The sequence below is a fragment of the Mixta tenebrionis genome (assembly GCF_006517625.1).
Lineage (GTDB): Bacteria > Pseudomonadota > Gammaproteobacteria > Enterobacterales > Enterobacteriaceae > Mixta > Mixta tenebrionis.
The window spans coordinates 1-433,285 of the sequence record NZ_VHQI01000003.1; the positions used below are offsets into that span (position 1 = coordinate 1).

General features: G+C 56.4%; 385 protein-coding genes, 5 tRNA genes, 1 other RNA gene, 14 pseudogenes, 1 riboswitch and 1 other annotated feature. Of the genes and pseudogenes, 233 read left to right on the top strand and 172 right to left on the bottom strand.

Annotated features, from left to right (window positions below; all coding sequences use genetic code 11):
* The first annotated feature begins 299 nt into the window (after window positions 1–299).
* Complete coding sequence (locus tag FKM52_RS05555) at window positions 300–3,659, top strand: glycosyltransferase (protein WP_181407894.1); 3,360 nt, start codon at window positions 300–302, stop codon at window positions 3,657–3,659.
* 41 nt (window positions 3,660–3,700) lie between these two features.
* Here the strand turns inward: FKM52_RS05555 and rfbD are convergent, their stop codons facing one another.
* From rfbD to rfbA, 3 genes are read right to left on the bottom strand one after another with little or no spacing between them, the layout of a single operon-like run.
* Window positions 3,701–4,582 (bottom strand): dTDP-4-dehydrorhamnose reductase, encoded by an 882-nt coding sequence (gene rfbD / locus FKM52_RS05560; RefSeq protein WP_141175218.1) that lies wholly within the window; start codon window positions 4,580–4,582, stop codon window positions 3,701–3,703.
* Entirely contained in the window at window positions 4,567–5,115 is a 549-nt protein-coding gene (gene rfbC, locus FKM52_RS05565) for a dTDP-4-dehydrorhamnose 3,5-epimerase (RefSeq protein ID WP_141175219.1), read from the bottom strand. Before rfbC ends, rfbD begins: the two co-directional genes overlap by 16 nt.
* The gene (gene rfbA / locus FKM52_RS05570; protein WP_141175220.1) at window positions 5,112–5,981 is read right to left on the bottom strand and encodes a glucose-1-phosphate thymidylyltransferase RfbA; all 870 of its coding nucleotides are present in this window, start codon (window positions 5,979–5,981) and stop codon (window positions 5,112–5,114) included. The genes rfbC and rfbA overlap by 4 nt, the downstream gene beginning before the upstream one ends.
* 454 nt (window positions 5,982–6,435) lie before the next feature.
* On the opposite strand from rfbA, the gene FKM52_RS05575 reads away from it, so the two are divergent.
* The 13 genes from FKM52_RS05575 to FKM52_RS05635 all read left to right on the top strand — a co-directional run bounded on the left by FKM52_RS05575 (window position 6,436) and on the right by FKM52_RS05635 (window position 19,120).
* Entirely contained in the window at window positions 6,436–7,158 is a 723-nt protein-coding gene (locus tag FKM52_RS05575) for an RNA polymerase sigma factor FliA (RefSeq protein WP_141175221.1), read from the top strand.
* A 47-nt stretch (window positions 7,159–7,205) separates the two neighbouring features.
* A complete protein-coding gene (fliZ, locus tag FKM52_RS05580; RefSeq protein WP_141175222.1) occupies window positions 7,206–7,709 on the top strand; it encodes a flagella biosynthesis regulatory protein FliZ in 504 nt (167 codons plus the stop codon).
* 148 nt (window positions 7,710–7,857) lie between these two features.
* The gene (locus tag FKM52_RS05585) at window positions 7,858–8,844 is read left to right on the top strand and encodes a D-cysteine desulfhydrase (RefSeq protein WP_141175223.1); all 987 of its coding nucleotides are present in this window, start codon (window positions 7,858–7,860) and stop codon (window positions 8,842–8,844) included.
* A 157-nt stretch (window positions 8,845–9,001) separates the two neighbouring features.
* Window positions 9,002–9,802, top strand: a complete 801-nt coding sequence (gene tcyJ, locus FKM52_RS05590) for a cystine ABC transporter substrate-binding protein (protein WP_141175224.1) — start codon at window positions 9,002–9,004, stop codon at window positions 9,800–9,802.
* A complete protein-coding gene (gene tcyL, locus FKM52_RS05595; protein ID WP_141175225.1) occupies window positions 9,802–10,470 on the top strand; it encodes a cystine ABC transporter permease in 669 nt (222 codons plus the stop codon). The genes tcyJ and tcyL overlap by 1 nt, the downstream gene beginning before the upstream one ends.
* Window positions 10,467–11,219 carry an L-cystine ABC transporter ATP-binding protein TcyN gene (tcyN, locus tag FKM52_RS05600; RefSeq protein ID WP_141175226.1) on the top strand — a complete coding sequence of 251 codons (753 nt, stop codon included), beginning with the start codon at window positions 10,467–10,469 and terminating at the stop codon, window positions 11,217–11,219. The genes tcyL and tcyN overlap by 4 nt, the downstream gene beginning before the upstream one ends.
* 227 nt (window positions 11,220–11,446) lie before the next feature.
* A complete protein-coding gene (locus tag FKM52_RS05605) occupies window positions 11,447–12,520 on the top strand; it encodes an acyltransferase family protein (RefSeq protein WP_141175227.1) in 1,074 nt (357 codons plus the stop codon).
* A 909-nt stretch (window positions 12,521–13,429) separates the two neighbouring features.
* On the top strand, window positions 13,430–13,690 hold the full coding sequence (locus tag FKM52_RS05610) for an acyl carrier protein (protein ID WP_181407895.1): 261 nt from the start codon (window positions 13,430–13,432) through the stop codon (window positions 13,688–13,690).
* Window positions 13,687–14,937: a beta-ketoacyl-[acyl-carrier-protein] synthase family protein gene (locus tag FKM52_RS05615; protein WP_141175229.1), complete on the top strand. Its 1,251-nt coding sequence runs from the start codon at window positions 13,687–13,689 to the stop codon at window positions 14,935–14,937. The genes FKM52_RS05610 and FKM52_RS05615 overlap by 4 nt, the downstream gene beginning before the upstream one ends.
* Complete coding sequence (locus FKM52_RS05620) at window positions 14,927–15,712, top strand: MaoC/PaaZ C-terminal domain-containing protein (protein ID WP_141175230.1); 786 nt, start codon at window positions 14,927–14,929, stop codon at window positions 15,710–15,712. Before FKM52_RS05615 ends, FKM52_RS05620 begins: the two co-directional genes overlap by 11 nt.
* Window positions 15,713–15,716: 4 nt before the next feature.
* On the top strand, window positions 15,717–16,457 hold the full coding sequence (locus FKM52_RS05625) for an SDR family oxidoreductase (RefSeq protein ID WP_141175231.1): 741 nt from the start codon (window positions 15,717–15,719) through the stop codon (window positions 16,455–16,457).
* A 13-nt stretch (window positions 16,458–16,470) separates the two neighbouring features.
* Window positions 16,471–17,397, top strand: a complete 927-nt coding sequence (locus FKM52_RS05630; RefSeq protein ID WP_160250096.1) for a metal-dependent hydrolase — start codon at window positions 16,471–16,473, stop codon at window positions 17,395–17,397.
* 130 nt (window positions 17,398–17,527) lie between these two features.
* Window positions 17,528–19,120, top strand: a complete 1,593-nt coding sequence (locus tag FKM52_RS05635; protein WP_141175233.1) for a class I SAM-dependent methyltransferase family protein — start codon at window positions 17,528–17,530, stop codon at window positions 19,118–19,120.
* A gap of 106 nt (window positions 19,121–19,226) precedes the next feature.
* Here the strand turns inward: FKM52_RS05635 and putA are convergent, their stop codons facing one another.
* Window positions 19,227–23,177 carry a trifunctional transcriptional regulator/proline dehydrogenase/L-glutamate gamma-semialdehyde dehydrogenase gene (gene putA / locus FKM52_RS05640; RefSeq protein ID WP_141175234.1) on the bottom strand — a complete coding sequence of 1,317 codons (3,951 nt, stop codon included), beginning with the start codon at window positions 23,175–23,177 and terminating at the stop codon, window positions 19,227–19,229.
* 434 nt (window positions 23,178–23,611) lie between these two features.
* Between putA and putP the strand changes: the two genes are divergently transcribed.
* Window positions 23,612–25,096, top strand: a complete 1,485-nt coding sequence (gene putP, locus FKM52_RS05645) for a sodium/proline symporter PutP (RefSeq protein ID WP_141175235.1) — start codon at window positions 23,612–23,614, stop codon at window positions 25,094–25,096.
* A gap of 137 nt (window positions 25,097–25,233) precedes the next feature.
* Here putP and FKM52_RS05650 read toward each other — a convergent pair whose 3' ends face one another.
* The gene (locus tag FKM52_RS05650; protein WP_141175236.1) at window positions 25,234–26,013 is read right to left on the bottom strand and encodes an AraC family transcriptional regulator; all 780 of its coding nucleotides are present in this window, start codon (window positions 26,011–26,013) and stop codon (window positions 25,234–25,236) included.
* A 139-nt stretch (window positions 26,014–26,152) separates the two neighbouring features.
* Here FKM52_RS05650 and FKM52_RS05655 point away from each other — a divergent pair, with 139 nt between their 5' ends.
* The gene (locus FKM52_RS05655; protein ID WP_141175237.1) at window positions 26,153–26,941 is read left to right on the top strand and encodes a sulfite exporter TauE/SafE family protein; all 789 of its coding nucleotides are present in this window, start codon (window positions 26,153–26,155) and stop codon (window positions 26,939–26,941) included.
* 38 nt (window positions 26,942–26,979) lie between these two features.
* On the opposite strand, the gene FKM52_RS05660 is transcribed toward FKM52_RS05655, so the two are convergent.
* From FKM52_RS05660 to FKM52_RS05675, 4 genes are read right to left on the bottom strand one after another with little or no spacing between them, the layout of a single operon-like run.
* Window positions 26,980–27,648, bottom strand: coding sequence for a methionine ABC transporter permease (locus FKM52_RS05660; RefSeq protein WP_141175238.1), 669 nt, complete (start codon window positions 27,646–27,648; stop codon window positions 26,980–26,982).
* Entirely contained in the window at window positions 27,636–28,424 is a 789-nt protein-coding gene (locus tag FKM52_RS05665; protein ID WP_141175239.1) for a methionine ABC transporter ATP-binding protein, read from the bottom strand. The genes FKM52_RS05660 and FKM52_RS05665 overlap by 13 nt, the downstream gene beginning before the upstream one ends.
* A complete protein-coding gene (locus FKM52_RS05670; RefSeq protein WP_141175572.1) occupies window positions 28,417–29,220 on the bottom strand; it encodes a MetQ/NlpA family ABC transporter substrate-binding protein in 804 nt (267 codons plus the stop codon). The genes FKM52_RS05665 and FKM52_RS05670 overlap by 8 nt, the downstream gene beginning before the upstream one ends.
* Window positions 29,221–29,244: 24 nt before the next feature.
* Complete coding sequence (locus FKM52_RS05675; protein ID WP_141175240.1) at window positions 29,245–30,267, bottom strand: isopenicillin N synthase family dioxygenase; 1,023 nt, start codon at window positions 30,265–30,267, stop codon at window positions 29,245–29,247.
* A gap of 782 nt (window positions 30,268–31,049) precedes the next feature.
* Between FKM52_RS05675 and FKM52_RS05680 the strand changes: the two are divergent.
* The 8 genes and pseudogenes from FKM52_RS05680 to FKM52_RS05710 all read left to right on the top strand — a co-directional run.
* A pseudogene (locus tag FKM52_RS05680) lies at window positions 31,050–31,568 on the top strand (CDP-alcohol phosphatidyltransferase family protein); the annotation flags it as partial.
* Window positions 31,569–31,579: 11 nt separating this feature from the next.
* Window positions 31,580–31,801, top strand: a pseudogene (locus FKM52_RS05685) (phosphatidate cytidylyltransferase); the annotation flags it as partial.
* Between the two features lie 8 nt (window positions 31,802–31,809).
* Window positions 31,810–32,462, top strand: a pseudogene (locus FKM52_RS05690) (lysophospholipid acyltransferase family protein).
* Window positions 32,440–34,200: a bifunctional alpha/beta hydrolase/class I SAM-dependent methyltransferase gene (locus FKM52_RS05695; RefSeq protein ID WP_141175242.1), complete on the top strand. Its 1,761-nt coding sequence runs from the start codon at window positions 32,440–32,442 to the stop codon at window positions 34,198–34,200. Before FKM52_RS05690 ends, FKM52_RS05695 begins: the two are co-directional and overlap by 23 nt.
* Window positions 34,197–34,421: pseudogene (locus tag FKM52_RS05700) on the top strand (hypothetical protein); the annotation flags it as partial. The gene FKM52_RS05695 and the pseudogene FKM52_RS05700, both read left to right, overlap by 4 nt.
* Complete coding sequence (locus tag FKM52_RS22180; RefSeq protein ID WP_377090574.1) at window positions 34,408–34,707, top strand: hypothetical protein; 300 nt, start codon at window positions 34,408–34,410, stop codon at window positions 34,705–34,707. The pseudogene FKM52_RS05700 and the gene FKM52_RS22180, both read left to right, overlap by 14 nt.
* A gap of 152 nt (window positions 34,708–34,859) precedes the next feature.
* On the top strand, window positions 34,860–35,105 hold the full coding sequence (gene ycgZ, locus FKM52_RS05705) for a regulatory protein YcgZ (RefSeq protein WP_141175243.1): 246 nt from the start codon (window positions 34,860–34,862) through the stop codon (window positions 35,103–35,105).
* A 188-nt stretch (window positions 35,106–35,293) separates the two neighbouring features.
* Window positions 35,294–35,587: a hypothetical protein gene (locus tag FKM52_RS05710; protein WP_141175244.1), complete on the top strand. Its 294-nt coding sequence runs from the start codon at window positions 35,294–35,296 to the stop codon at window positions 35,585–35,587.
* Between the two features lie 19 nt (window positions 35,588–35,606).
* Here FKM52_RS05710 and FKM52_RS05715 read toward each other — a convergent pair whose 3' ends face one another.
* Window positions 35,607–35,810 carry a hypothetical protein gene (locus tag FKM52_RS05715; protein WP_181407896.1) on the bottom strand — a complete coding sequence of 68 codons (204 nt, stop codon included), beginning with the start codon at window positions 35,808–35,810 and terminating at the stop codon, window positions 35,607–35,609.
* Between the two features lie 228 nt (window positions 35,811–36,038).
* Here FKM52_RS05715 and efeU point away from each other — a divergent pair, with 228 nt between their 5' ends.
* The 4 genes from efeU (at window position 36,039) to phoH (ending at window position 40,577) form a co-directional block, all read left to right on the top strand.
* On the top strand, window positions 36,039–36,863 hold the full coding sequence (gene efeU, locus FKM52_RS05720) for an iron uptake transporter permease EfeU (protein ID WP_141175246.1): 825 nt from the start codon (window positions 36,039–36,041) through the stop codon (window positions 36,861–36,863).
* A gap of 25 nt (window positions 36,864–36,888) precedes the next feature.
* Complete coding sequence (efeO, locus tag FKM52_RS05725; RefSeq protein WP_141175247.1) at window positions 36,889–38,004, top strand: iron uptake system protein EfeO; 1,116 nt, start codon at window positions 36,889–36,891, stop codon at window positions 38,002–38,004.
* A gap of 5 nt (window positions 38,005–38,009) precedes the next feature.
* Window positions 38,010–39,233 carry an iron uptake transporter deferrochelatase/peroxidase subunit gene (efeB, locus tag FKM52_RS05730; RefSeq protein ID WP_141175248.1) on the top strand — a complete coding sequence of 408 codons (1,224 nt, stop codon included), beginning with the start codon at window positions 38,010–38,012 and terminating at the stop codon, window positions 39,231–39,233.
* A 555-nt stretch (window positions 39,234–39,788) separates the two neighbouring features.
* Window positions 39,789–40,577, top strand: a complete 789-nt coding sequence (gene phoH, locus FKM52_RS05735; RefSeq protein WP_141175249.1) for a phosphate starvation-inducible protein PhoH — start codon at window positions 39,789–39,791, stop codon at window positions 40,575–40,577.
* Window positions 40,578–41,006: 429 nt separating this feature from the next.
* Here phoH and FKM52_RS05740 read toward each other — a convergent pair whose 3' ends face one another.
* Window positions 41,007–41,600 carry a DUF4142 domain-containing protein gene (locus FKM52_RS05740; protein WP_141175250.1) on the bottom strand — a complete coding sequence of 198 codons (594 nt, stop codon included), beginning with the start codon at window positions 41,598–41,600 and terminating at the stop codon, window positions 41,007–41,009.
* Window positions 41,601–41,801: 201 nt separating this feature from the next.
* Here FKM52_RS05740 and FKM52_RS22185 point away from each other — a divergent pair.
* The 3 genes and pseudogenes from FKM52_RS22185 to FKM52_RS05750 form a co-directional block, all read left to right on the top strand.
* Window positions 41,802–41,999: pseudogene (locus FKM52_RS22185) on the top strand (integrase); the annotation flags it as partial.
* 221 nt (window positions 42,000–42,220) lie between these two features.
* Window positions 42,221–43,117: a DMT family transporter gene (locus FKM52_RS05745; protein ID WP_246085501.1), complete on the top strand. Its 897-nt coding sequence runs from the start codon at window positions 42,221–42,223 to the stop codon at window positions 43,115–43,117.
* Between the two features lie 29 nt (window positions 43,118–43,146).
* Complete coding sequence (locus FKM52_RS05750) at window positions 43,147–44,226, top strand: GlxA family transcriptional regulator (RefSeq protein WP_141175251.1); 1,080 nt, start codon at window positions 43,147–43,149, stop codon at window positions 44,224–44,226.
* 79 nt (window positions 44,227–44,305) lie between these two features.
* Here FKM52_RS05750 and FKM52_RS05755 read toward each other — a convergent pair whose 3' ends face one another.
* A complete protein-coding gene (locus FKM52_RS05755; protein ID WP_141175252.1) occupies window positions 44,306–45,196 on the bottom strand; it encodes a LysR family transcriptional regulator in 891 nt (296 codons plus the stop codon).
* A gap of 171 nt (window positions 45,197–45,367) precedes the next feature.
* Here FKM52_RS05755 and FKM52_RS05760 point away from each other — a divergent pair, with 171 nt between their 5' ends.
* Entirely contained in the window at window positions 45,368–46,504 is a 1,137-nt protein-coding gene (locus tag FKM52_RS05760; protein WP_141175253.1) for an alpha/beta hydrolase, read from the top strand.
* Window positions 46,505–46,689: 185 nt separating this feature from the next.
* The gene (locus FKM52_RS05765; protein ID WP_141175254.1) at window positions 46,690–47,883 is read left to right on the top strand and encodes an MFS transporter; all 1,194 of its coding nucleotides are present in this window, start codon (window positions 46,690–46,692) and stop codon (window positions 47,881–47,883) included.
* 190 nt (window positions 47,884–48,073) lie between these two features.
* On the opposite strand, the gene FKM52_RS05770 is transcribed toward FKM52_RS05765, so the two are convergent.
* Both FKM52_RS05770 and FKM52_RS05775 read right to left on the bottom strand, forming a co-directional pair.
* Window positions 48,074–48,484 carry an ASCH domain-containing protein gene (locus FKM52_RS05770; RefSeq protein ID WP_141175255.1) on the bottom strand — a complete coding sequence of 137 codons (411 nt, stop codon included), beginning with the start codon at window positions 48,482–48,484 and terminating at the stop codon, window positions 48,074–48,076.
* A 254-nt stretch (window positions 48,485–48,738) separates the two neighbouring features.
* Window positions 48,739–49,764, bottom strand: a complete 1,026-nt coding sequence (locus tag FKM52_RS05775) for a zinc-dependent alcohol dehydrogenase family protein (RefSeq protein ID WP_141175256.1) — start codon at window positions 49,762–49,764, stop codon at window positions 48,739–48,741.
* Window positions 49,765–49,869: 105 nt separating this feature from the next.
* Here FKM52_RS05775 and FKM52_RS05780 point away from each other — a divergent pair, with 105 nt between their 5' ends.
* The 4 genes from FKM52_RS05780 to FKM52_RS05795 all read left to right on the top strand — a co-directional run bounded on the left by FKM52_RS05780 (window position 49,870) and on the right by FKM52_RS05795 (window position 53,637).
* Window positions 49,870–50,790, top strand: a complete 921-nt coding sequence (locus tag FKM52_RS05780) for a LysR family transcriptional regulator (RefSeq protein ID WP_141175257.1) — start codon at window positions 49,870–49,872, stop codon at window positions 50,788–50,790.
* Between the two features lie 185 nt (window positions 50,791–50,975).
* Complete coding sequence (locus tag FKM52_RS05785) at window positions 50,976–51,773, top strand: tetratricopeptide repeat protein (RefSeq protein ID WP_141175258.1); 798 nt, start codon at window positions 50,976–50,978, stop codon at window positions 51,771–51,773.
* A gap of 361 nt (window positions 51,774–52,134) precedes the next feature.
* Entirely contained in the window at window positions 52,135–53,223 is a 1,089-nt protein-coding gene (locus FKM52_RS05790) for a transcriptional regulator (RefSeq protein WP_141175259.1), read from the top strand.
* 69 nt (window positions 53,224–53,292) lie between these two features.
* Complete coding sequence (locus tag FKM52_RS05795; protein WP_141175260.1) at window positions 53,293–53,637, top strand: colicin E1 family microcin immunity protein; 345 nt, start codon at window positions 53,293–53,295, stop codon at window positions 53,635–53,637.
* A 17-nt stretch (window positions 53,638–53,654) separates the two neighbouring features.
* Here FKM52_RS05795 and FKM52_RS21905 read toward each other — a convergent pair whose 3' ends face one another.
* Both FKM52_RS21905 and FKM52_RS05805 read right to left on the bottom strand, forming a co-directional pair.
* The gene (locus tag FKM52_RS21905) at window positions 53,655–54,926 is read right to left on the bottom strand and encodes a colicin-like pore-forming protein (RefSeq protein WP_141175261.1); all 1,272 of its coding nucleotides are present in this window, start codon (window positions 54,924–54,926) and stop codon (window positions 53,655–53,657) included.
* Between the two features lie 643 nt (window positions 54,927–55,569).
* Window positions 55,570–56,427 carry a hypothetical protein gene (locus FKM52_RS05805; RefSeq protein ID WP_141175262.1) on the bottom strand — a complete coding sequence of 286 codons (858 nt, stop codon included), beginning with the start codon at window positions 56,425–56,427 and terminating at the stop codon, window positions 55,570–55,572.
* A gap of 361 nt (window positions 56,428–56,788) precedes the next feature.
* Between FKM52_RS05805 and FKM52_RS05810 the strand changes: the two genes are divergently transcribed.
* The 7 genes from FKM52_RS05810 to dmsD all read left to right on the top strand — a co-directional run bounded on the left by FKM52_RS05810 (window position 56,789) and on the right by dmsD (window position 63,220).
* The gene (locus tag FKM52_RS05810; RefSeq protein WP_141175263.1) at window positions 56,789–57,400 is read left to right on the top strand and encodes a DNA-binding protein; all 612 of its coding nucleotides are present in this window, start codon (window positions 56,789–56,791) and stop codon (window positions 57,398–57,400) included.
* Window positions 57,397–57,627 (top strand): hypothetical protein, encoded by a 231-nt coding sequence (locus tag FKM52_RS05815; RefSeq protein ID WP_141175264.1) that lies wholly within the window; start codon window positions 57,397–57,399, stop codon window positions 57,625–57,627. The genes FKM52_RS05810 and FKM52_RS05815 overlap by 4 nt, the downstream gene beginning before the upstream one ends.
* A gap of 12 nt (window positions 57,628–57,639) precedes the next feature.
* Window positions 57,640–58,407 carry a hypothetical protein gene (locus tag FKM52_RS05820; RefSeq protein ID WP_141175265.1) on the top strand — a complete coding sequence of 256 codons (768 nt, stop codon included), beginning with the start codon at window positions 57,640–57,642 and terminating at the stop codon, window positions 58,405–58,407.
* A 233-nt stretch (window positions 58,408–58,640) separates the two neighbouring features.
* Window positions 58,641–61,079 (top strand): dimethylsulfoxide reductase subunit A, encoded by a 2,439-nt coding sequence (gene dmsA / locus FKM52_RS05825; protein ID WP_141175266.1) that lies wholly within the window; start codon window positions 58,641–58,643, stop codon window positions 61,077–61,079.
* A gap of 10 nt (window positions 61,080–61,089) precedes the next feature.
* Window positions 61,090–61,707, top strand: a complete 618-nt coding sequence (locus tag FKM52_RS05830) for a DMSO/selenate family reductase complex B subunit (protein WP_141175267.1) — start codon at window positions 61,090–61,092, stop codon at window positions 61,705–61,707.
* 1 nt (window position 61,708) lies between these two features.
* Entirely contained in the window at window positions 61,709–62,563 is an 855-nt protein-coding gene (locus FKM52_RS05835) for a dimethyl sulfoxide reductase anchor subunit family protein (RefSeq protein WP_141175268.1), read from the top strand.
* A gap of 42 nt (window positions 62,564–62,605) precedes the next feature.
* Window positions 62,606–63,220: a Tat proofreading chaperone DmsD gene (gene dmsD / locus FKM52_RS05840; RefSeq protein WP_141175269.1), complete on the top strand. Its 615-nt coding sequence runs from the start codon at window positions 62,606–62,608 to the stop codon at window positions 63,218–63,220.
* A gap of 418 nt (window positions 63,221–63,638) precedes the next feature.
* On the opposite strand, the gene FKM52_RS05845 is transcribed toward dmsD, so the two are convergent.
* Window positions 63,639–63,726, bottom strand: a tRNA-Ser gene (locus FKM52_RS05845).
* 228 nt (window positions 63,727–63,954) lie between these two features.
* Between FKM52_RS05845 and phoA the strand changes: the two genes are divergently transcribed.
* Window positions 63,955–65,364, top strand: coding sequence for an alkaline phosphatase (phoA, locus tag FKM52_RS05850; RefSeq protein WP_141175270.1), 1,410 nt, complete (start codon window positions 63,955–63,957; stop codon window positions 65,362–65,364).
* 218 nt (window positions 65,365–65,582) lie between these two features.
* Here the strand turns inward: phoA and msrA are convergent, their stop codons facing one another.
* Complete coding sequence (gene msrA, locus FKM52_RS05855; protein ID WP_141175271.1) at window positions 65,583–66,122, bottom strand: peptide-methionine (S)-S-oxide reductase MsrA; 540 nt, start codon at window positions 66,120–66,122, stop codon at window positions 65,583–65,585.
* A 245-nt stretch (window positions 66,123–66,367) separates the two neighbouring features.
* Window positions 66,368–67,564, bottom strand: coding sequence for an MFS transporter (locus tag FKM52_RS05860; protein ID WP_141175272.1), 1,197 nt, complete (start codon window positions 67,562–67,564; stop codon window positions 66,368–66,370).
* Window positions 67,565–67,659: 95 nt separating this feature from the next.
* On the opposite strand from FKM52_RS05860, the gene FKM52_RS05865 reads away from it, so the two are divergent.
* The 11 genes and pseudogenes from FKM52_RS05865 to FKM52_RS22080 all read left to right on the top strand — a co-directional run bounded on the left by FKM52_RS05865 (window position 67,660) and on the right by FKM52_RS22080 (window position 80,829).
* Window positions 67,660–68,616 carry a LysR family transcriptional regulator gene (locus FKM52_RS05865; protein WP_141175273.1) on the top strand — a complete coding sequence of 319 codons (957 nt, stop codon included), beginning with the start codon at window positions 67,660–67,662 and terminating at the stop codon, window positions 68,614–68,616.
* 96 nt (window positions 68,617–68,712) lie between these two features.
* The gene (locus FKM52_RS05870) at window positions 68,713–69,396 is read left to right on the top strand and encodes an SOS response-associated peptidase family protein (RefSeq protein ID WP_141175274.1); all 684 of its coding nucleotides are present in this window, start codon (window positions 68,713–68,715) and stop codon (window positions 69,394–69,396) included.
* Window positions 69,397–69,725: 329 nt separating this feature from the next.
* A pseudogene (gene otsB, locus FKM52_RS05875) lies at window positions 69,726–70,519 on the top strand (trehalose-phosphatase).
* A complete protein-coding gene (otsA, locus tag FKM52_RS05880) occupies window positions 70,516–71,952 on the top strand; it encodes an alpha,alpha-trehalose-phosphate synthase (RefSeq protein WP_141175276.1) in 1,437 nt (478 codons plus the stop codon). Before otsB ends, otsA begins: the two are co-directional and overlap by 4 nt.
* A 1,108-nt stretch (window positions 71,953–73,060) precedes the next feature.
* Entirely contained in the window at window positions 73,061–73,408 is a 348-nt protein-coding gene (flhD, locus tag FKM52_RS05885; protein WP_141175277.1) for a flagellar transcriptional regulator FlhD, read from the top strand.
* Window positions 73,408–73,986: a flagellar transcriptional regulator FlhC gene (flhC, locus tag FKM52_RS05890; RefSeq protein ID WP_141175278.1), complete on the top strand. Its 579-nt coding sequence runs from the start codon at window positions 73,408–73,410 to the stop codon at window positions 73,984–73,986. The genes flhD and flhC overlap by 1 nt, the downstream gene beginning before the upstream one ends.
* A 135-nt stretch (window positions 73,987–74,121) precedes the next feature.
* Window positions 74,122–75,009: a flagellar motor stator protein MotA gene (motA, locus tag FKM52_RS05895; protein ID WP_141175279.1), complete on the top strand. Its 888-nt coding sequence runs from the start codon at window positions 74,122–74,124 to the stop codon at window positions 75,007–75,009.
* Window positions 75,006–76,037 (top strand): flagellar motor protein MotB, encoded by a 1,032-nt coding sequence (motB, locus tag FKM52_RS05900; RefSeq protein WP_141175280.1) that lies wholly within the window; start codon window positions 75,006–75,008, stop codon window positions 76,035–76,037. Before motA ends, motB begins: the two co-directional genes overlap by 4 nt.
* A 5-nt stretch (window positions 76,038–76,042) precedes the next feature.
* Entirely contained in the window at window positions 76,043–78,037 is a 1,995-nt protein-coding gene (cheA, locus tag FKM52_RS05905; RefSeq protein ID WP_141175281.1) for a chemotaxis protein CheA, read from the top strand.
* 24 nt (window positions 78,038–78,061) lie between these two features.
* Entirely contained in the window at window positions 78,062–78,559 is a 498-nt protein-coding gene (gene cheW / locus FKM52_RS05910; RefSeq protein WP_141175282.1) for a chemotaxis protein CheW, read from the top strand.
* A gap of 596 nt (window positions 78,560–79,155) precedes the next feature.
* On the top strand, window positions 79,156–80,829 hold the full coding sequence (locus tag FKM52_RS22080; RefSeq protein WP_141175283.1) for a methyl-accepting chemotaxis protein: 1,674 nt from the start codon (window positions 79,156–79,158) through the stop codon (window positions 80,827–80,829).
* 50 nt (window positions 80,830–80,879) lie between these two features.
* Here FKM52_RS22080 and FKM52_RS22085 read toward each other — a convergent pair whose 3' ends face one another.
* On the bottom strand, window positions 80,880–81,005 hold the full coding sequence (locus FKM52_RS22085) for a hypothetical protein (protein ID WP_281284968.1): 126 nt from the start codon (window positions 81,003–81,005) through the stop codon (window positions 80,880–80,882).
* Here FKM52_RS22085 and FKM52_RS05920 point away from each other — a divergent pair.
* From FKM52_RS05920 to flhE, 8 genes are all read left to right on the top strand, one after another.
* Complete coding sequence (locus FKM52_RS05920; RefSeq protein WP_141175284.1) at window positions 80,989–82,662, top strand: methyl-accepting chemotaxis protein; 1,674 nt, start codon at window positions 80,989–80,991, stop codon at window positions 82,660–82,662. The two genes, FKM52_RS22085 and FKM52_RS05920, sit on opposite strands and share 17 nt — an antisense overlap.
* 207 nt (window positions 82,663–82,869) lie before the next feature.
* Entirely contained in the window at window positions 82,870–83,745 is an 876-nt protein-coding gene (gene cheR / locus FKM52_RS05925; RefSeq protein WP_141175285.1) for a protein-glutamate O-methyltransferase CheR, read from the top strand.
* Window positions 83,742–84,791, top strand: coding sequence for a protein-glutamate methylesterase/protein-glutamine glutaminase (locus FKM52_RS05930; RefSeq protein ID WP_141175286.1), 1,050 nt, complete (start codon window positions 83,742–83,744; stop codon window positions 84,789–84,791). The genes cheR and FKM52_RS05930 overlap by 4 nt, the downstream gene beginning before the upstream one ends.
* A gap of 40 nt (window positions 84,792–84,831) precedes the next feature.
* The gene (gene cheY, locus FKM52_RS05935; RefSeq protein ID WP_141175287.1) at window positions 84,832–85,221 is read left to right on the top strand and encodes a chemotaxis response regulator CheY; all 390 of its coding nucleotides are present in this window, start codon (window positions 84,832–84,834) and stop codon (window positions 85,219–85,221) included.
* Window positions 85,222–85,230: 9 nt separating this feature from the next.
* Window positions 85,231–85,875: a protein phosphatase CheZ gene (gene cheZ, locus FKM52_RS05940; RefSeq protein WP_141175288.1), complete on the top strand. Its 645-nt coding sequence runs from the start codon at window positions 85,231–85,233 to the stop codon at window positions 85,873–85,875.
* 185 nt (window positions 85,876–86,060) lie between these two features.
* Window positions 86,061–87,212 (top strand): flagellar biosynthesis protein FlhB, encoded by a 1,152-nt coding sequence (flhB, locus tag FKM52_RS05945; protein WP_141175289.1) that lies wholly within the window; start codon window positions 86,061–86,063, stop codon window positions 87,210–87,212.
* The gene (flhA, locus tag FKM52_RS05950) at window positions 87,205–89,289 is read left to right on the top strand and encodes a flagellar biosynthesis protein FlhA (protein WP_141175290.1); all 2,085 of its coding nucleotides are present in this window, start codon (window positions 87,205–87,207) and stop codon (window positions 89,287–89,289) included. The genes flhB and flhA overlap by 8 nt, the downstream gene beginning before the upstream one ends.
* Complete coding sequence (flhE, locus tag FKM52_RS05955; RefSeq protein ID WP_377091335.1) at window positions 89,286–89,684, top strand: flagellar protein FlhE; 399 nt, start codon at window positions 89,286–89,288, stop codon at window positions 89,682–89,684. Before flhA ends, flhE begins: the two co-directional genes overlap by 4 nt.
* Window positions 89,685–90,449: 765 nt before the next feature.
* On the opposite strand, the gene argS is transcribed toward flhE, so the two are convergent.
* A complete protein-coding gene (argS, locus tag FKM52_RS05960; protein ID WP_141175574.1) occupies window positions 90,450–92,183 on the bottom strand; it encodes an arginine--tRNA ligase in 1,734 nt (577 codons plus the stop codon).
* A 203-nt stretch (window positions 92,184–92,386) separates the two neighbouring features.
* Window positions 92,387–92,509, bottom strand: a complete 123-nt coding sequence (locus FKM52_RS22090) for a hypothetical protein (RefSeq protein WP_280115545.1) — start codon at window positions 92,507–92,509, stop codon at window positions 92,387–92,389.
* 295 nt (window positions 92,510–92,804) lie between these two features.
* On the opposite strand from FKM52_RS22090, the gene FKM52_RS05965 reads away from it, so the two are divergent.
* From FKM52_RS05965 to FKM52_RS05980, 4 genes are all read left to right on the top strand, one after another.
* On the top strand, window positions 92,805–93,383 hold the full coding sequence (locus FKM52_RS05965) for a VOC family protein (protein ID WP_246085502.1): 579 nt from the start codon (window positions 92,805–92,807) through the stop codon (window positions 93,381–93,383).
* Window positions 93,384–93,583: 200 nt separating this feature from the next.
* Entirely contained in the window at window positions 93,584–94,336 is a 753-nt protein-coding gene (gene cutC / locus FKM52_RS05970; protein ID WP_141175292.1) for a copper homeostasis protein CutC, read from the top strand.
* Between the two features lie 948 nt (window positions 94,337–95,284).
* The gene (gene tehA, locus FKM52_RS05975) at window positions 95,285–96,283 is read left to right on the top strand and encodes a dicarboxylate transporter/tellurite-resistance protein TehA (protein ID WP_141175293.1); all 999 of its coding nucleotides are present in this window, start codon (window positions 95,285–95,287) and stop codon (window positions 96,281–96,283) included.
* A 374-nt stretch (window positions 96,284–96,657) separates the two neighbouring features.
* Window positions 96,658–97,110, top strand: a complete 453-nt coding sequence (locus FKM52_RS05980) for a hypothetical protein (RefSeq protein WP_141175294.1) — start codon at window positions 96,658–96,660, stop codon at window positions 97,108–97,110.
* A 1,272-nt stretch (window positions 97,111–98,382) separates the two neighbouring features.
* On the opposite strand, the gene FKM52_RS05985 is transcribed toward FKM52_RS05980, so the two are convergent.
* Entirely contained in the window at window positions 98,383–99,021 is a 639-nt protein-coding gene (locus tag FKM52_RS05985; RefSeq protein ID WP_244316929.1) for a LexA family transcriptional regulator, read from the bottom strand.
* A gap of 136 nt (window positions 99,022–99,157) precedes the next feature.
* Between FKM52_RS05985 and FKM52_RS05990 the strand changes: the two genes are divergently transcribed.
* From FKM52_RS05990 to FKM52_RS06005, 4 genes are all read left to right on the top strand, one after another.
* Entirely contained in the window at window positions 99,158–99,628 is a 471-nt protein-coding gene (locus FKM52_RS05990; protein WP_141175295.1) for a glycoside hydrolase family protein, read from the top strand.
* On the top strand, window positions 99,625–99,909 hold the full coding sequence (locus FKM52_RS05995; RefSeq protein ID WP_244316930.1) for a DUF7940 domain-containing protein: 285 nt from the start codon (window positions 99,625–99,627) through the stop codon (window positions 99,907–99,909). Before FKM52_RS05990 ends, FKM52_RS05995 begins: the two co-directional genes overlap by 4 nt.
* A 127-nt stretch (window positions 99,910–100,036) precedes the next feature.
* Window positions 100,037–101,722: a hypothetical protein gene (locus FKM52_RS06000; RefSeq protein ID WP_141175296.1), complete on the top strand. Its 1,686-nt coding sequence runs from the start codon at window positions 100,037–100,039 to the stop codon at window positions 101,720–101,722.
* A gap of 524 nt (window positions 101,723–102,246) precedes the next feature.
* Window positions 102,247–103,104, top strand: coding sequence for a hypothetical protein (locus tag FKM52_RS06005; protein WP_141175297.1), 858 nt, complete (start codon window positions 102,247–102,249; stop codon window positions 103,102–103,104).
* 4 nt (window positions 103,105–103,108) lie between these two features.
* Here the strand turns inward: FKM52_RS06005 and FKM52_RS06010 are convergent, their stop codons facing one another.
* The gene (locus tag FKM52_RS06010) at window positions 103,109–103,558 is read right to left on the bottom strand and encodes a DUF4385 domain-containing protein (RefSeq protein WP_141175298.1); all 450 of its coding nucleotides are present in this window, start codon (window positions 103,556–103,558) and stop codon (window positions 103,109–103,111) included.
* Between the two features lie 74 nt (window positions 103,559–103,632).
* Here FKM52_RS06010 and FKM52_RS06015 point away from each other — a divergent pair, with 74 nt between their 5' ends.
* Window positions 103,633–104,253, top strand: coding sequence for a LysE family translocator (locus FKM52_RS06015; protein ID WP_181407898.1), 621 nt, complete (start codon window positions 103,633–103,635; stop codon window positions 104,251–104,253).
* Between the two features lie 68 nt (window positions 104,254–104,321).
* On the opposite strand, the gene cmoB is transcribed toward FKM52_RS06015, so the two are convergent.
* The 4 genes from cmoB to FKM52_RS06035 form a co-directional block, all read right to left on the bottom strand.
* Window positions 104,322–105,290, bottom strand: a complete 969-nt coding sequence (gene cmoB / locus FKM52_RS06020) for a tRNA 5-methoxyuridine(34)/uridine 5-oxyacetic acid(34) synthase CmoB (protein WP_141175299.1) — start codon at window positions 105,288–105,290, stop codon at window positions 104,322–104,324.
* A 3-nt stretch (window positions 105,291–105,293) separates the two neighbouring features.
* Window positions 105,294–106,028 (bottom strand): carboxy-S-adenosyl-L-methionine synthase CmoA, encoded by a 735-nt coding sequence (gene cmoA / locus FKM52_RS06025; protein ID WP_141175300.1) that lies wholly within the window; start codon window positions 106,026–106,028, stop codon window positions 105,294–105,296.
* 301 nt (window positions 106,029–106,329) lie between these two features.
* Window positions 106,330–107,154, bottom strand: a complete 825-nt coding sequence (locus FKM52_RS06030) for a DUF72 domain-containing protein (protein ID WP_141175301.1) — start codon at window positions 107,152–107,154, stop codon at window positions 106,330–106,332.
* Between the two features lie 40 nt (window positions 107,155–107,194).
* On the bottom strand, window positions 107,195–107,758 hold the full coding sequence (locus tag FKM52_RS06035; RefSeq protein ID WP_377091344.1) for a hydrolase: 564 nt from the start codon (window positions 107,756–107,758) through the stop codon (window positions 107,195–107,197).
* Window positions 107,759–108,070: 312 nt separating this feature from the next.
* Here FKM52_RS06035 and aspS point away from each other — a divergent pair, with 312 nt between their 5' ends.
* The 6 genes from aspS to ruvB all read left to right on the top strand — a co-directional run bounded on the left by aspS (window position 108,071) and on the right by ruvB (window position 113,489).
* A complete protein-coding gene (aspS, locus tag FKM52_RS06040) occupies window positions 108,071–109,849 on the top strand; it encodes an aspartate--tRNA ligase (RefSeq protein ID WP_141175302.1) in 1,779 nt (592 codons plus the stop codon).
* 1 nt (window position 109,850) lies between these two features.
* Window positions 109,851–110,285: a dihydroneopterin triphosphate diphosphatase gene (gene nudB, locus FKM52_RS06045; protein WP_141175303.1), complete on the top strand. Its 435-nt coding sequence runs from the start codon at window positions 109,851–109,853 to the stop codon at window positions 110,283–110,285.
* A 185-nt stretch (window positions 110,286–110,470) separates the two neighbouring features.
* Entirely contained in the window at window positions 110,471–111,214 is a 744-nt protein-coding gene (locus FKM52_RS06050; RefSeq protein WP_141175304.1) for a YebC/PmpR family DNA-binding transcriptional regulator, read from the top strand.
* A gap of 37 nt (window positions 111,215–111,251) precedes the next feature.
* Entirely contained in the window at window positions 111,252–111,776 is a 525-nt protein-coding gene (ruvC, locus tag FKM52_RS06055; protein ID WP_141175305.1) for a crossover junction endodeoxyribonuclease RuvC, read from the top strand.
* Between the two features lie 85 nt (window positions 111,777–111,861).
* The gene (gene ruvA / locus FKM52_RS06060) at window positions 111,862–112,476 is read left to right on the top strand and encodes a Holliday junction branch migration protein RuvA (RefSeq protein ID WP_141175306.1); all 615 of its coding nucleotides are present in this window, start codon (window positions 111,862–111,864) and stop codon (window positions 112,474–112,476) included.
* Between the two features lie 8 nt (window positions 112,477–112,484).
* Window positions 112,485–113,489: a Holliday junction branch migration DNA helicase RuvB gene (gene ruvB, locus FKM52_RS06065; protein ID WP_141175307.1), complete on the top strand. Its 1,005-nt coding sequence runs from the start codon at window positions 112,485–112,487 to the stop codon at window positions 113,487–113,489.
* Between the two features lie 48 nt (window positions 113,490–113,537).
* Here ruvB and znuB read toward each other — a convergent pair whose 3' ends face one another.
* Both znuB and znuC read right to left on the bottom strand, forming a co-directional pair.
* The gene (gene znuB / locus FKM52_RS06070) at window positions 113,538–114,323 is read right to left on the bottom strand and encodes a zinc ABC transporter permease subunit ZnuB (RefSeq protein ID WP_141175308.1); all 786 of its coding nucleotides are present in this window, start codon (window positions 114,321–114,323) and stop codon (window positions 113,538–113,540) included.
* Window positions 114,323–115,075 (bottom strand): zinc ABC transporter ATP-binding protein ZnuC, encoded by a 753-nt coding sequence (gene znuC / locus FKM52_RS06075; RefSeq protein WP_141175580.1) that lies wholly within the window; start codon window positions 115,073–115,075, stop codon window positions 114,323–114,325. Before znuC ends, znuB begins: the two co-directional genes overlap by 1 nt.
* A gap of 77 nt (window positions 115,076–115,152) precedes the next feature.
* Here znuC and znuA point away from each other — a divergent pair, with 77 nt between their 5' ends.
* From znuA to lpxM, 3 genes are all read left to right on the top strand, one after another.
* Window positions 115,153–116,100: a zinc ABC transporter substrate-binding protein ZnuA gene (gene znuA / locus FKM52_RS06080; protein WP_141175309.1), complete on the top strand. Its 948-nt coding sequence runs from the start codon at window positions 115,153–115,155 to the stop codon at window positions 116,098–116,100.
* A gap of 13 nt (window positions 116,101–116,113) precedes the next feature.
* Complete coding sequence (mepM, locus tag FKM52_RS06085; RefSeq protein ID WP_141175310.1) at window positions 116,114–117,439, top strand: murein DD-endopeptidase MepM; 1,326 nt, start codon at window positions 116,114–116,116, stop codon at window positions 117,437–117,439.
* Between the two features lie 176 nt (window positions 117,440–117,615).
* The gene (gene lpxM / locus FKM52_RS06090; protein WP_141175311.1) at window positions 117,616–118,590 is read left to right on the top strand and encodes a lauroyl-Kdo(2)-lipid IV(A) myristoyltransferase; all 975 of its coding nucleotides are present in this window, start codon (window positions 117,616–117,618) and stop codon (window positions 118,588–118,590) included.
* Between the two features lie 77 nt (window positions 118,591–118,667).
* Here the strand turns inward: lpxM and FKM52_RS06095 are convergent, their stop codons facing one another.
* The 6 genes from FKM52_RS06095 to FKM52_RS06120 form a co-directional block, all read right to left on the bottom strand.
* Window positions 118,668–119,921 carry an MFS transporter gene (locus FKM52_RS06095; protein WP_141175312.1) on the bottom strand — a complete coding sequence of 418 codons (1,254 nt, stop codon included), beginning with the start codon at window positions 119,919–119,921 and terminating at the stop codon, window positions 118,668–118,670.
* Between the two features lie 85 nt (window positions 119,922–120,006).
* Entirely contained in the window at window positions 120,007–122,361 is a 2,355-nt protein-coding gene (locus FKM52_RS06100) for a GNAT family N-acetyltransferase (protein ID WP_141175313.1), read from the bottom strand.
* Between the two features lies 1 nt (window position 122,362).
* Window positions 122,363–123,655, bottom strand: a complete 1,293-nt coding sequence (locus tag FKM52_RS06105) for a lysine N(6)-hydroxylase/L-ornithine N(5)-oxygenase family protein (protein ID WP_141175314.1) — start codon at window positions 123,653–123,655, stop codon at window positions 122,363–122,365.
* 10 nt (window positions 123,656–123,665) lie between these two features.
* Window positions 123,666–125,216 (bottom strand): pyridoxal phosphate-dependent decarboxylase family protein, encoded by a 1,551-nt coding sequence (locus FKM52_RS06110; protein WP_141175315.1) that lies wholly within the window; start codon window positions 125,214–125,216, stop codon window positions 123,666–123,668.
* A gap of 615 nt (window positions 125,217–125,831) precedes the next feature.
* Window positions 125,832–127,274 carry a pyruvate kinase gene (gene pyk, locus FKM52_RS06115; protein ID WP_141175316.1) on the bottom strand — a complete coding sequence of 481 codons (1,443 nt, stop codon included), beginning with the start codon at window positions 127,272–127,274 and terminating at the stop codon, window positions 125,832–125,834.
* A gap of 272 nt (window positions 127,275–127,546) precedes the next feature.
* Window positions 127,547–128,419, bottom strand: coding sequence for a MurR/RpiR family transcriptional regulator (locus FKM52_RS06120; protein WP_141175317.1), 873 nt, complete (start codon window positions 128,417–128,419; stop codon window positions 127,547–127,549).
* A 358-nt stretch (window positions 128,420–128,777) separates the two neighbouring features.
* Between FKM52_RS06120 and zwf the strand changes: the two genes are divergently transcribed.
* Both zwf and FKM52_RS06130 read left to right on the top strand, forming a co-directional pair.
* A complete protein-coding gene (gene zwf, locus FKM52_RS06125; protein ID WP_141175318.1) occupies window positions 128,778–130,253 on the top strand; it encodes a glucose-6-phosphate dehydrogenase in 1,476 nt (491 codons plus the stop codon).
* Window positions 130,254–130,462: 209 nt separating this feature from the next.
* On the top strand, window positions 130,463–131,101 hold the full coding sequence (locus FKM52_RS06130) for a bifunctional 4-hydroxy-2-oxoglutarate aldolase/2-dehydro-3-deoxy-phosphogluconate aldolase (protein WP_141175319.1): 639 nt from the start codon (window positions 130,463–130,465) through the stop codon (window positions 131,099–131,101).
* A 39-nt stretch (window positions 131,102–131,140) separates the two neighbouring features.
* Here the strand turns inward: FKM52_RS06130 and purT are convergent, their stop codons facing one another.
* On the bottom strand, window positions 131,141–132,319 hold the full coding sequence (gene purT / locus FKM52_RS06135) for a formate-dependent phosphoribosylglycinamide formyltransferase (RefSeq protein WP_141175320.1): 1,179 nt from the start codon (window positions 132,317–132,319) through the stop codon (window positions 131,141–131,143).
* A 139-nt stretch (window positions 132,320–132,458) separates the two neighbouring features.
* Between purT and FKM52_RS06140 the strand changes: the two genes are divergently transcribed.
* The 3 genes from FKM52_RS06140 (at window position 132,459) to FKM52_RS06150 (ending at window position 135,938) form a co-directional block, all read left to right on the top strand.
* Window positions 132,459–132,779 (top strand): YebG family protein, encoded by a 321-nt coding sequence (locus FKM52_RS06140; protein ID WP_141175321.1) that lies wholly within the window; start codon window positions 132,459–132,461, stop codon window positions 132,777–132,779.
* Window positions 132,780–133,075: 296 nt separating this feature from the next.
* The gene (locus FKM52_RS06145; RefSeq protein WP_141175322.1) at window positions 133,076–133,747 is read left to right on the top strand and encodes a tellurite resistance TerB family protein; all 672 of its coding nucleotides are present in this window, start codon (window positions 133,076–133,078) and stop codon (window positions 133,745–133,747) included.
* Window positions 133,748–133,874: 127 nt separating this feature from the next.
* Complete coding sequence (locus FKM52_RS06150; RefSeq protein ID WP_141175323.1) at window positions 133,875–135,938, top strand: prolyl oligopeptidase family serine peptidase; 2,064 nt, start codon at window positions 133,875–133,877, stop codon at window positions 135,936–135,938.
* On the opposite strand, the gene exoX is transcribed toward FKM52_RS06150, so the two are convergent.
* Window positions 135,932–136,615 (bottom strand): exodeoxyribonuclease X, encoded by a 684-nt coding sequence (gene exoX, locus FKM52_RS06155; RefSeq protein ID WP_141175324.1) that lies wholly within the window; start codon window positions 136,613–136,615, stop codon window positions 135,932–135,934. The genes FKM52_RS06150 and exoX overlap by 7 nt on opposite strands.
* Before the next feature lie 26 nt (window positions 136,616–136,641).
* Window positions 136,642–136,872 (bottom strand): DNA polymerase III subunit theta, encoded by a 231-nt coding sequence (locus FKM52_RS06160; protein ID WP_141175325.1) that lies wholly within the window; start codon window positions 136,870–136,872, stop codon window positions 136,642–136,644.
* 127 nt (window positions 136,873–136,999) lie between these two features.
* Here FKM52_RS06160 and yobA point away from each other — a divergent pair, with 127 nt between their 5' ends.
* From yobA to FKM52_RS21640, 4 genes are all read left to right on the top strand, one after another.
* On the top strand, window positions 137,000–137,377 hold the full coding sequence (yobA, locus tag FKM52_RS06165) for a CopC domain-containing protein YobA (RefSeq protein WP_141175326.1): 378 nt from the start codon (window positions 137,000–137,002) through the stop codon (window positions 137,375–137,377).
* 2 nt (window positions 137,378–137,379) lie between these two features.
* On the top strand, window positions 137,380–138,258 hold the full coding sequence (gene copD, locus FKM52_RS06170; protein ID WP_141175327.1) for a copper homeostasis membrane protein CopD: 879 nt from the start codon (window positions 137,380–137,382) through the stop codon (window positions 138,256–138,258).
* Window positions 138,259–138,305: 47 nt separating this feature from the next.
* On the top strand, window positions 138,306–138,647 hold the full coding sequence (locus tag FKM52_RS06175) for a YebY family protein (RefSeq protein ID WP_141175328.1): 342 nt from the start codon (window positions 138,306–138,308) through the stop codon (window positions 138,645–138,647).
* A gap of 368 nt (window positions 138,648–139,015) precedes the next feature.
* Window positions 139,016–139,654: a hypothetical protein gene (locus FKM52_RS21640; protein ID WP_181407899.1), complete on the top strand. Its 639-nt coding sequence runs from the start codon at window positions 139,016–139,018 to the stop codon at window positions 139,652–139,654.
* Window positions 139,655–139,828: 174 nt separating this feature from the next.
* Here the strand turns inward: FKM52_RS21640 and FKM52_RS21645 are convergent, their stop codons facing one another.
* From FKM52_RS21645 to FKM52_RS06200, 4 genes are all read right to left on the bottom strand, one after another.
* On the bottom strand, window positions 139,829–140,158 hold the full coding sequence (locus FKM52_RS21645; protein WP_181407900.1) for a hypothetical protein: 330 nt from the start codon (window positions 140,156–140,158) through the stop codon (window positions 139,829–139,831).
* A 365-nt stretch (window positions 140,159–140,523) separates the two neighbouring features.
* The gene (locus tag FKM52_RS06190; RefSeq protein WP_141175330.1) at window positions 140,524–140,772 is read right to left on the bottom strand and encodes a glycine zipper domain-containing protein; all 249 of its coding nucleotides are present in this window, start codon (window positions 140,770–140,772) and stop codon (window positions 140,524–140,526) included.
* Window positions 140,773–141,143: 371 nt separating this feature from the next.
* Window positions 141,144–141,911, bottom strand: a complete 768-nt coding sequence (locus FKM52_RS06195; protein WP_141175331.1) for a glycosyltransferase family 25 protein — start codon at window positions 141,909–141,911, stop codon at window positions 141,144–141,146.
* Between the two features lie 288 nt (window positions 141,912–142,199).
* The gene (locus tag FKM52_RS06200) at window positions 142,200–142,889 is read right to left on the bottom strand and encodes a B3/B4 domain-containing protein (RefSeq protein ID WP_141175332.1); all 690 of its coding nucleotides are present in this window, start codon (window positions 142,887–142,889) and stop codon (window positions 142,200–142,202) included.
* 43 nt (window positions 142,890–142,932) lie between these two features.
* On the opposite strand from FKM52_RS06200, the gene FKM52_RS06205 reads away from it, so the two are divergent.
* Both FKM52_RS06205 and FKM52_RS06210 read left to right on the top strand, forming a co-directional pair.
* Entirely contained in the window at window positions 142,933–143,535 is a 603-nt protein-coding gene (locus tag FKM52_RS06205; protein ID WP_141175333.1) for a helix-turn-helix domain-containing protein, read from the top strand.
* Window positions 143,536–143,691: 156 nt separating this feature from the next.
* A tRNA-Gly gene (locus FKM52_RS06210) sits at window positions 143,692–143,765 on the top strand.
* Between the two features lie 152 nt (window positions 143,766–143,917).
* Here the strand turns inward: FKM52_RS06210 and aroD are convergent.
* The gene (gene aroD / locus FKM52_RS06215) at window positions 143,918–144,643 is read right to left on the bottom strand and encodes a type I 3-dehydroquinate dehydratase (RefSeq protein ID WP_246085503.1); all 726 of its coding nucleotides are present in this window, start codon (window positions 144,641–144,643) and stop codon (window positions 143,918–143,920) included.
* Between aroD and FKM52_RS21920 the strand changes: the two genes are divergently transcribed.
* Both FKM52_RS21920 and FKM52_RS06220 read left to right on the top strand, forming a co-directional pair.
* A complete protein-coding gene (locus FKM52_RS21920) occupies window positions 144,630–144,899 on the top strand; it encodes a hypothetical protein (RefSeq protein WP_246085504.1) in 270 nt (89 codons plus the stop codon). The genes aroD and FKM52_RS21920 overlap by 14 nt on opposite strands.
* Window positions 144,900–144,947: 48 nt before the next feature.
* Window positions 144,948–145,823 (top strand): alpha/beta fold hydrolase, encoded by an 876-nt coding sequence (locus tag FKM52_RS06220; protein WP_141175335.1) that lies wholly within the window; start codon window positions 144,948–144,950, stop codon window positions 145,821–145,823.
* Between the two features lie 286 nt (window positions 145,824–146,109).
* Here the strand turns inward: FKM52_RS06220 and rsmF are convergent, their stop codons facing one another.
* The 3 genes from rsmF to yebS all read right to left on the bottom strand — a co-directional run bounded on the left by rsmF (window position 146,110) and on the right by yebS (window position 151,495).
* On the bottom strand, window positions 146,110–147,549 hold the full coding sequence (gene rsmF / locus FKM52_RS06225; RefSeq protein WP_141175336.1) for a 16S rRNA (cytosine(1407)-C(5))-methyltransferase RsmF: 1,440 nt from the start codon (window positions 147,547–147,549) through the stop codon (window positions 146,110–146,112).
* A 102-nt stretch (window positions 147,550–147,651) separates the two neighbouring features.
* Window positions 147,652–150,288, bottom strand: coding sequence for a PqiB family protein (locus FKM52_RS06230; RefSeq protein ID WP_141175337.1), 2,637 nt, complete (start codon window positions 150,286–150,288; stop codon window positions 147,652–147,654).
* Entirely contained in the window at window positions 150,254–151,495 is a 1,242-nt protein-coding gene (yebS, locus tag FKM52_RS06235; protein WP_141175338.1) for a membrane integrity lipid transport subunit YebS, read from the bottom strand. Before yebS ends, FKM52_RS06230 begins: the two co-directional genes overlap by 35 nt.
* 219 nt (window positions 151,496–151,714) lie before the next feature.
* On the opposite strand from yebS, the gene FKM52_RS06240 reads away from it, so the two are divergent.
* The 4 genes from FKM52_RS06240 to htpX all read left to right on the top strand — a co-directional run bounded on the left by FKM52_RS06240 (window position 151,715) and on the right by htpX (window position 156,190).
* Window positions 151,715–152,215: a GAF domain-containing protein gene (locus FKM52_RS06240; RefSeq protein ID WP_141175339.1), complete on the top strand. Its 501-nt coding sequence runs from the start codon at window positions 151,715–151,717 to the stop codon at window positions 152,213–152,215.
* Between the two features lie 96 nt (window positions 152,216–152,311).
* Window positions 152,312–153,007 (top strand): RNA chaperone ProQ, encoded by a 696-nt coding sequence (gene proQ, locus FKM52_RS06245; RefSeq protein ID WP_141175340.1) that lies wholly within the window; start codon window positions 152,312–152,314, stop codon window positions 153,005–153,007.
* 19 nt (window positions 153,008–153,026) lie between these two features.
* Window positions 153,027–155,072 carry a carboxy terminal-processing peptidase gene (gene prc / locus FKM52_RS06255; protein WP_141175341.1) on the top strand — a complete coding sequence of 682 codons (2,046 nt, stop codon included), beginning with the start codon at window positions 153,027–153,029 and terminating at the stop codon, window positions 155,070–155,072.
* A gap of 236 nt (window positions 155,073–155,308) precedes the next feature.
* The gene (gene htpX / locus FKM52_RS06260; protein ID WP_141175342.1) at window positions 155,309–156,190 is read left to right on the top strand and encodes a protease HtpX; all 882 of its coding nucleotides are present in this window, start codon (window positions 155,309–155,311) and stop codon (window positions 156,188–156,190) included.
* A gap of 29 nt (window positions 156,191–156,219) precedes the next feature.
* Here the strand turns inward: htpX and FKM52_RS06265 are convergent, their stop codons facing one another.
* The gene (locus FKM52_RS06265; RefSeq protein ID WP_141175343.1) at window positions 156,220–157,599 is read right to left on the bottom strand and encodes an MFS transporter; all 1,380 of its coding nucleotides are present in this window, start codon (window positions 157,597–157,599) and stop codon (window positions 156,220–156,222) included.
* 190 nt (window positions 157,600–157,789) lie between these two features.
* Between FKM52_RS06265 and kdgR the strand changes: the two genes are divergently transcribed.
* On the top strand, window positions 157,790–158,581 hold the full coding sequence (kdgR, locus tag FKM52_RS06270; protein WP_141175344.1) for a DNA-binding transcriptional regulator KdgR: 792 nt from the start codon (window positions 157,790–157,792) through the stop codon (window positions 158,579–158,581).
* 40 nt (window positions 158,582–158,621) lie between these two features.
* Here the strand turns inward: kdgR and FKM52_RS06275 are convergent, their stop codons facing one another.
* Entirely contained in the window at window positions 158,622–158,864 is a 243-nt protein-coding gene (locus tag FKM52_RS06275; protein WP_141175345.1) for a YobH family protein, read from the bottom strand.
* A 184-nt stretch (window positions 158,865–159,048) separates the two neighbouring features.
* On the opposite strand from FKM52_RS06275, the gene FKM52_RS06280 reads away from it, so the two are divergent.
* Together FKM52_RS06280 and FKM52_RS06285 are read left to right on the top strand one after the other, a co-directional pair.
* Window positions 159,049–159,315 (top strand): YebO family protein, encoded by a 267-nt coding sequence (locus tag FKM52_RS06280; RefSeq protein ID WP_141175346.1) that lies wholly within the window; start codon window positions 159,049–159,051, stop codon window positions 159,313–159,315.
* 30 nt (window positions 159,316–159,345) lie between these two features.
* Window positions 159,346–160,362, top strand: coding sequence for an MBL fold metallo-hydrolase (locus FKM52_RS06285; protein WP_141175347.1), 1,017 nt, complete (start codon window positions 159,346–159,348; stop codon window positions 160,360–160,362).
* An 11-nt stretch (window positions 160,363–160,373) separates the two neighbouring features.
* On the opposite strand, the gene FKM52_RS06290 is transcribed toward FKM52_RS06285, so the two are convergent.
* Window positions 160,374–160,751 (bottom strand): hypothetical protein, encoded by a 378-nt coding sequence (locus tag FKM52_RS06290; RefSeq protein WP_141175348.1) that lies wholly within the window; start codon window positions 160,749–160,751, stop codon window positions 160,374–160,376.
* A gap of 135 nt (window positions 160,752–160,886) precedes the next feature.
* Here FKM52_RS06290 and FKM52_RS21925 point away from each other — a divergent pair.
* The 3 genes and pseudogenes from FKM52_RS21925 to rlmA all read left to right on the top strand — a co-directional run.
* Window positions 160,887–160,997: pseudogene (locus FKM52_RS21925) on the top strand (DUF2627 domain-containing protein); the annotation flags it as partial.
* 44 nt (window positions 160,998–161,041) lie between these two features.
* Entirely contained in the window at window positions 161,042–161,251 is a 210-nt protein-coding gene (gene cspE / locus FKM52_RS06300; protein WP_004386688.1) for a transcription antiterminator/RNA stability regulator CspE, read from the top strand.
* A gap of 137 nt (window positions 161,252–161,388) precedes the next feature.
* The gene (gene rlmA, locus FKM52_RS06305; protein WP_141175350.1) at window positions 161,389–162,195 is read left to right on the top strand and encodes a 23S rRNA (guanine(745)-N(1))-methyltransferase; all 807 of its coding nucleotides are present in this window, start codon (window positions 161,389–161,391) and stop codon (window positions 162,193–162,195) included.
* Window positions 162,196–162,224: 29 nt separating this feature from the next.
* Here rlmA and mntP read toward each other — a convergent pair whose 3' ends face one another.
* From mntP to manX, 5 genes are all read right to left on the bottom strand, one after another.
* The gene (gene mntP / locus FKM52_RS06310) at window positions 162,225–162,785 is read right to left on the bottom strand and encodes a manganese efflux pump MntP (protein WP_141175351.1); all 561 of its coding nucleotides are present in this window, start codon (window positions 162,783–162,785) and stop codon (window positions 162,225–162,227) included.
* Window positions 162,786–162,794: 9 nt separating this feature from the next.
* A riboswitch (yybP-ykoY riboswitch) is annotated at window positions 162,795–162,968 on the bottom strand.
* A gap of 194 nt (window positions 162,969–163,162) precedes the next feature.
* Entirely contained in the window at window positions 163,163–163,621 is a 459-nt protein-coding gene (locus tag FKM52_RS06315; protein WP_141175582.1) for a DUF986 family protein, read from the bottom strand.
* An 86-nt stretch (window positions 163,622–163,707) separates the two neighbouring features.
* Window positions 163,708–164,556 carry a PTS mannose transporter subunit IID gene (locus FKM52_RS06320; protein WP_141175352.1) on the bottom strand — a complete coding sequence of 283 codons (849 nt, stop codon included), beginning with the start codon at window positions 164,554–164,556 and terminating at the stop codon, window positions 163,708–163,710.
* A 12-nt stretch (window positions 164,557–164,568) separates the two neighbouring features.
* Window positions 164,569–165,375: a PTS mannose/fructose/sorbose transporter subunit IIC gene (locus tag FKM52_RS06325; protein WP_141175353.1), complete on the bottom strand. Its 807-nt coding sequence runs from the start codon at window positions 165,373–165,375 to the stop codon at window positions 164,569–164,571.
* 70 nt (window positions 165,376–165,445) lie between these two features.
* On the bottom strand, window positions 165,446–166,411 hold the full coding sequence (manX, locus tag FKM52_RS06330; RefSeq protein ID WP_141175354.1) for a PTS mannose transporter subunit IIAB: 966 nt from the start codon (window positions 166,409–166,411) through the stop codon (window positions 165,446–165,448).
* A 522-nt stretch (window positions 166,412–166,933) separates the two neighbouring features.
* On the opposite strand from manX, the gene FKM52_RS06335 reads away from it, so the two are divergent.
* Window positions 166,934–168,502, top strand: coding sequence for a TerC family protein (locus FKM52_RS06335; protein WP_141175355.1), 1,569 nt, complete (start codon window positions 166,934–166,936; stop codon window positions 168,500–168,502).
* 16 nt (window positions 168,503–168,518) lie between these two features.
* On the opposite strand, the gene FKM52_RS06340 is transcribed toward FKM52_RS06335, so the two are convergent.
* From FKM52_RS06340 to pabB, 4 genes are all read right to left on the bottom strand, one after another.
* On the bottom strand, window positions 168,519–170,096 hold the full coding sequence (locus FKM52_RS06340; protein WP_141175356.1) for an EAL domain-containing protein: 1,578 nt from the start codon (window positions 170,094–170,096) through the stop codon (window positions 168,519–168,521).
* A 211-nt stretch (window positions 170,097–170,307) separates the two neighbouring features.
* A complete protein-coding gene (gene sdaA / locus FKM52_RS06345) occupies window positions 170,308–171,672 on the bottom strand; it encodes an L-serine ammonia-lyase (RefSeq protein WP_141175357.1) in 1,365 nt (454 codons plus the stop codon).
* 331 nt (window positions 171,673–172,003) lie between these two features.
* Window positions 172,004–172,588 carry a CoA pyrophosphatase gene (locus FKM52_RS06350; protein ID WP_141175358.1) on the bottom strand — a complete coding sequence of 195 codons (585 nt, stop codon included), beginning with the start codon at window positions 172,586–172,588 and terminating at the stop codon, window positions 172,004–172,006.
* Window positions 172,585–173,949, bottom strand: a complete 1,365-nt coding sequence (gene pabB / locus FKM52_RS06355) for an aminodeoxychorismate synthase component 1 (protein WP_141175359.1) — start codon at window positions 173,947–173,949, stop codon at window positions 172,585–172,587. The genes FKM52_RS06350 and pabB overlap by 4 nt, the downstream gene beginning before the upstream one ends.
* 98 nt (window positions 173,950–174,047) lie before the next feature.
* On the opposite strand from pabB, the gene FKM52_RS06360 reads away from it, so the two are divergent.
* On the top strand, window positions 174,048–174,230 hold the full coding sequence (locus tag FKM52_RS06360; RefSeq protein WP_141175360.1) for a YoaH family protein: 183 nt from the start codon (window positions 174,048–174,050) through the stop codon (window positions 174,228–174,230).
* Between the two features lies 1 nt (window position 174,231).
* Here FKM52_RS06360 and FKM52_RS06365 read toward each other — a convergent pair whose 3' ends face one another.
* Window positions 174,232–174,585 carry a RidA family protein gene (locus FKM52_RS06365; RefSeq protein ID WP_141175361.1) on the bottom strand — a complete coding sequence of 118 codons (354 nt, stop codon included), beginning with the start codon at window positions 174,583–174,585 and terminating at the stop codon, window positions 174,232–174,234.
* A 129-nt stretch (window positions 174,586–174,714) separates the two neighbouring features.
* On the opposite strand from FKM52_RS06365, the gene yoaA reads away from it, so the two are divergent.
* From yoaA to rnd, 5 genes are all read left to right on the top strand, one after another.
* Window positions 174,715–176,625 carry a DNA repair helicase YoaA gene (gene yoaA / locus FKM52_RS06370; protein WP_141175362.1) on the top strand — a complete coding sequence of 637 codons (1,911 nt, stop codon included), beginning with the start codon at window positions 174,715–174,717 and terminating at the stop codon, window positions 176,623–176,625.
* 57 nt (window positions 176,626–176,682) lie between these two features.
* Complete coding sequence (tsaB, locus tag FKM52_RS06375) at window positions 176,683–177,384, top strand: tRNA (adenosine(37)-N6)-threonylcarbamoyltransferase complex dimerization subunit type 1 TsaB (RefSeq protein WP_141175363.1); 702 nt, start codon at window positions 176,683–176,685, stop codon at window positions 177,382–177,384.
* A 59-nt stretch (window positions 177,385–177,443) separates the two neighbouring features.
* Window positions 177,444–178,034, top strand: a complete 591-nt coding sequence (locus tag FKM52_RS06380; protein ID WP_141175364.1) for a Slp family lipoprotein — start codon at window positions 177,444–177,446, stop codon at window positions 178,032–178,034.
* A gap of 213 nt (window positions 178,035–178,247) precedes the next feature.
* Window positions 178,248–179,927 (top strand): long-chain-fatty-acid--CoA ligase FadD, encoded by a 1,680-nt coding sequence (gene fadD / locus FKM52_RS06385; RefSeq protein WP_141175365.1) that lies wholly within the window; start codon window positions 178,248–178,250, stop codon window positions 179,925–179,927.
* A gap of 111 nt (window positions 179,928–180,038) precedes the next feature.
* On the top strand, window positions 180,039–181,166 hold the full coding sequence (gene rnd, locus FKM52_RS06390; protein ID WP_141175366.1) for a ribonuclease D: 1,128 nt from the start codon (window positions 180,039–180,041) through the stop codon (window positions 181,164–181,166).
* 54 nt (window positions 181,167–181,220) lie between these two features.
* Here the strand turns inward: rnd and minE are convergent, their stop codons facing one another.
* Genes minE through minC form a run of 3 tightly spaced genes read right to left on the bottom strand, consistent with a single transcriptional unit; the run spans window position 181,221 to window position 183,027 of the window.
* Window positions 181,221–181,490: a cell division topological specificity factor MinE gene (minE, locus tag FKM52_RS06395; RefSeq protein WP_038625795.1), complete on the bottom strand. Its 270-nt coding sequence runs from the start codon at window positions 181,488–181,490 to the stop codon at window positions 181,221–181,223.
* Window positions 181,491–181,493: 3 nt separating this feature from the next.
* Window positions 181,494–182,306 (bottom strand): septum site-determining protein MinD, encoded by an 813-nt coding sequence (gene minD, locus FKM52_RS06400; protein WP_141175367.1) that lies wholly within the window; start codon window positions 182,304–182,306, stop codon window positions 181,494–181,496.
* 31 nt (window positions 182,307–182,337) lie between these two features.
* Window positions 182,338–183,027 (bottom strand): septum site-determining protein MinC, encoded by a 690-nt coding sequence (gene minC, locus FKM52_RS06405; RefSeq protein ID WP_141175368.1) that lies wholly within the window; start codon window positions 183,025–183,027, stop codon window positions 182,338–182,340.
* A 160-nt stretch (window positions 183,028–183,187) separates the two neighbouring features.
* Here minC and FKM52_RS06410 point away from each other — a divergent pair, with 160 nt between their 5' ends.
* The 4 genes from FKM52_RS06410 (at window position 183,188) to FKM52_RS06425 (ending at window position 185,856) form a co-directional block, all read left to right on the top strand.
* Window positions 183,188–183,463, top strand: a complete 276-nt coding sequence (locus FKM52_RS06410; protein ID WP_141175369.1) for a YcgL domain-containing protein — start codon at window positions 183,188–183,190, stop codon at window positions 183,461–183,463.
* Window positions 183,464–183,549: 86 nt separating this feature from the next.
* On the top strand, window positions 183,550–184,641 hold the full coding sequence (locus FKM52_RS06415; protein ID WP_141175370.1) for a lytic murein transglycosylase: 1,092 nt from the start codon (window positions 183,550–183,552) through the stop codon (window positions 184,639–184,641).
* A gap of 48 nt (window positions 184,642–184,689) precedes the next feature.
* Window positions 184,690–185,349: a fumarylacetoacetate hydrolase family protein gene (locus FKM52_RS06420; protein ID WP_141175371.1), complete on the top strand. Its 660-nt coding sequence runs from the start codon at window positions 184,690–184,692 to the stop codon at window positions 185,347–185,349.
* A 60-nt stretch (window positions 185,350–185,409) separates the two neighbouring features.
* Window positions 185,410–185,856, top strand: coding sequence for a YcgN family cysteine cluster protein (locus FKM52_RS06425; protein ID WP_141175372.1), 447 nt, complete (start codon window positions 185,410–185,412; stop codon window positions 185,854–185,856).
* A gap of 15 nt (window positions 185,857–185,871) precedes the next feature.
* Here the strand turns inward: FKM52_RS06425 and dsbB are convergent, their stop codons facing one another.
* Together dsbB and nhaB are read right to left on the bottom strand one after the other, a co-directional pair.
* Window positions 185,872–186,408: a disulfide bond formation protein DsbB gene (dsbB, locus tag FKM52_RS06430; RefSeq protein WP_141175373.1), complete on the bottom strand. Its 537-nt coding sequence runs from the start codon at window positions 186,406–186,408 to the stop codon at window positions 185,872–185,874.
* A gap of 131 nt (window positions 186,409–186,539) precedes the next feature.
* Window positions 186,540–188,075: a Na(+)/H(+) antiporter NhaB gene (gene nhaB / locus FKM52_RS06435; protein ID WP_141175374.1), complete on the bottom strand. Its 1,536-nt coding sequence runs from the start codon at window positions 188,073–188,075 to the stop codon at window positions 186,540–186,542.
* Window positions 188,076–188,295: 220 nt separating this feature from the next.
* On the opposite strand from nhaB, the gene fadR reads away from it, so the two are divergent.
* Entirely contained in the window at window positions 188,296–189,009 is a 714-nt protein-coding gene (gene fadR / locus FKM52_RS06440) for a fatty acid metabolism transcriptional regulator FadR (RefSeq protein WP_141175583.1), read from the top strand.
* Window positions 189,010–189,097: 88 nt separating this feature from the next.
* On the opposite strand, the gene FKM52_RS06445 is transcribed toward fadR, so the two are convergent.
* Entirely contained in the window at window positions 189,098–190,633 is a 1,536-nt protein-coding gene (locus FKM52_RS06445; RefSeq protein ID WP_141175375.1) for a SpoVR family protein, read from the bottom strand.
* Between the two features lie 507 nt (window positions 190,634–191,140).
* Here FKM52_RS06445 and FKM52_RS06450 point away from each other — a divergent pair.
* Both FKM52_RS06450 and dadX read left to right on the top strand, forming a co-directional pair.
* On the top strand, window positions 191,141–192,445 hold the full coding sequence (locus FKM52_RS06450) for a D-amino acid dehydrogenase (protein WP_141175376.1): 1,305 nt from the start codon (window positions 191,141–191,143) through the stop codon (window positions 192,443–192,445).
* A gap of 19 nt (window positions 192,446–192,464) precedes the next feature.
* A complete protein-coding gene (dadX, locus tag FKM52_RS06455; protein ID WP_141175377.1) occupies window positions 192,465–193,535 on the top strand; it encodes a catabolic alanine racemase DadX in 1,071 nt (356 codons plus the stop codon).
* On the opposite strand, the gene FKM52_RS06460 is transcribed toward dadX, so the two are convergent.
* Window positions 193,532–194,728: a multidrug effflux MFS transporter gene (locus tag FKM52_RS06460; protein ID WP_141175378.1), complete on the bottom strand. Its 1,197-nt coding sequence runs from the start codon at window positions 194,726–194,728 to the stop codon at window positions 193,532–193,534. The genes dadX and FKM52_RS06460 overlap by 4 nt on opposite strands.
* A 119-nt stretch (window positions 194,729–194,847) precedes the next feature.
* Entirely contained in the window at window positions 194,848–195,081 is a 234-nt protein-coding gene (locus FKM52_RS06465; protein ID WP_141175379.1) for a DUF1480 family protein, read from the bottom strand.
* A gap of 42 nt (window positions 195,082–195,123) precedes the next feature.
* On the opposite strand from FKM52_RS06465, the pseudogene FKM52_RS22190 reads away from it, so the two are divergent.
* Window positions 195,124–195,225 (top strand): annotated as a pseudogene (locus FKM52_RS22190) (hypothetical protein); the annotation flags it as partial.
* On the opposite strand, the pseudogene FKM52_RS06470 reads toward FKM52_RS22190, so the two are convergent.
* A pseudogene (locus FKM52_RS06470) lies at window positions 195,181–196,890 on the bottom strand (potassium/proton antiporter); the annotation flags it as partial. The pseudogenes FKM52_RS22190 and FKM52_RS06470 overlap by 45 nt on opposite strands.
* A gap of 246 nt (window positions 196,891–197,136) precedes the next feature.
* On the opposite strand from FKM52_RS06470, the gene FKM52_RS06475 reads away from it, so the two are divergent.
* Entirely contained in the window at window positions 197,137–197,847 is a 711-nt protein-coding gene (locus FKM52_RS06475) for a phage antirepressor KilAC domain-containing protein (RefSeq protein WP_141175381.1), read from the top strand.
* Window positions 197,848–198,010: 163 nt separating this feature from the next.
* Here the strand turns inward: FKM52_RS06475 and FKM52_RS06480 are convergent, their stop codons facing one another.
* Together FKM52_RS06480 and yeaG are read right to left on the bottom strand one after the other, a co-directional pair.
* On the bottom strand, window positions 198,011–199,288 hold the full coding sequence (locus FKM52_RS06480; RefSeq protein ID WP_141175382.1) for a YeaH/YhbH family protein: 1,278 nt from the start codon (window positions 199,286–199,288) through the stop codon (window positions 198,011–198,013).
* Window positions 199,289–199,380: 92 nt separating this feature from the next.
* Window positions 199,381–201,315 carry a protein kinase YeaG gene (gene yeaG, locus FKM52_RS06485; protein WP_141175383.1) on the bottom strand — a complete coding sequence of 645 codons (1,935 nt, stop codon included), beginning with the start codon at window positions 201,313–201,315 and terminating at the stop codon, window positions 199,381–199,383.
* 425 nt (window positions 201,316–201,740) lie between these two features.
* Here yeaG and FKM52_RS06490 point away from each other — a divergent pair, with 425 nt between their 5' ends.
* Both FKM52_RS06490 and FKM52_RS06495 read left to right on the top strand, forming a co-directional pair.
* A complete protein-coding gene (locus FKM52_RS06490) occupies window positions 201,741–202,490 on the top strand; it encodes a MipA/OmpV family protein (RefSeq protein ID WP_141175384.1) in 750 nt (249 codons plus the stop codon).
* A gap of 76 nt (window positions 202,491–202,566) precedes the next feature.
* The gene (locus tag FKM52_RS06495) at window positions 202,567–203,418 is read left to right on the top strand and encodes an aldo/keto reductase (protein ID WP_141175385.1); all 852 of its coding nucleotides are present in this window, start codon (window positions 202,567–202,569) and stop codon (window positions 203,416–203,418) included.
* Window positions 203,419–203,452: 34 nt separating this feature from the next.
* Here the strand turns inward: FKM52_RS06495 and FKM52_RS06500 are convergent, their stop codons facing one another.
* Both FKM52_RS06500 and gapA read right to left on the bottom strand, forming a co-directional pair.
* The gene (locus tag FKM52_RS06500; RefSeq protein WP_141175386.1) at window positions 203,453–204,331 is read right to left on the bottom strand and encodes a D-hexose-6-phosphate mutarotase; all 879 of its coding nucleotides are present in this window, start codon (window positions 204,329–204,331) and stop codon (window positions 203,453–203,455) included.
* A gap of 80 nt (window positions 204,332–204,411) precedes the next feature.
* Window positions 204,412–205,410 (bottom strand): glyceraldehyde-3-phosphate dehydrogenase, encoded by a 999-nt coding sequence (gene gapA, locus FKM52_RS06505; protein WP_141175387.1) that lies wholly within the window; start codon window positions 205,408–205,410, stop codon window positions 204,412–204,414.
* A 342-nt stretch (window positions 205,411–205,752) separates the two neighbouring features.
* On the opposite strand from gapA, the gene msrB reads away from it, so the two are divergent.
* Both msrB and FKM52_RS06515 read left to right on the top strand, forming a co-directional pair.
* Window positions 205,753–206,163 carry a peptide-methionine (R)-S-oxide reductase MsrB gene (gene msrB, locus FKM52_RS06510; RefSeq protein ID WP_141175388.1) on the top strand — a complete coding sequence of 137 codons (411 nt, stop codon included), beginning with the start codon at window positions 205,753–205,755 and terminating at the stop codon, window positions 206,161–206,163.
* A gap of 3 nt (window positions 206,164–206,166) precedes the next feature.
* Window positions 206,167–206,448, top strand: coding sequence for a YeaC family protein (locus FKM52_RS06515; RefSeq protein WP_141175389.1), 282 nt, complete (start codon window positions 206,167–206,169; stop codon window positions 206,446–206,448).
* Between the two features lie 183 nt (window positions 206,449–206,631).
* On the opposite strand, the gene pncA is transcribed toward FKM52_RS06515, so the two are convergent.
* The 3 genes from pncA to sppA all read right to left on the bottom strand — a co-directional run bounded on the left by pncA (window position 206,632) and on the right by sppA (window position 210,231).
* Window positions 206,632–207,243: a bifunctional nicotinamidase/pyrazinamidase gene (pncA, locus tag FKM52_RS06520; protein WP_141175390.1), complete on the bottom strand. Its 612-nt coding sequence runs from the start codon at window positions 207,241–207,243 to the stop codon at window positions 206,632–206,634.
* Window positions 207,244–207,258: 15 nt separating this feature from the next.
* Window positions 207,259–208,275 carry an asparaginase gene (gene ansA, locus FKM52_RS06525; protein WP_141175391.1) on the bottom strand — a complete coding sequence of 339 codons (1,017 nt, stop codon included), beginning with the start codon at window positions 208,273–208,275 and terminating at the stop codon, window positions 207,259–207,261.
* A 99-nt stretch (window positions 208,276–208,374) separates the two neighbouring features.
* Window positions 208,375–210,231, bottom strand: a complete 1,857-nt coding sequence (gene sppA / locus FKM52_RS06530; RefSeq protein ID WP_141175392.1) for a signal peptide peptidase SppA — start codon at window positions 210,229–210,231, stop codon at window positions 208,375–208,377.
* Between the two features lie 172 nt (window positions 210,232–210,403).
* Between sppA and FKM52_RS06535 the strand changes: the two genes are divergently transcribed.
* The 4 genes from FKM52_RS06535 (at window position 210,404) to FKM52_RS06550 (ending at window position 214,394) form a co-directional block, all read left to right on the top strand.
* Complete coding sequence (locus FKM52_RS06535) at window positions 210,404–210,955, top strand: NAD(P)H nitroreductase (protein WP_141175393.1); 552 nt, start codon at window positions 210,404–210,406, stop codon at window positions 210,953–210,955.
* Between the two features lie 134 nt (window positions 210,956–211,089).
* Window positions 211,090–212,133, top strand: a complete 1,044-nt coding sequence (gene selD, locus FKM52_RS06540) for a selenide, water dikinase SelD (RefSeq protein WP_141175394.1) — start codon at window positions 211,090–211,092, stop codon at window positions 212,131–212,133.
* Window positions 212,134–212,151: 18 nt separating this feature from the next.
* Complete coding sequence (locus tag FKM52_RS06545; protein ID WP_141175395.1) at window positions 212,152–214,068, top strand: DNA topoisomerase III; 1,917 nt, start codon at window positions 212,152–212,154, stop codon at window positions 214,066–214,068.
* Complete coding sequence (locus tag FKM52_RS06550) at window positions 214,068–214,394, top strand: DUF1496 domain-containing protein (RefSeq protein ID WP_377091389.1); 327 nt, start codon at window positions 214,068–214,070, stop codon at window positions 214,392–214,394. Before FKM52_RS06545 ends, FKM52_RS06550 begins: the two co-directional genes overlap by 1 nt.
* Before the next feature lie 34 nt (window positions 214,395–214,428).
* Here the strand turns inward: FKM52_RS06550 and xthA are convergent, their stop codons facing one another.
* From xthA to FKM52_RS06580, 6 genes are all read right to left on the bottom strand, one after another.
* Window positions 214,429–215,235: an exodeoxyribonuclease III gene (xthA, locus tag FKM52_RS06555; RefSeq protein WP_141175396.1), complete on the bottom strand. Its 807-nt coding sequence runs from the start codon at window positions 215,233–215,235 to the stop codon at window positions 214,429–214,431.
* A gap of 305 nt (window positions 215,236–215,540) precedes the next feature.
* Window positions 215,541–215,665, bottom strand: a non-coding RNA gene (locus tag FKM52_RS06560) — RtT sRNA.
* A 44-nt stretch (window positions 215,666–215,709) separates the two neighbouring features.
* Window positions 215,710–215,794 (bottom strand) — tRNA-Tyr (locus tag FKM52_RS06565).
* Window positions 215,795–215,951: 157 nt separating this feature from the next.
* Window positions 215,952–216,036, bottom strand: a tRNA-Tyr gene (locus FKM52_RS06570).
* A 142-nt stretch (window positions 216,037–216,178) separates the two neighbouring features.
* Complete coding sequence (purU, locus tag FKM52_RS06575) at window positions 216,179–217,027, bottom strand: formyltetrahydrofolate deformylase (RefSeq protein ID WP_141175397.1); 849 nt, start codon at window positions 217,025–217,027, stop codon at window positions 216,179–216,181.
* A 52-nt stretch (window positions 217,028–217,079) separates the two neighbouring features.
* A complete protein-coding gene (locus FKM52_RS06580) occupies window positions 217,080–217,538 on the bottom strand; it encodes a YchJ family protein (RefSeq protein ID WP_141175398.1) in 459 nt (152 codons plus the stop codon).
* A gap of 109 nt (window positions 217,539–217,647) precedes the next feature.
* Here FKM52_RS06580 and rssA point away from each other — a divergent pair, with 109 nt between their 5' ends.
* The 5 genes from rssA (at window position 217,648) to FKM52_RS06605 (ending at window position 223,153) form a co-directional block, all read left to right on the top strand.
* A complete protein-coding gene (gene rssA, locus FKM52_RS06585) occupies window positions 217,648–218,550 on the top strand; it encodes a patatin-like phospholipase RssA (protein WP_141175399.1) in 903 nt (300 codons plus the stop codon).
* A 100-nt stretch (window positions 218,551–218,650) separates the two neighbouring features.
* A complete protein-coding gene (gene rssB, locus FKM52_RS06590) occupies window positions 218,651–219,664 on the top strand; it encodes a two-component system response regulator RssB (protein WP_141175400.1) in 1,014 nt (337 codons plus the stop codon).
* Window positions 219,665–219,860: 196 nt separating this feature from the next.
* Window positions 219,861–220,769, top strand: a complete 909-nt coding sequence (galU, locus tag FKM52_RS06595; RefSeq protein WP_141175401.1) for a UTP--glucose-1-phosphate uridylyltransferase GalU — start codon at window positions 219,861–219,863, stop codon at window positions 220,767–220,769.
* 24 nt (window positions 220,770–220,793) lie between these two features.
* Entirely contained in the window at window positions 220,794–222,134 is a 1,341-nt protein-coding gene (locus FKM52_RS06600) for a UDP-glucose dehydrogenase family protein (protein ID WP_141175402.1), read from the top strand.
* Window positions 222,135–222,148: 14 nt separating this feature from the next.
* The gene (locus FKM52_RS06605) at window positions 222,149–223,153 is read left to right on the top strand and encodes an NAD-dependent epimerase (RefSeq protein ID WP_141175403.1); all 1,005 of its coding nucleotides are present in this window, start codon (window positions 222,149–222,151) and stop codon (window positions 223,151–223,153) included.
* A 141-nt stretch (window positions 223,154–223,294) separates the two neighbouring features.
* On the opposite strand, the gene hns is transcribed toward FKM52_RS06605, so the two are convergent.
* On the bottom strand, window positions 223,295–223,702 hold the full coding sequence (gene hns / locus FKM52_RS06610; protein ID WP_141175585.1) for a histone-like nucleoid-structuring protein H-NS: 408 nt from the start codon (window positions 223,700–223,702) through the stop codon (window positions 223,295–223,297).
* A 501-nt stretch (window positions 223,703–224,203) separates the two neighbouring features.
* On the opposite strand from hns, the gene tdk reads away from it, so the two are divergent.
* Window positions 224,204–224,809: a thymidine kinase gene (gene tdk / locus FKM52_RS06615; protein WP_141175404.1), complete on the top strand. Its 606-nt coding sequence runs from the start codon at window positions 224,204–224,206 to the stop codon at window positions 224,807–224,809.
* Window positions 224,810–225,182: 373 nt separating this feature from the next.
* Here tdk and adhE read toward each other — a convergent pair whose 3' ends face one another.
* A complete protein-coding gene (gene adhE, locus FKM52_RS06620) occupies window positions 225,183–227,870 on the bottom strand; it encodes a bifunctional acetaldehyde-CoA/alcohol dehydrogenase (RefSeq protein ID WP_141175405.1) in 2,688 nt (895 codons plus the stop codon).
* Between the two features lie 468 nt (window positions 227,871–228,338).
* Between adhE and FKM52_RS06625 the strand changes: the two genes are divergently transcribed.
* Complete coding sequence (locus FKM52_RS06625; protein ID WP_141175406.1) at window positions 228,339–228,986, top strand: YchE family NAAT transporter; 648 nt, start codon at window positions 228,339–228,341, stop codon at window positions 228,984–228,986.
* 159 nt (window positions 228,987–229,145) lie between these two features.
* On the opposite strand, the gene FKM52_RS06630 is transcribed toward FKM52_RS06625, so the two are convergent.
* Entirely contained in the window at window positions 229,146–229,502 is a 357-nt protein-coding gene (locus FKM52_RS06630; protein ID WP_141175407.1) for a hypothetical protein, read from the bottom strand.
* A gap of 97 nt (window positions 229,503–229,599) precedes the next feature.
* Between FKM52_RS06630 and FKM52_RS06635 the strand changes: the two are divergent.
* The 6 genes and pseudogenes from FKM52_RS06635 (at window position 229,600) to oppF (ending at window position 236,975) form a co-directional block, all read left to right on the top strand.
* A pseudogene (locus FKM52_RS06635) lies at window positions 229,600–231,214 on the top strand (ABC transporter substrate-binding protein).
* Between the two features lie 163 nt (window positions 231,215–231,377).
* Window positions 231,378–233,018, top strand: coding sequence for an oligopeptide ABC transporter substrate-binding protein OppA (gene oppA, locus FKM52_RS06640; protein ID WP_141175408.1), 1,641 nt, complete (start codon window positions 231,378–231,380; stop codon window positions 233,016–233,018).
* A 90-nt stretch (window positions 233,019–233,108) separates the two neighbouring features.
* Window positions 233,109–234,029: an oligopeptide ABC transporter permease OppB gene (oppB, locus tag FKM52_RS06645; protein WP_141175409.1), complete on the top strand. Its 921-nt coding sequence runs from the start codon at window positions 233,109–233,111 to the stop codon at window positions 234,027–234,029.
* A gap of 14 nt (window positions 234,030–234,043) precedes the next feature.
* Complete coding sequence (gene oppC, locus FKM52_RS06650) at window positions 234,044–234,952, top strand: oligopeptide ABC transporter permease OppC (protein ID WP_141175410.1); 909 nt, start codon at window positions 234,044–234,046, stop codon at window positions 234,950–234,952.
* A gap of 11 nt (window positions 234,953–234,963) precedes the next feature.
* Entirely contained in the window at window positions 234,964–235,977 is a 1,014-nt protein-coding gene (gene oppD, locus FKM52_RS06655) for an ABC transporter ATP-binding protein (protein WP_141175411.1), read from the top strand.
* Window positions 235,974–236,975, top strand: coding sequence for a murein tripeptide/oligopeptide ABC transporter ATP binding protein OppF (gene oppF / locus FKM52_RS06660; protein WP_141175412.1), 1,002 nt, complete (start codon window positions 235,974–235,976; stop codon window positions 236,973–236,975). Before oppD ends, oppF begins: the two co-directional genes overlap by 4 nt.
* Before the next feature lie 111 nt (window positions 236,976–237,086).
* Here the strand turns inward: oppF and FKM52_RS06665 are convergent, their stop codons facing one another.
* Window positions 237,087–237,410 (bottom strand): HI1450 family dsDNA-mimic protein, encoded by a 324-nt coding sequence (locus tag FKM52_RS06665; RefSeq protein WP_141175413.1) that lies wholly within the window; start codon window positions 237,408–237,410, stop codon window positions 237,087–237,089.
* A gap of 46 nt (window positions 237,411–237,456) precedes the next feature.
* Window positions 237,457–238,917, bottom strand: coding sequence for a cardiolipin synthase (cls, locus tag FKM52_RS06670; protein ID WP_141175414.1), 1,461 nt, complete (start codon window positions 238,915–238,917; stop codon window positions 237,457–237,459).
* Window positions 238,918–239,072: 155 nt separating this feature from the next.
* Between cls and FKM52_RS06675 the strand changes: the two genes are divergently transcribed.
* Window positions 239,073–239,246 carry a YciY family protein gene (locus tag FKM52_RS06675; protein WP_141175415.1) on the top strand — a complete coding sequence of 58 codons (174 nt, stop codon included), beginning with the start codon at window positions 239,073–239,075 and terminating at the stop codon, window positions 239,244–239,246.
* Between the two features lie 77 nt (window positions 239,247–239,323).
* Here the strand turns inward: FKM52_RS06675 and FKM52_RS06680 are convergent, their stop codons facing one another.
* Window positions 239,324–239,578, bottom strand: a complete 255-nt coding sequence (locus tag FKM52_RS06680; protein ID WP_246085505.1) for a biofilm development regulator YmgB/AriR family protein — start codon at window positions 239,576–239,578, stop codon at window positions 239,324–239,326.
* A 386-nt stretch (window positions 239,579–239,964) separates the two neighbouring features.
* Window positions 239,965–240,261 carry a YciI family protein gene (locus tag FKM52_RS06685; protein ID WP_141175416.1) on the bottom strand — a complete coding sequence of 99 codons (297 nt, stop codon included), beginning with the start codon at window positions 240,259–240,261 and terminating at the stop codon, window positions 239,965–239,967.
* Between the two features lie 209 nt (window positions 240,262–240,470).
* Here FKM52_RS06685 and tonB point away from each other — a divergent pair, with 209 nt between their 5' ends.
* A complete protein-coding gene (gene tonB / locus FKM52_RS06690) occupies window positions 240,471–241,202 on the top strand; it encodes a TonB system transport protein TonB (RefSeq protein WP_141175417.1) in 732 nt (243 codons plus the stop codon).
* A gap of 47 nt (window positions 241,203–241,249) precedes the next feature.
* Here tonB and yciA read toward each other — a convergent pair whose 3' ends face one another.
* From yciA to FKM52_RS06710, 4 genes are all read right to left on the bottom strand, one after another.
* Entirely contained in the window at window positions 241,250–241,669 is a 420-nt protein-coding gene (yciA, locus tag FKM52_RS06695; protein WP_141175418.1) for an acyl-CoA thioester hydrolase YciA, read from the bottom strand.
* 54 nt (window positions 241,670–241,723) lie between these two features.
* Window positions 241,724–242,260, bottom strand: a complete 537-nt coding sequence (locus FKM52_RS06700; RefSeq protein ID WP_141175419.1) for a septation protein A — start codon at window positions 242,258–242,260, stop codon at window positions 241,724–241,726.
* Window positions 242,261–242,323: 63 nt separating this feature from the next.
* On the bottom strand, window positions 242,324–243,061 hold the full coding sequence (locus FKM52_RS06705) for a YciC family protein (protein WP_141175420.1): 738 nt from the start codon (window positions 243,059–243,061) through the stop codon (window positions 242,324–242,326).
* 25 nt (window positions 243,062–243,086) lie between these two features.
* Window positions 243,087–243,506, bottom strand: coding sequence for a YkgJ family cysteine cluster protein (locus tag FKM52_RS06710; RefSeq protein ID WP_141175421.1), 420 nt, complete (start codon window positions 243,504–243,506; stop codon window positions 243,087–243,089).
* A 406-nt stretch (window positions 243,507–243,912) separates the two neighbouring features.
* Here FKM52_RS06710 and FKM52_RS21650 point away from each other — a divergent pair, with 406 nt between their 5' ends.
* Window positions 243,913–244,089, top strand: a complete 177-nt coding sequence (locus FKM52_RS21650) for a hypothetical protein (protein WP_160250183.1) — start codon at window positions 243,913–243,915, stop codon at window positions 244,087–244,089.
* A gap of 214 nt (window positions 244,090–244,303) precedes the next feature.
* On the opposite strand, the gene FKM52_RS06715 is transcribed toward FKM52_RS21650, so the two are convergent.
* The 6 genes and pseudogenes from FKM52_RS06715 to FKM52_RS06745 form a co-directional block, all read right to left on the bottom strand.
* The gene (locus FKM52_RS06715) at window positions 244,304–244,618 is read right to left on the bottom strand and encodes a BON domain-containing protein (RefSeq protein WP_141175422.1); all 315 of its coding nucleotides are present in this window, start codon (window positions 244,616–244,618) and stop codon (window positions 244,304–244,306) included.
* A gap of 145 nt (window positions 244,619–244,763) precedes the next feature.
* Complete coding sequence (gene trpA / locus FKM52_RS06720) at window positions 244,764–245,567, bottom strand: tryptophan synthase subunit alpha (RefSeq protein WP_141175423.1); 804 nt, start codon at window positions 245,565–245,567, stop codon at window positions 244,764–244,766.
* On the bottom strand, window positions 245,567–246,757 hold the full coding sequence (gene trpB / locus FKM52_RS06725) for a tryptophan synthase subunit beta (RefSeq protein WP_141175424.1): 1,191 nt from the start codon (window positions 246,755–246,757) through the stop codon (window positions 245,567–245,569). The genes trpA and trpB overlap by 1 nt, the downstream gene beginning before the upstream one ends.
* Before the next feature lie 45 nt (window positions 246,758–246,802).
* Window positions 246,803–248,164 (bottom strand): bifunctional indole-3-glycerol-phosphate synthase TrpC/phosphoribosylanthranilate isomerase TrpF, encoded by a 1,362-nt coding sequence (gene trpCF / locus FKM52_RS06730; protein WP_141175425.1) that lies wholly within the window; start codon window positions 248,162–248,164, stop codon window positions 246,803–246,805.
* A 2-nt stretch (window positions 248,165–248,166) separates the two neighbouring features.
* Window positions 248,167–249,759: pseudogene (trpD, locus tag FKM52_RS21930) on the bottom strand (bifunctional anthranilate synthase glutamate amidotransferase component TrpG/anthranilate phosphoribosyltransferase TrpD).
* Window positions 249,759–251,321, bottom strand: coding sequence for an anthranilate synthase component 1 (locus FKM52_RS06745; RefSeq protein WP_141175428.1), 1,563 nt, complete (start codon window positions 251,319–251,321; stop codon window positions 249,759–249,761). Before FKM52_RS06745 ends, trpD begins: the two are co-directional and overlap by 1 nt.
* Before the next feature lie 24 nt (window positions 251,322–251,345).
* Window positions 251,346–251,442 (bottom strand) — a sequence feature (Trp leader region).
* 152 nt (window positions 251,443–251,594) lie between these two features.
* Here FKM52_RS06745 and rnm point away from each other — a divergent pair.
* The gene (gene rnm, locus FKM52_RS06750) at window positions 251,595–252,479 is read left to right on the top strand and encodes an RNase RNM (protein ID WP_141175429.1); all 885 of its coding nucleotides are present in this window, start codon (window positions 251,595–251,597) and stop codon (window positions 252,477–252,479) included.
* A gap of 13 nt (window positions 252,480–252,492) precedes the next feature.
* A complete protein-coding gene (locus FKM52_RS06755) occupies window positions 252,493–253,113 on the top strand; it encodes an L-threonylcarbamoyladenylate synthase (protein ID WP_141175430.1) in 621 nt (206 codons plus the stop codon).
* A gap of 27 nt (window positions 253,114–253,140) precedes the next feature.
* Here FKM52_RS06755 and FKM52_RS06760 read toward each other — a convergent pair whose 3' ends face one another.
* Window positions 253,141–253,770, bottom strand: a complete 630-nt coding sequence (locus tag FKM52_RS06760; RefSeq protein WP_141175431.1) for a trypsin-like peptidase domain-containing protein — start codon at window positions 253,768–253,770, stop codon at window positions 253,141–253,143.
* A 629-nt stretch (window positions 253,771–254,399) separates the two neighbouring features.
* Window positions 254,400–254,723, bottom strand: coding sequence for a DUF5862 family protein (locus FKM52_RS06765; protein WP_141175432.1), 324 nt, complete (start codon window positions 254,721–254,723; stop codon window positions 254,400–254,402).
* A 591-nt stretch (window positions 254,724–255,314) separates the two neighbouring features.
* Between FKM52_RS06765 and rluB the strand changes: the two genes are divergently transcribed.
* From rluB to FKM52_RS06785, 4 genes are all read left to right on the top strand, one after another.
* The gene (gene rluB, locus FKM52_RS06770) at window positions 255,315–256,214 is read left to right on the top strand and encodes a 23S rRNA pseudouridine(2605) synthase RluB (protein WP_141175433.1); all 900 of its coding nucleotides are present in this window, start codon (window positions 255,315–255,317) and stop codon (window positions 256,212–256,214) included.
* A 179-nt stretch (window positions 256,215–256,393) separates the two neighbouring features.
* Complete coding sequence (locus FKM52_RS06775; RefSeq protein WP_141175434.1) at window positions 256,394–257,755, top strand: MFS transporter; 1,362 nt, start codon at window positions 256,394–256,396, stop codon at window positions 257,753–257,755.
* 17 nt (window positions 257,756–257,772) lie between these two features.
* Window positions 257,773–260,118 (top strand): beta-glucosidase family protein, encoded by a 2,346-nt coding sequence (locus FKM52_RS06780; protein WP_141175435.1) that lies wholly within the window; start codon window positions 257,773–257,775, stop codon window positions 260,116–260,118.
* Between the two features lie 28 nt (window positions 260,119–260,146).
* Window positions 260,147–261,121, top strand: a complete 975-nt coding sequence (locus FKM52_RS06785) for an AraC family transcriptional regulator (protein WP_141175436.1) — start codon at window positions 260,147–260,149, stop codon at window positions 261,119–261,121.
* On the opposite strand, the gene cobO is transcribed toward FKM52_RS06785, so the two are convergent.
* Both cobO and FKM52_RS06795 read right to left on the bottom strand, forming a co-directional pair.
* Window positions 261,093–261,686, bottom strand: coding sequence for a cob(I)yrinic acid a,c-diamide adenosyltransferase (gene cobO, locus FKM52_RS06790; RefSeq protein WP_141175437.1), 594 nt, complete (start codon window positions 261,684–261,686; stop codon window positions 261,093–261,095). The genes FKM52_RS06785 and cobO overlap by 29 nt on opposite strands.
* Window positions 261,686–262,447, bottom strand: a complete 762-nt coding sequence (locus FKM52_RS06795) for a YciK family oxidoreductase (protein WP_141175438.1) — start codon at window positions 262,445–262,447, stop codon at window positions 261,686–261,688. Before FKM52_RS06795 ends, cobO begins: the two co-directional genes overlap by 1 nt.
* Window positions 262,448–262,644: 197 nt before the next feature.
* Here FKM52_RS06795 and sohB point away from each other — a divergent pair, with 197 nt between their 5' ends.
* Complete coding sequence (gene sohB, locus FKM52_RS06800; protein ID WP_141175439.1) at window positions 262,645–263,694, top strand: protease SohB; 1,050 nt, start codon at window positions 262,645–262,647, stop codon at window positions 263,692–263,694.
* A gap of 36 nt (window positions 263,695–263,730) precedes the next feature.
* Here the strand turns inward: sohB and FKM52_RS06805 are convergent, their stop codons facing one another.
* On the bottom strand, window positions 263,731–263,982 hold the full coding sequence (locus FKM52_RS06805; protein WP_141175440.1) for a DUF2498 family protein: 252 nt from the start codon (window positions 263,980–263,982) through the stop codon (window positions 263,731–263,733).
* A gap of 404 nt (window positions 263,983–264,386) precedes the next feature.
* Between FKM52_RS06805 and topA the strand changes: the two genes are divergently transcribed.
* The 5 genes from topA (at window position 264,387) to acnA (ending at window position 272,195) form a co-directional block, all read left to right on the top strand.
* A complete protein-coding gene (topA, locus tag FKM52_RS06810) occupies window positions 264,387–266,975 on the top strand; it encodes a type I DNA topoisomerase (RefSeq protein ID WP_141175441.1) in 2,589 nt (862 codons plus the stop codon).
* A 251-nt stretch (window positions 266,976–267,226) separates the two neighbouring features.
* Window positions 267,227–268,201 carry an HTH-type transcriptional regulator CysB gene (gene cysB / locus FKM52_RS06815; protein WP_141175442.1) on the top strand — a complete coding sequence of 325 codons (975 nt, stop codon included), beginning with the start codon at window positions 267,227–267,229 and terminating at the stop codon, window positions 268,199–268,201.
* A gap of 502 nt (window positions 268,202–268,703) precedes the next feature.
* On the top strand, window positions 268,704–268,859 hold the full coding sequence (locus FKM52_RS06820; RefSeq protein ID WP_377091407.1) for a YmiA family putative membrane protein: 156 nt from the start codon (window positions 268,704–268,706) through the stop codon (window positions 268,857–268,859).
* Window positions 268,860–268,861: 2 nt separating this feature from the next.
* On the top strand, window positions 268,862–269,026 hold the full coding sequence (locus FKM52_RS21655; RefSeq protein WP_160250192.1) for a hypothetical protein: 165 nt from the start codon (window positions 268,862–268,864) through the stop codon (window positions 269,024–269,026).
* Between the two features lie 493 nt (window positions 269,027–269,519).
* Window positions 269,520–272,195, top strand: coding sequence for an aconitate hydratase AcnA (gene acnA / locus FKM52_RS06825; RefSeq protein ID WP_141175444.1), 2,676 nt, complete (start codon window positions 269,520–269,522; stop codon window positions 272,193–272,195).
* A 38-nt stretch (window positions 272,196–272,233) separates the two neighbouring features.
* On the opposite strand, the gene ribA is transcribed toward acnA, so the two are convergent.
* The gene (gene ribA, locus FKM52_RS06830) at window positions 272,234–272,827 is read right to left on the bottom strand and encodes a GTP cyclohydrolase II (RefSeq protein ID WP_141175445.1); all 594 of its coding nucleotides are present in this window, start codon (window positions 272,825–272,827) and stop codon (window positions 272,234–272,236) included.
* A 230-nt stretch (window positions 272,828–273,057) separates the two neighbouring features.
* On the opposite strand from ribA, the gene pgpB reads away from it, so the two are divergent.
* The 5 genes from pgpB to yciH all read left to right on the top strand — a co-directional run bounded on the left by pgpB (window position 273,058) and on the right by yciH (window position 276,725).
* On the top strand, window positions 273,058–273,828 hold the full coding sequence (pgpB, locus tag FKM52_RS06835) for a phosphatidylglycerophosphatase B (RefSeq protein WP_141175446.1): 771 nt from the start codon (window positions 273,058–273,060) through the stop codon (window positions 273,826–273,828).
* 144 nt (window positions 273,829–273,972) lie between these two features.
* On the top strand, window positions 273,973–274,278 hold the full coding sequence (locus tag FKM52_RS06840) for a LapA family protein (RefSeq protein WP_141175447.1): 306 nt from the start codon (window positions 273,973–273,975) through the stop codon (window positions 274,276–274,278).
* 6 nt (window positions 274,279–274,284) lie between these two features.
* On the top strand, window positions 274,285–275,454 hold the full coding sequence (gene lapB / locus FKM52_RS06845) for a lipopolysaccharide assembly protein LapB (RefSeq protein ID WP_141175448.1): 1,170 nt from the start codon (window positions 274,285–274,287) through the stop codon (window positions 275,452–275,454).
* Window positions 275,455–275,682: 228 nt separating this feature from the next.
* On the top strand, window positions 275,683–276,405 hold the full coding sequence (gene pyrF / locus FKM52_RS06850; protein WP_141175449.1) for an orotidine-5'-phosphate decarboxylase: 723 nt from the start codon (window positions 275,683–275,685) through the stop codon (window positions 276,403–276,405).
* Window positions 276,402–276,725, top strand: coding sequence for a stress response translation initiation inhibitor YciH (gene yciH, locus FKM52_RS06855; protein WP_141175450.1), 324 nt, complete (start codon window positions 276,402–276,404; stop codon window positions 276,723–276,725). Before pyrF ends, yciH begins: the two co-directional genes overlap by 4 nt.
* Before the next feature lie 76 nt (window positions 276,726–276,801).
* Here the strand turns inward: yciH and osmB are convergent, their stop codons facing one another.
* Window positions 276,802–277,017 (bottom strand): osmotically-inducible lipoprotein OsmB, encoded by a 216-nt coding sequence (gene osmB / locus FKM52_RS06860; RefSeq protein WP_141175451.1) that lies wholly within the window; start codon window positions 277,015–277,017, stop codon window positions 276,802–276,804.
* A gap of 392 nt (window positions 277,018–277,409) precedes the next feature.
* Here osmB and araD point away from each other — a divergent pair, with 392 nt between their 5' ends.
* From araD to FKM52_RS06875, 3 genes are all read left to right on the top strand, one after another.
* Complete coding sequence (gene araD / locus FKM52_RS06865) at window positions 277,410–278,111, top strand: L-ribulose-5-phosphate 4-epimerase (RefSeq protein ID WP_141175452.1); 702 nt, start codon at window positions 277,410–277,412, stop codon at window positions 278,109–278,111.
* Between the two features lie 168 nt (window positions 278,112–278,279).
* The gene (kdgT, locus tag FKM52_RS06870; RefSeq protein WP_141175453.1) at window positions 278,280–279,263 is read left to right on the top strand and encodes a 2-keto-3-deoxygluconate transporter; all 984 of its coding nucleotides are present in this window, start codon (window positions 278,280–278,282) and stop codon (window positions 279,261–279,263) included.
* Window positions 279,264–279,404: 141 nt separating this feature from the next.
* Complete coding sequence (locus FKM52_RS06875) at window positions 279,405–280,271, top strand: crotonase/enoyl-CoA hydratase family protein (protein WP_141175454.1); 867 nt, start codon at window positions 279,405–279,407, stop codon at window positions 280,269–280,271.
* Window positions 280,272–280,310: 39 nt separating this feature from the next.
* Here FKM52_RS06875 and pdeR read toward each other — a convergent pair whose 3' ends face one another.
* From pdeR to FKM52_RS06900, 5 genes are all read right to left on the bottom strand, one after another.
* The gene (pdeR, locus tag FKM52_RS06880; RefSeq protein WP_141175455.1) at window positions 280,311–282,296 is read right to left on the bottom strand and encodes a cyclic di-GMP phosphodiesterase; all 1,986 of its coding nucleotides are present in this window, start codon (window positions 282,294–282,296) and stop codon (window positions 280,311–280,313) included.
* A 222-nt stretch (window positions 282,297–282,518) separates the two neighbouring features.
* On the bottom strand, window positions 282,519–282,809 hold the full coding sequence (locus FKM52_RS21935; protein ID WP_141175456.1) for a YbdD/YjiX family protein: 291 nt from the start codon (window positions 282,807–282,809) through the stop codon (window positions 282,519–282,521).
* Window positions 282,802–284,868, bottom strand: a complete 2,067-nt coding sequence (locus FKM52_RS06890) for a carbon starvation CstA family protein (protein WP_141175457.1) — start codon at window positions 284,866–284,868, stop codon at window positions 282,802–282,804. The genes FKM52_RS21935 and FKM52_RS06890 overlap by 8 nt, the downstream gene beginning before the upstream one ends.
* Window positions 284,869–285,052: 184 nt before the next feature.
* Entirely contained in the window at window positions 285,053–286,984 is a 1,932-nt protein-coding gene (locus tag FKM52_RS06895; protein ID WP_141175458.1) for an exoribonuclease II, read from the bottom strand.
* Between the two features lie 124 nt (window positions 286,985–287,108).
* Complete coding sequence (locus FKM52_RS06900; protein ID WP_141175459.1) at window positions 287,109–289,415, bottom strand: FdhF/YdeP family oxidoreductase; 2,307 nt, start codon at window positions 289,413–289,415, stop codon at window positions 287,109–287,111.
* 244 nt (window positions 289,416–289,659) lie between these two features.
* On the opposite strand from FKM52_RS06900, the gene FKM52_RS06905 reads away from it, so the two are divergent.
* From FKM52_RS06905 to FKM52_RS06915, 3 genes are all read left to right on the top strand, one after another.
* Window positions 289,660–291,252 carry a PTS transporter subunit EIIC gene (locus FKM52_RS06905; RefSeq protein WP_141175460.1) on the top strand — a complete coding sequence of 531 codons (1,593 nt, stop codon included), beginning with the start codon at window positions 289,660–289,662 and terminating at the stop codon, window positions 291,250–291,252.
* A 422-nt stretch (window positions 291,253–291,674) separates the two neighbouring features.
* On the top strand, window positions 291,675–291,884 hold the full coding sequence (locus tag FKM52_RS06910; protein ID WP_141175461.1) for a hypothetical protein: 210 nt from the start codon (window positions 291,675–291,677) through the stop codon (window positions 291,882–291,884).
* Window positions 291,885–292,193: 309 nt separating this feature from the next.
* Window positions 292,194–293,168, top strand: coding sequence for a chemotaxis protein (locus FKM52_RS06915; protein ID WP_141175587.1), 975 nt, complete (start codon window positions 292,194–292,196; stop codon window positions 293,166–293,168).
* Window positions 293,169–293,236: 68 nt separating this feature from the next.
* On the opposite strand, the gene FKM52_RS06920 is transcribed toward FKM52_RS06915, so the two are convergent.
* Window positions 293,237–294,451 (bottom strand): diguanylate phosphodiesterase, encoded by a 1,215-nt coding sequence (locus FKM52_RS06920; RefSeq protein WP_141175462.1) that lies wholly within the window; start codon window positions 294,449–294,451, stop codon window positions 293,237–293,239.
* A 119-nt stretch (window positions 294,452–294,570) separates the two neighbouring features.
* On the opposite strand from FKM52_RS06920, the gene FKM52_RS06925 reads away from it, so the two are divergent.
* Window positions 294,571–294,831, top strand: coding sequence for a DUF2534 family protein (locus FKM52_RS06925; protein ID WP_141175588.1), 261 nt, complete (start codon window positions 294,571–294,573; stop codon window positions 294,829–294,831).
* A gap of 305 nt (window positions 294,832–295,136) precedes the next feature.
* On the opposite strand, the gene FKM52_RS06930 is transcribed toward FKM52_RS06925, so the two are convergent.
* Together FKM52_RS06930 and FKM52_RS06935 are read right to left on the bottom strand one after the other, a co-directional pair.
* On the bottom strand, window positions 295,137–295,571 hold the full coding sequence (locus FKM52_RS06930; protein WP_141175463.1) for a cupin domain-containing protein: 435 nt from the start codon (window positions 295,569–295,571) through the stop codon (window positions 295,137–295,139).
* Window positions 295,572–295,669: 98 nt separating this feature from the next.
* Window positions 295,670–296,170, bottom strand: a complete 501-nt coding sequence (locus tag FKM52_RS06935) for a carboxymuconolactone decarboxylase family protein (protein ID WP_141175464.1) — start codon at window positions 296,168–296,170, stop codon at window positions 295,670–295,672.
* Window positions 296,171–296,383: 213 nt separating this feature from the next.
* Between FKM52_RS06935 and pdxR (FKM52_RS06940) the strand changes: the two genes are divergently transcribed.
* A complete protein-coding gene (gene pdxR / locus FKM52_RS06940) occupies window positions 296,384–297,787 on the top strand; it encodes a MocR-like pyridoxine biosynthesis transcription factor PdxR (RefSeq protein ID WP_220446290.1) in 1,404 nt (467 codons plus the stop codon).
* Between the two features lie 293 nt (window positions 297,788–298,080).
* Here the strand turns inward: pdxR (FKM52_RS06940) and FKM52_RS06945 are convergent.
* Together FKM52_RS06945 and FKM52_RS06950 are read right to left on the bottom strand one after the other, a co-directional pair.
* Window positions 298,081–298,156 (bottom strand) — tRNA-Lys (locus FKM52_RS06945).
* Window positions 298,157–298,213: 57 nt separating this feature from the next.
* Window positions 298,214–298,414, bottom strand: coding sequence for a hypothetical protein (locus FKM52_RS06950; RefSeq protein WP_141175465.1), 201 nt, complete (start codon window positions 298,412–298,414; stop codon window positions 298,214–298,216).
* A 40-nt stretch (window positions 298,415–298,454) separates the two neighbouring features.
* Here FKM52_RS06950 and FKM52_RS06955 point away from each other — a divergent pair, with 40 nt between their 5' ends.
* Together FKM52_RS06955 and FKM52_RS06960 are read left to right on the top strand one after the other, a co-directional pair.
* A complete protein-coding gene (locus FKM52_RS06955) occupies window positions 298,455–298,901 on the top strand; it encodes a hypothetical protein (protein WP_141175466.1) in 447 nt (148 codons plus the stop codon).
* 644 nt (window positions 298,902–299,545) lie between these two features.
* Window positions 299,546–300,445 (top strand): LysR family transcriptional regulator, encoded by a 900-nt coding sequence (locus tag FKM52_RS06960; protein ID WP_141175467.1) that lies wholly within the window; start codon window positions 299,546–299,548, stop codon window positions 300,443–300,445.
* On the opposite strand, the gene FKM52_RS06965 is transcribed toward FKM52_RS06960, so the two are convergent.
* From FKM52_RS06965 to sapA, 7 genes are all read right to left on the bottom strand, one after another.
* A complete protein-coding gene (locus tag FKM52_RS06965) occupies window positions 300,442–301,578 on the bottom strand; it encodes a CMD domain-containing protein (protein ID WP_141175468.1) in 1,137 nt (378 codons plus the stop codon). The two genes, FKM52_RS06960 and FKM52_RS06965, sit on opposite strands and share 4 nt — an antisense overlap.
* Before the next feature lie 213 nt (window positions 301,579–301,791).
* Window positions 301,792–302,580, bottom strand: a complete 789-nt coding sequence (gene fabI, locus FKM52_RS06970; RefSeq protein ID WP_141175469.1) for an enoyl-ACP reductase FabI — start codon at window positions 302,578–302,580, stop codon at window positions 301,792–301,794.
* A 148-nt stretch (window positions 302,581–302,728) separates the two neighbouring features.
* Entirely contained in the window at window positions 302,729–303,541 is an 813-nt protein-coding gene (sapF, locus tag FKM52_RS06975; RefSeq protein ID WP_141175470.1) for a putrescine export ABC transporter ATP-binding protein SapF, read from the bottom strand.
* A complete protein-coding gene (gene sapD, locus FKM52_RS06980; protein WP_141175471.1) occupies window positions 303,541–304,533 on the bottom strand; it encodes a putrescine export ABC transporter ATP-binding protein SapD in 993 nt (330 codons plus the stop codon). The genes sapF and sapD overlap by 1 nt, the downstream gene beginning before the upstream one ends.
* Window positions 304,533–305,423, bottom strand: coding sequence for a putrescine export ABC transporter permease SapC (gene sapC / locus FKM52_RS06985; RefSeq protein ID WP_141175472.1), 891 nt, complete (start codon window positions 305,421–305,423; stop codon window positions 304,533–304,535). The genes sapD and sapC overlap by 1 nt, the downstream gene beginning before the upstream one ends.
* The gene (gene sapB, locus FKM52_RS06990) at window positions 305,410–306,375 is read right to left on the bottom strand and encodes a putrescine export ABC transporter permease SapB (RefSeq protein WP_141175473.1); all 966 of its coding nucleotides are present in this window, start codon (window positions 306,373–306,375) and stop codon (window positions 305,410–305,412) included. Before sapB ends, sapC begins: the two co-directional genes overlap by 14 nt.
* On the bottom strand, window positions 306,372–308,000 hold the full coding sequence (gene sapA, locus FKM52_RS06995) for an ABC transporter substrate-binding protein SapA (RefSeq protein WP_141175474.1): 1,629 nt from the start codon (window positions 307,998–308,000) through the stop codon (window positions 306,372–306,374). The genes sapB and sapA overlap by 4 nt, the downstream gene beginning before the upstream one ends.
* A gap of 180 nt (window positions 308,001–308,180) precedes the next feature.
* Between sapA and FKM52_RS21660 the strand changes: the two genes are divergently transcribed.
* Window positions 308,181–308,330 carry a hypothetical protein gene (locus tag FKM52_RS21660; RefSeq protein WP_160250204.1) on the top strand — a complete coding sequence of 50 codons (150 nt, stop codon included), beginning with the start codon at window positions 308,181–308,183 and terminating at the stop codon, window positions 308,328–308,330.
* 55 nt (window positions 308,331–308,385) lie between these two features.
* Window positions 308,386–308,796: a hydroxyisourate hydrolase gene (gene uraH, locus FKM52_RS07000; protein WP_141175475.1), complete on the top strand. Its 411-nt coding sequence runs from the start codon at window positions 308,386–308,388 to the stop codon at window positions 308,794–308,796.
* A gap of 4 nt (window positions 308,797–308,800) precedes the next feature.
* Here the strand turns inward: uraH and pspF are convergent, their stop codons facing one another.
* Window positions 308,801–309,823, bottom strand: coding sequence for a phage shock protein operon transcriptional activator (gene pspF, locus FKM52_RS07005; protein ID WP_141175476.1), 1,023 nt, complete (start codon window positions 309,821–309,823; stop codon window positions 308,801–308,803).
* A gap of 162 nt (window positions 309,824–309,985) precedes the next feature.
* Between pspF and pspA the strand changes: the two genes are divergently transcribed.
* The 7 genes from pspA (at window position 309,986) to tyrR (ending at window position 316,092) form a co-directional block, all read left to right on the top strand.
* Window positions 309,986–310,651, top strand: coding sequence for a phage shock protein PspA (gene pspA / locus FKM52_RS07010; RefSeq protein ID WP_141175477.1), 666 nt, complete (start codon window positions 309,986–309,988; stop codon window positions 310,649–310,651).
* Window positions 310,652–310,748: 97 nt separating this feature from the next.
* On the top strand, window positions 310,749–310,976 hold the full coding sequence (pspB, locus tag FKM52_RS07015) for an envelope stress response membrane protein PspB (RefSeq protein WP_141175478.1): 228 nt from the start codon (window positions 310,749–310,751) through the stop codon (window positions 310,974–310,976).
* A complete protein-coding gene (gene pspC, locus FKM52_RS07020; RefSeq protein WP_141175479.1) occupies window positions 310,973–311,335 on the top strand; it encodes an envelope stress response membrane protein PspC in 363 nt (120 codons plus the stop codon). Before pspB ends, pspC begins: the two co-directional genes overlap by 4 nt.
* 101 nt (window positions 311,336–311,436) lie before the next feature.
* Entirely contained in the window at window positions 311,437–311,664 is a 228-nt protein-coding gene (gene pspD / locus FKM52_RS07025) for a phage shock protein PspD (protein WP_141175480.1), read from the top strand.
* Between the two features lie 134 nt (window positions 311,665–311,798).
* On the top strand, window positions 311,799–313,205 hold the full coding sequence (locus tag FKM52_RS07030; RefSeq protein WP_141175481.1) for a YcjX family GTP-binding protein: 1,407 nt from the start codon (window positions 311,799–311,801) through the stop codon (window positions 313,203–313,205).
* A complete protein-coding gene (locus FKM52_RS07035; RefSeq protein WP_141175482.1) occupies window positions 313,202–314,263 on the top strand; it encodes a TIGR01620 family protein in 1,062 nt (353 codons plus the stop codon). The genes FKM52_RS07030 and FKM52_RS07035 overlap by 4 nt, the downstream gene beginning before the upstream one ends.
* Before the next feature lie 263 nt (window positions 314,264–314,526).
* Window positions 314,527–316,092: a transcriptional regulator TyrR gene (gene tyrR / locus FKM52_RS07040; protein WP_141175483.1), complete on the top strand. Its 1,566-nt coding sequence runs from the start codon at window positions 314,527–314,529 to the stop codon at window positions 316,090–316,092.
* Between the two features lie 59 nt (window positions 316,093–316,151).
* Here tyrR and FKM52_RS07045 read toward each other — a convergent pair whose 3' ends face one another.
* The 3 genes and pseudogenes from FKM52_RS07045 to tpx all read right to left on the bottom strand — a co-directional run bounded on the left by FKM52_RS07045 (window position 316,152) and on the right by tpx (window position 317,648).
* Window positions 316,152–316,610, bottom strand: a complete 459-nt coding sequence (locus FKM52_RS07045) for a DUF943 family protein (protein ID WP_141175484.1) — start codon at window positions 316,608–316,610, stop codon at window positions 316,152–316,154.
* Window positions 316,597–316,749, bottom strand: a pseudogene (locus tag FKM52_RS22195) (DUF3289 family protein); the annotation flags it as partial. The gene FKM52_RS07045 and the pseudogene FKM52_RS22195, both read right to left, overlap by 14 nt.
* A gap of 395 nt (window positions 316,750–317,144) precedes the next feature.
* Entirely contained in the window at window positions 317,145–317,648 is a 504-nt protein-coding gene (tpx, locus tag FKM52_RS07055) for a thiol peroxidase (protein ID WP_141175485.1), read from the bottom strand.
* 170 nt (window positions 317,649–317,818) lie between these two features.
* Between tpx and ycjG the strand changes: the two genes are divergently transcribed.
* From ycjG to ynaL, 4 genes are all read left to right on the top strand, one after another.
* Window positions 317,819–318,796, top strand: coding sequence for an L-Ala-D/L-Glu epimerase (gene ycjG, locus FKM52_RS07060; RefSeq protein WP_141175486.1), 978 nt, complete (start codon window positions 317,819–317,821; stop codon window positions 318,794–318,796).
* A gap of 182 nt (window positions 318,797–318,978) precedes the next feature.
* Complete coding sequence (locus FKM52_RS07065) at window positions 318,979–320,595, top strand: peptide ABC transporter substrate-binding protein (RefSeq protein WP_141175487.1); 1,617 nt, start codon at window positions 318,979–318,981, stop codon at window positions 320,593–320,595.
* Window positions 320,596–320,849: 254 nt separating this feature from the next.
* Window positions 320,850–321,833 carry a zinc transporter ZntB gene (gene zntB / locus FKM52_RS07070; RefSeq protein WP_141175488.1) on the top strand — a complete coding sequence of 328 codons (984 nt, stop codon included), beginning with the start codon at window positions 320,850–320,852 and terminating at the stop codon, window positions 321,831–321,833.
* A 268-nt stretch (window positions 321,834–322,101) separates the two neighbouring features.
* A complete protein-coding gene (gene ynaL / locus FKM52_RS21665) occupies window positions 322,102–322,266 on the top strand; it encodes a proline-rich small protein YnaL (protein WP_181407905.1) in 165 nt (54 codons plus the stop codon).
* A 43-nt stretch (window positions 322,267–322,309) separates the two neighbouring features.
* On the opposite strand, the gene ttcA is transcribed toward ynaL, so the two are convergent.
* The gene (gene ttcA / locus FKM52_RS07075) at window positions 322,310–323,242 is read right to left on the bottom strand and encodes a tRNA 2-thiocytidine(32) synthetase TtcA (protein ID WP_141175489.1); all 933 of its coding nucleotides are present in this window, start codon (window positions 323,240–323,242) and stop codon (window positions 322,310–322,312) included.
* A 77-nt stretch (window positions 323,243–323,319) separates the two neighbouring features.
* A pseudogene (locus FKM52_RS21940) lies at window positions 323,320–323,412 on the bottom strand (site-specific integrase); the annotation flags it as partial.
* Between the two features lie 395 nt (window positions 323,413–323,807).
* Between FKM52_RS21940 and FKM52_RS07085 the strand changes: the two are divergent.
* Window positions 323,808–325,496, top strand: a complete 1,689-nt coding sequence (locus FKM52_RS07085; RefSeq protein ID WP_141175490.1) for a hypothetical protein — start codon at window positions 323,808–323,810, stop codon at window positions 325,494–325,496.
* Between the two features lie 260 nt (window positions 325,497–325,756).
* A complete protein-coding gene (locus tag FKM52_RS07090) occupies window positions 325,757–326,032 on the top strand; it encodes a putative hemolysin (RefSeq protein ID WP_141175491.1) in 276 nt (91 codons plus the stop codon).
* 32 nt (window positions 326,033–326,064) lie between these two features.
* Here the strand turns inward: FKM52_RS07090 and FKM52_RS07095 are convergent, their stop codons facing one another.
* Window positions 326,065–327,054 (bottom strand): 2-hydroxyacid dehydrogenase, encoded by a 990-nt coding sequence (locus tag FKM52_RS07095; RefSeq protein WP_141175492.1) that lies wholly within the window; start codon window positions 327,052–327,054, stop codon window positions 326,065–326,067.
* A 190-nt stretch (window positions 327,055–327,244) separates the two neighbouring features.
* Here FKM52_RS07095 and FKM52_RS07100 point away from each other — a divergent pair, with 190 nt between their 5' ends.
* From FKM52_RS07100 to FKM52_RS07110, 3 genes are read left to right on the top strand one after another with little or no spacing between them, the layout of a single operon-like run.
* On the top strand, window positions 327,245–329,881 hold the full coding sequence (locus tag FKM52_RS07100) for a YdbH family protein (protein ID WP_141175493.1): 2,637 nt from the start codon (window positions 327,245–327,247) through the stop codon (window positions 329,879–329,881).
* The gene (locus tag FKM52_RS07105; RefSeq protein ID WP_141175494.1) at window positions 329,871–330,056 is read left to right on the top strand and encodes a YnbE family lipoprotein; all 186 of its coding nucleotides are present in this window, start codon (window positions 329,871–329,873) and stop codon (window positions 330,054–330,056) included. Before FKM52_RS07100 ends, FKM52_RS07105 begins: the two co-directional genes overlap by 11 nt.
* 11 nt (window positions 330,057–330,067) lie before the next feature.
* On the top strand, window positions 330,068–330,388 hold the full coding sequence (locus FKM52_RS07110) for a YdbL family probable chaperone protein (RefSeq protein ID WP_141175591.1): 321 nt from the start codon (window positions 330,068–330,070) through the stop codon (window positions 330,386–330,388).
* Between the two features lie 33 nt (window positions 330,389–330,421).
* On the opposite strand, the gene FKM52_RS07115 is transcribed toward FKM52_RS07110, so the two are convergent.
* On the bottom strand, window positions 330,422–331,021 hold the full coding sequence (locus FKM52_RS07115; protein WP_141175495.1) for an FMN-dependent NADH-azoreductase: 600 nt from the start codon (window positions 331,019–331,021) through the stop codon (window positions 330,422–330,424).
* Between the two features lie 253 nt (window positions 331,022–331,274).
* Between FKM52_RS07115 and hrpA the strand changes: the two genes are divergently transcribed.
* Window positions 331,275–335,177: an ATP-dependent RNA helicase HrpA gene (hrpA, locus tag FKM52_RS07120; protein ID WP_141175496.1), complete on the top strand. Its 3,903-nt coding sequence runs from the start codon at window positions 331,275–331,277 to the stop codon at window positions 335,175–335,177.
* Between the two features lie 18 nt (window positions 335,178–335,195).
* Here the strand turns inward: hrpA and FKM52_RS07125 are convergent, their stop codons facing one another.
* The 6 genes from FKM52_RS07125 to rstA all read right to left on the bottom strand — a co-directional run bounded on the left by FKM52_RS07125 (window position 335,196) and on the right by rstA (window position 340,486).
* Window positions 335,196–336,014 (bottom strand): trypsin-like serine peptidase, encoded by an 819-nt coding sequence (locus FKM52_RS07125; RefSeq protein WP_141175497.1) that lies wholly within the window; start codon window positions 336,012–336,014, stop codon window positions 335,196–335,198.
* 120 nt (window positions 336,015–336,134) lie between these two features.
* The gene (ydgU, locus tag FKM52_RS22275) at window positions 336,135–336,215 is read right to left on the bottom strand and encodes a small membrane protein YdgU (RefSeq protein WP_465264266.1); all 81 of its coding nucleotides are present in this window, start codon (window positions 336,213–336,215) and stop codon (window positions 336,135–336,137) included.
* Window positions 336,216–336,289: 74 nt separating this feature from the next.
* Window positions 336,290–336,790, bottom strand: coding sequence for an acid resistance repetitive basic protein Asr (gene asr, locus FKM52_RS07130; protein ID WP_141175498.1), 501 nt, complete (start codon window positions 336,788–336,790; stop codon window positions 336,290–336,292).
* A gap of 166 nt (window positions 336,791–336,956) precedes the next feature.
* Window positions 336,957–338,438 (bottom strand): carboxypeptidase M32, encoded by a 1,482-nt coding sequence (locus tag FKM52_RS07135; protein ID WP_141175499.1) that lies wholly within the window; start codon window positions 338,436–338,438, stop codon window positions 336,957–336,959.
* 18 nt (window positions 338,439–338,456) lie between these two features.
* On the bottom strand, window positions 338,457–339,764 hold the full coding sequence (gene rstB / locus FKM52_RS07140) for a two-component system sensor histidine kinase RstB (protein WP_141175500.1): 1,308 nt from the start codon (window positions 339,762–339,764) through the stop codon (window positions 338,457–338,459).
* Entirely contained in the window at window positions 339,761–340,486 is a 726-nt protein-coding gene (gene rstA, locus FKM52_RS07145; RefSeq protein WP_141175501.1) for a two-component system response regulator RstA, read from the bottom strand. Before rstA ends, rstB begins: the two co-directional genes overlap by 4 nt.
* A gap of 179 nt (window positions 340,487–340,665) precedes the next feature.
* Here rstA and FKM52_RS07150 point away from each other — a divergent pair, with 179 nt between their 5' ends.
* The gene (locus tag FKM52_RS07150; RefSeq protein WP_141175502.1) at window positions 340,666–341,079 is read left to right on the top strand and encodes a hypothetical protein; all 414 of its coding nucleotides are present in this window, start codon (window positions 340,666–340,668) and stop codon (window positions 341,077–341,079) included.
* Between the two features lies 1 nt (window position 341,080).
* On the opposite strand, the gene FKM52_RS07155 is transcribed toward FKM52_RS07150, so the two are convergent.
* Window positions 341,081–342,472 (bottom strand): amino acid permease, encoded by a 1,392-nt coding sequence (locus tag FKM52_RS07155; protein WP_141175503.1) that lies wholly within the window; start codon window positions 342,470–342,472, stop codon window positions 341,081–341,083.
* Between the two features lie 210 nt (window positions 342,473–342,682).
* Window positions 342,683–343,636: a DUF1471 family protein YdgH gene (gene ydgH / locus FKM52_RS07160; RefSeq protein ID WP_141175504.1), complete on the bottom strand. Its 954-nt coding sequence runs from the start codon at window positions 343,634–343,636 to the stop codon at window positions 342,683–342,685.
* Between the two features lie 510 nt (window positions 343,637–344,146).
* On the opposite strand from ydgH, the gene pntA reads away from it, so the two are divergent.
* Together pntA and pntB are read left to right on the top strand one after the other, a co-directional pair.
* The gene (gene pntA, locus FKM52_RS07165) at window positions 344,147–345,676 is read left to right on the top strand and encodes a Re/Si-specific NAD(P)(+) transhydrogenase subunit alpha (RefSeq protein ID WP_141175505.1); all 1,530 of its coding nucleotides are present in this window, start codon (window positions 344,147–344,149) and stop codon (window positions 345,674–345,676) included.
* Between the two features lie 11 nt (window positions 345,677–345,687).
* Window positions 345,688–347,076, top strand: coding sequence for a Re/Si-specific NAD(P)(+) transhydrogenase subunit beta (gene pntB / locus FKM52_RS07170; protein WP_141175506.1), 1,389 nt, complete (start codon window positions 345,688–345,690; stop codon window positions 347,074–347,076).
* Window positions 347,077–347,152: 76 nt separating this feature from the next.
* Here the strand turns inward: pntB and uspE are convergent, their stop codons facing one another.
* Both uspE and FKM52_RS07180 read right to left on the bottom strand, forming a co-directional pair.
* The gene (uspE, locus tag FKM52_RS07175; RefSeq protein ID WP_141175507.1) at window positions 347,153–348,103 is read right to left on the bottom strand and encodes a universal stress protein UspE; all 951 of its coding nucleotides are present in this window, start codon (window positions 348,101–348,103) and stop codon (window positions 347,153–347,155) included.
* Window positions 348,104–348,220: 117 nt separating this feature from the next.
* Window positions 348,221–348,973, bottom strand: coding sequence for a fumarate/nitrate reduction transcriptional regulator Fnr (locus FKM52_RS07180; protein WP_141175508.1), 753 nt, complete (start codon window positions 348,971–348,973; stop codon window positions 348,221–348,223).
* A 396-nt stretch (window positions 348,974–349,369) separates the two neighbouring features.
* On the opposite strand from FKM52_RS07180, the gene smrA reads away from it, so the two are divergent.
* Entirely contained in the window at window positions 349,370–349,933 is a 564-nt protein-coding gene (gene smrA, locus FKM52_RS07185) for a DNA endonuclease SmrA (RefSeq protein WP_141175509.1), read from the top strand.
* A 36-nt stretch (window positions 349,934–349,969) separates the two neighbouring features.
* Here the strand turns inward: smrA and FKM52_RS07190 are convergent, their stop codons facing one another.
* On the bottom strand, window positions 349,970–350,893 hold the full coding sequence (locus tag FKM52_RS07190) for a LysR substrate-binding domain-containing protein (protein ID WP_141175510.1): 924 nt from the start codon (window positions 350,891–350,893) through the stop codon (window positions 349,970–349,972).
* A 334-nt stretch (window positions 350,894–351,227) separates the two neighbouring features.
* Between FKM52_RS07190 and FKM52_RS07195 the strand changes: the two genes are divergently transcribed.
* The 4 genes from FKM52_RS07195 (at window position 351,228) to FKM52_RS07210 (ending at window position 357,707) form a co-directional block, all read left to right on the top strand.
* On the top strand, window positions 351,228–352,538 hold the full coding sequence (locus tag FKM52_RS07195) for an MFS transporter (RefSeq protein WP_141175511.1): 1,311 nt from the start codon (window positions 351,228–351,230) through the stop codon (window positions 352,536–352,538).
* A 147-nt stretch (window positions 352,539–352,685) separates the two neighbouring features.
* Window positions 352,686–354,029 carry a 2-oxoadipate dioxygenase/decarboxylase HglS gene (gene hglS, locus FKM52_RS07200; RefSeq protein WP_141175512.1) on the top strand — a complete coding sequence of 448 codons (1,344 nt, stop codon included), beginning with the start codon at window positions 352,686–352,688 and terminating at the stop codon, window positions 354,027–354,029.
* Between the two features lie 267 nt (window positions 354,030–354,296).
* Window positions 354,297–355,811 carry a carboxylesterase/lipase family protein gene (locus FKM52_RS07205; RefSeq protein WP_141175513.1) on the top strand — a complete coding sequence of 505 codons (1,515 nt, stop codon included), beginning with the start codon at window positions 354,297–354,299 and terminating at the stop codon, window positions 355,809–355,811.
* A gap of 234 nt (window positions 355,812–356,045) precedes the next feature.
* Window positions 356,046–357,707: a methyl-accepting chemotaxis protein gene (locus FKM52_RS07210; protein WP_141175514.1), complete on the top strand. Its 1,662-nt coding sequence runs from the start codon at window positions 356,046–356,048 to the stop codon at window positions 357,705–357,707.
* Between the two features lie 158 nt (window positions 357,708–357,865).
* Here the strand turns inward: FKM52_RS07210 and aldA are convergent, their stop codons facing one another.
* Window positions 357,866–359,308 carry an aldehyde dehydrogenase gene (gene aldA, locus FKM52_RS07215; protein ID WP_141175515.1) on the bottom strand — a complete coding sequence of 481 codons (1,443 nt, stop codon included), beginning with the start codon at window positions 359,306–359,308 and terminating at the stop codon, window positions 357,866–357,868.
* 394 nt (window positions 359,309–359,702) lie between these two features.
* Between aldA and rhaT the strand changes: the two genes are divergently transcribed.
* Window positions 359,703–360,737: an L-rhamnose/proton symporter RhaT gene (gene rhaT, locus FKM52_RS07220; RefSeq protein ID WP_141175516.1), complete on the top strand. Its 1,035-nt coding sequence runs from the start codon at window positions 359,703–359,705 to the stop codon at window positions 360,735–360,737.
* 44 nt (window positions 360,738–360,781) lie between these two features.
* Here rhaT and rhaR read toward each other — a convergent pair whose 3' ends face one another.
* On the bottom strand, window positions 360,782–361,648 hold the full coding sequence (rhaR, locus tag FKM52_RS07225; RefSeq protein WP_141175517.1) for an HTH-type transcriptional activator RhaR: 867 nt from the start codon (window positions 361,646–361,648) through the stop codon (window positions 360,782–360,784).
* 12 nt (window positions 361,649–361,660) lie between these two features.
* Window positions 361,661–362,485, bottom strand: coding sequence for an HTH-type transcriptional activator RhaS (gene rhaS, locus FKM52_RS07230; RefSeq protein WP_141175518.1), 825 nt, complete (start codon window positions 362,483–362,485; stop codon window positions 361,661–361,663).
* Window positions 362,486–362,784: 299 nt separating this feature from the next.
* Between rhaS and rhaB the strand changes: the two genes are divergently transcribed.
* The 4 genes from rhaB to rhaM are packed head-to-tail and all read left to right on the top strand — an operon-like array spanning window position 362,785 to window position 366,667.
* On the top strand, window positions 362,785–364,257 hold the full coding sequence (rhaB, locus tag FKM52_RS07235) for a rhamnulokinase (protein ID WP_141175519.1): 1,473 nt from the start codon (window positions 362,785–362,787) through the stop codon (window positions 364,255–364,257).
* Window positions 364,254–365,510, top strand: coding sequence for an L-rhamnose isomerase (locus FKM52_RS07240; RefSeq protein ID WP_141175520.1), 1,257 nt, complete (start codon window positions 364,254–364,256; stop codon window positions 365,508–365,510). Before rhaB ends, FKM52_RS07240 begins: the two co-directional genes overlap by 4 nt.
* A gap of 10 nt (window positions 365,511–365,520) precedes the next feature.
* Window positions 365,521–366,363, top strand: a complete 843-nt coding sequence (gene rhaD, locus FKM52_RS07245; RefSeq protein ID WP_141175521.1) for a rhamnulose-1-phosphate aldolase — start codon at window positions 365,521–365,523, stop codon at window positions 366,361–366,363.
* Window positions 366,353–366,667, top strand: coding sequence for an L-rhamnose mutarotase (gene rhaM / locus FKM52_RS07250; RefSeq protein WP_141175592.1), 315 nt, complete (start codon window positions 366,353–366,355; stop codon window positions 366,665–366,667). The genes rhaD and rhaM overlap by 11 nt, the downstream gene beginning before the upstream one ends.
* A gap of 202 nt (window positions 366,668–366,869) precedes the next feature.
* Here the strand turns inward: rhaM and FKM52_RS07255 are convergent, their stop codons facing one another.
* Window positions 366,870–367,421, bottom strand: a complete 552-nt coding sequence (locus tag FKM52_RS07255; protein ID WP_141175522.1) for an RrF2 family transcriptional regulator — start codon at window positions 367,419–367,421, stop codon at window positions 366,870–366,872.
* Between the two features lie 131 nt (window positions 367,422–367,552).
* On the opposite strand from FKM52_RS07255, the gene FKM52_RS07260 reads away from it, so the two are divergent.
* Both FKM52_RS07260 and FKM52_RS22200 read left to right on the top strand, forming a co-directional pair.
* Window positions 367,553–368,755, top strand: a complete 1,203-nt coding sequence (locus FKM52_RS07260) for an NAD(P)/FAD-dependent oxidoreductase (protein WP_141175523.1) — start codon at window positions 367,553–367,555, stop codon at window positions 368,753–368,755.
* A 179-nt stretch (window positions 368,756–368,934) separates the two neighbouring features.
* Window positions 368,935–369,057, top strand: a pseudogene (locus tag FKM52_RS22200) (Tn3 family transposase); the annotation flags it as partial.
* A 38-nt stretch (window positions 369,058–369,095) separates the two neighbouring features.
* On the opposite strand, the gene FKM52_RS07270 reads toward FKM52_RS22200, so the two are convergent.
* A complete protein-coding gene (locus tag FKM52_RS07270; RefSeq protein WP_141175525.1) occupies window positions 369,096–370,277 on the bottom strand; it encodes a sugar transporter in 1,182 nt (393 codons plus the stop codon).
* Window positions 370,278–370,634: 357 nt separating this feature from the next.
* Between FKM52_RS07270 and oqxR the strand changes: the two genes are divergently transcribed.
* Complete coding sequence (gene oqxR / locus FKM52_RS07275; protein ID WP_141175526.1) at window positions 370,635–371,120, top strand: efflux pump transcriptional repressor OqxR; 486 nt, start codon at window positions 370,635–370,637, stop codon at window positions 371,118–371,120.
* A 550-nt stretch (window positions 371,121–371,670) separates the two neighbouring features.
* Here the strand turns inward: oqxR and FKM52_RS07280 are convergent.
* A complete protein-coding gene (locus FKM52_RS07280) occupies window positions 371,671–371,913 on the bottom strand; it encodes a hypothetical protein (RefSeq protein ID WP_141175527.1) in 243 nt (80 codons plus the stop codon).
* 247 nt (window positions 371,914–372,160) lie between these two features.
* On the opposite strand from FKM52_RS07280, the gene FKM52_RS07285 reads away from it, so the two are divergent.
* The 3 genes from FKM52_RS07285 to FKM52_RS07295 all read left to right on the top strand — a co-directional run bounded on the left by FKM52_RS07285 (window position 372,161) and on the right by FKM52_RS07295 (window position 373,539).
* Window positions 372,161–372,514, top strand: a complete 354-nt coding sequence (locus tag FKM52_RS07285; RefSeq protein ID WP_141175528.1) for a helix-turn-helix domain-containing protein — start codon at window positions 372,161–372,163, stop codon at window positions 372,512–372,514.
* 305 nt (window positions 372,515–372,819) lie between these two features.
* Window positions 372,820–373,266, top strand: a complete 447-nt coding sequence (locus FKM52_RS07290; RefSeq protein ID WP_141175529.1) for a ribonuclease domain-containing protein — start codon at window positions 372,820–372,822, stop codon at window positions 373,264–373,266.
* Between the two features lie 3 nt (window positions 373,267–373,269).
* Window positions 373,270–373,539 carry a barstar family protein gene (locus FKM52_RS07295; RefSeq protein WP_141175530.1) on the top strand — a complete coding sequence of 90 codons (270 nt, stop codon included), beginning with the start codon at window positions 373,270–373,272 and terminating at the stop codon, window positions 373,537–373,539.
* Between the two features lie 84 nt (window positions 373,540–373,623).
* On the opposite strand, the gene FKM52_RS07300 is transcribed toward FKM52_RS07295, so the two are convergent.
* Genes FKM52_RS07300 through FKM52_RS07310 form a run of 3 tightly spaced genes read right to left on the bottom strand, consistent with a single transcriptional unit; the run spans window position 373,624 to window position 380,398 of the window.
* Window positions 373,624–376,038, bottom strand: a complete 2,415-nt coding sequence (locus tag FKM52_RS07300; RefSeq protein ID WP_141175531.1) for a virulence factor SrfC family protein — start codon at window positions 376,036–376,038, stop codon at window positions 373,624–373,626.
* Window positions 376,035–378,998, bottom strand: coding sequence for a virulence factor SrfB (locus tag FKM52_RS07305; RefSeq protein WP_141175532.1), 2,964 nt, complete (start codon window positions 378,996–378,998; stop codon window positions 376,035–376,037). The genes FKM52_RS07300 and FKM52_RS07305 overlap by 4 nt, the downstream gene beginning before the upstream one ends.
* Before the next feature lie 2 nt (window positions 378,999–379,000).
* Complete coding sequence (locus FKM52_RS07310; RefSeq protein WP_141175533.1) at window positions 379,001–380,398, bottom strand: SrfA family protein; 1,398 nt, start codon at window positions 380,396–380,398, stop codon at window positions 379,001–379,003.
* A 112-nt stretch (window positions 380,399–380,510) separates the two neighbouring features.
* On the opposite strand from FKM52_RS07310, the gene FKM52_RS07315 reads away from it, so the two are divergent.
* Both FKM52_RS07315 and FKM52_RS07320 read left to right on the top strand, forming a co-directional pair.
* Window positions 380,511–380,813 (top strand): hypothetical protein, encoded by a 303-nt coding sequence (locus FKM52_RS07315; RefSeq protein WP_141175534.1) that lies wholly within the window; start codon window positions 380,511–380,513, stop codon window positions 380,811–380,813.
* A 307-nt stretch (window positions 380,814–381,120) separates the two neighbouring features.
* A complete protein-coding gene (locus FKM52_RS07320; protein ID WP_038626107.1) occupies window positions 381,121–381,303 on the top strand; it encodes a con-10 family general stress protein in 183 nt (60 codons plus the stop codon).
* A gap of 467 nt (window positions 381,304–381,770) precedes the next feature.
* Here the strand turns inward: FKM52_RS07320 and FKM52_RS07325 are convergent, their stop codons facing one another.
* Window positions 381,771–382,949 carry a benzoate/H(+) symporter BenE family transporter gene (locus tag FKM52_RS07325; RefSeq protein WP_141175535.1) on the bottom strand — a complete coding sequence of 393 codons (1,179 nt, stop codon included), beginning with the start codon at window positions 382,947–382,949 and terminating at the stop codon, window positions 381,771–381,773.
* Between the two features lie 85 nt (window positions 382,950–383,034).
* Between FKM52_RS07325 and FKM52_RS07330 the strand changes: the two genes are divergently transcribed.
* Both FKM52_RS07330 and FKM52_RS07335 read left to right on the top strand, forming a co-directional pair.
* A complete protein-coding gene (locus tag FKM52_RS07330; protein WP_141175536.1) occupies window positions 383,035–383,601 on the top strand; it encodes a helix-turn-helix domain-containing protein in 567 nt (188 codons plus the stop codon).
* Window positions 383,570–384,115 carry a GNAT family N-acetyltransferase gene (locus FKM52_RS07335; protein ID WP_244316933.1) on the top strand — a complete coding sequence of 182 codons (546 nt, stop codon included), beginning with the start codon at window positions 383,570–383,572 and terminating at the stop codon, window positions 384,113–384,115. Before FKM52_RS07330 ends, FKM52_RS07335 begins: the two co-directional genes overlap by 32 nt.
* A 3-nt stretch (window positions 384,116–384,118) precedes the next feature.
* Here FKM52_RS07335 and pqqU read toward each other — a convergent pair whose 3' ends face one another.
* The gene (pqqU, locus tag FKM52_RS07340) at window positions 384,119–386,290 is read right to left on the bottom strand and encodes a TonB-dependent receptor PqqU (protein ID WP_141175537.1); all 2,172 of its coding nucleotides are present in this window, start codon (window positions 386,288–386,290) and stop codon (window positions 384,119–384,121) included.
* A 225-nt stretch (window positions 386,291–386,515) separates the two neighbouring features.
* On the opposite strand from pqqU, the gene FKM52_RS07345 reads away from it, so the two are divergent.
* Together FKM52_RS07345 and FKM52_RS07350 are read left to right on the top strand one after the other, a co-directional pair.
* On the top strand, window positions 386,516–386,701 hold the full coding sequence (locus FKM52_RS07345; RefSeq protein ID WP_141175538.1) for a hypothetical protein: 186 nt from the start codon (window positions 386,516–386,518) through the stop codon (window positions 386,699–386,701).
* Window positions 386,702–386,882: 181 nt separating this feature from the next.
* Window positions 386,883–387,752, top strand: coding sequence for an NAD(P)-dependent oxidoreductase (locus FKM52_RS07350; RefSeq protein WP_141175539.1), 870 nt, complete (start codon window positions 386,883–386,885; stop codon window positions 387,750–387,752).
* 42 nt (window positions 387,753–387,794) lie between these two features.
* Here the strand turns inward: FKM52_RS07350 and FKM52_RS07355 are convergent, their stop codons facing one another.
* The 7 genes from FKM52_RS07355 to FKM52_RS07385 form a co-directional block, all read right to left on the bottom strand.
* Window positions 387,795–388,142, bottom strand: a complete 348-nt coding sequence (locus tag FKM52_RS07355) for a hypothetical protein (RefSeq protein ID WP_141175540.1) — start codon at window positions 388,140–388,142, stop codon at window positions 387,795–387,797.
* A gap of 63 nt (window positions 388,143–388,205) precedes the next feature.
* Window positions 388,206–390,422, bottom strand: coding sequence for a glycoside hydrolase family 2 protein (locus FKM52_RS07360; RefSeq protein WP_141175541.1), 2,217 nt, complete (start codon window positions 390,420–390,422; stop codon window positions 388,206–388,208).
* On the bottom strand, window positions 390,419–393,121 hold the full coding sequence (locus FKM52_RS07365) for a response regulator (protein WP_141175542.1): 2,703 nt from the start codon (window positions 393,119–393,121) through the stop codon (window positions 390,419–390,421). The genes FKM52_RS07360 and FKM52_RS07365 overlap by 4 nt, the downstream gene beginning before the upstream one ends.
* A gap of 33 nt (window positions 393,122–393,154) precedes the next feature.
* Window positions 393,155–394,570: a DUF3131 domain-containing protein gene (locus tag FKM52_RS07370; RefSeq protein WP_141175543.1), complete on the bottom strand. Its 1,416-nt coding sequence runs from the start codon at window positions 394,568–394,570 to the stop codon at window positions 393,155–393,157.
* On the bottom strand, window positions 394,555–396,117 hold the full coding sequence (locus tag FKM52_RS07375; RefSeq protein ID WP_141175544.1) for a DUF3131 domain-containing protein: 1,563 nt from the start codon (window positions 396,115–396,117) through the stop codon (window positions 394,555–394,557). Before FKM52_RS07375 ends, FKM52_RS07370 begins: the two co-directional genes overlap by 16 nt.
* Window positions 396,114–397,484, bottom strand: coding sequence for a DUF3131 domain-containing protein (locus FKM52_RS07380; protein ID WP_141175545.1), 1,371 nt, complete (start codon window positions 397,482–397,484; stop codon window positions 396,114–396,116). Before FKM52_RS07380 ends, FKM52_RS07375 begins: the two co-directional genes overlap by 4 nt.
* A complete protein-coding gene (locus tag FKM52_RS07385) occupies window positions 397,481–399,295 on the bottom strand; it encodes a glycosyltransferase family 2 protein (RefSeq protein ID WP_141175546.1) in 1,815 nt (604 codons plus the stop codon). The genes FKM52_RS07380 and FKM52_RS07385 overlap by 4 nt, the downstream gene beginning before the upstream one ends.
* A 318-nt stretch (window positions 399,296–399,613) precedes the next feature.
* On the opposite strand from FKM52_RS07385, the gene opgC reads away from it, so the two are divergent.
* The 6 genes from opgC (at window position 399,614) to metC (ending at window position 405,112) form a co-directional block, all read left to right on the top strand.
* The gene (gene opgC / locus FKM52_RS07390; protein WP_377091483.1) at window positions 399,614–400,834 is read left to right on the top strand and encodes an OpgC domain-containing protein; all 1,221 of its coding nucleotides are present in this window, start codon (window positions 399,614–399,616) and stop codon (window positions 400,832–400,834) included.
* 14 nt (window positions 400,835–400,848) lie between these two features.
* Window positions 400,849–401,769, top strand: coding sequence for a hypothetical protein (locus FKM52_RS07395; protein ID WP_246085506.1), 921 nt, complete (start codon window positions 400,849–400,851; stop codon window positions 401,767–401,769).
* A 10-nt stretch (window positions 401,770–401,779) separates the two neighbouring features.
* A complete protein-coding gene (locus tag FKM52_RS07400; protein ID WP_141175547.1) occupies window positions 401,780–403,000 on the top strand; it encodes a PP2C family protein-serine/threonine phosphatase in 1,221 nt (406 codons plus the stop codon).
* Window positions 402,997–403,341, top strand: coding sequence for an STAS domain-containing protein (locus FKM52_RS07405; protein ID WP_141175548.1), 345 nt, complete (start codon window positions 402,997–402,999; stop codon window positions 403,339–403,341). Before FKM52_RS07400 ends, FKM52_RS07405 begins: the two co-directional genes overlap by 4 nt.
* 2 nt (window positions 403,342–403,343) lie before the next feature.
* Window positions 403,344–403,793 carry an ATP-binding protein gene (locus tag FKM52_RS07410; RefSeq protein ID WP_141175549.1) on the top strand — a complete coding sequence of 150 codons (450 nt, stop codon included), beginning with the start codon at window positions 403,344–403,346 and terminating at the stop codon, window positions 403,791–403,793.
* 143 nt (window positions 403,794–403,936) lie between these two features.
* Window positions 403,937–405,112, top strand: coding sequence for a cystathionine beta-lyase (metC, locus tag FKM52_RS07415; RefSeq protein WP_141175550.1), 1,176 nt, complete (start codon window positions 403,937–403,939; stop codon window positions 405,110–405,112).
* Between the two features lie 30 nt (window positions 405,113–405,142).
* On the opposite strand, the gene FKM52_RS07420 is transcribed toward metC, so the two are convergent.
* Complete coding sequence (locus FKM52_RS07420; RefSeq protein WP_280115547.1) at window positions 405,143–406,306, bottom strand: esterase; 1,164 nt, start codon at window positions 406,304–406,306, stop codon at window positions 405,143–405,145.
* 191 nt (window positions 406,307–406,497) lie between these two features.
* Here FKM52_RS07420 and FKM52_RS07425 point away from each other — a divergent pair, with 191 nt between their 5' ends.
* The 3 genes from FKM52_RS07425 to FKM52_RS07435 all read left to right on the top strand — a co-directional run bounded on the left by FKM52_RS07425 (window position 406,498) and on the right by FKM52_RS07435 (window position 408,080).
* A complete protein-coding gene (locus tag FKM52_RS07425; RefSeq protein WP_141175551.1) occupies window positions 406,498–406,716 on the top strand; it encodes a hypothetical protein in 219 nt (72 codons plus the stop codon).
* A gap of 87 nt (window positions 406,717–406,803) precedes the next feature.
* Window positions 406,804–407,649: an arylamine N-acetyltransferase family protein gene (locus FKM52_RS07430; RefSeq protein ID WP_141175552.1), complete on the top strand. Its 846-nt coding sequence runs from the start codon at window positions 406,804–406,806 to the stop codon at window positions 407,647–407,649.
* Window positions 407,650–407,690: 41 nt separating this feature from the next.
* Window positions 407,691–408,080: a hypothetical protein gene (locus tag FKM52_RS07435; RefSeq protein WP_141175553.1), complete on the top strand. Its 390-nt coding sequence runs from the start codon at window positions 407,691–407,693 to the stop codon at window positions 408,078–408,080.
* On the opposite strand, the gene FKM52_RS07440 is transcribed toward FKM52_RS07435, so the two are convergent.
* A complete protein-coding gene (locus FKM52_RS07440; RefSeq protein WP_141175554.1) occupies window positions 408,077–409,000 on the bottom strand; it encodes a LysR family transcriptional regulator in 924 nt (307 codons plus the stop codon). The two genes, FKM52_RS07435 and FKM52_RS07440, sit on opposite strands and share 4 nt — an antisense overlap.
* A gap of 25 nt (window positions 409,001–409,025) precedes the next feature.
* On the bottom strand, window positions 409,026–409,919 hold the full coding sequence (locus tag FKM52_RS07445; protein WP_141175555.1) for a LysR family transcriptional regulator: 894 nt from the start codon (window positions 409,917–409,919) through the stop codon (window positions 409,026–409,028).
* Window positions 409,920–410,225: 306 nt separating this feature from the next.
* On the opposite strand from FKM52_RS07445, the gene FKM52_RS07450 reads away from it, so the two are divergent.
* A complete protein-coding gene (locus tag FKM52_RS07450; protein ID WP_141175556.1) occupies window positions 410,226–410,996 on the top strand; it encodes a glucose 1-dehydrogenase in 771 nt (256 codons plus the stop codon).
* A gap of 78 nt (window positions 410,997–411,074) precedes the next feature.
* Here FKM52_RS07450 and ahpF read toward each other — a convergent pair whose 3' ends face one another.
* Together ahpF and ahpC are read right to left on the bottom strand one after the other, a co-directional pair.
* The gene (ahpF, locus tag FKM52_RS07455) at window positions 411,075–412,643 is read right to left on the bottom strand and encodes an alkyl hydroperoxide reductase subunit F (protein ID WP_141175557.1); all 1,569 of its coding nucleotides are present in this window, start codon (window positions 412,641–412,643) and stop codon (window positions 411,075–411,077) included.
* 71 nt (window positions 412,644–412,714) lie between these two features.
* A complete protein-coding gene (gene ahpC / locus FKM52_RS07460; protein WP_141175558.1) occupies window positions 412,715–413,278 on the bottom strand; it encodes an alkyl hydroperoxide reductase subunit C in 564 nt (187 codons plus the stop codon).
* Between the two features lie 1,075 nt (window positions 413,279–414,353).
* On the opposite strand from ahpC, the gene FKM52_RS07465 reads away from it, so the two are divergent.
* Entirely contained in the window at window positions 414,354–414,599 is a 246-nt protein-coding gene (locus FKM52_RS07465; protein WP_141175559.1) for a hypothetical protein, read from the top strand.
* 315 nt (window positions 414,600–414,914) lie between these two features.
* On the opposite strand, the gene FKM52_RS07470 is transcribed toward FKM52_RS07465, so the two are convergent.
* The 4 genes from FKM52_RS07470 to pdxR (FKM52_RS07485) form a co-directional block, all read right to left on the bottom strand.
* Window positions 414,915–415,946 (bottom strand): tyrosine-type recombinase/integrase, encoded by a 1,032-nt coding sequence (locus tag FKM52_RS07470; protein ID WP_141175560.1) that lies wholly within the window; start codon window positions 415,944–415,946, stop codon window positions 414,915–414,917.
* Between the two features lie 505 nt (window positions 415,947–416,451).
* Window positions 416,452–417,888 (bottom strand): NAD(P)/FAD-dependent oxidoreductase, encoded by a 1,437-nt coding sequence (locus tag FKM52_RS07475; protein WP_141175561.1) that lies wholly within the window; start codon window positions 417,886–417,888, stop codon window positions 416,452–416,454.
* Window positions 417,889–417,949: 61 nt separating this feature from the next.
* Window positions 417,950–419,275: an APC family permease gene (locus FKM52_RS07480; RefSeq protein ID WP_141175562.1), complete on the bottom strand. Its 1,326-nt coding sequence runs from the start codon at window positions 419,273–419,275 to the stop codon at window positions 417,950–417,952.
* Between the two features lie 750 nt (window positions 419,276–420,025).
* Window positions 420,026–421,543, bottom strand: a complete 1,518-nt coding sequence (pdxR, locus tag FKM52_RS07485; RefSeq protein WP_141175563.1) for a MocR-like pyridoxine biosynthesis transcription factor PdxR — start codon at window positions 421,541–421,543, stop codon at window positions 420,026–420,028.
* A gap of 103 nt (window positions 421,544–421,646) precedes the next feature.
* Between pdxR (FKM52_RS07485) and puuE the strand changes: the two genes are divergently transcribed.
* The 3 genes from puuE to FKM52_RS07500 all read left to right on the top strand — a co-directional run bounded on the left by puuE (window position 421,647) and on the right by FKM52_RS07500 (window position 426,101).
* A complete protein-coding gene (gene puuE, locus FKM52_RS07490) occupies window positions 421,647–422,912 on the top strand; it encodes a 4-aminobutyrate transaminase (RefSeq protein ID WP_141175564.1) in 1,266 nt (421 codons plus the stop codon).
* An 11-nt stretch (window positions 422,913–422,923) separates the two neighbouring features.
* Window positions 422,924–424,372 carry an NAD-dependent succinate-semialdehyde dehydrogenase gene (locus FKM52_RS07495; RefSeq protein WP_141175565.1) on the top strand — a complete coding sequence of 483 codons (1,449 nt, stop codon included), beginning with the start codon at window positions 422,924–422,926 and terminating at the stop codon, window positions 424,370–424,372.
* 247 nt (window positions 424,373–424,619) lie between these two features.
* Window positions 424,620–426,101 carry an APC family permease gene (locus FKM52_RS07500; RefSeq protein WP_141175566.1) on the top strand — a complete coding sequence of 494 codons (1,482 nt, stop codon included), beginning with the start codon at window positions 424,620–424,622 and terminating at the stop codon, window positions 426,099–426,101.
* A gap of 67 nt (window positions 426,102–426,168) precedes the next feature.
* Here the strand turns inward: FKM52_RS07500 and FKM52_RS07505 are convergent, their stop codons facing one another.
* Together FKM52_RS07505 and FKM52_RS07510 are read right to left on the bottom strand one after the other, a co-directional pair.
* Window positions 426,169–426,861, bottom strand: a complete 693-nt coding sequence (locus tag FKM52_RS07505; protein WP_141175567.1) for a cache domain-containing protein — start codon at window positions 426,859–426,861, stop codon at window positions 426,169–426,171.
* Window positions 426,862–426,885: 24 nt separating this feature from the next.
* On the bottom strand, window positions 426,886–427,611 hold the full coding sequence (locus FKM52_RS07510) for a FadR/GntR family transcriptional regulator (protein ID WP_141175568.1): 726 nt from the start codon (window positions 427,609–427,611) through the stop codon (window positions 426,886–426,888).
* A 318-nt stretch (window positions 427,612–427,929) separates the two neighbouring features.
* Between FKM52_RS07510 and FKM52_RS07515 the strand changes: the two genes are divergently transcribed.
* From FKM52_RS07515 to FKM52_RS07525, 3 genes are all read left to right on the top strand, one after another.
* A complete protein-coding gene (locus FKM52_RS07515) occupies window positions 427,930–429,357 on the top strand; it encodes a gamma-aminobutyraldehyde dehydrogenase (RefSeq protein WP_141175569.1) in 1,428 nt (475 codons plus the stop codon).
* A 12-nt stretch (window positions 429,358–429,369) separates the two neighbouring features.
* On the top strand, window positions 429,370–429,849 hold the full coding sequence (locus tag FKM52_RS07520) for an ester cyclase (protein WP_141175570.1): 480 nt from the start codon (window positions 429,370–429,372) through the stop codon (window positions 429,847–429,849).
* A 512-nt stretch (window positions 429,850–430,361) separates the two neighbouring features.
* Complete coding sequence (locus FKM52_RS07525) at window positions 430,362–432,710, top strand: membrane-bound PQQ-dependent dehydrogenase, glucose/quinate/shikimate family (protein ID WP_141175571.1); 2,349 nt, start codon at window positions 430,362–430,364, stop codon at window positions 432,708–432,710.
* 275 nt (window positions 432,711–432,985) lie between these two features.
* Here FKM52_RS07525 and FKM52_RS21805 read toward each other — a convergent pair.
* Window positions 432,986–433,285, bottom strand: a 300-nt coding sequence (locus FKM52_RS21805) for a hypothetical protein (protein ID WP_220446291.1), incomplete at its 5' end; no start/stop codon positions are given.

Sequence of the window (433,285 nt, forward strand, 5' to 3'; positions counted from 1 at the left end):
GCCCTTGCGGAAGCGAAGGCCGGCGCGCAAAGACGCCATAAAGGCTTCCCTGCCGGCTCGTCCCGCGCCGTCCGTGGCGCGGGACGCTTTGCTTACCGGCGCGTCGCTTCCGCTTTTTCAGTAACGTGCCTTTGCTCCCGCGTTTAGTCTGAGGCCCTCCCCATGAGGGCTTTTTTTATGGCAAAAAAAACGTCGTAACCACCGCGCTGTTTCACGCTTTGTTTAGCTGTGCTCATCGGAAAATAGGGAGAGGTATATTCAGCCGCTGCGTATCCGTGCGGCGTCATATGGCGGAAAAGATGAAAAAGATTTTAATCAGTGCCGATGCACTGGATAGCTTTAATGAACAGTCCAGCTATATCGTAACGGCGATTGGGGCGCTTATTGCGGCCGGTTATCAGACTGAACTGGCGACCTGGCGCTGTAGCCACGGCGTGCAGCAGGCGCTGGCCCGTTACCGTCAGGCAGGCCAGCTTCAGCTGACGCTGGGTGAAAGGGAGCAGCCGGAGGAAGAGTACCATGCGGTGCTGGTATTTAAAGGCTATCTCAGCGCCGCGTTAATTACGCAGCTGGAACAAAACACGCTGCAAACGCGCTTTATCTTCCACCATTTCGGTTACAGCAGGCTGTGTGAAACCGAGCTGGATAGCGCGCTGGAAAACCAGCTGGCCAGCCAGGTGTTCGCCTGGACGCCCTGGGTTGCTGAGTGCCTGCTCGCGGAAGGGATCGATCCTGCGCGGCTGCAAACGCTCTGTTTTTCGCTTCCCGATGCGCCGCCGCAGCAGGCCGTTTCGTCGCGTGACACGGTAACGTCGGCTCTGGACGACGGGCCGCGCCAGGCTGATGAAGCGCAGGCGACGCTGGACGCACGGGCAAACGAGGCGCTGCCCCGGCTGCTGGCGGCGCTGGCGGAACCGCCGCGTCAAATTGCGCCATTAAGCGAGGATGCGCTGCGTCAGCTTGCGCTACACAGCAAAATCTGTATCGGTAACCTTGAAGATGATTACAACATTGAAAAGTGGCTCCAGCAGCGCAGCCCCAGCGTCACGCGTGAAAATATTCTGAAGAGTTTCCTTGCCGCCGCCGACAACGGCCGTATCGGCGTGTTGATTCTGGACGGCGATAATGACCGCGTGGCGCTGGAACGTAGTCTGGATTCGCTGGCGCAGCAGCGGCTGCCGGCGCAGGTAATTTGCGTTGCCGATCCTGACGGACGCTGGCGGCACGCCGCGCTGGCGCCGCAGATCAATCTGCTGCCGCATGATAACCGCACCAGCCTCAATTTGCTGGCGCAGAGCGGAGCGCTGGAGTGGCTGCTGGTAATGCCCGCAGGCTGGCGGCTGCTGCCGCATGCGCTGCTTACCTTTGCTGAATATCATCTGCGTGCGCCGCAGACCCGCGCCTTCTACTGCGATGAAATTTACTATCAGAGCAGGGAGCAACAGCAGATCGTGCTGCGTCCCGGCTGTAACCTCGATCTGCTGCGCAGCTTTCCCTATGCGGGTGCGGTGCTGTCGCTGGATATGCGCGCGGCGCAGGCGGCAGGCGGCAGCGAGAGCGATTGGGCGCCGCTGGCGCACTACGATCTGGCGTGGAAGTTTATCGAGAGCGAAGGGATGCAGGCGCTTGCCGCTATTCCTGAAGTATTGGTGGAAGCGCCGCTGGCGTTTAACCACTGGAAGCGTCAGCCCGCGCTGCTGGCGGCGGCGCAGCATAATCTGACGCGCCACTATCAACGTTTTGGCCTGGCGGCGACGGTAGTCAGCGATGAGGCTCAGGGGATCTGCCGCACCCGCTATCCGCTGGATGAGAGCGCGGCGGTGACGGTGATTATCCCCAGCAAAGATAATGCCGCGCTGCTGAAAAACGCCATCGAAAGTCTGGCAGAGCATACCCGCTGGCGGCAGCTGGAAATTATCGTGGTGGATAACGGATCGACTGAGGAAGAGGCGGTCAGCTATCTGGCGCAGCTGCGGACGCTGGAGCCTGGCACGCTGCGCGTGATCGATTATCCCGCCGCCTTTAACTATGCGGCGATGATTAACCTGGCGGCAACGCAGGCGCGCGGCAGCTATCTGCTGCTGCTTGATAATGACTGCGAGGTGCAGGATCCCGCCTGGCTGGCGACGCTGATGAGCATCGCTCAGCGGCCGGAGGTGGGCGCGGTGGGGCCGAAGCTCTGCTTTCGTGACGGACGGGTACAGCATGGCGGCTATCTGACCGGCATTCAGCGCGGCGTGGTTAATCCTTTTGAGTTCAGCGCCGCCGACGAGGCAGGCTATCTGCACTATCTCAGCGTCACCCATAATGTCTCGGCGGTTTCCGGCTCCTGCCTGCTAACCCGCACCGCCTTATTCCATGAGGCGGGCGGGCTGGATGAAGAGGCCTTCGCGCTGTTTTACGCCGATGTCGATTACTGCCTGAAGCTGCAGGCGAACGGCTATGTGGTCAGCTGGACGCCGGAGTGCAGCGTACTGCATATGGGCGGCGCGACGCTGCTGCTGACGCAGGAGAAAGCCGCGGCCGCGCTGGCGCAGGAGGAGGCGCAGCAGCGGCTGTTAGCGAAATGGCGTCACGCGTTGACTCAGGACAGACGCTATCATCCGCTGATGGCGAAATATGGCGAACCGTTCACCGTTTCCGAACAGATGGCGCGCATTTTTCCGTCGCTGCCGGGGCGTCCGCTGCCGCGCTTTATGGCGGCGCATTCCGGCTGGTACGGCTGCGGCAACCACCGCGTGATTCAGCCCTGGAAAGCGCTGGAGGAGAATGTCTTTACTGAAGGCGGGCTGTACTGCGGCGCGCCGAAGGCGCTGGAAGTGGCGGAGATGCAGCCGGACGCCATTCTGTTGCAGCTGCCCTCCGGCGTCGGCTTTCCCGATTTGATGCGGCAGTACCGCCAGCAGTGCGCTGCGCGTATTATCGTTGAATATGATGACTTTTTGCCTAATCTGCCGGTAAAAAGCGCCTTAAAGCACAAGTTTCCACAGCATATCGTCAAAGCGCTGCGCCGCGTAATGGAGCAGGCGGATCGGGTGGTGGTTTCGACCTGGCCGCTGGCGGAAGCGTATGCCGATTTCCATCACGATATTCGCGTGGCGCAGAACCGGCTGGCGATCGATCAGTGGGGCGCGCTAATGAGCCAGCGCCGTACCGGTAAAAAAATTCGCGTCGGCTGGGCGGGCGGCGGCAGCCATACCGGCGATCTGGAGATTATTCGTCCGCTGATCCAGGCGCTGCAGGATGAGGTGGAGTGGGTGTTTATGGGCATGAAGCCGGAAGGCGTGCGCTGCGAATTCCATACCGGCGTGCCTTTCGATCTCTACCCGGAAAAGCTCGCCAGCCTGAACCTCGATCTGGCGCTGGTGCCGCTGGAGATTAACCACTTCAACGTCTGCAAAAGCAACCTGCGGCTGCTGGAGATTGGCGCCTGCGGCGTGCCGATTATCGCCACGCGCATTGAGCCTTACCAGTGCGGCTTGCCGGTTACCCTGGTGGATAACCGCTTTAAAGCGTGGATGTCCGCGATCCGTATGCACCTTGCCGATATGGAGATGACGGCAAAAATGGGCGACGCGCTGCGGGCGGCGGTGCACCAGCACTGGATGCTGCGTGCCGAGGGGCTGGAGGAATGGCGTCACGCCTGGCTGGCGGAGTAAGGCTTCAGCGCCGCTCCTGAGGAACGGCGCCGTGGCTGCCTTTAAATGACGTTGGGATAGCGCGCGTTTTCCTGAATCAGCAGCTCCGCCAGCCTGCTCAGGGCGCGCTGCCAGTCGCCGGGGGCGGCATCGGCCTGGCGCAGGCTGCCCAGCACCGCGCTGGCGGGACGCGGCGCCGCCTGCGGATAGTGGCGGCTGCTGACAGGCTGCAGGCGGGAAAGCGCCGGATTGCCGGTCAGCGCCTGGAAATGGCCGAATATCGTCTGGGCAAATTCATACCAGCTTACCGCCTTATCGCCGCTGTAGTGGTAAATGCCTGCCGCCGTGGCATCGGACGCCAGGCGAATCATCATCGCCGCCAGATCGCCGGCATAGGTTGGGCAGCCTCGCTGATCGTCGACCACGCGGATCGTCTCCTGGCTCTGTGCCAGGCGCAGCATGGTTTTCACAAAATTGCCGCCATATTCGCTGAACACCCAGGAGCTGCGGATCACAATCGCCTGCGGCAGCATCGCCTGTACGCGCTTTTCACCCTCCCACTTGCTCAGGCCGTAAAAGTTAATCGGGCAGGGGAGATCGCTCTCGCTGTAGGGCGCGCTGCGGCCGCCGTCGAAAACGTAATCGGTAGAGATATGGATCAGCTGCGCGCCTGCTTCACGCGCCGCCCGCGCCAGATTTTCCGGCCCCAGCGCGTTGACCTTCATCGCCCGGATGCGATCGATCTCCGCCTTATCGACGGCGGTATAGGCGGCGGCGTTCATAATTACCTGCGGACGAAAGCGCCGTACGATGCGATCCACCGCCGGGCGATCGGTAATATCCAGTTCCGCCGAACCGCAGGCGAGCATCACCCAGCCGGCGGGAAAACGATCCAGCAGGCAGCGGCCCAGCTGACCATAGGCGCCGGTTAACAGTATGCGCATGGCATCAACTCCGTCAGAAGTAATCCCTGTTGATCTTTTTCCGACAGCAGCGGCGCGGCAACCGGCCAGTCGATATGGATGGTCGGGTCGTTCCAGCGCAGGCAAACCTCATCCTGCGGCTGATAGTAGTCGGTACATTTATATTCAAAATCCGCCACGGCCGAGAGCACCACAAAGCCGTGCGCCAGGCCGGGCGGGATCCAGAACTGGCGCTTATTCTCTTCCGACAGAATGACGCCCTGCCACTGGCCGAAGGTTGGCGATGCGGGGCGAATATCCACGGCGACGTCAAACACTTCGCCGCGCACTACGCGCACCAGCTTGCCCTGCGGGCGGGTTTTTTGATAGTGCAGCCCGCGCAGCACGTGGCGGGCGGAGCGGGAGTAGTTATCCTGAACGAACTCCGCCTCGATATTCAGCAGCTGCTGATAGCGGCGTTTTTCAAAGGTTTCCAGGAAGAAGCCGCGCGCGTCGCCGTAGACCGCAGGCTCGATAATTTTGACATCCTCAATGCGCGTAGCGATAACTTTCATGGGTCCACCAGAAGCTGATGCAGATAGGCGCCATATTGCGTTTTGCCGAGATCGCGCGCTCGTTCGCGTAGCGCCGCAGCGCTCAGCCAGCCCTTGCGCCAGGCGATCTCTTCCAGGCAGGCCACCTTAAAACCCTGGCGCTTCTCAATGGTATGAATAAAGTGCGAGGCTTCCAGCAGGCTGTCGTGCGTGCCGGTATCCAGCCAGGCGAAGCCGCGGCCCAGCAGCTCTACCGACAGCAGGCCATCCTCCAGATACATTTGATTCAGGGTGGTGATCTCCAGTTCGCCGCGCGCCGAGGGCTTGATCTCTCTGGCCATCGCGCACGCGTGGCGGTCGTAGAAATAGAGGCCGGTAACCGCGTAGTTTGATTTGGGCTGTGCGGGTTTCTCCTCCAGCGAAATGGCCTGCATCCGGTGGTTAAACTCCACCACCCCGAAGCGCTCCGGGTCCATAACCTGATAGCCGAACACCGTGGCGCCGTGGTTGCGGACGCTGACCTCTTCCAGTTTTTTCGCAAAGCTCTGGCCAAAGAAGATGTTGTCGCCCAGCACCAGCGCGCAGCGGTCGCCCGCCAGAAAATCCTCGCCGATGATAAACGCCTGCGCCAGCCCTTCAGGCCTGGGCTGCACGGCGAACTGCAGCCGAATGCCGAACTGCCCGCCATCGCCCAGCAGCCGCCGGAAAGCCGGAAGATCTTCCGGCGTGGTGATAACCAGAATCTCGTTAATGCCCGCCAGCATCAGCACGGAGAGCGGATAGTAGATCATCGGTTTGTCATACACCGGCAGCAGCTGTTTGGATACGCCGCAGGTGACCGGATGCAGCCGGGAGCCCGTGCCTCCGGCGAGTACGATACCTTTCATACAGAGTCTCGATGTAGCAATAAACAGGGGCCTTTCAGGGCATGGGCTAAAGATTACGCCTCGCCTGATTCGGCAATGGCGCAAATAAAGAGGCAAAGCAGAGGCTTTATTGCGGATAACGGCGCACGGCTAAGGAAAAGCGGCGGGCGGCCGATAATCAGGCAAAACCGGGGGCTGACGCGCCAGGCGCAGCCCTGGGCGCTGTTGCAATTTTCGGCGTACCGCTTAAGCAAAGCGTGCGTTTTCGCGCGGCAGGCGCCTGCGACAGCCGGCGCGCGGCTAAAATCTTTTCCGGCGTCGCCCGCGCGGAAGATGTGATCTTAACGGCGTTGCGCCGATAGTGGTCACACACATTTTCGAAATAACCCGTCTTTTTTATCCCTATTCCGCCAATCGATCACCCTACAGAACCGGATAATCATGCCGATAACGTAACTAACGCAGGGTAGTCAAAGTGAACGATCTCTATACCGCCGACGGCGTGATGGATAAGCATTCGCTGTGGCAGCGATATGTACCGCTGGTACGCCATGAGGCGTTGCGCCTGCAGGTGCGGCTGCCCGCAAGTGTTGAGCTGGACGATTTACTGCAGGCCGGAGGCATTGGGCTGCTGAATGCCGTGGAGCGTTACGATGCGCTCCAGGGCACTGCCTTTACCACCTACGCCGTACAGCGCATTCGCGGCGCCATGCTGGATGAGCTGCGCAGCCGCGACTGGGCGCCGCGCAGCGTGCGTCGTAACGCACGCGAGGTGGCGAGCGCCATGCACCAGTGCGAACAGATGCTGGGGCGGGCCGCATCGGAGCAGGAGGTCGCTAAGCAGCTCAATGTTTCGCTGGAGGAGTACCGTCAGATTTTGCTGGATACCAATAACAGCCAGCTTTTCTCCTACGACGAATATCGCGAAGAGCATGGCGACAGTGCGGAACTGGTGACGGAAGGGCATGAAGACGCTAACCCGCTGCACCAGCTGATGGAAGGGAATCTGCGTGAACGCGTCATTGAAGCGATCGAGGCGCTGCCCGAACGCGAAAAAATGGTGCTGACACTGTATTACCAGGAAGAGCTGAACCTGAAAGAGATTGGCGCCGTGTTAGAGGTGGGCGAGTCCCGCGTCAGCCAGCTGCACAGTCAGGCGATCAAACGCCTGCGCGCCCGGTTAACGGGAGCGCGCTGACAGCGTTAGCTCTCGCTTTCGAGGACATATAACCGGGGGTCTCCTCAATGGGAACCAAACTAAAAACGAGGCCATTAAGCCGTTATCTTAAAGATTATAAACACAGCCAAAGTAATTGCTCGCACTGCGGTAAAGTTCTCGACAGAATGGCGTTGGTCTTTCGCGGACAGATTATCAATAAAGAAGCTATTTCCCGGATGGACCAGCCGATTGACGATCAGGTCTGGCTTAAATTACAAAATGAACTGACCGCGCTGTGTCGGTTTTGCAGCGATATTTATTGTAATACCCATCCCAACTATTTTGACATTATGGCGTTTAAACAGTACCTGTTTGAACAGACCGAAATGAGCCACAGCACCATCCGCGAATATGTGGTTCGCCTGCGTCGTCTGGACGATATGCTGTCGGCGAAAAACTATCCGGCGGAAAAATTACGCGGCGGCAGCTGGCACGAATGTCTGGAGCATGATTTACCGGACGCCGGCAATAATAATTATCGTATCGCCCTGCGCAAATACGATCAGTTTTTAGGCTGGCAGCGTAACTAGGCGTCAGGCACGGGTGGGATTTCATCCGTGCCGCGCTGATTTTTCTGCAAGCGCGCTAAATCAACGCGCTGTCGCACCAACTGCCCATAGATCGCCGCCGCAACTTCTGCAACACTGTAGCCATCAACCTGTGCGCGTGGAGGCTGCCTTGTCCCTGTCTAACCTTAACCAATTTCCCCGTCTTGAGCTGATCGGCGCGCCGACGCCGCTGGAACATTTGCCGCGTCTTTCTGACTACCTGGGACGCGATATCTTTATCAAGCGTGACGATGTCACGCCGCTGGCGCTCGGCGGCAACAAGCTGCGCAAACTGGAATTTCTGGCGGCGGACGCGCTGCGCGAAGGGGCGGACGTGCTGATTACCGCCGGGGCGATTCAGTCCAACCACGTAAGGCAAACCGCGGCGGTAGCGGCGAAGCTGGGGCTGAAGTGCCTGGCGCTGCTGGAAAACCCGATCGCTACCCAGGCGGAAAACTATCTCAGCAACGGCAACCGTCTGCTGCTCGATCTGTTCGATTGTGAAGTGGAAATGGTAGAAGCGCTGCATGCTCCGGCGCAGCAGCTGGAAGAGGCGCGTATCCGGCTGGAGGCGCAGGGATTCCGGCCTTATGTCGTGCCGGTGGGCGGATCGAACGCGCTGGGGGCGCTGGGCTACGCCGCCTGCGCGCAGGAGATCGCCCATCAAAGCGAAGGCGTGGTGGATTTCGCCGCCGTGGTGGTAGCCTCCGGCAGCGCCGGCACCCACGCCGGGCTGGCGGTGGGTCTGGAGGCGCTGCTGCCCGATAGCGAACTGGTTGGCGTGACGGTGTCACGTAAGGCGGCCGATCAGCTGCCGCTGGTGCAGACGCTGCGACAAAATCTGGACGGGCTGCTGCACAGCGACAGCCGCGCCGACATTACTCTCTGGGATGACTATTTCGCGCCGCGTTACGGCATGCCGAATGAAGAAGGTATGGAAGCGGTAAAACTGCTGGCGCGGCTGGAGGGCATCCTGCTCGATCCGGTCTATACCGGCAAAGCGATGGCGGGACTGATCGACGGCATCAGCCGGCAGCGTTTCCGCCGCGAAGGGCCGCTGCTGTTTGTGCATACCGGCGGCGCGCCGGCGTTATTTGCTTATTATCCTTCCGTCTAATCGAAAAGGCGAAAAGAGTTTATAATCAGTCTGTTTTATCGTCTTTTGCCGCCGACGCGCTCTGCGGCGAAAGCAGTTAGCCTGATCGCCTGGCTTTGCCTGTCGGCGTCGCGCCGGCAGGCAGTTTGCACACAATCCAACAATAAACGGGGTTAATATGATCTTCTCTCAGGTACGTCGTCAGCTGGTGCTGGGCGTCATGGCGGTGGCGCTGGTGGCTGGCGTCAATATGAAAACCTTTGCGGCGGAAAATCTGCTGAGCAAGGTTAAAGAGCGCGGCAGCCTGCTGGTGGGGCTGGAGGGCACCTATCCGCCGTTCAGCTTCCAGGATGAGCGCGGCAAACTGACCGGCTTTGAGGTAGAGTTCGCCGAGGCGCTGGCGCAGCACCTTGGCGTAAAGGCCAGCCTGAAGCCGACCAAGTGGGACGGGATGCTGGCCTCGCTGGATTCGAAGCGCATCGACGTAGTGATCAATCAGGTGACCATCTCTGACCAGCGCAAGAAAAAATATGACTTCTCCACGCCCTATACCGTTTCCGGCATCCAGGCGCTGACCCGCAAAGATAAAGAGGGCAGCATCAGCAAAGCGCAGGATCTGGCGGGTAAAAAAGTGGGCGTCGGCCTCGGCACTAACTATGAAGAGTGGCTGCGCGCTAACGTGCAGGGCGTAGATATCCGTACCTACGATGACGATCCGACCAAATATCAGGATCTGCGTTCCGGCCGTCTTGACGCCATCCTGGTCGATCGCCTGGCGGCGCTGGATCTGGTGAAAAAAACCGGCAACACTATGGCGGCAGCCGGTCCGGCGTTCTCGCGTCAGGAAGCGGGCGTAGCGCTGCGTAAGGGCAACGAGGATCTGCTGAGCGCCATTAATCAGGCGATTGCGGAGATGCAGAAAGATGGCTCGCTGAACAAAATTTCTGACAAATGGTTTGGCGCGGACGTCACTAAATAATGCAAGAGAGTATCCAACTGGTGCTGGATTCAGCACCTTTTTTATTGAAGGGCGCGGTTTTCACCTTACAGCTCAGCATCGGCGGCATGTTCTTCGGGCTGGTGCTGGGCTTTGTGCTGGCGCTGATGCGGCTCTCCGCCTTCTGGCCTGTCGCCTGGCTGGCGCGTATCTATGTCTCGATCTTTCGCGGCACGCCGCTGATCGCTCAGCTGTTTATGATCTACTACGGCCTGCCGCAGTTCGGTATTGAACTCGATCCTATCCCCTCGGCGATGATCGGCCTGTCGCTGAACACCGCGGCCTATGCCTCTGAATCGCTGCGCGGCGCTATCGCCGCTATTGAGCGCGGGCAGTGGGAGGCGGCGGCGAGCATCGGCATGACGCGCTGGCAGACGCTGCGTCGCGTGGTGCTGCCGCAGGCGGCGCGAACCGCACTGCCGCCGTTGGGCAACAGCTTTATCAGCCTGGTGAAAGATACCTCGCTGGCCGCCACCATTCAGGTGCCGGAGCTGTTTCGCCAGGCGCAGCTGATCACCTCGCGCACGCTGGAAGTGTTCACCATGTATCTGGCGGCGTCGCTGATCTACTGGATCATGGCGACGGTGCTGTCGGCGCTGCAAAACCGGCTGGAAGCGTGGGTTAACCGACAGGATCGGGAGGAAAAATGAGCGCCATTGAAGTGAAAAAACTGGTGAAGCAGTTTAACGGTCAGACGGTGCTGCACGGCATCGATCTGGAGGTGGCCTCCGGCGAAGTGGTGGCGATTATCGGTCCCAGCGGTTCGGGCAAAACCACGCTGCTGCGCAGCATCAACCTGCTGGAAGAGCCGAACAGCGGCACCATTAAGGTAGGCGCTATTGAAATCGACGCGGCGCAGTCGCTCAGCAGGCAGAAAGAGCGCGTGCGCCAGCTGCGGCAGCAGGTAGGCTTCGTTTTCCAGAGTTTTAACCTGTTTCCGCACCGCTCGGTGCTGGAAAATATCATCGAAGGCCCGGTGATCGTTAAGGGAGAGCCGAAAGCGGAGGCGATTGCCCGCGCGCGCGCGCTGCTGGAAAAGGTAGGGTTGCAGGGTAAAGAGAACAGCTATCCGCGCCGGCTTTCCGGCGGCCAGCAGCAGCGCGTGGCGATCGCGCGCGCGCTGGCGATGCGCCCGCAGGTAATTCTGTTTGATGAGCCGACTTCGGCGCTGGATCCGGAGCTGGTAGGCGAGGTGTTAAACACCATTCGTTCGCTGGCGCAGGAGAAGCGTACCATGGTAATCGTCACTCACGAGATGAGCTTTGCCCGTGACGTCGCCGATCGCGCCATCTTTATGGATCAGGGGCGGATTGTTGAGCAGGGGCCGGCGAAAGAGCTGTTTGCGCAGCCGCAGCAGGCGCGCACCCGCCAGTTTCTGGAGAAGTTTCTCAGCCAATAGCTGGCCTGGCGTACGCCGGGTTAGTCTTAAATATTATGACGCTATGGGCGTTCGGTAATGCCGAACGCCCGTTTTTATTCGCACCGCTCGCACCTTTTCTTTTTGCCGTCAGGGCCGGTTATTTTTTTTAAGATAAAAGCTACAGCCTTTTGTTTCCTGCAGCGTTAATAATCCTGATCTGGCTGACCAGCCATTTTTTTCCTACCACACAGCAGGAAACAACAGCAATGAACAATAAAAAAAGTGAAGAAATAAGGTGGGTGAACACGCTGAAAGGCGGATGTATCCTGCTGGTTGTATTATACCATGTGGTGCTGCCGGGGTTTGAAGGCACGCTAAAATACCTGACGGCAGGGAGTTTTCCCGCTCATATCTGGATGGCGTTTAATACCGTGCTGTCGCCGCTGCGTATGCCCGCTTTCTTTTTCGTTTCCGGGATGCTGGCGGCGCGCGCAATTAATGATAAACCGTGGCAGGCGGTATTTACCAGCCGGGTAACCAACCTGTTTTATCTCTATATTCTCTGGGGCGTTATTCAGTGGTTTTCAATTTATGGCATCTCCTCGGAAATAACGCATCATCGCATCTCCAGCAATATTAACTCTTCCTATGCCGAATCGCCGCAGGAGTTTGTTTCACTGATGCTGATGGCGATGAGCAGCTCGTGGTATCTCTATGCGCTGGGGCTGTTTTTCCTGTTCGCCAAGCTGTTTCGTCGGCAGCGGCTACCGCTGATTATCACGGCGGTGCTGTTGAACTACGCTGCGGTGGAAAAAATTATTCCCGGCTGGGGGCCGGAAAGCCTGTCGCAATATTTCATCTATTTTATTATGGGCGCTTTCTGGAGCGCGCAGGTAATCGCGCTGAGCGAATGGCGTAAAAGCAACTTCCTGCCCTGGCTGGGGCTGGGCGTGCTGGCGGGGGCGCACCTGCTGCTGGGACTGGAAAAGAACCTGTTTCTCTGCACCTTAACCATTCTCGCCTGTATCGCGCTGTGCCGGACGCTGAATGCCCGCTTTAGCATGACGTGGATGAACTGGATCGGTAAAAATACGCTGCAAATTTACGTGCTGCACCGCATCTTTATTGAATATTTCGGCATGACGGCTATTCTGTTCGCGCTCGATCACCAGCTGTTTAATTCCGCGCTGTTCTCGCTGCTGTGGGCGACGGCCTTCCCGATTGGCATGGTGGCGCTCTGTTCGCTTTGCTCTATCGCAGTATGGAAGCTATTGAACAAGGGGCTGGGGAAATCGCTGTTTATCTATCCGCGCCTGCTGCGTATGAAGTTTGACGTCTGATATGACTGATTAATATTGTCGCGCTAACGGCGCGGCAATATTATGACCATGCGCGACAGTAAATAAATGGGAAATAATAATTAAAAAAGTAAATGTTTTTAACATAGTAAAACGGTTATCCAATTCGCGATAGTTAATATCCAAAAAATTAATAATTCATATTCCTTCCGTACATCTTCCATATTTCCCGTTTTTGAACGGTTGTTTTTTCGAATATTGCGCTTAATTTAGTTATTCGCCTATCAATATCGCATTATTAAACAGAAAAAACGATTAGACATGCGCGGTCTTATTTATCATTATCCAGTCTCTTTGTTAACCAATATTAATATAATGCTGCTTCTTTGATACATCACTGCTTATCTACCTGTAAAGGGTGATATGAAGTTTTTTCTTTCCAGTTACTTATTGGTTTCTCAGTTAACCGCCAGGCGATCAAAATTAAATATATTTTGATATATATGGATAGCGAACTAAATAAGGATGTTTGATCAGTAATAGAATAACCACATGGAAATAAAAACCAGCGGCATGGACGCCGTACAATGCGCGTAACCTTTCCCTGTAAGGGATAAAAGAAAGGACGTTAAAATAAAAGACATTATTCCCGTCTGTGTACCTTCATGCCATCGGTATTTCATTTCCTTAAAACCGGAATTATTTTTCAGGCAATAATTCTGCGCCAGCGTTAATCACGGCAAATGTGGTTCCTGTTCCAGCGATCTGTCCATTCATCGTGCTATCCGTGCGCCGTCAACGACGCGAAAAGAAGATCTCGCTCTGATCTCCAGGCATTTCAGGGCGTTATCGCTATCTTCCGCCAGCCGAAAACAGGCGTTACCGCACCGGGCAGAAGATAGCTTTTATTATGGGTTATACCCCATCTAACTGGCAATGAAAGGAAAGATAATGAGCTTCGAACGTATTATTAAAGAACAGATCGATGAGTTAACCGACTTTGATATTAATAAACTGGTCAGCGATACGCTGATTGAGGATATCGGGCTTGCCAGCCTCGATTTTCTTTCTATTCAGGTCGCCATTAAAAGAGAGCTAAATATCGACGTCGATCTGAATGCGCTGACGGAAGTGCAGCCGCGTACCTACGGCGATCTGTTACAGTTCTTCAAAGAAAAATATGGCGACTGTGCAGTGAGTGGGCGCCCATGAATAGAGTGGTTGTAACAGGTTATGGCGCTATATGTGCGCTGGGAAGTAATGCGCAGGCTATCTGGCAGGGTATTTTAGATAAACGGTTAGGTTATGCGAAACTGGAAGACCCGCCAAAAAATGTCAATGCCCGTTTTTTTGGCAAAATAAATCAGCCGCTGGATACCGGGCGCTTTTCAAAAAGGATCCTGAAAAACACGCCGCGTTTTGCCCAGCTGGCGCTGATCGCCGCTCAGGAGGCGGTAGAGATGGCCTTCAGCGAAGGCGGATCGCCGCAGGATTATTATGCGGATACCGAATGCGGAGCCATCGTTGGCACCGGCTGGGGCGGTTTTGATAACACCGCGGCCAATTACTTCGCCTGGCACGAAGGCACGCCATCTATCCAGAGCTGTTTCCATACCATGCCAGGCATCGCTACCGCAGCGATCGCCATTAACTGGAATCTTAAAGGATATCAGAGCACGCCGGTTGCCGCCTGCGCCACGGGCAGTATTGCCGTTGGCGAGGCGTACGAAATAATTAAAAGCGGCAGGATGAAGATGATGTTGGCCGGGGGGGCGGAAAGCACGCTTACTCCTTTCCCAATGTGGTCAATTGATGTGCTGGGCGCGCTGAGCAAAGAGCAGGAAGATGCGCATAAAGCATGTTGTCCTTTCAGCAAGGAGCGCAGCGGGTTTATCCTAGCGGAGGGCGGCGCGATAATCTGTCTGGAGTCGCGCGAGCACGCTCTTCAAAGAAATGCGCTTATTCTCGGTGAGATTGTGGGCTATGCCAACCATAGCGACGCCTATGTCAATCTTACCGCGCCCGCGCCCGATCTTACCGGCAGGGTTACCACCATTACGCAGGCGCTTAAGCAGGCCGGGTTACCACCCGATCGGATCGATTATATCAACGCCCACGGCACTTCAACGCCGATGAATGATGCCAACGAAACCGAGGTGCTGAAGCAGGTATTCGGTGAGGCGATCTGGCAGATTCCGGTGAGCAGCACCAAATCTTATACCGGTCATCTTATTGCCGCTGCGGGTGCGATAGAAACGCTGTTCTGTATAAAAAGCATTCAGGACAAGATAGTGCCCGCCACGATTAACTATCACACGCCCGATCCACAGTGCGACCTTAATTATGTTCCTAACCATCACCTTTATAACCAGCGGTTAGAGCATGTAATCAACGTAAATTATGGGTTTGGCGGGGCAAACAGCTGCCTGGTCATAAAGGGGCATTCCGATGACGACTAGTTTTTCTCAGGATCAAATAAGCGAATGGGCTTACTTTTCAGGCGATCATAATAAAGTCCACTTTGATGAAGAGATCGCCAAAAAAAATGGTTTAAACGGGGTAATTGTGCAGGGCATGCTGGTGTTACAGGATGCCAAGAAAGCGTTAACCCAGTATATCGGCGGTCCCAGCAGGATAAAGTTTTACCTGAAGGAGCCAGTTTATCGGGATAAAGAAATTATCTACTTAATCTCCAGGAAAAATGATGAGCATCACCTGAAGGTTCACGATATTAATGGCTGCTGCTGTATTACCGGGCGCGCCAGCCCCGAAAAAGGCGAAACCGATATCGTACAGGCTAAACATAATATCGCGATAGATCGTCCTTTCCTGGAAAAGCAGATCCAGCTCTATCAGGCGCTCTACCCGGAGGCGGGTTATAGCTGGATGATTATGGATGCCTTGCTTTTCAGCGTCTGTTTTAAATATCAAAACGGCGATCCTTTTTATGCTAAGGCGCAAAAAATTACCCTTGAACCGGACAAAAGCAAAGTCGTCACCTTTCAGGTCGATCAGGATATTTTCATTACCGAAGATATCCTGACCTACGACTGTGCGGATCTGAACGATCTGACCTTTTATTATGAGGATCAGGACGTTGTGAAAGAGGACTATTCGGTCTATAGCCTGCTTAACTACCAGATTTATCGTCGGGATAAGCTACTGTACCAGGCATCAATGGGCAGTATTACCAGGGCTTTCGAGGCACAAAATCGGGCAATCAACAAACGGTAAAGCAATGACGAACAAAAAATGGATTTTTGTGACGGCGGGCAGCCGTGGCATCGGCGCTGAGATAGTCAGACGGCTGGCTGAAGAAGGCTACAGCGTTATCTTCACCTGGCATACTAATCAGGAGAAGGCCGAGAAGCTGGTGCAATCGCTTGATAACAAGGGGCTTTCCTGTCGCTGCTATTGCTGCGATGTCAGAGATCACGCGGCGGTAAAAGACCTTTGCGAGCGATTATTGCAGGCATTTGGCGCGCCTTTTGGCATCGTGAATAACGCCGGTATCAGCAAAGACAAGCTGCTGATTAATACCGAGGTTAGCGAGTGGCAGGAGGTAATGGATATCAATATTAACTCGGTGTTTTACACCATCCGTAGTCTGCTACCCGCCATGATACAGGCCGGTCAGGGCGCGATTATTAATATCGGCTCGGTGGCCGGGCTGCGAGGCAATGCCGGGCAAAGCGTCTATTCAGCGACCAAAGCCGCCCAGGCGGGGCTGACAAGAAGCTTAGCCAGAGAAGTAGGGCTGTTTCAGATCCGCGTGAACTGCATCGCGCCAGGCCCGATTGAAACCGATATGTTGACCGCGCTGCCGGATAAAAAGCGTAAGGCGCTGACCGGCCAGACGGCGTTAAAGAAATTTGGTCAGCCGGCTGACGTAGCCAACATGGTCTCTTTCTTATTTGGCCCCGGCGGTGAACATATTACCGGGCAAACGCTGGTAATTGATGGCGGTCTCTCTGTTTAAACAGGATGAAATAATGAAACTCAGAATAGTACCGAAAGAAGTCTTTGAGGTAATGGATCTCAACGGACAGTTTAACTATCACTGGTCTCCTGATGCTGTTTTTTCGCTGGTTGGCCTGGGCACCTCCTATTTGCTGGAATTTTTTGAGTTTTATGGCGATGCGATAAGCAAGTATTACGATCGCTTCGTTAAAAATAGCGCTTTTGAGGATGACCGCTTCCATACTTTTATCTCCCAGGAGCGGAGACACGCGGCGGCACATAAGATGCTTAATTTGTTTATGACCAAAAAATATCTTCCTCCCGCCAGGGAGAAATACCATCCCCGCGTTTATGACTTTATGTATCCCACTTATAAAGAGTTTGTGGAGCCGATTATTGCGGGCATTGAAGGGGATGCCGCGAAAGGCATGACGCTCGACAGCCCGCATTTTCGTGAGGCGTTAAAAAGCATCGCCATCTTTGAAACGGAAGTCTGTATGGCGGCGTTTTCATTCTTCGAAAACCTGTTTGATAAGGGCAAAATCACTCACATTATCAATCAATCGCAGAACCTCGGCGTGCTTTATCTGTTTGGCTATCACTACGCTGAAGAGATGGAACACTGTCATGTTTCCATTGAAACCTATGAGACGATTTATGGTGAAAAACTGTGGACGCAGAAAGAGGTGGATGATTATCTCAATAACGCCGACATACTGACGCGGCGGATTATTAACGCCACGCTGTTTGTCGCCAGAGAGTTAGGTGCAGACGTTTCCGTGCGGCAAATAGCGTTCCGGCTGCCCGCGAAAAACCGTATGGTTGCCGTCGGCTTTAATGCCAACGATCCGCAAATAAACAGCAAAATTCATTATTTCGTTGAGAAATGGGATAGCGAATGGGAGCCGTTGCTCCGCGCTAAAATCCTTGAGGAAATTAAACGGCGCCGGGCAGCGTAACGCGACGCCCGCTAAAAACTTTCTGCTGTATAACCCGATGCGCCACCGGCGCAGCGAGAACTGAGGGCGGCCTGCTATTATTCGCCGACAGCGTCTGGTAAATGGCTGCCCGCTAAGGATATGTCGAATCATGGACGGTAACATGGAACTTTATCATCTCAGGCTGGATAGCGGTGAGACCATCGCAATAAACCACTACGCGCCAGCGAACTCATTCAACGAGGAAACAATAGTTTTTGTTCATGAAGGCAATAACAAAGACTTTGTTGATGAAATTACGTTGAATTTAATTAATCAGGGCATGCAGGTTTACAGCCTAAACCTGTCGCAGCACCAACCTTCATCGCAGGACATTGAAAACAGCACCGCAACGATTATTAACGCCTGTTATGAAGAGCTGGTCGCCCGGTCGCCCGATAACCTTAACACTATGACCTTTATTTCCTGTGACACGATGGCGCTGCGGCTTGCTGCCTGGGTACACGACTACGCGCCGCAAATTAAAAGCCTAATCCTGTACTGCCCGACGCCAGTCCTGCCAGAGGCGGAAAAGCTTTACCACACCAGCCCTGGCAAAGAGATTGATGACTACACGCTAAAAAAATTTCACACGGATTCCGTCGCTATCTATACGCCGACCCTGCTGGTGGCATCCAGGCAACCGAACGCCGCCGATAGCGCGTTTTATGAGCGACTGGGGAGTTTAAAAAAGAAGCAGGTGATTATCAATAAAAACGCCTCCGGGGCTAGCCGCCTGTTTACTCAGGAGATTATTAATTTTCTTGGCAGCGCCAGAGCCGAGGATCGGGACTATTCATTTTTATTACAGGCGGATAGCACGGGTTATACCTGGCAGGAAAATTACAGGCTGATGCAGCCGGAAAGTCACCTGCTGCGGCGTTGCTACTGGCAGCTCAATAAAGCGGCGTTGCTTATTGCCGGCCAGTTCTCCGTCGGGATTAAAATCGGTCTGCGTCAGGGGTTCGATTCCGGGGCGATGCTTGATTATATTTACCAGAATCAGCCGAGCGGCGGTAGCTGGCTGGCGCAGCGCATCGATCGCGCCTACCTGAACAGCGTGCCCTGGCAGGGGGCCAGGGCCAGGAAAAAATGGGTGCATGAGCATATTACTACGGCGATAGGGCTTCTGACCGACGCGGGCAAAAAAGTTAATTTGCTGGACGTGGCCGCCGGACACGGACGCTATATTTTTGAACTGAGCGACAGCTTAATGGCGCGTATCGATCACGTTTTAATGCGTGATTACGACAGCCGTAACGTCGAGTTTGTGAATCAGCTGATCGCAGAAAAATCGTTAGGCCACAAAATAACCTATGAAAAAGGCGATGCCTTTGCGCCTGACGCGTTAGCCACGCTGCCGCGCGATCGAACGCTGGCGGTCGCCTCAGGATTTTATGAGCTGTTTGATGATAACGCGATGGTGCTTAATTCAATGAAAGGGGTTTATGATGCGCTGGAGCCGGGCGGGATACTGGTGTATACAGGCATACCCTGGCATCCCAGACATGAATATATGGCGCGCGTCATGACCCGCAACCGGGATGGGAAACTGTGGGTGCTGAGACGCCGCACCCAGCAGGAGCTGGATCGCCTGATTCGTCAGGCCGGTTTTATCAAAATAAAACAGCGCATGGATCCCTGGGGCATCTATTCCATTTCTATGGCGCGTAAAGGGGAAGGGGAAGCAGCCGCGTCGGAATAAGGGCGGTTTATCGCCTTGTTCGCTATAGCTCTGGAAAGTAAAAAGCCACCTTCAACGCTGAAGGTGGCCCGATCATCAATAACGTGATGGCTTTCTGCCGGGGACGTCAGCCGATAGTCATCAGGCTGGCGTTGCCGCCCGCCGCCGCGGTGTTCACGCTCAGCGCACGCTCCAGCAGCAGACGCTCCAGCAGCAGATTGGTTTCGCCGCGGGCGAAGCCCTGCACTGAAACAATCGCGCCATCGCGTGCCGCCACCTGCTGACACAGCAGCCGCAACCGATCGGCATCGCCGTGATAGATTACCGCGTCGAATGTCTGTTCCGGCGCCAGCGGATCGCGCGCGAAGTCGATACGCGCCCGCACCGCTTCCGGCAGCGACTGCGCCAGCTTGCGGTGCAGCTCGTCATCCTGCCACAGCGCGCGACTGCCGACGCTGGTCACCGCCGCCAGCTGAATCAGCGCATCCTCTTCATTATCGGCCAGACAGAGCACGCGCTCGCGCGGCAGCAGCGTATAGCTGTTGCGCTCGCCGGTAGGGCCAGGCAGCAGGCGCACCGTGCCGCCCTGCGCCAGCTGCTCATAGCGCTGGCACAGATCCGCCAGCTGCGGTTTCGCTTTGGCCCAGACGCTTAACGCCCGATGCGCCTCAAGCAGCGCCGGGCGCAGCGTGACGTCCAGCGCCTGCGCGGCGTCGTGGCGATCCAGCGTCGCCTGCAGCGCGTTTTCCGGACGCCAGCTGAGCAGACGATAAAGGTAGAGCGGGCCGCCCGCTTTCGGGCCGGTGCCCGACAGCCCTTCGCCGCCGAACGGCTGCACGCCGACTACCGCGCCGACCATATTGCGGTTGACGTAGAGGTTGCCGACTTTGGCGCGCTGCGTTACCTGATTAATGGTTTCATCGATGCGGGTATGTACGCCGAGCGTCAGGCCGTAACCGGCGGCGTTAATCTGCTCTACCAGCTGCGGCAGCTCGCTGCGCGTAAAGCGCACCACGTGCAGTACCGGGCCGAAAATCTCTTTATCCAGCTCGTCGATGCTGTTCAGCTCAATCAGCGTCGGCATGATAAAGGTGCCCTGAGACCACTCCTTGCGATCCTGGGTGTTCTCCTGCGCGGCCTGGAACACCGTCAGCCCTTTGGCGCGCATCGCCTGAATATGGCGTTCGATATTCTCTTTCGCTTCGGCGTCGATTACCGGGCCGATATCGGTTGAGAGACGCTCCGGGTTGCCCATGCGGCACTCCATCATCGCGCCGCGCAGCATTTTCAGCGTATGGTCAGCCACGTCCTCCTGAATGCAGAGCAGACGCAGCGCCGAACAGCGCTGTCCGGCGCTGTCCCAGGCGGAGGAGACGATATCCAGCACCACCTGTTCGGTCAGCGCCGAAGAATCGACGATCATCGCGTTCAGGCCGCCGGTTTCCGCGATCAGCGGCGTCGGGCGCCCCTGCGGATCGAGACGGCCGGCAATATTGCGCTGCAGCAGCGTGGCTACCGCGGTGGAGCCGGTAAACATCACGCCGCGCACCCGCTCGTCGCCGGTTAGCTGAGCGCCCACGGTTTCGCCCTGGCCCGGCAGCAGCTGGATCACGCCGGCCGGTACGCCTGCTTCGCGCAGAATACGCATCCCCTGCGCGGCGATCAGCGGCGTTTGCTCGGCGGGTTTCGCCAGCACGCTGTTGCCCGCCGCCAGCGCCGCGGCGATCTGGCCGGTAAAAATCGCCAGCGGGAAGTTCCACGGGCTGATACAGACTACCGGCCCCAGCGGACGATGGGTTTCATTGTCAAAATCGCGTGCTACCAGCGCGGCGTAGTAATAGAGAAAGTCGACCGCCTCGCGCACTTCGGCGATGGCGTTATTAAAGGTTTTGCCCGCCTCGCGCACCAGAATGCCGATCAGCGTTTGCATTTCGCCTTCCATCAGCTGCGCGGCGCGCTCCAGAATCGCGGCGCGCTCCTGCGGCGGCGTGGCGAACCAGATCGGTCCGGCGTTCACCGCGGCGGTCAGCGCCTGCGCCACTTCCTGCTCGTTCGCCTCGCGTACTTCGCCGACGATATCGGTCGGATCGGCCGGGTTGATCACCGGACGCGTTTCGCCGTTACCCGGCTCGCCGTCGATCATCGGTTCGGCGCGCCACGGCTGGGCGGCGCTGCTCAGCAGAGCGCTGGAGAGCGAGGCAAGGCGATGTTCATTCGCCAGATCCAGTCCGGCGGAGTTAGGGCGCGCATCGCCGTAGAGATCGCGCGGCAGCGGAATCTTCGGGTGGGGCAGGCCGATTGCGCCTTCGCTGGCGGCGAGACGCTCTACCTGCTGCACCGGATCGGCGACCAGCTCATCCAGCGGCAGCGTGTTATCGGCAATGCGGTTGACGAAGGAGGTATTGGCGCCGTTTTCCAGCAGGCGGCGCACCAGATAGGCGAGCAGCGTTTCGTGAGTGCCGACCGGCGCGTAGATGCGGCAGGGGCGGTTCAGCTTGCCGTCGGCGCTTTTGCCTACCACCTGTTCATACAGCGGCTCGCCCATGCCGTGCAGGCACTGAAACTCATACTGGCCCGGATAGTAGTTATTGCCGGCCATATGATAAATCGCCGCCAGACTGTGGGCGTTGTGGGTGGCGAACTGCGGATAGATTAGATTCGGCACCGCCAGCAGCTTGCGCGCGCAGGCGAGATAAGAGATATCGGTGTAAACCTTGCGGGTATAGACCGGATAGCCCTCCAGCCCCTCCATCTGGGCGCGCTTGATTTCGCTGTCCCAGTAGGCGCCTTTTACCAGACGAATCATCAGGCGGCGGCGGCTGCGCTGCGCCAGATCGATCAACGCATCGATCACTAACGGGCAGCGTTTCTGATAGGCCTGAATCACGAAGCCGATGCCATTCCAGCCTTCCAGCTCCGGCTCAAAGCAGAGCTTTTCCAGCAGATCGAGCGACAGCTCCAGACGGTCCGCCTCCTCGGCATCGATATTAATGCCGATATCGTAAGAGCGCGCCAGCAGCGTCAGCGATTTCAATACCGGATAGAGCTCATCCATTACGCGCTGGTACTGGGCGCGGCTGTAGCGCGGATGCAGCGCGGAAAGTTTGATGGAGATGCCGGGGCCTTCATAGATGCCGCGCCCGTTGGAGGCTTTGCCGATAGCGTGGATCGCCTGCTGGTAGGAAAGCAGGTAGGCTTTAGCGTCGCTGGCGGTCAGCGCCGCTTCGCCCAGCATATCGTAGGAGTAGCGGAAGCCTTTCTCTTCCAGCTTGCGCGCGTTGGCCAGCGCTTCGGCAATGGTTTCGCCGGTAACAAACTGTTCGCCCATCAGGCGCATCGCCATATCCACGCCTTTGCGGATCAGCGGTTCGCCGCTCTTGCCGATAATGCGGTTCAGCGAGCGTGACAGGTTGGCTTCGTTGTGGGTAGAGACCAGGCGTCCGGTAAACAGCAGACTCCAGGTAGCGGCGTTAACGAACAGCGACGGGCTGCGCCCCAGGTGCGACTGCCAGTTGCCGTTGCTGATTTTATCGCGGATCAACGCGTCGCGCGTCGGCTTATCGGGAATGCGCAGCAGCGCCTCGGCCAGGCACATCAGCGCCACGCCCTCCTGCGAGGAGAGAGAAAACTCCTGCAACAGGCTTTGCACCATGCCGGCGCGTCCGCCTGCGCCTTTCTGGTGCCGCAGCCGGTCGGCCAGCTTCCAGGCGAGCTGGTGAGTTTTCTCCGCCAGCGGCGCGGGCAGGCGCGCCTGCTCCAGCAGCATCGGCACCGCTTCGGTTTCCGGACGGCGCCAGGCGGAAGTAATCGCCGCACGCGCGACCGTTTGCGGTAGAATGTGCTCCGCAAAGTCAAGGAAAGGCTGATGCGGCTCATCCGTCAGCGGTTCATCACCTTCGTTGGCGGCGTTTTGCAGAGGAAACTCCGCTGGCTCGGCGCCCTGTTCAAGCTGCTGTAAGTAGTTGAAAATGGCCTGCTTAATGAGCCAGTGCGGCGTGCGATCGATCTGCCTGGCGGCCAGTTTAATCCTGTCGCGGGTGGACTCGTCCAGTTTGACACCCATAGTGGTTGTTCCCATGCCTTAAACGCTCCTTAACGCCAAATAAACCTTTGTAGCGCGCAATATCACCTATGTTGCAACTTTGTGCAACCGTGTTAAATGTGAGCTTGTTAACACTCTGTACAAACGCCGATTTGTTAAATCCGGCAAAGCGGCATGGAACTTGCTGCAAAAAGCTCGCCAGTTATGCATTCGCCTGAAATTCAGGACCCTTTCGCGGTTGCGCTGCGGGTGTAACCGGTTGAAATGTGACCTGGTGCAACCTTCTGCACTTAAGGTGAAAATGAATGGTGAATTCAATGTATCTGGCGTGTTAAATGCTTTGTGCATAGCGCACCTTTCCGACAGGATAGCGCGCCACAGAGACAACGATGAGATAACACCGCTGCGTTCCGGCGGGTAGAAGGGGCAACTACCCCTCTGCTTAATACCGATAATAAATGGAGAACCTGATGGCAGTAAGTACACCTATGTTGGTGACATTCATCATCTATATTCTGGGCATGGTGTTGATCGGCTTTATCGCGTGGCGATCAACCAAAAACTTCGATGATTATATTCTTGGCGGGCGCAGCCTCGGCAGCGTAGTAACCGCGCTTTCCGCCGGCGCCTCGGATATGAGCGGCTGGTTGCTGATGGGGCTGCCGGGCGCGATTTTCCTCTCCGGCATTTCCGAAAGCTGGATCGCTATCGGGCTGACGCTGGGCGCCTGGCTGAACTGGAAAATCGTTGCCGGACGTCTGCGCGTGCAGACCGAGCATCACAATAACGCGCTGACGCTGCCCGATTTTTTCACCAGCCGCTTTGAGGATCGTAGCCGGCTGCTGCGCGTGATCTCCGCTATTGTGATTCTGGTGTTCTTTACCATCTATTGCGCCTCAGGGATTGTCGCCGGCGCTCGCCTGTTTGAAAGCACCTTCGGCATGAGCTATGAAACCGCGCTCTGGGCGGGGGCGCTGGCCACCATTCTCTATACTTTCGTCGGCGGCTTCCTGGCCGTTAGCTGGACCGATACCGTACAGGCCAGCCTGATGATCTTCGCGCTGCTGCTGACGCCGGTTATGGTGATTATCGCCGTCGGCGGCCTGGATGATTCGCTGCGCGTGATCGAAGCGAAAAGCCTGGAAAACCTCGATATGCTGAAGGGCCTTAACTTTGTCGCGGTGATCTCGCTATTGGGTTGGGGGCTGGGTTATTTTGGTCAGCCGCATATTCTGGCGCGCTTTATGGCGGCGGATTCGCACCGTTCTATCCGCAGCGCGCGTCGCATCGGCATGGCATGGATGATCCTCTGTCTCGGCGGCGCGGTCGCGGTCGGCTTTTTCGGCATCGCCTGGTTCCAGAATCATCCTGAACATGCGGCGGGCGTGACGGAAAACGGCGAGCGCATCTTTATCGAGCTGGCGCGTATTCTGTTTAACCCGTGGATTGCCGGGATTTTGCTGTCGGCGATTCTGGCGGCGGTAATGTCCACGCTGAGCTGCCAGCTGCTGGTCTGCTCCAGCGCGCTGACGGAAGATCTCTATAAAGGTTTTCTGCGTAAAAACGCCAGCCAGAAAGAGTTGGTATGGGTGGGCCGCGCGATGGTGCTGGTGGTGGCGTTGATCGCTATTCTGCTGGCCTCTAACCCGGAAAACCGCGTGCTGGGCCTGGTCAGCTACGCCTGGGCCGGTTTCGGCGCCGCCTTTGGCCCGGTAGTGCTGTTTGCCGTCTGCTGGAAGCGCACCACGCGCAACGGCGCGCTGGCGGGCATGATTATCGGCGCGCTGACGGTAGTGGTCTGGAAACATTACGGCTGGCTTAATCTGTATGAAATTATTCCCGGCTTCCTGTTCGCCAGCATCGCTATCGTTGCGTTCAGCCTGCTGGGCCGCGGGCCGTCCGCCGAGGCGCAGGCGCGCTTTGAGGCGGCGGACGCGGAGTTTAACACCCACTAATCTCACTTCAGGCCGGTAGCGATACCGGCCTCAGCCTGTGGCGCCGTGGCCGCTATGCCCGCGCGCCGGCAGGCCGCACCCAACCCGCTGTGGCGCTGGCCGCCCGGCTTTCGCGGCGTCTTATCCGCCAGGGATTCTCAGTCGCGCAGCGCGGCAGGGCGATAGCTGGAGGGCGACTGTCCGGTCACGCGGCGAAACATGGTCGAAAACGAAGAGCCGCTGTCATAACCCAGCGACAGTGCTACCTCATTCACCGATTTTCCTGCCACCAGTTGGCTAAGCGCGCTCACTACGCAGGCGCGCTGACGCCAGGTGGAAAACGACATTCCCGTTTGCTGAAGAAAGCGACGGCGAAAAGTGCTGGCGCTCATAAACAGGGCATCGGCCCATGCGGCGGCGCTGTCGTGAATCGAGGGCGCCGCTAAAAAGCGCTGACAGCGGGCCAGCAGCGCGGCATGCTGCGGCAGCGGAAGTTCAAAATCCCTGGCCGGCATAGCGGCCAGCTCCTGCAGCAGCAGCGCCACCAACAGCCGATCGCGCCTGCTGTTATAACGCGGCGTCAGCGCTACCGCCTCGATTAGCAGCTGTCGCAGCAGCGGCGATACGGTGATAATTTTACAGCGATCGCCCATCTGCAGCCTTCCGGCGCTGGCCGGTTCGATATAGAGGCTGCGCGTGGTTACGCCAATAAAGGTTACGCTGTGCGCCGTCTGCGGCGGTATCCAGACCGCGTGCTGCGGCGGCACCGTCCAGCTGCCCGATCGGGTATAAACATGCATCAACCCGGTAGCGCCATACAGCAGCTGCGCCCGCCGGTGACGATGCTCTGGCAAGCGATAGCCGCCGGGATAATCGTTGCCTGTCGCCACCACTTCACGATCGATTCCGTCATAGTCATCAATGTGAACATTTCGCATCGCTATTTGTCCGCGCCGTTTTGACCGATTCGCAAGGGTAAATGAGCGCTGCTGAAATGGGAAGCGCGCCGCCGGGGCGCTAAGCTTTTCGCCTCTGTGGTTACGGGGTGATTTGCGCCCCTGTTGTAAGGAAAGTAACGTGAACGAGATAGTGCTGATTACGGCTGTCGGCTTCGCAACCGGCATTACCACCGTACTGTTTGGTTTCGGCGGCGGCTTTGTGGTGGTGCCGTTTGTTTATCAGATTATCAGCCGGCAGCCTGCGCTTGTCCCGGATGCGATGCATATCGCCGTCGCCACCTCAACGGCGGTAATGATATGCAACGCAGGCTGGGCCAGCTTTCAGAACTGGCGCGCGGGGCGCCTGCCCATGAACACGCTGTTTCCGCTGGTTTGGTTTATCGCCGTCGGCGCCGTTGCCGGTACGCTGCTGGCGAGGTGGCTGGCGGGTGGCGTCGTCAGATGTTTGTTTGTCGCCTATCTGCTGCTTACCCTGGCGGACTGCCTGATGCGTCAGGGATTTCTTCGCCGTCCCGCCGCCCGCAGACTGTCGGGTTTAACCATCGGCGCTGGCGGTACGGCGATCGGCATAATTGCGGCGCTGCTGGGCGTGGGCGGCAGCGTGATGACGGTGCCGCTGCTCAGAAGACACGGCTATGCGATGCGCGACTGCGTCAGCGCGGCGAATCCGCTTTCGCTGCCGGTAGCGATATGCGGCGCGGCAACCTGGTGCGTCAGCGGCCTGCATTTGGTCTCACACAGCGGCTATCTTGGTTTTATTAACCTGCAGATTGCGGCGCTGCTCAGCGCGACGGGCTGCCTCGGTATCCTGTTTGCCCGCTACGCCATCCCGCCAGTAGCCGATCGGCTGCATGCGCGCATTTATCTGCTGCTGCTGCTGACGGTGCTGCTGGCGATGGCGCTGTAGTGAAGCTGGCTGCTGTGGCTCGAATCATTTACCGGCGATTAGCGGCGCCAGGCCAGCGCCCGGACCAGGCGGTCACCCGCTTTTTGCACCAGCAGCACCAGCGCCAGCAGCACCACGATAGTCGCCGCCATAATCTGGTTATCGAAACGCTGATAGCCGTAGCGGATCGCCAGATCGCCAAGGCCGCCGCCGCCCACCACGCCCGCCATTGCCGAGAAGCCGATCAGCATCACAGTGGTCAGCGTGATCCCTGCTATCAGCGAGGGCAGCGCTTCCGGCAGCAGTACGCGGCTGACGATATGCCACAGGTTGCCGCCCATGGAAACTACCGCCTCCACGCGCCCGCCATCCACCTCATCCAGCGCGTTCTCAACGATACGGGCAAAAAAGGGAAAGGCGCCGAGGGTAATCGGCACTACCGCCGCGGTGCTGCCGAGAGTGGTGCCGATCAGCAGGCGGGTAAAAGGAATCAGCGCGATCAACAACACTACAAAAGGCAGAGCGCGTCCGGTATTGACCAGCGTGTTTAACAGCAGGGCGAGCGGGCGATGCGGCAGCAGCCCCTCCCGGCGCGTCAGAAACAGCAGCACGCCGACCGGCAGTCCCAGCGCTACGGTAAACAGCGCGGCAAGCGCCACCATATAGAGCGTTTCGCCGGTGGCGTTCAGCAACAGCGCCTGAAAGCGCTCCCAGTTCATGCTACGCATCGTGACGGCTCCTGCGGTTGATAGCGGGCGATAAAGGCGCGATCCGCTTCGCCATCCTTCAGCAGCATCTGCCGCAGCCTGCCATCCTGACGATGCATAATCTGCGTCAGGCTGCCGCTTTCCACCAGTTGCCCATGCTCAAGCAGCGCGGCGCCGTCGCAGATGCGCTTGACTACCGCCATCTCATGAGTGATCAGCACGATGGTAATCTTCAGCTGTTGCTGGATATCGGCCAGCAGATCGAGAATTGAGGCGGTGGTTTCGGGATCGAGCGCGCTGGTGGCCTCGTCACACAGCAGATAGCGCGGTTCAACCGCCAGCGCGCGTGCGATGCCGACGCGCTGCTTCTGTCCGCCGGAAAGCTGCGACGGCCAGGCGTTGCCGTACTGCTCCAGCCCCACGCGCTGCAGCAGCGCGCTAACCCGCCGGCGCCGTTCGGCGGCGGCCACCCCGGCAATCTCCAGCGGCAGATCGATATTGTCGTATACGTTGCGCGCATGCAGCAGATTAAAGTGCTGAAAAATCATCCCCATCTGCTGACGCTGGCGCCGCAGCTGCGCCAGGTTAAGCCGGGCGATATCGCGTCCGTCAATCTCGATGCGGCCCGACGAGGGCGGCTCCAGCAGGTTAAGGCAGCGCAGCAGGGTGCTTTTGCCCGCGCCGCTGCGTCCGAGGATGCCGAAAATGGCGCCTTCCCCGATGGAAAGAGAAACGTTGTCCAGCGCCGGTAACGCGGCGCCGGGATAGTGTTTGCTGATATTGTCGAGTTTAATCATGCTGTTCATCCGCAACCGGTATCACCGAGCCGTTATAGTGCTGGCGCATAAAGGCCGCCACCTGCGGCGAGGTAAGGTCTTTCGCCAGCCGGACGATGCGCGCGTCTTTCGCCAGCTGCGGCGTGGTGACCAGCAGATTGCCGTAAGGGTTATGGGCGGCGGATTCCAGCCCCAGCGCATCTTTCGCCGGCGTCAGGCCCGCCTCCAGCGCGTAGTTGCCGTTAATTATCGCGGCGTCCACGTCATCCAGCGCGCGCGGCAGCTGCGGCGATTCGATCTCAATAATCTTGATCCCTTTCGGGTTATCGACGATGTCCTGCGGCGTCACCAGCGTTGCGCCGCTATTATTCTGCGCCTGCAGGCGAATCAGCCCCTTATCCTCCAGCAGCCGCAGCGCGCGGCTCAGGTTGGTGCTGTTATTCGGCAGCGCGATGCTGGCGCCCTGCGGCAGATCCGCCAGGCTTTTTACCCGGTGCGAATAGATGCCGAGCGGTTCAATATGGACATCGGCCACCACGCTGAAGGTTTTGCCCAGCGCCTTCTCCTGATCTTTCAGGTAGGGCAGATGCTGGAAATAGTTGGCATCCACATCGCCCGACGCCAGCAGTTCATTGGCGTTAACGCCGCCGCTCAGTTCGATGATGTCGAGATCCAGCTGCGGATCGATCTGCTTCACATACTCCAGAATTTCCGCGTGCGGCACCGGATCGGCGGCGATACGCAGCGGGGCGGCTTTCAGGCTCTGGGCAACCAGTAATGACAGCCCGGCAAGGGCGAAAAGGGTCTGCTTAATCATCATTTTTCTCTTATGGTTATTAAATTATTGCGGCAGGCGCTGTTCGGGATAGAAACGCTGCGCCACTTCAGGGTGCGAACGCAGTCGGCCTTTAAGGTAGTTCCAGCCCACCTCGCGCAGCAGAGGATTAAGCGGATCGCTGGCGGGCCCCTGCGCCTGACGCGCCAGGGTCTCCGGCAGCTGATAAACCGGCACCACCGCGTCCAGCTGCGCGCCAAGGAAAAAGGCGGCCGACAGGCGCTGGCGATCGGGGCGGGGCGATACCACCCGATGGACGGTAGCGCGCAGATAACCGTTGGTCGCCAGCTCCAGCAGCTCGCCGATATTCACTACGAAAGAGCCAGGCAGCGGCGAGGCGGCGACCCAGTTATCGGGCGACAGCTCTACCTCCAGGCCGGGCTGGTCATCCTGCAGCAGCAGCGTCAGAAAGCCGGAATCTTTATGGGCGCCCACGCCCTGGCGGGATTCGGCTTCGCTGCGGCCCGGATAGCGAATCAGCTTGATATGTTCGTTGGGATAAGCGCCATAGAGGTTATCGAAAGCGTGACGCGGCAGCTGTAACGATTCGGCCAACGCGCGCAGCAGCTCCAGCGCTACCTGCGTCATCTCCTGCTGCCAGCGGGTAATCACCTGTTGTAGTTCTGGCAGCGCCTCTGGCCACTGGTTTGGCCCCTGCATTCGCTGCCAGGCGGGCGCATCGGGCGTATCCGGCAGGGCTTCGCGTTCGGCGCCGGCATCAAACTGCTCGCGAAAATCGGGTTGGCTGCGGGTGATCTCCACGCCGGCGAGGTTATAGCCGCGAAAATGGGGCGAGTTAGCCATGGCTACCTTCAGCTTTTCCTGCTGCGGCAGGGCGAAAAAGGCGCGGGCGACGCGCTGCACCTCGTCCAGCAGCGGCTGTCCGACGCTGTGGTTAACCAGATAGAAGAATCCGACATCGTGGGCGGTCTGCCCCAGCTGGCTAATGGCCTGCTGGCGCTGCGGCGCCTGGCCTGACAGCTGCGAGAAATCAATTATCGGGAGCGTTAACGAAGCGGTGTGGCTCATAGCGATATTCCTGTTGGCGACGATTGCCTGCACAGTGCCATTTCGCCTGGCGCTGCACTACCAAGTAATTGTGCTATCGATATGCAGAGGATGAATAGCGCAGAGGGCGCAGATGCCGCCCGGCGTAGCTGGATAATTTTTAGCGCCAGAGCGGCAGGCTGTCGGTCAGTGTGGTGGTTTTCTTTTTCGGCCCGATCGCCACAGCGAAGCGCAGGCTGCCCGGCATTAAAGAGCTACAAACATGTTTGTCCTGAAGGAAATTAACTCGCCGGCGGCCTGGCCGATAAAAAAGGCGTGAGCGGCGACGGAATGGCGCCTTTGCGCTGCCTGAGGAACAATTTTACCGGCGTGTACGTCAGCCGCTTTGCCAGGCCGAGCGTATAATTACTTTTTCCGTGCTGTTTTCTGAAAGAGAGTTATTAACCGATATGTAAATAAAAAATTGCTCGCGCTATTAATAAAATAGCGGCGCCCACTGTAATATATCGACACAAGCCGTTGCTTAACGTTTAATTCCAGCGCCTGAGCAACGTTGTTTATTCGTGGCTGCAATTGGCTTTACGCCGCGCACCGCTGCAGGACCGGGAAAAATATTAAGCGCTTTCTGTCAATTCCCTGAATAAGCTGCTATTTGATATTGGTGGATGGAATGTTCTATTATCTGGCTGCTTCTGATTTTCGTAACGCGCTGCTATATGGACTCTGCGGCGGTAAGGGCTGTTCAGCAAAGCAGATAACGTAACTCTTTTCTGTTACAGCAGAAATAATATCAGGGAAGAAATATGACCTTATATTCTTTTAAGCCAGCATTTCAGGCATTATTGCGCCCGCTTATGTTTTTTTTAAACCGGCGCGGCGTAACGCCTAATCATATTACGCTTGCGGCTCTTATCATGTCGCTATTTGCCGGGGCGCTGATGATGATTATTCCTGGCTGCCAGATCTTCTTTTTATTGCCGGCGGTACTGTTTATACGCATGGCGTTGAATGCGCTGGACGGCATGCTTGCCAGAGAGTGCCGCCAGACAAGTCGCCTGGGCGCGATACTGAATGAAACCGGCGATGTGATTGCCGATGTCGCGCTCTACCTGCCGTTGGCCTTTATTGCCGGCAGCCAGCTCTGGCTGGTGCTGGCGCTGTTGTTTTGCGCCGTCCTCACCGAATTTTGCGGCCTGCTGGCGCAGACGCAGACCCACGTGCGTAGCTACGCCGGGCCGCCTGGCAAAAGCGATCGCGCGCTGCTTTTCGGCGGCTGGGGACTGTGCTGGCCGTCGCTGGCGCCATGGAGCAATCTGGTATGGGGGGCGCGCTGCTGATAACGCCGCTGGGCTGGGAAATGGCGCTGCTGACCGGCATCGTCATCGGCATTATCGGTTTTTGCGGCGATATCGTCATGTCCGCCATTAAGCGCGATATTGGGGTAAAAGACAGCGGTTCGCTGCTGCCGGGACATGGCGGCATACTCGATCGGCTGGATTCGCTGATTTTTACCGCGCCGGTCTTTTTCCACTTTATCCGTTACCTCTGTTACTGAATATGATGATCAAGCGCGCGCTCAGGTCTTTATTCGCACTCTGTATTGTCTGGCCGGTTATCTGGCTGTGGCTGGGGCTGAGAGTCAAACACAGCGAGCGGCTGCCGCGCCAGGGGCCCGCGATTATCGCTGCGAACCATAACAGCCATATGGACGTGTTTGTTTTACTTTCGCTATTCTCACTGCGCACGCAGCAGCGGGTGCATCCGGTGGCCGCCGCCGACTATTTTCTGCGTAACAGATATCTGGCGTGGTTCATGCTGCATATTCTGAATATCATCCCGATACGGCGCCACGGCGGGGAAAACAATCCGCTGGCGCAGTGCCGGCAGGCGCTCAGGAAGGGCGATATTCCGATCCTGTTTCCTGAGGCACGCGCGGCGATCCTGGCGAGCTGGCGCCGCTGAAGTCGGGCATCTGGCATTTAAGCCAGAGCGCGCCGCAGGCGCCGATCGTTCCGGTCTGGCTGAGCGGGACGGAACAGATGATGGCGAAAGGCAATCATATTCCGCTGCCGCTGTTTGTGGACGCCGCCATCGGCGAAGCGCTCTGTTTTCAGCAGGACAAGCAGCTTTTTATGGATGAGCTGCTGCAACGGTTTCTGTTTTTACAGCAACAAAATAAAGGGAATTTAAACCATGCAACAGATCCGCACGTTTGATGAGGGCACTTTTCAGACCAGCGACGGTGAAGCGCTGTTTTACCGCCGCTGGCCTGCCAGCCAGCCCGGAGAAACTCGTAAGGTTATCGTGCTGTTTCACCGCGGGCATGAGCATTCCGGGCGGTTACAGCATATCGTCGATGAGCTGGATATGCCGGATACCGCGTTTTACGCCTGGGACGCGCGCGGACATGGACGTTCGCCGGGCGCGCGCGGCTACAGCCCGTCGATGATGCGCTCCGTGCGTGACGTGGATGAGTTTGTACGTTTTGCGGCGGCGGACAACAACACTGCGCTGGCGGATGTGGTGGTGGTGGGGCAAAGCGTCGGCGCGGTGCTGGTGAGCGCCTGGGCGCATGACTACGCGCCGGGCATCCGCGGGCTGGTGCTGGCCTCTCCGGCGTTTAAAGTTAAGCTCTATGTGCCGTTCGCCCGGCCAGGGCTGGCGCTGCTGCAACGGCTGCGCGGCGCGTTTTCAGTGAACTCTTACGTCAAGGGCAAATATCTCAGCCACGACGCGCAGCGGGTCGCCAGCTTTGAAAGCGATCCGTTGATTACGCGGGCGATCGCGGTAAACGTTCTGCTCGATCTCTATAAAACCGCGGAGCGCGTGGTGGAGGATGCGGCGGCGATAACGTTGCCGACCCAGCTGCTGGTCTCCGGCGCGGACTATGTCGTGCACCGCCAGCCGCAGCTGGATTTTTATCAGCGGCTGCGCAACCCGATGAAAGAGCTACATATCCTGGCGGGCTTCTATCACGATACGCTGGGAGAAAAGGATCGCCATCTCGCCTTTGAGAAAATGCGCCAGTTTATCGCCGCGCTGTATGCCGCGCCGGCGCCGACCTTTGACTATCGCCATGAGGATCGCTGGAGTCCGGGCGCTGACGCCTGGCGCAGCCTGTATGGCGGGCCGGAGCCGCTGTCGCTTAACGCGCTGGCCTTGCAGGGGCTGCGTTACGGTATGAAAACCATCGGTATGCGCTCTGACGGCATACAGCTTGGTTTCGGCACCGGCTTTGATTCCGGCAGCACGCTGGATTACGTCTACCGTAACCAGCCGGCGGGTAAGGGCGTGCTGGGGCGCTGGATCGACCGTTTTTATCTTAACAGCATCGGCTGGAAGGGTATCCGGCAGCGTAAGGTGCATCTGGATAATCTGATTCGTCAGGCGGTGGAGCGGCTTACTCAGCAGGGAATGGCGGTGAGGGTGGTGGATGTGGCGGCCGGTCATGGCCGCTATGTGCTGGATGCGCTGCAGGCGCAGACCAACGTCAGTTCGATTTTGCTGCGTGATTACAGCGAGCTAAACGTGGAGAAAGGGCAGGCGCTGATCGCCGAGCGCGGCATGACGGAAATCGCGCGCTTTGAATGCGGCGACGCCTTTAACCGTGCGGAGCTGGCGGCGCTCGAACCGCGTCCTACCCTCGGCATCGTTTCCGGCCTGTATGAGCTGTTTCCGGAAAATCAGCCGGTGCGTAATTCGCTGGCGGGCCTGGCTGACGCCATTGAACCGGGCGGCATCCTGATCTATACCGGGCAGCAGTGGCATCCGCAGCTGAAAACCATCGCATGGGCGTTGACCAGATATCAGGATGGGCAGCCGTGGGTTATGCGCCTGCGCAGCCAGGGCGAGCTGGATGCGCTGGTAAGTGAGGCGGGATTTGATAAATGCGCCCAGCTGATCGACCGCTGGGGTATTTGCACCGTATCGCTGGCGGTGCGCCGTTCGTCATGAGATCGCCATCCCTGCTGCGCCGCCGCATCGCGGCGCAGGCGATGGGCTGGCTGCTGCTGCTGGGACCTTTTTTCTTTTTGACCTACGGGCAGCTTAATCAGTTTACCGCCACGCGTAGCGATGTCGGCAGCGTGGCGGCAAGCTGGGAGCGCGCTATTCCCTGTATTCCGCTAACTATTGTGCCTTACTGGAGCCTGGTTCTGCTGTATGGGCTGTCGCTTTAATCAGGCGTCGTCGCTGCATATTATTCTCTGCTGGCTGCTTTGGCGCCACTATCGTCGCTATCTTTCGGCGAGCGGACGCGCCGGCTATCTTGCGCTGCTGAATGCGGAAAATAACCAGCAGGCAGGCGCAGCGCTGGCGTTTATCTGGGGACGCCGGCGTCTGCAGGCGCTCTCTTTACAACAGCGGCATCAGGGCGCGCTGCGTCAGCTGCGCCGGATGCTGTTCCTGACCGCTGCGCTATGGCTGTTCTGGCTGACGCAGCTGGCGTACGGTTATGAATGATTGCGACATAATTGTTTGTTTTAACGAGATTATTACCTTTTTGTACAAAAATTTATCCTGTTACGCTGAAAATACCTGTACAGCTAAGTCAAATTTGTATAGCTTTGTCCCCTGTCGGAAGATCACTTTTTAACCTCAGCGAAGGACATACTATGCGTCAGGACGGATACCAGGCTTCATCCGCAAGCGACCTTGCCCGTTACTTCAGCAGTGCCGCTCTGCCTACCCAGCAGGAAACGCTGGGCAGGATTGTGGTTGAGATTCTGCATGCGGGTAAAAATCTTAATCGCAAGGCAATTTGCACCAGGCTGCTTCGCCGTCTGGAAATTGCCGGCAGCGCAGAAGAAGAGCGCCATTACCAGGAGCTTATTCGTTTGCTGTTTGTTAGCGATGCCTGATCTACCCGGACGGCGTATTGCGTTTCGCCGTCCGGTTATCACTCTCTTTTTCACCATTAAAGGCTGGTTTTCAGGCAATAACAGGCTAATCTGAGCATTCAGGCCTGGCGCGTGACAAAATAAAACGGGTCTGCGTTTAGCGCTGATACGCTATTGTCCGTATCGGCGAATGACCCAGGAAAGCGGATATGAACAGAAGTGACGATGAAAAGCTGAAAGATATTATGATGGGCGAAGCGGTGCTGGCGCTGCTGCACGGCGGTGGGGCGGTTTCAGTGGCGACACTGATCGCCCAGCTACAGGCGCTCGGCGTCAGCGAGCAGGATGACGCACGCCGGCTGGCCTGCGAGCGCGCCGTTGCCGAGGTGCGCGCAAGCGCGAGCGTTATGCGCGAGCGTAACGCGGCGTCAGGTAACGACGGTGAAAACGTACAGTATCTGTTTGCGCAGGGCGGTGCGCCCGACGACAGTAAAAAGCACTAAGCGTGCGCGGGGTTCCGGCTCAGTTCATCTTTCCAGCGATCAGCCGAACGGCGCGCAGCAGATGCTGTCGATGCGCTTCGCTGGCGGCCCGCTCGGCGTGCTGTTGCAGCAGAGCGGCAATGTCGTGCATATATACCGGTTTTCCGCTGTCAAGAAGCAGCGACACCGCATAACCTATCGCTGCATGGATCTCTTCCGGAATTTTTCCCTGCTCATCAGCCAAAAGCATACCTCCACAGAGTGAGCTGGTCAGACAGACAGCTTAGCATCGCACTCCCTGGGCAAACAATTGTTCAACGACTTCGCTACAAAAATCTCGCCTAAAATACCTGTCATTAACAAATAATCACACCGGGTCACTTGTTTTTTTCTTGCCGATAATGATAATCGGTATCGTTTGCATTTACGCTTCTTTACGCCATTTTACTTTTGGCCCTTTGAGGACCCCGGCATGTTTGTTCCCTTTCTGATTATGTTGCGTGAAGGGCTGGAAGCGGCGCTGATTGTCAGCCTGATCGCCAGCTATCTGAAACGTACCCGGCGCACGCGCTGGTTTGGCGCGATGTGGGCGGGCGTGATTATCGCTGCCGCGCTCTGCCTGGCGCTCGGCCTGTTTATCAACGCCACCACCGGTGAGTTTCCCCAGAAACAGCAGGAGCTGTTTGAGGGGCTGGTGGCGGTTATCGCGGTAATCATCCTCACCTGGATGGTGTTCTGGATGCGCAAAGTTTCGCGCAGCGTAAAGGCGCAGCTGGAAGAGGCGGTGGAGCGGGCGCTGCAAACCAGCGGCGGCGGCTGGGCGCTGGTGCTGATGGTGTTTCTCGCCGTGGCGCGTGAAGGGCTGGAATCCGTCTTCTTCCTGCTGGCCGCGTTTACCCAGGATGTGGGCAGCGCGCCGCCGTTGGGGGCGCTGCTGGGGCTGCTTAGCGCCGTGATGATCGGCGCGCTGATCTACTGGGGCGGCGTCAGGCTGAACCTGGCGAAATTCTTCAAATGGACCAGCCTGTTTATTATTTTTGTCGCCGCCGGGCTGGCCGCCGGGGCGATTCGCGCTTTTCATGAGGCTGGGCTGTGGAACCACTGGCAGGAGGTTGCGTTCGATCTCAGCGCAACGCTCTCCACCCATACGCTGTTCGGCACGCTGCTGGAAGGGGTGCTGGGCTATCAGGAGGCGCCTACCCTTAGTGAGGTGGCGATCTGGCTGCTCTATCTGATCCCGGCGCTGCTGCTGTTTTTTATGCCTGCCCGCGCGACGTCGCGCGCGCTGAGTCAGTAATTCTTACTTTGACAGGGAACCATCTATGAAAACCTTTAACCGCCGCAGCACTTTATTGGCCTCGCTGCTGGCCTGTTCCGCCGCCTCCGCCGCCGATATCGTGCAGGTTAACGTCAGCGTTAACGACAAACAGTGTGAGCCGATGTCGCTAAGCGTCGCGGCGGGTAAAACGCAATTTATTATTCACAATAACAGCCAGAAGGCGCTGGAGTGGGAGATCCTGCAGGGCGTGATGGTGGTTGAGGAGCGGGAAAATATCGCGCCGGGCTTCACCCAAAAGCTGACCGCCAATCTGGCGCCCGGCGAATATCAGATGACCTGCGGCCTGCTCAGCAATCCGAAAGGGAAGCTGATGGTTAAAGCGGCGGCGGGGCAGCAGGACGGCGGGCAGCCGGCGCTGATGCAGCTGAGCGGCGCGGTTACCGCCTATAAAGCCTGGGTAATGACGGAGGTTGACCAGCTGGTGAGCGGCACCAAAGCCTTTAGCGACGCGGTGAAGGCGGGCGATCTGGCAAAAGCGCAAGCGCTGTATGCGCCGACGCGCCAGCACTACGAGCGCATCGAGCCGATTGCCGAGCTGTTCGCCGATCTGGATGCCAGCATCGACGCGCGTGAGGATGACTATGAGCAGAAAGCGCAGGATCCGAATTTCATCGGCTTCCATCGCCTGGAAAAAGCGCTGTTTGGCGATCGCCGCACCAGCGGCATGGCGCCCTACGCCGATCGCCTCTGGCAGGATACGCTGGAGCTGCAAAAGCGCATCAGCGAGCTGGCTTTCCCGCCGGGCAAGGTGGTGGGCGGGGCGGCCGGCCTGATTGAGGAGGTGGCGGCGAGTAAAATCTCCGGCGAGGAGGAACGCTACAGCCGCACCGATCTGTGGGATTTCCAGGCCAACGTCGATGGCGCCCAGAAGATTGTTAACCTGCTGCGTCCGCAGCTGGAAAAGGCCAATCCGCAGCTGTTAAGTAAAGTAGATGTCAATTTTAACAAGGTAGATGCGATTCTGGCGAAGTATCGTACCGGCGATGGTTTCGCCTCTTATGAGCAGCTCACCCTGACCGATCGCAACCGCCTGAAAGGGCCGGTTACGGCGCTGGCGGAAGATCTGGCGCTGCTGCGCGGCACGCTGGGACTGGATTAAGCGCTATGGGAAAAATAAGCGATGCGGCGATGCCCGCGCGGCGGCGTCTGTTGAAAGGGCTTGGCCTGCTGAGCGGCGCGGCGGTAGTCGGCGGTTGTCCGCCTGGCGCCGCCGCCGGGGAGCGCTTTTCGCCAGGGACGCTTGCGCCGGCGGCGAGAGAAGAGCGTCAGCCATTTTACGGTGCGCACCAGGCTGGTATCGTCACGCCGCAGCAGGCGGCGATGATGCTGGTAGCGTTCGATGTGTTGGCCAGCGATAAAGCGGATCTGGTGCGGCTGTGCAAGCTGCTTACCGCGCGCATCGCCTTTCTTACCCAGGGCGGCGAGGCGCCGCCGACTGATAATCCGCAGCTGCCGCCGCTTGATTCCGGTATTCTTGGCGCGCATATCTGGCCAGATAACCTGACGATCACCGTTTCGCTGGGCGCATCGCTGTTTGACGATCGTTACGGCCTGGCGGCGCTGAAGCCGGCCCGGCTACAAACCATGACGCGTTTTCCAAACGATGCGCTGGACGCCAGCTTTTGCCACGGCGATCTGCTGCTGCAAATCTGCGCCAATACTCATGATACGGTAATTCATGCGCTGCGTGATATTGTGAAGCACACGCCCGATTTGTTGAGCATACGCTGGCGACGTGAAGGTTTTATTTCACAGCACGCGGCGCGCAGCCGGGGCCGGGAAACGCCGATCAATCTGCTGGGCTTTAAGGATGGCAGCGCCAATCCCGACACGGCGAATAGCAGGTTGATGGAGCGGATAGTGTGGGTGACGCCGGAACAGAGCGAACCCGCATGGACCCACGGCGGCAGCTATCAGGCGGTGCGCATTATCCAGTTTCGCGTTGAGTTCTGGGATCGTACGCCGCTGGGCATGCAACATGAGCATGATGAGCCGGATTATCGCCAGGACCCGCAGGGAAAGATCATTCCGCTGGATGCCCATATTCGTCTGGCGAATCCGCGTACGCCGGAAACGCAAAGCAGCCTGATGCTACGGCGCGGCTACAGCTACTCCGCCGGGGTTACTGCCGCCGGTCAGCTTGATATGGGCTTGCTGTTTGTCTGTTATCAGCACGATTTAGAAAAAGGCTTTTTAGCGGTACAGCGGCGGCTGAACGGCGAGGCGCTGGAGGAATATATTAAACCGATCGGCGGCGGCTATTTTTTTGTGCTGCCTGGGGTGAAAAATAAACCAGATTATCTGGCACAGCCGCTGCTGGAAGCCTGATATTTAACGCCTTCCGTCGCTTTAGCGCGGCGGAAGGTTATTTTAAATTCGGCTTGTCCGCCGGCTGTTTTATTGCCATCTGAATTTTCTGAATTATGCCGACATTATTTTTCTTTAGCTAACTGATTGTTATATCGCATAAAAAAATTAATCCACGCTGTTAGCGCTCCGTTTGTGATTAAATTTTGCTCATTTGGTTAAACTGCCGGTTGCAAATTTAGCAGGATCTGTTGCACTTTATACAGAGCGGTCGTCTGTTATGTTCAGCTTTGACGATGGAGAATGCGAATGGAAACGTCCTGTAGAGGACAACCGGTAGCTAAAAAAATATCGCACTGTTTTTCGCGAGAGGCTTTCTTTCTCTCGTTTATTTTCCTCTTCTGTTATTTTCACAGCCTAATCCTCTCTCTTTTTCTTATCTGGCGTATACCGGCGGTATGCGCTCGTTCATCCACGGCTCGTAAGGCTCTGAAGGAAGCCAACCTCTAAAGCGTTCACGTAATCGCGCCAGAGAAGCTCCGGCGCGGGAAATGAAACCAACTGTAAGGTGCCACTATGGGAAGACAGAAAGCAGTGATCAAAGCGCGTCGTGAAGCACGTCGGGTGCTGCGCAGCGATTCACGCAGCCATCGGCAGCGTGAAGAAGAATCGGTCACCTCGCTGGTGCAAATGGGTGGGTTGGACGCGATCGGCATGGCGTGCGACTCGCGCGACCGTGCGCCGATTGAAGCCCGAAATGATGCTCAGGCGCACTATCTCAACGCCATAGAGACGAAACAGCTGATCTTCGCTACCGGTGAAGCCGGATGCGGTAAAACCTGGATCAGCGCCGCCAAAGCGGCAGAGGCCCTGATTCATAAGGATGTGGAGAGAATTATCGTCACCCGCCCGGTGTTGCAGGCGGATGAGGATCTTGGCTTTTTACCCGGTGATATTTCAGAAAAATTCGCCCCCTATTTTCGTCCGGTCTACGACGTTCTGGTTAAACGTCTTGGCTCTTCCTTTATGCAGTATTGCCTGCGTCCCGAAATCGGTAAGGTGGAGATTGCGCCCTTTGCCTATATGCGCGGACGTACCTTCGAAAATGCCGTGGTGATCCTTGATGAAGCGCAAAACGTCACCGCTGCGCAGATGAAAATGTTTCTCACTCGGCTGGGTGAAAACGTCACGGTGATTGTGAACGGCGATATAACGCAGTGCGATTTGCCGGCAGGCGTGACGTCAGGCCTGGCCGACGCGCTCGATCGTTTCACTGAAGATGAGATGGTAGGAGTGGTGCGGTTTGCTAAAGAGGATTGCGTGCGTTCCGTGCTTTGCCAGCGCGCGCTGCACGCTTACGCTTGATTGAGTGAGTAGTCTGTAGCCAAAGCCCGAACGCGAGTTCGGGCTTTTTTAGCGCGCGTTAAATGATTTATGATGTCAGTCTGCTGGTAAGCGGAACCATCTCTTTTCATTGAACTGCCGGCATGCCTGCGAGCATAACCTCTGCTTACCTCTTAGCGGATTATCTCACGCTTAATTTGTTGGTTTGGCGTCAGCGGCGGATCTCTAAATTTGTGCGCCATTCAGCCTGACGAACGGCGGCCTCAGGTCAATTTCGAGCGTAACAGAGCCAGAGCGAACGTGGGCTTACGACTGCGCATGGACGAGCGTCAAGGCGGAACGCTTACAGTAAATAACGTACACCGTTCTTCAACGCGGTTACTTCCGCCGTAGCTCTCTGCAACGCGATAAAGGGGCAGTTCACGCCGTAAGCCCCTGTGCTCAATCTGATTATTTATCTGCGGATTTGTCTGGGTGCATCGACAACTGCTGGGCGGCCTTCAGGTGCTGCTCAACGACCGGCGTATGCGCGTCGGCCAGGGCCTTCACGTCTGCATCCTTAATGTTACTGGCGTCACTCTGTAGTTTTGACAGCACCATCTGGTGGTCTTTAGTGCCGGCGTTTTCCATATACAACTTGTCAAATGCGTCGCCGCTCTGCTCTTCCAGCTTAGTGGCCATAGCCTTGTGCATGGCGTCCGGTTCAGTCGGCAGCGCTACGCCTTTTTGCTGGGCGACGGTCTGTACTTTGCTCAACGCAGCGCCGTGGTCTGCGACCATCTTCTGCGCGAAAGCTTTGACTTCGCTGCTTTGCGCTTTGTTAAGCGCGATCCTGGCGGCGGCGATTTCATTGATATTCGCCTGCGCCATATCCTTCAACGCTTTTTCATCGCCGGCGCTGAGCTGAGCGCTCGATCCGGTTTGAGCCGTATTGATATTCTGCGCATCACTTGTCGGCTTCTGAGCCTGCACGCCTGCCGTAGTGAAGATTGCGGCGATTGCCGATACGACTAACAGTCCTTTCAGGGTTTTACGATTTTGCATCTTGTTCTCCTGATGATCGTGGCTAAGGTTGGCGTCAGGTAATTAACCGTGCGCATCCTCATATGGAAATGACAACTGCAATGGTCAGTATAGTGGATGAATGATTTGACACAGCAGGTTATGGTTCAGGATAACCGTACTCAAGTCTTCCACAATCAAGAAAGCTTGAGGATGAACACGTCGCCGTAGAACAGATATCCTATTATCGGCCAAAAAAGATCGCTTCAGATATCTCCTGTCGGGAGGATATGTATCGGTCTTGAACTGGAAGTTAAAACGCGCGATCCGGCTTGGTTCGCTATGGCTTTAGACAACAGGTTATGGGGCTGCGATCTGGTTAAGCGCAAACTCTCAGATATTGAACAGGACAGTTCTGTTTCAGGTAGCACAACGGCGTTATAACGGAGAAGCGGTGACCGGGAACCGTTTCTCTCTGTAGAGGGAAGCTGGCGGAAAATCTGTGTATTTAACCATATATTGCGCAGGACACATCTTTCAGCTGTCTTTTACGTTACAGACTTTGTCCCTTCTGTACAATCTACTGAACCAGGAGATAACGGACAATAATCCAGATTTTGGATAGGGGATAACAGCCTCTCATCTTTACTGGAGTAAGTAACATGCGAAAAAAACTTGACGCAACTGTGTTTATAATAATGGTTTTTGTTTGTGCAATATGGGGGTTACAACAAGTTGCGTTAAAAATAGCGGAGCCATATATTTCTCCAGTGCTACAGTTATCCATCAGGTCAGGCCTGGCGGCATTAATTATTTTTATTATATTTAATCGCCGTGACGGGATAGTTAATTATTTAAAATCACCCCGCGTATCCATTGCCGGGCTATTTGTCGGGCTGATGTTTTCTCTTGAATTTTTAATGGTTGCATCTGGGCTTAAAAAAACCACTACCGGGCATATTACGCTTTTTCTTTATACCGCGCCGCTGTTCACGGCTATCGGTCTGCATTTCCTGATAAAAGAGGAGAGAATGACACGGGTTCAGTGGGCAGGCATCACGCTGGCATTTGTCGGCATTGCCGTAGCGGTACAATTTTCCTGGTCTTATGGCGCTGTTTTATCAGGAGATCTCTTCGCCCTGACCGCAGGATTATGCTGGGGACTATCAAGCATAATTATTCGTGTCTCTTCTTTGTCAACCATCCCGCCTTCGTGCACGCTTTTTTATCAGCTGGCGATAACCAGTATTGCTCTGGCGCTTAGCGCATTTTTTACTGAAAACAATAGCTTTGTTCTCTGCGATATATCGATATTAAGTCTTGTCTTTCAAACGATTATAGTCAGCGTTATTAGCTATCTGTTATGGTTTACGTTATTACGCTACTATAAGGTCTCTTCGCTGGGAAGTCTGATACTGATGACTCCGATTATGGGTATCGCTGCGGGAAGCGCATTGCTTGGCGAGACTGTGCAGCCAAATTTTATAATGGGTTCAGTGCTTATTATAGCTGGTTTGATATTAACCCGATTTGGGCAGACCATGAAACCTGTCAGGTAACGGTTGGCTACATCAACGGGAAAATAAAGATGAAGGGCATAGCGAAAAAAAAAGAGAGCCGATTTCCTGACAACGCTGGCAGAGAAAAGGCTATTTCTTACGATTTTATAACAGAGATCGATACTATCTCTGGCATACATGACACAGCAAGGCCTGAGCTCAGCATAGGGATATTACTATGGCCGGAGTTTCCTCTGCTGGCGCTGTCTGGCCTTGTCGATTCCCTGCGCCATGCCGCCGATTTTGGCGATAATAGCCAGAAGGCCCGCTGTTCCTGGTATCTTATGAGCCATAATCCGACGGAACCGGTACTGGCAAGTTCCGGTATCCGGGTTCAGCCTGATGGTTTCTACCGGCCTCCTGCGGATTTTAGTTACATAGCGGTGATTGGGGGGTTATTACGCAGCCTTAAGCATGGTAATCCAGCCCATCGGGACTATTTGCATCGCGCCCGTAAGGCCGGCATTCCGCTAATCGGGGTCTGCACGGGCAGTTTTATTCTTGCAGAAGAAGGGCTTCTCGTTAACCGCAGGGCGGCGGTTCATCCTTTTCATATAAAGGACTTTGGCAAACAATTTCCTGCAGTTCATGCTGAAACAGGCCATGATTACATTGAAGATGGAAATATATGGACCTGCTCCGGGGGGATTTCAACAATTAGCCTTGCTACTGAGCTGATTCGCAGACATTGTGGCCCTGACCGCGCGACGAAAGCGATTCACCAGATATCAGTTCCGAATAAAATTGATGAGACAGCTATTTCGGTATCTCTGGCGATAGGGTTCACCAGGGTCAGCGACCCTCGTCTGCGTAGTGCCGTATTTCTGATAGAAAAATCGCTGGTGAAACATATCTCTACAGCATGGCTTGCAGCTGAAGTAAATATTAGCCCTCGCCAGCTGACGCGCTTGTTTCAGCATGAGTTTGGCAAATCACCGCAAGAATTTATTCGGGCTACCCGACTTAAATACAGCTGTTGGTTATTAAGAAATTCTTCTGAGAGTATCACTGAAATTGCTTTGAGAACAGGGTTCAGCGATTGCGCGCATTTCATAAAAAACTTTCACAAAGAATATGGTTGCACGCCAGGTTATTTTCGTTCCGTATAAATTGTTATCTTCAACTTTTTTCTGGCCTGCATGTATATAAGATTAATAACGAAAAACTGACGTCCGCGTTTCGCTGATTTCAGCTCTTTATTCTCAACGTATCAATAACCGCCCGCAGAGCGGGCGATACATTGCGATGTGGATAATAGAGAAATGAACCTTCCAGACGCTGGCTGTAGCGTTGAAGAACTCTGATAAGCTTCCCTTGTTCTAAATCATCGGCAACCAACTCTTCCGGGACGTAAGCCAGCCCCAGGCCCAGGCTGGCGGCCCTGGCCTCCATATAGCTGTCAGCAAAAACCCACTGACCCTGCGGCTGGTGAGTAATTTTTTTACCATCCTGATGGAGCTCCCACGCGTACAGGCTGCCGTCGCCGAACTGGTAAGCGATGCAGGGATGAACCACTAAATCTGCGGGAGCTTGCGGAAAGCCGTAGCGACGAAAGTGTTCAGGCGTACCGACAACCGCCATCTCCATGTCGGGCGAAATGCGTACCGCAATCATGCCGCTGCCAACTTCCGGTCCCAGGCGTACCCCAGCATCGAATCTCTCCGCAATAATATCGACAAACCGGCTTTCGCTGATCAGTTCCAGCCTGATATCGGGGTAGCGTTGCTTAAACCCTGCAAGCTTCGGCAGCAGCACTTTATCAATAGCGTGCGGGCTGGCATTGATGCGTACCTTACCGGAAGGGGTTTGGCGATAATGGGCCAGCGTCGCGAGTCCCATATCTAAAGCATCGAATCCTGATTCAACGGTGCGATAGAGCTGCTCGCCAGCATGGGTGAGCGATAATTTGCGCGTGGTGCGTACCAGAAGCTGAACGCCCAGCCGCTCTTCAAGTTCGCGTACGGAACGGCTGACGCCTGATTGCGCCAGGCCAAGGCGTTGCGCTGCGGCGGTAAAACTCCCTTCCCGTACCACCAGCATAAACAGGTAGAGATCGTTGTAGTTTTCCCGTTTCGCCAACTTCCCGTCCTCGGCGCTACAGCGCTATTTATAACAATATGATATTAATCTTAGGACTTTTTTGCCGCTAATCAGCACTGATACTGCTAACTATAATGTGCGCATTGCAACAAAGCACAGCAGCGTTGTCCGCATAAAAGCTGTCTCTGTATCGTTTTCAGGAGAATGTTGATGTTTGTTTTCGCGAAAAAAGTGACAGCTGCGATACCCGCCATGCTGCTATGCGCATCATTAAGTGGAGTCACAACCATGAGCCATGCTGATACAACTAATCCCAACACGCCTGCTTCACTGGGCGAAAAGTGGGATAAAACCTTTGCGGAGAGTACTAAAGTTAATCACCGTAAAGTGACCTTTCAGAACCGCTATGGGATCACATTAGTCGGGGATCTCTATATTCCGCAGGATCGCGGCGATCGCAAGCTGGCAGCCATTGCCGTCAGCGGGCCTTTCGGCGCGGTGAAAGAGCAATCCAGCGGCCTGTACGCGCAGACGCTGGCGGAACAGGGATTTATTACCCTGGCTTTCGATCCTTCATATACGGGGGAAAGCGGCGGCTACCCACGTAATGTCGCTTCTCCGGATATCAACACCGAAGATTTCAGCGCGGCGGTTGATTTTTTAGGTCTGCAAAAAGAGGTGGATCGTAACCGTATCGGGTTGCTCGGTATTTGCGGCTGGGGCGGCATGGCTTTAAACGACGCCGCGATGGATACCCGCGTTAAAGCGGTAGCAACCAGCGTGATGTATGACATGAGCCGCGCAATGGGTCATGGCGTGGGCGACGGTAAAGATCGTTACACTATCGCCGATCGTCGTGCCGTGCTGCAGCATCTGAACGCGCAGCGCTGGAAGGATGCGGAAAACGGGACTTTTGCGCCCGGCGGGCATGATATTTATGTTGATGAAAAGGGAAAAGCCACCGCTTCTGAGCGTATTCTGCCGGAAACCTTACCGGCCAATCCTGACCCGGTTTTAAAAGAGTTCTTTGATTATTACCGTATGCCGCGTGGTTTCCATGCGCGTTCGGTCAACTCAACCGGCGCATGGAATGCGACCATGCCGCTGTCGTTTATGAATATGCCGCTGCTGAGTTATGCCAATGAAGTTACTATCCCTGTGCTTATCGTAACCGGCGAAAAGGCCCATTCACGTTATTTTGCTGAAGATGCCTTTAAGACGATCGGCAGCAAAAAGAAAGAGCTGGTGATTATTCCTGGGGCAAACCATGTGGATCTGTACGACAACGCCGCCGGTAAGATCCCTTTTGCCAGATTTGAACAGTTTTTTAAGAGCTACTTAAAATAACTCACTAAGCCAGAAGCGTTTAGCAGGCCGCCTGTTATTTACAGGTGGCTTTATCTGTCTGATGCGACGCGGGATATGCCACATCGCACACTCTTTTCACCCACATTTTATGGCGTTATTCCCTGAATAACGTCTGCTCCGGCTGCGCCTGAATTAGGGCGGATCGATATAAAGAGATGCTGATAATGTCCACAGTAAGTCTTAAACCATCACCAAATAACACACACGCCTACTGGGGCGGCGTATTTGCCATGACGCTCTGCGTGTTTGTACTGATCGCTTCTGAGTTTATGCCGGTCAGCCTGCTGACGCCAATTGCCCGCGATTTGCACGTCACGGAGGGGCTGGCGGGGCAGGGAATAGCCATTTCCGGCGCGCTGGCGGTACTGACCAGCCTGACTATTTCTAACGTTGCCGGCAGCCTGAATCGTAAATATCTTCTGTTAGGGCTGACGTTGCTGATGGCGGTATCGGGAATGATTATTGCGCTGGCGTCCAGCTATCCGGTTTATATGCTGGGGAGGGCTTTGATTGGTATCGTTATCGGTGGATTCTGGTCAATGTCGGCGGCAACCGCTATTCGGCTGGTGCCGCAACGCCAGGTTCCCCGCGCGCTGGCGATTTTTAACGGCGGTAACGCCCTGGCAACCGTTGTGGCGGCGCCGCTTGGTAGCTACCTGGGAGCGACCGTTGGCTGGCGCGGAGCCTTTTTGTGTCTCGTACCGCTTGCGATAGCCGCGTTCATCTGGCAATGCGTCAGTTTGCCTTCAATGGAAAGCGGTAAAAATCGAAAAACACAGGGGTCTGTGCTTCGCCTGTTTCGCGTCTCCATGGTACCAGGCGGGCTGCTGGCCTGCGGGCTCTTCTTTATGGGGCAGTTTGCCTTATTTACCTACGTACGCCCATTTCTGAAAACCGTGACCAGCGTTACTACTTCGGGGCTCTCCCTGATTTTGCTTGCGACAGGCGTAGCGGGTTTTATCGGTACACTGATTGTTTCGGCATGCCTGAACGCCAGGTTTTATCAGACGTTGATCGCTATTCCTTTACTGATGGCCGCGATTGCCGGGGCGTTGCTTCTGTTCGGACACAGCGTCTGGGCTGTTGCCGCTTTGCTAAGTTTGTGGGGGATGCTGGCGACGGCAGCGCCAACGGGATGGTGGACATGGCTGGCGCGGACGCTGCCCGAAGATGCAGAGGCGGGCGGTGGTCTTATGGTTGCTGTTATCCAGCTCGCGATTGCGCTTGGTTCAACGGCAGGAGGTCTGGTATTCGACAGTCTGGGATGGCAAAGCGCTTTTGGCCTGAGCAGTTTGTTACTTCTTGGCGCGGTAGCGATGACGTTTCTCACATCTCGTCAAAACAGCAACCTGCGCTAACGCAATCCATTTCATTCAGGCTTGCCCCGTTTATGGCATTCGGCAGAGCGCCGAATGTCCGTTTCCCGATGCCAGCTGACATGATGCAACTGCTTGCTCAATGCCAAAACCAAACCTTTTTGTAAAATGTATTTGATAAAACAAAATACATTGATGCTTTTAATCGTCTACAGGGCGCTTTTTTACCAGGTCAGAGAACCTCAACGACTTCAAACTCTTCAGCGATCAGTTCCATATTTTCAGAAAAAGAGCCTTCTGCCGTAAAAAATCGCTGATGTTCTTTTCTCCAGTACTCAAGGCTTAAATCGCCTTCACCTTCCTTGCGGGCAAACTCCTCGGTAACATCACAAAACCGTATCAGTCGCATCGAAACCAGTCTGATAACGCACACAGGCGCATCCTGACCATCAAGGATGATGTTATAACTGCCAATCCTGGGGGCGAACTCTTCCTGCTGATAAGATGCAAAAGAGCCGCAGGAGGCCGTTTTAATTCCTTTAACGATAAGATCTGCAAGTTCGTTAGCCAGTTGCGGGCTGTCACCCATTTGCGCGGCATTCGCGCCTGGGTATTTTATTTTTAACTCTTTAATAGCATTCATTAAAAGCGCCCTTAGATTGCACAGACAAACCTCCATATATTCCGTAGATATATCACCCGGACATTAACATTCGCGCTTCCATATTGGAACTTCAGGCCTGCTTTTCGCTATTGAAGGGATAATCATACTTAAATCTCCGGCAATCCGGTGCCAGAAGCGGACGCCGCCTCAGGCATGTTCATTAGCTTGCATGCAAGCTTCACAATAAAAAAGCAGAGGCGTTTTCAGGACGCCTCTGCCAACATTATTTTCAATCATCCCACGTTGATAACGATTTTTCCGAACGCGCCTTTATCAAGCTGCTCCAGTGCTTCCGGTAGTTCACTGAAACTGAATGCTTTGTCTATCACCGGTTTCAGTTTGAGCCAGTCAACGGCCCGGATAAAATCTTCAAGCGCCCGGCGATGGCCTACGCCAATACCCTGAACAGTCGGAGACTTCAGTAACAACAGGGCTCCCGACGCTGAAGTATCGTGCGTGTCCATCATTCCTATCAATGAGATTCGACCATGTGAAGCTACCGCGCGAACGGAGTCTGCAAAGTTACGTCCCCCTACCGTATCCACAACGTGATCAATGCCGCGTTCATTTGTCAGTCGGTAAATGGCTTCCACCCAGTCCTCTTTTTTACGGTTAATACCGTGATCGGCACCGAGCGCCGCTGCAGCTGCCAGCTTTTCATCGCTGGATGAGGTAATGAAAACTTCGGCGCCCACAGCTTTAGCTATCTGAAGAGCGAAAAGGGCCACTCCGCCGGTTCCCTGAACAAGTACAGTTTCGCCGGCACGAAGGCCGCCGCGTTCAATCAGGGCAAACCAGGCCGTAAGTCCGGCACAGACCAGCGTGCTGGCTTCAGTATCGGTAAGCGTCTGAGGGGCTTTAACCAGCCACTCTTCATTCATAACCACGTACTCAGCCAGCACCCCCTGGATCGCATAGCCTATCGTGTTGTAGTGCGGATTTTTGGCATTGTTATTCAGCTTTCCGTCAATCCAGTCTGCGTTAAAGGATGAGATAACGCGGTCTCCCTGGCTGAAGCGAGTGGTGCCCGGTCCGATAGCCTCAACCACGCCAGCCATATCAGAACCCGGCGTAAAGGGCATTGGCATACCATTTCCCATTCCTCCTTCAATGATGACCTTGTCACGGAAGTTGAGGGAGACGGCATTTACCCGAACCAGGACTTCGTTCGGGCCGGGCTGAGGTATTTCTGCTTCCGTAAGCTTAAGATTCTGACGTCCTGTTTCATTTAACGCCCAGCGCTTCATTGTGCGGTTCATAGAGCCTCCTGAGAAATAAATAATTGATGATCAGCACTATAACATTGCCTGTTTGGTTACAGTGGCGATAGTATTTCTCTCTATTGATTCCTTACGGGCGACAATATGAAAAGCGAGATGAACAGTATTCCTGTTTTTGTGACCGCAGCTGAATCGGTGAGTTTTTCGCAGGCTGCTGAAAAAATGCACGTCACGCGCTCGGCAGTTGCGAAAACCATATCCCGGCTTGAGGAGAGGCTTGGTGTAAGCCTTTTTAACCGCACAACCCGCAGCCAGAGCCTTACTGATGAAGGCTCGCTTTATTATGAATCCTGTCGTCGGGCGTTGAATGAAATAAAAATGGCGGAGGATATTCTGGAAGGCGGCAAGCTTCAGGCAAGCGGAAAACTGAGGGTGACTGTACCGGTTCTGCTCGGACACTTCTGTATTTCACCGTTACTGACCACGCTGGCAAAAGAACATCCACGGCTGGAACTGGAAATTTCATTCAGCGATCGCCAGGTTGATTTGTTGGAGGAGGGGTTTGATTTGGCTGTCAGAATCGGCGTACTGGCTGACAGCAGCAGTCTGATAGCCCGTAAGCTGGCCTCCCACACGATGGTTTTCTGCGCTTCTCCGGATTACATCCGACAGGCCGGCGAGCCTGCTTCGCCGGACGAACTTAAGCAACATGCAGCCGTTGCCTATATCCATTCAGGACGTATTCTGAAGTGGCGGGTTAAAAACCAAAGGGATGAAACTGTGGAAATAACCCCACCAGCCAGAATCATGATGGATGATATGCAGGCGGTAAAAGATGTTGCGGTAACGGGAGGCGGCATTGCCTGGCTGCCTTACTGGCTTGTACGGGAGCAGCTTGTCAGCGGCAGTCTGACAGAGATATTAAAGGAGCAGTCTTCGGGAAGCTGGCCTGTGTATGCTGTGTGGCCGCGCACTCCTCATTTATCTCTGAAAGTCAGGCTGGCCGTGGATAAACTGGTTAATGAACTGCCGACTATGATGGCCGCTGTTGAAGCCCAGATTTAATCTCCGCTTTTCGCTTTTAGTGAATTTTCAGCTCAGTGAGTTAAGTCCGTTCCGTGCCATAAGCGGACATTATATATGTCACCTAAATATATACACATACCACCACCAATGGGTTTATAAATAAAGAAAATTACTTTATTACCGATAACAGTTATAATTAAAATTTAGACTTGGATGATAAATAAATGTCGACATTGAACACTGAAAATAAAATCAAGATAACCGAATTAATAATGGTTTTTATTGCAACTCTCCCAATGGGAATAGCAAATATTTGGATAACAAAAAGTCAAAACGATGAAAGACTTTCTTTCGAGAGACAAAATGCGCAAAGTATTCTCTCTATTCAAAACAAAGAGTTATTCATAAAGAGTGCAGAGCAAGGTTTGAATTCACAGAAGCTTGATATTGATTTTTTAAGAACAAGCTATGAAGAATGCCAAAAAGATGGAGAGTTATCAATTGGGAAAATAAAATCTTATGCTGATGCTTACTATTCTTCATCAGAAAAGAAAAATATCATGATTGCAAAGGTTCAAACAAACTGCTCATTAAAAAACAATAATCAATTAGTAGATAATCAAGATAAGCAGACTTATAGCATCGAGCATTACAGGAGTCTTGGGTTCAAGTATTTGCAAAATAAAAAATTTCTGGAGGCAGCAGAGTCATTCTCCCAGGCAACTCAAATGACACCCGTAGATGCTTCTTTGTGGAATCAAAAAGCTTATGCACAATTTAGAGCAGGAAATTATACTGATGCAATGAATAGTATTTCCATTGCGCTTAGGATTGGCAGTGATAATGATAAAGTAAGAAAATATATGGCCATTAATGCGGCTAAAATATTATGTGCGAAAGGGGATGTAAATGATGGGAGAAATTACATACAACAATCAATAAATGCCATTCCGGATTTAATGCTAATGGTTAAAAAAGATTTAGAACTGGGTAGCATTTGTAAAATTGATCTCAGTAAATAAAAATGATCTTATTGCTTCAAAATGAAGCATTTGTTTTGCTTATTTGTGAAAGTGGACGTAAGTAAAATCCGCTTTTCGCTCGCAGCGGACGTCGGTCTTATGCAGTAACTCCTTCTATAAGACCCCACTGATTCAGCCATCCAATCCAATCTTAACCAGCTTTTATGCGAAGATCCGACTTTACCTTGAACGGGAAAAGGAGAGCAACCTTCGCCTCACTGCCTCATAGTGACATGATGTCACTTCCTTGACTCGCATATTTCTGACTAATTTAATTACAAACGAGGAAAGCCTTTCATACGCCTACCTTCACGTGAAAAATGTACCGATACCAGCAGGACTGCCCCAGAGGCGATTTATCATGTTAAGTCAGTTGACCCTGCGTTTTCCAAAAAACCTCACCGAGCGTCTGCGGAACCGGGCGGCCACGGAAAGCACGTCCGTCAATGCGCTGGCCGAGCGCCTCCTGGAAGACGGACTGGCAACCGACGTCGCCGGTGAAGAATACCTGCGGCTGGTGACCGATCCGGACGCTGCGCTGGAGAAGCTTTACTGTCGCCTGGTCCTGGGCCAGACGCTGGGCGCACCGGAGATCACCGCTGACACGGTGCAGTTCCTGCTGGAGCTGGCGCATCAGGGCTATGCCCGCGGGCCGTCACAGCTGGTCAGCACGCCGCGCCTGCGTACGCTGCTGGAAATTACTTTTGCCCTGCTGGACTGGCATGTGGAGAACGATCGGGCTGTTGACAGTCACTACCTGCGGAGAACCTTTGGCATAAAGGGAGAGGACTGGCACGCGGAGGGCGAAGCCTTTCTCGCCACGCTGACGCCGGCGGTAACGCAGGATCACGCCGAACAGCTGCTGCGCCCGCTGCTCGGCCGCAGTTTTGATCTGCGCGCGGTGCCGGACGCCGTGCTGGCCACTCTTTTCACCACCGATCGCCTGAAGGCGATATTTCCGCTGTGCATGTACGCCCGCAACTGGAGCCCCGACCGGCAGCGCCGGTTCCTGGAAACGGTGCGCCCGCCGGTCACGGCGGCGAGGGAAAGCATCGGCGCGGGCCCGCTGCGCCTGGACATTCACATCTCGGGGATGGCGCCGGGCGAACGTCCGGGAGGCTGGTATGAGGCGCCCCGCCTGTTCCTGACCGTGACCGGCAGCGAGTTTATCATGCCGTTTGGCTGGGAGCAGTTTGCCGAGCTGCTGCGCCTGCTGACGGTCTATCATCACCATCCGGATGTCATTCCGCAGGGCTGGCAGGGGCATGGCGCCATGTTTTCGACCCGTGCGACCGCGGCCGGCGAGGTGATCCTGGGACTGGATGCGCTGCGGGTGTTTATGTCAGAAGAGGCGTTTACAGCGCTGGCCGGGGATTTTGTGACGCGCTGCGACCGCGGCGAGCTGCATCAGACGCTGGAAAGCCTGCGCTGTATTTACGGGGATCTCTGAAGCTGATCCGCATGCCTTTTCTGTGATAAATTCCGGAGATACTGTGGAATAAGAGGCGAGGAAACTGCCATGACAAAAAGCGTTTACTGGAAAAGTCAGTTATGGGGCATACCCTGTTTTTTGCTTTCTCTTTACTACGTGTTCCGGTTCCATGAGCGCTTTAATTTAAGCACAGAACTGTGTGTAATCATCGCCGTCCTCAGCCTGATACTTTATCCCTTCAGCAAATCCGGCCTTGAGAAACTGGCACTGCAATTCACCAGCCGGGAGTTCTGGCACAGGGGGTTATTTGTCGACACTGTTGGCAAAAACCCCATCTGTGTACTGTATTACATGTTGTGCTTTGTCATTGCTCTGCCGGTTGGTCTGATATATCTGATAACCGGCCTCAGAAGAAAACGCAAGGCTGTCTGACAGCCTTGCATATATTTTTAGATCCCAACGGCTTTGTTAATTTTTTCCATCAGTTTTTCATCAACAAGAACGCTGACCAGCGTCATCATTAAGGCATACCCAAATATACCTAACGGCGTACCCAGCATAATACTGTAACTGAATGCGGTTAATGCCGTTGCGGCCATTCCGGCTCCATAGGTTTCCATCTTGACCAAAAAAGGCCGGAAATTTTGCGATTCAACAGCTTTCGGGAGTTCAACAATGAAAATATCATAAAAATCAATCGCCTTACCCGTGTAGCCGAATGCTTTACTGAAATTTTTCAGATTACTGGCTATCTGGTTACGATCCAGGGCCCTCAGGGTTTTGGTAATCGCCTCCCGATCTTTGGCGCCGAATTTTTTATTCAGTTCATTATTGTATTTATTAAATGCCTTCAGAGCCTCCTCAGCATTTTTTAATTTTTTTCCTTTTGCAGATTCTGCCAGCTCTCTGGCAGCATCTGCATACTGGTCACCGAATTTTTCCGTCAGCTCTTTATAGAAGTTAGCTGTGGTTTTCATGGCGGCCTGGACAGCTGCCTGCTCTTTTTTCTTTTCCTCTTCTTTTTTCTTTGTGTCCTCAACCTTTTTTTTCTTTAACATAACGTCGTTCCACGCAATTTTTACGCGGTCAAGATAATTAACCAGCCGGTTCTTTTCCTGGATTTCTGCACTGAACTTTGGCGTAACTTCTTTTTCCCATTGTTTAATAAGAAAAGGACCTGTAGTTGAAATTGCTAAGTCAATCATATCGTAAGGCTTACCAATAAAGTTTTTTAACTTATTTTTTGTCATGAAATTCAGGAATGTATTTTCAGTATCTGCATGCTTGCTGACTACTGCCTGCTGCGATGTATTCATCAGGTCTATATTAATTTTCAGGGAATTCACTGCATCCTGTAAATCATTGATGAGAAAACTGAGTGCAGGATTGGAAAACATCCCGTTACTTTTCAGTTCACTAATCAGTGCATTAGCTTCATCCCTGAGCCTGGAGGCCTCCTTCGGGCAGTCTTTTTGCGCCTGCTCCAGTATCTGGTCAATTTTTTTTCTTCCTTCATGCAGGGAATATAATGCGTGGAAGGGAAGTTTTTTGGCATCATAAGCAACCGCACCTGCACCTTGTGGTGCGGGATTCATCCCCGGCCAGTTGACGAAAACCGAAGGATTAGACGCAGGTTTAAGTGGGCCATGCGTTATCGTAATAATAACAGCACCATCAGAGGTATAGGGTATACCATTTACATAGTAGGCAACATTCGCCATAATATATATCCTTACTTATTTAAATTTCAGAAATTATTAGTCACTTATATATTCAGTAAAAAACACAAAACCGCTTACGGTTGCTATTCATAGTTTTTCCATATCTGCCCCTCCTGTTTCTTTTTTTCATAAACTGTCTTCATGTGAAAAAGTCACCTTCCCTGCTTATGAGCATATAAATGGCAGCCAGACGTAAATTATTTTTCCTGACGCATAATGCGGCCTGAATGATTTAATGAAAATCTGAAATAATTATTTATAAATCAAACTTGTTAGTTAACCAGTAAATAACAAGCATCAGGATACTAATAATTTTATCGACATAATATTTAGACAAAATTTGATTAAACCCACCGGGCATCATTAACATACAGTATTATCCTGTTTAATAAAAATGGCTTCGCCGCTCATATATTTGGGATTGTTCCCGATAAGATATCTTTATCCCTGCCGGATTTCTCACCCGGTCAGCTGAAACGCGGATATATAACGAAATCAGTATTCATGATTTAAAAGTATCACGCAGTTTTTTCGACTCTTTCTGTCATATAAAACTTTCAGCGCACGCGAAAAAGACAACGTATAATTTTTTTTGGCTTTGCATGCCCGGGCAAAGTGATGAGCCAGACTGAACATCTCTGATTTATTCAAGTTTTCCTCCCTGAACCAGCGAAAAGTTTTTAGTTTTTCCGGAGGCCAGGCTCCTGCTATTAATCCAGCGCCCTTTCATAAAAATCATAAAAGATATTTGATATACCCTCCGGACGAATTCAAGGCTAACAAAAAATATTGCGTAATAAACAGGCGGCTTTTTTTTACGAGCGTGTACGCAAAATAACTTTTCGGGAAAGACAGGAGGATGTAGAAACGGATCTGTTCGGTACCTAATAATATTATGGCCTTTTCTAATAACCTGAACACTCCTGATGGCATTATTAACCAACCCGGCGTCAACCGGACCGGCACCAGCCCAGCTATTATCAGCTACTACTTGCCATCCTCCGGCAGGTGTGTAGCCATTAACAAACTCATCAACGGTTATTTTACTTTCTGGAATAATTGCTCCTGACTGATTAAGAGGATGGCCTGTATCAATATCACCAACTGCCCCTATATGGCCAGGAGCTTCAACCCCCATAATGAAACCGACCAGGCCAACTTTTTTGGCCTGATCCGCGTTAATTCCGTCTATAGTAACTGCCATCATGCCTGAAGGAGAAATACTCCCCAGGATCATTGTCGCTGCGGGATTCATTAATCTTGCAGCACGCAAAATACCTACCAACTTCTGTTTAATTTTCGGATCACGCTGAATGGCTGAAATCTGCTGGCTTAGCGAACTGCTGCTGGTAGTATCGCGTTGGCCACCACTATTGCCGTTTCCTGATCCGCCCCCCCAGTTTACGCTGCTGTTTTTTCCGGTCTGCTGGTTCTGATTACCACCGGTCCCGCCCATATAGTCACCGGCGGTTGGCCCATATCCACCAAGTTCTTTAGACATTAAAATTCCTTTTTTATATTTAAAACAACAAATTAAATAAATAACTGTATATATATACAGTATTAAGCTACACCCCATTTTTTTCCCTGTCAAGAATGTGGGTTTATGTCGTGCGAATATAAGCAAAGCTGGTCAGTTAACAGGTTTATTTTTGTCATGTTTGACGCTTCGGTTATGCCAGAAAACGGATCTGAACGGGAAAATCAGTACGCTGTGTATGTAGGGTGCGTACTGTATGTATAAAATGCACACTATGTATGATTTGTACTATATGTATTGTATGTATCAAATGTATTTCTTGTATTGTGTACATAATCCACGCAGGGTAAAATGGCACCAGACATTCTGAACGGAGCACCCCATGAGCACGCTTTCCGACGATACCATCCGACGCATTGAGAACGCCGCAGCCGCCCTCATTGCCGGCGGCAACCCGAACCCGACCAACGAGCAGGTCCGCCAGCACCTCGGCGGCGGCTCGCTGTCCCACATCTCCCCGGTCATGCGCGCGTTCCGCGCCCGGCAGCGGGAGCAGGCCGCAGAGCAGACCACGCCCCTGCCGGCAGAGCTGGCGCAGCTGCTGACCGGCCAGCTGGGACTGCTGTGGCAGGCGGCCGTCAGGCAGGCAGGCGCCGAAACCCTGGCGGCGCGCGAGCAGGCTGATGCGGATATCGCGCAGGCCGACCGGGAGCGGGATGAGGCCCTGGCGAAAGTGACATCCCTGGAGAGCGAGCTGGCGGTGCTGCGGGAGGTGGTGGCCGAACGTGACCGCCTGCTGCTGGACGTCCGGGCGCTGCGGGATGAGGCGCTGCCGCTGCGCGAGCAGGTGGCCCGCCTGACGGCAACCGGCGAACACCTGACGTCACAGCTGAAGGAGACGAAGGCGGAGCTGAAGGACTCCCGGGAAGAAAACCGCGCCCTGCAGGCCGAGCTGCTGACGCTGGCGCGGGCTGACGGGAAGGCGAAGAAATGAGAGCGGAAACCGAAGCCCGTGTGAAGGCTTTCCGCCGGGCGCCGGAGCTGGCTGCCGGTGAACGCTCCGGAGAGCCGGTACCTCCCGTCTGGCGTGACTTATTGACGGATTTCCCGGGCAGCTGCGGCGGGCTGGCCAGCCAGACGCTGGCTAAATATCTGAGGGAATACGGCAGCAACCTGCATCAGACGCCTGAAAGACTGCGCTGTATCTACGGGGATTTATAGGAGGACCGGATCATGCAGAAGGAAAGCAGGACAGATAAATGGTTGCGGACAGGATTCGTTCTGTTCCTCATCATACTGCTGCTCCTGATCATCTTTAACGGCACGGCGAAAACCAGCGACGTCAGTAACTGGATTATTGCCTTTGCAAACATCGTAATGGCTTACGCTGCCGTCAGGGCCTATCTCGCAGCACGACAATTCCTGTCAGAATTTTTTGCTCAGGAAGGGTATCGTCTGGCAATAGCTCTCATTAATGAAAATGTGATACATCTCGGTAATAAAAACCGATACACGATCGCAATAAGCAGTGCCCTGTGTTGCTGCAAAGAACTCCACAGTTTGCCTCACACGAGAGAGGGCAATAAAAAATTACAGTCAGCGCTCGTTTTGTTAACAAACCTGCATAAAGCCCATAAAAAATGGCTGAGCGACATTAATTCGCTGTTAGAAAGAATGGAAACCTACGGTATTTATCCGGCAGACAATAAAAAGGCTGCGTTAACCGGGGTAATTACCGCGCTGGATGAAATGCTTATGAATGGGGACAGCTTTATTGCTGTCCTGCGAAAGAACGCATGCGACTATAATAAGGTGGCCGATAAAGGGGTGAACATGTCCAAGCTCTTCTCAGCAGAAGAAATGGATGTCATGACCAAAAGTCTCGAAGAAATCACAACGCAATGGAACATGATGGTGAGTAACCGGAATGAGCTGCTGACCGGAGTGAGGCACGCCCGGGCGCTGTTTAAAGTCAGGGAATATGATTACAGTGAACCATAGACTTACCGGTCCGACTGAAAACGATCTGATTTTTTCTCTGCTATAAGAATGGCGTGAAAACGTAAGTTTTAGGATTTTTATACAACAATTAATTGATCTCAAATAATAATTCCTCACCTGAATACCGAATACTCCTTTCGTGTTACAGAAAAAATCTAATAAGAATCAAAGTCGTTATATCAATACATGCATAACGACAGCTAAGAAACTGTGAGCGATCAAAGCGAGTATCTATGAAAACAAAAAGTTCTGACGTTTTGCTGACGGCTGAAGTCAGCCGGCGACGTTTAATGAAAACCTCTGCGCTTAGTGGTCTGGCGATAGCCAGCAACGCATTTACCCTGCCTTTTACGCAGATTGCCAGGGCATCTGACACCTTTTCCCCAAAAAGCGAAACGACCATCTGGAGCGCCTGCACGGTGAACTGCGGCAGCCGCTGCCCGCTACGTATGCACGTGGTAGATAATGTTATCAAATATGTAGAAACCGATAACACCGGCGACGACGACTATGAAGGTCTGCACCAGGTTCGCGCCTGTCTGCGCGGCCGCTCGATGCGTCGCCGGGTCTACAATCCGGACCGCCTTAAGCGGCCGATGAAGCGCGTCGGCAAGCGCGGTGAAGGGAAATTCGCGCCGATCGGCTGGGATGAAGCCTATGACATCATCGTCAGCAACATGCAGCGCCTGATCAAAGAGTACGGCAACGAATCCATCTATCTGAACTACGGCACCGGCACGCTGGGCGGCACCATGACGCGCTCCTGGCCGCCGGGCGATACGCTGATCGCCCGCCTGATGAACTGCTGCGGCGGCTACCTGAACCACTACGGGGACTACTCTTCCGCACAGATCGCCGAAGGTCTGAACTATACCTACGGCGGCTGGGCGGACGGCAACAGCCCCTCCGATATTGAAAACAGTAAGCTGGTGGTGCTGTTCGGCAATAACCCCGGCGAAACCCGCATGAGCGGCGGTGGGGTAACATACTATCTGGAGCAGGCGCGAGAGAAGTCGAACGCGCGCATGATTATTATCGATCCGCGTTATACCGATACCGGCGCAGGTCGTGAAGATGAGTGGATTCCGATCCGTCCGGGTACGGATGCCGCGCTGGTCAACGCGCTGGCCTGGGTGATGATCGAAGAAAACCTGGTCGATCAGCCGTTCCTCGATAAATACTGCATCGGCTATGACGAAAAGACCCTGCCGGCAAGCGCGCCGAAAAACGGCCACTATAAGGCTTATATCCTCGGCCAGGGCGCTGACGGCATCGCCAAAACCCCGGAATGGGCGGCGCAGATTACCGGTATTCCGGCCGAGCGCATCGTCAAGCTGGCGCGTGAAATCGGCAGCACCAAACCGGTTTACATCAGCCAGGGCTGGGGCCCGCAGCGCCATGCGAACGGTGAAATTGCCACCCGCGCGATCTCAATGCTGGCGATCCTTACCGGTAACGTCGGGATTAACGGCGGCAACACCGGCGCCCGCGAAGGCTCCTACGAGCTGCCGTTTGTGCGTATGCCGACCCTGGAAAACCCGGTCGAAACCAGCATCTCCATGTTTATGTGGACCGATGCGATCGTGCGCGGCCCGGAGATGACCGCGCTGCGCGACGGCGTTCGCGGCAAGGATAAGCTGGATGTGCCGATCAAGATGATCTGGAACTATGCCGGCAACTGCCTGATCAACCAGCACTCTGATATCAACCGCACCCATGAAATCCTGCAGGACGACAAGAAGTGCGAGCTGATCGTGGTGATCGACTGCCATATGACCTCTTCGGCGAAGTATGCCGATATTCTGCTGCCGGACTGCACGGCGTCCGAGCAGATGGACTTCGCGCTCGACGCCTCCTGCGGGAATATGTCCTATGTGATCTTCACCGACCAGGCGATTAAGCCTTATTTCGAGTGCCGGACCATCTATCAGATGACCAGCGATCTGGCAAAACGCCTTGGCGTGGAGCAGCAGTTCACCGAAGGGCGCACGCACGAAGAGTGGATGCGCCATCTGTACCAGCAGTCGCGTGAAGCGATTCCTGAGCTGCCGACCTTTGAAGAGTTCCGCAAGCAGGGGATCTTTAAGAAGCGCGATCCGGAAGGGCATCACGTTGCCTATAAAGCGTTCCGGGAAGATCCGCTGGCCAATCCGCTGTCCACGCCGTCGGGTAAAATAGAGATCTACTCGCAGGCGCTGGCGGAAATCGCCGCCACCTGGGAGCTGCCGGAAGGCGATGTGATCGACCCGCTGCCGATCTATACCCCAGGCTTTGAAAGCCGCAACGATCCGCTAATCAAAGAGTATCCGCTGCAGCTGACCGGCTTCCACTATAAGTCTCGCGTTCACTCCACCTACGGCAACGTCGATGTCCTGAAGGCCGCCTGCCGTCAGGAGGTGTGGATCAATCCGCTGGATGCGCAGCAGCGCGGGATTAACAACGGCGATAAGGTGCGTATTTTCAACGGTCGCGGCGAGCTGCATATCGAAGCGAAAGTGACGCCGAGAATGATGCCGGGCGTGGTGGCGCTGGGGGAAGGGGCATGGTATGACCCGGACGCGCAGCGCATTGACCAGGGTGGCTGTATTAACGTGCTGACCACCCAGCGACCCTCTCCTCTTGCCAAAGGGAATCCGTCACATACAAACCTTGTTCAGGTTGAAAAGGTCTGAGGAATAGACGATGACAACTCAGTATGGATTTTTTATTGATTCCAGCCGTTGCACCGGTTGCAAAACCTGCGAGCTGGCCTGCAAGGATTACAAGGATTTGACGCCGGAAGTCAACTTTCGCCGCATTTATGAATACGCGGGCGGCGACTGGCAGGAGGATAACGGCGTCTGGCATCAGAACGTTTTTGCTTACTATCTGTCCATTGCCTGCAACCACTGCGAAGACCCGGCCTGTACCAAAGTATGTCCGAGCGGGGCGATGCACAAACGGGAAGACGGTTTTGTGGTGGTGGATGAAGAGATCTGCATTGGCTGCCGCTATTGCCATATGGCCTGTCCGTACGGCGCGCCGCAGTACAACGCCGTTAAAGGCCACATGACCAAATGCGATGGCTGTTACCACCGCGTGGCAGAGGGTAAGAAACCTGTCTGCGTGGAGTCCTGCCCGCTGCGCGCGCTGGACTTCGGCCCGATTGACGAGCTTCGCAAAAAACACGGTGGGCTGGCTGCGGTTGCCCCGCTTCCCGGCGCACATTTCACGAAGCCGTGCATTGTCATCAAACCGAACAGCAACAGCCGCCCGACCGGGGATACAACCGGTCATCTGGCAAATCCGAAGGAGGTCTGAAATGGGAAATGGGTGGCATGAATGGCCGCTGGTGCTGTTTACGGTACTCGGCCAGTGCGTCGTGGGCGCACTGATTGTGAGTGGGCTTAGCTGGTTTGCGATGAAAGACGATGCCGCCCGGCAACGTCTGGTTCGCAGCATGTTTTTTCTCTGGATGGTAATGGGACTGGGATTCCTGGCGTCAATCATGCACCTGGGGTCACCGATGCGAGCATTCAACTCGCTCAATCGCATTGGCGCATCCGCGCTAAGCAATGAAATCGCCGCAGGCTCACTCTTTTTCGCCATAGGCGGATTCTGGTGGCTGGTCGCTGTACTGGGTAAAATGCCGCTCGCACTGGGGAAAATCTGGCTGCTGGTTAGCATGGCGCTGGGAATCGTCTTCGTCTGGGCAATGACCCGCGTTTACCTGATCGATACCGTGCCGACCTGGCATACTGGCTATACGACGCTGGTGTTCTTCATGACGGTGTTGCTCAGCGGTCCGCTGTTCGCGGCGTTACTGCTACGGGCTTCCGGCGTCACTTTTAGCGGAACCATGTTCGCCAGTATCAGCGTGCTGGCGTTGCTGGTCAGCGTGGCGGTCGTTGTCCTGCAGGGTATGTCGCTGGCGACGATTCACAGTTCGGTTCAGCAGGCCTCTGCGCTGGTGCCGGATTACGCCTCCCTGCAGGTATGGCGTGTGGTGCTGCTTGCCGCCGGGCTGGGCTGCTGGATCTGCCCGCTGGTGCGTCGTAAAGAGCCGCATGTCACCGGCTTACTGTTGGGCCTGCTTTTGGTGCTTGGCGGCGAAATAATGGGGCGCGGCCTGTTTTATGGCCTGCATATGACCGTCGGTATGGCAGTGGCTGGTTAACAAATCGGTACGGGGAAACCCGTACCTTTCAGGACAATTTCTATGACAGAGTTTAACCCCAGTGATGATTTTTCCATGACGGCACGCGTACTTGGAGCGCTGTTCTATTACGCGCCGGACAGCGCGGAAGCCGCACCGCTGGTTTCAGCATTATCGACGGATGGCTGGCAAACGCAATGGCCGCTTCCGCCAGCCGTGTTGTCACCACTGGCAGCAGGATTTAAGAGCGGCAGTGATAAATCTCTGACAGAGGCCTTTCAGCGTTTATTTGTTGGCCCCTATGCCTTGCCGGCGCCGCCATGGGGTTCTGTTTGGTTGGATCGAGAAAACGTCCTGTTTGGGGAATCTACGCTGGCCCTACGTCAGTGGATGTATGACAACGGCATTCGCTTCGAAATTCAGCAGAACGAACCAGAAGATCACTTTGGAGCATTGTTGTTGATGGCGGCATGGCTATCGGAGACGGGGCGATACGGTGAATGCGAACAGTTGCTGGCCTGGCATCTTTTCCCGTGGTCATTCCGTTTCCTCGATATTTTTGTTGAGAATGCCGACCATCCTTTTTATCAGGCATTAGGTGAGTTAGCCCGTCAGACTCTGGCACGATGGGCATCGTGTTTGCTGCTCCCGGTGGCGGTGAAACCAATAACACGATAAGCCACAGGTTTTTCCCGTATCAGGACGAGTCAATGCAAACAAAAAAGCCTGAACTTTCGCTCAGGCTTTCTCGTTGAATAATGGCGGTGAGGGGGGGATTGACTCGCTGCGCTCGCCCTGCGGGCAGCCTGCGGCTGTCCAACCGCTGCGCGGTTGTCGGACCCGGCGGGGGTTCTCATCACCCCCCTGGCCGGTGCGCTATGCAAACAAAAAAGCCTGAACTTTCGCTCAGGCTTTCTCGTTGAAAAATGGCGGTGAGGGGGGGGATTGACTCGCTGCGCTCGCCCTGCGGGCAGCCTGCGGCTGTCCAACCGCTGCGCGGTTGTCGAACCCGGCGGGGGTTCTCATCACCCCCCTGGCCGGTGCGCTATGCAAACAAAAAAGCCTGAACTTTCGCTCAGGCTTTCTCGTTGAATAATGGCGGTGAGGGGGGGATTCGAACCCCCGATACGTTGCCGTATACACACTTTCCAGGCGTGCTCCTTCAGCCACTCGGACACCTCACCACATTGTCAGCTGCTACCGCTCAGGGTGGCAACGGGGCGCTACTATAGGGAGTTGCCCTGACAGGGTCAAGCACTATTTCCTTCATTTGTAACACCCGGTTAAGCCTTAACCATTAAAGCCACCGCACAAGGTCATAAAACTGCCATTAAGCGGTAAAAAAAAGATCACCTCACTGTCGCACACTGCTTCACACAGCGTTAATGCTGTTATTAACAAGGATTAAATGGATGAAAAAACAGCCTTTATTTGCCGTCTCGTTGCTGGCGGCGTTGGTGTGCGGTAGCGCCGCGGCGGAGATGTCTGCCATTACGCGCGCGGCGCAGGGCGATATTACCCAGTTCGGCGGCGCACGGCGCTTTAGCGGCGATCGGACCGAAGCGCTGAAAGCCTCGCTCAGCAATGCGCCAGCGAAAAACGTCATTCTGCTGATTGGCGACGGCATGGGCGATTCAGAGATCACGCTGGCGCGCAACTATGCGCTGGGAGCGGGCGGCTTTTTTAAAGGTATCGATGCGCTGCCGCTAACCGGTCAGTATACCCATTACTCCCTGGATAAAGAGACGCATAAGCCGGGCTATGTTACCGATTCGGCGGCCTCGGCCACCGCCTGGTCTACCGGGGTAAAAACCTACAACGGCGCGCTGGGCGTTGACGTTAACGGCAAAGATCATATGACCCTGCTGGAGATGGCGAAGGCGGGCGGTAAAGCGACCGGCAACGTCTCCACCGCCGAGCTGCAAGATGCCACGCCTGCCGCGCAGATTTCGCACGTTACCTCGCGGAAGTGCTATGGGCCGGAAAAAACCAGCGAACTCTGCGCCAGCAACGCGCTGGAAAACGGCGGCAGGGGATCGATCGCCGAGCAGCTGCTTGTCGCTCGTGCCGATGTCACGCTGGGCGGCGGCGGCAAAACCTTTAGCGAAACGGCGAAGGCGGGCGATTATCAGGGGAAAACCCTGCGCGAGCAGGCGCAGGCGCGCGGCTACCGGCTGGTTGAGGATCTCAACGGCCTGCAAGCGGTCACCGAGGCGAATAAGCAACAGCCGCTGCTGGGGTTGTTCAGCGCAGGTAATATGCCGGTGCGCTGGCAGGGACCAAAAGCGAGCTATCACGGTAACCTCGATAAGCCCGCCGTTACCTGCGAAATAAACGCGGAACGTCCCGCCTCTACGCCGACGCTGGCGCAGATGACCGATAAAGCGATTACCTTGCTCAGCAAGAATCCGCAGGGCTTTTTCCTGCAGGTTGAGGGCGCTTCCATTGATAAGCAGGATCATGCCGCTAACCCGTGCGGTCAGATTGGCGAAACGGTCGATCTGGATGAAGCGGTGCAGAAGGCGCTTGATTTTGCGCGTAAGGATGGCAACACGCTGGTTATCGTCACCGCTGACCATGCGCACTCCAGCCAGATTGTGGAAAACGGCACTAAAGCGCCGGGGCTAACGCAGGCGCTGAATACCAAAGATGGCGCAGTGATGACCGTCAGCTACGGCAACTCGGAAGGGGAATCACAGGAGCATACCGGCGCGCAGCTGCGTATTGCTGCCTATGGTCCGCATGCGGCCAACGTGGCTGGCCTGACCGATCAAACCGACCTGTTCTTTACTATCCGCGATGCGCTGGGCCTGCAGCCCTGATACGCCGCAGGCAATAGCGCGAGGCGCGTTGCCCTGCGGGCCACTACTGCCGCTTGTCAGCTTTGCGGCGGCAATGGCGCGTATGCAAAAACGCTAAAGAAAACTATCCTGCCGGCCCGGCGCGCGCCTTCTCCGCTGTGAGGCGCGTTGCCCTGCGGGCCGTCGCTGCCGTTTATCAGCGCCAGCGCGGCAGCAATGGCCCGTCACAGGCAGAAGATTCAGGAAGATGACTTCACGCGATTAGCGAAGCTTTTGCGCAGCTTCTGCAGCTTGGGCGGAATCACCGCCAGGCAATAGCCGTTACGCTGACCGGCGCCTTCCCAGTAATCCTGATGGTAAGCTTCCGCCGGATAAAACTCTTTCAGCGGTTCGATAGTGGTGACGATAGGATCGCTGTGATCCTGCTGCGCGCGGGCGATAGCCGCTTTAGCCTCAGCTTCCTGTTCCGCGTTAGCCGGAAAAATCGCCGAGCGGTACTGGGTGCCGATATCGTTGCCCTGACGGTTAAGCTGGGTGGGATCGTGGGTCGCAAAGCTGATATCCAGCAGATCGCCATAGCTAATCTGCTGCGGATCGAAGCCGATGCGGATCGCTTCGGCATGTCCGGTAGCGCCGCTGCATACCTGCTCATAGCTGGGGTCAGGGCGCGCGCCGCCGGTATAGCCGCTTTCTACGGATACCACGCCGATAAGATCTTTAAATACCGCTTCGGTGCACCAGAAGCAGCCGCCCGCAATTACCGCATATTCGATTGCCATTGTTCTATTCTCTCCGGAAGGATGGTGAAGCGTAGTGCTGCATCCTCGCATAACCTGCGGTTAACGAGCAAATAACCCCGCTCTTTCTGTTCAGCAAAACAGCTAACAGGAGAAACTTTCATGTTACATCAGCCGTCTGGCTGAGAGCGGCGCCGATCGTTGTGGCCGCCTTACCGGGCGCTGCGGGGGAAAAGGGAAGAGCGACTGTATGCCGCTACTGATAAAAGTAGCGGCAGAAAGCGGAATTAACGGCTGTTCAGGCGAATCGCAAGGCCGCCTGCCGCCGCCAGCGTTGCCAGCGCGACTACGCCGTTCCAGCCCGCCAGCGCCAGCGCATGGCTGCCCAGCGCCGCGCCGCTCGCCATACCGATAAATACCACGGTAAACATCACCGCGTTCAGGCGGCTGCGCGCTGCCGGATCCAGGCTGTAGATCAGCGTCTGGTGAGCAATCAGCGTCGCCTGCAGACCCAGATCGAAACCGATAGCGGAGATAACAATTACCGCCATCTGCGCCGGCGGTGACAGCAGCGGCATAACAAACATCAGGGCAAAGGAGAGCGTGACCAGCGCCGCGCCGATGCGTGTTACCTGGTTTGGGCCGCGGCGATCGGCAATCGCCCCGGCAATCGGCGCCGCCAGCGCGCCCGCCGCGCCCGCCAGGCCAAAGGCGCCCGCGCTGGCGCTGCCGAGGTGATAACGCTCCGCCAGCATCAGCGCCAGCGTTGACCAGAAGGCGCTAAAGGCCACCGACAGCAGACCCTGCGCCAGCGCCGCACGGCGCAGCGGAGCGTGACGCAGCCAGAGCTGCCCCAGCGAACGCAGCAGCGCCAGGTAAGAGAGGCGTGAACCAGGCGTAAAGCGCGGCAGCGCCTGCCAGATGGCGAGGGTGATTATCAGCACGCCGAGGGCGGCGGCACTATAGACGCTACGCCAGCCAAACCAGTCGGCAACCGCGCCGCTGATCACCCGTGACAGCAGAATTCCCGCCAGCAGGCCGGTCATTACCGTACCGACGGTTCTACCGCGCTGCTGTTCGCTGGCAAGCGTTGCCGCCGCCGGAATAATATCCTGCGCCACGGTGGCCGCCAGCCCCATCGCCAGGCTGGTTAGCAGCAACATGCTGAAGGTGCCGCTCAGGCTGCAAAACAGCAGAGTCAGCGCCAGCAGCAGCCCCTTCAGCAGAATGATATGGCGACGATCGTAGCGGTCGCCAAGCGGCGTCAGAAACAGAATGCCGAGCGCATAGCCGAGCTGGGTCAGCGTCGGCACCAGGCCGGTATCGGCGATGCTGGCATGAAAGCTGCCGCCCACCGCGCCGAGCATCGGCTGGCTGTAATAGATAGAAGCCACGCTCAACCCGGCGCCGCTCGCCAGCAGGAACTGCGTGCTGCGCGACAGGCCGCTGGCGTCAGCGGTAGAAGAGGGCAGTGAAAGCGACATGAGGATCTCTCCAAAAGCGAATGTGCGGCTATTTTTCGCTTTCGCCAGCGCAATGGGTAGCCGTCGCCGGGGTAAAACTGTTATACGTAATACGTATGAAAGAACCAAACGCTATCGGTACAGACCGTATAACGCTGTTGCATACCTTTGTGCGCATCGTCGAGAGCGGCAGTCTCTCCGCCGCCGCACAGCAGATGCAGACCAGCCAGCCTACCGTGAGCCGGCGTTTACAGACGCTGGAGCAGCTGCTTGGCGCGCGTTTAATTCAGCGCACCACCCACCATATGAAGCTGACCGACGATGGCGAGCGCTGTTATCAGCATGCGCGCCGCCTGACGGAGCAGTGGCTGCTGCTGGAGGACGATCTGCAGGCCGTCAGCGATGAGCCGGTCGGCGTGTTAAGGGTACGCGCGCCGCACGCCTTCGGTCAGGATCAGCTGATTGCGCCGCTGGGCGATTATCTGCGCCGCTATCCGCTGACGCGCATTGAGTGGACGCTGAACGATCATACGCCCGATTTTATTGCCGAGGGCATCGACTGCGCCATCCACGTTGGCGAGGTTACCGATCCGTCGGTGGTCGCCATTCTGCTGGCCGAGGTGCCGCGCATTGTGATCGCCGCGCCCGATCTGCTGGCGCAGTTTGCGCCGGTGCGTCAGGTGGCGGACTTAACGCAGCTGCCCTGGCTGGCGCTGCGCATTTTCTACAGCAATGAGGTGATCCTTAACGATGCGCGCAGCGGCGAACATTTCCAGTTTCCGATTACGCCGCGCCTGAGCAGCGACAGCCTGTATGCGGTGCGGCGTGCTGCGCTGGACGGCCTCGGCGCGGCGATGGTCTCCGCCTGGGTAGTAAAGGAAGATTTGCAGGCGGGACGTTTGCAACAGCTGACGCCCGGCTGGCAGGCGCCGCCGCTGCCGGTTTATCTGCTCTATCCCTACGCCAGCTACTATCCGGCGCGCCTGCGCCAGTTTATCGCGCTGATGCGCGAAGTGATGCCGCGTATCACCGGCACGCAGCCGCCCAGCCGCCAGCCGCGTCCGGCGCCCTGAAGCTTAAAAAACGGCGTACGCTGCGCGGCGAATTATGCTTATTCCGCTCCTGTCGCGTTACGCGCCTTCTATACTCTCTGATATTAAGGAGGCGCTATGTGCGGACGCTTTACTCAAATTCAGTCGCGTGAGGCCTGGCTGTCGCTGCTTGAGGGGCAGGCGGAGCGCGCTATTGCCTGGGATGAACAGCCGACAGGGCGCTATAACGTCGCGCCTGGCAGCAATGTGCTGCTGTTGAATCATCGTGACGACGCGCTGCATCTCGATCCGGTGTTCTGGGGCTATGCGCCGCCGTGGTGGCATAAGGCGCCGCTGATTAACGCGCGCGGCGAAACTGCGGCGGAGAGCAAAATGTTCCGTCCGCTCTGGCAGCATGGGCGCGCCGTTGTGATGGCGGACGGCTGGTTTGAGTGGAAGCGTGAAGGGGATAAGAAACAGCCTTACTATATCTTTCATCGTCGACGGCAGCCGCTGTTTTTCGCCGCCATCGGTCAGGCGCCCTATGGGCAGGCGCATGAGAAAGCGGGCTTTGTCATCGTTACCGCCGCCAGCGATCGCGGCATGGTCGATTTGCACGATCGGCGTCCGCTGGTGCTGGAGGCGGATGCGGTCTGCGCCTGGCTACATCCTGAAACCTCAGCCCGCCGCGCCAGCGAGCTGGCGCAGCAGGCGGCGATGGATGCGCAGCAGTTTAGCTGGCACCCGGTCAGCCGGGCGGTGGGCAATCCACATCATCAGCAGCCGGAGCTGGTGGAACCTGTTGACGATCCGCTTTGCTGAGGTTGAAAAACCTGTCGGTCCGGAAAAATTCAGTCAATTCTGAAAATGTCCGCCTGCCTGGCGCAGGTGGAATTCGCGTCTATACTGAGTTGTTACGATGTTCGCAAGAAGTGATGCGAGATGGGCAGTCGGTCACGCGCCGACGAACAACAGGTTAACTCAGGGGAGAGTCGTCATCGTTCGCTATCCAGCATTACGCCACTCATCTCATTCAGAAGCGCCGTAAACCTGCCCACGTTCGCCTCCTTCCGCTGCGTCAAACCGTTCTCTGTTCGTTGCCATCCCAACCCGATAGCGCAACGGACGTGATTCAAAGCCGGAGGAAGAGCGTGACAACCGTAGCAGCAGAACAAGCAACATTACCCTCACTGAGCGGCGGCCTCTACGCATTCTTCTTTGATGTTGACGGCACGCTGGCGGCGATTCAGCCGCGTCCCGATGAAGCCTTTATTCCTGAGCCGGTGCGGCAAACGCTGCAGGCGCTGTATCGTCTGAGCGGCGGCGCGCTGGCGCTGGTATCGGGGCGGCCGATTCACGAACTGGATATGCTGGCTGCGCCGCTGCGCGCGCCCGCCGCCGGGGTACACGGCGCCGAACGCCGCGATGCCGGCGGTGAGTTACACCGCATTTCCCTGCCCGCCTCGCTGGGGCAGGAGCTGAGCGATACGCTGCACCAGGCGATGGCGCAGTGGCCCGGTACGCAGCTGGAGACTAAAGGAATGGCCTTTGCACTGCACTATCGCCGCGGCGAGCAGTATGCGGACCAGGTCATGCAGCTGGCGGAAAGGCTGGTTGCCCGCTATCCGGAGCTGGCGCTGCAGCCCGGTAAATGCGTGGTGGAGATTAAGCCACAGGGCGTGGACAAAGGAGCGGCAATCCAGGCTTTTATGGGAGAAGCGCCGTTTGCCGGACGTATTCCGGTATTTATTGGTGACGATTTGACGGATGAAAAAGGATTTCTTGCGGTCAACGCGCTGCAGGGCATCTCCGTCAAAGTCGGTGAAGGCTCAAGCCAGGCGCGCTATCGCCTGCATGGGGTAAATGAGGTTCACGCCTGGCTGGAGCAGATTAAATTACAACTAGAGCAAGACGAAACAACGTCGGTAAGGAGTCAAGGTTATGAGTCGCTTAGTGGTCGTATCTAACCGTATCGCGGTGCCAGATGGTTCAAAAGCCAGCGCTGGCGGATTAGCGGTCGGCATCCTCGATGCGTTGAAAACGACAGGAGGATTATGGTTTGGCTGGAATGGCGATATCAGCGCCATCGAAGAAGAAGACAACGATGACCTTGATATCATCAAACATGAAGGCATTACCTACGCCTCTTTTCCGCTGAATCAGAACGACTATGATCTTTACTACTGTCAGTTCTCCAACACGGTTATCTGGCCCGCCTTCCACTACCGTCTCGATTTAGTTGAGTTCCAGCGTGAAGCCTGGGACGGCTACTGCAGCGTAAACGAACAGCTGGCGCAGCGTCTGCTGCCGCTGATTGAGCCTGACGATATCCTGTGGATCCATGATTATCACCTGCTGCCGTTTGCCGCCGCGCTGCGTAAGCTGGGCGTGAAAAATCGTATCGGTTTCTTCCTGCATATTCCTTTCCCGACGCCGGAAATCTTTAACGCGCTGCCGCCGCATAACGAGCTGCTGGAAATGCTGTGCGATTACGATCTGCTTGGTTTCCAGACCGAAAACGATCGCCTGGCGTTCCTGGAAAGCATGGCGCTGCTGACGCCGCTGCAGGAGCAGGGCGAGAAGCGCCATCGCGCCTTCGGCCGTACTTTCGCTACCGAGGTTTATCCCATCGGCATCGAGCCGGACAGCATTAAAGAGATGGCGGAAGGTCCGCTGCCGCCGAAGATGGCGGCGATGAAGCGCGAGCTGGGCGATGCGAAAAATATTATCGCCTGTGAGCGTCTTGACTACTCCAAGGGGCTGCCGGAACGTTTTCTGGCCTATGAGGCGCTGCTGGAGAACTACCCGCAGCACCGCGGTAAAATTCGTTATTCGCAGATAGCCCCGACGTCGCGCGGCGACGTGCAGGCCTATCAGGATAACCGTCATCAGCTGGAAACCGAGGCGGGGCGCATTAACGGTAAATATGGCACCCTCGGCTGGACGCCGCTCTATTATCTCAACCAGCATTTCGATCGTCGCCTGCTGATGAAAATTTTCCGCCTGACCGACGTGGCGCTGGTTACGCCGCTGCGCGACGGCATGAACCTGGTGGCGAAAGAGTATGTCGCGGCGCAGAATCCGCAAGATCCTGGCGTGCTGGTGCTGTCGCGCTTTGCCGGCGCGGCGAACGAACTCACCTCCGCGCTGATCGTTAACCCTTACGATCGCGACGAGGTGGCGGCGGCGCTGGATCAGGCAATCACCATGCCGCTTGAGGAGCGCGTCTCCCGCTATAACGATATGATGGCGGTGCTGCGTAAAAATGATATTTCCCACTGGCGCGAAAGCTTTCTGAAAGACCTGCGCGCGATTACTCCGCGTAGTGAAGATCGTGCGGCTGGCGATAACGTGGCGACTTTGCCGCGTCGCGCCTGATCCCTTTGCGCTCGCCTGTCGACAGGGAAGTCGACGGCGTTTTATTGTGCTGGCGCGCTTTAACGCGCTGACGTTATCCTGTCTGGTAGGTTCTCTGTTATTTCCCCTTTGCCTTGTCGCTTTTTTTCGCCATGCCGGCGAAGGTTGCGGAGGTCCGTCGCGCTGGCCTGCGTTAAATCATCGCCTGCGTGGTGCGTCGACCGCAGAATATACTGTGATTGCGCTGATTAATCCGGGTGAAATAAAAAACGCCGCCTGATGCTATATGCGCATTTTTTGCGCAGTCGCTGTGCTTTCTAATAAAACTGCCGCGTAATTAATAAAGCATTGCGGCTCGCTGCCGATAATTGTGGCGCACGCCTGTCGGGCGCAAAGAAAACATTCATATCTCTAATGTCACAGATAGTTACATCTGCTGATGCCCTTCATACACTGTCTCTTCACTGTTAACAAACCGTTGTCAAAACGCCGCAATTTTACCCGGAGGGCGCCGACAGCAGATTCCTCTTGCCCGGAAACTATTTTACTAAGTGATTAATATCGCAACGGCTTTGCTGTGTTCATTGCAGCAGGAAATGCTGTTTTTACAAAAATTGACAGATGTTAATTTCAGGTGAATGGCGGGTGACCGCGCACAGAACGGGTATCGCCTGAAAAGCGTACTTATGTGAATTTATTGTTTAATTTTAGATAAAAATTTAGCAAAAAATGGCTTTATTGGTTGCGTTGTGCACTATTCACAAGCGTTACTGATGGATTTTTTAGCGTGATTTGCCTTAAAAGTGTGATGTGGATCACATTTTATCTAAAATTTTACCTGTCGCTCGTTGTATGTGGAAATCAGAGGGGATACATTTGCACGGCTTTCAGAATAATCTTAAAAAACTGTAAGCGAACGTCACGGAAGAGAATGAGAACTCAGGTAATAGCTGGTCATAATGACCTGACTGTTATTGATTCAAAATCCTGGTAGGACGTAAAACCAGTGCGACAGACATTGGGCTTCGTTTCTGCCTTTTTTGCCATCTTTAGATTTACCAGCCAGCAACCAAGCATGCGGTAGCCATTCCGCACAGTTAAAAGTAGTGTTAGTCAGGATGGAAAAAGAATGGGCACATCCGAATTATTAAAACATATTTACGATATCAATTTGTCATATTTGCTGCTTGCACAACGTTTAATTAACCAGGAAAAAGCTTCTGCAATGTTTCGCCTTGGTATTGATGAAGCTATGGCTGATACGCTTTCTCAGCTGACGCTGCCAGAGATGGTTAAACTGGCGGAAACTAATCAGCTGGTATGTCAGTTTCGTTTTAACGATCACAATATTATTAACCGCTTAACGCAGGACTCTCGTGTGGATGATTTACAGCAGATCCATACCGGGATTTTATTATCCAGCCGCTTATTACGCGATGCCGCCAGAGATGAAGCGCCGAAAAAGAGGGCGGTATAATGAGCGAAAAAAGTATTGTTCAGGAGGCGCGCGATATTCAGCTGGCGATGGAGCTGATTACGCTTGGCGCGCGTTTACAAATGCTGGAAAGCGAAACTCAGCTTAGCCGTGGGCGCTTAATTAAATTATATAAAGAGCTGCGCGGCAGCCCGCCGCCGAAAGGCATGTTGCCGTTCTCTACCGACTGGTTTATGACCTGGGAACAGAATATTCACGCCTCGATGTTCTGCAACGCCTGGCAGTTTCTGTTGAAAAGCAAGCTGACCAGCGGCGTGGATGCGGTGATTAAGGCCTATCGCCTCTATCTGGAACAGTGCCCTCAGTCAGATGACGGCCCGCTGCTGGGGCTGACCCGCGCCTGGACGCTGGTGCGCTTTGTGGAAAGCGGCATGCTGGAACTGGCCGACTGTAAATGCTGCCGCGGCAGCTTTATCAACCATGCGCACCAGCCGCCGGGCAGCTTCGCCTGTAGCCTGTGCCAGCCGCCATCAAGGGCGGTAAAAAGACGTAAACTTTCACCAGAGAGTGCCGATAACATTTCACAACTGCTGGATGAACAGGTTAAACGCGCCGTTTAAGATTGTTCGCATTGTGGAATGACATCCAGCAGCGGTTTTTAACCGCTGCTTTTTTTTTGCCTCCACTTTGCTGAATAACGCCTGCGGCTCTCTGGCTTAACTTCCACCAACACGTTACTGACGTAAGGATTTATTGTGCTGGTAATTCTGGGTTATATCCTCGTGGTCGCTTCGGTGTTGGGCGGCTATATGATGGTCGGCGGGCACCTTGGGGCGCTTTATCAACCTTCTGAACTGTTGATTATCGGCGGGGCCGGCATTGGCGCTTTTGTCGTCGGTAATAACGGCAAATCCATTAAGGCGACGTTAAAAGCATTTCCTCTACTGCTGCGCGGCTCAAAATACAATAAAGCCGTTTATATGGATTTGATGGCGCTGCTTTACCGGCTGATGGCGAAATCACGCCAGCAGGGAATGATGTCGCTGGAACGCGATATTGAAAATCCAAAAGAGAGCGAAATTTTCGCCAATTACCCACGTATTCTTGCCGACAGTAAATTAGTTGATTTTATTACCGACTACATGCGCCTGATGATCAGCGGCAATATGAACGCCTTTGAAATTGAAGCGCTGATGGATGAAGAGATTGAAACCTACGAGCATGAATGCGACGTACCAGCGCAAAGTTTAGCCGCGGTGGGCGATTCGCTGCCGGCGTTCGGCATTGTGGCGGCGGTGATGGGCGTGGTGCATGCGCTGGCCTCGGCGGATCGGCCGGCGGCGGAGCTGGGCGCGCTGATCGCTCACGCCATGGTGGGCACCTTCCTCGGCATCCTGCTGGCCTACGGCTTTGTATCGCCGCTGGCGTCGGTGCTGCGCCAGAAGTGCGCGGAAACCACCAAGATGATGCAGTGCATCAAGGTCACGCTGCTTTCCAGCCTCAACGGCTATGCGCCGCAGATCGCCGTTGAGTTTGGCCGTAAAACGCTCTATTCCAGCGAACGTCCGTCGTTTACCGAGCTGGAAGAACATGTGCGCAACGCGAAGTCACCCGCGAAACAGACATCGGGCCAGGACGCATGAAACACGACAATCACCCGATTGTGCTGGTGAAACGGCGCAAGCATAAAAAACATGAGGGTGGTCACGGCTCGTGGAAAATCGCCTACGCCGATTTTATGACCGCGATGATGGCGTTTTTTCTGGTGATGTGGCTGATCTCCATCGCCAATCCGCAGCAGCTGGTAAAGATTGCGGAATATTTTCAGACGCCGCTAAAAGTAGCGATTACCGGCGGCCAGCGTAACAGCGACAGCAGCAGTCCGATTCCCGGCGGCGGCGACGATCCGACGCAAAAAATCGGCGAGGTGCAGAAACATGTCGATATGGATGCGGAAAAACGCAAGCTGGATGAAATTCGTCTTAACCGCCTGCGTGAACGGCTCGATCGGCTGATTGAATCAGATCCGCGCCTGAAAACGCTGCGGCCGCATCTGATTATTAACCTGGTGGAAGAGGGGCTGCGCATTCAGATTATCGACAGCCAGAACCGCCCGATGTTTAAAACCGGCAGCGCGCAGGTAGAGCCTTATATGCGCGATATCCTGCGCGCTATTGCGCCGATCCTGAACGATCTGCCGAATAAGATCAGCCTGGCGGGCCACACCGATGATTTTCAGTACGCGCTGGGCGATCGCGGCTACAGCAACTGGGAGCTGTCGGCGGATCGCGCCAATGCCTCACGTCGCGAGCTGGTCGCGGGCGGCCTTGACGGCAGCAAAATGCTGCGCGTGGTTGGCATGTCCGACACCATGCGGCTGAAAAACCGCGGCGGCGATGAGGCGGTTAACCGCCGCATCAGCCTGCTGGTGCTGAATCACGACACCCAGACGCAAATCGAAAAAGAAAATGCCGAAAGCGACGCGACGACGCTCAGCGATCCGCAGAGTATTAAACAAATTACCGCGCCGGCGCAGCCGACCGATGCGGCGATTAACCCAGATCATCAACCTTCACAGGCCGCGCCGGCCCGTCAGGAGCCGCCGGTTACCCCGGCGTCGACCGCTCCCGTCAGCCCGCCGCAGCCTGATCGCGACTCACAGCAGAGGTGATAACCGTGAGCATGGATATCAGCGATTTTTACCAGACGTTTTTCGATGAAGCTGACGAGCTGTTGGCCGATATGGAGCAGCACCTGCTTGGCTTAGACCCGCAGGAGCCTGATTCAGAACAGCTTAACGCCATTTTCCGTGCAGCCCATTCGATTAAAGGCGGAGCCGGCACCTTCGGTTTTGCGGTTTTGCAGGAAACCACGCATATCCTGGAAAACATTCTGGACGGTGCGCGCCGGGGCGAGATGCAGCTCAGCACTGACATTATCAACCTGTTTTTGGAAACCAAAGATATTATGCAGGAACAGCTCGATGCCTATAAGGCGGGACAGGAGCCGGACGCCGACAGTTTTAAATATATCTGTGAAGCGCTGCGCCAGCTGGCGCTGGAGGCGAAGGGCGAAATCATCGCGCCGGCAAGAAAAATTGATGTTGCTCCGGCTGTCGCTGAAGCGCCCGCCGCCGCTGGCCTGCGCCTGAAGCTGAGCAGCCTGAAGCCGAACGAAGTCGGCCTGCTGCTGGAAGAGCTGGGCAACCTCGGCAGCGTCAGCAACGTGATCAAAGGGGAAAACAGCCTCGAAGCGACGCTCGATTCCTCGGTGGGCAAAGACGATCTGGTGGCGGTGCTCTGCTTTGTGATTGAGGAATCACAGATTAGCTTCCCGCCGGATGCGGCCAGCGCGCCGCTCGCCGCATCAGCGCCGCCGCCGGCTACCATGGCCGAAGCGGAAATCGCCGCCGCGCCGGCGGCGATCGGTGAATTAGCGCCGGCGGCGAAGCGCGAACCGAAGAAAGCGGCTCCGGCGAAAACCAGCGAGTCCAGCAGTATCCGCGTGGCGGTGGAGAAGGTCGATCAGTTGATTAACCTGGTGGGCGAGCTGGTGATTACCCAGTCGATGCTGGCGCAGCGATCCGGCGCGCTCGATCCGGTGGCCCACGGCGATCTGCTGAACAGCATGGGCCAGCTGGAGCGCAACGCGCGCGACCTGCAGGAATCGGTGATGTCGATTCGTATGATGCCGATGGAGTACGTTTTCAGCCGCTTCCCGCGTCTGGTACGCGATCTGGCCAGCAAGCTGGGTAAAGAGGTGGAGCTGACGCTGCTCGGCAGCTCTACCGAACTGGATAAAAGCCTGATTGAGCGCATTATCGATCCGCTAACTCATCTGGTGCGCAACAGCCTCGATCACGGCATTGAATCGCCGGAAAAACGCCTCGCCGCCGGCAAAAGCGCGGTGGGCAACCTGACGCTCTCCGCCGAGCATCAGGGCGGCAATATCTGTATCGAAGTTATCGATGACGGCGCCGGCCTGAACCGCGAACGTATTCTGGCGAAGGCGATCTCTTCCGGTCTGCCGGTCAGCGAGACGATGAGCGACGAAGAGGTGGGGATGCTGATCTTCGCCCCCGGCTTCTCCACCGCCGAGCAGGTGACCGATGTTTCCGGGCGCGGCGTCGGCATGGACGTGGTGAAACGTAACATTCAGGAGATGGGCGGACATGTAGAGATCGCCTCGAAACAGGACAAAGGCACCACTATTCGTATCCTGCTGCCGCTGACGCTGGCGATCCTTGACGGCATGTCGGTGCGGGTAGCGGATGAGGTCTTTATTCTGCCGCTGAATGCGGTGATGGAATCGCTCCAGCCGCGCGCGGAAGAGCTGAAGCCGCTGGCGGGCGGCGAACGCGTGCTTGAGGTGCGCGGCGAATATCTGCCGCTGGTGGAGCTGTGGAATGTCTTTGACGTACAGGGCGCGAAAACCGAAGCGACGCAGGGCATCGTGGTGATACTGCAAAGCGCCGGCAAACGCTATGCGCTGCTGGTCGATCAGCTGATTGGTCAGCACCAGGTGGTGGTGAAGAACCTGGAGAGCAACTATCGCAAGGTGCCGGGCATTTCCGCCGCCACCATCCTCGGCGATGGCAGCGTGGCGTTGATTGTCGATGTTTCGGCGCTGCAATCATTGAACCGTGAGAAGCGCGTGGCCGGCGCCGCGTGATCGCAACCAAGTAAGGGCAAAGCTATGACTGGAATGGCAAATGTAACGAAGCTGGCCGGGGAAACCGTCGGTCAGGAATTTCTGGTATTCACCCTCGGCGATGAAGAGTATGGCATCGACATTCTGAAGGTGCAGGAGATCCGCGGTTATGACCAGGTCACCCGCATCGCCAATACCCCTGCTTTTATCAAAGGGGTTACCAATCTGCGCGGCGTGATCGTGCCGATTATCGATCTGCGCATTAAGTTTGCGCAGCCGGGCGTGGCGTATAACGACAATACGGTGGTGATCGTGCTCAATCTGGTGCAGCGCGTGGTCGGCATTGTGGTTGATGGCGTCTCTGACGTGCTGTCGCTGACCGCCGATCAGATTCGTCCCTCGCCGGAGTTCGCCGTCACCATGTCTACCGAATACCTGACCGGTCTGGGAGCGCTGGGCGAGCGCATGCTGATTCTGGTAGATATCGAGAAACTGCTGAGCAGCGAAGAGATGGCGTTGATGGACACGTTGCGCAGCGCCTGACGGCAGGTAGTAAAGTCGGTTGATTATAACGGCGTGACAAAATAAAAAAAGGGCGGTATAATGTAGCCCTTTTACTATATAATTCAGAAAAATCTCACCAGGGGCGTGTTGATAACAAGATGTTTTTTTAGTACAGCTTGCGATAAATAAAGCTTTTACCGTTAGTCAGACGTCAGATTTAAACAGCAGGAAAAAATTCATGTTAAAGGATATTAACATTCATAACACATCACGGCTGTTTTACAGAGTGTACGCCAAACATATAAAAGAAACGATTTATTATCGCTTATTGCGCGATTACCATTTATATCGTTTGCTTTTGCCATATCTACCGTTAATTAAAAACCACCAGACTTATTTTTATCCACAACAACATAGCTATTCGTTTTAATAATATCAGAAACGGCTTCTTTTTAAGAAATAACCAGAAGCCAAGCTCTCTGTCAGGTTGTTTTTTATTGCTGTAGAACTGTCTGACAAAAGCCGCCGAGAAGGCGCTATAGGGCTGCGGAACGGGGTGAAGCCACCGCGCCGGCTGCTGCGCGCTGTTAACGCCCAGGCTCCGCGCCGTATGCGATCAACCATAAGGGACTTATATGTTTAAAAATATAAAGATTGTGACAGTTATGTTTTTGATACTGGCACTGTTCGGCGTTATGCAAATGATCACCAACGGATTCTATTTCAAATCCGTCAGGGAAAATCAGACTAACGTCAAAATCGAGGAACGGTACAGTTTGCGCCGGACTCATTTACATAATCTCTGGGCTTATTTACTGCAGGCGCGTAGTTCACTGAACCGCGCTGCATTGCGTATTAATATGCATTCCGAGATGCGTAATATGGATGCGCAGACGGAAGAGCTGCTGGCGCTGGCGGGTAAACAGCTGGCAAGCGCCGAGGAAAAATATGCTGAGTTCCAGCAGGTTCATCAGCAGCTGAATCATCTGGATCATGAAAATCTCGATAGCAAAACGCTGGTTGATACTTATCAGGAGTTATATCAAAAGTTACAGGAGCTGAAATCGCTACTTACCCAGCGCGATATACAGGGCGCACTCGCCCAGCCGACGCAGCACTATCAGGACCGCTTTGAAAAGGCCTACGATCTGTGGATTAAAACCAACCGCGATCAGTCACAGGAGAACAGCAGCGAAAGCGAACATAATTATTCTGTGTCGTTAATGCTGGCGGGGCTGATGATGGTGCTGATCGTGATTGCCCTGGCGGCGATGTGGGTGGTGCTGCAGCGTATCCTGCTGCGTCCGCTGGATCGCGTTATTGCGCATATTAAGCGCATTACCGAAGGCGATCTGACGGCAAAAATTGAAGTGACCACTCATAACGAAATGGGCCAGCTGGCGGAAAGCCTGCGCGATATGCAGCGCTCGCTGGCGACAACCGTGCGCGACGTGCGCAGCGGCGCGGATATTATCTATACCAGCGCCAGCAAAATCTCTCTTGATAGCGGCGATCTCGCGTCGAGAACCGAACAGCAGGCCGCCTCGCTGGAGCAGACCGCCGCCAGCATGGAAGAGCTGACCGCCACCGTGAAGCAGAATGCCGATAACGCGCGTCAGGCGTCGCAGCTGGCGCTGAGCGCCTCGGAAACCGCGCAGCGCGGCGGCAAGGTGGTGGACGGCGTGGTGAAAACCATGAGTGAAATTGCCGACAGCTCGAAGAAAATCGCCGATATTATCAGCGTGATTGACGGCATCGCCTTCCAGACCAATATCCTGGCGCTGAACGCGGCGGTGGAAGCGGCGCGCGCCGGCGAGCAGGGGCGCGGCTTTGCGGTAGTGGCGGGCGAAGTACGTAGCCTGGCGCAGCGCAGCGCCCAGGCGGCGAAAGAGATTAAAGATCTGATCGTTGATTCGGTAAGCTGCGTCGATACCGGCGCGGAGCTGGTGGAGAGCGCCGGTGAAACCATGAGCGAGATCGTCAGCGCCGTTAATCGCGTTACCGATATTATGGGCGAGATTGCTGCCGCTTCGGATGAACAGAGCCGCGGTATTGAACAGGTGGGTCAGGCGGTTACGGAAATGGATGGCGTCACGCAGCAGAACGCCTCGCTGGTAGAAGCTTCCGCCGCCGCCGCCGCCGCGCTGGAAGAGCAGGCCAGCCGTCTGGGCAAGGCCGTTGCCGTGTTTACGCTGCCGGGCGGTGAAAACAGCATCGAGCGCTCAGGCACACCGGCGCTGACCCTGAAACCGGGCACGGTGAAGGAAAAAAACACCGCGACCGCTGAGGATGACTGGGTCACCTTCTAATCTCCGTCGTTATTTTCTCCCCTCTGATGCCGTCGCCCGACGGCATTTTTTTACGCCGTCACTGCGCCCGACGGCGTTTTTTTCCCGGCGGCGATAAACGTTGCCGCATCGTTGCCGATAACCTGCTGGTAGTTCATTTTCTCAATACCAGGGGTAAGTATGTTAAAGCGAATCAAAGTGGTAACCAGTCTGATTGTGGTGCTGGTTGTTTTCGGCGTCATGCAGCTGCTGGCGGGCGGTCTGTTCTTTCAGGCGCTGAATCAGGACAAAAACAATTTTTCCGTCTCGCAGACCTCCAGCCAAAACGTGGCGGCGCTTACCGATGCCTGGATCGCGCTTAACCAGACGCGCATCACGTTGAATCGCGGCATGCTGCGTCTGCAGAGCGATATGGCCAGCAATATCAACGGCGGCGGGCTGGATGCGCTGGTGCAGCAGAGCCGCAGCCAGCTGGCGGAAGCGGATAAGCAATATCGCTTATATAAAGCAATACCCGATACGCCGGGCCAGGACAATGCGCTGACGCAGCGCATGGAAGAGCGATATGGCACGCTGGCGGAAACCCTGGGCGATATGATCGATCTGCTGGCGGCGAAACAGCTGGAAACCATGTTTAAACTCAACATCGAACAGAAGCAGAACGATGCTCAGGCAGCCTATAGCGAGTGGCGTAGCGCGCAGGCGGCGCTGTCGGCAAAAGGCGTGGCGGAAAATGAACGCGCGTTTAGCGTCATGCTGTGGATACTTGGCGCGGTAATGGCGCTGGTGCTGGCGGTTATCGTACTGTGCTGGTTCGGCCTGCAGCATATCCTGCTGCAGCCGCTGCAAAAGGTGATGCAGCATATTCAGGCTATCGCCAGCGGCGATCTGACGCAGCCGATCGCGGTGGAGGGGCGCAACGAAATGAGCCTGCTGGCCGCCAGCCTGCAAAATATGCAGCAGGAGCTGGTACGCACCGTCAGCGACGTGCGCGACGGCTCCGACGCCATCTACACCGGCGCCAGCGAAATCACCGCCGGCAGCAACGATCTCTCTTCCCGTACCGAGCAGCAGGCCGCCTCGCTGGAGCAGACCGCCGCCAGCATGGAGCAGCTGACCGCCACCGTGAAGCAGAACGCGGAGAACGCGCGTCAGGCGTCGCAGCTGGCGCTGAGCGCCTCGGAAACCGCGCAGCAGGGCGGGCTGGTAGTGGACGGCGTGGTGAAAACCATGAGCGACATCGCCGGCAGCTCGAAAAAAATCGCCGATATTATCAGCGTGATTGACGGCATCGCCTTCCAGACCAATATCCTGGCGCTGAACGCGGCGGTGGAGGCGGCGCGCGCCGGCGAGCAGGGGCGCGGCTTTGCGGTGGTGGCGGGCGAGGTGCGCAACCTGGCCAGCCGCAGCGCGCAGGCGGCGAAAGAGATCAAATCGCTGATTGAAGATTCCGTCGCGCGCGTCGATACCGGCTCCGCGCTGGTAGGCACCGCGGGCGAAACCATGAGCGATATCGTCAGCGCGGTGACGCGCGTCACCGACATTATGGGAGAGATCGCCTCGGCGTCGGATGAGCAGAGCCGCGGCATCGACCAGGTGGGTCTGGCGGTAACCGAGATGGATCGCGTGACGCAGCAGAACGCCGCGCTGGTGGAGGAGTCCGCTGCGGCGGCGGCCGCGCTGGAAGAGCAGGCGAGCCGTCTCAGCCAGGCGGTTTCCGTGTTCAGAATTGGTAAAGAATTCGCCGCCGCCGCCGTTAACCTGAATGCGGCAACGAAAAAATCGCAAGGCGCAGCGCCGGCTGCGGCAGCGCGCAAAGCCGTAGCCGCAGATGAGAATTGGGAAACGTTCTGATTCTCCAGGCCAGATGAGGTCACGCAACAGAATGCCGCGCTGACAGAGGAAGCGGCAGCCGCCACGGAATAGCGCGAAGCCCGCTGATAACGGAAAAACCGCCGCGATGCGCAGCCGCATGGACGGCAGAACGGGTGAGAAGCGGGTCAGCATTGTCAGCAGGCGGCGCCCTGTACCCCTTAAATTGCTTTTGTTGGGTGAACCTGGATGAAGAAATCGACACTACTGGCACCACCTGAGAGCACCACGCTGCTGGCCCAAATGGTTCAGCGCCTGCCGCTCTCCGATACGCACTTTCGCCGGATCAGCCAGCTTATTTATCAGCGTGCCGGCATTGTGCTCGCCGATCACAAGCGGGAAATGGTTTACAACCGGCTGGTGCGCCGCCTGCGCACCCTGAATATTGATGATTTCGGGCGCTATCTCGCGCTGCTGGAAAACGACGCCAACAGCGCCGAGTGGCAGGCGTTTATTAACGCGCTGACCACTAACCTGACGGCCTTTTTCCGCGAGGCGCATCATTTCCCGATTCTGGCGGATCACGCCAGACAGCGCGGCGGCAGCTATAGCGTCTGGAGCACCGCCGCCTCTACCGGCGAAGAGCCTTACTCCATCGCTATGACGCTGGCGGAAACGCTGGGCGCCGGGCCGGGAAAATTTTCGGTTCACGCCAGCGATATCGATACCCAGGTGCTGGAGAAGGCCGCGTCGGGCGTCTATCGCCAGGAAGAGCTGCGCACGCTGTCGCAGGCGCAGATGCAGCGTTTCTTCCTGCGCGGCACCGGGCCGCATGCCGGGATGGTGCGCGTGCGGCCGGAGCTGGCGAATGCGGTAACTTTTGCCCGGCTGAATCTGCTGGCGCACGAGTGGACGCAGCCCGGCCCCTTTGATGCGATTTTTTGCCGCAACGTAATGATCTATTTCGATAAAGAGACTCAGGAAAAGATCCTGCGGCGTTTTGTCCCGCTGCTGAAGCCGGGCGGCCTGCTGTTTGCCGGCCACTCGGAAAACTTCAGCCAGATCAGCAAAGAGTTTTATCTGCGCGGGCAGACGGTCTACGGACTGACGAAGGAAAGATCATGAGCAAAATCACCGTAATGTGCGTTGATGACTCAGCGCTGATGCGTCAGCTGATGACGGAGATCATCAACAGCCATCCCGATATGGAGATGGTAGCGACCGCGCCCGATCCGCTGGTGGCGCGCGATTTAATCAAGCAGTACGACCCACAGGTGCTGACGCTGGATGTGGAGATGCCGCGCATGGACGGCCTCGACTTTCTGGAAAAGCTGATGCGCCTGCGCCCGATGCCGGTAGTGATGGTTTCTTCTCTGACCGCTAAAGGCTCGGAAGTGACGCTGCGCGCGCTGGAGCTGGGGGCGATCGATTTCGTTACCAAGCCGCAGCTGGGGATTCGCGAGGGGATGATGGCCTACAGCCAGATGATCGCCGACAAAATCCGTGCGGCGGCGCGCGCCCGGCTGGTGCCGCGCATGCCGCAGGCGGCGCCGGCGCTGCTGAAGGCCGGCCCGCTGCTGAGCAGCGAGAAGCTGATCGCCATTGGCGCCTCAACCGGCGGCACCGAGGCGATCCGCCATGTGCTACAGCCGCTGCCGGTCACCAGTCCGGCGCTGCTGATTACCCAGCATATGCCGCCGGGCTTTACCCGCTCCTTTGCCGAGCGGCTGAACAAGCTGTGCCAGATCACCGTGAAAGAGGCGGAAGATGGCGAACGTATTCTACCGGGGCACGCCTATATCGCGCCCGGCGCCATGCATCTGGAGCTGGCGCGTAGCGGCGCCAACTACCAGGTGAGGCTGAACGATGGGCCGCCGGTCAACCGCCACAAGCCGTCGGTGGACGTGCTGTTTAAGTCGGTGGCGCAGCACGCCGGACGTAACGCCGTCGGCGTGATCCTGACCGGCATGGGCAACGACGGCGCGGCGGGGCTGCTGGAGATGTATCGCGCCGGCGCCTGGACCATCGCCCAGAACGAGGCGAGCTGCGTGGTTTTCGGCATGCCGCGTGAGGCGATTGCTCACGGGGGAGCCAGTGAAGTGGTGGATCTGCAGCAAATCAGCCAGCACATGCTGGCAAAAATTAGCGCCGGACAGGCATTGCGAATTTAACCGGGCCCGTCCAGCGGGACGACATAACACAGGAGTAGATATGGTTGACAAGAATATGCGCTTTTTGGTGGTGGATGACTTCAATACGATGCGTCGTATCGTACGCAACCTGCTGAAAGAGCTGGGCTTCAATAACGTTGAAGAGGCGGAAGACGGCGCCGACGCGCTGACCAAGCTGCGCGCCGGCGGGTTTGATTTCGTTATTTCCGACTGGAACATGCCGAATATGGATGGCCTGCAGCTGCTGCAAACCATTCGCGCCGACGCCGCGCTGGGCAAGCTGCCGGTGCTGATGGTGACCGCCGAGGCGAAGAAAGAGAACATTATTGCCGCCGCGCAGGCTGGCGCCAGCGGCTATGTCGTTAAACCTTTTACCGCAGCGACCCTGGAAGAGAAGTTAGGTAAGATCTTCGAAAAATTAGGTATGTAAGGAGACGTGATGAGCGAACTTACGAAACCAGCGACCGATGCGGCTTCGGCGCAAGATATTATCTCACGCATCGGCTCCCTGACGCGAATGCTGCGTGACAGCCTGCGCGAGCTGGGGCTGGATCAGGCGATTGCGGAAGCGGCGGAAGCGATTCCCGACGCCCGCGACCGTCTCGACTATGTGGTGCAGATGACGGCGCAGGCGGCCGAGCGCGCGCTGAACTGCGTTGAGGCGTCGCAGCCGCGCCAGGAGGCGCTGGAAAGCGGCGCTAAAGATCTAAAAACGCGCTGGGATGCCTGGTTTGAACACCCTGTCGAGCTGGCGGACGCGCGCGTGCTGGTTTCGGATACGCGCGATTATCTGGCAGCGGTGCCGGAACACACCTCCTTTACCAACGCGCAGCTGCTCGACATCATGATGGCGCAGGATTTTCAGGATCTCACCGGTCAGGTGATTAAGCGCATGATGGATGTGATCCAGGAGATTGAGCGCCAGCTGCTGATGGTGCTGCTGGAGAATATGCCGGAGGCGAACGCGCGTCAGAAGCGGGAAGAGAACAGCCTGCTGAACGGCCCGCAGATCAACGCCGCCGCGCCGGGCGTAGTAGCAAATCAGGACCAGGTTGACGATCTGCTTGATAGCCTGGGCTTTTAAGTAGAAGGCCGTCGTCCGTTAACCGGCGCGATGGCCTGTGGTTTTACGTAGCGGGCTGGCATCAGGTCAGCTCGCCGCGTCCATTCCGGCAAATAACCCCCGTTTAACCCCGCTACTCGGCGTATTAAAAGCTGCCGCTTTTGGCAACCTATGCTTCATTCCCATGAAGGCGCAGGTTTTGCAACGTGGCTGAAGAGAGCGACGAGGAAAAAACAGAATCCCCCACACCCCACCGACTTGAAAAAGCGCGGAAAGAGGGGCAGGTCCCGCGCTCGCGTGAGCTGACGTCGCTGCTGATGCTGTTGGCGGGGCTGCTGATCCTCTGGATGGGCGGCGAGCCGATGGCGCGCCAGCTGGCGGAAATGGTGGCCTCCGGTTTTAGTTTCGATCACCGCCTGATTAACGATCCGGGCCAGATAGTGCGTCACGTCAGCCGTCTGCTGGGGCAGGCGGTCTGGGCGCTGCTGCCGATGATGGGCGGCCTGGCGCTGGTAGCTATCGCCGCGCCGATGCTGACTGGCGGCATTGTCCTCAGCGGCAAGGCGATCGCGTTTAATTTCGGCAAGCTGAATCCGCTGAGCGGCCTGAAGCGCATGGTTTCCTCCCAGGCCTGGGCCGAGCTGCTGAAGGCGGTATTGAAGGCGGCGCTGGTTGGTTCGGTGGCGGGCTGGTATGTCTGGACAAAGTGGCCGGAGATGCTGCGTTTGATTACCGAGTCGCCTGTTGACGCGCTGGCGCACGGCCTGAATATGGTGGCGGTGTGCTGCTTTCTGGTAGTGCTGGGACTGGTGCCGATGGTTGGTTTCGACGTTTTCTGGCAGCTGTTCAGTCATTTCAAAAAGCTGCGCATGACGCGCCAGGAGATCCGCGACGAGCATAAGGAGATGGAGGGCGATCCGCACGTTAAGGGCCGTATCCGCCAGGCGATGCGCGCCGCCGCCCGCCGTCGCATGATGGCCGATGTGCCGAAGGCGGACGTGATCGTCACTAACCCGACGCACTATTCGGTAGCGTTGCAGTATGACGAGAAGAAGATGAGCGCGCCGAAGGTGCTGGCGAAAGGCGCCGGCGAGGTGGCGCTAAGGATTCGCGAGCTGGGTAAAGCGCACCGCGTGCCGATTCTGGAGGCGCCGCCGCTGGCGCGCGCGCTTTATCGTCACAGTGAGATCGGGCAACACATTCCGGGCACGCTTTATGCGGCGGTAGCCGAGGTGCTGGCCTGGGTATGGCAGCTGAAACGCTGGAAGCGCGAGGGCGGGCTGATACCGAAAAAACCTCAACGTTTGCCGGTTCCGGCTGAACTGGACTTTGCAGGAGAAACACAATCCGATGGCTAATCTGGCCGTTTTACTTCGCTTACCGGGCAATATAAAAGATTCGCAGCTGAAGGTGCTGGCTGGCCCGCTGCTGATTCTGATGATCCTGGCGATGATGGTGCTGCCGCTGCCGCCCTTTATCCTCGATCTGCTGTTTACCTTTAATATCGCGCTTTCCATCATGGTGCTGCTGGTGGCGATGTTCACGCAGCGCACGCTGGAGTTCGCTGCTTTTCCTACCATTCTGCTGTTTTCTACCCTGCTGCGTCTGGCGCTGAACGTTGCCTCGACGCGCGTGATTTTGCTGGATGGGCATACCGGCGCGGCCGCTGCCGGGCGCGTGGTGGAGGCCTTCGGTCACTTTCTGGTCGGCGGCAACTTCGCTATCGGTATCGTGGTATTTATTATCCTGATCATCATTAACTTTATGGTGATTACCAAGGGCGCCGGACGAATTGCCGAAGTAGGCGCGCGTTTTGTGCTGGACGGTATGCCCGGCAAGCAGATGGCGATCGATGCCGATCTGAACGCCGGTTTGATCGGCGAGGAGGAGGCGAAGAAGCGCCGCGCCGAGGTGACGCAGGAGGCGGATTTCTACGGCTCAATGGACGGCGCCAGTAAGTTTGTCCGTGGCGACGCCATTGCGGGCATTATGATCATGATTATTAACGTGGTCGGCGGCCTGCTGGTAGGCGTGGTGCAGCACGGTATGCCGCTCGGCGCGGCGGCGGAGAGCTATACGCTGTTGACCATCGGCGACGGTCTGGTGGCGCAGATCCCGGCGCTGGTGATTTCCACCGCGGCGGGCGTGATCGTGACGCGCGTCAGCACCGAGCAGGATGTAGGCGAGCAGATGGTGAACCAGCTGTTCAGCAATCCGCGCGTGTTGATGCTGAGCGCAGGCGTGCTGGGCCTGTTGGGCCTGGTGCCGGGCATGCCGAACCTGGTGTTTTTGCTGTTTACCGCCGCGCTGCTGGGGCTGGCGTGGTGGCAGCGCGGGCGCGAGATGCAGCCGAAGCCTGCCGCGTCGCCGTTGATGCCGCGCGCGCAGGAGAGCGCCGCTACGGTGGAGGCGACCTGGGGCGACGTGCAGCTGGAGGATTCGCTGGGGATGGAAGTAGGCTATCGCCTGATTCCGATGGTGGATCAGCAGCAGAACGGCGAGCTGCTGGGGCGTATCCGCAGTATTCGTAAGAAGTTCGCGCAGGAGATGGGCTTTTTGCCGCCGGTGGTGCACATTCGCGACAATATGGATCTGCCCGCCGCGCGCTATCGCATACTGATGAAGGGCGTGGAGATCGGCAGCGGCGATGCTTACCCAGGACGCTGGATGGCGATTAATCCCGGTACCGCCGCCGGCACTCTGCCCGGCGAACCGACGGTCGATCCGGCGTTTGGCCTGGCCGCTATCTGGATTGACAGCGCGCTAAAGGAGCAGGCGCAGATTCAGGGCTTTACCGTGGTGGAGGCCAGTACCGTAGTAGCGACGCATCTTAATCATCTGATCGGCCAGTACGCCAGCGAGCTGTTTGGGCGTCAGGAGGCACAGCAGCTGTTGGATCGCGTGAGCCAGGAGATGCCGAAGCTGACGGAGGATTTGGTGCCGGGCGTGATTTCGCTGACGACGCTGCATAAGGTGTTGCAGAATTTGCTGGCGGAGCGGGTATCGATGCGTGATATGCGCACCATCATTGAGACGCTGGCGGAACATGCGCCGGTGCAGAACGATCCTTATGAGTTGACGACGGTGGTGCGCGTGGCGCTGGGGCGTGCTATTACGCAGCAGTGGTTTCCCGGCAGCGGCGAGGTACAGGTGATCGGTCTGGATGCGACGCTGGAGCGTTTGCTGTTGCAGGCGTTGCAGGGCGGCGGCGGTCTGGAGCCGGGGCTGGCGGATCGTTTGCTGGAACAGGCACAGCGTGCGTTGCAAAATCAGGAGATGCTGGGCGCGCCGCCGGTGCTGTTGGTGAATCATCCGCTGCGGGCGCTGCTGGCGCGTTTTCTGCGTCGTAATCTGCCGCAGCTGGCGGTGTTGTCCAATATGGAGCTGACCGATAACCGACAGATTCGTATGACGGCGACGATTGGAGGCCAGTGATGCGGTTTTTATGGTTAGCATTAGCGCTGTTGTTGCCGTTGGCGGTACAGGCGGCAGGCGGCGCGTGGCAGGGCAGCGCCGCGGGCGTGGCGTTGAGCAATCGTGGCGTCGAGGCCGCTTCCGCGCCGATTTCGCCGCCCGATCCGATTTCTGGCGTGATGACATTGATTTACTGGCGGTTTGAGTTGACTGGCCCGCAGCCCGCGGGATTGCAGGTTAAGCTCTGTTCCAGTACCCGCTGTACGTCGATTGAGGGAGCCAGCGGTGCGACGCGCGGGCTGACGAATGTTGCGGCGGGCGATACGTTGCGTTTTATTTATAGCGTGCCGGGGCAGGGACGACTGTTTCCAGTGCTGCGGGTGCGTAGCAATCAGGTGATGGTGAATTATCAATAGGCGGCAGATGTTCACCGGACTGAAGCCGGGAGGGAAGAGGCCGCGAAGTAAAGCTTCCGCGTCAGGGATGACGCGGCAGAGCCTCCAGGGATGGATCTAGGGCGTCTTTATGCAGCGGCCTCTTTCCTCCACAGGCGGGCGCATAACGTATGTCAGCTGCAGATTCCGCCGTGCTTACCCTCTGACCGATTTCAATCGTTCCGTGCAGGGGGCTAAAAAAACAAACCGTGCCGGTCACGATCGCAACCGTGGCACACAGGGGAACTAAAAAACCGTGCCGGTCGCAGAAGGGGCAGCCCGTTCGGCGGGACGGCATAAATCCGTCCCTGGAGCCTCCGCCCGCGCCTTCCCTGGCGCGGGAGGCCCGCCTCATCGTGCTACCCCTTCCGCTTCCCACAGGCGGCGCTGTCGTAACCTGACCTGATTAGTTCTCTTTTTGCGTAATAGGCTTCCTGGCTGAACATGGTGATTCGTCAGCGGTTTCTGCAGCGATACTGAAAGTTAACCGGGCGGCGGCAGATGTTCACCGGACTGAAGCCGGGAGGGAAGAGGCCGCGAAGTAAAGCTTCCGCGTCAGGGATGACGCGGCAGAGCCTCCAGGGATGGATCTAGGGCGTCTTTATGCAGCGGCCTCTTCCCTCCACAGGCGGGCGCGGAACGTATGTCAGCTGCAGATTCCGCCGCGCTTACTTCAAAACCGCCCAAATAAAAATCCACGCCGAAGCGTGGATTCATTGACATCAACTCAGCGCTAACCAAACGCGCTTACATACGCTCAACCGTCTCAATTCCCAGCGTATCCAGACCCTGCTTCAGCGTTCTTGCCGTCAGCAGCGCCAGCTTCAGACGGCTCTGACGCACCGCTTCATCTTCCGCTGACAAAATCGGACAGTGTTCATAGAAACCGGAGAACAGGCCTGCCAGATCGTACAGATAGGCACACATCACGTGCGGCGTGCCGTCGCGCGCAACCTGCGTAATCGTCTCTTCAAACTGCAACAGACGAGCCGCCAGCTGCGCTTCGCGCGCGTCGCTCAGCTGAATCTTGCCTGCCAGCGGCGCCGTCTCGTCAATGCCTGCCTTGCGGAATACTGACAGCACGCGCGTATAGGCGTACTGCATATAGGGCGCGGTATTGCCCTCAAAGGCCAGCATATTATCCCAGTCGAAAATATAATCGGTGGTGCGGCTCTTCGACAGATCGGCATATTTCACCGCGCCAATACCGACAATATTCGCCAGCTTGCACAGCTCGTCTGCATCCATATCCGGGTTCTTTTCAGCAACCAGCGCCGTGGCGCGTTCCACCGCTTCATCCAACAGATCGGAAAGCTTAATGGTGCCGCCGCTGCGGGTCTTGAATGGACGCCCGTCCTTGCCCAACATCATGCCGAACATATGGTGCTCAAGCGGCACCGATTCCGGCACGTAGCCCGCTTTACGTACGATAGTCCAGGCCTGCATCAGATGCTGATGCTGACGAGAATCGATGTAATACAACACGCGATCGGCATGCAGCTGCTCATAGCGATACTTCGCGCAGGCGATATCCGTGGTGGTGTAAAGATAGCCGCCATCCTTTTTCTGGATGATGACGCCCATCGGTTCGCCTTCCTTATTTTTAAACTCATCAAGGAAAACCACGGTGGCGCCTTCGCTCTCTACCGCCAGCCCTTTGGCTTTCAAATCGGCCACGATGCCCGGCAGCATATCGTTGTACAGACTCTCGCCCATCACATCCTTGCGCGTCAGCGTCACGTTAAGACGATCGTAAACCGTCTGGTTCTGCGTCATGGTGATGTCGACCAGCTTTTTCCACATGGTGCGGCAATACTCGTCGCCGCCCTGTAGTTTCACTACGTAGCCGCGCGCCCGTTCGGCGAATGCTTCATCTTCATCGTAGGTCTTCTTCGCTTCGCGATAGAAGGCTTCCAGATCGGCAAGGGCGATCGCCTCGTGATGCTCGCGCTGCTGTTTTTCCAGATAAGCGATCAACATACCGAACTGCGTGCCCCAGTCGCCAACGTGGTTGGCGCGGATAACGTTATGACCGAGGAACTCCAGGGTACGGGCCGCCGCATCGCCGATAATAGTGGAGCGCACGTGACCAACATGCATCTCTTTCGCTACGTTTGGCGCAGAGTAGTCGATAACGATGGTTTGCGCCTCTACCGGCGTCACATCCAGCCGCGGCGAAGCAAGCGCGCTTTCGGCCTGCTGCGCCAGCCACTCCGGCGCGAGAAAAATGTTAATGAAGCCCGGACCGGCGATTTCAACTTTGCTGGCGATGCCGTCCAGCGCAAGATGCTGCACAACCTGCTCAGCCAGCTGACGCGGTTGCTGCCCCAGCTTCTTCGCCACCGCCATGATGCCGTTGGCCTGGTAATCGCCAAACTGGACTCTGGCCGACTGACGAACCATAGGTTCGCAATCTGCTGGCGCGCCAACGGCGATCATCGCCTGACTAACTTTTTCGGAAAGGAGAGCCTGAATATTCACCGAGTTACCTTCATCTGTCTGCATTGCCCGCCGCGTAGCGGTTATGGGCACGATCGTCACGACGCCTGACAGCCTGGCAGGTTGCTGTACAATAGCGTCGGGGAAAAAAGAAGGGGAGAAGTATACTCGATTTGGAAGGAGGCGTCAGCAGCCCCAACGGGCGGAAACATGGCTGAGTATGTTTCCGCCGGGGAGAAAAAAGGTTAGCGGCGACGAAAATGTCGGTATGGATTGCTGACCGTTTTTTCATTACGCACCTTCCAGTGGCGGGAGATAGCAAACCCCATCAGCGCGATAAGAACTGCAATAATAATGAGTTTAAACATATAGCCATTCCTTGTGTGATGGTTCGGGTAAATTTATAAGAAAGGCTTAGGGGCCGCAATTGTCGCGCGGTCCAATTAGGAATTACCTTAAGCCTCGAACAAACGTAATGTAAAACATAAAGTTAATGGTGTTTTTATAAAATATTTTTTGGTCTTGTACCGTGCTAAACTGGACATTAATACGATAAATTACGTTAATTTATCAAGAATATTTAAGTTAAAAGGTATTTTTATAACTATCAATGGCCTTGTGATTGCGTTCGCAGGGCATCAATACTTTAGCATAATTGTATAAATGTGGGGGCTAATGGTGCCGTTCAGGAATAATCTGGAAGCGCTTTTCGACCTGGCAGAAGACCTGCCACGCTTTGAACAACAGCTGATCGATCTGGCGGAAAAGCTGGGTTTAACGCTGGAAAACCTTGAGGCCGACCATATTTCGCTGCGTTGTCATCAAATCACCACGGCGGAGCGCTGGAAGCAGGGGCTGATGCAGGTTGGACGCCTGTTCTCAGAAAATATGATCAACGGACGTCCTGTCTGCTTGTTTGAGCTGGATACGCCGCTGACGGTGGGGCCGTGGCGCATCAGCGTGGTTGAGCTGCCGTGGCCCGGTCAGAAACTCTATCGCCATGAAGGCTGGGAGCACGTTGAGATTGTGCTGCGCGGCGATCCGCAAACGCTGGGCGCGCGGGCGATGTCGCTGTTATCCGATAGCGGTCTGCTACAGCCGGGCATCTCGTTTAAAACCAGCGCGCCGCAGGGAGAGAATGAACGCCTGCCTAATCCGACGCTGGCGGTAACCAATGGACAGATCACCATTAAATTCCATCCGTGGAGCATTCAGGAGATCGTCGCCAGCGAGCAGCAGTAACCGCCGGCGGGGCGCAGGGCGCAGGGGCTGACAAAGGGAAAAAGATTAGGGTTTTCGCTACTTCGGAGCGGCGCTGTGATGGCGGTCTATCCACAGAGCGGAATTGAATGCCATGATTACTCTTCTCACTATACTGCCCTGCAAACTGAGCTCAACGGAAATCAGGTAACCAGCCAGCAGTCATTAAACAGGAGGATGAAATGGTTAAACTGGAAGTATGCTGCTACGGAGTGGACTGTGCGGTTATCGCACAGGAAGCGGGCGCCGATCGGGTTGAGCTATGCGCGGCGCCGAAAGAGGGCGGATTAACGCCTTCCTTCGGTATGTTGCAGGCGGCGCTGGCGCAGCTTGAAATACCGGTTCATCCCATTGTTCGTCCACGCGGCGGCGATTTTTGCTACAGCGCCAGTGAATTTGCCGCTATGAAATCTGATGTGGCGATGATCCGCGAGCTGGGTTTTCCCGGCGTGGTATTTGGCATGCTGGATGAAGATGCACATATAGATATCAGGAAGATGCGCGAGATTATGCCGCTGTGCGGCGACATGCAGGTAACTTTCCATCGCGCATTCGATCTCTGCCATAGCCCGAAACGCGCGCTGGAGATGTTGACCGGGCTGGGCGTTGCGCGCATTCTGACGTCGGGGCAGCAGCAGAGCGCCGAAAGTGGAATTGTGCTGTTAAAGGAACTTACTGAGTTAAGTGAAGGTCCAATCATTATGGCAGGCGCGGGAGTACGGTTGAGCAATCTGCAAAAGTTTCTGGATGCCGGCATTCGCGAGCTGCACAGTTCTGCCGCGCAGCTGGTGGCTTCACCGATGCGCTATCGCAAAGCGGGCGTTTCCATGAGCTCCGCTGTTGAAACCGATGAGTTCAGCCGTCACTGCGTGGATGGCGACATGGTTGAGGCGATGAAAAGTATTATGCAGTTGAATACCGCCCGGGTCGCCTGAACCCTGACAGTTTTTGCCGCGCAGCACGCCGTTCCTCAGACGTGATGTTTGCAAGTACCAAACCCCAGCATGTTGTTGGGGTTTTTTTTATTTCACCGCCATGTGGTCAGAACTCACCGACGGCGCGATCCCCGCAAGTCTTGTTACGTTTCCCCTGGCAGCGGCGCGTCGTTAACCTGCCATTCAGGCGCAGGCATTATGCGCTCAGAGTGATTTTATTACCCTGCGCTCAGCCTTTTCGCAGCAGATCAGATCAATCGCCTGGTAGCGGCAAGGTTAATTTGCGGCTATTAATTTATGCGGGTAATAATATCTGTTGGTAATTTTTAGCGTGTTGATGATATGCGTTTTTTCAGATGTATAGTTCAATCTTATAAAATTAACGCTGGCTAATTTATTATCGCTGCCGGCAAATATAATAAAGAAAAGCTTTATTATAAGAAAATGAGCGTTAATATCGTAAAATAAAAGTGCATTGAGGTTATTTAAGCGTGAAATTAGTGTGGTGATTTTATTTTTGGCTAAACAAGGTGCGGGCGCTGCCGTATTTTCTCACTTAACTGCTCTTCTGCTCTTTGCGCCAGTACGCTTACCGCTATTGAAGGGTAATATTTCGTTGCTGCGTCTTTCTTGCTGTGTACTGTGCCCCTTATGCGGTGATTATCCGCTGGCGCAAGGATATGCGTTCATGGATTTTTCTTATGTAAATTAAAAGCTTATAACTTAACAGGCAGTGGTTGATAAGATATTTCTGTGTTGGCAGGTTAAGGCGTATAATCAACGCCGGTGCTTTTTATTCAGCATCAGACACAGCAAAGCCAGAGTAAGGTAATATTATATTCCGCCAAATAATAGGTGGCTAAAAATATTCTTTTACTATGGTTGCAGATGAAATGTTAATGTTTGTCGTGCTGTGATGGCATATCAGCGAATTAAGGTAAATATTTTATGAGGAAACAGAGCCCGCGGGGAGCGATTAATCTGCCGGCCAGCTATTTTGGTATGGTATTAGGCATCATCGGAACGGGTTTCGCCTGGCGCTATGCCGCAACTATCTGGCCGGTATCGGCAATGCCGGGCATGGTATTAATTAGCATGGCGATAGCGGTATGGGCGCTACTGGCGAGCTTTTTCATTATCCGCCTGATCCGCCATCCTTATGCTCTGTTAGATGAGGTGCGCCATCCATTAAAAGGCAGCTTTGTTAGCCTGTTTCCTGCAACGACCATGCTGGTTTCAATTGGCGTCACGCCCTGGCAGCGCTCCGCTGGCGAAGCGCTGTTTATAACTGGCGTTGCGATACAGCTGGGATATGCCGCCTGGCAGGGCGCCGGACTGTGGCGCGGCGCACATCCCGCGACGGCGACTACGCCGGGCCTCTATTTGCCTACCGTGGCGAATAATTTTATCAGCGCGATGGCCTGCGGCGCGCTGGGCTATCACGATATGGGTATTCTGTTTCTGGGCGCCGGGATATTTTCATGGCTTAGTCTGGAGCCGGCAATCTTACACCGGCTACGCAGTCACGGTGAAATGCCGCTGGCGGTGCGCCCCTCGTTGGGTATTCAGATGGCGCCGGCGTTTGTTGCCTGTAGCGCCTGGCTTAGCGTTAATGGCGGGCAGGTAGATGTGCTGGCGAAAATGCTGTTTGGCTATGGTCTGCTGCAGCTGTTGTTTATGATCCGTCTTATTCCCTGGTATGCCAGCCAGCCGTTTAACGCTTCATTCTGGAGTTTTTCATTCGGTGTTTCTTCGCTGGCAAATACGGCGCTTCATTTAGGGCACAGCGCTTCCGGCGGCGCGTTATACCATCTCGCCATCCCGCTTTTTATTATCGCTAACCTTGTTATCGCCCTGCTTATCTTCCGCACGCTGCTGCTTCTGCTGCAGGGGAAATTGCTGGTGCGCGCGGAACCCTCGCCGCCAGCGTCATCAGTAAATAGTTAAGAACAGCTCTGATTTTTTATCCTGATTCCGGCCCCGCATGCGCGGGGCTTTTTTATTTCCCCAATGTTTTACGCACCGTCGAGAAGAGCGTTGCTAATATATCTGGCTGCAACGGCTTAATGATTTTTAACATGAGAAACAAAGTGATAGCACGCGCTGTTTCGCGTCAGTGACTGCATCACCTGCAAATGGTCTTTTTTTTCAGCGTAATTGCTAATGCTGGCGGCGTTGCTATGTCTGAGCAGAATGGTCAGCCATAGATGCGGGTTAAGATTATTCCCAAACTGTTAAGTTGTGTTATTGTATAACCATTATCATTATTGATGATTTTGATCGATGGTAAAACCTGATATGGAAGCTTTGGGGAGACTAAGATGAAAAGCAGGGTAGCAGGAGCTGCTATTGCGGTAATAGTGTTAGCCTTAATGGGATGCAAGGAAGAAGAGGGCATCCATTTTATCAAAAATCCTGATAACCCCGGCGAAGTGTTAACGCCTCCCGCCTGGGCCAGTATGGCGCGTGAAGAGCTGCAAGGCGCGCTTTCGATGAGCGTTTTTAGCGCCAGATGCAAACTACTGTATCGTGACAGCCGCTGGTTTGTAGGCTGTAAGCCGGCGAACGCTAAGGCGCCGGTGATGTTGTATGCGCTTAAAAAAAACGAGGCGTTAAGGGAAAGTTTTATCGCGATGGCCGTTAATAACCAGGCCAGACAATATACCCGACAGAATGTACTGCTGCGGCAGATTGTGGTATCCGCTGAGCCGCATGAGCCGGCGCTGATAATTGAAAAGCTACAGCAGGATTTTACTGCTTTGAATGACGCATAAAATATTTATGCGGTTTTAAACGGGCGGCTGAAAACAGTATCGGTTGTATTACAGGTTCGTAGCCGTCAGGTAATAACAACCATCCAGCGAATGTTAGCTGCGGGCATAACGTAGCCGCACAGGAAAGTCAGGCCATACAGGGAAGCCAGCCATACAGGAAAGTCAGCCATACAGGAAAGCCAGCCATACAGGAAAGTCAGCCATACAGGAAAGCCAGCCATACAGGAAAGTCAGGCCATACAGGAAAGTCAGGCCATACAGGAAAGTCAGGCCATACAGGAAAGTCAGCCATCCGCTGCTAACGCTGCGTAGCCTGGCTGGCTGCTCTGTGGAAATTCTTGTAGCAGGCCGTCGTTGGCTGATTGCTGGTTGGGCGCCTTTCTGATGAAAACGTTCATCACATCTCTTTTCTCCCCATCTTTTTCCAGGTAATGGGCGCTCTGGTGCTTTTTCCGCAGAGATAGCTATTACTTTTAATACGCGAGGCTGTTTGTTTTTTCATCACTGGCGATGCGATCTTAATCAAATTCTGATTGGCAGGGTATCGTCATTGATAACCTTTTCTTACTACATAAGCGATGCTTGAGCGTGTGGGGAAGAAATTTTTATTTATGCTCTTTTTTATTTATCTCTTTGAAATTAGACGTAATTTATTTGTGATGTTTTCTTCGTTTGCGACAAGTTTTTTCTTCTCATCCTCATCCGACATGCTCAAATATCAGTGCTCTGCTATGCATTCCTTTGAAAGTATTGCGCTTTTTCCAGCCTTCTGAGGCTGGAGCGCGGTAACAGGCAAGCAATTCTGATGCTTAAGAAAAAAATTTATAATTTTTTTTACCTTAAGTTACCGTTAAGCCTGTTTAAGCTGTTTTTGCGAAAAAACGGTTAGCTGACATGGGTTTAGCTCATGCTTTATCACCCCTTACACTGCACTAATCCTACGTTTAGCTATCAAAAATGACCCGCCGCAAAGGCGGTTTTTTCAGTAAATAAACTTGACACTTTTTTAATAGCTAATAGTATTTTTAATAACAAAGGTTATGAAATGTGGTGAATGCGTTAACCGCCTCGTCAGCGAACTTATAAGCCGCATTCATGCTTCAGGAGGTTGTTGAAGCATAGTTAACCCACGGAGCGGCGCTGTAGCGTCGATGGGAAGTTGGATAACTGACGGGCTGAGTAGCTGAAGAGGTTCGCCATGATTTATGTCTTATATCGTGTCGCCGGTGGGCAATATTGCGAAATTACCTTACCGGATGAAGATGTGGCGGCTTACCGGCGCAGATCACGGATTAAAAAGATAGCGACGCCGACAAGTTCGGCTGATGAGGAGAGTTCTACCGCTGGCAAGCGCGGGTCATCTACGGTCAGGAAGCCGTTGGACGGACCTTCGAGATAGCGATAGACGCTGATGCGTTCGTTAAGCCGGGCGATAACAAGGTCGCCTGATTCCGGCGGAAGATCGGTATCGACGATCACGATACTGCCCGCAGTGGCTTCAGCGCAACCGCTGTTGCGGTCGATAAGATAGGCTCGCCAGGTTTTTTTGGCGCGGATGCCATTAGGGGTGGTGACGGTTTCGCCGGTTTTACCGGCCAGCGTCCAGACAGGCACGTCACTGGCCGCGGGAGCTTGCGAAAAGCCTTCTTTAGCTGAAGGCCCTTGCATCTCTCCCTGACCTTTGGCCAGCCACTCAACGTTGACGTTGAGCGCTGCCGCGATGTCGACCAGCTTACGCGAGCCGGCAGCCTGACCTTTCGTCAGGCGCCAGATAGTCGGCTGAGAAACGCCGGATGCTTTTGCCAAAGCACCCTGCGTCATCCCGGCCATTGTCATCGCCATATTGAGCCGCGTAGCAAGAGAATCTGTTTTCATAAACGAAAATTTATAGCGTGCCGTATTGTTCGTCAAACACGCTTTGCTATCGCCTGAATTTATACGTTTTGTTATGGATTCTCAGCATTATACATAACAGAACGAAAACCACCAATGTGTCGGAGCCAATTTTTACTAAGGTCGCGGGTTAGCCGTAAAAAGGAGCGTAAAGATGAGCGAAATAATAAAAATTCTTAAATTTGAAGAGGGTTATCGGGCCAAACCTTATATCGATACCGAAGGTTTTCCTACCGTGGCTTACGGCATCAAGCTTGGGCCACGCGGCTGCCCGATAGAGCACTATACCTTTACGGTACCTGAGGCGGTAGGCAGTATCTGGCTGGAAAATCTGTTAGCGAATAACAGGTTGCAGATGAACGGCATTCCAGCGATTGTCGATGCGCTTCAGCACTGTAACCAACCACGTAGCGATATTTTATACAGTATGGCATGGCAAATGGGCGTTGACGGCCTTGCCGGTTTTAAAAATACGCTGGCCCTGATTGCGCAGGAAAACTTTACTGCCGCCGCCAGCAGTATGTTGATGAGCAAGTGGGCACGACAAACGCCCAATCGGGCGAAGCGTCATGCTGAAGCGATGCGTAGCGGTAGTTATCAAAGCTACAAAGGGGTGATCATATGACTATAAAGTTAAAATTGGTAAAAGACTGGCCGGACTGGTGGCGTTGGCATTCTACGAAAGCGCTGGTGTTGCTGGGTCTGCTGCCAACCGTCTGGCATGAAATGCCGCCTGAGTGGAAAACCATGATACCAGCGAGCTGGCTGCAGGCTGCCTCTTTCATCATCATGCTGTTGGGAATACTTTCACGCATTACGCTACAAAAGGCGCCGCCGGGACAGCAGCCAATCCTGGAAGAGAGCGAGGTTGAAAATAACGATAGCGAAAATAAACACCAGGGCTAAATAACAAAAACGGCAAAAAAATAATTTCCGTAATACAAGCGGAAAGGGAATTCCGCAACCTGAATTTGTGTGCTGCCTGTTTTAACAAGGACTCAACCCTTTAATTATTTTATTCCGGAGGTTCACCATGGCTGTAAATACATCTACGCAAAAAATCAGTGCTAACGGCGCGACGGATTATACCACCGATAATACCGCCGCCTTTCAGGCGCTGCTTAATAAAGAAAGACATGTCATCGTCGATACTATTATTAATCTTTCTGCGCAGGTCAGAACTGCCTTTGAAGGGCAGATTATCGAAGGTACTGAAACGGGTGAAATCAGGCCGATCGGCGCGGATATGAGCATTAAGGCCATGGTTGCGCTGAAGCATAAACGTTGCCGGGTGCGTAATTTAAAATCGACTAACCCGCTACTGCTGCAAAGCAATGCTTCGGGCAGCGAAGGCGGACGTCAGGGAACCATCGATATCCAGGCTGACTTCTGCGTGGTAGAAGGCTGTACCATGATTAATCAGGTCAATGCGGTTATTGCCAGCACCATTCAGCGCGCTCACGGCTCGCGTATTATCGGTAATAACTTCCTCGATTGCCTTGGCGTCGGTCTGGAAGATCGCGGCGATGCGGTCAGTATCTGGGGATCCGGTACGGTGATTGCGCATAATTACGCCTCCTGTAAGGCGGGCACTGATGGGCGAATCGCTTTCCATGCCGAAGCGCCGGTATCTGCCAACAGCGGACGCGCGGAGCTGGATGCGCAGCACATTATTATGGCGAATAACCTCGCCTATGGGCCTTTCCGCCGCCACTTTGTGATGGAGGGGATTAGCAACGGCAGTTCGATCGGCAACGTATCGATTGGCGGCGCGACCTGGTGGGGCGAGGCCTACATTATGTGTACCAACGTGGTGGTGGAAAATACCATCAAATATACCCGTACCGCTAACGATAATCAGGGCAGCAACTGGGCGCCAAAACGCGGGGCGATTTGCGTGCAGAACTGGTCAAACAACGTCAATATTCGCTCAACGGTAGTAATGGATGAGGAGTCGCTGGGGGATGGCTTCGTGCTCGATCGCTCAACAACGGTACAGGGCGCGCACAAACTGACGCTGCAGCTGTCAATGATCAACAAAGGCAATACCAAAAATAACGGCTTTAATCTGGTGCCGGCGGAAGATCTGCACCTGAACAACTGCTACGCCGAAGGTTTCGCGAATCTGATAAAAACCTCGACCAGCGATTATAACAAAGTCCTGCTTACCGGCTGTCGCCTGATCGGCAACGGCACCGCCACCGGGATCCTTGTTCAGGGCGGCAGCGGCGGTACGCTCTCCATTAACCACAGTCTGATCGATGTCGGCAGCAGCGATTTCGCCGTTAACCTGCTTAATCTGGCTAAGGTACATATCACCAGTACCGGCTATGTTGCGGGTAAATATGCCGTAGGGCTGCAGAATATCAGCGACAAGTTTGTAATGAGCAACTGTTACAACCTTAACTCTGATGTACCGTTGAGCGTGCGCTATACCAGAATCAACGTTTCCGGCGGTTCAGCGATTCTCACCCAGGGCGACGTACCGGAAATCGAGTGGTTGTTTAACGAGAACGACGGTATTACCTGCGGCTTCGTCTACTCGCAGGCGCAGCTCAAAGCCGTCGCATCCACGGTGAATACCGTTGGCAAGGCGATGGGTAAAATCGTGCTGGGCTACGGCGCGGATAAGAAACTGCGTTACTACTACGCGACGGCGCCAGCTGCTAACGCCAGCTGGATTTCCTTTGATAATACTGAAACCGTAACGCCGGCATAATTTATCGGGTCCCGGCCGCCGGGCCCGATGCATTCAGGCTGGTTTTCTGTCGGGCGGGACGATTTAACCGTTAATCGTCCCGCCCGATGATTATCTGTCAGCCAGAAAGCGAGGCGCCGTGGTTAGCGCGACATTAGCTTACGGAGCGCCGCCGCTTATTGCGGCTATTTTTTATTGCGGGCAGCAGCGGGATGCGCCTCTGCGTGCCGTTTGCCCGTAACAGGAAGCAAGCAGGTTAAGTCATTATTTACTCGCTACGCCGGTATAAGCCGTAACTTTATATTCACTGATATGACTAAATAACCCTGCCGCTACGCGAGCGGCAAGAAGAAACGGGAAAATAGCCGTTTGGCTATAATAAAAAAAGATAATTGCGCTATGATTATCTGGCGGGCAGCGGGCGTGGCGCGCAGGAACTGCGGCAGGCTGCCGTTTCGTTAATGCCGGCCTGCTTCGGTAAGCCTTCCGTATTTTCGGAAGGCATTTTTATGCCATGTATCGGCGCATTATTCACGTGAGGGATTATGAAGTCTGTCTGTCTGGCTTTTATTATCGGCACTGGCTACTTGTGGTCTGGCGGCGTGGCGCTGGCGGCCGGGACGTGCCATGCCGCTTCCGAGGCAATAAAAAACAGCAATAGCGTGATTATGCTCGGCGGCACGGTTAAAGGGAAAATTAAGCAGGTGGTGATGGGCGAGTTCGGTAAAAACGTTAACTCGCAAAAACGCCTGCTAAGCCAGTTCGATAGCTGCGGTCAGCTCACCGTGGCGGATATGAGCTACGATAAGGTGGAAAAAAACGTGGTGCTGGCGATGGTGCAGCATATTACCCGCGTCAGCCAGGGCTGGCTGGCGGAATATCAGATTTCAGTAAAGGTGAAGAAAGAGGATGCGCTGGTCGAGGTCACCAATAAAAAAGGCGTTATCAGTTATATGGTGGGTGAAAAGGGCAATATTATCAGCGCCAGCGACAGCTTTGTACTGATGGGCAACAAGGGATTTACTGAAACCACCTACCGCTATGATAAGCAGCTGCGTCTGTTAAGCAGCGTGGCGCGCGGTTCTGACGAACTGTCCAACGGCGAGTACCACTATAGCTGGAGCCGTGACGGACTGCTGCTGAGCAGCATCTCCGGGCGCATGAAAGAGCGTTATCGCTATGATAAACAGCAGCGCGAGCTGGAGCTGTTTACCGTTAGCGCCACCCGCACCGGCGCGATTACCGCGCTAAATGAATGCCAGAGCTGGGATAGCGTCGGCAACTGTACCCTGAGCTATCTGCAAGAGACTGAAACGGATGGCGATCTCGCGCAACAGCGCCAGCTCAGTATCGCCACGCGTTTCGAATACTGGGATAGCGGCACCGAAGGCAACGTTAAATAGCCGCTTAACCGTAGCGCTGCTGATGCGCCTTTTTGCGCCGCAGATAATCTTCGTCGGCGCGAATTTTGTCCCAGTAGCTTTTGAAAATGGCGGCCGATTCCGCTTTCTCCGCATTGATCTGCTGCGGCAGCACCTGACGCTGCGCATCATACTTCTTGCCGCCGGGATGGTTGGCGTAGCGCCGCGCGCGCGTAAAGCCCATCTGGATAAACTTACGCGCCATATCCATACCGACAAAATCATCCTGCTGACGATACGCTTCAAACAGATCCATGATTTTTTCCGCCGATTCATGGGCGATGTCGGGAGTGCGAAAGCGCCAGTAGGGCAGGATTTCCGATTTATAGGGTTCGACGAGCAGCACCCCCTGTTCGCCGCGTCCCACCTGGTACAGCTCCGGATGCTGGCGGAAGTCGATTTGCGTAAAATCCTGCTGGTAATCAAATTCTTTCATTGTCCCTCCTGCGGCTGTTACGCTAAGTTTAGTTTCCGTCCCGACACTCTGCTTTTTTCTCTAAGGAACGCGCTATGATTTCGTCGCTGCTGGCCTTTCTGGTCGCTATCATCATTCTCACCCTGACACCCGGATTTGATACCGCGCTGGTGCTGCGTACTTCCGCCGCCTGTGGCTGGCGTCGGGCGCTGGCGACGGCGCTGGGCGTCGCGGGAGGCTGTTTTGTCTGGGGCGTGGCGGTAGGGTTTGGTCTTGGTGCGCTGCTGTTGGCCTCGGAAATGGCGTATAACCTGCTGAAGTGGATGGGCGCCGCTTATCTGCTGTGGCTGGGTATCGGCCTGCTGCTGCGTCCGCGCCGCGCGTTGCCCGATGCGCAGGATCAGAAAACCGCGCCGGGCTGGAAGGCGCTGTTTATGAAAGGGCTGCTGGGTAATTTACTGAACCCGAAAGTAGGGATTTTTTATGTGTCGTTCTTACCGCAGTTTATTCCGGCTGGCGCGTCGGTGGCGGTCTGGAGCAGCGCGATGTCACTCACGCACGCGTTTATCGGCCTGCTGTGGAGCGGCATGCTGATTGCCGGTACGCGCTATTTCGCCGAAAAACTGCGGCGTCCAGGCGTAATGAAAGCGATGGATCGTCTGACCGGCTGTGTATTTATCGGTTTCGCTGCGAAGCTGGCGCTGTCGCGCCGCTAACACAAAAGGCGTGGCGAGCCGGATAATTATCGCCAGAAAAACAAGGCGCCCGCAGGCGCCTTTTTTCATCAGGGCTTGCGCGCCACCAGCACGGCGCGCAGAGGCGCCGGATAGCCCTCCAGCGTTTTGCTGCTGTCGTGGGGATCGAGGAAATCCGCCAGCGATTCGGTGGTCATCCAGTCGGTGCGGCGTTGCTCTTCCGTGCTGGTGCGTGAGAAATCGACGATGCGCACGTCGACAAAACCGCATTTCTCCAGCCAGCGGCTCAGCGCCGGGGCGGAAGGTATAAACCAGACGTTGCGCATCTGCGCGTAGCGTTCGCCGGGCACCAGTACATCATGCTCGTCGCCCTCAATCACCAGCGTTTCCAGCACCAGCTCGCCGCCGCTGACCAGCTGATTTTTAAGCTGGAACAGATGATCGAGCGGTGAGCGGCGGTGGTAAAGCACGCCCATAGAAAACACCGTATCGAACGCCTTCAGCTCCGGCAGCTGCTCGATGCCCAGCGGCAGCAGATGCGCGCGCGTATCGCCGCCCAGCAGCTTACGCACCGCCTCAAACTGACAGAGGAACAGCTGGGTGGGATCGATACCCACCACCAGCGCGGCGCCGGCGCCGACCATGCGCCACATGTGGTAGCCGCTGCCGCAGCCGACATCCAGCACGGTGCGATCGGTCAGCGGCGAGATATGCGGCAGCACGCGATCCCATTTCCAGTCGGATCGCCACTCGGTATCGATATGCGTGCCGTAGAGGGAGTAGGGGCCTTTACGCCACGGCATCAGGTTGCGCAGCAGTTTCTCTATGCCCTGACGCTGACGCTCGCTGAGGTCGTCGCGATCGGCGCTGACGCGCTGTTGCAGATCGAGCTGCTGCGGCGTCAGCAACGGCAGATTATCCACCGTTTTTTGCCAGTTGCGGAAATGACCGTGCAGATTTTCACGCTGCCAGGCGGCCAGCTGCGCCGGAAGCACCTCAAGCCAGCTCGCCAGCGGGCCCAGCGCAATCTGCTGATAAAATTTGCCGAACTCAATCATGCCTTAACCTGCTTTCAACGCCACCAGAGAACCAAAGTTAAAGCACTGGAACCAGAGTTCGCTGTGCTCAAAACCCGCCTGACGCAGACGCGCCTTATGGGTTTCTACCGAGTCGGTCAGCATCACATTTTCCAGCATGCTGCGCTTCTGGCTGATTTCCAGCTCGCTGTAGCCATTGGCACGCTTGAAATCGTGATGCATGTTAAACAGCAGCTCGCCGACGTCAGTATCTTCAAAACTAAATTTTTCTGACAGCACCAGCGCGCCGCCGGGATTAAGCCCCTGATAAATGCGCTGCAGCAGCGTCAGGCGATCGTCCGGCGCGAGGAACTGCAGGGTAAAGTTCAGCACCACCATGGAGGCGTTTTCGATCGGGAGATGGCGAATATCGGCTTCGATCACCTCAACCGGCGTGGCGGCGCGAAACGCATCGATATGGCGACGACAGCGCTCAATCATCGCCGGCGAATTATCAACGGCGATAATTTTGCAGCCTTCCGCCTGCAGCGAGCGGCGCACCGACAGCGTGGCGGCGCCCAGCGAGCAGCCGAGGTCATAAACCTGGGTGTTGGCTTTGACAAAGCGTTCGGCCAGCATGCCGATCATAGAGATGATGTTGGAATAACCCGGCACCGAACGCTGGATCATATCGGGGAAAACTTCAGCTACGCGCTCGTCAAAGGTCCAGTCGCCCAGTTTATTAATAGGCGCGGAGAACAGCGTATCTCGATTAGACATAGGGGTAAATCCGGTCAACTACGGAAAGGCGCATATTCTGGCAGAAAGCGCGGCGGACTGCATCTTTTGCGCGCCGGAGCGAAACTGGCGCCGGACGCGCGCGATTTTTCGCAGATGAATACATTTTCTGTGGTTAACGCTCAGAAAAGCAGCGAGGTGAGTGGATTGCTGTTTCGTTATCGTCAGACCATTTTTCGCACTTAACGGGAATAGCGTAGCTGCCGGACAACTTCGGCGGATTATGGCAATAGCGGTGCTATTAAACGGCTGTAAAGGGAAGAACACCTCTGTTGCATCGGCTTCAGAACAGCGCGGCCTGCTGCGGCCAGTTCGGCGCGTCGCCCACCTGCGGCAGCGCCTGCTGCAGGCGCGGCCATAGCCGCTGCACCAGATCCAGCACCTCGCCGATATCGGGCGTATGAATAAACAGCCAGGGCGTGCCGCTGGCCTGCCAGCCTGGCAGTTTCGTCAGCCAGTCCCCGAACCAGACCTCATTTTCCTGCGGCGATTCGCTGCCGATAAAACGCACCATCGGATCGCTGGCGGTCATAATGGCGTGCGGCGGCACCTTCGGCTTCTTCGCTTTGGCATCCAGCGTCGCGGGGCTGGTGGCGCTGGAGGCGTGAACCGGACGGCTGTCAAGGATCACGCGGTTAACGCCGCGCTGGTGCAAACCGCGATTTAAGGCGCGCTCCGCCTCGCCTTTGGCGAAAAAGGCGGGATGGCGCACTTCAACGCCGTAGCGAAAAGCGACGGGAAGCCGGTCGAGAAAGGTCCACAGCGCTCCAAGCGCGTCGGGGCCAAAGGCGGCGGGCAGCTGCAGCCAGTATTGCCCGATGCGCGCGCTCAGCGGATCGAGCGTGCGAAAAAAGGTTTCCACTAAATCGTCGCAGTCGCGTAGCCCCGACTGATGACTGATGCTGGCGGGAAATTTAAAGCAGAAGCGAAACGCATCGCTGGTCATCGCCCGCCAGCGCTGTACTACCTCCGCTTTCGGCAGAGCATAGAGCGTAGTGTTGCCTTCCACGCAGTTAAAATAGCGCGCGTAATCGGCCAGCGTTTCCAGGCCGTAGCGTTTCCAGTGTGGATGCTGCCACTGCGGCAGTCCCAGACGAAATGTCGACATGAAGCTCCCATAGCGGGCGAGCCGTCCCGCCCGAATTCGGTTACAGCGCGGCGATAATCTCCTCCGCGCGTCGCACTTTGGCAATGCGTGGGAAAATCCACTGCAGGCTGCTGTTATGCTGCTCAGCGCTGCCGGCGCTGCAAATATCCTCGGCAATTACCAGCTTAAAGCCCAGCTCCCAGGCGTTGCGCGCGGTAGATTCTACGCCAATATTGGTGGCGATGCCGCCAAGCACGATGGTATCAATGTTGCGACGGCGCAGCTGCAGCTCCAGATCGGTGCCGTAAAAGGCGCCCCACTGATGTTTTACCACCGCGATATCGCCCGGCTCAACGCCCAGCGCGGGCGGATAGTCCCACCAGTTTTCCGGCAGCGCGCCATGCGCCAGAGGCGCATCCACCTCCTGCTGCGGGGCGTCGGCGAAATCAGGCGCCCAGCCAACGCGCACCAGCACCACCGGCGCGTTCAGGGCGCGGAATTTCGCCGCCAGCCTGGCCGCGCCGCTGACCACCTGCTGCGCGCTGTGCGGGCCGCCGGCGAAAGGCAGAATGCCTTCCTGTAAATCGATAAGTACCAGGGCGGTTGATGTGGGGTTGAGTTTCATAATGCTCTCCGCAAGTAAAGGGATTAAGACTACGCCAGCCAAACCGCGCCAGACGAGAGAAAAAATGTCGTGAATTCATGAATTTTGTGAATTTCTGTGTGCTTAGCGCTAACATTAGCCTGCGCAGGGCAACAAATGGGCGCGCTTTACGCTCTGCACGCCGTTCCCCCTTATCGCGCCTTGCTTTTTACATTATAATGCCTGCCTTTTTGCGGCAGCGTCTGCCTGACGGTTATCCGCCGGATAGCCGCACCACACGACGACACAACCGGGCTGCCCAAGCTGCAGCGGCGAAGTTAAAAGGATAGCGTTATGCGTACAGAATATTGCGGGCAGATCAATCTGTCTCATGTTGGCCAGCAGGTAACTCTCTGCGGTTGGGTTAACCGCCGTCGCGATCTGGGGAGCCTGATCTTTATCGATATGCGTGACCGCGAAGGCATCGTGCAGGTCTTTTTCGATCCCGATCGTCAGCAGGCCTTTGAACTGGCCTCTGAGCTGCGTAACGAGTTCTGCATTCAGGTCACCGGCGTGGCGCGCGCGCGCGACGAGCGCAATAAAAATCCCGATATGGCTACCGGCGAGGTAGAGGTTTTTGCTACCGAACTGACCATCATCAACCGTGCCGAACCGCTGCCGCTGGATTCCAACCAGGTCAACAGCGAAGAGGCGCGCCTGAAATATCGCTATCTCGATCTGCGTCGCCCGGAGATGGCGCAGCGCCTGAAAGCGCGTGCGAAAATTACCAGCTTCGTGCGCCGCTTTATGGATGATAACGGCTTCCTCGATATCGAAACGCCGATGCTGACCAAAGCGACGCCGGAAGGGGCGCGCGACTATCTGGTGCCGAGCCGCGTACATAAAGGCAAATTCTACGCGCTGCCGCAGTCGCCGCAGCTGTTTAAACAGCTGCTGATGATGTCCGGCTTCGATCGTTACTATCAGATCGTAAAATGCTTCCGTGACGAAGACCTGCGCGCCGATCGCCAGCCGGAATTCACCCAGATCGATGTGGAAACCTCCTTTATGACCGCGCCGCAGGTGCGTGAGGTGATGGAGCGCATGGTGCGCCAGCTCTGGCTGGAAGTGCAGGGCGTAGAGCTGGGCGAGTTTCCGCAGATGACCTTCGCGGAAGCGATGCGTCGCTACGGCTCCGACAAGCCCGACCTGCGCAATCCGATGGAGCTGGTGGACGTGGCCGATCTGGTGAAAGAGGTTGAATTCAAAGTCTTCTCCGGCCCGGCTAACGACGCTAAAGGCCGCGTGGCGGCGCTGCGCGTGCCGGGCGGCGCCTCGCTCAGCCGCAAGCAGATCGACGAGTACGGCAAATTTATTGAAATTTACGGCGCGAAAGGGCTGGCTTATATCAAGGTCAACCAGCGCGCGCAGGGCCTGGAAGGTATCCAGAGTCCGGTAGCGAAATTCCTGACGGCGGAGATCGTTGAGGCGATCCTGACGCGCACCGGCGCGCAGGATGGCGATATGGTGTTCTTCGGCGCCGATAAAGCCAGCGTGGTGGCGGATGCGATGGGCGCGCTGCGCCTGAAGCTGGGCCGCGATCTGAACATCACCGATGATAAAGCCTGGCGGCCGCTGTGGGTGGTAGACTTCCCGATGTTCGAAGATGACGGCGAAGGCGGCCTGACGGCGATGCACCATCCGTTTACCGCTCCGCGCGATATGACGCCGGAAGAGCTGAAAGCCGCGCCGGAAACCGCCATCGCTAACGCCTACGATATGGTGATCAACGGCTACGAAGTGGGCGGCGGCTCGGTGCGTATTCATAACGGCCAGATGCAGCAGACCGTGTTCGGCATTCTCGGCATTACCGAAGCGGAACAGCGTGAGAAGTTCGGCTTCCTGCTGGATGCGTTGAAGTTCGGTACGCCGCCGCATGCGGGTCTGGCATTCGGCCTTGACCGTCTGGTGATGCTGCTGACCGGCACCGATAATATCCGTGACGTTATCGCCTTCCCGAAAACCACCGCCGCCGCCTGCCTGATGACCGAGGCGCCGAGCTTCGCGAACCCGGCCTCGCTGGAAGAGCTGGCGATTCAGGTGGTGAAAAAGGAAAAGCCAGAGAGCCTGTAAAATGAGCTTTAAGCATCCCGTTTCGGTACTGGTGGTGATTTATGCGCGCGACACCGGGCGGGTGCTGATGCTGCAACGGCGCGACGATCCCGCGTTCTGGCAGTCGGTTACCGGCAGCCTGGAGGCGGGAGAAACGCCGCTTGAGGCGGCGCGGCGCGAAGTGTTTGAGGAGCTGGCCATTGACGTGGCGGCGGAGGGGCTGACGCTGAAAGATTGCCGGCGGCAGATTGAGTTTGAGATCTTTGCCCACTTTCGCCATCGCTACGCGCCTGAGGTTACGCACAATACCGAGCACTGGTTCTGCCTGGCGCTGCCGCAGGAAAGAAACGTTATGCTGAGCGAGCATCTCGCCTGGCAATGGCTGGATGCGGCTGAGGCCGCCAGGGTTACCAAGTCATGGAGTAACCGCCAGGCAATTGAAGAATTTGTCGGCTAATCCTTGCCGACAGCCGCGCCGCGCGCTGCAAAGGGCATCGCTGTTTCTGGCGCGAGCGTGCTGAAGCCGTCAGTCGATGTGACTGATACAAAATCAACAGCGTCAGGCATAAGGCGCGCTGTCTCCCCGCAGGGGAGCTGGCCTTAAGGGTGTCTGACCGATGTCAAACTGGAGAGAGCAGAGTTATGGCAGGTCATAGTAAATGGGCCAACACCAAGCACCGCAAAGCGGCACAGGATGCCAAGCGCGGTAAGATTTTCACCAAAATTATTCGCGAGCTGGTTACCGCGGCTAAGCTGGGCGGCGGCGATCCCGCCTCGAACCCGCGTCTGCGCGCGGCGATGGATAAAGCGCTGTCCAACAACATGACGCGCGACACCATGGATCGCGCTATCGCACGCGGCGTAGGCGGCGACGATAACAGCAACATGGAAACCATCATCTATGAAGGCTACGGCCCCGGCGGCAGCGCCATTATGGTGGAGTGCCTGAGCGACAATCGCAACCGTACCGTTTCCGAAGTGCGCCACGCCTTTACCAAGTGCGGCGGCAACCTTGGCACCGACGGCTCCGTAGCCTATCTGTTCACCAAAAAAGGCGTGATCTCCTATGCGCCGGGCCTGGATGAAGATACGGTAATGGACGCGGCGCTGGAAGCGGGCGCGGATGACGTGGTCAGCTATGACGACGGCGCCATCGACGTGTTCACGCCGTGGGAAACCTTCGGTACGGTGAAAGATGCGCTGGACGCTGCTGGTTTGAAAGCGGAAACGGCGGAAGTAACTATGATCCCTTCCACCAAAGCGGATATGGATGCGGAGACCGCGCCTAAGCTGATGCGCCTGATCGATATGCTGGAAGACTGCGACGACGTGCAGGAAGTTTACCATAACGGTGAGATTTCCGACGAGGTGGCGGCCACCCTGTGACGTCCCCGGCGATGGTTCAACCTGACGGAGTAGCCTGATGGCGATTATTCTGGGCATCGACCCAGGTTCCCGTATTACCGGTTATGGCGTTATACGTCAGGTGGGGCGGCAGTTAACCTATCTGGGCAGCGGCTGTATCCGCACCAACGTTGAGGATCTGCCGTCCCGTCTCAAGCTGATTTACGCCGGCGTTAGTGAGATCATCACGCAGTTTCAGCCTGACTTTTTCGCCATTGAGCAGGTCTTTATGGCGAAAAATGCCGATTCGGCGCTGAAGCTGGGCCAGGCGCGCGGCGCGGCGATCGTGGCGGCGGTAAATCAGGATTTGCCGGTGTTTGAATATGCGGCCCGGCAGGTGAAGCAGACGGTGGTCGGCATCGGCAGCGCGGAAAAAAGCCAGGTGCAGCATATGGTGCGCACCCTGCTGAAGCTGGCAGCCAATCCCCAGGCCGACGCCGCCGATGCGCTGGCAATCGCCATTACCCATTGCCATGTCAGCCAGAACGCCGGCCGGCTCAGCGAGTCGAAGCTCACCCTGGCGCGCGGCAGGCTGCGTTCGTAACCCATTATCAGGCTGGATATTCATCCAGCCTTTTTTATGTTATAACTCTGACACTTTCTCTCCCCATCGATTAAAGGAAGCTACTGTGATAGGTCGTCTGCGAGGCATCATTCTGGAAAAACAACCGCCGCTGGTATTGCTGGAGGCGAACGGCGTGGGATATGAAGTCCATATGCCGATGACCTGCTTCTATGAGCTGCCGGAGCTGAATCAGGAAGCGATCGTGTTTACCCAGTTTGTGGTGCGTGAAGATGCGCAGCTGCTTTACGGCTTTAACAGCAAGCAGGAGCGCGCGCTGTTTCGCGAGCTGATTAAAGTCAACGGCGTCGGCCCCAAGCTGGCGCTGGCGATCCTCTCCGGCATGTCGGCGCAGCAGTTCGTGACCGCCGTCGAGCGGGAAGAGGTGGCGACCTTAGTGAAGCTGCCGGGCGTGGGTAAAAAAACCGCCGAGCGTTTGGTGGTGGAGATGAAAGATCGCTTTAAAGGAATGCATGGCGACCTGTTCGGCGGCGACGCGACCTTTACGCTGACCAGCGAAAACGCGGCGCCGGAAAGCAACGACGCCGAAGCCGAAGCGGTTGCCGCGCTGGTGGCGTTGGGGTATAAACCGCAGGAAGCCAGCCGGATGGTCAGCAAAGTGGGCCGCCCGGATGCTGATTGTGAAACCCTGATCCGTGAAGCGCTGCGTGCCGCGCTCTGAGGTAAACCATGATTGAAGCCGATCGCCTGGTCTCTCCCGGCAACATCAGCGAAGAAGAAATTATTGACCGCGCTATTCGTCCGCGCCTGCTGGCGGAGTATGTCGGCCAGCCGCAGGTGCGCGAGCAGATGGAGATCTTTATCAAGGCGGCGAAAATGCGCGGCGACGCGCTGGACCACCTGCTGATTTTCGGCCCGCCGGGGCTGGGGAAAACCACGCTGGCGAATATTGTGGCGAATGAAATGGGCGTTAACCTGCGCACCACCTCCGGCCCGGTGCTGGAGAAAGCGGGCGATCTGGCGGCGATGCTCACCAACCTTGAACCGCATGACGTGCTGTTTATCGATGAAATTCACCGTCTGTCGCCGGTGGTGGAAGAGGTGCTCTATCCGGCGATGGAGGATTATCAGCTCGATATCATGATTGGCGAAGGCCCGGCGGCGCGCTCGATCAAGCTGGATCTCCCGCCCTTTACCCTGATCGGCGCTACCACCCGCGCCGGCTCGTTAACTTCGCCGCTGCGCGATCGCTTCGGCATCGTGCAGCGCCTGGAGTTTTATCAGGTAAAAGATTTGCAGCATATCGTGGGCCGCAGCGCCGCCTGTCTGGGGCTGGAGCTTAGTGAGGAAGGGGCGCTGGAAGTAGCGCGCCGCGCGCGCGGCACGCCGCGCATCGCTAACCGGCTGCTGCGCCGCGTGCGTGATTTCGCCGAGGTGCGCGCCGATGGCGTGATGAACGGCGAAGTGGCGGCAAAAGCGCTCGATATGCTGAATGTCGATAACGAAGGCTTTGACTATATGGACCGCAAGCTGCTGCTGGCGATTATCGATAAGTTCACCGGCGGCCCGGTAGGGCTGGATAACCTGGCGGCGGCGATCGGCGAAGAGCGCGAAACCATTGAAGATGTGCTGGAGCCTTATCTGATTCAGCAGGGCTTTATTCAGCGCACGCCGCGTGGACGTATCGCTACCCAGCACGCTTTTAAACATTTCGGTCTCAGCCGCGAAGTATAAAAAAACGCCAGCGATCGCTGGCGTTTCTGTTTGAGCGCTACGCCGATCTCAGGCCGGAACTTTTTTTAGCTGGCTGAAAATAAACAGCAGTGCGGCGCACAGCACCACCGAAGGGCCTGCGGGCGTATCGTAAAAGGCGGAGAAGGTCAGGCCGCCGGTAACCGCCATCACGCCGACGCCGATAGCCAGCAGCGCCATCTGCTCCGGCGCGCGGGCAAAGCGGCGCGCGGCGGCGGCGGGGATCACCAGCAGCGAAGTAATAATCAACGCGCCGACAAACTTCATCGCCACGCCGATAATCAGCGCGGTCACCAGCATCAGCAGCATGCGGGTACGGGCGATATTAACGCCATCCACCTGCGCCAGCTCCGGGCTGATAGTCATCGACAGCAGCGGCCGCCACTGCCAGGCCAGCCCCGCCAGCACCAGCGCCACGCCGCCGCCGATAATCACTAAATCGTCCGGCGTTACCGCCAGCAAATCGCCAAACAGGTAGGCCATTAAATCGACGCGCACGTTGGACATCAGGCTAACCACCACCAGCCCCAGCGACAGCGCGCTGTGCGCCATAATTCCCAGCAGGGTATCGATGGCGAGGTGAGGGCGCCGCTCCAGCCACACCAGGCCCAGCGCCAGCAGCAGCGTAACGGCGATAACCGCATAAAACGGGTTAACGTCCAGCAGCAGACCGAAAGCGACCCCCAGCAGCGAAGCGTGCGCCAGCGTATCGCCAAAATAGGACATGCGGCGCCACACCACGAATGAACCGAGCGGACCGGCCGCCAGCGCCAGCATCACGCCGCCCAGCCAGCCGGGAAGTAGTAATTCCAGCATTATTTTTCTGTTCCTTTACGCAAAACAATCCGCCCCTGTAAATCGTGACGATGATTATGGTGATGACGGTAAATCGCCAGCTGCTCGGCGCCGCGCGGGCCAAACATAGCAATAAATTCGGGGTGGCGGGAGACCGCCTCCGGGGTGCCGGAACAACAGATATGGTGATTAAGGCAGAGTACCTCATCGGTTTTCGCCATTACCAGATGCAGATCGTGCGATACCATCAGCACCGCGCAGTTCAGCTCCAGCCGCAGCTGGTTGATCAGATCGTAGAGCGCCACCTGGCCGTTGACGTCCACGCCCTGCGTCGGTTCATCCAGCACCAGCACGCGCGGTTGATTCAGCAGCGCCCGCGCCAGCAGTACGCGCTGCGCCTCGCCGCCGGAGAGTTTTTGCATTGGCGCGAACTGCAGGTGGCCCGCCTGGACGCGCTTCAGCGCGGGCAGAACATCCGCCTTACGCGTCGCCGGGCGCAGGCGTAAAAAGCGGTCGACGGTCAGCGGCAGCGTGGCGTCAAGGTGCAGCTTTTGCGGCACGTAGCCGATGCGCAGCGGATCGTCGCGGGTAATTGTGCCGCTGTCCGGCGCGATCAGGCCCAGCACCACCCGTACCAGGGTGGATTTACCGGCACCGTTAGGGCCGAGCAGCGTCAAAATGCGCCCAGGTTCCAGCGTTAATGAGATATTTGACAATACCTGTCGCTGACCAAAGCTGACGGAAATATTTTCCAGGCTGATTAATGTCGTCATCATTATTAAAACTTGCAGAAGTTATCTAATGTTATAATATCACATTTTCTTACCTGGTCACGATGGATTGAAGCATTATGTTACAGAATAAAAAGGCGTTGTTTTCCCTGCTGTTACCCCTCGGCATTGCCGCTTCGCTAAGCGCGCCCGCCAGCGCGGCGGTGGTCGCCTCAATCAAGCCGCTGGGCTTCATCGCTGCCGCCATCGCCGACGGCGTGACGCCGGTTGACGTCTTGCTGCCGGATGGGGCTTCCGAACATGACTACGCGCTGCGCCCATCTGACGTCAAACGCTTGCAGGACGCGGATCTGGTGGTGTGGATCGGCCCGGAAATGGAGGCGTTTATCAGCAAAACCGCCAGCGCCTTTCCCACCAGGAAAAACCTTGAACTGGCTAATTTACCTGCGGTTAAACCGCTGCTGATTACCGGCGCTGAAGATGAGGATGAGCAACATGATGAAGATGATCAACATCATGACGCCGCGCATGAACATCACCATCACGGACAATATAATATGCATCTGTGGATGTCGCCGGAAATAGCGCGCCAATCTGCGGTTGCAATCCACGCAAAATTATTGGAACTTATGCCGCATAGCAGAGCCAAACTGGACGCAAACCTGCAGCAATTTGAGTCACAATTGACGAAAAGCGACGAGCAGATAGCGCGTCAGCTGGCGCCCGTTAAAGGAAAAGGTTATTTCGTTTTTCACGATGCCTATAGTTATTTTGAAAAACACTACGGTCTCACGCCGCTTGGCCATTTTACCGTAAATCCTGAAATTCAACCGGGCGCGCAGCGTTTACATCAAATTCGAACACAGTTGGTTGAGCATAAAGCGACCTGCGTTTTTGCTGAGCCACAATTCAGACCAGCGGTCATCGATGCCGTTGCCAGAGGGACCCAGGTACGTAAAGGTACGCTCGATCCGCTGGGAATGGGCATCAGCTTAGGAAAGGACAGTTATGTGAAATTCCTCTCACAGCTGTCGAGCCAGTATGAAAGCTGCCTGAAAGGAGCATGAGGAATCCTGAATAGTGCAACAGATAGCCCGCTCTGTCGCTCTGGCATTTAATAACCTGCCGCGGCCCCATCGCATAATGCTTGGGTCGCTTACCGTGGTGACTCTGGCCGTCGCTGTCTGGCGGCCTTATGTTTATCATCCGGGTGAATCCTCACCCATTGTGAAAACTATTGAGATTGATAAAGAAGAGCTGCGTACGCTGCTGCCTGAGGCCAGCGAGCCGCTTGACCAGCCTGCGCCCGCGCCGGAAGACGATCTGCCGAAAGATGAAATCGATGAAGACGTCACGGCGGAAAGCGGCACCCATGACTACGTGGTTTCCAGCGGCGATACGCTGAGCAGCATTCTTAATCAGTACGGCATCGATATGGGCGAGATCAACCAGCTGGTGAAGACGGACAGCGCGCTGCGCGGCCTGCAGGTTGGTCAGCAAATCTCCTGGACGCTTACCGATGACGGCGAGCTGAAGCGCCTGAGCTGGGAAATGTCGCGACGGGAAACCCGCATCTACGATCGCGTCGGCAACGGCTTTAAGATGTCCAGCGAGATGCAAAAGGGCGAATGGAAAAACAGCGTGCTGACCGGGGTGGTCAACGGCAGTTTTGTCACCAGCGCGCAAAATGCCGGACTGAGCAGCGCCGAAATCAGCAGCGTGATTAAAGCGCTGCAGTGGCAGATGGATTTCCGCAAGCTGCGCGCCGGCGACCGCTTTAGCGTGCTGATGTCGCGTGAAGAGCTGGATGGGAAAAGAGAGCAGAGCCAGCTGTTAGGCGTGCGTCTGCGTACCGGCGGGCGGGATTATTACGCTATCCGCGCCGAAGACGGCAAGTTTTACGATCGCAGCGGCTCCGGCCTGGCGCGCGGCTTTATGCGTTTTCCCACCGTGAAGCAGTACCGCGTCTCCTCTAACTTTAATCCGCGCCGCCTGAATCCGGTAACCGGACGCGTGGCGCCGCATAAAGGCGTCGATTTCGCAGTGCCGACCGGAACGCCGGTGCTGGCGGTCGGCGATGGCGAAGTGGTGCAGGCGAAATATAGCGCCGGCGCCGGCAACTACGTCGCTATTCGTCATGGACGCCAGTATATGACGCGTTATATGCATATGAGCCGTCTGCTGGTGAAACCGGGCGATAAGGTGAAGCGCGGCGATCGTATCGGCCTTTCCGGCAGCACCGGGCGCTCAACCGGCCCGCATATTCACTATGAAATCTGGATCAATAATCAGGCGGTGAATCCGCTGACGGCCAAGCTGCCGCGCACCGAAGGGCTGACCGGTAAAGATCGTTCCGCCTATCTGGCGCAGGTCAGAGAAGTGTTGCCGCAGCTGAAGCTGAAATAAATCTGAGATAACCTTACCTGCGGGCGGCTGCCGTCGCCCGCACGCTTTGCTGTTTTATGCAGCAAAATGAAGCAAATTTCCCCTGTTTTTCCTGTGGATTACGCCTCACCTGCGGTAAGCGTTGCAAATTTGTCTGCCCACACTATCATTAGCCGGTTATTGATTGAGGCGAGTGCATGGAAAACAGCAAGAAAAACAATACAGAATTTATCCCTACCTTTCAGAAGTCCTTCCTGATGCCGAAATACTGGGGCGCCTGGCTGGGTATCGGGGCGTTCGCCGGCATGGCGCTGCTGCCGCCTGCGCTGCGCGATCCCATTCTTGGCGCGGCGGGACGTCTTGCTGGACGCTTTGCCAAAAGCGCTCGCCGTCGGGCGCAAATCAACCTGTTCTACTGCCTGCCGGAGCTTTCTGAAGCCGAGCGGGAAACCATTATTGATGAGATGTTCGCCACCGCGCCGCAGTCAATGGTGATGATGGCCGAGCTGGCGCTGCGCAAACCGGAGCGGGTGCGCGAACGGGTGCGCTGGCACGGCAAAGAGATTATCGAGGCGATGCAGGCGGAAAAACAGAATGTCATTTTTCTGGTGCCGCACGGCTGGGCGGTGGATATCCCGGCGATGCTGCTGGCCTCTGAAGGGCAGTTGATGGCGGCGATGTTCCACAACCAGAGCAATCAGCTGTTCGACTATATCTGGAACTATGTGCGTCGGCGTTTTGGCGGCAGGATGCATGCGCGCAATGACGGCATCAAACCTTTTATCAGCTCGGTGCGCCAGGGGTACTGGGGCTACTATCTGCCCGATCAGGATCACGGGGCGGAGCACAGCGAGTTTGTCGATTTCTTCGCTACCTATAAGGCGACGCTGCCCGCGGTAGGCCGCCTGATGAAGGTGTGCCGCGCGCGCGTGGTGCCGCTGTTCCCGGTGTATAACAGTAAAACGCATCAGCTGGATATCTATATCCGTCCGCCGATGGACGATCTGCTGGAGGCCGACGATCGCACCCTGGCGCGCCGGATGAACGAAGAGGTTGAGATCCTGGTACGCCCCAATCCGGAACAGTACACCTGGATTCTCAAGCTGCTGAAAACGCGGCGCGAAGGAGAGATCGAACCCTACCGCCGTAAAGAGCTTTATCCACGCCGCTGAACCCGCGCCAAATACAAAAAGCCCCGCACCAGAGGCGGGGCTGTTTGATTAAGCCAGAACGTTTATCGCTTTTGCCCTCAGGCGGCGTCAGCAACATTGTCAGCCTCGTTCAGTCGGCTGCGTCGTCTGCGCTCGCGCAGGAAAGCGGTTACTAAAACCAGCCACAGCAGGCCGCTCGCCAGATTGATCAGGCTAAACCAGGCCGCGCCGCCGTGGAAATAGCCATACTTCGTCACCTCAATCCCCAGTGCAAAGGCGATAATGCTGACCATGCCGAGCATCGCCGCCACGCTGCCTTTACCGGCATTGCTGGAAAAGAGCGTCAGACGATAAAGCCCGGCGTTGACCATGCCTGCGCCATACGCATAGATACTGAGCCCGGCGGTCAGCCACAGATAGCTGTGGCGATCGATCAGCGAAGCGGTCGTCGCCAGCCCCAGCCCCGCGAGGATCGGCCAGGCGCCCAAACGCAGCGGCCCTTCAATCGGCAGGCGGTTCGCCAGTTTCCCCAGCGTCAGGTTACCGGCGATCATCGCCAGAAATACCGGCAGCTGCAGCAGCGCGTAATCCATACGCGTCAGCCCCTCGTCCTTAATCAGTATCACCGGCGACAGCGCTACCCAGGCGAGAATCGGGATAAACACCAGCCCGATCGCCAGCGAGCCGGACATAATCTGCCGCTCACGCGCCAGCGTCAGGTAGGTGCGTCCCAGGCTGCGCAGGCTGATGGAAACGCTGCGGTCGCCCGCAGTTTCCGGCATTGCACGCCACAGGCCAATCAGCGCCAGCGCGGCGATAATGGCGAACAGCCAGAACATGGTGCGCCAGTCGCCGACGGTCAGGAAAGCCGCGCCCGCCAGCGGGCCAGCCAGCGGCGCCAGCAGCGCGACATTCGCCATCAGCGCCATAATGCGCACGCTGCGCGTCTCATCAAACGCCTCCTGAATGGCGGCGTAGCCCACCGCGCCGATAAAGCAGAGGCTGGCACCCTGTAAAAAGCGCAGGGCGACGAACTGCTGAATAGAGGCGACCCAGTGCGTCAGCGCGCAACAGACGATAAAAAACAGTACGCCGCTCAGCATCACCGGGCGCCGGCCATACTTATCGGAGAGCGGGCCAAGCAACCATTGCAGCACAATGCCGCCAATCAGATAGGCGGTCAGCGAGGTGGAAACCCACTCGGCGCCAACGTGAAATTCGCTGGTTACCAGCAGCATACCGGGCTGAATCATATCGTGCGCAATATAGGTTGCGAACTCGAACAGCACCAGCGAGAGGGGAAATAACAGATGCCTGAATGTCAGGTGTGAAACCGGGGTATAGGCGGCCATGCAGGCTTGCTCCAGAAAGATAAAAAACGCGCCCGCAAAGGCGGCCGCGTCAGTATAGCGTTTAAATCATATTACCTGAGAATGATTAGCGATGCGCGTAAACGGCGATCGGGTTATTCAGCTCGCCTGCAAACTTCAGGTTCTCCGCCGGATCGGACAGATTGATCATCTGCTGATTATTCGCCAGCTGTAGCCGGTTCAGGCAGGAGCGCGCGAAGGTCGGCGCAAACAGATCGTAACGGGCGAATTTGTGCGCCAGCTGCGGGTGCGCCTGCTGGTAATCCTGCACGCACTGCGCCACGCGCTGCCAGAAGCGCGCCTCCGGCAGGATGCCGCTTTCATCAAGAATGGCGGAGATAAAGCGGAAAATGCAGTCGAAGACATCGGTAAAGATCGACAGGATTTTCAGATTCTCCGGCACCTCTACCACCAGCCGCCGCGCCTTCTCCGGCAGCTGCGCATCCGGGTTCAGCACCGCAATTTCCTCGCCGATATCCTTCATCCAGGCGCTGACCGGCACGTTGTGGTCAAACTGCAGGATCAGGTTTTCGCCGTGCGGCATAAAGACGATATCGTGCTGATAGAAACAGTGCAGCAGCGGACTGAGATAGCAGCTCAGGTAGCGGTCGATCCACTCCGCCGGCGCCAGTCCGGAATCGGCAATCAGCGCGGGCAGCAGCGCCTGCTGATGGCAATCGATATGCAGCAGCGCAGCCATGGTCATCAGGCGCTGGCCTGGCTGAAGCTGGGGCAGCGGATTATCGCGCCACAGCGCGGCGAACATCTTCTTATAGGCCGAGTCGCCCTGAATCGCGCGCTCATAATAGCGGTTATGATAGCCAATGGCCGCCACCTCGCGCAGGATGCGGAAAGCGCACCGCTTCAGCCACGGATCCTGCTTAACAATCCCTTCCAGCCACTGGTTCACCGCCGGCGTGGTCGCCATATAGTAGGGCGAGAGGCCGCGCATAAACCCCATATTCAGCACCGACAGCGCGGTTTTCACGTAGCGTTTGGTCGGCTGGCTGCGGTTAAAGAAGGTGCGGATAGACTGCTGCGCCTGATAGCTGTCCGCGCCTTCGCCCAGCCAGATAATGTCGCGCGCGGCAATATCGGCGGCGAACACCGTCAGCAGCTTGTTCTGCCACTGCCAGGGATGGACCGGCATCAACAGATAATCCTGCGGATCGACCGCCAGCGCCCGCAGCCGATCGGCGAAGGCTGCCAGCGTGCTTTCTCCCAGCTCCTCCGCCATTAGCTGCTGATAGCTCAGCGCGTCGATACTGGAAAAATGGGCGTTGCGCGTATGCACCGCCACCCATACCAGCTGAATCGGCGCCGCCGCCTCTGGCGCATAGGCGAGATAGTCACGCGCATCAAAGCCGATACGGCCATTATTGGCGACAAAGCAGGGGTGGCCTTCGGTCATTGAGGCTTCCACCGTCTGAAAATCAGCGTTAACCAGCGCCGCGCTGTCCGGATTGCCTTTTTGCAGCTTATAGACGCTGCTGCACAGCGTGCTGGCGATCTCTTCCATATAGGTGGCCAGCATGGCGGCAGGGATGCCGACCTGCTGGTTGAATTCGATAATAAACTGCAGCGCATCCAGCGGCAGCGGCGCGCCGTTCTCGCTTTTCCTCAGCGAATCGGGATCGATCTGCCAGTGATCGAGCGCCAGCCGGCGCGCGCGGAAATGATAAACCGCTTCACCGCCCGGTACCGCCAGCTGCCAGCTATTTTCCGCAGCAGGCTGGGGGGCGATCAGTTTCTCGTGAGCGAATTCGGCAATCGCTTTACGTAGCAGCAGGCGGTTTGCCAGCGCCCAGCTGTCGTTGGTGAGATGCTGCCCGTGGGCGAATCGAGAAGTGGTGGTCATGGTTAAGGATTCCTGCAATTGGGCCTGCTGATAATCTTCACGCTGGCAAAAGGCGAGCCAGGCGGTTTTATGTCCCATATCGATAGTGTGCTGGTAGCGGAAACCGGCACGTTTATTGAGACGATGAATTTTTTCATTGCGCACGTCTGGTTCCACTACCACGCGCCGCACCTGCGGCTGGCTGAAAAGAAAGTCCATTACCGTGGTGAAAACCTGCCAGCTGAACTGCGGCACCGGCTTTTCGGCGGGCGCGATCAGGATATGCATGCCGTAATCGTCGGGCCGGGCCGGGTAGTGCCGGGCGATTTCATCCTGCCGCGCACGGTAAAACTCCATCAGGAAAACCGGCTGATCGTTGCACAGACCGATCATCGCCGCCTGCGGATTGTCGGCGGTAAGCTGCTGATAGAAGGCGCTTACCTGCGCCAGCGTGTCGGTCTGCATTCCCCAGAAACGGGCATACTCCTGGGTTACCCAGCGGTGAATGAGCGGCGCGTCCTGCGCCGTCACAGGACGCAGGCTGAACTCGCCCGCCGGACGATGGCAGCGGTATAATATGTTCATCTTATCGCTCCGATTCTGCCGGGAAGGTCTGGAAGGCGATGCGCTGTTCAACCGGGTAAACTTCGCGTCCGGCAATTTCACGAATCAGCACCGAATTGCGATAGCAGGCCATGCCAAGATCGGGCGTGACAAAGCCGTGGGTGTGCAGCTCGGCATTTTGCACAAATACCCGGTTGTGACGATCGATGCTGTAGTTGCGCTGTACATCGTAGCGCCCTTGTTCATCCCAGCGCAGGCGGCCGGCGATGCCTTCAATAAACGGCGGCGGCTGGTAATGATAGCCGGTCGCCATCACCAGCCCTTCGGTGCGCCGCGTATAGTGCTGATCCTGCTCGCGCTGGTGCAGAGAAAGCTCCAGCTCATCATTTGGCAGACGACGTAAATCGGTGAGCGCCGAATTGGTAAACAGCCGCACCTTCAGATCGCCATCCAGCTGCTTGATATACATCAGATCGTAGATATCGTTGATCAGGCTGCTGTTGATACCTTTAAACAGATTTTTATGTCCGGCGTTCAGTTCGTCGCGCTTGCTGGCGGGCAGGGCATGGAAATAGTCGATCCACTCCGGCGAAGTCATTTCCAGCGTCAGTTTGGTGTATTCCAGCGGATAGAAGCGCGGCGCGCGCGTCACCCAGTTCAGCTGGTAGTGATGCCGATCGATTTCGTTCAGCAGATCGTAGAAGATCTCCGCCGCGCTCTGACCGCTGCCCAGTACGGTAATGGCACGCTGCGCCTGCAGCTTCGCTTTATTCGCCAGGTAGCGACTGGAGTGCACGACGCGATCGCGCAGGGGGCGGCTGCACTCCGGCAGCCAGGCGACCGGTCCGGTGCCCAGCACCAGCCGGCGCGCCAGCCAGCTGCGCCGTTCGCCGCTGCGCGTATCAAGGGTATGCAGCTGATAACATTCGCGGCTTTCATCGTAGCTGGCATACTCGACGCGCGTGTTCCAGCGCAGGTTATTCAGCTGCGAACAGGCCCACTGGCAATAGTGGTTATACTCTTTGCGCATCAGGAAGAAGCTTTCGCGTATGTAAAAGCTGTACAGCTTGCCTTGCTGCTTCATGTAGTTAAGCAGGCTGAAGGGGCTGGTGGGATCGGCCAGCGTCACCAGATCGGCCATAAACGGCGTTTGCAGGTGAGCGCTTTCCAGCATCATGCCGGTATGCCAGTCGAAGCCGGGATTTTGATCGAGAAACAGGCCGTTAACCTCTTCCAGCGGCGCGGTCAGGCAGGCGAGGCCGAGGTTAAACGGGCCGATGCCGATGCCGATAAAGTCATAAATAGTGTCGTTCATCACGATGCCCTTACTGATTGGCTGCGCTTAATGACAGGCTGTGCGAAAGCTCGCGTCCGTAGTGGCTAATCAGCGCGATAACATCCTCTATATCCGTCACGCTGGTCGCCGGGTTAAGCAGGGTAAACTTCAGATACTGACGGCCGTTGACCCTGGTGCCCGCCACGACCGCGTTACCGGAGCGGAACAGCGCCTTGCGGATTTGCGCGTTCACCTCATCTGTCACCTCCGCATTCAGGCCCGGACGCGGAATAAAGCGGAATACCTGAGTGGTCAGTTCCGGCGCATGCAGTACCTCAATCGCTGGATGCGCCTGCAGCAGACGGTGGGTCTGCTGCGCCAGCGTCAGCACGCAGTCAAAGGCTTCGCCCAGCTTCTGCGCGCCCATAATGCGCAGCGTCATCCACATCTTCAGCGCATCAAAGCGGCGGGTGGTCTGAATGCTTTTATTCACCAGGTTAGGCGTGCCTTCCTGCTGGGCGCTGAGCGGGTTGAGATAGTCGGCGTGTACCGTAACGTGGCCGAGATGCTGCCTGTCGCGCACAAAGAAGGCGCCGCAGCTGACGGTCTGGAAAAAGGATTTATGGTAATCGACGGTAACCGAATCGGCGTGCTCAATGCCGCGCAGACGCTGACGATGCTGCGGCGATACCAGCAGGCCGCAGCCGTAGGCGGCATCAACATGCATCCAGAGCTGGTAATGACGGCAAATAGCGCCGATCGCCTGTAGCGGATCGATACTGCCGAAATCGGTGGTGCCTGCGGTAGCGACCACGGCGATGGGAATCAACCCTTCCTGCAGGCACTGCTGAATCGCCTGCTCCAGTTTGGCGGCGTCCATACGGTAGCGATGGTCATGGTCGATGGCGATCACCGCGTCATAGCCGAGACCGAGAATGGCGGTCGATTTCTGAATGCTGAAATGGCTCATTTTCGAGGTAAAGATGCGCCACTTGCCCGCTTCCGGCGGCAGGCCGCGCTGCTTGATCAGGTGGCCCGGATGCTGACGGGCGCACCAGCTGTCGCGCGCCAGCAGCATCGCCATCAGGTTGGACTGGGTGCCGCCGCTGGTGAAAATGCCGTCCGATCCGGCGGGTAACCCGATGCGTTGCAGCGTCCAGTCAATCACCTTTTGCTCAATCAGCGTGCCGCCCGCGCTCTGATCCCAGGTATCTACCGAGCTGTTGACCGCGCTGATAATCTGCTCAGCCAGCAGCGAAGGCAGGACGATGGGGCAGTTGAGGTGGGCGACATACTTTGGATGATGGAACCAGACCGCATCGCGCAGATAAACTTCCGTCAGCTCGGCCAGCGCCGCCTGCTGGTCGCCCAGCGGGTTATCTAAATCGATAGCGCGCAGCGTCGGCGCCAGCTCGTGTGGCAAAATGCCGCTGAACGGCTTTTCCGTTTGCCGTAGCTGCCGTTGGATCAGGGCCAGCGCGCTTAGCGTCTGCTGCGCATACTGCTCCAGCTGCGCCTCGTTAAAGAAGAAGGCGCTGCTGGCGGCAGCGTCCTGGCGATCCGTAGCGATGTTTGGTGTTTTTGCGGAAACCGAAGCCATTTCCTGACCCTTTTCTGGACGTAAGAAACCCGTACCGCCATAAAAAGATGACGGCCCTGTACGCCTGATATCTGCCGATATCAGTTAAATATATTTAATGTTTTATCCGAAGGCCACGAAAGCCGTCGACGGTAAGTAAAAAAGGGGGATACCCTTTTACGGGTTAAACCTCCCATTTTATGCGGTTATCGCCGCTTATGTTACGCAAATGCTAAGGCTTATAAGTGAAATGCGATTATAAATAGCAATCATTATCATTCAATAAGATTTTGGTGACAATTTAGTGATAAGTAATATTAATATTTAAAGTGTGATATTGATCACGTTTTGATGTAAGAGTCGTTGCTGAAAAGCGCCAAAAAATGTCAGTGTCCGGCTGCCTGAAAAGCGTTCAGCGTTCAGCGTTCAGCGTTCAGCGTTCAGGGCGCAGGCGGCGGATAAGCTTCAAGGGTGGGAAGGGCAGACGGCGGATAAGTTTTCAGAGCGCCAAAAAGGGCAAAAGCCAGCTAAAGCGTAGCCCGTTGCGAATTGTGACCAGCAATAAGAAAACGTCGGGAAAGGGCCGGTGTGGCAGGTTGTTGGCTACCGCAGGCGGGCTGCGGTAGCCTGTAGGTTTTACTCGACGCGCAGCACGCGGCTGGTGTTAGTCGTGCCGGTGGTGCTCATAACGTCGCCCTGGGTAACGATCACCAGATCGCCGGATACCAGGAAGCCTTTATCGCGCAGCAGATTAATCGCATCATGCGCCGCCGCTACGCCGTCGTTATTGCTGTCGAAATGGACCGGCGTAACGCCACGATAGAGCGCCGTCAGGTTCAGAGTGCTTTCATGACGCGACATGGCGAAGATCGGCAGGCCGGAGGTAATGCGCGAGGTCATCAGTGCGGTGCGCCCTGACTCGGTCATGGTAATAATCGCGGTAACGCCCTGCAGGTGGTTGGCGGCGTACATCGCCGACATGGCGATTGCTTCTTCAACGTTGTCGAATTGCACGTCAAGACGATGCTTCGATACATTAATGCTCGGCACTTTTTCCGCGCCGAGGCAGACTTTCGCCATCGCGCTGACGGTTTCCGCCGGATACTGACCGGCAGCGGTTTCCGCCGATAGCATCACCGCATCGGTGCCGTCCAGCACCGCATTCGCCACGTCCATAACTTCCGCACGCGTCGGCATCGGGTTGGTGATCATCGATTCCATCATCTGGGTCGCGGTAATGACGGCACGATTCAGCTGACGCGCACGACGAATCAGCGCTTTCTGGATGCCTACCAGCTCCGGGTCGCCGATTTCCACGCCCAGATCGCCACGCGCCACCATTACCACGTCGGAAGCCAGGATAATGTCATCCATTGCCGCCTGGGTGGAGACGGCTTCAGCGCGTTCCACTTTGGCGACGATTTTGGCTTCGCTGCCCGCTTCCTGCGCAAGACGACGCGCGTAGTTAAGGTCTTCGCCGCAGCGCGGAAAGGAAACCGCCAGATAGTCGACGCCGATTTTTGCCGCGGTAATAATATCCGCTTTGTCTTTTTCAGTCAGCGCTTCGGCAGAAAGGCCGCCGCCCAGTTTGTTGATGCCTTTATTATTGGAGAGCGGGCCGCCGACGGTCACTTCGGTAAAGACTTTGCTGTCGCGCACTTCCAGCACTTTTAGCTGGACGCGGCCATCGTCGAGCAGCAGGATATCGCCCGGCACCACATCTTCCGGCAGCCCTTTATAATCGATGCCCACTTTTTCCTTGTCGCCTTCGCCTTTACCCAGGCTGGCGTCCAGCAGGAATTTGTCGCCAATATTGAGGAAAATTTTGCCTTCTTTAAAGGTGGAGACGCGGATTTTTGGTCCCTGCAGATCGCCAAGTATGGCGACGTGGCGCCCTAACTTAGCGGCAATTTCACGCACTTTATCCGCCCGCAGCTGATGATCTTCCGGCGTGCCGTGAGAGAAGTTAAGTCGTACGACGTTAGCCCCGGCAGCGATAATTTTTTCCAGGTTGTTATCGCGATCGGTAGCTGGGCCTAAAGTAGTAACGATCTTGGTTCTTCTGAGACGTCGAGTCATGGGTTTTCCTTAAGGTGTAGAAACCTGAGTGATGCACAGAGTAAGCGTGAATGTTCTGTTTATGATTTTTTAGCCGGCAGCGGGTAATGGTCCTTGTTGCTCTCCTCGCGCCGTGCTGGCCGCTGAAGAGTGAGTTCATTTGCGACGACTACAATACTGACACCCGTTGCTAAAGTCACTCTTCCTGCGCGCCAAAGGAAAGCTTCATTGATAACAAACAAAATTTTGCCAGCGCGGGCCGGCCACACCACGGCGGCGATAGCGGAAAGCGGCTAAGGCGGCGTGGAAAACAGGCCCGTTTCTTTATCCAGCCGCGATGATTTCAGCGCTTCCTTTACCCGCCGCAGATTATCGCGAAAGGCGGCGCCGCGATGCAGCGTAAAACCGGTTGCCAGCACGTCGATCAGCATCAGCTGCGCCAGACGTGAAACCATCGGCATATAGATATCGGTATCCTCCGCGACGTCGAGCGCCAGCAGCAGGGAAGCCTCACGCGCCAGCGGCGAGCCGGAAGCGGTGAGCGCCAGCACCACGGCGCCATTCTCCCGCGCCAGCTGCGCCAGCTCCGTCAGCGATTTGGTGCGTCCGGTATGGGAAATCAGAACCACCACATCTTCTGCGCCGCTGTTGATACAGCTCATGCGCTGCATCACCACGTCATCGGAGTAGATTACCGGCACGTTAAAGCGGAAAAATTTATTCATCGCGTCATGCGCTACCGCGGCGGAGGCGCCCAGCCCGAAAAAGCTGATTTTTTTCGCTGCCGCCAGCAGCTCAACCGCGCGCTGCAGCATTCGCTTGTCCAGCTGCTGACGCACCTGTTCCAGACCGGCCTGCGCCGAATGAAAGAGTTTCTCGCTGTAGATATCGATCGTATCCTGTTCGTCAATATTGCGGCTCACCCACGGCGTGCCGACCGCCAGGCTTTGCGCCAGCTGCAGCTTAAAATCGGGAAAGCCTTTAGTCTGCATATGGCGACAGAAGCGGTTTACCGTTGGATCGCTGACGCCGGCGCTGGCCGCCAGCTGGGCAATGCTGGCGTGCATGGCGCTCTCCGGCGCGGAGAGAATCGCCTCGGCTACCTTGCGCTCGGATTTACTGAGGGAGGAAAGCTGCGCCTGAATTTTTTCCAGCATGTTATTCATAAATAAGCGCTCATCAATTCTGACAATTTCATTTACAGGTGCATCCGATGGCAATTTACTGAGAATATAACGTCCCGCAACGGCGAGATGGCAGCGCAGGTAAAACGCTGGCCGATATTTTTTGTCAGAATATGAACTGTGTCCGATTTTACCGGGCAAAAGCCATAAAAAAGCAGCGGCGAAAAGGGCACTTAACCAGGCGAAAACGCCGTTAAAGTAGCCGGTTATAGCAAAAGGAGCGGGTGCTGGTTTACCCGCGTCGGTTAAACACAGTACATTGTGCCGAAATAAAATTACAATAAGAGCTGAGCCAGTGGAGATTTTGCGGTTCAACTCATCCTGCAACGAGGAGAAAAGAATGGCGGTAACACAAACAGCCCAGGCATGCGATCTGCTCATTTTTGGCGCCAAAGGCGATCTGGCGCGTCGTAAACTGCTGCCTTCCCTGTATCAGCTGGAAAAGGCAGGACAGATTCATGAGCAGAGCCGCATTATCGGCGTCGGGCGAGCTGAGTGGGACAAAGCGGCGTACACCAAAGTGGTACGCGAAGCGCTGGAAACCTTCATGAAAGAGAAAATCGACGAAGCGCTGTGGGATCGGCTCAGCAACCGCCTCGATTTCTGTAACCTGGACGTTAACGAAACCTCGCATTTCACCAGACTGGGCAAGATGCTGGATCAGAAAAACCGCGTCACCATCAACTACTTCGCTATGCCGCCCAGCACTTTCGGCGCCATCTGCAAAGGGCTGGGCCAGGCGAAGCTGAACGCGAAACCGGCGCGCGTGGTGATGGAAAAGCCGCTTGGCACCTCGCTGGAAACCTCGCAGGAGATCAATGACCAGGTTGGCGAATATTTCGATGAAAGCCAGGTATTCCGCATCGATCATTATCTCGGCAAAGAGACGGTGCTCAACCTGCTGGCGCTGCGCTTCGCCAACTCGCTGTTCGCCAACAACTGGGATAACCGCACCATCGACCATGTGCAGATCACCGTGGCGGAAGAGGTAGGGATCGAAGGGCGCTGGGGCTATTTTGATAAAGCGGGCCAGATGCGCGATATGATCCAGAACCATCTGCTGCAGGTGCTGACTATGATCGCCATGTCGCCGCCGTCCGATCTCAGCGCCGACAGCATTCGCGATGAAAAGGTGAAAGTGTTGCGTTCGCTGCGCCGCATCGATCACAGCAACGTGCGTGAAAAAACCGTACGCGGCCAGTATACCGCCGGGTTTGTACAGGGGAAAAAGGTGCCGGGCTACCTGGAGGAAGAGGGCGCCAATAAGGCCAGCAGCACGGAAACCTTTGTTTCTGTCCGCGTTGATATCGATAACTGGCGCTGGGCAGGCGTGCCTTTCTATCTGCGTACCGGTAAACGCCTGCCGACCAAGTGTTCTGAAGTGGTGGTTTACTTTAAAAACCCGGAAATGAACCTGTTTAAAGATTCCTGGCAGGAGCTGCCGCAGAACAAGCTGACCATTCGCCTGCAGCCGGACGAAGGGGTGGATATTGAGATTCTGAATAAGGTGCCGGGGCTGGATCACAAGCATAACCTGCAAACGACCAAACTTGACCTGAGCTACTCTGAAACCTTCAACCAGTCGCACCTGGCAGATGCCTATGAGCGTCTGCTGCTGGAGGCGATGCGCGGCATCCAGGCGCTGTTTGTACGCCGCGACGAGGTAGAAGCCGCATGGACCTGGGTTGATTCCATTATCGAGGCCTGGGCCGCCGACAACGAGGCGCCTAAGCCATACCAGGCGGGTACCTGGGGGCCGGTAGCCTCCGTGGCGATGATTACCCGCGACGGTCGTTCCTGGAACGAATTCGAATAATCCAGCCTTACTAAGCCCGCGTAATGCGGGCATTTTTTTGCCGCAAACGCACCTCCATAAAAATGAACCGTAGTTTCAAAAAAGGCGAAAGAGCATGGACGCAGAAGGTAAAAATCAGGTATGGTATGGGCCGTTTCCTTTGCTGCGCGGAGACGCGCCATTATTGCCAGTGGTCGGATGGTTCGCTGGCCTGACAGGAGAGTAAAGCAATGAAAAACTGGAAAACAAGTGCTGAAGCGATTCTGACCACGGGGCCGGTTGTACCGGTGATCGTCGTCAACAAACTGGAACATGCCGTGCCGATGGCGAAGGCGCTGGTTGCGGGCGGCGTTCGCGTACTGGAAGTGACGCTGCGCACGCCGGTAGCGATGGACGCGATGAAGGCGATTATTCAGGAAGTCCCTGATGCGATCGTCGGCGCCGGAACGGTGATTAATCCTCAGCAGCTGGCGGAAGTTACCGCCGCAGGCGCGCAGTTTATTATCAGCCCCGGCATTACCGAACCGCTGTTGCAGGCGGCGGTAGAGGGCAGCGTTCCTTTGATTCCTGGCATCAGCACCGTATCAGAATTAATGACCGGCATGCAGTATGGTCTGCGCGAGTTTAAATTCTTCCCGGCGGAAGCCAACGGCGGGGTGAAAGCGCTGCAGGCGATCTCCGGGCCTTTCTCTCAGGTACGTTTCTGCCCGACCGGCGGCATTTCACCGAAAAACTACCGCGATTACCTGGCGCTGAAAAACGTGCTTTGCATCGGCGGTTCCTGGCTGGTGCCGAACGATGCGCTGGAAGCAGGCGACTATCAGCGCATTACCGATCTGGCGCGCGAAGCGGTAGCTGGCGCTCGCTAAGCGGTATCCGGCTCTCCCGCTGCGGGAGAGCCGTAAAACTCAGCCGCTGACCTGCACCGCGGCGGCGGCGTTTACCGCCCGCGTCACCGCCTCCCCGATCGTTTCCGCCGTCGCCAGCGCCACGCCCATGCGACGTTTCCCCGCTATCTCCGGTTTTGCGAACAGCCGCAGCTGCAGCCCGGCGCCGAGCGCCTGCGCCACGTTGCCATAGCTGACGTCGCTGCTTTCCAGCTCCGGCAGGATCACGGCGGAGGCGGCAGGGCCATACTGGCGTATCGCGCCTATCGGCAGGCCGAGAAAAGCGCGCACGTGCAGCGCAAACTCGGAGAGATCCTGCGAAATTAGCGTCACCAGACCGGTATCGTGCGGGCGCGGCGATACTTCGCTGAAGATCACCTCATCGCCGCGCACGAACAGTTCCACGCCAAACAGGCCATAGCCGCCCAGCGCCTTTACCACCTTTTCCGCGATGGTCTGCGCGCGCTGCAGCGCCAGCTCGCTCATCTGCTGCGGCTGCCAGGATTCCCGATAGTCGCCATCCTGCTGGCGGTGGCCGATCGGCGCGCAGAAATGAATGCCGTCGACGGCGCTGATAGTAAGCAGGGTGATTTCAAAATCAAAATTAACCACTCCTTCGACGATAACTTTGCCGGCGCCGGCGCGCCCGCCCTGCTGCGCGTAATCCCACGCCTGCGCCAGCTGTGCCGCCTCGCGGATAAAGCTCTGACCTTTACCGGAGGAACTCATGACCGGCTTGACGATACAGGGAAAACCGATCTCTTCCACCGCCGCGATAAACTCCGTCCGGCTGGCGGCGAAGCGGTAGCGTGAGGCAGGCAACGCCAGGGTTTCGGCGGCAAGACGACGAATACCTTCGCGATTCATGGTCAGCAGCGCCGCGCGCGCGCCAGGCACCACGCGCTGGCCCTGCTGTTCCAGCGCAAGCAGCGTATCGGTAGCGATCGCTTCGATTTCCGGCACGATATAATCAGGGCGTTCCAGCGCAATTAGCGCTTTCAGCGCCTCGCCATCGAGCATATTGATCACATGGCTGCGATGGGCGACATGCATCGCTGGCGCATCGGCATAACGATCGACGGCAATAACCTCTACCCCCAGCCGCTGACATTCAATTGCTACCTCTTTACCCAGCTCGCCGGATCCCAACAGCATTACGCGCGTCGCGCCCGGACGCAGCGCGGTTCCCAGTGTCGTCATAGTTCCTACCTGAAAATTGAGAAAAACAGATCGCGCCGCAGTATATACGAAAACGTTTGCGCTGCCAGCCTGGCGGGAAAACTTGATCTCAATATCCAGCCTGATATACTGTATAAAAACACAGTAACCGAGGTGAGCCATGGCTGTTGAAACCAAATTTGTAGTGGTCAGAAAAGGTGAAGAAAAAATGACGTTTGCCAGCAAAAAAGAAGCCGACGCGTACGACAAAATGCTTGATATGGCAGAGGCCTTTACTGACTGGTTGTTGCAGAGCGAGCTGTCGCTGGAAGAGGCGCAGCTGGAAAATCTGGGGCTGTTCCTGGCGGAGCAGAAAGATGCGGTCCAGCATATCCTGCGCACCAGCAAGCTGCCGGACGCGCAGCCAGCCGCGAAAGCGCCTAAGGCTGCCGTCGCTGATGAAGAAAGCCAGAAAAAGGTACGCGCGGTTAAAGCGGCCTGACTGGCGTTGCAGCCTGATGATTTTCAGCCACACTTGATGAATCAGGCGGCTGAGCAGGGCATATCGCCCGTGCTACAGAGATGACAGGCTGCGTCTTATACTATTACCTCCGGCGCGCTGCCCGTGCGTCGGGCATCGCCTTAACAGGAACGAGCCGTCGCCTGTTTTCCTAAAGGCTACGCTCTGCAGCCTGACGTTGCGTCACTTGCTGCGCGGCGTTTTCTTCTGTTTGCTCCCGCTTACGCTTCTTGACTTCCGGTGCACTAACCTGAAAGCAGGTGATAAAAGGAGAACCTATGGGCAACTGGCTGCAACAACTCCAACAGATGTTAGGTAATACGGCTATCAGCAACGCGGGCGCAAAGGCGCAGGGCGGCAGCGAAGCGCTCAATAAAATGCTGGCGCCCGGCGCGCTGGGCGGCCTGGCCGGCATCCTCATTTCCAGCAAATCCTCCCGCAATCTGCTGACCAAATATGGCAAAAACGCTCTGATTATCGGCGGCAGCGCCGCGGCTGGCGTGCTGCTGTGGGATAAATATAAGCAGCGCGTGCGCGAGGCGCGCCAGAACGAGCCGCAGTTTGGCCAGCAGGCGACGCCGGTCGATCGACGCGCCGAGCGGTTGATTACCGCGCTGGTATTCGCCGCCAAAAGCGATGGTCATATGGATGGCGATGAGCTACGGGCGATCAGGCAAAATATTCATCAGGCGGGCTATGGCGAACAGGCTGAAGCGCTGATCCAGCAGGCCATCGATCGTCCGCTCGATCCGCAATGGCTGGCGCAGGAGGTAAAAAACGAGGAGGAAGCGCTGGAGCTCTACTTTCTTAGCTGCGCGGCGATCGATATCGATCACTTTATGGAACGCAGCTATCTTAAAGAACTGGGTGACGTACTGAAAATCCCCGCTGACGTGCGCGAAGATATCGAAAAAGATATCCGCCAGGAAAAACAGCAGCTCCCCACCTGAGCGGTTGTAGATGCGGTCTGTCGCAGCCTGGCCTCAGGCTGCCGATCGCTTTTTACCGCTCTCCGCTTGGCAAGCATGGCCTTAACTGCCAACCTTAATAGATGTTTATCTGAAAACAGTAATCGTTATGATGCCACCGAAAGCAAAAAAAATTGCTCATGGAATGACGCTGCACGGCGATACCCGCATTGATCATTACTACTGGCTGCGCGATGACCAGCGTGAAGATCCAGAGGTGCTGGATTACCTGCATGCGGAAAATGATTATGGCCATCAGGTTATGCTGTCGCAGAAAGCGCTGCAGGATCGCCTGCTGAAGGAGATGGTAGGGCGTATTCCGCAGCAGGACTATTCAGTGCCCTATGTAAAAAACGGCTACCGTTATCAAAGCCGCTATGAGGCCGGCAACGAGTATGCCAGCTATCTGCGCCAGCCCGCCGATACCGCCACGCCGGATGAGTGGGAGCTGTTGCTGGACGCCAATCGACGCGCCGCGCACAGCGAGTTCTATACCATGGGCGCGCTGGATATCAGCCCTGATAATCGCATTATGGCGCTGGCGGAAGATTTTCTTTCACGCCGTCAGTACGGCATCCGCTTCCGTAACCTCGAAACCGGCAACTGGTATCCGGAAGTGCTGGAAAACGTTTCGCCCAGTTTTGCCTGGGTTAACGATTCCAGGACGCTCTATTACGTACGTAAAGATAAACAGACGCTGCTGCCTTATCAGGTATGGCGGCATAACGTTGGCGAACCGCAGCAGCATGATGAGCTGGTATATGAAGAAACCGACGATACCTTTTACCTCAGCGTGCATAAAACCACCTCGGAGCATTTCGTACTGATTGCGCTGCACAGCACCACCACCACGGAAATTCATCTGCTGGACGCGGAGTATGCCGATGCGCGCCCGCGCGTTTTTGTGCCGCGCCGTAAAGGGCATGAATATACTCTCGATCACTACGACCATCGCTTCTGGCTACGATCTAACCGGGAAGGGAAAAACTTCGGCCTTTATCGCACCAGCTACCTTGATGAAGCTCGCTGGGAAACCATTATCGCGCCGCGCGATCATGTAGTGGTGGAAGATTTTCAGCTGTTTCGCGACTGGCTGGTGGTGGAGGAGCGACAGCGCGGGCTCTCCAGCCTGCGGCAGATCTGCTGGCGTACCGGGGAAACTTTCGGTATCGCCTTTGACGATCCCGCCTATGTTACCTGGCTCGCTTTTAACGCTTCGCCGGAGACCAGCAAGCTGCGTTACGGCTATTCCTCAATGACTACGCCCACCACGCTGTTTGAGCTGGATATGGATACCGGCGAGCGGCGCGTGTTGAAACAGACGCAGATCGCCGGTTTCGATTCCGCTAATTACAAAAGCGAGCATCTCTGGATTAAGGCGCGCGATGGCGTGGAAGTGCCGGTTTCGCTGGTCTATCACCGCCGCTACCACCAGCCGGGAAAAAATCCGATGCTGGTTTACGGCTACGGCTCCTACGGCTCGATTATGGATGCCGATTTCAGCGCCAGCCGTCTCAGCCTGCTGGATCGCGGTTTTATCTATGCGCTGGTACACGTGCGCGGCGGCGGCGAGCTGGGTCAGCAGTGGTACGACGACGGGCGCCTGCTGAATAAGATGAACACTTTTAACGACTTTTTGGACGTGACGGATGCGCTGGTACGGCAGGGCTATGGCGATCCGCAGCGGCTGTATGCGATGGGCGGCAGCGCGGGCGGGCTGCTAATGGGCGCGGTAATTAACCAGCAGCCGGAACGTTTTCACGGCGTGGTGGCGCAGGTGCCTTTTGTCGATGTGGTTACTACCATGCTGGATGAAACCATTCCGCTGACTACCGGCGAATATGATGAGTGGGGCAATCCAAACGACGCGCAATATTACCGCTATATGAAGCAGTACAGTCCTTACGATAATGTCGGCGCTCACGCCTATCCGCATATGCTGGTTACCACCGGCCTGCACGATTCTCAAGTGCAGTACTGGGAACCGGCGAAGTGGGTAGCGAAGCTGCGCGAGCTGAAACAGGATGAGAATCTGCTGCTGCTCTGTACCGATATGGACTCCGGACACGGCGGGAAGTCGGGGCGCTTTAAATCCTATGAGGGCGTCTCGCTGGAGTTCGCTTTTATTATCGGCCTGGCGCAGGGCACGCTGCACAGCGGCAGCGGTTATTGATCCTGCGCTTGCTTAACCTGCTTTTGCAGCGCGTTGCGCAGGGCAGGTTTCAGATCCGGTATGGAGTTCAGCATCCAGCGCAGGTAGCCGGGATCGCGTTTAGCAACTTCGGCGATTGCGCGTCCGCGATATTTTCCAAACGGCATTACCTCCGCGATGGCATTTTCGGCTGGCGCAACCGGCAGCGCGGCAGCCATATGCGCCGCATCCCAGCCGGAGGTTTCCATAATGCGAATCAGCAGCGCGGCGGTGACGTAGCAGTCATACAGCGCCCGGTGCGCATGGAGATCGGCAGGAGGCGTCACCTCCAGCCGTAAATGCTCGCGCAGCGCCTGATTGCTGTAGGTCAAACCCGGCCAGAGCTTACGCGCCAGCTTCATGGTGCATATCCACTGGCCGTGCATTTCCGGCAGCACCCGACGATCGAAGCTGGCGTTGTGCGCCACATAATAAGGGCTGCCGTGATAGCGATGAATCAGCGCCTCAATCGGCGGCTTATCGGCCACCATCGCTTCGCTAATGCGATGCACCGCCATCGCCTGACGGCTGACAGGGCGATCCGGGCAGACCAGATCGCTCATGGGATTAACGATTTGTCCGTCAATCACGTCAACGGAAGCGATTTCGACGATACCGCCCTGCAAGCCGCAGGTTTCGGTATCAATAACGCGTAGCATAAAGCCTCTTAGCGCAGCGGCGCACTTTATTTACTTTTGGGTTCCCACGGCAGACGGGAGAGATTGAGTGAAGTTTGTCGATGATGCATCAGACGCTGACGAAACCAGTCGCGCAGGGCTTCCGGCTGTTCCCGCTCAACGAGCTCCGCCACTACCGGCATATTGTAACGCTCTTTAAAGGCGACGCCAGCGGCAGCCAGATCCACGTTCACTTTATCTTTCTCTTCCTGCGGAAGTGTTGCCAAATTGTTAGACATTATTTACTCCTTCGTATAAGCACAACGCACCCGATCGGGATCGCCGTTATTGCCTCGACACGCTTTCGCACGCGGGGTATGCTGCGGCCTCGTTGCGGACAACCACGATAGTTTACAGGATGAAATCATGTTGAAAACCCGCTTCTCTGCTTTAACCGGCGCCGCCGTGCTGGTAATGGCGGTCGCTTTCTCTCCAGCGGTGCTGGCCCATGCCCATCTCAAATCGCAATATCCTGCCGCCAACGCTAACGTTGAGGCCTCTCCGCAGGCGCTAACGCTGACTTTCTCCGAAGATATCGAACCGGCATTCAGTCGCGTCGAAATTATCGGCTCCGGCCAGCAAACCATGCCGACGGCAGAGGTGGAACGCGCGCCGAAACAGCATAATCAGCTGATCGTACCGCTGGAAAAACCACTGCCCGGCGGCAGTTACCAGGTTAACTGGCACGTGCTGTCGGTTGACGGCCATAAAACCAAAGGAAGCTACACTTTCAGCGTGAAGTAACTATGACGCTGGATTTTATTTATATCCTTTGCCGCGCCTTCCATTTTGGCGCGCTGATGCTGTTTGTCGGCAGCTTGTTTTTCAGCGCGCTGCTGGCGCCGCGCCGCTATCAACCGCAGCTCGGCCAGCGCTTTATGCCGCTGCTGAGCGGCAGCGCGTTGCTGGTGCTGTTCAGCGCGCTGGCGATACTGGCGGCGCAGGCTGGCCTGATGAGCGGCGACTGGCGCAATATTTCGCAGCCGGCTATCTGGCGAGCGGTGCTGAGCACCGGTTTTGGTCAGGCGTGGCGGCTGCAGCTGCTGTTCGCTTTGTTGGCCTGCTTATGTCTGTTGTGGCGAGGCGCCGCGCGCCAACGTTTGCTGCTGCTATGCGGTTTTATCCAGCTTTGCATACTGGCGCTGGTTGGGCATGCCGCCATGCAGGCAGGCTGGCCTGGCGTCATCCAGCGCCTCAATCATGCCGTACATTTAACCGGCGCGGCTTTCTGGGCTGGCGGCCTGCTGCCGCTGCTGTGGGTGATGCGCGATGCGCGCCAGCCCGCCTGGCGAGGTGAGGCGATCTACGCCATGATGCGTTTCTCCCGTTATGGGCATCTGGCCGTGGCGCTGACGTTGATCAGCGGCATGATCAATACTGCTTTTATTGTCGGCTGGCCGCTGCCGGTTAATAATCCATACCGACAGTGGCTGCTGCTGAAAATTGGGCTGGTGAGCGTGATGGTCGGCACCGCGTTGTTCAATCGTTATTATCTGGTGCCTCGTTTTCGGCAGGCGGAGGGTGAAGCGCAGCGGAGATTTATGCGTGCGACGCAGTTTGAGCTGCTGCTTGCCGTGGCGGTAGTGCTCGCCGTCAGCCTGTTTGCAACGCTTCAGCCCGAATAAAATCAGGCCTGGAAAGCCAGGCGCAAGTAAGACAATAAGGTAACGTAATGAAGAAAATTATTGGACTGGCACTGGCGTTGGGATGCTGTACCAGCGCGCTGGCGGCTTCGGAGGTGATTACGGTAAGCCGCTTTGAAATCGGTAAAGATAAATGGCCGTTTAACCGTGAAGAGGTGATGCTCACCTGTACCAAAGATGGCGCGCTGTTTGCCATTAATCCCAGTACGCTGATGCAATATCCGCTGAATGAAAAAGCGGAGCAAAAGGTGGCGGCGGGGCAGGCGCAGGCCCAGTCTATTACGGTAATTCAGAATGACGATCCGCAGCATCCGGGCGAAAAGGCCAGCCTGCAGCCAGTCCTTGAGCGGGCCGAAAAACTCTGTAACTAGCTCTGGCGATCATCTTTGCCGGCGCGGTTCATCCGCGCCGCTGTTCTGTAGTCAATAGTGGCGCTAAAAGACAGCGTGTTGGCTAAGTTCTGCCGTTAGCATCACAGAGTTCAATTCTTCTTTGCAGCCTGCTTACATCCCGCTGGAAAAACCCTGTGCCTGTTCTACGCTTTATAGGGCAAGGCGACATCGCCTGCATCAATGCCAACTTTTAGCGCACGGCTCTCACAAGAGCCATTTCCCTGGACCGAATATAGGAATCGTATTCGGTCTTTTTTTATTTTATTTTAATATCAATGCGTTACAAGAGTTTCGCGCGAAAATACACGAAAATTACTCGAATTTCAATATCCGGTTTTTATTGCGGCATGATAACTGCTGTTGCTGTTGCTGTTGCTGTTGCTGTTGCTGTTGCTGTTGCTGTTGCTGTTGCTGTTGCTGTTGCTGTTGCTGTTGCTGTTGCTGTTGCTGTTGCTGTTGCTGTTGCTGTTGCTGTTGCTGTTGCTGTTGCTGTTGCTGTTGCTGTTGCTGTTGCTGTTGCTGTTGCTGTTGCTGTTGCTGTTGCTGTTGCTGTTGCTGTTGCTGTTGCTGTTGCTGTTGCTGTTGCTGTTGCTGTTGCTGTTGCTGTTGCTGTTGCTGTTGCTGTTGCTGTTGCTGTTGCTGTTGCTGTTGCTGTTGCTGTTGCTGTTGCTGTTGCTGTTGCTGTTGCTGTTGCTGTTGCTGTTGCTGTTGCTGTTGCTGTTGCTGTTGCTGTTGCTGTTGCTGTTGCTGTTGCTGTTGCTGTTGCTGTTGCTGTTGCTGTTGCTGTTGCTGTTGCTGTTGCTGTTGCTGTTGCTGTTGCTGTTGCTGTTGCTGTTGCTGTTGCTGTTGCTGTTGCTGTTGCTGTTGCTGTTGCTGTTGCTGTTGCTGTTGCTGTTGCTGTTGCTGTTGCTGTTGCTGTTGCTGTTGCTGTTGCTGTTGCTGTTGCTGTTGTCGTCAGCGCAGCGCGCCTGCTGTTTGAAAAATAATTCCTGCGCTGATGTTATTGAGCTGTTGATCGTGTGGGATTTTTATGGAGGTCCCCGTTTCGCGCGGCGAAATAGCGAGAAACGCATGACTTATGGTCCAGTAATAGAAACTGGCCAGTGGGGCATAGCGTGTCGGTCAGACATGCATGGCGTTGGGTATGTTGCCTTATCGAATCAAACAGAGAGTATTTCTCTGATATCGAAAGTCGCAGCGATTCTGTTAATAACATAGAAAAATGCGCCACCCAACAAAGCTGTTAATGGTGCATTATGGCTGTATCCCAGAACAAGGTGCCTGCTACATTGCTTTGAAAATAAATGGTATGACGCTCCAGGAAATTTAGTCAAACTACCTGAAGATACAGTTAAAATGGAGACAGACAGGCAACCATAATTAATATTTCCGAAAAATGGCTCTCTTTTTCTGCAATGTTTGTTAGTAAAAGAGCTGATAAATAAATTTATCAGCTTTATTGTTATTTTCATACTGTAAACATCTGGCATTTATTTCTTCCGGGGAGGTGCGTTGCCCCTTCCATCACCTGATGGATTACCGGTTTTGCTGGGCCAGTTTGGATTACTTCCTTTGGAACCGCTGTTTTGTCCGGAGTTACCCGATGACTCTTTGTTTTTAGACATGATTTATTACCTTTAGTGATATGTAAAAATAAATCCTGCTGTTATTCTCATAAAGAATAAATTTGCTGAATATTATACCTTTTTCATAAACAACTATTTAAAATTAATAATCTATTGCGATAAAAATCAAACAGATATAAACTTCTCCTGGGGTTTTAATCATCTATACTGAATTTATTTAAATTAATTCGCAATGAAGCTGGTAGAAATTTCCACCAGCTCAAAATAAATTATCTGCGGCCTAACAAATAGCCCAGTACGATGCCTGCGGCAGCGGCAATAGCCAGACCGCCAAGGGGATTTGAGGAAACCTGATCTCTTACCGTGTCGGCCGCGTCTCTTACCGCATAGCTTGCCTGGTTGGCATACTTACGAGCTGCGCCTTCGGCCCGATCGTCATAGTTGTCGGTGGCACGACCATAAGCTTCCTGTACTCTGCCTACACCCTCACGCACTTTATCTTCAACTTTACCTGACATTTTTTTCTCCTTTCAAAGGTTGAGTAAGTAAAGTCTAGCAGAAATAAAATCAGCCAGTTGGCGACCGGGGAACGGAACGGTGGAAAGGGTGGTTTTCGCTCCGTTAACGCGGACAGGACGTTAACATGTGGGGAAAGAGTGATGCGGTCAGTAACATCATTTTTCCGTCGCGCATGATAACAATGCTTTGATATTTAATAGAAAAATTAGAACTCCGCCTCGACTGGCGTGCAGGAAAAGAACTGGCGAACACGCTTTTTGTAAATAAGCGTTGTAAAAAATATATTTTCCGCCGTCAGATAATTAAGATAAATCTGTAGGCTTTGCAGCTTTTATTATAAAATCTGAGCCGCTACGCGGCTGGATCTGTTTTACCGATATGCTGTTGAAGAACCGTTCTGCTGTTTGCCGCCAAATTTATTAATTAATACGTTTTTAATTCTCTTTAACTGATACCATTTTACTTCTTTTTTTAATTTTTTTATGGCTTTTCCGCGCAGCATAGAGCTTTCACGCCGATCTTTTTCCAGCGCGGAGCTAATTTTATCAGGGTCCGAGGTGCTAATTATTTCTTTATCGAGGCACCAGATATAAATACCACACAGATCACGAAAAAGCGTCCACTGATCGGCCTCAAACCGCACGGGCAGATTATACTTACGCAATGCCTGAGCTGCAGCTTTATTAATAATATAACCGTGCGCGCAGCTTCCATAAGCCAGGCGGTAAAAAGTGATATCCTGGCCTAATTTACGGGTAATAGATTTATTACAGGCATCCACAGCGGATAGAATATAAATTTCTGGGCGCTGGTTATTTATATGAAATTCAATGCTGTTCAGATATTTTTGTAAATCTGCATCAAGGATAGCATCATCTTCCAGAATCAGAGCGCAGTTAAGGTTTTCGCTGACTATCGCGGCATAAACCGCCAAATGGCTCAGCGCACAGCCTATTTCTCCCTGTGTTAAGCCACAGGCAGGGTAGTTCGCCGTTACCGCCGAAACGACCGGCTGCGGTAGCGCTTTACCGTTAACTGCTTTAATGAGTTGGTAGTTGAGGTTATGACGTTGGCATTGGTTTGTTATTTTTTCTCTGCGTTCTACTTCTTCTTCCAGATTAATAATAAAAGTTTTCATTATAACTATAGCAGGCGGGAGTTTTTTTATTTTCCAGGCGGAGTGGGTGTCCTGAAATAATAAATGGTAATCTACTATATCAGAGTGGATAAAAAACTGTAATCAGGCCAAAGGAGGGAACAGCTTACGGGTTTGCTCTTTTTTTATTAATTTATTCGCTAAGGCGGTATCTGTACACCGAAACGGAATAAACCGCCTGGTCATCGTCAGCAGCAGAAGGCGCAAAAGAAAGCCCGCTATTCAGTAATCTCTGCCAGCGGGCTGATGGGGGTAAAGCGTTATCAGACGTCAGGCATAGCCAATAAGCTTTTTAGCTGCCTCTGCCCCAGGCATCATTTGCTGAATAGTATAAATTAACTCATCGCCGGCCTGCTGCAATGCCTCCAGCGGCATGGCGGGCAGGCTTTCCAGGATAAACCACATCTGACTGGCTTCAGCGCTGAGACGAGTTCGTACCCCCTGGCGCCAGTTCCAGCGTCGGCAGGTAACCCCAAGATCGTCACGCCAGATAACCTCTCCCGCTTCGGGTGATTCATTGGCCGGCTGGCCTTCTTTTATAGTATCGAACAGCTCGCTGCCATCCGCTATCGTAAGCTGCGGCTGGCCCTGATAGGCAGCGAAATTTTCTCCGCCTACCGGGATGGCGTAACGGATGCTGATAGCGTTATAAAGATCGACCACCGGATCGATAGCAGGTAACGCGCCGTCACGCAGTACGCGTTTGCGCAGGGCGTCAGCCGAGCAGGGCGTACGCTTCGGCTTAGCGCCGAATGCGCGAAAAACCTCATGCCATGCGTTGAGGTGCGCCTCCGCCCACGGCATTTCATTTGCGATCGCCGATTCACAGGCCTGCCTTAATGCCCGGTCGGCAATCTCAGGACGCGCTATCGGCGCCGCCTGGACAACAATGCTTAATGCCCGGAAACCGGGAGCAAGGCGCTCTATAGCCGGGTTAATTGACGGCGAAACAGAAAACATAACATAATTCCTGATTGACTAATTTATCCTATAGTAGTGACCGATGACTAAAAAAGTCAATAAATTGACTAGCACCGGGGCCGATATTGCCAGCGTCAGCGCTGCCGTTTCCTCCAGTATCAAAGCCTGGCGTAAACAGCAGAAGATTTCACTGGATGAGCTATCCCGTCGCGCGGGGGTCAGTAAAGGAATGCTGGTAGAGATTGAAAAGGGCAGCGCGAATCCCAGCATCGCTATCCTTTGTAAAATCGCCGCCGCGCTCGGTTTATCCGTAGCGGATATCGTTAACGTTACCCGCGCGCCTGATGCCTGGCTGATTAGCGGCGACGAGATACCCGTGCTGTGGCAGGGCGAGAAAGGCGGTTCGGCGCGTTTACTGGCCGGTAGTCGCGGTCCGGATATGGTTGAGCTGTGGCGCTGGGAGATGTTTCCCGGTGAAGTTTTCTCGTCGCCGGGGCACCCGGCCGGCACCGTTGAGCTGTTGCACGTCGAGGAGGGGGTATTAGCGCTTAATACCGCCGCCTGCGAGTTAATGGTGGCTAAGGGATGTTCGGCAGTCGCCAGAACGGATAATCCCCACCAATATGCCAACCGCGGCGACACGCCGCTGGTGTTTACCATGACGGTGGCCGAGCCGCATCCTTAGCCGGGCAAGGGAAGAAGAACGTTTAGCGGAATTTTTTGATCCTGGCTAAGGCCAGTTTGATTTTTTAAGCGGAAGCGCTTGCGTTGGCGCTAACCTTTTGTGTAATAATAGTTTCCGCGCGCTGCTGAGCCTGTTAGCGCGCGGCAGCCTTCCGACGCGGGTATCGTATAATGGTATTACCCCAGCTTCCCAAGCTGGTGACACGGGTTCGATTCCCGTTACCCGCTCCAGTTTTACTTTCATCCTTCTATCCATATTCGCCGTTTTCTCTGCCGTTTCGCTACGGTTAATACGCAATCGGGCTGGGGCTGGATGAAAGCATGCTGATGTTATTTACCTCGCCGCATAGCCGGTGCTGCGGAGGTTAACCGCAGGTCACGCATCAGGCATCGCTTGCGGCGGCCTGATGCAGCAGCGTCAGCACGTCGTGCAGCCTGGCTGCTTCAATCTGGCCCGGCGCTGAGGCATTACCTGCCATACCGAACGTTAACGCGGAGCCGGTTAGCTCGCCGCACAGACGCGTAACGGCGCCGAGACCGCCCATCGACATGGTAAGCAGCGGCCGGTGGGCATAGCGCTGGCGCATCTCCCAGGTTGCTGACATCATGCGTATTACGTCGCCAGGGCTATGCGGCATAGCGGCCATTTTCAGTATATCGCCGCCCATCATCTGCTGTTGCCGCAGACGCGCAATAATTTCCCGCTGCGAAGGCGTTTGTTGAAAATCGTGGCTGGAAAGGATTACGCGTACATTCTGCTGATGTGCCTGCGCAATCAGCGATTTCACCGCCGATGGGGCGCGGTACATTTCAATATCGAGCAGGTCCAGCTCTCCCTGAGCGAGCAGTTGCTGATAAAGCGCAGCGTAGCCGGCATCATCAATCGCCTGCTGGCCGCCTTCAGCTTTAGTGCGAAAAGTCGCCAGCAGCAACTTATGCGGCAGCAGCGCGTAGAGTTCGCGCGTTAATGCTGCCATTGCCGTCGCGTCCTGGCCGTTATGCAATAGATCCAGCCGCAGCTCGATAATATCTACCTCGTTGCGCGTCGCCTGTTCACGGACAAAAGAGATGACTTCAGCGCTGTCTGAAGCGGTGGTGGATACGATCACCCTGGGTTTACCTGCGCCGATAGCGATATTCTTAATTGTTATTGGTTTTATGGCGGGGCGATTGGTACTGGAAAGGGGCGATTCCGTTGCGCCTGTGGCCGAATTTGACATCATTGCCAGCGCGATAAAAGCGCTGCCGCATCCGATAAAGTCTCTGCGCTGCATGGCGGTCCTCATTAATTTATGTAATAAATGGCTGAGCGTTAAGCGTAGTAAAAATGTCATCTCCGGGCTGGTTATCCGTCCGGCCCGTTAACCCACCATCCGGCAACGCGAGATAAATGTGCCGCCAGGAAAATAAAAAATGCATACCAAACCGGCAATATTACTGGCAGGCGTTATGGCGCTGGCGCCCACGCTGACGCAGGCGAAAACGGAAACGCAGCATACCCACTGGGGAACGCGCTGGCAGCATCTGCCGCAGACGCCCGCTCCGGTAGCGGATCTCGCTACCGGTTATGCGGCGGTCAACGGCATTCAACTCTGGTACGGCGTCGTCGGCCAGGGTTCGCCGGTTATTTTGCTGCACGGCGGTCTGGCAAACAGCGACTACTGGGGATTGCAGGTGCCGGAGCTGGCGAAGCATCATCAGGTTATCGTGGTGGACAGTCGGGGCCACGGACGCAGCACCCGCAACGCGCAGCCTTACGGTTATGATTTGATGGCCGATGATATTATTGCGCTGATGGATAAGCTGCATCTTGATAAAGCGGATATCGTCGGCTGGAGCGACGGCGCCATTATTGGCCTGGATATGGCGATGCGCCACCCACAGCGCGTGACGAAGGTGTTCGCCTTTGCGCCTAACGCCACCACCAGCGGCGTTAAAGCCGGGGTAGCAAACGATCCGGTGTTCGCCGCCTATATTGCCCGCGCCGGTGAGGAGTATAAAAAGCTGTCGAAAACCCCCGATGGCTATCAGGCGTTTGTCGCGCAGATCGGCCAGATGTGGCAAACGCAGCCGGAGTGGGATGATGAAGCGCTGCGCAGCATCAAGGCGCAGGTATTAATCGTCGATGGCGATCGGGATGAGGCGATCGATCGGGCTCATCTTGAACATATAGCGGCCACTATTCCTGATGCCGGCCTGCTTATTCTGCCTACCGTCAGCCATTTCGCTTTTTTACAGGCGCCGAAGGAATTTACCGATGCGGTTATCCATTTTCTTGACGAGCAGTAACGGCTGAAAACCGGGCAGCAAAGGCGCGCCGCTAACCGACAATAATTCTGTGCGCCAGGCGGGCAAGAAGCTCCAGCAGCAGCAGGCTGCCAAAGAAAAGGAAAATCAGGATGATAAAAAATTTTTTCCGGCTGTCCATTCTGCCTGCACCTCATCTGATTGCTTCAGCGCAGTTAGTTTAGCGGCGACCGCCTTAACCGCAGGTCAATATTGCGCTTAAGGCGGACAGAAAGGCTGGGCGGCGCGGTCAGGCGAGCGGCGTAGCGGTAACGGCCTGCGGCGCGCGTCAGAGATGAAACAGTTTGCCGTCGCGCACCAGCTCGCGCGGATAGCTGTTTTTCAGGCGCTGCCCCACCTTTTTCGCCAGGCCGATGGGCTGCTGCTGCCAGGTCACCAGCACCTCGTCGCGCGGCGGCGGCGTCTGTGGCCAGATATCGCGCCCGCGATACCACTCTTCCGCTTCACTTTCCTGCAGCTCTACGCTGTTCGCGGCGTCAGGGCGCGCCAGCGCGATGATTGCCTCATGCTGCCAGCGATAGCCTTTTGCAAAGGTTTCCGCCAGCTTCACCCCAATACGCGAGAAACGCACGCGGCCAATTAATGATTCTGCCGCCGTCGGAAACAGCCAGATCTCTTTATCGCGCTGCCACAGCGTAAGCGAATCGTCCCAGTACAGGCCCGATTTAGCCGCAGCCTGGCTAATCAGCTGCGCCTCCTTGCGCGATAGCGGGCTGAAAGGGAATTTGCCCACCCTGTAGCCGGGCTGCGGCATAGGCGCGACCGCCGCCGTTTTGCGCAGCCGCGCCACGAAAAAACCTTCGCTGTCGAACAGCTGCGGAAAGACGTGCAGAAAACCTTCCTCCGTTGCCGCCTTTTCCGCGCCGGGAAACAGCTGCGCCAGCGAATCGATCTCCACCGCCTCCGGATAGCGTTCGCAAAGCCAGCCGATCACCTGCTGATTTTCCAGCCGGTTGAGGGTGCAGGTTGAATAGATCAGCGTGCCGCCCGGCTTCAGGGCATGGAAGGCGCTGTCGATCAGATCGCGCTGGGTGGCGGCGATGGCGTGGGTGCTTTCCAGCGTCCAGTTGCGCAGCGCGTCGGCATCTTTGCGGATTACCCCTTCGCCGGAGCAAGGCGCGTCAAGCAGGATGGCGTCGAAGGTTTGCGGCAGCGCCGGGCCAAACACGCGTCCGTCAAAGTGGGTCAGCGCCGTATTGCTGACGCCGCAGCGGCTGAGATTGGCGTGCAGCACCTTCACCCGGCTGGCGGCATATTCGTTTGCCAGGATCAGCCCCTGGTTGTTCATCAGCGCCGCCATCTGGGTGGTTTTCGATCCGGGCGCGGCCGCGACGTCCATTACCCGCTCAGGCTGCGGCTGCGCCGCGAACAGCGCGCTGACCGGCAGCATCGAGCTGGCCTCCTGAATATAGAACAGCCCGCTCAGGTGTTCCGCCACGCTGCCCAGCGGCAGCGCTTCGTCGCTCTCGTCGCGTTCAATCCAGAAGCCTTCCGCGCACCAGGGAATCGGCGTCAGCCGCCAGCCATAGCGCGCCGTCTGACGTAAAAAATCGGCCACGCTAATTTTCAGGGTATTTACCCGCAGGCTGCGGCGCAGCGGCTGCTGGCTGATGGCGAGAAAGGCTTGCAGGCTCGCCTCATCGGGCAGGGTTTGACGCATCAGGTCAAGGAAGGCTTCAGGGAAGCTGGCTCTGGATTGTTGGGCCACGACAGAGTTCCGGTAGTTTCAGATAAGCACAGGGCGGGAAGTGTAACACAGCCGCGGCGAAAGCCGATGAAACGGGAGCCCTGCGCGGGCTCCCGATAGTCTTTATGATGAGGGGATCGCCGTTCCCCATTTGCGCCATTCTTTCGGCTCTTCCTCCTGCAGCAGGAAATGTTTGCCGGAAGCGGCGCGCGGCGCCAGCGGAACGGTTGGCGGCGTGGCGAACTGAATGCCGCCGCGAATAAACTGCTGGAAGGTGCCGGTCTTCACCACGCCGCCAATCAGACCAAACTCCAGGTTGTAGCCGGAGGCGAGCCAGAAGACAGAATTATTGCGCACCAGATGCTGATATTTTTTGCTGATGCGCAGCTGTACCTGAACGCGATCCGCCATGCTGCCCAGCGAGGTGCCGGTTACGGTGCCCACCTCCACGCCGCGGAACAATACCGGCGTGCCGATGCCCAGCGATCCCGCTTCCGGCGCATCCACCACGATATTCAAACCGTCCAGATAGCGTGAGTCGGTAATGGTAGTTTCCTGTAGCTCAAAGCGGCGCAGCGGCCCGCCTTTGCCGGGATCGACGTTGATGTAGGGCTGGAGCAGCGTTTCCAGGTGATTGACGCCGGTAGCTGAGATCTCCGGCGATACCACCGAGAAGCGGCTGCCGGTGCGGGCAAAGCTGTCAACATATTCAGGATAGAGCACCGCTTTAGCGATCACCTGGTTGTGCCCCTGACTTAGCGCCAGCGTCTCTACCTGGCCGATATCGATACCGAGGTAGCGAATCGGCATGCCGGCGGCGAGCTTGCTGCCGTCATAGGTATGCAGCAGAATCTGGCTGCCGACGGCGCGAGCGGCGGTTTCGGAGTGGTAAAGCACGCGCCTTTCGCTGTTGCTGCTGCGCGCGCCGGCCAGATTATCAAAGCTGATAGCGCCGCGCAGCGCGCGGTTCAGCGGCGAGGCTTCTACCGTCAGGCCCGCGCCGTTCAGCTGCACTTTGGCGCCGCCTTCAGCCCAGAATACGCTGTCGGGCGTCAGCAGCTTGCGATATTCCGGCTTGATATGCACCGCCACCAGAAATTCGTTCGCCTTCGGCGTGACGTCAACAATTTCCCCTACCTGGAATTTACGATAGAGCACCACCGAGCCGGGCTGAATATCGGGCAGACTGTTGGCGGTCAGCGTCACGGTAGTCGGCGGCTGTTCGCCGACGATCCCTTCCTCCGCCTTCTCCGCGTTAGCATAGAGCGGATAGCGATTAAGCGGCGCGCCTTTCGCTCCCGGCTCAAGCCGGATACCACCATCAATCCACTCACTGGCGCTGGCGCCCAGCACTTTCATACCGTCCAGGCCGAACTTCACGTCAAGACGGCTGTTGATAATAAATTTGCTGTCGGCATGAACCAGATGACGATGCTCCGGTGCGATCGCCGCCTCAAACTCCACCCCTTTGCTGGTCAGGGTACGGCGGATAACCTGGCCGATTTCGATGCCGCGCAGCATAATCGGCTGCCCGGCGTTGATGCCGTAGCTTTCCGGCGCGGTAAGGCGTACAGCAAGGACGTTGGGATGCTGCAATAGCGCCTCGTTGCTCTGTCGCACCTGGAAATGCTGCTGCGGCTCGCCCTCGCCGGGGAAGAGTTCCAGCGTGGCGCCGGTCAGCAGCGCGCTCAGGCTGGGATTATTCAGGCTGACTTTCGGGCTGTGCATCTCAATGCGCGTGCCGCTGCGCATCAAGCCAACGACGGAGGGATCGAGCGTCAGCTCGCCGCTGACTTTGCCGCCCGGCTGTAGCGTCATTTTGGTCAGCGTGCCCACTTCCAGCCCCTGATAGATCAGCGGCGTGCTGCCTTCCTTCAGATCCTTGCCATCGGGCAGATCAAGCGTCACGATAACGCCGCGCTGGCTGTGCGCCAGATCGGGATAGAGCTGATAGTTGCTTTCGCTGGCAGCCTGTTGAGAAGTGGGCGGCGAATCGAAAGCGATCGCGCCGTTAACCAGCGCCGTCAGGCTCTCCAGCTCGATCTTTGCGCCGTTAAGGCCAACGTCAGCCTTCATGCCGGAAACGTTCCAGAAACGGCTCTCTTTTTTTACCAGGTTGGTAAAGCGGCGTTCAATCAGCACATCGACGGTGACGCCGTTATTATCCGGAGTGATGGTGTAGTCATACACGCGCCCGATCGGTATTTTACGATAGTAAACCAGCGAGCCGGTATTGAGCGAGCCGAGATCCGGCGCATGCAGGTGTACCAGCATCTCCCCGGTATTGACGCGATATTTAGGCTGGGTATCCAGCGCCACAAAGCGATCTTTCGGCTGCCCCGATTTGCCCGGCATCATGCCGATATAGTTGCCGCCGACCAGCGCATCCAGCCCTGAAACGCCCGCCAGCGACGCTTTCGGCGTCACCAGCCAGAACTGGGCGTCCTCGCGCAGCGCTTCGCGCATATCGCTTTTAATGCTGACCCGTACTTTTATCGTACGCAGATCGTCGCTGAGGCTGATGCCCTGCACGGTGCCTACCTCCACGCCCTGGTAGCGTACCGGGGTTCTGCCCGGCACGATGCCGTCGGCCTGGGCGAAATCGATCGTCACCGTAGTGCCGCGCTCCTGATAGTTGGTCCACAGCAGCCATCCGGCGATCATCAAAGCGATAAAGGGCAGCAGCCAGAACGGCGAAATTTTACGCTTGTTGCTAATTCGCGCTTTAGTCGGTGTAGTCGGCGTTTGTTGCATGAGCATCCCAAATCAGACGGCTATCCAGCCATTGCACGGCCAGGATAGTTAAAATTACCGCGGCGCCGAAATAGAAGGCGGCCGGTCCCATAGTAAAAGCCAGCAGCTGATCGCGATTCACCAGCGACATGGTTAACGATATAACGAACAGATCCAGCATCGACCAGCGGCCGATCCACGTCACCAGGCGCAGCAGCCGGATGCGGGTTTTCAGTCCCTGCTGGCAGCGAAAGTGAATGCTGATAAGCAGCACCAGCAGGACCAAAATTTTAGTAAAGGGCACCAGGATACTGGCGATAAAAACGATAGCCGCCACCGGAATATTGCCGGATCCCAGCGAGAGAATGCCGGAGAAAATGGTGTCCTCCTGGCGGCCGCCGTTGAGATAAATAATCGAGATCGGCAGCAGGTTGGCCGGCACCAGCAGCACGGTGGCGGAAATCAGCGCCGCCCAGGATTTTTGCAGGCTGTAGGGACGACGATGCGCCAGACGCGTATGGCAGCGCGGGCAGCGTCCGCGATCGTCCGGCAGGCCGGTGTGATGGCAGTTCAGGCAGATTTGCAGTTTTTCCCGCGCCACCTCCGGCTGCGGCTGCGGATAGAAGCGGTGCCATAGCTGCTCCACGTTAAGATGAATCATGGTCAACAGGCTCAGCGTCATCAGCGCAACAAACGCCACCAGCCCGTAGCCGGCCTCGATATCGGCGTAATCCTTAACCTTGATCGACGCCACGGCGACGCCCACCAGATAGATATCGAGCATCACCCACTCTTTCAGCCTGTCGAGCATCAGCAGCACCGGGCGCAGGTTCATGCCCAGCCGGTTGCCGAAAAAGAGAAAGACGATAGCGGCGGCCAGCGTGACCGGCGCGCCAATGGTACAAAACGTCACCATCGCCGCGGTCAGGATATCGCCCTGCATAGTCATCTGCATAATGCCCGCCAGCAGGCTGGCGCGGATCGGCGTGCCAAGCAGGCGGATCTGGATCAGCGGCTCGGTAAAGGCGAAGGGCATCAGCAGAAACATAGTCACCGCCATCGCCGTCAGGCGGGTCATTGACCAGTCGCGACCGTTGAGGATTTTGGCGTTGCAGCGCGGGCAGTGCGCGGACTGACGGGATGTCACATCCGGTAAGGAAAAAAGGGTATCGCATTGCGGGCAACGCTGATAACGTTCATGGGGCAGAACGTGGCTGATGGTATGTATTTTCATAGATTGCCGCAGTAACCCTCGACGTGCAGCTATGCACGGTCCTTAAAATGATGCAAAACGGACGCTGAGGGGCATAGCCCGTTTTGATAATCCGATCCGCCAGAATCTAAGGTTATATTAACTACCGGAATGATTCACCTTGTGGCGGTGGATATTTAATGCTTATTTAACCGGACGGCGCCTGTGTAGCCGTCCGATTGCTTTTAAGATGGTAAGGAAATGGACAAAAAAGAATTTTATCACGATCTCAACCGCGATCTGCGAGCGCTGATTGCTGGTGAAACCAGTTTTCTGGCGGCGCTTGGCAACAGCAGCGCGCTGCTGTTCGAACGGCTGGAGGGCGTAAACTGGGCGGGCTTCTATCTGTTAACGGAAGAGAACACGCTGGTGCTGGGGCCGTTCCAGGGCAAAATCGCCTGCGTACGTATCCCGGTCGGGCGCGGCGTATGCGGTACGGCGGTGGCGCAGCAGCGAGTGCAGCGCGTGGATGACGTGCATGCGTTTCCCGGCCACATCGCCTGCGATGCGGCGAGCAATGCGGAAATCGTGCTGCCGCTGATCGTGGCGGGCGAAACTATCGGCGTACTGGATATCGATAGTACGGTATTTAATCGCTTCGACAGCGAGGACGAAATCGGCCTGCAAGCCTTTACTGACGGGCTTTGCGATGTGTTAGCCAACAGCGATGTTAAAAAATTTATTCATATGAATCGCAGCTAAAGCGCTGGATTTCGTGGCAATTGGCGATGGGGTCATTATAATGTCGCCTGTTCATGCCTGCGGCTTGTTGGCCACCCGTTGTAATCAGGAAATTTCATGGAAAATCAACCTAAGTTGAACAGCAGTAAAGAAGTCATCGCCTGGCTTGCGGAGCGCTTTCCGCACTGCTTTAGTGCCGAAGGTGAAGCGCGTCCGCTCAAAATCGGTATCTTTCAGGACCTCGTGGAACGTGTTCAGGGCGAAATGAACCTGAGCAAAACGCAGCTGCGCTCAGCCCTGCGTCTGTATACCTCCAGCTGGCGCTATCTGTATGGCGTTAAAGCGGGCGCGACCCGCGTCGATCTGGATGGCAACGCCTGCGGCGAGCTGGAAGAGCAGCATATCGAGCATGCGCGCAAACAGCTTGAAGAGGCGAAAGCTCGTATTCAGCAGCAGCGTCAGCAGCAGCAGGCGAAAAAACGCGAAGCCGGTGAAGAAACGCCCGCGCGTCGTCCGCGTAAAGCTGCGGCTAACCGTAAGCCCGCTGAAGGCGAGCGCCAGCCCGCCCGCAAAGCGCGCGCTAACGATGCACGTCCAGCCCAGGAACGTGCGCCGGCCGCGCCGCGCCAGCAGCAGCCGCGTACGCAGCCCGTCACTGATACCTCCGCGCTGCAGCCGGGCCAAAGCATTAAGGTCAAGGCGGGTAAAAACGCGATGGATGCCACCGTTCTTGAGATCTCTAAGGATGGCGTTCGGGTACAGCTGGCTTCCGGCCTGGCAATGATCGTACGCGCAGAACACTTACAGTTCTGAAACGGAGGCCACCCTGGGCATGAACAAATTTTTCAAGATGAGCATCATGGCGGGTCTGCTGCTGGCAGGTCACGCCTTTGCTGCTGACAGTATTACCCGCGCGGATCAAATTCCGCAGCTGCGCGAAGAGCCGCAGCACGCCACCGTTAGCGAACGTGTTACTTCACGTTTTACCCGCTCTCACTACCGCCAGTTCGATCTCGACCAGCAGTTTTCGGCAAAAATCTTCGATCGCTATCTGAATATGCTCGACTACAGCCATAACGTACTGCTGGCCGCAGACGTGGCGCAGTTTGCCGATAAAAAAAGCACGCTGGGCGATGAGCTGCGCAGCGGCAGGCTGACGATATTTTACGATTTATTCAACCTGGCGCAGAAACGCCGCTTTGAGCGCTATCAGTATGCGCTGGCCAACCTGAATAAACCGATGAACTTTAACGGTAACGATACTATCGATACCGATCGCAGTAAGGCGCCCTGGCCGAAAAACGTTGCCGAACTCAACGCGCTATGGGATGCCAAGGTGAAATATGACTGGCTCAGCCTGAAGCTCGCCGGTAAAAAAGACAGCGAAATCAAGTCTGTTCTTACCAGGCGTTATAACTCGGCGATGCGCCGTCTGACGCAGAGCAACAGCGAGGATGTGTTCCAGCTGGCGATGAATGCTTTCGCGCACGAGATCGATCCGCACACTAACTATCTCTCGCCGCGCAATACCGAGCAGTTTAATACCGAAATGAGCCTGTCGCTGGAAGGGATTGGCGCAGTGCTGCAGATGGATGAGGACTATACCGTTATCAACTCAATGGTGGCGGGTGGCCCGGCGGCGAAAAGCAAGGCGCTGAACGTCGGCGATCGCATCGTCGGGGTGGGGCAGCCGGGTAAGCCGATTGAGGATGTCATCGGCCTGCGGCTTGATGACGTAGTCGCCAAGATCAAAGGGCCGAAGGGCAGCCGGGTTCGTCTGGAAATCCTGCCCGCCGGCAAAGGCACTAAAACCCGTACCGTAACGCTGATGCGTGAAAGAATCCGCCTGGAAGATCGCGCGGTGAAAATGAGCGTGCATAACGTCGGTAAAGAGAAGGTGGGCGTGCTGGATATTCCTGGCTTCTACGTTGGCCTGACCGATGACGTAAAAGTACAGCTGCAGAAGCTGCAAAAGCAGCACGTTAACAGCGTGGTGATCGATCTGCGCACTAACGGCGGCGGGGCGCTAACCGAGGCGGTTTCGCTCTCCGGCCTGTTTATTCCCAGCGGCCCGGTAGTCCAGGTGCGCGATAACAACGGCAAGGTGCGCCAGGACAGTGATAACGACGGCGTGGTCTACTATAAAGGCCCGCTGGTAGTACTGGTTGATCGCTTCAGCGCCTCGGCGTCGGAGATCTTTGCCGCCGCGATGCAGGATTATGGCCGCGCGCTGATTGTCGGCGAACCGACCTTCGGTAAGGGAACCGTACAGCAGTATCGCTCGCTGAATCGCATCTACGATCAGATGCTGCGCCCGGAGTGGCCGGCGCTGGGTTCGGTGCAGTACACCATTCAGAAATTCTACCGTATCAACGGCGGCAGCACCCAGCGTAAAGGCGTAACGCCGGATCTGATGATGCCAACCGGCGTCGAAGCGGTGGAAACCGGCGAGAAGTTTGAGGATAACGCGCTGCCGTGGGACAGCGTCGACGCCGCAAGCTACAGCCGCACGGGCGAGGTGCGCAGCCTGCTGCCGCAGCTGACCCGCGCGCACGAAGAGCGTATTGCGCAGGATGCCGAATTTCAGTACATCATCAAGGATATTCAGCGTTATAACGCTATGAAGGATAAGCGCAATATCGTCTCGCTCAATCTTGCCCAGCGCGAGAAAGAGAATCACGAAGATGATGCGCTGCGTCTGGAGCGCATTAACGCGCGCTACAAGGCGCAAGGGAAGAAGCCGCTGGCGAAGCTTGAAGATCTGCCGAAGGATTACAAAGAGCCCGATCCTTATCTGGACGAGACGGTTAACATCGCCAACGACCTGGCGCAGCTGCAGGCGGCCCAGCCGGCAGCAAAAGGCGCTGCGGCGAAATAACGGCCGACGCAGGCAAAGTGACAGAGGCACCGCTCAGGCGGTGCCTTTTCTTTTGCCGCGCGTTTGATCTTTGGGTGAAGCGGCGCCATGTGACGGGGTTAAAAAAGAGTGCGACAAAATGTAAAGTTATGTCTTTTTAGACACTTAAACGTTAAGGTCGCTTGAAATGCTCAACGGTGGCCCTACGATGTATATCCGCGCATGGGCGCTTAGTTAACTGAGGAAGATGAAAGTTTATGATGCGTATTGCTCTTTTCCTGCTGACCAACCTGGCCGTGATGTTGGTATTCGGGCTGATCCTCAGCCTGACGGGAATTCAGTCAAGCAGTGTGCAGGGCCTGATGATTATGGCAGGTCTGTTTGGCTTCGGCGGTGCGTTTGTTTCACTGCTGATGTCGAAATGGATGGCACTGCGTTCCGTTGGCGGTGAGGTTATTGAACAGCCGCGTAACGAAACGGAACGCTGGCTGGTGGACACGGTAGGGCGTCAGGCGCAGCAGGCGGGTATCGGTATGCCGCAGGTAGCGATTTATCATGCGCCGGATATTAACGCATTTGCTACCGGCGCGCGTCGCGATGCTTCGCTGGTGGCGGTATCAACCGGCCTGCTGCAAAACATGAGCCGTGATGAGGCTGAGGCGGTGCTGGCGCATGAAATCAGCCATATCGCGAACGGCGACATGGTCACCATGACGTTGATTCAGGGGATTGTGAACACCTTCGTGATCTTTATTTCCCGTATTCTTGCACAGATAGCGGCGGGCTTTTTGTCCGGCGATCGGGAAAATGAAGAGAGCGGCAACGGCAATCCTATGGTCTACTTTGCCGTTTCGATGGTGCTGGAACTGCTGTTTGGCATCCTGGCGAGCATGATCACCATGTGGTTCTCGCGCTATCGTGAGTTCCATGCCGACGCCGGCTCTGCGCGTCTGGTGGGACGTGAGAAGATGATCGCGGCGCTGCAGCGGTTGAAAACCAGCTATGAGCCGCAGGAGCCGGGCAGTATGATGGCGTTCTGCATTAACGGCAAAGGCAAATCGCTGAGCGAATTCTTTATGTCGCACCCGCCGCTGGATAAGCGCATCGAAGCGCTACGCAGCGGGCAATATCTGAAGTAATCGCTAAGGCGCCCTCCGGGGCGCCTTTTTTACAGCGTGCCGCCAGCCGGCTGGCGCAGACGCGACAGGCTGAACAGCGCGGCGACGGTAGAGAACAGCCCCGCCAGCAGCAGCGAAGCATGGGTGCCCTGAGCGCCGAACAGGTTAAACATCAGCGCCACCAGCGCCGCGCCGCTGGACTGCCCAAGCAGGCGCGCGGTGCCCAGCATGCCGCTGGCGCCGCCGCTACGATGACGCGGCGCGGCAGAGATAATGGTGTGGTTATTTGGCGACTGGAACAGCCCGAAGCCGGCGCCGCAGAGCGCCATGCGCCAGATGATATCGCCATCGCCCGGCGCGGCCGGCAACAGCGCCAGAGCAAACAGCCCAATGGCGAATATAGCCAGCCCGATGCCGCCAAGCAATCCGGCATGAAAACGCTCCAGCAGTCGCCCGGCGACCGGAGAGAGAACCATGGTCGCCAGCGGCCATGGCGTCAGCAGCAAACCGGTTTCCACTTCGCTGCGGCCAATTACGCTTTGCAAAAAGAAGGGCAGCGAAACCATCGCCAGCATCTGCGCCAGGAAAGAACAAATTGAGGTGCAGAGAGAAAGAGAAAAAACAGGAATGCGCAGCAGATCAACCGGCAGCAGCGGGCTGGTCATGGCGAGCTGGCGACGAATAAACAGCGTGCCGATAACCAGCAGCGCCAGCAGTTCCGCCAGGATAAGGCGGTAATCCTGTCCCTGCGCCGCGCCGCTTAATGCCGACAGCAGCAGGCCGAAGGTCAACGCGTTCATGATGGCGCTCAGTATATCGAACCGCCGGGCCGATGAGGTTTGCGTGTTTTCCGGCAGGAAGCGCCAGGCGAACAGCAGCGCCAGCATTCCGGCAGGCACGTTGATCAAAAACAGCCATTGCCACGAGGCAACAGAGAGGATAGCGGCCGCCACCGTAGGGCCAGCCGCGCTGGAGACCGCGACAATCAGCGCATTGATCGCCATACCGCGTCCCAGGTAGCGTTGCGGATAGATAATGCGTATCAGCGCCGTGTTGACGCTCATCAGCGCCGCGCCGCCGAACCCTTGCAGGATGCGGGCGCAGGTCAACATAGTCAGCGAATCGGAAAAGGCGCACAGCAGCGACGTCGCGCTGAACAGCAGCAGCCCCGCCTGATAGATGCGCCGGTAGCCCAGCAGATCGCCCAAAAAAGAGAACGACAGCAGCGAAACGATAATCGCCAGCTGGTAGGCGTTAATAATCCAGACCGATTCCGCCGGGCTGGCCTGAAACTGGCGCGCAATGGTAGGAAGCGCGACGTTGGCGATGGTGCCGTCAAGCACGGCGACGCTAATGCCCAGCGCAATAGCAACAATAGCGCCGTAACGGCGCGGCAACGGTAACCCGTCCATATGTAGGGATAGCGGCATAAAAAGCGGTTAAAGAAGGTGAATATCACCATGCTAATGATTTTTTTGTTACGTTGCACCTCAATTGCGATAAAAAATAGCTACAGATGCGCTTAGTGTGACCCAGACATATTGCCTGTTAATCACAGAGCCACGTATACTGGAAATGGCGTTCCATTTTAAATAAAACAATTTTAAAAAGGCTCTTACTATGGCGAATGCAGATGGAGATAAACAACCGGATTCGGTTTCATCGGTATTAAAAGTATTTGGTATTTTACAGGCGTTAGGCGAAGAGCGCGAAAATGGCATTACCGAGCTTTCCCAGCGCGTGATGATGTCTAAAAGCACCGTCTATCGTTTTTTACAGACAATGAAGTCGCTGGGATATGTTTCCCAGGAGGGCGAATCAGAGAAGTATGCGCTGACGCTGAAGCTGTTTGAGCTGGGCGCCAGGGCATTGCAAAACGTCGATTTGATCCGCAGCGCTGACGTCCAGATGCGCGAGCTTTCGCGCCTGACGAAAGAGACGATTCACCTTGGAGCGCTGGAAGAAGACAGCATTGTCTATATCCATAAGATCGATTCGCTCTATAACCTGCGTATGTATTCGCGTATCGGGCGCCGCAATCCGTTGCACAGCACGGCCATTGGCAAGGTTCTGTTAGCCTGGCGCGATCGCGCGGAAGCGCGCGAAATCCTGAAAGATGTGGATTTCCGTAAAAGCACGCCGCATACCATCGGCAGCGAGGCAGAACTGCTGGAAACGCTGGATATGGTGAAGGTGCAGGGATTTGGCGAAGATAATGAAGAGCAGGAAGAAGGGTTGCGCTGTATTGCGGTGCCGGTATTTGACCGCTTCGGCGTGGTTATCGCCGGCATGAGTATTTCCTTCCCGACGATTCGTTTTTCGGAAGAGCGTAAGCATGAATATGTTGCGATGCTGCATCGCGCTGGACGGCTTTTATCTTCGCAGTTGGGTTACCACGACTATCCCTTCTGATCCGAAGTAAGGCGGCGCTGGTACAGGCGCCGCTCGCCGCTTACGGATTATTATCCACCACCCTGGTCATTTTTCTCAGCAGCGGACAATCCGCTACGCCGATAAAACTGCTGTCGCCGTGCAGATACTGCGCTTTTACTACGCCCCTGGCCGTTAAATAGTGGCATTGCAGGCCGATGCCGGCAAAATTTTTCTGGCTGCCGGTCAATACGCCATAGCCGGTCAGCAGCAGCCCCAGCCAGAACAGCGCCAGCAGACTCACAATTCGAAGCAATATTTTCATTTTATCTTCCTGTAAACGTAGCAATCTTCCCGTTTGCTGCCGGAAACATCGCAGCATAACGGTGCCGCCTGTCACAATCGATCGGAGGATGCCGAAAGCTCAGCCTGATACCCATTTCGCTGCTATCAATTCCCTTATTAAAGGGTAAAATTGGCGACAAAATAGAGAATAAACAGAGGAAAACATGAATGAGATAAACAGCGGCGCAGGCGTGCTGCCGCTTATCAGCGCCGTGGTTTTTGCGCTGGCAGGGCTGGTCGCCTGGTTTTACGTTAACCGCGCCAGCGTGCGCGCCAGCGAGCAGGTGCGCCTGCTGGAGGCATTGCTGGAGGAACAGCGAAAACAGAACCTGATGCTGCAACGGTTAGGGGAGCGGGCGCAGGGGCAGGCGGAAAACACCGCAGAGAAGCCGCAGGATGAAGACTTTACCCGCCTGATCCCTGAACGATAACGCACCGGCATGCTGCTAAGGAGCAAAACCTTGAAGTGGAAAAATCCCTGGTATGACGCTTCTCTGCCGCACCATACGCCAGAGGGGTTCCGTAATCTGGAAGCCGATCTGCGTCAGCCGGGAGATTTACAGCGCTGGCGTAACGAGCGCAAGGCGCAGGGGCTGCCTTTGCCGCCGGCGCAGGGCTATGACGCTTTTACTCAACGGTGGTGGCAGCCTGCCGATCTGAGCGGCGATCGGGATGCCGTCTGGTGGCTGGGTCATGCCGCCCTGATGCTGCGCCTTGATGGACGCTATGGCCTTATCGATCCGGCGCTTTCGGCAAGGGCCTCGCCGCTGCGCTTTTACGGGCCGCAACGTAAAACGCCCGCACCGCTGGCTATCGCCGATTTGCCCGCGCTCGACTGGGTGCTGATCTCTCATAATCATTACGATCATCTTGATAAACCCACTATTCGCGCTATTTTACGCCGTTTTCCGCAGGTGCAGTTTATTGTGCCGCTGGGGCTTGAACCCTGGTTCCGGCGCATCGGCGCGCGTCAGGTAGTACAGCTGGACTGGTGGCAGCAGACGCAGCGGCACGGCATCACTTTTCATGCTGTTCCGGCGCGGCACTGGAGTATGCGCACGCTTACCGATCGTAACCGCTCGTTATGGTGCGGCTGGACCATCTCCGGTGCGTCGCTGAATTTCTGGTTTTCCGGCGATAGCGGGTATTCCGATAACCTGTTGCAGATTGCTCAGCGCCTGGGGCCGTTTACGCTGGCAGCCCTGCCGATCGGCGCTTATGCGCCACGCTGGTTCATGCGTGGTCAGCACATGGATCCGCAGCAGTCGGTGGCGCTGCATCAGGCGATTGGCGCGCCGGTCACCATCCCGCTGCACTGGGGCGTGTTTGAGCTGGCTGATGAAGCGTTGGATCAGCCGCTGATCGAGCTGGAACAGGCGATGGAAACGGCCGGGCTGGATAAACAGCGTTTTCGTCCGTGGAAAATAGGCGAAAACGTAAGTTTAAACCTTATTAACCAGGAAAAATCCGATAAATAAGAGCCGGGGTTTTATAAAGCCGCCGCTTCAACCGGCAGGCGTAGCTGGCTTATTCTGACGCGCATAAAGTTCCACGCGAATAAACCTTTGCCTTTATTTAGGGCAGGGCAATGAATATATTCCTTCTTTTGGTGCAACGCGCTTAAAAGTTTTATCTTTTTTTCCTGTATGCGACTTTTTTCTGATTTTTTCTGGACCTGGCGTGATACAGATATGACGTCCTGAGACAGGGGGGGAGCTGCCATATTTATGCAACACTCAGCTGGCAGAGTGAGGTTTGGTAAGCTGAAAACAGAGACGCAGGTCTCTTCAGCACCATGTGCAGCTGGGTGCAGGCTGGTTGATACCGCTAAAAAATTCGCGACGCTCAGGTTTTTAAACTGTTGCATAATGCATAAATGTGCAAAGGATGCGATGAATTTGTATTAACTGTGTGGCAGGTCGATCACTGTTTAAAAATAACTTGCCATAAATTATCGAATATGTGATAACGCTATTAAGCAAAACGAGGTACAGCTCTGTTTATGTATGGCATATTCAGTAAAGAAGTAACGAGTAAAGACGTTGACGTTGAATACCGCTTCCTTGCCGAACCTTATATTAGTGCCTCATTCAGTAGTGTCTCTGGTTTTTCGTCAGTCGCCTTCGGGCAAATAAACATGCTAAGGAATTACAAAAGATGGCAAAGATTAAAGGTCAGGTAAAGTGGTTCAACGAATCCAAAGGTTTTGGCTTCATTACTCCGGCAGACGGTAGCAAAGATGTGTTCGTTCACTTCTCTGCTATCCAGGGTAACGGCTTCAAAACGCTGGCTGAAGGCCAGAACGTTGAGTTCGAAATTCAGGATGGTCAGAAAGGCCCGGCAGCGGTTAACGTTGTGGCAATCTGACAACATCAGGATCGCTTCGCCGCCAGCGGCGTAAAAGTTGCAAGGCCCCGGTTACCGCCGGGGCCTTTCTTTTTGGCGGATGACGCTGCCGGGCGCAGCGTGTAAAATGCGCGCCTGTTTCAGCCAGAGAAAGCGTTATGCACTATCTTTGCCCCCTCTGTCAGCAGCCGCTGACGCTAATTAACCACAGCTGGCGTTGCGTGCAGCAGCATCAGTTTGACCAGGCGAAAGAAGGCTATGTCAATCTGCTGCCGGTGCAGCATAAGCGCTCCAGAGAGCCCGGCGACAGCGCGGAAATGATGCAGGCGCGTCGGCAGTTTCTTGACGCGGGCCATTATCAGCCGCTGCGGCAGCGGGTGGCCTCGTTGCTGGCGCAGCATCTGCCCGCCACGGCAACGCTGCTGGATATCGGCTGCGGCGAAGGCTACTACACCGCTGCGGTGGCTGAAGCGCTGGGTACGCAGTCGCGCGTATGCGGGCTGGACGTGGCTAAAGTGGCGATCCGCGCGGCGGCGAAGCGCTATCGCCATCTCGATTTTTGCGTCGCCTCCAGCCACCGTTTGCCCTTTGCCGACGCTGCGCTTGATGCCGTGTTACGCATCTATGCGCCCTGTAAGGCGCAGGAGCTGGCGCGCGTGGTGCGCAGCGGCGGCTATTTGCTGACCGTGACGCCGGGCCCGCGCCATCTGATGCAGTTTAAGGCCTTAATCTATCAGCAGGTCAAACTGCATGAGACGCAACAGGAGACATTACCAGGATTTGAGCTGGAACAGGAAGCTCAGCTGAGCTATCCGCTGTCGCTGACGGGAGAGGAAGCGGCGACGTTATTGCAAATGACGCCTTTTGCATGGCGTGCCAGCCCCGATGTCTGGCAGCGGTTACGCGACAGCACTGCCTTTGCCAGCGAAGCGGATTTTATGGTGCGTCTCTGGCGTCGTGACTGATCTGACGCCCGCGTCTTATGCGCCGGGCCTCAGGCGAAATGCTGCCAGAGGATCTGAGCGCCGATAGCGATCAGCACCACGCCGCCGAGGATCTCTGCGCGCTTACCTAACAGCGGTCCTATTAGCCGGCCAATCAGCATGCCGATGGTGGTCATAGTAAAGGTGGAAAGGCCGATCAGCAGCGCGGTCAGCAGAATATTAACCTGTAAAAACGCCAGGCTGACGCCGATAGCCATCGCATCAAGGCTGGTGGCGATAGCGGTAGCAATCAGCAGCATCAGGCCGTGCTGCTGCGCCGGTTCGCAGGGCGCGCTGTGCTGGCGGCAGCCTTCAATAACCATGCGCCCGCCTAAAAAGCAGAGCAGGGTGAAGGCGATCCAGTGATCCCAGCGGGCAACAAAGTGGGTGGCAAACTGGCCAAGGCTCCAGCCCAGCAGCGGCGTAATTGTTTCAATAACGCCAAAAATAAGGCCGGTGCGCAGCGCTTCGCGTAACTGTGGACGTTGCAGGGCGGCGCCTTTACCGATAGCGACGGCAAACGCGTCCATTGACATGCCAAATGAAAGAATAAGCAGAGCGGAAAAGTTCATCGAAGTCGTAACCTCGGCCGGGAATACCATAACCTGATGCGCCTTCCCAACCAGACAGGCACATCGGTCAATGGTCTCGCCTACCAGAATTGGTCGCACGCGCCACGTTGAAATAACAACGAGTATGTTGACAGGTGCATTTCCGTATTAAACGGAAATCGGCTACTCCCCAATAACGGCGCTCACCTTACCACATAATTATTTCGCGTCAAATAAAAATATAATGGCGCATACGCCGTATGGATAAATGCAAAGAAGATGATGATCGGGCGTGAAAATAATCCTGATAATGTTAAGGGAATGGTAAATAATAAGCGGGGCTTGAATCATCCTGGTGGGATATAGCAAAGTCTATATGCCCTTTGCTATATTTTAAATTATTGATTTTCAATCATTGTTTCATAAATTCTTTCCAGGTCGTCAAGCTGTTTTACCCGCACCAGCAGCTTTCTCTGTTCAAGCTGAATAACCAAAACGCCGTCCTCGGATAAATTCATACCTTTTATACGGTCATAATTAATCCAGACGTTGGCGAAGAAAAAGCCCCGATCTTTGAGTAATAACTGCGGCGTACGGATCCAGAACAGATAAATCGTCACCAGGATTAATGCCATTAACAGCGTTGTAGTAATAACCGGTCCGTGCCGGGTGATATTATTATAAATAAGAATCATTATCAGCCCGATAAAGATTAGGCTGTCGATTTTACTGCGACGCTGTAAAGCAACACGTAAACGCGTTTTGCCGCAGCGGCGCGGCATAATCCACTGATCGTAAATTGCAAATATCAGCAGCAGCGCAATAAATAACAGAATAGCGGCATCGGTTAACGTCATGACAACCTCTGGTGCTGGCCTCGCGGGCATGGAAAGTTCGGGGTAAAATAGCCAGCCGCGCCGGGCGACTGGCCATCCTGAAGGGATTACAGGCCCAGCAGGCCAATCCAGTAACCGAAAATACCAATTACGAAGAAGCCGATGATAATCCACAGCGCATTGACTTTACGCCGCAGCAGCCACATACAGGCAAAGGTCAGCAGCAGCGGCACCAGCCCAGGCATCAGCTGATCGAGAATCGACTGGACGGTAGTGACGTTCGTTTTACCGGTCTGGTCGGTAATACGCGACACCACCAGCGGTATGTTGACGTGCGTCCACTTGTTAACCAGCGCCCCCATAACAAACAGGCCGAGGATTGAGGCGCCCTCCGTCAGTTTTTGCAGGAAGCCGCCGCCCATATCGTTAACGATATCCACCCCTTTTTTGTAGCCGTAGGCCACGCCGTAATAGCGAAACAGCAAGCGCACCAGGTTGAACAGCACAAAGAACAGCACCGGCCCCAGCAGGCTGCCGCTCATGGCGATGCCCGCACCCAGCGCGGCGAAAACCGGGCGCATGGTACCCCAGAAAATCGGATCGCCCACGCCCGCCAGCGGCCCCATCAGCCCTACCTTGATGCCGTTAATGGCCGCGTCGTCAATCGGCGCGCCGTTAGCGCGCTGCTCTTCCATGGCCAGCGTGACGCCCAGAATCGGCGCGGCGGGATAGGGGTGGGTATTAAAGAACTCCAGGTGGCGCTTAATCGCCTGACGGCGCGCTTCGTTATTCTCCGGATAAAGGCGACGAATTGCCGGAACCATCGAAAAGCAGAAGCCTAACGCCTGCATACGTTCAAAGTTCCAGGAGCCCTGAAAGAGATTGGAACGCAGGAAGACGCTGCGTACGTCGCCGGGCGTGAGTTTTTTAGCCGTTGATGTAGTTGTATCTACCATTTTTCACACCCCTTAGTCTAATTCGTTATCCAGATCGTTATGGGCTGGGCCTGCGGCTGACGCGCCGGCGCCGGCGGCACGGTTATATTTCGGGCTGAGTTGAATATAGAGCGCCGCCATTACCACGCCGATGACGCCCAGCGCCACCAGGTTAAAATCGGTAAACGCCGCGGTAACGAAGCCCAGATAGAAAAACGGCATCAGGTAGCCGGCGCGCATCATGTTGATCACCATCGCATAACCCACCACGACGATCATACCGCCAGCGATATTCAGCCCGCCGGTAACCACTTCCGGAATCGAGTTCAGCATGCTCTGTACCGCATCGGTACCCACGGATACGGCGACGATCACCGCCGGGATAGCGATGCGCATCGCCTGCAGAATCAGCGCGGTTACGTGCAGCCAGGAGATGGCGGAGAGATTGCCTTTTTCCGCCGCCTTATCCGCCGCGTGCTGGAAAGCGACGGTAATGGTGCGTACGATAATGGTTAATACCTGGCCGGCGGCGGCCAGCGGAATCGCCAGCGCAATCCCGGCGCCGATGCTTTGTCCGCCGGCGATAACCAGAATGGTCGAGATAATTGAGGCCAGCGCGGCGTCCGGCGCGACAGCCGCGCCGATATTCATCCAGCCAAGGGCGATCATTTCCAGCGTACCGCCGATAATAATGCCGGTTTTCATATCGCCTAATACGGCGCCGATCAAGGTACAGGCGACCAGCGGACGGTGAAACTGAAACTCATCAAGTATGGATTCCACACCGGCAATACAGGCAACGATAAATACCAGCGCAATTTGTAGGGTGGTGACTTCCATTGCACTTCTCCTGTGACAGAGTAAAACTGCGTGAAGCCTGATTCCTCAGGCCGTAGAACGAAACGTAATATCAGGAATTAACTTTGGCGATCAGATCCATCATTTTCAGTTTAGGATCGTTAGAGACTTTCCTGACTTCCAGTTCGATACCGCGCGCGTTGAGCTGTTTAAACGCTTCGATATCTTTGGCATCCACGGAAACGGCGTTATTGACCTGGGTTTTTCCCTGACGGTAGGCCATACCGCCAATATTGATCGATTTTATCTCCACGCCCTGTTCAACGACGCGCAGTACGTCGCTGGGATTAGTAAATAGCAGCATTACGCGGTCGTGGGCATATTTGGGGTTGTTCCAGACGCGCACCATTTTGTCGACGTCCACCACATGGGCGCTGACGCCCGGCGGCGCTACCTGCGTCAGCAGCGTTTTGCGCACCGTGTCGGCGGCGACCTCATCGCTGACGACGATAATGCGCGAGACGTTGGTTTCTTTGGTCCAGCGCGTCGCCACCTGGCCGTGAATCAGGCGATCGTCAATACGCGCCAGGCCGATTTTCATATGATCGTTCGGGCCGAGCGCTGCCTGCGGCGCAGCGGCGCGCGGCGCGGCGGCGGAGACGGCAGGAGTAGCTTCCGGTTCTTTCGCTTTCAGCGCCTTCACGCCTTCGCGCCCGGCTTCTACCGCCAGCGCCACCAGCTCATCAAAGGCGGGATCGTCGTCACGCGCCATCAGCGTTTCAACCAGCATTGGAATATTAACGCCGGCGATCACCTCATAATGCTCTTTATCAACCACGATGCGGCTGGCGGCGTTAAACGGGCTGCCTCCCCAGGTGTCCACCAGAAAAAGCACGCCTTTGCTGACGTCCAGCTCTGCGAGACGCGCGTGATATTTCTCAATCAGCGTTTCAGCATTCTCGCCAGGAACGAAATCGATCCAGCCGATATTCTGCTGTTCGCCTAATAGCATTTCGGCCGTTTTAAGCAGCTGTTCAGCCGCCCAGCCATGTGTGCCAATGACAAGAGCAATAGTCACCTGCTACCTCCGTTTTTAATCTTGAGCGACCCGGCGCGATAGCCGATTCGCCAACCCCGTCATCTGCGCTAAGCTGAAGCCAGCCGCGCTGAAAAGGACTGCCTGAACGCCGGCCGGGCGATTCTTGTTGTATAACCGGCGTTGCGGCGATAACTGCCCGATTTATTTTAGTCCGTGAAAAAATAAATTATGTGACAGGCCTCGGTTATTTACAGGCTTAACGTTTCATGCGGAATAATTGAATTTAACCGCATTGCAACGTAAATTTTTGTTAGTTTCGCCAAATCAAATTGACGCTCCGGCCGCGGCTGTTAATATCAACTTTCCTTTTTAACTACAGGAGTAGCGGGCCTCAGCCCTCCCTATGGACTGTCACCGAAGTTGCTTAACCATGCCACCGGGTCATCCGGCTTGTTTCTTTACGCCTGTCGGCGTCACACTCTGTTTTTCTTCCCGCTTCCGCTGCGCTACGGTCACTGAACCCTGCGTCCGGTTTTCCTGTTGCTTTTTTCGGAGTCCGTAATGGAATTTCTTTTAGATCCTTCGATTTGGGCCGGTCTGCTGACGTTGATTGTTCTGGAGATCGTGCTGGGTATTGATAACCTGGTATTTATCGCCATCCTGGCCGATAAGCTGCCGCCGAAGCAGCGCGATAAAGCGCGCCTGATCGGTCTGTCGCTGGCGCTGCTGATGCGCCTGGGGCTATTGTCGCTGATCTCCTGGATGGTAACGCTGACGAAACCGCTGTTTAGCATCGCGCAGTTCAGCTTCGCCGGACGCGATCTTATCCTGCTGACGGGCGGTATCTTCCTGCTGTTTAAGGCCACCATGGAGCTGCATGAGCGGCTGGAGAATCGCCAGCACGACAGCGGCGGCAACAGAAGCTACGCCAGCTTCTGGGCGGTGGTGATTCAGATTGTGGTGCTGGACGCGGTATTTTCCCTCGATGCGGTGATTACCGCCGTGGGCATGGTGAACGATCTGCCGATCATGATGACCGCCGTAGTGATCGCCATGGGTATTATGCTGCTGGCCTCGAAGCCGCTGACCAACTTCGTTAACGCCCACCCAACGGTGGTCGTGCTGTGTCTTAGCTTCCTGTTGATGATCGGTCTGAGCCTGGTGGCGGAAGGTTTCGGCTTCCATATTCCGAAAGGCTACCTCTATGCGGCGATCGGCTTCTCGATTCTGATCGAGATGTTTAACCAGATTGCGCGGCGCAACTTCCTGCGGCATCAGTCGCATCGGCCGATGCGCGAACGTACCGCCGAGGCGATTTTACGCCTGATGGGCGGACGGCGCGGCGGCGCGCAGCCGGCGGAGACGGGCAGCGCGCCGGCCGAGAATCCCCGGCTGCCGCAGGAAACCTTTAAGGATGAAGAGCGCTACATGATTAACGGCGTGCTGACGCTGGCATCGCGCTCGATCCGCAGCATCATGACGCCGCGCGGCGAAATCTCCTGGGTAGACGCTACCAGGCCGCTGGATGAGATCAGGGTGCAGCTGCTGGATACGCCGCACAGCCTGTTCCCGGTCTGCCGCGGCGAACTGGATGAAGTTGTTGGCGTGGTACGGGCGAAAGAGCTGCTGGTGGCGCTGGAGCACGGTATCAATATTGCGACCTTTGCCGCCTCATCGCCGCCGATTATCGTGCCGGAAACGCTCGACCCGATTAATCTGCTGGGCGTGCTGCGCCGCGCTAAGGGGAGTTTTGTTATTGTGACTAACGAATTCGGCGTAGTGCAGGGGCTGGTTACGCCGCTTGACGTGCTGGAGGCGATCGCCGGTGAATTTCCGGATGAGGATGAAACGCCCGATATCGTTGCCGATGGCGATAGCTGGCTGGTGAAGGGCGGAACCGATCTGCATTCGCTGCAGCAGTGGCTGGATTACCATCAGCTGGTGAAGCCGGGCGACGATTACGCCTCGCTGGCGGGTCTGCTGATCGCCCAGAAAGGGCAGCTGCCGCAGCCTGGCGAGGTGATCGATATGCCGCCGCTGCATTTCACCATCGTCGAGGTCACCGATTATCGGATCGATCTGGTGCGTATTACCAAAGATCGTTCGCCGCACGAGGATGAGGAAGAGTAAGCCCGCGCCGGAGCCTCTACAGCCGGCTGCGGCAATCGGCTTTTTCCGCTTTGTGCTGCGCCAGCCAGGCGGGAAAGGCCTCCAGCGGCATCGGACGCGCATAATAATAGCCCTGTAGCGTATCTACGCCGCGCTGACGCAGATAGCTCGCCTGTTCGGCGGTTTCCACGCCCTCCGCCACCAGGTGGATATTCAGACGCTGCGCCAGCGAAATCACCATCTCCGTTACCGTCGCATTAATGGCGTCGGTGCCGATGGCGGCGGTAAACATCTTATCCAGCTTCAGCACATCCGGGCTCAGCGTTTTCAGGTAGGAGAGCGAGCTGTGCCCGGTACCGAAATCGTCAATCGCCACCTTTACTCCCAGCTGACGCAGCCGGGAAACCACCTCCTGATCCACTACCGGCAGCGCGTCGCGCTCGGTTAACTCCACGATCAGACCGGGTAGCGGAGCGGCCGGCCACCACAGTTTCTGTAAATCATCCACGATCGCCTGGCGGTGAAAATGACTGGCGGCGACGTTAATCGCAATATGGAAATCGGCGCGCTGCGGCAGCCGGGGCAGGTAGCGCACCGCCTCCATGAGAACAAAGCGCGTCAGCGGCGCCACCAGATTCTGGCGTTCGGCCAGCGGAATAAACACGTCGGGGGGAATCCAGCCCTGGCGCGGATTATGCCAGCGCAGCAGCAGTTCGATGCCGCAGCAGCCGCCGCTGCCGCCGTCAATCAACGGCTGGCACCAGACCATAAACTCCTGCGCCGTCAGGCCATAGCTGATCTGCCATGACAGGCTCATGCGGTTGGCGGTCGCCAGCCAGACGATATAGCCGGTCAGCAGGCTGAGCAGCAGGGCCAGCGGCAGCTGTGAAGGCAGGGTCAGCAACGCCAGGCGGGTCGGCGCCGGACCAAATAGCGTAATGGTGAAGGGATAGCGCAGCGAGCTTTGCTGGTAGCTGACCTCATCTTCAGACGGCGTCGCCTTTTCAATCAGCGGATTACCATATTCCAGGCTTTTGCCGTCGACGTTGAAAATGGCGCGCTCCACCCAGGGCAGAGTCGGCTCCAGCAGGTAGCGGCTCATCAGTTCGATATTGATGACCTGCAAAATACCGGCGCGATTATCCAGCGATTCAGGCGTCCAGAGCAGCAGCACCGGCGAGCCCTTCAGCAGGTAATCATCCACGCTGAGCATCATATGCTGATTGTTGACCGCCAGCTGCGGATAGGTATCGCTAAAGGGGATGGCGCGATCGCCATAAATGCTGGAGCAGTAGATCAGATCATTATCCACCAGCAGAATGGCGCGCACGGTTTGCAGGGCGGAAATCTTTTCGTTGAGCAAAAAGCGCACCTCGTTACAGCGCAGCCCCACCAGCGCCAGGGTATTGTTGGCGGCAACGTCCAGCGGCGAAAAAAAGCGATCGAAGCGCTGGATGGCATTATCGGCAAAGTGATAGGACTGCTGCTCTATACGGCTTTTTTCTTCAAAAAAACGAAAGGCTAACGTCAGAATAAGCACCAGCGCAGCAACTATCGACGCAATAACTAACCGTTTTCGCCGAAAATGTCCGACAACCTGCTGGGATACTTGCATCCGTAGCCATCCTGAAAGCCCAAAGAAAAAACCGACATTTTGATATCGGCAATCGCCGCATTAAGTTTAGTTACGTCAATGAAAAAAAGCGTTTCGTCTGGCAGGGAATAGCGGATGGTTAACGGCTACAAACGCCGTAATCGCAGGAAAGACGGGAGTAAAAAAGGCAGCGTCGTAGACGCTGCCCTGTTGAAGGCGGTTACCCTATTGATTAATCGCACTGTACCTTGATGGCCAGACCGCCGCGTGAGGTTTCACGGTATTTGGCGTTCATATCCTTGCCGGTTTCATACATCGTCTCGATAACTTTATCGAGTGACACGCGGGCCTCGCTGGTGCGGCGCAGCGCCATGCGGGCGGAGTTGATCGCTTTTACTGAGGCGATAGCGTTGCGTTCGATGCAGGGCACCTGCACCTGGCCGGCAACCGGGTCGCAGGTGAGGCCGAGGTTGTGCTCCATGCCGATTTCCGCAGCAACGCAAACCTGTTCCGGGCTGGCGCCCAGCAGCTCGGCCAGACCGGCCGCCGCCATTGAGCAGGCCACGCCGACTTCGCCCTGGCAGCCAACTTCGGCGCCGGAGATCGACGCGTTCATTTTATACAGCGCGCCGACTGCGCCCGATGCGAGGAAGTAGCGGATGAAAATATCGGGGCTGACCGATTCGATAAAGTGATCGTAATAGGCCAGCACTGCCGGAACGATACCGCAGGCGCCGTTGGTCGGTGCGGTGACCACGCGTCCGCCGGCGGCGTTCTCCTCGTTAACCGCCAGAGCGAACATGTTTACCCAGTCGATAACGTTCATCGGATCGTTGGAAAGCTTGCCGGAGGAAACCAGCATCCGGCGCAGCGCGGCGGCGCGGCGCGGCACGCGCAGCGGACCAGGCAGCACGCCTTCGGTATTCAGCCCGCGATCGATACAGTCGCGCATGGTTTGCCATACGGCGGCGAAGTAGTTTTCAATTTCCTGCCGGCTGTGCAGCGCCAGCTCGTTTTTCATTACCAGTCCGGAAAGGGAAAGGCCGGTTTCACGGCAGTGCGCCAGCAGCTCCTGAGCCGAGTTGTAAGGATAGGGAACGGAAACCTCATCCAGCACCGACTGGCCGAAATGCTCTTCATCAACAATAAAGCCGCCGCCGATAGAGTAGTAGGTTTTACTGTAGATACGCTCTTCGCCAGCGAAAGCGTGAATACGCATGCCGTTCTCATGCAGCGAGAGGTTCTCGCTGCGGAAGTTCATCCCGCCCGCGCGCGGAAAATCGACCTCGTGCTGGCCGTTCGCCAGCAGCAGACGCTCGCGCTGCTCAACGTCGCGAATAAAAGCGGGAATACTGTCGATATCCACGCTTTCAGGCGATGCGCCGGCAAGGCCCATGATAATAGCGATATCGGTATGGTGGCCTTTACCGGTGAGTGAAAGCGAGCCGTAGACTTCTACGACGATGCGCGTAACGTCCAACAGCCGGTTATCCCGGATCAAATCATCGACAAACTGTTTGCCGGCTTTCATCGGGCCCAGGGTATGGGAACTGGACGGGCCAATGCCGATCTTAAACATGTCGAAAACGCTAATCACGCTACACGCTCCTTAATATTCATTGCGTCGTGCAAATATGTACGACGTATAGTAATCATCCCGCTGGTTAAAAATGCATCTTTTCGCATGAAATAAACTAATTCCTTCCAGCAGGAAAACTTATTCAGGCCGGGAAAATAAACGGATCGATAAATACCACGGCAATTTTTGCCTGAACCAAATTTATGCGAAACGGCATCAGAAATCTCCTGGCGGCTCAGCGCGCCAAATATAACGACTTTAAGACGTTTGGGAAGTGATTTAGGTCGCTTCCCGAAGAAAATTTAGTGAAATATCACGGGAAGCGTGCTTTTTGCACAACATTAATTGGTTAAATGGTGTTCAGTTCCGGCATGACCTGCAGGCTGAGCTGGCGAATGATCCCGGCCGTCATGCCCCAGACAAAGTAATCCTGATACCAGGAGAGCCAGACGCGGTGACGCAGGCCGCCGCGGTGAATATCCAGCGGCGCGTAGCGCGCAAGGCGCAGCGCCTCCTGCAGCGGCATTTCGAAAATGGCGTCCACCTCATCCGCGTTGGGTTGCCAGCTCAGGTGCGGCGGGATGATGGCTACTACCGGCGTCACCTGAAAGCCAGTGCTGCTGCTTACCGCCGGCAGCGTGCCGATAATACGCGCCTGCTGCGGCTGCAGGCCGATCTCTTCCTGCGCCTCGCGCAGGGCGGTGACATGGAGCGAGGCATCCTCAGCGTCGCGCATACCGCCAGGGAAAGCCACCTGGCCCGCATGCTTGCGTAACCGGGGCGAGCGGCGGGTCAGCAGCAAACCTGGCTGGGGATGCGCGACGATCGGCACCAGCACCGCCGCCTGACGGCGCGCCGGGATAGCGGGCGCGGGCAGGGGCGGCTGTAGCTGAAAGCGCGTCAGGAAATTATCAAGCGTCAGTGCAGCGTTCATCGCGTTTCGTTTTCCAGCACCGGCAAGATACGGCGCAGCTTATGCAGCGTTTCCTGATATTCCAGTTCCGCTTCGCTGTCCGCCACGATGCCGCCGCCGGCGGCGCAGTAGATCTGGCCCTGTTCGACAATCAGCGTGCGAATCGTAATGCTGCTGTCCATCTTTCCGCAACGGCTCAGGTAGCCGATACTGCCGCACCAGGCGTTGCGCCGCTGCGGCTCCAGCGTTTCTATAATCTCCATCGCCCGCACCTTCGGCGCGCCGGTAATCGATCCGCCGGGGAAACAGGCGCGCAGCAGATCGCAGGCGCTCAGCTCCGGCTTCAGACGGGCGCGTACCGTACTCACCAGATGGTGTACCGCGGGAAATTGCTCAACGACAAACAGTTCCGGCACCGTTACGCTGCCCGGCTGCGCCACGCGTCCAATATCATTACGCAGCAGATCGACAATCATCAGGTTTTCCGCGCGATCTTTTTCCGAATTCGCCAGCTGCAGCGCCTGCTGACGGTCCGCCTGCGCATCTTCCAGGCGTGGCAGCGTGCCTTTAATCGGGCGCGTTTCAATCCGGTCGCCATCCAGCGCCAGAAAGCGTTCCGGCGACAGGCTGAGCACGACGCTTTGCGGCAGCCGTAAAAAGGCGCTGAAGGGCGCGCGGTTGCTGCGGTTCAGGCGCTGAAACGCCTGCCACTCATCCCCCTGGCAGGCGGCCTGAAAGCGCTGCGCCAGATTAACCTGGTAACAGTCGCCCGCCTGTAGCCAGGCCTGCACGCGGTCGAAGCGTTGACGATAGCCATCCGGCGTCATGTTTGATCGCCAGCGGCTGGTAAGCTGAAAAGGCGCGCCGGCCTGGCAGGGCGGCAGCGCGTTAAGCCAGCGCAGTCGGGCGCCGTCGCTCTGATGCTCGACGAGCGTCAGCGTCCGCTGCTGATGATCGGCAACCAGCGCCCAGTTATATATACCCACCGCCATATCCGGCGTAGCGAGATCGGCCGTCGCCTGCTGCGGCAGACGCTCGAAGCGGCGGCCCAAATCGTAACCAAACAGCCCCAGCGCGCCGCCCTGAAACGGCAGATCGCCGCGCGGCGGAACGGGCGAAAGCAGCGCCGCCTGTTCTGCCTGCAACAGCGCCAGCGGATCGGCAGTCGATTCCGTGACAACGTCACCTCTAACAATGCGCGTCAGCCTGCCCACGGTTTCCAGCGTGGCAATGGGATCGGCCACCATAATATCGAAGCGGCTATCGGGATGATCGGCAAAACCGGAGCTGAGCAGCATCGCCCAGGGCAGATGCGCCACGCGCTGAAATAAGCCGGAAAGCGCGTCGGGCGTATAGGGTAAAGCATGGTAAACTACGGGCATCACTCTCTACAGCACGGTAGTGGACAAACGGCAAGCCTGGCATATTTTGCCGGCGCTGGCACCTGTTTGTTTGCGCCGTTAAATCAACAGGAGTCAGAATGTTTACAGGTTTACCGGCGTTAAGCCATGAGCAGCAGCAGCAGGCGGTAGAGCGTATTCAGCAGCTGATGGCTGAAGGCATGAGCAGCGGCGAAGCTATCACTCAGGTAGCTCAGGAAATCCGCCAGACGCATACTGGCGGGCATATTGCGGCGCGTTTTGAGGATGAAGAAGAGGAGTAAATCAGGCCGGATTCAGTGCGGCGATGATTTTAATTTCCACCTTAAACTTCGGGTTCATCAGGCCGGCCTGCACGGTGCAGCGTACCGGCGCGTTGCCTGGCGACACCCAGGCGTCCCAGGCGCGGTTCATGGCGGCGAAATCCGCCTTATCCACCAGAAAAATCGTGGCGTCGAGAATACGGCTTTTGTCCGATCCGACGCGCGTCAGTAGTTTATCAATCACCGCCAGCGCGTTTGCGGTTTGCGCTTCGGCATCTTCGTCCAGGTTTTCCGGCACGCTGGTGTAATAAACGGTGTCGTTATGGATCACCGCTTCCGACATACGGTGTTCAGGATCGATACGAGTAACAGACATAACTAGCTTCCTTATTCCATGTTTTACGCCGTTAGCCTGGCACAGTTAGCCCTGCGCTGTCATCTGTTGTAGAGCAGGGGCGGGAATGCTGACATAATCAGGCCGTTTTAACGCAACCCGTGAGGATATGTGGCAGACGATTTTGCAGCCGATGGCGCCCTGGCGCAGGCGATACCAGGCTTCAGGCCGCGCGAGGCGCAGCAGCAGATGGCGGCGGCGGTAGCGCAGGCGATAGAAACGCGCAGCGAACTGGTGGTGGAGGCGGGCACCGGCACCGGGAAAACCTATGCCTATCTGGCGCCGGTACTGCGCGCCGGTAAAAAGGCGATTATTTCTACCGGCTCGAAAGCGCTGCAGGATCAGCTTTACAGCCGCGATCTACCGCTGCTGACGCGGGCGCTGGCGTATAGCGGCAAAACCGCGCTGCTAAAGGGGCGCGCCAACTATCTCTGTCTCGAACGCCTTGAGCAGCAGTCGATGACCGGCGGCGAACTTAACGTACAGACGCTCAGCGATCTGGTTTACCTGCGCGGCTGGGCCAGCGAAACGCTGGATGGCGATATCAGCAGCTGCGGCGGCGTGACGGAAGACAGCGCCATCTGGCCGCTGGTAACCAGCACCAATGATAACTGCCTCGGCAACGACTGCCCGCTCTATAAAGAGTGCTTTGTGGTCAAGGCGCGCCGCCGGGCGATGGATGCGGACGTGGTGGTGGTTAACCATCACCTGTTTCTGGCGGATATGGTGGTAAAAGAGAGTGGTTTCGCCGAGCTGATTCCGGAAGCGGATGTCATGATCTTCGATGAAGCGCACCAGGTGCCGGATATCGCCAGTCAGTATTTCGGCCAGCAGCTCTCCAGCCGTCAGCTGCAGGATTTAGCCAAAGATATTATTATCGCCTACCGCACCGAGGTGCGTGACGTTCAGCAGCTGCAAAAATCGGCCGATCGGCTGGCGCAGAGCGCGCAGGATTTTCGCCTGGCGCTGGGCGATCCCGGCTTTCGCGGCAACCTGCGCGAGGTGCTGGCCGATCGCGAAATTCAGCGCGCGCTGACGCTGCTGGATGATGCGCTGGAGCTTTGCTACGACGTGGCGAAGATGTCGCTGGGGCGTTCCGCGCTGCTGGATGCCGCTTTCGATCGCGCCTCGCTCTATCGCGCCCGGCTGAAGCGCCTGAAAAACATCAGCGAGCCGGGCTTCAGCTACTGGTATGAATGTACCTCGCGCCACTTTGTGCTGGCGCTGACGCCGCTTTCCGTCTCCGAACGCTTTCGTGAAGTAATAAACGAACGTCCCGCCGCCTGGATATTTACCTCAGCTACGCTGGCGGTCAATGAGCGGATGACGCACTTTATGGAGCGGCTGGGCGTGCGGCAGGCGCAGAGTATGATCCTGACCAGCCCCTTTGACTACGCGCGCCAGGCGCTGCTCTGCGTGCCGCGCGATCTGCCGTCGCCTAATCAGCCGGGCGGCGCGAAACAGCTGGCGCGACGCCTGCTGCCGCTGATCGAAGCCAACAACGGGCGCTGCTTTTTCCTCTGCACCTCCCATCAGATGATGCGCGCGCTGGCGGAAGAGTTCCGCGCCAGCCTGACGCTGCCGGTGCTGCTACAGGGCGAAACCGGCAAGGCGCAGCTGCTGAAGCAGTTCGTTGAGGCGGGAAACGCGTTGCTGGTGGCAACCAGCAGTTTCTGGGAAGGGGTGGACGTGCGCGGCGATGCGCTGTCGCTGGTGATCATCGACAAGCTGCCCTTTACCTCGCCGGACGATCCGCTGCTGAAGGCGCGCATGGAAGATTGCCGCCTGCGCGGCGGCGATCCCTTTGACGAAGTGCAGCTGCCGGATGCGGTAATCACCCTGAAGCAGGGCGTAGGGCGGCTGATTCGCGACGTGGAGGATCGCGGCGTGCTGGTTATCTGCGATAATCGCCTGGTCATGCGCCCTTATGGCGCGGTATTTCTTAACAGCCTGCCGCCGACGCCGCGTACCCGCGATCTGGAGCGGGCCGTGCGCTTCCTGCATCGTAGCGATGAGAAGTAATTCCTGTCAGGCTGTGCTAAGATGCGCGCCGAAAAAAATTTCTCGCCTGAGGTTGTCATGTCCGCGCGAATTTTAGCTGTTGATACCGCTACGGAAGCCTGTTCGGTAGCGCTGTTGCTGGAGGGTGTTGTTGACGCCCATTTTGAACTCTGCGCGCGCGAGCATACCCAGCGCATTTTGCCGCTGGTGGAAGAGATGCTGACGCGTCATCAGCTGGCGTTAACCCAGCTGGACGCGCTGGCGTTTGGCCGTGGTCCAGGCAGCTTTACCGGCGTGCGTATCGGCATCGGCATTGCACAGGGGCTTGCCTTCGGCGCCGGTCTGCCGCTGCTGGGCGTCTCCACGCTAATGACGATGGCGGAAGCCGCCTGGCAGCGTCACGGCGCGCGCCGCGTGCTGGCGGCGATTGACGCGCGCATGGGGGAAGTCTACTGGGCGGAATATCAGCGCAGCGACGAAGGCGAATGGCTGGGCGAGCAGAGCGAGGCCGTGTTAAAGCCGGAGGCGGCGCTGGCGCGTATGCAGCAGCTCTCTGGCGCATGGACCACGGTCGGCACCGGCTGGCTGGCGTGGCCGCAGCTAACGGCGGCAAGCCCGCTGACGCTGCAGGCCAGCGAAATAACCCTGCCGAGCGCCGAGGCGATGCTGCCGCTGGCGCAGCGGCTCTGGCAGCAGGGTAAAGCGCTGCCGCCGGAGCAGGCAGAGCCTGCCTACCTGCGTAATGAAGTCGCATGGAAAAAATTGCCGGGTCGCGAATAGGCTGGCAGCAACTTATTTATTGCGCAATAGTCTAATCTGGCAGTTCTCTGGAGAAAGCTATGCGTAAATATTTAATTAATGGAGCGGCCCTGTTGGCGGCTGCACTGCTGTTAACCGGCTGCGTTACCATTCCTGACTCGGTGAAGAGCCGTTCGCCTGCGCCGCAGCAGGATCTGCTGCGCGTCGCCAATGCGCCGCAGCTCTATGTCGGTCAGGAGGCTCGCTTCGGCGGTAAAGTGGTGAAGGTGACCAACCTCGATGGCCGCACGCGGCTGGAGATCGCCACGCAGCCGCTGGATGGAGGGGCGCGCCCGATCCTCGGATCGGCCTCGGTAGGCCGCATCTGGGCCGACGTCAACGGCTTTGTCGATCCGGTTGACGTCGTCAATCAGCTGGTGACGGTGGTCGGCACCATTAAAGGCAGTGAAAAAGGCGCCATCGGCAAGGCCAGCTATAACTTTGTGGTGCTGGCGGTAAGCGGCTACCAGCGCTGGCATTTACAGCAGCAGGTCGTTATGCCGATGCAGCCGATTGATCCCTGGATCTGGTATGGGCCAACGCGGCACCATCCGGGTTACTGGGGACCCAATCCATGGATGGGTTACTACAATCCCGGACCCGCTCAGGTGCAGACCTTCCTCACCGAGTAAGCGCGACGGTAGTGGTATTACGGCCCGGCCACAGGCGATGTGTCCGGGCCGTTTTGTTATTAATAAGAAAGAAAATTTAGTGATGGGCTTCGCAGCCTGAAAAGCGCGCGCCAGGCATACTGGTACAATGAGTTAATATTATGTTAACTGTTGTTAATAAATATGCGCATTGAGGCTGTGATGGCGATTAAATATGATTTCCGAGGTGAAACCTTGAATAAGGTCTGGCTGAACCGTTATCCCGCCGATGTGCCTGCCGAGATCGATGCTGACCGCTATACGTCGTTAGTCGATCTGTTTGAGCAGGCGGCCCGGCGTTATGCTGAGCGTCCCGCATTTATTAATATGGGGCAGTCGATGAGCTTTCAACGACTGGAACAGCGTAGCCGGGCTTTCGCCGCCTATTTACAGCATAAGCTGGGATTAAGCAAAGGCGATCGCGTGGCTATTATGATGCCCAACCTGCTGCAATATCCGGTGGCGCTGTTTGGCATTCTGCGCGCCGGAATGGTCGTGGTTAACGTCAATCCGCTTTATACCCCGCGCGAGCTGGAGCATCAGCTTAATGACAGCGGCGCTAAGGCGATTGTTATTGTTTCTAATTTTGCTCATACCCTGGAAAAGGTGGTGGCGAAGACGCAGGTCGAGCATGTTATTCTGACCCGGCTGGGCGATCAATTATCGCCCGGTAAAGCCACGCTGGTGAATTTCGTCGTTAAATATATTAAGCGCCTGGTGCCGAAATATAATCTGCCGGATGCCATTTCATTTCGCAGCGCGTTACAGCAGGGCGGGCAGCTGGAGTATAGTCGCCCGGTGGTGAATAACGACGATCTGGCGTTTTTACAATATACCGGCGGCACTACCGGCGTCGCCAAAGGGGCGATGCTGACGCACCGCAATATGCAGGCTAACCTGGAGCAGACCAAGGCTACCTACGGCTCGCTGCTGCGCGACGGCAAAGAGCTGGTGGTGACCGCGCTGCCGCTGTACCACATCTTTGCCCTGACCGTAAACTGCCTGCTGTTTATCGAGCTGGGCGGGCAGAACCTGCTGATTACCAACCCGCGCGATATTCCCGGCTTTGTCAAAGAGCTGGGAAAATATCCTTTTACCGCGATTACCGGCGTCAATACGCTGTTTAACGCGCTGCTGAACGATAAAAATTTCCAGCAGCTCGATTTCTCTACGCTGCGCCTCTCCGCCGGCGGCGGCATGTCGGTACAAAAAGCGGTGGCGGAGCGCTGGGAGAAGCTGACCGGCCACTATCTGCTGGAGGGCTACGGCCTGACGGAGTGCTCGCCGCTGGTTTCGGTAAACCCTTATGACATTACCTGTCACAACGGCAGCATCGGCCTGCCGGTGCCTTCAACCGATATTAAGCTGGTCGATGATAACGGCTGCGAAGTGGCGGAAGGGCAGCCGGGCGAGCTGTGCATCAAAGGTCCGCAGGTGATGCTGGGCTACTGGCAGCGTCAGGACGCCACCGATGAGGTGCTGAAAGAGGGCTGGCTCTACAGCGGCGATATCGTCAGCGTGGATAAAGAAGGCTTTTTACGCATCGTCGATCGGAAAAAAGATATGATTCTGGTCTCCGGCTTCAACGTCTATCCCAACGAAATCGAAGATGTGGTGATGCAGCATCCCAAAGTGCGCGAAGCGGCGGCGATTGGCGTGCCCAGCGAGCTTTCCGGCGAGGCGGTGAAAATCTGCGTCGTTAAAAAGGATGAGTCGCTGACCAAAGAAGAGCTGATCGCGCACTGCCGCCGTCAGCTGACCGGCTATAAGGTGCCGAAGATCGTTGAGTTTCGCGATGAGCTGCCGAAGACCAACGTCGGCAAAATTTTGCGCCGCGCCCTGCGTGATGAGATAAGCAAAGCGCCTGCCGCCTGAGTGAACGTAATATGTTAGAATAGTCATTAAACGCCGGACAACCCGGCGTTTTTACTGTCATTTTACTGAGCATCAGCGATCTGAACGAACCGCTGCCAAGAGAGCAAGGATTTGAATTACACCTACATCACCACCAATGAAGCGCTGGAAGCCTGCTGTGAGGCGGCGCGCCAACATCGTGCGATTGCGCTCGATACCGAATTTGTCCGCACCCGCACCTACTATCCGCAGCTGGGCCTGCTGCAAATCTATGACGGTGAACAGGTTACGCTGGTCGATCCGCTGACGATTACCGCCTGGCAGCCACTGATCAATCTGCTGAGCGACGAGAAGGTGACCAAGTTTCTGCATGCCGGTAGCGAAGACCTGGAGGTCTTTCTGCACAGTTTCGGCGTACTGCCGACGCCGCTTATCGATACGCAGATCCTGGCGGCCTTTAGCGGACGTCCGCTCTCGATGGGCTTTGCCGCGATGGTGGAGGCTTTTACCGGCGAGGTGCTGGATAAGAGTGAATCACGCACCGACTGGCTGGCGCGTCCGCTTTCCGCACGCCAGTGCGATTATGCCGCCGCCGACGTATTCTGGCTGCTGCCGATCGCTCACACCTTAATGGATGAAACCGCCTCGGCGGGGCGGCTGGAGGCGGCGCGGAGCGAATGCCAGCTGCTTTGCCAGCGCCGCACCGATATCCTGCAGCCGCAGGAGGCGTATCGCGAGATCGGCAATGCCGCGCTGCTGCGTCCGCGTCAGCTGGCGGTGCTGCAGCGTCTGGCCGCCTGGCGCCTGAAACTGGCGCGCGAAAAAAACATGGCGGTCAACTTCGTCGTGCGCGAGGAAAATTTGTGGAAGGTGGCGCGCTACCAGCCCGGTTCGCTGGGCGAGCTTGATCATCTGGGGCTGAGCGGTCACGAAATCCGCTTCCACGGCAAAGCGATGCTGGAGATGGTGGCCGAAGCTGACGCGCTGCCGGAGGAAAGCCTGCCGCCGGCGCTGATCAATATTAATGAGCATCCGCACTACAAGAAGGCGTTTAAGGCGCTGAAAGCGGTGGTGCAGGGCGTCAGCGAGCGTAGCGGGTTAAGCACCGAGCTGCTAGCCTCGCGTCGTCAGATTAATCAGCTGCTCAGCTGGCACTGGCAGATTAAACCGCGCGAGCGGCTGCCGGAGCTGGTAAGCGGCTGGCGGGGCGAACTGATGGAGCCGGAAATCAGGCAGGTGCTGGCTGACTATCCGCAATAGCCGGCAAAAATTTTCCCCTGCGTAAGGCAGGGGAAGATCAGGAGTGGAGAAGGGTCATTTCGCGGCTTCTTCCATTTCCGGCAGCGTTACGTTGAGTTCCAGTATCGATATATCGTCGCCGCGCTGATCCAGCTGCACGGTAACCATTTCCGGATCGATCTTCACATATTTACAGATCACTTCCAGAATATCGCGCTTAAGCTGCGGAAGATAATGGGGCTCGCTATCGCCCCTCCTGCGCTCTGCAACGATAATTTGCAGCCTTTCCTTGGCGATATTAGCGGTGTTCTTTTTACGGGATAAAAAGAAATCGAGTAAGGCCATGGTTTATCCCCCGAACAGGCGTTTCAGGAATCCCTTCTTCTCTTCTTCAATGAAGCGGAAGGGACGTTCTTCACCGAGTAAACGGTCAACGGTATCGGCATAGGCTTTGCCCGCATCAGATTCTTTATCCAGAATCACGGGCTCGCCCTGGTTAGAGGCGCGCAGCACCGACTGATCTTCCGGGATAACGCCAACCAGCGGAATCCGCAGAATTTCCAGCACGTCTTCCATGCTCAGCATATCGCCACGGCTGACGCGGCCTGGGTTATAGCGCGTCAGCAGCAGATGTTCTTTTACCGGCTCCTGGCCATTTTCGGCACGGCGTGATTTAGAAGCGATAATGCCCAGAATACGATCGGAATCGCGCACCGAAGAGACTTCCGGGTTAGTGGTAATCACCGCTTCGTCAGCAAAGTAGAGCGCCATCAGCGCGCCGGTTTCAATTCCCGCCGGCGAATCGCACAGCACGAAATCAAACGCCATTGCATTCAGTTCGTTCAGCACTTTCTCCACGCCTTCGCGCGTCAGCGCATCTTTATCACGGGTTTGCGAAGCGGGCAGGATATAGAGATTTTCCGTACGTTTATCTTTAATCAGCGCCTGGTTCAGCGTGGCGTCGCCCTGGATCACGTTAACGAAATCATAAACTACGCGCCTTTCACAGCCCATAATCAGATCGAGATTACGCAGACCGATATCGAAATCGATCACCACGGTTTTTTTCCCTTTCTGTGCCAGACCGGTGGCGATGGCCGCGCTTGACGTGGTCTTGCCAACGCCCCCTTTGCCGGATGTAACTACAATAATGCGTGCCATATATAAGAATTCCTTATAAAGAAAAAGGGGCCTAATTCAAAGTCTGTATAGTCAGCGCGCCATCCTTCAGGCTGAGGCGCGCCGCTTTAGCAAAATATTCCGCCGGAATCTGATCCATAATCCAGTACTCGCCCGCTATGGAAACCAGCTCCGCAGATAAGCTGGTACAAAATATCTGGCAGTCGCGATCGCCGCTGGCGCCTGCCAGCGCGCGTCCGCGCATCATGCCGTAAATATGAATATTGCCGTCGGCAACCAGCTCTGCGCCCGCGCTGACGCTGTTGGTCACAATCAGGTCGGCGTTGCGCACGTAAATCTGCTGGCCGGAACGTACCGGCGTCGTCACCACGCGGGTTTTCGTCACCACGCTTTCCGGCGCCGGCGCCGCCAGCGGCTCAGGACTTCTCTTTTGTTCTTTACCTTCTGACAAAATCGGCAGGCCGGCACGCGCAATCATGCGTTTCAGCGCCTCATCTTTACAACCGCTGACGCCAACGATACGTAACCCCGTTGAAGCGATAGCCTGCTGCATCTGCTTCCAGTTTACCTCGCCGTCCAGAGCGGCAACGTTTAAAACCACGGGCGCATTTTTGAGAAAGGCAGGGGCCTGGTCAATTTTGTCCTGAAGCGCCTGACGAACCACATCGGGATGCGTGTGGTGTAAATGAACAACAGACAGAGTAAAACTACTGCCTTTAAACTCGATTGGCGTTTGCGACATCTGTCCTGGCTCAGTCCTGTTATGTCTAAACCCGACTAAATTATGCCTGATTCAGCCAGCGCGTAATCAAGGCGGGACATTATTCCTAACTACTGCAAGCATGTTATAGTTACTGCTATATTGAGGCAAGACGCCACCCCGTTTAATTCGAGTAAAAAATATGTTTTGTGTGATCTACCGAAGCCCCCTGCGAGACCAAACTTATCTCTATGTTGAAAAAAAAGACGATTTTTCCCGCGTGCCGGAAGCGCTGCTGCGCGGCTTCGGCAAACCGCAGCTGGCCATGGTGTTACCCCTTGAACGCACTAAGAAACTGGCTAATGCCGATCTCGAAAAAGTAAAACAGTCGCTGCAGGAACAGGGTTATTATTTACAGCTTCCGCCGCCGCCAGAAAATCTGTTGAAATTACATCTGGAGAAACGCGAACCGTCTTAATTAAGATTCATCTGTAAAATAATAAGTCGTTGAATAAATCTTCAATTTTATTTCCGCCGGCCTCGATGGATTAATAAGGAACCGCTATGAAGCTAAATGCCCTGAGCGCGACATTGCTTGCAATAATGCTGGCGGGATGCGCCAGTGAAAATAGCGCCTCGCCCACGACGCCAACGGCCAGCGCCGCCCGCGCGGGCGCGCCCGTAGCCCAACGCGGCGGCTTGTTAACCGCGCCGAACGGTAACACCACGCTGGCGCAGCAGGGCCGCGATCCGGCGGAGTTCCCCGGCTATGTCGAGCAGCTCAAGGCGCAGGCGCGCGCGCAGGGCATCGATGCGCAGACAATTGACGGCGCCTTCGCCAACGTACACTTCGTCGATCGGGTGATTAAGTTAGATCGCAACCAGCCGGAGCAAAAAATAACGCTGGACGACTACCTGGCGCGCGTGATGCCGGAGAAAAAAATCGCGCTGGCCCGCAGCCGCTATCAGCAGCATCAGAACGAGCTGGACGCGGTTAGCCGGCGGTACGGCGTGCCGCCGCAGTATATCGTGGCGCTGTGGGCGATGGAGAGCAACTTCGGCCAGATCCAGGGGCGCGAGGATATTATTTCAGCGCTCGCCACGCTGGCGTTCGAAGGGCGTCGCGAAAGCTTTTTCACCAGCGAGCTGATGGCGGCGCTGAAGATGATTCAGCAGGGGCATATCAGCGCGGCGGAGATGAAAGGCTCCTGGGCCGGGGCGATGGGGCAGAACCAGTTTATGCCCAGCTCATATCTGCGCTACGGCGTTGACGGCGACGGCGATGGTAAAATCGATATCTGGCGCAACACCGATGATGTTTTCGCCTCGACGGCGAACTATCTGGCGAAAGAGGGCTGGCAGGCAAATGAAAGCTGGGGCCGCGAGGCGGTGCTGCCGGTCGATTTCGATGTCAAACTGGCGGGCATCAAAACCGGACATGCGAAAAGCGTGGGCGCATGGGAAAAACTGGGCGTGCGGCTGGCCGACGACGTGGCGTTGCCCGATAGCCGGCAGCGCGCCTGGATTGTTCTGCCGGACGATATGGCGGGACGCGCTTTCCTGGTGTATGACAATTTCCGCACCATTATGCGCTGGAATCGCTCTTATTATTTCGCTATCAGCATCGGCAAAATGGCGGATGCGGTAGCACAGTAATAAGCCGGCGTCGGATCGGCGCTGGCCACACTCAGTAAGGGGAAAGATATGTATCAACATCGTAACTGGCAGGGCGCGCTGTTAGATTTTCCGGTGAGTAAGGTGGTTTGCGTCGGCAGCAACTACGCGAAACATATTAAAGAGATGGGCAGCGCCACGCCGCAGGAGCCGGTAATTTTTATCAAGCCGGAAACGGCGCTGTGCGATCTGCGCCAGCCGCTGTCGATTCCGCAGGATCTCGGCGCGGTGCATCATGAAGTCGAGCTGGCGGTGCTGATCGGCGCTACGCTGAAGCAGGCCAGCGAAGCGCATGTGGCGCAGGCGATAGCGGGCTATGGCGTCGCGCTCGATCTCACCCTGCGCGATATCCAGGCCGGACTGAAAAAAGCGGGCCAGCCGTGGGAAAAGGCGAAAGCTTTTGATAACTCCTGTCCGCTTTCCGGCTTTATTCCCGTCAGCGAATTTAGCGGCGATCCGCAGCAGAGCGAACTGAAGCTGGTGGTAAACGGCGAGGTGCGACAGCAGGGCAACACCGCCGATATGATCACGCCGCTGCTGCCGCTGATCGCCTATATGAGTAAATTTTTTACCCTGCGCGCCGGCGATGTGATTCTGACCGGCACGCCGGAGGGCGTAGGGCCGCTGCACGCTGGCGACAAGCTGGAAGCGTCGCTGGCCGGGCACGGCGTCAGCACGCGCGTGCTGTGATACTTGCATCTCAGGCCTGAACTGTTTATAAGGTGCGCTTTTGCTTAACCGGACATCACAATGACTGATACCCCTTTCTGGCAGGTGAAAAGCCTGGAACAAATGAGTGATGAGGAATGGGAATCCTTGTGCGATGGCTGCGGACAGTGCTGCCTGAATAAGTTGCAGGACGCCGATACGGATGAGATCTATTTCACCAACGTCGCCTGCAATCAGCTCAATATTAAAACCTGTCAGTGCCGTAACTACGAACGTCGCTTCGAATATGAAGAGGACTGTATCAAACTCACGCGCGAAAATCTGCCGACCTTCTCCTGGCTGCCGCCCAGCTGCGCCTACCGCCTGCTGGCGGAAGGAAAGGGGCTGCCGGTCTGGCATCCGCTACGCAGCGGCTCGAAAGCCGCCATGCATGCCGCTCGTATTTCCGTGCGGCATATTGCAGTGCGTGAAAGCGAAGTCCAGGACTGGGAAGAGCACATTATCAACCGGCCGGAATGGAAAGCGTAATCCGGCGGCGATAGTTTACGCTTTGCTGTTGAACAGCTCCTGGCGTTTTGGTTTAAACGCCTGCGCGATCAGTACCAGCAGCGCCACGAGCAGATAGGCGGCGAAAATCACTATCAGCCACTCCGGCATGCCCAGCGACAGGAAGGACCAGACGCGCTCGGCGCAGTCGCCGGAAGCGACAAAAACTGCCGGCAGCCACTTATCCAGCGGCAGCCAGCTGGGAAAACGCGCGGCAAAATCGCAGGTGACGAAAGGGCTGGGGTGCAGTTGAATCATGGTGTGTTCATAAGAGAGACGCAAGCCCTCCCAGGCGCTGTAAAGCCAGATCGCCAGCGCCGCGTAGCGCAGCGGCGTTTTCGGCGCGATGGCGCCTGCCAGCCCGGCGCCCATCACGCCAAACAGCGCGCAGCGTTCATAAATGCACATGACGCAGGGTTTGAGCATCATCACATGCTGAAACCACAGCGCGACCATCTCAAGCGCAAATGCGGTCAGCGCCAGCAGCAGCCAGGCGCCACGTCCTGTTGAGCATTGATTCAGATATCGCAACATAATTCATTCCATTTCATTAGCGTTGAACCGGCAGTGTAAAACAAAAAAAATTCGCTGCCAGCCAGGGCAGCGAAAAAAAGCGGATCTAAATTCATCTCAGCGGTTTTTTACCGCCTGCGCGGCCACGCACTTTACAGCGCCGGCAGGGTTAACCAGCCATGCTGCATAAACCACTGCGTCATCGGTTCCAGCGTATAGATAATGCAGAGCAGCCCGACCAGCGAAAGCACCAGCGTATAGGGCAGCGCCATCCACACCATGCGCCCATAGGAGAGACGGATCAGCGGCGCCAGCGCCGAGGTCAGCATAAACAGAAACGCCGCCTGACCGTTTGGCGTCGCCACCGACGGCAGGTTAGTGCCGGTATTGGTCGCCACCGCCAGCAGCTCAAACTGTTCCAGACTGATAGCGCCGTGGGTAAAGGCGTTTTTCGCCTCGTTGATATAGACCGTGCCGACAAAAACGTTATCTGAAATAGAAGAGAGCAGGCCGTTAAACACATAAAACCAGGTAAGCTGCGTATTGGCCTCAGCCTGCAGCACAAAGTGAATCAGCGGGCTGAACAGGTTCTGTTCCACAATAACGGCGACGATAGCGAAAAAGACCGTCAGCAACGCGGTGAACGGCAACGCTTCGGAAAAGGCGCGGCCAATCACATGCTCATCGGTAACGCCGCACAGCGAGGTCGCAAGGATGATCACCGACAGGCCAATCAGCCCCACTTCAGCCAGGTGCAGCGCCAGCGCGCAGATCAGCCAGACGGCGATAATGCCCTGCATCCACAGATTAAGTTTTTCCTGACGGGTACGTTTCCGGCTCGCTTCCCGATCGTAATCCACTAATACGGCGCGCACCTTTTCCGGCAGCGGTTCGCCGTAGCCAAACAGACGAAAACGCTCCAGCAGCGCGCAGGTGATTAAACCGCAGATCAGCACCGGCAGAGTAACCGGCGCCATACGCAGGAAGAAGCCGATAAAATCCCAGCTGGCCGCTTTGGCGATGATCAGATTTTGCGGCTCGCCGACCATGGTCATGACGCCGCCCAGCGCCGTACCCACGCCCGCCTGCATCATCAGGCTGCGCAGAAAAGAGCGGAATTTCTCCAGCGTCTCGCGATGCTCTTCATCATTAAGGCTGTCGGCGCCTTCTCCCGTCGACAGCACGCGATGATAGATATCATAGAAGCCGGCGGCGACGCTTAGCACCACCGCAACCACCGTCAGCGCGTCAAGGAAGGCGGAGAGGAAGGCGGCGGCAAAGCAGAACGACAGCCCCAGCCAGACTTTAGAACGAATAGTCAGCAGCAGCCGGGTAAAAACGAACAGCAGCAGCTGGCGCATAAAGTGAATACCGGCCACCATAAAAATCAGCAGCAGCAGCACTTCAAGATTATTGGCCAGCTCCTCTTTGACCTGTTCGGCGCTGGCCATGCCGATCATAACGGCTTCCAGCGCCAGCAGGCCGCCGGGCATCAGCGGATAACACTTTAGCGCCATGGCGAGCGTAAAGATAAATTCCGCCACCAGCAGCCAGCCGGCAAGAAAGGGGCTGACAAAGAAAAACAGCAGGGGGTTGATCACCAGGAAACCCAGCAGCGTCAGCTTATACCAGTCAGGGGACTGGCCGAGGAAATTACGCGTAAAAGCGCGCCCAGGGGAAATATCCATGTGTAAAAGCACCCTCATACAGGATTAAGTAAAGTTGAAACGCAAAGGGTAAACGTCGCTTACGATGGTGGCAATGCGCTTACGGCTAAACAGCCGAATAATCTCGTTAATATTTGCGCCGGGTTAAAGTTTTAACCGTAGCGAGGCTAGGTGATGCCTGGGCCCTCTGGTATGATGAGCGGCATATTGCCTAATGATGAAGCAACGAGAATATAACGCTATGGTTATAAAGGCGCAGAGCCCGGCCGGGTTCGCGGAAGAATATATCATTGAAAGTATCTGGAATAGCCGTTTTCCTCCCGGAACCATCCTCCCTGCCGAGCGCGAGCTGTCCGAATTAATCGGCGTAACCCGTACCACGCTGCGTGAGGTGCTTCAGCGTCTGGCGCGCGACGGCTGGCTGACTATTCAGCACGGTAAGCCGACGCGGGTTAATGATTTCTGGGAGACCTCCGGCCTGAATATTCTCGAAACGCTGGCGCGTCTCGATCATGACAGCGTACCGCAGCTGATTGATAACCTGCTTTCCGTACGCACTAATATTTCCTCTATTTTTATTCGCCGCGCTATTCGCCACTTTCCCGATAACGCGCGTCAGGTGCTGATCGACGCAGAAGGCGTTGAAGATCAGGCGGATGCCTATACTGAGCTGGACTATCGCATTTTCCGCGGCCTGGCCTTCGCTTCCGGCAACCCGATCTACGGCCTGATCCTGAACGGTCTGAAAGGGCTTTATACCCGCGTCGGGCGGCACTACTTCGCTAATCCGGAAGCGCGTTTGCTGGCGCAGCGGTTTTATCAACAGCTGCTGGCCTTCTGCGACGGCGCCGAGCCGGAGCATATCGTGGCCGCCGTGCGTGATTATGGGCGGCGCAGCGGTGAGATCTGGCACGGCATGCAGAAAAATCTGCCGGACGATCTGCAGCCCCGCTGAACCACCGGGGGCGAACAGGCGTCCGGCACGCTGTTTTAATAGCGGCAAAAAGGCCGGAAATGCCGGCCTTTGCAGAAGATGCGCCTGACTACAGCGCGTTAGGGCGCGGCGGACAGCGATCCAGCATCTCTACGCTGCCGTCTTCGTTTTGCTGCTCCAGATGTACGTCAAATCCCCACAGACGGTGTACATGCTTCAGCACTTCGCGGCGGCTTTTATCCAGCGGCGCGCGCTGATGCGGCACGTAGCGCAGCGTCAGCGAACGATCGCCGCGCAGATCGACATTGTAAACCTGAATATTGGGTTCAAGGTTGCTCAGGTTATACTGCGCCGACAGCTGCTGACGAATGGCGCGATAGCCAGCTTCATCATGAATTGCCGCGATCTCCAGATAGTTGTTGCGATCGTCGTCGAGTACGGTAAACAGGCGGAAATCGCGCATTACCTTTGGCGAAAGAAACTGGCTGATAAAGCTCTCATCCTTAAATTCACGCATGGCGAAATGCAGCGTTTCCAGCCAGTCAGCGCCGGCGATGTCGGGGAACCAGTAGCGATCCTCTTCCGTCGGCGTCTGGCAGATGCGCTTAATATCCTGGAACATGGCAAAGCCCAGCGCATAAGGGTTGATGCCGTTATACCACTGGCTGTTGTAGGGGGGCTGAAACACCACGTTGGTGTGGCTGTGCAGAAACTCCAGCATAAAACGCTCGGTCACTTTCCCCTCATCATAAAGATGGTTAAGAATGGTGTAGTGCCAGAAAGTAGCCCAGCCTTCGTTCATTACCTGCGTCTGCTTTTGCGGATAAAAATACTGGCTGACCTTGCGCACGATGCGCAGGATTTCACGCTGCCAGGGCTCCAGCAGCGGAGCGTTCTTCTCCATAAAGTAGAGTAAATTTTCCTGCGGCTCAGAAGGGAAGCGTACTTTTTCCGCCTGCACCTCCTCTTTCTCGCGGCGCGGCAGCGTGCGCCAGAGAGTATTGACCTGACTTTGCAGATACTCTTCGCGGCTTTTTTGCCGCGCTTTCTCCTCCTGCAGCGAGATCTTTTGCGGGCGCTTATAGCGATCGACGCCGTAGTTCATCAGCGCATGACAGGAGTCGAGCAGCCGCTCTACTTCCTCAACGCCGTAACGTTCTTCACATTCGGCGATGTAATTTTTGGCAAACAGCAGATAGTCGATGATCGAGCTGGCATCGGTCCAGCTGCGGAACAGGTAGTTATTTTTGAAAAAGGAGTTATGGCCGTAGCAGGCATGGGCAATTACCAGCGCCTGCATGGTAATGGTGTTCTCTTCCATCAGGTAGGCGATACAGGGATTAGAGTTAATCACGATTTCATACGCCAGACCCTGTTGGCCGTGCTTATAGCGCTGTTCGGTTTCAATAAACTTTTTGCCGAACGACCAGTGGGCGTAGTTGATCGGCATCCCGACGCTGGAGTAAGCATCCATCATCTGTTCCGAAGTGATAACTTCAATCTGATGCGGATAGGTTTCCAGTCGGTAGTATTTCGCTACGCGGTCGATTTCCGCCAGGTAGGTATCAAGCAGTTCAAAGGTCCAGTCGGGTCCGTCACTGAGTCGTTTGCTGTCCTTAACCGGATCGTCAAATATAGTCGTCATCGCGCACCCCTCATTGATGAATCTGCCTGAGCAAGCCGTTGCCGTGCAGACTCCTGTTGTTTAAGGCTCATCCCGCACAACACCGCCAAAAAATCAGGCGAACAGAGTAATGATAGTTCACTGTTTTCCATCTGAAACCCGAATGCAACCGGAAACGGCGATACAAAATAAAGCGGCAGAGAAAAACGAACTTTTAAATAACGAATGATGCGTTTATTTCTTATTAGTGCAGAATAAAATATCGCTTACCTTCTGTTTTGCTGCGCATGATGATTTCTGCTGAGCTGCCCCTGTTTACAGAGATTCGGCCTCACTTGCTGCTGGATATGGTGCAAAAGCACTATTTTCTACCGAAATGATGCTCTCTGCTTGTTTTTACTTACCGTAAAGGTAAAAAAGATGTGAAATATGTCAACGTTATGTGTTGATGAATGCGGCAAAATTATCATCCGCCGTGTAGGCTAATATTCAGAATATTGTTCTTTAATCATCTCTGCTGGGGGAGCTATGCGAGTTGTCATTCTGGGAAGTGGGGTTGTCGGCGTAGCCAGCGCCTGGTATCTGGCGCAGGCGGGACATGAGGTAACGGTGGTCGATCGCCAGTCGGGAGCCGCACAGGAAACCAGCGCCGGAAATGCCGGGCAGATCTCGCCGGGCTACGCGGCGCCCTGGGCAGCGCCGGGCGTTCCCTTAAAGGCAATGAAGTGGATGTTTCAGCGTCATGCGCCGCTGGCGATTCGGCTTGACGGCAGCCGCTTCCAGCTGGCGTGGATGTGGCAGATGCTGCGTAACTGCGATATGCGTCACTACCAGGAAAATAAAAGCCGCATGGTGCGTATTGCGGAATATAGCCGCGACTGCATGAAAATGCTGCGCGAGCAGACCGGTATTCGCTATGAAGGGCGGCAGGGCGGCACGCTACAGCTGTTCCGCACTGCGCAGCAGTATGAGAGCGCCAGCAAAGATATCGCCGTGCTGCAACAGGCGGGCGTGCCCTACGAGCTGCTGGAGGCGCACCAGCTGGCCCGCGTGGAGCCGGCGCTGGCCTCCACGCAGCATAAACTGACCGGCGGGCTGCGGCTGCCTAATGATGAAACCGGCGACTGCCAGCTGTTCACGCAGCGCCTGGCGGAGATGGCCGCCCAGGCGGGGGTGACCTTCCGCTTTAATACGCCGGTGGATCGCCTGCTACGCGAGGACAACCGCATTGTCGGCGTGCAGTGCGGCAACGAGGTGCTGACGGCGGATAGCTATGTGGTAGCCTTTGGCTCCTGGTCTACCGCGCTGCTGAAAGAGATGGTGGCTATCCCGGTCTATCCGCTGAAAGGCTATTCGCTGACTATTCCGCTGCGCGATGAGGCGGGCGCGCCGGTTTCTACCGTACTGGATGAGACCTATAAAATCGCCATTACCCGTTTCGATCGGCGCATTCGCGTCGGCGGCATGGCTGAAATCGTCGGTTTCAATAGCCGTCTGCCGCCGGCACGGCGTGAAACGCTGGAGATGGTGGTGCGCGATCTCTATCCCAACGGCGGCTTTATCGAGCAGGCAAGCTTCTGGAGCGGCCTGCGCCCGATGACGCCGGACGGCACGCCTATTGTCGGCGCGACGCCGCTGAAAAATCTTTATCTGAATACTGGTCACGGTACGCTCGGTTGGACCATGGCTTGCGGTTCAGGCCAGCTGCTTTCTGATATCATCTCCGGCAAAAGACCGGCGATTGCCGCAGATGACCTGTCGGTGCATCGTTATCTGCCAGGTTTTTCGCCGGTAACGCAGCCGCAGCTACATAACGCTAACGTTGCACGTTAATCAGTTACAAGGAGAGGCTATGTCACGTCCGATTGTCGCAACCATTCATAGCGCTGCGTTGCGGCAAAACCTGGCGATTGCGCGCCAGGCCGCACCGGATTCCCGCATCTGGTCTGTGGTAAAAGCTAACGGCTACGGCCACGGCATCGCTCGTATCTGGCAGCATCTTAGCGCTACAGATGGTTTTGCTTTGCTTAACCTTGAAGAGGCGATTTTGCTGCGCGAGCAGGGGTGGAAAAAACCGATTCTGCTGCTGGAAGGTTTTTTTCACAGCGATGAGCTGGCGCTGCTCGATCGTTATCGTTTGACTACCAGCCTGCACAGCAACTGGCAAATCAAAGCGCTGGCGCAGGCGCGGCTGAGCGCGCCGCTGGATATCTATGTCAAAGTAAATAGCGGCATGAACCGGCTGGGCTTTTTGCCGGAGCAGATTCCTAATGTCTGGCAGAAGCTGCGCGCGCTGGAAAACGTCGGCGAAATGACGCTGATGTCCCATTTTGCCGAGGCGGAAAGCGCAGAAGGCATTGTCGAGCCGATGAAGCAGATTGAGCGCGCGGCGGAAGGGCTGGAATGCCCGCGGTCGCTGTCGAACTCGGCGGCGACGCTGTGGCATCCTGAAGCGCACTTCGACTGGGTCAGGCCGGGCATCGTGCTGTACGGCGCCTCGCCCAGCGGGCGGTGGCAGGATATTGCCGGCACCGGCCTGAAGCCGGCGATGACGCTTACCAGCGATATTATCGCTGTACAGACGCTGAAGGCGGGCGCCGGGCTAGGCTATGGCTATCGCTATCACGCGCCTGATGAACAGCGTATTGGTATTGTTGCCTGCGGCTATGCCGATGGATATCCGCGCCACGCGCCTACCGGTACGCCGGTGATGGTAGATGGCGTGCGCACCCGGACGCTGGGCACGGTTTCCATGGATATGCTGGCGGTGGATCTGACGCCCTGTCCGCAGGCGGGCATTGGCTCGAAGGTCGAGCTGTGGGGAGAGCAGATCAAAATTGACGAGGTGGCCGGCAGCGCCGGCACCGTTGGCTATGAGCTGATGTGCGCGCTGGCGCCGCGGGTACCGGTTGAGGTGCGTTAAGATCGGAGCGCGGTGAGCGAGCCGCGCATCTGCTTACTGCAGCGCCACGCCAGAAACGTGAGCGCTGCGCCCGCCAGCATCATCAGCGCCAGCGCATCTTTTTCCTTTAGCGGCAGCGCCATCATCACCAGCCCGGCAGCGGATCCGCCCGCCATCTGAATAAAACCCACCAGCGCCGAGGCGACGCCCGCCTGCTGCTGATAAGGCTCCAGCGCGTAGCTGGTGGCGGGGCCGACGGTAAAGGCCAGCCCGGCGACCGCCACCGCTACCGGCAACATATAAAGCGCCCAGTGGGTTTGCAGGCCGGCCGGCAGCAGCTGCTCGCCAGCAAACAGCAGCGCGGCGCCCAGCAGCATCGTCAGCGTGCCCAGCGCCAGACACACAGGGCGCCCTGCCTTACGAATTATTTTATTGGCCAGCACGCTGACCAGCATGATCCAGAAGCCGTTGGCGCCAAAGGCGACAGAAAACTGTAACGCGCTTAAATGGCCTTCGGTCATCAATACATGCGGCGCCAGCGAGACGTAGGTCAACACCATGCCCAGCGCGCCGGCATTAGCGAAGGCAAAGGCCAGGAAGCGCGGCTCGCGCAGGATAGCGCCATACTGGCGCAGCGGCACTCCTCTGACCTTACGCGTGTCCGCCGGCCGCGTTTCCGGCAGCAGCAGACCAATCAGCACGCTGATAAACAGCGCGTAGCAGGCCAGGAACCAGAAGGGCGCGCGCCAGCCGAAGGCGGCGGCGAGAAAGCCGCCCAGCATCGGCGCCAGCGCCGGCACAATATTCAGCGCGCCGTTAAGAAAGCCGTAGGCGCGCGCCGCCTCGTCGCCGGCGAGGCGATCGCGCACGCCGCTGAAGGCTACCACCGCCGTACAGCAGACCGCACAGCCCTGTACCACGCGCGCCAGTAAAAACATCGGCCAGTTCAGGGCGCAGGCGGCAAGGGCGCTGCCGCAGATATACAGCAGCAGGCCGATCATCGCTATCGGCTTGCGGCCAAAGTTATCCACCAGCGGCCCGGCGATAATCTGCCCCAGCCCCATGACCAGTAAAAAGACCGGAATAGTGGTTTGCACGGTGGTAACCGGCGTCGACAGCCCCAGAGCAATATCCGGCAGGGTAGGCAAATAGAGATCGATGCCCAGCGGCGCCAGCAGCACCAGGCTAAGCAGCAGAAAGGTAAATTTTTGCATAGGAAAAGGTTTGCCCTGAGTTTTTTAAGCTGCACAGGGTAAAGAGATGTTAAACAAAAAGAAAGCGGAATGATAAAAAGGGGAGCAGCCAGACACTGCCCCGTATGACGATCGGCGTATCAGGCGGGTTTTTTCAACACCCAGCGATCCTGCTGTTTATCGTAGTGGCAGATCTGCAAATCAACCGGCTCACCGTCGATCCAGGCAGGCACGCTGGTTTCCTGATCCCAGCCGTCAAGCTGGTAGCTGAGTCCGGGATTGGTTTGACAGGGAATGCTGACGGTATCCACCTTTTCGGCATCCAGATCCGCATCAATAATCTCGTAGCGACCAATTTTGACTACATGACCCATAGTTATTCCCTCCAGGAAAGACGTGAGCTTTAAGCGTAGTCGCTGCAGCCGGAAAATCGAGCGCCAAAGCGGGCAACCAGACTATTCTTTCTCTTCCGGCACGCGCACGCCGATTTTAACCACCTGATTATCTTCTTTCTCGGCAATCGTCCAGATGAGGTGGTTCCACTCAACCTGGTCGCCGACTACCGGCGCGCCGCCCAGCATGCCCAGAATGAGCTGGCCCAGCGACTGCTGATCGTTCGTCTCTTCATCCAGATCGAGCCCGTAAATTTGCGCCACATCGCGCAGCCGCGCATCGGCTTCCAGAATAAAGTCGCCGAAGAAGCGCTGATCGAGCGCCACCGGCGGCGACTGGCTGAACAGCTTGCCGAGCGCGGGCAGATCGCGCTCGCGTCCGATAACGCACAGCACGTCGCCTTCGCGCAGGCGGGTATTGCCGGTAGGATGCATCAATACGTTATTACGAAACAGCGCCGCGATGCGCGTTTCGCGCGGCATATGCAGATCGCGCAGCGCCGCGCCGACGCACCACTTATCGGCGCTGAGCTGGTAGACAAACTGTTCCCAGGGATTTTCGGGATGAATATCAAGCCCGGCGCGGCTGATCGGCGAGGCGGTAGGCGGCACGATCACTTTCGCCTTCCGCGCCGCAAAGCCCAGCGAAGTGCCCTGCAGCATCAGCGATACCAGCACCACGAAAAAGGCGATATTAAAGAACAGCGAGGCGTTCTCCAGGCCCGCCATCATCGGGAATACTGCCAGAATAATCGGTACCGCGCCGCGCAGACCTACCCAACTGATAAAAACGCGCTCGCGCAGGGTAAAACTGCGGAAAGGCAGCAGGCCGATCAGCACCGAAATCGGGCGGGCAAACAGAATCAGCCAGAGCGACAGCAGCATCGCCGGCACGGCGATATGCCAGAGATCGGACGGCGTCACCAGCAGGCCCAGCACCAGGAACATGCCGATCTGGCTCAGCCAGGCCATGCCGTCAAAGGTTTGTAAAATACCGTGCCGGTTGCGAATCGGGCGGTTGCCCAACAGGAAGCCGCAGAGGTAGACGGCGAGGATGCCGCTGCCTTCCAGCACCGTCGTCAGCGCAAACACCAGAATGCCGCCGCTGACGGCCAGCAGGGGATAGAGGCCGTTCGCCAGTGAAATACGATTGATAAGCTGCTGGATCGCCCAGCCGCCGCCCAGCCCCAGCACAATACCGAGACCGAACTGCTGAATAAGGTGTACGACAAACATCCAGCTCAGGCCGGTTTCGCCCCGCTGGATCATCTCAATCAGAGTGATGGTAAGGAACACCGCCATTGGATCGTTGCTGCCGGATTCAATTTCCAGCGTTGAGCCGACGCGCTCGTTAAGCCCTTTATCGCCCAGCAGGGAGAAGACGGCGGCGGCGTCGGTTGAGCCGATAATGGCGCCGATGAGAAAACCCTGCATCAGATCGAGGCGAAACAACCAGGCGGCGGCCAGCCCGGTTAAGCCAGCGGTAATCAACACCCCGACCGTCGCCAGCGACAGCGCCGGGCCGAGCGCGACGCGCAGCGAGCTGGCGCGGGTACGCATGCCGCCGTCCAGTAGGATCACCGCCAGCGCAAGGTTAGAAACCAGATAGGCGAGCGGGTAATTATCAAAAGCGATGCCGCCGATACCGTCTACGCCGGTCAACATGCCGAGCGCAAGGAAGATCACCAGAATAGGGATGCCAAGACGTGATGAAAACGAGCTAAGCAGAATGCTTGATGCCACCAGTACGGAACCAATAATGAAAAGACTGTATATCGTGCTGGCGTTCAAAGCGGCTTCTCCTCATAAACCAGGCCGGTCAAGACGATGCGGGACGTGGCGTTACTATAACCGTTTTAAAAACATAATGCTTTATCAATAGCTTGTCATAGCTGCTGCGGAAAGCGTTTTATACTTTGCGTGCCGGCCCGAATAACTGAACTGATTAAAAAAAATACTGGATATCCAGCCAGTAATCAGTATACTATTTGTACTCCCGCATGGGGCTGTTGCTGTTTGCAAGTCAAGGGTGAAGCTATGATGATTTCAACTGAGAGCCTGAATGCTCTTCATCAATCCGTCACGATGAGTAGCCGCGAAATCGCAGAGATGACCGGTAACACGCATGGCGAGGTGAAACGTCTGATAAAGAGCCTGGAAACCGCGCAGCGGCTGTCGCAGCCGCTTATCGCCTGGGATTACGAAGCTGAAGGAACGGTGCGCCAGGAATACCGCCTTAACAAGCGTGACTCGGTGCTGGCCGTAGCGCGCCTGTCGCCGGCGTTTACCGCCGAAGCGCTGGATCGCTGGCAGGAGCGTGAAAAGGTGGCGCACCTGCCCGATTTCACCAATCCGGCCGAAGCGGCGCGCGCCTGGGCTGAGCAGTTTGAGCAGCGCCAGAAGGCGGAGCAGCAGCTGGCGCTATTCGCCCCGAAGGCTGAGTTCTTCGATCGCTATGTTACGCTGGAAGAGGAGTCGCTCGGCTTTCGCCAGCTGTGCAAAATGCTGAAGGTTAAAGAACCTGATTTTCGCCAGTTCCTGCTGGAGCGCAACATTATGTACCGGCTGAACGGGACGCTGACGCCTCATCAGCAGCACCTTAGCGCCGGGCGTTTTACCTTACGCTCCGGCGTCGGTGAAAATCAGCATGCCTTTTCCCAGGCGCGCTTTACGGCGAAAGGGGTGAAATGGGTGGCCAGCCTGTGGGCGGGACATCTTGCTTCGCAACCGAAAGGCGCGGCAGCCTGAGGACGTGACATGATAAAAGCAACGTGCTGCGCGGTGGTAAGAAGCCGGTCATAACGACCGGCTTTTGGCTTTTGGCTATCGGCTGCGGGATAATAGCGGCTGGAGCCGGGCGGCGTCGGAGTCGCGTAGTCTCCGGCGCCGGCCCGCAACTGCAACAGCGTTCTCAATTCTCCGCCGTCTGTTTATGAAACAGTTCGCGGAATACCGGATAAATATCTTCCGGTTCGCGAATATGCTGAATGGCGAAGTTATCAAATGACGCCTGCAAATGTTCATATTCACGCCACAGCGTTTGATGCGCGCGCCGGGTGATCTCGATATAGCTGTAGTAACGCACCACCGGCAGGATATTTTTCGCCAGAATTTCGTGGCACAGCGGCGAATCGTCAGCCCAGTTATCGCCATCCGACGCCTGCGCGGCGTAAATATTCCACTGCGTCGGATCGTAGCGCGCCTTCACTACTTCATCCATAAGCTTAAGCGCGCTGGAAACGATGGTGCCGCCAGTCTCCTGCGAGTAGAAGAATTCCTGCTCGTCCACCTCTTTGGCCTGCGTATGATGGCGGATGTAGACCACTTCAACGTTTTTATAGGTTCGGCTCAGAAACAGATAGAGCAGGATATAAAAGCGCTTGGCCATATCTTTGGTGGGCTGATCCATCGAACCGGAAACATCCATCAGGCAAAACATTACCGCCTGGCTGGAAGGCTCCGGGCGTTTCTCAAAGTTTTTATAGCGCAGATCGAAAGTATCGATAAAGGGGACGCGCTCAATCCGCGCCCGCAGCTCGGCAATCTCTTTTTTCAGCCGCTCCTCTTCCAGCAGCTGGATCGGCTCCGCTTTCTCTACCTGCAGCAGCGCCTCTTCCAGCTCGTGCAGCATACGACGTTTACCCGCCGTCATCGCGGTACGTCGCGCCAGCGAATTTTGCAGCGAGCGCACTACGCTGATATTGGCCGGCACGCCGTTAGAGGTGAAGCCCGCGCGATGGGTTTTATACTCGTTCATCTGCCGCTGCTGCGTTTTACGCAGGTGCGGCAGCGCCAGATCCTCAAACAGCAGATCGAGATACTCATCTTTTGAAATCTGGAACACAAACTCATCCTGACCTTCGCCATCCTGGCTGGCGTTGCCCTGACCGCCGCCACCGCCGCCACCGCCGCCCTGAGGACGTTCAATGCGATCGTTCTGCACAAAGTGATCGTTGCCAGGATGGACGCGATGGCGGGTGCCGCCGCGGCCCTGATGAAAAATGGGTTCGTTAATGTCATCTACCGGAATGGAAACGGATTCGCCACTTTCAACGTCGGTCACCGAGCGTTTATTAATGGCCTCGGAGATCGACTGTTTGATTTGCGACTTATAACGGCGTAAAAAGCGCTGGCGGTTTACCGCGCTCTTGTTTTTGCCGTTAAGTCGCCGATCGATAAAATAGGCCATAGCTCCCCCAAACAACGTGGTAAGCAAGGTCGGACGCAGCGCCCGACCTGTTTTATGCTGTCATTACGCGTTTATTGCTTACACGCCTTCACTCAGGATGATTTGCGTACGCGCAGATACCATTCGCACAGCAGGCGAACCTGCTTGCGGGTATAGCCTTTTTCCATCATGCGGTCGACAAAATCATCATGTTTCTTCTGCTCGTCGGTAGAGGTTTTCGCATTAAACGAGATAACCGGCAGCAGCTCTTCGGTATTGGAGAACATTTTCTTCTCAATCACCGTGCGCAGCTTCTCATAGCTGGTCCAGTTCGGATTGCGTCCATTATTCTGCGCGCGGGCGCGCAATACGAAGTTGACGATTTCATTACGGAAATCCTTCGGATTGCTGATACCGGCAGGTTTTTCAATCTTCTCCAGCTCGGCATTCAACGCCTCGCGATCGAACAGCTGCCCGGTATCGGGATCGCGGTACTCCTGATCCTGAATCCAGAAATCGGCGTAGGTGACATAGCGATCGAAGATGTTCTGACCATATTCGGAATAGGATTCCAGATAGGCGGTCTGAATCTCTTTGCCGATAAACTCCGCGTACTTCGGAATTAAGTAGCCTTTCAGGAACTCCAGATATTTCTCCGCCAGCTCCTGCGGGAACTGTTCACGCTCAATCTGCTGCTCCAGCACGTAGAACAGATGCACCGGGTTAGCCGCCACTTCGGTATGATCGAAGTTAAATACGCGCGACAGGATCTTAAAGGCGAAGCGGGTGGAGAGCCCATTCATGCCTTCGTCAACGCCCGCGTAATCGCGATATTCCTGGTATGATTTCGCTTTCGGATCGGTATCCTTCAGGCTTTCGCCGTCATAAACGCGCATCTTGGAATAGATGCTGGAATTTTCCGGCTCTTTCAGACGAGAAAGGATCGAGAAGCGCGCCAGCGTCTCCAGCGTGCCAGGGGCGCAGGGCGCATGGGTTAGTTCACTGTGGTTAAGCAATTTCTCATAGATTTTAATCTCTTCTGAGACGCGCAGGCAGTAGGGCACCTTGACGATATAAACGCGATCGAGAAACGCTTCGTTGTTCTTGTTATTACGGAACTGCACCCACTCAGATTCGTTAGAGTGCGCCAGAATAATACCGTTGAAAGGCAGCGCGGAGATGCCTTCGGTGCCGTTATAGTTCCCTTCCTGCGTTGCGGTCAGCAGGGGATGCAGCACTTTAATCGGCGCCTTGAACATCTCCACGAATTCCATAATGCCCTGGTTGGCGCGGCACAGCGCGCCGGAATAGCCGTAGGCGTCGGGATCGTTCTGGGCATGATTTTCCAGCTTGCGGATATCCACTTTGCCCACCAGCGCGGAGATATCCTGGTTGTTTTCATCGCCCGGTTCGGTTTTGGCAATTGCCAGCTGTTCGAGGATGGAAGGCCAGACCTTCACTACTTTAAAGCGGGTGATGTCGCCGCCGAACTCATGCAGCCGCTTGGCCGCCCAGGGCGACATAATCGTGCCGAGATAGCGGCGCGGCACGCCATACTCTTTCTCCAGAATATTGGCGTCTTCCTGCGGATTAAACAGGCACAGCGGGTGATCGTTAACCGGGCTGCGTTCGCCATCAGCGCTGAGAACGTAAATAGGCACGCGCTGCATCAGCGATTTCAGCCGTTCGGCCAGCGAGGATTTCCCGCCGCCTACCGGGCCTAACAGATAGAGGATCTGTTTCTTCTCCTCCAGCCCCTGAGCCGCATGTTTCAGGTAGGAAACGATTTGCTCAATGGCTTCCTCCATCCCATAAAACTCTTCAAAGGCCGGATAGCGTGCGATAACGCGGTTTGAGAACAGTCGGGAAAGGCGCGGCTCCTGGGCAGTGTCCACCATTACCGGCTCACCAATAGCCATTAATAGTCTCTCTGCCGCGTTGGCGTATGCACTGCGATCCTGCTTACAGGTGGTCAGGAACTCCTGCAGTGTGAACTCTTCGTCCTTGGCAGCTTCATAGCGCTGACGATAGTGATCGAATATATTCATAGCGATGCCCGTCCTTTCGTTTTTAGCACAGGTAAAGGAAGCGTTATAAAAGGTGTATCAGCTTCCGGAAGATATTCTCTTAGGAGTACAGCAACCCTTATGCCAACCTGACGTATTTTTATCGGGGTACACAGATTTGATGGTTACTCTGCTCGAACGAATCACATAGGTTACTTTTAACTGTAGATGGCATTTCGGGAAATTTCTTTCATGCCATTTAATTTCAACAGGAAAGGGAGCCCAGGAATAAGCAAGGCCCTTGCGCGGCGCGGGTTGTGACGAATTTGTAAATAAAAGCGCTTTTTTCTGCCGTCACCGCTGGGATAGCCTTGCAACAGGAAGAGAGAAAGTATAAGGATTTAAAACCGTCGCGTATTCGCGTTAAACTAACTGCCTCAATGTTATATTTACGGAAGAAATATATTGTGAACCATTTCAAAATTAGCGCGCTGGCGCTGCTATTGCCAATATGTGGTTTTGCTTATGCGGATGAAGCGCGTCCGCTTACCCTCGGCGCATCGGTAATCTATGCGCAAAGCCCTTACAAAGGCGGCCAGGATCGCTACCTGCCGTTGCCGGTCATCAACTATGAGGGCGATCGCTTCTGGTTGCGCACTCTGCAGGGCGGCTACTATCTGTGGAAAGATCAGCAGGACCAGCTTTCTTTTACCCTGGCCGGCTCGGCGCAGCGCTACGATCCCAGCGATAACGATCTCGGCGCAATGAAAGGCCTCGATAAGCGTCGCATGACGCTGATGGGCGGCGTGGAGTATCGCCATATCGCCGACTGGGGGATAGTACGCACCAATTTGCTGGGCGACGTACTGGATAAGAGCGACGGGATTGTCTGGGATTTAACCTACCTTTACCGCTTTGATTTCGGTGATTTCAGCGTGACGCCGGGTATTGGCGCCACCTGGAGCAGCGCTAACCAGAACCGCTATTACTATGGCGTTGCCAGCCATGAAAGCGCACGTACCGGTATTGCGCGCTACCGTCCTGACGATAGCTGGAGCCCCTATGTTGAACTGAGCGCAAACTATCGCCTTGACGATCGCTGGAACGCGGGCATCTATGCGCGTTATACCCGTCTGGCCGATGAAATTAAAGATAGCCCGATGGTGGATAACAACTCTCAGCTAACGGCCTGGACCGGTATTAGCTACAGCTTCTGATCGGCTGCGTTAAAACGGAGCGCCTGACGCTCCGCTGCACCTGCATGGTGCTTGCCTGATGTGCAATGGAGGGAACATGAGCAGAACCGTAAAATTTACTGACGAGCTGAGCCTGCCGGCTATCGGCCAGGGAACCTGGTATATGGGCGAGGATGCAAGCCAGCGCCGTCAGGAGATCGCTGCCCTGCAGGCCGGCCTTGACTGCGGTCTGACGCTGATCGACACGGCGGAAATGTACGCGGAGGGCGAAGCGGAGCGCGTGGTTGGCGAGGCGCTGCGGGGAAGGCGCGATCGGGCCTGCCTGGTATCAAAGTTTTATCCGTGGAATGCGGGCGCCGTGGATGCGACAGAGGCCTGCGAACGCAGCCTGCAGCGGCTGCAAACTGACTATCTCGATATTTATTTGCTGCACTGGCGCGGCAACGTTCCGCTGGAAGAGACGATCAGGGCAATGGAAACGCTGCAGCAGCAGGGTAAGATTCGCCGCTGGGGCGTGTCAAATTTCGATATCGATGATATGCGCGAACTGTGGCAGGAACCGGGCGGCAGCAGCTGCGTGACCAATCAGGTACTCTACCACCTGGCCTCGCGCGGCATTGAGTTCGATCTGCTGCCGGCCTGTCGTGAGCAATATCTGCCGGTTATGGCCTACTGCCCGCTGGCGCAGGCGGGGCGGCTGCGGCACGATCTGCTGACCAATCCGCTGCTGCATGATATCGCCAGCCAGCTCGATATCAGCGTAGCGCAGCTGCTGTTGGCCTGGGTTATACGCCAGCCGGGCGTGATGGCGATTCCCAAAGCCAGCAGCGTGGCGCATGTACAGGAAAACAGTGCGGCGCTGGCGGTCAGCCTGAGCGAAGAGCATCTGGCAGAAATTGATGCTGTCTTTCCGCCGCCGCAGAGCCGACAGCCGCTGGATATGGTATAAAAAATGGCAGGGCCGGGCGTGCGCCCGGCTTTTTTTAGCGTTTATGCCGTAAGCGAAAGGTAGCGGCAAGTCGGGCTGGTTGCTCAACGGCGCTTTTCATCGGCGCGTTAATGCGCGCGGTTTCCACGCATACCATGGTCTTATAGCCTTCATTCGCCATATCTTCCATGCTGCATGAAAGTTCCACGCCGGGGTTCCAGGTTACCACATCGCTGTGATGGTGATGGTAAACCTCGATAACGCGCTGCCCCTGTTCATCGTGAATCAGGCTGCAATCGTCCGGCTGGGTGTAGATGCGATCGACGCGCTGCGTATAGCGCTGTTTGCCCTCAGCGGACAGGCCCGTTTCGCCATCCTGGACTTTATCAATATACGCTTTGCCCAGGCCGCTGACTTCCACTCCGGCGATATCGGCGACGCAGAAATAGCTGTGCAGCGCGCAGGTAGCCTGGTAATCACCGTGCGCCTCCAGTTCGATTTCACAGCGTTCGCCCAGGCGGAAACGGGCAAACAGCGTAAAATCATGCGGCCACAGCGCTTTCGTTTGTTCATTGCTTTCCAGTTCCAGCGTCAGCAGCACATTCTCTTCGTTCTCATCATGCGCGGAAAGCGTCCACGGCTGCACGCGAGCGAAACCATGCCCCGGCTTGCCCGCCGGACCGAACCACGGCCAGCAGATCGGCACGCCGCCGCGAATCGCTTTGCCGTTGCTGAATGCTGTTTTCTCGCTCAGCCAGATAACCGGCTTCTCCCCGTTGGGCTGCCATGCGATAAGCTGGGCGCCCTGCAGGGTGACGGCGGCGCGCACCTTAGGATGGTTAACCACCAGCACCGGCAGTTCGCCGATCTGTCGCAGGCTCAGGTAGGGAGAGATCTGCTCAACCACGGGGAGAGAAAACAGTTTTTCGGTCATGATGATAGTACCTTGCTGGAATTCAGACGATAAAAAAGGGCGACCGTAGTCGCCCTCAAGGTTTAGTCTGTCACTGCTGCTTATTTAGAAGCAACCAGCGCGACCAGATCCAGAACTTTGTGAGAGTAGCCGGTTTCGTTATCATACCAGGAAACCAGTTTCACGAAGTTGTCGTTCAGAGCGATACCTGCGCTGGCGTCGAATACGGAAGTCAGGGTTTCGCCGTTGAAATCGGTAGAAACTACTGCATCTTCGGTATAGCCCAGCACGCCTTTCATGTCGCCTTCTGAAGCAGCTTTAACAGCTTCACAGATTTCAGCGTAAGAAGCTGGTTTAGCCAGGCGAACGGTCAGGTCAACTACGGATACGTTCGGAGTAGGAACGCGGAACGCCATACCGGTCAGTTTGCCGTTCAGTTCCGGCAGTACTTTACCTACGGCTTTAGCTGCGCCGGTAGAAGACGGGATGATGTTCTGGGATGCGCCGCGGCCGCCGCGCCAGTCTTTGTGAGACGGGCCGTCAACGGTTTTCTGAGTAGCGGTAGTGGCGTGAACGGTGGTCATCAGGCCTTCAACGATACCGAATTTGTCGTTGATAACTTTAGCCAGCGGAGCCAGGCAGTTAGTGGTGCAGGATGCGTTAGAAACGATGTCCTGGCCGGCATATTTGTCAAAGTTGGCGCCGCGAACAAACATCGGCGTGCTGTCTTTGGACGGACCGGTCATTACCACTTTTTTCGCGCCAGCGGTGATGTGTTTACGCGCGGTTTCGTCAGTCAGGAAGATACCGGTTGCTTCTGCTACCACGTCAACACCGACTTCGTCCCATTTCAGGTTAGCCGGGTCTTTTTCAGAGGTAACACGGATTTTTTTGCCGTTTACGATCAGCGCGCCGTCTTTTACTTCAACGGTGCCATCGAAGCGGCCGTGCGTTGAGTCATACTTCAGCATGTACGCCATGTATTCCGCGTCCAGCAGGTCGTTGATAGCAACGATTTCGATGTCTGAACGCTGCTGTGCAGCACGGAAAACGATGCGACCGATACGACCAAAACCGTTAATACCTACTTTGATAGTCATATATTCCACCAGCTATTTGTTAGTGAATAAAAGGTTGCCTGTAAAATTACAAAATCCTTACCAGGCGTCAAGCGGAATCGTGTCAATTATTGCGACAGGTCAATCCCTTTTCAGAGAATTCCGCCAGTCGAAACCGCTTTCTCAACTATTTTCCCGTAAGGATCTTGCGGCTTCATGACGGAATATAAAGCGCTGACCTGGCTGAAAGGTGATCTGTATCACAAATCGGTAGTCAGGCCGTCTCTGAAGCTTGCCAGGCACAAAATATTAACCTGTTCTTGTTAACTGCTTGTTAGAATACTAGCTGATTTTTCGAGAATAACACTGGCAGAGACGATGAAAATGGCTAAAGAATTGAACGATCGTACGCCTGATAACCAGCTCAGCGAAATGCAGCGCTATGTCACCCAGCAGCGCGGCACGGAGCCGCCGTTCAGCGGCGCGCTGTTGCATAACAAAGCGGACGGCGTTTACCACTGCCTGGTTTGCAACGCCCCGCTGTTTTTATCGCAAACCAAGTATGATTCCGGCTGCGGCTGGCCCAGCTTCTATCAGCCTTACAGCGAAGAGGCGATCCGCTATCTGGAAGATAATTCGCACGGTATGCAGCGCATTGAGATCCGCTGCGGCAGCTGTGATGCGCATCTTGGCCATGTTTTTCCCGATGGTCCGCAGCCGACCGGCGAACGTTACTGCGTGAACTCCGCATCGTTGAGCTTTAGCGATCGGAACGGCAACCAGACGCGAGGCTAACCAATGAAATCAGAACTGGAAGCGATCCTTGCCGGTATGACGCCGGAACTGTATCAGCGGCTGGCAACGGCGGTTGAAACCGGTAAATGGCCCGACGGCGTGGCGCTCACTGAGGAGCAAAAAGAGCACTGCATGCAGCTGGTTATGCTGTGGCAGTCGCGCCATAACCAGCAGCCGCAGCATATGAGCATCGGGCAGGGCGGCGAGCTGGTGACGCGCTCAAAGCGTGAACTGAAAGAAGAGTTCGGCATCAGCGACGACGTCACGCGCATCACGCTCCGGTAAGCTGCTCAGCCAGGCGCCAGCCTGCCCGCGAACAGGCCGCCGGCTGAAAAAGTGCGGCTTCGGTTTAAACGCGGGCGCTGACCTGCCTGCGGGCGGGAAGCGATGGCTGGTGCGGTGTGAACGGCGACCAGGCTTTATCTGGCCCGCCCGCGGGCGGGAATTGACGAAGCGGGCGGGGAGTTGTTATCGGCGAATAAGCGCGCCGCTGGCCGCCATCTCCTCCAGCGCCTGCGCGCTGTCCTGCGGCTGCAGGTTGACGCCGCGGCAGCCTGCGGCGACTACTTCCACCTGATAACCCAGCCGCAGCGCATCCAGTACGCTGAATTTAACGCAGTAGTCCGTTGCCAGCCCCATCATCAGCAGCCGCTTAATGCCGTGCTGCCGTAGCCAGGCGTCCAGCCCGGTTTGCCGTCGACGACCGTTATCGAAAAATGCGCTGTAGCTGTCGATATCGCGCTGCTCGCCCTTATGGAAGACCATATCAATATATTCCTGCTGCAGCGCCGGGTGAAACTCAGCGCCCCAGCTCTGCTGGATGGCATGATCGGGCCACCAGATCTGCGGCAGGCCGTTCAGCTGGCCGAGCGTATTAACCGTTTGGCCAGCAACCGACGCGAAGCTGCCATGATCGGCGGGATGCCAGTCCTGAGTGGCGATAACCGGCTCGCCGCGTTGATGGAACTCTGCCGCCAGCTGGTTGGCCACGGCGATGGTGGCGTCGCCGTCAGCAACCGCCAGCGCGCCGCCCGGACAAAAATCGTTCTGTAAGTCAATTAAAATTAACGCTTGCGTCATCAGGCCTGCTCCTTATTATTCATCGGGCGTCAGTTCGCCACGCAGGTTAACCTGCATCAGGCGTCGAACCTCTTCACCGCTTAGCGGCTGGCTAAGCAGATAGTGTAGCTTGGTCAGCGTTGCTTCAACCGTCATATCGAAACCGCTGATAACGCCGGCGTGCGCCAGCGCATTACCGGTTGCATAGCCGCCCATATTAACTTTACCCGACATGCACTGCGTCAGATTTACCACCACGATGCCACGCGCCGATGCCGCTTGCAGTTCGGCAAGAAACTCTGCGTTTTGCGGGGCATTGCCTACGCCGTAACAGCGTAAAATCAGCGCTTTTACCGGCTGGCGCAGAAAGTTGCGCACCACCTCGGCGGAAATACCCGGATAGATGGTCACCACGCCAATAGGCTGCGGCGTAATCGGATGCACCAGCAGCTCGCCCGCGCCATGCGGGGCGGCAGGCGTATTCAGGCGGCGAATATGGATACCCGCCTCCAGCAGCGGCGCCAGGTTAGGCGATGCGAAAGCGTTAAAGCCATCGGCATGCGCTTTGGTGGTGCGGTTGCCACGATAAAGCGTGTTATTGAAAAATAAGGCGACCTCGTTGACCGGATAGTTGGCCGCCACGAACAGCGCGTTCAGCAGATTTTGCTGGCCGTCAGAGCGCAGTTCGGCCAGCGGAATCTGTGACCCTGTCACAATAACCGGCTTCGCCAGGTTTTCCAGCATGAACGAGAGCGCTGAGGCGGTAAAAGCCATGGTATCGGTGCCGTGCAAAATCACAAAGCCGTCATACAGCGCGTAGTTGCGCTGAATATCTTCAGCAATAACCTGCCAGTCCTGTGGCGTCATATCCGAGGAGTCAATCAGCGGCTGGTACTCATGAATGGTAAAATCGGGCATTTCCGGACGATGAAATTCCGGCATCGCCGCCAGCTGCTGTTGCAGATGTCCGGACACCGGAATATAGCCCTGCTCGGAGCGCTGCATACCGATGGTTCCGCCGGTATAGGCAACGTAAATGGATTTTTTTGGCATGAAAAGCGACTCAGCTCTGCGGAAAAGTCGCAGTATACGGTAAAGCAGGGGGAAGAGCAGCCCGACCAGCGTTGCGCCAGCCGGGCTGAAGCGGAAGGGTTAGCGCACCTCGCCGCAGGTCAGGCAGATGGCGTAACGGTTCTGCGGATCGTTAAAGCGATCGAACAGGCCCGGCTGCTGTCTCAGGGCGCCGATCGCCTCGCCCAGCGGCGCCGGAAGCCAGGCCTGCAGCGCATTCGGCAGCGTGGCGCGGGATGAGGCTTCCATCTGGCCCAACAGCATATCAATAAAGGCAGGTTCGCTGGTGAGCCAGTTCAGGCGTATCGTTTTCAGCTTCGCCAGCTCGCCCGCTTTGGCGATGGCGTCGTCAAAATCGCCCAGCGCATCAACCAGCCCGTTGGCTTTCGCATCCTTGCCGGTCCAGACGTGGCCCTGAGCGATGCTATCGATCTGCTGCGGCGTTTTCTTCCGCGCCTTCGCCACCAGATCGATAAAGTTGTGATAGCCGTTTTCAATGCTGAGCTGCATCATCTGCTGCACTTCCGGCGGCAGCGCTTTGGTCATGGCGATATCGGCCAGCGGCGAGGTGGCGACGCCGTCAGTATGTACGCCGATCGCATCCAGCGAGTTTTCCACCGTGTTGATCACGCCGAAAATGCCGATAGAGCCGGTAAGGGTAGAAGGGCTGGCAACGATATAGTTTGCCGGGGTAGAGATCCAGTAGCCGCCGGAAGCCGCCATACCGCCCATCGATACTACAACCGGCTTGCCGGCCGCCCGCGCCGCCGCCAGCTCCTGGCGTACCACTTCTGACGCGGTCACGCTGCCGCCGGGGCTGTTAACGCGCAGCACGATCGCTTTGATATTCTGATCGAGCCGTGCCTGACGAATCTGCGCCGCGGTGGTATCGCCGCCCACCGCTCCCGGCGTTTCTTCGCCATCCATAATCGCGCCCGTGGCCATAATCACGGCGATATTGCCGTTGCGCGCGCCCTTATCCTGTAGCTGATAGTCATAAATACTGATGGCGTTGTAATCCTGACCCCGCTGGTTCCAGCCGAACTGTTTTGCGAGCAGCTGCTCCGCTTCAGAGCGGGTAGCCAGCTGATCGACCAGCTTATGCTCTTTAGCGTAGCGCGCCGTATCGCCGCCCGTTTGCTGCAGAGCCTGTAACAGCCCCTGCGCGCCGGGAAAAAGCTGCTGCGGCGTAATTTTACGGTTAGCGGCAACCGTGTTCAGGTAGTTTTGCCACAGCTCGCCGACCCAGCGGCTGTCCGCCTCGCGCGCGGCGGGCGACATATCATTACGCAGGAAAGGCTCTACCGCCGATTTATAGGTGCCGACTCTGAACACATGCGAGTTAACCTTCAGCTTATCCAGCAGCCCTTTATAATAGAGGGTATTGGTGGCGAAACCGTGCAGATCGACCGTACCCTGTGGAGAGAGGTAAATCTTGTCGGCATAGCTGGCAAGATAATATTGCGTCTGGCTATAGTTGTCGCCGCTGGCATAAATCGGCTTGCCGCTCTGGCGGAATTCATTCAGCGCCTTACCAATATATTGCAGCGAAGGCTGATCGGCCCCGGCAAAATTACGCAAATCGAGGACGATACCGGTAATTTTATCGTCGTTTTTCGCCTGCCTGATGGCGGCAACGATGTCAAACAGCGAATTTTCCTTCAGGCGATCGCCGCCTGAGCCCAGCAGCTGGCGTCCTATCTTACTCAATTTGTTACTGACTGAAGGTTTATCGACCACCACGCCGGAAAGATCGATTTTCAGCGCGCCGCGCGCTACGTCCGCCTGGTTAGCTGGATTTTTAACCTGTTGCCAGATGCCGAAGCAAATCAACAGAAAAAAGATGAAAAATAAATTAAGGATGCATTCACGAACAAAGTTCAGCACCCGCCACGTCCATTTAAATAAGCCTGCTATGATTCGCCACACCGTGCGCATGTTTTCTCCATAATCATCAGACAGCGGGCAGAAAAACTGCTTTTCTGCCAAAATTTCATCCACATCCTAAAGAGCGGCAGGGCAAAAGTCAGTAGGAAATCGCTCATCTCTGTAACAAAACTTCAGCCTGTGGTAATTTAATAAGAATGCTAATCATTATCAGGAGGGCCCTATGGAGGCACTGAGTTTACTGGTTAACCGCCGTTCCGCGTCGCGTTTAACCGAGCCTGCGCCGGGCGGCGAAGCGCTGGAAAATATTTTGCGCGCCGCGATGCGCGCGCCGGATCATGGCACCCTGCAGCCCTGGCGCTTTCATATTATAGAAAAAGATGGTCTTGATCGTTTCAGCCAGCTGCTGGAGCAGGCGGCGCGCGACGGCGGCCAGGATGATAAAGCAGTCGAAAAAGCGAGGCAGGCGCCGTTTCGCGCGCCGATGATTATTACCGTAGTGGCGCACTGCGAAGCGCATCCTAAAGTGCCGCGCTGGGAACAGCTGCTTTCCGCCGGCTGTGCGGTTATGGCGATGCAGATGGCCGCGATGGCGCAGGGCTTTAACGGTATCTGGCGCAGCGGAGCCTGGACGGATAACGAAGCGGTACGCACGGCTTTCCACTGTCGCGAACAGGATGCGATTGTCGGTTTCCTCTATCTCGGCACGCCGCAGCTTAAATCCTCTACCACGGTTTTACCGCCTGAAACCGCACCCTTTGTCAGCTATTTCTGACAGACGCGCCGCATTTATTCTGGCAGGGTAGCGCTTTGGCCCTGCTTTTTCCGCACACTGCGACCGGGGTGACTTATCACGCTATGGCTAACACGTTAACATACGGCCCAGTGATGCGGACGAAGGAGCCACCCATGAGCCAGAAAATTCGTTTGACCCAATACAGCCACGGCGCGGGCTGCGGTTGTAAAATATCTCCCCAGGTTTTAGAAACCATCCTGCAAAGCGAGCTGACGGCGTTTCACGATCCTCAGCTGCTGGTGGGGAACGAAACGCGCGACGATGCTGCCGTGTATGACCTGGGAAACGGTACGGCGGTAATCAGCACCACCGATTTTTTTATGCCGATTGTCGATGATGCGTTTGATTTTGGACGCATCGCTGCTACCAACGCCATTAGCGATATTTACGCCATGGGCGGCAGGCCGATAATGGCGATTGCGATTCTGGGCTGGCCGCTGGAGAAACTGCCGCCGGAAATCGCCAGGCGAGTGGTGGAGGGCGGACGCAGCGTCTGCCATGCTGCCGGCATCGCGCTGGCGGGCGGCCACTCTATCGATGCGCCGGAGCCGATTTTTGGGCTGGCGGTTACCGGCGTGGTGCCCAGCGAACGGGTGAAAAAGAACAGCGCCGCCGAAGCGGGCTGTACGCTGTTTCTCACCAAGCCGTTGGGCATTGGCGTGTTAACCACCGCCGAGAAAAAATCACTGTTGCGTCCGGAACACCAGGGGCTGGCGCGTGACGTAATGTGCCAGCTAAACAGCGCCGGCGAACATTTCGCCCGCCTCTCCGGGGTGACGGCTATGACCGACGTTACCGGCTTTGGCCTGCTGGGGCATCTGAGCGAAATTTGCCAGGGCTCCGACGTGCGGGCGCGGGTGCGATTTTCGGCCGTGCCGCGTCTGCCGGGCGTGGATGATTATATTGCCGCTGGCTGCGCGCCGGGCGGCGCCCAGCGCAATTTTGCCAGCTATGGCCATCTGATTGGCGAGATGAGCGAGCCGCAGCGTAAACTGTTGTGCGATCCGCAAACGTCCGGTGGTTTACTGGTGGCGGTGCGTCAGGATGCCATTGACGAGTTTCGTCGACTGGCTGACAATCTGATGCTTTCCGTCAGTCCGATTGGCGAGTTAATTCCGGCCAGCCCCGGTGTTCCCTTGATTGAAATATTGCCGTAAGAGAGTCTTGCCCCATTAATGCGCCTGTTTATTGCTGAAAAGCCAAGCCTGGCCCGTGCTATTGCCGATGTGCTGCCAAAACCGCATCGGCGCGGAGATGGCTATATTGCCTGTGGAAACGATCAAATTGTCACCTGGTGCGTGGGGCATCTGCTGGAACAGGCGCAGCCTGACAGCTACGATAGCCGCTATGCGCGCTGGGCGCTGGCCGATCTGCCGATTGTGCCGGAAAAATGGCGCCTTCAGCCGCGTCCTTCGGTGGCGAAGCAGCTGAACGTGGTAAAAAAACTGCTGGAGCAGGCCGATGAAGTTGTCCATGCAGGCGACCCGGACCGTGAAGGGCAGCTGCTGGTGGACGAGGTGCTGGATTACCTCGCGCTGCCTGCTGAAAAGCGCGAAAAGGTACAGCGCTGCCTGATTAACGATCTCAACCCGCAGGCCGTGGAGCGCGCCGTAGGACGTCTGCGCCAGAATCGGGAATTTATCCCGCTGTGCGTTTCGGCGCTGGCGAGAGCGCGCGCCGACTGGCTGTACGGCATTAATATGACCCGCGCCTGGACGCTGCTGGGCCGTAATGCGGGCTATGACGGCGTGCTGTCGGTAGGGCGCGTACAGACGCCGGTGCTGGGGCTGGTGGTGCGGCGCGATGAAGAGATCGAGAACTTTGTTCCCAAAGATTATTTTGAGGTGAAGGCTCATATCGTAACGCCTGAAGAGGAGCGATTCGTTGCCCTCTGGCAGCCGAGCGACGCCTGCGAACCCTGGCAGGATGAAGAGGGACGGCTGCTGCATCGTCCGCTGGCGGAGCATGTGCTGGCGCGCATCGGCGGCCAGCCGGCGCTGGTTACCAGCTATCAGGATAAGCGCGAAAACGATACGGCGCCGCTGCCTTTTTCGCTCTCCAGCCTGCAGATTGAGGCGGCAAAACGCTATGGCCTCAGCGCGCAGATGGTGCTGGATACCTGCCAGCGCCTGTATGAAACCCACAAACTGATCACCTATCCCCGTTCCGACAGCCGCTATCTGCCGGAGGAGCACTTTGCCGGACGCCATGCGGTGCTGAATGCGATCGGCGTACATCAGCCTGATATGAAGCCGCCGGCGGATTTTGCCAGCGATCGTAAAAATCGCTGCTGGGACGATAAGAAAGTGGATGCGCACCATGCCATTATTCCTACTGCGCGCAGCAGCGCGGTACGGCTGACCGATAATGAAGCTAAGGTGTATGGCCTGATTGCGCGTCAGTATCTGATGCAGTTCTGTCCTGATGCGGTTTATCGTAAGTGTGTTATCGAACTCGATATCGCCGGCGGGAAATTTATCGCTAAAGCGCGTTTTCTGGCCGAGGCGGGCTGGCGCGCGCTGTTAGGCAGCAAGGAGCGTGATGAAGAGAATGACGGTACGCCGCTGCCGGTCGTAGCAAAAGGCGACGAGCTGCTGTGTGAAAAAGGTGAAATCGTCGAGAAGCAAACTCAGCCGCCGCGCCATTTTACCGACGCTACGCTTTTATCCGCCATGACCGGTATCGCCCGTTTTGTGCAGGATAAAGATCTAAAGAAAATCCTGCGTGCAACCGATGGTTTAGGAACGGAGGCGACGCGGGCAGGCATTATTGAGCTGCTGTTCCGGCGCGCTTTCCTGGTGAAGAAAGGGCGTTATATTCACGCCACCGAGGCGGGCAGGGCGCTGATTCATTCTCTGCCTGAAATGGCCGCACGCCCTGATATGACGGCGCACTGGGAATCGACGTTGACGAAAATCAGTGAAAAAGCCTGTCGTTATCAGGACTTTATGCAGCCGCTGGTAGCGACGCTGCATGAGCTTATCGCCCAGGCGCGCCAGCAAAGTTCCGCGCGCGCGTTTCGCGGCGTAGCGGCGCCCGGCGGCGGCGGCAAACGTCGTGGCAAAAAGGCGAAAGCGAAGGAGACGGGATAGTGAAACGGGTATCGGGTATCGCGCTGCTGCTATTGATCGCTACGGCGGTGCAGGCGCAGCGCCATGATTATGGCGCCGGCAGCGGCGGGGCGGGAAATAGCGGGAGTACGGCAGGCAACAGCGATGTGGTAGTGGAGCTGCCGCCGGAAGTCTGGACGCAGGGGCAGAACGGCGCGCAGGCATCTCCCTGTTTACGCTGCTGTACCTATGAGAATCGCAGCTATTCCGAAGGCGCGATCGTTAAGGCGGAAGGAATACTGTTGCAGTGCGTGCGCGATGAAAAATCATTGGGAACCAATAATCTTATCTGGCGCATAGTTAAATAAGCAACGCTGCGGATGGACCCGCAGCGCCTGAATGTTACAGGCTAAATTCAGCCCAGATCGGGGCATGGTCGGAAGGTTTTTCCATGCCGCGAATCTGATAATCAATGCCGGTATTGATGCAGCGCTGCGCAAGCGGGCGCGTAGCTAACAGCAGGTCGATCCGCAGGCCGCGATTATCATCAAAGCCTTTCGAGCGGTAGTCGAACCAGGAGAAACGGTCAGCGCAGTCAGGGTTAGCCGCACGCCAGGTATCCACCAGCCCCCAGTTCAGCAGGCGATCCATCCACTCGCGCTCTTCCGGCAGGAAAGAACATTTGCCGGTGCGCAGCCAGCGTTTACGACTCTCCTCGCCAATGCCGATATCAAGATCGCTGCTGCTGATATTCATGTCGCCCATAATCACCACCTGGTCATCGGCTTTCAGATGCGCTTCCAGATAGCTTTGCAGATCGCGGTAAAATTTCTCTTTGGCCGGAAATTTAGTGGGGTGGTCGCGGCTTTCGCCCTGGGGAAAATAGCCGTTGATGACGGTAATATCGCCTGATGGCGTAGGGATTTGCGCCATAATCAGACGACGCTGCGCCTCTTCATCATCGTCGGGAAAGCCGCGTTGCACCGTTAGCGGCATTTCGCGCGTCAGCAACGCCACGCCATAATGACCTTTTTGCCCGTGATAAAAGACGTGATAGCCCAACTTGCTGACTTCCTCCAGCGGAAACATATCGTCGTGGACTTTGGTTTCCTGCAGGCCGATAACATCTGGGTTATGTTGAGCGATGATCGCTTCAAGCTGATGGGGGCGAGCGCGTAGCCCGTTGATGTTGAAGGAGATAAATTTCATGTCGCGTTAACTGCCTGATAAAAGATGGCGGAATGTTAACAGAAGCGGGCGCATGATGTCACGGTAAGCCGCCGTGAGCTTTAGCGTTTTGCCTGGTGCTGCGCACGTTGTCTCGCGTTGCTCGCCCCGAACCCTGTCGAAGGTTCTTACCTTCTCTCGTTACGGGAAAATGGGATGGCTGAGCGGATGGATAAAATTGGAGAATTGTTGCTCGCCCCGAACCTTGTCGAAGGTTCTCACCTTCTCCCGTTACGGGAAAATGGGATGGCTGAGCGGATGAATATAACTGGAGAATTAAAGAAAGATGGTGGTGGGAGAAGGATTATTCGTCGCTTCGCTCCTCACCCTGCGGGCCGTGCTGCGCACGTTGTCTCGCGCTGCTCGACTCGAACCTTGTCGAAGGTTCTCACCTTCTCCCAACAGTGAAAACGTCAACCGTTTCACTCTGGTTCAACGTGGCGTCAATATTGAAAATGGTGGTGGGAGAAGGATTCGAACCTTCGAAGTCTGTGACGGCAGATTTACAGTCTGCTCCCTTTGGCCGCTCGGGAATCCCACCAGATAAAGCTGTTTAGATAATGCCTGGCGCTTTCAGCTTAGTCAATCGCCGTTGTCTCGCGCTGCTCGACTCGAACCTGTCGCAGGTTCTCACCTTCTCCCAACAGTGAAAACGTCAACCGTTTCACTCTGGTTCAACGTGGCGTCAATATTGAAAATGGTGGTGGGAGAAGGATTCGAACCTTCGAAGTCTGTGACGGCAGATTTACAGTCTGCTCCCTTTGGCCGCTCGGGAATCCCACCACTGGTCAGACATAAATGCCTGAAAGCGGGGCGCATCATACCAAATGATGCGATGCTGTAAAGCGTCATGCGGAAAAAAGCGTATCGTTCGCCGCTTTTTTATGCACGGCGCCGGTTTGCTGAACAACCGGCGCCGCCGACATTACAGAATAATCGTGCGGTTGCCGTAAACGAATACGCGCTGACCCAGCACCTTATCCAGCGCCCGACTCAGGACATTCTTCTCTACGTCCCGTCCCGCGCGCATCATCTCTTCTGCCGTATAACTGTGATCGACGTTAATCACATCCTGCATAATAATCGGACCTTCATCCAGGTTGTCATTTACGTAGTGCGCCGTTGCGCCGATAATTTTTACGCCGCGCTCATAGGCCTGGTGGTAAGGGCGCGCGCCGATAAACGCCGGCAGAAAAGAGTGATGAATATTGATAATCTGGTTAGGGTAGCGCTGGACGAAAGCAGGCGTCAGTACACGCATATATTTCGCCAGCACGACATAATCTGGCTGGTAGCGATCGATCTGCTCCGCCATGTTATTATCATGCTCTTCGCGGCTGAGCCCTTCATGGCTAACCAGTACGAAAGGAATATCGAAACGTTCAACCAGCGAGCGCAGCGTATCGTGATTGCCGATAACCGCGGCGATTTCCATATCCAGCCCGCCAAAAGCGCTTTTCATCAGCAGATCGCCCAGACAGTGCGCCTCTTTAGTTACCAGGATCACTACGCGGCGGCGTCCGGCGCACTGTAGCTCGCGAACGGAACCCTGCGGCAGCGCGCCATCCAGATCGGCCAGCAAGGTGGCGTCGTTAAAGATACCTTCCAGCTCGGTACGCATAAAGAAACGGCCGGTGCGATGATCGACAAACTCATTGTTCTGTACGATGTTGAGTTCGTGCTTGTAGCAGATGTTCGTGATTTTGGCGATAAGACCTTTGGCGTCAGGGCAAATCGTTCGTAGTACTTTTCGTTGTAGATTTTGCGCTTGCATCTGTATCAATCCTGTTGAAGCGGGAGAGCGGCGGAACTGAACGGCGCCAGCATTACTGGCCGCAACACTTTTTGTATTTTTTGTCGGAGCCACAGGGACAGCGATCGTTTCGACCCACCTGAGGTGCGGTTCCGTCAATATAGTACCAGCGTTGATCCTCGCGAACAAAGCGCGAACGTTCATGAACTGCAGCGGAACGGCCGTTTTCGCGGTAACGCGCAAAAAAGGTTACCCAGGCTTCGTTTTCCTTCTCTCCATCTTCACAGGCAATTATCCTCAATCCCAGCCACTGGGTATGAGGAAAACTTTCAGACAATGCCTGGCGCAGCTGCGGGGAGCGATGGGTACTGTGCCAGGTAGCGATTAAGTAGTCAGCGTCGTGCCGGCTATAGGCGGTGTAACGCGAGCGCATTAAGGCTTCCGCGGTAGGGGGCAGCAGGTCGCCACTTAGATAGCGACCGCAACATAGGCTATACTGCAAACCGCTGCAGCATGGGCAGTTTTCAGACACGTTATCTCCAGGTTTTGCAACCACAGGGTTAAAGGCGTTATTTTACGTTATGTTATCTGACCCTGGCGCTTAACGCCATTCAGCAAAGAAGGGTTAAAACAGGAATGCAATGAGAAAGGTGAAAGTTGGACTGGCGCTGGGTTCAGGCGCCGCCAAGGGATGGGCCCATATTGGCATTATCAATGCGCTGGCGCGCGCGGGCATAGAGCCTGATGTGATTGCCGGCTGTTCTATCGGCGCGCTGGTTGGCGCAGCACAGGCAACAAACCGGCTGGAACTGCTGGATAAATGGGTACGTTCGTTTAGCTATTGGGATGTGATTCGGTTGATGGATTTTTCATGGCAGCGAGGCGGCTTGCTGCGCGGCGATCGCGTTTTTAACCAGATCCGTCGGCTGATGCCTGATGAGTCTATCGAACAGTGTCATCTCCGCTTTGGCGCGGTGGCTACCAATCTGAGCACCGGACGCGAGCTCTGGTTAACCGAAGGCGATTTACATCAGGCGCTACGTGCTTCCTGCAGCATGCCGGGGCTGCTGGCGCCCGTTGAGCATCAAGGCTACTGGCTGGTAGATGGCGCCGTGGTCAATCCGGTTCCGGTTTCGCTGACCAGAGCGCTGGGCGCGGATATCGTTATCGCCGTAGATCTTCAGCACGACGCCCATTTAATGCCGCAGGATTTACTTTCCGCTTCGCCAGCGCAGCCCGCGCCGGAAACGGAGCTTATCACCTGGCGCGCCCGGTTACGTCAACGTCTTGCGCAGCGCCTGACGCAGCGACGCGCTATGCTTGCGCCGGGCGCCATGGAAATTATGACAACCTCTATTCATGTTCTGGAAAATCGTCTGAAACGCAGCCGCATGGCGGGAGACCCGCCGGATGTTTTACTACAGCCCTATTGTCCGCAAATCAGGACGCTTGATTTTCATCGCGCAGAGGAAGCGATCGCCGCCGGGGAAGCTGCGGTTGAGAAAAAAATGGATGAATTATTACCGTTAGTACCAGGCCGGTAAGGGGAATGGGTCAATTATATATGTCACTTCAGTCAAATCTGACAGGCACAAGTGCGTATCCTGGACCACTATTGAATTATCTGGCTTACAGGGGGACGCAATGGAAAAACCATTAACAGGAAAACAGATCCTGATTGTTGAGGATGAGATCGTTTTTCGCTCCCTGCTGGAAAATTTCTTAGGTTCGCTTGGCGCTGATCTGCTTGTGGCTAACGATGGGCTTGATGCTATCGAAACGTTGCGCTCCCATCAGCCCGATTTACTGATCTGCGATCTGGAAATGCCGCGGATGAACGGCATCAAGCTGGTAGAGCATTTACGCACCCGCAACAACCAGGTTCCTGTACTGGTCATTTCCGCCACTGAGCAGATGTCCGATATTGCTCATGTTCTGCGTCTTGGCGTGCAGGATGTCTTGCTGAAGCCGATAAAAGATATGGAGCGCCTGCGAGAGGCGGTCTACGAGTGCCTGTATCCTTCGATGTTTACGTCGCAGGTCGAAGAAGAGGAGCAGCTCTTTCAGGACTGGGATGCTTTAGTCAGCGATCCTTCCGCGGCGGCCAAACTGCTTAAGCAACTGCAGCCGCCGGTGCAGCAGGTGATTGCTAACTGCCGTATCAACTATCGTCAGCTTACGATGGCGGAACAGCCGGGGCTGGTACTGGATATTGCCGCATTATCCGATAAAGATCTGGCTTTTTATTGTCTGGATGTTACGCGCGCCGGCGACAACGGCGTGCTGGCGGCACTGCTGCTGCGGGCGCTATTCAACGGCCTGCTGCAGGAACAGCTTTCCGGGCAAAAGCAGCGTTTGCCGGAATTAAGCAGCGTATTAAAGCAGGTTAATCTGTTATTGCGCCAGGCGAATCTAAAAGGGCAGTTTCCTTTATTAGTCGGCTATTATCATCAGGCCCGTAAAAATCTGATTCTGGTTTCAGCAGGTTTAAACGCAACGCTAAACATTGACGATCAAGAAATACAACTTAGCAACGGCGTACCTTTAGGAACCCTGGGCAGCACGCATCTTAACCAAATTAGCCAGCAGGGCAGCGCCTGGCAGTGTCAGGTATGGGGAAACGGCGGGCGGCTACGCCTGATGCTGTCGCCTGAATAATCACCGGTTGTTTTTTATTTTTTGCATTTCACAGACAGTTGTAACTATAAGTTTTACACTTGGGTAATAATCTTAATTTCGCCAGAATCATCTTATCCAGGATAAATCCGGCGGCCCTGAACTGATATACTCGTTTCGTTTTTTAAATTGACATATCAAGCATTAACTTGAACGGCCTATAAGAGAGGTGCCTTTAATGTCTGCCTATAAGTCTAAAGTAAAAAAAGCGGTAATCCCTGTTGCCGGTTTGGGGACGCGTATGCTACCCGCAACCAAGGCCATTCCAAAAGAAATGCTGCCGCTGGTTGATAAGCCGTTAATTCAGTATGTCGTTAACGAATGTATCGCCGCCGGGATTAATGAGATTGTGCTGGTTACGCATTCCTCAAAAAACTCCATTGAGAACCATTTTGATACCAGTTTTGAGCTGGAAGCGATGCTGGAAAAACGCGTGAAGCGTCAGCTGCTGGATGACATTCAGTCTATCTGCCCGCCGCACGTTACCATCATGCAGGTTCGTCAGGGCATTGCGAAGGGGTTGGGGCACGCGGTAATGTGCGCGCATCCGTTAGTGGGCGATGAGCCGGTAGCGGTTATTCTGCCCGACGTTATTATCGATGAGTATGAATCTAATCCGACCAAAGATAACCTGGCGGAAATGCTGAACCGTTTTGATGAAAGCGGCCGCAGCCAGATTATGGTCGAACCGGTAGCCGACGTTACCGCCTATGGCGTAGTGGATTGCCAGGGCGCGGAATTGCAGCCTGGCGACAGCGCGCCGATGGTAGGCGTAGTAGAAAAACCGAAGGCCAGCGAAGCGCCGTCAAACCTTGCGGTGGTAGGACGCTATGTCCTTTCTGCCGATATCTGGCCTCTGCTGGCCAAAACGCCTCCGGGAGCCGGTGGTGAAGTGCAGCTGACCGACTCTATCGCCATGCTGATGGAAAAAGAAACGGTTGAAGCTTACCACCTGAAAGGCATCAGCCATGACTGCGGCAACAAGCTGGGCTATATGCAGGCATTCGTTGAGTATGGTTTACGCCATCCGTCACTGGGCAATGATTTCAAACAGTGGCTGAATGATACCGTTGAAAATAAAAAGTAACTCACACAGCAACAGGATAACGCAATGAAAGTCACCGTATTTGGTATCGGCTATGTGGGTCTGGTTCAGGCAGCGGTACTGGCCGAAGTCGGACATGACGTTCTTTGTATTGATGTCGACGAAAACAAAGTCGAAAATCTGAAGAAAGGAATTATTCCCATCTATGAGCCGGGTCTGACGCCACTGGTTAAGCAAAACTATGAAGCGGGCCGTCTGAACTTTACTACCAATGCCGAAGAGGGCGTAAATCACGGGGTGATGCAGTTTATCGCCGTGGGTACGCCGCCGGATGAGGATGGCTCTGCCGATCTGAAATATGTTACTGCCGTGGCCCGCACCATTGCTCAGCATATGAACGAGCACAAAGTGGTGCTGGATAAATCTACCGTGCCGGTTGGCACCGCCGATCGCGTTCGCGGCGTTATGCAGGAAACCCTGAACGCACGCGGCGTGGATTTAACCTTTGACGTGGTTTCCAACCCTGAATTTCTGAAAGAAGGCGCGGCGGTTAGCGACTGTATGCGTCCTGAACGTATCGTTGTCGGCACCGATAACGAAGAAGTTGTTGAGCTGCTGCGTGAACTGTACGAGCCGTTTAACCGTAACCACGATCGTCTGATTCTGATGGATATTCGTAGCGCAGAGCTGACCAAGTATGCCGCCAACTGCATGCTGGCGACAAAAATCAGCTTTATGAATGAGATTTCCAATCTGGCGGAACGGCTGGGAGCGGATATTGAAAAAGTGCGTCAGGGTATCGGCTCCGATTCCCGTATTGGTTATCACTTTATCTATCCGGGCTGCGGCTACGGCGGTTCCTGCTTCCCGAAAGATGTGCAGGCGCTGATTCGCACGGCTGAAACCATCGGCTATAAGCCTCGTCTGCTGCAGGCGGTAGAGGATGTCAATGACGATCAAAAAATGAAGCTGCCAGGCTTTATTAAGCGTCACTTTGGCGACAATCTGCAGGGCAAAACTTTCGCACTGTGGGGGCTGGCGTTTAAGCCGAATACAGACGATATGCGCGAAGCCTCCAGCCGGGTGCTGATGGAGACGCTCTGGGCAGCTGGCGCAACGGTTCAGGCTTTTGACCCGGAAGCGATGGATGAAGCTCAGCGGATCTATGGCCACCGCGCCGATCTTAAGCTGATGGGAACTAAAGAAGCGGCGTTGCAGGGCGCTGATGCGTTGGTTATCTGCACCGAATGGCAAAACTTCCGCGCGCCGGATTTCGACGTCATTAAAAATGCCTTAAAACAACCCGTGATTTTTGACGGGCGTAACCTGTATGATCCAGAGCGCACCAGCAAACGCGGTTTTGTTTATTATGCAATTGGCCGCGGAGCGTCTCTTCAAATTGCATAATTAATGGGGAATATATGAACTATCTGGTTACCGGCGCGGCAGGGTTTATTGGTTTTCACGTTACCCAACGCCTGTTGTCGGCCGGTCACCAGGTTGTCGGCCTCGACAACCTGAATGATTATTATGATGTTAATCTTAAACGTGCCCGCCTTAATGAAATTACTTCCGCAGATTTTACCTTTATTGAAGCTGACTTAGCCGATCGCGCCGCCATGGCTTCTCTGTTTACGCAGCACCGTTTTCAGCGGGTAATCCATTTGGGCGCTCAGGCTGGGGTACGTTACTCTATTGAAAATCCGCATGCCTACGCAGATGCCAATTTGACTGGACATCTCAATATCCTGGAAGGCTGTCGTCACCATAAAATCGAGCATTTGTTATACGCTTCCTCCAGCTCTGTTTATGGGCTGAATCGAAAAATGCCTTTTTCTACTGATGACAGCGTCGATCATCCGGTATCGCTTTATGCGGCGACGAAAAAAGCAAATGAGTTAATGTCCCATACTTATTCCCATCTTTATGGCATTCCTACCACCGGGCTGCGATTCTTTACCGTGTATGGTCCGTGGGGCAGGCCCGATATGGCGCTGTTTAAATTTACACGCGCTATTATTGCCGGTGAAAGTATTGACGTATATAACAACGGCGAAATGCGCAGGGATTTCACCTATATTGATGACATTACGGAATCTATCTATCGTTTGCAGGCGGTTATTCCTCAAAGCGATGCTGGCTGGACGGTTGAAAAAGGTTCACCGGCAACCAGTTCGGCGCCTTACCGGGTCTATAATATCGGTAACAGCCAGCCAGTGACGCTGATGGCTTATATAGAGGCGCTGGAGAAAGCGCTGGGTATTGCGGCGCGTAAAAACATGCTGCCGATGCAGCCTGGCGACGTACTGGAAACCAGCGCCGATACGCAGGCGCTGTTTGAAGCTATCGGCTTTAAACCGCAAACCAGCGTAGAGGAGGGCGTTCAGCGCTTCGTCGACTGGTACCGGGCGTTTTATCGGGTATAAAGCGGATATTCAGATATAAAAAAGGAAGCTATTAGCTTCCTTTTTTTATGGGTATACCTGGTGTATAAAAAGAGTGCAACAAAACGATCAATAAAAAACCCCATCGGCAAATGGGGTTAAGGGAAGCACCCTGAACAGGAATTACAGCAGGAAATCGTCCAGCTGTTTGCCTTCCTCTTCAATGGCTTTTTTGATAACTGCTGGAGTACGGCCCTGACCGGTCCAGGTTTTAGTTTCGCCATTTTCATCAACGTATTTGTATTTAGCCGGACGCGCAGCGCGTTTAGCTTTACCGCTTGATTTTGTGGCTGCCATGGTTTGCAGCAGTTCATTCGGGTCAATGCCATCTGCAATCAGCATTTCACGATACTGTTGAAGTTTACGCGTACGTTCTTCAATTTCAGCCTGCGCCTGGCTTTCTTCTTCGCGACGTTCGTTAACGATGACTTCCAGCTTTTCCAGCATCTCTTCCAGAGTTTCCAGAGTACATTCTCTGGCCTGGGCGCGCAGTGTACGGATGTTGTTCAGAATTTTAAGTGCTTCGCTCATTGTCCTAATCTCAAAATATATTGGGTGGGAGAAATGTTCTGCCTGACAATAATAGAGGCGGAAAAAAAGAACTGCAATAGTTAATTTTGTAAGAAATTCACAAAGTCTTTTTAAAGTGCGATTTGCATAACGCAATTGGTGGAAAGTTATAGATGCCGGAAGTGAAAATAAGCGCGTCGCTTTAAACATCACCCATAAACATCCTCAGGATGCAAAGGGCTATCCGTACAGCCTATCGTTTAAATCAGGGTATAGCTAAACCTTAGTCAACAATAGGAGACTTTCTACAGCGCGCTTATCGAAGCGCGGATAATAAGAGTCAGGTTTGCGCTTTTATCATTTTATGCCACAGCGGCCCATTATGACAGAAGCGCTGTCGGGATAACCCTCCGCTGCGGTTAAAGAGGATATTCTTATTGACGGGTTGCCCCACCGGGGCGCACGCGTTGTGATACAATCCGGCCGCTATTTTTGTTTAACCCTTTTGGCGGAGTTTGGCCCATGGCTCAGCTTTATTTCTATTACTCGGCGATGAACGCTGGGAAATCCACCGCATTGTTGCAGTCTTCTTATAATTATCAGGAAAGGGGGATGCGTACGCTGGTCTGGACCGCAGAGATAGACGATCGTTTTGGCAGCGGCAGGGTAAGCTCACGTATCGGTCTTTCGTCGCCGGCTAAATTGTTTAACAATCAGACTTTACTGATGCGTGAAATTACTGAAGAACATCAAAAAAAGCCGGTACACTGCATTCTGGTTGATGAATGCCAATTTTTGACCCGCGATCAGGTTAGAGAACTTTCTGATGTGGTCGACTACCTTGATATTCCCGTGCTCTGTTATGGTTTGCGCACTGATTTCCTCGGTGAATTATTTAGCGGCAGTCAGTATTTATTAGCCTGGGCTGACAAACTTGTTGAATTAAAGACTATTTGTCACTGCGGACGTAAAGCCGGCATGGTACTGCGACTTGATGGTGATGGGAAGCCCTATGCTGAAGGGGAGCAGGTGGTTATCGGCGGCAATGAGCGCTATGTCTCCGTATGCCGTAAACATTATAAAGAAGCGCTTGCTAACGGCTTTCTGGCGCCGGTCAAGTCTGACTAATGGATTCCTGTAGGGAAGGCGGGAACGTCGCTTATAGCGGCTTACAGCGCGTTTTTGATAAGTGAATGCGCTGAGTCCAGCACCCCGCAGCAAATCATCGGCAGCGCTTTTCTGTACGCAATGTAATGATTCCCTCAGGTGGTAGTAAATCTCCCTCTTTACCGCCGGCGGTATTGTTGGCGCCTGCAAAGGCATACCCAAACCTCTAAGAGGCAGAGGCAGAGGCAGAGGCAGAGGCAGCCGTTCCTGTGAATCTCCAGCCGCGAGTAATAAGCGGAGCCAAAGCCACGCCTCGTTACGGGCATGCTCACAGCGGCAATTTGCCACGGCAATAAAAAAACCCGCCGCAGCGGGTTTTTCTTTAACCTTAAAATCAGGCTTTTTTAGCTTTCTTCACGGCTTTACTCTCCTGAACCGGTTGAGCGCTAATCGCTTCAGCTACGGATTCAAAAGGCTCTACGTATTCACGTCCGTAGAAAGTATCCAGCATAATCTGTTTCAGCTCAGCGATCAGCGGATAGCGCGGGTTAGCGCCGGTGCACTGGTCATCAAAAGCATCTTCAGCCAGCTTGTCCACTTTCGCCAGGAAATCCGCTTCCTGTACGCCCGCTTCGCGAATTGATTTCGGAATGCCCAGCTGCGCTTTCATCTCTTCCAGCCACGCCAGCAGTTTTTCGATTTTCTGCGCGGTGCGGTCGCCAGCAGCGCTCAGACCCAGATGATCGGCTATTTCTGCATAACGACGGCGCGCCTGCGGACGATCGTACTGGCTGAAAGCGGTCTGCTTAGTCGGGTTGTCATTGGCGTTATAGCGAATAACATTCGAAATCAGCAGGGCGTTGGCCAGGCCGTGCGGGATATGGAACTCGGAGCCCAGCTTGTGCGCCATAGAGTGACATACGCCAAGGAAGGCGTTCGCAAAGGCGATGCCGGCAATGGTTGCGGCATTGTGTACGCGTTCGCGCGCCACCGGGTTTTTCGCGCCGCTGTGATAACTGTTCGCCAGGTTATCTTTCAGCAGCTTAAGCGCCTGCAGAGCCTGACCATCAGAATATTCATTAGCCAGCACCGATACATAGGCTTCCAGCGCGTGGGTTACCGCATCGAGACCACCGAAAGCGGTCAGCGATTTTGGCATATTCATTACCAGGTTTGCGTCGACAATCGCCATATCTGGGGTTAAAGCATAATCCGCCAGCGGATATTTCTGGCCTGTCGCGTCGTCGGTTACTACCGCAAACGGCGTAACTTCCGAACCGGTACCGGAGGTAGTGGTAATAGCGACCATCTTCGCTTTCACGCCCATTTTCGGGAACTTGTAGATACGTTTACGGATATCCATAAAGCGCAGCGCCAGCTCTTCGAAATGTGTTTCCGGATGTTCGTACATTACCCACATAATTTTGGCCGCATCCATCGGTGAACCGCCGCCGAGCGCAATAATCACGTCCGGTTTAAAGGAGTTCATCTGTTCAGCGCCTTTACGCACGATGCTCAGCGTCGGATCGGCTTCTACTTCAAAGAAAATTTCCGTTTCGAGGCCGTGAGACTTCAGTACGGAGGTAATCTGATCGGCATAGCCGCTATTAAACAGGAAGCGGTCAGTGACGATAAATGCGCGTTTAGCGCCATCCGTTGCCACTTCTTCCAGTGCGATTGGCAGCGAACCGCGGCGGAAATAGATAGATTTTGGAAGTTTATGCCACAACATATTCTCAGCTCGCTTGGCCACGGTTTTCTTATTAATAAGATGTTTAGGTCCAACGTTCTCCGAAATAGAGTTACCGCCCCAGGAACCGCAGCCCAGCGTCAGGGAAGGCGCCAGCTTAAAGTTATACAGGTCGCCGATACCGCCCTGCGAAGCTGGTGTGTTGATCAGAATACGCGCGGTTTTCATTTTGTCGCCAAAATAGTTAACGCGCTCACGCTGATTGTCCTGATCGGTATAAAGGCAGGAGGTATGACCGATGCCGCCCATCGCCACCAGTTTCTCCGCTTTATCTACCGCCTGGGCAAAATCATCTGCGCGGTACATTGCCAGCGTCGGCGACAGTTTTTCATGGGCGAAAGGTTCGGTTTCATCAACCACTTTTACTTCGCCGATCAGAATCTTGGTATTTGCCGGCACTTTAATGCCCGCCATTTCGGCAATTTTCACCGCCGGCTGGCCAACAATCGCAGCGTTGAGCGCGCCATTTTTCAGCAGAATATCCTGCACCGCTTTCAGCTCAGTGCCCTGCAGCAGATAGCCGCCGTGGCTGGCGAAACGTTCGCGTACCGCTTCATAAACGGAATCCACCACGATAACAGACTGCTCGGAAGCGCAAATAACGCCGTTATCGAAGGTTTTCGACATCAGAATAGAGGCGACGGCGCGCTTGATATCCGCCGTTTCGTCAATAACTACCGGCGTGTTGCCTGCGCCAACGCCGATGGCCGGTTTACCTGAACTATAGGCGGCCTTCACCATGCCTGGTCCACCCGTCGCCAGAATCAGGTTGATATCGGGGTGATGCATCAGCTGGTTAGAGAGTTCGACGGAAGGCTGATCGATCCAGCCGATAATGTCTTTCGGCGCGCCGGCGGCGATGGCAGCCTGCAATACGATATCCGCCGCTTTGTTGGTGGCGTCTTTTGCGCGCGGATGCGGCGAGAAGATAATACCGTTACGGGTTTTCAGACTGATCAGCGCTTTAAAGATAGCGGTTGAAGTCGGGTTAGTGGTAGGTACGATACCGCAAATCAGGCCGGTAGGTTCTGCGATGGTAATGGTGCCGAAGGTGTCATCCGTTTCGAGGATGCCGCACGTTTTCTCATCTTTATAGGCGTTGTAAATATATTCTGAAGCAAAGTGGTTTTTAATCACTTTATCTTCCACAATACCCATACCGGACTCGGCAACGGCCATTTTGGCCAGAGGAATACGGGCGTCAGCAGCAGCCAGCGCGGCAGCGCGGAAGATGTTGTCGACCTGTTCTTGAGTGAAGTTGGCATATTCGCGCTGTGCTTTTTTCACACGTTCAACAAGTGCGTTAAGTTCAGCGACATTGGTAACGGCCATAATACTCTCCTGATAGAAGTTAAACTCTTTTAGTAAGCGAGCCTGAAGAGTCGTCGCCTGCGTTATGTCGTGCAGGCTGCGCAATGTGCGCTTTACCTATTCTCATGCCGTTTACTGAAAGAGTTTCTATGGAGGCGGCGCTAAAAATGCAGCGCCAGTCGTTATCAACTCCTTTTGATGTCCTGAGCTTACCTGGATCGAGGTAGTTATTTTTTGATGCAGATCAATATTCCTTAAAGCTGATACCTTTCAGCAAGGTTATTTTTTGAACTGAATCGAATTTTTTACAATATAAAGGGGAACTATTGTTAATTCGAATCACATGCTGAGCAAGCCGTTAACAATAGTGATTATAGCCGGTATCCTCGCTAAGTTAAGCGTATTATTCTGCTATGGTGGGCTGGTTACCTTGAGGTTTTTCTATTAAATTAAGCCAGTTAACTTTGGCACAGTTTTGTGGAGCGGTTTGTGAATAACCTGGCGCTGGATCTGTCTGGCTATATTAAATTTTTTGTCGGTCTGTTTGCGTTGGTTAACCCCATCGGCATTATTCCGGTGTTTATCAGCATGACCAGCTATCAGGCTGTTGCTGAAAGAAATAAAACTAACCTGACGGCTAACCTCGCCGTTGCGATTATCCTCTGGTCTGCGCTGTTCCTGGGCGATGCGATTCTGCACGTTTTTGGCATCTCTATTGATTCTTTCCGTATCGCCGGCGGCATCCTGGTGGTGACTATCGCCATGTCGATGATTAGCGGCAAGCTGGGAGAAGACAAGCAAAATAAGCAGGAAAAATCAGAAACGGCGGTACGTGAGAGCATCGGCGTCGTGCCGCTGGCGCTGCCGTTGATGGCGGGCCCCGGCGCTATCAGCTCTACCATCGTCTGGAGCACTCGTTATCATAGCTGGGTGAATCTGTTGGCCTTCAGCGTCGCTATCGCGCTGTTTGCTTTCTGCTGCTGGCTGCTGTTTCGTGCGGCGCCGATGATGGTGCGCATGCTGGGGCAAACCGGCATTAACGTTATTACTCGTATTATGGGTCTGCTGTTAATGGCGCTGGGTATTGAGTTTATTATCACCGGTCTGAAGGCCAGTTTTCCTGGCCTGCTGGGCTAATTTTGTGCAGGCGTTTACGCTGTTTAATTTCAGGTAAACGCCCGATCCTCTCCTGATGATCCCTTTGTAAAACCCGCCTTTGCTCTTTTCTGATGCATATGCAGCGTTTTATGCACTTTTTTAGGGCATTTATTCATGCTGCTTCCTGGCTACACTGCACTATTCGTTTCCCTGCTGAACTTTTTCCGACGGCGCTCTGTTGCCTGTAAATGTGATTATTTTCACATCACAGCGTGCGTTATTTTTTTCATTTGTAAGGCTTTTATCGGCAATACCTGCCTGAGGGTAGCTAAAAATGCCAGGTAAAAACAAAGTTATGAATTTTTGCTTGTTTTGTAACCTGTAAATTATCCACTCTGCTGCATTTACTCCGTTTATGCTTTTTTTCATGATGGATATCAGTGGGATAGATAATAATTTGTTGGCAAAAATAATTCTTTCTTGATACGAACGATCGTGATAAAAGAGAAATGGATAACATTTTTGGCATTTGTATTTGGCGCAGAAAAAATTCATCTGTTAATTTCCGGTAAAAGAATTTTCCGTTCTCATCAAGTGAGAATGAATTTTGCTTAACAGCCAGAGCGGTAACTTTTCGAGAGCAAGGAATTTAATGAAATCAGCCATTTTCAAGCGCTATAGCAGTGTGACCGTAACGCTTTTGCTCGCTTCGTTATGCAATGCGCAGGCTGCCAGCGTACCGCCAGGAACAAAGCTGGCGCAGCAACAGGCGATTACCATTAATAACGGCAGCGAGGTTGCTTCGCTCGATCCGCATAAAACGGAAGGGGTGCCGGAAAGCAACGTTATTGCTAATCTGCTGGAAGGGCTGCTTGCGACTGATAATTCAGGACGCCTGGTGCCGGGCGTCGCTCAGCAATGGCGGCAGGAAAATAATGTCTGGACCTTTACCCTGCGTCCGGATGCGCGCTGGAGTAACGGCGCAGGATTTCGTCTACAGCTGGCAGCGGCTGGCCGATCCGAAAACGGCGTCTCCCTATGCCAGCTATCTGCAATATGCGCATATCGCTAATGTGGATGAGATCATCGCCGGACGGCAGCCGCCGTCAGCGCTGGGCGTTAAGGCGCTGGATGCCCGCCATTTACAGGTTACGCTAACTCAGCCGGTGCCTTATTTTACCGCCATGCTGGCGCATACCGCCTTAAAGCCGGTCTATCGTCCGGCGATAGAACAGTGGGGCGATAAGTGGACGCGCCCGGAACATTATATCGGTAACGGCGCCTATACCTTAGACGGCTGGGTTGTTAATGAAAAAATTATCCTGAAGCGCAACCCGCAATACTGGGACAATGCTCATACGGTGATTGAAAGCGCCGTCTTTTTGCCTGTCAGTTCGGAAACCAGCGATGTTAATCGCTACCGCAGCGGCGATATCGATATCACCAACAGCGCCGTTCCGCCGGAGCTGTTTACGATGCTGAAAAAAGAGCTGGGCGCGCAGGTTCGTGTCAGCCCTTATCTCTGCACTTTTTATTACGAATTAAATAATCAGCGCCCGCCGTTTAACGATGCGCGCGTGCGTACCGCAGTGAAACTTACGCTGGATCGGCAAATTATTGCGGAGAAGGTGATGGGGCAGGGGCAGATTCCCGCTTTTAGTTTCACGCCGCCCTATATTGATGGCGGGAATTTCACCGCGCCCGCCTGGTTTAAGCTGACGCAGGCGGAACGGAACGCGCAGGCGAAAAAGCTGCTGGCGGAGGCGGGCTATAGCGCAGATAAGCCGCTCTCCTTTACGCTGCTCTACAACACCTCCGATCAGAATAAAAAGCAGGCAATCGCCGCCGCCTCGATGTGGAAAAAAAATCTTGGCGCCAGGGTTACGCTGCAAAACCAGGAGTGGAAAACCATGCTGAATACGCGGCATGCAGGCGATTATGACGTTGCGCGCGCCACCTGGTGTTCCGATTACAACGAGCCGTCTACCTTCCTTAATATGCTGCTCAGCAACTCTTCCACTAATACGGCCTTTTATCGCAGCCCGGCGTTTGACGCGCTGATCGCCCGCTCGCTTAATACGCGCGACGATGCGCAGCGTGCCGCGCTTTATCAACAGGCGGAAGCGCAGCTGGATAAAGATTCCGCGCTGGTGCCGGTCTATTATCGCGTCAGCGTGCGGCTGGTGAAGCCGTGGGTCGGCGGCTATACCGGTAAAGATCCGCAGGATCTGCAGCAGATTAAATATTACTACCTCACCCAACATTAACCTGCCGCCCGGCGCAGATCGGGCGCAGATGATGATAGCCCTTACGTCATAAGTGTAAGTAAACCCTGTCCAGCTTCAGGTTCCGGAGCGTGAGACAGGCTACCCGGACAGCGGGAAAAGCCGCAGGCTGATGCTGCGGTAATGATAAAAAACTGGAGTAAACATGAACAACATCACAAAAAAAAGCCTGGCCGCGCTGGGTGTTATGGCGGCGCTGGGCGCGCTGACGGCAACCGGCGCGCTGGCGGCCAATGTGCCGGCTGGCGTTCAGCTGGCGGACAAGCAGGAGCTTATCAGGGGGAACGGCGCCGAGCTGCAGTCGCTCGATCCGCATAAAGTGGAAGGCGTGCCGGAAGCTTATGTCAGCCGCGATCTTTATGAAGGGCTGGCGATTACCGATGACAACGGCAAAGTAATACCGGGCGTAGCGGAGAGCTGGGAAAGCAAAGAGGGCGGTAAGGTTTGGATTTTCCATCTGCGCGACAGTGCAAAATGGTCCAACGGCGAACCGGTGACGGCGAAAGATTTCGTCTACAGCTGGCGTCGTCTGGCCAGCCCGAAAACCGCCTCTCCCTATGCCAGCTACCTGCAATACGGCCATTTGCTGAATGTTGATGATATTATCGCCGGTAAAAAGGCGCCCGATACGCTGGGCGTAAAGGCTATTGACGATCTTACGCTGGAGGTGACGCTCAGCGAGGCGGTGCCCTATTTTGATAAACTGATTATTCATCACTCTATGTCGCCGGTTTATCAGCCGGTGGTGGATAAATTTGGCGATAAGTGGACGCAGCCGGAAAACTTTGTCGGCAACGGCGCGTTTAAAGTCAAAGAGTGGGTAATCAATGAGCGCCTGGTCGTAGAGCGTAACCCGCAATACTGGGATAATGCGCGCACCGTACTGAATAAAGTCACCTTCCTGCCGATTTCATCTGAGGTTACGGATGTTAACCGGTATCGCAGCGGCGGCAGCGATATGACCTATAACAATCTGCCGATCGAGCTTTATCAAAAGCTGAAAAAAGAGATCCCGCAGGAAATTCACGCCGATCCCTATCTCTGCACCTATTACTATGAAATTAACAACCAGAAACCGCCGTTTAATGACGTGCGCGTGCGCACCGCGCTGAAGCTGGGCATCGATCGCGACATTATCGTCAACAAGGTGAAGGCGCAGGGCGAAGATCCCGCATGGAGCTATACTCCGCCTTATACTGACGGCATGGCGATTACGAAGCCGGAATGGATGGGCTGGACGCAGGAAAAACGTAATGAAGAGGCGAAAAAACTGTTGGCGGATGCGGGCTATGGTCCCGGCAAGCCGCTGACCTTTAATCTGCTGTATAACACCTCCGATCTGCATAAGAAGCTGGCTATCGCTGCCGCCTCTATCTGGAAAAAGAACCTTGGCGTAGAGGTAAAACTGCAAAATCAGGAGTGGAAGACCTTCCTTGATACCCGTCATCAGGGCAACTTTGACGTGGCGCGCGCCGGCTGGTGCGCCGACTATAACGAGCCGACCAGCTTTTTAAATACCATGCTTTCCGGCAGCAGCAACAATACCTCGCACTATAAGAGCGAGGCGTTTGATAAGCTGCTGGCTCAGGCGCTGGCCGCGCCCAGCGAGGCGGCGCGCAGCCAGTTCTACAGCGAAGCGGAGAAGCAGCTGGATAACGATTCCGCTATCGTACCGATCTACTACTACAAAAACCTGCGTCTGGTGAAACCTTACGTTGGCGGCTACAGCGGCAAAGATCCGCTGGATAACTCCCACGATAAAGATCTCTATATCATTAAACATTAATGCAGGTTTCCGGGCGGCCTCGTGCCGCCCCTTGATGAAGCAATATGGCTTTGGGCGGTGTGCTGAAGCCATAATTATCGGGTACGGGCAATGTTAAAGTTCATTCTGCGTCGCTTCCTTGAAGCTATTCCGACGCTGTTTATTCTGGTTACCATCTCCTTCTTTATGATGCGCCTGGCGCCTGGCAGCCCGTTTACCGGCGAACGCGCCTTAACGCCGGAGGTGATGGCGAATATCGAAGCGAAATATCATTTAAACGATCCCATGTGGAAGCAGTACGGCAGTTATCTGATTCAGCTGGCGCATGGCGATTTCGGCCCTTCATTCAAATATAAAGACTATACCGTTAACGATTTGGTGGCCGGCGCCTTTCCGGTTTCGGCGAAGCTCGGCGCGGCGGCGTTTATTTTCGCCGTGCTGCTGGGAGTATCGGCGGGCGTTGTTGCCGCACTGAACCAAAACAGTAAATGGGATTATGCGGTAATGAGCGTCGCCATGACCGGCGTGGTAATACCCAGCTTTGTGGTGGCGCCGCTGCTGGTATTAATTTTCGCCATTACGCTGAAGTGGCTGCCCGGCGGCGGCTGGAACGGCGGGGCGCCTGAATTTATGATTCTGCCGATGGTGGCGTTATCGCTGGCCTATATTGCCAGCATTGCACGTATTACCCGCGGCTCGATGATTGAAGTGATGCACTCCAACTTTATTCGCACCGCGCGCGCGAAGGGATTACCGATGCGTCGCATCGTGCTGCGCCATGCGTTAAAGCCTGCGCTGCTGCCGGTACTTTCCTATCTTGGCCCCGCCTTTGTCGGCATTATTACCGGCTCGATGGTAATTGAAACTATTTATGGTTTACCCGGTATCGGCCAGCTGTTTGTGAATGGCGCGCTAAACCGCGACTATTCGCTGGTGCTGAGCCTGACCATTCTGGTCGGTACGCTGACGATTATTTTTAACGCGATCGTTGATGTGCTGTATGCCGTTATCGATCCGAAAATTCGCTATTAATATCGGGGTTCGCCATGTTATTGAGTAAGAAAAATAGCGTTGCGCTGGATTCCTTCAGCGAAAAACTTGAGGTGGAAGGGCGTAGCCTGTGGCAGGATGCGCGGCGTCGTTTTATCCACAACCGCGCGGCGTTGGTCAGCCTGTTTATGCTGCTGTTGATCGCGCTGTTTGTAATTATCGCTCCCTGGGTCTCGCCTTTTACCTACGACGACACCGACTGGGCGATGATGTCCGCCGCGCCGGATATCGCCTCCGGGCACTACTTCGGCACCGATTCGTCCGGGCGCGATCTGCTGGTGCGCGTCGCGATTGGCGGACGTATTTCATTAATGGTGGGTATTGCCGCCGCGCTGGTAGCGGTAGTTGTGGGCACGCTGTACGGCACGCTGGCGGGCTACCTCGGCGGCAAAACCGACTCGGTGATGATGCGCCTGCTGGAGATCCTCAACTCCTTTCCGTTTATGTTCTTCGTCATTCTGCTGGTAACTTTCTTCGGACAAAACATCCTGCTGATCTTCGTGGCCATCGGTATGGTTTCCTGGCTTGATATGGCGCGTATCGTGCGCGGGCAAACGCTGAGCCTGAAGCGAAAAGAGTATATTGAAGCGGCGCAGGTCGGCGGCGTCTCCACCATTAATATTGTGCTGCGCCATATTGTGCCGAACGTGCTGGGCGTGGTGGTGGTATACGCCTCGCTGCTGGTGCCGGGCATGATCCTGTTTGAATCCTTCCTCAGTTTCCTGGGGCTGGGAACCCAGGAACCGCTCAGCAGCTGGGGCGCTTTGCTTAGCGACGGCGCTAACTCAATGGAGGTGTCGCCGTGGCTGCTGCTCTGGCCCGCCGGTTTCCTGGTAGTGACGCTGTTTTGCTTCAACTTTATCGGCGATGGCCTGCGTGACGCCCTCGATCCGAAAGATCGTTAAGGAGTTTCCCGATGAGTACGATTGAACTGGAACCGGCGGTAACGCCAAATGCGGGAAGCGACCTGTTGCTTGACGTAAAAGATCTGCGCGTTACCTTCAGCACGCCGGACGGCGCGGTTACCGCCGTCAATAATCTCAACTTCAGCCTGCGGGCGGGAGAAACGCTGGGCATCGTGGGCGAATCCGGCTCCGGCAAATCGCAAACCGCCTTTGCCCTGATGGGGCTGTTAGCCAGCAACGGCACTATTACCGGCTCGGCGCGCTTTAACGGCAGCGAAATTCTTAACCTGCCGGAGAAGCAGCTTAACCGGCTGCGCGCTGAGCAGGTAGCGATGATTTTTCAGGACCCGATGACCTCGCTGAACCCCTATCTGCGCGTCGGCGAGCAGCTGATGGAGGTGCTACAGCTGCATAAAGGCTTAAGCAAGGCGCAGGCGTTTGAAGAGTCGGTGCGGATGCTGGATGCGGTGAAAATGCCGGAAGCGCGCAAGCGTATGCGGATGTATCCCCATGAGTTTTCCGGTGGGATGCGCCAGCGCGTGATGATCGCTATGGCGCTGCTCTGTCGGCCGAAGCTGTTGATCGCCGACGAGCCGACCACCGCGCTGGATGTGACCGTACAGGCGCAGATCATGACGTTGCTGAACGAGCTGAAGCATGAATTTAACACCGCCATTATCATGATTACCCACGATTTAGGCGTAGTGGCAGGTATCTGCGATAAGGTGCTGGTAATGTACGCCGGGCGTACCATGGAATATGGCAGGGCGCGCGACGTTTTTTATCAGCCGACGCATCCCTATTCGCTGGGGCTGCTCAGCGCGGTGCCGCGTCTCGATACCGAAGGCGACACGCTGATGACGATTCCGGGCAATCCGCCGAACCTGTTACGCCTGCCGGCGGGCTGTCCGTTTCAGCCGCGTTGCCCTTACGCAATGGACATTTGCGCCAGCGCGCCGCCGCTGGAACCTTTTGGCGCGGGGCGCCTGCGCGCCTGCTTTAAGCCGGTGGAGGAGTTAGCATGAGCGCCGTAGCTGAGAAAAAAGTGCTGCTTGAAATCGCCGATCTGAAGGTGCATTTCGAGATTAAAGATGGCCGACAGTGGTTCTGGCAGCCGGCTAAAACGCTGAAGGCGGTAGATGGCGTCAGCCTGCGCCTGTATGAAGGCGAAACGCTGGGCGTGGTGGGCGAATCGGGCTGCGGTAAATCGACGCTGGCGCGGGCGATTATTGGTCTGGTGAAGGCCACGGAAGGACGCGTCGCCTGGCTGGGGCGCGATCTGCTCGGCCAGAGCGAAGAGGAGTGGCGCAGGGCGCGCAGCGATATCCAGATGATTTTCCAGGATCCGCTGGCCTCGCTGAATCCGCGTATGACTATCGGCGATATTATTGCCGAACCGCTGCGCACTTATCACCCCTCAATGCCGCGTCAGGAAATCAAGGATCGCGTCAAAACGATGATGATGAAGGTGGGGCTGCTGCCGAACCTGATTAACCGCTATCCCCATGAGTTTTCCGGCGGTCAGTGCCAGCGCATCGGTATCGCGCGCGCGCTGATTCTGGAACCGAAGCTGATTATCTGCGATGAGCCGGTATCGGCGCTGGACGTTTCTATTCAGGCGCAGGTGGTTAACCTGCTGCAGCAGCTGCAGCGTGAGATGGGGCTGTCGCTGATCTTTATCGCGCACGATCTGGCGGTGGTAAAGCATATTTCCGATCGCGTGTTGGTGATGTATCTCGGCCATGCGGTGGAGCTGGGCACCTACAGCGAGGTGTATAACCATCCGCAGCATCCCTACACCCGTGCGCTGATGTCGGCCGTGCCGATTCCCGATCCCGATCGGGAGAGAAACAAGGAGATCCAGCTGCTGGAAGGAGAGCTGCCGTCGCCGATCAATCCGCCGTCGGGCTGTGTATTTCGCACGCGCTGTCCCATTGCCGGACCGGAGTGCGCCAAAACGCGTCCGCTGCTGGAGGGCAGTTTCCGCCATGCGGTTTCCTGCCTGAAGGTTGATCCGCTGTAAGCAGCGAGAAAAACGGCTGCCTTACGCAGCCGTTTTTCTGTTTCAGGCCGACGTCTTCCCGCGCAACGCAGCTGTGCATCGTGCGGCGGCAAAAGGGGCGCTCAGGCAGCGCTATTCCCGCCAGAGAATATGGCACAGCTTGTGATCTTTCTCGCGGCAGAGCAGTACGCGTGCGAACACGTCGGTTACCGGTTCGCCTTCCGCCTCGCCAAGGCCAATCACCACTTCAGCGAAAAAGTCCGGGTTAATATCGAAATCAACGTGCTCCTGCCAGTCTTCAGAAGGATCGAACAGCTCCGCGCCGCCGCGCTCTTCAAACTGCAAATTAAACAGGATGATATCGGCCGGATCGAGGTTATCGCCCGCCAGCTCAAGAAAGATATCGTAAGCCTGTTCCAGCGTTTCATCTTCGGTAAGACGGTTGTTTAAGTCCATAATCTGTCCTGTATGCCCGCAGGCGTGGTCGCATTTGCCGCACCTTTTACAGTAACGGGCTGAAGAAGTAAAACAGTCGTTCAACGATTCGCTGCCACCATGCGCGATGGGCCCAGCGTCTGGCGTCCACCAGGCGGGAACGGGCAATATAATCATCCTGCACGTGCGCCAGATCGCTGCCGAAACCGTCATCGTCAATTACCAGCGTAATCTCAAAGTTAAGCCACAGGCTGCGCATATCCAGATTTACCGTACCGATCAGGCTAAGCTGCCCGTCGACCAGCACGCTTTTGGTATGCAGCAGGCCGCCTTCAAACTGATAGATTTTTACCCCCGCCTCCAGCAGTTCGGTAAAGAAGGCGCGGCTGGCCCAGCCGACCAGCAGCGAATCATTGTGCAGCGGCACGATGATGCTTACCTCAACGCCGCGTAACGCGGCGGTGCAGATGGCGTGCAGCAGATCGTCGCTGGGAACAAAGTAGGGCGTAGTCATAATCAGCTGTTCGCGCGCTGAATAGACCGCCGTCAGCAGCGCCTGATGAATCATATCTTCAGGAAAACCGGGGCCGGACGCGATTACCTGGATAATGTGTCCGCTCTCCTGCTCGAACGGCATAATATTGGTATCCGGCGGCGGCGGCAGAATGCGCTTGCCGGTTTCAATCTCCCAGTCGCAGGAGTAGATGATTCCCATGGTGGTAGCTACCGGCCCTTCCATACGCGCCATAAGATCAATCCACTGGCCGACGCCGGCGTCCTGTTTAAAATAGCGTGGATCGACCAGGTTCATGCTGCCGGTATAGGCGATATAGTTATCGATCAGCACCACTTTACGATGCTGGCGCAAATCCATGCGGCGCAGAAAAACGCGCAGCAGGCTGACCTGCAGCGCCTCCACCACGTCGATACCGGCATTGCGCATCATCGCCGGCCACGGGCTGCGAAAGAAAGTGACGCTGCCCGCCGAATCGAGCATCAGCCGACAGTGAACGCCGCGCCGCGCCGCCGCCATCAGCGATTCCGCTACCTCGTCCGCCAGGCCGCCCGGATGCCAGATATAGAACACCATCTCAATATTATGGCGCGCCAGCTGAATATCGCGGATCAGCGCCTTCATGGTGTCATCGGTGCTGGTCAGCAGCTGTAGCTGGTTACCTTTAACTCCGGCAATGCCCTGACGATTTTCACACAGCTGAAACAGCGATCGCGCCACGTCGCTGTGCTCGGTAGCGAAAATTGAATGGCAGTTTTTTAAATCATTCAGCCACTTGGCCGTTGAAGGCCACATAGTGCGCGCGCGCTCCGCCCGGCGCTTCCCCAGGTAGAGCTCGCCAAAAGAGAGGTAGGCGATAATTCCCACCAACGGCAGGATATAAATAATCAGCAGCCAGGCCATTGCTGAGGTAACCGCGCGGCGCTTCATTAAAATACGCAGCGTTACGCCCGCAATCAGCAACCAATAGCCAAAAAACAGTAGCCAGCTGACCAGAGTATAAAATGTAGTCATTAAGTGGAAATCCTGTTCGCGCTTTGATGGATGAAGTGTACGTGGAGATGGCTGAGTGCGAAACCCTTTGTCGGCGTCCGGCGACGGCGAAGGATGTTGTCACGCGCTAAATGGGTTTATAATGCGCCGCGTTGTTATGCAATCAGGTATTTGTTATGAGGCGGAGCAAAAACGAAGTTGCTCGCTGGCGCATGTTGCGTCAGGTTCAGCGCCGGCGTTCGCGCTGGCTGGAAGGGCAGTCGCGTCGTTACCGGCGTATCCATGTTATCCGGCATCGGCTGGCGCAGCAGCAGCGCCGTTCAGTGCTGTTTATTCATAATCAGTTCTGACGATGTTAACAAGGGAGCGTCCGGCTCCCTGTCTGCTGTTCAACGGCAAACTATCATCCGGCACACCGCCGTAACCATTAAAATCCCTCTTGCGGCGTCGGCTGGATAATCGTCTCCAGCGCCCGGCGATAAATATTGCACAGTAAGGTATCTTCTTCCGTTTCAAGCTTTTCAAGCAGAGCCAGAATAATATCTTTATTACCGAAGGCGCTTTTAGTGCTGGCCAGCTCGCTGCAGATCGCCGCAATCACCTCTTTTTCGCTGCTGGATGGCGCTACAGACGTTGCGAAATATTGAGAAATTTGCGACTCCGTAGTGGAAAGCTGTTGCATGCTAAAACCCCATAACATGGCGCGCCGCCTGGCGCGTTAAAAAGCACTACGGCTGGCGGCGCATAAATAAAACGTGCTAAAAGCGGGCGAGGCCGAGCTTTTAGCGCTGAGCTGGCGCGTAATTTATTGCTGCCGGATAAAGTTATACAGCAAAATTTAAGTTGTACAATTTAACGCTGAGCAATTTGTGTGGTCGGATGAGTGCGCTGCCGTATGTCGCTACGGTAAGCCAGGGCGGCGGGCAGGAACCGCGAGGATAAGAAAGCTGCCGGAGTGGGGAAGCGCTGTCCGGCAGATTGCAGGTTGCACTAAGCGAGCGGCGAACAAAGCGTACTGAAAACAGCGAGCCAGACGCATCCGCTGCGCAACAGCGGGGCATTCCCGGTTTACATAGCGCGTCGGAACGGTTTAACCGCCACCTGCCTGTAGACGCCAGCGGCAATGTAAGGATCGTCTGCGGCCCAGGCCTGTGCCGCTTCCAGTGAAGGGAACTCCGCAATGACCGTTGAGCCGGTAAATCCCGCGACGCCAGGATCGTTACTGTCAACCGCAGGCATAGCGCCAGCGACAATCAGGCGCCCCTCATCCCGCAGCAGCTGCAGGCGGGCAAGGTGAGCCGGACGCACAGCCTTACGCTTTTCCAGCGAATCGGCATTGTCTTCAGCATAAATGACATACAGCACGATAGTTACTCCTGTAGGGGGGCGGGTCAGTTTGACAGCTACGTTAAGTTATCGTAACTACTTGTGCAAATGAAAAGATACGGCAATGTTGACCTGTCGCAACGAACCGGGTTTTTACACTTTTTTCTGATCCGCAGGGTGGCTGAGTTGTTGAAACTGATTGCTATTTGCATTTAAAATCGATGCTTCACTTAATCAATCGAATAGTTATGACAACGCTGACGACTCCTTTACCTCGCCGCTTATCAATACCCGTATTGCTTTCAGTGGTGCTGCACGGCAGCGTGATTGCCGCTTTGCTTTATACCTCATTTCATCAGGTGATTGAAGCGCCTGAAACCTCGCAGCCTATCAGCGTCTCGCTGGTAGCGCCTGAGGTGCAGCCGGAACCTCAGTCTGCGCCGCCGCAGGCCGCGCCGCAACCGCAGCCTGAACCTGAACCTGAGCCGGTACCGGAGCCGCCGAAACCGGAACCGGTAGCGATACCCAAACCTAAGCCGAAGCCGAAACCAAAGCCGGTTAAAAAAGAAGTGGTTAAGCCGCGTAAAGAGGTGAAACCGCATCCTGAACCGCGTCAGGCTTCGCCGTTTGACAATGATCGCCCGACATCGGCCTCGTCCCGTCCATCCACCGCGCCGACGCGATCCACTGCGCCTTCGCGCGCCATATCAACCGGTCCGCGGGCGCTGAGCGTAGGCAAGCCCGCCTATCCGGCGCGCGCTTTTGCGCTGCGCATCGAAGGGCGCGTTCGCGTTCAGTACGATGTGGATAGCGATGGGCGGGTTGATAATATCCGTATTCTTTCCGCCCAGCCGCGCAATATGTTTGAGCGTGACGTTAAGCAGGCGATGAGAAAATGGCGTTACGAAAGCGGCAAACCGGGCAGCAACCTGACGATGACTATCGTGTTCCGTATTAACGGCGGCGCCAGTATCGAATAGCGCTGGCTGCTGAAAAAAAGGCTGCCCCAGGGCAGCCGTTTTTTTATCTACTCCGCCGACTGGAAGTGGCTTTTTCCGTCAGGAAGCGGGCGCGATTTTCCTTCTGCATCAACCGCGACGTAAACGAAGCTGGCCTCCGTGGTGCAGTAGCGCTGGCCCAGCGGCTCGGAAGAGACTTTTTTAATCCAGACTTCGACATTAATCGTCATCGAGCTGCTGCCGGTGCGGATACAGCGGGCGTGGCAGCTGACCACGTCGCCCACCGCAACCGGTTTAAGGAAGGTCATGCCGTCCACGCGCACCGTTACTACCCGGCCTTCGGCGATCTCTTTCGCCAGAATCGCGCCGCCGATATCCATCTGCGACATCAGCCAGCCGCCGAAAATATCCCCATTGGCATTGGTATCCGCCGGCATAGCCAGGGTACGTAACACCATCTCGCCTTGCGGCTTGCGATCGTTATCCATTGCTCAGTTCTTGTCAGGTAATAAAAGCCCGGCGCTTAGCGACGGGCGAAACGTTTATTTTTGCTGTTGCGGCATCAGACGATAGATATAGATACCGCTTATCAGAGTAAACAGCAGCGTCAGCCCGGTAAGGCCGAATACCTTAAAGTTAACCCAGAACGCCTGCGGCAGCCAAAAGGCAACGTAGATATTCGCCGCGCCGCAGGCGAAAAAGAAGATAGCCCAGGCGATATTCAGCCGGCGCCATACCGGCTGCGGCAGCTGCAGCTCTTTACCCAGCATCGACTGGATCAGTGGTTTTTCCATAAAGAACTGACTGTAAAGCATAGCCAGCGCAAACAGGACATAGATGACCGTAACTTTCCACTTAATAAACTCATCGTTGTGGAAGATCAGCGTCAGGGTGCCAAATACCGCAACCAGTACGAAGGTGATGATGGTCATTTTTTCCAGGCGACGATACATAATCCAGCTGGCTACCAGCGCGAGGCCGGTAGCCACAATCAGCGCCCCGGAGGCGACATAAATATCGTATAGCTTGTAGAAAACGAAAAAGACGACAAGCGGAAGAAAGTCGAGTAGTTGTTTCATAGTTAATTCCAGATGGCGCTTGCAGGTAACAACGTAACGGCATAGCAGCTATGCCGTTCGCGTTTAACGCAGCAGCATATAAAGACGGAACAGGTAAATGATCAGAATTGCCGATACCAGGTTGCTCAGGGCGTTAACCACTATTGCAGCGACGTTGGCGGGCAAAACGGCAAACGAGGCGGCCATCAGCAGCAGCGCCAGCTTGGCCAGTATCCAGACCAGCACCGCCGGCGAAATCAGCTTAATATTCGCCCAGGCGAGGCGGGAGCTGGCGCGCATCGCCGCGATAACTCCGCTTTTTTCCGTAGCCAGAATCACCGGGGCCAGCGAAAACAGAATGCCCAGCAGCAGGCCGGGGATAACCAGCGCCATAAAGCCCAGCTGCACCAGCAGCGTGATAAGAAACGTCAGCAGCAGCAGGCGCGGCAGTAAAGGCGCGGAAGCGCCGATAGCGCGCAGGGCGCTGATGCGCTGGCCTGATGAAACCAGCTGAATCAGACAGAGCATCCCGCCAAGCAGCAGCGTATTGCCCACCAGCGACGCGAGGGTGCCGGCGGCTGAAGCGTGCAGCAGAACCTGCTGCTGTTCAGGCGTCATATCCTGAATGATTTTGATCAACGATCGGGTCGTGCCGTCATCTCCTTCGCTCAGAATAGAGAGCTGGGCAGCGTCTGGCGTTAGCGCATGATTAAGCATGACCGTGATAAATGAGGTCAGCAGCGCGATCAGCACAATAGTTACCAGCTGATGGCGTAAAAAATTACCCGTGTCACGGTATAGCGAGCCCGCCGTGATGGACATGTACACTCCTTTGATAATAACCGGTTTACAGATCCGGCGATTGTACATGGTCTGACGCGGAACTGGCACCCAGACTTACATAACTTTCCGTAACTGACGGCAGGCCGGCGGGAAACAGCGGCGGCAGGCCATATTTTGCCCGCGCCCGATCGCAGGCTTCATTCCAGACGCCATTCTCGCCCGACATGGCAAAATCGCGGCAGGGGGTAGGACGGTTTTCATAAATGCCGCAGGAGACGCACTGGCCTGGTTCGCCCTGTAACGCGACACAGCGCGGCGCGCGCGCATTGGTGCCGCGCATATTGCGCATCAGCAGATTAAGCGGCTCGGTCATGGCGGCAGGCACCTGCCCACCGGCATCGTCAGCTTCGGCCCAGTAAAAGGAAACGCGGAAATGGGCGCAGCAGGCGCCACAGGAAACACAGGGATTCACAATATCGCTCATTTGATCGCCCGCCCCTCCGAGGCATCGAACCAAAATCACACGGGAAGAAGAGCAAAATAATCCTTTCGCTTTTTTCCCGCAACGTAAATCTTATCATTATGCATGATAATTTTTAACATTTATAACAAGCAGAGCAGCGGATGCCCGTGCTTTTATTTTAAATTCAAGCGCATTTTAAAAAAAAGCATGAGCTGTCATTTACCAGCTGAAAGTTAGCCGTACATGCCGGATTGCGGAGATGGCGCCGCTTCAGCAAGCCCGGTTAGTTTGCTGTAGCCAGCAGAACAGGATAATTGTCTGATTTAGCCTGGATCTGAACGGCACCGGGCCAGGCGGTGCGCCGGCCCGAAGCGTTAAAACTTGTGCTATAGATCACGTTATATTTCAAGCGAAACCGGAGGCGTTTATGACACTGGCGTTAAAAAGTGATCTACTGGTAGGGGCGGTATTGGTGGAGGTGCTCCGACAGCATCCTGAAATTAAGCTGGATGGCGATTTTGTCGATGCGGTCATTGAAATGGGCGAAGCGCTGTGTGAAAAGTTTCCGCGCGAGGCGGAAAAAGTAATTAAGCCTGCGGTTTAAGGGGGCATTTTGCAGTTATTTTCTTTTGTCAGGCGGACAGGAAAACGAACGACAGTGTCGGGCAATAACCAGGTAGAGATTTAACGCAAAGGGCCGTTAACAGCACTGTTCTGCCCGTAACGCCTGATGTGAAATCATCGTTGGGCGCGGGGCGAACCGCTATCGAGAGCACCGGCGTCTTTCAAGGCCGCGCTACCGCGGCCTTAAAGCCGGCTTATTTAATCTGCATGTTGTTAACCACGGATTTCACGCCAGGCACGCGACGCGTTACTTCCACCGCATGATTCGCCATCTGCGGCGAAGAAACAAACCCGCTCAGCTGCACGCGTCCCTTAAAGGTTTCCACATTAATCTCACGCGCCTTCAGCGTCTCATCGCGCAAAAATTCCGTTTTTACTTTCGTCGTCACCACGGTGTCATCGATATAGCCGCCGGTACCTTCCTGTTTCGACGTTGGCGCACAGGCGCTCAGCAACAGAGCGACGGCGGCGGCGGCGACTGTACCGCTAAATAATTTCTTCAGTTTCATCCTGCTACTCCCTGTTTAAAAAGGCTGTTACCGTTTCGATAAACGGCGTGCTAAGTGTGGTTGAGGGTAGCGAAAAATACAAATCAGACCGGGGAAAAAAGATGTGGATAAAGAGTGCCTTACCTGATGTAAGGCACGAGGAAACCTAGCGCGTGGCCGCCTTCAGCGCGCTGACGAATTGCTTCAGCTCGGCCAGCATGGTCGCCGGCTCGGCGTGATGCCGTTCAATGATTTTCACAATGGCCGAGCCGGAGATCGTGCCGTCGGCGCCGCAGGCGATCGCCTCTTTTACCTGCGCCGGTTCGGAAATGCCGAATCCCTGCAGGGTAGGAGCGGCGTTATACTCGCGTAGCTTATCCACCAGATGCTTCAGCGGCAGGCTGGCGCGATTTTCCGCGCCGGTTACCCCGGCACGCGACAGCAAATAGATGTAGCCGCGCGCGTGTGAGGCGATAGCGCGCAGCAGATCGTCATCGGCGTTAGGCGGGCAGATGAAGATCGGCGCGATATGATGACGCAGCGCCGCCTGGCGGAAGGGGGCGGATTCCTCTATCGGCACATCGGCAACCAGCACTGAATCGACGCCCGCCTGCGCGCAGCGGGCATAAAATTCATCGATGCCGTTGGTAAACACCAGATTGGCATACATCAGCAGGCCAATGGGCAGATCGGGATATTTCTGGCGAATGGTCGCCAGCATCTCAAAGCAGTGTGCGGGCGTGGTGCCGGAGGCAAAGGCGCGCAGCGTGGCATTCTGGATAGTGGGGCCGTCGGCCAGCGGATCGGAGAAAGGGATGCCCAGCTCCAGCGCGTCCGCTCCCGCCTCTACCAGCGCATCGATAATCTGCAGCGAAAGCGCCGGCGTGGGATCGCCCAGCGTGACAAACGGAACAAAGGCGCCTTCTTTATTGGCCTGCAGGCGTTTGAACAGTTGCTGATAACGTTCCATTAGATTTCTCCCTGCGCTGTCAAAATATCGTGAACGGTAAAAATATCTTTATCGCCGCGTCCGGAAAGGTTCACCACCAGCAGCTGCTCTTTGTCCGGATGCTGGCCGATTATTTTCAGCGCATGCGCCAGCGCATGGGAAGATTCCAGCGCCGGAATAATGCCCTCCGCGCGGCACAGCTTTTTAAAAGCATCCAGCGCTTCGTCATCGGTAATTGAAACATAATCGGCGCGGCCAGTACTGTTCAGATAAGCGTGCTGCGGCCCGACGGAGGGGAAATCGAGACCGGCAGAAACCGAATAGGACTCTTCAATCTGCCCATCTGCGGTTTGCATCATCGGTGATTTCATGCCGAAATAGATGCCGACGCGTCCATGCTTCAGCGGCGCGCCGTGCTCGCCGGTTTCAATGCCGTGCCCGGCAGGTTCAACGCCGATCAGCGCCACATCCGGCTCATCGATAAAGTCGGCGAACATGCCGATAGCGTTCGAACCGCCGCCGACGCAGGCGATAACCGCATCCGGCAGACGACCTTCCGCCGCCAGCATTTGCGCCTTTGTCTCTTCGCCGATCATGCGCTGGAATTCACGCACGATAGTGGGATAGGGATGCGGCCCGGCGGCGGTGCCCAGCATATAGTGCGCTTTTTCGTAGCTGCCGGACCAGTCGCGCAGCGCCTCGTTACAGGCATCTTTCAGCGTGGCGGAGCCGCTGTGTACCGGGATCACCTCGGCGCCCATTAGCCGCATGCGGAATACGTTGGGCGACTGACGCTCGACATCCTTCGCGCCCATATAAACACGACACTTAAGGCCCAGCAGCGCGCTGGCAAGCGCGGAGGCGACGCCGTGCTGGCCCGCGCCGGTTTCCGCTATAATCTCCGTTTTTCCCATGCGCTTCGCCAGCAGCGCCTGACCCAACACCTGGTTGGTTTTATGCGCGCCGCCGTGCAGCAGATCTTCGCGCTTCAGATAGAGGCGGGTTTTCGTGCCGGCGGTCAGGTTGCGGCACAGCGTCAGGGCGGTAGGACGGCCGGCGTAATTTTTCAGTAAATCGGTAAACTGCGCCTGAAAGTCCGCATCGCGTTGGGCGCTGACAAAGGCTTCTTCCAGCTGACGCAGCGCGGGCATCAGAATCTGCGGCACATACATACCGCCAAATTCGCCAAAGTAGGGATTAAGTAGTGTCATATGCGTGGTTTTCCTTTTAGCCGCCCGCAGCCCGCGGGCGTTATTTCAGTAGGCGCGCAGCGTTTGCAACACGGCGGCGATTTTTTCTGCATCCTTGACGCCCGGCGCGCTTTCAACGCCGGAATTAAAATCGAGTCCGGCGCAGCCCAGCTGCGCGGCGGAAACGCAGTTATCCGCGCTCAGCCCGCCCGCCAGCAGCACGTTATCCAGCGGCTGGCCCGCCAGCAGCGTCCAGTCGAAATGCTGCCCCGTGCCGCCGGCGCCGTTATCCAGCACGTAGCGTGAAACCTGCTGCAAATTACGCGGCGGCAGCGTATCGCCGACGCGCAGCGCTTTCCAGATCGCCGTATTTTGCGGCAGGCGCAGGCGCAGCGCATCGATACAGGCCTGATCTTCATCGCCGTGCAGCTGAACCGCACAGAGTTGCAGCGTTTCTGCACAAGTGACAATGTCACTAATGGCGGCATCGCGAAACACGCCGACGTAGCTGAGCGGCGCGGCGGCCGCGATCTGCTGCGCCTGGGCGAGCGTCAGCTGACGCGGCGAGCCGGCGGCGAAAATCAGTCCGCCGTAAACCGCGCCCGCCTGCCAGGCCGCCTGCGCATCTGCGGGTTTGGTCAGGCCGCATATTTTGTTCTCGCCAAACAGCACGCGCCGCACCGCCAGATGCAGGTTCTCTTCGCCCATCAGCGCTGAGCCGATCAAAAAGCCGTTGGCAAAGCGGCTGAGCTCACGCACCTGTGCATAGCTGTTAATGCCCGATTCGCTAATCACCGTTACGCCGTGTCCGAGGCGCGGCGCCAGCTGGCGCGTACGATCGATATCAACCGACAGATCGCGCAGGTTGCGGTTATTGATGCCCACCACTTTCGCGTCCAGCGCCAGCGCGCGTTCCAGCTCCGCTTCGTTACTTATCTCGGTCAGGATACCCATCTCCAGGCTGTGTGCGACGGCAGCCAGCGCGCGGTACTGCTCATCATCCAGCACCGACAGCATCAGCAAAATCGCATCCGCCTGATAGTGGCGCGCCAGATAGATCTGAAAGGGATCGATAATAAAATCTTTGCACAGCACCGGCTGGGTGATAGCCGCGCTCACCAGCGGTAAAAAATCGAAGCTGCCCTGAAAATATTTCTCATCGGTAAGCACCGAAACCGCCGAGGCGTAATCTTTATAAACCTGCGCGATTGCCAGCGGATCGAAATCCGCGCGGATGACCCCTTTGGAAGGCGAAGCCTTCTTACACTCCAGAATAAAGGCGGTGCGCGCGCCCTGAAGCGCATGATAAAAGCTGCGTGTGGAAGGCGTCAGCTGCTGCTGAAATGATGCGAGCGGCTGCGCCTGTTTACGCTGTTCGATCCATAGCGCTTTATCTCTGACGATATGATTCAGTACGGTTTCCTGCATCTTTAGCCTCTTGCTGCTAATGCGACCACGCGTTCATAGGCCTGGCCGCTGGCGATAGCGCTCAGCGCCCGTTGGGCGTTCTCGCGTAAATCTTCATTGCCGAATATTTTCAATAGCATAGCTACGTTAGCCGCTACCGCATGCTGGTGCGCGCGTTCGCCTTTACCCTGGAGCAATTGCGCCAGAATGTCACGGTTTTCTTCCGGGGTGCCGCCCGCCAGCGCCTCTTTAGGATGATAAGGCAGGCCGAAATCCTCCGGCGTCAGCTGATAACTGGTAATGTCGCCGTCGCGCAGCTCCGCCACCTGCGTGGCGCTGTGTACCGCAATTTCATCCATGCCGCCGCCGTGTACCACCGCCGCGCGCTGATAGCCCAGCACGCGCAGCGTTTCCGCGATTGGCAGTACCAGCTCCGGGCTGTAGACGCCGATCACCGCCAGCGGCGGGCGCGCCGGGTTGATCAGCGGTCCCAGCACGTTAAACAGCGTCCGGGTTTTAAGCTGCTGGCGAACCGGCATCGCATGACGGAAACCGGTGTGATACTGCGGAGCAAACAGAAAACAGACGTTAAGGTCATCCAGCGCCTGCCGCGCCTTTTCCGCCGGCAGATCGAGACTGATGCCGAAGGCCGCCAGCAGATCGGATGAACCGGACTTGCTGGATACGCTGCGGTTGCCATGCTTCGCCACTTTTAAACCGCAGGCGGCGGCGACAAAGGCGCTGGCGGTGGAGATATTAATACTGTTGCTGCCGTCGCCGCCGGTGCCGACGATATCGGCAAAGGCGTAGCCGGGGCGCGGAAAGGGCCGCGCGTCGGCCAGCAGCGCCGACGCTGCGCCGGCAATTTCCTCCGGGCGCTCGCCGCGGACTTTCATCGCTATCAGCACCGCCGCCAGCTGCGTCGGCTCCAGCTGGCCGGTAACGATCGCCGTAAACAGCTGGTGGCTTTCCGCCTGCGTCAGGGGCTGCGCCTGATATAACTTCTCCAGAATATGTTGCATCGCGTGCTCCTCCGCTTATGCCAGCGCCCAGGCCAGAGTTTGTTCCAGCAGGCGCGCGCCCTGCGTGGTCAGAATAGATTCGGGGTGGAACTGAAAACCGCACACCCGGTCGGCATCGTGCCGTACCGCCATCACCATCCCGTTGTAAGTGGCGTTGACCGTCAGCCCGGCGGGGATATCGCTGCCTGCCAGCGAGTGATAGCGCGCTACCGGTAACGGGTTGCTTAAGCCGGCGAACATCGCCTGCCGGTCGTGATGAATCGCCGAGGCTTTACCGTGCAGTATTTCGCCCGCCTGGCCGACGCGCCCGCCATAAGCCTCCACAATCGCCTGATGGCCAAGGCAGATGCCGATAATCGGCAGCTGTCCGCGCAGCCGCTGCAGCAGCGCGGGCATACAGCCCGCTGCCGATGGCGTACCGGGACCGGGCGACAGCATCAGTATCGGCGTTTCCATCTGTTGCAGCCGCGCTATCAGGGTATCGACCGCCACGGTATTACGGTAAATCACTACGCGATGACCAAAGGCGCGTAGCTGATCGACGAGGTTCCAGGTAAAAGAATCGATATTATCGAGCAGCAGGATATCGGCCATCAGAAACTCTCCTCGCAGTGATGGGCGCTGGCAATGGCGCGCAGTACGGCGCGCGCTTTGTTGCGGCTTTCGTCCGCTTCCGCCTGCGGCTGCGAATCCAGCACCACGCCCGCGCCAGCCTGTACGGTGGCGATGCCGTCTTCGACGTAAGCCGACCGGATAACGATGCAGGTATCGAGATCGCCGCTGCCGGTAAAGTAGCCGACGGCTCCGCCGTAGGCGCCGCGGCGCGTGCCTTCGACGCCGGCAATCAGCTGCATGGCGCGTACTTTCGGCGCGCCGCTCAGCGTCCCCATATTCATACAGGCGCGGTAAGCATGCAGCACGTCGAGATCGTGCCGCAGCGTGCCCACCACGCGTGATACCAGATGCATAATAAAGGTGTAGCGATCCACCTTGGTCAGATCGGCCACATAACGGCTGCCGGGCTCGCAGATGCGCGCCAGATCGTTACGCGCCAGATCTACCAGCATCAGATGTTCCGCCAGCTCTTTATGGTCGGTGCGCATCTCCAGCTCGATACGACTGTCCAGATCGCGATCCAGCGATCCGTCGGCATGACGCCCGCGCGGGCGGGAGCCGGCGATGGGGTAGATCTCAATTTGCCGGGAGGCGGCATCATATTTCAGCGAGCTTTCCGGCGAGGCGCCGAACAGAGTGAAGTCGCGGTCCTGCATAAAAAACATATAGGGGCTGGGATTATGACTTTTTAATGTGGCGTAGGCCGCCAGCGGCGAAGGACAGGGCAGGGAGAAGCGACGTGACGGCACCACCTGGAAAATTTCGCCGCAGCGAATCGCCTGCTGCATGGTGCGCACCACCTCGCAGTAGGCTTCATCGCTCTGGCTGCAGCTTAACGCCATCTGGTCGACGCGCTGTACCGGCAGCGGCTGAGCAGGCTGCAGCATTTGCTCATGCAGCTGGCGCAGGCGGCGCTGCAGACGCTGAAACTCGCCGGTTGACGGGGCGAACAGGCTGGCCTGCAGGCGCGCGCTTTGCTGCTGATGATCCAGCACCAGCAGCGTTTCCGCCAGGTAAAAGCAGTAGTCGGGGCAGCGTTGATCGTTGCGCAGTTCAGGCAGCGGCTCAAAGTCCGCTACCAGATCGTAGGCGAACAGCCCGCCGAGCAGCATGGCCTCGCGCTCGTGCTGCGGCGCGGCTACCAGTTGTGAAATCAGGCGCAGCGCGTCGAATACCGACAGCGATTTCAGCCGTGAATCTTCATCCTGAGCGGCGTCGGTAGCGGGAAATACCAGCGTCCGGCTGTCAGGGTGGAGATGATTCTCCACCGCCTCCGGCAGCGCGGCGTCCAGCAGCGGCAACAGCTGTCCGCCGTTTTCCGACAGCGCCTGCACCGTTACCTGATTGCCCAACGCGGTAATGCGCAGCGCGCTGTCGACGATCAGCAGGCTTTTCAGGTTACGCTTGCTGTCGATATCCGCTGATTCCAGCAGCAGAGTCGCCGGACGTGCGCCGCACAGCTGATGAAAAACCGCGGCAGGATCTTCGCGGTAGGGCGCCGAGCCGGTAATCAGTTTTAATTGTGGTTTTGCATTCGACATAATCGGTTCTCTGAATTGCGCTCAAAAAAAAAGCCCGCTTCGGCGGGCTCAGGTATCAGCATATGATGAGTACAGATGCGTGATGTCGTCGCCCTTCCGCAGAAGCGCGCCACCAGCAAAACATCAGGTTCTGACTGAACGTCATCATCATATCTACCCTTGCGTGAACTTGTGTACTAGTTAACTGGTTCAGGCTCTGAATGTCAATACTTTTTTATAGGGCGGTTAATCCGCTATGATGCGCCTGACTTTATTTGTTTCTCAGGAGTTATTTTGACCGCGACAACGGCGATAAGCGCCTTTCCTGTTTATGATCTGCACAGCCATACCCGCGCGTCTGACGGTTTACTGACGCCGGAAGCGCTGGTGCAGCGCGCCGTTGAGATGCGCGTCGGCGTACTGGCGATCACCGATCATGACAGCGTGGCGGGGCTGGCCGCCGCCAGAGAAGCGATTGCCGCGCATCAGCTGCCGCTGCATCTGATTAACGGCGTGGAGGCCTCCACGCTGTGGGAAAATCATGAAATCCATATTGTTGGACTGGGAATCGATCCCGTTCATCCGGCAATGACTGAATTTTTAGCCGGGCAGACGGCCTGCCGGCTGGCGCGCGCGCAGCTAATGGGCGAACGGCTGGAAAAAGCGCATCTTCCCGGCGCGCTGGCAGGCGCGCTGGCGCTGGCGGAGGGCGGCGCGATAACGCGCGGACATTTTGCCCGCTGGCTGATTGCGCAGGGCAAAGCGGACAATATGGTGCAGGTGTTTAAGCACTATCTGGCGCGCGGTAAAACCGGCTATGCGCCGCCACAATGGTGTACAATTAAACAAGCCGTTGATGCTATTCATCATTCTGGCGGTTATGCGGTGTTGGCGCATCCCGGTCGCTACGATCTCTCTGCTAAATGGCTGAAGCGCCTGATTGCGCATTTTGCCGAAAGCGGAGGCGATGCGATGGAGGTGGCGCAGTGCCAGCAGTCGCCAAACGAACGCAGCCAGCTGGGACGCTATGCGCAGGAGTATCAGCTTGCCGGCTCCCAGGGCTCCGATTTTCATCAACCCTGTCCGTGGATCGAGCTGGGCAGAAAGCTGTGGCTGCCGGGCGGCGTAGAGGCCGTTTGGAACCGCTTTCCATCCCTGATGCCCTCTGCGGAGAGGTGATAAGAGGTTAGCTATGAGTCAGATTTTTCATATTCATCCCGATAATCCCCAGCCGCGCCTGATTAGTCAGGCTGTGGATGCGCTGAATAAAGGGGGCGTGATTGTTTATCCTACCGATTCCGGCTATGCGCTGGGCTGTCGGCTGGAAGATAAAAACGCCATGGAGCGCATTTGCCGCATTCGCCAGCTCGACGGCAACCATAACTTCACTCTGGTGTGCCGCGATCTTTCCGAACTCTCAACCTATGCGCACGTGGATAACAGCGCGTTTCGCCTGATTAAAAACAACACGCCGGGCAGCTACACCTTTATTCTGAAGGGCACTAAAGAGGTACCGCGCCGCCTGATGAACGATAAGCGTAAAACCATCGGGCTGCGCGTGCCCTCCAATGCGGTAGCGCTGGCGCTGCTGGAGGCGCTGAACGAGCCGATGATGTCCACCTCGCTGATGCTGCCGGGAAATGACTTTACCGAGTCCGATCCGGAGGAGATTCAGGATCGCATCGGCAAGCTGGTGGATCTGATTGTTGACGGCGGTACGCTGGGACAGCAGCCGACCACGGTTATCGATCTCACCAGCGATACGCCGGAAGTGGTGCGTGAAGGCGTGGGCGACAGCCGTCCCTTCCGCTAACAGCCGACCGGCGCAAGGCCGGTCGTTTTATCCCGCAATTGAAGCGTCAAGCCAGGCTTTAAAATCAGCGTAAGGAATATAAAGCGATACATCCTTCAGGATCACCTTATTGCTGCGGCGGTTTTTTATTTCATTGCTGTAGCCAATAATAACGCCGCCAATCGAATCATCCTGATTATAGACAGCCCCGCCTGACATACCCTGAACTACGCCCGCATTGGAGGCCATCGCCATGCAGGGCGCTTTATTCCAGTCGTTGCGGATAGCGGTACGGGCGAGGTTGACGCCGCTGGAAGCAACCGGCATCGCAGAGATAAAGCTGTAGCCATACATCTTCACGCTGTCGCCGATACGGCTGGGACGAAACACCGGCAGCGTTTTCATCTCGTTTTTATGATACACGATCGCCAGATCGCAGTATGGGTGCCAGGCCTTCACCCGCTGCACCGAATATTTGGCCACGTGCGCCGCCGTCAGGCTATATTCAGGCGTCAGGGGAATGCTGGTGCCGAGCGTGCCAAGGCCTAAAACGGTAGGAATGCCGGTAAAGTTCATATCCACCCGCTTCATCGCCTCGCGGCTGTATTCATAGTGGCCGACTGAGCAGCCTGACAGCAACAGCGTCGCCGCCGTTGCCAGTAAAACACGGTTTTTCATTGGGTTAATAGCCTTTAGGGTACGCCGATAAATCCCTGGTGAAGATGAATGGCGTACAAGTCAGGCGCCTGCGTTAGCGCCGAATGCCGATTGGTATCGGCGTGATTTTGTAACAAACCGGAAAAATTTTTATTGAGATATAAAATGTCGCCTTCTGATGAGGCGTATTTGTATTTTTTTGAACCACAACTATTTTACCCGTTGTCGTATCAGAAACAACTGAGCCTTGATTCAGGTGTTTCTGCACGCCCGCCGGTTAGCGGCAGTCGTTAAAAGCCTGACAGGGTTATCGGTAGCAATACAGAAAACTACAGTCTTTGGTTGATGATAAGGAGGGATTATATTTTTATGTTCAGTAGCCGCTTAGCGGATTACCCGTTTTTTCAGCGCCGGGATTTGGGCTGTATCGATTTGTCGGGATAGGTTATGGGATAACTCTTAAGAGTTATTTCGCTGGAGGCAGTATTCCCACTGATTGAATTTCCCCATAAACCACCGATAAATTACTGGGTTTATGAGGAAAGAGTCATCACTGTTATAACTTTATGCTAAAAAGCTGTAATGCTTGCCGACAGAGGTTGACGATCAAAATATCAGATCTACCTCTCTGTATGGCAATATCAGTTTTATTAGCTGAACAGTGAGTGAGAAACATTTCCGGTACCAACAGATTCACGGTAATGAGCCAACGTATCTGCAATCATATCGCGCCCGAAAATTGCGCCACCGATCCCGCCAATAATACCACCGATAAACGGCGTAAGCGCATAGCCAACGAGCTGGGCGATCCCGCCAATGATAAATCCGCCTGCTCCCCCAAATTTACCCGCAATAGACATGCCGGTCATCGCGCCGTCACCTAATCCCCACAGGAAACCTTCCAGTGCTTCTTCCATTGATGCAACCACTGCACCAGAAATTTGCTGAGATTCGATTTGAGTTAATTCACGCATGTTTTTCCCCTTAATAGAATAATATTTATTTTTTCACTGCCGATAACCATTGTGTTTGCTGGCAGTGGGACAATTATGTGTTTTACGTATGATTAATCAATAGTGTTGGGAAAAACCTAAGTTTTACTACTTATCCATAATAAATTTTATTTCTGCTAAGAGTGTTTCCTGAAAGCTATTTTGATTAGCATCCATGGTAAATGTATGTGAGTTTTCCTGTTGCTATAGCGAATAAATGAAATGGCTGAATCAACGATATGTCAGTTATATCAGGTGAAGCAGAAGCGATCAATTATTCAGCAATGTGAATAAAGCATCATTACTTTTTTGAAATCTGCATTTTATATTATTAGCTCTGCTGGCAAATTTCAGCAGGAATAGTGGAGTCCTGACTGTGCCTCACAATCAACAAATAATCTTTCCCATCTATTTTTTATGGTGACTGTTGATTTCTTTCAGCTGTGGCGACAACGAGGGTTACACGCTAATAAAAACAATGTATAATGGCAATGATGTTTGGTTTTAATCCATTGAAATTAAAAGATTTTATTTTCCCACCGACGCCTGTGAAGGCGACAGCGAGGCCGCTCAATGAGCGAAAAGTTACAAAAAGTATTGGCGCGGGCCGGGCACGGCTCCCGTCGCGAAATCGAAGCAATGATCTCCGCCGGACGCATTAGCGTCGATGGCAAACTGGCAACGTTGGGCGACCGTATCGAACCCAACGCTATGGTAAAAATCCGTATTGATGGGCATATCGTCTCCATCAGTGAATCCTCCCAGCAGGTCTGTCGCGTACTGGCTTACTATAAGCCGGAAGGCGAGCTGTGCACCCGCAACGATCCGGAAGGCCGGCCTACCGTTTTCGATCGTCTGCCGCGTTTACGCGGCGCGCGCTGGATTGCCGTTGGGCGACTGGACGTCAACACCTGTGGTTTACTGCTGTTTACCACCGACGGCGAGCTGGCTAATCGCCTGATGCACCCCAGCCGTGAGGTTGAACGCGAATATGCGGTGCGCGTGTTTGGTCAGGTTGACGATGCGAAAATTCGTCAGCTCAGCCTGGGCGTGCAGCTGGAAGATGGTCCGGCCTCGTTCCGCACCATTAAATTCACCGGCGGCGAAGGGATGAACCAGTGGTACAACGTCACCCTGACCGAAGGGCGCAACCGTGAAGTGCGCCGTCTGTGGGAAGCGGCCGGCGTACAGGTAAGCCGCCTGATTCGCGTGCGCTACGGCGATATCACTCTGCCGAAAGGCCTGCCGCGCGGCGGCTGGACGGAGCTGGATCTGGCGCCGGTTAACTATCTGCGCGAGCTGGTGGGCCTGCCGCCGGAAAGCGTAAGTAAAGTGCCGGTGGAAAAAGATCGCCGTCGTACTAAGGCGAACCAGATTCGTCGCGCCGTGAAGCGCCATGCGCAGGTGGGCAATGTGCGTCAGGGCAATAACGCCAGCCGTCGCTCCAGCACGCGTAACAAGAGTAACGGTTAAATAGCGGTTCCGGCGGGCTGACGCCGGAACGCTTTCTTTTCCACTCCCTTCGCCTGTGATGTTTTTCACACTTTCGCCTAAAGACAAGAAACAGGAATTGCACGGACAAATAACGCAAAGTGATACGCCAGGCTGCGTCATATACTGTCGGCTCTGATAGCTAAAACAGGGAACCTGGAATGGAGAGCGCAGCGAAATTATCGGCAAGCTATGTGATCATCGGCGTTAAAGAAAAAACAGGTTATGGGCTGGGTGATTTTGCTTCTAATCTGTCATTTGGCTTTGTTTCTTTATTTTTACTGTTTTTCTACACCAATATTTACGGCATCAGCGCGGTGCAGGCCAGTGCGATATTTGTTATCGCACGAGTGATTGACGCGGTTTTTAATATTTTGATTGGTTTTGCCATCGATAAAACGCAGAGTAGATATGGTAAATTGCGTCCTTGGTTATTATATGGTTCGGTGCCGCTGGGTTTTTTAACCGTGCTCTGTTTTATGCCGTTCGGCGGAGAGGCGAAATTTTATTTTGCGCTGGCCTCCTATACCCTTTATTGCCTTGCCTATACCGCGGTCAACACGCCTTATTCGGCGTTAACCAACCGCCTGACGCAGCACGAAGCCTCACGTTCGTCGCTTTCAGTCTATCGTTTTGTGCTGGCGATCGTCGGTTATCTGATTGTCTCGACAACGGCTGACCTGCTGATTTCCCCGTTCCACAATAAACAGCTCGGTTATGTTTTCGCCGTCTCCTGTTTTGCGCTGCTGGCCACCTTTATGTTTCTTGCCTGTTTCGGGATGACCAAAGAGCGGGTAGGCGCAGAGGAAGAGGCGAGCGCGCCGACGCTGCGCGAAATGTTGCGCGCGGTATTAGGCAATACGCCGCTGATCCATCTGTCGTTATTTACCGTATTCTTCTATATCGCCTATACCGTATGGATGGCGATTGCCATTTACTTTATTAAATATATTATCGGCAGCGAAAGTTTTACCGCTACCTTCTTTATCATTCAGTCTGCGGCTTATATTACTGGAACCATTATTTCTGAAAAAGCCATTGCGCTAATGGGTAAAAAGCGTATGACGCTGCTGGCGTTATTGATTGGCGTGCTGGGAATGCTGATGCAATATTTTATCGCCGGCAATAATATCTGGCTGATTATGACCGGAGTCTGTCTCTACAGTATTACGCTGGGGATGGGGTTTGTCGCCATGTGGTCAATGATCGCGGACACCGTAGAGTATGCTGAATGGCATCACGGGGTACGCTCGGAAGGGGCGATCTACGGCTTCTTTAATTTCATTACCAAAATTGCGATGGCTATCGGCGGCGGCTGTGCGGGCTGGATGCTTGATTTCTATCACTACGATGCCGGGCATATTACCGCCAGCGCGATTAACGGCATCAACGTGCTGATGACGCTGTTCCCCGGCGCGATGTTTGCTGTCAGCGCCATCTTCGTCGCCTGTTATACGCTGGATGAGAAGACCTACCGCGATATCGTGCAAAAAATTAGCCTGCGTAAGCAAAACGCGCTTTAACCTCAGGGAGATAAAAAATGAACGGTGATTTCCATAGCACTATTGCCGCGATGACGGCAGAGGAAAAAGTGGCGCTGCTGACCGGCAGCGGGTTGTGGCGCACGGCGTCGCTGCCGCAGCATGGTATCAGCGATATTGTGATGACCGATGGCACCTACGGGGTACGCTACAGCAGCGCGCAAATCGATGGCGAAGAGAAGTGGAGTATGGATGACTTTATTTCGGTTATCACTCAAAGCGCCGGACAGGCCAGCGTGAAAGAAGAAGCGACGAAGGGAGGAAGCGAAGCGCTGTTCAGCGCCTCGCTGCCGGCGACCTGTTTTCCGAACGGTTCCAGCCTGGCCTGTAGCTGGGATGTAGAGCTGGTGCGGCAAATGGGCCAGGCGCTGGGGCGCGAATGCCAGCAGATGGGCGTGGATATTCTGCTGGGGCCGGGCATTAACATTCGCCGTACGCCGCTGGCGGGGCGCGGCTACGAATATTATGCGGAAGATCCGGTAGTCAGCGGCGATCTTGCCGCCGCGTTAATTAACGGGCTGCAGGAAGAGGGCGTCGGCGCCAGCCTGAAACATTTTGCCGCGAATAATTCTGAATACCGTCGTACCGAAATGGATTCGATTATCGAAGAGCGGGCGCTGCGTGAAATCTACCTGGCCGGCTTTCAGCGGGCGATTGCTAAATCGCAGCCCTGGACGGTGATGTCCTCTTATAATCGCCTCAACGGCGTGCAAACCTCGCAGGACCCGTTTTTGCTTACTCAGGTGCTGCGCGACGAATGGGGCTATGACGGGTTGGTAATGTCTGACTGGTACGGCATCAAGGATCGTCCGGCGTCGCTGTTGGCGGGCAACGATCTGGCGATGCCGGAAACGCGTCGCGATAAACAGACGCTGCTGGCGGCGATAGCGTCTGGGGAAGTGCCGATGGAAGTCGTGGATCGCGCCTGCCTGCGCATGCTGCAGCTGGTGGATAAAGTTAAGCGCCATCGTCGCCCGCAGACCCGCGCGGATTTTGCCGCCCATCACGCTTTGTCGCAGCGTTTAGCGGCAGAATCTATTGTCTTGTTGAAAAATGAAGGCGATCTGCTGCCGCTGGATGCACGGAAAACGCCGCGCATCGCGGTGATCGGCAAGCCTGCGCAGGAACCGGTGATTCAGGGCTCCGGCTGCGCGACGACGGTGCCTTATTTACTGGATCGCCCGCTGGATGAAATTTTCGACCTCGCCGGCGATGAATTTCACGTCTCGTGGGCGATCGGCGCCCCGGATGATACGCACTGCGATGAGCAGGCGCTTGCTCAGGCGCGCGAAGCGGCGCAGGCTGCCGATGTCGCGCTGGTATTCGTCAGTACTGCGGTAGGCGAAGATGGCGAAAACGGCGATCGTCAGGATCTGAATATTTTGCCGGTTCATGAGCGTCTGATACATGAAGTTGCGGCGGTACAGCCAAATCTGGTAGTGGTGCTTGCTAACAGCGATGCGGTGGTCATGCCGTGGCTGGGCGAATGCCGGGCGCTGCTGGAGACGTTTTTTGCCGGGCAGGGAATGGGGCGCGCGGTAGCGGAAATCCTGTTCGGCAAGCGCAATCCGTGCGGCAAACTTACCGTGACGATGCCGAATACGCTGGAAGAGACGCCGGCGTGGCTGCACTATCCCGGTGAAAATCTGCGCCACTATTATGGTGAAGGTTTGTTTGTCGGCTACCGCTATTATGATAAACGCCAGCTTACGCCGCAGTTCCCGTTTGGTTTCGGCCTGAGCTATACCCGCTTTGCCTATGACAATATAGCGCTTTCGGCCTGTCGGATAGGCGCCGGGGAAACGCTGAACGTGACGTTTGATTTGACCAACTGCGGCGACCGTGAAGGTAAGGAGATTGTCCAGCTCTACGCGGCGGCTCCCGCCGGGGAGCTGATTCGCGAGGTGCGGGCGTTAAAAGCCTTCACGAAAGTGGCGCTGGCCGCCGGCGAGACGCGTCGCGTTACGCTCTCTCTGCCGATAGCCGATCTGGCCTGTTATCATCCGGGCCTGGCGGAGTGGGTGATCACGCCGGGAAAATGGCAAATTTTCGTCGGCGCCTCATCGCGCGATCTGCCGCTGTCCGCCAGCGTTGAGGTGGATTGCCCTGCGCGCTACCTGCCGCTGCGCGATGATAACTCTCTGCAGCAGCTGATTCAGCAGCCGGAAGCCTTCGCCCGCGTAGTGGCGCTGATCGCCGCGAAGAGTGGAGTACCTGAACCCCAGGTGCGCGAAAAGCTGATTCGTCTGGCGCCGGATATGGTTTTCGGATTGCTGACTTCTTTAACCGAGTTTCTGGCGCTGGACATCGAGCGTGATGAACTCAATGCGGTGCTGGCCGGTTAGCCGTAAACAGAGTGCCAGGAGGTAACGCATGTTCCCTTTTTCAGCGACTCATTCTCGCCCGGCCGCCCATGTCGGGCAGCAGGCGGCAAACAGCGGCTACGAACTGATCGCCTTCGATGCTGAGAAGCTGAACGTGTTTGCCGCTGAGGTCCGCTACTGCGAGCCTCACTGGCATGCGGCGCCTGAACTGATTACCGTGCTGAGCGGCCGTTTCACGGTGGGCGTTGGGCAACAGCAGGTCGAGCTGGGCCAGGGGGAGATGCTGTACCTTAACGCCGGGGAGGTGCACTCCCTCAGCGCGGAGATGGCGGCCAGCCAGCTGGTGACGGTGCAGTTTTCTCCGGGGCTGTTTGATGAGATGCACCCTGCTTTGCAGCTGAGCTGGTGTACCGCCGGGCGCGCCAGCAGGGCTGCGGATTGCGCGGTGCGGCAGCGATTAATCGCGCTGCTGGAACAGCTGGTTGATAACCGTCGGCCGTTTCAGCGCATCGCGGCCATCTATCTGCTGCTGGATGCCCTGGCGGCGGCCGGAGAGCCGTTGCAGCGCGCGGAAAGCTCTTTGCGCGAAGCGTCGATGATCAAAAAGGGCATTGACTATATTAACCTGCACTACGATCGGCCGCTGACGCTGAGCGAAGTGGCCAGCCACAGCGGCATGAGCTATTCATGGTTTTCCCGGCTGTTTAAAAAGGTCAGCCGCTATAATTTTAAAGAGTATTTGACGCTGGTACGGTTAAACAAAGCGCGGAATCTGCTGCGCGACACGCGCACGCCGATCACCGAAATCAGTCATAGCTGCGGCTTTCAGGAACATAAATACCTGATTGCCGCTTTTAATAAATATTGCGGCCTGACGCCGACTGAATACCGTAAGCGCTTTGTCTCGCGGCAAAACCTTCCCGACAGCGAGCTGGCGCCCGGCGAGGATTGCCGCTGCCTGCCGCTTAACCGCGCTCTGCTGGCGCGGCTGGCAGCTAATAATCGATCCCCATCTGCGCCCTGACGCCGGCATCAAACGCATGTTTTACCGCACGCATTTCACTGACGGTATCGGCCAGTTCAATAATGTCGCGATGGCAGCCGCGTCCGGTAATAATTACCGTCTGATGGGCCGGGCGGTTGCGCAACGCGCTCAGCACCTCCTCCAGCGGCAGGTAATTGTAAGCCACCATATAGGTGAGCTCATCCAGCAGCACCAGGTCCAGGTTTTCGTCCGCCAGCATACGCCTGCCGTGCCGCCAGACGGCCAGGCAGGCGGCAGTGTCGCTTTCGCGATCCTGCGTATCCCAGGTAAAGCCGGTTGCCATTACCTGAAATTCCACGCCGTGCGGTTCCAGCAGATTACGTTCGCCGTTGGGCCATTCGCCTTTGATAAACTGAATCACGCCCGCTTTTTGGCCGTGTCCGACGGCGCGGGCCACGGTGCCGAAGGCGGCGGTGGTTTTGCCCTTGCCGTTGCCGGTAAACACCAGCAAAATGCCGCGCGTTTCGCTGGCGGCGGCAATGCGCGCCTCTACCTGCTGTTTAAGGCGCTGCTGGCGCTGTTGATGACGATCGTTTTGCGCCATTATTCCGCCGGCCCCGGTTTGCGTCCCGGCTGGGCGTCAAAGCTGATGCCGGTCTTGCGACGGCTGTCGTCGCCCATCAGATAGAGATAGATCGGCATAATTTCCGCCGGCGTTTTCAGCTTTGCGGCATCCTCATCGGGAAAGGCGCTGGCGCGCATTTTGGTGCGGGTGCCGCCCGGATTGATGCAGTTCACCCGCAGATTGCGGTTTTTATACTCTTCGGCCAGCACCTGCATCATTCCTTCAGTAGCGAATTTCGATACCGCGTAGGCGCCCCAGCCGGATCGCCCCGTGCGGCCAACGCTGGAACTGGTAAAGACCAGCGAGCCCGCCTCCGATTTCAGCAGCAGCGGCAACAGCGCCTGGGTCAGGAAAAAGGTGGCGTCAACGTTAACGCGCATTACCTGTTGCCAGATCGCCGGCGCCAGGTCGGCGAGCGGCACAATGTCGCCCAGCACGCCTGCGTTGTGCAATACGCCATCCAGCCGCGGCACCTGCTGCGCCAGCTGCCCGGCGAACTCACGGCAGCTTTCCGGCGTCGCCGTTGCCAGATCGAGCAGGCAAACCAGCGGTTCAGCCTTGCCCAGCGCGCCGATCTCATCGCTGACGCGCTGCAGCTTTTCTGCGTTACGGCCCAGCAAGATAACCTGCGCGCCGTAGCGCGCATAGGTTAACGCCGCCTCCCGGCCGATACCGTCGCTGGCGCCGGTGACAAGAATAATTCGATGATTAAGCAGGTCGCTTTTAGGTTGATAATGCAAAACGGCTTCCTCGGCGAGTAAGAGCTCAGCACGGGGCTGAGGAGAGCGAATGGGGGAGTTATGCCTGAAAAAAGGTTTCAGTTCAACGCCGTCGCGTCCATTTCCTGCGCCTGCGCTGCTTTACAGGCGACGAAGTGAAACGACTCAGTTACACTACGGCTCTGGTTTCAGCAAGGATATAAGCAAAGGCGGTTCGAGTGGATTTATTATTCTGGTATGCATTATTTTTGGCAAAGGCGGTTACCGTGGTGCTGGCCATCGCTGCGGTCGCTCTTATTTTGGTCAACGTGACCCAGCGTAAGCGTGGACAGCCCGGACAGCTGCACGTAACCCAGCTCAACGAGCGCTACCGCGAAATGAAAAGCGAAATGCAGCTGGCAGCGCTGCCGCCGCAGGAGCAGAAGCTGCGTCATAAGGCGGAAAAGAAAAAGCAGAAGCAGGAGGCGAAAGCGGCAAAACAGCGGGCGAAGCAGGGACTCTCCAGTATGGATGGTAAACCAACGCTTTACGTGCTGGATTTTAACGGCAGCATGGATGCCGGTGAAGTCACGTCGCTGCGTGAAGAGATTTCAGCGATTACCGCGGTAGCGCGCGCGCAGGATGAAGTGCTGCTGCGGCTGGAAAGCCCCGGCGGCGTAGTACACGGCTACGGGCTGGCGGCCTCGCAGCTGCAGCGCTTGCGCGACAAGGGCATTCCGTTAACGGTGGCGGTAGATAAGGTTGCCGCCAGCGGCGGATATATGATGGCCTGCGTGGCCGATCGCATTGTCGCCGCGCCTTTCGCCATTATCGGCTCGATCGGCGTAGTGGCGCAGGTGCCGAACTTTAACCGCCTGCTCAAGCGTAACGATATCGATGTTGAACTGCATACCGCGGGCGAATATAAGCGCACGCTGACGCTGTTTGGCGAAAACACCGAGCAGGGACGTAACAAATTCCGCGAAGATCTTAACGAAACGCACCAGCTGTTTAAGCAGTTCGTACAGCAGATGCGTCCGGTGCTGGATATCGATCGGGTCGCTACCGGCGAACACTGGTACGGCAGCCAGGCGCTGGAAAAACAGCTGATTGACGCGCTGGGCACCAGCGACGATCTGATTATCGAGCGCATGGCGCAGTTTAATGTTATCAGCGTGCGCTATACGCGGCGTAAAAAACTGCTGGAGCGCTTTACCCAGAGCGCCGCCGACAGCGCCGCGCGTCAGCTGATGAAACTGTGGCAGCGCGGCGATAAACCGCTGCTGTAATGTTGCGGCGACGCCCGGCGCGCTACCGGTCGGGCGTCATTCCGCTAAATGATATTTTTCCGACAGCGCTACCGTCAGCGCTTTAAAGATATTAAATACCGCGGTGCTTTTCGCCGTTGGCAATCCATTCTCGTCGAGAAAATAATCGCCGCGAAACACCAGCAGCTGCCCGTTCTGTTCGACTTCGCTGACCTTAACCCCGGCAAAATAATCGTCATGTTCGCTGATCAGCGCATTCGCTTTTTCAATGAGTTGTTGACGTGAAAGCGGTGACGTTTTGGCGTTCATTATTTAATCCCATTTTGACAGACCCATATTCTCTTCTATATTACTGGCCTGTTGCCGTTGACCGCAAATACCCTGTGGATATGCTCGCGTAGCAAAAAGCGGCAAAAGTGGCGTAAACCCAGGCAAAATGCTAATTAAGTTGCGTATCAGATTTTATCAGGTAGAGTGTGGGCGTTTCAGGGTCCGGGCGTAAAAATGGCTTTACGCTGGCGGCGGGAAGCGCCGGTTCTCAGCTAAAAAACGCCGTTAATCAGTGCGATAAGCTGAAAAGCAAGCCGATATCCGCAGCAAAAAAGACCGGGTTGAATTTTTTCAATCTGCAGCAATATAGGTTGACATGCTGACTGGCAACGCTGGAAAACGCCATCATTACATTCGGACGTATTCATCAGGTAAAGGTAAATATGGGTAAAGCTCTCGTAATAGTCGAGTCCCCGGCAAAGGCCAAAACGATCAATAAATATCTCGGTAAAGACTACGTGGTGAAATCCAGCGTCGGTCATATACGTGATTTGCCGACCAGTGGCTCGACGGTGAAAAAGAGCGCTGACGCTAAACCAGCCAAAAAAGGCAAAAAAGATGAAAAGACGGCGCTGGTTAGCCGTATGGGCGTCGATCCCTGGCACGGCTGGAAAGCTGACTATCAAATTTTGCCCGGTAAAGAGAAGGTTGTCTCTGAACTAAAAGCGCTGGCGCAGGAAGCCGATCATGTTTATCTCGCCACTGACCTTGACCGCGAAGGGGAAGCCATTGCCTGGCACCTGCGGGAGGTGATCGGCGGCGATGACAAACGCTTCAGCCGCGTCGTGTTCAACGAAATCACCAAAAACGCGATTCGTCAGGCGTTTGAAAAGCCGGGCGAACTGAATATCGACCGCGTTAACGCCCAGCAGGCGCGCCGTTTTATGGACCGGGTAGTGGGCTATATGGTTTCGCCGCTGCTGTGGAAGAAAATCGCCCGCGGCCTTTCTGCCGGACGCGTGCAGTCCGTCGCGGTACGGCTGGTGGTGGAGCGCGAGCGCGAAATCAAGGCGTTCGTGCCGGAAGAGTATTGGGAGCTGAGCGCCGATCTCACCACGCCGAAGGGCAGCGATCTGCCGATGCAGGTCACGCATCAGGGCGATAAGCCGTTCCGTCCGGTTAATCAAGAGCAGACGCAGGCGGCGGTCAGCCTGCTGGAAAAAGCGCGTTTTCGCGTGGAAGATCGCGAAGACCGGCCAACCAGCAGCAAACCGGGCGCGCCCTTTATCACCTCGACGCTGCAGCAGGCGGCCAGCACCCGTCTGGGCTTTGGGGTGAAAAGAACCATGGCGCTGGCGCAGCGGCTGTATGAAGCGGGGCATATCACCTATATGCGTACCGATTCAACCAACCTGAGCCAGGATGCCGTTGCGATGGCGCGCGGCTATATCGAATCCACCTTCGGCGAGAAGTATCTGCCGAAAAGCGCTAACGCTTACGCCAGCAAAGAGAACTCGCAGGAAGCGCACGAAGCCATTCGTCCTTCCGACGTTACCATTCAGGCTGAACAGCTGAAGGATATGGAAGCGGATGCGCAGAAGCTGTATCAGCTGATCTGGCGTCAGTTTGTCGCCTGTCAGATGGTGCCGGCGCAGTATGACTCTACCACGCTGACGGTGGCCGCCGGCGAGTTCAGGCTGAAGGCCAAAGGGCGTATTCTGCGTTTCGACGGCTGGACCAAAGTTATGCCGGCGCTGCGCAAAGGCGATGAGGATCGTATTTTACCGGCGGTTGAGCCAGGCGACGAACTGAGCCTGCAGCAGCTCAATCCCAGCCAGCACTTTACCAAGCCGCCGGCGCGGTTCAGCGAAGCTTCGCTGGTGCGCGAGCTGGAAAAACGCGGTATCGGGCGGCCATCCACCTACGCGTCGATTATCTCCACCATCCAGGATCGTGGTTACGTGCGCGTGGAAAGCCGCCGTTTCTATGCTGAAAAGATGGGCGAAATCGTGACCGATCGCCTGGAAGAGAATTTCCGCGAGCTGATGAACTACGATTTCACCGCGCATATGGAAGACAGCCTCGACCAAGTGGCGAATGAGCAGGCCGAGTGGAAGGCGGTGCTGGATCACTTCTTTGCTGATTTCAGCAAGCAGCTGGATCAGGCGGAAAAAGATCCGGAAGAGGGCGGCATGCAGCCGAACCCGATGGTGTTGACCTCTATCGACTGCCCGACCTGCGGGCGGGAAATGGGGATCCGTACCGCCAGTACCGGCGTGTTCCTTGGCTGTTCCGGCTATGCGCTGCCGCCGAAAGAGCGCTGTAAGCAGACCATCAACCTGATTCCGGAAAATGAAGTGCTGAATATTCTGGAAGGCGATGATGCGGAAACCAACGCGCTGCGCGCGCGCCGCCGCTGCCAGAAATGCGGTACGGCGATGGATAGCTACCTGATCGATAATCATCGCAAGCTGCACGTCTGTGGTAATAACCCCAGCTGCGACGGTTACGAAATCGAGCAGGGTGAATTCCGTATCAAGGGCTATGATGGTCCGATCGTTGAATGTGAAAAATGCGGCTCTGAAATGCACCTGAAAATGGGACGTTTCGGCAAGTATATGGCCTGCACCAACGAAGAGTGTAAAAACACGCGCAAAATCCTGCGTAACGGCGAAGTTGCGCCGCCGAAGGAAGATCCGGTGCCGCTGCCGGAGCTGCCGTGTGAGAAATCGGACGCCTATTTCGTGCTGCGCGACGGCGCGGCGGGCGTATTCCTCGCGGCCAACACCTTCCCTAAATCGCGTGAAACCCGCGCGCCGCTGGTGGAGGAGCTACAGCGCTTTCGCGATCGTCTGCCGGAGAAGCTGCGCTATCTTGCCGATGCGCCTGCTACCGACGATAAAGGCAATAAAACGCTGGTGCGCTTTAGCCGTAAAACGAAACAGCAGTACGTCAGCTCCGAAAAAGATGGCAAGGCGACCGGCTGGTCGGCTTTCTTCGTTGACGGCGCGTGGCGCATAACGGAAAAGTAACGTTGTCTTAATGACCAGAGGCCAGTCTTTGACTGGCCTTTATTTATTGCGGGGGCGATAACATTATCGGCCTTTTCTCCCTCCGCCTTATAGCTAAAAGCTATACATCAGATTGAAAAATGTTATAGTGGTTATAGTATCACCTTCTGAATTTTCCTAACGCGATACCCGTTCGTTAAGCGCCTTCCTTGCGGATCTCTTCCCGGCTGCGCACGGGTTCGGCGCGTGGCTTTATCATCGGGATGAATGACATGAAATTACAGCAGCTGCGTTATATCGTGGAAGTGGTCAATCACAATCTGAACGTCTCCTCAACGGCGGAAGGGCTTTATACTTCGCAACCGGGCATCAGTAAGCAGGTGCGTATGCTGGAGGATGAGCTGGGCATCCAAATCTTTGCCCGCAGCGGCAAGCATTTAACCCAGGTAACGCCCGCCGGCGAAGAGATTATCCGTATCGCCCGTGAAGTGCTTTCCAAAGTAGAGGCGATTAAATCGGTAGCGGGCGAGCATACCTGGCCCGATAAAGGATCGCTGTATGTCGCCACCACCCATACGCAGGCGCGCTATGCGCTGCCGGGCGTCATCAAGGGCTTTATTGAGCGCTATCCGCGCGTGTCGCTGCATATGCATCAGGGATCGCCAACGCAAATTGCCGAAGCGGTAGCCAAGGGCAATGCCGATTTCGCCATCGCTACTGAAGCGCTGCATCTGTATGACGATCTGATTATGTTGCCCTGCTACCACTGGAACCGGGCGATCGTGGTGACGCCCGATCATCCGCTGGCGAGCAAAAAGGCGATCGCTATCGAAGAGCTGGCGGAGTACCCGCTGGTTACCTATACCTTTGGCTTTACCGGGCGTTCTGAGCTGGATACCGCTTTTAATCGGGCCGGGCTCTCTCCGCGCATCGTTTTTACCGCTACCGATGCCGACGTTATCAAAACCTATGTCAGGTTAGGGCTGGGGGTAGGGGTGATTGCCAGCATGGCGGTAGATCCGGTTTCCGATCCCGATTTAGTTCGTATCGAGGCTGCCGATATTTTCACCAACAGCACCACCAAAATCGGCTTCCGGCGCAGCACTTTTTTACGCAGCTACATGTATGATTTCATTCAACGTTTTGCGCCGCATCTGACGCGTGACGTGGTGGATACCGCGGTTGCTTTGCGTTCTAATGAAGATATTGAAGCAATGTTTAAAGATATCCGTCTGCCGTTCAAATAATAAACCACATAAATAAAAGGGAAATAAGGTCGCTGCGGCGGCCTTTTTGCTTTAATACCAGCCAATTGCACACTTTACAGAATCTTTATGATCATTTTGCTGTAAATGAAACATTCATCACATGTTTTTTTATTGTTATTAATTAAATGAGAAACAGAACACATTTTTATGCGGGCGCTTTTGCAGAGTGCCAGGACTATTCTCATACTCAACTTAAAGCGAGCCGTAAGCGCAGGCGGCAGGCAGTATGAAGTTGTTTTTGTCTGTTATTCACTGGATCGGTTTGTGGGTTTTTGTGCAATATTTGACTTAAGGAGAGATGCGCCTTTGACAGGTTTGATAAATTATATTGATAAGTATTTAGGGCAACGATAAATTGTACTAATCGTTGAACTCAACAAAAATAGCTGGATTTTTGGTCTTAAAATGTTTAGGATTTCTCCTAAAAGCTGATTGGTGTTAACAATCATTTTATTGAGAGTGATTATCAAAAACTATGGCTATGAGAATATCAGTACAACCTGGCGTACAGAGCGGCACAAATAACGTAGCACGCAGCGGAATGAGCCTTCGTCGTAAAGCCTGGTTGGCAGTCTTTGCTGCTTCCGGCCTGTTCTGGATTGCTGTTGCATTACTGGTTTGGCAATTGTGGAGTTAATTATGTGGGAACAAGCAGTGCGTATTAAAACGCAGCCGGTCCGCAAATTAAAAACGGGCAGCTGCACGCCCAAGCCGCAGGAAAAAGTGGCGATCCCGCAAGAGTGGGCGCTTAGCGACGCTCAGCGCAGCTTTATTGAATTAATGATGGACAGTAACAACAAATAAACCACAGTTACTGTCGGTAAATAAGTTATTAAAAATAACTGCTCAATCATTCCTTCCTGTTGATCGGTGACACGATCGAGGCGTTTTAACCGCCTGAAAGATTTAACCAACCCGGCATTCGGCAGAATCTATTTAGCGACTTAAATAGATTCGATGTTCTGTGTCTTAATGAATCGGAAATCGACCTGAGAGGTGATGATGAATATTTCTCTGTTCTCATTTTGTAGTGCTTCCGCCTATTCACTGCTGGTTTGGATGGCTGCCGTCTGGCTGTTTATGCAGTAACCTCTCTCAGCTTTACCCCTTGTTTATCTGGCGCCCCGTTGGTTTACCGCGGGGCGTTTTGTTTTTCCTGCGCCGCCTCTGCACATTGCTTGCAACGACGATGTGTTGATTAGTGTTGTTATCAAAACGTTAACTTTGGTTTGTACTATCTTTAACGGAGACCTTGCCGTCTGGCAGGTTATTAAGAACGCTATAAAAAGGAGGAGCTATGTCGTTATCTCTGCGAGATATCAGCCAGGAGACACTGGACGTTGACGGGCAGCGCTATTATTACTATAGCCTTTCACGTGCCGCTCAGCAGCTGGGCGATCTCTCCCGCTTACCGAAAACCCTTAAAGTATTAATGGAAAACCTGCTGCGCTGGCAGGATGGAAGCTCCGTTACCGCTGAAGATATTCAGGCGCTGGCTGACTGGCAAAAAAACGCTCACGCCGATCGCGAAATCGCCTGGCGCCCCGCGCGCGTGCTGATGCAGGATTTTACCGGCGTACCGGCGGTAGTGGATCTGGCCGCTATGCGTGAAGCGGTGAAGCGTCTCGGCGGCGAAGTAGCCAGAGTTAATCCGCTGTCGCCGGTCGATCTGGTGATTGACCACTCCGTTACCGTCGATCGTTTCGGCGATGATGACGCGTTTGAAGAAAACGTACGCCTTGAAATGGAGCGTAACCACGAGCGCTATGTCTTTTTGCGCTGGGGGCAGAAGGCGTTTGATAAATTCCGTGTGGTGCCGCCCGGCACCGGCATCTGCCATCAGGTGAACCTGGAGTATCTCGGTAAAGCGGTGTGGCACGAAGAACAGGAAGGCAAACGCTTTGCCTGGCCGGATTCGCTGGTCGGCACTGATTCGCATACCACCATGATTAACGGCCTCGGCGTGCTGGGGTGGGGCGTAGGCGGCATCGAGGCGGAAGCCGCAATGCTTGGACAGCCGGTATCGATGCTGATCCCGGACGTTGTGGGCTTTAAGCTGACCGGCAAGCTGCGTCCCGGCATCACGGCGACTGACCTGGTGCTGACCGTTACCCAAATGCTGCGTAAGCATGGCGTGGTCGGCAAGTTTGTCGAGTTTTACGGCGACGGGCTGGACGATCTGCCGCTGGCCGATCGGGCGACCATCGCTAATATGGCGCCGGAGTATGGCGCCACCTGCGGCTTCTTCCCCATTGACGGCGTGACGCTTGGCTATATGAAACTGACCGGCAGAAGCAGCGAACAGGTGGCGCTGGTGGAAGCCTATGCGAAGGCGCAGGGGCTGTGGCGTAATCCGGGCGATGCGCCGGTTTTCACCAGCACGCTGGAACTGGATATGGATGAGGTTGAGGCGAGCATTGCCGGACCGAAGCGTCCGCAGGATCGCGTTGCGCTGGGAGCGGTGCCGCAGGCTTTTCAACAGAGCAACGAGCTGGAAGTCAACCATGCGCAAAAAGCGCACCGCCCGGTTGCCTGGTACGACGGCGAACAGCAGCATGAGCTGAGCGATGGCGCGGTAGTTATCGCCGCTATCACCTCCTGTACCAATACCTCTAACCCCAGCGTGTTGATGGCCGCCGGCCTGCTGGCGCAAAAAGCGGTGACGCTTGGCTTACAGCGTAAACCCTGGGTTAAGGCATCGCTGGCGCCCGGCTCTAAAGTGGTATCGGACTACCTGGCCACCGCGCGTCTGACGCCCTGGCTGGATAAGCTGGGCTTTAACCTCGTGGGCTACGGTTGTACTACCTGCATCGGCAACTCCGGCCCGCTGCCGGAAAATATCGAAAACGCCATCAGGCAGGGCGACCTGACCGTCGGCGCCGTGCTGTCGGGCAACCGAAATTTTGAGGGACGTATCCATCCGCTGGTTAAAACTAACTGGCTGGCTTCGCCGCCGCTGGTGGTGGCCTATGCGCTGGCGGGAAATATGAATATCAATCTGCAAACCGATGCCATCGGCGAAGATCACAGCGGTAAGCCGGTATACCTGCGCGATATCTGGCCTTCGCCGGAGGAGATCACCGCGGCGGTGCAGCAGGTTTCCAGCGATATGTTCCTGAAAGAATATGCGGAGGTCTTTGACGGCACGCCGGAATGGCAACAGATTAGCGTCAGCGAGGCGGCCACCTACGACTGGGATGAAGGCTCGACCTATATTCGCCTGTCGCCATTTTTTGATGAAATGGAGAAAACGCCGCGGCCGGTTGCGGATATCAGGGGAGCGCGCATTCTGGCGATGCTGGGCGATTCGGTTACTACCGACCATATCTCCCCGGCGGGCAGCATTAAGGCGGAAAGCCCGGCAGGACGCTATTTGCTGGCGCACGGCGTCGAGCGTACCGATTTCAACTCCTATGGCTCGCGGCGCGGCAACCATGAGGTTATGGTCCGGGGCACCTTCGCCAATATCCGTATCCGTAATGAGATGGTGCCCGGCGTGGAGGGCGGCATGACGCGACTGGAAGCGGGCGGCGAACCGCTCTCTATCTATGATGCGGCGATGGCCTGGCAGCAGCAGGGCGTGCCGCTGGCGGTAATTGCCGGCAAAGAGTATGGCTCCGGATCGAGCCGTGACTGGGCCGCGAAAGGACCGCGCCTGCTTGGCGTGCGGGTGGTCATCTGCGAATCCTTTGAGCGTATTCATCGCTCGAATCTGATCGGCATGGGAATTTTGCCGCTGGAGTTTCCGCAGGGCGTTACCCGCAAAACGTTGCAGCTGACCGGCGATGAGCGGATTGATATAGAAAACCTGGCGGCACTGCAGCCTGGCGGCACGGTGAAGGTAACGCTAACGCGCCCTGATGGCAGCCAGCAAGAGCTGGCGACCCGCTGCCGCATCGATACCGGCAACGAGTTGACCTATTACCAGAACGACGGCATCCTGCACTATGTTATTCGCAATATGCTGAACTGAGAAAAAAGCCGGGTAGAGAAACCCGGCTTTTTTATCCGTCACGCTTTGGGCAGCAGATGGCCCATTTTTTCCGCTTTGGTATCAAGATAGTGAGCGTTTTTCGGGTTGCGCCCGACAATCAGCGGCACGCGCTCAACGATATTAATGCCGGCCTCGCTGAGGATCTCTACTTTACGCGGGTTGTTGGTCAGCAGGCGAACTTCGTCCACGCCCAGCAGCTTAAACATATCTGCGCACAGCGTAAAATCACGTTCGTCAGCGGCGAAGCCCAGATGATGATTAGCTTCAACGGTGTCGTAGCCCTTATCCTGTAACGCATAGGCGCGAATCTTGTTCAGCAGGCCGATATTACGGCCCTCCTGACGATGATAAAGCAGAATGCCGCGGCCCTGTTCCGCAATCGCATTCAGCGCCGCCTCCAGCTGAAAGCCGCAGTCGCAGCGCAGGCTGAACAGCGCATCGCCGGTCAAACATTCAGAGTGAACGCGCGCCAGCACGGCTTCGCTGCCGCTGATATCACCAAATACCAGCGCGACATGGTCGTGGCCGGTAGCCAATTCTTCGAATCCCACCATGAGGAAGTCGCCCCAGGGCGTGGGCAGTTTAGCTTCTGCCACCCGTTTAAGCTGCATGTGACTCTCCAGAACCATCTTAGGTTGCGCTATCATCAAGCTAGCGCGTATTGGTCAGCTGACCGAAAATATTGTGAACTATTTTGCCATAACCCGTCCGAATACAGGTAATACGACGTGACGATTGATGCGATAACGCACGATTATCCATGTTGTTCTGGTTATGTTGTTAATTTCTAAGCTATTATTAAATTCCAAACGGCAGTTTTCAATAACTATAAGGAAGAAACATGCTGGAGATAGCAAAACGCACGGCGTTAGGCGCGCTGTTACTGTCGCTAATGCCGCTTGCCATATGGCTTTCCGGCTGGCAGTGGCAGCCCGGCGCCAGCGGGCCGGGCTTGCGCTTTCTGTTCTGGATGACGGAAACCGTGACGCGCCCATGGGGCATTCTCACCAGCGCGATCCTGTGCGCCTGGTTTCTCTGGTGCCTGCGCTTTCGCCTGAAGCCGGCGCTGCTTTTGCTGGCGATCATGGTATCGGCTATTCTGGCAGGTCAGTATGCCAAGTCATTTATTAAAACGCTGGTGCAGGAGCCGCGCCCTTATGTGCTCTGGCTGGAGAAGACGCACAACATTCCGGGCGATCGCTTCTATCAGTTGGATCGTCAGGCGCGCGGCGCGATGGTGCAGCAGCTGGTCGCCGATGATAACCATATTCCCTCATGGCTGAAGCGCCACTGGGCGTTTGAAACGGGTTTTGCTTTTCCTTCCGGGCATACCATGTTCGCCGCCAGCTGGGCGCTGCTGGGAATCGGCCTGCTATGGCCGCGCCGCCATCTGAAAACCGTCTGGGTATTAATGATATGGGCCGCAGCGGTAATGGGAAGCCGGGTGCTGCTGGGGATGCACTGGCCGCGCGATCTGCTGGTGGCGACCTGGATCAGCTGGCTGCTGGTGACGCTGGCCAGCTGGCTGACGCAGCGGCTGTGCGGACCGCTGACGATTCCTCCTGATGAGCAGCAGGAGATCGTCCAGCGCGAGCAGGAGAAAAAATCCTGATTGCAAAGCGCCTTTCAGGCCCCATAAATGAAACAGAAGAACAGGCTATCTATCATCGTGCTAAGTTAAGACGATTTCTGATCAAGCATCGTTATAACATTTTTGGCATAATCTTTTGGCTTACACCGAATTACAGGATGACATGTGAAATATTTACTGATCTTTTTATTGGTTCTGGTGATATTTATCATCTCCGTTACGCTCGGTACTCATAATGACCAGGTGGTGACCTTTAACTACCTGATTGCACAGGGCGAATACCGTATTTCCACGCTGCTGGCTTCGCTGTTCGGCGCCGGTTTTGTACTGGGTTGGGCAATTTGCGGCCTCTTCTGGCTGCGGGTGCGCGTGGCGCTGGCAAATGCGCAGCGTAAGCTGAAGCGTCTGCAGCAGCAGACGGTACAGACTGAAAGCGTAACCCCGTCGCCGTCGACTGCCGTCAAGGAATAATTTTTCATGTTGGAACTGCTGTTTCTGTTACTGCCCGTGGCCGCGGCCTATGGCTGGTACATGGGGCGCAGAAGTGCGCAGCAGGATAAACAGCAGGAAGCCAACCGCCTGTCGCGTGACTATGTCGCAGGCGTAAACTTTCTGCTGTCAAACCAGCAAGACAAAGCGGTGGATCTCTTTCTTGATATGCTGAAAGAGGATAGCGGCACGGTAGAGGCGCACCTGACGCTGGGCAATCTGTTCCGTTCGCGCGGCGAGGTCGATCGCGCTATTCGTATCCACCAGTCGCTGATGGAAAGCGCGTCGCTGAACTATGAGCAGCGGCTGCTGGCGGTACAGCAGCTGGGACGCGATTATATGGCGGCGGGGCTTTACGATCGTGCCGAAGAGATGTTCGGCCAGCTGACGGATGAAACCGATTTTCGCCTTAGTGCGCTGCAGCAGCTGTTATTGATCTATCAGGCGACCAGCGAGTGGCAGAAAGCCATCGACACGGCGGAAAAGCTGGTTAAGCTGGGGAAAGACCGTCACCAAATGGAGATCGCGCACTTTTATTGTGAGCTGGCGCTGCAGGCGATGAGCAGCGACGATCTCGATCGCGCCCTGAACCTGTTGAAAAAGGGGGAGGCCGCCGATCGGCAGAGCGCCCGCGTCTCTATTATGATGGGGCGTATTTTTATGGCGAAGGGCGACTACGCGCGCGCCGCCGACCATCTGCAGCGCGTCATCGAACAGGATAAAGAGCTGGTCAGCGAAACGCTGGAGATGCTGGAGAGTTGTTATCAGCATCTGGGGCAGCCGGCGGCCTGGGCCGACTATCTGCGCCGCTGCGTGGAAGAGAATACCGGCGCGCAGGCCGAGCTTTATCTGGCCGACGTGCTGGAGCGCGAAGAGGGCGCCGAAATGGCGCAGGTTTATATAAACCGCCAGCTGCAGCGCCATCCCACTATGCGCGTTTTTCATCGCCTGATGGATTTCCATCTGCACGAGGCGGAAGATGGCCGGGCAAAAGAAAGCCTGATGGTGCTGCGCGATATGGTTGGCGAGCAAATTCGTACCAAGCCGCGCTACCGCTGCCAAAAATGCGGATTTACCGCTCACGCGCTTTACTGGCACTGCCCATCCTGTCGCGCCTGGTCTTCCGTTAAGCCAATCCGCGGCCTGGACGGACAGTAGGCCGTCCGCGCCCGCAATGGGCTAATCAGCCGTGGGTGAACCGCCTTTTAGTTACAACATACTAAAAAAATAAAAACTCCAGGCCGCCTCGCCTTAGGTGTAAAGGCGCAGCAGGAAAAGAATGGCGGAGCGGGGAGAGGGTTAAGGCTGTTTTCCACCGCGTTGCGCAGGTAAAATGGCAGCGTTTTCTCCTGCGCCTTGCGCCGCTTATAAGTTGAAGGAATAGCCATGTCTCAACCTCAAAACCTCATCGACTCGCCCGTTTTAGTGGCGCTGGATTATGCCGATCGCGATCGCGCGCTGGCCTTTGTTGACCGTATCGATCCCCGTAGCTGTCGGCTTAAAGTCGGCAAAGAGATGTTTACGCTGTTCGGGCCGCAGTTGGTTCGCGATCTGCATCAGCGCGGTTTTGAGGTATTCCTCGATCTGAAATTTCACGATATTCCTAACACCGTCGCCCACGCGGTGGCCGCCGCGGCCGACCTTGGCGTCTGGATGGTTAACGTTCACGCCAGCGGCGGGGCGCGCATGATGACGGCCGCCCGCGAGGCGTTACATAGCTTTGGCGCCCAGGCGCCGCTGTTAATTGCGGTCACGGTGTTGACCAGTATGGAAGCCGCCGATCTGCATGATATCGGCATCACGACGACGCCGGCGGAGCATGCGGCGCGGCTGGCGCGTTTGACGCAGCAGTGCGGGCTGGACGGCGTGGTTTGCTCCGCCCATGAGGCGATAACGCTGAAACAGCAGCTGGGCCAGGCGTTTCAGCTGGTAACGCCCGGTATCCGCCCGGCAGGCAGCGACGCGGGCGATCAGCGTCGTATTATGACGCCGCTACAGGCGCAGCAGGCGGGCGTCGACTATATGGTGATCGGGCGTCCGATTACTCAGTCAGCCGATCCATCCGCCACCCTGCAGGCCATCCTTGCTTCATTGCAGGAGGGGGCATGAGTAAAGAAAATCCTCTGGTCTATTCCACCGACGGCGGGCGTATCGTCCAGCCGGAAGCCGAAGCGCCACGGCCGAAAGGCGATGGCGTGGTGCGCATTCAGCGGCAAACCAGCGGCCGTAAAGGGAAGGGCGTTTGCATTATTACCGGTCTCGATCTGGACGATGCCGATCTGCATAAGCTGGCTGCCGAGCTAAAGAAAAAATGCGGCTGCGGCGGTGCGGCGAAAGAGGGCGTAATTGAAATTCAGGGCGATAAGCGGGATGCGCTGAAAAGCCTGCTGGAAGCCAAAGGTTTTAAGGTGAAGCTGGCGGGCGGTTGAAAAAGCGGGGCCGCTCACTGAGCGGCCCCGCTATTATGGTAGATGCGCTGCGTAGCCTGTCATTATTATTTAAATATCAGTCAATCTGGTGACCGATAATACCGCCCACTGCGGCGCCGCCTATCGTGCCGAGACCGCTGCCGTTCGTCAGCACTGAGCCGCCGATGGCGCCTGCGCCCGCGCCAATTGCGGTATTGCGGTCGCGTTTAGACCAGTTGCTGCACCCTGCCAACGAGAGCGCAAGAACGGTAGCCAGAACGGTAGCAGAAATGCGTTTTGCATTTTTTGTCATAATTACTTCTCCTTAATTGTGCTCGCAGAGGAAACCCTTTAAGTATAGACGGCTTACTCTGCGTCTCTGGTTCGCTGATGGTTTATTTTCGATTGCTTACACATCCCTGTCTGCGCCGCTTACTTAACGGCGCAGGCTTACCTCCCCGCATCCTCTCCGTCAGGAACAGCAATAACCGCTAATGCTAAGAGTGCTAATTATCACGCCCGGTCAAATTGCATCAATTAATTATAGGTACTACCAAAAATTGCAACAGGTTAAAAACTCCTAATTAACTTCGCAAAAACGGCGTGTCAGCCAATTAGCGTCATCTAATCAGCCAGCGGTTCCATACCTTTGCCGGGTCAGCCCACTAACAATAGGACATTCACAGAATGCGGGATGGAAAATTTATGCTGGAACAACTTAAAGAACAGGTGCTTGAAGCGAATCTGGCCCTGCCGGAGCATCGGCTGGTGACCTTTACCTGGGGAAACGTCAGCGCTATCGATCGCGAACGCGGTTTGCTGGTGATTAAGCCTTCCGGCGTCAGCTATAAGGCGATGAAGCGTGACGATATGGTGGTGGTGGCGCTGGAGAGCGGTGAGGTTGTCGAAGGCGATAAGCGCCCCTCTTCAGATACGGCCACGCACCGCGCGCTCTATCAGGCCTGGGATAATATCGGCGGTATTGTACATACCCATTCGCGCCACGCCACCATCTGGGCGCAGGCGGGGCGTGATATTCCGGCCTGGGGCACTACTCATGCTGATGACTTCTACGGTGCCGTTCCCTGTACGCGCAGGCTGAGCGACGAAGAGATTGCGGCAAGCTATGAGTGGGAAACCGGGCAGGTAATTATCGAGACCCTACGCCAGCGCGATATCGCACCACACGTCATTCCGGCGGCGCTGGTTCATTCCCATGGCCCTTTCGCCTGGGGCAAAAACGCTGAGCAGGCGGTGCATAATGCGGTCGTGCTGGAAGAGGTAGCTTATATGGCGCTTTTCAGCCAGCAGCTTGCGCCTGCGCTGCCGGCGATGCAGCAGTCATTACTCGATGTGCACTGGCTGCGTAAGCATGGATCGAACGCCTGGTATGGGCAAAAAAATTGAGGTTAATCGCATAATTGAAACAATTGTTCGAGTTTTTATAAAACAACGTTTCAAAAATATAGGCGAGATCACTTTTTCCATCAAAAAATAGGGTTATGTTGCGCGCCATCGACCCTATTGGGCCGTGCAGGACCGAATCATTGTCCTGTTTAACTAAGGTGGAAAAAAATGCAAATCAAGAAAGCTATCGATAAAATTCCAGGTGGGATGATGTTAGTGCCCCTTTTTTTGGGGGCGCTTTGTCATACCTTTTCCCCCGATGCGGGCAAACACCTGGGATCGTTTACCAACGGTCTGATGAGCGGGACGGTGCCGATTCTGGCCGTCTGGTTCTTCTGTATGGGCGCGTCGATTAAAATCAGCGCTACCGGCACCGTGCTGCGTAAATCCGGCACGCTGGTAGTCACTAAAATCGCCGTTGCATGGATCGTTGCCGCTATCGCTTCCCGTTTTATCCCGGAAAACGGTTTCGAAGTTGGTATGCTGGCAGGGCTTTCTACGCTGGCGTTAGTGGCGGCGATGGATATGACCAACGGTGGTCTTTACGCATCGCTCATGCAGCAGTACGGCACAAAAGAAGAGGCGGGCGCCTTTGTTCTGATGTCGCTGGAGTCCGGCCCGCTGATGACCATGGTCATCCTCGGCACGGCAGGTATCGCATCCTTTGAGCCGCACGTATTTGTCGGCGCGGTGCTGCCGTTCGTTGTCGGCTTTACGTTAGGCAACCTCGATCCTGAGCTGCGTGAATTCTTCAGCAAAGCGGTGCAGACCCTGATTCCTTTCTTCGCTTTCGCGCTGGGAAATACCATCGATCTATCCGTAATCGCGCAGACAGGTCTGCTGGGTATTCTGCTGGGTATTGCAGTGATTATCGTAACCGGTATTCCGCTGATTATTGCCGATCGCCTGATTGGCGGCGGCGACGGTACGGCGGGCGTGGCGGCGTCCAGCTCGGCGGGCGCGGCGGTAGCAACGCCGGTGCTGATTGCGGAAATGGTGCCGCAGTTTAAACCGGTAGCGCCAGCGGCAACCACGCTGGTGGCAACTTCAGTGATCGTCACCTCGCTGTTAGTGCCAATCATTACTGCCGTTTATTCTAAGTGGGTGAAACGTCAGCATATTGCCGCTGACCAAACCGCGGCGATAAAATAATATCCTGCCTGCCTCACCGACGCATTTGTCGGTGGGGCTTTCTGCTTTTTATCTTAAAAATCAGCCCTTCATTCAGTGTTGTCTCGCTCTGCATTACGCTGGTGATGCGTTTAACGCATCAATTATACAGAGGATGAGACTATGTCAGTAATTAACCAACCCACCTGCAGACTGTTCACTGAAGCTGGACAAACTACCCAACTGGATGCTTATTATGAAGAAGAGCGACGTACCATGTGGATGTTGCTACGGGCGGAACCGCGTCCATCCTTCAATCATGGGCTGATAGAAGAGATCATGAACCTGAGCTATGCCGCTCAGCGTTCAGGTTTAACCATTGATTTTTGGGTAACCGGCTCGCTGGTGCCGCAGATGTTTAACGCCGGCGGCGATCTCAGCTTTTTTGTCGACTGCATCCAGAATGGACGCCGCGAAGCGCTACGCGCCTATGCGCGCGCCTGTGTCGACTGCATTCATGCGGCGGCACGCGGTTTCGATACCGGCGCGGTGACTATCGCGATGGTGGAGGGCAGCGCATTAGGCGGCGGCTTCGAGGCGGCGCTGGCCCATCATTTTCTGCTGGCCCAGAATAATGCCCGTATGGGATTCCCGGAAATCGCCTTTAATCTGTTTCCGGGGATGGGCGGCTACTCGTTGGTAGCGCGTCGTGCGGGTATGAAACTGGCGGAAGAGCTGATCTGCGAAGGTGAAAGCCATACCGCAGAGTGGTTCGAAACGCGCGGCCTGGTGGATCGGCTGTTTCAGCCGGGAGAGGGCTACCGCGCCACCCGCACCTTTATCGATACGCTGCGTCCGAAGCTCAACGGCGTTAAGGCGATGCTGAAGGCGCGTCAGCGCGTGTTGCAGTTAACCCGCGCTGAGCTGATGGATATCACCGAAGACTGGGTAGATTTCGCTTTTTCCATTGAAGAGAAGGATCTCGCCTATATGGCGCGCCTGGTGCAGCTGCAAAACCGACTCAGTTCGCAGCTGCGTAAAGCCAGCTAACCGCTACCCTTCAGGTCTGAAAGTCATTAACAGGAATCACTAAGAACCGGCAGGACGCTGAGCCAGCCAATGTTCCAGCATGTCTGCGGGCATTGGCTTTCCGTAGTAGTAGCCCTGGCGCTCATCGACGCCGTTCTCCAGTAAAAACTGCTCTTCTTTTGCCGTTTCCACTCCTTCCGCAATAACCCGCAGATGCAGCGCCTTCGCTACCGCGACGATAGCGCGCACCAGCGACTGCGATATCGGACGTTCATCCACGTCGCGCACAAAACTCTGATCCAGCTTGATGGCGTCGATCGGCACGCGCGCCAGCTGAGAGAGCGAAGAGTAGCCGGTGCCGAAATCATCCAGATGAACCTCCGCGCCCAGCTGGCGAAACTGGTGCATCAGGTGCAGCGCCTGCTGCTCGTTGTCAATCAGGCAGCTTTCGGTCAGCTCTATATCGATAGGGCTCACAGAGATGCCGTTCTGCTGCAGCGCCTGCTTCAGATCGTTATAGATGCTTTGATCGATCAGCTGGCGTGCGGAGACGTTTACCGCAACGCGCAGGAAAATGCCTTGCCGGCGCCAGGCAAGAATCTGCTGTAGCGCGGTAAGCATCACCCAACGCCCCAGCGGGACGATCAGGCCGGACTCTTCGGCATAGGCGATAAATTCGTTGGGCGGAATCAGACCGCGCTCCGGCGACAGCCAGCGCACCAGCGCCTCCGCGCTGTTAACCTTGCCGTCCGGGCTGATTTTGGGCTGATAGTGGATAATCAGCTGCTGATGCTCCAGCGCCTTACGCAGGTTAGTATCAAGCCAGAGATATTCAAACACCCGCTGATTCATCTCCGGCGAAAACAGGCAAAGCTGGCCGCGTCCGCTCTCTTTAGCGTGATACATCGCCGTATCGGCGTTGCGGATCAGGCTTTCGCGATCTTCGCCATGCTCTGGCGCCAGCGCAATACCAATGGAGCAGCCGGTATAGACCTCGATCAGGCCGATGCGAAAAGGCTGGCGCAGCCGGGTAAGGATACGGGCCGCCATCGCTTCCAGCGCCGCCTGGCTGCTGTTTTCCGCCAGCACGATAAATTCGTCGCCGCCGAGTCGTCCCAGCGTTTGCTGCGCTTCCAGGCAGGAGAGCACCGCCAGCGACACCGCCTGCAACAGCTGATCGCCGAACATATGGCCGTAGGCGTCGTTCACCTTTTTAAAGTTATCCAGATCGAGGTAAACCACGCCGATCTGACCATCGCCGCGCTTCTCCAGCACTTCGGTAATGCGTTGGTGAATGGCGTTACGATTCGGCAGGCCGGTAACCGTATCGGTATTCGCCAGCACGCGCAGCCGTTCCTGCGCGCGCCGCTCTTCGGTAATATCGGTGCCGGAGCAGATCAGATAGATTTCGTTTTTGCCGCTGCCGCTGTGCACAAACTTATTGCGGAACAGAAACAGACGCTGGCCCTTGCGGGTTTTAATCCAGCGCTCCACTTCATAGGAGCTGCCGTCGCGGAAAAAGCCGGTAATGTTACGGCGCGACGCCAGCGCCTCCTGCCGGGTCATAAACAGCTGAAAGACGTTGCGGCCGATCACTTCCTGCTCTTTCAGGCCGGTATACTCCTCGCTCAGGCGGTTAAAGCGCTGAATATTGCCGTGCTGATCGAGGATCACGATCACCGAATTAGCTTCCGATACCACCTGTTCGGCAAAGGAAAGCCCCTGCGTCAGATCGCGCGCCACCGATGAGGTATCGCCCCATGCTGAAGCGGTGCCCGCCCATTCACCCTGGTTTACCCGGCGCCCGACGAAGTGCATCGGCAGCTCTTCGCCGCGCAAGTTAATTACCAGGTTTACGCTGGAGGTTACCACGGTCATAGCGCGCAGCAGCTGCGCCTGAGAAGGAGAAAGCGGCACGGCGAGATTGGTTTCCGCCAGCTCTTCGCGGGAGAGCCTGAGTGCATCGCTGTCGGATGTAAGGTGCCAGTAGGGGCTGCGGGTGCCAAACAGCGTAAAGAGCAACGTTTGCCCCTGATCTTCAAGCATACGGATCATCCTATAAACAGAACGCGCGAACTATCGTTATTTTAGTAATACTTCCCACCCGAATACATAAGCACAGCGCGTATCAAAATGAAATTTTTTCTGAGGAAAATTAACATTTGGCGCAGCAGATGACAATAAAGCGCCATTTTCCATGGCGCAAGCGAAGTTATACCGCACAGCGATACTAGCAGGCAAAAAGGAAGGTTAACACCAGTTAATGAATCAACAGGGGCATTTTCCGATTTTACCTGCCTGGCTGGGAAAGCGCGCTTCAAGACAATAGCGATGAAACGCCTTTTCCGTCATCGGCGGCGTGGCGGGATGATGCTGCCGCATATGGCGCAGGTAGGTTTGATAATCCTGCACGCCAACCATCAGCCGAAAACTTTGCGCCAGCCGCTGCCAGAACAGACGCAGGCCACGCGGCGCGGCGCTTTGCGACGCAGCCAGCGCCCGACAGCGATAGATGATCGGCGTTCTGCGCGGCGGCGGTAATAAAAAATATTCAGACATGACCCGCCTCCTTACGCAGCGCCGGCGTGGTTTCATGGGTAGTGGGGCGCTCGCTTTTCAGGGCGCGGCGAATAACAAAAAAGGCGGCAATCAGCATGGTAACGGCAACCAGCATAAAAAAGGCGCACAGCGCGGCGTTAATCTGATTGCTCAGCACGATGGTCTGCATATCCGCAACGCTCTTCGCCGGCGCGATAACCACGCCGTCGTCAATCGCCTTACTGAACTTGTTGGCCTGCGCCAGGAAGCCAATCGCCGGATTCTCATGGAAGATCTTTTGCCAGCCGGCGGTCATTGAGGTGACGAACAGCCACGCCGTCGGCAGAATCGTTACCCAGGCGTAGCGCTGCTTCTTCATTTTAAACAGCACCACGGTACCCAGGATCAGCGCCATGGAAGCCAGCATCTGGTTGCCGATGCCGAACAGCGGCCAGAGCGTATTGATGCCGCCCAGCGGATCGACCACGCCCTGGTAAACGAAAAAGCCCCAGCCCGCTACCGCTACGGCGGTGCCCGCCATATTGCCCAGCCAGGAGCGATTGTTTGCCAGGCTGGGAATCAACGTGCCTGCCAGGTCCTGCACCATAAAGCGGCAGGCGCGGGTGCCGGCGTCGACGGCGGTAAGAATAAACAGCGCCTCGAACAGAATGGCGAAGTGATACCAGAACGCCATCATCGCGCGGCTGTTAAACACATCGGTAATAATATGCGCCATGCCGACGGCGAAAGTTGGGGCGCCTCCGGCGCGGGAAAGCACCGACGCCTCGCCGACGTCGCGGGCAACGCCGTTCAGCATCTCCGGCGTCACCACAAATCCCCAGCCGTTGATCACCTGCGCAGCGTTTTCCACCGTGGTGCCGATCAGCGCCGCCGGCGCATTCATGGCGAAGTAGACGCCCGGATCGATTACCGAGGCGCAGATCAGCGCCATAATGGCGACGAAAGATTCCATCAGCATCGCGCCATAGCCGATAAAGCGGATATGGCTTTCGCGTTCCACCAGCTTAGGCGTGGTGCCGCTGGAAACCAGCGCGTGAAAACCGGAAATCGCGCCGCAGGCAATAGTAATAAACAGGAACGGAAAGAGCGCGCCGGAGAAAACCGGGCCGCTGCCGTCAATAAAGCGCGAAACGGCAGGCATTTTCATCTCCGGCATGGCGAACAGAATGCCGACCGCCAGCCCGACGATAACGCCGATTTTTAAAAAGGTGGAGAGATAATCGCGCGGCGCCAGCAGCAGCCAGACCGGCAGCACCGAGGCGATAAAGCCGTAGCCGACCAGCACCCAGGTCAGGGTAGTGCCTTGCAGCGTAAAGAACGGCCCCCAGTAAGGGTGCTGAGCAATATCGCCGCCGTAAATAATTGCCGCCATCATCAGCACAAAGCCGATCAGTGAAACCTCAGCGATTTTCCCCGGACGCAAAAAGCGCATCCAGATGCCCATCAGCAGCGCGATGGGAATAGTGGCGGCAATGGTAAATAGCCCCCACGGACTGTTCGCCAGCGCTTTTACCACCACCAGCGCCAGCGCCGAGAGAATAATGATCATCACCCCCAGCGCGCCCAACATAGTAATCACCCCGGCAAAGGCGCCCAGCTCCTGACGCGCCATCTCGCCCAGCGAGCGGCCGTCGCGTCGCGTCGAAATAAACAGCACCAGAAAATCCTGCACGGCGCCGGCCAGCATGACGCCAACCAGAATCCAGATAGTACCAGGCAGAAAGCCCATCTGCGCCGCCAGAATAGGGCCGACCAGCGGCCCGGCGCCGGCAATCGCCGCAAAGTGATGGCCAAACAGCACCCATTTATTGGTGGGGACATAGTCAAGGCCGTCGTTGTAGCGTTCGGCCGGCGTGATGCGGTTATCGTTAAGCTCAAAGATATTTCTGGCGATAAACAGACTGTAAAAGCGATAAGCGATGCTGTAACAGGCTACTGCCGCTACTACCAGCCAGACGGCGTTAACCGGCTCGCCCCGGTTAATCGCCAGCATGGCGAAGGCAAAAGCGCCAGTTAACGCCACGGCTAACCAGATGAGTCCGCTTTTAAGGTTTCTCATGACTCACTCCTTGTTACATCCAGAGGGAAGGGAATTAGGAGTGTTAGAATTAATTTAAATATTTGTTAAATAAAGCGGGAGGTAAAAGAAGTGTGAGGCGGCGAGCGTTTTTAGCCGTAACGGAAGCAGAGAAGGGGATAAAACGGAAGCGGGACAGCTAACAGGCTGTCCCGTAAATATATCGTCAGGCTGCCGGGCGCGCCACAATGCTGCGGGTTTCCATACGCACTTCGGCGATAGTTACCTCAATCACATCGGTTACGCGGTAAACCACTTCGCCTTTTACCTGCACCGTGCCATTTTCCTGGCTGCATACCAGTTCATCGCGCACTGCGTGGATAAAGGGCGCCGGGATAAAGGCAACGGCGCCGTTATCCAGCAGGCGAACACGCATACCGCCGCGGGAGATATCGATAATCTCAGCGCTGAAGCGGGTATCGCTGCCCGCCGCCTTTTGCAGGAAGCGCGCATAGAGCCAGTCGCCGACGTCACGCTCGGCCATGCGGTTCAGGCGACGGCGCTCGCCCATTTTCAGCGTGACTTCATCGGCAGGGCGCGACGCGCTCTCCCCGCGAATAATCGCCTTCAGCAGGCGATGGTTGACCATATCGCCATACTTACGAATCGGTGAAGTCCAGGTTGCGTAAGCCTCCAGGCCGAGGCCGAAGTGCGGGCCGGGTTCGGTGCTGATTTCCGCAAAGGACTGGAAGCGGCGAATGCGGCTGTCGAGGAACTGCGTCGGCTGCGCATCCAGCTGACGACGCAGCTGGCGGAAGCCTTCCAGCGTGGCCATCGCGGCGGCGTCGGCGGTGATGCCGTGATGCGCCAGTACGGCGGCGGCCTGTTCGGCGTTAGCGGCGTCAAAGCCCAGATGCACGTTATAGATGCCGAAGCCGAGCTTCTCGCGCAGCACTATCGCGGCGCAGATATTGGCGGCGATCATCGCCTCTTCAACGATACGGTTAGCGATGCGGCGCGGCTCGGCAACGATATCCAGCACTTCGCCTTTTTCGCCCAGCAGGAAGCGATAGTCCGGGCGATCTTTAAACACCAGCGCATGCTGCTGGCGCCACGCCACGCGCGCCTGGCAAATGCGGTGCAGCAGACGGATCTGCCCGGCAATCGCTTCGCTCGACGGCTGCCATTCGCCGCTGTTTTCCAGCCAGTCGGATACTTCGTCATAAACCAGCTTAGCTTTGGATTCGACCCAGGCGGCAAAGAAGTGGATACCGGACAGCGTGCCATCCTGGGCTACGTTAACGCGGCAGGCCAGCGCCGGACGGCGTTCGTTCGGGCGCAGCGAGCAGACATCGTCAGAAAGCTCGCGCGGCAGCATCGGGATATTAAAGCCCGGCAGATAGTTAGTGAAGGCGCGCTCGGCGGCGATGGCGTCCAGCTCGCTGTCGGCCGACACATAAGCGGTAGGATCGGCGATGGCGATGGTCAGGCGCAGCGCGTTATCGTCCAGCTCTTCGACAAACAGCGCATCGTCCATATCTTCCGTGCTGGCGCTGTCGATAGTGACAAAATCCAGCGCGGTAAGATCTTCACGCTCCAGCTGTTCATCCAGCATTTCGCTGAAGTTAACCGCCGGCGCTTCGCGTTCAAGATTGTGACGTGACAGTGTCACCCACCACGGCGCCAGGTGATCGTCGCCGGTGGTGATAAATTCCGTCAGCTCAGCGTAAAAGCTGCGGTCGCCTTTTAACGGATGACGCCGCATTTCCGCCACTGCCCAGTCACCCGCCTGAAAGTCATGCTGCAGACCACGCGCCGGACGGCACTGAATGGCGTCCTTCAGCAGCGGATGATCGGGCACGATTGACAGACGATCGTCTTTTTTCTGTACCCGGCCGACGAAACGCGACAGGAAAGGCTCTACCAGCGTTTCCGGCTCAACGATTTCGCGATCCTTATCGGTTTGCAGCGCGGCAATCACCCGGTCGCCATGCATCACTTTCTTCATCTGCGGCGGCGGAATAAAGTAGCTTTTTTGTGCATCGACTTCGAGGAAACCGAAACCTTTTTCGGTGCCTTTTACCACCCCTTCCACACGCGGCGTCTGGGCATGAAGCTTCTCTTTAAGCTGCGCAAGCAGCGGGTTATCCTGGAACATAATTGTTTTTAGTTTCGTGGCCTAAGAGCGGCAGACAGTTTTACGCGATTACCTGTCCTGCGGCAAGGTGTAATAAACGCAGAAAGCCGGATAGCTCCGGCTTTCTACACAGACTTACAGCCTATCAGGCAATACGCTGCGAGGCCACTTCCGCCGTAAGCGAAATTTTCACCGGCACGGATTTCGAAGTGGGCGTGCCGCTGCCGTCGCCAAAGCTGGAGAGGGGCACCAGCGGGTTGGTTTCGGGATAGTAGGCCGCCAGGTTGCCGCGCGGAATATTGTAGGGCACCAGCTTAAAGCCGCTGACCCGACGGGTGATGCCGTCGTTCCACAGCGTTTCAATATCCACGTTTTGTCCGGCGCTGTAGCCCAGCTCGTTCATATCGTCCGGATTGATAAACAGCACTTCGCGCTGGCCGTATACGCCGCGATAGCGGTCATCGAGGCCGTAAATCGTGGTGTTGTACTGATCGTGCGAGCGCAGCGACTGCAGGGTAAAAGGCACCTCAACATCGCCCAGCTGCGGATAAAGCGAAGCCGGCAGGGATGCTGCGCTGAAATGCGCCTTGCCGCCCGGCGTATTGAATCGCAGCTCCGCCGCGGCGTTGCCGAGATAAAAGCCGCCGGGCTGCTCGCATTTTTTATTGAAATCGGCAAAGCCGGGGATGGTGGCGGCGATATGATCGCGGATTTTATTGTAATCCGCCGCCAGCGCCAGCCAGTCGACTTTAAAACTGCTGAGCACGGCGTTGGCGATGCCCGCCACAATTGCGGTTTCAGAGCGCTGGGTGGCGGCCAGCGGTTTGCCGACGCCTTCGGAGGCGTGCACCATGCTGAAGGAGTCTTCCACGGTAATAAACTGCGAACCGGTCGCCTGTATATCCTGCTCGGTGCGCCCCAGCGTCGGCAGAATCAGGCTGTCGCGGCCCGGCACCAGGTGGCTGCGGTTCAGCTTGGTGCTGATATGCACGGTCAGGCCGCAGCGCTGCATTGCCTGTTCGGTACGCGGGCTGTCCGGCGCGGCGGCGGCAAGGTTGCCGCCCAGCGCGATCAGCACTTTTATCTCGTCACGCAGCATCGCTTCCAGCGCCTCAACGGTGTTGTGGCCCGGCGTGCGCGGCGGTGCAAAATTAAAGTGTTTCGCCAGCGCATCCAGCCACGCCTGAGAAGGTTTCTCATCGATGCCCATGGTGCGGTTGCCCTGCACGTTACTGTGGCCGCGCACCGGGCACAGGCCGGCGCCTTTTTTACCGAGCTGACCAAACAGCAATTGCAGGTTAACGATCTCGCGCACGGTATCCACCGAGTGCTTGTGCTGGGTAATGCCCATCGCCCAGGTACAGATCACCCGATCGGCGCTCTGGTAGATGGCTGCCGCTTCGCGCAGCTGCTGCTCGCTCAGGCCGGACTGCTGCACGATCTGCTGCCAGCTGGTGGCGTCAACGGCGGCGAGATAATCCTCCACGCCCTGGGTAGCGGCGTTGATAAAGGCATCGTCAAACAAACCTTTCTCGCCTGCGGCGATACGGGCGCGGTGGGTTTCCGCCAGCGCTTTAACCATACCGCGCACCGCGGCCATATCGCCGCCGAGGTTAGGCTGATAATAGGTCGAACTAATGGCGCCCGCTTTCGACGTCACCACTTCCAGCGGCTTCTGCGGATCGGCAAAGCGTTCCAGGCCGCGCTCGCGCAGGGTATTAAAGGTGACGATGCGCGCACCGCGATCGGCGGCGTGACGCAGGCTGTGCAGCATGCGCGGATGATTGGTGCCGGGGTTTTGGCCAAAAACGAAGATGGCGTCCGCGTAATCGAAATCGTCCAGGCGGATAGTGCCTTTGCCCACGCCAATGCTGCGCTTCAGGCCAGATCCGCTGGCCTCATGGCACATGTTGGAGCAGTCAGGAAAGTTGTTGGTGCCGACCATGCGGCCAAACAGCTGATAGAGCCATGAGGCTTCGTTGCTGGCGCGTCCGGAGGTATACAGCTCCATCTGGTTCGGGTTATCCAGCGCATGGATATGCTGCGCGATCAGCGCAAAGGCGCTGTCCCAGCTAATTGGTTCGTAATGGTCGGTCAGGCGGTTATAGCGTAGCGGCTCGGTCAGGCGGCCCTGATACTCCAGGAAATAGTCGCTTTGCTGATATAGGGCGCTGACGCTGTGCTGCGCAAAGAATTCGGCGCTGACGAAACGGCGGGTGGCTTCCCAGGTAACCGCCTTGGCGCCGTTTTCACAGAAGCTGAAGGTGCTTTTATTATCGTCGCCCCAGGCACAGCCTGGACAGTCGAAGCCTTTGGCTTTGTTCATACGCATCAGGTTGCGCATATTTTTCAGCGCCTGTTTGCTGTCGATAACGAAACGGGTGGTCGCTTCCAGCGAGCCCCAGCCGCCCGCCGCGGCCTGGTACGGTTTTATTTGCGATTTGAATTTCATATGGATGCAGGTGTTGGTGTTTAGGAATTGTTAATTATTTATTGCTTCTTTGGCCAGGGAGTCTGCTGCCGGTTAAATATTTTGTCTAATTGATTGACTTAATGGTGTGATAGGTTTCCTTTATCGCAACGCGGGAAAAGTGTGAGTTCGTTCAAATTTCATCCTTTGACCGCCGCGCCCTGGGCGGTGCGAATCCCGTCGCTGGCTAATAATGAAGCTTTCTGCCCAGCGACAGAGGCCGGTAATGAAAGATTTCACCAGTAAGATTCACGCCTTCGGCAAGGCATTGATGATGCCTATTTCAGTGATAGCCGCCGCCGGTATTTTTCTTGGCGTTGCCGCTGCGATGCAAAACCCTGCTATTACCGGCGAGGCTTTCGCCACTATGCAGACGCCGCAAATTATCATCAGCTTTATACGCAAGGTGGCGGGGGCGCTGTTTGCCAACCTGCCGGTCTTTTTCGCCGTCGCCAGCGCTATCGGTCTGGCAAAGGCGGAAAAACCGACCGCCGCTTTCGCCGCCGTAATTGGTTTTATCGCCATGCATGTCGGTATCAGCGCCACGCTGGCCGCTAAAGGCCTCACGGCGCAAACCACTACGCCGGAAGCGTTACAGCGGGCGGGAATGGACCAGACGGTGGCCATGATGACCTCGGCGGAATATATCGACATGCTGGGGATATTCACTTTCAATATGAGCGTGCTGGGCGGGGTGATTGCCGGTCTGCTGACGGTAATGCTGCATAACCGTTTTTATACTCAGCAGCTGCCCACCGCTATCAGCTTTTTCGGCGGGCGGCGCTTTGTGCCGATCGTCACCGTGGTGGTGCTGCCGCTGGTGGGCGTGCTGCTGGCGCTGATCTGGCCGACCATCGGCGCCGGTATCGCCTGGGTTGGCGCATTTATCGGCAAAAGCGGGCAGTATGGCGCTTTTTTACTCGGCGCCTGCGAACGGCTGCTGATCCCTACCGGGCTGCACCATATCCTGAACGAAACCGTACGCTTTACGCCGATCGGCGGCGTGGCCGCCGTGGATAACCAGACTATTGTCGGCGCGCTGAATATCTTTAACGCCTCGCTGACGCATCCCGGCACTATCCCGGACGAGGTGGTGCGCGGCGCGACCCGTTTTCTTGCTCAGGGAAAAATCCCGGTCATGATGTTCGGCCTGCCGGCCGCGGCGCTGGCGATTTATCACACCGCGCGTCCGGAACATAAGCAGCGCGTTAAGGCGCTGGTGCTGGCGGGCGCCTTAACCTCTTTTACCACCGGCATCACCGAGCCGCTGGAGTTCTGCTTTATCTTCGTTTCGCCGGTACTCTATATCATCCATGCGCTGTTGACCGGTCTCTCTTTTATGTTGATGTCGATGCTGCACCTGATGATTGGCAACGTGCAGGGCGGCGCTATCGATCTGGTGGTTTTCGGTATCCTCGGCGGCGCTAAAACCCACTGGTGGTGGACGCTGGCGCTGGGCGTGGTTTACGCGCCGCTTTACTACTACGGCTTTAAGTGGGTGATTAAGCGTATGAATGTTGAAACGCCGGGGCGCGAAACAGAAGAGCAGGAGGCGGCGGCGCAGACGGTCAGCGCCGACGAGCGAACCAGGAGGATCATCAGCGGGCTGGGCGGCGCAGGCAACATCGAAGATGTCGACTGTTGCTTTACTCGCCTGCGCGTGCGGGTAAAGGATATGAAAGAGGTGGTGGATCAGACGCTGATGACTACCGGCGCCAACGGCGTTAATCGCGTCAGCGATCGTGACGTGCAGGTTATCTACGGACCGCAGGTGGAAAAGATCGCTAACGAAGTAAAAGTAGCGCTCGGCGTCGCCTGATACAAAGCCAGCCAAATCGCCGTCGCAGGCGGGGCGGCGGCGCTTTTTTTTAGCGGCTGGTCAACTATAGTCAGGGGAAGACCTGTACTTTAGGGGAGTAGAACCATAAATTAGTTTTATAAATAATGACGGCGTCTTCTCGGTTACGGTTCGCCCGGTTTTCATTTAAACCATCTGAACGCTGTGTGCAGCCCGAAAAATGCGTCCGTAAACGTAGAGATGGCACGATAGTGCGGTCACACCAGGGGAACCCTTTTACCGTATGCTGGTTATTTCGGTAACAATATAAATACAATTAAACTTAAGTATAAGGCTACCTGCAGGTGGCCTTTTTATTTATCATCAGAGCAGCGCGCATTCCCGGCGCCTGCTCAGGCTATCGCCTATACTCTGTTAACTTACCGGCGTTAATGGAGGAACCTATGTCAGAACGCCCCGATCACAACAAGCCTTTCCCGGACGATCATGAGCATCATGGCCTGCCTGAAGATGCGCCGCACGCCCCTAATCCTTACGAAGAGGATGATTTTGCCGCCAACGGCGCGCCCGACAGGACGGGAGAGATCCCGCGTAAGCGCGATGACAGCAGCGACGATAAGGACGATCCTTACGATACCGACGGCAAACATTGATGCTTTATCCTGCCTGGCCGCTGAAAAACCCCGACGTTTCCGAGCGGGGTTTTTTATTTCTGAGCTGTCAAACTGTCCGTTTTTAACGCACTAAACCATATCCGTAAGCGCTGTTACCCAACAAACTGTGAGTTATGAAACAGAATAGGCATAAGGTTATTCCTTTTCCTCTGTATTTTTATTTTTAGCTGCCGATAACTTATAAGAGCGGCAGCATAAGCCCTGCGTCGCCGTATCGAGAACAAAAAACACATTATGGATATCGCATTGTGCGCTTATGCCAGCCACAATAATAACCCAGAGGTAACAATGGATAACTTCCAGAAAGATATTGATGAGAGAGCGAATCTCGCCTTATCTAATAAATTCGAACTGTTATTATTCCGTCTGGGGTCATCTCCTGATGGCGAAAAGGCTGAGCTGTTTGGTATCAACGTGTTTAAACTGCGTGAAATCGTACCGATGCCCACCATTACCAAAGCGGCGGGCATGCAGTCGCCGCTGCTGGGAATGGCCAATATTCGCGAGCAAATTATCCCGGTTATCGATCTGGCTGCCGTAGCCGGCTGCACGCCCTCTACCGGTTTAAACCTGCTGCTGGTGACGGAATATGCCCGCAGTACGCAGGCTTTCGCCGTTGAGTCGGTTGACAATATTGTGCGTCTTGACTGGAATCAGGTGCATACCGCCGAGTCGGGTATCAGCTCCCGTAACATTACCAGCATCGCCTGTCTTGAAAGCGACGGGCAGAGCAACAACCTGGCGATGGTGCTGGACGTCGAGCAAATCCTTTATGACATTATGCCTTCGGTGCGCGATGCCGCTCCGCAGGAAGTCGCCAGGCGCGCCTTTAAGATCAAACCGGGCGCATCAGTTATCGTCGCGGAAGATTCAAAAGTCGCGCGAACCATGCTGGAACAGGGTCTGAAAACCATGGGGCTGCCGGTGATAATGCATAACACCGGCCTGGAAGCCTGGGAAAAAATTAAGCGCATCGCCCACGAGGCGCAGGCGGCCGGGCAGCCGATCAGCGAGCGTATCGGTCTGGTATTAACCGATCTGGAAATGCCGGAAATGGATGGCTTTACGCTGACGCGTAATATCAAGCGCGAGGAGTATCTCAAGAAAATTCCGGTAGTGATCCACTCGTCGCTTTCCGGCAGCGCTAACGAAGAGCATGTGCGCAAGGTAGGCGCCGACGGCTACGTTGCCAAATTTGAAATTAACGAGCTGGCGGCGGCGATTCAGGCCGCGCTGGACAAAGCGGCGGCCACCATGGCGTAACGCGCCGCTGAAGCTGGCCCGCGTTGACGATAAACGCGGGCGCTGCCCGGCATTAAGCGCCGGGCTTGTTAACCATTCTTTTCCGGCCAGGCGACGGCAGGGATAGCGTTGAGCTTCGGCGCGGCGAACAGCGGCCCCTGGAAATGATAGATGCCGGCGGCTTCCAGCCACATCCACTCCTCCGGTTTCTCCACGCCCTCTGCGGTTATGGCGATCTCCAGCGATGAGCAACACTTAATGACTGCCTGAACGATAGCCTGTTTTGGACCGCTTTTATGCACCTCGCTGATAATATTGCGGTCGATCTTAATCCGATCGGGCTGGAAACGCGTCAGCAGCAGCAGACCGGCGGAACCTGCGCCGAAATTATCAATCGCTACGCTAATCCCCGCCGCTTTTAGCTGCCTGATGGCGGTGGCAAACTCATCAAGGCGCGAAATAACCTCATTTTCCGTTACTTCAACCACGATTTGTTCAGGCACCAGCCCGTTTTCCTCAATCTCCGCCAGCAGAAAATCAACCGCGTCGGGCACCATCACCAGCGACATCGGCAGCAAATTGATCGAAAGCGTCAGCCCTTCAATATCCAGCTTTTTCGCCAGCGCGAAGGCCTGCTTTTTTGATTTGAGATCGATATCATAAACTTCACTGCTGGACAGCTGAGAGAAGGCGTCGCGCAGGGGGGCGCCGTCTGCGTTATGCATCAGCGCCTCAAGCGAGACGATGCGCCGAGAGAAGGGATCGATAATCGGCTGAAAGGCGTAGTGCCAGCGCGCCGCGCCGGGAGAGATCGCTTCGCTCTGCGCGCTCGCCTCTTCATCAACGATAAAATCCCAGGCATCCGCAGGCGGCACCTCAAAATAGTTCTCTTTTTCTCTCGCTTCAACGAAGGTACGAATAAACAGCAATACCCGGTCGTCATAGGTTAGCTGATATTTAGTGGTGCCCTTATCGAATACCGCCTGCAGGACGGTGTTCGGATCGTATTCCCGCAGATCGAACAGTTCCATGCCGGTATTGCCGAAGCGGCGGGCAGGGGCGTAGTCGCGCATCAGCTCGACCAGATTATGATGTCGGGGATCTGCACTGATGCGTTGGTAGATGGTGTGTACCGCGTCTTCAGGACCCTCCAGCACCTGGAAAAAATGGGTTCCGTTGAACAGCAAAATACCGGTGACGTCATATAATTCATTGAGTCGGTTGGCTTTGCTCACCATTTCTTCCAGGGTTTTTACCGGGACGTCATCGCAGAGGTGGCTGCGATAGATGAGTGTTGAGAGCATGGAGTGTTCCAGATTCTTCGCTTTAGTGCCGCATACCTTACCAGAAGCCTTCGTGGGGTTGTCCAGAACTATCTGATGCTCTAAGGTAGACGGCAGTGTTGATAATCGGAGGCGGGGCGGTGATACGTGAAAAGCTGAGACGGCCGGAAGGCAAAAAATTTCTCCTGGCGATATTTGTTGTGTTCTGTATGGCGCTGGCTATTTTAATTCGCGCCACTATTGGCGGGGTGGTAGAGGAATATAATATGCCGCTCTCTACCTGGACCACGCAGATGTATCTGTTACAGGGCGCAATGGTGCTGGTCTATACGCTGGTATTAACCCTGATCTTCTCTCTTCCGCTGGCATTTTACTTCTTCGGTGAGAAATCAAATCGTTAACGGCGCATTTTCCGTCGCGGCTTTGTTGCTGTACTGTTCCCTGCGTCAGCGGGGATAAGTTGAAACAGATAATATCTTTGCGCGGTTCTACGATGTTCTCCGCGCTGGCTGGAATAAATCGCAATAACGGCGCCAGCGCTGGCTCAGATTTCGGTTTCTTCGCGTCAGCGGGGATAAGCCGCGCGCGACGAGGCGACTGAGCTGCGCGGCGCAGGGCTTTTCGCATCAGCTGGCATATGCAGATTATCCGTTAGCTTGATACAAAAATGCGGCATCTTCCCGCCATCCGCGAAAATAAAACCGCGCTACTTCTGCTGGTCAGCAATAGTTAATTCAGTATCGTGGCTATCCACTACAAACACGGCCAACAGTTTTGCCGGAACATCCTTACTGGCATTACGGCTGACAAGATGATGAGCGCCCGGCTCTTCATACCAGCTTTCGCCAGCGCGCCAGGTGCGCTCAGGCTGGCCTGCTGCCTGGCTGACAATTTCTCCTGCCACAACGTAAGCATAAATAAATGCGGAAGAGGCGTGCCTGTGAGAAGGCGACGCCGCGCCAGGGGGATAAATAACCTCAACGGCCTTCAGCGATTTTCCTGGAATACCAGGCAACCGGTGCGCAAAATTTAGCTTAACGATATCTTCATTGCTGCGCGGTTGCGTTTCATGCGCTGATGCTGCGGCTGTAAAAATAAGGCTGAAAATAACGCTCATCGACCACAAATATTGCTTGCTCATATTTTTTCCTGCGTGCAGGTTATTGTCGCGGTTAAAAATAGCCTGTTTAAGGCTATTTTCATCAGGCGTTTTCTGTCGCTGGTTCTGATATTAACTACTCAGCTTTGGGGAAGAGGCTGTTTCGCTTTAGTTTTACCGGCGCAGTCAGCATCGACAGCCTCCCGCGGTACGTTACGAAAGCTAATGGCCAGTCGGTTATAAGCATTAATCAGCCCAATCGCCATGGTAAGATCGGCCAGCTCTTTATCGGTAAAGATGGCGGATGCCGCTGCGAAAGCGCAATCCGGCACATGCGTTTCCGCTACTCTGGTGACGGTCTCAGCCCATGATAACGCTGCTTTTTCTCGTTCGCTGAAAATGTCACCGGCTTCCTGCCAAACCTGGACAAGCGCCAGCTTTACCGGGCTCAGCCCTTTGCTTAAAAGATCGCGCGTGTGCATATCCAGACAAAATGCACAACCATTTATCTGGCTTACCCGCAGGTTGACCAGTTCCACCAGCGTATCCTCCAGCCCGCACTGCGCAATATAGGCGTATACGCCGCCGAGAGCTTTTACTCCCGCAGGTGAAGTTTTTGTATAATCAACGCGTTGGCTCATTTTCCTGTTTCCGTTTTGCTGGGATTTGCGTCAAGCTTAACAGCTGGATACAGAGTTAAAAGAACCAAAATTGAATGATTTCTCTGTACCACGATTTTGGGCGTCAGGGATGAAAGGCAAATCGTTACGGATAGCGTAAATAAAAACTTCGCGTATAAAACCGGCGCGTCAGGCCTGAAGATGCGGGGCATTTATACCAGGACTGGAAAGGTTATGATGACAAAAAAGCTGGCGCTGACAATCGATCGCAAAACAAAGATACCTATCTCTGAACAAATTCGTCGGGGAATCGTTGAGGCGATCCGGGAAGGCGTATTGCTTCCGGGTACACGGTTACCGTCGTGGATCGATCTGGCTACTCAGCTTGGTATATCCCGTGGGACAGTGAAAACAGCCTATGACCGTTTATCTGATGAACAACTGGTAGTTACCTCGCGTTCGCGGGGCACCTGTATCGCGGAGCCTTTACCTGCCATTGCTGGCTGTCCGCTGTTCCCTGAAGCTATGCCCGCTTCTGACCTCTATCAGCACTATTTACTGCCGACAGGCGCCTTTCAGATGGGGGTTCCTGCCAATGATGCCTTTCCCGTTCCGTTATTTTCACGTCTTTTGGCCGCCGCGATGCGTGAGGCTATGTCTTCCAGCCATCACTATGGCGATCCGCGGGGTGAAAACGAGCTGCGCCGTGAAATTGCGGGCTTACTGACGCTTTCACGCGGGATAAAATGCCATCCGTCGCAGATTTTTATCACGGCGGGTTTTACCGGCGCTCTCGGCTTAATCTTGCATGCTCTCTCCCTGGGCGGACAGAAAGCCTGGGTAGAAAATCCGGGGTTCCCACCGGCGAGAAGGGCATTAGAGCTGGCTGGCTTAACGATCGTGCCGGTAAGCGTGGATGCTGAAGGTATAAACACGGCATATGGCATCCGGCACGCTGCCGATGCGGCTCTGGCGCTGGTGACTCCCGGACAACAGGCGCCGTTAGGTATGACATTGTTTCAGGAAAGGCGTAACCAGTTACTGGCCTGGGCGAACCGTAACGGCAGCTGGATCGTTGAAGATGATTACCTGGGCGAACTGCAGCTTAACCGGCGCGCGGCTCCGGCGCTTGCCTCCCAGGATACCGGCGGCCGGGTAATACATATTGGCTCTTTCAGTAAAACGATCACTCCGCAGCTCAGGCTTGGTTTTGCCGTCGTGCCTCAATCATTGATTGATATTGTGGCTGATATCGCTGCCTCTCTTTCTCCGGCGCCGAATCCGGCTCTGCAAATGGCTACACGCACATTTTTAAGCGCAGGACATTTTCTGCGCCATTTGCGAAAAATGAAGAAAATCTACGGTAGCCGGAGTAGCGAGCTGCTGCATTTGCTGCAACAGGCAGGCCATCAGGCTGAAATCAACGGCTTATCTGTACTGGTAAATCTTCCTGAAAGCGTATCTGACCGAACTCTCGTCCATCGGGCATATCATCATGGACTCGCGCCTTCGCCGCTTTCTGGCTGGTATTTACCCGGCACGGCGGCGCGTTCGGGTCTGTTGCTGGGTATCTCAGGCCAGAGTGGCGCATCAATGGTGCAGGCCTGCGAGCTGCTGGATAATCTGATACGAAAGTGAGCCCGATCGCTGATGTTGCAGGCTCCGACAGCGAAGCGCCTGGCTGAAGCTCTGAAATCCGAGGCCATAAAAGCCATTATGGAGTATGGATAAGATCTGGCGTGATGACTGCCCTGCGGCAGGTTTCCGTATTACATGATGCGCCGCACGGCGTAACCCATTCGGGCGTAAAACTGTTGCCATGTATTGGATAGCGTACAAGTTTCATTCAGCAGAAAAAGCAGGAGGAGAAAGGAAGCGGAAATCCGCTGGCGGCGCAACACAAAATTTCTCAGTAGTCTTTGCTCTGGATTTGGTGGGTCGTGCAGGGTTCGAACCTGCGACCAATTGATTAAGAGTCAACTGCTCTACCAGCTGAGCTAACGACCCGGAGCGCTGCTAATAATAGTCCTGCTGTGAAAGCGAGGTTTGAGATATATCAAATAATCAATAAAAAATCGCCCAGGTAGCCAGAATAATGGCATTGCTTACTATTGTTATCCGATGTCGTGCAAAAATTGTTAACCTGTGAGGAAACTTTGACCACTTTAAAGCAATTTTAAAGTTGCCTGGCAGGCTGGTTTTTAACTCCGGCTTCTTTTTTTCCTGATACGCCCTGTCTGCTTCTTTCAACTCCTGTATTGCCATTAGTCTGCCTGAATAATTATTAGAATCTTCAACGCTCAGAATGGAGGGTGGAGGAATAAGTGATATACGAGGAGCAGAATATTATTTATATGATGCTGACGCAGAGTCGATGACAATTAGTTATAACAATACAGCTCAGTATGGGCGTCCGCTTGATAAATATATCGTTATGAGTGTAGCTGCGCCAAATATAACTTATCGCCCAGGTTTTTTAAGCCCTCATCGGGCGAAAATGACGAATATTATGAATATGGTTGGTTACAGTCAAACTTTTGACGGCATCGAACCAATTTCCAGTGCATCACATCCGAGTTTATTTTCAAGGCAGGTTGCTGACAGTATTTTAGGTGAATATAGTGCAGAGTGGGTTATACCTGCAGGGCTGCTGACCATAATTACCGATCCAAATAAAACGAAAGTAGAGCAGAATAAATTTTATGTTTGGACTATAGCGGTCAGATGGCTATCTGGCGATGCAACAATATAAATAACACAAGCAGGTGGTGCGCTTTTATCTCAACCATTGAGTAAAGGCTCCGGTTCGGGATGGAGGACGTTTGGACCAGTGGGGGAATATGTAAAAATACAGGGAGACGATCGTATTGCTTTGCGTATTAACAACAACGGCAAGACAGAGAATATTATTCGAGCGAGCTGCTTTCAGATTATTACTTTTGATACTCTGGACGAAGCTTTAAATTGGTTCAATTCTGGCCTGTATATGGGGAAGGTATGATAGAATAATATATATAATATGGTTATGTAATATTGTTCCTAATTATGTCGATTGTGTTGCTGGACTTGGTTAATATCCGTGCTGTTTTTATTATGGTTTTTTTCTTCGGTTTATTTATAAATTTTTTATTCTGAGAGTGGATATAAAATCAGAATACTGAAAGTAAAAGGAATATTTGGCAGGAAAGCTTGGGCAAACAATGGATTTCATATCGAGCGATACGGTGTAAACGTTAGTATGCTAAGATAATTCTGCTATAAAGACGCTGCATCCCCTTTTACTCAAGCGATAACAATCAGTCAGGCATGGTAGATTCTGCATCCGTCTGCCTGGCTGTACAGGATGTTCATATGCCTGGATCTCATCCAACTATAACCTGTTGAATTATAATAATTATGGATATCAAGCAACTTATTTACCTGTGTAATCTGGAGCGTGAACGTCACTTCGGCCGCGCGGCGGAAGCCAGCTTCGTTAGTCAGCCGACGCTGTCGATGCGCCTGAAAAACCTGGAGCGTGAGCTGGGCCTCTCGCTAATTAACCGCAGCAATAACTTCGACGGCTTTACTGCCGAAGGCGAAAGGGTGCTGGCGTGGGCGCGTGAAATAGTCTCCGTCTATCAGGGGCTGAAGCTGGAAGTCGAATCGCTGAAGCATGGCGTAAACGGCACGCTGCGCATCGGCGTGGTGCCGCAGTGCGGCGTATCGCTGCCGCTGCTGCTGAAAATGGTCAGCGATCGCTATCCGCAGCTTGATTATCGCGTCGCGGTTCTGAGCGCCGATCAGCTGCTGGAGGCGCTAACCAGCCATACGGTGGATGTAGGAATAGGCTTTTTTGAACTGGCAACGCTGCGCGAGCTGCATTTTCAGGCGGAATCATTAACGGATAATGGCGTTGAGCTGGTCTATCATCCCGCTCACTTTCCCCAGCTGGAAGAGATCGATCGGTTGCGCATAGAGGATATTGCCACGTTGCCGCTATGCCTGGCGGAGCCTACCCGTTACTTCCGTCGCTATCTCGACGCCAGCTTTCGCGAAGCGGGAATAACGCAGCGGGTTATCCTGGAAAGCACCTCGATTTTTCAGCTGCTACAGGGCGTACAGGTGGGATTAGGCTGCCTGATCGCGCCGGTAGGGCATCTGTTGCCCGCAATGAATCCCGATTTACACTATCGCCCGCTGGCGATTGCGCCGATGGCGCGCCATGCGGCGGTGGTCATCGCCGAGCCGGGGAGAGCCACGCCGCTGTCGCAGCACTTTTTTGACGAAGTGCGGCGTATCCTCAGTGAAAGCTAATGGCCAAACAGCGTTTGTACCAGACGGTTATTCCAGCCAGCCAGCGCCGTATACTGAATTAAGGAAAACAGCCGGACAGGCGTCAGGCCCTGCTCCAGCAACGGCTGCACATGGGCGGCGCTGAGGCGCTCCGGCGCGCGCGTTAGCTGCGCGGCAAAGGCAATAATCGCCTGCTGCGTCGGTTGCCGCTGGCTGGCCGCCAGCGCGGCGTCAACGCTCTGAAGCAGCTCAGAGCGCCAGGGACCATCGTAGCGATCCAGGCAGGGCTTACTGCCGTTGATGCGCGCGGCTACCGCCTGCGCCAGCTTCTCCCCGCTGGCGGCGGGCTTCAGCGTGGCCTGCAGGCCGCGCCAGGCGTCCAGCGTCGCCGCATCCCAGGCAAGCAGCCAGATCATCTCCGCCAGAGCGCCGCTTTTCGGTGCGTTTTCCAGCGCTATAAGCTGGCGTTCGCTGGCGTAGCGGCGCTCCAGCAGGGGCAAGCGCGCGCGCCACTGCTCCGGGCTGGAAAAGCGCTGCGCTTCAGCATCGGTCATGTCATTCAGTCCCGGCAGCCAGCGCACCGGCAGCCCCATCAGCGCCTGGATGCCCGCTGTCACGCGCGCCTGATAGCTGACAAAACCGATAATCTGAGCGAGGCTGATGATATCCGGCGTGGTTAAGCCGACTTCATCAAGCCGCTGCAGCGCCGCCGCGTCAATTACCGCCGGCTGGCTGGCAAGCTGACGCGCAAACTGCGTCATCTGGGTGAGTCGGTTATTACTTTCGCGAGAGGAGTCGGGGCCGGGCAGGGGATTAAGTCGCGCGGCGTAGTGGTTGCACAGGCGCTGCACGCCGGTGATTTGCGCTACCGTAAGGGCGCTGGACAAGCGATCGTACAGGGTAAGCGTCTGCGTCTGCGTTGTTGTTACGGACGGCGGCAGCAGCAGCAGGCTCAGCCGCTGGCCTGCCTGCAGCGTCGGCGCAAAGCGCTTAAACAGCGGCGTCAGCTCGCTGGCGTTTTGTTGCAAACCCAGTAAAAAACGGTCCTCAACCTCTGCCGCTTCGGGATAGAGCGGCGGCGCCTGTTCGACGCGAGAGCTGGCCTGGGTTTCATGATACCAGTGGCTGTTGCCGGCGTAACGGCGTGGTTCCATGATCCTTCCTTTCACAAGTGAGCAAACCCAACAACATAAGCGCAGAAGAAAACGCCATAAATTCGGGTCAAAATGGCAGGACTATCGTGCAACAAGCAAAAGGCAGCATCAAAGAATGTTCAGCGATAACAAATAGCAGAAAGCTATAACGTCGGAGGAAAAGAGTGGGGGCGGAAGAAGATGGGCGCGGCAGAGACCACGCCCGGCATAATCTTATTTCAGTTCCAGTTCGTTCATGGCTGCGATGCTGAAACCGCCATCAACATGAACCACTTCGCCGGTGATGCCGCCCGCCAGATCGGAACAGAGGAACGCGGCGGAGTTGCCTACGTCTTCAATAGTCACGGTACGGCGAATCGGCGTTACCGCTTCGCAGTGCGCCAGCATCTTACGGAAATCCTTGATGCCGGAGGCGGCCAGCGTACGGATCGGACCGGCAGAAACGGCGTTAACGCGCACGCCTTCCGGACCCATAGCATTCGCCATATAACGCACGTTCGCTTCCAGCGACGCTTTCGCCAGGCCCATTACGTTATAGTTCGGGATGGCGCGTTCAGCACCGAGATAGGAGAGCGTCAGCAGCGCGGAGTTCGGGTTCAGCATGGCGCGGCACTCTTTTGCCATCGCTACAAAGCTGTAGGCGCTGATATCATGCGCGATCTTAAATCCTTCGCGGGTGACGGCATTAACATAGTCGCCATCCAGCTGGTCGCCGGGGGCGAAGCCGATGGAGTGAACGAAACCGTCAAACTTAGGCCAGGTTTTTGCCAGTTCAGTAAACAGCGCTTTGATGCTCTCATCTTCAGCAACGTCACATGGCAACACGATATCGGAACCCAGGTCTTTCGCGAACTCTTCTACGCGGCCTTTCAGTTTATCGTTCTGATAGGTGAAAGCCAGCTCTGCGCCCTGTTTGTGCATCGCCTGTGCAATACCCCATGCGATGGAGAGTTTACTGGCAACGCCAGTAACCAGAATGCGCTTACCGGAAAGAAAACCCATAGCTGTAATCCTTTTGGTCATTGTTGTTGGCGGTCGCGATGCTCAAAAAATGCGCGACCGCGTTAATCGACCCGGCGATTCTAGCACGAGTCTGTGGATAGCGTTAATCCGACCAGCTGCCGGTGGAAAAGCGCCGCGTGCGGGGCGCTTAAACCGGCGGATCGCGCCGCCAGGCATCGGCCGTCAGCGCCTCGCCGAAGTGGCTGGCGATCATGCGGCGGGTCAGGTTGTGCAGCGGCGCCGCCAGTACGTCTGCCGTTCCGCCGCGCTCCACCACTTCGCCGTGGCTCATTACCAGCACCTGATCGCTGATATGTTTCATCATGCCAAGATGCTGGGTAACAAAAATATAGGAAAGGCCGTGTTTATCCTGCAACTCCAGCAGCAGGTTCACCAGCTGCGAGCGCATCGACATATCGAGCGAGGCCATCGCCTCATCGGCGATAATCACTTTCGGCTGCAAAATCAGCGCGCGCGCCAGGCCGACGCGCTGCTTCTGGCCCGGCGCCAGCATATGCGGATAGTAGGCGGCGTGATCGGGCAGCAGGCCCACCTGACGCAGGGTCGCGTTGATGCGTTTTTCACGCTCGGCGGCGTCCAGCTCGCTGTTCAGGCGCAGCGGAAAATCAAGGATATGTCCGATGCGCTGACGCGGATTCAGCGCGGTGGAGGGATCCTGAAATATCATGCGGATTAGCTTGCTGCGAAAGCCATAATCGCCATAGTGAAGTGGACGATCGTTAATTACGATTTCTCCAGCGCTTGGCTCAACCATGCCGCTGAGCATCTTCGCCAGCGTCGATTTGCCGGAACCGTTTTCGCCGATAATCGCCAGCGTCTGGCGCTCGCGCAGGGTAAAGCTAACCTCTCTGACCGCTTCAACGTGCTGACGGCGAAACAGGCCGGTGCGGTAGCGCCAGGTTTTGCTAAGGTTGCGCACTTCCAGCAGGGTTTCGACCATCAGGAATCCTCCATATTTAACGGAAAGTGGCAGGCGTAAAGGTGATTTTTCGATCCGGCCAGACGCGGCGTCTCAATGCATTTCTTCTGCGCGTAGGGGCAGCGCGGGCCGAGGCGACAGCCGATCGGCAGATGCTCCAGCGAAGGGATCGCGCCCGGCAGCGTATTGAGGCGGCTTTTATGCGGCAGCGCGCTGCCGAAATCGGGCATTGCGCGGATCAGCGCCTGGGTATAGGGATGATGCGGCGTGGCGATCAGATCGCTGCTGGCGGCGGTTTCCACTGTTTGTCCACAGTAGAGCACGTTGATGCGGTTAGCCCACTGGCTCATGGTGCGCAGATCGTGGCTAATCAGCAGGATAGTGGTGTTGTTGTTCTGGTTGAGGCGGCTTAACAGGCGGAAAATCTGCGCCTGGGTGGTCGGCTCCATCGCGTTGGTCGGCTCATCGGCGATCAGCAGGCGCGGCTGGTTCGCCAGCGCGATGGCGATCATCACCTTCTGGCACTCTCCTTCGGTCAGCTCATAGGGGTAGCTGCGCATGATATCTTTATGATCTTTAATGCCCACGCGATGCAGCAGCTCCACCGCGCGCGCGTGACGCCAGCGAAAGCGCTGATACCAGCGCCCCTTCCAGGTCCAGCCGGGTATCGCCTGAATCAGCTGGCGTCCGATACTTTCCGATGGATCAAGGCAGGACTGCGGCTCCTGAAAAATCATCGATACGTTATGGCCGACGATGCGGCGGCGCTCACGCGGCGACAGGCGCAGCAGATCGATATCGTTGAAGCGCATCCGATCGGCGCTGACGCGCCAGTTATCTTTGGTAACGCCGCAAATCGCCTTGGCAATCAGGCTTTTGCCGGAACCGGATTCACCCACCAGGCCGCGAATTTCGCCTTCGTTCAGCGTCAGATTGACGCGATCGACCGCCTTAACCGGGCCGTCGGCGGTCATAAACTCAATGGTCAGGTTACGAATATCGAGTAACGGCATTATTCCACTCCCGCCACGATGGCGCGGCGCATTCCGTCGCCCAACAGGTTAATAATCAATACGCTCAGCATAATCGCCGCGCCGGGCAGCATCACTGTCCAGGGCGCGACATAGATAAGCTCAAGCGCGTCGCCCAGCATCGCACCCCATTCCGGCGAGGGCAGCTGCGCGCCGAGATCGAGAAAGCCGAGCGCCGCAATATCGAGAATCGCCATCGACAGCGCGCGGGTAAATTCGCTAACCAGCAGCGGCAGAATATTCGGCAGAATCGCATAGCGTAAAATGCCCGCGTTGCTGGCGCCGTCCAGCCGCGCCGCAACGATATAATCCTTTTCCAGCTCATCGTGCACGGCGGTATAGATAGCGCGCACCAGCCGCGGCAACAGCGCAAGCCAGACCGCCAGCAACGCATGTTCCAGCCGTGGGCCGATAAAGGCCACCACCACGATCGCCAGCAGCAGCGAAGGGATCGACAGCAATGTATCAAGAATATGATTCATTATCGCCGAACGCAGGCCGTGCGTAATACCTGCCAGCACGCCGAGCACCACTGCGCACAGCGCCGCCGCCAGCGTCACCAGCAGCGCGGAACCGACGGTCGGCGCCGTGCCGCTCAGCAGGCGGCTCAGCACGTCGCGCCCCAGATCGTCGGTGCCGAGGAAAAAAGAGACGTCGCCATAGCGCGACCAGGAGGGCGGCAGCAGCTGATAGCCGAGGAACTGCTGATCCAGCCCATAGGGCGCCAGCCAGCCGCCGAACAGGCAAAGCAGCAGCAGGGCGATAAAGCCGTAGAAGCCGACCATCGCGCTGGTATCGTGATAAAACAGACGCCAGGTATAGCGAAAGGGGCTGGGCAGCCGCTTCTCGGCGTAAATATTATCGGAGGGCATACCATTCCTTATGTTTCAACGGTGACATTATCGCGCCCAGAATATCGGATATTATATTAACGACGATCACCAGGCTGCCGACCACCATCACGCCGGCGGAGATCGCCGCGTAATCCTGCTGGCGGATGGCATTAATCAGCCAGCGCCCCAGGCCGGGCCAGCTGAACACCATTTCGGTGATCATCGCCAGCGTCAGCATGGTGGAAAATTGCAGGCCGAGACGCGGGATTACCGGCGGCAGCGCGTTATGCAGAACGTGACGACGAATAACCGTAAAGCGCGACAGTCCGCGCGTGGCGGCGGCTTTAACGTAGTTTTTATCGATCACATCGCTGGCGCTGTTGCGCAGCAGACGGATAATCTCGGTAGTAGGGCCGACCGCCAGCACGGTGACCGGCAGGATCATATGCATTATCACGCTGACGATCATCTCATTACGCCACGGCGAATCGCTGAGCAGCGCGTCAATCAGCGCGAAGCCGGTCACCGATTTTAGCTGGTAAAGCAGATCGATGCGGCCGCTGACCGGCAGCCAGCCCAGGTTGAGCGAGAAAAACAGCGTCAGCAGCAGCGCCAGCCAGAATACCGGCATCGAAAAACCGAGCAGGGAGAAGGCGCCGATAGCGCGATCCTGCCATTTGTTGCGCATCACGCCGGCGATAATGCCGAGCGGAATGCCTAACAGCAGCGCCAGCGCGAACGCCAGAATACAGAGTTCCAGCGTAGCCGGAAACACATCGCGCAGCTGCAGGTTGATCGACTGGCCGTTGATGCTGGAAACGCCGAAATCAAGATGCAGCACGCCATTAAACCAGAACCACCAGGCATCCAGCAGGGAAGCGCCCTGCAACGGCGCGTGCGGGGTAAAATAGCTCAGACTGAAAGCTACCAGCGTCAGCATTATCAGCGTAACCAGCAGCAGCACCAGACGACGCAGCGTATAGATAATCACGGTTTTGACTCCTCGCCGTTATCGCGATGCACCCCGGCAAAAGAAGCATTGCCGAACGGGCTTAGCACCAGCCCCTGAATATCGTGCCGGTAAGCCTGCAGACGCAGTGAAGAGGCCAGCGGCAGTACCGGCAGCTCGCGCGCCAGAATTTGCTGCGCCCGATCGTAACGTTCGATGCGCGCCGCCAGCTGCTGCGACAGCAGCGCCTGCTGCAGTTCGGCATCAAATTCAGTATTGCACCAGTGCGCGTAATTCGTCTGGGAATTAATCGCAGCGCAGCTGAGCAGCGGCCGGAAAAAGCTGTCCGGGTCGTTGCTGTCGGTAGCCCAGCCGGTCAGCGTCAGATCGTGATTCATCTCCATCAGGCGCGCTTCCTGAAAGCGGCCCTCCACGGACACAATGGTCACGCGTACGCCTACCTGCGCCAGATCGGCCTGAATCAGCTCGGCGGTTTTCAGCGGGCTGGGATTCCAGGACTGCGAAGAAGAGGGCACCCACAGGGTCAGCTCCAGTTTCTCCAGCCCCAGTTTTTTAAGCTGTTCGCGCGCTTTGTCCGGATTGTATTCGGTGATGCGCGCGGCATTGTCATAGGCCCAGGAGGCGCGCGGCAGCACCGAGGCGGCGGTTTCCGCCGTGCCGTAGTAAATCGATTCCATCAGGCGCTCATTGTTAATCGCCAGCGCCAGCGCCTGGCGCACCTCAACGCGATCGAGCGGCGCTTTACGGGTGTTAAACGCCAGATAGGCGATGCTCATACCGGGGCGCAGCGTCAGCCGCAGGCGCGGGTCGTCACGCAAAATGGTCAGCTGGCTCGCCGCCGGGTAGGCCAGCACATCGCACTCGCCGGTCAGCAGTTTTGACAGCCTGCCGGTGCCGCCGGCGCCCATATCGATAACGACCTGCGGCATGCGCGGCAGGCCTTTCCAGTAATCGGGATGACGCGCCAGGCGAACATACTGGCCGGCGCGATACTCGCTCAGCATAAACGGACCGGTGCCGACCGGCTGCCGATCCAGCAGTTCCTGGCGATCGCGCGCCGCCAGCTGCTGCGCGTATTCCGCCGATAATACCGGGGCGTAGTGCGTCGCCAGATGCCAGAGAAACGAGGCGTCAGGGCTTTTCAGACGGATCTCAACGGTATCATTATCGATTTTTTTAACGCTCTTTACCGCATCGGCATATTGCAGGCTGTCAAAGTAGGGGTAGCTGCCGCCGTTAATATCGTGCCAGGGATGATGGCGATCGAAAATACGGGCGAAGCTGAAAACCACATCGTCAGCGTTCATCGTACGGCTGGGGGTAAACCAGGCGGTTTTCTGGAAGGCGACGCGATGGCGCAGATGAAAGCGGTAGGTCGCGCCGTTATCCCGCGTTTCCCAGCGCTCAGCCAGTTCCGGGATCAGACGATAGGTATAGGGATCGACATCCAGCAGGCGATCGTAGAGCTGGGCGGAGAGCGTATCAACCACCAGGCCGCTGCTGGCAAGCTGCGGATTAAAAGTATTCATGACGCCGCTGACGCAGTAGACGAAGCCGCCGTTACGAATATCTTCTGGCGGTGCAGCGTGGGCCGCCGCACCGAGCAGCAGACAGCCTGACAACAGCCTGGATAAAATTTTTAGCATAGAGGGTTAACGTTTAAGGGTAGACAGGCAGAGTGTATCGCACTCTGCGGGTTGCCCCAAAGTTTGCCGGGACGGTCGCTGTTTTTTCCACCGTTCTGCTTTATCAACATGAAGCAGCCCCGTTCACAGTATGGAAATGAGAAATATTCTCAATAAATGGCTTTACAAAGAGTACTGAGAATGATTACTATTACTATGCGCTTCAACGGTGGCTCTACCGGAGAAGGCACGACATTGCTCACATTGCTTCCAGTATTGACTTGCCCGCCGATGCGGGCTTTTTTTTGCCTGTCGTTCTGGGAAATTTCAGATCTGATGCGCTTTTCCTGATCTTCCGCTCAACTGCGTTTAGGCTGTAAGGACGATAAACAAAAAGGAGAAGACAATGAAAATTCAAACCGTACTGCTGCTGGCTGGCATGGGCGTAATGGGACAGGCCGTCGCCGAGGCGCCGCGTAATCCGATCAGCGTACACGTATTAAATACCCAGACCGGCAAACCGTCGCAGGGCGTCAAGGTAGACCTGGAGCAGCAGCAGGGCGATAAGTGGGTACGTCTGGCCAGTAAAACCACCGATGCCGATGGCCGTATCGCCGCTTTCTATCCCGACGGCAGAAATTTTAGCGTCGGACAGTATCGCGTTACCTTCCACACCGGCGACTATTTCCACAGCCAGCAAAAAGAGACCTTCTTCCCGGATGTGCCGGTGAACTTCCAGGTCGCCAATACGCAGGAGCATTACCATATTCCGCTGCTGCTGAGCCAGTACGGCTTCTCAACCTATCGCGGTAGCTGATGCGCTAGCCCGCTTGCGGCGCGGATTCATCCAGCTGGCGCGGCGTCAGATGATGTTTCTTCACCATCGCGCGCCACTGATGATAGGTAATTCCTAACAGTTCGGCGGCGCGACGCTGATTATGGCGCGCCTGCTGTAGACTCTTTTCCATTAATGCCTTTTCCTGCTGCTGCTGCCAGAGGCGTAAATCGAGCGGCAGGGCAGGCAGGGCGTCCGGCGGCGCGGTTTGCTCCGCTGGCGCTGCCGCCTGCGGGCGGCGGGCGAACGGATTGATAATGATATTATCCAGTTCTGTATCGGCAGTGGCGTGACGATAAACGGATCGCTCCACCACGTTCTTTAGCTCGCGGATATTACCCGGCCAGCTGTAATCCAGCAGCGCCTGTTTTGCCGCCGTGGAAAAGCCGGGAAACAGCGGCAGCCCCAGCTCGCGGCACATCTGAATGGCGAAATGATCGGCCAGCAGCAGGATATCGCTGCGCCGCTCGCGCAGCGGCGGCAGCTGCACCACGTCAAACGCCAGCCGGTCAAGCAGGTCGGCGCGAAATTTTCCCTCCTGCGCCAGCCGCGGCAGATCGGCATGGGTGGCGCATACCAGCCGCACATTAACCTGCAACGACTGATTGCCGCCCACGCGTTCCAGCTGACCATATTCAATCACGCGCAGCAGCTTCTCCTGCACCAGCATCGGTGCCGTCGCCAGCTCATCCAGAAACAGCGTGCCGCCATCGGCGCGTTCAAAACGTCCCAGGTGGCGCTGGCGTGCGCCGGTAAAAGCGCCAGCCTCATGGCCAAAAAGCTCGGAATCAAGCAGGTTTTCATTCAACGCCGCGCAGTTAAGCGAAATAAACGGGCCCTGCCAGCGCTCGGAAAGGTAGTGCAGGCGGCTGGCGATCAGCTCTTTGCCGGTGCCGCGTTCGCCGATCACCAGTACCGGCTTATTGAGCGGGGCAAGACGGGAAACCTGTTCCAGCACTTCCAGAAAGCTATTCGCTTCGCCCAGCAGATTTTCATTAAACTCTGTCATGGTTAAATTGACTATTAGATGGTGAATTACACTAATTTATCCTGCTGCGCCAGCAGGGTCAATTTTATAAAATTAATGAATTCAACGAATTAAAAGTTGGCACGCAATTTGAATAGTAAGAATCGACAGCGACATTTAGCGCTAACTACTAAGGAGTTAATTATGGGTATTTTTTCTCGCTTCGCCGACATCGTAAACGCCAACATCAATTCGCTGCTGGATAAAGCAGAAGATCCGCAAAAAATGGTGCGCCTGATGATTCAGGAGATGGAGGATACGCTGGTTGAAGTACGCTCCACCTCTGCGCGCGCGCTGGCTGAACGTAAACAGCTGCTGCGCCGTATTGAACAGGCTCAGCTGCAGCAAAATGAGTGGCAGGAAAAAGCGGAGCTGGCGTTACGCAAAGATAAAGACGATCTGGCCCGTTCCGCGCTGATTGAAAAACAGAAGCTCACCGACTTGACCGCTTCGCTGCAGCAGGAAGTGACGCAGATTGATGAAACCCTGGCGCGGATGAAAGGCGAGATCGCCGAGCTGGAGAAAAAGCTGACTGAAACCCGTGCGCGTCAGCAGGCGTTAACGCTGCGTCATCAGGCGGCTTCCTCTTCCCGCGACGTGCGTCGTCAGCTGGATACCGGTAAGCTGGACAGTGCGATGGCGCGCTTTGAATCCTTTGAGCGCCGTATCGACCATATGGAAGCTGAAGCGGAAAGCCATCGTTTTGGTAAAAGCAAAACGCTGGATCAGCAGTTTGCCGAACTGCAGGCGGATGACGCCATCAGCGAGCAGCTGGCGGCGCTGAAAGCAAAAATGAACCGCAGCGAATAAGCGTGAGAAGCACGCCCTGGTTGTTAAACGCAGGGCGCTGCCAGCCTGTTGAATTAGCCGTTTTGCCCGTGAGGGGCGACACCTTCAAGGAGAGAGAATGAGCTCACTATTTCTTGCCATACCACTGACTATTTTTGTGCTGTTTGTGGCACCGGTCTGGCTGTGGCTGCACTACAGCAATCGCCAGAACGGCGCCGCCAGCCTCTCTTCCGGCGATATGCAGCGCCTGCAACAGCTCACCCAGGAGGCCAGCCGCATGCGCGAGCGCATTCAGACGCTGGAAGAGATACTTGATGCGGAACACCCGGAATGGAGGCAGCCATGAGCAACAGCCGATTCAGCGGTAAAAAACTGTGGCGCATTCCGCAGCAGGGGAAAATCAAGGGCGTCTGCGCCGGTATTGCCCACTATCTGGATATCCCGGTCACTCTGGTGCGGGTGATGGTGGTGCTGTCGATGGTGTTTGGCCTGTTTATGCTGACGCTGGCGGCCTACATCATCCTCAGCTTTGTACTGACGCCGATGCCTGCATACGTTGAGGAGGAAGCGCCGCCGCCGCGGGCGGATGAGCTGCTGAATGCGGTAAGCCAGGAGATGGCGCAGAATGAAAGCAAGCTGCGCCAGCTGGAGCGCTACGTAACCTCCGAAACCTTCAGCGTTCGCAGCCGCTTCCGTCAGCTTTGATCGTCGGCTGGAGCGTGACGTGGCCTTCAGCGTTCGCAGCCGCTTTCGCCGGCTGGATCGGGCTTGCCCGTCCGGCCTGCCTTTACGCCCTGAGGAGAAGTATGTCGAACTTTCGTCAACGCGCTTATCGCGCGACGCCGGCGCTGAAAAGCGTGGGCAAACAATTACTTATCCACGGCCTGATGCTGGCGCCCGCCGGCATCAGCGGCTGGGCGATAAAATCGATAGCGCGCAGGCCGCTGCGTTTGCTGATCGCTTTCGCGCTGGAGCCGCTGCTGAAAAAGGCGGCCAGCCGTCTTGCTTCCCGCCTGCGTTCCCCGATGCGCTAACCGGCGCGTCTCCGCTTTATCTGGCGCGATGCCGCCAGTTAGCCGTTTTCTTCATGAATACAGTACACTGACGGTCAGCTTGTCGGCGCGATCGCTTTTTTGCCGACATTATGAACGCAGCAAGGACAGACCTGATGAAACGAATTCAACATGAACTGGCGGCATGGGTAAACCGGGGCGTGGATCGCCATTTACGCCTGGCGGTAACCGGCCTCAGCCGCAGCGGGAAAACGGCCTTTATTACTTCGCTGGTTAATCAGCTGCTGAATGTGCACGCCGGGGCGCGGCTGCCGCTTTTCTCCGTCGCGCGCGAAGAGCGCCTGCTGGGCGTGAAGCGCGTGCCGCAGCGCGATATGGGCATTCAGCGTTTTACCTATGATGAAGGGCTGGCCCAGCTGTATGGCGATCCGCCTGGCTGGCCGACGCCGACGCGCGGCGTCAGCGAAATGCAGCTGGCATTGCGCTTTCGCTCGCAGGATTCGCTGCTGCGTCATTTCAAACAGACCGCCACGCTCTGGCTGGAAATCGTGGACTATCCCGGCGAGTGGCTGCTGGATCTGCCGATGCTGGCGCAGGATTACTTCAGCTGGTCGCGGCAGATGAACAGTCTGCTGCAGGGCGAGCGGGCGCAGTGGGCCGCCGACTGGCGACGGCTCAGCGCCACGCTCGATCCGCTGGCGCCGGCGGATGAAAACCGACTGGCCGCCATCGCCGAAGCCTGGACCGCTTCACTGCTGCGCTGCAAGCAGGAAGGGCTGCACTTTATTCAGCCGGGGCGCTTTGTGCTGCCTGGCGAGATGGCGGGCGCCCCGGCCCTGCAGTTTTTCCCCTGGCCGCAAGATCATGCGACAGACGAAACGCGTCTGGCGCAGGCGGATAAGGGCAGCAATATTGCCATGCTGCGCCAGCGTTACGACTATTACTGTCAGCACATCGTCAAAGCCTTTTATAAAAATCATTTTCTTGGCTTCGATCGCCAGATCGTGCTGGTGGATTGTCTGCAGCCGCTCAACAGCGGCCCGCTGGCCTTTAACGATATGCGGCTGGCGCTGACGCAGCTGATGCAAAGTTTCCATTACGGTCAGCGCACGCTGTTTCGCCGTCTGTTTTCGCCGGTCATCGATAAGCTGCTGTTTGCCGCGACCAAAGCGGATCATATCACCGTCGATCAACATGCTAATCTGGTGTCGCTGCTTCAGCAGCTGGTACAGGATGCCAGGCAGAACGCCGCTTTTGAAGGCATCGCTACCGACAGCATCGACTGCATCGGGCTGGCTTCGGTACAGGCGACGCAGAGCGGTATCGTCGATCATCAGGGCGAAAAAATACCTGCGCTGCGCGGGCAGCGCCTCAGCGACGGAGCGCCGCTGACGGTATTCCCCGGCGAGGTGCCGCCGCGCCTGCCGGGCAGCGCCTTCTGGCAGTCACAGGGATTTCATTTTGAACAGTTCCGGCCGCAGAAGCTGGAGATCGATCGTCCACTGCCGCATATCCGCATGGATGCCGCGCTGGAATTTTTACTGGGAGATAAATTGCGATGAGTCAGCCGCCGTTAAAACCGCGTATCGATTTTGCACCGTCGCTGGAAAATGACCAGACGCAGGCGCTTAAGCCGGCGCAGCGCTTTGACGCGCTGGATGAGAGCCAGTTTACGCCGCGTCAGGATGAGGAGATCGACGCAGAGACGCCGCCTGATGAAGGGGTGGTCGAGCGCGCGCTGCGTCCCCGACGCAGCATCTGGCGTCGCATGGTTACGGCCGGCATCGGCCTGTTTGCCGCCAGCGCAGTAGCGCAGGGCGTGCAGTGGATGCTGGACGCCTGGCAGCAGCAGCAGTGGTTTGCGCTGGGCGCAGGCGCTGCGGGCTTGCTGATTGTGCTGGCGGGCGTCGGCGCGCTGGTTAGTGAATGGCGCCACCTCTGGCAGCTGCGTCAGCGGGCGGAAGAGCGGGATGTTGGGCGCGAGCTGTTGCACAGCCACGGCGCCGGGCGCGCGAAGGGCTTTTGCGAGAAGCTGGCGCAGCAGGCGGGGCTGGATCAGGGTCATCCGGCGCTACAGCGCTGGCAGGCCTCCCTGCATGAAACCCATAACGATCGGGAAGTGGTAACGCTCTACGCGCAGCTGGTGCAGCCGGCGCTCGATCGTCAGGCGCGTGCTGAAATCAGCCGCAACGCGGCGGAAGCCACGCTGATGATCGCCGTCAGCCCGCTGGCGCTGGTGGATATGGCCTTTATCGCCTGGCGCAACCTGCGCATGATCAACCGTATCGCCGCCGTGTATGGCATCCAGCTGGGCTATTTCAGCCGTATTCGTCTGTTTCGTCTGGTGCTGCTGAATATCGCGTTTGCCGGCGCCTCTGAGCTGGTGCGCGAGGTCGGTATGGACTGGCTGTCGCAGGATTTGGCGGCGCGACTTTCAGCGCGCGCCGCGCAGGGCATCGGCGCCGGGCTGTTAACGGCGCGGCTGGGTATTAAAGCGATGGAGCTGTGTCGTCCGCTGCCGTGGCTGAACGATCGTCCGAAGCTGGGTGATTTTCGCCGTGAGCTGATCGCCCAGCTGAAGCGCAGCCTGCAGCCGCGTGTCGGCAAAGCGGAGAAGTAGCCGGCCGTCGTTTCCGCTGGCGTAAGGCGCACAATGCGGGCTTTTTTATGCGTCTTCGCCGGCGGCTGTTCTGGCTGAGGTAAAAATTTTGTTATAAACCTCTAAAAAATGGCGCAAGCGCATGATTATCGATAACGCTTCCGTTACACTTCTTGCCCGGCGCCGTGCACTGTCAACTTATCCTGACAGAGCACTTCTGGCTTATCGCAAGTTAGCGTATTATTTCCTGATTCGCTGTTACCAAATTCAGTAAGGCCTACCCGATGCGTTTGGAAGTCTTTTGTCAGGACCGAATTGGTCTCGCCCGTGAACTACTCGATCTACTGGTAGAGCGCAGTATTGATCTGCGGGGAATTGAAATTGCGCCGATCGGCCGTATCTATCTCAACTTTTCCGCTATCGCCTTTGACCAGTTCAGCCAGCTGATGGCGGAGATTCGCCGTATCCCTGGCGTCACCGACGTGCGCACCATCTCCTATATGCCCTCGGAACGCGAGCACCGGGCGCTCAGCGCCTTGCTGACCGCGATGCCGGAGCCGGTGTTTTCGATTGATATGAAGGGTAAAGTAGAGCTGGCGAACCCCGCCGCGCAAAGTCTGTTCGACCTTGACGAACATAAAATCCGCAACTGCGCCATCGCTTCGCTGGTGAGCGGCTTTAACTTTTCCCGCTGGCTGGAAAGCGAGCGGGTGGAAGCGCAGACGCAGCGCGTGGTTATTCAGGGGCGCGACTTTTTGCTGGAGGCGCGGCCGATCTACGCGGCGGAAGAGGAGGGCGCTGCGCTGCCGGTAGGGGCGATGGTGATGCTGAAATCGACCGCGCGCATGGGGCGCCAGCTGCAAAATCTGGCGGTCAACGATGACAGCGAGTTTCAGCATATCGTTGCGGTCAGTGCGAAAATGCGTCAGGTGGTGGAGCAGGCGCGTAAGCTGGCGATGCTTGACGCGCCGCTGCTGATCGTCGGCGATACCGGCACCGGCAAAGATATGCTGGCGCGCGCCTGTCATCTGCGCAGCGCGCGCGGTAAACAGCCGTTTCTGGCGCTTAACTGCGCCTCGCTGCCGGATGACGTAGCGGAAAGCGAGCTGTTTGGCCATGCGGCGGGCGCTTATCCCAACGCGCTGGAAGGCAAAAAAGGTTTCTTCGAGCAGGCCAACGGCGGTTCGGTGCTGCTGGATGAGATTGGCGAAATGTCGCCGCGCATGCAGACCAAGCTGCTGCGTTTTCTTAATGACGGCACCTTCCGCCGCGTTGGGGAAGAGCATGAGGTGCACGTAAACGTGCGCGTTATTTGCGCCACGCAGCGTAATCTGACCGAGCTGGTGCAGCGCGGTGAGTTTCGTGAAGATCTCTTTTATCGCCTCAACGTGCTGACGCTGAACCTGCCGCCGCTGCGCGATCGCCCGCAGGATATTTTGCCGTTAACCGAGCTGTTCGTGGCGCGCTTTGCCGATGAGCAGGGGGTGGCGCGTCCGCGGCTTGCGCCGCAGCTTAATGCGTTTCTGACGCGCTACAACTGGCCGGGCAACGTGCGCCAGCTGAAAAATGCGCTCTATCGCGCGCTGGCGCAGCTGGATGGCTATGAGCTACGCCCGCAGGATATTATGCTGCCGGAGTTTACTGAACAGCTGGCGCTGGATGAGCAGGCGATGGAAGGATCGCTGGATGAGATCACCAGCCGCTTTGAGCGTTCGGTGCTGACGCGCCTCTACCTTTCCTATCCCAGCACGCGCAAGCTGGCAAAGCGGCTGGGCGTCTCTCATACCGCGATTGCCAATAAGCTGCGCGAATATGGGCTGAGCCAGAAAAAAGGAGAAAGCGAAAGCTAAGCCGTGGTGCGATGATGCGGGCGCCTGAGGCGTCCGCTTCGCTTAAGGAATATGGATGGCTAGTTCCTCTCAGTAACCCATTCTCCGTTGCTTTTTAGCAGGTATCTTGCACCATCCATGGTGAAATAAGTTCTGTCGTCACCAGTGTGACTGACAATAAAAACCGCATCTTTTTCAATACACCTTTTTTCACTTTTCATATCGTCGAAACAAAGAAGATCATATTTACCCCTTTCTTTATAGCCTTCACCAAATAACCAGAAAATTACTGAAAAGTAACTTTTTTTATCCGTAGCAGGAACATGGTATTTTTCCTTTAGCATGGTACGGTTCTCCAGCCACCAGTTTATTTTACCCCGATCGGTAAGGGGAAAGTGGTTTACCAGCACTGAACTGAACCTGCTGCCATGTTGATGAACAGCAATGATTTTTACCGGGCGAAAAATGAACCAGAATGCATATAATAGCAGGACGCAGCTAAGTACTAACGGGATGTGATATTTTTTATTCAGTTCCATTGCGTTCTCCATGAATTTCCATATCGGTTATAAATGGCCGATAGCCAAACTGATTATAACGCTGTGATACCAACCAGATACGTAAAAAATGATACTGGTTAAAATTAAAGTTTGATATATGGTTACTGTCGAAAACAAAATAACCTGCACCCTGTAATGCATGCGCGCCTGAAAGCGATCGCTTTCAATTTTTAATATTCCACTCTGGAGGCGACATCCGCTAAATTAAACCCTCCGTTTAGTTCAGTTCCGGTTAAGTTGCCGTAACAGATATCTTTAGCGATATAATCATCTGCCTGATTTTGCCCTGAGAATGACGCCGGGAAACGCAAGCGCGGTCATGACTGGTCATCCTTGTAACGTCATTATTTATGGCAACAGAATGATAAGTTGTGCAAGGTAACGCTGTAAATGTCATCTAAACAGAAAATTAATTAAGCGCAATAGCTAATAAATAATGCGCCAGGGGATGTTCATACTTAAACGTAATGCGGAATATCGCCCCCTGGCGGGGGCGAAACGGCATCAGCCGGTTTATTTCAGCGCGGCCAGCGCCGCATCGTAATCCGGCTCGGTGGTAATTTCATTAACCAGCTGGCTGTAAAGCACCGTATCGTTTTCATCCAGCACCACCACGGCGCGCGCGGTCAGACCCTGTAACGGGCCATCGGCGATTGCGACGCCATAATCTTCCTTAAAGTTACTGCCGCGCAGCGTGGAAAGCGTTACCACGTTAGAGAGACCATCGGAACCGCAAAAGCGCGACTGGGCGAACGGCAGATCGGCGGAAATGCACAGCACCACGGCGTTTTCCATTTCGCCCGCCAGCTGATTGAACTTACGCACTGAAGCGGCGCAAACGCCGGTATCGATACTGGGGAAAATATTCAGCACCTTACGTTTGCCCGCATAGTCGGAAAGAGAAACGTCAGAAAGGTTTTTTGCCACCAGCGTGAAGGCGCGCGCTTTTTCGCCCGCCTGCGGTAGTTCTCCTGCTACGCTAACCGGATTGCCCTGAAAATTAACAGTCTGAGACATAATCTATCCTTTTACTTTTGCTTAACAAGATTAACAGTGTAAAGGAACAGGCGTGGGTGAAACAGTAAATTATATAACAGACAGTAATCTTCCAACGCTGTCGGAACCGCGTATATTGCGAAGTGCATCGCATCCGTGGCGTTCCTGTTGCCGCTAACGAGAGAAAAAAGATGAGAACGGTTAAAGTTTATCCGGAAGCCTGGCCGCTAAATAAACCTTTTGTGATTGCTCGCGGCAGCCGTGAGCAGGCGGGCGTGGTGGTAGTGGAACTGGAAGAGGATGGCGTTAAGGGCGTGGGCGAATGCACGCCTTATCCGCGCTATGGCGAAAGCGAAGCCTCGGTGCTGGCGCAAATTACGCTGCTGTTGCCGCAGCTGGAACAGGGAATAACGCGCGAAGCGTTGCAGCAGTCGCTGCCCGCCGGCGCAGCGCGTAATGCTATCGACTGTGCGTTATGGGATCTGGCCTGCCGTCAGCGACAGCAAACGCTGTGTCAGCATCTGAGCGTCACGCTGCCCGACAGCGTCAGCATGGCGCAAACCGTTACGCTGGATACGCCGGAGCTGATGGCGTCCAGCGCGCTGGCGCTGTGGGAAAACGGCGCCGGGCTACTGAAAATTAAGCTCGATAATCATCTGATTACCGAACGGCTGATGGCGATTCGCAGCACGGTGCCGAAGGCGCGGCTGATTGTCGATGCGAATGAGTCCTGGCATAGCGAAGGGCTGGCGGCCCGCTGTCAGCTGTTGGCCGATCTCGGCGTAGAGATGCTGGAGCAGCCGCTGCCGGCTACCGATGATGAGGCGCTGGCTAACTTTATCCACCCGCTGCCGATATGCGCCGATGAAAGCTGCCATACGCGCGCCAGCCTGGCGGCGCTGCGCCAGCGCTATGAGATGATTAATATTAAACTGGATAAAACCGGCGGTTTGACTGAGGCGCTGGCGCTCGCCAGCGCGGCCGAACAGGCTGGTTTCGCCCTGATGCTGGGCTGCATGCTTTGTACCTCGCGCGCCATCAGCGCCGCGCTGCCGTTGGTGCCGCGGGCGCATTTTGTCGATCTCGACGGACCGACCTGGCTGGCGGTAGATGTCGAGCCTGGTCTGGTTTTTAGCAGCGGAAGGATCGATCTTACGGCGGCCGGTTAATTGTCGTCTGGCGCGCCGGGGACGCCGCTATAAGCGGGCGGGCCGCAACGTCTGGGGAAACTCGCGTCGTCGGGCAAATAGTGAAAAAGCTGGTTCAGGATCAATTATTTGCGTTAAGGTGCCGGTTAGCATAAGCCTCCGTCACGCTTTTGCCACTCCGGCAGCATTAAAGGTAGGACAAGATGAAATCATTTCGCATTACGTTGGTGGCCTTTTCGCTGGCGACCCTGACTTCTGCGGCGCAGGCGGCAGAGGTGCCGCCGGGCGTGCAGCTGGCCGAGCGTCAGCAAATCGTACGGCATATCAAAGATGAACCCGCCTCGCTCGATCCGATTAAAGCGGTAGGCCTGCCGGAAATTCAGGTGCTGCGCGATCTCTTTGAGGGGTTGACCAACCAGGATGCGGAAGGAAAAGTCGTGCCCGGCGTTGCGCTTAGCTGGCAGAGCAACGATAACCAAAGCTGGATCTTCACCCTGCGGCAGGATGCTCGCTGGTCCGATGGCGAACCGGTAACCGCGCATGATTTTGTTTACAGCTGGCAGCGGCTGGTGGAGAGTAAAAACGCTTCGCCGTTTGCCTGGTTTGCCGGGCTGGCGGCGATCCAGAATGCGGAAGCCATTAACCAGGGACATCTGCCGCCGGAAAGCCTGGGCGTCACCGCGCTGGATAATTATCACCTTAAAGTGACGCTTGAACGTCCGGTAGCCTGGTTTCCCAGCCTGACGGCGCACGTCAGTCTCTATCCCGTTCCGCATCAGGCGATTGAACAGTGGGGCGACGGCTGGACGAAGCCGGGACATCTGGTTGGCAACGGCGCCTATCGGCTACAGGATCGCGTAGTAAATGAAAAAATTGTGCTGGTGCGCAACAATCACTACTGGGACAACGCGCACTCGGTCATTAACCAGGTTACCTTCCTGCCGATTAATGAAGAATCCAGCGCCACCAAACGCTATCGCGCCGGTGATATTGATATCACCGAATCCTTTCCCAAGAACCTGTATGCCATGCTGAAAAAAACGCTGCCGGGCGAAGTCTATACGCCCGATCAGCTGGGCACCTACTACTATGCGTTTAATACGCAGCAGGGGCCGACCGCCGATGCGCGCGTACGTCAGGCGCTCTCATGGAGCATTGACCGACGTATTATTGCGGAAAAGGTGCTTGGCGCCGGTGAAAAACCCGCCTGGCATTTTACCCCTGACGTGACGGCAGGCTTTCAGCCCAAACCTTCTTTCTTACAGCAGCACGGGCAGGAAGAGCTGAATACCCAGGCGAAAGCGTTGCTGGCGGCGGCGGGCTATGGGCCGACTAAGCCGCTGCGTTTGACGCTGCTGTACAACTCTTCCGAAAATCATCAAAAGATTGCTATCGCCGTGGCCTCAATGTGGAAAAAAAATCTCGGCGTGGAGGTTAAATTACAGAACCAGGAGTGGAAAACCTATATCGACAGCCGCAACAGCGGCAGGTTTGACGTTATTCGCGCCTCCTGGATAGGCGATTACAATGAGCCGTCAACCTTTCTGAGCCTGCTGACCTCCAGCCACAGCGGTAATATCGCCCGCTTCCAGAATGCGGAATATGATGCGGTGCTGGCGCAGGCAAGCAGGGAAAATGATGTGCAGGCGCGTAACGAAGACTATAACCGCGCCGAGCAGATTATTGAGCAACAGGCGCCGATAGCGCCGATTTACCAATACACCAATGCGCGCTTAATCAAACCGTGGGTGAAGGGTTATCCGATTAATAACCCGGAAGATGTCGCCTATAGCCGGCAGCTTTATATTGTGAAGCACTGAAGCACTGAAGCACTGAAGCACTGAAGCACTGAAGCACTGAAGCACTGGGCGGCTTCGGTGCTTGCTTGCCGCATCCTGCCGCTCATTTTGCGCCCTGAAGTCCGGGGCGTTTTCCATTTTCTCCGTAAGACGCGCGTCGCGTTCTGTTGCACTTTTCCCGTGTTGTCTGTCTTCCGATAACGGCAGAAGGATTGCTTCTGCCTGGCGGCAGGCTAGACTGTATCGTATTGATTCTGCGGCTTAAGAGGCATGACGTGAAGGTCATTGAAGGCAAAGCGTTACAGGTTTCAGACGCCATTATCGCCTGTCAGCTTGATGGACAGGGCGGGCTGATCCCGATCGAAGATAAAGATGTGATTCACTGCGAGCGCCCCTGCTGGCTGCACCTCAACTATACCCATAAGCAAAGCGCCGAATGGCTGAGCTCAACGCCGCTGATTCCGGATAGCGTGCGCGATGCGCTGGCGGGCGACAGCCTGCGCCCGCGCGTAAGTAGGCTGGGGGACGGCTTTATGATCACGCTGCGCAGCGTCAACCTGAACAGCGATTCGCGCCCCGATCAGCTGGTCGCCATTCGGGTATTTATCAACGATAAACTGATTGTTTCAACCCGCCGCCGTAAGGTGTACGCCGTTGATGAGGTGCTGAGCGAGCTGCAAAACGGCAACGGCCCGGTTGACGGCGGCAGCTGGCTGGTTGAGCTGTGCGACGTGCTGACCGATCACGCCAGCGAATTTATTGAGGATCTACAGGATAAAATTATTGAGCTGGAAGATGCGCTGATGGATCAAAGCGTACCGGCGCGCGGCGAGCTGGCGCTGCTGCGCAAACAGCTGATTGTTATGCGGCGCTATATGGCTCCGCAGCGTGATGTTTACGCGCGGCTGGCAAGTGAAAAGCTGGGCTGGATGGATGATAGTGAGCGGCGGCGGATGCAGGAGATCGCCGACAGGCTGGGGCGGGGGCTGGACGATCTTGACGCCAGCGTCGCGCGTACCGCCGTACTGGCTGATGAGATCGCTTCGGTAATGGCGGAAGCGATGAACCGGCGTACCTATACAATGTCGCTGCTGGCAATGATTTTTCTGCCTACTACTTTTCTTACCGGCCTGTTTGGCGTCAATCTGGGCGGCATTCCCGGCGGCGGCAGTCGCTATGGTTTTGCAATATTTTGTCTGATGTTAGTGTTGCTGGTGGGCGGAGTTGCCCTGTGGTTGCATAAACGTAAGTGGTTATAAATACTGGAACCAGGGGCGCTGGAAAGCGAAAAAAAGCTGATCGGCATCAATAAACATTATACATGGCTGGGGCAAACTCTCTCCCGCAGGTGAATGCAACGTCAAGCGATGGGCGTTGCGCTCCATATTGTCTTACTTCCTTTTTTTGAATTACTGCATAGCACAATTGATTCGTACGACGCCGGCCTTCAGGCCGGCTTTTTTTTTGCCGCTTCGCCAGCAGTTATATCTTCTTCTATGCTTAATGATCCAGCAGAGGAGAAACATTATGCGAACGATGTGGACGCCCAGCCAGATTTCCGCTTCCGATCCTGTACCTACCGATCCGGTTCCCATTCCTGAGCCGATACCGCAGCCGCAACCGCAACCGCAGCCCGATCCCGCGCCGAACCCAGACCCGATTATCGATCCACCGCCCCATATGAAACATTGATCAGAGCCGCCATCCCTGACTTCTCAGGGTGGCGGCCAGCCGCTTATTTTATTTCGATGATCTCCAGGCGCTCGCCTGCGGCAGGCTCATCTTCTTCCTGGCGCCAGCCAACCGGCTGCAGCGGCAGCGTTTCGCGATCGAAAGCGAGATCGCCGCCGTCCACCACCTCGCTGCCGTGCTGAATACCTTTGAAATCAAACAGCGCGGTATCGGCCAGGTGGGAAGGCACCACGTTTTGCATGGCGCTGAACATCGTCTCAATGCGCCCCGGATAGCGCTTATCCCAGTCGCGCAGCATCTCGGCGATAACCTGACGCTGCAGGTTGGGCTGCGAGCCGCACAGGTTGCAGGGGATAATTGGGTACTGACGCGCAATGGCGAAGCGTTCGATATCTTTCTCCCGGCAATAGGCCAGCGGGCGGATTACAATATGCTTACCGTCGTCGCTCATCAGCTTCGGCGGCATTCCTTTCATTTTCCCGCCGTAAAACATATTTAAAAACAGCGTTTGTAGAATATCGTCGCGGTGGTGGCCCAGCGCGATTTTGGTGCAACCCAGTTCCGTTGCGGTGCGGTAAAGAATGCCGCGGCGCAGGCGTGAACAGAGCGAACAGGTGGTTTTTCCTTCCGGGATTTTATCTTTAACGATGCCGTAGGTGTTTTCTTCGACGATTTTATACTCAACGCCAATCGATTCCAGATACTGCGGCAGCACATGTTCAGGGAAACCAGGCTGTTTCTGATCGAGGTTAACCGCAATCAGCGAAAAATTAACCGGCGCGCTTTGCTGTAAATTACGCAAAATCTCCAGCAGGGTATAGCTGTCTTTACCGCCAGACAGACAGACCATAATGCGATCGCCTTCTTCAATCATATTGAAATCGGCGATGGCTTCGCCCACGTTGCGGCGTAAACGCTTTTGTAGCTTGTTCAGGTTGTACTGTTCTTTTTTGTTTGTTGATTGATTTTCTTGCATTTTTTTGTCTCAGAAACCAAAGGGGCGTATCAAGGGCGAAATGCGTGTTCTTGCGCCCCGTCAGGCGTGCGATAAATGGCGGATAAGCCCATTAACCAGCATGCATAAGTATGGCGCGTATGGTACGGATTACGTCGCCGAATGCCAGCACGTTTTACCGCTGTCTCCCATCAGGCGTCAATGCGAACAGCGAAGCGTACGTTTTCCGCTCCGCTTTGCCGTAAGCATAAAATCGACATACTCACTTTCAGTGAGACCGGATGATGCTGTAATCCACTCTGGCGCCGGCGAGCGAAAATAAGGGTAATAAGCTTTCATACTTCCGGCTTCAAATATTCGTTATTATAAAACAATGGATTTTTCTGAGTGGAAAAAATCTTATAAGAATTTACTTAGGTGAGGAAAAGTAGAGGCTTTATTAATTTGTGGCGCTAAAATTAATACGGCAATTTTAAAAAATTAAAAATTAATCATTAAAAAAAGATCGTTGTGTTAATCTCAATAGGCTGGTTGGGGTACGCCAGGTAAATAGGTCTGTTTATTTTATAAAATAGAGAGGATTCCTATGTCAGTTTCCACATCGTCGTTAAATATCAGAGTAGATGGCCCTGACGATTTCACAACGGATCATACGCAAGCCATTCAGGAATTATTAAACAGAACCACCTATATTATTATTGATACTGTTGTTAATCTTGCCGGACAAATTCAAACCAGGTTCGACGATCAAATTATTGAGGGCACAGAAACCGGAGAAATCAGGCCAATTGGCAATAATATGGCTACGCAATCGATGATTGCCCTGAAACATCCGCGCAGTAAAATCTTAAACCTTATTTCAACCAATCCTTTATTATTGAAAAGCGATGCTGAACCCAGAGATGGGGGCGGACGCCAGGGTACCGTAGATATTCAGGCAGATTTCTGTCTGGTTCAGGGCTGTACCATGACCAATCAGGTTAATGCGGTCATTGCTGACTCAACCTACCGCGCACACGGCTCGCGTATTCTGGGAAATTACTTTTTTGATTGTATTGGCGTCGGGCGTGAGGATCGGGGTGATGCGGTCAGCATTTGGGGATCGGGAACCGTAATTGATGGTAATTACGCCTCGTGCAAGGAGGGCACCGATGGCCGTATTGCTTTTCATGCTGAAGCGCCGGTTACCTCAAACGACGGTCGCCCTGAGTTTGATGCGCAGCATACGATTATGACCAATAATCTGGCCTGGGGATCTTTTCGCCGCCATTTCGCTTTTGAAGGCATCAGTAACGGCGTTTCTATCGGCAATATTTCCATTGGCGGGGCCACATGGTGGGGAGAAGCTTACATCATGTGTACTAATGTTATTGCCGAAAATACCATCAAATATACGCGCCCCAGCGGGCAGGCTGCGGGCGCCAGCTGGAAGCCGAAACATGGGGCCATTTGTATCCAGAACTGGTCAAGCCATGTCAATATCCGTTCAGTTGTATTGATGGAGGAAGGTTCCTCTGGGGCCGGGGTTATTCTTACCCGCTCCTCCACGGTGGCGGGAGAACATAAACTCACGCTACAGGTTTCCATGCGCAATAAAGGCGATGAAAGCAACAACGCTTTTGATCTGGTACCGGCGGAAGATTTACATTTGAACAATTGTTATGCCGAAGGGTTTGCTAATCAAATTAAAGGGGTCACGGCGGATTATAATCATCTGTTACTCAGCGGATGTCGGTTAGTGGGTAATGGCACGGCTAGTGGGATCCTTATTCAGGGCGGTAGCGGCGGAAAGCTGTTTATTAACCAAAGTATTGTTGATGTGGGAACCAATGATTACGCCATGAGCCTGTTTGAGCTTGCTATGGTACGTATTACCGGTACCGGTTTTGGGGCCAATAAATATGCCGTAAACCTGCGCGATATTAAAGAATTGTTTATCATAAGCAATTGCTATAATCTTAATTCTGCAGGGGCGCTGTCTCTGCGCTATGGCAAAACGGACTCATCGGGCTCCTCAAGCGTAGCGACCAGTGGCGATGTGCCAGAAATAGAGTGGGTGTTTAGTAATAATGAGGGAATCAATAGTGGTTTCGTCTACTCTCTGGCTCAGCTAAAATCCTTAACCGCTAAAATTAATACGGTTAATAAATCTATAGGAAAAACCGTTATCGCCTATGATGCAGATAATAAACCACGCTATTACTACTCGTTAGGCACGGAGGCAAATTCGTCCTGGGTATCGTTTGATAATACCGAAACGTTAATCCCGGTGTAATTTGCGCTGCCTTCCGTATAACGCGGAAGGCACGCTTTGCCCAGTAGCGGATTGCGCCGGGTAGTGTCCAGATAAATACGTTCAGAGCCGCCAGGCGGACAACAGAGGGCAGTTTCAGTGCATTCCGTAAGCGAAACGAGAGTTTTCCTGGTGACTTTGTCATCGAAAAATTAAGTAAAAAGTTGTTTCATATCTCGACGCATCGATAAACGTCACTTATGCTGGCAGCGCCTTTATTTTCTTTGATGAGAGTCCGACATATGAAAGCAGCCACCTTTCTGCTTGCCGGCGCAGCGCTGTTGCTTGCCGCATGCAGCAGCAGCGACGACAGCGAACCGCCGCAGCAGGCCACCGCCGCACACGTTCAGCCCAGAGTATCCATGTCCTCACTGGCGGAAAGTAACTGCGCCAGCGCTGGCGGCACGCTGGCCTTTTCTCGTCAGCTCGACGGCAGCAGCGTAGGCATGTGTCAGTTAGCGAATGGACGACGCTGTAGCGAAAGCGCGCTGGAAAGCGGCAGCTGCGCACGTTTCTGATGCGGACGCGCCAGGCGCGTCCGCGTTACTTATCAGTTAACCTCGTTCGGGCAGGCTTCGCCTTTCTCCAGCTGCTGCAGATTGGAAAGGGTGGTTTCTGAAATAGCGGTTAACGCCTCGGCGGTTAAAAACGCCTGATGGCCGGTAAACAGCACGTTATGGCAGGCGGAAAGCCGGCGGAAAACGTCATCCTGGATCACATCGTTAGACTTATCCTCAAAGAACAGATCGCGCTCATTTTCATACACGTCCATTCCCAGCGAACCGATTTTCTGCTGTTTTAACGCATCGATCGCCGCCTGAGAGTCGATCAGGCCGCCGCGGCTGGTGTTAATAATCATCACGCCATCCTTCATCTGGCTGAACGCGCTGGCATCCAGCAGGTGATGATTTTCCGGCGTCAGCGGGCAGTGCAGCGTAATTACATCAGATTCTTTAAACAGCGTTTTGATATCGACATACTCCGCCCCCAGCTCCAGCGCCTGCGGGTTAGGCCAGGGATCGAACGCCAGCAGACGCATACCAAAGCCTTTCAGAATACGCAGCGTGGCAATGCTGATCTTGCCGGTGCCGATAACGCCGGCGGTACGGCCGTGCATGTTAAAACCGATCAGCCCTTCCAGCGAAAAGTTGGCGTCGCGGGTACGCTGATAGGCGCGATGAATACGGCGATTAAGCGTCATCATGATGCCTACCGCATGTTCCGCCACGGCCTCCGGCGAGTAGGCCGGTACGCGCACCACTTTGATGCCCAGCTCTTTCGCCGCCGCCAAATCGACATTATTAAAACCGGCGCAGCGCAGCGCGATAATTTTAACACCCTGGGCGCTAAGAATTTCCAGCACCGGGCGGCTGGCGTCATCATTAACAAAAATACATACGGCTTCGCAGTTAACGGCGTTGATCGCCGTTCGCTCAGTAAGCAAGAAATCGAAATATTCGATCGCGAAACCAAAATGCTGGTTGACGTGATCAAGATATTTCTTGTCGTACTGTTTAGTGCTGTAGACCGCAAGTTTCATTATCGTCTCCTTATTGTCTTCTCCCTCTATTCTAGACTGACAGCCAGGAGGCGTAACCAGGAATCTGCCGGCAGTTTCGCGAATCGTCCGTCTGAATTCAGCCGCGGCGAGAAAAGCACTGGGAAATCTTCACCCGGCCTGGCGATCGTGCCATCATAGCCGCCGGAATATTTTTCAGGACGGGACGGTCATGGCAATGCGTCGGCGCTTGTTTTTCGCTTTAGCTTCGCTGCTGACGCTGGTTCTGCTGGTGCTGGCGCTGCTGCTAAGCGTGACGCACTGGCTGCCGCGTCTGGCGGGAATCTGGCTGCCGCAAGGTACGCGTATTGCGCTTGACGCCGCGCCGCGCTGGCGACAGGGCAAGCTCCATTTTCCGGCGGTGCGTTACCTGGCCGGCGACTGCGCGCTGGCAAGCGCTGATGAGTTAACCTTAGGCTACCGCGATGCGCGCTGGCAGGCCGGCGCGCGGCGTCTGACGCTGGACAGCGCCTGCCTGAGCCGGCTGGCCGCCAGCGACAGCCGCGATGCCAGCGCTCCGCGCACCCTGACGCAGTGGCAGGCGCTGCTGCCGCCAGCCGATGTCGCCGTACAACAGTTAATTGTTAACCCTTATCAGAGCTGGGCCGGCGCGCTGCGTCTGGCGCTCGATCGGGATGTACAGCGCATCGCTTATCAGGGCGATAATCTTCAGTTCAGGGCCGATCTACAGGGGCAGCGCCTGAGGCTGCGTCAGCTGACGGCGCAGGCGCCGATGTTCAGCCAGCCGGTTAGCCTGCATGGTGAACTGACGCTGGCGCCGTTTGCCGCTGGCGTGCCGGAGCGCGGGCAGCTGAGCGGGGATTTTATCCTCGCGCAGCTGCCGCATCCGCTGCGTCTGACTCTCGACTGGCAGCAGAAACAGGGAAAACTGGCGCTGCATCAAATCGATGAGGAATCGCCGCTGCTGGAGCTGCCCTGGCAGGCAACGCCGCAGCAGATCGCGATTACCGCAGGCCGCTGGCGCTGGCCATGGGCTGCACAGCCGCTGGCGGGCGGCGTGGCGCTGTCGCTGAACCACTGGCAGCAGGGGCTGGAGGCAATGGAAATTGCCGGGCGCATGAATATGCTGACGCAGGGGCGCGGCGGCAAAGGCAACGTGGTGCTGACGCTGGGGCCGGGTCATCTCTCTCTTACTGACAGCATGCTGCCGCTGCGTCTTACGGGCGAAAGCAAACTGGCCGCGCTGCAATTTTATGCCGCCTTGCCCGGCACGTTAAACGGCTCGCTGCTCGATCCGCAGCTGCGGATCGCACCCGGCGCGCTATTGCGGATGCGCGGGCGGCTGCTCTCCACGCTGGAGGTGGATGAGGCGCGCTGGCCGCTGGCCGGGATTACGCTCTCTTCATCCGGCATCAACGGGCGCCTGCAGGCGATCCTGCGCGCGCATGACGCCAGCCGCGGGCGCTTTACCTTACATCTTGACGGGCGCGCCGCGAACTTCTGGCCCGACAGCGGGCGCTGGACCTGGCGCTACTGGGGCAACGGCTACCTGGCGCCGCTGGCGGCGCGCTGGGACGGCATGGGCACCGGCAGCTGGCAGGATAGCGCCATAACGCTCGATACGCTCTCTACCGGTTTCGATCGGCTGCACTATGGCATGGCGACCGTCAGCCAGCCGCGGCTGCGGCTGGCGCAGCCGCTGGTCTGGCAGCGCGCCGCCGCCGCAAACGCTTTTGCCGGCAGCCTGACGCTTGAGGCGGGCGAAACGCGTTTCAGCAGCGGCGGCTGGCTGCCGCCCTCCCGTTTACAGCTTGCGCTGCAGGGCAGCGATCCCGGCCATTTTCTGCTTAACGGCGATTTGCGCGCCGGCGAGATCGGCCCGGTACGCGTTAACGGGCGCTGGGACGGCGAGCGCCTGCGCGGGCAGGCCTGGTGGCCGCGCCAGTCGTTGACGGTATTCCAGCCGCTGCTCGATCCCGATCTGAAAATCAGGATCGCCGACGGCTGGCTGCGCGCGCAGGTGGCCTTCTCCGCCTCCGACGCGCAGGGCTTTACCGCCGGCGGACACTGGGTGGTGCAGGACGGCGCCGTCTGGACGCCGGACAACAGCGTGCAGGGGATCGACTTTTCACTACCTTTTCGTCTGCGCCAAAGCCGCTGGTATCTCGGCACTCACGGGCCGGTATCGCTGCGCATCAGCACCATCAACAGCCAGTTTCCGCTTAGCGCGGTGACGGCGGATCTGCAGGGCAGCTGGCCGTGGGACGAACGCTCGCCGTTAACCCTGAGTAACGTCAATATAGCGCTGCTGGATGGCAGCCTGACGATGCCGCAGCTGCGCCTGCCCCAGCATCAGGCGGCGGTTGTGCGCCTGAACAATATCAGCCTGAGCGAGTTAATCACCGCGCTTAAGGTAAAACAGGTTGCGCTCTCCGGGCGTATTAACGGCGAGCTGCCGCTGTGGCTGAATCACTCGCCCTGGCTGGTGAAGGATGGCTGGATCGCCAACAGCGGCGGCCTGACGCTGCGGCTGGATAAGCAGATGGCGGACGCCATCGCTAAAAATAATATCGCTACCGGCGCCGCGCTGGACTGGCTGCGCTATATGGAAATTTCGCGCAGCTGGGCCACGCTTGATCTCAATGCCATCGGCGATCTGACGATGCAGGCGCAGGTCAACGGCACCAGCCGCTTCAGCAACCGCGAGCAGCAGGTTAACCTCAGCTATCGCCATCAGGAAAATCTGTTTCAGCTGTGGCGCAGCCTGCGCTTCGGCGATAATTTGCAATCCTGGGTAGAGCAGAACGTTGCTCTGCCGTCACAGAAGGGATCGACCCATGAAAACTAATCGGCTGCTGCTGGTCTGCTGCGGCATGCTGGTCGGCTGCGTACCGCGCATTGAGGTTGCCGCGCCTGAAGAACCGATCACCATCAATATGAACGTAAAAATCGAGCACGAGATCCATATCAAGGTTGATAAGGATGTGGAAGCGCTGCTTAAGAACCAAAGCAATCTCTTCTGAGCGGAGGCATGATGAAAGGCTGGGCCAAATTCTTGCTGCTGGCGGCGCTGGTAGCGCACCAGGCGCAGGCGCTGACGCTGGATGAGGCGCGCCGCCAGGGGCGCGTGGGCGAAACGCTTAACGGCTATCTGGCGCCGCGTCAGCAGGATAAAGAGACGCTGGCGCTGGTAAAACAGATCAATCAGGGACGTGAAGAGCATTACCGGCAAATTGCTCAGCGTAATCGCTTAACCACGGCAGAGGTGGCGCGCATCGCGGGGGAGAAGCTGGTGCAGCGTGCCGGGCAGGGAGAGTATGTGCTCGGCATTAACGGGCAGTGGGTAAAAAAGTAGCGCTGGCCGCGCCGCGGCGACCAGCGAGATTAATCAGGCGCCAGCCAGCTGCGCCAGCGTCTCTTTGGCTTCGGCGGTGGCTTTAGTCGCCACTTCCGGACCGTAGGCGATGCCTTCCGCGAAGACGAAGTTAACGTCGGTAATGCCGATAAAGCCGAGGAACAGCTGAACATACGGGGTCAGCAGATCGGTCGGGGTATCTTTATGAATGCCGCCGCGGCTGGAGATAATCACCGCGCGTTTGCCTTTCACCAGGCCTTCCGGGCCCGCTTCAGTGTAGCGGAAGGTCACGCCGGCGCGGGCGATCAGATCAAAGTAGTTTTTCAGCTGGGTCGGGATATTGAAATTGTACATCGGCGCCGCAATAACAATCACATCGTGCGCGTTCAGTTCCGCAATCAGCGCATCCGACAGCGCCAGCGCTTCCTGCTGACGCGGCGTCAGGGCGGCATCGGACGGACGCAGCGCGCCTACCAGCTCGCCGTCCAGTACCGGAATCGGCTCTGCTGCCAGGTCGCGTACCGTTACCTGGTCACCGTTGGCTTTCGCCTGGTCGACATAAAAGTCCGCCAGCTGGCCTGACTGTGAATAACCCGCAAGAATGCTTGATTTTAAAACTAATACTTTGCTCATGATTTTTTCCTGTCTGCTAATAGGGAACTCTGTCTGCTCAATGGCTTACACTGTAGGGAGTTTACGGCCGCAGTGATAGCGTAATATTTCGAGTCCAATGTTCGAAATTATTGAACAAGCGCAGGGGAGCCATCGCTGGCTGTAGCGCCTGTGGTAAGATAAGCCGCAATAAATGAACGCAATGTCGGCGCACGCCGGCCGCGCGGCGGCCATAACAGCCAACACAAGCCGCCGCGTTAAAAAGGTAATAACTATGTCTGTGGAATCAAACGCATCGCCGCTGTCGCCTTTCTGGGCGCGGCTGAATCAGGTTACGCTGCGCGATCGCCAGCGGTTGCAGCGCCGTCTGCACGGCGCGAAAAAAGTGAAAAATCCTGCCGCGCAGCAGGGCATTGCTGAAGAGCTGGAAAAAGAGTTCGCGCTGGCGGAGCAGCGTTTGCAACAGCGCCAGGCGGCGATGCCCGCCATTCGCTTTCCGGAAAATCTGCCGGTCAGCCAGAAACAGCAGCAGATCGCCGAGGCGATCCGCGATCATCAGGTAGTGATCGTCGCCGGGGAAACCGGCTCCGGTAAAACTACCCAGCTGCCTAAAATTTGCCTGACGCTGGGACGCGGCGTAAAAGGGCTGATTGGCCATACTCAGCCGCGGCGTCTGGCGGCGCGCACCGTGGCGAACCGCATTGCCGATGAGCTGGAAACCTCGCTCGGCGGCTGCGTCGGCTATAAGGTGCGCTTTAACGATCAGGTCAGCGACAGCACCCAGATCAAGCTAATGACCGACGGTATTTTGCTGGCGGAAATTCAGCAGGATCGCCTGCTGATGCAGTATGACACCATCATCATCGATGAGGCGCACGAGCGCAGCCTGAATATCGATTTCCTGCTTGGTTACCTGCGCGAGCTGCTGCCGCGTCGTCCCGATCTGAAACTCATCATCACCTCGGCGACCATCGATCCGCAGCGTTTTTCGCGTCACTTCAATAATGCGCCGGTGATTGAGGTTTCAGGCCGCACTTATCCGGTTGAGGTGCGCTATCGTCCGGTAGTCAACGACGTGGACGACAGCGATCGCGATCAGCTACAGGCGATTTTCGACGCGGTCGATGAGCTGGGGCAGGAGAGCAATGGCGATATCCTGATTTTTATGAGCGGCGAGCGTGAAATCCGCGATACCGCCGATGCCCTGAGCAAGCGCGATCTGCCGCATACGGAGATCCTGCCGCTCTACGCGCGCCTGTCGAACGCCGAGCAGAACCGCGTCTTTCAGGCGCACAGCGGGCGGCGCATCGTACTGGCGACCAACGTTGCGGAAACCTCGCTGACGGTGCCCGGCATCAAATATGTTATCGATCCCGGTACCGCGCGTATCAGCCGCTACAGCTATCGCACCAAGGTACAGCGTTTGCCGATCGAGCCGGTATCGCAGGCCTCGGCCAACCAGCGTAAAGGGCGCTGCGGGCGCGTTTCCGAAGGTATCTGTATCCGCCTCTATTCCGAAGAGGATTTCTTAAGCCGCCCGGAATTTACCGATCCGGAAATTCTGCGCACCAACCTGGCCTCGGTCATTTTGCAGATGACGGCGCTCGGCCTCGGCGATATCAGCGCCTTTCCTTTTGTCGAGGCGCCGGATAAGCGCAACATTCAGGATGGCGTGCGGTTGCTGGAAGAGCTGGGCGCCATCAGCGAAGAGGAGCACGGGCGCTATCGCCTGACGCCGTCGGGACGCCAGCTGGCGCTGCTGCCGGTCGATCCGCGCCTGGCGCGTATGGTGCTGGAAGCGCAAAAGTATGGCTGCGTGCGTGAGGTAATGATCATCGTCGCGGCGCTGTCGATTCAGGATCCGCGCGAGCGTCCGGTGGAAAAACAGCAGGCGGCGGATGAGAAACATCGTCGCTTCGCTGATAAAGAGTCGGACTTTATCGCCTTCGTTAACCTGTGGAACTATCTGCAGGAGCAGCAAAAAGCGCTCTCCGGCAACGCCTTCCGCCGCCAGTGCAAAAGCGATTACCTCAACTATCTGCGCGTGCGCGAATGGCAGGATATTTATACCCAGCTGCGCCAGGTGGTGCGTGAACTCGGGATGCCGGTTAACAGCGAACCGGCGCCTTACCGCGAGATCCATACCGCGCTGCTGACCGGCCTGCTTTCCCATATCGGCCTGAAAGATGCCGAGAAGCAGGAGTACAGCGGCGCGCGCAACGCCCGTTTTTCCATCTTCCCCGGTTCGGCGCTGTTTAAAAAGCCGCCGAAGTGGACCATGGTGGCGGAGCTGGTAGAGACCAGCCGTCTGTGGGGACGTATCGCCGCGCGCCTCGATCCGGAATGGATCGAGCCGCTCGCTCAGCATCTGCTGAAGCGCAGCTACAGCGAGCCGCACTGGGAGAAAGCGCAGGGTGCGGTGATGGCGATGGAAAAAGTGACGCTGTACGGCCTGCCGATCGTCAGCGCGCGCAAGGTTAACTACAGCCACATCGATCCGGCGCTGTCGCGCGAATTGTTTATCCGCCATGCGCTGGTGGAAGGCGACTGGCAAACCCGGCACGCCTTTTTTAAAGCCAACCAGAAACTGCGCAGCGAAGTAGAGGATCTGGAACATAAAACGCGCCGCCGCGATATTCTGGTGGATGATGAAACGCTGTTCGCCTTTTACGACAGCCGCATAGGGCACGAGGTGGTTTCCGCCCGCCACTTTGACAGCTGGTGGAAAAAGGTGAGCCAGCAGACGCCCGATCTGCTCAGTTTCGATAAAGAGATGCTGATTAAGCAGGGCGCCGACAGCGTCAGCAAGCTGGACTATCCCAACTTCTGGCATCAGGGCAACCTTAAGCTGCGCCTCAGCTATCAGTTTGAGCCGGGCGCGGATGCGGATGGCGTTACCGTACATATTCCGCTGCCGCTGCTGAACCAGGTTGAGGAACGCGGCTTTGAGTGGCAGATCCCCGGATTGCGCCGCGAGCTGGTGGTGGCGCTGATTAAGTCGCTGCCGAAACCGGTGCGGCGGAATTTCGTTCCTGCGCCGAACTACGCCGAGGCGTTTTTAGGTCGGGTGAGCGATAGCGAAACGCCGTTGCTGGACGCGCTGGAGCGCGAGTTCCGCCGTATGACCGGCGTGACGATTGACCGTGAGGCCTGGCAGTGGGATCAGGTGCCCGATCACCTGAAAATGACGTTCCGCGTGCTGGACGAGCATAATCGCAAGCTGAAAGAGGGCAAGGATCTTGCCGCGCTGAAGGCGTCGCTGAAGGATAAAGTGCAGGAGACGCTGTCGAAGGTGGCTGATGACGGGCTGGAACAGAGCGGCCTGCATATCTGGAGCTTTGGCGATCTGCCCGCGCAGTTTGAGCAAAAGCGCGGTAACTACAGCGTTAAGGCCTGGCCGGCGCTGGTGGATGAGAAGGATAGCGTGGCGATCCGGCTGTTTGACAGCCAGCACGAGCAGCAAAAAATGATGTGGCGCGGCCAGCGGCGTTTGCTGTTGCTGAATATCCCCTCGCCGATTAAATATCTGCACGAAAAGCTGCCGAACAAGGCCAAGCTGGGGCTTTACTTTAATCCCTACGGCAAGGTGCTGGAGCTGATTGACGACTGCATCAGCTGCGGTATCGATAAGCTGATGGCGGAAAATGGCGGCCCGGCCTGGAAGGAAGCGGATTTTCAGCAGCTGCACGACCGGGTGCGCGCCGGGCTGAACGATACCGTGGTGGAAATCGCTAAGCTGGTGGAGCAGATCCTGACGGCGGTGTTCAATATCAACAAGCGGCTGAAAGGGCGCGTGGATATGACGATGGCGCTGGGGCTGTCCGATATTAAGGCGCAAATGAGCGGCCTGGTCTACCGCGGCTTTGTTACGCAGAACGGCTGGAAGCGGCTGCCCGATACGCTGCGTTATTTACAGGCGATTGAGCGACGGCTGGAGAAACTGCCGGTCGATCCGCACAGCGATCGGGCGCGGATGCTGAAGGTAGAGCAGGTGCAGCAGGCATGGCAGAGCTGGCTGAACAAGCTGCCGCCCGCGCGCCGCGACGATGAAGATGTGCAGGAGATCCGCTGGATGATCGAAGAGCTGCGCGTCAGCTATTTCGCCCAGCAGCTTGGCACCCCTTATCCCATCTCCGATAAGCGCATCCTGCAGGCGATGGAGCAGATCGCCGCCTGATGCCCGCTGGCCGCAGCGTTACTCTGCGGCCAGCGCTGCTAAATCATCACGAAAAGCGGTGACGGCAATCGCCCGGTTATCGGCGCGCCAGCGATCCGCTGCCGCCGGCGCTGAACTTTGCACCGCAATCAGCCGCCAGCCTTCGTCAGTTTGCAGCAGCAGCGGCGATCCGCTGTCGCCAGGCAGGGTGTCGCACTGGTGCGACAGCACCGAACGCTGCGCCCAGCCGGTAATCAGGCAGTCGCTGTGCGACCAGAGCGCATCCAGATGATCTTCCGGGTAGCCTGCCTGGGTAACCTTACGTCCGCTGTCCTTCAGCGCGGCGGTCAGATCGCTGCGCGAACCGGCAAACAGCGGCACCGGCGTAATGCCGGAAGGCGGGTTGCGCAGTACAATCAGGCCGTAATCGAAAGGGGCCGCCGCCGGCGGCACAATCCAGCCGTCGCCGTCAGCCTTCAGTTTCTTCCCCAGACTGGAATTAACCCGCGCCTGAATATCATGAATTTCATAGCGCCAGCCGCCGTCGCCGGCGATAAAGCGCAGCGCTACCGGCTTATCGGCGCGGCCCGGCGGCGTCACCAGACAATGACCGGCGGTCAGCGCCAGGTGCGTAGAGATGAGCGTTGCGCTACAGAGATTGCCGCTTTCGGTTTCCAGCTGGCCGATGGCTTCCCAGGGCATGCTGGCTGCGGCAGCGACCGGCTTACGATCGTCATGGCCAAAGAACAGGGTCTGCATCTCTTCCGGGCTGAGGCCGTCATCATCGCCGCCATCATCCGCATGGGTAAAAAAGGGAAAACAGAATAAACCCACTACTAACACAGCCGTTATGCGCATATCTCTCTCAAAAAAAGGGGAGAATGATAAGAATAAAGGGTTAACACGCGTCAGGCGTTAACTATAGTCGGTGAGCAGCAAAAAAGGGAGTTTAATCCGGAATATCAGTACGCTACGGCATCAAATATAGAAGCAGGCCGCAATAACGCCACAGAGTATCATCACGGCAAGGATTATTTCGAAACGATAGCGACGTACCATTTCCGCTACTCCAGGAAAAAACGCCCGGAAATCCGGGCGTTCACAGGCAATGATTCAGGAGCGCGCCCCTGCGATTATTTGGCGGCGGCGTTAACGGTTTTTTTGTGATGCTTTTTCGCCGCCTGGGCTTTCTGCGCTACCGGCTTAGCGGCGGCTTTATGGTGCTTTTTCGCCGCCTGGGCTTTCTGCGCTACCGGCTTAGCGGCGGCTTTATGGTGCTTTTTCGCCGCCTGGGCTTTCTGCGCTACCGGCTTAGCGGCGGCTTTATGGTGCTTTTTCGCCGCCTGGGCTTTCTGCGCTACCGGTTTAGCGGCGGCTTTATGATGCTTTTTGGCGGCCTGGGCTTTCTGTTCTGCCGGTTTAGCAGCCTTTTTATGATGCTTTTTCGCCGCCTGCGCTTTCTGGGCTACGGCTTTCTTATGTTTATGATGCATCACTTTATGCTGAGTTTTTACCGGCGCAGCGGCTGTGGCGGCGGCAGGCGCGGTGGCCGGGGCCGCGGCGGTCTCAGCGGCAAAGGCAACTGAAGAGAGGCCCATAGCAGCGGCGACAACCAGAGCAAATAATTTTTTCATCGCAAAACCCTCGAATGTTTCTTCATGTATTAGCCCACTGCGGGGCTGGTGAAGAGACTATAAAGAAAGGCGTCGGGGCTTTCCGTGAGTGATTGGTATCGGCGTGTAACCGAATGTACAGCATGGGGAAACCGGCCCGCGCCAGGCGGCAGGCCGGCTGGCATGCTTACAGGTAGCGCTGTTCCAGATGGCGGCGGAAATGCTGCGGATTCAGATCTTCGCCGCTTGCCTGCGCGATCAGCTGCGCCGTAGGGAAGCGGCTGCCGTGACGCCAGATGTTCTGTGACAGCCAGTCGAAAATCGGCTGTAGTTCGCCGGCGGCAATCTGTTTGTCCAGCTGCGGCAGAGCGCGCCTGACCGCCTGGAACAGCTGCGCCGCATACATCGCGCCCAGCGTATAGGTAGGGAAATAGCCGAAGGCGCCGTCGGTCCAGTGGATATCCTGCATACAGCCGTCGCGATAGTTACCCTGGGTATCCAGCCCCAGATAGCGCTGCATTTTTTCATCCCACAGCGCCGGAATATCCTCTACCTCGATATCGCCGCCGATCAGCGCCCGCTCAATCTCATAACGCAGAATAACGTGCAGCGGATAGCTGACTTCATCGGCATCGACGCGAATAAAGCCGCGTTTCACCCGCTGATTCAGGCGCACAAAGTTACCGGGCGTCAGCGCTGGCTGTTCGCCCATCTGCGCGCTGACCAGCGGCAGGATATGTTGCAGAAACGGCGCGCTGCGCGCCAGCTGCATTTCAAAAAACAGGCTCTGCGATTCATGAATGGCGGTGGAGCGCGCCAGCGCCACCGGCTGTCCGCGCCAGGTTTTCGGCAGATTTTGCTCGTAGCAGGCGTGCCCGGTTTCATGGATCACGCCCATCATGGCGCTGACGAACTCATTTTCGTTATAGCGCGTGGTGATGCGTACATCTTCCGGTACGCCGCCGCAGAAGGGATGGGCGCTGACGTCAAGCCGTCCGGCGTTGAAATCAAAGCCGAGCAGTTTCATCAGCTGCAGGCCAAGCTGGCGCTGCGCCGCGACGGGAAACGGCCCCAGCGGCATATCTACCGGTTCCGCCGCCTGTTTGGCCACCACCCGCTCCAGCAGATCGGGCAGCCACTGAAGCAGATCGCCGAAGGTGGCGTCCAGCTGTGCGCTGGTCATGCCCGGTTCGTAGAGATCGAGCAGGGCGTCATAGCGTGAGCAGCCGGCGGCCTGCGCGCGGATTTCCGCTTCTTCGCGGCTGAGACGCACCACCTCCTGCAGATTGGCGGCGAAGCCCTGCCAGTCATTAGCCGGACGCTGCTGGCGCCAGGCGTGTTCGCAGCGCGAACCGGCAATGGATTTAGCCTCCACCAGCGCGGCGGGCAGCAGCGCCGCCTGCTGCCAGGCGCGCCGCATCTCCAGCAGATTGGCCTGTTCCACATCGTTCAGCGCTTCCTGCTGCGCCGCCTCCAGCCAGGCCTCCATACGGCTGTCGGTCAGGATCTGATGCTGCAACACGCTCAGCTCCGCCAGCGCTTCGCCGCGCGCCTGGCTACCGGCCGGCGGCATCATGGTTTGCATATCCCAGCCGGCGATGGCGGAAAGATGACCAAAGCGCGCCAGGCGCTGAAAAGTCCGGGTCAGTTGTTGATAGGCTGATGTCACACATATCTCCTTGCTGGTTTAAAGGCGGGGCGCCGTCGCACTCCGCAAGGGTAAATCAACCGGCCAGCAAAAGCGAACGCTGGCGCCGCCCAGCGGGCTGCTGTCGATAGCGACAGAGCCGCCCAGCGCCTGCGCTACTGATTGCACAATCGCCAGTCCCAGGCCGCAGCCGCCGGTAGCGCGATCGCGGCTGGGATCGAGCCGGACAAAGGGTTCCAGCACGCGCTGGCGCTCTGCGGCGGGTATGCCGGGGCCGTCATCCTCTACCTGTAAACAGGCCAGCCGGTGGTCAAACCACAGGCTTACCCGTAGCCGCCGCTGCGCATAGCGCAGGGCGTTGTTGACCAGATTATCCAGCACCCGCTCCATCAGCCGGGTATCCGATACGCCGAAATTTTCACGCTGCGGCAGATCGAGCGCGATATCGTAGTGCGGATGCACCGAACGGATATCAATGATGCGTTCGCTGAGCCAGCCGGCGAGATCGACCGGCTGTAAAAACAGCTCCACCTGAGGGCGATCGAGGCGCGCGTAGGTTAACAGCTCTTCAATCAGCGACTCCAGCTGGCCGATATCGCGTTTGAGCGCGGCGGACTCCGGCGCGCTGAGGTTATCGCTTATCTCCAGCCGGTAGCGCAGGCGCACCAGCGGCGTGCGCAGCTCGTGCGCGATATTATCGATCAGCTGTTTCTTGCTGGTGACCAGCGTATTAACGTTATCCGCCATCTGGTTAAAAGCGACGCCGAGGCGCAGCAGGCTGGAGGCGTTATCGAAGTGAATACGTTCGTCAAGATGCCCCTGGCCGAAGCGCTGGGCCGCCGCTTCCAGCCTGAGCATATCTTTCCAGTAGGGGCGCATCCAGATAAATACCGGCAGCGCCAGCGACATGCCGATAAACGCCAGCAGCGCGATATCCAGCAGCCGCATTTCATGCAGATAGAAAAGATAAGGAATGGGGCCGACCGCCAGCACATAGCGACTGCGGGGAATATGCTGCAGAAAAGTATATTCATCATCCAGCGCGACAATTTCTCCGGCGCGCAGGCGCCGCATGCTGCCGGCATCGAGGCGATATTTACTCATCGGCTCAATATGCAGTTTAAAGGAGAGATTGAGATCGAGATTATTGATGGTTTTGTTCCAGTCGCGCGGCGGGATTTCGCGCAGCTCGCTGCGCATCAGATAGAGCGAGCTTTTCATCAGATCGTCCATCGACTGGCGCCCGGCGCGCTCGGCGGTAAACTTGTAGACCAGCCCGACCAGCATGGTCATCACCAGAAAGCAGACGAACAGCAGCAGGTAAAACTGGATAAAAAGCTTTCTCATTCTGCGAGAGTTTCCCAGGCGTGCGGCGCGAACAGGTAGCCTTTGTTACGGATGGTTTTAATGCGGTAAGGTTCGGTGGCGCTGTCGTGCAGCTTTTTACGCAGGCGCGAGATCGCCACGTCGATGCTGCGGTCCATGCCGTCATAGCTGACGCCGCGCAGCGTTTTCAGCAGCGCGTCGCGGTTGAGGATTTGTCCGGCGTGGATCGCCAGCTCCCACAGCAAATCATAGTCGGCGGTGGAGAGGGCGATAATCTCACCGCCCAGCATTACCTGGCGATTAAGCGGATCGATGGTCAGCGAGCCGAAGCGCAGCGCCTTCTGGCTGTTAATCGCCGGGGCGATTTCATCATGCTGCGTCGCGTTCGCCTGGCGCAAATGCAGGCGCAGGCGCGCCAGCAGCACCGCCGGCGGCGTGGTTTTCAGAATGTAGTCGTTGGCGCCTATTTCCAGCGACAGAATATGATTCATATCGCTGTCCAGCGAGGTGAGCAGCACGATCGGGCCGGGCCAGACGGCGCGCAAATCGCGGCAGAGCGTCATGCCGTCTTTGCCGGGCAGCATAATATCCAGCAGCACCAAATCGGGCTGTTCGCGGGCGATTACCGCTTCCGCGCGGTCGCCGCGGCTTTCTACGATAGTTTCCAGCCCGTGACGGCTGAGCCAGGCGGCAATCAGCTCGCCGACGTCAGGATCGTCTTCAACAAAAACAATTTTATTCATGATTCCGGGATAATCAGGCCGCAACTTCAGGCAGCATAGCCTTTTCTGAGAATAACAACCATCAACGCCTATTAAATGACGTAAGAGGTATAGTACAAGTTGAAGAAACTATGCCATTATATCTGAAGGGTTGTTAACGCAGGTTGTAACCCTTTTTTCTGGCCAGGAGGAGAGTGAGGGTGTCAGATAAACAGCTGGCGTCGGCGGACCTGAAAGATCGCATCTGCTTCAATTACACGGATTTTCTTGCTGCATCCTGCAAAAAACGCTGGAGCTTCGTCGATGCGATTTATGGCGTCATGCCGATTTTCGGCATGGTGACGCGTAATCCGGCGGATTCGCAGCGGCCGCCTTCCGAACGGTTAAAAGAATTAGCGCTGCAAATCATTTCAACCCAGGTTAGCGATGAAATTAACATTGCGCGCCTGATTACGCTGGCCGAACAGCAGCATATTGCGCAGTTCGATATTCTGCTTCCTTATCCGCTATCCGGCGAGCAGCTTGACGCGATTCACCGTGAATATCGCAAGCCGCTGTCGCTCTCGCAGCATGAAGAGCGGCTGACCATTCAGTTTCCAGCCGCCCCACACTAATTTAGCGCATCAGCAGCCACGACGCCGGCAGCGTCCCCAGCAGCAGCAGGGTGATGGCGGCGCGCTCGACGGTGCTTAACGCCTGCAGCGCCCGGCCGCCGCGGCGCGCGAACAGAAACAGCAGCATGCCCGGCGCGTACAGCACTACCGACAGCAGCAGGTGTAGCGGGCCGGAAGCGTAAAGCAGCCACAGACCATATAAACAGGCGCCGACCGCCACGCAGGTCATGCGCGCCTGGCCTTTTCCCCACACCAGCTTCAGCAAATAGGCGCCCACCAGCAAGTAGGGCACCAGCACCATTTCAGAGGCGATAGTCAGCAGCGTGTTGTAGTCGGAGTTAGTCAGCCAGATCAGGATCAGACACGCCTGCACGCTGCCGTTGGTCAGCCACAGCGAGGCGGAAGGCGCGTTATGGCGGTTCTGCCGGCTCAGACTGCGCGGAAACGCTCCCTGCTGCGCCGCAATCAACGGCACTTCAGCCGCCATAATCGTCCAGCTCAGGTAGGCGCCGCATACCGAAACCACCAGTCCCAGCGCAATGACGGCGTTGCCCCAGGAGCCGATTAGCCGGGTCATCAGTCCCGCCATTGACGGATTGCGCATCTCCGCCAGCTCGGCGCGCGGCACGATGCCCAGCGACAGCAGGGTAACCAGCAGATAGACGCAGAGCGCCGCCAGTACCGCCAGCAGCGTCGCTTTGCCGACATCGCGCTTGTTGCGCGCGCGCGCGGAAACCACCACCGCGCCTTCAACGCCGATAAACACCCACAGGGTAATCAGCATCGTCTGTTTCACCTGGCTCCAGACCGGTTGTCCCAGCTCAACGCCGGTGAAATCAAAGCGAAAGCGATCGAGGTTAAAGGCAATTATCGCCAGCACGATAAACAGCCCAAGCGGCACCAGTTTGCCGAGCGTGGCGAGCAGGTTGATGCTGGCGGCAGTCTGTACGCCGCGCAGAACCAGCCAGTGCACCAGCCACAGCAGCAGGGAGGCGCCGAGCATCGCCTGCCAGGTATTGCCGTCGCCGAAAACGACATGTCCCGGCGAATCGGTGAAGAAGCTCAGCGCGGAAAAGACGATCACCAGATAGGAGACGTTAGCGATAACCGCGCATAGCCAGTATCCCCAGGCGGAGCTAAAGCCCACCAGGTCGCCAAAGCCGTCGCGCGCATAGGTAAAGATGCCGCCGTCCAGTTCCGGTTTCAGACGCGTCAGCAGCAGCATCGCCAGCGAGAGAAAAAGAATGCCCGCGCCGGTGATGGCCCAACCGATTAACAGCGCCGCCGGACTGGCGACGGCCGCCATATTTTGCGGCAGGCTAAACACCCCTGCGCCCAGCATTGAGCTGAGTACCAGCGCGGTCAGCGCGCTAAGGCCTAATTTCTTGTCCAAAAAACCGTCCTGAAACAGAATAAATAACCAGGGAACCGCGTTGCGGTTGTCTTTTCATCAGGCAGAAAGAGAAGGAGACCTTCATTTGCACTGAAATGAGGCGGCGATTTTACGGAGTGCAGGGCTGTCGTGCAATGCGTGTCTATGCAAAAAACGCTACAGAATATTCAGATTATGACGGAGCGGCGTCGCAGCCGCTCCGGGAGGCGATTATTTGAACAGATCGGCGGTGACGGTGAGGTTGCCGCCGCTCTGGTTCTGCCACTGGCGGGTGACGTGATAATACTTCGCGCCTTTAGCGGCCGCGCGTTTGGCTACCGCTTCAGAGATTTCCGTAGGCGTACCAAAATGGCCGGTAAAGGTTACGGTATCAAACGGCTGCATCTGCGCTGCGGTAATGGCGTTTACTTCCTGAATCTTGACGCCGTTCGGCAGGTTCACGGTATAGCGATCGACGGAGCTGGTTTGGGTTTCGAAGAAGCGGCCCACCTTACTGTCTGGCGCTTCGGATGAAGCGACGCCCGGCAGTTCAACCTGTTTCGCCGCGGCGCCGCCAGCGGCCAGCGCTGCTTTACCCGCTTCGGAATCGCGCGGAATCAGGTTCGGGCTTTGCACCTTGCGTTTGGGCGCATCGGCTTTATAAACGTAGGCGGTAACGTACTGATTGCCGCCGCTGTTGGCGTCAATCTGGCGAACGATAAAGAAGGAAGCCGCGCCTTTCTGTTTAGCTGCCTTGCCGATCGCTTCATTGACGTCCGGCTGGCTGCGGTAGAAGCCGCTAATGGAAACCGTGTCATAGGGTTCCAGCGTAAAGGCTTCCTCTTTCGGCAGCTCTTTTACGCCGCTGAAGTAGCGATAGCTGCGGCTGTTATCGGCGGCAGGCGCGTCGGCGCGGTAGAGATCGGCGGTAACGCGCCAGTTGCCGCTGTTGCCGGTGGCGTCGTTGATGCCCTGAATATAAAAAGCCGCGGCGCCCAGAGCGTCGGCACGTTTAGAGACTGCGGCGCTGGCGTCGCCTATAGAGTTAAAACGACCGCTAATATTAATACGTTCGAATGGTTTTAACGCGGCCGCTTTTTCTGGTGAAAGCTCCTGCGCCGCCTGGGCGCCGAGCGTCATGGATGACAGCAGGGCGGTCACCAGAAGAGTGTTCTTCAGCTTCATAAAAATAATCCTTCGCCTTACGCAGAAATTGAGTACGAAAACGTGCTGGACTCTTGATGTGTAACAGATTAGCAGTTGATTATTGCATGTTATAACGGCCGCTGTCTCAGGCAATTTATGCGATACGGACGCCGGCTTTTCTCCGGCGGCGCGCCTGTCGCCAGCAGAAATTTATCGCCTGTTTTAACTTATTTGTCGCACCAGCCGGACAGGAAAGGCAGTTATCAGGCTAACTTATTGTTAATGTAAAGTAAATTTAAGGTTGCATTGTGTTTTGCGCAGGGCAAAAACAGCATAAAGCCGCTGCGTAAAGCCTCTTCTGTTGGAGAAAATAAAGGATTAGCCCTTCAGTAATACATTTTTGTGCGAAAAGCGCCAACGTGATCGTTGTGGCTAGATCGCAAGTCATATATTCAGTAGGTTATAACACTTTGATACAAAATCTGAGGCGAACAGCGGAGCGTTTATCCCGCCGTTCAGGGTCAACACTAACCGATAAAAGGGAAGACTATGTTAATTGGAGTGCCCAAAGAGCGGTTGCCTAATGAAGCCCGCGTTGCCGCCACGCCTAAAACGGTAGAGCAGCTATTAAAGCTGGGCTTTAGCGTGGCGATTGAGCAACAGGCAGGCACCGCGGCCAGTTTTGAAGACAGCGCCTATCAGCAGGCGGGCGCCACGCTGGTGGATCGCCAGCAGGCGTGGCAGGCGGATATCGTGCTCAAGGTCAATGCGCCGGATGATGAGGAAATCGCGCTGTTGCGTGAAGGCAGCACGCTGATCAGTTTTATCTGGCCTGCGCAGAATCCGGAACTGATGGAAAAGCTGGCCGCGCGCAAGATTAACGTTATGGCGATGGATGCGGTGCCGCGTATTTCCCGCGCGCAGTCACTTGATGCGCTCAGTTCGATGGCCAACATTGCCGGCTACCGAGCGGTAGTGGAGGCGGCCCATGAATTTGGCCGCTTCTTTACCGGCCAGATTACCGCGGCGGGCAAGGTGCCGCCGGCGAAGGTGATGGTTATCGGCGCGGGCGTGGCTGGCCTGGCCGCTATCGGCGCGGCGCGCAGCCTCGGCGCTATCGTTCGCGCTTTTGATACCCGCCCGGAAGTAAAGGAGCAGGTGCAAAGCATGGGCGCGGAGTTCCTGGAGCTGGATTTTCAGGAAGAAGCGGGCAGCGGCGACGGCTATGCCAAAGTGATGTCGCCGGCGTTTATCGCCGCAGAGATGGCGCTGTTCGCCGCTCAGGCGAAAGAGGTGGATATTATTATCACCACCGCGCTGATTCCGGGCAAACCGGCGCCGCGCCTGATCACCGCTGAGATGGTGGCCGCCATGAAGCCCGGCAGCGTGGTGGTGGATCTGGCGGCGCAAACCGGCGGTAACTGCGAGCTTAGCGTGGCCGATCGCATTATCACCAGCGAGAACGGGGTCAAAATTATCGGCTATACCGATCTGCCCAGCCGCCTGCCGACCCAGTCCTCTCAGCTTTACAGCACCAACCTGGTGAACCTGCTGAAGCTGCTGTGTAAAGAGAAAAACGGCGAAATCGACATCGATTTCGAAGACGTGGTTATCCGCGGCGTAACTACGGTGCGCGCCGGAGAGATCACCTGGCCCGCGCCGCCGATTCAGGTTTCCGCGGCGCCGAAAGCCGCACAGCCGGAAACGGTTTCTCCGGCGGCGGAGGCGAAACCCGCCGCGCCGTGGCGTAAATATCTGCTGCTGGCGCTGGCGATTGTTCTGTTTGCCTGTCTGGCTAACGTGGCGCCCGCCGCTTTCCTCTCGCACTTTACCGTTTTCGCGCTCTCCTGCGTGGTGGGGTATTACGTGGTGTGGAACGTCAGCCATGCGTTGCATACGCCGCTGATGTCGGTAACTAACGCCATCTCCGGTATTATCGTCGTGGGCGCGTTGTTGCAGATTGGGCATGGCGGCTGGGTAACTTTCTTTGCCTTTATCGCCGTGCTGATTGCCAGTATCAACATCTTCGGCGGTTTTACCGTCACCCAGCGGATGTTGAAAATGTTTCGTAAAAACTAAGGAGTAACAATATGTCTGGCGGATTAGTGACTGCGGCCTATATTGTTGCGGCCATACTTTTTATCTTCAGCCTGGCGGGGCTTTCAAAGCATGAAACCTCGAAGCAGGGTAATATTTTCGGCATGGCGGGCATGGCGATTGCGCTGCTGGCGACTATCTTCGGCCCTGATTCCGGCAGCATCGGCTGGATCCTGCTGGCGATGGTTATCGGCGGCGCGATCGGCATCCATCTGGCAAGAAAAGTTGAGATGACCGAGATGCCGGAGCTGGTGGCGATCCTGCACAGCTTCGTTGGTCTGGCTGCGGTGCTGGTTGGCATCAACAGCTATATCGATCACGGGCCGGGGCTGGAAGCGGTGATGGAGAATATCCACCTCACCGAAATCTTCCTCGGCATCTTTATCGGTGCGGTGACCTTTACCGGTTCGGTGGTGGCGTTCGGCAAGCTGCGCGGCAAAATCTCTTCGCGTCCGCTGATGCTGCCGCATCGTCACAAGCTCAACCTGCTGGCGCTGGTGCTCTCTTTCCTGCTGCTGGTGATGTTTGTGCGCACTGAGAGCGTCGGGCTGCAGGTCTTTGCGCTGCTGATTATGCTGGTGATTGCGCTGGCCTTCGGCTGGCACCTGGTGGCTTCGATCGGCGGGGCGGATATGCCGGTAGTGGTTTCGATGCTGAACTCCTACTCCGGCTGGGCGGCGGCGGCGGCGGGCTTTATGCTAAGCAACGACCTGCTGATCGTTACCGGCGCGCTGGTCGGCTCTTCCGGCGCCATCCTTTCCTACATTATGTGTAAAGCGATGAACCGCTCCTTTATCAGCGTTATCGCCGGCGGCTTCGGCAGCGACGGCACTGCGACCGGCGATGAAGGGGAGAGCGGCGAGTATCGTGAAATCAGCGCGCAGGATACCGCCGAGCTGTTGAAAGGCTCCTCCTCGGTCATTATTACTCCCGGCTACGGCATGGCGGTAGCGCAGGCGCAGTATCCGGTAGCTGAGCTGACGGAAAAACTGCGCGCGCGCGGCGTTAAAGTGCGTTTCGGCATCCATCCGGTGGCGGGACGTCTGCCTGGGCATATGAACGTGCTGCTGGCGGAGGCGAAAGTCCCCTATGACGTAGTGCTGGAGATGGATGAAATTAACGATGACTTCGCCGATACCGATACGGTGCTGGTGATTGGCGCCAACGATACCGTTAACCCCGCCGCGCAGGAAGATCCGCGCAGTCCGATTGCCGGCATGCCGGTGCTGGAGGTATGGAAGGCGCAAAACGTGGTGGTATTTAAACGCTCAATGAATACCGGCTATGCCGGGGTGCAGAATCCGCTGTTCTTTAAAGAGAATACGCAGATGCTGTTTGGCGATGCTAAAGAGAGCGTCGATGCTATTCTGAAAGCGCTTTAAACCTGTTAAAACGGGCTGTCGACGCGGTGTCGGCAGCCCGTTTCTTTTTTCCCGCAACCGCTGCCGTCAGCGGCGGTTAATCATCCTCGTCGTCATCCAGCTCAATCGGCGAGTTGAAATGGTCCGGTTTAATCACCAGCAGATCGCAGCGTAAATGATCGATAACCTGCTCCGCCGTATTACCGAGGAAAGCTGCCGACAGCCCGGTGCGCCCAATGGTTCCCAGTACCACCACGCCTGCGTTCAGGTGTTCCGCCAGATCGGGGATTACTTCTTCCGGCAGGCCCTTGGCGACGTGAGTAAATTTTTCATCAATGGCGAATTTTTGTCGCAGCGCTTTCATTGCCACCAGATGCTGACCGCGAATGGCATCGTTATAGACGCTGGGATCGAAATCGGGCAGTTCGATGGCGATATTAATCGGCGTAACCGGGTAGGCGCCGACCAGATGCACTTCGGTATGGTTCACCATTGCCGCCAGCTCGGTGGTTTCACGGATAAGTTTCTGGTTCAGCTCATCATGGTGCGGCTCTTCGCTGGCGAGGTTGACCGCCACCACCGCGCGCCCCTGTTCCGGCCAGGGCTGATCTTTCACCATCCAGACCGGGCAGGGGCACTTGCGCAGCAGATGCCAGTCGGTCGGAGTGAAAATAACCGATTCCAGCCGATCGTGCTGGTGCGCCATTTTCAGCACTAAATCGTGCTCGCCGGCTAATACTTCCTGAATAATGGCTTCAAAAGGGCGGTTGTGCCAGACGACTTTGATTTCGATAGCGACGCCCGCATCCAGATAGGCGCGCGCCTGTTCACGAATCCATTCTGTCCGTTGGCTGATCACCCCTTTGCGCATGGTTACGCGCTCGTCGGGTGACAGAAGGGTGGTCATCTCATAAGAAAAATCATAGATGGGCAAAAAGGCCTTAATTTTGCCGCCGATGCGCTGATTGAGATAGACAGCCCGACGTAGCGCGGGCTGATCGTCCTGCTCAGGATCTATCGCCACCAGAATGTTTTGATACTTAACCATAACGGCTTCTCCTAACACCAGAGCGTGTCAGCTAAAGATAGCCCATTAACAGGTCAGGAAAAAGAGAAAAAGTTCCAGCCGGATCAACAAAATAACAAATTGTGACCCGGCCAGATATCAGGCGGCGCCGCGGCTTTGACCGGCCAGATCGGCCAGCATCGAGTGGTCTTCAATAGTAATATATTTGCCTTTTACCGCCAGCATGCCGCTTTTCTGGAAGCGTCCCAGCAGGCGGCTGATGGTTTCCACCGTCAGGCCAAGATAGTTGCCGATATCGCCGCGCGTCATGGTCAGGCGGAACTCACGCTGGGAGAAGCCGCGCTGGCCAAAGCGCCGCGCCAGGTTCCAGATAAAGGCCGCCAGACGTTCCTCAGCGTTTTTCTTCGACAGCAGCAGGATCATATCCTGGTCGCCTTTAATTTCGCCGCTCATCAGGCGCATCATCTGCTGACGCAGGGCGGGCATTTTGCCGGAAAGATCGTCAAGCGTTTCAAAGGGGATCTCACAGACCATTGAGGTTTCCAGCGCCTGAGCGAAGCTGGGATGATGGCCGGAACCGATAGCGTCAAAGCCGACCAGATCGCCTGCCAGATGAAAGCCGGTAATCTGCTCATCACCCTGTTCGGTAATGGTATAGCTTTTGATGGTCCCGGAGCGAATTGCATACAGCGAACGCAGTTCGTCACCCGCCTTAAACAGGGCCTGACCTTTCTGAATCGGCTTTTTACGCTCGATAATATTATCCAGCTGGTCCAGCTCATGTTCATTCAGCGTGAACGGGATACAAAGTTGACTGATGCTGCAGTCCTGGCAATGGATTGCGCAGCCACCAGACTGTATGCGACGAATGCTTCGTTTTTCCGGGATCATCTGACATCCTCGACGATAATTGACTGAGGTCAATTTTAACATTCTTCCAGCGCGAAATGGAATCCATAAGCGCACTTTTAACCGCATAAAAATCAGGGGTGTTAATATTAGTTAAATTTAATGTAACTTTTCGGATTAAATGCATGCCTTGTTTTGTTAATTACCGGCATTAGCGGAATTTTCCAATCAGGCCTGTCTTAAAATATCCTGTTAACAGTTAAATAACCGCAACGGCAACGCGCGGCAAATGGCGAAAAAGCGCGCATAGTCTTCGCTGCAATAGCGTATTAAGCGCGCCTTTGGCAATGCGCTGCTAATCAGTTAACATTGCCGCGGTTGATAAATCTTTTTCTTCTTCGTGCATTGCCACGACATATCAGGCGTGAGGCAGGCCCCATGAACCTTGACGATAAGCATCTGTTTCGTGACGCCATGGAAGATGTCACCCCGCTGAAAGATTGCGCAAATATCCACTGGCCGAAAGCGCCGGCGCCTAAGGTGGCGCGCCCGCCGCTGAATGAAGAGAAGGAAAACTTTCTTATTCGCGGCTTTCTCGACATCGTTCCGCTCAGTGAACCGCTGGAGTATAAGGCTGAAGGCATCCAGCAGGGCGTGCTGGATAAGCTGCGCCTTGGCAAGTACCGGCTGGATGCCAGTTTGAACCTGCTGCGCCAGCCGGTGGAAAGCTGCCGCCAGCAGCTGTTTGCCTTTATCATGGAGGCGCGTAAGGACAACCTGCGCAACCTGCTGATTGTACATGGCAAAGGACGCGAGGATGAATCGCACGCTAATATCGTGCGCAGCTATCTGGCGCGCTGGCTTCAGCAGTTTGATGAGGTGCAGGCGTTCTGCATGGCGCAGCCGCAGCACGGCGGCAGCGGCGCCCTTTATGTCGGCATGCGCAAAACGGAACAGGCGCGACTGGATAATCGCGAACGGCACGCCAAACGCAGCCGGTAGCCTGCGGGCCGGCGCCCGCCGGCCGCTTAACGTCCGTCAACCCGAATGGCTTTTACGAATGGTCGCCAGCAGGATTTCAGCGCTCAGGCTCAGCGTATGGCCTGAGCGAGTAATAATTCCGACCGGTTCGCCGGGGCCATGCGAGGCGATGGGCAGGGCAGCCAGCGCGCTGTGCAGCAGATCTTCTTTTACCGCGCCGGAAGGAACAAACCACACGTAGTCGTAGCGCAGCGCCAGCTGGCGCGCCAGCGAAGTCGAGGAGGTTTCTACACAGCTGGGCGGCAGCTGGCAACCTTGCTCCTCCATCATCGCCTGCGCAATGCGGCGCGGCGCGGTACCTTCCGGAGAGATCACCACCGGCCACTGCAGCGCGCGCGATAGCGTGACGTTGTCACTTAAAAGCGGATGCTGAGGTCTGACCACCAGCCGCAGCGATTCCAGAAACAGCAGCTCGTATGCCAGGCCCGCCATCATCCCGGCGTCGGCCATGCGTCCGATACCGATATCGAATTCGCCCGCCCGCAGGCCAGCCAGCAGCACATTGTTGTGTAACGTTGCTACCTGCACCGTAGCCTGCGGCTGCTGCTGGTGAAAGCGATCGAGGATCTGCGGCAGCATGCCCATCGCTGCGGTGGTCAGCGCCCCCAGGCGAATAGTAACCGGACGATCGCTGGCCGGATTAGCAAATGACTGTCCGGCATGGTTCAGCGCGTCCAGCACCCTGATGGCATGGGTAAGAAACTGTTCGCCGATAGTGGTCAGCTGGGCGCCCAGGCGTCCACGCTCGAACAGGCGCGCGCCGGTCAGCTCCTCCAGTTCGTTAAGCGTTTTTGATAACGCGGGCTGGCTCAGGCTGAGCGTTTCCGCCGCGCGGCCCAGCGTACCTTGCTGCGCGACCGCAACGAACGTATGTAGATGGCGCAGTCGAATGCGCTGATTAAACAGATAGTTTTTTTCCATAAGCAGAGAGTAGAAAGGCTAATGGAACAAACGCAAGCGTCATATGGTGATTTTGTTAACTTTATTGAAAATTAAATTTAACATTAATCCCGTCGGAAGAAGATTTCGCCTGTCTTAAGCGCGCAAAAGTAATCTTACTTCTTTTCAGGATAACTTTTCTGTATGGCTAATGTTTTTTTAACGCCATGAAAGTAAATAATTAAAAAAATATCTGCGCCTTTTACGTACCAGGACAAGGACATAGCCAAATACGATAGCGTTTCGTTATGATAAGTATTTCTATCCTATTTTGGACCAGAGGCGATAGCCAGCCGCCGGCCGTGGAGGTAGCGTTCTGAACAGTACACAAGCCATTGACGTGCGCCAGCTTATTAATCAGCACGGACTCAACGCCTTTCAGCGCCGCCTGATTACGCTGAGCTTTATTATCGTGGCGATGGACGGTATGGATATCGCGCTAATGGGGTTTATTGCGCCAGCATTGCGCAGCGCGTGGCAGATCACCAGCCATCAGCTCGGTCTGGCGATTGGCGCCGCGCTGGTTGGGCTGGCGCTGGGAGCGATGTTTGCCGGTCCGCTGGCCGACCGCTACGGGCGGCGCTGGATTATTATCGGCAGCGTGTTCTTTTTTGGTCTCTGGACGCTGGCAACGGCGATGGCGCAGAACATCGGGCAGATCATGCTGTTTCGGCTGCTAACCGGCCTGGGGCTGGGCGCGGCGATGCCGAACGTGGCGACGCTGATTTCAGAGTATGTCCCGGAGCGTAGACGCGCTTTTCTGATCACCGTAGTATTTTGCGGTTTCACCTTCGGCGCCGCCAGCGGCGGAGTGGCCGCCTCATGGCTGATCCCCAATTTCGGCTGGCATACGGTGTTGCTGATGGGCGGGATTTTACCGCTGCTGCTGGTGCCGCTGCTGCTGTGCTGTCTGCCTGAATCGGTGCGCTTCCTGCTGGCGCGCCAGGCGCCGGCGGCGCGCATTCGCGCGATTGTCGCTAAAATGTGGCCGGAGGCGATGCCTGGCGACGGCCGCTTTCTCTATCCCGCGGCGGCGCCCGAAGCCAGCGCCGTCGGTACGGTGCTTTCCGGGCGATACCGCTTCGGCAGCCTGATGCTGTGGGGCGGCTATTTTATGGGGCTGTTTCTGGTCTATCTGATTGGCAGCTGGATGCCGGCTTTAATTGGCGATCTGGGGCTGAGCGTTACCGCCGCCGCGCTGATTACCGCCATGTATCAGGCGGGCGGCACGCTGGGATCGCTGTTTGCCGGCTGGCTGATGGATCGCATCAACGCTAACCTGGCGCTGGCAGCCATCTATGCCGCCGGCGCTCTGGCGACGCTGCTGCTTGGCAGCGTGCCGGCGCAACCGCAGCTGATGGCGGGCATCGCCTTCTGCTGCGGATTTTGCTTTAACGGCGCCAATACCGGCATGAACGCGCTGGCGGCCAGCTACTATCCGGTGCAGGCGCGTGCCACCGGCGCCAGCTGGATGCACGGCATCGGGCGTCTGGGAGCCATTCTCAGCGCCGCCGTAGGGGCGGAAATGCTGACGCTGGGCTGGTCCTTCAGCCAGATATTTATGCTGCTGGCGCTGCCGGCGCTGCTGACCTCGTTGATGCTGCTGGCCAAGCAGCGGCGAGGGTAGCAACCTCTCTGCCCGTTTGTGTAAACCCGACGTGACAACAACCTGCAGCGCACTTTTACCGCATCGATCACAAATTTAACATCTATTCTCCGCCGCGTTGACGCTTGCTTTACAGTGACGGCAGGTATGGGCAAATAAGGCGGAGCTATGGAACAGTTTGTCAGCGCGGATACCCTCCGCGAACGTTTTTCGCAGGCGATGTCCGTAATGTACCAGCAGGAGGTGCCGCAGTATGGCACGTTGCTGAAGCTGGTGGCGCAGGTGAATCAACAGGTGCTGGCGCAGGATCGGGCGCTGGCTGAGCGCCTGACGGCGGCGGACGATCTGGCGCGCCTCAGCGTGGAGCGCCACGGCGCGATTCGCGTTGGCAGCGCGCAGGAGCTGAATACGCTACGCCAGCTGTTCGCCATCATGGGGATGTATCCGGTGGGCTATTACGATCTGGCCCCTGCGGGCGTGCCGGTACACTCCACGGCGTTTCGTCCGCTTGAAGGCGATGCGCTACGGCGCAATCCGTTTCGTTTGTTTACCTCTCTGCTGCGGCTGGAGCTGATCACAGAGGGCGCGCTGCGGCAGAAAGCCGCATCGATACTGGCTGCGCGCCAGATCTTTACGCCGCGCTGTCTGACGCTGATCGCGCAGCATCAGCGCCAGGGCGGACTGAATGAACAGCAGGCGGACGAGTTTGTGCGCGAGGCGCTGGAAACCTTTCGCTGGCACCGGCAAACCACGGTCGATCGCGCCACCTACGATGCGCTGCATCAGCAGCACCGGCTTATCGCCGACGTGGTCTGTTTTCCCGGCTGCCATATCAATCACCTGACGCCGCGTACGCTCGATATCGATCGGGTGCAGGCGCTGATGCCGCAGCATGGCATCACGCCGAAGGCGATTATCGAAGGGCCGCCGCGCCGCTGCGTACCGATCCTGCTGCGTCAAACCAGCTTTAAGGCGCTGGAAGAGGCGGTGAATTTTCGCGACGGCAGCGCAGGATGTCATACGGCGCGCTTTGGCGAAATTGAGCAGCGCGGCGTCGCGCTGACGCCAGCCGGGCGCGAACGCTATGATCGACTGTTGGCGCAGGCGGGCGGCGGCGCGGACAATCAGCAACATCAGCAGGCGCTGGCTGCCGCCTTCAGCGCTTTCCCGGACAGCGAGCAGGCGTTACGCCAGCAGCGGCTTGCCTGGTTCGAATACCGGCTAACGGAGCAGGGGCGCCGGCAGGGAATATCGCCGCACGCGGACTGCGAAACGCTGATTGCGCAGGGGCTGCTGGCGGCCGAGCCGCAGGTATATGAGGATTTTCTGCCGGTCAGCGCCGCCGGTATCTTTCAGTCCAACCTTGGCGCCGGCGCGCGGGAAACCTTTTCCGCCGGCGCCGGACGTGCGGAATTTGAGGCCGCGCTGGGCGCGCCGGTAACCGATGAAATGGCGCTCTATGCGGCGCGTCAGGCGGAAAGCCTGCGCCGCTGCGGATTGTCGGATCGCTAATCTGCCGATCCGGCGTTTTTACTCTCATCCTGCCATAGCAGGCCGCGCTGCCGGCCTGCTGCTAAAAAATATAAATTTTATTTATCTCCCCTGCGCGCCTGCGTCCGTATCGTCGCGCCGGTTTTTTTTATCGTTGGTCCGTATCGCCAGCAGGCGAAAGCGGGCGCGCGGTCGGCGGCATCAGCATAATCTGCAAAATCGCTGCCAGCATGGACAATGAAACCGAGCCTGCGAATAATAAAACCGGGCTTTACAATGGAAAAAATAATGAGAAATGAACCTTTAACCCTACACACAGCTGAAGGTGCATTACGCGGGACGCTTGACGATGGGATTTTCGTTTTCAAAGGTATTCCCTATGCCGCGCCGCCGGTTGGCGCGCTGCGCTGGCGCGGCCCAAAGCCGGTGGTTCCATGGCAGGGCGTACGCGATGCCCTGCAATGGGGCAACGCCAGCTGGCAAAACCGTGAATATTGCGTACTGGCGGGCGGCGGCGATCCCGGCCAGCTGAGTGAGGATTGTCTTTATTTAAACGTCTGGACGCCGGAAATGGCGCCGGCGCGCGCGCTGCCGGTAATGGTCTGGATCCACGGCGGCGGTTTCAGCATCGGCGCAGGCAGCCTGCCGCCTTACCACGGGCGGGCGCTGGCCGCGCGCGGCGTGGTACTGGTAACGCTTAACTACCGGCTGGGACACCTGGGCTTCTTTGCGCATCCGGCGCTGGATGCCGAAGCGCCGCCGGGGGAGGCAATCAATAACTTTGCGCTGCTGGATCAGATCGCCGCGCTGCAGTGGGTGCAGCGTAACATCGCCGCTTTCGGCGGCGATCGGCGCAACGTCACTATTTTTGGCGAATCCTCCGGCGGGCGCAGCGTGCTGTCGCTGTTTGCATCGCCGCTGGCGGCCGGGCTGTTTCATAAAGGTATTGTGCAGAGCGCCTACAGCCTGGCGGATAAAAAACGCGACGAGGCGCTGGCCAGCGGTGTGGCGACGGCGCGCCATCTGGGGCTGGATAACGCCACGGCGGAAGAGCTGCGCGCTTTGCCCGCCGACAGTTTCTGGTCGCTGCCCGCTCATTTGGGCAACGGGCCGGTGGCTATCGCGGGCGATCGGGTGCTGCCGCAGCCGATGATGGACGTTTTCGCCGCGGCGCGCCAGCATCGCTGGCCGCTAATGATCGGCTATAACAGCGATGAGGCCAGCGTGCTGGAATATTTCGGCGTTAACGTCAGCGCCGTGATTAGCGATCTGCGCGCGCGACGTCCGCTGTTGCTGAAGCTGATCCGCTCGCTTTATGACGAGTATGACGATCTGCGGCTGGGACGCAAGGTGGCGCGGGATATGGCCTTCGGCACCATGACGCTGCTGGCGGTGCAGGCGCAGCAGCGTCGGGGCGTGCCGGGCTGGCGCTACTATTTTGACTACGTGTCAGAAAACTCGCGCGATCTCTGCCGCTATGGCAGCTGGCACGGCAATGAAATCCCTTACGTGATGGATACGCTGAATGCGGAAAACGTGCAGCTGGCGGATCGTCCCTTTACCGCCGGCGATCGGCAGTTTGCCCAGCGCATCAGCGCGTACTGGCTGCGCTTTGCGCAGGAGGCGACGGAGTTTTCCCATCAGCTGCCGGGAGAGATCGTCTGGCCGATCTGGCGCGCAGGCCAGGATATTACGCTGCGTTTTGGCGTCAGGGGAGAGGCGGCGATCGTGCCGCAGCGACGCCTGATGCGGTTACGGCTGCGCCTGTTGCGTTTGCTGGCGCGTGCGATGGTGCGGCTGTAAGCAGAATCTGCGCCTGCGGCTGTCTCCGTGCCTGCAGCGCGCGGCCGGCTCTCCGCCGGATAAAAAATTAGCCGCAGCGTGCGGTTAGCCGCAAAAATCTGGCGGCAACGCGGTGGAAGCCAGCCCTTAACGCGGCGATAAAACAGTATATTTTTGCCGGACGCTGCCGATAACAGTCGGGAAGCCCGCCGCAGAGGCGGTATATCCACGGTTATTGACCGAACTGAGGCAGCTATGCAGCTATTAAAAAATTTCACCATACGCGCCGTTATGCTTTCTATCCTTGGTCTGTTTTGCCTGCTCTGGGCGGCGGTTGGCATCTACAGCGTCCATTCATTAAACGCCCTGAGCGCGGGAAACCGCGTCGATCGCCAGCTGGTGGCGCAGATGAGCACGCTCAGTAAAGGAAACGATCAATATTTCCGCTTTGTGACCCGTCTTGCCCGCGTAATGGAAAGACGCGCCGCCGGAGAAACGCCGGATGCCGCGGCCTTTGCTAAGGTGCAACAAGCGCTGGATGGCATGACGCAGCAGCTGGCGCAGTTTAAGGCGGCGGCGCCGGGACCGATGGATGCCGCCACCTCCAGGGCGGTAGAAGATCGCTGGACGCAGCTGCTGGAGCAGGGCGTCAGGCCGCAGTTGCGGCTGGCGCAGCAGGGCTCGCTGGAGGATTACCGCCGCCATGCCAACAGCGTTACCCCGGCGCTTAGCCGTGAGTTTGGCGCGCTGGCGGATAAATATAACGCGGCGGCGGGCGTGATGCTCGACCAGACGCGCGTTGCCGTGGATCGCATCACCATTATTACCCGCATCACCATTATTGCGGCGGTATTTTGCGGCCTGCTGATTCTGCTGTTTACCGATCGCTATCTGGTTACCATGCTGGTGCGCCCGCTGGAACGTATTCGCGATCGCTTCCGCAGTATCGCCGAAGGGGATTTGAGCCAGCCGATCGATGATTTCGGCCGCAACTGCGTCGGCAAGCTGGTACCGTTGCTGCGCGCCATGCAGGATAGCCTGCGCGACGCCGTTAGCGCCATCCGCGGCGGCACGGAGAATATCTATCGCGGCGCGGCGGAAATCTCCGTCGGCAACAACGATCTCTCTTCACGCACCGAGCAGCAGGCGGCGGCGCTGGAGCAGACCGCCGCCAGCATGGAGCAGCTAACGGCAACGGTGAAGCTGAACGCGGAGCATGCGCGTCAGGCGAGCGAACTGGCTGATAACGCCTCGCTGACCGCCAGCGAAGGCGGCAGGCTGGTGAATGAGGTGGTAGATACCATGTCGGGCATTGCGGCAAGCTCAAAGAAAATCGCGGAAATCACCAGCGTGATTAACAGTATTGCCTTTCAGACCAATATCCTGGCGCTGAACGCAGCGGTAGAGGCGGCGCGCGCCGGCGAACAGGGACGCGGCTTTGCGGTGGTGGCCAGCGAGGTACGCAACCTGGCCAGCCGCAGCGCCGGCGCGGCCAAAGAGATTGAAGCGCTGATCGACGATTCGGCGCAGCGCGTTAGCAGCGGCTCAACGCTGGTTAATCAAGCAGGCAGCACCATGGACGCCATTCTGCAGGCGGTTAGCCATGTTACCGCGATTATGAAACAGATCGCCTCCGCCTCGGAGGAGCAGAGCAAAGGCATCACACAGGTAGGCATCGCCGTTGCCGAAATGGATACGGTAACGCAGCAGAACGCCTCGCTGGTTGAAGAAGTTTCCACCGCCGCCAGCGCGCTGGAGCGCCAGACTGAGGATTTACAGCGCTCGGTCGCGAAGTTCCGGCTGTCGGCGCAGAGCAGCGCTCAGGGGGGGAAAGCGGCGCCGGACGCTGCTGTACCGCCGCATCGGCGTCCAGCGTCCGCTCTCCCCGGCGCAGCGGATGAATGGGTATCTTTCTGATTGCGCCAGCCTGATGCCGGCGCGCCGCCGCCCGATAAGGCGGCGGCATAGTTTCGCTTAGGAGGCGCTGAACCGCGAACGGGGCGCCTGGGTTTGCAGATATTCTTCCCGGCGGTGTCATCCGTCGGCGCCGCCCGACAAGGCGGCATAGTTTCGCTTCAGGAGGCGCTGAACTGTAAATAGGCCACCTGGGTTTGCAGATATTCTTCCAGACCATGTCGTCCGTCGGCGCCGCCGATGCCCGATTTGCGCCAGCCGGCGTGAAAGCCCTGCATCGCCTCGAAATTTTCCCGGTTGATATAGGTTTCGCCAAATTTTAGCTGGCGCAGCGCGTTCATCGCGGTATTCAGGTTTTGGGTGTACAGCGAGGAGGTCAGGCCATACTCGCTGTCGTTAGCCAGCGCGATCGCCTCATCCAGCGTGCGGAAGCTGGCAACCGGCAATACCGGGCCGAAAATCTCCTCCTGCATTATCGCCATCTGCTGGGTTACCCCGCTGAGGATGGTTGGCTGAAAAAAATAGCCCGGCGCGGCGGCGCGTTTCCCGCCGGTAACCAACGTTGCGCCCTGTTCCAGCGCCTGCGCCACTTTCTCCTCCACCCGCTGCAGGGCGGCGGCGTTAATCAACGGCCCCATATCGATATCGCGCTGCTCCGCCGGGTTGCCCCAGCGGATCTGGCTGAAGGCCGCGGTCAGGCGCGTCATAAAGGCGTCGTAAATCTCTTCCTGTACGTAAACCCGTTCCGCGCAGTTACATACCTGGCCGCTGTTAATAATGCGCGAACTGACGATCGCTTTTACCGCCAGATCGAGATCGGCATCGTTCATCACAATCGCCGGCGCCTTGCCGCCCAGCTCCAGCGCAACCTTCGTAACGTTTTGCGCCGCTGCAGCCATGGTCTGGATGCCGGCGTTCACGCTGCCGGTCAGGCTTACCAGACCGACTTTGGCATTGGCGGCCAGCTCCTGGCCTACCACCGGGCCGTAGCCGAAAACGATATTAAATACGCCGCTGGGTAAACCCACCTGTTGCACGATCTCGGCAAAGAGGGCGGCGTTCAGCGGCGTGACCTCGCTGGGCTTCAGCACGATGGTATTGCCGGTAATCAACGCTGGCGCCGCCTTGCGGGCGATAAGAAAGAAGGGGAAATTCCACGGCAGAATGCCGGTGGTGACGCCGATAGCCCTTTTAAAGACGAAAATATTTTCGTTGGGGCGGTCGCTCTGCACAATTTCTCCCTCATAGCGCCGCGCCCATTCCGCCATGTAGTCCAGGTAGTCGGCGGTAAACTGCACCTCGGTTTGCGCCAGCCCCTGCGTTTTCCCTCCTTCAGCGACGATAACCGCCGTCAGCTCCGCCGCGCGCTGGCGGATGCCGGCGGCGATTTTATGCAGCCAGACGCCGCGCTCTACCGCCGGCAGCGCTTCCCAGGCGGGCTGCGCCGCGGCGGCGGCATCGATGGCGCGTCGGGCGTCCGCCACGCTGCCTTCCGGTACCTGGGCGATAACGGCTTCGGTTGCCGGGTTAAGCACATCAATCCAGCGGCCCTGATGTGAAGTAAAGGCGCCATCAATAAACATCTGTTTTTGTAGGGTGGTCATCGGGCTGGTCTCCGTTGTTGATTTTGGTTTTCATGGTTAATGAAATGATAATATTTTGTATCATCGAATCACCATGGCCTGCCACCCCGCCTTTTACCTTCATCTGCCTGCCAGCCTGCGTCTCTGGCTGGCAAAAATGCATAAATTGAGCTGATTAGGGCGGCAAAAGCGGTAAATTTCTTTATTTGCAACAGGTTATAAACCGAACTGCGCTTTTGCTGACGCAGCGGTGATGTAATGGATTTGTGATCGCTATCGAGGCCACCTGCTTATTTTTGCCACAGAGCTTACCGACCGGGCAGCCAGCGAAAGGCTGAGGAGGAAATGAACTCTTTAGACTCGCGGTAACCGGGAGACTCTTCTCCCGCGGCCTCAACCTTACAAAGGAATAACGATGAACAACGCAATCCTGGCAGGTATTTTGTGGCATCTGGTGGGTGCCGCCAGCGCCGCCTGTTTTTATGCTCCGTTGAAACGCGTCAGACAGTGGTCCTGGGAAACGATGTGGTCGGTAGGCGGCATTATGTCGTGGTTGATTCTGCCGTGGGCGGTGAGCGCCGTGCTGCTGCCCGATTTCTGGGGCTACTTCCAGCAGTTCACGCTGGCGCAGCTGCTGCCGGTGTTTCTGTTTGGCGCCATGTGGGGCATCGGCAACGTTAACTACGGGCTGACAATGCGCTATCTCGGCATGTCGATGGGTATCGGCATCGCCATTGGCATTACGCTGGTCGTGGGCACGCTGATGACGCCGCTGTTGCAGGGGCGTTTTATGGTGCTGTTCAGCTCCACCGGCGGACGTATGACGCTGCTGGGCGTGCTGGTTGCGCTAATCGGCGTTGCTATTGTATCGCGCGCCGGCTTCCTGAAAGAGCGTGCGATGGGGATCAGCGCGGAAGAGTTCAACCTGAAAAAAGGGCTGGTGCTGGCGGTTATGTGCGGGATTTTCTCAGCCGGGATGTCTTTTGCGATGGATGCGGCGAAGCCGATGCATGAAGCCGCGGCCGCGGCCGGTATCGATCCGCTCTACGTGGCGCTGCCCAGCTATGTGGTGATTATGGGCGGCGGCGCGCTGGTCAACCTGGCCTACTGCTTTATCCGCCTGGCGCTCAAACCTTCACTGTCGCTGCGCGCCGATCTCTCGCTGGCGAAGCCGCTGCTGCTGGCCAATATAAGTTTTGCGATGCTCGGCGGCCTGATGTGGTATCTGCAATTCTTCTTTTACGCCTGGGGACACGCCAACATTCCGCCGCAGTATGATTTCGTTAGCTGGATGCTGCATATGAGTCTCTATGTGCTGTGCGGCGGTATTGTCGGCCTGCTGCTGAAAGAGTGGCAGTCGGTAGGGCGTCGTCCGGTCAGCGTGCTCTCGGTTGGTTGCCTGGTGATTATTCTGGCGGCGAATATCGTTGGCCTGGGTATGGCGGGCTAAATAGCCGGGCAGGGGCCAGCCGCGTAAGGCGCGTGCTGGCTTTTTTATTGCTCGGCTACTGCCTGCGCGCCTTTACCGGCACGCATAAAACGTTGCCGCCACGCGCTGGGCGTCAGCTGCGTTTCGCGGGTAAAGACGACGGAAAAATAGTTGCTGTCGTCAAAGCCGCAGCGTGCCGCCACCTCGCCAATCAGCAGATCGGTACTGCGCAGCAGATGTTTCGCCTGACAAAGCCGCAGCTGACGCAGATAGTGGCCAATCGTCATGCCGGTTTGCTGACGGAACAGCTGCTTCAGCGCCCGCTCGCTGAGCTGATTGTGGTGGCAGAAGGCGGCGAAATCGAAAGGGCGGCCGCTATTGGCCTGGATCGCCGACATCAGCAGATCGAGCTGCTCGCCCTCCGGCAGCTCCCCGGCGCGATCGGCCTCGTAGCGATGCCGGCGCAGAATCAGCATCAGCTGCAAAAACAGCGCTTCCGCCAGCTGCATCGACAGCATATCGGTTTTGCGGCTTTCCTGCTCCAGCTGAGAGATTACCCCGCGTACCAGCGCCATGCCGCGCGTGGTTAAACGCCAGCGGGCGCGATAGTCAGCCTCATCCAGCGGCAGCAGCTGCGACCACTCCAGCCCCAGCCGAAAGCGTTCCGGGCAGTAAAGAATATTATCCAGCACCAGATCGTTGACCGATTCGAAGCTGTGGCAGTCGTTATGACGAATATAAAAAAGATCGCCGCAGGTGATCAGCCACGGGCGATCGTTCAGCACGTGCAGGCCGTTGCCGCGCCAGACGATAACGATCTCATTGAACTCATGGCGATGCGGAGCAAATCCAGGCTGCGGCGCGCGATCCTCTACCGCTACCGGCATCGCCTCCGAGGGAAAATAGTCCGCTTTCGCCAGTATTAACCCCATGCTGCGCTCCCGTTACCACATCTGCTGCCGCTCGGCGCGCGGCGCGCAGCCAAATTCCCGGCGAAACAGCGTGGAAAAATGATTGCTGTCGCCAAAGCCGCACTGATAGGCGATGTCGGTAATACGCATATCGCTGTGGCGCAGCAGATGACGCGCCTGCAGCAGCCGCAGGCGGTTCAGATAGCGCTGCGGCGTGCTGCCGGTCTGCTGCTTCAGCTGACGATGCAGCGTGCGCAGCGACAGCGAGAAGCGATCGGCCAGCGCATCCCAGTCGATATCTTCGCTGTAGTGCTCATTCAGCCAGTCAAGCAGCCGCAGCAGGCGCGCCTCCTGGGCATCGCTCTGCTGTTCGCGGCAGCCCCGGCGCAGCAGCAGCAGCAGCTGCATAAAGGTTAGCTCCTGGTGCAGACGCTGCTCGGTGGCATCGCCGCCTTCCGGCGCCTCCAGCTGCGCAGTCAGCGCTCTGGCCTGCGCCATAACCCGATTGCTGATGCGCCAGTGGGAAGGGTAGCGTCCGTCGCGCTCCTGCGGCAGCAGCTCCTGCAGGCCGGTGAGAAAGCGAAACGCCTGCGGGCCGCGCCACAGCACATTGGTTAAATAGAGGTTTTCGGTTTGTTCATAAAGATGCCGGTCATGATCGCGGATAAAGCAGACGCAGCCGCCGCAGAGCGACTGCGGCTGACCGTTAAAGATATGGATGCCTGCGCCCTGTTCCACCAGCACGATCTCATGAAAGTCGTGATGATGTTCCGGAAACATTCCCTGCGGCGCCCGCGGTTCAATCGCTACCGGCCGGTCGCCGTCAGGGAAAAAATCAGCGCTATGTAACACGGTCATCTGTGCATCCTCATTTACCTGTTTGCGACCGATACTAGTCAGCGCGCGCTTAAATTACCTTGAAGTTTGCACCGCAAAACAGCCTTAAACGGTTAATTTTTCAAGAAACGCCTGAAAATATTCAGAATTGCGGCAAGGGTCACATCGCGTTGCGGACGCCGTCAACCACAGAATTGTGAGTTGCTTCACGTCTTTCTTTACGCCCCTGCCAGCGGGGCTGTGGCAGTGGCAGCCTCAGCAAGGCGCGTTATTGGCAGCATTTTACACTGGTGAGCATGTTTCATCAGGAAGCGAATCATATGACGCATCGCAATTTTGTAGCCATCGATCTCGGCGCCTCCAGCGGCCGCATCATGCTGGCGCAGTACCAGCCGGAAGCGCAGACGCTGACGCTGGAACAGATTAGCCGCTTCGCCAACCAGCGCCATCAGCGAGATGGATATGACTGTTGGGATCTCGACGGCCTGGAGCAGGCGATCCGCGACGGGCTGGAACAGCTGCTGGAAAGGGGGATCGTGCCGGAAAGCATCGGCATCGATACCTGGGGCGTGGATGTGGTGATGCTCAATCAGGCGGGCGAGCGCGTCGGCCTGCCGGTCTCCTACCGCGATAAGCGCACCCACGGCCTGATGGCCCAGGCGCAGCGCGAGCTGGGGCGCGATCTTATCTGGCAGCATACCGGCATTCAGTTCTTACCGTTCAACACTCTTTATCAGCTGCGCGCGTTCAGCCAGATGCACCCTGAGCTGCTGGATGAAGTGGCGCATGTGCTGATGATCCCCGATTACCTGCATTATCGCCTTAGCGGCCAGCTTAACTGGGAATACAGCAACGCCAGCACCACTCAGCTGCTGAACCTGGCAACCGGCGAATGGGACCGCCAGCTGCTGGAGTGGGCGGGCGCGCGGGCGGAATGGTTCGGCGCGCCGCGGATGCCGGGAACGCCGGTAGGAGAGTGGCAAAGCCGCAGCGGCCTGCGTATTCCGCTGGTGGCGGTAGCCTCGCATGACACCGCCAGCGCGGTGCTGGCAACGCCGCTGGCCGCGCCCGATGAGGCTTATCTTTGTTCCGGCACCTGGTCGCTGCTCGGTTTTGAAAGCCGGACGCCGTTCAATAATCAAGCGGCGCTCAGCGTCAACGTAACCAACGAAGGCGGCGCGGAAGGGCGTTACCGGGTGCTGAAAAATATTATGGGGCTGTGGCTGCTGCAGCGCGTCTGCCACGAGCTGGAGATCGCCGATCTCTGCGCCCTGATCGAGGAGGCGGCGCGTTATCCCGCCTGCCAGTCGATTATCGACGCCAACGATGCCCGTTTTATCAATCCGGCCAGCATGGTGCGTGAAATTCAGGACGCCTGCGCCGAGCAGGCGATGCCGGTGCCGCACAGCCCGGCGGCGCTGGCCCGCTGTATTTTTGACAGCCTGGCGCTGCTCTACCGCCAGGTGGTTGAGGAGCTGTCGGCGCTGCGCGGCGCGGCCTTCAGCCGCCTGCATATCGTCGGCGGCGGCAGCCAGAATCCGCTGCTTAACCAGCTGTGCGCTAACGCCTGCCGGCTGCCGATTTCCATCGGCCCGGTTGAGGCCTCGACGCTTGGCAATATCGGCAGCCAGCTTATCGCCCGCGGCGCCCTGGCGGACGTGGACGCTTTCCGCCGCTGCGTGATGAAAAACTTTCCGTGTCAAATCATTCAACCTCTATCAGACAGCGCGCTGACCGACAGCTGGTCGCGTTTTCAGGCGCTAAAACAACCGCGTAAGGAATTATGCTTATGACCAGGCTTACAGAACAGGCTTTTGAACTGGCGAAACAACGCTTTGCCGATACTGGCGTCGATGTGGAAGCCGCAATGAATCAGCTGGATCGCATCCCGGTTTCCATGCACTGCTGGCAGGGCGACGACGTGCGCGGTTTTGAAAATCCGCAGGGCGCGTTAACCGGCGGCATTCAGGCGACCGGCAACTATCCGGGGCGCGCGCGCACCGCCGCTGAGCTGCGGGCGGACGTGGATCTGGCGCTGTCGCTGATTCCGGGGCCGAAGCGCTTTAATCTGCACGCCATCTATCTGGAGAGCGATCGCCCGGTCGATCGTAATGAAATTGAGCCGCAGCATTTCGCTAACTGGGTGAGCTGGGCGAAAGAGCGTCAGTTGGGGCTGGATTTCAATCCGACCTGTTTTTCCCACCCGCTGAGCGCCGACGGCTTTACGCTCTCCCATGCGGATAAAAACATTCGTCAGTTCTGGATCGATCACTGTAAGGCGAGCCGTAAGGTTTCCGCCTGGTTCGGCGAACAGCTCGGCACGCCGTCGGTGATGAATATCTGGGTGCCGGACGGGATGAAAGATCTCACTATCGATCGCTTCGCGCCGCGTCAGCGTCTGATGCAGTCTATTGATGAGGTGCTGACGGAAAAATTCGATGCGGCGCACCATATTGATGCGGTGGAAAGCAAGCTGTTCGGCATTGGCGCCGAGAGCTATACCGTTGGCTCAAATGAGTTCTGTCTCGGCTACGCCGCCAGCCGGCAAATCGCCCTGACGCTGGACGCCGGGCATTTCCATCCAACCGAAGTGATCTCCGACAAAATCTCTACCGTGATGCTTTATGTGCCGCGCCTGTTGCTGCACGTGAGCCGTCCGGTACGCTGGGACAGCGACCATGTGGTGCTGCTGGATGATGAAACCCAGGCCATCGCCCAGGAAATCGCGCGCCAGAAACTGTTCGACAAAGTGCATATCGGCCTGGATTTCTTCGACGCCTCCATCAACCGCATCGCCGCCTGGGTTATCGGCACGCGCAATGCGAAAAAAGCGCTGCTGCGGGCGCTGCTGGAGCCGACCGATAAGCTGCGGACGCTGGAATCCGCCGGTGATTACACCGCGCGTCTGGCGCTGCTGGAAGAGCAAAAATCGTTGCCGTGGCAGGCGGTTTGGGAGATGTGGTGCGAACGCCACGATGTCCCGGCGGATGCAGGCTGGCTGCGCAGCGTGCGTGATTATGAAGAACAGACCCTCAGTAAACGCTAAGGATTTTACAATGCAATCAATTCTTTCCTCCTGGTTCGTGCAGGGAATGGTGAAAGCCACCGGCGATATGTGGCTGAAAGGCTGGGACGAGCGCAACGGCGGCAACGTCAGCCTGCGTCTGCTGCCGGAAGAGGTCGCGCCTTTTGCCGGCGATTTTGTGACCGATGCGCGCTGCGTTGAGCTGACCCATCCGGCGCCGGGCCTGGCGAACGACTGGTTTATCGTCACCGGCTCCGGCAAATTTTTCCGTAACGTGCAGCTCGATCCGGCTGACAGCCTGGCGCTGCTGCAGGTGGATGAAAAGGGGCTTTCCTATAAAATTCACTGGGGGCTGACGAACGGCGGCCTGCCGACTTCGGAACTGGCGGCGCATTTCCAGTCGCACAGCGTGCGTAAGCAGCTGACCAACGGCGCCGATCGCGTGATCATGCACTGTCATGCCACTAATTTTATGGCGCTCAGCTACGCAATCGAACTTGATTCGGCGCGGCTGACCCGGCTGCTGTGGGAAGGCAGCACCGAATGCCTGGTGGTGTTCCCGGACGGCGTCGGCATTGTGCCGTGGATGGTGCCCGGCACCGATGAGATCGGCAACGCTACCGCGGAGCAGATGGCTTCCCACAGCCTGGTAATGTGGCCGTTCCACGGCATTTTCGGCGCCGGCCCGACGCTGGATGAAACCTTTGGCCTGATCGATACGGCGGAAAAATCTTCCGAAGTGGTGGTGAAGGTGCTGTCGATGGGCGGTATGCGCCAGAGCATTACTACCGAACAGCTGGTAGCGCTGGGCAAACGCTTTAATGTCAGGCCGTGGCAGGCGGCGCTGGATGTGGGGCCGGCCTGTGTTGCGTAAAGCGTTCGTTATGCAGGTCTATCCGCACTGCCATGAAGCCTATCAGCAGCGCCACTCTCCCATCTGGCCGGAGCTGGAGCAGACGCTGAAGGCGCATGGCGCACATCACTACAGCATCTTTCTGGATGAGCAGCGCAGCCTGCTGTTCGCCTGCGTGGAGATTGAATCGGAACAGCGCTGGGAGGCGGTGGCGCAGACGGAAGTCTGTCAGCGCTGGTGGGCATCAATGCGTGAGCTGATGCCGACGAATCCCGACAACAGTCCGGTCAGCCAGCCGTTGAAAGCGGTGTTTTATCTGCCATAAAGGCAAAAGGGCGGTGCAGGCCGCCCTTGTTGATCGCTCTCAGGCATCTCGGGGAATTTCGTAACGCCTCAGCGGCTTAGACATAGTGCTTACCCTACAGGCGACAGCATAAGAATTTTGCCGCCGCATTCTTTTATCGCCGTATAAGATAAATAAAAATCACCGGCATATCCGCTGCCCGGAGTACGGGTTCCTGTCGAATTTAACGCGTTTTTTTCGCCGCAGGTAAAATAGCAGAACGTTGCTGCGTTTTACTGCGCCGCTCTTTGACCCACTCTTTCACTTCGATCGCGAAAGTATCCGGCGCTTTGCGAAACATGCTGCGTACCAGGTCAAGCACAGTGTAGCGTGCCAGCTCTTCTTCCATACGTTTTTGCGCGCTGTCCATCACCGAACGTACGCTGCAGGGCCCGTGGCAAACCCAGGAGGGCGGCGCTTCATCAAACAGCGCCAGCCGCTGACGGATTTCGCGGCATTCGAACATGGATTTCTGCCCGTCAATGGCATGTACAATATCGAGAACAGTGATCAGTTCACTGGCGCATGCCAGCCGGAATCCTCCCCCTTTGCCCTCAGAGCTGACTACCAGACCGGCTCGGGATAAGCGGGTAAAGATTTTCGCCAGATAGTCGTACGGTACGTTTTGCAGCTCTGCCAGTTCGCGAACACTCATTTCCCGCGAGTCACCGTTTGCATCAACCATGCTCATCAGGCTGTGAATACCATATTCAACACCAGAACTGTAGAACGCCATTTATTGCTCCTTTGCTGTCTCTATGGCAGATGATATCGCAGATACTCAGAAAGATTTTGTCGTAGTTAACTGCGACAAGTATAGTGGTAGTTAACGGGGCCGGATGGCCTGAAAATGCATAAGGACATAAAATGAAACAACGTATTCTGATTATCGGCAGTGGTTTTGCGGGCATGTGGTCTGCAATCAGCGCTGCACGTCTGGCCCATCTGCAGGGGAACACCTCCCTGGAAATTGCCGTGCTGGCCCCGGAACCAACCCTGTACGTCAGGCCACGTTTTTATGAGGCTAACGTCAGCACCTTAACTGCCGATTTGCAGCCGCTTTTTACAGCACTGAATATCCGATTTATTGCGGGTTACGCCAGCTGGATTGATGAGCGTAAGAAGGGCGTCTGGTACCAGGCTACGGATACAGAATCCGTATTTATTTCATACGATAAACTGATTATTGCGAGCGGAAGCCGCCTGCGTTCGCCGGACATAGCTGGCTTTGCTGAATATGGTTTTGACATTGACCAGCACGACAATGCCATGCGTCTGGAAAATCATCTCAATGCGCTGGCGAAACAGCCGGAAAGTCTGGCCCGTAATACCGTGGTGGTGTGCGGGGGCGGTTTCACCGGTATTGAACTGGCAACCGAAATGCCTTCACGGCTGAAAGCGCTTTTTGGTAAAGATACTGATACTAAAATAGTCGTAGTTGAGCGTGGTTCTGCTATTGGCGGACGTTACAGTCAAGCTCTTCGGGATATCATTACCAATGCCTCTGATGAACTGGGAATCGAATGGCATCTTAATTCCGGTGTTGAAACGATCGATAAATCCGGTGTTACGCTTCAGGACGGAACCCGTATAGAAACAGCAACCGTAGTCTGGACGGCTGGCGTAAAGGCCAGTCCGTTAGGTGAGAATCTGGTTGCCAGCCGGGACGCTTCAGGCCGCTTTGTGGTCACAGAACAGCTGCAAATCCCGGCTTACAGCGATATTTTTGCTACGGGGGACATGGCGCATGCCAAAACCGATGATAACGGCAATACTGCACTGATGAGCTGTCAGCACGCGATTCAGTTGGGCAAATATGCCGGGCACAATGCTGTCGCCAGCCTGATGGGTATCAAAGGTCTACCTTATCGGCAGATAAACTACGTGACCTGTCTGGATCTTGGTGCCTGGGGGGCCGTATATACTGAAGGCTGGGATCAACAGGTTAAGCTTGTGCGCCAGGAAGCCAAAAAGTTGAAGGCAGCCATCACGGGCGAGCTCATCTATCCGCCAAAAGCCGATCGCAATGTGGCGTTTGCCGCCGCTGACCCACTGGCTAAGTTCGTTTAATTTCGCATGAACTTTTTATTAACGGCTTCTGGTCCGTTATGTTCAGGGGGAGCGGCAGCCCTGCTTTTTGTTGCAGACTGATTTGAACTAAAATTGTGGTGACTGTCCATCAGTAAGCGTCCCGGTCCGGGCGGGTTTTGTACCACTGCTGTTCTCCCGGTAATAACTGGCTATGTTATGCCAGCTATCCTGAACAAAACGGACTTGCCAAAGCACTGCGAGGAATTGGCCGCATTGAGCAAGTCCTGTTTATACTCGGCTGGTTGCGCGATCGGGCACCGCCTCGACGGGTACAGGCAGGGCCGATCGCTATCCAAACTGACCTCTGGTTCTGCGTTTATTAGCCATTGCTGCGCAGCTGCGGATAGCGGCGGAAAATAAAAATGCACCAGAACAGCGCCAGCAGGCCGATTATCGCGCCGACGTTGCCGATGTCCGCCATTGCGAAGCGCAGGCTGACCTGATTTCCCAGCAGCGCCCCGGCGCCAATACCGATATTGTAGATGCCGGAAAACAGCGACATTGCCACGTCGGTCGCATCCGGCGCCAGCGACAGCACCCGCACCTGCATCGCCAGACCGATCGTCATCATGCCCATTCCCCAGATAATACACAGCACCGATATGGCCAGGGGATGTACCGCCGCGAACAGCAGCAGCCCCATACAGAGGGTAATCAGTCCAATTGCGCTCAACAGCAGCGCAGAAGGGAATTTATTGCCCAGCAGGCTAAAGATAATGCTGCCGACGATGCCGGCGCTGCCAAAAATCAGCAGCAGAAAAGTGGTGAAGTTTTCGCCCTGAGAGGCAATCAGCTGCATAAAAGGTTCGATATAGCTGTAGGCGGTATAGTGCGCTGTCACTACCAGCGTTACCAGCAGATAGAGGCTGGCCAGCGCCGGGCGTTTAAACAGCATCGGCACGCTGCTGAGCGAACCGGTATGTTCGCTGGGCAGCTTCGGCAGCAGCTTAATCAGCATCAGCATCAAAATCAGCGCGGAAGCGCCAATCATGCCAAAAGTAATACGCCAGCCGAGGTACTGACCGATAATGCGCCCGATCGGCACCCCTAACACCATTGCCAGCGCGGTGCCGGTAGCCAGCATGCTCAGCGCCTGGGTTTTCTTACCGGCAGGAGCGACGCGGATCGCCAGCGAGGCGGTAATTGACCAGAAAATGGCGTGCGCCAGCGCTATACCAATGCGCGACGCCACCAGCAGCCAAAAATTCCACGCCAGCAGCGACAGCACATGACTGAGGATAAACAGCACAAAGATGGCGCTCAGCAACAAACGCCGCTCGATATTACGCGTTGCCAGCATCAGCGGCAGCGACATCAGCGCCACCACCCAGGCGTAGATGGTCAGCATCACGCCTACCTCCGGCGTTTGCATCGCGAATGAGGCGGCGATATCGGAAAGCAGGCCTACCGGCACAAATTCAGTGGTATTAAAAATAAAAGCGGCCACGGCCAGCAGCACAACGCGCAGCCAGGCGGTTTTACGGGAAACGGGTGTTTGCATGGATTAATCAGATGCCAGACGCGTGAAACGGTTAAAGAACGGGGTGATATTAGCATTAAAAAGTGATGTGCATCACATTATGTTGCCGCCCTGTGCCATTTGATGCGCCGCCGAAACCGTGACAGCGAACAACGCGGCGGGGCAGGCGCGCTGTTCAGGCGGCATCGTTCTCTGGCCGTTTATTCCAACCGGCCGCGCGCTGCGCCAACGTCAGCGGAGCGGGGCATTTATGAATATGTGCCCTGTCCTGTGGGTTATCTTCAAAAAAGCAACAGTGTTTGTTATATTATTGCGTATTGCTTCTTCACAGCCGTGGCGCCAAAAAGAATAATATTCGCCGCAACTCAGGATGATGAAATGTTAGATTACCGCTTCCCGACAGCTTTGCAGATGGTTTTGAGCGTAGCGATGGCGGAGCAGTCGGGCAAACGTTCCACCAGCGCCATTCTGGCGTATGGTCTGGAAGCAAACCCCAGCTTTATTCGTAAATTAATGGTGCCGCTTACGCGTGATGGCATTATTGTTTCCACCCTGGGCCGCACCGGCTCGATTCACCTTGGGCGTCCGGCCGATCAAATTACGCTGCGCGATATTTATGTTTCGGTGATCGAGGATAAAAAAATCTGGGCCTCACGCCCTGAAGTTCCGGCCCGCTGCGTGGTCAGCGCTAACGCCTGCTGGTATTTTAAAGCTATCGCTCAGGAGGCGGAAGAGGCCTCGCTGAACGTGCTGGCGCAGCGCACCGTAGCTGATGCGCTGCAGGAGCTGCAGAAAAGAGATACCAGCGGCTGCGATGCCGTTCCGGAGCCTGAACCGGAAGAACTGTGTAAAAAGAGCCGCTAAACGCGGCTTTTTTTATGCGCGTATAAGCCAGCCAGCAATGGCACGGTGATTGAGGCGATAAGTTTACCGTTGCGGGGCTGGAAGATTTATTTAATTAGTTACAACATACTAAATAGGTGAGTTATTGAAAACAGTTCAGCATTGTGCAACAAAATAAAACCAGCCGGGCAGGGGGTGAGTTGGGAAATTACTGAGTATAATCGCGGGATTTTAATACAAGTTACTGATATTAAAAGTCTTAAAAAGAAAGGCTAATCGTAGTAGCATTCCTGTTCTTCTGCGCCGTTATCGGTAAATTTATTATAGATATAGCCGAGAGCGCACCATAAAAGAAAAAAACTTACTATCCATAACATCAGTAATATCACCCTGAAAATAAACGCAGGGCATACTATCTTTGTTCTACCGAATTTTCAATTAACGCTGTTGCCTGCGACAGAAATATGCGTTTATCTTTTAATTAAAAGAGGGGGGTATTAAATAAAAGTTAAAGTCTCTCTTATTGATTATAAAAATATCGGCAATCCGGAAAAACGGCAAAATAAAAATATCAATACGTTTCCCGACGCTGCCATAGCTGCTCCCACTGCTGTTGCAACCGACGGCTAAGGTTATCAGTCGCGATCGCGCCAGCCTGCTCGCCGCTGAAGGCGCGCAGGATCGTGCTGAGCTCAATTTCCACCTGACCGTCGGCGGCTATCCGCCACAGCAGCCTGCCGGACTGCATCGCGTCCGCCAGCTCTGCCGGCGTCCGGTGCGTGATCTGCTCTGCTTCAGACATCTGTAGCCACATCGCCTTTCTGTTCCTGTCGTCATCACCTATCACTGGTATCGGCAAAAGCAGTTAATTATTAAGAAATTTTGTAATTATCTTATTTTTCAAAAGGCTACATGCCGGCGCTTTTTCCGCCCTGGCCAGCAAAGCGGGGGGAACGCTTTTAATGTATCAATATAATTTGCAATTTTTGTCAAATTCAGTCACCGTTAAATGTAACTGCAACAGATACTGATACTGTTAGCCTGGCGACGGGAGAAAAATAATGAGAAGTGACGCGTTTATTCACGATCTGATTGACTGGATTGACAACAACATTGAAGGCCGACTGAACCTGGACACGGTGTCCGAACGGGCAGGTTACTCCAAGTGGCACCTGCAGCGCATGTTTAAAGAGCATACCGGCTATCCGCTGGGCGAATATATTCGTTCGCAGAAGCTGAAAAAATCGGCGGATCGTCTGACGACCAGCAACGAACCTATTTTGAACGTCGCTATCTCGTTAGGGTTTGATTCGCAGCAATCCTTTAACCGCAGCTTTAAGCGCCAGTTTGGGCAGGCGCCCGGCGCATGGCGCCGCAGCGCAGGGCAGCAGCACGAAAAAGCGCTGCAGCGCTGAGCGAACGCCAGGGCCGGATTTTCCGGCCCGCGTGATGACAGCGCTCCGCGTTGCTGTCTGGCTGGATTAACAACTATGTTTAAGGCTGGCTGAACAGCTCTGCTACAGCATAAGCCGCTATCAGGACGACATCGTACTGACTCCGCTGTTTTTACCAGCGCATGACATCGCACTGTCCCCTCTGTTTTTTATCGGCGCGACGCAGGCCGCCGCTGGCATTGCGTGAAGGCAGTAACCCAACGGACATTCCGCTCCGATCTTCAGGCTGCTATAGTGCCCGCATCATTATTACGCCATAAAAGATTATGTCTAAAAAACTTTGGCTGGGCCTGATTCTCGTACTGGCGGTCGCCTTTGTCGGCCTGCGTCCCCATTTTACTTCGCAACCGCAGGCCGATCTCACCGTTGCGCCGAACGATATCAACGCCCTGACCGCCGATCGACGCGTCGCCCGCTATCTGCAACAGCATCAGCGTCTGCCGGATTACTACATCAGCAAAACCCAGGCGCGACGTCATGGCTGGGTAGCGGCGAAGGGAAACCTTTGCCAGGTGTTGCCAGGGCGCGCTATCGGCGGCGATCGTTTTGCCAACCGCGAGGGCGGGCTGCCGGCGCATGCCGGGCGCAACTGGTATGAAGCTGACGTTAACTATCGCTGCGGACGCCGCGGCGCCGATCGCCTGCTTTATTCCAGCGATGGTTTGATCTATCTCACCACCGACCACTACCGTACTTTCCATCGTCTGGAGTAAGCCATGCTGGAAATGCATTTTGACTTCTTGCAGCTTGACAGCCGGATAGCTTTTTACCGCAGCTTTGCTGAACAGAGCGGCGCAGGCGAGCATTTTGGCGCGAATCTTGATGCGCTGTGGGATGCGTTGACCGGCGAGATCGCCTTGCCCGCGCGCCTGTGGCTGTATCATTTGCCGCCTCGCGCCGAGCGGGGGGAGCTGGCGGCAATAATCGCGCTGCTGGAAGAGGCCGCCTGCGAACTGGATGGGGCGCTTATTTTACAGCCGGTGTAAGCCGGCCGGCTCAGGATAAGACGCGGGGCGCGATCGCCGCCCCGCAGATTTCAACGCTGCATAAGCTTCAGCGCTGCGCAGGCTTCAGCTCTGGATAAGCTTCAGCGCTTTCAGCAGCGGCAGACGCGCGGCGTCGTCGATTTCGCTGCCGCCCGCATAGCCGTTATTTTCAACGATCAGCGTATTCAGCCCAACCAGCCAGTCATAGATATAAAACGCGGTGGTATTTGCTGGCGCGGCGGAGAGCCGCGTCAGGCGCTGCGCATGACCGAAGCTGACGGCGGGCGTCTGCGGCTGTGCGAAAATTTTGTTGCCGCGGTTCACGCGGCTGTCGGGGCGTTCGGCAGCTTCGCGTTTGAGAAAGCCGAGCCAGGCGACAAAATCGCCCAGCACGGTAAGCGCGCGCGAAACCTGACGATCGACTTTACCTTCGCGCGGCGCGCCCGGCGCCTCATGCTCGGTCAGCGTACGCAGCAGGCTGCCGGCTACGTCAAGACGGAAGCTGGCGGTAATCAGCTCTTCAGTCAACATCTGCATGGCGCTTTTGCTGACGCCCAGCAGAGAGAGCAGGCCGTCATTATCCGGCAGGCTGCGCAGATGATGGATCCAGTAGCGCTGCACGTTATGGGCGAACAGGCTGTCGCAGTCGGGCGCCGCGTCTTCGCCGTCGCTGGCCAGCGTCGGCGCGGGGCGATCGCTGAACAGATCGAACTCAAAGCCGATACCGAAATGGCTGCTGGGCAAATCGGGCGCGGCGGGCATCTGCGCGGCGCGCCCGGTCTGCGGCTGTTGCGGCAGCAGATAAATCGCGCGCAGCTGATCACGCGAAGGCTGTAACCGTTCCAGCAGCTCGCCGTGCAGGCCGGTACGGGTCTGCAGCGCCTTCAACAGGCTGTCGGCGATCTGCTGTTTGTGCTGCAGATCGTCAACCGGCTGCGCCCAGTTAACCAGCAGGCGCTCGCCCAGCTCAAGGCGCAGACGCTGAACGCGTCCCTGCAGACGCGCCAGCCGCTCTTCCGCCTTCAGCTCGGCCTGTAGCCAGGCGGCCATGCGTTCGATGCCGCCCGCATCCTGCGCCAGCATCGATCCCCAGTCGCTGCCCGCTACGCCGGTCTGACGCTGTACCGCTTCGTCAATATTCACCGGCTGCAGGTAGCGACCGTCAAAGCGGGTGACCGCCCAGATCAGCACCGGCTTCTGCGCGTTTGGCTTTTCGCCTTCGGCGCGCGGCATGGTTTTCAGCCACTGCGTCAGCATGCGGCCTACCAGGCTGGCGTCCTGACGCCGGCTGGCGGCGGTGCAGACCAGCACGCGATCCAGCGCCTGACGTTCGCCATAAAATTCGAGAAACAGCGCGCGTCGGGCGCGCATCAGGCGCGCCGCCAGCGGATTACGCTGCGCGGCCTGCTCCTGTTCGTAGCGCGCATCCTCTTCCAGCGCGGCGCCGTAGCCGGGAATATCCACTGCCTCGACACGATCGAACAGCGCCTGACGCGGCGGCATGGCGAGAGGAATCAGCACCTCCAGCGTCAGCAGCAGCAGCTCCGCCAGTGAAAGAGAAACCGGACGCTGGCTGGACGTCGTCGGGCAGGGCACCACTTCCACCAGGCGATTCTGCGCGCCGTTCAGCGTATTCGTTGCGTTGCTGAACAGCAGCTCCGACGGCAGCAGGGCGTCGTCAACCAACAGCGAAAGCGGCGCCAGCACGCGCGGCGCATGCTGCAACGCGTGCAGCCTGTGGGCCAGCTGACGCCACAGCGCGGTTAAGGTTTCGTCGTCGTTCCACAGCAGGGCCAGCAGCTGAGCGCGATCGTCAACCTCAAGCCAGGGCGCCAGTTCGCAGGCCTGCGGCCAGAAATGGCGGTTAAGCAACGCGGCGCGTTCGCTGTCCTGGCGGCGACAGAAATCCCACAGCGCTACCAGCTCTTCGCTCGCCATGCCCTCTACCGGCTGCGGCTGGCGCAGGCGCTGCAAATGTTCCAGCCGCGCCTCCAGCGTTTTCGCTTCGCTGTCGCCGTTTGGCTGCTGTAAAAAGGCGGTCAGCACCATGCGGGTCATTTCCGCCTCGCTCAGCAGCGTCAGCGTCAGCGGCCTTACCATATCCTCAGCCGGGCGCAGGCGGCTGAAGCGGATCGCCATGCCGTAATCCTGATTGCCGGGGTTGATATGAGTCAGGTAGTCGAGCGTTTTGCCGGCGAGCTGGGTGGTTAAGCGCCCCTGCGCGTCGCCGACCAGCGCCTGCAGCAGCGAAGCCTTGCCCGCCTGGGAAAGGCCGTAAAAGCCGATGGTCTGCTCCTGCGTCAGCGCGTCGCCCGTCTGGCGCAGCTGATACTTACCGCGGCGCAGCGCCAGCTTCAGCCCATCCGCCTCCATATCCAGACGCGGCGACTGCACGCGCTGGGCATCGACCCAGGCCAGCGCCCGATCGATACCGTGATTCATATTCTCAACCTGCTGGCTGAGGGGCGATGCCTGCTGTGTCAGCGTAACGGTTCTCATTTCTTAAATACGCTCCCGCTGTCGATCCAGTATTGGGCATTGGCATTGCCGCTGGCGGACAATGTATTCAGTTTCAGGCTGAGCTGCGTTAGCGGCACGCGCGTGCCGTCATCCAGCCGGGCGTCGGCCAGCACGAAACGCTCCGGCGATCCCGACTGCGCGCCTGGCTCCACCGCCAGCTTAACGCGCAGCACGCTGTCCCCGGCCACCTTGCGCGCCAGCTGCGCGTCGTTAAGGGTCAGGCTGTAGAGCGGCGAGGCCAGCCAGCGGTCATTATCCAGCTGGCGGAATCCCAGACAAACGTTGCCGCGAATCTGGAAGCTGCTTTTACTGTCCGGCGTCCAGTTCGCATCGTCGAGATCGATTTCGCTGTAGCAGATATTATCGCTGGTAAGCGCGTGGTTATCATCCAGCACGCCAAGATAGCGAATAGTCGAGTAGGGCTGGAAATCGCCCGCCTTAAACCAGAAGCTCGACAGGCGTAAATCGAGCGCCAGCAGACAGAGCATCGCGCCCACGGCGGCGGTCGATTTCGGATTATCGATGCGGCCCATTTTACTAAACGGATACCAGTCGCTGGTGTGATAGCCTTCCAGCGAGATAATGCGGCTGCCCGGCAGCGGCTGCAGGTGACGGAACAGCGCCTGGATACCGGGAAAACGGGAAGGGCGACCGGTCAACAGCAACACGTCGCAGCTGTAGAGCGATACCACTTCCGCCATTGAGCGCAGCGCGGGCACGATCGCCATGCGGTGCGAGAGAAATTCGCCGTGCAGCTTGCTGAGGCTGACCACCATCGGCACCTGCAGAATATCAAATGCCTGCTGGCCGCCGAGGGCGCGCTGCGCCTCGCTGTTGATATAATCGAGCACCGCCGCGCCGGGGCGCTGCGTCAGCAGTTCGCCATACAGCGCCTCGATCTCCGCGCTGACGTCGAGCGGATCGTAGCTTTCATAGCGTTCCAGCACCGCCTGCGCCAGCGGAATAAACAGCTGCAGCGTCGCCTGCTGGCGCAGGGTGGAGAAGCCGTCCATGCGTCCGTCATAGCCGAACAGCTTATCCAGCAGAATATCGGGATTCGCCAGGCCCGCCCGCTTTAGCGCCGCGTGCAGCGCCGGCAGCACATAGAGCTGGATCACATCCAGCAGAATATCGTCGCCGGCGACTTTAAACCCTTCGCGGAACAGCAGGCGCGGGTTGATCTTGACGTTATTGCCCTGGCCGTCATCCAGCGCGTAGTGGGTGATCGCCAGATCGGTAGTGCCGCCGCCGATATCGATTGAGGCGATGCGCAGGGTTTTGCCCGCCGGCTCGTCGGCGTCGCGCAGGCGATCGGGGCGCGCCATGCTGGCGAAAAACGCCTCGGCGCGCCCGGCGAAATTTACCTGGGTTTCGTTAAACAGGTAAACCATCTGGCCGCAGGTCGCCTCATCCCACTCCATCTGCACGTCGGGAATCGGGCGGAGCGCGCGGCGGTCGTCGCGATCGAAGGCGGCATCGGTTGGATGCCAGCCCATCGCTTTCCACACCAGCGCGATGGCGTCCTGCATCCGGCAGCGGAAAATCTCCCGCTCCGGTTTCGGCATCGCCGAGGGCAGCGTCAGAATAATATGGCGCAGCTGGCGCGGCGCATAGCTGTGCGGCATTTTCTGCCGCTGAGCGGCGCTGTTCATCTGCATCATCGCCTGCGCCAGCAGCTCGCTGAGCATAAAGGTCATCAGCGAGCTGCGGCTGTAGTGGGCGGAGAAAACCGGCAGCCGATCCTCTTCCGCGATGCGCCACAGCGGTTCGCCTTCGTCATTGATCAGCGTCATCAGCGGCTCGGCGATCGCCTGCGGCTCGGCGCGATCGCTACGGTTAAAGCGCCAGCCGGCAGCGTAGCGCGCCTCGTCCCACAGATAGCGGCGCGGGCTGGAGATGCCGGTGGCGCCTTCGGTTCCGGCACGCTGCAGCGCCATGCGGCTTGCCTCGCGTCCGACGCGCGTCAGCGACGGCCAGACGAAAGCGCCGTCACGCCCGCTCTCCAGTGAGAAATTCTTTTTACCAAAGCTGGCTTCGGCGAACTCTACGCGGCTGTCGAACATTTCGTTATAGACGCGGTGCGGCTGCGAGAGATCGCGCAGCTGCAGTTCATAGGTCTGCTTCAGCCCGTTCACCTCGTCGGGATGATCTTCAACCAGAATGCCGCAGGTGTGGGAGTTGCCCACGTCGAGGATCAGATCGACATTCACCACCGGCTCCTGCAGCGATGCGGCCAGCACGCGGATATCGGTAAGCGCCAGCTGGCTGCCAAGCAGTTCCAGCAGATTCAGATAGTGCGCCTGATACTCAAATTCGCGCAGCGCCAGTTTGATTTCGCTTTCGCGCCGCGCTTCCTGCTCGGTAGCGCGCTGGGTAAAGACTTCACGCAGCCAGCCGTCTACCCAGGTGAGATCGAGAAACTCGCCCAGCTCATAGTTATGCCAGGCAAGGGCGAAAGCGACGCCGTTGTTGGCGTCAGCGGGCGTCAGCATCAGGCTGGCCTGCTCGCTCTCATCGGCGCAGCTCTGGGTATCAAAGGCCATCACCACGCGGTGGGTGTTGCCGTCCGCATCGGGACTATCCAGCGCCACCACCTGCATACGCGCCCAGTTTTCCGGGCCGCCGATAAACTGGCGCGGCGGAGCGCAACGCAGGATCGGCAGCGGCAGCCACAGGCCGTTTAACAGCGCCAGCGACTGCGCCAGCGTGGTGCTGCATTCCGGTTTGACCACCTCCGGGGCGGCGCCGTTTTCCAGCGGCAGCAAAAAGCGCCCGCTGGCGGCGTCATGCGTGATGCGCAGCAGCGGACCGTTCGCCGTCTGGCGCACAAAGCAGCGCGGCTGGCTGTCGTTGAGGCTGATGGCGAAATCAAGAAACTGAATGCCGCTGTCGGCGATCAGCGTAATTTTCTGTTTAAAATCTGTGATGGGCGCCAGCATTGTTATTTACTCTCACGCTTGATCGATATCGGATATGTGACATCGCTGCCAAATTGCGCTTCACACACGGCGGCGCCATCTCCCTGTTTACATACCAGCTGCGGCATTTTATAACGCGTGCCGTTGGCGCAGCGTGCGCTATAGCGGCTGTTGATCACCAGATTGCCTGAGCTCATCAGGCCTGCGGTGGTTTCCGCCTTACAGCGCGTGCCGTCGCCCTGGGTAATAGTGGCGTTGCCCTTACCGTTGCGGAACTGATAGCGCAGGGTCGGCGCCTTAAAGCCGGGCAGTTTTTTAACCTGTAAAGTTGCGCGCCAGTTACCGTCAAGGAAATGGACCGAACCGATGCGTACCGCATCCGCAGGCATTACCAGCGCATCTTTAGGGACAGGCGCGGGCGGCGCCGCAGGGGCAGGCGGCGGCGACACCTCGGCCGGTGCGGCGACAACCGGCTCAGGGGCGGGCGCAACCACTGCCGCACTATGCAGCGGCAGGGTTTTATGCAGCTGATTCGATTTCTCCTGCAGCTCTGGCGGGATCGTTACGTGCGGTTTGATATCTGCTTGCGGCTGTTTAACCGGCACGACAGCCTTTGGTGCCGGCGTATGCGGCCAGTAGCTGAACGCCAGCGCGGCGACCAGCGCCAGCGCCAGCGGCGGCACAACCCACAGCAAACGCCGGCGACGCGGGCGTTCTGGCGCCTTTGCCGCCGGCGTAACCGCCGCTTCGATCTGCGGCTCTTCGTTTTCGCTCAGTTCGGTAACCGTCTGATAGGCGTTTACCGAAGCTGAAGAAGGACGCGGCGTCGGCGGCGCTACCGGAGCCGGGGCGGACGGCGTTACCGCTGGTTCCGGCGTTACCACCGGCGTCGGGGGAAGGGGCGGCGGCGCCTCATCGTTTTCCGGCGGCTCAGGCCGCAGCGCGGCGCGCAGGCAGTCGAGCGCATCGCTGCGCGAGCGCTTGTCCAGTTCGACGAAGCCCCAGAAGGTTAATACCGGCCGTCCATCTACCAGATAAACATATTGTCTGTCGGGAAACTGAAACGCTTTGCTCAGCAGCGCGCCGAACAGCTTCATTGCGGGTTTTTCCGCGCTTAGCGCGCGCTGGCTCATTGCCAGCAGCGTTTGCTGATGGTTTTCAAGCTGGGTTAACGCCTGCTGGCGTTCGCTTTCGCTGGCGGCGTGCCAGGATTTAACTCTGCCGGAGAAGGGCGCATACCAGTCAATACGGTCGCCCTGTTCGTTCGCCTGGGGAATAGCCAGGCAGTCGGCAAGTTTTTGCTGTTTGCGCAGGCGCAGCGTTTCGCGAAGCTGGAGCGCTGAGAGGTAAACCGGCTGGCCGTTTTCCCCTAAAGCCAGTACGGCATCCAGGTTTCCGCTGCGTAAGAATGTTTTTGCCACCTGTAAGGGCCCTTATTTGACGCTGCCAGAGGCAGAAAATCGTGAGATATCGGCGATCCGGATGATTTTATCCGTGCATGAGACAAATCAAACGTCAGAAAAGAGCGCGTATTTGTTTTATATTCCCGGCGCGACGCATGGCAGGGCTGCGCCGCGCCGCCCTTTACCCTACCCAGGGCGTATCGGCGTCACGAAAAAAGGCGCCTGTCGTAGCGGCGTAAGCGCCCGTCTGGCGGTTACCGGGCCGGACGAAAACGCAGAGCCGCAGATCGAAGTCGCGGTGGCTGAAGTCAGCGGGCGCCGCGCCGGTCGTCTGCACCCCGTAACCAGCGGTATGTGGCCCGTCATCAGGAATGATAAATTTTGCCGGCGGCTCAGCCTGAGTGAACTACAACTTTTAAACAGCCTGATTTAATCTTTCCGTCAGTGATAATTTAACAAAACAGCGCACGCGTGATTACCAACAAAGCGCATCCGTCAGCTTTAATTTCAATATTTTAAGAAAATTCCTGGTTGGTTTGTAAAGGTTTTCCTTTTTTGGTTGAAATAATAAAGCCTCAAATTGCATACCGCCTTTACGCTTTTTGTTTTCACCGCAAAACCGTAAGAAATTAGTTGCACTTCGTTGCGTTGCTTCTACATTTAATAACGTTGTTCCGCTTGCTTATCTCCCGGCGGGAGTAAGTTGATCATTTGAATGTGAGAAAAAAAGAGGAATTTTTATGACTCAATATCGTGGTGGAGCAGGTAATTTTGCTAACGATCGCCAACGCGCATCCGAAGCGGGCAAGAAGGGCGGCCAGCGCAGCGGCGGCAACTTTAAAAACAACCCGCAGAAGGCGTCAGAAGCGGGACGTAAAGGCGGTCAGAACAGCCATGGTGGAGGGCGTAAGCCGGCAGAATAAAATGGGTTTCAATTCTCTGTTTTAATGTGCCTGTGCTCCGGCCTGATTTATTTAAATTAAGCCGGAGCGTTTGCTTTATTCAGGTTATTTTTTGTTGTCTTATGCCAGCTATTTTTAGCTATTATTTTATTCCGCTTTCGTTATTTTATTATTTTCCGCTGCCTTATCATTTTCATTAATCCATTTTTTATTTGTTACCACTATAATAAGCTGGTCAATTTATCGCGGCAAACCTGGACAAACAACAAGATAGTTGTACAACTATTTTCAATGCGGATGAAAGACAGCAGATAATTAACTAATTGTTCTTATTAGCGAAGCCGGATAAATAGTCTGGCCGGGCAGGAAGCGGCGAACATTTTTTCTCGCCGCCGCGCGCGCTGGCGCGTAGCGGAACAGCGTCGGGTCAGCGGCCAGCGATATAGCTCTGCCCGTTGGCGCTCTTTATCGCTTATCTGCCGCGCCTTTTAGCGTGGAGCGCGCTGGCTGCTTATTCCCCACACCAGTACGCCCGCCGCTAATCCCCAGAATGCCGCGCCGATGCCGCCCAGCGTAATACCTGAGGCGGTGAGCAGAAAGGTTATTATTGCCGCATCGCGGCGATCTTCATGCTGTAAAGCGCGCTGGATGCTGCCGGTCAGCGTGCCGATCAGCGCCAGCCCCGCCAGCGTCTGGATCAGAACCGGCGGCAGCGCGGTGAGCAGCAGGCCTACCGCGCCGCCAAACAGGCCCGCCAGCAGATAAAACAGCCCGGCGATGGCCGAGGCGCGCCAGCGCTGCTGCTTATCGGGATGCACCTCTTCACCCATGCAGATGGCGGCGGTAATTGCGGCAATACAGACGGAAAAGCCGCCGAACGGCGACAGCAGCAGGGCGATCAGACCGGTCCAGCTGATTAACGATGAAACCGGCGCGTTGTAGCCGTGCGCCTGCAGCGTGGCGATGCCGGGCGCGTTTTGCGAGGCCATGGTTACCAGAAAATAGGGCAGTCCGACGCCAAGCAGCGAGGCAAGAGTAAATTCGGGCATGGTCAGGGTGGGCCAGCGCAGCGCGGCCAGCGGCTGGGTAAGATGCAAATCGCCGCGCAGCAGCACAACCGCCAGGCCGGTCAGCAGGGTAATAATAATCGCGTAGCGCGGCAGCAGACGACGCGCCAGCAGCCAGCCGGCGCACATCGCGCCGCACAGCGCCAAATCGATCTGCAGCGCGGCGAACGCCTGCAGGCCGAAGCGCAGTAAAATCCCGGCCAGCATTGCCGCGGCGATCTCCTGCGGGATCACTTTCATCAGGCGGGCAAACAGGCCGCTGATGCCGCACAGTACGATCAGCGCGTTGGTAAACAGAAAGATGCCGATGGTTTGCGCCAGCGTGACGCCGTCCAGGCTGGTAGCCAGCATGGCGGCGCCGGGCGTTGACCAGGCGGTAAGCACCGGCTGGCGATACCAGAGCGAAAGACCGAGCGAGCTGACGCCCATCGCTACGCCCAGCATGGTGAACCAGCCGCCGATAAGATCCGCCGTTGCGCCAGCGGCAGAGGCGGCCTGGAAAACGATCGCCGCCGAACTGGCGTAGCCAATTAGGGTGGCGACAAAGCCCGCCGCCAGCTGAGGAAAGGTAAAGCCGCGTGCACGCTGCGTCGTTAACATAGTATGCTGCTCCTTGTGCGTTATAGCGCACAAGATAGCACCGCACGCTATCGCCTACAAGTTAACCAGAAAGCGGAGAACCGCCATGCAGCCTTTATCGCAACATCTTGCGCGCACGCTGAAAGCGCTACGCGCGCAGCGCCAGTGGAGCCTGACGCAGGCGGCGGAACGCAGCGGCGTCAGTAAAGCGATGCTGGGCCAGATTGAACGCGGCGAATCCAGCCCGACGGTCGCTACGCTGTGGAAAATCGCCACCGGCTTTGAGGTGCCTTTCTCGCTGTTTATTACCGCGCCGGAAAGCGATCCCGGCGTTGTTCATTATTCTGAAGGCGATCGCCCGCCGTTTCGGCAGCCAAACGAGCAGATGCGGGTGACGCCGCTGATTAATTTCGATGCGCAGCTCGGCTTCGATCTGCTGGAGATTGAATTCGCGCCCGGCGCCTTCAGCGCGTCCGCGCCCCATGCGCCAGGCGTTATCGAACATGTGGTGGTAATCCGCGGCCAGCTGGCGGTGCAGGTAGCGCAGCGCTGGCGACGTCTGAAGGCGACGGAGGTGCTGCGTTTTCCGGCCGATGCGCCGCATGCTTACCGCAACGACGGCAGCGAGCCGGCGCTAATCCATGACCTTATTCACTATCCGCGTCCGGGCTAAGATCATGACCATCGTCATCAAGCCGGCAACCCGCCAGATGTTTGCCGCGCTGCGCGCGATTGAACTGGCTTCCTTTACTACGCTGCGCGCGGCGGGGGCCGTAACGGGACGGGCAACGGCAAGCAGCGCAGAGGATCTGCAGCGCTATCTCGCTGCCGGGCTGCTGTGGGCGGCGCTGACGCCTGAAGCGCTCCCCGTCGGCTTTCTCGGCGCTTACCAACAGCAGGGCTGGCTGCATATTGCCGAAATGGACGTAGATCCTGTATGGCAGCGGCAAGGCATCGGGCGAGGGTTAATGGCACAGGCGATAAAAGAAGGGCGGGCGCGTAAGCTACGGGGCGTCACGTTGACCACCGATCGCTTCGCGCCCTTTAACGCGCCTTTTTATGCCGCGCTGGGGCTGCACATTGTGGCACGGGATGAGTGCCCGGAAAGATTGAAGGCGATACTGGCGGCGGAAAGCGCGGCGGGATTCGATGCGCGCCGCCGCGTAGCGATGATGATGCTGTTCTGAAGTCTATTCAAACTCCCAGCTCAGCGCAGCCCCGACGCCGTAGTTGCGCCCCGGCGCCGGCTCAAAATAGCGTCCGTTGCCTTCGTTGACGATCGCCGAGCCGACATAATGCCGGTCAAACAGGTTATCGACGCGGCCAAACAGGTTGAGCAGCCAGCGCCCCGATTGAAATTTATAGCCGCCGTTCAGCGCGGTCACGGCATAGGAGGGCGCCTGTTCGCTGTTGCGATCGTTAACCTGGATCTGGCTCATATAGCGTAGCTCCGCGCCGCCGTACCAGCCCGTTTCCGGCGCGTACTCCAGCGCCGCGAAGGCCATGCTGCGCGAGATGCCCGGCAGCCGGTTGCCGCGCGGCACGCGCTTCGCCGGACTGCAGGCGCTGTCGCCGCAGATGCTGTCGCGATAGGTGGCGCCCAGCAGCGTCCACGCCATACGCAGCCGCCAGTCCATGGCAAACTGCTGATCGAGCGCCAGCTCCAGACCGCGACGGCGCGTCTGCCCGGCGTTTTTATAGCTGCTGCGCCCGCCCTGACTGTTGGCTACCACAATTTCATTTTTGGTATCGGTCTGGAACAGCGCCGCGCTCAGCAGGCCGTTGCCGATGCGGGTTTTACTGCCGATCTCCAGCGTATCGCTGGTAGCGGGCTGCAGCTGATTATTCAGCCCGCCCTGGTTATCGGGGCGATAGGAGAGTTCATTAATGGTCGGCGTCTCAAAGCCGCGGCCGGCGGAGGCGTAAATATTCCAGCCGTCGCTCAGCGCGTATTTCAGCGAGGCCGCCGGCAGCCAGCGGTGATAGCGCGCCGTGCCGCTGTCGTCGCCGTTATCGGGATCGGCAGCGCTGCCGTTGCCGGACCTGGTGTAGTAGTCGTTATCGTCGAAGCGCACCGTACTGAAACGCACGCCCGCGTCCAGCGTCAGGGCGGAAGTCAGCTGCCACGAGGTTTGCAGATAGGGATCGAGATTCCACATCAGGTTACGCTCGTCGCGCCGCAGATCGCCTTTCTGACCATACTGCGCAGCGCCGTTGCGCCAGATAAAGTTCTCATAACCTTTGCGATGTTCGGTCATGGTTTCATAATCGAGGCCGCCGGTCAGGCTCAGCGGCAGCGATGCCAGCGCGCCGCGATGCGTCCAGCGCAGATCGAGGCCCTGATAGCGGCGGGTTAAATCAATCACGCCGCCGGCATGGGTGGCTTTCAGCTGCGGCGCGCGCGGGATTGACTGATACTGTACCGTCTCCCGTTCGCCGGCCCAGGCCGTCAGGCTGAGATCGTCGCTGGCGCTCATCTGACGCTGATAGCGCAGGCCCGCCTGAGTTTGCTTAATGGTTTTACGCGTATCGAAACGATCCGCGCGCGGCGACTGACGGGGATTGCTGCGCCACTCGGCGCTGGTCAGCCCGCCAGGGTCCTGCGCTTTGGTATCAACGCTGTTAAACAGCAGCGTCAGCGTGCTGACATCATCGATGCGCACGCCAAGCCGGGCGTTGCCGATATTGCGATGGGCGCTGCTGCGATCGCGGTAGCCGTGCGTGCTGAAGCGGGTAGCGGAAACCGTATAGTCCATCTCGCCAGGCTGGCTGGCGTCGCCGCTGGCTCCCTGCGCCTTCAACCCGTAGCGCCAGCTGCCGAAGCTGCCGTAGTAGCTGCTGGCCTCGATGCTGGCAGGCTGCGCACCCTGCTGCGTGGTGAGATTGATCACGCCGCCGGAAGCGTTGCCGTAAAGCGCGGAGAAGGGGCCGCGCAGCACCTCCACGCGGTCGATTGAATTCAGATCGATATTGGAAGTTTGTCCCTGGCCGTCCGGCATGGTGGCCGGGATGCCGTCCAGGTAGATGCGCATGCCGCGCACGCCGTAGGTAGAACGGGCGCCGAAGCCGCGTATGGAGATTTGAAGATCCTGCGCGTAGTTTTGCCGGTTCTGGATTTGCACGCCGGGCAGCCCGGAGAGGTTTTCCGACAGATTAATGCGCGGCGCGGCAAGGCGGATATCGTCGCCGCCGACCACGCTGACGGCGGCGGGGGTGTCCAGCTCGGAGAGACCGGATGATGAAGCGCTGACCACCATGGGCGCCTGTTCGCTGGCGGAGCAGGCCGCGCCACAGTATAAGGCAAACAGCAGCGGCGCGGCCGCCAGCCGTGCCGGCAGAGTAACAATACGGTTTATCTTCATTGCAAGCATCCTGCAGAATTTGATTACGCACCTTTCGCAATCGCTGAGCGTAAGTCTGGCACGACTGTTATATTTTGCAAAAGTTACTGACAGGATGTTGCCGCAGCTATTTTTATCAGCTCAATCTCTTTCGTCCGGGCGCTCCGGACTGCCACGCCAGCGCCGGCCGCCTCGCCCAGCGATAAAACCATCGAGAATGCCGCCGCCCATCAGCAGATGGCGGAGATGCACAAGTCCATGATGAGCAAGCCGATGCCGGCAATGGCAGGCGATAAATCCCGGCCTTTTTCAGCCATGAATGAACATGAACAGGCCGCCGTCGCCCATGAAGCGACAAATAATGGCGAAGCTGGCATGCATCAGCAGCAGGCGCAGAAACATCGGCAAATGATGCAGTCAGAGATGAAATAAAGCGCCGCCTTTAGTTAGCTTTTGCCCGGCCTTCGCCCCGGTCTGTTTACCTGATATAACGAAAAGTTGAATAATGGCGTTAGCACACGGCGTTCATTATGCGTGGGCTGGTCACGGCGGAAAAGCTGCGGTGACCTGCGTCAGTTTTGACCGTAGGTTAACTTAAAGAAGGATGGGTTGAATGAATCAGCACTCTACTGTCGCGGTACTGGGCCTTGGCGCCATGGGGCACGCTTTTGCCGCTAACCTGCTGAAAAATCACTTTCGCGTCGCGGGCTGGAACCGCACCCGCGCGCGCGGCGAAGATCTGGTCGCCGCCGGCCTGGCGCTGTATGACGAGCCGCAGCAGGCGGTAGCCGAAGCGCAGGTAGTGCTGGCGATGCTGGCCGACGGCGCGGCCACCGAAGATGCGCTGCGCCAGATCGCCTCAGCGCTGCGTCAGAATGCGATTTTCTGCCAGATGGGCACTATCGGCGTGGAGGCGACCGATCGCTTCATCGCCTGGCTGGCGGAAACGCGTCCTGACGTGGTCTATATCGACGCGCCGGTTTCCGGCACTAAAGCGCCGGCGGAACAGGCGCAGATCCTGGTGCTGGCCAGCGGCGATCGCCAGCGAGCGGCGGCGCTGGAGCCGGTTTTCGCCGCTATCGGCAAGGGCACGCGCTGGCTGGGCGAGGCGGGGGCCGGATCGCGTATGAAACTGGTAGTCAACGCCTGGCTGATTGCGCTGATGCAGGGGCTGGCGGAAAGCGCCAGCCTGGCGCGGCAGTTTGGCTTTACGCCTGACGATCTCTGGGCGGTGCTGGAGGGCGGGCCGCTGGCGGCGCCCTATGCGAAAGTGAAGCTTGATACCATTAAAGGAGGCGACTATACGCCGCAGATGCATCTGACATGGGCGCTGAAAGATGCGCAGCTGGCGCTGGATGCCGCTGAGGATCAGTCGATGCCGGGGCTGCAACAGATCGCCCAGCTGTGGCGTCAGGCGGTAGAGGCCGGCTACGGCGAGCAGGATCTTTCCGTGATCTATCGCTTTCTGACCGGCAAAGAGTAAAGCGTAAAGCGGGCGATAGCCCGCTTTCACCGCCCGGCAAGGTTAATCCGCCTGCTGATACTGTTCCATCGTCGCCTTTTTACAGGCTTCCTGATCCTGGCGGTTCTGCCGCTTCACCTTCTCTGGCAGCCTGGTGTAGGCGGCGGCCACTTTCTCCGCCTCATCCTGATTAAAATCGGGCTTATCCATGGCATAAGGCGCCGTACCGCGCCTGGTCATATCCTTCAGCTTCTGTACGTACTGCTCCTGCGTTTGATTAACTGGCTGCTGTTCGCTGGTCATGGCGCACAGCCCGGCAATATAGGACTGCGCTTCATTGCCCACTTCTCCGGCCGCCTGCGCCGCGCCGCAGCCCGCCATCAATACAAAAATCGCCAGTGGCTTCTTCATTACTGCTCCTTTCGGCATGATGTTTCACCTGCTTTGTGCATTAAGCATAGTTGAGATATGGACTTACGGCGCCGCCGTCGGACGCAGCAGCAGCTGGTTTTCTGCTTTACGCTGGCCCTGGGCGTCATTAATCCAGGTTTTAATCTCCAGCGGCGCGTTGGACGATGGCGTGATGGCAACATCGGCCCGTTTTACTCCCTCATCCGCCGCGATATCGACTTTGCGCTCGCCCCGATCGAGCGTGCGCTGGCCCTGACGCACCGTCCAGCCCAGCGTGGTGCCCGGCAGCGGCTGCCAGCTATCATTTATCGTCCACAGCCGCAGCCGCACCTGCTGGTTTGCCTGCCACTGCGGCGTTACCGGCTCGATAGAGGGCAGCAGCGGCTGATAGGCGCGCTGCAGCGCGTAGTAGCCCGCTTTCGGCTGACGCAGGTAATCCATTACGCCCCAGTTAATTGACGGCCAGATTTCCACAAACATAAACTGAAACAGTGCGGTTACCGGCTGAAAACGCTGACGGCGATAGCTTTCCGCCGCCATCGCCACCAGATCCGCCTGGTAGCGCTGGGTGTTGGCGATAAATTCCGCCATATTGTCGCCGCGCGACAGTTTCGCGAACTGAAAAGTCTGTATCGGCTGGAAGTTATGATATTTCCAGCTGGCCCATTGCGGGTCGCCCGGCGCGGTGCTGGCGGGCCACCAGTCTTTAGCGGGAATAATCGTCTTCAGCGTGGCGAGATGCGGCAGCGCCTGAGCGCCGAACTCGGTAATGATGCCGGTTTTGGCCGGCTGCAGCACATCGGTCATGGTGCCGAAATACCAGCCCTGCCAGTAATGTTCTTCAACCGAGGAGAAAGGGTGGACGATACGCGTGCGATCCTGCGCCAGGGTATCCGCCACGCGCTGCGTCAGCTTACGGTTAAGGTTGTTGTTCCAGTCGGGGAAGCGTTTTTCCATCCACGGCGAGTTAAACGGCGGCTCGTTCTGTCCGCCCCATACCACGATAGCGGGCGAGTTGCCGAACTGCTCCACCATCTCCTGGGTCTGGCGCGCGGCGTTGGCGGCAAAGGCGTCGCTGTCGTTGTAGCCCCACTGGAGCGGCACGTCCTGCCAGATCATCATGCCCATCTCATCCGCCTGGCGGTAGAGCGCGCGTCCGGCGACGTGACCATGCACGCGAATGGCGTTGGCGTTCATGCGCTGCACCAGCGTCAGATCGCGTCGATATTTTTCATCGTTCATGGTGCTGAGCCAGGCCGAGCCGATATAGTTGGTGCCGCGCAGATAGATGCGTTTGCCGTTCAGCAGCCAGCCGCGGTTATCGGGCTGCTGCTCTATCTTGCGCAGACCGGTGCGGCTGCTCTGGCGATCCATAATGCCCTGTTCATCGCGCAGGGTGGCGGTAATGCGATAGAGATTCGGTTTACCGTAGCCGTGCGCCCACCAGAGCCGGGCGTCAGGCATCGGCAGCTTAACCGCAAGGCGCTGTTTACCGTCAGTATTTGGCGAGCTGGGTGACAACGTCACTTTTTCGCTAAGCTGATAGCGCCGGCCGCTAAAGTTAGCGGGCGTGGCGCGCAGTTCCAGCGTGGCGCTGCCTGCTTTCAACGCGCGGTAGTCAATTTCAACGCTAAGCTGCGGATGCGCCAGCCCCTGCGACCAGTCTGGCCGCAGCATCAGGTTATCAATAGCGGCGCCTCTCGACAGGCGCAGGCGCACCGGCGCCCAGATGCCGCCGGAGTTAGCGTCCTGGCCCTGCGGCGTCCAGGCCCCGCCGGGGCGAGCATCGTGCTGATTAAGAATGCCTTTCATCAGGTTTTTATGCAGCGGCCAGACGGTTTTAGGATCCTCATAAGGGCTGTCAACGCGCACCGCCAGCCGGTTATATTTAGTGACGTTGTCACTGATATCTACCGCAAAACGCTGGAAATAGCCCTCGTGCTGCGCCAGACGCTGGCGGTTCAGCCAGACCTGCGCCTGATAATCGACGCCGTCAAACACCAGCGTCGCCATGGTGTCCGGCGCCAGCGGCGGCAGGCTGAATTCGGTGCGATACCAGAGCGCGCCCTGATGATCCCAGCCTGCGCTGTACCAGTTCGCCGGCACGCGCAGCTTACGCCAGTCAGCGTCGCTGCCGCGCCAGCCGCTGAAGCTGGCGTCGTTGGCGTCATGGGCGCGCCACTGGCCCGCCAGCGACCAGCTTACCGGTAAGGCGATCGGGGAGGCCGCCTGAGCGGAGCAACAGACGCTGAGGAAAAGCGCGGGCCAGCAGAGTTTCATGGTGCCTCCTGTAGGCGGCGCAGCGTCGCCAGAATTTGTTCGCATTGCGCCGTAAGCTGAACCGTCAGCGCCTGGTGATTAAGCGGCAGCCGCTGTTTGGCGGCGTACTCGATTTCCTGCAGCAGATGCACAAACTCGTCGAAGCCAAAGGTGGCCGCCTCGCCGCGCAGCTTATGCGCCAGCCGCCCGATATTTTCGCCATCCTGCTGATGCAGCGCCTGTTGCAGTTCATGTATCAGCCGCGGCAGCTCTCCGGCGAACAGCGCCAGCAGCTCGTTGAGCAGTTCAGGATCGGTGCCGAGCCGGGCGCCGAGCGCGCGCAGATCCAGCGGCGCGGGCGGCGCAATTTCCGCTACCTGCGCGTTATCAAGCGCCATCACGCGGGCAATTTCACTTTGCAGTACATCGGGCGATACCGGCTTGGCGATATAACCGTCGAAGCCGTGCTGCAAGCAGAATTCCCGATCGCCCTGCATGGCGTGCGCGGTCATGGCGATGATGCGCTGGCGCGGGCGCTGCGGGCTGCGCGCTTCCATTTCCCTGATCAGCGCGGTGGCGCGTTCGCCGTCCATCTCCGGCATTTGCAAATCCATCAGCACCAGATCCCAGCTCTGCCGGTCAAGTTTTTCCAGCGCTTCGAGGCCGTTGCCGACGATTTCATAGCGATGCCCCATTTTTTGCAGCAGAAAGCCCGCCAGCTTCTGGTTAACCAGGTTATCTTCCGCCAGCAGAATATTCAGCGTGAGCGTATCGGGCTTGATAACAGGGGCGGCAGGCAGCGCCCGCGCCGGCGCCTCGCTGTCCGGCACCGCCAGCGTCGCCAGCAGCGCGTCGTACAGCTCTTTCTGGTCTACCGGCTTGCTGAGAAAGTGAGTAACGCCGATTTTTTTCAGCTCGCCGGCGTCCATTACGCGGCTCATGGAACTGAGCATAATGATTTTGCTGCCGCTTAACGCGGGATTGGCGGTCAGCTCCTGCGCCAGCGCCATGCCATCTTTTTCCGGCATCTGCGCATCCAGCAGGATCAGCGGAAAGTCGTGGTTCTCCTCCAGTAGCGCCTGCGCCTCCGCCGCGCTGCTGGTGGTCATCGGCCTGATGCCCATATTGCGCAACATATCGCGCATCAGGCGGCGATTGGTGGCGTTATCGTCAACCACCAATACGTTCAGGCCGCTGAGCAGCGGCGAGATATTCAGCGGCGCGCCCGGCTGCGCCTGTTCAGGCAGCGGCAGGGAGAAGCTAAAAACGCTGCCTTCGCCCGGCTCGCTGTAAACCGTCAGCGCGCCGCCCATGATCTCAACCAGCCTGGCGGAGATGGTCAGCCCCAGGCCGGTGCCGCCGTAGCGTCGGGTAGTGGAGGTGTCCGCCTGGCTGAAGGATTCAAAAATCAGCTGCTGCTTCTCCGCCGGAATGCCGATGCCGGTATCGCGCACCTCAAAGCGCAGGCGATGCCCCGGCTCCAGCGTTTGCAGCTTCAGCTCGACTTCGCCCTGCGGCGTAAATTTCAGCGCGTTGCTGACCAGATTAGTCAGCACCTGACGCAGGCGCACGGTGTCGCCGCTGATGCTGTGCGGCACTCCGGCGGCGATATTCACCAGCAGCTCCACCGACTTTTCGCTGGCGGCGGGCATCAGCGGGCGCACAATCGACTGAATAAACGGCCGCAGTTCGAAGATCTCTTCATCGATCTCCATCTTGCCCGCCTCGATTTTTGAGAAATCGAGGATATCGTTGATGATGCGCAGCAGCGATTTGGCGGAATGCAGCACCAGCGACATATAGTCGCGCTGCTCGTCAGTCAGCGAAGTATCGAGACAGAGCTGGGTCATGCCGAGAATGCCGTTCATCGGCGTGCGGATCTCATGGCTCATATTGGCGAGGAAGGCGCTTTTCGCCTCGCTGGCCGCCTGCGCGGCGGCGGTAGCCTGCTGCGACAGTCGCTCCGCCTCTTTACGTTTAGTAATGTCCTGCAGGGTGCCGATGGCGCGCTCCATCTCGCCGCGCATTGTCATGCTCACCACCTGGCCCGACAGCAGCATCCAGCGATAGTCGCCGCTCTGGTGCAGCAGGCGGATTTCACAGTCAAACACCGGCACGCTGTCGTTGCTGGCGCGCCGCAGCATATCCTGCACGCGCTGGCGATCGTCGGGATGCACCAGCGTATCAAGAAAAGTGGCGCTGTAGTGCCAGGTTTCGCGCGGATAGCCGAGCATCACCAGCAGCGCATCGTTTACCTGCAAGATATCGGCGCTGACCTGCCAGTCCCAGATGCCGATATGGGTTGATTCCGCCGCCAGCAGAAAATCCTCATGCAGCTGCTGGCGCGACTGGCTGGCGAGATCGAAATCAGAAAGATCGGTGTGCAGGCTGACGATGCCGCCTTCCGGCGTGCGGTTATGCTGGATAAATACCTTGCGATCGACCAGCTGGCGCAGCTCGCTGTTGTTATTGATGCGGCAGCGTTTGATCATATTGGCGGTAAACTCCGCCTTGCCGCGCGTATCTTCCGACATATAGGTGGCATCGGCGAATCCTTCCGCCAGCTCGGCTAAGGTGGTGCCGACGCGCAGCCGATCGCTGATAGAGGGATAAAAGCGGCTAACCTGTTGATTCCAGCCAACCAGACGTTCGCGCGCGTCAAAAACGAAGATAGCGGCGCGAACATAGTCCAGATCGGCGGGCAGTATAGGTTGCGTCATGGCGGTTCCTTAGCGCCGGAACGGCGCTGGGCTTCAGGGCGCATCGGGAATTTCCGTCGGCTTGCGCTCCGGCGGAAAGCACTGGCGCGGGCGGTTGAATACGTCGGAAAGGCGCTGAGCGAAGTAGCTGTCGCTCGTCAGCTGGCCCTGCGGCAGCAGCGGCCCCATATTCGCCTTGTAGAACAGCGCCTCCAGCACCGTGGCGTTGGTGGAAAGGGTGATGGCGCGGTTATAATCGCCCGTCGCTTCGGTGCGGCCTTCAAACCAGCCGCGGCCGGCGTCATATTGCAGGCGCGTCATGCGCATCAGCGCATCGGTAAAGTCGGTATCCCACAGCGCCCACAGGCCGAAAACCGCACGGGTGGAAACCTGCGCCAGACGCGGATAGTAGTTGCCGTCGTCGCCCAGCGTGTTCCAGGCGTAGCCGTTGGCGTAAATGGTATCGTTCACATGCCAGGGCGCGGCGCCAAGGTTGAAATCGCTGCGGGCGGTGAGGATTTTTTCCCGCAGCCAGCGCTGCTCCTGCACCTGATAGACCAGGCTGGCGCGCTGGCGCAGCCGCCGGACGGTATCGCGCCCGGCGCCCGGCAGCGCCCAGCCATATTCCAGCCCGCTCAGGGCGTAGGGCATGGTGGTAATCGCCGCTGGCGTCCAGCTGGTGCGCGGATCGCGCGCGTCGATATCCAGCGCCATGCCGTAGAGGATCACATGCTGGGAAGGCGGCCGCAGGGAGAGCTGATTCGGGAAGCCCCAGAGGCCGAAACCGGCGGCGCTGTATTCGCTGTCGCCCAGACGCCCTTCCTGGCGGGTAATCAGCCGGCCGTTCTGCAACAGCCCGGAGAACAGCTGGCCCTGGTCATCAACAATCTGGCAGAAATTCCAGCGCAGCACCACGCGATCGAGATATTCGCCGTAGGCGGGATAGCGCACCGCGACGATGCGCAGCGCCATCAGCAGACGGGCGATATCCTGCGATGACCAGCCAATGCTTTTAGGCGCGTTGCTGTAATCGATCATGGTATTGCTGGCGGTGTTATAGAGCCGGTTCGGCAGCCCGGCGCCGGAGAGCGGCATGCGGTTCAGCGTGCCGATAATGCGCGTCAGCCGCTGATCAAACTCCACCTCGTCGATCAGCTTTAGTTCCCGCGCCGCCGTCAGGGCGATCAGCGTATCGCCTATCTGCCAGAGGCTGGCTACCGGGCGCTTATCGCTGCCGTTAACCAGCCCGGTTTGCGGCTGGGTATTATTGCTGAAGTAGCGCCAGGCCACCTGCGCCCAGCGCTGCTCCTCCGGCGTCAGCGCGCCGATACGCGCGCTGGTGTGCCAGCCGCCCTGAACCAGCCAGCGCCACGCCGCGCCGTTGTTGTGCGCCAGAGCGATTGCCGCCAACAGCAGCAGCAGCGCCGGCAGAATGAAAAGCGCTCGCCTGCGCGTTACTGTTTGAGGCATGAGGTAGCCACCGGCGGCAATTTCACAGGCGCATCGTCGTTTTTACAGGTAGCGCATTGGCAGTTTTTGTCGGCCGGGGCGCTGCGCACCGCCGTGCCGCTCTGGTCGCACCAGGTTTTTACCGGCTGTGTTATCTCCAGGAAAGGGCGATTGCGACGCTCGTTGTTCGGCTCGAACAGATCCACCAGACGACGATCCCACAGCGACGGCGCATATTCCGGCTGGCGCGGATTGTCGCTGTTGAACTTCAGCAGCTTGCCCTCTTTTTTAAACAGCAGCGCCTCCAGCATGATGCCGTTATTGTTGGCGGTGAATTCTTTGATCGGGCCGTCGCCGTTTTCATACAGCCCCTCGTAGTAGCCTTTATCTTTCTCGTCGGCGTTTTCGATGGCGTCCAGCAGGCGATCGGTGTAGGGGGAATCCCACAGTACCCACATGCCGAGCGCCGCTTTCAGCGATACCGCCGCCACTTCCGGCACATATTTGCCCTTATCGGTGATGGTGTTCCAGTTAAAGCCGTCGCTGAATACGGTGTCATAGACGAAGTACGGCGCCTTATCGAGCTGATGCTCGGAGCGGGCGGTCAGGGTGCCGGTGATCATGTAGCGGTTTTCCTGCGCCTGATATACCCGATCGGCAAAATCTTTCATCCACGGATGGCTGAAGTTATTGCGGCTGTCGTCGCGGTCGTCGCTTTTATCCCAGCCCATCTCCAGCCCGTGCAGCAGGTAGGATTCGGTCACCACATAGTTATGCTGGCTGGTCAGGCGCGGATCGCGTGAATCGTAGGGCACCAGTACGCAGTAGATATCGGCCAGCGCGTAAGGCTCCGGACGGCTGCCCTGGCAGGTAGAAAAGCCCCAAAGCTGATAGCCGGCGGCGGCGTACTCTTCATAACCGAGGCGTCCTTCCTGCACATACATCGGCTGCTTATTTTGATCGAGATAGGCGCCGTACAGCGTGCCGCAGTCATCGACGACGTGAGTGAAATCCCAGCCCAGCACCACATTATCGATGCTGTTGCCATATTCCGGATAGCGCTCCTTAAGGATCTTCAGCCACAGCAGCATGCGCCCGATATCGATAGCGGAGAAACCGATTTCGCCCGGTTTGTTCAGGTAGTCCACCTTCTGCGCGCTGATGGTGTTGTAGGCTTTGTTCGGCACCTGATCGCGGAACAGCACCAGCTTGTTCAGCGTCCCCAGAAACTGTAACAGGCGACGGTCGAATTCCGCCTTGTCGATAATGCCCAGCTCGCGCGCGGCGGTCAGCGCCGCCAGGTAGGAGGCGCTGTCCCACATAGTGGTGGAAGGATAGTTGTTTACCGCGTTAACCAGGCCGGTTTTCGGCTGATAGTTGGCGACGAAATATTGCCAGGCGTTTCTGGCAATCGCCATTTCACGCGGCGTCAGATCGCCGTGGCGCACCGGGTAATCCGCCGCGGGCAGGCTGACGGCGCGCGCCAGCAGCGGCAGCAGCAACAGCCCGGCCAGCAGGCAGCAGAGCCAGCGATAAGGAAGCGATGGGAAGTAGGTGGCCTGTTTCATTCAGCATTCACTCTTTGGTTAGGGGCGGGCGCCTCAGCGGCGGGCGTCCAGAGGCAGGCAAGGCAGAGCAGCTGGCCGTGAGCGATATAGTTCAGGCTCTCCAGCACCACCGCGTTGGTATCGGCGTCAATGCGCGCATTAACGCTATTGTCAGGATTAAAGCCCGCTTTCCAGCCGCGTCCCGGCTCCAGCATCGGCAGCATCAGCCGGCGCTTCTCTTCGCTCCATGTGTTGCGAAACAGCGCATACCAGCTAAAGGCGGAGCGGGTAGAGGCCAGCGGATGCGCGGTGAGCGAAGCCTGCGGCGGATCGTTCTCGCGCGCGGTGTCGGTCTGCAGGCTGCGCGGCAGCGGCTGCGCGCCGGGCAGCGCGTGAACGAAATCGGGCGCCTGCTCGGCATAGTCGGTGCTGATAGCCGGGCGGCGCGACGATTCGCCGCTACGCTGCTGCTGTATCTGCATAATGCGCCAGGCGATCTCGCCGCTGCGCGCGTCGAAGCCCAGCTCCAGCCCGCTCAGCAGATAGGGCAGGCTAATCAGCGACGGCTGCTTGCCCCACGGCGTGCGCAATCCTTCGTCCGGCACCGAAATGCCGTCGATTTCTACCATTTTCACGCCGTCGGGCGGCTGACTCACCGCCAGGCTGGCGGCGGTGTTGATGGTGCGCAGCATCAGCGCGGCGTAAAGGCGATAGCCATAGCTGCCGCGTCGATCGTCGTCGCGCAGCTGCCAGCGGTTAACCGGCAGGCTGGCTCCCTGCGGCGCGCCCGCCTGGAGCAGGCCGGAGAGCTGCCAGCGCGCCAGCAGTTCGCTGACCGCAAAGGCGTGCTGCGGATAGCGCCATTGTAAGATTTGCAGCGGCACCATCAGACGCGCCATATCTACCGGCGGCGCGCTCTCATTGCTCAGCGGCTCCAGCGTCTGCGCATCCCAGGCGCTGGCGGGCAGCTGACCCGGCAGCAGCGGCAGCTCGCTTAAGGTAGTCAATGCTGCCGCGATGCGCTGGTCGAACTCCTGAGCAGAGATGATATTCAGCTGGCGCGCGGAGATGGTCGCCAGCAGGTAGCTGCCGCTGTGCCACAGGCTGAACCACGGCTGTTTGTCCTCGGCGTTGACCAGGCCGTTGAGCTGGGTGTTGTTGATAAAATATTGCCAGGCGACGCGCGCCCACACCGCTTCGTCAAAGGTCAGCTCGCGCGACTGCGGCAGCGGCGGGAAATCCTTGCTCAGCACTACGCCTTCGGTGGTTTCTACCCGCGTCGGCATCTGACGCTCAACCCAAAGCACGATAGCAAAGGCGATTAAAAAACCGATCAGGATAGTAAGATAGCTGCGCGCGCCGATAAGTCCTGCTTTCAGCGTACTCATAAGGCGCTCTCCTGCGCCGGCGGCGTCCAGATGGCGGCCAGAATCATCGGCGTCATGGCGGCGATATTCACCGCGCCCCAGAAAATATTAATCACGTAGCCGGAAGGATCGTCCACCTTGCCGAGCGCCACCTGTACGCCGCCCCAGGCCAGCCCGACAATCGTCAGCGCCACGATGGCGATTTGCGGCTTCACCAGATAGAGAAAACGCCCGCTCTGGCGCTCTTTCGGCGTAACGTCGAACTTAATCCGCTCGCCTTTCAGCACCATATTCAGCGCGCGCAGGTTAACCGAGAAAAAAGCCAGATAGGAGGCGCGCCCATCCCAGGCGGAAATGCCCCAGGTACCAAACATAAACGCCAGTTCAGAGACGATAAAGAACGGCAGAAAATGCAGGTAGAAGGGGGTGGAGTAAGCGGAAACCGGCGGAATGCCGGTAAACAGATAGACCAGCGGCGAGATCAGAAACACCGTATTCCAGATGCAGGCGAGATAAGACCAAAAGGTGGTGGCGTACATCAGCGTCTGCGGCAGGCTGAGGCGAAAGCGCTTGCGGCTGAACAGGCGATCGTGAAACAGGATATCGAGCGAACCGGCGGCATATTTAAAGCGCTGGATCATCCAGGTCAGCAAATCCTGCGGCGACAGCATTTTCGATTCGATACCGGGATGCATCACCGAGCGCCAGCGCCGCTCGCTGTCGCCGTGCAGCACGATGGAGGTATAGATATCCTCAGAGACGTGAAATTTATAGGGCGTCAGTTCGGTATCGGCGATAACGTGCGGGCGCATCGCCAGGCTCAGCGCGTTGCGCGTCTCGTCATCGCGGATATCGCGGGTAAAGCGGCCAATTTCCTGTTCCACGCTAAAAACGTAGCCGCGCAGCGCCGCCTGCATGATCGCCTCGCGCCGGTGAATCGATGCCGCGCCGCAGCAGAAGGCGGCGTTCGCCCAGTTACGGCGGCGCAGTATCACATCATAAAACATGCGCGGATCGTTAAAGAAGGGATCGCGCCCGACGGTCAGCGGGCCGGCAATCAGCTCCAGCAGGCGGCCCGCGCCATAGCCGAGAATGCCGCCGTGCCGCCGCAGCTTTTCCGCCACGCGCTCGCCTTCCGGCAGATCGAAAAACCACTGCGGCGTCTGTACCCAGGCGACGTCCGGATCGCGGAAGTAGCCCAGCGTATGGGTCAGCAGCGTCGGGAAGACGCGCGTATCGGCGTCGCAGATCACCAAAAAATCGCCTTCGGTCTGCTCCAGACCGTTACGCAGGTTGCCCGCCTTGTAGCCGATATTATTGTCGCGGGTAATGTAGTTAACGCCTTCTTGCTCGCACACCGCGCGCATCGCCGGGCGGCGGCCATCATCCAGTACGTGAATGCGGTAATCAATCTTTACCGGGCAGCTTACCTTTAACGCATCGCGGATAGAAAGCCGCACCAGCTCCACATCTTCGGAATAGGTGGCGATAAACAGATCGACCTTTACCGGACGGGCGTCGCCCTGTTCGGCGGGCGGCAGGCACTGGTTGATATCCTCCGGCGGCAGCTGCGGCTGCGGGTCCTGCTCGCGCCAGAGGTTGATGGTAAACAGCAGGGTGCCGATCCATGCCAGGGTTTCCGCCAATACCAGCGGCACCGCGTACCAGAGCGCATCCATATTCAGCGAGGCGGTCCAGCGCCAGCGAATATAGTTGGCGCCGAGGATCAGCCCGGCAACGGCCAGCACCTGCCATAAAAACTGTACCGCGTGCGGCGTGCGCAGCGGCGGCGGTGGACGGCGGTGTTCAAATTTAGAGAAGTAAAAGTCCATTGGCATCCCGCTAACGCAAGTGAATACGTAATTTTTGGTTATGCCCTGATGGTTAAAAGTGAAATAAAATTGTTGATATTTATCGTTCTTATCTGCATGAAATCTTAGTTGAGTAGCGAAGCGTTTCAAGATGTCGCTGCGCAGTTACACAACTTTACTTTATAAATATATGTAATTATTGTTAATTTTTATTTTTGTTAAATCTTGTGCGGTATTGATTTCGCTTTTGTTGCGTCAGATCTACAATTTGTTACCAGACAATATGCATTAGTATTATTTGAAAAATATATATTTGACCATGCAGGCGGGTTAATGATTATGGCGGATATGACCACGGTTTCGACGGCAGAGACAGCTGCGCCGGTTTTTTCCCGCTGGGCCTATGCGCTGCCGGGACGGCGCGATTTACGTATCGATATGCTCAGAGGTATTGCGCTGGTGATGATGGTGGTAGCGCATACCGAAGTGATGTCGCTGTTTAACATCCTGACCTGGGAGCGCTTCGGCCTGACTACCGGGGCCGAAGGCTTTGTTATCATGGCGGGCTTTATGTTGGGGATGCTGAACCGTCAGCGCCTGCAAAAAGAGGTGCTGTTGACTATCAGCTGGAACCTCTGGCGCCGCGCCGGAAAGATCTATCTGGTGAATATCGTGGTAATCCTGTCGATGCTGCTGCTGTCGCATCTGCCGGTTATCAATACGTTCGAAGTCACCCACTTTGTCGATCGCTATTCCGGCGTACAGTGGGCGCTGTTTCCCACCACGCCGCAGATCCGCGAAACCTGGTTCAATATCATTCTCTATTTGCAGATCGGGCCGCATCAGACGCAGATCCTCGGCCTGTATGTTTTTCTGCTGCTGGCCAGCCCGCTGTTTCTCGCCATGCTACAGGCGGGAAGAGTGGCTATCCTGCTGCTGCTGTCGCTGTGCGGCTACGTCAGCTATCAGCTTTGGCCGCTACGGCTGACGGTGGCGGAGTTTGAATTCGCCTTTCCGCTGCTTGCCTGGCAGCTGATCTATATCCTCGGCATGTGCTGCGGCTGGTATAAGGATGAGCTGATGTCGCTGGCGCGTACCGGCCCCGGACGGGCGATAATGGCGCTGATGGTCTGCTATGCGCTGGCGATGATGTTTGTCGCGCAGAATCACACTAACCCCTTTATGCCGCCGGCGCTGCTGATGCATGTGATCCCAGCGGCGGACTTTAACTGGTTTTATCATCACCTGGCGGGGAAAAACGCGCTGGGGCCGTGTCGGGTGCTGAACGATTTCTGTCTGATTCTGAGCGTCTATCTGGTGCTGACTTTCTGCTGGCAGCCGCTGTATCGCGCCTTCGGCTGGTTTCTGATTCCGCTGGGCCAGCATTCGCTCTACACCTTCATTCTTCACGTTTACTTTGTGCTGGCGGTAAGTCAGTTCGTTCATTTTGATTTATGGCATCAGGCATGGGTGCGTAACACTCTGGTGCATCTCGTTATCCTGGGCGCGCTGTGGTTTATGGCGAAAAAAGAGATCGGCGGACGTTTTATTCCTAACTGACAGAGGATGTAGCCATGCGAAACGGCAGGTTGGCGGGTTGGCAAGGCGGGGTGCTGCTGGCGCTGGGCGCTGCGGCGCTCTCCGCCCGCGGCGAAACGGCGACCAAAAGCAGCGACATGGCTGCCGTAGACAGCAGCGAACCGGTACAGGCGGGGGTGTTTACCACCCGCTGGGGACGCCTGTTTTCCGGCAACAAAGATAAATTCTCCGGCGCGCTCAGCTTCAGCAGCGGCCTGAAAGATCAGTGGCTCTCTATTCCCAACGGTTCTGATTCGGCGCGGCAGAAGAAAAAAATTAACCAGCTGATGAACCTCAGCCTGCAATATTCGCCCTACAGCTACTGGTTCGCCAATATCACCCTGCGCGCGCCGATTGCCGACACCAGCAAATACACCACCGATTTCCGCTACAGCTTCGGCTACGACGACTGGCACGCCAATACCCTTAGCCTGGTTTACAGCAACTACGGCGATAACCGCTTGTTCCCTTCCGGCAACAAGCGCCGCACCTACTTTGAGCAGGGCGCGTTTACCTTAGCCTGGAAATTTTCGCTGCCAAAGAGCATCGAGCGCCACCTGCTGATCCAGCAGGGCGATTCGCTGGTCTGCCAGACCGGCTACAGCTGGATACCGCGCTACTATTCGCTGGCGGACAACGATCTGCGATCCAATAAAAACGTCTTTCTTGGCGGCTGCGGCTATACCTTTAAGCAGCATTTTTTCGTGCGCGCCACCGCATTCTGGTTCCCCGATAGCGCCCAACAGCAGCCGTGGAACGGCGACTACAGCTACAGCTTTGGCTATGCGGGCTACACGCCCGGCTCATTTTCCGTGCAGTATGCCAACTACAGCGGCACGCGCTATCCGGGACGCAGCAGCAGCAATGCAAAATTCCGCGAAGGCACCATCAGCCTGATCTGGTTTCTGCCGTTTTAAGGGGCGCGCTATGTCAACTGACCAGACCATCCTGATCGTCGATGATTCCACCACCTACCGCAGACTGATCGCCGGGCTGCTGAAGCAGTGGGGCTACAGCGTCTATGAGGCTGAGAATGGCGAAGATGCGCTGCGGGCGCTGCTGAGCTGGCCGATCAATTTGATGATCAGCGACTGGGAGATGCCGGTAATGGACGGCCTGACGCTCTGCCGCCGGGTGCGCGCCCAGTTCAGCGATCGCTATATCTACCTGATCCTGCTGACCGCCCGCGAAAGCATCGACGATCTGCGCGCCGGTTTTGAGGCGGGCGCCAACGATTTTCTGCGCAAGCCGGTTAATCAGATTGAGCTGCAGGCGCGGTTACATGCCGGACAGCGGATTCTCGATCTGGAGCTGATGCTGGCGGCGCGCAATGCGCGACTCAGCGAGGCGTTGAAGCAGATTGAAACCGATCTGCAGGCCGCCGCCCGGCTACAGCAGTCGATCCTGCCGGCCCATAACCTGCGCCACGGCGACTACTGCGCCGACTGGCTGTTTGTGCCTTCCGCCTACGTTTCCGGCGATATTTTCAATCTCTTTCCGCTCAACGAGCGCTACGTCGGTTTTTATGGCGTTGATGTCGCCGGTCACGGCGTCGGCGCGGCGATGGTATCGCTGGCGGTAGCGCGCCAGTTTTTGCATGGCCGCAGCGTGGAACCCTTTCTGTTCACCCATGGACAGCCTGCCGCGCCGCACGAGGTGGTGCGCATCCTGAATCAGCGCTTCTGTGCTGAAAATGACGAGGTGCTGAGCTATTTCACCATGGTATACGGCGTGCTGGATACGCGCAGCGGAGAAGGGCGGCTGTGCCAGGCGGGCCACCCGACGCCATTAATCGTGCGCGCCGGCGGCGAGGTGGTCGCGGTAGGCGAAGGCGGCATGCCGGTTGGGCTGATGGAAGGGCTGACGTGGGATGAGCAGGCATTTTTGCTGGCGCCGGGCGATCGCCTCTGTCTCTACAGCGACGGCATTACCGAATGTGAAAATCCGCAGCATGAGCTGTTTGGCCAGGCGCGGCTGGAGACGCTGCTGGCTATCGAAGCGCAAACGCCGCTGGCGCAGCTGTTTCCCCATATCAGCGCGGCGCTAGCCCGCTGGCGCGCCGAAGCGGAAGCGCTGCAGGCGACCGTTACCGACGATATATCCCTGTTTATTATCGAACATCTGCCCGTAACAGAGGAGAAGCTATGAAGCTGGAGATGGCAAAAAGTGACAATGTCACTATTATTACCCCGGTAACGCGCCGGCTTGACGCCTCGGTGGCGAAGCCGTTCCGCGATGAGGTCATGGCGCAGATTAGCGCCGGGCAGACGCGGCTGCTGCTGGATTTTTCCCGCGTCGATTTTATTGACAGCAGCTGTCTGGGCACGCTGATTTCATTGCTGAAGGCGATTAATGGTAAGGGAGAAATGGCGCTCTGCGCGCTGAATCCTAATATTCAGAATATGTTCAAACTGACGCGTATGGATCGGGTCTTCACGCTCTGTACCACGCAAAACGAGGCGCTGGCGGCGCTGCATGGAAAGGGGTAGCGATGAGCGAACCCTGCGCCAGCGCCTTTACGCTGCCCGCCACGCTTAACAGTCTGCCGCTGTTGGGTGAACGGCTGCGACAGTTTTTGGCGCCGCGACAGCTGGCGGAAAGCTGGATCTTTATGCTCGATCTGGCGCTGTGCGAGGCGGCGACCAATATTATCCGCCACGGCTATCGTCAGGATAAAGGCGAAAGTTACCATGTCACTTTCAGCGCCGATGTGCGACAGGTTATCGTGACGCTGCGCGATGAGGGACAACCGATACCGCCGGCGCTGTTGCAGGCGGCGGCCAGCGGCGGCCAGCCGGAGCCGGCAGCGCTGGCAGAGCTGGCGGAAAGCGGGCGCGGCCTGCGGTTAATTTACGACTGCGTCGATGAAGTGAGCTACCAGCAGCAGGGCGCCGCCAATCTGATGATACTGCGAAAAAATCTGCCGCCTGCTGGCGCATAAAAATCGTTTCACGGCTCGCGCAGGGTAAAACTACCACTCGGTATATCTTATTCCCGCTGGTGATAAATCAACTCGCTACGCCTCATATACACTAACGGTGGAAGTAAGCTGATATTTTACCAACCCTGGCGAAAGGCTACCTGATGAAAGACGGCGCTGAACTGAAAAAGTTACATATAAGCACGCAGTTATCGATGCTGGGCAGAAATCCTGAGGAACAAAGCGGATTTGTTAATGCCCCGGTTTATCGGGGTTCTACCGTGGTCTATCGCAACTGTGACGATCTGCGACATAAAAAAGCGAAATTTGCTTACGGCACCGCCGGAACGCCAACCATCGCTAATCTGGAAAATGCCTGGACGGCGCTGTGTAACGCGGCAGGAACGGTGATTTCCTCTTCCGGCCTCGGCGCGCTGGCGCTGGCGCTGTTTGCCGCCACGAAAAGCGGCGACCATATTCTGGTGACCGACTCGGTTTATCGCCCGTTGCGAAATTTTTGCGATTCAGTCCTGCAAAAATATGGGGTAACCACTACCTATTACGATCCGCTGGCGGGCGCGCAGATTGAGTCGCTGATTAAAGAACATACCCGCGTCATTTTGCTTGAATCGCCTGGTTCCCAGAGCTTCGAGGTGCAGGATATCGGGGCGATAGTGGCAGTGGCGAAGCGGCATGGCATCAGCACCATTATCGATAATACCTGGGCGACGCCGATTTTCTTTCAGGCCCATGCGCTGGGTATCGATTTATCGGTAGAGGCGGCCACCAAATACCTCGGCGGCCATTCCGATCTGCTGATGGGAATGGTGTCGGCAAACGCGTCCCACTGGCCCGCCTTACGGGCGACCTATGATGCGATGGCGATGCTGCCCGGCGCGGAGGATTGCTTTCTGGCGCTGCGCGGCCTGCGCATCATGCACCTGCGGGTGAAAGAGGCGGAGGCCAGAGGGCTGGAGATGGCGCGCTGGCTGAAGGCGCAGCCGGAGGTGAGCAGGGTGCTGCATCCGGCATTTGCCGAATGCCCGGGGCATGAAAACTGGAAGAAGTACTTTAGCGGATCGACCGGGCTGTTTTCCGTCGTGCTTAACGAGCGCTTTACGCAGGAAAATGTCGATAATATGCTGAATAATATGGATATATTTGGCCTTGGCTTCTCCTGGGGCGGCTTTGAGAGCCTGATTATTCCTTTTGACTGCACCGAATACCGTACCGCCACCGCCTGGGCGCCGCAAGGCATGACGCTGCGCCTGCAAATTGGGCTGGAAGATATCGACGATCTGAAAAACGATCTGCAGGCGGGCCTTCAGCGTCTTTGGTAACCCCAGCCAGGCGGCCCGATATGTGCCGCCTCAGCGAAACAGCTTCTGCACAAATTTAATCCAGGCGGGACGCCATACCGCCATTTCGTGCCCGCGCTGCGGGTAAAAATCGTAATCGAAGCGGATGTTTTGCTGCTCCAGCTGGCGCTTCAGGCCGGCGATATCCGCGCCGGTAACGCTGTCCTGTTCGCCTGTCGCCAGGGTAAAGTTTCTGAGCTGCTGATTGACCGCCTGCGGCTGCGCCAGGCGCGCGCTGACCGCCTGGTTCGGCACGCTTTCGGTTGTTACGCCGCTGAAGCTGGCCAGCCAGCGGAACTGTTCAGGATGCGTCATGCCGCTGACCAGCGCCTGATAGCCGCCCTGCGACAGCCCGGCCAGCGCGCGCCCGTCACCATCCTGCCTGACGGAGTAGCGCCGGTTAATCAGCGGGATAATATCCTGCATCAGTTCGCGATCGGCTGCTTCGGCGTTGCGCGGATAGAAATCCCGCCGGCGATCCGCTGGCGCAATATCTTCGGGGATCAGGCCTGAGGCATCGGTTTCGGTATCCGGCATCACCACCAGCATCGGTACGATTTTTTTCTCCGCCAGCAGGTTATCCATAATTTGCGGAATGCGCCCCTGCACCACGGCAGAAAGGCCGCTATCGCCAAAGCCGTGCCAGAAATAGACTACCGGCAGCGGCGCGTTCATCGTCTCCATGCCCGGCGGCGTCCAGACATAGAGCTGACGCTCCCGGCCCAGCGCTTCTGAGTGATAGGTCAGGGTATGCAGCTCGCCGTGCGGCACCTTTCGCTCATCCAGCAGCGATCCCGGCACCAGGATCAGGCTGGTATTAACCTGCCGCTGCGGTTTAGGCAGCGCGCCTGAGGGATCGATGGTGCGCATGCCGTCCACGCTGAAGAAATATTCATACAGATCGGGCGCCAGCGGCGCGCTGCGCCATGACCAGATGCCGCGCTCATCCTTTTGCAGCGGCTGAACCCGATAAGATTGCGGCGTTGCGCCGGTCACTACCGCCACCTTGCCGGCCTGCGGAGCGTAGAGGCGCCAGGTGATGCTGCGATCGGCGTTTACCCGCGTCTGCCAGGCGCTGACCGGCAGCGTCTGCGGCGGGGAAACGGGCAGGTCGCGCGCCGCCTGCGCGGCAAAGCTCAGAACCAACAGCAGCGGGGCATAGCGCATCGGTTTCATGGTTATCTCTTTTGCTATTGGGGCGAGGGCCTGGGAAAAATGAGCGTTTTTCTCACGGCTCGCGGTTTCCGGCTGCCGCGGCGCGCGGAAATAAGGCTCGTGAGATAAGTCTCAGAAATCGATTACAGAGATGCCCAAATTTTTTGAGCGTACATAGTTATAGGATATTTTTTTACAGGAGGGCAGAAAAATTGGCATTGTTATCTGAAGAAGTTGAGCTGGATGAAGAGTTTTTAGCGCTGGTCGGCAAGGCGGTCGTCGCGCTGGCGCAGGAGAGAAGGCCGTTAAGCTACGACGCGCTCTGCTCCCGTCTCTGCGGGCTGGCGGACAGCGCTGACGATGATGAACTGGTGATTAACTGCTGGCGCGCGCGGCAGCTGTTGAAAAATAGCGTGAGATTAATCAAATAAAATGAACGGAACGGTAGCGCATCAACCGACAACCGCTTTGCCAGATATCAGCTATAAAAAAAGTATTATTTTCACCAGGACGACATCATGGCGTTTGATCTTCATGCTTATCTGGCACGCATCGGCTACAGCGGCCCGACGCGCCCATCGCTCTCTTCACTACAGCAGATACACCACGCGCATGTCTGCGCGATTCCGTTCGAAAATCTCGACGTGCTGCTTGACCGCCCCATTCATCTGGAAACTGAAGCGATTCAGGAAAAGCTGGTGGTTGCCCGCCGCGGCGGCTACTGCTATGAGCATAACTCCCTGCTGTTGCTGGCGCTGCAGGCGATGGGCTTTACGGCGCGCGGCCTGGCGGCACGGGTAGTTATCGCCCAGCCGCCCGCGATGCCGCCGCGTACCCATATGCTGCTGCTGGTAGAGCTGGAGAATGCGTTCTGGATTGCCGATGCGGGATTTGGCGGGACGACGCTGAGCGCGCCGATTCGTCTGCTGCCCGATAGCATACAGTCTACGCCGCACGGCGACTACCAGCTGCAGTCGCTGGGAGAAGAGTGGCTGCTGCGCCGCCGACGCGGCGATCAATGGCTGTCGCTCTACCGCTTCGATTTGGTGACGCAATATTCTTCCGACTATCTGATGGCCAACCATTTTGTTTACAGCTGGCCGCACTCTCATTTCCGTCATCACCTGCTGGCGGCGCGCTATCTGCCGGACGGCGGCCAGCTGGCGCTGGAGAACCAACGCTTCAGCCGCTACGCCGCCGGAAAGGGCGAACGTCAAACGCTGGACGATTTCAGGGCGCTTTACCGGCTGCTGCACGAAGAGTTTCATCTGGGGCTGAAACATTCGCTGTACGGTATCAGCGAGGAGGCGTTTATCGGGATGATGACGCGTCTGATGCAGCGTGAGGAAAGCAGCGCCCTGTAGCCCGGCTATACTTATCCTCCTTATGCAAACCAGGAGGACGTATGCCCGCTAACCGTAATCAGGATTTAATGCCCTACAATCTTTTCTACTGCGACGGCGCCATTCTGGCGCAGAACATTGATGGACATATCATCGAGCTGGGCCAGGCCGAAGTGCGCGATGGGCTGATCGGGTATCAGATTGACGGCAGCGATCTGCACGGCGAAAACTTCTCTTCGCCGGAAGAAATGCTGCTGGCGCTGGGCGAGCAGCTCGATTTCCTGTTTCTTGACGGCCAGTTTACCAGCCTGCCGGATCGCAGCGACCGCTGGCTGGCATCGATCGAAAACGCGCCGGTACAGCAGATTAGCCTGCATGAGCTGGGCAGCGGCACCGAAGAGGAAGATCCGGTGCCGGTAAGCGATGAAGATCCCGGCATGCGCAATGATTAACTGGGCGCTGAGTCGGGGTAGGCAGCAGGCGGCGCTTCCGCAGGGTAGCGCAGCGCTTCGACCACGCTTGCCAGCGCGGGAGATAAGCGGGGACGGCTGGCATAGCAGATATGCAGACCCGGCAACGTTATCCACCAATCGGTAAGCACGGCCTGTAGCGCGCCGCTGGCAAGCCAGGGAGCGGCGGTATCCTCCGGGATACAGGCGATGCCGTCTCCCATAACGGCGGCATCCACCACCGGATGAAGGCAATTGAATATCCACCGCCCCTTTACCTGTACCAGCACGCGCTGGTCGTTTTTAGCAAGCTCCCAGCTGAAAGCGGTATCCTGAACGCGCGAGCGTAAAATAATGCAGTCATGTTGCGTAAGATCGGCGGGAACCTCAGGTTGGGGATGGCTGGCCAGCCAGGCTGGCGCCGCGACCAGCACCATGCGGATATCCGGCGTAATACGTAGTGCTGTCATCTCTTTGGCGATACTGGCGCCGAAGCTTATTACGGCGTCATAAGGCTGAGCGAACGGTTCAGGCTCGATGGTTATCTCAATTTTGATCTCAGGATATTTCGTCCGTAAGTGAGAAAGCCTGGTCCGCAAAATCCGGTGGAACGCATAATCTGATGCGGAAAGGCGCACGGTAACGGCGAGCATATTTTGCGGACGGTTAAAAGTAGCCAGCTCCTCGTCAATGGCGCTTAAGCGCGGCGCGACGCGCTGGATTAAACGCTCGCCCGCCTCTGTTGGCGTAACGCTGCGGGTAGTGCGCGTTAACAGCCGCAGCCCCAGACGGGTTTCAAGCGTTTTAATGGTGTGGCTTAACGCGGACTGCGACACGCCGAGCCGCGCAGCCGCTCGCGTAAAGCTGCGCTCGTGCGCTACCGTGAGAAACGCCCTGATATCGCGATATATATAGCCTGCCATCCGCTCTCCGTTAGTGATAACGCGATCAACCGCTATAGCGTACGGCATCAACCAGTAGGGTCATCGCCCGCGAAGGGTAGCGCCGGTTTGGATAATAGAGGTGCAGCCCAGGCCAGACAGGACACCATGCCTCCAGTACAGAAATCAGTTGTCCCTGTAAAAGATAAGGGCGCACTAAATCTTCGGGTAAATAGGCAAAACCAAAGCCGGCTTTTGCCGCCTCAAGAATATCATAAGCATTATTAAAGGTGACCGCGCCGTCTACACGCGCGTTGATCCTCTGCTTCCCCTTGCTGAATTCCCACTGGTAAAGCCCGCCATAGGTTGAGGTGCGCAAATTGATACAGCGAAGCCCGGTAAGATCGGCGGGGGTTTCCGGACGTCGGCCCTGCGCCAGAAAGGAGGCGGCGCAGACCACCATATTACGTATATCAGGTCCGATGCGCACCGATATCATATCCTGCGCCAGCTCCTGGCCAAATCGTACCCCGGCATCATAGCCGTGAGCGACAATATCCACGCTCTGATACTCATTAATCAGTTCAACTTTAATCTGCGGATACTGTGGAAGGAAGGTTGCCAGCTTTGGCCACAGGATGCTTCTGATGGCGTAATCAATCGCCGTAATGCGAATGGAGCCGGCAGGCTCCGCGCGCAGCTCGCTTAACGCCTGAATTTCCTCATCTATTTCCCTAAATTCAGGGGCGATGCGCTCCAGTAAACGCCGTCCGGCCTTGGTGGGGAGCACGCCGCGGCTGCTGCGTATTAACAGGCAAACGCCGAGCCTGGCCTCTAAATCACGTACCGCATAGCTCACTGCAGGCTGCGACATTCTTAACCAGGCCGCAGCGCGGGTAAAACTCCGCTGCTGCGCCACATGAATAAAAATAAACAGCGCGCTGTAATCGTCACGTAGCAAAGGTTATCTCCACCTGTTGTTACTGTTCTGTCGCGCGCGCCGCAGCGTCGTAACCTGAACATCGCCGTAGCGCTGATACTACCACTGGCGATTCATGAATTGTACTTATAGCAGTATGTGAATTTAGCTGGCTTTTTATTAACTGGCGCAGGGCGTAGATTAATCGCAACCACAACAGGTGAAACCAGCGGCAGACAGGCTCGCTGAATTGTGCGTAAGTCATCTTTACTTTGCCCTGATTGCCTGACAGCGCTGGCTGGCACGGGCAGCGCTTCGTCTGAACGTATCGATTAGAGGATAGCTGATATGAAATATTCTTTTATTAATCAGGTTGCGCTTATTACCGGCGGCGCCTCCGGTATGGGACTCGCCGCGGCGCAGGCCTTTGCGGAATCCGGCGCCGCCGTTGCCATTGCCGATGTCAACGGCGAAGCGGCGAAAGCGGCGAAAGCGGCGGCTAAGACGCTGACGGATGCCGGGCATAAAGCTATCGGTATCCGCTGCGATGTGGCGAACATGGCGGAAGTTGAAGCGATGGTGGACAGGACGGTTGCTGCCTTTGGGCGGCTGGACTTTGCCTTTAATAACGCAGGCGTACAGAGTCCGGTAGCAGAAACGGCAGACGCCAGGCCCGAAGATTATGACTTCGTAATGGGCGTGAACCTGCGCGGCATCTGGAACTGTATGAAATATGAACTGTTACAGATGCGCCGGCAGGGCAGCGGCGCCATCGTAAATAATTCTTCGCTGGGCGGCCTGGTCGGAATTGCCGAACGTGGTATTTATCATGCCTCGAAACATGGCGTTGTCGGACTGACCAAAAGCGCCGGGCTGGAATATGCGCCGAAAGGTATCCGCATTAATGCCGTCTGCCCTGGCATTATCGAAACGCCGATGGTGACGGGCATGCTGGAAAGCCAGCCTGAAGCCATGGCTGAGCTGATGAAAGAAGTGCCGATGGCGCGTCTGGGACGGGCGGAGGAGGTGGCCGCCGCGGTGCTGTGGCTGTGCAGCCCGGCCGCAAGTTTCGTCATTGGCCATGCGCTACCGGTAGATGGCGGTTATACGGTGCGCTAAACCGCGGAACGATCGCCGTTATCGCGGTGATAACGAAAAACGGCGCCTGCAGGCGCCGTTCGTTAACAATTGTATCGTTTAGCCTACCGGCTGCGTGCGAATCAAATAATCAAGTGCGCTGAGCGAGGCTTTTGCGCCTTCGCCGCTGGCGATGATGATCTGCTTATACGGAACGGTGGTGCAGTCGCCGGCGGCAAACACGCCTTTGACGCTGGTTTCGCACTTCGCATCAATAAGGATTTCGCCCATCTGATTGCGCTCAATCGTGCCGTCCAGCCAGGTGGTGTTCGGCAGCAGGCCGATCTGCACAAAAATACCCGCCACGTCCAGCTGATGCACCGTCTCGTTGACGCGATCTTTATATTCCAGGCTGGTCAGCTTGCTGCCGTCGCCTTTCACTTCCAGCGTCTGGGCATTGAGGATGATATCCACGTTTTCCAGGCTGCGAACTTTCTGCTGCAGTACCGCATCCGCCTTCATCGCCGGCGCAAACTCAAGCAGGGTCACATGCTCAACGATACCGGCCAGATCGATCGCGGCTTCCACGCCAGAGTTGCCGCCGCCGATCACCGCAACGCGCTTGCCTTTATACAGCGGGCCGTCACAGTGCGGGCAGTAGGTGACGCCGCGGGTGCGATACTGATCTTCGCCCGGAACGTTCATATTACGCCAGCGCGCGCCGGTGGCGATGATGATGCTGCGTGATTTCAGCACCGCGCCAGAGGCGGTTTCAATTGCGTGCAGGCCGCCTTCAACGCTGGCAGGCACCAGCTTGCTGGCGCTCTGGCTGTCGATCACGTCGATAGCGTATTCGCTGACGTGGGCTTTCAGCGCGCCTGCCAGTTTAGCGCCTTCGGTTTTTGGTACGGAGATATAGTTTTCAATATCGACCGTATCCAGCACCTGACCGCCGAAACGCTCGCCGAGCAGCGCGGTGCGGATACCTTTACGTGCCGAGTAGATGGCCGCCGCCGCGCCCGCCGGGCCGCTGCCGATAATCAGGACATCATAGGCGTCGCGCTTGTTCAGCTCATCCGCCGCGCGCTTATCCGCGTTAACGTCTACTTTGCTGACGATTTCCGTCAGGCTCATGCGGCCCTGGCCGAACTCTTTACCGTTCAGGAAGACCGCCGGCACGCCCATTACGTTGCGATCCTGAATCTCATTCTGGAACACGCCGCCATCGATCGCCGTGTGGCTGATGCGCGGGTTAAGAATCGCCATCAGGTTCAGCGCCTGCACCACGTCCGGGCAGTTGTGGCAGGAGAGCGAATAGTAGGTTTCAAAATGCAGGTCATCATCCAGCTGACGGATCTGATCCAGCAGCGCCTGCGCCTCTTTGGAGGGATGTCCGCCGGTTTGCAGCAGCGCCAGCACCAGCGAGGTAAATTCATGCCCCAGCGGCGAGCCGGCGAAACGTGGGCCGGTAGTGCTGCCTGGGTTAGTGATTAAAAAGGAAGGCTTACGTACCGGCAGACTGTTATCTTCGCGGAACGTCACTTTTTCTGACAGCTCGGCGATTTCGCCCAGCAGTTGTTTAATTTCAGCGGATTTGGCGCCGTCGTCCAGCGTGGCGATTAACTCAACAGGCTTAGTTAATTTCTCAAGATAGGCCTTGAGTTGGTTTTTCATCGTGGTGTCGAGCATGAGGGTCTCCAGGCAAAAAATCGGGTGCCGCAGCACCCGATGAAATAAATAGCGAAAAGCCGGTGGCGCTTTTAGATTTTACCAACCAGGTCGAGAGAAGGAGCCAGAGTCGCTTCGCCTTCTTTCCATTTCGCCGGGCAAACTTCACCCGGATGGCTTGCCACGTACTGAGCCGCTTTCACTTTGCGCAGCAGGTCAGATGCGTCACGGCCAATACCTTCCGCAGTGATTTCAACCGCCTGAATGATGCCTTCCGGGTCAACGATAAAAGTACCGCGGTCAGCCAGACCCTGATCTTCACGCATAATGTCGAAGTTACGGGTCAGCGCGCCGGTCGGGTCGCCGATCATCGCGTATTCGATCTTAGCGATGGTGTCAGAGCTGCTGTGCCAGGCTTTGTGGGTAAAGTGGGTATCGGTAGAAACGGAGTAGATGTCTACGCCCATTTTCTGGAATTCTGCGTAATGGTCAGCAACGTCGCCCAGTTCGGTCGGGCAAACGAAAGTGAAGTCGGCCGGGTAGAAGAAGAAAACGCTCCATTTCCCTTCGACATCTTTCTCAGTCACTTCAATGAACTCACCGTTTTTGAATGCGCTGTTTTTGAACGGTTTGATTTTGGTGTTAATGATAGACATCTGTTATTCCTCCATTTGGGTTAGCGTGAAAGTTACCGAAAAACGTGATAGAGATCTAATGCGTATCCATTATCGAATCAATAAGTAAAACCTAACAAGCCGTTAGCGTCTGATATCGTAATGGTTTATTTTCGGCCTTCTGCGATCGATCCTTACTTCTTCCTGCGGCGACAGAGTAAACCTTAAGCCGGTTAGTCTGACCGCCCCCATCATACGCCGGGCAGTGCAGGACAATCCAGCCTGATTACGTGTTAGGCTTGTCGCTTATCCGTCGCGTTGTGATGCGCTACGCAAAGCTTAAGCTTCACTCTTCCGTTTTTTTCGGTAGCGGTACGCCTTTGAAGATAACCTATTAGCAGAAAAAAGATATCGGCGGTTTCCTGGCTGAACAAACTAGCAGCAACGCTGATGTTATCGCTAAAGTTGGCAATAGTTGTGATGATCATCACAGTATTAAGAGAGATGCCTTTGCTTCGCCGCATTAAAATAACTGACTGGCTGAGCTGAAACAAACGGCAGCCGGTATGGAACAGAGTACCGCCCAGGGTAAAACCCGGCGCGAATAGCGGCCTGCGACGTCAAAGCTGGCGGTTAACGCCGCAGCACTTAGAGCGAGGCGACAATATCCTGAACGGGACGAGCGAATTAAGGCGCTCGCTACTTCGGCTGCGCATATTGTAGCGCTACCTCCTGCGGCAACTATCGCCACGCAGCAGGCGTTTTACGGCTGTGCCAGCGCTAAAAACAGATCTGACCATATAAAAATATCAGCGGTCAAAGACGGATAGCACGGATAGCTCTGAATTTTTTTTAATCCGCTGGTATTGGCTTTCACTTTTATAGCCGCCAGTTTATTAGCGAAATTAAACAGGGTTTATCGCGAGTCGGTTGATATAACGCCGGCTTTATCAGAAAAAGCTCTTTTTTTTGCGTTTTCTTACAAAAATGGCGCGAATAATGGTATTCGTTCAGCGCTGAAACAGGAATAATAATCAAGGCGGGGGAACTTCTCAGCCTGCGATTTATTAAAAAGAAAAACTTATAAGTCATTACGTTCACAGATAAAGGAGCCATCATGAGAACGCTAAACGATTCCTTATGTTGTAAAGTAAGCGGTGCCGGTGCGATTCAGGATATGATCGTTAGTTATTATGAAAATAAGTATGGATCAATGTTTCCGAATAACGCTAAGGCGCTCGAATTGGGAAAAAACATCGGGACAGATATTGGAAAAACTACGGAGTCACAGCTTAATCAGCTGACCTCAGAAAAGCTGAAGAATACCTTCATTAAGGCTCTTGAGAAGAAATACGCGCTTTAACCATTGCGGTTTAACCAGAATGGTTATAAAAAATAATGCCGTATTTTATTAACCGATAAAATAACGGCATCGGTAAATATAACCGCTACGAAAAAATTCTTCGCAGCGGTTTTACTGTTTCCCGGCGAGAGAGGGTTATTTAAGCCATATCTGGTTTATTGATTTTTCCACACGGCGTTATGAATTTTATTACGCCCGGAAACGGGCTGTCGGGCCTAATTGATAAGAAAGTTCCTTTTTACAATATAATATTGCAGGCGATTTTTCCTCTATATAATCAACGCAGAGATTGATAGCGCTCTTAGCCAAACCGCGCTATTCGTCAACGTTCTCCATAAAATCCACCATCGCGCCCTTATGCGCCTCCACATAACGGATATAGCGCATCAGCGTTTCCGGTTTTTTCCAGGTGCCTTCCTGCATAATCTGCGCAACCGAATAGCCTTTTCGCGCCAGATCCTGAGCAGCCCCGACGCGCGCGCTGTGTCCGCTCCAGCGCCGGTAGCGATTTTTATTTGGCCTGGCGGCGACGCTCTGTCCGGCGGCCTGCCAGGCGCGGGTAAAAATACTTTTCAGCGCAGGCGTGCTCATCGGCTGGTGGGTGGCAATCAGCACTTTCCCCGAACGGTGAACCGGGCAAAACAGAAAAGCATCCGGCTCGCCGGCCAGGCCAGAGGCGAGCAGCCAGTTAGTCAGCAGCGCCGATGATTTCGCGCTCAGCGCCTTAACCAGGCCGCCGGTATCCAGCAGGGTTTTGGTCCAGGAGCCGGCAAGAATAATCCGGCCATCCTCAGCGCGCATAATATCGCCGACGCGAAAGCGAGCGACCTCGCTGACGCGCATCAGGGTGCTGTAGGCTACGTGTAAAAATGCCAGATCGCGCAGCTTTTGCAGGCTCTGATCTCCTGCCCAGGCCGCCTCGACCTTTTGCAGATCGCTGATATGAAACGGCACCGCCTGTCCGGTGCGTTCGCCAGAAATTACCGCGACGCGATTGATTTTTTTACGCGCGCGGGAAACCAGCGGGGAGGTGGAGGGCGACATCAGACCTGCATTACGATGCAGCATAGCGATCAGCGATTGATGCGTGGCGATAGTAGAAGAGGCCCGCCCAATCGACTGTAAATAGCTGAGATAGTCGCGCAGATCTTCCGGCGACATCGGCAGCAGCGTGCATCCGTTGGCCAGCGCCCAGCGCTGACAGACGCGCATTACGCTCAGCAGCTGTCGCCACGTATTAGGCGCAAAGGCATCTTTATCCTGCACGAACTCTCGCAGACGCCGGGCAAGTTCATCATCCCTCGCTGAGAGCGGCAGCAGAGGAGCGGTGGTGATTATTTCATCCATAGTTGTACAACTTATCTACAAAATAGCAGGCGATCGCGCTACGTGAATTCTGAGAAAGAAGCAGAGCCATAACCCGGCAAATTTTACGTAGCGTCGTCATTTATTGGCGATTTTTTCGCCAGGCATAAAGGTGATAAATAATATATTTTCATCCGGCAGGATCTGAAGCATCGATGTCCGGTTAGCGGGATCGACGCAAGATCCACATCATAGCGTCTTTACGGATCCCTGTCGCTAACTTTGTATAATACCCATTATATAAAGTTAGCGATCTGAAAAGATCGCCAGCGACGCATAAAATGGCGCAAGGCAGCGCTATATCGGGGCTTCCCAGCTAAAGGCGGTTTTACTGTTAACGCTGGTATTTGCCGGCGGCCGGCATCCGCCTTCAGATTTGGCGCCGCCCGGCGGAGAATAGCTCAAGGTGCGATTGAACGGAGAAGGCGCGGATGCGGAAGAGGATCCCGGCGCTGGCGGCAGCGATACCGCCGGCGCCGGGAAACTGTCAGAAGGAGATCATTTTTCCTGGCGAAAGTCTGGCGGAAATGCCCAACAGGGTTTTCGCCAGCGGAATCGCTACCGGCGCCAGAGCGCGGCCAATCATCAGCGGCGTATGTTTGATGGCGGTCAGCATGGCAAAATCGGTATTGGCATTAATAATGTCATCCCTGATCGCTTTGCCGATCCTGACCGTCTGCGCGATGCCGTGGCCGCTCCAGCCGTGTACCGAATAAATTCTGCCGTTTTTGCCGCTTCTGCGGCAGTCGGTCGCGCCGTTCAGCGTCAGATCGGTTGTGCCGCTCCAGGCAAAATCAAGCTCAAGCTCCGGGCGATCGGGGAAAACCGCACGCATACGCGAGGTTAGGTAATCCACCGTTTTGCTGTTATCCCAGCGCATACCGGTGCCCTGACCGCCGAACAGCAGGCGCTCATTACGCACCGGCCGATAGTAATCAATCTGCAGCTGCGTATCGTAAACCGGCTTGCCGGTTGGCAGCAGGGTTTTCGAGCCGCCGTCAACCGGCGACGTGACGCCAACGTAGGTGTAAAAAGGAATGGTGGTGGCGTTGTTCTTATCCAGCAGGGTATGAGTGGCGTCATGCACCGCAATCACCACGCCGCGTTTAGCCTTGATCACGCCATCTGCGGTATAGACTCTGGTGACGCCGCCGGTTTCCTCAATTTTAATCACCTCGCTGTGCTCATAGACGCTGCCGCCGTTTAACAGGAAACCGTAAATCAGCCCGCGGTTAAGCGCCAGGGAGTGTACCTGTCCGCCCAGCTTATCCAGCACGCCGCCGAAATAGGCTGAAGAATGAATATGATCCTGCAGCTGATAGGCGCCCAGTACCGTGACATTATCTTCACCGAGGAATCTGCGCGCATCGGCCGCCTGCACCAGCGCATTCATATGACCCGGATGCACCGCGGCGGTAATGTGTCCTCTCTGACGATCGAAAGCAAGACCGTAACGGCTGGCGATTTCATCAATCAACGCCATTGCTTCGGTTGCAGTGAACTGCCACAGTCGCCTGGCCTCTTCGAAGCCAAGATTTTCCAGCATCGATTCCGCTTCCCAGCGCGCCAGGCCGGGCGTGAGCTGCCCGCCGTTGCGCCCGGAGGCGCCGGCGCCGATGGTGTTCTTTTCCAGCAGCACGGTATCAATACCTGCTTCAGAAAGGTGCAGGGCGGTAGAAGCGCCGAGCAGCCCGCCGCCAATCACTACGAGATCACACTCTTTCTCCTCCTGCAGGGAGGGGAAATTAATCCAGGGTGCGAGTGTCGACTCGTAGTAATTCGCGGGATTCCCCGGATCGATATTTTCCGTGGCATCGCTATTTCTTACCCAGCTCCAGTCGCCGTCGCGCTGCGCCTGGCTTGAAACCGGGAAGGTCGCATCCGGCATTAATACGGGCTTAATTACGTTTTTACAGTTGTTCATAGGTTAGGCTCGGTTGGTTACTGTTTTCACAGGTAAACTCGCTGTGATTCCTGTTGGCGATTCACTCAGAAATAACGATTTCCTTTTTGGTACAGCCGCAATAAATTACCCAGACGATGCCGAGCGTGGCCCAAACCGAGCCCAGCACAAAGGCATCATGATCCAGATTCAGCCACATAATCGCCACGCAGCCGAGGCCGGAAAGCGGTAACGCCACATTGATGAAAATTTCCCGCAGGCTGCTGATTTGTTTATGATTGAAGGCAAAGTGAATCATTACCGAGAGGTTAACTGCGCTGAAGGCGACCAGCGCGCCGAAGCTGATTAACGACACCGCGGTATTCAGGCCGATAAAAATCGAGCTCAGGGAAACCAGCCCGATCAGCAATACGCAGTAGACCGGGTTATTGTTTTTAGGATGCAGGTAGCCAAAGAAGCGGCTGGTGAACGGATTATCTTTCCCCATAATATGCAACAGCCGGGCTGCGCTGGCATGGGAGGCCAGCGCCGAAGCGAAGGTGTTAAACAGAATGGCGATCAGAAACAGCACCTGAAAGAGTTTTCCGCCGACGTAGAGCACGATCTCCGGCAGCGCCTCCATCGGATTTTTAAATCCGGAGTTATCGGGATAGTAGAGCTGAATAAACCATGCGGCGACAAAAAATATCGCGCCGCCGCTCAGCGCGGTAAAGAAAATCGCTCTGGGGATAATATATTCCGGCTGCCGCGTTTCATCCGACATGGTGGTCACGGCGTCGAAGCCCAGAAATGAGAAGCAGAGCACCGCCGCGCCGCTAATTAAAGGCGTAATGCTGTCGTTGCCGTTCAGCAGCGGTTTAATTGTCCATATATGATCGGAGCCAAACTCCACCAGCAGATTATGAATCACAAAATAGACAAATACCCCCATTAAAATAACGGGGATACCGACAAAGATAAAATTTGCATTGGCGAGGGTTTTTATATTGCAGCAGTTAACCCAGGTAACCAGGGTGGTAAAAATTAAAATTGACAGCCAGACCGGCACCTGCGGCAGCAAAGTTTGCAGATAAATTCCCGCCAGCAGCGAGTTAATCATCGGCAGAAATATATAGTCCAACAGCGAAGACCAGCCCACCATAAAGCCGGTATTATTACCGCAGACGTTTTTGGCATAGGTATAGGCCGAACCTGAACTGGGATGCAGGCGCACCATCCTGCCATAGCTGATAGCGGTTAACAGCACTGCGGCGATCGCCAGCAGATAGGCTAACGGCACTCTGCCTTCGGTAATTTGCGAAACAATGCCGAACGTATCGAAGACGGTCATCGGCGTCATATAAGCGATGCCGATGATAACCACCTGCCAGACAGAAAGGCTGGTTCTTTTGCCCGATTTTATACTCATGCCGATATCTCATTAAAAGTAATCGCGCCATTATCTTTTTAGCGGCGAAATTAAGCTAAAAAGTGCCTGTACAGCCATAATGGAATGGGGAAGGGGGCGCTCTTAATTGTGATGTCCTTTTTTAATTATGAGCGTATGGCCTTCATCATTACCGTAATTACACGCTAACGCTAACTGACCGCCAGCAAATATCGGCGGCAGGAAAAATAATATTTGATACGTCGTCCCATCCGGGCGGTAAAGGCGCTTACGTTGGCGACCAGCGCGACTGACCGGACAGCGATAACGAAAAGAAGTGTTATCTGTAAATATCAGGCAGATGGTAATTTAGCAGCGCAACGCGAGCGGAGGTCTGTCTCATCATTTCACTGCTGCGCCCTGTGTTGCGGCGGTGGGATGGTATCTTCAGGCTATTCATCAAAACGCTCCGTCTTCGCTGCGGGATGATCAATTTATAAAACATATTATTTAATATGTATATTGCCTGAGGTCACAAATTTGTTAAGTATTTTATATGTGCGTGTTAAATATTGATTTTTTGGCGCAGCCGACTGTAAACAAGGTCATATATTCTATTGAATAATCAGGGAAAAGTAAAATTATGCCGTCAGCGTCCGCTCAAAGGTTAAGATTATCGGCTGGCGCCCGCAATAACGGTGATTATTATTTTTATCCAGGAATATTCTTAATAGTAAAAAATAAAATTGGGGCCGCCAGGGCAAAAAATAAACCCCTGCATAGCGCGGGGGTTTATTCGCGGCCGGTTTGATTATTCCGCACCGGCGCGATTATATCAGCGCTCATGTTTTTAATCAGCGTAGCCAGGCGGTTAAAGCTGGGTTCCAGCAAATGTTCGTCAATGTGGGCAAAGCCCAGCAGCAGGCCGCGCGTTTTATCCTCACCGCTGTAATAGCGCGAAAGCGGGCGAACCAGCAGCCCCTCGCCGTTGGCGCGCTGCGCCAGCGCCACATCATCAGCGCTATCAGGCAGCTGTAGTATTAAATGCAGCCCGGCGTTGCTGTTGTACTGGCCGAGGTAGCCGCTGCCCAGCTGGTTCAGGATCAGCGTTACCAGCGCCTGACGGCGGCGCGCATACAGCTGGCGCATTTTGCGAATATGCGCGGCGTAGTATCCTTCGCTGATAAAATCCGCCAGCGCTCCCTGCATCTGCAGATGGCCGCCGCGATAAAGTTCGCTATGCATGGTTTTCAGCGGAGCCGCCAGCGGGAGCGGTAAAACCACATAGCCGAGCCGCAGCGCAGGGTAGAGCGTTTTACTGAAAGTGCCGGTATAGATTACCGGGCTGTTTTCCTCCAGCCCCTGCAGTGAAGGAATCGGCTGGCCGGCAAAGCGAAATTCACTGTCATAATCATCCTCCACTATCCAGCTGCGGGTTTCGCGCGCCAGCGCCAGCAGCGCTTTACGACGGCTCAGGCTCATGACCGATCCCAGCGGATACTGATGCGAAGGAGTGACGAAAATCAGCCGTGGCGCAGGCGAACGCGGCTCTCCGGCGATCATGCCCTGTTCATCTACGGGCTGCGTGCAAAAGTTGACCGCGTTCATACGCAGGATATTTTTAATCCCCCAGTAGCCCGGCTCCTCAATCCAGGCGCTGTCGCCGGGATTGCACAGCGATCGCGTCACCAGATCCAGCGCCTGATGTATGCCTTCGGTAATCAGAATTTGATCGGGCGAGCAGCGCACGCCGCGCGCGCTGCGCAGATAGTCGGCAAGCGCGCTTTTCAGCCCGGCCGCGCCGCCCGCCGTATCGTAAGTAAGATGTTCCGGGCGCGCCTGCCGGGTTTGGCGGTCGTAGAATTTTTTCAGGATGCGGTGCGGAAAGTTAACCACGTCAGGCACGCCAGGCAGAAAAGGACCCCACTGCCTGGCGCTGGCGCTGGCGTGGTCGAGCAGTTCAAGGCCGCGTCGGGAGAGACTGCCATATTGCGTTTCTGCCGCCAACGGCGCGCGCTTCTCCGGCCCGGCATCAAGGTTATCCAGCACGCTGTCGGTTACGAAGGTGCCGCTGTTGGTTCGGGTGGATATATAGCCTTCCGCCTGCAGCTGCTCATAAACCCGCAGGACGGTGTTACGCGACAGCTCCAGCTCTTGCGCCAGATCGCGTGAGGGCGGCATGCGCGCCGCCGGCCGCAGGCTACCGTCAAGAATAGAGCTACAGATAGCGTTGTAGAGCCGCTTATGTAGCTTTCCCTCATCACGCTGAGAATATGCGTGCCTGATCACATCTCCGGCAAGTGAACGCATGTGGCTCCTGTAATTAAAACGATTTGGCTCTCGATTAAGGTACCAGACGCTGACAGATTGTGCCTCACAGACCACAGAAAATAATCAATGGACGAGGCATTCGATGAACAATAATCAGTTACAGCAGCGTCGCCTGGACGCTACCCCGCGCGGCGTCGGCGTAATGTGTAATTTTTATGCCGACTCGGCTGAGAACAGCACCCTTACTGACGTGGAAGGCAATCGCTACATCGATTTCGCCGCCGGCATCGCCGTGTTGAATACCGGGCACCGTCATCCGCGTATCGTGCAGGCGCTGGAAAACCAGCTGAAAGCTTTTACCCATACCGCTTACCAGATCGTTCCCTATGAAAGCTACGTCTCGCTGGCGGAAAAAATTAACGCCGCCGCGCCGCTGAAAGGGCCGCTGAAAACCGCCTTCTTTTCAACCGGTGCGGAAGCGGTAGAAAACGCGATTAAAATTGCCCGCGCGCATACCGGACGCCCTGGCGTTATCGCCTTTGGCGGCGGATTTCACGGACGTACCTATATGACGATGGCGCTGACCGGCAAAGTCGCCCCTTACAAAAAAGGGTTTGGCCCGTTCCCTGGCTCGGTGTTTCACGTACCCTACCCGTCGGAACTGAATCACATCTCCACGGCGGATACCCTGACCGCTATCGAACGGCTGTTTAAGGCGGATATCGATCCATCTCAGGTGGCGGCGATTATTTTCGAACCGGTACAGGGCGAGGGTGGATTCAACGTGGCGCCGCGCGAACTGGTGACGGCGATCCGTCGTCTTTGCGACGAGCACGGCATCGTGATGATTGCTGACGAAGTCCAGAGCGGTTTTGCCCGCACCGGTAAAATGTTCGCAATGGACCATTACGCCGACCAGCCCGATCTGATGACCATGGCGAAAAGCCTGGCGGGCGGGATGCCGCTCTCCGGCGTGGTGGGTAAAGCGGATATTATGGATGCGCCAGCGCCGGGCGGGCTGGGCGGAACCTATGCGGGTAACCCGATGGCGGTTGCCGCCGCTCATGCCGTGCTGGATATCATTCAGGATGAGAAACTGTGCCAGCGCGCCGCTGCGCTCGGCGAGCGCCTGCGCCTGACCTTAAGCGACTGCCGCGAGCGCTGCCCGGAGCTTGTGGAGGTGCGCGGTCTCGGCTCGATGATTGCGGCGGAGTTCTGCGATGCGCAGACCGGCGCCCCCTCGGCGGCCACCGCGCAGCGTATTCAGCAGGCGGCGCTGGAGCAGGGTCTGCTGCTGCTGACCTGCGGCCAGTATGGCAACGTGATTCGCTTCCTCTATCCGCTGACGATCCCTGACGAGCAGTTCGCCGCCGCGCTAAACATCATCGCTTGCGCGATCAAAGCATAAGAGGCGTTGCCATGAAGCTGAATAACGCAGATCTGTTGCCTGAAAAGAACCCGATCGACGGCGCATGGGTTGTTGCCGATAGCGGGCAGCGCCTGACGGTGAAAAATGCCGCGACCGGCGCCGCTATTGCCGGGGTGCCGCTGCTGGGCCAGGCGGAAACGCAGCGCGCTATCGCCGCGGCGGAAGTGGCGCAGCGCGCATGGAAGCGTCGCTCCGCCGCCGAGCGGGCGCAAGTGCTGCATCGATGGGTGCGGCTGATCGAGGAAAACCGTGAAGATTTAGCCAGCCTGATGACCGCTGAAGGCGGTAAACCGCTGGCCGAAGCGCGCGGCGAGGTGGGCTACGCCGCCTCTTTCATTACCTGGTTTGCCGAAGAGGCGAAGCGTATCGACGGCGCGCTGCTGCAGCCGGTAAACCCGACGCAGCGCTATATCGTCAGTAAACAGCCGGTCGGCGTCTGCGCCGCCATTACGCCGTGGAACTTTCCGGCGGCGATGATTACCCGCAAAGCGGCCCCGGCGCTGGCGGCAGGCTGCGCGATTATCGTCAAGCCGGCGGAACAAACGCCGCTTACCGCGCTGGCGCTGGCAAAGCTGGGCGAAGAGGCGGGGCTGCCGCCGGGCGTGCTGCAGGTGCTGACCGGAGATGCGCAAGCGATCGGCGGTGAACTTTGCCGTAACCCGACGGTGCGTAAGCTGAGCTTTACCGGCTCGACGGAAACCGGACGCCTTCTGATGGCGCAGTGCGCGCCAACGATAAAGAAACTCTCGCTGGAGCTGGGCGGCAACGCGCCGGTAATCGTGTTTGACGATGCCGATTTGCAGCTGGCGGTCAGCGGCATTATGGCGTCGAAATTCCGCAACAGCGGGCAAACCTGCGTCTGCGCCAACCGCATTTACGTGCAGCGCGGTATCTATCCGGCGCTGGCGGATGCGCTGGTTAATGCGGTGCAGGCGCTGAAAGTCGGCAACGGTATGGAAGAAAAGGTGACGCAGGGGCCGCTGATCGATCAACGCGCCGTGGAAAAGGTAGAACAACATATCCGCGATGCGCTGGAAAAGGGCGCTACACTGCTAACGGGCGGCCAGCGTCATCCGCTGGGCGGCAATTTCTTTACCCCGACGGTGATCGGCAACGTGAACCAGGCGATGCGCTTCGCCCGTGAAGAGACATTTGGGCCGGTTGCGCCGCTGATCCCTTTTGATACCGACGAAGAGGTGGTGGGCTATGCCAACGATACGGAGTTTGGTCTGGCGGCCTATCTGTTTACCCGCGATGCCCGCCGCCAGTGGTTGATTCCGGAAGCGCTGGAGTATGGCATGGTTGGCGTCAATACCGGCCTGATCTCCAACGAGGTGGCGCCTTTTGGCGGCATCAAACAGTCCGGGCTGGGCCGCGAAGGCTCCCGTTTTGGAATCGATGATTATCTTGAACTGAAATATATCTGTATCGCGCTGTAATTAACCTCGCTTTATTCCCTGGTGTCTGGCTCGTTTGAGCGCCGACGATAGCTGCTGTCGTCGGTTTTTTTTATGGCCACCGTCCGTTTTACGCTTGCCGGAAGCGGGCTGGCGCCGTCTGAAAATAGTTATGTTTATTTTGTTAACTCATTAACAAAATTGTGACATAAGCAATATACATATAACTTATTATGTTTTATAAATTTCATCCTGTCGCCTGCGATTATGCCCTTAAAGAGAGTGAAATATGGAACAGACAACGGATCAGAAAAGCGATAAAAATCAACCTGCAAACAAAGAGCAGTTCAACCGCTCGATCGGCTTAATTTCAAATTTCGCCCTGGGCTTCACCTATCTTTCTCCGCTGACGGCGGTTTACTCCCTGTTCGCCCTGGCGGTTACGCTGGCAGGGCCGCCGGCGGTCTGGTGGATCCTGATTGTCGCCTGCGGGCAGCTGCTCGTGGCGCTGGTATTCGGCGAAGTGGCCTCGCAGTATCCTATTACCGGCGGGCTTTATCCCTGGGCAAGACGACTGTGGGGGAAGCGCTATGCCTGGATCGCGGCGTGGATCTACCTGTGGGCGCTGGTGGTGACTATCACCTCGATCGCTGAATATACCGCCACCTTCGTCGCCTCGCTGTTTCACTATGCGCCGACGCCGGGCAATATGCTGATGACCTCGGTTGTACTGCTGCTTATCATGATGGGCGTCAATATGTCCGGCACCAAAAATCTCGCGCGCGTCGCCAAAATCGGCTTCTGGTGTGAGATCGTCAGCGTTATCGCGCTGGGCATCTATCTGTTGATTTTCCATCGCTCGCAGCCTTTCTCCGTGCTGTTTGATTCGATGGGCGTGATTGCCAAAGACGGCAGCTACAGCACTGCGTTTATGTCCGCCGCGCTGATGGGGCTGTTTATGTTTTTTGGCTTCGAAGCCTGCGGCAACGTGGCGGAAGAGGTGAAAAACCCCAGCAAAAAAATCCCGCTGGCGATGATCCTGAGTATTGTTTTTGGCGCTATTTCCGCGGTGATTTCCGTGCTGGGCTATCTGCTCTCCTCGCCGGATCTGCTGAATATCGTCACCGGTAAAACCGCCGATCCGATCCCGGCTATTCTCAACGAGGCGCTCGGCAGCACCGGCGCCACTATCTTTATCGTGGTCGCTATCGTCGCCATGCTCTCCTGTATTCTGTCGCTGCAGGCGGCGCTGAGCCGTCTTATCTTCTCCTTCTCGCGCGACAGAATGCTGCCCGGCAGCGAGTGGATGGCTAAGATTTCCAAAAACAGCGTGCCGGATAACGCCATGCTCGTCAGCTGCCTGCTGCCGGTAGTGATCTGCGTCTGGGTTTACTTCCAGCCCGACAACCTGTCGCGCATTACCGCCTTTGCGGTGATCGGTATCTACATCTCTTTTCAGATGGTGGTGCTGGCGGCCCTGCGTCAGCGCCTGAAAGGGTGGAAACCCGCCGGCGAGTGGACGGTTGGCGGCTGGGGAATGCTGGTTAATTTCCTCGCGCTGGCCTACGGCATTGGCGGCATCTGGCTGCTGGCGCAGCCGACCGACAGCGTGGCCTTTATTGACCGCTGGACCGTGCTGGTTGGCCTGGCGATTGTTATTCTGTCCGGGCTGCTCTATATGACGCTGGCGAAGCCGTTTGGCCGCTCCAGCGCGCCGGAGAATGATGCGATTGAGTACGCCACCAGGCTGAACGCCGGACAGGATTGCTAAGCGAAAGGGGCGGCTGGCCCTTTATCCTGTTGACAACTATGAAGATTAAAAGGCCCGCGGGCCTTTTTTACTGTCGGTACAGCATAAAGTGTTCGCTGTGATAGACGGGCTCATTTTCCGGCGCGTGCAGCAGCTCGCCGATGCGCAACAGAGGATTGGTTGAGAAGACGATGCGGCGATCGCGATTGGTCAGGATCACCCGCTGTTGCTGACAGAGCGGCAGCAGCTCTTCTTCCACCCGGCTTACCAGAATATCCAGCGCCGCCACGCCCAGCGTTTTCCCCTGTACGCAGACCGGAAACGCCGCGGTCAGGGTAAGCGAAGTATTGCAGATATAATCGACGTAGGGGCCGTGAATATAGGCGGAGCCTTTGGTCGGCGAGGTTTTAAACCATTCGAAAGTACGAAAATCGAGCCGCTGCTGCGTGGCCTGATCGAGATCGAGGCTGACCTGAGTCAGGCCGTTATCCTTTTTATACCACCACTCCAGCAGCCAGTATTCACGCACCGGTCCGGCGCTCTCAATATGGCTGGCGAAACCGGTGCCGGAACAGTAAGGGTTAGCGTTGAGCGTTGCTTTGATATGTGCCTGGATAGCGGCTTTGACGGCTGGCTCCAGCAAAACTTCCGGCGAACTGGCCTGAGAATGGCTTAGCGTCTCGCCAATCTTAGCCGCCAGCGAACCGGTGCTTTCCACCGCTGAATTGACGATATCGTCAATTTTGCGGGTAAGGGCGCGTAGGGTAACCGATGAGTTCATGAGTAAAACTGCCTTTGCAGATGATTAGTCTGAATTATAATTCATTTTCTTTTCAATAAGATACGAAGTAAACGTTTCAATAATCCGCCCTGCGGCCTTAACGGAAGCCTCCTCCGAGTGAGCGGCCAGCGCCTCTGCCAGTTCAAGATAAAGGGCGATAACCTCCCGGTGGATCTCATCGGAACGATAGAGCGCCGCTACCAGCGATGCCCATTCAGCCTGCAGCTGCAGCTCCTGATTAGCCAGCCTGGCCGACTGCGAGCTGGCGGCAATCGCCAGCAGGCAGCGCATATCCGCCTGGGTTCTCAGCTCCCGCGTATCTGCCGTTTTCAGAATCTCAATAAACTCCCTGAGCCTGTTCAGATCCGCTGCGGTCATGCGGCGCGAAGCCAGCCTGGCGCTGTGGCTGATTATCGCGCTGTGCATTTCGCCTAAATCAGCCAGATAGTCCGTACTGATGGACTTAAACGGATGAAGATTACTGCTGCCGTTGCCGACATTTTCACACACGAAGCTGCCGCCGTTACGTCCGCGGACGGTGTGAATCAGCGCATTCGCCCGTAAAGTATTCAGGGCTTCCCGGATAGTAATGTGGGAGACGCCCATCATTCTGGCCAGATCCGTTTCATTGGGTAACTGCTCGTGCGGTTCAAGCAGGCCGGTGACGATGGCGTTGGAAAGCCGCTGAACGATCTGGTCTGAGCGGCTGGCCTGTCCAATAGGTGCAAAAATGACCGCGTGAGTAATCATAATCTTCTCTGAAAAAATCCCTTATACAGGTCGCCATAATTAACATAATCACAGCTGGCACGAAAGCAGATAATCTGCGGGTTAACAGCTGATTTTTGCCATAAAACCGCCATTGTCAGCCATTTTTATGATGATTTAAGCAATTGTCCGCCCGCTAACTCTCCGCCACGAAACCGATGTTGTAAACAAAAATCGCTTTATGTAATTCAGTTGTGAAAATTTGCGAGGTGCATCATGTTGTCGCGGCCTCGCCGTTGAAACAATCCACCATAATATATTACATAATATTTTATATGTTTTATGTAAACGGAGAGCGCGATGAAAACCTTAGAGCACTTTATTGATGGGAAGCCGGCAGCACATCAGGGCAGCAGTTTTTTCGATCTGGTTAGCCCGGTTGATGGCGAAACCTATGCGCTGTCGCCGGACGGCAGCCAGGCGGATGTCGATCTGGCCTATGCCGCCGCCCAGCGCGCCTTCGTCGTGTGGAAAAAATCCACGCCCGCGGAAAGGCAAAAGGCGCTGTTGGGGCTGGCGGAGGTCATTGAAAAAAACGCCGGCCGTCTGGCGGAAGCGCAGAGCAGGGAGACCGGCCAGCTGCGCCACTTTATTGAAAAAGAAGAGATCGCCGCCTCCTGCGACGCCATCCGTTTTTTTGCCGGCGCGGCGCGCTGCCTGGAGGGCAAGGCGGCAGGCGAGTACGCCGCTGGCTTTACCTCGGTAATCCGTCGCGAGCCGCTGGGCATTGTCGGTCAGGTTACGCCGTGGAATTATCCTTTCATGATGGCGGTTTGGAAAATCGCTCCGGCGCTGGCTGCCGGCAATACGGTAGTCCTGAAACCGAGCGATACCACGCCGGTTAGCACCCTGATGCTGGCCGAGCTGGCGGCGCCGTTCTTCCCGGCGGGCGCGTTTAACGTTGTATTGGGCAAGGCGGCGACCGGTTCGATGGTGGTATCGAACCCTGTCGCTTCGTTAGTTTCCATTACCGGATCGGTACGCGCGGGACTGCAGGTGGCGGCCTCGGCGGCGGCCAACCTGACTAAAGCGCATCTGGAGCTGGGCGGAAAAGCGCCGGTGATCGTGTTTGCCGATGCGGATCTGGATCGGGCCGTAGAGATTATTACCACCGCCGGCTTTTTCAATGCCGGCCAGGACTGCACCGCCGCCACGCGCATTCTGGTAGAGGAGGCGGTTTATCCGGCGTTCCTTGAAAAACTAATCGCTAAAACGAAATCCATCAGGTTCGGCGCGCCGGATGACAGCGGCGCCCTGTATGGCGCTTTAAACAGCCGCAGCCAGCTGGAGCAGGTGAAAGGTTTTATCGAGCGCCTTCCGGTTCATGCCCGCATTGAAACCGGCGGCCAGCCGGGCAGCGGTCCGGGATTTTACTTCCAGCCGACGCTGATTTCCGGGCTGCAGCAGCATGACGAAGCTATTCAGCATGAAGTCTTTGGCCCGGTAATGACCATTCAGACTTTTGCCGGTGAAGAAGAGGCGCTGCATAAGGCTAACGATGTGGAGTATGGCCTGGCGGCCAGCGTCTGGACGCGCAGCCACTCGCGGGCGCAGCGTTTCAGCATCACGCTGGATTTCGGTACGGTCTGGATTAACAACCACATCCCGCTGTGCGCGGAAATGCCGCACGGCGGCTTTAAAAAGTCTGGCTACGGCAAAGATCTCTCTTCCTACGCGCTGGATGAATACACGCGTATCAAACACATCATGTGCGATATTACCGAATAAGGAAGGCTAAAAATGCAGGCAATTAAGATCGCGGCGTTATCCGTACTGCTTTTTTCCGGCGCTGCGCTGGCGGCTGAAGAGACGCCATTAACGGTGGTCAGCAACTATATGGCGGCCTGGAACGCCCACAGCGCTGAACAGGCGTCACGCTATCTGGCGGATGATGTGGAATATTATGATGCGGCGGCCGGCACGCCGGTAACAGGAAAAGCGCGCGCAGAGAAAGAGGTGATCGGCGCCTTTATCCGCGCCGTGCCCGACCTGAAATGGAAAATGACCAGCCAGCCGGTTTATAACCAGGACACGGTCGCGTTTCAGTGGGAATTTTCCGGCAAAAACAGCGGCGAGTGGGCGGGCAACCCGGCAACCAATAACCCGATTCGTTTTGCCGGCGTCAGCTTTATCAAGGTGAGTAACGGTAAAATCACCTGGCAGGGCGATTATTACGACTCGAAAAAACTGGACGCAGAGCTGCAGCAGAAAGCGCAGTAGACACCAATCATCCAGGCAGCGGTAGCGGCGCAGAGGGCGGCTACCGCCAGCATCATCTTCCGCACACAGCGCATTCTGGCCGTCGGCAGCCTTCACTGCCGTGACGGTATCGCCGTAACGCGCTGCCTCAGCAATGGCGTTAAACGACATCGTTAATTTTTCTGCATCTGTTGGTCAGCGGCTGCTGATACTTTAAGCGTTCGCCGCCTGAAGCGGCGCGTCAGGAATAAAAAAAGCTGTCGTCGGCACGTTTTCTTTAGCATTACGTGGGAATTAGCCACACACAAGTTAATCCGGGCTTATCATTAAGCGCATCGTTTGCTGTGCGGTGGCTACCTATTCGCGGTATACAGCGCTTCAAATTATCCACAATCCATCAACTAATAAAATAAACTTAACTGATAAACGCCTGTTTAATATTATTGTCGCGATGATAAAGTTATTATTGTGTTTGTCATATGTAATGTTTTTTTGATTGATTTCCTGATTTTGTAAATTATTACGAGGGATACATGATTACCAAACTGACCGGGATAGCTATCGCCCTGATCGGCATAGCTATGCTTTATATGGGCGGCAAGCTGCTGTTGCTTGGGGGAAGCCCGTTTTACGTGGTAATGGCGCTTGGCCTGCTGTTTATCGCCGGCGCGCTGGTGATGAAGAAGCGGATAGCGTTAAGCGCCTGTGCCGTACTATTGTGGATTACGCTGTTCTGGATGATTTATGAAGTGGGCTTTGATAAATGGCAGTGGATACCGCGTGGCGATATCCTCGGTCTGATCGGCGTCTGGCTGGCGATGCCGTGGGTGGTGCGTCCGCTGACCGGACGTAAATATCATCCGCTGCTGGGCTCAACGCTGATCGTTATCGTGGCGGTAGTTATCGGCCTGATGTTTTACGATCCGCTGTCGCAGGAAGGAACGATCGGCAATGCGCGCCAGCCTGGCGATGCCGCCGTGGCGCGCAATGACTGGAGCGCCTACGGCGGCGCCAATAGCGGCCTGCGTTTCTCCGCGCTGAACCAGATTAACCGGGAGAACGTGAAAGATTTGCAGGTAGCCTGGACCTATCATACCGGCGATCTGCGGCAGGGCGATGACGCCAGCGAATATACTTTCGAAGCGACGCCGCTAAAGGTGAACAATACGCTCTATTTCTGTACGCCGCATAACGAGGTTCATGCGCTGGTGCCGGAAACCGGCGCGCTGAAGTGGAAATATGTGCCGGAGAAAGATCGCTCTTATCTGCAGCAGCATCAGACCTGCCGAGGCGTCAGCTACTATGAAACACCGGCTGAGCAGGCTCCGGCCGCAGCGGCTGCCGCTATCTGTCGCAAGCGCATCTTTAACGCCACCACCGACGCTAAGCTGATCGCGCTGGATGCCGATACCGGTAAACGCTGTGCCGATTTCGGTACGGATGGCATTGTCGATCTGCGTACGAATATGGGCGAAATCCGTCCGCACGCGCTGATGCAGACCGCCGCGCCGCTGGTGGCAGGCAATCTGGTGATTGTCGGCGGCTCGGTGATGGATAACGGCTTCAACAGCGGTAACCCTTCCGGCGTTATCCGCGCCTATGATGTGCAGAGCGGGCGGCTGGTATGGAACTTCGATCCGGCTAATCCCGAACACACGCAGCCTGTCGCCGCCGACCAGCGCTATCCTTACGATACGCCGGTTGCCTGGGGCACCCTCAGCGCCGATATGAAAAACGGTCTGATTTACGTGCCGTTCGGCAACGCCTCGCCGGATGAGCTGGGCATTGAACGCGACGCCAGCAGCAATACGGAAAAATTCCGCGACGCGCTGGTGGCGCTGGATCTGAAAACCGGCGCCTTTAAGTGGCGTTTCCAGAGCGCTAACCACGATCTGTGGGACCGTGATAATCCGTCGCAGCCTTCGCTGCTGGATATCGACTATCAGGGCGCACGCCAGCCGGTTGTAGTGCTGCCAACTAAAACCGGTAACCTGTTTGTGCTCAATCGCCTGACCGGCCAGCCGGTTTATCCGATTAAGCAGGTGCCGGTTTCCACCGATGGCGTGGCCGGTGAGAAATTTGCCGCTACCCAGCCGGTTTCCAGCCTGAACTTCCTGCCGGAGCCGCTGAGCGAAAAATCGATGTGGGGCATTACGCCGTTCGATCAGATGGCGTGCCGCATAGATTTCAAATCCCTGCGCTACGACGGCAACCCGTGGACGCCGTCAACCGAGCAGGGCTCCATCGTCTTCCCTGGCAATATCGGCGTGTTTAACTGGGGTTCGGTGGCGATCGATCCTGAGCGCCAGATACTGGTCGCCTCGCCGGTGCGCCTGGCGTACAAATATACGCTGATTAAGCGCACGCCCGCGACCGCAACGCAGCGTATGTTTACTCAGGATGGCCAGCCTTACTGGAATGAAAACTTCCACGGCGACTATGCGATTCATATCCAGCAGCTTGCCTCAGACCTGGGGATCCCGTGCATTGCGCCGCCGTGGGGGCGCATGGTTGGCGTGGATCTGAAAAGCGGTAAAACGGAGTGGCTGCGTCGCATTGGCACGACGAAAAACCTCAACACCAGCTTCCTGCCGGGCCGTTTCCCCATCGGCTTCCCAATGGGCATGGTGGCGCACGGCGGCCCGCTGATGACCGCGGGCGATCTGGTATTCCACGGCGCCACGGCGGATAACTTCTTCCGTGCCTATGACGTCAACAGCGGCAAGCTGCTGTGGCAGACCGAACTGGGCGCAGGCGCGCAGGCGACGCCTTCTACCTGGCTGGGCAACGATGGCAAGCAGTATGTGGTCATCGCCGCCGGCGGTCACGGTTCGCTCGGCACTAAGCTGGGCGACAGCGTAGTGGCGTTCCGTCTGAAATAAAATATTGATTTAGTAATTAAGGCGCCTGCGGGCGCCTTTTTGCTAAGCCGTACGCTGTTTCTGCATCTCAACCCTGTTGGGCTTAACTATTATGCAGCGGCTTGCTGCTAAATAACGCAACCTGATAACGCATTGCATGCGGCAAATTACCGCTGTTATTAATGCGCGCTATAAAGAAAGATCGCTACAGGCAGGGCTGAATATCTCTCCGCTTAACGGGTAGGGCGCAGGTCAGCGCCAGAATAAATACGTTTATTTTTAGCGGGCGTGGCTATTCAATCTGCAGTATGCGGCAAGGGCCGCATCGCCGCCGTTCGCAACAGGCTTTTATATTCAATAATGCTTGACTCCTTGTTGCAAAATAAAGCTAATTGCAGATGCGGGTAATTATTTAAGTAAAAATAACCACAAACAGAATAATTACATGTCAACGTATTGATTGGGCGGAAATATATTTTTACCACGGCAGGGGTCGGGATTAATAATTGACACCCTGCTATTCGGCAGTATTTAATTCTTAAAAATTTTACTGCCTTTAATTCATGGATGAATATTATGCCCAGCCGGATTACCGT

Excerpts from the sequence above, each read along its gene's own strand:
- aspS (WP_141175302.1), top strand. The coding sequence starts at position 108,071 with ATGCGTACAGAATATTGCGGGCAGATCAATCTGTCTCATGTTGGCCAG.
- FKM52_RS05980 (WP_141175294.1), top strand. The coding sequence starts at position 96,658 with ATGAAAAGCAGGGTAGCAGGAGCTGCTATTGCGGTAATAGTGTTAGCC.
- FKM52_RS06120 (WP_141175317.1), bottom strand. The coding sequence starts at position 128,419 with ATGAATAACATGCTGGAAAAAATTCAGGCGCAGCTTTCCTCCCTCAGT.
- FKM52_RS07255 (WP_141175522.1), bottom strand. The coding sequence starts at position 367,421 with ATGGCGTTCTACAGTTCTGGTGTTGAATATGGTATTCACAGCCTGATG.
- FKM52_RS06415 (WP_141175370.1), top strand. The coding sequence starts at position 183,550 with ATGAAGCTAAATGCCCTGAGCGCGACATTGCTTGCAATAATGCTGGCG.
- FKM52_RS06365 (WP_141175361.1), bottom strand. The coding sequence starts at position 174,585 with ATGTCTGTTACTCGTATCGATCCTGAACACCGTATGTCGGAAGCGGTG.
- ribA (WP_141175445.1), bottom strand. The coding sequence starts at position 272,827 with ATGCAGCTTAAACGGGTGGCAGAAGCTAAACTGCCCACGCCCTGGGGC.
- oppF (WP_141175412.1), top strand. The coding sequence starts at position 235,974 with ATGAGCGCCGTAGCTGAGAAAAAAGTGCTGCTTGAAATCGCCGATCTG.
- purU (WP_141175397.1), bottom strand. The coding sequence starts at position 217,027 with ATGCAAGCGCAAAATCTACAACGAAAAGTACTACGAACGATTTGCCCT.
- FKM52_RS06220 (WP_141175335.1), top strand. The coding sequence starts at position 144,948 with ATGCATACCAAACCGGCAATATTACTGGCAGGCGTTATGGCGCTGGCG.
- tyrR (WP_141175483.1), top strand. The coding sequence starts at position 314,527 with ATGCGTTTGGAAGTCTTTTGTCAGGACCGAATTGGTCTCGCCCGTGAA.
- gapA (WP_141175387.1), bottom strand. The coding sequence starts at position 205,410 with ATGACTATCAAAGTAGGTATTAACGGTTTTGGTCGTATCGGTCGCATC.
- FKM52_RS05860 (WP_141175272.1), bottom strand. The coding sequence starts at position 67,564 with ATGTCGCTTTCACTGCCCTCTTCTACCGCTGACGCCAGCGGCCTGTCG.
- FKM52_RS06605 (WP_141175403.1), top strand. The coding sequence starts at position 222,149 with ATGAACTATCTGGTTACCGGCGCGGCAGGGTTTATTGGTTTTCACGTT.
- tpx (WP_141175485.1), bottom strand. The coding sequence starts at position 317,648 with ATGTCTCAGACTGTTAATTTTCAGGGCAATCCGGTTAGCGTAGCAGGA.
- FKM52_RS05760 (WP_141175253.1), top strand. The coding sequence starts at position 45,368 with ATGTTTGTTTTCGCGAAAAAAGTGACAGCTGCGATACCCGCCATGCTG.
- FKM52_RS06420 (WP_141175371.1), top strand. The coding sequence starts at position 184,690 with ATGTATCAACATCGTAACTGGCAGGGCGCGCTGTTAGATTTTCCGGTG.
- FKM52_RS06705 (WP_141175420.1), bottom strand. The coding sequence starts at position 243,061 with ATGTCCATCACGGCGGGCTCGCTATACCGTGACACGGGTAATTTTTTA.
- FKM52_RS06230 (WP_141175337.1), bottom strand. The coding sequence starts at position 150,288 with ATGCTCATGCAACAAACGCCGACTACACCGACTAAAGCGCGAATTAGC.
- FKM52_RS06105 (WP_141175314.1), bottom strand. The coding sequence starts at position 123,655 with ATGAACGACACTATTTATGACTTTATCGGCATCGGCATCGGCCCGTTT.
- FKM52_RS06425 (WP_141175372.1), top strand. The coding sequence starts at position 185,410 with ATGACTGATACCCCTTTCTGGCAGGTGAAAAGCCTGGAACAAATGAGT.
- pgpB (WP_141175446.1), top strand. The coding sequence starts at position 273,058 with ATGCTGGAGATAGCAAAACGCACGGCGTTAGGCGCGCTGTTACTGTCG.
- selD (WP_141175394.1), top strand. The coding sequence starts at position 211,090 with ATGAGCCAGAAAATTCGTTTGACCCAATACAGCCACGGCGCGGGCTGC.
- FKM52_RS05770 (WP_141175255.1), bottom strand. The coding sequence starts at position 48,484 with ATGAATGCTATTAAAGAGTTAAAAATAAAATACCCAGGCGCGAATGCC.
- nhaB (WP_141175374.1), bottom strand. The coding sequence starts at position 188,075 with ATGGATATTTCCCCTGGGCGCGCTTTTACGCGTAATTTCCTCGGCCAG.
- FKM52_RS07045 (WP_141175484.1), bottom strand. The coding sequence starts at position 316,610 with ATGGAACTGAATAAAAAATATCACATCCCGTTAGTACTTAGCTGCGTC.
- FKM52_RS06280 (WP_141175346.1), top strand. The coding sequence starts at position 159,049 with ATGAATGAGATAAACAGCGGCGCAGGCGTGCTGCCGCTTATCAGCGCC.
- ycjG (WP_141175486.1), top strand. The coding sequence starts at position 317,819 with ATGAGAACGGTTAAAGTTTATCCGGAAGCCTGGCCGCTAAATAAACCT.
- minD (WP_141175367.1), bottom strand. The coding sequence starts at position 182,306 with ATGGCACGCATTATTGTAGTTACATCCGGCAAAGGGGGCGTTGGCAAG.
- FKM52_RS07105 (WP_141175494.1), top strand. The coding sequence starts at position 329,871 with ATGAAAACTAATCGGCTGCTGCTGGTCTGCTGCGGCATGCTGGTCGGC.
- FKM52_RS07470 (WP_141175560.1), bottom strand. The coding sequence starts at position 415,946 with ATGGATGAAATAATCACCACCGCTCCTCTGCTGCCGCTCTCAGCGAGG.
- FKM52_RS07285 (WP_141175528.1), top strand. The coding sequence starts at position 372,161 with ATGAGAAGTGACGCGTTTATTCACGATCTGATTGACTGGATTGACAAC.
- FKM52_RS06095 (WP_141175312.1), bottom strand. The coding sequence starts at position 119,921 with ATGGCCGCCTATACCCCGGTTTCACACCTGACATTCAGGCATCTGTTA.
- FKM52_RS06960 (WP_141175467.1), top strand. The coding sequence starts at position 299,546 with ATGGATATCAAGCAACTTATTTACCTGTGTAATCTGGAGCGTGAACGT.
- FKM52_RS06175 (WP_141175328.1), top strand. The coding sequence starts at position 138,306 with ATGAAGAAAATTATTGGACTGGCACTGGCGTTGGGATGCTGTACCAGC.
- FKM52_RS05745 (WP_246085501.1), top strand. The coding sequence starts at position 42,221 with ATGCGAAAAAAACTTGACGCAACTGTGTTTATAATAATGGTTTTTGTT.
- FKM52_RS06240 (WP_141175339.1), top strand. The coding sequence starts at position 151,715 with ATGGACAAAAAAGAATTTTATCACGATCTCAACCGCGATCTGCGAGCG.
- FKM52_RS06745 (WP_141175428.1), bottom strand. The coding sequence starts at position 251,321 with ATGTCGAATGCAAAACCACAATTAAAACTGATTACCGGCTCGGCGCCC.
- FKM52_RS07300 (WP_141175531.1), bottom strand. The coding sequence starts at position 376,038 with ATGAGAACCGTTACGCTGACACAGCAGGCATCGCCCCTCAGCCAGCAG.
- FKM52_RS07475 (WP_141175561.1), bottom strand. The coding sequence starts at position 417,888 with ATGAACAACTGTAAAAACGTAATTAAGCCCGTATTAATGCCGGATGCG.
- FKM52_RS06050 (WP_141175304.1), top strand. The coding sequence starts at position 110,471 with ATGGCAGGTCATAGTAAATGGGCCAACACCAAGCACCGCAAAGCGGCA.
- FKM52_RS05650 (WP_141175236.1), bottom strand. The coding sequence starts at position 26,013 with ATGCGAAATGTTCACATTGATGACTATGACGGAATCGATCGTGAAGTG.
- FKM52_RS07345 (WP_141175538.1), top strand. The coding sequence starts at position 386,516 with ATGCACAAGTCCATGATGAGCAAGCCGATGCCGGCAATGGCAGGCGAT.
- FKM52_RS06480 (WP_141175382.1), bottom strand. The coding sequence starts at position 199,288 with ATGGCCTATTTTATCGATCGGCGACTTAACGGCAAAAACAAGAGCGCG.
- sapC (WP_141175472.1), bottom strand. The coding sequence starts at position 305,423 with ATGCCCTCCGATAATATTTACGCCGAGAAGCGGCTGCCCAGCCCCTTT.
- znuB (WP_141175308.1), bottom strand. The coding sequence starts at position 114,323 with ATGCTGGAATTACTACTTCCCGGCTGGCTGGGCGGCGTGATGCTGGCG.
- opgC (WP_377091483.1), top strand. The coding sequence starts at position 399,614 with ATGGCGGATATGACCACGGTTTCGACGGCAGAGACAGCTGCGCCGGTT.
- ydgH (WP_141175504.1), bottom strand. The coding sequence starts at position 343,636 with ATGAAGCTGAAGAACACTCTTCTGGTGACCGCCCTGCTGTCATCCATG.
- smrA (WP_141175509.1), top strand. The coding sequence starts at position 349,370 with ATGAACCTTGACGATAAGCATCTGTTTCGTGACGCCATGGAAGATGTC.
- yobA (WP_141175326.1), top strand. The coding sequence starts at position 137,000 with ATGTTGAAAACCCGCTTCTCTGCTTTAACCGGCGCCGCCGTGCTGGTA.
- FKM52_RS06460 (WP_141175378.1), bottom strand. The coding sequence starts at position 194,728 with ATGCAAAAATTTACCTTTCTGCTGCTTAGCCTGGTGCTGCTGGCGCCG.
- FKM52_RS07400 (WP_141175547.1), top strand. The coding sequence starts at position 401,780 with ATGTCAACTGACCAGACCATCCTGATCGTCGATGATTCCACCACCTAC.
- FKM52_RS07100 (WP_141175493.1), top strand. The coding sequence starts at position 327,245 with ATGGCAATGCGTCGGCGCTTGTTTTTCGCTTTAGCTTCGCTGCTGACG.
- FKM52_RS06935 (WP_141175464.1), bottom strand. The coding sequence starts at position 296,170 with ATGAGCCAACGCGTTGATTATACAAAAACTTCACCTGCGGGAGTAAAA.
- ruvB (WP_141175307.1), top strand. The coding sequence starts at position 112,485 with ATGATTGAAGCCGATCGCCTGGTCTCTCCCGGCAACATCAGCGAAGAA.
- ahpF (WP_141175557.1), bottom strand. The coding sequence starts at position 412,643 with ATGCTCGACACCACGATGAAAAACCAACTCAAGGCCTATCTTGAGAAA.
- FKM52_RS06820 (WP_377091407.1), top strand. The coding sequence starts at position 268,704 with ATGAGAATATCAGTACAACCTGGCGTACAGAGCGGCACAAATAACGTA.
- FKM52_RS05635 (WP_141175233.1), top strand. The coding sequence starts at position 17,528 with ATGGACGGTAACATGGAACTTTATCATCTCAGGCTGGATAGCGGTGAG.
- tehA (WP_141175293.1), top strand. The coding sequence starts at position 95,285 with ATGAGGAAACAGAGCCCGCGGGGAGCGATTAATCTGCCGGCCAGCTAT.
- tcyJ (WP_141175224.1), top strand. The coding sequence starts at position 9,002 with ATGATCTTCTCTCAGGTACGTCGTCAGCTGGTGCTGGGCGTCATGGCG.
- hrpA (WP_141175496.1), top strand. The coding sequence starts at position 331,275 with ATGTCTGTGGAATCAAACGCATCGCCGCTGTCGCCTTTCTGGGCGCGG.
- FKM52_RS06920 (WP_141175462.1), bottom strand. The coding sequence starts at position 294,451 with ATGCTCTCAACACTCATCTATCGCAGCCACCTCTGCGATGACGTCCCG.
- FKM52_RS06890 (WP_141175457.1), bottom strand. The coding sequence starts at position 284,868 with ATGAGAAACCTTAAAAGCGGACTCATCTGGTTAGCCGTGGCGTTAACT.
- FKM52_RS07295 (WP_141175530.1), top strand. The coding sequence starts at position 373,270 with ATGCTGGAAATGCATTTTGACTTCTTGCAGCTTGACAGCCGGATAGCT.
- minC (WP_141175368.1), bottom strand. The coding sequence starts at position 183,027 with ATGTCGCAAACGCCAATCGAGTTTAAAGGCAGTAGTTTTACTCTGTCT.
- FKM52_RS06715 (WP_141175422.1), bottom strand. The coding sequence starts at position 244,618 with ATGAAACTGAAGAAATTATTTAGCGGTACAGTCGCCGCCGCCGCCGTC.
- FKM52_RS06015 (WP_181407898.1), top strand. The coding sequence starts at position 103,633 with ATGATTTCGTCGCTGCTGGCCTTTCTGGTCGCTATCATCATTCTCACC.
- FKM52_RS06775 (WP_141175434.1), top strand. The coding sequence starts at position 256,394 with ATGGAGAGCGCAGCGAAATTATCGGCAAGCTATGTGATCATCGGCGTT.
- FKM52_RS06760 (WP_141175431.1), bottom strand. The coding sequence starts at position 253,770 with ATGAAAAACCGTGTTTTACTGGCAACGGCGGCGACGCTGTTGCTGTCA.
- ansA (WP_141175391.1), bottom strand. The coding sequence starts at position 208,275 with ATGCCAAAAAAATCCATTTACGTTGCCTATACCGGCGGAACCATCGGT.
- efeU (WP_141175246.1), top strand. The coding sequence starts at position 36,039 with ATGTTTGTTCCCTTTCTGATTATGTTGCGTGAAGGGCTGGAAGCGGCG.
- FKM52_RS07325 (WP_141175535.1), bottom strand. The coding sequence starts at position 382,949 with ATGTTAACGACGCAGCGTGCACGCGGCTTTACCTTTCCTCAGCTGGCG.
- yeaG (WP_141175383.1), bottom strand. The coding sequence starts at position 201,315 with ATGAATATATTCGATCACTATCGTCAGCGCTATGAAGCTGCCAAGGAC.
- tdk (WP_141175404.1), top strand. The coding sequence starts at position 224,204 with ATGGCTCAGCTTTATTTCTATTACTCGGCGATGAACGCTGGGAAATCC.
- FKM52_RS21655 (WP_160250192.1), top strand. The coding sequence starts at position 268,862 with ATGTGGGAACAAGCAGTGCGTATTAAAACGCAGCCGGTCCGCAAATTA.
- FKM52_RS05710 (WP_141175244.1), top strand. The coding sequence starts at position 35,294 with ATGAACAGAAGTGACGATGAAAAGCTGAAAGATATTATGATGGGCGAA.
- FKM52_RS07095 (WP_141175492.1), bottom strand. The coding sequence starts at position 327,054 with ATGAAACTTGCGGTCTACAGCACTAAACAGTACGACAAGAAATATCTT.
- FKM52_RS05805 (WP_141175262.1), bottom strand. The coding sequence starts at position 56,427 with ATGTCTAAAGAACTTGGTGGATATGGGCCAACCGCCGGTGACTATATG.
- FKM52_RS06130 (WP_141175319.1), top strand. The coding sequence starts at position 130,463 with ATGAAAAACTGGAAAACAAGTGCTGAAGCGATTCTGACCACGGGGCCG.
- FKM52_RS06290 (WP_141175348.1), bottom strand. The coding sequence starts at position 160,751 with ATGCAACAGTTTAAAAACCTGAGCGTCGCGAATTTTTTAGCGGTATCA.
- FKM52_RS07035 (WP_141175482.1), top strand. The coding sequence starts at position 313,202 with ATGAGTCAGCCGCCGTTAAAACCGCGTATCGATTTTGCACCGTCGCTG.
- araD (WP_141175452.1), top strand. The coding sequence starts at position 277,410 with ATGCTGGAACAACTTAAAGAACAGGTGCTTGAAGCGAATCTGGCCCTG.
- FKM52_RS05775 (WP_141175256.1), bottom strand. The coding sequence starts at position 49,764 with ATGAACCGCACAATGAAGCGCTGGGCGTTAAATGAAACAGGACGTCAG.
- rssA (WP_141175399.1), top strand. The coding sequence starts at position 217,648 with ATGAGAAAGGTGAAAGTTGGACTGGCGCTGGGTTCAGGCGCCGCCAAG.
- yciA (WP_141175418.1), bottom strand. The coding sequence starts at position 241,669 with ATGGATAACGATCGCAAGCCGCAAGGCGAGATGGTGTTACGTACCCTG.
- FKM52_RS05625 (WP_141175231.1), top strand. The coding sequence starts at position 15,717 with ATGACGAACAAAAAATGGATTTTTGTGACGGCGGGCAGCCGTGGCATC.
- FKM52_RS06665 (WP_141175413.1), bottom strand. The coding sequence starts at position 237,410 with ATGGACTTAAACAACCGTCTTACCGAAGATGAAACGCTGGAACAGGCT.
- FKM52_RS06150 (WP_141175323.1), top strand. The coding sequence starts at position 133,875 with ATGATGCCACCGAAAGCAAAAAAAATTGCTCATGGAATGACGCTGCAC.
- FKM52_RS05740 (WP_141175250.1), bottom strand. The coding sequence starts at position 41,600 with ATGCAAAATCGTAAAACCCTGAAAGGACTGTTAGTCGTATCGGCAATC.
- FKM52_RS06335 (WP_141175355.1), top strand. The coding sequence starts at position 166,934 with ATGGAATTTCTTTTAGATCCTTCGATTTGGGCCGGTCTGCTGACGTTG.
- FKM52_RS07435 (WP_141175553.1), top strand. The coding sequence starts at position 407,691 with ATGCCCGCTAACCGTAATCAGGATTTAATGCCCTACAATCTTTTCTAC.
- FKM52_RS06785 (WP_141175436.1), top strand. The coding sequence starts at position 260,147 with ATGTTCCCTTTTTCAGCGACTCATTCTCGCCCGGCCGCCCATGTCGGG.
- fadR (WP_141175583.1), top strand. The coding sequence starts at position 188,296 with ATGGTTATAAAGGCGCAGAGCCCGGCCGGGTTCGCGGAAGAATATATC.
- FKM52_RS06500 (WP_141175386.1), bottom strand. The coding sequence starts at position 204,331 with ATGACCGAAAAACTGTTTTCTCTCCCCGTGGTTGAGCAGATCTCTCCC.
- FKM52_RS07465 (WP_141175559.1), top strand. The coding sequence starts at position 414,354 with ATGAGAACGCTAAACGATTCCTTATGTTGTAAAGTAAGCGGTGCCGGT.
- hns (WP_141175585.1), bottom strand. The coding sequence starts at position 223,702 with ATGAGCGAAGCACTTAAAATTCTGAACAACATCCGTACACTGCGCGCC.
- pspF (WP_141175476.1), bottom strand. The coding sequence starts at position 309,823 with ATGACAGAGTTTAATGAAAATCTGCTGGGCGAAGCGAATAGCTTTCTG.
- pntA (WP_141175505.1), top strand. The coding sequence starts at position 344,147 with ATGTTAATTGGAGTGCCCAAAGAGCGGTTGCCTAATGAAGCCCGCGTT.
- FKM52_RS05780 (WP_141175257.1), top strand. The coding sequence starts at position 49,870 with ATGAAAAGCGAGATGAACAGTATTCCTGTTTTTGTGACCGCAGCTGAA.
- tonB (WP_141175417.1), top strand. The coding sequence starts at position 240,471 with ATGACAACGCTGACGACTCCTTTACCTCGCCGCTTATCAATACCCGTA.
- FKM52_RS06680 (WP_246085505.1), bottom strand. The coding sequence starts at position 239,578 with ATGCAACAGCTTTCCACTACGGAGTCGCAAATTTCTCAATATTTCGCA.
- FKM52_RS06200 (WP_141175332.1), bottom strand. The coding sequence starts at position 142,889 with ATGTTTTCTGTTTCGCCGTCAATTAACCCGGCTATAGAGCGCCTTGCT.
- FKM52_RS07205 (WP_141175513.1), top strand. The coding sequence starts at position 354,297 with ATGAGAAATGAACCTTTAACCCTACACACAGCTGAAGGTGCATTACGC.
- yciH (WP_141175450.1), top strand. The coding sequence starts at position 276,402 with ATGAGTAAAGAAAATCCTCTGGTCTATTCCACCGACGGCGGGCGTATC.
- FKM52_RS06905 (WP_141175460.1), top strand. The coding sequence starts at position 289,660 with ATGAAAGATTTCACCAGTAAGATTCACGCCTTCGGCAAGGCATTGATG.
- rlmA (WP_141175350.1), top strand. The coding sequence starts at position 161,389 with ATGCACTATCTTTGCCCCCTCTGTCAGCAGCCGCTGACGCTAATTAAC.
- FKM52_RS07320 (WP_038626107.1), top strand. The coding sequence starts at position 381,121 with ATGACTCAATATCGTGGTGGAGCAGGTAATTTTGCTAACGATCGCCAA.
- FKM52_RS06100 (WP_141175313.1), bottom strand. The coding sequence starts at position 122,361 with ATGAACATATTATACCGCTGCCATCGTCCGGCGGGCGAGTTCAGCCTG.
- FKM52_RS05785 (WP_141175258.1), top strand. The coding sequence starts at position 50,976 with ATGTCGACATTGAACACTGAAAATAAAATCAAGATAACCGAATTAATA.
- cspE (WP_004386688.1), top strand. The coding sequence starts at position 161,042 with ATGGCAAAGATTAAAGGTCAGGTAAAGTGGTTCAACGAATCCAAAGGT.
- FKM52_RS06780 (WP_141175435.1), top strand. The coding sequence starts at position 257,773 with ATGAACGGTGATTTCCATAGCACTATTGCCGCGATGACGGCAGAGGAA.
- cheZ (WP_141175288.1), top strand. The coding sequence starts at position 85,231 with ATGAGCGAACTTACGAAACCAGCGACCGATGCGGCTTCGGCGCAAGAT.
- FKM52_RS06600 (WP_141175402.1), top strand. The coding sequence starts at position 220,794 with ATGAAAGTCACCGTATTTGGTATCGGCTATGTGGGTCTGGTTCAGGCA.
- FKM52_RS06710 (WP_141175421.1), bottom strand. The coding sequence starts at position 243,506 with ATGAGCGATATTGTGAATCCCTGTGTTTCCTGTGGCGCCTGCTGCGCC.
- acnA (WP_141175444.1), top strand. The coding sequence starts at position 269,520 with ATGTCGTTATCTCTGCGAGATATCAGCCAGGAGACACTGGACGTTGAC.
- FKM52_RS06805 (WP_141175440.1), bottom strand. The coding sequence starts at position 263,982 with ATGAACGCCAAAACGTCACCGCTTTCACGTCAACAACTCATTGAAAAA.
- FKM52_RS07290 (WP_141175529.1), top strand. The coding sequence starts at position 372,820 with ATGTCTAAAAAACTTTGGCTGGGCCTGATTCTCGTACTGGCGGTCGCC.
- FKM52_RS05795 (WP_141175260.1), top strand. The coding sequence starts at position 53,293 with ATGACAAAAAGCGTTTACTGGAAAAGTCAGTTATGGGGCATACCCTGT.
- xthA (WP_141175396.1), bottom strand. The coding sequence starts at position 215,235 with ATGAAATTTATCTCCTTCAACATCAACGGGCTACGCGCTCGCCCCCAT.
- FKM52_RS07370 (WP_141175543.1), bottom strand. The coding sequence starts at position 394,570 with ATGCCTCAAACAGTAACGCGCAGGCGAGCGCTTTTCATTCTGCCGGCG.
- FKM52_RS05605 (WP_141175227.1), top strand. The coding sequence starts at position 11,447 with ATGAACAATAAAAAAAGTGAAGAAATAAGGTGGGTGAACACGCTGAAA.
- FKM52_RS05695 (WP_141175242.1), top strand. The coding sequence starts at position 32,440 with ATGCAACAGATCCGCACGTTTGATGAGGGCACTTTTCAGACCAGCGAC.
- metC (WP_141175550.1), top strand. The coding sequence starts at position 403,937 with ATGAAAGACGGCGCTGAACTGAAAAAGTTACATATAAGCACGCAGTTA.
- ydgU (WP_465264266.1), bottom strand. The coding sequence starts at position 336,215 with ATGGTACGTCGCTATCGTTTCGAAATAATCCTTGCCGTGATGATACTC.
- FKM52_RS06910 (WP_141175461.1), top strand. The coding sequence starts at position 291,675 with ATGTCAGAACGCCCCGATCACAACAAGCCTTTCCCGGACGATCATGAG.
- FKM52_RS06340 (WP_141175356.1), bottom strand. The coding sequence starts at position 170,096 with ATGCAAGTATCCCAGCAGGTTGTCGGACATTTTCGGCGAAAACGGTTA.
- FKM52_RS07505 (WP_141175567.1), bottom strand. The coding sequence starts at position 426,861 with ATGAACTCATCGGTTACCCTACGCGCCCTTACCCGCAAAATTGACGAT.
- flhC (WP_141175278.1), top strand. The coding sequence starts at position 73,408 with ATGAGCGAAAAAAGTATTGTTCAGGAGGCGCGCGATATTCAGCTGGCG.
- FKM52_RS07510 (WP_141175568.1), bottom strand. The coding sequence starts at position 427,611 with ATGATTACTCACGCGGTCATTTTTGCACCTATTGGACAGGCCAGCCGC.
- FKM52_RS21905 (WP_141175261.1), bottom strand. The coding sequence starts at position 54,926 with ATGGCGAATGTTGCCTACTATGTAAATGGTATACCCTATACCTCTGAT.
- FKM52_RS07115 (WP_141175495.1), bottom strand. The coding sequence starts at position 331,021 with ATGAGCAAAGTATTAGTTTTAAAATCAAGCATTCTTGCGGGTTATTCA.
- phoA (WP_141175270.1), top strand. The coding sequence starts at position 63,955 with ATGAAAAAACAGCCTTTATTTGCCGTCTCGTTGCTGGCGGCGTTGGTG.
- FKM52_RS06895 (WP_141175458.1), bottom strand. The coding sequence starts at position 286,984 with ATGTTCCAGGATAACCCGCTGCTTGCGCAGCTTAAAGAGAAGCTTCAT.
- cls (WP_141175414.1), bottom strand. The coding sequence starts at position 238,917 with ATGACTACATTTTATACTCTGGTCAGCTGGCTACTGTTTTTTGGCTAT.
- FKM52_RS07330 (WP_141175536.1), top strand. The coding sequence starts at position 383,035 with ATGCAGCCTTTATCGCAACATCTTGCGCGCACGCTGAAAGCGCTACGC.
- pyk (WP_141175316.1), bottom strand. The coding sequence starts at position 127,274 with ATGACTCGACGTCTCAGAAGAACCAAGATCGTTACTACTTTAGGCCCA.
- efeB (WP_141175248.1), top strand. The coding sequence starts at position 38,010 with ATGGGAAAAATAAGCGATGCGGCGATGCCCGCGCGGCGGCGTCTGTTG.
- FKM52_RS21935 (WP_141175456.1), bottom strand. The coding sequence starts at position 282,809 with ATGTCTGAATATTTTTTATTACCGCCGCCGCGCAGAACGCCGATCATC.
- mntP (WP_141175351.1), bottom strand. The coding sequence starts at position 162,785 with ATGAACTTTTCCGCTCTGCTTATTCTTTCATTTGGCATGTCAATGGAC.
- pspD (WP_141175480.1), top strand. The coding sequence starts at position 311,437 with ATGTCGAACTTTCGTCAACGCGCTTATCGCGCGACGCCGGCGCTGAAA.
- aldA (WP_141175515.1), bottom strand. The coding sequence starts at position 359,308 with ATGACCACCCTACAAAAACAGATGTTTATTGATGGCGCCTTTACTTCA.
- FKM52_RS06630 (WP_141175407.1), bottom strand. The coding sequence starts at position 229,502 with ATGAATTTTTTCTGCGCCAAATACAAATGCCAAAAATGTTATCCATTT.
- fliZ (WP_141175222.1), top strand. The coding sequence starts at position 7,206 with ATGGGAACCAAACTAAAAACGAGGCCATTAAGCCGTTATCTTAAAGAT.
- cmoA (WP_141175300.1), bottom strand. The coding sequence starts at position 106,028 with ATGTCTAATCGAGATACGCTGTTCTCCGCGCCTATTAATAAACTGGGC.
- dsbB (WP_141175373.1), bottom strand. The coding sequence starts at position 186,408 with ATGTTGCGATATCTGAATCAATGCTCAACAGGACGTGGCGCCTGGCTG.
- FKM52_RS05995 (WP_244316930.1), top strand. The coding sequence starts at position 99,625 with ATGACTATAAAGTTAAAATTGGTAAAAGACTGGCCGGACTGGTGGCGT.
- asr (WP_141175498.1), bottom strand. The coding sequence starts at position 336,790 with ATGAAAAAATTATTTGCTCTGGTTGTCGCCGCTGCTATGGGCCTCTCT.
- oppC (WP_141175410.1), top strand. The coding sequence starts at position 234,044 with ATGTTATTGAGTAAGAAAAATAGCGTTGCGCTGGATTCCTTCAGCGAA.
- FKM52_RS05965 (WP_246085502.1), top strand. The coding sequence starts at position 92,805 with ATGTGGGGGCTAATGGTGCCGTTCAGGAATAATCTGGAAGCGCTTTTC.
- purT (WP_141175320.1), bottom strand. The coding sequence starts at position 132,319 with ATGACGACACTGGGAACCGCGCTGCGTCCGGGCGCGACGCGCGTAATG.
- nudB (WP_141175303.1), top strand. The coding sequence starts at position 109,851 with ATGAGCTTTAAGCATCCCGTTTCGGTACTGGTGGTGATTTATGCGCGC.
- FKM52_RS07210 (WP_141175514.1), top strand. The coding sequence starts at position 356,046 with ATGCAGCTATTAAAAAATTTCACCATACGCGCCGTTATGCTTTCTATC.
- pabB (WP_141175359.1), bottom strand. The coding sequence starts at position 173,949 with ATGCCCGTAGTTTACCATGCTTTACCCTATACGCCCGACGCGCTTTCC.
- FKM52_RS06765 (WP_141175432.1), bottom strand. The coding sequence starts at position 254,723 with ATGCGTGAATTAACTCAAATCGAATCTCAGCAAATTTCTGGTGCAGTG.
- kdgR (WP_141175344.1), top strand. The coding sequence starts at position 157,790 with ATGGCGAATGCAGATGGAGATAAACAACCGGATTCGGTTTCATCGGTA.
- FKM52_RS06465 (WP_141175379.1), bottom strand. The coding sequence starts at position 195,081 with ATGGGTCATGTAGTCAAAATTGGTCGCTACGAGATTATTGATGCGGAT.
- FKM52_RS05555 (WP_181407894.1), top strand. The coding sequence starts at position 300 with ATGAAAAAGATTTTAATCAGTGCCGATGCACTGGATAGCTTTAATGAA.
- pyrF (WP_141175449.1), top strand. The coding sequence starts at position 275,683 with ATGTCTCAACCTCAAAACCTCATCGACTCGCCCGTTTTAGTGGCGCTG.
- FKM52_RS06700 (WP_141175419.1), bottom strand. The coding sequence starts at position 242,260 with ATGAAACAACTACTCGACTTTCTTCCGCTTGTCGTCTTTTTCGTTTTC.
- FKM52_RS07110 (WP_141175591.1), top strand. The coding sequence starts at position 330,068 with ATGAAAGGCTGGGCCAAATTCTTGCTGCTGGCGGCGCTGGTAGCGCAC.
- FKM52_RS07450 (WP_141175556.1), top strand. The coding sequence starts at position 410,226 with ATGAAATATTCTTTTATTAATCAGGTTGCGCTTATTACCGGCGGCGCC.
- FKM52_RS07525 (WP_141175571.1), top strand. The coding sequence starts at position 430,362 with ATGATTACCAAACTGACCGGGATAGCTATCGCCCTGATCGGCATAGCT.
- FKM52_RS07355 (WP_141175540.1), bottom strand. The coding sequence starts at position 388,142 with ATGAAGAAGCCACTGGCGATTTTTGTATTGATGGCGGGCTGCGGCGCG.
- FKM52_RS07420 (WP_280115547.1), bottom strand. The coding sequence starts at position 406,306 with ATGAAACCGATGCGCTATGCCCCGCTGCTGTTGGTTCTGAGCTTTGCC.
- FKM52_RS07440 (WP_141175554.1), bottom strand. The coding sequence starts at position 409,000 with ATGGCAGGCTATATATATCGCGATATCAGGGCGTTTCTCACGGTAGCG.
- cheW (WP_141175282.1), top strand. The coding sequence starts at position 78,062 with ATGACTGGAATGGCAAATGTAACGAAGCTGGCCGGGGAAACCGTCGGT.
- uspE (WP_141175507.1), bottom strand. The coding sequence starts at position 348,103 with ATGGTTAAGTATCAAAACATTCTGGTGGCGATAGATCCTGAGCAGGAC.
- FKM52_RS07260 (WP_141175523.1), top strand. The coding sequence starts at position 367,553 with ATGAAACAACGTATTCTGATTATCGGCAGTGGTTTTGCGGGCATGTGG.
- FKM52_RS07380 (WP_141175545.1), bottom strand. The coding sequence starts at position 397,484 with ATGAGTACGCTGAAAGCAGGACTTATCGGCGCGCGCAGCTATCTTACT.
- FKM52_RS05670 (WP_141175572.1), bottom strand. The coding sequence starts at position 29,220 with ATGATTAAGCAGACCCTTTTCGCCCTTGCCGGGCTGTCATTACTGGTT.
- FKM52_RS06445 (WP_141175375.1), bottom strand. The coding sequence starts at position 190,633 with ATGACGACTATATTTGACGATCCGGTTAAGGACAGCAAACGACTCAGT.
- pspB (WP_141175478.1), top strand. The coding sequence starts at position 310,749 with ATGAGCTCACTATTTCTTGCCATACCACTGACTATTTTTGTGCTGTTT.
- zwf (WP_141175318.1), top strand. The coding sequence starts at position 128,778 with ATGGCGGTAACACAAACAGCCCAGGCATGCGATCTGCTCATTTTTGGC.
- phoH (WP_141175249.1), top strand. The coding sequence starts at position 39,789 with ATGGGAAGACAGAAAGCAGTGATCAAAGCGCGTCGTGAAGCACGTCGG.
- cysB (WP_141175442.1), top strand. The coding sequence starts at position 267,227 with ATGAAATTACAGCAGCTGCGTTATATCGTGGAAGTGGTCAATCACAAT.
- FKM52_RS07405 (WP_141175548.1), top strand. The coding sequence starts at position 402,997 with ATGAAGCTGGAGATGGCAAAAAGTGACAATGTCACTATTATTACCCCG.
- FKM52_RS06030 (WP_141175301.1), bottom strand. The coding sequence starts at position 107,154 with ATGTCGACATTTCGTCTGGGACTGCCGCAGTGGCAGCATCCACACTGG.
- putA (WP_141175234.1), bottom strand. The coding sequence starts at position 23,177 with ATGGGAACAACCACTATGGGTGTCAAACTGGACGAGTCCACCCGCGAC.
- FKM52_RS07190 (WP_141175510.1), bottom strand. The coding sequence starts at position 350,893 with ATGGAAAAAAACTATCTGTTTAATCAGCGCATTCGACTGCGCCATCTA.
- FKM52_RS05610 (WP_181407895.1), top strand. The coding sequence starts at position 13,430 with ATGAGCTTCGAACGTATTATTAAAGAACAGATCGATGAGTTAACCGAC.
- galU (WP_141175401.1), top strand. The coding sequence starts at position 219,861 with ATGTCTGCCTATAAGTCTAAAGTAAAAAAAGCGGTAATCCCTGTTGCC.
- FKM52_RS06205 (WP_141175333.1), top strand. The coding sequence starts at position 142,933 with ATGACTAAAAAAGTCAATAAATTGACTAGCACCGGGGCCGATATTGCC.
- FKM52_RS06140 (WP_141175321.1), top strand. The coding sequence starts at position 132,459 with ATGGCTGTTGAAACCAAATTTGTAGTGGTCAGAAAAGGTGAAGAAAAA.
- htpX (WP_141175342.1), top strand. The coding sequence starts at position 155,309 with ATGATGCGTATTGCTCTTTTCCTGCTGACCAACCTGGCCGTGATGTTG.
- FKM52_RS06265 (WP_141175343.1), bottom strand. The coding sequence starts at position 157,599 with ATGCCGCTATCCCTACATATGGACGGGTTACCGTTGCCGCGCCGTTAC.
- FKM52_RS06950 (WP_141175465.1), bottom strand. The coding sequence starts at position 298,414 with ATGGCAATACAGGAGTTGAAAGAAGCAGACAGGGCGTATCAGGAAAAA.
- uraH (WP_141175475.1), top strand. The coding sequence starts at position 308,386 with ATGAAAATTCAAACCGTACTGCTGCTGGCTGGCATGGGCGTAATGGGA.
- FKM52_RS06010 (WP_141175298.1), bottom strand. The coding sequence starts at position 103,558 with ATGAAAGAATTTGATTACCAGCAGGATTTTACGCAAATCGACTTCCGC.
- FKM52_RS06875 (WP_141175454.1), top strand. The coding sequence starts at position 279,405 with ATGTCAGTAATTAACCAACCCACCTGCAGACTGTTCACTGAAGCTGGA.
- FKM52_RS07395 (WP_246085506.1), top strand. The coding sequence starts at position 400,849 with ATGCGAAACGGCAGGTTGGCGGGTTGGCAAGGCGGGGTGCTGCTGGCG.
- FKM52_RS06410 (WP_141175369.1), top strand. The coding sequence starts at position 183,188 with ATGTTTTGTGTGATCTACCGAAGCCCCCTGCGAGACCAAACTTATCTC.
- pqqU (WP_141175537.1), bottom strand. The coding sequence starts at position 386,290 with ATGAAGATAAACCGTATTGTTACTCTGCCGGCACGGCTGGCGGCCGCG.
- FKM52_RS05750 (WP_141175251.1), top strand. The coding sequence starts at position 43,147 with ATGAAGGGCATAGCGAAAAAAAAAGAGAGCCGATTTCCTGACAACGCT.
- putP (WP_141175235.1), top strand. The coding sequence starts at position 23,612 with ATGGCAGTAAGTACACCTATGTTGGTGACATTCATCATCTATATTCTG.
- FKM52_RS07515 (WP_141175569.1), top strand. The coding sequence starts at position 427,930 with ATGAAAACCTTAGAGCACTTTATTGATGGGAAGCCGGCAGCACATCAG.
- rhaS (WP_141175518.1), bottom strand. The coding sequence starts at position 362,485 with ATGACCGTGTTACATAGCGCTGATTTTTTCCCTGACGGCGACCGGCCG.
- FKM52_RS06955 (WP_141175466.1), top strand. The coding sequence starts at position 298,455 with ATGGAGGGTGGAGGAATAAGTGATATACGAGGAGCAGAATATTATTTA.
- pspA (WP_141175477.1), top strand. The coding sequence starts at position 309,986 with ATGGGTATTTTTTCTCGCTTCGCCGACATCGTAAACGCCAACATCAAT.
- FKM52_RS07365 (WP_141175542.1), bottom strand. The coding sequence starts at position 393,121 with ATGACGCAACCTATACTGCCCGCCGATCTGGACTATGTTCGCGCCGCT.
- dmsA (WP_141175266.1), top strand. The coding sequence starts at position 58,641 with ATGAAAACAAAAAGTTCTGACGTTTTGCTGACGGCTGAAGTCAGCCGG.
- FKM52_RS05870 (WP_141175274.1), top strand. The coding sequence starts at position 68,713 with ATGTGCGGACGCTTTACTCAAATTCAGTCGCGTGAGGCCTGGCTGTCG.
- flhD (WP_141175277.1), top strand. The coding sequence starts at position 73,061 with ATGGGCACATCCGAATTATTAAAACATATTTACGATATCAATTTGTCA.
- exoX (WP_141175324.1), bottom strand. The coding sequence starts at position 136,615 with ATGCTACGCGTTATTGATACCGAAACCTGCGGCTTGCAGGGCGGTATC.
- FKM52_RS05865 (WP_141175273.1), top strand. The coding sequence starts at position 67,660 with ATGAAAGAACCAAACGCTATCGGTACAGACCGTATAACGCTGTTGCAT.
- cobO (WP_141175437.1), bottom strand. The coding sequence starts at position 261,686 with ATGGCGCAAAACGATCGTCATCAACAGCGCCAGCAGCGCCTTAAACAG.
- rssB (WP_141175400.1), top strand. The coding sequence starts at position 218,651 with ATGGAAAAACCATTAACAGGAAAACAGATCCTGATTGTTGAGGATGAG.
- FKM52_RS06515 (WP_141175389.1), top strand. The coding sequence starts at position 206,167 with ATGAAATCAGAACTGGAAGCGATCCTTGCCGGTATGACGCCGGAACTG.
- yebS (WP_141175338.1), bottom strand. The coding sequence starts at position 151,495 with ATGAAAATACATACCATCAGCCACGTTCTGCCCCATGAACGTTATCAG.
- FKM52_RS07305 (WP_141175532.1), bottom strand. The coding sequence starts at position 378,998 with ATGCTGGCGCCCATCACAGATTTTAAACAGAAAATTACGCTGATCGCC.
- msrB (WP_141175388.1), top strand. The coding sequence starts at position 205,753 with ATGGCTAAAGAATTGAACGATCGTACGCCTGATAACCAGCTCAGCGAA.
- FKM52_RS05810 (WP_141175263.1), top strand. The coding sequence starts at position 56,789 with ATGAGCACGCTTTCCGACGATACCATCCGACGCATTGAGAACGCCGCA.
- rhaT (WP_141175516.1), top strand. The coding sequence starts at position 359,703 with ATGAACAACGCAATCCTGGCAGGTATTTTGTGGCATCTGGTGGGTGCC.
- pdeR (WP_141175455.1), bottom strand. The coding sequence starts at position 282,296 with ATGCTTGAAGATCAGGGGCAAACGTTGCTCTTTACGCTGTTTGGCACC.
- sapA (WP_141175474.1), bottom strand. The coding sequence starts at position 308,000 with ATGCTAAAAATTTTATCCAGGCTGTTGTCAGGCTGTCTGCTGCTCGGT.
- FKM52_RS06475 (WP_141175381.1), top strand. The coding sequence starts at position 197,137 with ATGATGATTTCAACTGAGAGCCTGAATGCTCTTCATCAATCCGTCACG.
- tsaB (WP_141175363.1), top strand. The coding sequence starts at position 176,683 with ATGTCCGCGCGAATTTTAGCTGTTGATACCGCTACGGAAGCCTGTTCG.
- FKM52_RS05620 (WP_141175230.1), top strand. The coding sequence starts at position 14,927 with ATGACGACTAGTTTTTCTCAGGATCAAATAAGCGAATGGGCTTACTTT.
- FKM52_RS05830 (WP_141175267.1), top strand. The coding sequence starts at position 61,090 with ATGACAACTCAGTATGGATTTTTTATTGATTCCAGCCGTTGCACCGGT.
- rfbD (WP_141175218.1), bottom strand. The coding sequence starts at position 4,582 with ATGCGCATACTGTTAACCGGCGCCTATGGTCAGCTGGGCCGCTGCCTG.
- FKM52_RS06900 (WP_141175459.1), bottom strand. The coding sequence starts at position 289,415 with ATGAAATTCAAATCGCAAATAAAACCGTACCAGGCCGCGGCGGGCGGC.
- FKM52_RS05920 (WP_141175284.1), top strand. The coding sequence starts at position 80,989 with ATGTTAAAGCGAATCAAAGTGGTAACCAGTCTGATTGTGGTGCTGGTT.
- znuC (WP_141175580.1), bottom strand. The coding sequence starts at position 115,075 with ATGACGACATTAATCAGCCTGGAAAATATTTCCGTCAGCTTTGGTCAG.
- FKM52_RS06450 (WP_141175376.1), top strand. The coding sequence starts at position 191,141 with ATGCGAGTTGTCATTCTGGGAAGTGGGGTTGTCGGCGTAGCCAGCGCC.
- copD (WP_141175327.1), top strand. The coding sequence starts at position 137,380 with ATGACGCTGGATTTTATTTATATCCTTTGCCGCGCCTTCCATTTTGGC.
- FKM52_RS06380 (WP_141175364.1), top strand. The coding sequence starts at position 177,444 with ATGCGTAAATATTTAATTAATGGAGCGGCCCTGTTGGCGGCTGCACTG.
- FKM52_RS07180 (WP_141175508.1), bottom strand. The coding sequence starts at position 348,973 with ATGATCCCGGAAAAACGAAGCATTCGTCGCATACAGTCTGGTGGCTGC.
- lpxM (WP_141175311.1), top strand. The coding sequence starts at position 117,616 with ATGGAAAACAGCAAGAAAAACAATACAGAATTTATCCCTACCTTTCAG.
- rluB (WP_141175433.1), top strand. The coding sequence starts at position 255,315 with ATGAGCGAAAAGTTACAAAAAGTATTGGCGCGGGCCGGGCACGGCTCC.
- znuA (WP_141175309.1), top strand. The coding sequence starts at position 115,153 with ATGTTACAGAATAAAAAGGCGTTGTTTTCCCTGCTGTTACCCCTCGGC.
- FKM52_RS06195 (WP_141175331.1), bottom strand. The coding sequence starts at position 141,911 with ATGAAAACTTTTATTATTAATCTGGAAGAAGAAGTAGAACGCAGAGAA.
- FKM52_RS06315 (WP_141175582.1), bottom strand. The coding sequence starts at position 163,621 with ATGACGTTAACCGATGCCGCTATTCTGTTATTTATTGCGCTGCTGCTG.
- FKM52_RS07520 (WP_141175570.1), top strand. The coding sequence starts at position 429,370 with ATGCAGGCAATTAAGATCGCGGCGTTATCCGTACTGCTTTTTTCCGGC.
- dadX (WP_141175377.1), top strand. The coding sequence starts at position 192,465 with ATGTCACGTCCGATTGTCGCAACCATTCATAGCGCTGCGTTGCGGCAA.
- FKM52_RS06675 (WP_141175415.1), top strand. The coding sequence starts at position 239,073 with ATGAGGCGGAGCAAAAACGAAGTTGCTCGCTGGCGCATGTTGCGTCAG.
- FKM52_RS06965 (WP_141175468.1), bottom strand. The coding sequence starts at position 301,578 with ATGGAACCACGCCGTTACGCCGGCAACAGCCACTGGTATCATGAAACC.
- cmoB (WP_141175299.1), bottom strand. The coding sequence starts at position 105,290 with ATGATTGAGTTCGGCAAATTTTATCAGCAGATTGCGCTGGGCCCGCTG.
- pdxR (WP_141175563.1), bottom strand. The coding sequence starts at position 421,543 with ATGCGTTCACTTGCCGGAGATGTGATCAGGCACGCATATTCTCAGCGT.
- FKM52_RS06755 (WP_141175430.1), top strand. The coding sequence starts at position 252,493 with ATGAGTCAGATTTTTCATATTCATCCCGATAATCCCCAGCCGCGCCTG.
- minE (WP_038625795.1), bottom strand. The coding sequence starts at position 181,490 with ATGGCCTTACTCGATTTCTTTTTATCCCGTAAAAAGAACACCGCTAAT.
- pntB (WP_141175506.1), top strand. The coding sequence starts at position 345,688 with ATGTCTGGCGGATTAGTGACTGCGGCCTATATTGTTGCGGCCATACTT.
- prc (WP_141175341.1), top strand. The coding sequence starts at position 153,027 with ATGAACAAATTTTTCAAGATGAGCATCATGGCGGGTCTGCTGCTGGCA.
- FKM52_RS07270 (WP_141175525.1), bottom strand. The coding sequence starts at position 370,277 with ATGCAAACACCCGTTTCCCGTAAAACCGCCTGGCTGCGCGTTGTGCTG.
- osmB (WP_141175451.1), bottom strand. The coding sequence starts at position 277,017 with ATGACAAAAAATGCAAAACGCATTTCTGCTACCGTTCTGGCTACCGTT.
- FKM52_RS06360 (WP_141175360.1), top strand. The coding sequence starts at position 174,048 with ATGTTTACAGGTTTACCGGCGTTAAGCCATGAGCAGCAGCAGCAGGCG.
- rhaB (WP_141175519.1), top strand. The coding sequence starts at position 362,785 with ATGACGCATCGCAATTTTGTAGCCATCGATCTCGGCGCCTCCAGCGGC.
- FKM52_RS22080 (WP_141175283.1), top strand. The coding sequence starts at position 79,156 with ATGTTTAAAAATATAAAGATTGTGACAGTTATGTTTTTGATACTGGCA.
- FKM52_RS05765 (WP_141175254.1), top strand. The coding sequence starts at position 46,690 with ATGTCCACAGTAAGTCTTAAACCATCACCAAATAACACACACGCCTAC.
- cheR (WP_141175285.1), top strand. The coding sequence starts at position 82,870 with ATGAAGAAATCGACACTACTGGCACCACCTGAGAGCACCACGCTGCTG.
- pdxR (WP_220446290.1), top strand. The coding sequence starts at position 296,384 with ATGATGACAAAAAAGCTGGCGCTGACAATCGATCGCAAAACAAAGATA.
- pspC (WP_141175479.1), top strand. The coding sequence starts at position 310,973 with ATGAGCAACAGCCGATTCAGCGGTAAAAAACTGTGGCGCATTCCGCAG.
- FKM52_RS06035 (WP_377091344.1), bottom strand. The coding sequence starts at position 107,758 with ATGAAACTCAACCCCACATCAACCGCCCTGGTACTTATCGATTTACAG.
- rstB (WP_141175500.1), bottom strand. The coding sequence starts at position 339,764 with ATGAGAAAGCTTTTTATCCAGTTTTACCTGCTGCTGTTCGTCTGCTTT.
- hglS (WP_141175512.1), top strand. The coding sequence starts at position 352,686 with ATGGAACAGTTTGTCAGCGCGGATACCCTCCGCGAACGTTTTTCGCAG.
- efeO (WP_141175247.1), top strand. The coding sequence starts at position 36,889 with ATGAAAACCTTTAACCGCCGCAGCACTTTATTGGCCTCGCTGCTGGCC.
- FKM52_RS05615 (WP_141175229.1), top strand. The coding sequence starts at position 13,687 with ATGAATAGAGTGGTTGTAACAGGTTATGGCGCTATATGTGCGCTGGGA.
- trpCF (WP_141175425.1), bottom strand. The coding sequence starts at position 248,164 with ATGCAGGAAACCGTACTGAATCATATCGTCAGAGATAAAGCGCTATGG.
- pncA (WP_141175390.1), bottom strand. The coding sequence starts at position 207,243 with ATGACGCAAGCGTTAATTTTAATTGACTTACAGAACGATTTTTGTCCG.
- FKM52_RS07385 (WP_141175546.1), bottom strand. The coding sequence starts at position 399,295 with ATGGACTTTTACTTCTCTAAATTTGAACACCGCCGTCCACCGCCGCCG.
- FKM52_RS05790 (WP_141175259.1), top strand. The coding sequence starts at position 52,135 with ATGTTAAGTCAGTTGACCCTGCGTTTTCCAAAAAACCTCACCGAGCGT.
- FKM52_RS06325 (WP_141175353.1), bottom strand. The coding sequence starts at position 165,375 with ATGGAAGTCACCACCCTACAAATTGCGCTGGTATTTATCGTTGCCTGT.
- oppB (WP_141175409.1), top strand. The coding sequence starts at position 233,109 with ATGTTAAAGTTCATTCTGCGTCGCTTCCTTGAAGCTATTCCGACGCTG.
- rstA (WP_141175501.1), bottom strand. The coding sequence starts at position 340,486 with ATGAATAAAATTGTTTTTGTTGAAGACGATCCTGACGTCGGCGAGCTG.
- FKM52_RS05930 (WP_141175286.1), top strand. The coding sequence starts at position 83,742 with ATGAGCAAAATCACCGTAATGTGCGTTGATGACTCAGCGCTGATGCGT.
- rfbC (WP_141175219.1), bottom strand. The coding sequence starts at position 5,115 with ATGAAAGTTATCGCTACGCGCATTGAGGATGTCAAAATTATCGAGCCT.
- oqxR (WP_141175526.1), top strand. The coding sequence starts at position 370,635 with ATGTTAGATTACCGCTTCCCGACAGCTTTGCAGATGGTTTTGAGCGTA.
- FKM52_RS05675 (WP_141175240.1), bottom strand. The coding sequence starts at position 30,267 with ATGAGCCACACCGCTTCGTTAACGCTCCCGATAATTGATTTCTCGCAG.
- FKM52_RS06110 (WP_141175315.1), bottom strand. The coding sequence starts at position 125,216 with ATGGCTTCGGTTTCCGCAAAAACACCAAACATCGCTACGGATCGCCAG.
- FKM52_RS06495 (WP_141175385.1), top strand. The coding sequence starts at position 202,567 with ATGAGCAGAACCGTAAAATTTACTGACGAGCTGAGCCTGCCGGCTATC.
- trpA (WP_141175423.1), bottom strand. The coding sequence starts at position 245,567 with ATGGAACGTTATCAGCAACTGTTCAAACGCCTGCAGGCCAATAAAGAA.
- FKM52_RS07090 (WP_141175491.1), top strand. The coding sequence starts at position 325,757 with ATGAAAGCAGCCACCTTTCTGCTTGCCGGCGCAGCGCTGTTGCTTGCC.
- tcyN (WP_141175226.1), top strand. The coding sequence starts at position 10,467 with ATGAGCGCCATTGAAGTGAAAAAACTGGTGAAGCAGTTTAACGGTCAG.
- FKM52_RS05660 (WP_141175238.1), bottom strand. The coding sequence starts at position 27,648 with ATGCGTAGCATGAACTGGGAGCGCTTTCAGGCGCTGTTGCTGAACGCC.
- FKM52_RS06535 (WP_141175393.1), top strand. The coding sequence starts at position 210,404 with ATGGAGGCACTGAGTTTACTGGTTAACCGCCGTTCCGCGTCGCGTTTA.
- topA (WP_141175441.1), top strand. The coding sequence starts at position 264,387 with ATGGGTAAAGCTCTCGTAATAGTCGAGTCCCCGGCAAAGGCCAAAACG.
- motB (WP_141175280.1), top strand. The coding sequence starts at position 75,006 with ATGAAACACGACAATCACCCGATTGTGCTGGTGAAACGGCGCAAGCAT.
- fabI (WP_141175469.1), bottom strand. The coding sequence starts at position 302,580 with ATGGGTTTTCTTTCCGGTAAGCGCATTCTGGTTACTGGCGTTGCCAGT.
- rhaD (WP_141175521.1), top strand. The coding sequence starts at position 365,521 with ATGCAATCAATTCTTTCCTCCTGGTTCGTGCAGGGAATGGTGAAAGCC.
- FKM52_RS06000 (WP_141175296.1), top strand. The coding sequence starts at position 100,037 with ATGGCTGTAAATACATCTACGCAAAAAATCAGTGCTAACGGCGCGACG.
- FKM52_RS06005 (WP_141175297.1), top strand. The coding sequence starts at position 102,247 with ATGAAGTCTGTCTGTCTGGCTTTTATTATCGGCACTGGCTACTTGTGG.
- proQ (WP_141175340.1), top strand. The coding sequence starts at position 152,312 with ATGGAAAATCAACCTAAGTTGAACAGCAGTAAAGAAGTCATCGCCTGG.
- kdgT (WP_141175453.1), top strand. The coding sequence starts at position 278,280 with ATGCAAATCAAGAAAGCTATCGATAAAATTCCAGGTGGGATGATGTTA.
- msrA (WP_141175271.1), bottom strand. The coding sequence starts at position 66,122 with ATGGCAATCGAATATGCGGTAATTGCGGGCGGCTGCTTCTGGTGCACC.
- FKM52_RS22090 (WP_280115545.1), bottom strand. The coding sequence starts at position 92,509 with ATGTTTAAACTCATTATTATTGCAGTTCTTATCGCGCTGATGGGGTTT.
- lapB (WP_141175448.1), top strand. The coding sequence starts at position 274,285 with ATGTTGGAACTGCTGTTTCTGTTACTGCCCGTGGCCGCGGCCTATGGC.
- FKM52_RS06275 (WP_141175345.1), bottom strand. The coding sequence starts at position 158,864 with ATGAAAATATTGCTTCGAATTGTGAGTCTGCTGGCGCTGTTCTGGCTG.
- otsA (WP_141175276.1), top strand. The coding sequence starts at position 70,516 with ATGAGTCGCTTAGTGGTCGTATCTAACCGTATCGCGGTGCCAGATGGT.
- FKM52_RS07375 (WP_141175544.1), bottom strand. The coding sequence starts at position 396,117 with ATGAAACAGGCCACCTACTTCCCATCGCTTCCTTATCGCTGGCTCTGC.
- FKM52_RS05815 (WP_141175264.1), top strand. The coding sequence starts at position 57,397 with ATGAGAGCGGAAACCGAAGCCCGTGTGAAGGCTTTCCGCCGGGCGCCG.
- FKM52_RS06145 (WP_141175322.1), top strand. The coding sequence starts at position 133,076 with ATGGGCAACTGGCTGCAACAACTCCAACAGATGTTAGGTAATACGGCT.
- FKM52_RS05990 (WP_141175295.1), top strand. The coding sequence starts at position 99,158 with ATGAGCGAAATAATAAAAATTCTTAAATTTGAAGAGGGTTATCGGGCC.
- FKM52_RS07030 (WP_141175481.1), top strand. The coding sequence starts at position 311,799 with ATGAAACGAATTCAACATGAACTGGCGGCATGGGTAAACCGGGGCGTG.
- rfbA (WP_141175220.1), bottom strand. The coding sequence starts at position 5,981 with ATGAAAGGTATCGTACTCGCCGGAGGCACGGGCTCCCGGCTGCATCCG.
- cheY (WP_141175287.1), top strand. The coding sequence starts at position 84,832 with ATGGTTGACAAGAATATGCGCTTTTTGGTGGTGGATGACTTCAATACG.
- oppA (WP_141175408.1), top strand. The coding sequence starts at position 231,378 with ATGAACAACATCACAAAAAAAAGCCTGGCCGCGCTGGGTGTTATGGCG.
- FKM52_RS06350 (WP_141175358.1), bottom strand. The coding sequence starts at position 172,588 with ATGAACGCTGCACTGACGCTTGATAATTTCCTGACGCGCTTTCAGCTA.
- FKM52_RS07065 (WP_141175487.1), top strand. The coding sequence starts at position 318,979 with ATGAAATCATTTCGCATTACGTTGGTGGCCTTTTCGCTGGCGACCCTG.
- FKM52_RS06160 (WP_141175325.1), bottom strand. The coding sequence starts at position 136,872 with ATGTCTAACAATTTGGCAACACTTCCGCAGGAAGAGAAAGATAAAGTG.
- FKM52_RS21645 (WP_181407900.1), bottom strand. The coding sequence starts at position 140,158 with ATGCCAGATGTTTACAGTATGAAAATAACAATAAAGCTGATAAATTTA.
- FKM52_RS06545 (WP_141175395.1), top strand. The coding sequence starts at position 212,152 with ATGCGCCTGTTTATTGCTGAAAAGCCAAGCCTGGCCCGTGCTATTGCC.
- FKM52_RS07495 (WP_141175565.1), top strand. The coding sequence starts at position 422,924 with ATGAAGCTGAATAACGCAGATCTGTTGCCTGAAAAGAACCCGATCGAC.
- ycgZ (WP_141175243.1), top strand. The coding sequence starts at position 34,860 with ATGCGTCAGGACGGATACCAGGCTTCATCCGCAAGCGACCTTGCCCGT.
- FKM52_RS07500 (WP_141175566.1), top strand. The coding sequence starts at position 424,620 with ATGGAACAGACAACGGATCAGAAAAGCGATAAAAATCAACCTGCAAAC.
- FKM52_RS07240 (WP_141175520.1), top strand. The coding sequence starts at position 364,254 with ATGACCAGGCTTACAGAACAGGCTTTTGAACTGGCGAAACAACGCTTT.
- FKM52_RS21660 (WP_160250204.1), top strand. The coding sequence starts at position 308,181 with ATGATTACTATTACTATGCGCTTCAACGGTGGCTCTACCGGAGAAGGC.
- FKM52_RS06915 (WP_141175587.1), top strand. The coding sequence starts at position 292,194 with ATGGATAACTTCCAGAAAGATATTGATGAGAGAGCGAATCTCGCCTTA.
- FKM52_RS07280 (WP_141175527.1), bottom strand. The coding sequence starts at position 371,913 with ATGTGGCTACAGATGTCTGAAGCAGAGCAGATCACGCACCGGACGCCG.
- dmsD (WP_141175269.1), top strand. The coding sequence starts at position 62,606 with ATGACAGAGTTTAACCCCAGTGATGATTTTTCCATGACGGCACGCGTA.
- ahpC (WP_141175558.1), bottom strand. The coding sequence starts at position 413,278 with ATGTCTATCATTAACACCAAAATCAAACCGTTCAAAAACAGCGCATTC.
- FKM52_RS05630 (WP_160250096.1), top strand. The coding sequence starts at position 16,471 with ATGAAACTCAGAATAGTACCGAAAGAAGTCTTTGAGGTAATGGATCTC.
- FKM52_RS07360 (WP_141175541.1), bottom strand. The coding sequence starts at position 390,422 with ATGAAACTCTGCTGGCCCGCGCTTTTCCTCAGCGTCTGTTGCTCCGCT.
- FKM52_RS07125 (WP_141175497.1), bottom strand. The coding sequence starts at position 336,014 with ATGCGCATAACGGCTGTGTTAGTAGTGGGTTTATTCTGTTTTCCCTTT.
- FKM52_RS07480 (WP_141175562.1), bottom strand. The coding sequence starts at position 419,275 with ATGAGTATAAAATCGGGCAAAAGAACCAGCCTTTCTGTCTGGCAGGTG.
- FKM52_RS06320 (WP_141175352.1), bottom strand. The coding sequence starts at position 164,556 with ATGGTAGATACAACTACATCAACGGCTAAAAAACTCACGCCCGGCGAC.
- FKM52_RS05820 (WP_141175265.1), top strand. The coding sequence starts at position 57,640 with ATGCAGAAGGAAAGCAGGACAGATAAATGGTTGCGGACAGGATTCGTT.
- sapD (WP_141175471.1), bottom strand. The coding sequence starts at position 304,533 with ATGCCGTTACTCGATATTCGTAACCTGACCATTGAGTTTATGACCGCC.
- FKM52_RS07085 (WP_141175490.1), top strand. The coding sequence starts at position 323,808 with ATGTCAGTTTCCACATCGTCGTTAAATATCAGAGTAGATGGCCCTGAC.
- flhA (WP_141175290.1), top strand. The coding sequence starts at position 87,205 with ATGGCTAATCTGGCCGTTTTACTTCGCTTACCGGGCAATATAAAAGAT.
- FKM52_RS07335 (WP_244316933.1), top strand. The coding sequence starts at position 383,570 with ATGACCTTATTCACTATCCGCGTCCGGGCTAAGATCATGACCATCGTC.
- FKM52_RS05835 (WP_141175268.1), top strand. The coding sequence starts at position 61,709 with ATGGGAAATGGGTGGCATGAATGGCCGCTGGTGCTGTTTACGGTACTC.
- oppD (WP_141175411.1), top strand. The coding sequence starts at position 234,964 with ATGAGTACGATTGAACTGGAACCGGCGGTAACGCCAAATGCGGGAAGC.
- trpB (WP_141175424.1), bottom strand. The coding sequence starts at position 246,757 with ATGACACTACTTAATCCCTACTTTGGCGAATTTGGCGGTATGTATGTG.
- cutC (WP_141175292.1), top strand. The coding sequence starts at position 93,584 with ATGGTTAAACTGGAAGTATGCTGCTACGGAGTGGACTGTGCGGTTATC.
- rhaR (WP_141175517.1), bottom strand. The coding sequence starts at position 361,648 with ATGGGGTTAATACTGGCGAAAGCGGACTATTTTCCCTCGGAGGCGATG.
- FKM52_RS06190 (WP_141175330.1), bottom strand. The coding sequence starts at position 140,772 with ATGTCAGGTAAAGTTGAAGATAAAGTGCGTGAGGGTGTAGGCAGAGTA.
- FKM52_RS07430 (WP_141175552.1), top strand. The coding sequence starts at position 406,804 with ATGGCGTTTGATCTTCATGCTTATCTGGCACGCATCGGCTACAGCGGC.
- FKM52_RS06930 (WP_141175463.1), bottom strand. The coding sequence starts at position 295,571 with ATGAGCAAGCAATATTTGTGGTCGATGAGCGTTATTTTCAGCCTTATT.
- sapF (WP_141175470.1), bottom strand. The coding sequence starts at position 303,541 with ATGGTCGAAACCCTGCTGGAAGTGCGCAACCTTAGCAAAACCTGGCGC.
- tcyL (WP_141175225.1), top strand. The coding sequence starts at position 9,802 with ATGCAAGAGAGTATCCAACTGGTGCTGGATTCAGCACCTTTTTTATTG.
- ynaL (WP_181407905.1), top strand. The coding sequence starts at position 322,102 with ATGCGAACGATGTGGACGCCCAGCCAGATTTCCGCTTCCGATCCTGTA.
- FKM52_RS05665 (WP_141175239.1), bottom strand. The coding sequence starts at position 28,424 with ATGATTAAACTCGACAATATCAGCAAACACTATCCCGGCGCCGCGTTA.
- adhE (WP_141175405.1), bottom strand. The coding sequence starts at position 227,870 with ATGGCCGTTACCAATGTCGCTGAACTTAACGCACTTGTTGAACGTGTG.
- FKM52_RS21640 (WP_181407899.1), top strand. The coding sequence starts at position 139,016 with ATGATAACTGCTGTTGCTGTTGCTGTTGCTGTTGCTGTTGCTGTTGCT.
- ruvC (WP_141175305.1), top strand. The coding sequence starts at position 111,252 with ATGGCGATTATTCTGGGCATCGACCCAGGTTCCCGTATTACCGGTTAT.
- FKM52_RS21650 (WP_160250183.1), top strand. The coding sequence starts at position 243,913 with ATGACACTGGCGTTAAAAAGTGATCTACTGGTAGGGGCGGTATTGGTG.
- FKM52_RS22180 (WP_377090574.1), top strand. The coding sequence starts at position 34,408 with ATGGGCTGTCGCTTTAATCAGGCGTCGTCGCTGCATATTATTCTCTGC.
- FKM52_RS07350 (WP_141175539.1), top strand. The coding sequence starts at position 386,883 with ATGAATCAGCACTCTACTGTCGCGGTACTGGGCCTTGGCGCCATGGGG.
- sppA (WP_141175392.1), bottom strand. The coding sequence starts at position 210,231 with ATGCGCACGGTGTGGCGAATCATAGCAGGCTTATTTAAATGGACGTGG.
- puuE (WP_141175564.1), top strand. The coding sequence starts at position 421,647 with ATGAACAATAATCAGTTACAGCAGCGTCGCCTGGACGCTACCCCGCGC.
- ttcA (WP_141175489.1), bottom strand. The coding sequence starts at position 323,242 with ATGCAAGAAAATCAATCAACAAACAAAAAAGAACAGTACAACCTGAAC.
- FKM52_RS07410 (WP_141175549.1), top strand. The coding sequence starts at position 403,344 with ATGAGCGAACCCTGCGCCAGCGCCTTTACGCTGCCCGCCACGCTTAAC.